The sequence below is a fragment of the Streptomyces vilmorinianum genome (assembly GCF_005517195.1).
In the GTDB taxonomy this organism is placed as follows: Bacteria; Actinomycetota; Actinomycetes; order Streptomycetales; family Streptomycetaceae; genus Streptomyces; species Streptomyces vilmorinianum.
Genome location: NZ_CP040244.1, coordinates 3,266,895 through 3,716,863, shown reverse-complemented (window position 1 = coordinate 3,716,863; position 449,969 = coordinate 3,266,895). Strand labels below are relative to the sequence as shown.

426 protein-coding genes, 1 tRNA gene, 13 pseudogenes and 1 riboswitch (1 of these 441 only partly in view) are annotated in these 449,969 nt (G+C 71.9%); of the genes and pseudogenes, 165 read left to right on the top strand and 275 right to left on the bottom strand.

Annotation, left to right across the window (positions count from 1 at the left end; all coding sequences use genetic code 11):
* Positions 1 to 55 carry the start of a LacI family DNA-binding transcriptional regulator gene (locus tag FDM97_RS17560; RefSeq protein ID WP_137991354.1) on the bottom strand. 959 nt of this gene lie to the left of the window's left edge, so 55 of the gene's 1,014 nt are visible here — the first part of the coding sequence; the start codon lies at positions 53 to 55; the stop codon falls past the left edge of the window.
* A 349-nt stretch (positions 56 to 404) separates the two neighbouring features.
* Between FDM97_RS17560 and FDM97_RS17555 the strand changes: the two genes are divergently transcribed.
* A complete protein-coding gene (locus FDM97_RS17555) occupies positions 405 to 1,370 on the top strand; it encodes a glycoside hydrolase family 6 protein (RefSeq protein WP_137991353.1) in 966 nt (321 codons plus the stop codon).
* A 95-nt stretch (positions 1,371 to 1,465) separates the two neighbouring features.
* On the top strand, positions 1,466 to 2,746 hold the full coding sequence (locus FDM97_RS17550; protein ID WP_137991352.1) for a glycoside hydrolase family 6 protein: 1,281 nt from the start codon (positions 1,466 to 1,468) through the stop codon (positions 2,744 to 2,746).
* Between the two features lie 44 nt (positions 2,747 to 2,790).
* On the opposite strand, the gene FDM97_RS17545 is transcribed toward FDM97_RS17550, so the two are convergent.
* Together FDM97_RS17545 and FDM97_RS17540 are read right to left on the bottom strand one after the other, a co-directional pair.
* On the bottom strand, positions 2,791 to 3,312 hold the full coding sequence (locus tag FDM97_RS17545) for a universal stress protein (RefSeq protein WP_137991351.1): 522 nt from the start codon (positions 3,310 to 3,312) through the stop codon (positions 2,791 to 2,793).
* A 5-nt stretch (positions 3,313 to 3,317) separates the two neighbouring features.
* A complete protein-coding gene (locus tag FDM97_RS17540; protein ID WP_432816222.1) occupies positions 3,318 to 4,610 on the bottom strand; it encodes an SLC13 family permease in 1,293 nt (430 codons plus the stop codon).
* Between the two features lie 334 nt (positions 4,611 to 4,944).
* Between FDM97_RS17540 and FDM97_RS17535 the strand changes: the two genes are divergently transcribed.
* From FDM97_RS17535 to FDM97_RS17515, 5 genes and pseudogenes are all read left to right on the top strand, one after another.
* Positions 4,945 to 7,110, top strand: a complete 2,166-nt coding sequence (locus FDM97_RS17535; RefSeq protein WP_137991350.1) for a glycoside hydrolase family 9 protein — start codon at positions 4,945 to 4,947, stop codon at positions 7,108 to 7,110.
* A gap of 90 nt (positions 7,111 to 7,200) precedes the next feature.
* Complete coding sequence (locus FDM97_RS17530) at positions 7,201 to 8,541, top strand: jacalin-like lectin (RefSeq protein ID WP_137991349.1); 1,341 nt, start codon at positions 7,201 to 7,203, stop codon at positions 8,539 to 8,541.
* 206 nt (positions 8,542 to 8,747) lie between these two features.
* Positions 8,748 to 9,123: pseudogene (locus FDM97_RS36435) on the top strand (flavodoxin family protein); the annotation flags it as partial.
* Positions 9,124 to 9,237: 114 nt separating this feature from the next.
* Entirely contained in the window at positions 9,238 to 10,524 is a 1,287-nt protein-coding gene (locus FDM97_RS17520) for a VWA domain-containing protein (RefSeq protein ID WP_137991348.1), read from the top strand.
* Positions 10,524 to 11,360 carry a hypothetical protein gene (locus tag FDM97_RS17515; RefSeq protein WP_137991347.1) on the top strand — a complete coding sequence of 279 codons (837 nt, stop codon included), beginning with the start codon at positions 10,524 to 10,526 and terminating at the stop codon, positions 11,358 to 11,360. The genes FDM97_RS17520 and FDM97_RS17515 overlap by 1 nt, the downstream gene beginning before the upstream one ends.
* A gap of 44 nt (positions 11,361 to 11,404) precedes the next feature.
* On the opposite strand, the gene FDM97_RS17510 is transcribed toward FDM97_RS17515, so the two are convergent.
* The 5 genes from FDM97_RS17510 to FDM97_RS17490 form a co-directional block, all read right to left on the bottom strand.
* Positions 11,405 to 12,082: a response regulator gene (locus FDM97_RS17510; RefSeq protein ID WP_137991346.1), complete on the bottom strand. Its 678-nt coding sequence runs from the start codon at positions 12,080 to 12,082 to the stop codon at positions 11,405 to 11,407.
* Positions 12,079 to 13,449: a sensor histidine kinase gene (locus tag FDM97_RS17505; RefSeq protein WP_254705631.1), complete on the bottom strand. Its 1,371-nt coding sequence runs from the start codon at positions 13,447 to 13,449 to the stop codon at positions 12,079 to 12,081. The genes FDM97_RS17510 and FDM97_RS17505 overlap by 4 nt, the downstream gene beginning before the upstream one ends.
* On the bottom strand, positions 13,442 to 14,626 hold the full coding sequence (locus FDM97_RS17500; protein ID WP_137991345.1) for an acyltransferase family protein: 1,185 nt from the start codon (positions 14,624 to 14,626) through the stop codon (positions 13,442 to 13,444). The genes FDM97_RS17505 and FDM97_RS17500 overlap by 8 nt, the downstream gene beginning before the upstream one ends.
* A complete protein-coding gene (locus tag FDM97_RS17495; RefSeq protein ID WP_137991344.1) occupies positions 14,619 to 15,575 on the bottom strand; it encodes an alpha/beta hydrolase in 957 nt (318 codons plus the stop codon). Before FDM97_RS17495 ends, FDM97_RS17500 begins: the two co-directional genes overlap by 8 nt.
* Before the next feature lie 136 nt (positions 15,576 to 15,711).
* The gene (locus FDM97_RS17490) at positions 15,712 to 16,998 is read right to left on the bottom strand and encodes a YncE family protein (RefSeq protein WP_137991343.1); all 1,287 of its coding nucleotides are present in this window, start codon (positions 16,996 to 16,998) and stop codon (positions 15,712 to 15,714) included.
* 210 nt (positions 16,999 to 17,208) lie between these two features.
* On the opposite strand from FDM97_RS17490, the gene FDM97_RS17485 reads away from it, so the two are divergent.
* Positions 17,209 to 17,619: a hypothetical protein gene (locus FDM97_RS17485; protein ID WP_137991342.1), complete on the top strand. Its 411-nt coding sequence runs from the start codon at positions 17,209 to 17,211 to the stop codon at positions 17,617 to 17,619.
* Positions 17,620 to 17,700: 81 nt separating this feature from the next.
* Here FDM97_RS17485 and FDM97_RS17480 read toward each other — a convergent pair whose 3' ends face one another.
* From FDM97_RS17480 to FDM97_RS17470, 3 genes are read right to left on the bottom strand one after another with little or no spacing between them, the layout of a single operon-like run.
* Positions 17,701 to 18,267, bottom strand: coding sequence for a dihydrofolate reductase family protein (locus FDM97_RS17480; RefSeq protein ID WP_137991341.1), 567 nt, complete (start codon positions 18,265 to 18,267; stop codon positions 17,701 to 17,703).
* A 29-nt stretch (positions 18,268 to 18,296) separates the two neighbouring features.
* Positions 18,297 to 18,776 (bottom strand): (2Fe-2S)-binding protein, encoded by a 480-nt coding sequence (locus FDM97_RS17475; protein WP_137991340.1) that lies wholly within the window; start codon positions 18,774 to 18,776, stop codon positions 18,297 to 18,299.
* 16 nt (positions 18,777 to 18,792) lie between these two features.
* A complete protein-coding gene (locus FDM97_RS17470; protein WP_137991339.1) occupies positions 18,793 to 21,150 on the bottom strand; it encodes a molybdopterin cofactor-binding domain-containing protein in 2,358 nt (785 codons plus the stop codon).
* 204 nt (positions 21,151 to 21,354) lie between these two features.
* Here FDM97_RS17470 and FDM97_RS17465 point away from each other — a divergent pair.
* Positions 21,355 to 21,858: pseudogene (locus FDM97_RS17465) on the top strand (class I SAM-dependent methyltransferase).
* On the opposite strand, the gene FDM97_RS17460 reads toward FDM97_RS17465, so the two are convergent.
* The 4 genes from FDM97_RS17460 to FDM97_RS17445 form a co-directional block, all read right to left on the bottom strand.
* Positions 21,855 to 22,484, bottom strand: coding sequence for a class I SAM-dependent methyltransferase (locus FDM97_RS17460; RefSeq protein WP_137991338.1), 630 nt, complete (start codon positions 22,482 to 22,484; stop codon positions 21,855 to 21,857). The pseudogene FDM97_RS17465 and the gene FDM97_RS17460 sit on opposite strands and share 4 nt — an antisense overlap.
* Before the next feature lie 218 nt (positions 22,485 to 22,702).
* Positions 22,703 to 23,209: a hypothetical protein gene (locus FDM97_RS17455; protein WP_137991337.1), complete on the bottom strand. Its 507-nt coding sequence runs from the start codon at positions 23,207 to 23,209 to the stop codon at positions 22,703 to 22,705.
* A gap of 129 nt (positions 23,210 to 23,338) precedes the next feature.
* Positions 23,339 to 24,160: a hypothetical protein gene (locus FDM97_RS17450; protein WP_137991336.1), complete on the bottom strand. Its 822-nt coding sequence runs from the start codon at positions 24,158 to 24,160 to the stop codon at positions 23,339 to 23,341.
* A gap of 295 nt (positions 24,161 to 24,455) precedes the next feature.
* Entirely contained in the window at positions 24,456 to 24,728 is a 273-nt protein-coding gene (locus tag FDM97_RS17445) for a hypothetical protein (RefSeq protein WP_137991335.1), read from the bottom strand.
* Between the two features lie 208 nt (positions 24,729 to 24,936).
* On the opposite strand from FDM97_RS17445, the gene FDM97_RS17440 reads away from it, so the two are divergent.
* The 3 genes from FDM97_RS17440 to FDM97_RS17430 all read left to right on the top strand — a co-directional run bounded on the left by FDM97_RS17440 (position 24,937) and on the right by FDM97_RS17430 (position 27,009).
* Positions 24,937 to 25,377 (top strand): OsmC family protein, encoded by a 441-nt coding sequence (locus tag FDM97_RS17440; protein ID WP_137991334.1) that lies wholly within the window; start codon positions 24,937 to 24,939, stop codon positions 25,375 to 25,377.
* A gap of 227 nt (positions 25,378 to 25,604) precedes the next feature.
* Complete coding sequence (locus FDM97_RS17435) at positions 25,605 to 26,372, top strand: metallophosphoesterase (protein WP_137991333.1); 768 nt, start codon at positions 25,605 to 25,607, stop codon at positions 26,370 to 26,372.
* Between the two features lie 76 nt (positions 26,373 to 26,448).
* Positions 26,449 to 27,009 (top strand): DJ-1/PfpI/YhbO family deglycase/protease, encoded by a 561-nt coding sequence (locus FDM97_RS17430; RefSeq protein WP_137991332.1) that lies wholly within the window; start codon positions 26,449 to 26,451, stop codon positions 27,007 to 27,009.
* Positions 27,010 to 27,054: 45 nt separating this feature from the next.
* On the opposite strand, the gene FDM97_RS17425 is transcribed toward FDM97_RS17430, so the two are convergent.
* A complete protein-coding gene (locus tag FDM97_RS17425; RefSeq protein ID WP_137991331.1) occupies positions 27,055 to 28,524 on the bottom strand; it encodes a carboxylesterase/lipase family protein in 1,470 nt (489 codons plus the stop codon).
* 196 nt (positions 28,525 to 28,720) lie between these two features.
* Here FDM97_RS17425 and FDM97_RS17420 point away from each other — a divergent pair, with 196 nt between their 5' ends.
* The gene (locus FDM97_RS17420) at positions 28,721 to 29,080 is read left to right on the top strand and encodes a hypothetical protein (RefSeq protein WP_254705630.1); all 360 of its coding nucleotides are present in this window, start codon (positions 28,721 to 28,723) and stop codon (positions 29,078 to 29,080) included.
* A gap of 27 nt (positions 29,081 to 29,107) precedes the next feature.
* On the opposite strand, the gene FDM97_RS17415 is transcribed toward FDM97_RS17420, so the two are convergent.
* The 5 genes from FDM97_RS17415 to FDM97_RS17395 form a co-directional block, all read right to left on the bottom strand.
* Positions 29,108 to 29,497 (bottom strand): nuclear transport factor 2 family protein, encoded by a 390-nt coding sequence (locus FDM97_RS17415; RefSeq protein WP_284440313.1) that lies wholly within the window; start codon positions 29,495 to 29,497, stop codon positions 29,108 to 29,110.
* Positions 29,498 to 29,529: 32 nt separating this feature from the next.
* Positions 29,530 to 30,060, bottom strand: a complete 531-nt coding sequence (locus FDM97_RS17410; RefSeq protein ID WP_137991330.1) for a GNAT family N-acetyltransferase — start codon at positions 30,058 to 30,060, stop codon at positions 29,530 to 29,532.
* Between the two features lie 70 nt (positions 30,061 to 30,130).
* Positions 30,131 to 30,646 (bottom strand): DinB family protein, encoded by a 516-nt coding sequence (locus tag FDM97_RS17405; protein WP_137991329.1) that lies wholly within the window; start codon positions 30,644 to 30,646, stop codon positions 30,131 to 30,133.
* A gap of 153 nt (positions 30,647 to 30,799) precedes the next feature.
* Positions 30,800 to 32,095 (bottom strand): FG-GAP repeat domain-containing protein, encoded by a 1,296-nt coding sequence (locus tag FDM97_RS17400; protein ID WP_137991328.1) that lies wholly within the window; start codon positions 32,093 to 32,095, stop codon positions 30,800 to 30,802.
* A 177-nt stretch (positions 32,096 to 32,272) separates the two neighbouring features.
* Entirely contained in the window at positions 32,273 to 33,223 is a 951-nt protein-coding gene (locus FDM97_RS17395) for an RNA-binding protein (protein ID WP_175439150.1), read from the bottom strand.
* 239 nt (positions 33,224 to 33,462) lie between these two features.
* Between FDM97_RS17395 and FDM97_RS17390 the strand changes: the two genes are divergently transcribed.
* Together FDM97_RS17390 and FDM97_RS17385 are read left to right on the top strand one after the other, a co-directional pair.
* Positions 33,463 to 34,293 carry a hypothetical protein gene (locus FDM97_RS17390; protein ID WP_137994867.1) on the top strand — a complete coding sequence of 277 codons (831 nt, stop codon included), beginning with the start codon at positions 33,463 to 33,465 and terminating at the stop codon, positions 34,291 to 34,293.
* Between the two features lie 205 nt (positions 34,294 to 34,498).
* Entirely contained in the window at positions 34,499 to 34,714 is a 216-nt protein-coding gene (locus FDM97_RS17385; RefSeq protein WP_137991326.1) for a DUF6243 family protein, read from the top strand.
* Between the two features lie 670 nt (positions 34,715 to 35,384).
* Here FDM97_RS17385 and FDM97_RS17380 read toward each other — a convergent pair.
* The gene (locus FDM97_RS17380; RefSeq protein ID WP_137991325.1) at positions 35,385 to 35,756 is read right to left on the bottom strand and encodes a cupin domain-containing protein; all 372 of its coding nucleotides are present in this window, start codon (positions 35,754 to 35,756) and stop codon (positions 35,385 to 35,387) included.
* Between the two features lie 351 nt (positions 35,757 to 36,107).
* Between FDM97_RS17380 and FDM97_RS17375 the strand changes: the two genes are divergently transcribed.
* The 5 genes from FDM97_RS17375 (at position 36,108) to FDM97_RS17355 (ending at position 39,902) form a co-directional block, all read left to right on the top strand.
* Entirely contained in the window at positions 36,108 to 36,491 is a 384-nt protein-coding gene (locus tag FDM97_RS17375; protein WP_137991324.1) for a VOC family protein, read from the top strand.
* A gap of 308 nt (positions 36,492 to 36,799) precedes the next feature.
* The gene (locus tag FDM97_RS17370; RefSeq protein ID WP_254705629.1) at positions 36,800 to 37,168 is read left to right on the top strand and encodes an SPW repeat domain-containing protein; all 369 of its coding nucleotides are present in this window, start codon (positions 36,800 to 36,802) and stop codon (positions 37,166 to 37,168) included.
* A gap of 222 nt (positions 37,169 to 37,390) precedes the next feature.
* Entirely contained in the window at positions 37,391 to 37,744 is a 354-nt protein-coding gene (locus tag FDM97_RS17365) for a DUF805 domain-containing protein (protein WP_137991322.1), read from the top strand.
* Between the two features lie 188 nt (positions 37,745 to 37,932).
* On the top strand, positions 37,933 to 39,225 hold the full coding sequence (locus FDM97_RS17360; RefSeq protein WP_137994866.1) for an ATP-binding protein: 1,293 nt from the start codon (positions 37,933 to 37,935) through the stop codon (positions 39,223 to 39,225).
* Between the two features lie 125 nt (positions 39,226 to 39,350).
* Positions 39,351 to 39,902: a YdeI/OmpD-associated family protein gene (locus FDM97_RS17355; RefSeq protein ID WP_137994865.1), complete on the top strand. Its 552-nt coding sequence runs from the start codon at positions 39,351 to 39,353 to the stop codon at positions 39,900 to 39,902.
* Positions 39,903 to 39,918: 16 nt separating this feature from the next.
* Here FDM97_RS17355 and FDM97_RS17350 read toward each other — a convergent pair whose 3' ends face one another.
* Positions 39,919 to 40,416, bottom strand: coding sequence for a GNAT family N-acetyltransferase (locus FDM97_RS17350; RefSeq protein ID WP_254705628.1), 498 nt, complete (start codon positions 40,414 to 40,416; stop codon positions 39,919 to 39,921).
* Positions 40,417 to 40,561: 145 nt separating this feature from the next.
* Here FDM97_RS17350 and FDM97_RS17345 point away from each other — a divergent pair, with 145 nt between their 5' ends.
* Positions 40,562 to 41,227, top strand: coding sequence for an NADPH-dependent F420 reductase (locus FDM97_RS17345; RefSeq protein ID WP_137991320.1), 666 nt, complete (start codon positions 40,562 to 40,564; stop codon positions 41,225 to 41,227).
* Here the strand turns inward: FDM97_RS17345 and FDM97_RS17340 are convergent.
* Together FDM97_RS17340 and FDM97_RS17335 are read right to left on the bottom strand one after the other, a co-directional pair.
* Positions 41,224 to 42,417: a threonine synthase gene (locus FDM97_RS17340; protein ID WP_137991319.1), complete on the bottom strand. Its 1,194-nt coding sequence runs from the start codon at positions 42,415 to 42,417 to the stop codon at positions 41,224 to 41,226. The genes FDM97_RS17345 and FDM97_RS17340 overlap by 4 nt on opposite strands.
* Before the next feature lie 35 nt (positions 42,418 to 42,452).
* The gene (locus tag FDM97_RS17335; protein ID WP_137991318.1) at positions 42,453 to 43,970 is read right to left on the bottom strand and encodes a hypothetical protein; all 1,518 of its coding nucleotides are present in this window, start codon (positions 43,968 to 43,970) and stop codon (positions 42,453 to 42,455) included.
* A 198-nt stretch (positions 43,971 to 44,168) separates the two neighbouring features.
* Between FDM97_RS17335 and FDM97_RS17330 the strand changes: the two genes are divergently transcribed.
* Complete coding sequence (locus FDM97_RS17330; RefSeq protein ID WP_137991317.1) at positions 44,169 to 45,656, top strand: PP2C family protein-serine/threonine phosphatase; 1,488 nt, start codon at positions 44,169 to 44,171, stop codon at positions 45,654 to 45,656.
* Between the two features lie 184 nt (positions 45,657 to 45,840).
* Here FDM97_RS17330 and FDM97_RS17325 read toward each other — a convergent pair whose 3' ends face one another.
* A complete protein-coding gene (locus FDM97_RS17325) occupies positions 45,841 to 47,334 on the bottom strand; it encodes a DNA-binding protein NsdB (protein ID WP_137991316.1) in 1,494 nt (497 codons plus the stop codon).
* 234 nt (positions 47,335 to 47,568) lie between these two features.
* Here FDM97_RS17325 and FDM97_RS17320 point away from each other — a divergent pair, with 234 nt between their 5' ends.
* The 3 genes from FDM97_RS17320 to FDM97_RS17310 all read left to right on the top strand — a co-directional run bounded on the left by FDM97_RS17320 (position 47,569) and on the right by FDM97_RS17310 (position 53,317).
* A complete protein-coding gene (locus FDM97_RS17320) occupies positions 47,569 to 48,693 on the top strand; it encodes an aminoglycoside phosphotransferase family protein (RefSeq protein WP_137991315.1) in 1,125 nt (374 codons plus the stop codon).
* 349 nt (positions 48,694 to 49,042) lie between these two features.
* Positions 49,043 to 50,968: an N-acetylmuramoyl-L-alanine amidase gene (locus FDM97_RS17315; RefSeq protein ID WP_137991314.1), complete on the top strand. Its 1,926-nt coding sequence runs from the start codon at positions 49,043 to 49,045 to the stop codon at positions 50,966 to 50,968.
* A 159-nt stretch (positions 50,969 to 51,127) separates the two neighbouring features.
* Positions 51,128 to 53,317, top strand: coding sequence for a terpene synthase family protein (locus tag FDM97_RS17310; RefSeq protein WP_137991313.1), 2,190 nt, complete (start codon positions 51,128 to 51,130; stop codon positions 53,315 to 53,317).
* Positions 53,318 to 53,341: 24 nt separating this feature from the next.
* Here FDM97_RS17310 and FDM97_RS17305 read toward each other — a convergent pair whose 3' ends face one another.
* From FDM97_RS17305 to FDM97_RS17265, 9 genes are all read right to left on the bottom strand, one after another.
* Complete coding sequence (locus FDM97_RS17305) at positions 53,342 to 53,710, bottom strand: RNA-binding S4 domain-containing protein (RefSeq protein ID WP_137991312.1); 369 nt, start codon at positions 53,708 to 53,710, stop codon at positions 53,342 to 53,344.
* An 18-nt stretch (positions 53,711 to 53,728) separates the two neighbouring features.
* Positions 53,729 to 54,229, bottom strand: a complete 501-nt coding sequence (locus FDM97_RS17300; RefSeq protein ID WP_137991311.1) for a hypothetical protein — start codon at positions 54,227 to 54,229, stop codon at positions 53,729 to 53,731.
* A 205-nt stretch (positions 54,230 to 54,434) separates the two neighbouring features.
* Entirely contained in the window at positions 54,435 to 57,767 is a 3,333-nt protein-coding gene (locus tag FDM97_RS17295) for an ATP-binding protein (RefSeq protein WP_254705627.1), read from the bottom strand.
* Positions 57,768 to 57,875: 108 nt separating this feature from the next.
* Positions 57,876 to 58,286: an ACT domain-containing protein gene (locus tag FDM97_RS17290; RefSeq protein WP_137991310.1), complete on the bottom strand. Its 411-nt coding sequence runs from the start codon at positions 58,284 to 58,286 to the stop codon at positions 57,876 to 57,878.
* A gap of 48 nt (positions 58,287 to 58,334) precedes the next feature.
* Positions 58,335 to 58,577: a DUF397 domain-containing protein gene (locus tag FDM97_RS17285; protein ID WP_137991309.1), complete on the bottom strand. Its 243-nt coding sequence runs from the start codon at positions 58,575 to 58,577 to the stop codon at positions 58,335 to 58,337.
* A 75-nt stretch (positions 58,578 to 58,652) separates the two neighbouring features.
* Complete coding sequence (locus tag FDM97_RS17280; RefSeq protein WP_137991308.1) at positions 58,653 to 59,819, bottom strand: thiolase domain-containing protein; 1,167 nt, start codon at positions 59,817 to 59,819, stop codon at positions 58,653 to 58,655.
* Entirely contained in the window at positions 59,812 to 60,870 is a 1,059-nt protein-coding gene (locus FDM97_RS17275; RefSeq protein ID WP_137991307.1) for a thiolase domain-containing protein, read from the bottom strand. Before FDM97_RS17275 ends, FDM97_RS17280 begins: the two co-directional genes overlap by 8 nt.
* Positions 60,867 to 61,826, bottom strand: coding sequence for a Zn-ribbon domain-containing OB-fold protein (locus tag FDM97_RS17270; RefSeq protein ID WP_137991306.1), 960 nt, complete (start codon positions 61,824 to 61,826; stop codon positions 60,867 to 60,869). The genes FDM97_RS17275 and FDM97_RS17270 overlap by 4 nt, the downstream gene beginning before the upstream one ends.
* Before the next feature lie 283 nt (positions 61,827 to 62,109).
* Positions 62,110 to 62,910, bottom strand: a complete 801-nt coding sequence (locus tag FDM97_RS17265; protein WP_137991305.1) for a crotonase/enoyl-CoA hydratase family protein — start codon at positions 62,908 to 62,910, stop codon at positions 62,110 to 62,112.
* A 177-nt stretch (positions 62,911 to 63,087) separates the two neighbouring features.
* On the opposite strand from FDM97_RS17265, the gene FDM97_RS17260 reads away from it, so the two are divergent.
* Positions 63,088 to 64,770 carry an acyl-CoA synthetase gene (locus tag FDM97_RS17260; RefSeq protein WP_137991304.1) on the top strand — a complete coding sequence of 561 codons (1,683 nt, stop codon included), beginning with the start codon at positions 63,088 to 63,090 and terminating at the stop codon, positions 64,768 to 64,770.
* Between the two features lie 383 nt (positions 64,771 to 65,153).
* Complete coding sequence (locus FDM97_RS17255; RefSeq protein WP_137991303.1) at positions 65,154 to 66,755, top strand: TROVE domain-containing protein; 1,602 nt, start codon at positions 65,154 to 65,156, stop codon at positions 66,753 to 66,755.
* Positions 66,756 to 66,834: 79 nt separating this feature from the next.
* Here FDM97_RS17255 and FDM97_RS17250 read toward each other — a convergent pair whose 3' ends face one another.
* A complete protein-coding gene (locus FDM97_RS17250; protein ID WP_137991302.1) occupies positions 66,835 to 67,599 on the bottom strand; it encodes a hypothetical protein in 765 nt (254 codons plus the stop codon).
* Between the two features lie 293 nt (positions 67,600 to 67,892).
* On the opposite strand from FDM97_RS17250, the gene FDM97_RS17245 reads away from it, so the two are divergent.
* The gene (locus FDM97_RS17245; protein WP_137991301.1) at positions 67,893 to 68,423 is read left to right on the top strand and encodes a GNAT family N-acetyltransferase; all 531 of its coding nucleotides are present in this window, start codon (positions 67,893 to 67,895) and stop codon (positions 68,421 to 68,423) included.
* Between the two features lie 608 nt (positions 68,424 to 69,031).
* Here FDM97_RS17245 and FDM97_RS36430 read toward each other — a convergent pair.
* Positions 69,032 to 69,559 (bottom strand): annotated as a pseudogene (locus tag FDM97_RS36430) (GNAT family N-acetyltransferase); the annotation flags it as partial.
* Positions 69,560 to 69,607: 48 nt separating this feature from the next.
* Positions 69,608 to 71,125 (bottom strand): annotated as a pseudogene (locus FDM97_RS17235) (alpha/beta fold hydrolase); the annotation flags it as partial.
* A 113-nt stretch (positions 71,126 to 71,238) separates the two neighbouring features.
* Here FDM97_RS17235 and FDM97_RS17230 point away from each other — a divergent pair.
* A complete protein-coding gene (locus FDM97_RS17230; RefSeq protein WP_137991300.1) occupies positions 71,239 to 72,042 on the top strand; it encodes a pentapeptide repeat-containing protein in 804 nt (267 codons plus the stop codon).
* Here FDM97_RS17230 and FDM97_RS17225 read toward each other — a convergent pair.
* The 7 genes and pseudogenes from FDM97_RS17225 to FDM97_RS17195 all read right to left on the bottom strand — a co-directional run bounded on the left by FDM97_RS17225 (position 72,039) and on the right by FDM97_RS17195 (position 79,961).
* Complete coding sequence (locus FDM97_RS17225) at positions 72,039 to 72,815, bottom strand: GNAT family N-acetyltransferase (RefSeq protein ID WP_137991299.1); 777 nt, start codon at positions 72,813 to 72,815, stop codon at positions 72,039 to 72,041. The genes FDM97_RS17230 and FDM97_RS17225 overlap by 4 nt on opposite strands.
* A gap of 77 nt (positions 72,816 to 72,892) precedes the next feature.
* Entirely contained in the window at positions 72,893 to 73,429 is a 537-nt protein-coding gene (locus FDM97_RS17220) for a cupin domain-containing protein (protein WP_137991298.1), read from the bottom strand.
* 16 nt (positions 73,430 to 73,445) lie between these two features.
* Positions 73,446 to 74,669 (bottom strand): cytochrome P450, encoded by a 1,224-nt coding sequence (locus tag FDM97_RS17215; RefSeq protein ID WP_137991297.1) that lies wholly within the window; start codon positions 74,667 to 74,669, stop codon positions 73,446 to 73,448.
* 230 nt (positions 74,670 to 74,899) lie between these two features.
* Positions 74,900 to 75,955: pseudogene (locus tag FDM97_RS17210) on the bottom strand (type III polyketide synthase); the annotation flags it as partial.
* Positions 75,956 to 76,177: 222 nt separating this feature from the next.
* Positions 76,178 to 77,035: a geranyl diphosphate 2-C-methyltransferase gene (locus FDM97_RS17205; protein WP_137991295.1), complete on the bottom strand. Its 858-nt coding sequence runs from the start codon at positions 77,033 to 77,035 to the stop codon at positions 76,178 to 76,180.
* Between the two features lie 60 nt (positions 77,036 to 77,095).
* On the bottom strand, positions 77,096 to 78,481 hold the full coding sequence (locus FDM97_RS17200; RefSeq protein ID WP_137991294.1) for a family 2 encapsulin nanocompartment cargo protein terpene cyclase: 1,386 nt from the start codon (positions 78,479 to 78,481) through the stop codon (positions 77,096 to 77,098).
* A gap of 46 nt (positions 78,482 to 78,527) precedes the next feature.
* Complete coding sequence (locus tag FDM97_RS17195; protein ID WP_137991293.1) at positions 78,528 to 79,961, bottom strand: family 2B encapsulin nanocompartment shell protein; 1,434 nt, start codon at positions 79,959 to 79,961, stop codon at positions 78,528 to 78,530.
* A gap of 291 nt (positions 79,962 to 80,252) precedes the next feature.
* Here FDM97_RS17195 and FDM97_RS17190 point away from each other — a divergent pair.
* A pseudogene (locus tag FDM97_RS17190) lies at positions 80,253 to 81,035 on the top strand (AMP-binding protein); the annotation flags it as partial.
* 97 nt (positions 81,036 to 81,132) lie between these two features.
* Here the strand turns inward: FDM97_RS17190 and FDM97_RS17185 are convergent.
* Together FDM97_RS17185 and FDM97_RS17180 are read right to left on the bottom strand one after the other, a co-directional pair.
* Positions 81,133 to 81,693, bottom strand: coding sequence for a DNA-binding protein (locus tag FDM97_RS17185; protein ID WP_175439148.1), 561 nt, complete (start codon positions 81,691 to 81,693; stop codon positions 81,133 to 81,135).
* Between the two features lie 80 nt (positions 81,694 to 81,773).
* A complete protein-coding gene (locus FDM97_RS17180; protein ID WP_137991292.1) occupies positions 81,774 to 82,319 on the bottom strand; it encodes a hypothetical protein in 546 nt (181 codons plus the stop codon).
* Between the two features lie 451 nt (positions 82,320 to 82,770).
* On the opposite strand from FDM97_RS17180, the gene FDM97_RS17175 reads away from it, so the two are divergent.
* Complete coding sequence (locus FDM97_RS17175; RefSeq protein ID WP_137991291.1) at positions 82,771 to 83,019, top strand: GntR family transcriptional regulator; 249 nt, start codon at positions 82,771 to 82,773, stop codon at positions 83,017 to 83,019.
* Positions 83,020 to 83,026: 7 nt separating this feature from the next.
* Here FDM97_RS17175 and FDM97_RS17170 read toward each other — a convergent pair whose 3' ends face one another.
* The 6 genes from FDM97_RS17170 to FDM97_RS17145 form a co-directional block, all read right to left on the bottom strand.
* The gene (locus FDM97_RS17170; RefSeq protein WP_137991290.1) at positions 83,027 to 84,124 is read right to left on the bottom strand and encodes a methyltransferase domain-containing protein; all 1,098 of its coding nucleotides are present in this window, start codon (positions 84,122 to 84,124) and stop codon (positions 83,027 to 83,029) included.
* A complete protein-coding gene (locus FDM97_RS17165) occupies positions 84,121 to 85,125 on the bottom strand; it encodes an MvdC/MvdD family ATP grasp protein (RefSeq protein ID WP_137991289.1) in 1,005 nt (334 codons plus the stop codon). The genes FDM97_RS17170 and FDM97_RS17165 overlap by 4 nt, the downstream gene beginning before the upstream one ends.
* Positions 85,125 to 85,400 carry a putative ATP-grasp-modified RiPP gene (tgmA, locus tag FDM97_RS17160; RefSeq protein WP_137991288.1) on the bottom strand — a complete coding sequence of 92 codons (276 nt, stop codon included), beginning with the start codon at positions 85,398 to 85,400 and terminating at the stop codon, positions 85,125 to 85,127. The genes FDM97_RS17165 and tgmA overlap by 1 nt, the downstream gene beginning before the upstream one ends.
* Positions 85,401 to 85,498: 98 nt before the next feature.
* Positions 85,499 to 86,032 carry a hypothetical protein gene (locus FDM97_RS17155; RefSeq protein ID WP_137991287.1) on the bottom strand — a complete coding sequence of 178 codons (534 nt, stop codon included), beginning with the start codon at positions 86,030 to 86,032 and terminating at the stop codon, positions 85,499 to 85,501.
* Between the two features lie 250 nt (positions 86,033 to 86,282).
* Positions 86,283 to 86,882, bottom strand: coding sequence for a DUF6415 family natural product biosynthesis protein (locus FDM97_RS17150; RefSeq protein WP_137991286.1), 600 nt, complete (start codon positions 86,880 to 86,882; stop codon positions 86,283 to 86,285).
* A gap of 14 nt (positions 86,883 to 86,896) precedes the next feature.
* Positions 86,897 to 87,328 (bottom strand): hypothetical protein, encoded by a 432-nt coding sequence (locus FDM97_RS17145; protein ID WP_175439147.1) that lies wholly within the window; start codon positions 87,326 to 87,328, stop codon positions 86,897 to 86,899.
* 186 nt (positions 87,329 to 87,514) lie between these two features.
* Between FDM97_RS17145 and FDM97_RS17140 the strand changes: the two genes are divergently transcribed.
* The gene (locus FDM97_RS17140) at positions 87,515 to 88,732 is read left to right on the top strand and encodes a helix-turn-helix domain-containing protein (protein WP_137991285.1); all 1,218 of its coding nucleotides are present in this window, start codon (positions 87,515 to 87,517) and stop codon (positions 88,730 to 88,732) included.
* Here FDM97_RS17140 and FDM97_RS17135 read toward each other — a convergent pair.
* Positions 88,713 to 89,375, bottom strand: a complete 663-nt coding sequence (locus FDM97_RS17135) for an HAD family hydrolase (RefSeq protein WP_137991284.1) — start codon at positions 89,373 to 89,375, stop codon at positions 88,713 to 88,715. The two genes, FDM97_RS17140 and FDM97_RS17135, sit on opposite strands and share 20 nt — an antisense overlap.
* A 92-nt stretch (positions 89,376 to 89,467) precedes the next feature.
* Here FDM97_RS17135 and FDM97_RS17130 point away from each other — a divergent pair, with 92 nt between their 5' ends.
* Positions 89,468 to 89,806, top strand: a complete 339-nt coding sequence (locus tag FDM97_RS17130; RefSeq protein ID WP_137991283.1) for a DUF6233 domain-containing protein — start codon at positions 89,468 to 89,470, stop codon at positions 89,804 to 89,806.
* 116 nt (positions 89,807 to 89,922) lie between these two features.
* Here the strand turns inward: FDM97_RS17130 and FDM97_RS17125 are convergent, their stop codons facing one another.
* The 31 genes from FDM97_RS17125 to FDM97_RS16985 form a co-directional block, all read right to left on the bottom strand.
* Complete coding sequence (locus FDM97_RS17125; protein WP_137991282.1) at positions 89,923 to 90,477, bottom strand: hypothetical protein; 555 nt, start codon at positions 90,475 to 90,477, stop codon at positions 89,923 to 89,925.
* A gap of 374 nt (positions 90,478 to 90,851) precedes the next feature.
* Positions 90,852 to 91,514 carry an HNH endonuclease family protein gene (locus FDM97_RS17120; RefSeq protein ID WP_137991281.1) on the bottom strand — a complete coding sequence of 221 codons (663 nt, stop codon included), beginning with the start codon at positions 91,512 to 91,514 and terminating at the stop codon, positions 90,852 to 90,854.
* A 146-nt stretch (positions 91,515 to 91,660) separates the two neighbouring features.
* Positions 91,661 to 91,864: a hypothetical protein gene (locus FDM97_RS17115; RefSeq protein WP_432816221.1), complete on the bottom strand. Its 204-nt coding sequence runs from the start codon at positions 91,862 to 91,864 to the stop codon at positions 91,661 to 91,663.
* Positions 91,865 to 91,926: 62 nt separating this feature from the next.
* Positions 91,927 to 92,106 (bottom strand): hypothetical protein, encoded by a 180-nt coding sequence (locus FDM97_RS17110; protein WP_137991279.1) that lies wholly within the window; start codon positions 92,104 to 92,106, stop codon positions 91,927 to 91,929.
* Between the two features lie 152 nt (positions 92,107 to 92,258).
* On the bottom strand, positions 92,259 to 92,726 hold the full coding sequence (locus FDM97_RS17105) for a hypothetical protein (protein ID WP_137991278.1): 468 nt from the start codon (positions 92,724 to 92,726) through the stop codon (positions 92,259 to 92,261).
* A 102-nt stretch (positions 92,727 to 92,828) separates the two neighbouring features.
* Positions 92,829 to 93,098 (bottom strand): hypothetical protein, encoded by a 270-nt coding sequence (locus tag FDM97_RS17100; protein ID WP_137991277.1) that lies wholly within the window; start codon positions 93,096 to 93,098, stop codon positions 92,829 to 92,831.
* A complete protein-coding gene (locus FDM97_RS17095; protein ID WP_137991276.1) occupies positions 93,095 to 93,322 on the bottom strand; it encodes a hypothetical protein in 228 nt (75 codons plus the stop codon). Before FDM97_RS17095 ends, FDM97_RS17100 begins: the two co-directional genes overlap by 4 nt.
* Before the next feature lie 12 nt (positions 93,323 to 93,334).
* Positions 93,335 to 94,216, bottom strand: a complete 882-nt coding sequence (locus FDM97_RS17090) for a peptidoglycan-binding protein (RefSeq protein WP_137991275.1) — start codon at positions 94,214 to 94,216, stop codon at positions 93,335 to 93,337.
* On the bottom strand, positions 94,216 to 94,392 hold the full coding sequence (locus FDM97_RS35835) for an Acb2/Tad1 domain-containing protein (protein ID WP_175439146.1): 177 nt from the start codon (positions 94,390 to 94,392) through the stop codon (positions 94,216 to 94,218). The genes FDM97_RS17090 and FDM97_RS35835 overlap by 1 nt, the downstream gene beginning before the upstream one ends.
* A gap of 63 nt (positions 94,393 to 94,455) precedes the next feature.
* Positions 94,456 to 96,087, bottom strand: coding sequence for an SGNH/GDSL hydrolase family protein (locus tag FDM97_RS17085; protein WP_175439145.1), 1,632 nt, complete (start codon positions 96,085 to 96,087; stop codon positions 94,456 to 94,458).
* Positions 96,088 to 96,101: 14 nt separating this feature from the next.
* Positions 96,102 to 97,022: a hypothetical protein gene (locus tag FDM97_RS35830; RefSeq protein WP_175439144.1), complete on the bottom strand. Its 921-nt coding sequence runs from the start codon at positions 97,020 to 97,022 to the stop codon at positions 96,102 to 96,104.
* Positions 97,023 to 97,028: 6 nt separating this feature from the next.
* On the bottom strand, positions 97,029 to 98,183 hold the full coding sequence (locus tag FDM97_RS17080; protein WP_137991273.1) for a siphovirus ReqiPepy6 Gp37-like family protein: 1,155 nt from the start codon (positions 98,181 to 98,183) through the stop codon (positions 97,029 to 97,031).
* Positions 98,184 to 98,193: 10 nt separating this feature from the next.
* On the bottom strand, positions 98,194 to 99,138 hold the full coding sequence (locus tag FDM97_RS17075; RefSeq protein ID WP_137991272.1) for a phage tail family protein: 945 nt from the start codon (positions 99,136 to 99,138) through the stop codon (positions 98,194 to 98,196).
* Positions 99,139 to 102,120: a phage tail tape measure protein gene (locus FDM97_RS17070; protein ID WP_137991271.1), complete on the bottom strand. Its 2,982-nt coding sequence runs from the start codon at positions 102,118 to 102,120 to the stop codon at positions 99,139 to 99,141.
* Between the two features lie 3 nt (positions 102,121 to 102,123).
* Complete coding sequence (locus tag FDM97_RS17065; RefSeq protein WP_254705626.1) at positions 102,124 to 102,312, bottom strand: hypothetical protein; 189 nt, start codon at positions 102,310 to 102,312, stop codon at positions 102,124 to 102,126.
* Between the two features lie 116 nt (positions 102,313 to 102,428).
* Entirely contained in the window at positions 102,429 to 102,944 is a 516-nt protein-coding gene (locus FDM97_RS17060) for a hypothetical protein (RefSeq protein WP_137991269.1), read from the bottom strand.
* Positions 102,944 to 103,426 carry a phage tail tube protein gene (locus tag FDM97_RS17055; RefSeq protein ID WP_137991268.1) on the bottom strand — a complete coding sequence of 161 codons (483 nt, stop codon included), beginning with the start codon at positions 103,424 to 103,426 and terminating at the stop codon, positions 102,944 to 102,946. Before FDM97_RS17055 ends, FDM97_RS17060 begins: the two co-directional genes overlap by 1 nt.
* Before the next feature lie 72 nt (positions 103,427 to 103,498).
* On the bottom strand, positions 103,499 to 103,828 hold the full coding sequence (locus FDM97_RS17050; RefSeq protein ID WP_254705625.1) for a hypothetical protein: 330 nt from the start codon (positions 103,826 to 103,828) through the stop codon (positions 103,499 to 103,501).
* Positions 103,829 to 103,838: 10 nt separating this feature from the next.
* Positions 103,839 to 104,240 carry a hypothetical protein gene (locus FDM97_RS17045; protein ID WP_137991266.1) on the bottom strand — a complete coding sequence of 134 codons (402 nt, stop codon included), beginning with the start codon at positions 104,238 to 104,240 and terminating at the stop codon, positions 103,839 to 103,841.
* A complete protein-coding gene (locus FDM97_RS17040; protein WP_137991265.1) occupies positions 104,237 to 104,632 on the bottom strand; it encodes a hypothetical protein in 396 nt (131 codons plus the stop codon). The genes FDM97_RS17045 and FDM97_RS17040 overlap by 4 nt, the downstream gene beginning before the upstream one ends.
* Entirely contained in the window at positions 104,629 to 105,048 is a 420-nt protein-coding gene (locus FDM97_RS17035; protein WP_137991264.1) for a DUF6093 family protein, read from the bottom strand. The genes FDM97_RS17040 and FDM97_RS17035 overlap by 4 nt, the downstream gene beginning before the upstream one ends.
* On the bottom strand, positions 105,045 to 105,677 hold the full coding sequence (locus FDM97_RS17030; RefSeq protein WP_137991263.1) for a hypothetical protein: 633 nt from the start codon (positions 105,675 to 105,677) through the stop codon (positions 105,045 to 105,047). Before FDM97_RS17030 ends, FDM97_RS17035 begins: the two co-directional genes overlap by 4 nt.
* A 7-nt stretch (positions 105,678 to 105,684) precedes the next feature.
* Positions 105,685 to 105,897: a hypothetical protein gene (locus tag FDM97_RS17025; RefSeq protein ID WP_137991262.1), complete on the bottom strand. Its 213-nt coding sequence runs from the start codon at positions 105,895 to 105,897 to the stop codon at positions 105,685 to 105,687.
* Between the two features lie 41 nt (positions 105,898 to 105,938).
* Complete coding sequence (locus tag FDM97_RS17020; protein WP_137991261.1) at positions 105,939 to 106,376, bottom strand: hypothetical protein; 438 nt, start codon at positions 106,374 to 106,376, stop codon at positions 105,939 to 105,941.
* Positions 106,377 to 106,434: 58 nt separating this feature from the next.
* Positions 106,435 to 107,748, bottom strand: a complete 1,314-nt coding sequence (locus FDM97_RS17015) for a P22 phage major capsid protein family protein (RefSeq protein WP_137991260.1) — start codon at positions 107,746 to 107,748, stop codon at positions 106,435 to 106,437.
* Positions 107,749 to 107,750: 2 nt separating this feature from the next.
* Positions 107,751 to 107,939: a ribosomal-processing cysteine protease Prp gene (locus FDM97_RS17010; protein WP_137991259.1), complete on the bottom strand. Its 189-nt coding sequence runs from the start codon at positions 107,937 to 107,939 to the stop codon at positions 107,751 to 107,753.
* Complete coding sequence (locus tag FDM97_RS17005) at positions 107,936 to 108,616, bottom strand: hypothetical protein (RefSeq protein WP_137991258.1); 681 nt, start codon at positions 108,614 to 108,616, stop codon at positions 107,936 to 107,938. Before FDM97_RS17005 ends, FDM97_RS17010 begins: the two co-directional genes overlap by 4 nt.
* 70 nt (positions 108,617 to 108,686) lie before the next feature.
* Positions 108,687 to 109,733, bottom strand: a complete 1,047-nt coding sequence (locus tag FDM97_RS17000) for a hypothetical protein (protein WP_137991257.1) — start codon at positions 109,731 to 109,733, stop codon at positions 108,687 to 108,689.
* Positions 109,730 to 111,172, bottom strand: coding sequence for a phage portal protein (locus tag FDM97_RS16995; RefSeq protein WP_137991256.1), 1,443 nt, complete (start codon positions 111,170 to 111,172; stop codon positions 109,730 to 109,732). The genes FDM97_RS17000 and FDM97_RS16995 overlap by 4 nt, the downstream gene beginning before the upstream one ends.
* A gap of 14 nt (positions 111,173 to 111,186) precedes the next feature.
* Positions 111,187 to 112,824 carry a hypothetical protein gene (locus FDM97_RS16990; protein ID WP_137991255.1) on the bottom strand — a complete coding sequence of 546 codons (1,638 nt, stop codon included), beginning with the start codon at positions 112,822 to 112,824 and terminating at the stop codon, positions 111,187 to 111,189.
* Positions 112,811 to 113,284 carry a hypothetical protein gene (locus tag FDM97_RS16985; RefSeq protein ID WP_217510239.1) on the bottom strand — a complete coding sequence of 158 codons (474 nt, stop codon included), beginning with the start codon at positions 113,282 to 113,284 and terminating at the stop codon, positions 112,811 to 112,813. The genes FDM97_RS16990 and FDM97_RS16985 overlap by 14 nt, the downstream gene beginning before the upstream one ends.
* Before the next feature lie 569 nt (positions 113,285 to 113,853).
* On the opposite strand from FDM97_RS16985, the gene FDM97_RS16980 reads away from it, so the two are divergent.
* The gene (locus tag FDM97_RS16980; RefSeq protein WP_137991254.1) at positions 113,854 to 114,318 is read left to right on the top strand and encodes a hypothetical protein; all 465 of its coding nucleotides are present in this window, start codon (positions 113,854 to 113,856) and stop codon (positions 114,316 to 114,318) included.
* 6 nt (positions 114,319 to 114,324) lie between these two features.
* Here the strand turns inward: FDM97_RS16980 and FDM97_RS16975 are convergent, their stop codons facing one another.
* Positions 114,325 to 114,681 (bottom strand): holin, encoded by a 357-nt coding sequence (locus FDM97_RS16975; RefSeq protein WP_137991253.1) that lies wholly within the window; start codon positions 114,679 to 114,681, stop codon positions 114,325 to 114,327.
* A 49-nt stretch (positions 114,682 to 114,730) separates the two neighbouring features.
* Between FDM97_RS16975 and FDM97_RS16970 the strand changes: the two genes are divergently transcribed.
* A complete protein-coding gene (locus FDM97_RS16970) occupies positions 114,731 to 114,964 on the top strand; it encodes a hypothetical protein (protein WP_137991252.1) in 234 nt (77 codons plus the stop codon).
* A 113-nt stretch (positions 114,965 to 115,077) separates the two neighbouring features.
* Here FDM97_RS16970 and FDM97_RS16965 read toward each other — a convergent pair whose 3' ends face one another.
* The 16 genes from FDM97_RS16965 to FDM97_RS16895 all read right to left on the bottom strand — a co-directional run bounded on the left by FDM97_RS16965 (position 115,078) and on the right by FDM97_RS16895 (position 125,860).
* On the bottom strand, positions 115,078 to 115,293 hold the full coding sequence (locus FDM97_RS16965) for a hypothetical protein (RefSeq protein ID WP_137991251.1): 216 nt from the start codon (positions 115,291 to 115,293) through the stop codon (positions 115,078 to 115,080).
* Positions 115,290 to 116,303, bottom strand: coding sequence for a hypothetical protein (locus tag FDM97_RS16960; protein ID WP_137991250.1), 1,014 nt, complete (start codon positions 116,301 to 116,303; stop codon positions 115,290 to 115,292). Before FDM97_RS16960 ends, FDM97_RS16965 begins: the two co-directional genes overlap by 4 nt.
* Complete coding sequence (locus FDM97_RS16955) at positions 116,300 to 116,815, bottom strand: GIY-YIG nuclease family protein (protein ID WP_137991249.1); 516 nt, start codon at positions 116,813 to 116,815, stop codon at positions 116,300 to 116,302. The genes FDM97_RS16960 and FDM97_RS16955 overlap by 4 nt, the downstream gene beginning before the upstream one ends.
* Positions 116,812 to 117,438 carry a hypothetical protein gene (locus FDM97_RS16950; protein ID WP_137991248.1) on the bottom strand — a complete coding sequence of 209 codons (627 nt, stop codon included), beginning with the start codon at positions 117,436 to 117,438 and terminating at the stop codon, positions 116,812 to 116,814. The genes FDM97_RS16955 and FDM97_RS16950 overlap by 4 nt, the downstream gene beginning before the upstream one ends.
* Positions 117,439 to 117,513: 75 nt before the next feature.
* A complete protein-coding gene (locus tag FDM97_RS16945; RefSeq protein WP_137991247.1) occupies positions 117,514 to 119,205 on the bottom strand; it encodes a TROVE domain-containing protein in 1,692 nt (563 codons plus the stop codon).
* Between the two features lie 97 nt (positions 119,206 to 119,302).
* A tRNA-Ser gene (locus FDM97_RS35825) sits at positions 119,303 to 119,376 on the bottom strand.
* 254 nt (positions 119,377 to 119,630) lie between these two features.
* Positions 119,631 to 120,296 carry a DUF4352 domain-containing protein gene (locus FDM97_RS16940; RefSeq protein ID WP_254705624.1) on the bottom strand — a complete coding sequence of 222 codons (666 nt, stop codon included), beginning with the start codon at positions 120,294 to 120,296 and terminating at the stop codon, positions 119,631 to 119,633.
* 127 nt (positions 120,297 to 120,423) lie between these two features.
* On the bottom strand, positions 120,424 to 121,035 hold the full coding sequence (locus FDM97_RS16935) for a restriction endonuclease (RefSeq protein WP_137991245.1): 612 nt from the start codon (positions 121,033 to 121,035) through the stop codon (positions 120,424 to 120,426).
* A gap of 293 nt (positions 121,036 to 121,328) precedes the next feature.
* Positions 121,329 to 121,730, bottom strand: a complete 402-nt coding sequence (locus FDM97_RS16930) for a DUF732 domain-containing protein (RefSeq protein WP_137991244.1) — start codon at positions 121,728 to 121,730, stop codon at positions 121,329 to 121,331.
* 56 nt (positions 121,731 to 121,786) lie between these two features.
* Complete coding sequence (locus FDM97_RS16925) at positions 121,787 to 122,599, bottom strand: hypothetical protein (RefSeq protein ID WP_137991243.1); 813 nt, start codon at positions 122,597 to 122,599, stop codon at positions 121,787 to 121,789.
* A gap of 162 nt (positions 122,600 to 122,761) precedes the next feature.
* Entirely contained in the window at positions 122,762 to 123,205 is a 444-nt protein-coding gene (locus tag FDM97_RS16920; protein ID WP_137991242.1) for a DUF6221 family protein, read from the bottom strand.
* Between the two features lie 8 nt (positions 123,206 to 123,213).
* Positions 123,214 to 123,645, bottom strand: a complete 432-nt coding sequence (locus tag FDM97_RS16915) for a helix-turn-helix domain-containing protein (protein ID WP_137991241.1) — start codon at positions 123,643 to 123,645, stop codon at positions 123,214 to 123,216.
* Between the two features lie 64 nt (positions 123,646 to 123,709).
* Positions 123,710 to 123,922, bottom strand: a complete 213-nt coding sequence (locus tag FDM97_RS16910) for a hypothetical protein (RefSeq protein ID WP_137991240.1) — start codon at positions 123,920 to 123,922, stop codon at positions 123,710 to 123,712.
* A 239-nt stretch (positions 123,923 to 124,161) separates the two neighbouring features.
* Positions 124,162 to 125,277, bottom strand: a complete 1,116-nt coding sequence (locus FDM97_RS16905; RefSeq protein ID WP_137991239.1) for a DUF932 domain-containing protein — start codon at positions 125,275 to 125,277, stop codon at positions 124,162 to 124,164.
* Positions 125,278 to 125,337: 60 nt separating this feature from the next.
* Entirely contained in the window at positions 125,338 to 125,580 is a 243-nt protein-coding gene (locus FDM97_RS16900; RefSeq protein ID WP_137991238.1) for a hypothetical protein, read from the bottom strand.
* 10 nt (positions 125,581 to 125,590) lie between these two features.
* Positions 125,591 to 125,860 carry a hypothetical protein gene (locus FDM97_RS16895; RefSeq protein WP_137991237.1) on the bottom strand — a complete coding sequence of 90 codons (270 nt, stop codon included), beginning with the start codon at positions 125,858 to 125,860 and terminating at the stop codon, positions 125,591 to 125,593.
* A 153-nt stretch (positions 125,861 to 126,013) separates the two neighbouring features.
* On the opposite strand from FDM97_RS16895, the gene FDM97_RS16890 reads away from it, so the two are divergent.
* Entirely contained in the window at positions 126,014 to 126,259 is a 246-nt protein-coding gene (locus FDM97_RS16890) for a hypothetical protein (RefSeq protein ID WP_137991236.1), read from the top strand.
* 15 nt (positions 126,260 to 126,274) lie between these two features.
* Here FDM97_RS16890 and FDM97_RS16885 read toward each other — a convergent pair whose 3' ends face one another.
* The 34 genes from FDM97_RS16885 to FDM97_RS16730 form a co-directional block, all read right to left on the bottom strand.
* A complete protein-coding gene (locus tag FDM97_RS16885; protein ID WP_137991235.1) occupies positions 126,275 to 126,844 on the bottom strand; it encodes a hypothetical protein in 570 nt (189 codons plus the stop codon).
* The gene (locus tag FDM97_RS16880; protein WP_137991234.1) at positions 126,837 to 127,100 is read right to left on the bottom strand and encodes a hypothetical protein; all 264 of its coding nucleotides are present in this window, start codon (positions 127,098 to 127,100) and stop codon (positions 126,837 to 126,839) included. Before FDM97_RS16880 ends, FDM97_RS16885 begins: the two co-directional genes overlap by 8 nt.
* Positions 127,097 to 127,552, bottom strand: coding sequence for a hypothetical protein (locus FDM97_RS16875; protein ID WP_137991233.1), 456 nt, complete (start codon positions 127,550 to 127,552; stop codon positions 127,097 to 127,099). The genes FDM97_RS16880 and FDM97_RS16875 overlap by 4 nt, the downstream gene beginning before the upstream one ends.
* Positions 127,549 to 127,737, bottom strand: a complete 189-nt coding sequence (locus FDM97_RS16870; protein ID WP_137991232.1) for a hypothetical protein — start codon at positions 127,735 to 127,737, stop codon at positions 127,549 to 127,551. The genes FDM97_RS16875 and FDM97_RS16870 overlap by 4 nt, the downstream gene beginning before the upstream one ends.
* The gene (locus FDM97_RS36850) at positions 127,734 to 127,868 is read right to left on the bottom strand and encodes a hypothetical protein (protein WP_284440291.1); all 135 of its coding nucleotides are present in this window, start codon (positions 127,866 to 127,868) and stop codon (positions 127,734 to 127,736) included. Before FDM97_RS36850 ends, FDM97_RS16870 begins: the two co-directional genes overlap by 4 nt.
* Positions 127,865 to 128,602 carry a hypothetical protein gene (locus FDM97_RS16865; RefSeq protein ID WP_137991231.1) on the bottom strand — a complete coding sequence of 246 codons (738 nt, stop codon included), beginning with the start codon at positions 128,600 to 128,602 and terminating at the stop codon, positions 127,865 to 127,867. The genes FDM97_RS36850 and FDM97_RS16865 overlap by 4 nt, the downstream gene beginning before the upstream one ends.
* 53 nt (positions 128,603 to 128,655) lie before the next feature.
* Positions 128,656 to 129,585: an adenine nucleotide alpha hydrolase family protein gene (locus FDM97_RS16860; RefSeq protein ID WP_254705623.1), complete on the bottom strand. Its 930-nt coding sequence runs from the start codon at positions 129,583 to 129,585 to the stop codon at positions 128,656 to 128,658.
* Positions 129,582 to 130,382, bottom strand: a complete 801-nt coding sequence (locus FDM97_RS16855) for a hypothetical protein (RefSeq protein WP_137991230.1) — start codon at positions 130,380 to 130,382, stop codon at positions 129,582 to 129,584. The genes FDM97_RS16860 and FDM97_RS16855 overlap by 4 nt, the downstream gene beginning before the upstream one ends.
* The gene (locus FDM97_RS16850) at positions 130,379 to 131,026 is read right to left on the bottom strand and encodes a WhiB family transcriptional regulator (RefSeq protein ID WP_175439143.1); all 648 of its coding nucleotides are present in this window, start codon (positions 131,024 to 131,026) and stop codon (positions 130,379 to 130,381) included. The genes FDM97_RS16855 and FDM97_RS16850 overlap by 4 nt, the downstream gene beginning before the upstream one ends.
* Positions 131,023 to 131,391: an HU family DNA-binding protein gene (locus FDM97_RS16845; protein WP_137991228.1), complete on the bottom strand. Its 369-nt coding sequence runs from the start codon at positions 131,389 to 131,391 to the stop codon at positions 131,023 to 131,025. The genes FDM97_RS16850 and FDM97_RS16845 overlap by 4 nt, the downstream gene beginning before the upstream one ends.
* A 119-nt stretch (positions 131,392 to 131,510) precedes the next feature.
* On the bottom strand, positions 131,511 to 132,269 hold the full coding sequence (locus FDM97_RS16840) for a VWA domain-containing protein (protein ID WP_137991227.1): 759 nt from the start codon (positions 132,267 to 132,269) through the stop codon (positions 131,511 to 131,513).
* Positions 132,270 to 132,334: 65 nt separating this feature from the next.
* Entirely contained in the window at positions 132,335 to 132,730 is a 396-nt protein-coding gene (locus FDM97_RS16835) for a hypothetical protein (protein WP_137991226.1), read from the bottom strand.
* Positions 132,727 to 132,849: a hypothetical protein gene (locus FDM97_RS36845; RefSeq protein ID WP_284440290.1), complete on the bottom strand. Its 123-nt coding sequence runs from the start codon at positions 132,847 to 132,849 to the stop codon at positions 132,727 to 132,729. Before FDM97_RS36845 ends, FDM97_RS16835 begins: the two co-directional genes overlap by 4 nt.
* Entirely contained in the window at positions 132,846 to 133,142 is a 297-nt protein-coding gene (locus tag FDM97_RS16830) for a hypothetical protein (protein WP_137991225.1), read from the bottom strand. The genes FDM97_RS36845 and FDM97_RS16830 overlap by 4 nt, the downstream gene beginning before the upstream one ends.
* An 88-nt stretch (positions 133,143 to 133,230) precedes the next feature.
* The gene (locus FDM97_RS35820) at positions 133,231 to 133,401 is read right to left on the bottom strand and encodes a hypothetical protein (RefSeq protein ID WP_175439142.1); all 171 of its coding nucleotides are present in this window, start codon (positions 133,399 to 133,401) and stop codon (positions 133,231 to 133,233) included.
* Positions 133,402 to 133,436: 35 nt separating this feature from the next.
* Positions 133,437 to 133,721, bottom strand: a complete 285-nt coding sequence (locus tag FDM97_RS16825) for a hypothetical protein (protein WP_137991224.1) — start codon at positions 133,719 to 133,721, stop codon at positions 133,437 to 133,439.
* The gene (locus tag FDM97_RS16820) at positions 133,718 to 134,053 is read right to left on the bottom strand and encodes a hypothetical protein (protein WP_137991223.1); all 336 of its coding nucleotides are present in this window, start codon (positions 134,051 to 134,053) and stop codon (positions 133,718 to 133,720) included. Before FDM97_RS16820 ends, FDM97_RS16825 begins: the two co-directional genes overlap by 4 nt.
* Positions 134,050 to 134,472: a hypothetical protein gene (locus tag FDM97_RS16815; protein ID WP_137991222.1), complete on the bottom strand. Its 423-nt coding sequence runs from the start codon at positions 134,470 to 134,472 to the stop codon at positions 134,050 to 134,052. The genes FDM97_RS16820 and FDM97_RS16815 overlap by 4 nt, the downstream gene beginning before the upstream one ends.
* A 14-nt stretch (positions 134,473 to 134,486) precedes the next feature.
* Entirely contained in the window at positions 134,487 to 134,828 is a 342-nt protein-coding gene (locus FDM97_RS16810; protein ID WP_137991221.1) for a hypothetical protein, read from the bottom strand.
* Positions 134,825 to 136,075, bottom strand: a complete 1,251-nt coding sequence (locus FDM97_RS16805; RefSeq protein ID WP_137991220.1) for a helix-turn-helix domain-containing protein — start codon at positions 136,073 to 136,075, stop codon at positions 134,825 to 134,827. The genes FDM97_RS16810 and FDM97_RS16805 overlap by 4 nt, the downstream gene beginning before the upstream one ends.
* A gap of 82 nt (positions 136,076 to 136,157) precedes the next feature.
* Complete coding sequence (locus FDM97_RS16800) at positions 136,158 to 136,463, bottom strand: hypothetical protein (RefSeq protein WP_137991219.1); 306 nt, start codon at positions 136,461 to 136,463, stop codon at positions 136,158 to 136,160.
* Between the two features lie 5 nt (positions 136,464 to 136,468).
* Entirely contained in the window at positions 136,469 to 136,978 is a 510-nt protein-coding gene (locus FDM97_RS16795; protein ID WP_137991218.1) for a hypothetical protein, read from the bottom strand.
* Entirely contained in the window at positions 136,959 to 137,462 is a 504-nt protein-coding gene (locus FDM97_RS16790) for a RusA family crossover junction endodeoxyribonuclease (RefSeq protein ID WP_137991217.1), read from the bottom strand. The genes FDM97_RS16795 and FDM97_RS16790 overlap by 20 nt, the downstream gene beginning before the upstream one ends.
* A complete protein-coding gene (locus FDM97_RS16785; protein ID WP_137991216.1) occupies positions 137,459 to 137,821 on the bottom strand; it encodes a hypothetical protein in 363 nt (120 codons plus the stop codon). Before FDM97_RS16785 ends, FDM97_RS16790 begins: the two co-directional genes overlap by 4 nt.
* A complete protein-coding gene (locus FDM97_RS16780) occupies positions 137,818 to 138,735 on the bottom strand; it encodes a recombinase RecT (protein WP_137991215.1) in 918 nt (305 codons plus the stop codon). Before FDM97_RS16780 ends, FDM97_RS16785 begins: the two co-directional genes overlap by 4 nt.
* Positions 138,732 to 139,733, bottom strand: coding sequence for a YqaJ viral recombinase family nuclease (locus FDM97_RS16775; protein ID WP_254705927.1), 1,002 nt, complete (start codon positions 139,731 to 139,733; stop codon positions 138,732 to 138,734). The genes FDM97_RS16780 and FDM97_RS16775 overlap by 4 nt, the downstream gene beginning before the upstream one ends.
* 272 nt (positions 139,734 to 140,005) lie before the next feature.
* Positions 140,006 to 140,218, bottom strand: a complete 213-nt coding sequence (locus FDM97_RS16770; protein WP_137991214.1) for a hypothetical protein — start codon at positions 140,216 to 140,218, stop codon at positions 140,006 to 140,008.
* Positions 140,218 to 140,730: a hypothetical protein gene (locus FDM97_RS16765; RefSeq protein WP_137991213.1), complete on the bottom strand. Its 513-nt coding sequence runs from the start codon at positions 140,728 to 140,730 to the stop codon at positions 140,218 to 140,220. The genes FDM97_RS16770 and FDM97_RS16765 overlap by 1 nt, the downstream gene beginning before the upstream one ends.
* On the bottom strand, positions 140,727 to 141,074 hold the full coding sequence (locus FDM97_RS16760; RefSeq protein ID WP_137991212.1) for a hypothetical protein: 348 nt from the start codon (positions 141,072 to 141,074) through the stop codon (positions 140,727 to 140,729). The genes FDM97_RS16765 and FDM97_RS16760 overlap by 4 nt, the downstream gene beginning before the upstream one ends.
* Positions 141,071 to 141,469, bottom strand: a complete 399-nt coding sequence (locus FDM97_RS16755; RefSeq protein ID WP_137991211.1) for a helix-turn-helix domain-containing protein — start codon at positions 141,467 to 141,469, stop codon at positions 141,071 to 141,073. The genes FDM97_RS16760 and FDM97_RS16755 overlap by 4 nt, the downstream gene beginning before the upstream one ends.
* The gene (locus FDM97_RS16750) at positions 141,459 to 141,749 is read right to left on the bottom strand and encodes a hypothetical protein (RefSeq protein ID WP_137991210.1); all 291 of its coding nucleotides are present in this window, start codon (positions 141,747 to 141,749) and stop codon (positions 141,459 to 141,461) included. Before FDM97_RS16750 ends, FDM97_RS16755 begins: the two co-directional genes overlap by 11 nt.
* A complete protein-coding gene (locus tag FDM97_RS16745; RefSeq protein ID WP_137991209.1) occupies positions 141,739 to 142,248 on the bottom strand; it encodes a hypothetical protein in 510 nt (169 codons plus the stop codon). Before FDM97_RS16745 ends, FDM97_RS16750 begins: the two co-directional genes overlap by 11 nt.
* Before the next feature lie 264 nt (positions 142,249 to 142,512).
* Complete coding sequence (locus tag FDM97_RS16735) at positions 142,513 to 142,701, bottom strand: hypothetical protein (RefSeq protein WP_137991207.1); 189 nt, start codon at positions 142,699 to 142,701, stop codon at positions 142,513 to 142,515.
* Entirely contained in the window at positions 142,701 to 142,937 is a 237-nt protein-coding gene (locus FDM97_RS16730; RefSeq protein WP_137991206.1) for a helix-turn-helix transcriptional regulator, read from the bottom strand. The genes FDM97_RS16735 and FDM97_RS16730 overlap by 1 nt, the downstream gene beginning before the upstream one ends.
* A 194-nt stretch (positions 142,938 to 143,131) precedes the next feature.
* Between FDM97_RS16730 and FDM97_RS16725 the strand changes: the two genes are divergently transcribed.
* A complete protein-coding gene (locus FDM97_RS16725; RefSeq protein ID WP_137991205.1) occupies positions 143,132 to 143,638 on the top strand; it encodes a helix-turn-helix domain-containing protein in 507 nt (168 codons plus the stop codon).
* 854 nt (positions 143,639 to 144,492) lie between these two features.
* On the opposite strand, the gene FDM97_RS16720 is transcribed toward FDM97_RS16725, so the two are convergent.
* Positions 144,493 to 146,004 carry a recombinase family protein gene (locus FDM97_RS16720; protein WP_137991204.1) on the bottom strand — a complete coding sequence of 504 codons (1,512 nt, stop codon included), beginning with the start codon at positions 146,002 to 146,004 and terminating at the stop codon, positions 144,493 to 144,495.
* A gap of 44 nt (positions 146,005 to 146,048) precedes the next feature.
* On the opposite strand from FDM97_RS16720, the pseudogene FDM97_RS16715 reads away from it, so the two are divergent.
* Together FDM97_RS16715 and FDM97_RS16710 are read left to right on the top strand one after the other, a co-directional pair.
* Positions 146,049 to 146,561 (top strand): annotated as a pseudogene (locus tag FDM97_RS16715) (phenylacetate--CoA ligase); the annotation flags it as partial.
* A 130-nt stretch (positions 146,562 to 146,691) separates the two neighbouring features.
* Positions 146,692 to 147,072 (top strand): VOC family protein, encoded by a 381-nt coding sequence (locus FDM97_RS16710; protein ID WP_137991203.1) that lies wholly within the window; start codon positions 146,692 to 146,694, stop codon positions 147,070 to 147,072.
* 83 nt (positions 147,073 to 147,155) lie between these two features.
* Here FDM97_RS16710 and FDM97_RS16705 read toward each other — a convergent pair whose 3' ends face one another.
* Complete coding sequence (locus FDM97_RS16705; RefSeq protein WP_137991202.1) at positions 147,156 to 148,658, bottom strand: fatty acyl-CoA synthetase; 1,503 nt, start codon at positions 148,656 to 148,658, stop codon at positions 147,156 to 147,158.
* Between the two features lie 156 nt (positions 148,659 to 148,814).
* On the opposite strand from FDM97_RS16705, the gene FDM97_RS16700 reads away from it, so the two are divergent.
* Positions 148,815 to 151,220, top strand: coding sequence for a penicillin acylase family protein (locus FDM97_RS16700; RefSeq protein ID WP_137991201.1), 2,406 nt, complete (start codon positions 148,815 to 148,817; stop codon positions 151,218 to 151,220).
* Here the strand turns inward: FDM97_RS16700 and FDM97_RS16695 are convergent.
* The 5 genes from FDM97_RS16695 to FDM97_RS16675 form a co-directional block, all read right to left on the bottom strand.
* Positions 151,210 to 152,313 carry a calcium:cation antiporter gene (locus tag FDM97_RS16695; protein ID WP_137991200.1) on the bottom strand — a complete coding sequence of 368 codons (1,104 nt, stop codon included), beginning with the start codon at positions 152,311 to 152,313 and terminating at the stop codon, positions 151,210 to 151,212. The genes FDM97_RS16700 and FDM97_RS16695 overlap by 11 nt on opposite strands.
* Before the next feature lie 104 nt (positions 152,314 to 152,417).
* Positions 152,418 to 153,857 (bottom strand): M23 family metallopeptidase, encoded by a 1,440-nt coding sequence (locus FDM97_RS36425; RefSeq protein ID WP_137994859.1) that lies wholly within the window; start codon positions 153,855 to 153,857, stop codon positions 152,418 to 152,420.
* A gap of 8 nt (positions 153,858 to 153,865) precedes the next feature.
* Positions 153,866 to 156,016: a DUF1906 domain-containing protein gene (locus FDM97_RS16685; protein WP_137991199.1), complete on the bottom strand. Its 2,151-nt coding sequence runs from the start codon at positions 156,014 to 156,016 to the stop codon at positions 153,866 to 153,868.
* Between the two features lie 304 nt (positions 156,017 to 156,320).
* Positions 156,321 to 157,868, bottom strand: a complete 1,548-nt coding sequence (locus tag FDM97_RS16680) for an acyl-CoA synthetase (RefSeq protein WP_137991198.1) — start codon at positions 157,866 to 157,868, stop codon at positions 156,321 to 156,323.
* Entirely contained in the window at positions 157,865 to 158,974 is a 1,110-nt protein-coding gene (locus tag FDM97_RS16675; protein ID WP_137991197.1) for an NAD(P)H-dependent flavin oxidoreductase, read from the bottom strand. Before FDM97_RS16675 ends, FDM97_RS16680 begins: the two co-directional genes overlap by 4 nt.
* 169 nt (positions 158,975 to 159,143) lie before the next feature.
* On the opposite strand from FDM97_RS16675, the gene FDM97_RS16670 reads away from it, so the two are divergent.
* Positions 159,144 to 160,940: a serine hydrolase gene (locus tag FDM97_RS16670; RefSeq protein ID WP_137991196.1), complete on the top strand. Its 1,797-nt coding sequence runs from the start codon at positions 159,144 to 159,146 to the stop codon at positions 160,938 to 160,940.
* Between the two features lie 10 nt (positions 160,941 to 160,950).
* Here FDM97_RS16670 and FDM97_RS16665 read toward each other — a convergent pair whose 3' ends face one another.
* The 6 genes from FDM97_RS16665 to FDM97_RS16640 form a co-directional block, all read right to left on the bottom strand.
* A complete protein-coding gene (locus tag FDM97_RS16665) occupies positions 160,951 to 161,838 on the bottom strand; it encodes a proline iminopeptidase-family hydrolase (RefSeq protein WP_175439141.1) in 888 nt (295 codons plus the stop codon).
* Positions 161,839 to 161,919: 81 nt separating this feature from the next.
* Entirely contained in the window at positions 161,920 to 162,828 is a 909-nt protein-coding gene (locus FDM97_RS16660; RefSeq protein ID WP_137991194.1) for a LysR family transcriptional regulator, read from the bottom strand.
* A 4-nt stretch (positions 162,829 to 162,832) separates the two neighbouring features.
* The gene (locus FDM97_RS16655) at positions 162,833 to 164,032 is read right to left on the bottom strand and encodes a glycine C-acetyltransferase (protein ID WP_137991193.1); all 1,200 of its coding nucleotides are present in this window, start codon (positions 164,030 to 164,032) and stop codon (positions 162,833 to 162,835) included.
* 65 nt (positions 164,033 to 164,097) lie between these two features.
* Positions 164,098 to 165,126: an L-threonine 3-dehydrogenase gene (gene tdh / locus FDM97_RS16650; RefSeq protein WP_137991192.1), complete on the bottom strand. Its 1,029-nt coding sequence runs from the start codon at positions 165,124 to 165,126 to the stop codon at positions 164,098 to 164,100.
* A gap of 168 nt (positions 165,127 to 165,294) precedes the next feature.
* On the bottom strand, positions 165,295 to 166,833 hold the full coding sequence (locus FDM97_RS16645; RefSeq protein ID WP_137991191.1) for a phytoene desaturase family protein: 1,539 nt from the start codon (positions 166,831 to 166,833) through the stop codon (positions 165,295 to 165,297).
* Positions 166,834 to 166,922: 89 nt separating this feature from the next.
* The gene (locus FDM97_RS16640; protein ID WP_137991190.1) at positions 166,923 to 167,651 is read right to left on the bottom strand and encodes a TetR family transcriptional regulator; all 729 of its coding nucleotides are present in this window, start codon (positions 167,649 to 167,651) and stop codon (positions 166,923 to 166,925) included.
* Between the two features lie 96 nt (positions 167,652 to 167,747).
* Between FDM97_RS16640 and FDM97_RS16635 the strand changes: the two genes are divergently transcribed.
* Positions 167,748 to 168,062, top strand: a complete 315-nt coding sequence (locus tag FDM97_RS16635) for an FAD-dependent monooxygenase (RefSeq protein WP_137991189.1) — start codon at positions 167,748 to 167,750, stop codon at positions 168,060 to 168,062.
* A 39-nt stretch (positions 168,063 to 168,101) separates the two neighbouring features.
* On the top strand, positions 168,102 to 168,545 hold the full coding sequence (locus FDM97_RS16630; protein ID WP_137991188.1) for a hypothetical protein: 444 nt from the start codon (positions 168,102 to 168,104) through the stop codon (positions 168,543 to 168,545).
* On the opposite strand, the gene FDM97_RS16625 is transcribed toward FDM97_RS16630, so the two are convergent.
* The 8 genes from FDM97_RS16625 to FDM97_RS16585 all read right to left on the bottom strand — a co-directional run bounded on the left by FDM97_RS16625 (position 168,536) and on the right by FDM97_RS16585 (position 178,546).
* Positions 168,536 to 170,782 carry a serine/threonine-protein kinase gene (locus FDM97_RS16625; protein WP_137991187.1) on the bottom strand — a complete coding sequence of 749 codons (2,247 nt, stop codon included), beginning with the start codon at positions 170,780 to 170,782 and terminating at the stop codon, positions 168,536 to 168,538. The two genes, FDM97_RS16630 and FDM97_RS16625, sit on opposite strands and share 10 nt — an antisense overlap.
* Complete coding sequence (locus FDM97_RS16620) at positions 170,764 to 171,660, bottom strand: oxygenase MpaB family protein (RefSeq protein ID WP_137991186.1); 897 nt, start codon at positions 171,658 to 171,660, stop codon at positions 170,764 to 170,766. The genes FDM97_RS16625 and FDM97_RS16620 overlap by 19 nt, the downstream gene beginning before the upstream one ends.
* A 33-nt stretch (positions 171,661 to 171,693) precedes the next feature.
* On the bottom strand, positions 171,694 to 172,149 hold the full coding sequence (locus FDM97_RS16615) for a hypothetical protein (RefSeq protein ID WP_137991185.1): 456 nt from the start codon (positions 172,147 to 172,149) through the stop codon (positions 171,694 to 171,696).
* 51 nt (positions 172,150 to 172,200) lie between these two features.
* Positions 172,201 to 173,466: a phage baseplate protein gene (locus FDM97_RS16610; protein ID WP_137991184.1), complete on the bottom strand. Its 1,266-nt coding sequence runs from the start codon at positions 173,464 to 173,466 to the stop codon at positions 172,201 to 172,203.
* Positions 173,463 to 174,509: a GNAT family N-acetyltransferase gene (locus tag FDM97_RS16605; RefSeq protein ID WP_137991183.1), complete on the bottom strand. Its 1,047-nt coding sequence runs from the start codon at positions 174,507 to 174,509 to the stop codon at positions 173,463 to 173,465. Before FDM97_RS16605 ends, FDM97_RS16610 begins: the two co-directional genes overlap by 4 nt.
* Before the next feature lie 82 nt (positions 174,510 to 174,591).
* Positions 174,592 to 176,625 carry an elongation factor G gene (locus FDM97_RS16600; protein WP_137991182.1) on the bottom strand — a complete coding sequence of 678 codons (2,034 nt, stop codon included), beginning with the start codon at positions 176,623 to 176,625 and terminating at the stop codon, positions 174,592 to 174,594.
* A 373-nt stretch (positions 176,626 to 176,998) separates the two neighbouring features.
* Positions 176,999 to 178,177, bottom strand: coding sequence for an acyl-CoA dehydrogenase family protein (locus tag FDM97_RS16590; RefSeq protein WP_137991181.1), 1,179 nt, complete (start codon positions 178,175 to 178,177; stop codon positions 176,999 to 177,001).
* Positions 178,178 to 178,345: 168 nt separating this feature from the next.
* Entirely contained in the window at positions 178,346 to 178,546 is a 201-nt protein-coding gene (locus FDM97_RS16585; protein ID WP_137991180.1) for a hypothetical protein, read from the bottom strand.
* A 159-nt stretch (positions 178,547 to 178,705) separates the two neighbouring features.
* On the opposite strand from FDM97_RS16585, the gene FDM97_RS16580 reads away from it, so the two are divergent.
* Positions 178,706 to 179,614 (top strand): siderophore-interacting protein, encoded by a 909-nt coding sequence (locus tag FDM97_RS16580; protein ID WP_137991179.1) that lies wholly within the window; start codon positions 178,706 to 178,708, stop codon positions 179,612 to 179,614.
* Between the two features lie 53 nt (positions 179,615 to 179,667).
* Here the strand turns inward: FDM97_RS16580 and FDM97_RS16575 are convergent, their stop codons facing one another.
* Positions 179,668 to 182,928, bottom strand: coding sequence for an ATP-binding protein (locus tag FDM97_RS16575; RefSeq protein ID WP_137991178.1), 3,261 nt, complete (start codon positions 182,926 to 182,928; stop codon positions 179,668 to 179,670).
* 87 nt (positions 182,929 to 183,015) lie between these two features.
* Between FDM97_RS16575 and FDM97_RS16570 the strand changes: the two genes are divergently transcribed.
* Together FDM97_RS16570 and FDM97_RS16565 are read left to right on the top strand one after the other, a co-directional pair.
* Entirely contained in the window at positions 183,016 to 185,103 is a 2,088-nt protein-coding gene (locus FDM97_RS16570) for a SpoIIE family protein phosphatase (RefSeq protein ID WP_137991177.1), read from the top strand.
* Positions 185,104 to 185,112: 9 nt separating this feature from the next.
* Entirely contained in the window at positions 185,113 to 186,135 is a 1,023-nt protein-coding gene (locus FDM97_RS16565) for a PHP domain-containing protein (protein WP_137991176.1), read from the top strand.
* 85 nt (positions 186,136 to 186,220) lie between these two features.
* Here the strand turns inward: FDM97_RS16565 and FDM97_RS16560 are convergent, their stop codons facing one another.
* The 3 genes from FDM97_RS16560 to FDM97_RS16550 all read right to left on the bottom strand — a co-directional run bounded on the left by FDM97_RS16560 (position 186,221) and on the right by FDM97_RS16550 (position 189,175).
* The gene (locus FDM97_RS16560) at positions 186,221 to 187,612 is read right to left on the bottom strand and encodes an NADP-dependent succinic semialdehyde dehydrogenase (RefSeq protein ID WP_137991175.1); all 1,392 of its coding nucleotides are present in this window, start codon (positions 187,610 to 187,612) and stop codon (positions 186,221 to 186,223) included.
* Between the two features lie 131 nt (positions 187,613 to 187,743).
* Entirely contained in the window at positions 187,744 to 188,415 is a 672-nt protein-coding gene (locus FDM97_RS16555) for a ThuA domain-containing protein (protein WP_137991174.1), read from the bottom strand.
* Positions 188,416 to 188,524: 109 nt separating this feature from the next.
* Entirely contained in the window at positions 188,525 to 189,175 is a 651-nt protein-coding gene (locus FDM97_RS16550; protein WP_137991173.1) for a TetR/AcrR family transcriptional regulator, read from the bottom strand.
* 90 nt (positions 189,176 to 189,265) lie between these two features.
* On the opposite strand from FDM97_RS16550, the gene FDM97_RS16545 reads away from it, so the two are divergent.
* The 3 genes from FDM97_RS16545 (at position 189,266) to FDM97_RS16535 (ending at position 193,551) form a co-directional block, all read left to right on the top strand.
* Positions 189,266 to 191,770, top strand: coding sequence for an FHA domain-containing protein (locus FDM97_RS16545; protein WP_137991172.1), 2,505 nt, complete (start codon positions 189,266 to 189,268; stop codon positions 191,768 to 191,770).
* Positions 191,771 to 191,851: 81 nt separating this feature from the next.
* The gene (locus FDM97_RS16540) at positions 191,852 to 192,562 is read left to right on the top strand and encodes an SH3 domain-containing protein (protein ID WP_137991171.1); all 711 of its coding nucleotides are present in this window, start codon (positions 191,852 to 191,854) and stop codon (positions 192,560 to 192,562) included.
* Positions 192,562 to 193,551, top strand: a complete 990-nt coding sequence (locus tag FDM97_RS16535; protein WP_137991170.1) for a serine/threonine-protein kinase — start codon at positions 192,562 to 192,564, stop codon at positions 193,549 to 193,551. Before FDM97_RS16540 ends, FDM97_RS16535 begins: the two co-directional genes overlap by 1 nt.
* Positions 193,552 to 193,571: 20 nt before the next feature.
* Here the strand turns inward: FDM97_RS16535 and FDM97_RS16530 are convergent, their stop codons facing one another.
* Entirely contained in the window at positions 193,572 to 194,915 is a 1,344-nt protein-coding gene (locus tag FDM97_RS16530) for a streptophobe family protein (protein ID WP_432816220.1), read from the bottom strand.
* Positions 194,916 to 195,008: 93 nt separating this feature from the next.
* On the opposite strand from FDM97_RS16530, the gene FDM97_RS16525 reads away from it, so the two are divergent.
* Positions 195,009 to 196,463, top strand: a complete 1,455-nt coding sequence (locus tag FDM97_RS16525; protein WP_432816219.1) for a DUF6777 domain-containing protein — start codon at positions 195,009 to 195,011, stop codon at positions 196,461 to 196,463.
* Here the strand turns inward: FDM97_RS16525 and FDM97_RS16520 are convergent.
* The 3 genes from FDM97_RS16520 to FDM97_RS16510 are packed head-to-tail and all read right to left on the bottom strand — an operon-like array spanning position 196,448 to position 199,408.
* The gene (locus tag FDM97_RS16520; RefSeq protein ID WP_137991168.1) at positions 196,448 to 197,296 is read right to left on the bottom strand and encodes an ABC transporter ATP-binding protein; all 849 of its coding nucleotides are present in this window, start codon (positions 197,294 to 197,296) and stop codon (positions 196,448 to 196,450) included. The two genes, FDM97_RS16525 and FDM97_RS16520, sit on opposite strands and share 16 nt — an antisense overlap.
* A gap of 1 nt (position 197,297) precedes the next feature.
* Positions 197,298 to 198,347, bottom strand: coding sequence for a FecCD family ABC transporter permease (locus FDM97_RS16515; RefSeq protein ID WP_137991167.1), 1,050 nt, complete (start codon positions 198,345 to 198,347; stop codon positions 197,298 to 197,300).
* Positions 198,344 to 199,408 carry a FecCD family ABC transporter permease gene (locus tag FDM97_RS16510; protein ID WP_137994858.1) on the bottom strand — a complete coding sequence of 355 codons (1,065 nt, stop codon included), beginning with the start codon at positions 199,406 to 199,408 and terminating at the stop codon, positions 198,344 to 198,346. The genes FDM97_RS16515 and FDM97_RS16510 overlap by 4 nt, the downstream gene beginning before the upstream one ends.
* 147 nt (positions 199,409 to 199,555) lie before the next feature.
* Between FDM97_RS16510 and FDM97_RS16505 the strand changes: the two genes are divergently transcribed.
* From FDM97_RS16505 to FDM97_RS16495, 3 genes are all read left to right on the top strand, one after another.
* Positions 199,556 to 200,557, top strand: a complete 1,002-nt coding sequence (locus FDM97_RS16505; protein ID WP_137991166.1) for an ABC transporter substrate-binding protein — start codon at positions 199,556 to 199,558, stop codon at positions 200,555 to 200,557.
* A gap of 157 nt (positions 200,558 to 200,714) precedes the next feature.
* Positions 200,715 to 201,218, top strand: coding sequence for an FBP domain-containing protein (locus FDM97_RS16500; RefSeq protein ID WP_137991165.1), 504 nt, complete (start codon positions 200,715 to 200,717; stop codon positions 201,216 to 201,218).
* Between the two features lie 272 nt (positions 201,219 to 201,490).
* Positions 201,491 to 201,922 (top strand): hypothetical protein, encoded by a 432-nt coding sequence (locus FDM97_RS16495; RefSeq protein ID WP_137991164.1) that lies wholly within the window; start codon positions 201,491 to 201,493, stop codon positions 201,920 to 201,922.
* On the opposite strand, the gene FDM97_RS16490 is transcribed toward FDM97_RS16495, so the two are convergent.
* A complete protein-coding gene (locus FDM97_RS16490; protein WP_137991163.1) occupies positions 201,850 to 203,025 on the bottom strand; it encodes an acyl-CoA dehydrogenase family protein in 1,176 nt (391 codons plus the stop codon). The genes FDM97_RS16495 and FDM97_RS16490 overlap by 73 nt on opposite strands.
* Before the next feature lie 143 nt (positions 203,026 to 203,168).
* On the opposite strand from FDM97_RS16490, the gene FDM97_RS16485 reads away from it, so the two are divergent.
* From FDM97_RS16485 to FDM97_RS16460, 5 genes are all read left to right on the top strand, one after another.
* Positions 203,169 to 204,353, top strand: a complete 1,185-nt coding sequence (locus tag FDM97_RS16485; protein WP_137991162.1) for a CaiB/BaiF CoA transferase family protein — start codon at positions 203,169 to 203,171, stop codon at positions 204,351 to 204,353.
* Positions 204,354 to 204,420: 67 nt separating this feature from the next.
* Positions 204,421 to 205,086 (top strand): GntR family transcriptional regulator, encoded by a 666-nt coding sequence (locus FDM97_RS16480; RefSeq protein WP_137991161.1) that lies wholly within the window; start codon positions 204,421 to 204,423, stop codon positions 205,084 to 205,086.
* A 148-nt stretch (positions 205,087 to 205,234) separates the two neighbouring features.
* Positions 205,235 to 205,792, top strand: coding sequence for a 3'-5' exonuclease (locus tag FDM97_RS16470; RefSeq protein ID WP_137991160.1), 558 nt, complete (start codon positions 205,235 to 205,237; stop codon positions 205,790 to 205,792).
* 132 nt (positions 205,793 to 205,924) lie between these two features.
* Positions 205,925 to 207,142 (top strand): glycoside hydrolase family 64 protein, encoded by a 1,218-nt coding sequence (locus FDM97_RS16465; protein WP_137991159.1) that lies wholly within the window; start codon positions 205,925 to 205,927, stop codon positions 207,140 to 207,142.
* 74 nt (positions 207,143 to 207,216) lie between these two features.
* Positions 207,217 to 207,870 (top strand): CBS domain-containing protein, encoded by a 654-nt coding sequence (locus FDM97_RS16460; RefSeq protein WP_137991158.1) that lies wholly within the window; start codon positions 207,217 to 207,219, stop codon positions 207,868 to 207,870.
* 57 nt (positions 207,871 to 207,927) lie between these two features.
* Here FDM97_RS16460 and FDM97_RS16455 read toward each other — a convergent pair whose 3' ends face one another.
* The 5 genes from FDM97_RS16455 to FDM97_RS16435 form a co-directional block, all read right to left on the bottom strand.
* Positions 207,928 to 208,227, bottom strand: coding sequence for a DUF1876 domain-containing protein (locus FDM97_RS16455; RefSeq protein ID WP_137991157.1), 300 nt, complete (start codon positions 208,225 to 208,227; stop codon positions 207,928 to 207,930).
* Between the two features lie 55 nt (positions 208,228 to 208,282).
* Positions 208,283 to 210,127, bottom strand: coding sequence for a bifunctional metallophosphatase/5'-nucleotidase (locus FDM97_RS16450; protein WP_254705622.1), 1,845 nt, complete (start codon positions 210,125 to 210,127; stop codon positions 208,283 to 208,285).
* Between the two features lie 153 nt (positions 210,128 to 210,280).
* Entirely contained in the window at positions 210,281 to 211,246 is a 966-nt protein-coding gene (locus FDM97_RS16445; protein WP_137991155.1) for an ion transporter, read from the bottom strand.
* A 184-nt stretch (positions 211,247 to 211,430) separates the two neighbouring features.
* Complete coding sequence (locus tag FDM97_RS16440) at positions 211,431 to 211,997, bottom strand: hypothetical protein (RefSeq protein ID WP_137991154.1); 567 nt, start codon at positions 211,995 to 211,997, stop codon at positions 211,431 to 211,433.
* Positions 211,994 to 212,383 carry a PadR family transcriptional regulator gene (locus FDM97_RS16435; RefSeq protein ID WP_254705621.1) on the bottom strand — a complete coding sequence of 130 codons (390 nt, stop codon included), beginning with the start codon at positions 212,381 to 212,383 and terminating at the stop codon, positions 211,994 to 211,996. The genes FDM97_RS16440 and FDM97_RS16435 overlap by 4 nt, the downstream gene beginning before the upstream one ends.
* A 171-nt stretch (positions 212,384 to 212,554) precedes the next feature.
* On the opposite strand from FDM97_RS16435, the gene FDM97_RS16430 reads away from it, so the two are divergent.
* The 7 genes from FDM97_RS16430 (at position 212,555) to FDM97_RS16400 (ending at position 218,219) form a co-directional block, all read left to right on the top strand.
* Complete coding sequence (locus FDM97_RS16430; RefSeq protein ID WP_137991152.1) at positions 212,555 to 213,580, top strand: permease; 1,026 nt, start codon at positions 212,555 to 212,557, stop codon at positions 213,578 to 213,580.
* Positions 213,577 to 214,425: a TIGR03943 family putative permease subunit gene (locus FDM97_RS16425; protein ID WP_137991151.1), complete on the top strand. Its 849-nt coding sequence runs from the start codon at positions 213,577 to 213,579 to the stop codon at positions 214,423 to 214,425. Before FDM97_RS16430 ends, FDM97_RS16425 begins: the two co-directional genes overlap by 4 nt.
* The gene (locus FDM97_RS16420; RefSeq protein ID WP_254705620.1) at positions 214,422 to 215,063 is read left to right on the top strand and encodes an RICIN domain-containing protein; all 642 of its coding nucleotides are present in this window, start codon (positions 214,422 to 214,424) and stop codon (positions 215,061 to 215,063) included. Before FDM97_RS16425 ends, FDM97_RS16420 begins: the two co-directional genes overlap by 4 nt.
* Positions 215,064 to 215,135: 72 nt before the next feature.
* The gene (locus FDM97_RS16415) at positions 215,136 to 216,227 is read left to right on the top strand and encodes an NAD(P)/FAD-dependent oxidoreductase (RefSeq protein WP_137991150.1); all 1,092 of its coding nucleotides are present in this window, start codon (positions 215,136 to 215,138) and stop codon (positions 216,225 to 216,227) included.
* A 118-nt stretch (positions 216,228 to 216,345) separates the two neighbouring features.
* On the top strand, positions 216,346 to 216,804 hold the full coding sequence (locus FDM97_RS16410; RefSeq protein ID WP_137991149.1) for a Crp/Fnr family transcriptional regulator: 459 nt from the start codon (positions 216,346 to 216,348) through the stop codon (positions 216,802 to 216,804).
* A 25-nt stretch (positions 216,805 to 216,829) separates the two neighbouring features.
* Positions 216,830 to 217,456, top strand: a complete 627-nt coding sequence (locus FDM97_RS16405) for a CBS domain-containing protein (RefSeq protein WP_137991148.1) — start codon at positions 216,830 to 216,832, stop codon at positions 217,454 to 217,456.
* 76 nt (positions 217,457 to 217,532) lie between these two features.
* On the top strand, positions 217,533 to 218,219 hold the full coding sequence (locus FDM97_RS16400) for a response regulator (protein ID WP_137991147.1): 687 nt from the start codon (positions 217,533 to 217,535) through the stop codon (positions 218,217 to 218,219).
* A gap of 24 nt (positions 218,220 to 218,243) precedes the next feature.
* Here FDM97_RS16400 and FDM97_RS16395 read toward each other — a convergent pair whose 3' ends face one another.
* Together FDM97_RS16395 and FDM97_RS16390 are read right to left on the bottom strand one after the other, a co-directional pair.
* Positions 218,244 to 219,980: a sensor histidine kinase gene (locus FDM97_RS16395; RefSeq protein WP_137991146.1), complete on the bottom strand. Its 1,737-nt coding sequence runs from the start codon at positions 219,978 to 219,980 to the stop codon at positions 218,244 to 218,246.
* Between the two features lie 51 nt (positions 219,981 to 220,031).
* Complete coding sequence (locus FDM97_RS16390; protein WP_137991145.1) at positions 220,032 to 222,746, bottom strand: cation-translocating P-type ATPase; 2,715 nt, start codon at positions 222,744 to 222,746, stop codon at positions 220,032 to 220,034.
* Positions 222,747 to 223,010: 264 nt separating this feature from the next.
* On the opposite strand from FDM97_RS16390, the gene FDM97_RS16385 reads away from it, so the two are divergent.
* Positions 223,011 to 223,634 carry a CBS domain-containing protein gene (locus tag FDM97_RS16385; RefSeq protein WP_137991144.1) on the top strand — a complete coding sequence of 208 codons (624 nt, stop codon included), beginning with the start codon at positions 223,011 to 223,013 and terminating at the stop codon, positions 223,632 to 223,634.
* Positions 223,635 to 223,656: 22 nt separating this feature from the next.
* The gene (locus tag FDM97_RS16380) at positions 223,657 to 224,646 is read left to right on the top strand and encodes an Acg family FMN-binding oxidoreductase (protein WP_254705619.1); all 990 of its coding nucleotides are present in this window, start codon (positions 223,657 to 223,659) and stop codon (positions 224,644 to 224,646) included.
* 86 nt (positions 224,647 to 224,732) lie between these two features.
* Here the strand turns inward: FDM97_RS16380 and FDM97_RS16375 are convergent, their stop codons facing one another.
* Together FDM97_RS16375 and FDM97_RS16370 are read right to left on the bottom strand one after the other, a co-directional pair.
* Positions 224,733 to 227,126, bottom strand: a complete 2,394-nt coding sequence (locus FDM97_RS16375; RefSeq protein ID WP_137991143.1) for a glycoside hydrolase family 65 protein — start codon at positions 227,124 to 227,126, stop codon at positions 224,733 to 224,735.
* On the bottom strand, positions 227,123 to 227,896 hold the full coding sequence (locus FDM97_RS16370) for an HAD family hydrolase (RefSeq protein WP_137991142.1): 774 nt from the start codon (positions 227,894 to 227,896) through the stop codon (positions 227,123 to 227,125). Before FDM97_RS16370 ends, FDM97_RS16375 begins: the two co-directional genes overlap by 4 nt.
* A gap of 241 nt (positions 227,897 to 228,137) precedes the next feature.
* On the opposite strand from FDM97_RS16370, the gene FDM97_RS16365 reads away from it, so the two are divergent.
* The 3 genes from FDM97_RS16365 (at position 228,138) to FDM97_RS16355 (ending at position 231,723) form a co-directional block, all read left to right on the top strand.
* Positions 228,138 to 229,565 (top strand): MBL fold metallo-hydrolase RNA specificity domain-containing protein, encoded by a 1,428-nt coding sequence (locus FDM97_RS16365; RefSeq protein ID WP_137991141.1) that lies wholly within the window; start codon positions 228,138 to 228,140, stop codon positions 229,563 to 229,565.
* Between the two features lie 114 nt (positions 229,566 to 229,679).
* Positions 229,680 to 230,333 carry a CBS domain-containing protein gene (locus tag FDM97_RS16360; RefSeq protein WP_137991140.1) on the top strand — a complete coding sequence of 218 codons (654 nt, stop codon included), beginning with the start codon at positions 229,680 to 229,682 and terminating at the stop codon, positions 230,331 to 230,333.
* A gap of 55 nt (positions 230,334 to 230,388) precedes the next feature.
* Positions 230,389 to 231,723, top strand: coding sequence for a nicotinate phosphoribosyltransferase (locus FDM97_RS16355; protein WP_137991139.1), 1,335 nt, complete (start codon positions 230,389 to 230,391; stop codon positions 231,721 to 231,723).
* Between the two features lie 32 nt (positions 231,724 to 231,755).
* On the opposite strand, the gene FDM97_RS16350 is transcribed toward FDM97_RS16355, so the two are convergent.
* On the bottom strand, positions 231,756 to 232,505 hold the full coding sequence (locus tag FDM97_RS16350) for an SDR family NAD(P)-dependent oxidoreductase (RefSeq protein WP_137991138.1): 750 nt from the start codon (positions 232,503 to 232,505) through the stop codon (positions 231,756 to 231,758).
* 189 nt (positions 232,506 to 232,694) lie between these two features.
* Here FDM97_RS16350 and FDM97_RS16345 point away from each other — a divergent pair, with 189 nt between their 5' ends.
* From FDM97_RS16345 to FDM97_RS16335, 3 genes are read left to right on the top strand one after another with little or no spacing between them, the layout of a single operon-like run.
* Positions 232,695 to 233,624: a potassium channel family protein gene (locus tag FDM97_RS16345; RefSeq protein ID WP_137991137.1), complete on the top strand. Its 930-nt coding sequence runs from the start codon at positions 232,695 to 232,697 to the stop codon at positions 233,622 to 233,624.
* A gap of 47 nt (positions 233,625 to 233,671) precedes the next feature.
* Complete coding sequence (locus FDM97_RS16340; protein ID WP_137991136.1) at positions 233,672 to 234,283, top strand: CBS domain-containing protein; 612 nt, start codon at positions 233,672 to 233,674, stop codon at positions 234,281 to 234,283.
* A 5-nt stretch (positions 234,284 to 234,288) separates the two neighbouring features.
* Positions 234,289 to 235,002 carry a DUF4389 domain-containing protein gene (locus tag FDM97_RS16335; protein WP_137991135.1) on the top strand — a complete coding sequence of 238 codons (714 nt, stop codon included), beginning with the start codon at positions 234,289 to 234,291 and terminating at the stop codon, positions 235,000 to 235,002.
* A gap of 150 nt (positions 235,003 to 235,152) precedes the next feature.
* Here the strand turns inward: FDM97_RS16335 and FDM97_RS16330 are convergent, their stop codons facing one another.
* From FDM97_RS16330 to FDM97_RS16300, 7 genes are all read right to left on the bottom strand, one after another.
* Complete coding sequence (locus tag FDM97_RS16330; RefSeq protein WP_137991134.1) at positions 235,153 to 235,746, bottom strand: Rv1733c family protein; 594 nt, start codon at positions 235,744 to 235,746, stop codon at positions 235,153 to 235,155.
* 108 nt (positions 235,747 to 235,854) lie between these two features.
* A complete protein-coding gene (locus FDM97_RS16325; RefSeq protein ID WP_137991133.1) occupies positions 235,855 to 236,313 on the bottom strand; it encodes an Hsp20/alpha crystallin family protein in 459 nt (152 codons plus the stop codon).
* A complete protein-coding gene (gene ppsA, locus FDM97_RS16320) occupies positions 236,310 to 238,697 on the bottom strand; it encodes a phosphoenolpyruvate synthase (protein WP_137991132.1) in 2,388 nt (795 codons plus the stop codon). The genes FDM97_RS16325 and ppsA overlap by 4 nt, the downstream gene beginning before the upstream one ends.
* A gap of 320 nt (positions 238,698 to 239,017) precedes the next feature.
* Positions 239,018 to 239,839, bottom strand: a complete 822-nt coding sequence (locus FDM97_RS16315) for an ABC transporter permease subunit (RefSeq protein ID WP_175439140.1) — start codon at positions 239,837 to 239,839, stop codon at positions 239,018 to 239,020.
* Positions 239,836 to 240,855, bottom strand: a complete 1,020-nt coding sequence (locus FDM97_RS16310) for an ABC transporter ATP-binding protein (RefSeq protein WP_175439139.1) — start codon at positions 240,853 to 240,855, stop codon at positions 239,836 to 239,838. The genes FDM97_RS16315 and FDM97_RS16310 overlap by 4 nt, the downstream gene beginning before the upstream one ends.
* Positions 240,856 to 241,056: 201 nt before the next feature.
* Complete coding sequence (locus FDM97_RS16305; RefSeq protein WP_137991129.1) at positions 241,057 to 242,025, bottom strand: universal stress protein; 969 nt, start codon at positions 242,023 to 242,025, stop codon at positions 241,057 to 241,059.
* A complete protein-coding gene (locus tag FDM97_RS16300) occupies positions 242,022 to 242,927 on the bottom strand; it encodes a universal stress protein (RefSeq protein ID WP_137991128.1) in 906 nt (301 codons plus the stop codon). Before FDM97_RS16300 ends, FDM97_RS16305 begins: the two co-directional genes overlap by 4 nt.
* A 205-nt stretch (positions 242,928 to 243,132) precedes the next feature.
* Here FDM97_RS16300 and FDM97_RS16295 point away from each other — a divergent pair, with 205 nt between their 5' ends.
* A complete protein-coding gene (locus FDM97_RS16295) occupies positions 243,133 to 244,035 on the top strand; it encodes a universal stress protein (RefSeq protein ID WP_137991127.1) in 903 nt (300 codons plus the stop codon).
* A gap of 91 nt (positions 244,036 to 244,126) precedes the next feature.
* On the opposite strand, the gene FDM97_RS16290 is transcribed toward FDM97_RS16295, so the two are convergent.
* Both FDM97_RS16290 and FDM97_RS16285 read right to left on the bottom strand, forming a co-directional pair.
* On the bottom strand, positions 244,127 to 244,810 hold the full coding sequence (locus FDM97_RS16290; protein ID WP_137991126.1) for a helix-turn-helix domain-containing protein: 684 nt from the start codon (positions 244,808 to 244,810) through the stop codon (positions 244,127 to 244,129).
* On the bottom strand, positions 244,810 to 245,709 hold the full coding sequence (locus FDM97_RS16285; RefSeq protein ID WP_137991125.1) for a universal stress protein: 900 nt from the start codon (positions 245,707 to 245,709) through the stop codon (positions 244,810 to 244,812). Before FDM97_RS16285 ends, FDM97_RS16290 begins: the two co-directional genes overlap by 1 nt.
* A 419-nt stretch (positions 245,710 to 246,128) precedes the next feature.
* On the opposite strand from FDM97_RS16285, the gene FDM97_RS16280 reads away from it, so the two are divergent.
* Positions 246,129 to 246,746: a CBS domain-containing protein gene (locus tag FDM97_RS16280; protein WP_137991124.1), complete on the top strand. Its 618-nt coding sequence runs from the start codon at positions 246,129 to 246,131 to the stop codon at positions 246,744 to 246,746.
* A 63-nt stretch (positions 246,747 to 246,809) separates the two neighbouring features.
* On the opposite strand, the gene FDM97_RS16275 is transcribed toward FDM97_RS16280, so the two are convergent.
* Positions 246,810 to 247,070: a DUF1918 domain-containing protein gene (locus FDM97_RS16275; RefSeq protein ID WP_349775387.1), complete on the bottom strand. Its 261-nt coding sequence runs from the start codon at positions 247,068 to 247,070 to the stop codon at positions 246,810 to 246,812.
* A gap of 166 nt (positions 247,071 to 247,236) precedes the next feature.
* On the opposite strand from FDM97_RS16275, the gene FDM97_RS16270 reads away from it, so the two are divergent.
* Genes FDM97_RS16270 through FDM97_RS16235 form a run of 8 tightly spaced genes read left to right on the top strand, consistent with a single transcriptional unit; the run spans position 247,237 to position 254,971 of the window.
* Positions 247,237 to 247,914, top strand: a complete 678-nt coding sequence (locus FDM97_RS16270) for a CBS domain-containing protein (protein WP_137991123.1) — start codon at positions 247,237 to 247,239, stop codon at positions 247,912 to 247,914.
* Complete coding sequence (acsA, locus tag FDM97_RS16265; protein WP_137991122.1) at positions 247,911 to 249,752, top strand: acetate--CoA ligase; 1,842 nt, start codon at positions 247,911 to 247,913, stop codon at positions 249,750 to 249,752. The genes FDM97_RS16270 and acsA overlap by 4 nt, the downstream gene beginning before the upstream one ends.
* A complete protein-coding gene (pdhA, locus tag FDM97_RS16260; RefSeq protein WP_137991121.1) occupies positions 249,752 to 250,813 on the top strand; it encodes a pyruvate dehydrogenase (acetyl-transferring) E1 component subunit alpha in 1,062 nt (353 codons plus the stop codon). The genes acsA and pdhA overlap by 1 nt, the downstream gene beginning before the upstream one ends.
* Positions 250,810 to 251,823 carry an alpha-ketoacid dehydrogenase subunit beta gene (locus FDM97_RS16255; RefSeq protein WP_137991120.1) on the top strand — a complete coding sequence of 338 codons (1,014 nt, stop codon included), beginning with the start codon at positions 250,810 to 250,812 and terminating at the stop codon, positions 251,821 to 251,823. The genes pdhA and FDM97_RS16255 overlap by 4 nt, the downstream gene beginning before the upstream one ends.
* 1 nt (position 251,824) lies before the next feature.
* On the top strand, positions 251,825 to 253,171 hold the full coding sequence (locus tag FDM97_RS16250; RefSeq protein WP_137991119.1) for a dihydrolipoamide acetyltransferase family protein: 1,347 nt from the start codon (positions 251,825 to 251,827) through the stop codon (positions 253,169 to 253,171).
* On the top strand, positions 253,168 to 253,437 hold the full coding sequence (locus FDM97_RS16245; protein ID WP_137991118.1) for a phosphopantetheine-binding protein: 270 nt from the start codon (positions 253,168 to 253,170) through the stop codon (positions 253,435 to 253,437). The genes FDM97_RS16250 and FDM97_RS16245 overlap by 4 nt, the downstream gene beginning before the upstream one ends.
* On the top strand, positions 253,437 to 254,111 hold the full coding sequence (locus FDM97_RS16240) for a CBS domain-containing protein (RefSeq protein ID WP_137991117.1): 675 nt from the start codon (positions 253,437 to 253,439) through the stop codon (positions 254,109 to 254,111). Before FDM97_RS16245 ends, FDM97_RS16240 begins: the two co-directional genes overlap by 1 nt.
* Complete coding sequence (locus FDM97_RS16235; RefSeq protein WP_137991116.1) at positions 254,108 to 254,971, top strand: universal stress protein; 864 nt, start codon at positions 254,108 to 254,110, stop codon at positions 254,969 to 254,971. Before FDM97_RS16240 ends, FDM97_RS16235 begins: the two co-directional genes overlap by 4 nt.
* Positions 254,972 to 255,068: 97 nt before the next feature.
* On the opposite strand, the gene fdhF is transcribed toward FDM97_RS16235, so the two are convergent.
* From fdhF to FDM97_RS16220, 3 genes are read right to left on the bottom strand one after another with little or no spacing between them, the layout of a single operon-like run.
* A complete protein-coding gene (gene fdhF / locus FDM97_RS16230; RefSeq protein WP_137991115.1) occupies positions 255,069 to 257,759 on the bottom strand; it encodes a formate dehydrogenase subunit alpha in 2,691 nt (896 codons plus the stop codon).
* Entirely contained in the window at positions 257,756 to 259,450 is a 1,695-nt protein-coding gene (locus FDM97_RS16225; RefSeq protein ID WP_137991114.1) for an NADH-ubiquinone oxidoreductase-F iron-sulfur binding region domain-containing protein, read from the bottom strand. Before FDM97_RS16225 ends, fdhF begins: the two co-directional genes overlap by 4 nt.
* A gap of 53 nt (positions 259,451 to 259,503) precedes the next feature.
* Positions 259,504 to 259,758: an SHOCT domain-containing protein gene (locus tag FDM97_RS16220; protein ID WP_175439401.1), complete on the bottom strand. Its 255-nt coding sequence runs from the start codon at positions 259,756 to 259,758 to the stop codon at positions 259,504 to 259,506.
* Positions 259,759 to 260,006: 248 nt separating this feature from the next.
* Between FDM97_RS16220 and FDM97_RS16215 the strand changes: the two genes are divergently transcribed.
* The 5 genes from FDM97_RS16215 (at position 260,007) to FDM97_RS16195 (ending at position 264,832) form a co-directional block, all read left to right on the top strand.
* Positions 260,007 to 260,705 (top strand): NADPH-dependent F420 reductase, encoded by a 699-nt coding sequence (locus tag FDM97_RS16215; protein WP_137991113.1) that lies wholly within the window; start codon positions 260,007 to 260,009, stop codon positions 260,703 to 260,705.
* A gap of 51 nt (positions 260,706 to 260,756) precedes the next feature.
* Complete coding sequence (locus FDM97_RS16210; RefSeq protein WP_137991112.1) at positions 260,757 to 261,353, top strand: TetR/AcrR family transcriptional regulator; 597 nt, start codon at positions 260,757 to 260,759, stop codon at positions 261,351 to 261,353.
* Between the two features lie 108 nt (positions 261,354 to 261,461).
* The gene (locus FDM97_RS16205; protein WP_137991111.1) at positions 261,462 to 262,448 is read left to right on the top strand and encodes an ABC transporter ATP-binding protein; all 987 of its coding nucleotides are present in this window, start codon (positions 261,462 to 261,464) and stop codon (positions 262,446 to 262,448) included.
* A gap of 6 nt (positions 262,449 to 262,454) precedes the next feature.
* Complete coding sequence (locus tag FDM97_RS16200; protein ID WP_137991110.1) at positions 262,455 to 263,639, top strand: ABC transporter permease; 1,185 nt, start codon at positions 262,455 to 262,457, stop codon at positions 263,637 to 263,639.
* A complete protein-coding gene (locus FDM97_RS16195; RefSeq protein WP_175439138.1) occupies positions 263,636 to 264,832 on the top strand; it encodes an ABC transporter permease in 1,197 nt (398 codons plus the stop codon). The genes FDM97_RS16200 and FDM97_RS16195 overlap by 4 nt, the downstream gene beginning before the upstream one ends.
* Positions 264,833 to 264,915: 83 nt before the next feature.
* Here the strand turns inward: FDM97_RS16195 and FDM97_RS16190 are convergent, their stop codons facing one another.
* The 7 genes from FDM97_RS16190 to FDM97_RS16160 all read right to left on the bottom strand — a co-directional run bounded on the left by FDM97_RS16190 (position 264,916) and on the right by FDM97_RS16160 (position 270,457).
* Positions 264,916 to 265,335 (bottom strand): CBS domain-containing protein, encoded by a 420-nt coding sequence (locus FDM97_RS16190; protein WP_137991108.1) that lies wholly within the window; start codon positions 265,333 to 265,335, stop codon positions 264,916 to 264,918.
* A 150-nt stretch (positions 265,336 to 265,485) separates the two neighbouring features.
* Positions 265,486 to 266,400: a non-homologous end-joining DNA ligase gene (gene ligD / locus FDM97_RS16185; RefSeq protein WP_137991107.1), complete on the bottom strand. Its 915-nt coding sequence runs from the start codon at positions 266,398 to 266,400 to the stop codon at positions 265,486 to 265,488.
* A complete protein-coding gene (locus FDM97_RS16180; protein WP_137991106.1) occupies positions 266,397 to 267,095 on the bottom strand; it encodes a DNA polymerase ligase N-terminal domain-containing protein in 699 nt (232 codons plus the stop codon). Before FDM97_RS16180 ends, ligD begins: the two co-directional genes overlap by 4 nt.
* Positions 267,096 to 267,221: 126 nt before the next feature.
* Positions 267,222 to 268,253 (bottom strand): thioredoxin-disulfide reductase, encoded by a 1,032-nt coding sequence (gene trxB / locus FDM97_RS16175; RefSeq protein WP_137991105.1) that lies wholly within the window; start codon positions 268,251 to 268,253, stop codon positions 267,222 to 267,224.
* A complete protein-coding gene (locus tag FDM97_RS16170) occupies positions 268,250 to 268,663 on the bottom strand; it encodes an arsenate reductase ArsC (RefSeq protein WP_137991104.1) in 414 nt (137 codons plus the stop codon). Before FDM97_RS16170 ends, trxB begins: the two co-directional genes overlap by 4 nt.
* Before the next feature lie 172 nt (positions 268,664 to 268,835).
* Complete coding sequence (pstS, locus tag FDM97_RS16165) at positions 268,836 to 269,906, bottom strand: phosphate ABC transporter substrate-binding protein PstS (protein WP_254705618.1); 1,071 nt, start codon at positions 269,904 to 269,906, stop codon at positions 268,836 to 268,838.
* 185 nt (positions 269,907 to 270,091) lie between these two features.
* Positions 270,092 to 270,457, bottom strand: coding sequence for an ArsR/SmtB family transcription factor (locus FDM97_RS16160; protein ID WP_137991103.1), 366 nt, complete (start codon positions 270,455 to 270,457; stop codon positions 270,092 to 270,094).
* 162 nt (positions 270,458 to 270,619) lie between these two features.
* On the opposite strand from FDM97_RS16160, the gene FDM97_RS16155 reads away from it, so the two are divergent.
* Positions 270,620 to 271,990 (top strand): NAD(P)-binding domain-containing protein, encoded by a 1,371-nt coding sequence (locus tag FDM97_RS16155; RefSeq protein ID WP_137994852.1) that lies wholly within the window; start codon positions 270,620 to 270,622, stop codon positions 271,988 to 271,990.
* 5 nt (positions 271,991 to 271,995) lie between these two features.
* Positions 271,996 to 273,272 (top strand): annotated as a pseudogene (locus tag FDM97_RS16150) (MFS transporter).
* A 154-nt stretch (positions 273,273 to 273,426) separates the two neighbouring features.
* Here the strand turns inward: FDM97_RS16150 and FDM97_RS16145 are convergent.
* The 3 genes from FDM97_RS16145 to FDM97_RS16135 form a co-directional block, all read right to left on the bottom strand.
* A complete protein-coding gene (locus FDM97_RS16145; protein ID WP_137991102.1) occupies positions 273,427 to 274,053 on the bottom strand; it encodes a DUF6338 family protein in 627 nt (208 codons plus the stop codon).
* Between the two features lie 4 nt (positions 274,054 to 274,057).
* Positions 274,058 to 277,327: a CHAT domain-containing protein gene (locus FDM97_RS16140; protein WP_137991101.1), complete on the bottom strand. Its 3,270-nt coding sequence runs from the start codon at positions 277,325 to 277,327 to the stop codon at positions 274,058 to 274,060.
* 197 nt (positions 277,328 to 277,524) lie between these two features.
* Complete coding sequence (locus tag FDM97_RS16135) at positions 277,525 to 277,701, bottom strand: CsbD family protein (protein WP_137991100.1); 177 nt, start codon at positions 277,699 to 277,701, stop codon at positions 277,525 to 277,527.
* A gap of 160 nt (positions 277,702 to 277,861) precedes the next feature.
* On the opposite strand from FDM97_RS16135, the gene FDM97_RS16130 reads away from it, so the two are divergent.
* From FDM97_RS16130 to FDM97_RS16120, 3 genes are all read left to right on the top strand, one after another.
* On the top strand, positions 277,862 to 278,077 hold the full coding sequence (locus FDM97_RS16130; RefSeq protein ID WP_137991099.1) for a DUF6480 family protein: 216 nt from the start codon (positions 277,862 to 277,864) through the stop codon (positions 278,075 to 278,077).
* Positions 278,078 to 278,149: 72 nt separating this feature from the next.
* The gene (locus FDM97_RS16125) at positions 278,150 to 278,569 is read left to right on the top strand and encodes a helix-turn-helix domain-containing protein (RefSeq protein WP_137991098.1); all 420 of its coding nucleotides are present in this window, start codon (positions 278,150 to 278,152) and stop codon (positions 278,567 to 278,569) included.
* A 10-nt stretch (positions 278,570 to 278,579) separates the two neighbouring features.
* Positions 278,580 to 278,996, top strand: coding sequence for a VOC family protein (locus FDM97_RS16120; RefSeq protein WP_137991097.1), 417 nt, complete (start codon positions 278,580 to 278,582; stop codon positions 278,994 to 278,996).
* Between the two features lie 24 nt (positions 278,997 to 279,020).
* Here FDM97_RS16120 and FDM97_RS16115 read toward each other — a convergent pair whose 3' ends face one another.
* Entirely contained in the window at positions 279,021 to 279,839 is an 819-nt protein-coding gene (locus tag FDM97_RS16115) for an SDR family NAD(P)-dependent oxidoreductase (protein ID WP_137991096.1), read from the bottom strand.
* A 260-nt stretch (positions 279,840 to 280,099) separates the two neighbouring features.
* Here FDM97_RS16115 and FDM97_RS16110 point away from each other — a divergent pair, with 260 nt between their 5' ends.
* The 14 genes from FDM97_RS16110 (at position 280,100) to FDM97_RS16045 (ending at position 295,014) form a co-directional block, all read left to right on the top strand.
* A complete protein-coding gene (locus tag FDM97_RS16110) occupies positions 280,100 to 280,864 on the top strand; it encodes a helical backbone metal receptor (RefSeq protein WP_137991095.1) in 765 nt (254 codons plus the stop codon).
* A gap of 136 nt (positions 280,865 to 281,000) precedes the next feature.
* Positions 281,001 to 284,231: a fused isobutyryl-CoA mutase/GTPase IcmF gene (gene icmF / locus FDM97_RS16105; RefSeq protein ID WP_137991094.1), complete on the top strand. Its 3,231-nt coding sequence runs from the start codon at positions 281,001 to 281,003 to the stop codon at positions 284,229 to 284,231.
* Between the two features lie 105 nt (positions 284,232 to 284,336).
* A complete protein-coding gene (gene dhaK / locus FDM97_RS16100) occupies positions 284,337 to 285,329 on the top strand; it encodes a dihydroxyacetone kinase subunit DhaK (RefSeq protein WP_137991093.1) in 993 nt (330 codons plus the stop codon).
* A gap of 5 nt (positions 285,330 to 285,334) precedes the next feature.
* Positions 285,335 to 285,949: a dihydroxyacetone kinase subunit DhaL gene (gene dhaL / locus FDM97_RS16095; RefSeq protein WP_137991092.1), complete on the top strand. Its 615-nt coding sequence runs from the start codon at positions 285,335 to 285,337 to the stop codon at positions 285,947 to 285,949.
* On the top strand, positions 285,946 to 286,350 hold the full coding sequence (locus FDM97_RS16090; protein WP_137991091.1) for a PTS-dependent dihydroxyacetone kinase phosphotransferase subunit DhaM: 405 nt from the start codon (positions 285,946 to 285,948) through the stop codon (positions 286,348 to 286,350). The genes dhaL and FDM97_RS16090 overlap by 4 nt, the downstream gene beginning before the upstream one ends.
* A gap of 74 nt (positions 286,351 to 286,424) precedes the next feature.
* Positions 286,425 to 286,620: riboswitch (cobalamin riboswitch) on the top strand.
* 29 nt (positions 286,621 to 286,649) lie between these two features.
* Complete coding sequence (locus FDM97_RS16085) at positions 286,650 to 287,357, top strand: energy-coupling factor ABC transporter permease (protein WP_137991090.1); 708 nt, start codon at positions 286,650 to 286,652, stop codon at positions 287,355 to 287,357.
* Positions 287,354 to 287,719: an energy-coupling factor ABC transporter substrate-binding protein gene (locus FDM97_RS16080; protein ID WP_137991089.1), complete on the top strand. Its 366-nt coding sequence runs from the start codon at positions 287,354 to 287,356 to the stop codon at positions 287,717 to 287,719. The genes FDM97_RS16085 and FDM97_RS16080 overlap by 4 nt, the downstream gene beginning before the upstream one ends.
* A gap of 6 nt (positions 287,720 to 287,725) precedes the next feature.
* Positions 287,726 to 288,475, top strand: coding sequence for a cobalt ECF transporter T component CbiQ (cbiQ, locus tag FDM97_RS16075; RefSeq protein ID WP_137991088.1), 750 nt, complete (start codon positions 287,726 to 287,728; stop codon positions 288,473 to 288,475).
* Positions 288,472 to 289,320: an ATP-binding cassette domain-containing protein gene (locus FDM97_RS16070; protein ID WP_137991087.1), complete on the top strand. Its 849-nt coding sequence runs from the start codon at positions 288,472 to 288,474 to the stop codon at positions 289,318 to 289,320. Before cbiQ ends, FDM97_RS16070 begins: the two co-directional genes overlap by 4 nt.
* Positions 289,321 to 289,541: 221 nt before the next feature.
* Positions 289,542 to 290,741, top strand: a complete 1,200-nt coding sequence (locus tag FDM97_RS16065) for a serine hydrolase domain-containing protein (RefSeq protein WP_137991086.1) — start codon at positions 289,542 to 289,544, stop codon at positions 290,739 to 290,741.
* A gap of 180 nt (positions 290,742 to 290,921) precedes the next feature.
* Positions 290,922 to 292,937, top strand: a complete 2,016-nt coding sequence (locus FDM97_RS36840) for an oxidoreductase (RefSeq protein ID WP_137991085.1) — start codon at positions 290,922 to 290,924, stop codon at positions 292,935 to 292,937.
* A 28-nt stretch (positions 292,938 to 292,965) separates the two neighbouring features.
* On the top strand, positions 292,966 to 293,499 hold the full coding sequence (locus FDM97_RS16055; RefSeq protein ID WP_137991084.1) for a PadR family transcriptional regulator: 534 nt from the start codon (positions 292,966 to 292,968) through the stop codon (positions 293,497 to 293,499).
* Positions 293,500 to 293,614: 115 nt separating this feature from the next.
* Positions 293,615 to 293,785 carry a 50S ribosomal protein L32 gene (gene rpmF, locus FDM97_RS16050; RefSeq protein WP_137991083.1) on the top strand — a complete coding sequence of 57 codons (171 nt, stop codon included), beginning with the start codon at positions 293,615 to 293,617 and terminating at the stop codon, positions 293,783 to 293,785.
* Positions 293,786 to 293,790: 5 nt separating this feature from the next.
* The gene (locus FDM97_RS16045; protein WP_137991082.1) at positions 293,791 to 295,014 is read left to right on the top strand and encodes a GTP-binding protein; all 1,224 of its coding nucleotides are present in this window, start codon (positions 293,791 to 293,793) and stop codon (positions 295,012 to 295,014) included.
* A gap of 15 nt (positions 295,015 to 295,029) precedes the next feature.
* Here the strand turns inward: FDM97_RS16045 and FDM97_RS16040 are convergent, their stop codons facing one another.
* Positions 295,030 to 296,922 (bottom strand): heavy metal translocating P-type ATPase, encoded by a 1,893-nt coding sequence (locus FDM97_RS16040; RefSeq protein WP_137991081.1) that lies wholly within the window; start codon positions 296,920 to 296,922, stop codon positions 295,030 to 295,032.
* Positions 296,923 to 297,029: 107 nt separating this feature from the next.
* Between FDM97_RS16040 and FDM97_RS16035 the strand changes: the two genes are divergently transcribed.
* Both FDM97_RS16035 and FDM97_RS16030 read left to right on the top strand, forming a co-directional pair.
* The gene (locus tag FDM97_RS16035) at positions 297,030 to 297,407 is read left to right on the top strand and encodes an ArsR/SmtB family transcription factor (protein ID WP_137991080.1); all 378 of its coding nucleotides are present in this window, start codon (positions 297,030 to 297,032) and stop codon (positions 297,405 to 297,407) included.
* 24 nt (positions 297,408 to 297,431) lie between these two features.
* Positions 297,432 to 298,820, top strand: a complete 1,389-nt coding sequence (locus FDM97_RS16030; protein WP_137991079.1) for an FAD-dependent oxidoreductase — start codon at positions 297,432 to 297,434, stop codon at positions 298,818 to 298,820.
* Between the two features lie 49 nt (positions 298,821 to 298,869).
* On the opposite strand, the gene FDM97_RS16025 is transcribed toward FDM97_RS16030, so the two are convergent.
* The gene (locus tag FDM97_RS16025) at positions 298,870 to 300,210 is read right to left on the bottom strand and encodes a DUF2252 domain-containing protein (RefSeq protein ID WP_137991078.1); all 1,341 of its coding nucleotides are present in this window, start codon (positions 300,208 to 300,210) and stop codon (positions 298,870 to 298,872) included.
* A gap of 197 nt (positions 300,211 to 300,407) precedes the next feature.
* On the opposite strand from FDM97_RS16025, the gene FDM97_RS16020 reads away from it, so the two are divergent.
* Positions 300,408 to 301,160, top strand: coding sequence for a GntR family transcriptional regulator (locus tag FDM97_RS16020; RefSeq protein ID WP_137991077.1), 753 nt, complete (start codon positions 300,408 to 300,410; stop codon positions 301,158 to 301,160).
* Positions 301,161 to 301,245: 85 nt separating this feature from the next.
* On the opposite strand, the gene FDM97_RS16015 is transcribed toward FDM97_RS16020, so the two are convergent.
* Both FDM97_RS16015 and FDM97_RS16010 read right to left on the bottom strand, forming a co-directional pair.
* Entirely contained in the window at positions 301,246 to 302,781 is a 1,536-nt protein-coding gene (locus FDM97_RS16015) for an amino acid permease (RefSeq protein WP_137991076.1), read from the bottom strand.
* A 58-nt stretch (positions 302,782 to 302,839) separates the two neighbouring features.
* Complete coding sequence (locus FDM97_RS16010; RefSeq protein WP_137994851.1) at positions 302,840 to 303,817, bottom strand: hypothetical protein; 978 nt, start codon at positions 303,815 to 303,817, stop codon at positions 302,840 to 302,842.
* A gap of 297 nt (positions 303,818 to 304,114) precedes the next feature.
* Here FDM97_RS16010 and FDM97_RS16005 point away from each other — a divergent pair, with 297 nt between their 5' ends.
* The 6 genes from FDM97_RS16005 to FDM97_RS15980 all read left to right on the top strand — a co-directional run bounded on the left by FDM97_RS16005 (position 304,115) and on the right by FDM97_RS15980 (position 309,888).
* Positions 304,115 to 305,566 carry an FGGY family carbohydrate kinase gene (locus FDM97_RS16005; protein WP_137991075.1) on the top strand — a complete coding sequence of 484 codons (1,452 nt, stop codon included), beginning with the start codon at positions 304,115 to 304,117 and terminating at the stop codon, positions 305,564 to 305,566.
* On the top strand, positions 305,563 to 307,011 hold the full coding sequence (locus FDM97_RS16000) for an FAD-dependent oxidoreductase (RefSeq protein WP_137991074.1): 1,449 nt from the start codon (positions 305,563 to 305,565) through the stop codon (positions 307,009 to 307,011). Before FDM97_RS16005 ends, FDM97_RS16000 begins: the two co-directional genes overlap by 4 nt.
* On the top strand, positions 306,996 to 308,228 hold the full coding sequence (locus FDM97_RS15995) for an FAD-dependent oxidoreductase (RefSeq protein ID WP_254705617.1): 1,233 nt from the start codon (positions 306,996 to 306,998) through the stop codon (positions 308,226 to 308,228). The genes FDM97_RS16000 and FDM97_RS15995 overlap by 16 nt, the downstream gene beginning before the upstream one ends.
* A 117-nt stretch (positions 308,229 to 308,345) precedes the next feature.
* Positions 308,346 to 309,080: a D-Ala-D-Ala carboxypeptidase family metallohydrolase gene (locus FDM97_RS15990; RefSeq protein WP_137991073.1), complete on the top strand. Its 735-nt coding sequence runs from the start codon at positions 308,346 to 308,348 to the stop codon at positions 309,078 to 309,080.
* 23 nt (positions 309,081 to 309,103) lie between these two features.
* Complete coding sequence (locus tag FDM97_RS15985) at positions 309,104 to 309,586, top strand: NUDIX hydrolase (RefSeq protein ID WP_137991072.1); 483 nt, start codon at positions 309,104 to 309,106, stop codon at positions 309,584 to 309,586.
* A gap of 56 nt (positions 309,587 to 309,642) precedes the next feature.
* Entirely contained in the window at positions 309,643 to 309,888 is a 246-nt protein-coding gene (locus FDM97_RS15980) for a hypothetical protein (protein WP_137991071.1), read from the top strand.
* 7 nt (positions 309,889 to 309,895) lie between these two features.
* Here FDM97_RS15980 and FDM97_RS15975 read toward each other — a convergent pair whose 3' ends face one another.
* Together FDM97_RS15975 and FDM97_RS15970 are read right to left on the bottom strand one after the other, a co-directional pair.
* Positions 309,896 to 311,137, bottom strand: coding sequence for a cytochrome P450 family protein (locus FDM97_RS15975; protein WP_137991070.1), 1,242 nt, complete (start codon positions 311,135 to 311,137; stop codon positions 309,896 to 309,898).
* A gap of 99 nt (positions 311,138 to 311,236) precedes the next feature.
* Positions 311,237 to 311,785, bottom strand: coding sequence for a CGNR zinc finger domain-containing protein (locus FDM97_RS15970; protein WP_137991069.1), 549 nt, complete (start codon positions 311,783 to 311,785; stop codon positions 311,237 to 311,239).
* Between the two features lie 75 nt (positions 311,786 to 311,860).
* Here FDM97_RS15970 and FDM97_RS15965 point away from each other — a divergent pair, with 75 nt between their 5' ends.
* Entirely contained in the window at positions 311,861 to 313,093 is a 1,233-nt protein-coding gene (locus tag FDM97_RS15965; protein WP_137991068.1) for an MFS transporter, read from the top strand.
* Here the strand turns inward: FDM97_RS15965 and FDM97_RS15960 are convergent.
* Positions 313,066 to 314,946, bottom strand: a complete 1,881-nt coding sequence (locus tag FDM97_RS15960; RefSeq protein ID WP_137994849.1) for an NAD(P)-binding protein — start codon at positions 314,944 to 314,946, stop codon at positions 313,066 to 313,068. The two genes, FDM97_RS15965 and FDM97_RS15960, sit on opposite strands and share 28 nt — an antisense overlap.
* Before the next feature lie 288 nt (positions 314,947 to 315,234).
* Between FDM97_RS15960 and FDM97_RS15955 the strand changes: the two genes are divergently transcribed.
* Positions 315,235 to 316,572 carry a D-alanyl-D-alanine carboxypeptidase family protein gene (locus FDM97_RS15955; RefSeq protein WP_137991067.1) on the top strand — a complete coding sequence of 446 codons (1,338 nt, stop codon included), beginning with the start codon at positions 315,235 to 315,237 and terminating at the stop codon, positions 316,570 to 316,572.
* A gap of 106 nt (positions 316,573 to 316,678) precedes the next feature.
* Here FDM97_RS15955 and ligA read toward each other — a convergent pair whose 3' ends face one another.
* The 3 genes from ligA to FDM97_RS15940 all read right to left on the bottom strand — a co-directional run bounded on the left by ligA (position 316,679) and on the right by FDM97_RS15940 (position 319,653).
* The gene (gene ligA / locus FDM97_RS15950; protein WP_137991066.1) at positions 316,679 to 318,793 is read right to left on the bottom strand and encodes an NAD-dependent DNA ligase LigA; all 2,115 of its coding nucleotides are present in this window, start codon (positions 318,791 to 318,793) and stop codon (positions 316,679 to 316,681) included.
* A gap of 113 nt (positions 318,794 to 318,906) precedes the next feature.
* Positions 318,907 to 319,230 carry a plasmid stabilization protein gene (locus tag FDM97_RS15945; protein ID WP_137991065.1) on the bottom strand — a complete coding sequence of 108 codons (324 nt, stop codon included), beginning with the start codon at positions 319,228 to 319,230 and terminating at the stop codon, positions 318,907 to 318,909.
* Between the two features lie 75 nt (positions 319,231 to 319,305).
* Entirely contained in the window at positions 319,306 to 319,653 is a 348-nt protein-coding gene (locus FDM97_RS15940; RefSeq protein WP_137991064.1) for a hypothetical protein, read from the bottom strand.
* Between the two features lie 151 nt (positions 319,654 to 319,804).
* Between FDM97_RS15940 and FDM97_RS15935 the strand changes: the two genes are divergently transcribed.
* On the top strand, positions 319,805 to 322,180 hold the full coding sequence (locus tag FDM97_RS15935; protein WP_254705616.1) for a SpoIIE family protein phosphatase: 2,376 nt from the start codon (positions 319,805 to 319,807) through the stop codon (positions 322,178 to 322,180).
* A 96-nt stretch (positions 322,181 to 322,276) separates the two neighbouring features.
* Here the strand turns inward: FDM97_RS15935 and FDM97_RS15930 are convergent, their stop codons facing one another.
* Together FDM97_RS15930 and FDM97_RS15925 are read right to left on the bottom strand one after the other, a co-directional pair.
* Positions 322,277 to 325,249: a HAMP domain-containing protein gene (locus FDM97_RS15930; protein WP_137991062.1), complete on the bottom strand. Its 2,973-nt coding sequence runs from the start codon at positions 325,247 to 325,249 to the stop codon at positions 322,277 to 322,279.
* A gap of 107 nt (positions 325,250 to 325,356) precedes the next feature.
* Complete coding sequence (locus tag FDM97_RS15925; protein WP_137991061.1) at positions 325,357 to 325,872, bottom strand: ATP-binding protein; 516 nt, start codon at positions 325,870 to 325,872, stop codon at positions 325,357 to 325,359.
* Between the two features lie 129 nt (positions 325,873 to 326,001).
* Between FDM97_RS15925 and FDM97_RS15920 the strand changes: the two are divergent.
* Positions 326,002 to 326,874, top strand: a pseudogene (locus FDM97_RS15920) (SigB/SigF/SigG family RNA polymerase sigma factor); the annotation flags it as partial.
* A gap of 115 nt (positions 326,875 to 326,989) precedes the next feature.
* Here FDM97_RS15920 and FDM97_RS15915 read toward each other — a convergent pair.
* The 3 genes from FDM97_RS15915 to FDM97_RS15905 all read right to left on the bottom strand — a co-directional run bounded on the left by FDM97_RS15915 (position 326,990) and on the right by FDM97_RS15905 (position 328,180).
* Positions 326,990 to 327,445: an ATP-binding protein gene (locus tag FDM97_RS15915; protein ID WP_254705615.1), complete on the bottom strand. Its 456-nt coding sequence runs from the start codon at positions 327,443 to 327,445 to the stop codon at positions 326,990 to 326,992.
* A gap of 21 nt (positions 327,446 to 327,466) precedes the next feature.
* Positions 327,467 to 327,826, bottom strand: a complete 360-nt coding sequence (locus tag FDM97_RS15910; RefSeq protein ID WP_137991058.1) for an STAS domain-containing protein — start codon at positions 327,824 to 327,826, stop codon at positions 327,467 to 327,469.
* Positions 327,827 to 327,937: 111 nt separating this feature from the next.
* Positions 327,938 to 328,180 (bottom strand): DUF5133 domain-containing protein, encoded by a 243-nt coding sequence (locus tag FDM97_RS15905; RefSeq protein WP_137994848.1) that lies wholly within the window; start codon positions 328,178 to 328,180, stop codon positions 327,938 to 327,940.
* 164 nt (positions 328,181 to 328,344) lie between these two features.
* Here FDM97_RS15905 and FDM97_RS15900 point away from each other — a divergent pair, with 164 nt between their 5' ends.
* From FDM97_RS15900 to FDM97_RS35810, 4 genes are all read left to right on the top strand, one after another.
* Complete coding sequence (locus FDM97_RS15900) at positions 328,345 to 329,382, top strand: NAD-dependent epimerase/dehydratase family protein (protein ID WP_137991057.1); 1,038 nt, start codon at positions 328,345 to 328,347, stop codon at positions 329,380 to 329,382.
* Positions 329,383 to 329,493: 111 nt separating this feature from the next.
* Positions 329,494 to 329,991 carry a rho GDP-dissociation inhibitor gene (locus tag FDM97_RS15895; RefSeq protein ID WP_137991056.1) on the top strand — a complete coding sequence of 166 codons (498 nt, stop codon included), beginning with the start codon at positions 329,494 to 329,496 and terminating at the stop codon, positions 329,989 to 329,991.
* A gap of 271 nt (positions 329,992 to 330,262) precedes the next feature.
* Positions 330,263 to 331,138 carry a universal stress protein gene (locus FDM97_RS15890; RefSeq protein WP_137991055.1) on the top strand — a complete coding sequence of 292 codons (876 nt, stop codon included), beginning with the start codon at positions 330,263 to 330,265 and terminating at the stop codon, positions 331,136 to 331,138.
* A 156-nt stretch (positions 331,139 to 331,294) separates the two neighbouring features.
* Positions 331,295 to 332,182, top strand: coding sequence for a CAP domain-containing protein (locus FDM97_RS35810; protein ID WP_175439136.1), 888 nt, complete (start codon positions 331,295 to 331,297; stop codon positions 332,180 to 332,182).
* Positions 332,183 to 332,210: 28 nt separating this feature from the next.
* On the opposite strand, the gene FDM97_RS15875 is transcribed toward FDM97_RS35810, so the two are convergent.
* The 5 genes from FDM97_RS15875 to FDM97_RS15855 form a co-directional block, all read right to left on the bottom strand.
* Entirely contained in the window at positions 332,211 to 333,824 is a 1,614-nt protein-coding gene (locus FDM97_RS15875) for a sigma-70 family RNA polymerase sigma factor (protein WP_137991054.1), read from the bottom strand.
* Between the two features lie 88 nt (positions 333,825 to 333,912).
* Positions 333,913 to 334,203, bottom strand: a complete 291-nt coding sequence (locus FDM97_RS15870) for a hypothetical protein (RefSeq protein ID WP_137991053.1) — start codon at positions 334,201 to 334,203, stop codon at positions 333,913 to 333,915.
* A 96-nt stretch (positions 334,204 to 334,299) separates the two neighbouring features.
* Positions 334,300 to 336,519, bottom strand: a complete 2,220-nt coding sequence (locus FDM97_RS15865) for an NADP-dependent isocitrate dehydrogenase (protein ID WP_137991052.1) — start codon at positions 336,517 to 336,519, stop codon at positions 334,300 to 334,302.
* Between the two features lie 45 nt (positions 336,520 to 336,564).
* Positions 336,565 to 337,584 carry a phosphatase PAP2 family protein gene (locus tag FDM97_RS15860; protein WP_137991051.1) on the bottom strand — a complete coding sequence of 340 codons (1,020 nt, stop codon included), beginning with the start codon at positions 337,582 to 337,584 and terminating at the stop codon, positions 336,565 to 336,567.
* 145 nt (positions 337,585 to 337,729) lie between these two features.
* On the bottom strand, positions 337,730 to 338,758 hold the full coding sequence (locus tag FDM97_RS15855; protein ID WP_137991050.1) for a LacI family DNA-binding transcriptional regulator: 1,029 nt from the start codon (positions 338,756 to 338,758) through the stop codon (positions 337,730 to 337,732).
* A gap of 202 nt (positions 338,759 to 338,960) precedes the next feature.
* On the opposite strand from FDM97_RS15855, the gene FDM97_RS15850 reads away from it, so the two are divergent.
* The 5 genes from FDM97_RS15850 (at position 338,961) to FDM97_RS15830 (ending at position 345,697) form a co-directional block, all read left to right on the top strand.
* Positions 338,961 to 340,310, top strand: coding sequence for an ABC transporter substrate-binding protein (locus tag FDM97_RS15850; protein WP_137991049.1), 1,350 nt, complete (start codon positions 338,961 to 338,963; stop codon positions 340,308 to 340,310).
* Between the two features lie 126 nt (positions 340,311 to 340,436).
* Positions 340,437 to 341,435, top strand: a complete 999-nt coding sequence (locus FDM97_RS15845) for a carbohydrate ABC transporter permease (protein ID WP_137991048.1) — start codon at positions 340,437 to 340,439, stop codon at positions 341,433 to 341,435.
* Positions 341,436 to 341,439: 4 nt separating this feature from the next.
* On the top strand, positions 341,440 to 342,303 hold the full coding sequence (locus tag FDM97_RS15840; RefSeq protein WP_137991047.1) for a carbohydrate ABC transporter permease: 864 nt from the start codon (positions 341,440 to 341,442) through the stop codon (positions 342,301 to 342,303).
* Positions 342,304 to 342,394: 91 nt separating this feature from the next.
* Complete coding sequence (locus FDM97_RS15835) at positions 342,395 to 343,840, top strand: GH1 family beta-glucosidase (protein ID WP_137991046.1); 1,446 nt, start codon at positions 342,395 to 342,397, stop codon at positions 343,838 to 343,840.
* A 117-nt stretch (positions 343,841 to 343,957) separates the two neighbouring features.
* Positions 343,958 to 345,697, top strand: coding sequence for a VanW family protein (locus FDM97_RS15830; protein ID WP_137991045.1), 1,740 nt, complete (start codon positions 343,958 to 343,960; stop codon positions 345,695 to 345,697).
* On the opposite strand, the gene FDM97_RS15825 is transcribed toward FDM97_RS15830, so the two are convergent.
* Both FDM97_RS15825 and FDM97_RS15820 read right to left on the bottom strand, forming a co-directional pair.
* The gene (locus FDM97_RS15825; RefSeq protein WP_137991044.1) at positions 345,684 to 346,541 is read right to left on the bottom strand and encodes a class II fructose-bisphosphate aldolase; all 858 of its coding nucleotides are present in this window, start codon (positions 346,539 to 346,541) and stop codon (positions 345,684 to 345,686) included. The two genes, FDM97_RS15830 and FDM97_RS15825, sit on opposite strands and share 14 nt — an antisense overlap.
* Positions 346,541 to 347,500 (bottom strand): SIS domain-containing protein, encoded by a 960-nt coding sequence (locus FDM97_RS15820; RefSeq protein ID WP_254705614.1) that lies wholly within the window; start codon positions 347,498 to 347,500, stop codon positions 346,541 to 346,543. Before FDM97_RS15820 ends, FDM97_RS15825 begins: the two co-directional genes overlap by 1 nt.
* 151 nt (positions 347,501 to 347,651) lie before the next feature.
* Between FDM97_RS15820 and FDM97_RS15815 the strand changes: the two genes are divergently transcribed.
* Positions 347,652 to 348,452, top strand: a complete 801-nt coding sequence (locus tag FDM97_RS15815; protein WP_137991042.1) for a DeoR/GlpR family DNA-binding transcription regulator — start codon at positions 347,652 to 347,654, stop codon at positions 348,450 to 348,452.
* A 43-nt stretch (positions 348,453 to 348,495) separates the two neighbouring features.
* Here FDM97_RS15815 and FDM97_RS15810 read toward each other — a convergent pair whose 3' ends face one another.
* A complete protein-coding gene (locus FDM97_RS15810; protein ID WP_137991041.1) occupies positions 348,496 to 350,559 on the bottom strand; it encodes a phosphocholine-specific phospholipase C in 2,064 nt (687 codons plus the stop codon).
* Positions 350,560 to 350,856: 297 nt separating this feature from the next.
* On the opposite strand from FDM97_RS15810, the gene FDM97_RS15805 reads away from it, so the two are divergent.
* The gene (locus tag FDM97_RS15805; RefSeq protein ID WP_137991040.1) at positions 350,857 to 352,491 is read left to right on the top strand and encodes a serine/threonine-protein kinase; all 1,635 of its coding nucleotides are present in this window, start codon (positions 350,857 to 350,859) and stop codon (positions 352,489 to 352,491) included.
* On the top strand, positions 352,488 to 353,123 hold the full coding sequence (locus tag FDM97_RS15800; RefSeq protein WP_137991039.1) for a hypothetical protein: 636 nt from the start codon (positions 352,488 to 352,490) through the stop codon (positions 353,121 to 353,123). The genes FDM97_RS15805 and FDM97_RS15800 overlap by 4 nt, the downstream gene beginning before the upstream one ends.
* Positions 353,124 to 353,128: 5 nt before the next feature.
* On the opposite strand, the gene FDM97_RS15795 is transcribed toward FDM97_RS15800, so the two are convergent.
* Positions 353,129 to 354,565: a DEAD/DEAH box helicase gene (locus tag FDM97_RS15795; protein WP_137991038.1), complete on the bottom strand. Its 1,437-nt coding sequence runs from the start codon at positions 354,563 to 354,565 to the stop codon at positions 353,129 to 353,131.
* 161 nt (positions 354,566 to 354,726) lie between these two features.
* Positions 354,727 to 354,930 carry a cold-shock protein gene (locus FDM97_RS15790; protein WP_033201600.1) on the bottom strand — a complete coding sequence of 68 codons (204 nt, stop codon included), beginning with the start codon at positions 354,928 to 354,930 and terminating at the stop codon, positions 354,727 to 354,729.
* 377 nt (positions 354,931 to 355,307) lie between these two features.
* Between FDM97_RS15790 and FDM97_RS15785 the strand changes: the two genes are divergently transcribed.
* Positions 355,308 to 355,955 (top strand): DUF4232 domain-containing protein, encoded by a 648-nt coding sequence (locus FDM97_RS15785; RefSeq protein WP_137991037.1) that lies wholly within the window; start codon positions 355,308 to 355,310, stop codon positions 355,953 to 355,955.
* Between the two features lie 21 nt (positions 355,956 to 355,976).
* On the opposite strand, the gene FDM97_RS15780 is transcribed toward FDM97_RS15785, so the two are convergent.
* The 3 genes from FDM97_RS15780 to FDM97_RS15770 form a co-directional block, all read right to left on the bottom strand.
* Complete coding sequence (locus FDM97_RS15780; protein WP_175439135.1) at positions 355,977 to 356,423, bottom strand: DUF4383 domain-containing protein; 447 nt, start codon at positions 356,421 to 356,423, stop codon at positions 355,977 to 355,979.
* Between the two features lie 131 nt (positions 356,424 to 356,554).
* Complete coding sequence (locus FDM97_RS15775; RefSeq protein WP_137991036.1) at positions 356,555 to 357,250, bottom strand: hypothetical protein; 696 nt, start codon at positions 357,248 to 357,250, stop codon at positions 356,555 to 356,557.
* 181 nt (positions 357,251 to 357,431) lie between these two features.
* A complete protein-coding gene (locus tag FDM97_RS15770; RefSeq protein WP_137991035.1) occupies positions 357,432 to 357,761 on the bottom strand; it encodes a TfoX/Sxy family protein in 330 nt (109 codons plus the stop codon).
* A 125-nt stretch (positions 357,762 to 357,886) separates the two neighbouring features.
* On the opposite strand from FDM97_RS15770, the gene FDM97_RS15765 reads away from it, so the two are divergent.
* Positions 357,887 to 358,813, top strand: coding sequence for a MurR/RpiR family transcriptional regulator (locus FDM97_RS15765; protein WP_137991034.1), 927 nt, complete (start codon positions 357,887 to 357,889; stop codon positions 358,811 to 358,813).
* Between the two features lie 287 nt (positions 358,814 to 359,100).
* On the opposite strand, the gene FDM97_RS15760 is transcribed toward FDM97_RS15765, so the two are convergent.
* On the bottom strand, positions 359,101 to 359,661 hold the full coding sequence (locus FDM97_RS15760) for a TetR/AcrR family transcriptional regulator (protein ID WP_137991033.1): 561 nt from the start codon (positions 359,659 to 359,661) through the stop codon (positions 359,101 to 359,103).
* A 130-nt stretch (positions 359,662 to 359,791) separates the two neighbouring features.
* Between FDM97_RS15760 and FDM97_RS15755 the strand changes: the two genes are divergently transcribed.
* Positions 359,792 to 360,235 (top strand): tautomerase family protein, encoded by a 444-nt coding sequence (locus tag FDM97_RS15755; protein ID WP_137991032.1) that lies wholly within the window; start codon positions 359,792 to 359,794, stop codon positions 360,233 to 360,235.
* A gap of 57 nt (positions 360,236 to 360,292) precedes the next feature.
* On the opposite strand, the gene FDM97_RS15750 is transcribed toward FDM97_RS15755, so the two are convergent.
* The 5 genes from FDM97_RS15750 to FDM97_RS15730 all read right to left on the bottom strand — a co-directional run bounded on the left by FDM97_RS15750 (position 360,293) and on the right by FDM97_RS15730 (position 366,648).
* Positions 360,293 to 362,017, bottom strand: coding sequence for an acyl-CoA dehydrogenase family protein (locus tag FDM97_RS15750; RefSeq protein WP_137991031.1), 1,725 nt, complete (start codon positions 362,015 to 362,017; stop codon positions 360,293 to 360,295).
* Positions 362,018 to 362,146: 129 nt separating this feature from the next.
* Positions 362,147 to 362,719 carry a PadR family transcriptional regulator gene (locus FDM97_RS15745; protein ID WP_137991030.1) on the bottom strand — a complete coding sequence of 191 codons (573 nt, stop codon included), beginning with the start codon at positions 362,717 to 362,719 and terminating at the stop codon, positions 362,147 to 362,149.
* Between the two features lie 63 nt (positions 362,720 to 362,782).
* Positions 362,783 to 364,573 carry a cation:proton antiporter gene (locus tag FDM97_RS15740; RefSeq protein ID WP_137991029.1) on the bottom strand — a complete coding sequence of 597 codons (1,791 nt, stop codon included), beginning with the start codon at positions 364,571 to 364,573 and terminating at the stop codon, positions 362,783 to 362,785.
* A 2-nt stretch (positions 364,574 to 364,575) separates the two neighbouring features.
* Entirely contained in the window at positions 364,576 to 365,499 is a 924-nt protein-coding gene (locus tag FDM97_RS15735) for an aldose 1-epimerase family protein (protein WP_137991028.1), read from the bottom strand.
* A gap of 183 nt (positions 365,500 to 365,682) precedes the next feature.
* Positions 365,683 to 366,648: a DUF389 domain-containing protein gene (locus FDM97_RS15730; protein ID WP_137991027.1), complete on the bottom strand. Its 966-nt coding sequence runs from the start codon at positions 366,646 to 366,648 to the stop codon at positions 365,683 to 365,685.
* Positions 366,649 to 366,868: 220 nt separating this feature from the next.
* On the opposite strand from FDM97_RS15730, the gene FDM97_RS15725 reads away from it, so the two are divergent.
* The 3 genes from FDM97_RS15725 to FDM97_RS15715 all read left to right on the top strand — a co-directional run bounded on the left by FDM97_RS15725 (position 366,869) and on the right by FDM97_RS15715 (position 371,434).
* Complete coding sequence (locus FDM97_RS15725) at positions 366,869 to 368,689, top strand: glycoside hydrolase family 15 protein (protein WP_137991026.1); 1,821 nt, start codon at positions 366,869 to 366,871, stop codon at positions 368,687 to 368,689.
* A gap of 2 nt (positions 368,690 to 368,691) precedes the next feature.
* Complete coding sequence (locus FDM97_RS15720) at positions 368,692 to 369,639, top strand: cyclase family protein (protein WP_137991025.1); 948 nt, start codon at positions 368,692 to 368,694, stop codon at positions 369,637 to 369,639.
* Positions 369,640 to 369,853: 214 nt separating this feature from the next.
* A complete protein-coding gene (locus FDM97_RS15715; RefSeq protein WP_137991024.1) occupies positions 369,854 to 371,434 on the top strand; it encodes a GMC oxidoreductase in 1,581 nt (526 codons plus the stop codon).
* A gap of 23 nt (positions 371,435 to 371,457) precedes the next feature.
* Here FDM97_RS15715 and FDM97_RS15710 read toward each other — a convergent pair whose 3' ends face one another.
* Genes FDM97_RS15710 through FDM97_RS15700 form a run of 3 tightly spaced genes read right to left on the bottom strand, consistent with a single transcriptional unit; the run spans position 371,458 to position 374,846 of the window.
* Positions 371,458 to 372,498, bottom strand: a complete 1,041-nt coding sequence (locus FDM97_RS15710; RefSeq protein ID WP_137991023.1) for a cytochrome d ubiquinol oxidase subunit II — start codon at positions 372,496 to 372,498, stop codon at positions 371,458 to 371,460.
* A complete protein-coding gene (locus tag FDM97_RS15705) occupies positions 372,498 to 373,964 on the bottom strand; it encodes a cytochrome ubiquinol oxidase subunit I (protein ID WP_137991022.1) in 1,467 nt (488 codons plus the stop codon). Before FDM97_RS15705 ends, FDM97_RS15710 begins: the two co-directional genes overlap by 1 nt.
* 42 nt (positions 373,965 to 374,006) lie before the next feature.
* Complete coding sequence (locus FDM97_RS15700) at positions 374,007 to 374,846, bottom strand: SDR family oxidoreductase (protein WP_254705613.1); 840 nt, start codon at positions 374,844 to 374,846, stop codon at positions 374,007 to 374,009.
* Positions 374,847 to 375,123: 277 nt separating this feature from the next.
* On the opposite strand from FDM97_RS15700, the gene FDM97_RS15695 reads away from it, so the two are divergent.
* Positions 375,124 to 376,032, top strand: coding sequence for a YhjD/YihY/BrkB family envelope integrity protein (locus tag FDM97_RS15695; RefSeq protein ID WP_137991021.1), 909 nt, complete (start codon positions 375,124 to 375,126; stop codon positions 376,030 to 376,032).
* 238 nt (positions 376,033 to 376,270) lie between these two features.
* Positions 376,271 to 377,656 carry a chloride channel protein gene (locus tag FDM97_RS15690; protein ID WP_137991020.1) on the top strand — a complete coding sequence of 462 codons (1,386 nt, stop codon included), beginning with the start codon at positions 376,271 to 376,273 and terminating at the stop codon, positions 377,654 to 377,656.
* Here FDM97_RS15690 and FDM97_RS15685 read toward each other — a convergent pair.
* Positions 377,646 to 377,933: an SHOCT domain-containing protein gene (locus tag FDM97_RS15685; RefSeq protein WP_137991019.1), complete on the bottom strand. Its 288-nt coding sequence runs from the start codon at positions 377,931 to 377,933 to the stop codon at positions 377,646 to 377,648. The genes FDM97_RS15690 and FDM97_RS15685 overlap by 11 nt on opposite strands.
* Before the next feature lie 54 nt (positions 377,934 to 377,987).
* A complete protein-coding gene (locus tag FDM97_RS15680) occupies positions 377,988 to 378,431 on the bottom strand; it encodes a DUF6325 family protein (RefSeq protein WP_175439134.1) in 444 nt (147 codons plus the stop codon).
* A gap of 233 nt (positions 378,432 to 378,664) precedes the next feature.
* Between FDM97_RS15680 and FDM97_RS15675 the strand changes: the two genes are divergently transcribed.
* Positions 378,665 to 379,306, top strand: coding sequence for a GAP family protein (locus FDM97_RS15675; RefSeq protein WP_137991018.1), 642 nt, complete (start codon positions 378,665 to 378,667; stop codon positions 379,304 to 379,306).
* A 27-nt stretch (positions 379,307 to 379,333) separates the two neighbouring features.
* Here the strand turns inward: FDM97_RS15675 and FDM97_RS15670 are convergent, their stop codons facing one another.
* The 4 genes from FDM97_RS15670 to FDM97_RS15655 all read right to left on the bottom strand — a co-directional run bounded on the left by FDM97_RS15670 (position 379,334) and on the right by FDM97_RS15655 (position 386,167).
* The gene (locus tag FDM97_RS15670; RefSeq protein WP_137991017.1) at positions 379,334 to 381,538 is read right to left on the bottom strand and encodes a PAS domain-containing protein; all 2,205 of its coding nucleotides are present in this window, start codon (positions 381,536 to 381,538) and stop codon (positions 379,334 to 379,336) included.
* Positions 381,539 to 381,625: 87 nt separating this feature from the next.
* Positions 381,626 to 383,683 (bottom strand): prolyl oligopeptidase family serine peptidase, encoded by a 2,058-nt coding sequence (locus FDM97_RS15665; RefSeq protein WP_137991016.1) that lies wholly within the window; start codon positions 383,681 to 383,683, stop codon positions 381,626 to 381,628.
* An 83-nt stretch (positions 383,684 to 383,766) separates the two neighbouring features.
* Positions 383,767 to 385,119, bottom strand: coding sequence for an alpha/beta hydrolase domain-containing protein (locus FDM97_RS15660; protein WP_137991015.1), 1,353 nt, complete (start codon positions 385,117 to 385,119; stop codon positions 383,767 to 383,769).
* 190 nt (positions 385,120 to 385,309) lie between these two features.
* A complete protein-coding gene (locus FDM97_RS15655; protein ID WP_137991014.1) occupies positions 385,310 to 386,167 on the bottom strand; it encodes an SDR family oxidoreductase in 858 nt (285 codons plus the stop codon).
* 93 nt (positions 386,168 to 386,260) lie between these two features.
* Between FDM97_RS15655 and FDM97_RS15650 the strand changes: the two genes are divergently transcribed.
* The 4 genes from FDM97_RS15650 (at position 386,261) to FDM97_RS15640 (ending at position 391,346) form a co-directional block, all read left to right on the top strand.
* A complete protein-coding gene (locus FDM97_RS15650) occupies positions 386,261 to 386,653 on the top strand; it encodes a winged helix-turn-helix transcriptional regulator (protein WP_254705612.1) in 393 nt (130 codons plus the stop codon).
* A gap of 194 nt (positions 386,654 to 386,847) precedes the next feature.
* Positions 386,848 to 386,958 (top strand): class III lanthipeptide, encoded by a 111-nt coding sequence (locus FDM97_RS36165; protein ID WP_217510237.1) that lies wholly within the window; start codon positions 386,848 to 386,850, stop codon positions 386,956 to 386,958.
* Positions 386,959 to 387,069: 111 nt separating this feature from the next.
* Positions 387,070 to 389,778 (top strand): class III lanthionine synthetase LanKC, encoded by a 2,709-nt coding sequence (lanKC, locus tag FDM97_RS15645; protein WP_137991013.1) that lies wholly within the window; start codon positions 387,070 to 387,072, stop codon positions 389,776 to 389,778.
* Positions 389,775 to 391,346 carry an ATP-binding cassette domain-containing protein gene (locus FDM97_RS15640; RefSeq protein WP_137991012.1) on the top strand — a complete coding sequence of 524 codons (1,572 nt, stop codon included), beginning with the start codon at positions 389,775 to 389,777 and terminating at the stop codon, positions 391,344 to 391,346. The genes lanKC and FDM97_RS15640 overlap by 4 nt, the downstream gene beginning before the upstream one ends.
* A 22-nt stretch (positions 391,347 to 391,368) precedes the next feature.
* On the opposite strand, the gene FDM97_RS15635 is transcribed toward FDM97_RS15640, so the two are convergent.
* From FDM97_RS15635 to FDM97_RS15625, 3 genes are all read right to left on the bottom strand, one after another.
* Positions 391,369 to 394,338, bottom strand: a complete 2,970-nt coding sequence (locus FDM97_RS15635) for a helix-turn-helix transcriptional regulator (protein ID WP_137991011.1) — start codon at positions 394,336 to 394,338, stop codon at positions 391,369 to 391,371.
* Positions 394,339 to 394,482: 144 nt separating this feature from the next.
* Entirely contained in the window at positions 394,483 to 395,166 is a 684-nt protein-coding gene (locus tag FDM97_RS15630) for a response regulator (protein WP_137991010.1), read from the bottom strand.
* Complete coding sequence (locus FDM97_RS15625; protein ID WP_137991009.1) at positions 395,154 to 396,281, bottom strand: sensor histidine kinase; 1,128 nt, start codon at positions 396,279 to 396,281, stop codon at positions 395,154 to 395,156. Before FDM97_RS15625 ends, FDM97_RS15630 begins: the two co-directional genes overlap by 13 nt.
* Positions 396,282 to 396,702: 421 nt before the next feature.
* On the opposite strand from FDM97_RS15625, the gene FDM97_RS15620 reads away from it, so the two are divergent.
* Positions 396,703 to 398,187, top strand: coding sequence for an FAD-binding oxidoreductase (locus FDM97_RS15620; protein ID WP_137991008.1), 1,485 nt, complete (start codon positions 396,703 to 396,705; stop codon positions 398,185 to 398,187).
* Between the two features lie 91 nt (positions 398,188 to 398,278).
* A complete protein-coding gene (locus tag FDM97_RS15615; protein ID WP_137991007.1) occupies positions 398,279 to 399,376 on the top strand; it encodes a hypothetical protein in 1,098 nt (365 codons plus the stop codon).
* On the opposite strand, the gene FDM97_RS15610 is transcribed toward FDM97_RS15615, so the two are convergent.
* Positions 399,340 to 400,287: a helix-turn-helix domain-containing protein gene (locus tag FDM97_RS15610; protein ID WP_137991006.1), complete on the bottom strand. Its 948-nt coding sequence runs from the start codon at positions 400,285 to 400,287 to the stop codon at positions 399,340 to 399,342. The genes FDM97_RS15615 and FDM97_RS15610 overlap by 37 nt on opposite strands.
* Before the next feature lie 100 nt (positions 400,288 to 400,387).
* Between FDM97_RS15610 and FDM97_RS15605 the strand changes: the two genes are divergently transcribed.
* Positions 400,388 to 401,422, top strand: a complete 1,035-nt coding sequence (locus FDM97_RS15605) for a saccharopine dehydrogenase family protein (RefSeq protein ID WP_137991005.1) — start codon at positions 400,388 to 400,390, stop codon at positions 401,420 to 401,422.
* A gap of 50 nt (positions 401,423 to 401,472) precedes the next feature.
* Here the strand turns inward: FDM97_RS15605 and FDM97_RS15600 are convergent, their stop codons facing one another.
* The 9 genes from FDM97_RS15600 to FDM97_RS15560 all read right to left on the bottom strand — a co-directional run bounded on the left by FDM97_RS15600 (position 401,473) and on the right by FDM97_RS15560 (position 414,351).
* A complete protein-coding gene (locus FDM97_RS15600; protein WP_175439133.1) occupies positions 401,473 to 403,476 on the bottom strand; it encodes a SpoIIE family protein phosphatase in 2,004 nt (667 codons plus the stop codon).
* 274 nt (positions 403,477 to 403,750) lie between these two features.
* Positions 403,751 to 404,932, bottom strand: a complete 1,182-nt coding sequence (locus tag FDM97_RS15595) for an HTTM domain-containing protein (protein WP_137991003.1) — start codon at positions 404,930 to 404,932, stop codon at positions 403,751 to 403,753.
* Between the two features lies 1 nt (position 404,933).
* Positions 404,934 to 405,581, bottom strand: a complete 648-nt coding sequence (locus FDM97_RS15590) for a DUF5819 family protein (RefSeq protein ID WP_137991002.1) — start codon at positions 405,579 to 405,581, stop codon at positions 404,934 to 404,936.
* Between the two features lie 123 nt (positions 405,582 to 405,704).
* On the bottom strand, positions 405,705 to 406,382 hold the full coding sequence (locus tag FDM97_RS15585; RefSeq protein WP_137991001.1) for a hypothetical protein: 678 nt from the start codon (positions 406,380 to 406,382) through the stop codon (positions 405,705 to 405,707).
* 251 nt (positions 406,383 to 406,633) lie between these two features.
* Positions 406,634 to 407,572, bottom strand: a complete 939-nt coding sequence (locus FDM97_RS15580) for a prealbumin-like fold domain-containing protein (RefSeq protein WP_137991000.1) — start codon at positions 407,570 to 407,572, stop codon at positions 406,634 to 406,636.
* Positions 407,573 to 408,000: 428 nt separating this feature from the next.
* Complete coding sequence (locus FDM97_RS15575) at positions 408,001 to 408,654, bottom strand: oxygenase MpaB family protein (RefSeq protein ID WP_254705611.1); 654 nt, start codon at positions 408,652 to 408,654, stop codon at positions 408,001 to 408,003.
* A 493-nt stretch (positions 408,655 to 409,147) separates the two neighbouring features.
* Entirely contained in the window at positions 409,148 to 410,545 is a 1,398-nt protein-coding gene (locus FDM97_RS15570) for a condensation domain-containing protein (protein WP_137990999.1), read from the bottom strand.
* A gap of 373 nt (positions 410,546 to 410,918) precedes the next feature.
* The gene (locus FDM97_RS15565) at positions 410,919 to 412,004 is read right to left on the bottom strand and encodes a hypothetical protein (protein ID WP_254705610.1); all 1,086 of its coding nucleotides are present in this window, start codon (positions 412,002 to 412,004) and stop codon (positions 410,919 to 410,921) included.
* Positions 412,005 to 412,278: 274 nt separating this feature from the next.
* Positions 412,279 to 414,351: a SpoIIE family protein phosphatase gene (locus FDM97_RS15560; RefSeq protein WP_137990998.1), complete on the bottom strand. Its 2,073-nt coding sequence runs from the start codon at positions 414,349 to 414,351 to the stop codon at positions 412,279 to 412,281.
* Positions 414,352 to 414,671: 320 nt separating this feature from the next.
* On the opposite strand from FDM97_RS15560, the gene FDM97_RS15555 reads away from it, so the two are divergent.
* The 4 genes from FDM97_RS15555 to katG all read left to right on the top strand — a co-directional run bounded on the left by FDM97_RS15555 (position 414,672) and on the right by katG (position 423,692).
* Positions 414,672 to 416,804 carry a DUF4139 domain-containing protein gene (locus tag FDM97_RS15555; protein WP_137990997.1) on the top strand — a complete coding sequence of 711 codons (2,133 nt, stop codon included), beginning with the start codon at positions 414,672 to 414,674 and terminating at the stop codon, positions 416,802 to 416,804.
* Between the two features lie 8 nt (positions 416,805 to 416,812).
* Positions 416,813 to 418,375 carry a DUF4139 domain-containing protein gene (locus FDM97_RS15550; protein ID WP_137990996.1) on the top strand — a complete coding sequence of 521 codons (1,563 nt, stop codon included), beginning with the start codon at positions 416,813 to 416,815 and terminating at the stop codon, positions 418,373 to 418,375.
* Positions 418,376 to 418,522: 147 nt separating this feature from the next.
* Positions 418,523 to 421,279 (top strand): S8 family peptidase, encoded by a 2,757-nt coding sequence (locus FDM97_RS36405; RefSeq protein ID WP_254705609.1) that lies wholly within the window; start codon positions 418,523 to 418,525, stop codon positions 421,277 to 421,279.
* 223 nt (positions 421,280 to 421,502) lie between these two features.
* Positions 421,503 to 423,692: a catalase/peroxidase HPI gene (gene katG / locus FDM97_RS15540; protein WP_137990995.1), complete on the top strand. Its 2,190-nt coding sequence runs from the start codon at positions 421,503 to 421,505 to the stop codon at positions 423,690 to 423,692.
* Between the two features lie 748 nt (positions 423,693 to 424,440).
* On the opposite strand, the gene FDM97_RS15535 is transcribed toward katG, so the two are convergent.
* Entirely contained in the window at positions 424,441 to 424,662 is a 222-nt protein-coding gene (locus FDM97_RS15535; RefSeq protein WP_175439132.1) for an RICIN domain-containing protein, read from the bottom strand.
* On the opposite strand from FDM97_RS15535, the pseudogene FDM97_RS15530 reads away from it, so the two are divergent.
* A pseudogene (locus FDM97_RS15530) lies at positions 424,640 to 425,364 on the top strand (class II fructose-bisphosphate aldolase). The gene FDM97_RS15535 and the pseudogene FDM97_RS15530 sit on opposite strands and share 23 nt — an antisense overlap.
* Before the next feature lie 37 nt (positions 425,365 to 425,401).
* Here the strand turns inward: FDM97_RS15530 and FDM97_RS15525 are convergent.
* On the bottom strand, positions 425,402 to 426,091 hold the full coding sequence (locus tag FDM97_RS15525) for a TetR/AcrR family transcriptional regulator (RefSeq protein ID WP_137990993.1): 690 nt from the start codon (positions 426,089 to 426,091) through the stop codon (positions 425,402 to 425,404).
* A gap of 122 nt (positions 426,092 to 426,213) precedes the next feature.
* Here FDM97_RS15525 and FDM97_RS15520 point away from each other — a divergent pair, with 122 nt between their 5' ends.
* Positions 426,214 to 426,678 carry a hypothetical protein gene (locus tag FDM97_RS15520; RefSeq protein ID WP_137990992.1) on the top strand — a complete coding sequence of 155 codons (465 nt, stop codon included), beginning with the start codon at positions 426,214 to 426,216 and terminating at the stop codon, positions 426,676 to 426,678.
* Between the two features lie 37 nt (positions 426,679 to 426,715).
* Here FDM97_RS15520 and FDM97_RS15515 read toward each other — a convergent pair.
* The 3 genes and pseudogenes from FDM97_RS15515 to FDM97_RS35805 all read right to left on the bottom strand — a co-directional run bounded on the left by FDM97_RS15515 (position 426,716) and on the right by FDM97_RS35805 (position 429,536).
* Positions 426,716 to 427,853, bottom strand: a pseudogene (locus tag FDM97_RS15515) (family 1 glycosylhydrolase).
* Between the two features lie 108 nt (positions 427,854 to 427,961).
* A complete protein-coding gene (locus FDM97_RS15510) occupies positions 427,962 to 429,260 on the bottom strand; it encodes an MFS transporter (RefSeq protein WP_217510235.1) in 1,299 nt (432 codons plus the stop codon).
* Between the two features lie 138 nt (positions 429,261 to 429,398).
* Positions 429,399 to 429,536: a hypothetical protein gene (locus tag FDM97_RS35805; protein ID WP_175439131.1), complete on the bottom strand. Its 138-nt coding sequence runs from the start codon at positions 429,534 to 429,536 to the stop codon at positions 429,399 to 429,401.
* A 174-nt stretch (positions 429,537 to 429,710) separates the two neighbouring features.
* Here FDM97_RS35805 and FDM97_RS15505 point away from each other — a divergent pair, with 174 nt between their 5' ends.
* Both FDM97_RS15505 and FDM97_RS15500 read left to right on the top strand, forming a co-directional pair.
* A complete protein-coding gene (locus FDM97_RS15505; protein WP_137990991.1) occupies positions 429,711 to 430,025 on the top strand; it encodes a hypothetical protein in 315 nt (104 codons plus the stop codon).
* Positions 430,026 to 430,149: 124 nt separating this feature from the next.
* Positions 430,150 to 431,142, top strand: a complete 993-nt coding sequence (locus tag FDM97_RS15500) for a zinc-binding alcohol dehydrogenase family protein (RefSeq protein ID WP_175439130.1) — start codon at positions 430,150 to 430,152, stop codon at positions 431,140 to 431,142.
* 67 nt (positions 431,143 to 431,209) lie between these two features.
* Here FDM97_RS15500 and FDM97_RS15495 read toward each other — a convergent pair whose 3' ends face one another.
* Positions 431,210 to 431,530, bottom strand: a complete 321-nt coding sequence (locus tag FDM97_RS15495) for a hypothetical protein (RefSeq protein ID WP_254705608.1) — start codon at positions 431,528 to 431,530, stop codon at positions 431,210 to 431,212.
* Positions 431,531 to 431,763: 233 nt separating this feature from the next.
* Here FDM97_RS15495 and FDM97_RS15490 point away from each other — a divergent pair, with 233 nt between their 5' ends.
* Positions 431,764 to 433,176: an RtcB family protein gene (locus FDM97_RS15490; protein WP_137990990.1), complete on the top strand. Its 1,413-nt coding sequence runs from the start codon at positions 431,764 to 431,766 to the stop codon at positions 433,174 to 433,176.
* A 91-nt stretch (positions 433,177 to 433,267) separates the two neighbouring features.
* Here the strand turns inward: FDM97_RS15490 and FDM97_RS15485 are convergent, their stop codons facing one another.
* Positions 433,268 to 433,723: an archease gene (locus FDM97_RS15485; RefSeq protein ID WP_137990989.1), complete on the bottom strand. Its 456-nt coding sequence runs from the start codon at positions 433,721 to 433,723 to the stop codon at positions 433,268 to 433,270.
* Positions 433,724 to 433,840: 117 nt separating this feature from the next.
* Between FDM97_RS15485 and FDM97_RS15480 the strand changes: the two genes are divergently transcribed.
* Complete coding sequence (locus FDM97_RS15480) at positions 433,841 to 434,971, top strand: site-2 protease family protein (protein ID WP_137990988.1); 1,131 nt, start codon at positions 433,841 to 433,843, stop codon at positions 434,969 to 434,971.
* A 323-nt stretch (positions 434,972 to 435,294) separates the two neighbouring features.
* On the opposite strand, the gene FDM97_RS15475 is transcribed toward FDM97_RS15480, so the two are convergent.
* The 5 genes and pseudogenes from FDM97_RS15475 to FDM97_RS36400 all read right to left on the bottom strand — a co-directional run.
* Positions 435,295 to 435,879 (bottom strand): hypothetical protein, encoded by a 585-nt coding sequence (locus FDM97_RS15475; RefSeq protein ID WP_137990987.1) that lies wholly within the window; start codon positions 435,877 to 435,879, stop codon positions 435,295 to 435,297.
* Positions 435,880 to 436,013: 134 nt separating this feature from the next.
* Positions 436,014 to 436,523, bottom strand: a complete 510-nt coding sequence (locus FDM97_RS15470) for a DUF3291 domain-containing protein (RefSeq protein WP_137990986.1) — start codon at positions 436,521 to 436,523, stop codon at positions 436,014 to 436,016.
* 32 nt (positions 436,524 to 436,555) lie between these two features.
* Complete coding sequence (locus FDM97_RS15465) at positions 436,556 to 437,248, bottom strand: helix-turn-helix transcriptional regulator (protein ID WP_137990985.1); 693 nt, start codon at positions 437,246 to 437,248, stop codon at positions 436,556 to 436,558.
* Positions 437,249 to 437,339: 91 nt separating this feature from the next.
* Positions 437,340 to 437,798, bottom strand: a complete 459-nt coding sequence (locus FDM97_RS15460) for an MmyB family transcriptional regulator (RefSeq protein WP_254705607.1) — start codon at positions 437,796 to 437,798, stop codon at positions 437,340 to 437,342.
* 160 nt (positions 437,799 to 437,958) lie between these two features.
* Positions 437,959 to 438,012: pseudogene (locus FDM97_RS36400) on the bottom strand (hypothetical protein); the annotation flags it as partial.
* Between the two features lie 47 nt (positions 438,013 to 438,059).
* On the opposite strand from FDM97_RS36400, the pseudogene FDM97_RS15455 reads away from it, so the two are divergent.
* Positions 438,060 to 438,838, top strand: a pseudogene (locus tag FDM97_RS15455) (zinc-binding dehydrogenase); the annotation flags it as partial.
* Between the two features lie 87 nt (positions 438,839 to 438,925).
* On the opposite strand, the gene FDM97_RS15450 reads toward FDM97_RS15455, so the two are convergent.
* The 3 genes from FDM97_RS15450 to FDM97_RS15440 all read right to left on the bottom strand — a co-directional run bounded on the left by FDM97_RS15450 (position 438,926) and on the right by FDM97_RS15440 (position 440,245).
* Entirely contained in the window at positions 438,926 to 439,273 is a 348-nt protein-coding gene (locus tag FDM97_RS15450) for a hypothetical protein (RefSeq protein WP_137990984.1), read from the bottom strand.
* Between the two features lie 208 nt (positions 439,274 to 439,481).
* Positions 439,482 to 440,036: a Clp protease N-terminal domain-containing protein gene (locus tag FDM97_RS15445; RefSeq protein WP_137990983.1), complete on the bottom strand. Its 555-nt coding sequence runs from the start codon at positions 440,034 to 440,036 to the stop codon at positions 439,482 to 439,484.
* A complete protein-coding gene (locus tag FDM97_RS15440; protein ID WP_030315760.1) occupies positions 440,036 to 440,245 on the bottom strand; it encodes a helix-turn-helix domain-containing protein in 210 nt (69 codons plus the stop codon). The genes FDM97_RS15445 and FDM97_RS15440 overlap by 1 nt, the downstream gene beginning before the upstream one ends.
* A 194-nt stretch (positions 440,246 to 440,439) precedes the next feature.
* Here FDM97_RS15440 and FDM97_RS36835 point away from each other — a divergent pair, with 194 nt between their 5' ends.
* The 3 genes from FDM97_RS36835 to FDM97_RS15425 all read left to right on the top strand — a co-directional run bounded on the left by FDM97_RS36835 (position 440,440) and on the right by FDM97_RS15425 (position 442,096).
* Positions 440,440 to 440,772, top strand: a complete 333-nt coding sequence (locus tag FDM97_RS36835; protein WP_284440318.1) for a hypothetical protein — start codon at positions 440,440 to 440,442, stop codon at positions 440,770 to 440,772.
* Positions 440,769 to 441,530: a hypothetical protein gene (locus tag FDM97_RS15430; protein WP_254705606.1), complete on the top strand. Its 762-nt coding sequence runs from the start codon at positions 440,769 to 440,771 to the stop codon at positions 441,528 to 441,530. The genes FDM97_RS36835 and FDM97_RS15430 overlap by 4 nt, the downstream gene beginning before the upstream one ends.
* Positions 441,531 to 441,655: 125 nt before the next feature.
* The gene (locus FDM97_RS15425) at positions 441,656 to 442,096 is read left to right on the top strand and encodes a VOC family protein (protein WP_137990982.1); all 441 of its coding nucleotides are present in this window, start codon (positions 441,656 to 441,658) and stop codon (positions 442,094 to 442,096) included.
* A 57-nt stretch (positions 442,097 to 442,153) separates the two neighbouring features.
* Here the strand turns inward: FDM97_RS15425 and FDM97_RS15420 are convergent, their stop codons facing one another.
* The 3 genes from FDM97_RS15420 to FDM97_RS15410 all read right to left on the bottom strand — a co-directional run bounded on the left by FDM97_RS15420 (position 442,154) and on the right by FDM97_RS15410 (position 445,040).
* Complete coding sequence (locus FDM97_RS15420) at positions 442,154 to 443,527, bottom strand: Fic family protein (protein ID WP_137990981.1); 1,374 nt, start codon at positions 443,525 to 443,527, stop codon at positions 442,154 to 442,156.
* A 165-nt stretch (positions 443,528 to 443,692) separates the two neighbouring features.
* The gene (locus FDM97_RS15415; protein WP_137990980.1) at positions 443,693 to 444,076 is read right to left on the bottom strand and encodes a VOC family protein; all 384 of its coding nucleotides are present in this window, start codon (positions 444,074 to 444,076) and stop codon (positions 443,693 to 443,695) included.
* Positions 444,077 to 444,347: 271 nt separating this feature from the next.
* Entirely contained in the window at positions 444,348 to 445,040 is a 693-nt protein-coding gene (locus FDM97_RS15410) for a DUF4232 domain-containing protein (protein WP_254705605.1), read from the bottom strand.
* Between the two features lie 276 nt (positions 445,041 to 445,316).
* Between FDM97_RS15410 and FDM97_RS15405 the strand changes: the two genes are divergently transcribed.
* The 3 genes from FDM97_RS15405 (at position 445,317) to FDM97_RS15395 (ending at position 449,051) form a co-directional block, all read left to right on the top strand.
* Positions 445,317 to 445,649: a trypco2 family protein gene (locus FDM97_RS15405; RefSeq protein ID WP_254705604.1), complete on the top strand. Its 333-nt coding sequence runs from the start codon at positions 445,317 to 445,319 to the stop codon at positions 445,647 to 445,649.
* A 26-nt stretch (positions 445,650 to 445,675) separates the two neighbouring features.
* Positions 445,676 to 447,877, top strand: a complete 2,202-nt coding sequence (locus FDM97_RS15400) for a S1 family peptidase (protein WP_175439129.1) — start codon at positions 445,676 to 445,678, stop codon at positions 447,875 to 447,877.
* A 130-nt stretch (positions 447,878 to 448,007) separates the two neighbouring features.
* A complete protein-coding gene (locus FDM97_RS15395) occupies positions 448,008 to 449,051 on the top strand; it encodes a family 43 glycosylhydrolase (protein ID WP_137990978.1) in 1,044 nt (347 codons plus the stop codon).
* Between the two features lie 5 nt (positions 449,052 to 449,056).
* Here FDM97_RS15395 and FDM97_RS15390 read toward each other — a convergent pair whose 3' ends face one another.
* Entirely contained in the window at positions 449,057 to 449,950 is an 894-nt protein-coding gene (locus FDM97_RS15390; protein WP_137990977.1) for a helix-turn-helix domain-containing protein, read from the bottom strand.
* Between the last annotated feature and the right edge of the window lie 19 nt (positions 449,951 to 449,969).

Sequence of the window (449,969 nt, the reverse complement as noted above, 5' to 3'; positions counted from 1 at the left end):
CCAGCTCGGCCACCTCGTCGAGCGTCGACGGCCGGTGTGGAACACCTTGGGCCATGACCTGCCTTCCTGATCCCTACCTGAACGCCTGGAAGACTGGAAGCGCTTCCAGTTTCAGGACTGTAAACCCTTCTCCTCGTCCTGTGAAGTGCTGTTTGAATGGCGGCACTTGACAGTGTCCATCAGAGCGCCACACGATACGGCCACACCTCGGCCTCGCAGAGCATCGACTGGGATCGCTTCCAATGGGAGCGCTTCCACGAGTTCCTGTGTGTCCGACAGGTGCTGGTGTCCCCTCCGATGCGCCGCCGCACGGGGGCCTCGTACCACCGCACTTCCTCAGTGCGTCGCACCGCTCGGGACGAGAGCGCGCGACGCGTCCGCCGTCAGGAAACCGAGGTACAGCCTTGCGCCGCAGAATCCGCGCCCTCGTCGCAGCCCTCTCCGCGCTGCCGTTGGCGCTCGCCGTCGCCCCGTCCGCCCACGCGGCGGACCCCACCACCCTGACCAGCGGGTTCTACGTGGACCCGGACTCCAGCGCGAAGAAGTGGGTCACCGCCAACCCCGGCGACGGCCGAGCCCCCGCGATCAACGCCTCCCTCGCCAACACGCCCATGGCCCGCTGGTTCGGCTCCTGGAGCGGCACGATCGGCACCGCGGCGGGCGCGTACGTCGGAGCGGCCGACTACCACGACAAGCTACCCATCCTGGTCGCGTACAACATCTACCTCCGCGACTCGTGCGGCGGGCACTCCGGAGGCGGAGCCTCGTCGGCCTCCGCCTACGCGACCTGGATCGCGCAGTTCGCCGGCGGGATCGCCAACCGCCCGGCCGTCGTCGTCCTCGAACCCGACTCCCTCGCGGACTACGGCTGCCTGAACCAGAGCCAGATCCGCGAACGCCAGGGCATGATCAGCGGCGCCCTCGCCGAGTTCAACCGCCAGGCCCCCAACACCTGGGTCTACCTCGACGCCGGCAACCCCGGCTGGGTGAGCGCGGCGACGATGGCCCAGCGCCTCCACGAGGCCGGACTCCGACAGGCGCACGGCTTCTCCCTCAACATCTCGAACTACTACACCACCGCCCAGAACACCGCCTACGGCAACGCCGTCAACAGCGAACTGGCAGCCCGCTACGGCTACACCAAGCCGTTCGTCGTCGACACCAGCCGCAACGGCAACGGCTCCAACGGCGAGTGGTGCAACGCGGCCGGCCGCCGCATCGGCACGCCCACCCGGCTGGGCGGCGGCGCCGAGATGCTGCTGTGGATCAAGGCCCCGGGCGAGTCCGACGGCAACTGCGGCGTCGGGATCGGTTCCACGGCCGGCCAGTTCCTCCCGGAGGTCGCCTACAAGATGATCCACGGCTACTGACATCCCGCTCCTGTGGCCCGGTGTCCGCCGCCCCGCGGCCGGGCCACAGGTACCACCGGCCCTCCTCACCCCCGCCCCACCGACCAGGAGCCCCCATGAAGGCACGCACCCTACGGCGCCGTGCGACCGCCGCCCTCGCGGCACTCGCGGCCTGCGCCGCCCTCACCGCGACGCAGGGGCAGGCACAGGCCGCACCCGCCGCGGACGCGCTGACCCCGGCCACGAGGTTCTATGTGGACCCGCAGAGCAAGGCCGCCAAGCAGGCGCTCGCCGACCTCGGCACCGGCGACCTCACGAACGCAGTGAACATGGCCAGGCTCGCGAGCTGGCCGCAGGCCGAATGGTTCACCGAGGGCACACCCGACGAGGTCCGGGCCAAGGTCAGAACCCTGGTCCGCAAGGCCCGGGCGGTGAACCGGACCCCCGTCCTGGTCGCCTACAACGTGCCGGGCCGGGACTGCACCCAGTACTCCAGCGGCGGCGCCGCGTCCTCCGCCGCCTACCGGCAGTGGATCGACGCCTTCGCCGCCGGCATCGGCGACAGCAAGGCCGTCGTCGTGGTCGAGCCCGACGGCCTGGCCCTCCTCCCCAGCGACTGCGGACCGGACGTGGATCCGACCGGCGAACTCACGGCGGCCCGCGTCGCCGACCTCGCCTACGCGGTCAAGACCATCAAGTCCAAGGTCCGCACCTCGGTCTACCTCGACGCGGGCAACGTCCTGTGGCGGCCCGTCGGCGACATGGCGCGACGACTGCTCGACGCCGGTGTCCAGGACAGCGACGGCTTCGCCCTCAACGTGTCCAACACCCACCCCACCGATCACAACGCGCGCTACGGCAGCTGGATAGCCAAGTGCATGTGGTTCGCCACCGAAGGACCCGAGCACGCCCGCGGCCACACCGACTGGTGCGCCACCCAGTACTACTCGCCCGCCGCGCCCAACGACGGCGCCCCGGGCAACGCGGTCGACTCCGTCGACCCCGCCACCTGGCGCTGGACCGACGCCTGGTTCGACCAGAGTGTGGGGACCCCGCCGAACGACGCGCTGCGCCACTTCGTCATCGACACCAGCCGCAACGGCCTCGGCGCCTGGACGCCGGAGCCCGGCAAGTACAGCGGCGACCCGGAGATCTGGTGCAACGCGCCCGGCCGCGGCCTCGGCGCGCGCCCGACGGCCGACACCGGTGTCCCGCTCGTCGACGCCTACCTGTGGATCAAGATCCCCGGAGAGTCCGACGGCAGCTGCACCCGCAACACCGGCGGCACGATCGACCCCGAGTACGGCATCGTCGACCCGCCCGCCGGCACCTGGTGGCCCGACCAGGCTCACACACTGGCCCGCAACGCGGCACCACGGCTGACCTTCAACCGCTGAGTCCCGCTCAGCCCCCGTCCACGTCGGCGACGAACCGCCGCCCGTCAGTCGGTATGACGCGGAAGTGGGGGCGGCAACGTGGGCGGCCCCGGCGGCGGTTCGGGCCACACGAGCAGCACCGGGCAGGGGGCGTGGTCGACGACGAAGCGTGCGGCGGGACCGAGGCTGTGCGGTCCGAGGTGGGCACGGTCGCCGTCCCGGGCCAGGATCAGCAGGTCGCACCCCTCGGCCGCGGCGACGACCTCGCGCTCGACTCGCCCGGTGCGCTCGGTACGTGTGCAGGGGCGCCCCAGACGGTCGGCGGCATCCTGGAGCAACTGCCGCGCGGAGTCGGCCGCGAGGTGTTCCAGGTGCGTTCCGGGGTCCCTCCCCCAGCCTTCGGCCGGGCGGTTCCCCGAGGGGTGGCCACGGCCCATGAGCCCGGCGAACGCGCCATGGGCCGCACCCGGGACGTCGACCGAGGTGACGTGCAGCAGGACGATCTCGGCGTCCGCCGGGGTGTGCGCGCGGGCGGCGTCCACACAGGCGGGCCAGGTGCCCTCGGCGATCCAGACGACCACGGCCATGGGTATCAGCCTCCTCCGATGACGGTCAGCGAGAGCCACAGTGCCAGGACGGCGGCGAGGAGGCTCGCGGGGACCGCGTACACGCCGAGCCGGGTGAACTCCTTCAGCTCCACCTCACCGTCGTGGGCGTGGACGATACGCCGCCACAGCAGAGTGGCCAGCGAGCCGGCGTAGGTGAGATTGGGGCCGATGTTGACCCCGAGCAGGACGGCCAGGACGGCACCGGGTCCCGACGGGGCGGTCAGCGGCAGCAGCACGAGTACCGCGGGCAGGTTGTTGATGACGTTCGCGAGGACGGCGGCCAGCCCGGCGAGAGCGAGGAGTTCCGGGAGGCCGGTGCCGTCGGGGATCAGGTGCCCCAGGGCTTCGTCGAGACCGTTGTCGACCACCGCCAGAACCACGATCCCGAGGGCGAGGACGAAGGCGAGGAAGGGCACGGAGGCAGCCCGGACCAGGGCCCGGGGGCTTGTGCGGCGGCGAATGAGGGCACGTACGGCGAGCGCGAGTGCCCCTGCCAGGGCGGCCCACGCCGGGTCGACGCCGGCCACCGAGGTCAGCACGAAGCCCGCGAGCGTGCATCCCACGGTCACCAGGGCGAACAGCGGCAGTGGCGGCGGTTCGACGGCGGCGGGGGCCTGCGCCCCGGCGTCCAGGTCGGTGGCGAAGAAACGCCGGAGGACCAGGTACTCGACGCCGATCGCCACCGCCCACGGCAGGGCCATCAGCGCGGCGAACCGGGTGAAGCTGAGCCCGCTGGCGGCGAAGGCCAGCAGGTTGGTGAGGTTGGAGACGGGCAGCAACAGGGAGGCCGTGTTGGACAGGTGGGTGCAGGCGTAGACGTGTGGCTTCGGCCGGGCGCCGATCCGGGCCGCGGTGGCAAACACCACGGGCGTGAGCAGCACCACCGTGGCGTCCAGGCTGAGCACCGCCGTGATCGCCGACGCGGCCAGGAACACCTGGGTGAGGAGCCGGCGTGGCCGACCCGCCGCCGTACGCGCCATCCAGGCCCCACATGCCTGGAACAACCCCTCGTCGTCACAGAGCTGGGCCAGCACCAGTACGGCCGCCAGGAACCCGATCACCGGCCCGAGCCGTTCCGCCTCGGCCAGCGCGTCGCCGAAGGAGACGGCTCCGGTAGCGATCACGACAACCGCGGCCGGGACGGCCACGACCGCCTCCGGCCACCCGAAGGGGCGAATGACCGCACAGGCCAGCACGAGAACGAGCAGGGCCACGGAGAGCGTCTCCGCGAGCTGGGGGTCCAGGATCCGTTCCTTCCCTCGCGACGGGCGAGTCACCTGTACCGTCGCGCCGAACGCTACCCCGGTGGATCTCGTGCTTCACACATCGACGGGAAGCCGACTTCGTGGTGCCCCCGTCGGGACCGTTGACGGCGGCACCGGGCGTCACTAATGTCCGCTGCAGATCTCCAGCCTGTCGGACGCGGTTGGATGCGACGCTCTTTGGGAGCGCTCCCACCGACTGTGCCCCACCAGTTGCGCCGGCGAAGGAGAAGTGGGCCGCAGGCGGGAGTCAGTACCTGCTCATCCGAGATGAGCCCCGGCTCTCCGCCGGCTCGCGACGCCACCAGCGCTTCTTCCTGCTGACCCCCACATCCCGTAGGAGCCGCCCATGCCCCCCACCACGGCCTCGTTACTCCGCCGCCCCGCACGCCTCTCCGCCACGCTCCTGACGGGCGCGCTCCTCATCGGGGGTCTCGTGCCGGCTGAGGCTGCTGCGGGCGCATCCGCCACGACGGCGGCGACCACGGCCGTACGCGTCAACCAGGTCGGCTACCTGCCCGACGGGCCGAAGCGCGCCACCGTCGTCACCACGGCCACGCAGGCACTCGGCTGGCAGTTGCGGAACGCGTCCGGGACGGTGGTCGCCTCCGGTTCGACCGTCCCGCGCGGCGCGGACATCCCCTCCGGACAGTCTGTCCAGGTGGCGGATTTCTCCTCCCACCGGGCGGCGGGCACCGGGTACGTCCTGACCGTGGACGGCAGCAGCAGCGCTCCCTTCGACATCCGCGTGGACCTCTACGACGCGCTGCGCTCCGACGCGATGGCGTTCTTCCACCACCAGCGCAGCGGCATCGCGATCGACGCCTCCCTCGTGGGTTCCGCCTACGCGCGCCCGGCCGGACACCTCGGCGTCGCACCCAACAAGGGCGACGTCTCCGTCCCCTGTCAGGCCACCGTGTGCGACTACACCCAGGATGTCAGGGGCGGCTGGTACGACGCCGGCGACCACGGCAAGTACGTGGTCAACGGCGGCATCTCCACCTGGCTGCTCGTCAACTCCTTCGAGCGGGCCGAGCGAGCGGGCAAGGAAGTGGCGCTGGGCGACTCCACCCTGCGCGTCCCCGAGCGCGGCAACGGCATACCCGACGTCCTCGACGAGGCGCGGTGGGAGCTCGACTTCCTGATGCGGATGCAGGTGCCCGATGGCAAGCCGCACGCGGGCATGGCGTTCCACAAGATCCATGACGTCGCCTGGACCGGCATGCCGACGCGCCCCGAACAGGATTCCCAGCCACGCGAACTGCACCGGCCGTCCACGGCGGCCACCCTCAACCTCGCGGCAGCCGCCGCGCAGTGCGCCCGGGTCTTCCGGCCGTACGACTCCGCCTACGCCGACCGCTGCCTGTCGGCCGCACGCCGGGCGTGGAGCGCCGCGCAGACCAGCCCGGCGATGTACGCACCGGATTCCGACAGCACCGGCGGCGGGGCCTACGGGGACACGCGGGTCACCGACGAGTTCTACTGGGCCGCGGCCGAGCTATACGCGGCGACCGGCGAGAGCGCCTACCGGGACGCGGTCACCTCCTCGTCCTGGCACACCTCCGCAGACGCCTTCAGCCCGTACGGATTCGGCTGGGCGGACACCGCCGCACTCGGCCGGCTCGTCCTGGCCACCGTCCCCAACGGCCTGCCTGCCTCGGATCTCACTCGGGTCCGCTCCTCGGTGACCACGGCCGCCGACGGCTACCTGTCCAGGATGGCCGCCCAGGGCTACGCCGTGCCCGTCCCGGCGGACGGCTACTTCTGGGGCTCGAACGGCGAGGTCGCCAACGACGCGATCGTCATGGCCGTCGCCGGGGAGCTGACGGGCGACGAGCGCTACCGCGCCGGAGCGCTGGAGACCATGGACTACCTGCTCGGCCGCAACGCCCTCGGCCTGTCGTACGTCACCGGCTACGGCGAGGCCTCCGCGCAGAACCAGCACCACCGCTTCTGGGCACACCAGCTGGACGCCTCCCTGCCCCACCCGCCGGCCGGATCGCTCGCGGGCGGGCCCAACAGCGCGCTCCAGGACCCGATCGCGGAGGAGAGGCTGACGGGCTGCGCCCCGGCAGCCTGCTACATCGACCACATCGACTCGTACTCGACCAACGAAGTCGCCGTCAACTGGAACGCCCCGCTGGCCTGGCTCGCCGCCTACGCCGCCGAGCGCACCTCGACCGGCGGCGAACCGCCCACCGCCGCCTGCGCGGTGACGTACACGGTGAACAACGCCTGGAACACCGGGTTCACCGCGAACGTCACCGTCAAGAACACCGGCCCGACGGCCGTGGACGGATGGCAGCTGACCTGGACCTACCCGGGCGGCCAGCGCGTCACGAGCGCCTGGAACGCGACCGTCACCCAGAGCGGCACCGCCGTCGGCGCCCGCAACGCCGACTGGAACCGGACGATCGCCCCCGGCGCGACCGCGAGCTTCGGAGTCCAGGGGACCCACACCGGCTCGAATCCCTCCCCCACGGCCTTCACACTCAACGGAAGCGCCTGCGCCTGACCCCCGGCCGACCGGGCCCGGACGGGCATTTCCGACCGGGCCCGGTCGGCGCCGCACCACCGCCGACCCCCCGCCCACCAGGAGATGCCCATGCGCCGACTCCTCGCCTGCCTGACAGCGGCGGCAGCCGCACTCGCCGGACTCACCGCGACGGCCCCACCGGCTACGGCCGCCGACTCGGGCGCCTTCAGTGTGCTCACCTACAACATCGCCGGGCTGCCCGAAAGCATCTCCAGCGCGCCGACACCCCGCGAGCCCGCGACGACCGAGATCGGCCGACGGGTCGCGCCGTACGACATCGTCCACGTCCAGGAGGACTTCAACTACCACGCCCGCCTCTACGCTGCCGACACCGCCCACCCGTACCGCACCCCCACCAGCGGCGGGGCCGGCATCGGCAGCGGTCTCAACACGCTGGCGAAGTCCCCCTATGACGCGGACGACTTCGCGCGGGTGCGCTGGAACTCCTGCCAGTACGACTCGGGTGACTGCCTGACCCCCAAGGGCTTCACCTTCGCCCGCCAGCGTCTCGCCGAGGGCGTGTACGTCGACTTCTACAACCTCCACACCAACGCGGGCACGAACGCGGGAGATCTGAAGTCACGCGCCGACAACCTGAACCAGCTGACCGCCTTCATCACGACCCACTCGGCGGGCAACGCCGTCGTCGTCATGGGCGACACCAACACCCGCTACACACGAACCGGCGACACGATCGCCGAGTTCGCCGCCGCCAACGCACTCACCGACCCCTGGGTCGAGCTGATCCGCGGCGGCGTCCCGCCCTCCAAAGGCAGCGACCACCTGCTCTGCGACCAGTCCCTGCCGACCGTGCCCGACACCTGCGAGCTCGTGGACAAGGTCCTCTATCGCGGCAGCACGCTGGTCTCCCTGGACGCCACCTCCTACAGGAACGAACACGCCGCGTTCCTCACCGGCGACGCCCGCATGCTCTCCGACCACGACCCCGTCGCGGTCGGCTTCTCCTGGTCGCGCAACCCGGCCTTCCAGCTGAGCGAGCAGTTCGGCGGACCGCACGGCGTTCCCTTCAACGACATCGACAGCGTCCCGGTCGGCGCCCGTGCCACCACCGTCTCCTTGAGCGCCGGTTCCCGAATCGACCGCATGGCCATCACCCTGGACAACGGCAGGACTCTCACCCACGGCGGCACCGGAGGCGTCACGGCCTCCCTCACGCTCGGCAGCGGGGAGTACGTCACGACCGCGCACTTGTGCCGGGCCCAGAAGGACGGCCGTACCCGGATCTTCCACGCCAGGTTCACCACCAACCTCGGCCGTACCCTCGCCGGCGGCACGCCGACCTCCGACTGCGTGACCCGCACCGCTCCCCCGGGCTGGCAGATCACCGGCTTCCACGGCCGCTCGGGCGACGAGATCGACAAGATCGGTTTCATCCACACACTGCGCTGACGCCCGCGATCCCCCTGTCCGGCCGCTCGCAACCTCAGCGTCCCGACGGCCCGTACCGCCAAGGCCAACCGCTGCGGCGCTGCGCGATCCGGGATACGAAACGGTCGCCCCGCATCCAGTCCTCCCGCGCCTCGCGGATCTCCTCGTCCGTGCGGCCCACTAAGTTCCACCACAACGTGGAAGTCGCGTTGGCGATCTGCGCCTGATCCAGCCTGCTCAACAGCGAGGGGCAGTACGCCTATTACGGCCGGGCCGGCGGGTGTCCGATCACCGGGAACGAGGACGGGGTCGAGCACTGTGCGATGAACGTGCTCTACAGCCTGCAGCACCTGGGCTATGTGATCCCGCCGCAGGCGGACGCGGGCTGGATCGGCGAGGCCGGGCCGGGACCGTCGTATCTCGACCCGGGCTGGGGCGGGCCGGAACGACTTCATCCATCGCAACACCTCCTTCATCGCGTGGAACCTGATGCATCTGGCGGCCATGCTCAAGAACGCGGGCGGCATCCCGGCGTCGCACGGAAACCAGCGCTCGGCCTGGGACGCCGGCTGCCGCTCCGACTCCCCGAACCCCGAGCACCGCCAGCCCTCCAGGCGCCGCCGTCGGGGTTGTTCGCACGCCCGGCGGACGCCCCCTCAGGCGCCCGCGGACCGGCCCGTTTTGGATTGTCGGACGATCATCCCTACGATCCGGCAGATGATCACGAGAAAACGGCTGGCGACCGGGGCCTGCGCACTGCTCGCCGCCCTGGCCGTCGGGCTCTTCCCGACCGGCGCGGCCGCCGACGAACCGGCGGCGAAGGAATCACCCAAGGTCGAGCTGGTGCTCGACGTCAGTGGCTCGATGCGGGCCCGGGACATCGACGGCCAGTCCCGCATGGCCGCGGCCAAGCAGGCCTTCAACGAGGTCCTCGACGCGGTGCCCGAGGAGGTCCAGCTCGGCATACGGACCCTCGGCGCCGACTACCCCGGGCAGGACCGCGAGACGGGCTGCAAGGACACGCGGCAGCTCTACCCGGTCGGCCCGCTCGACCGGACCGAGGCGAAGACCGCCGTCGCCACGCTGGCCCCCACCGGCTGGACGCCGATCGGGCCGGCCCTGCTCGGGGCGGCGAAGGATCTCGAGGGCGGTGACGCCACCCGCCGGATCGTGCTCATCACGGACGGGGAGGACACCTGCGCCCCGCTCGACCCGTGCGAGGTGGCGCGCGACATCGCCGCCCGGGGCATCCATCTGACCATCGACACCCTGGGCCTGGTGCCGAACGCCAAGATCCGGCAGCAGCTCACCTGCATCGCCGAGGCGACCGGCGGCACGTACACCTCGGTGCGGCACACCGACGAGCTCTCCAAGCGCGTCCGGCAACTCGTGGACCGCGCGGCGGACCCGGTCGTCACCCCGGTGGCCACCGAGGGCGCCGAGCGGTGCGCCGACGCCCCGCACCTCAAGCCCGGTCTGTACACCGACCGCGAGACCTTCGGCCAGCACCGCTGGTACCGGGTGGACGTCCTGCCCGGACAGGAGCTGCGGGCCTCGGTGAGCGTGTCGGCCGACCGCGCCGTCAACGACGACTACGGCGTCCTGCTGCGCGCGGTGACCGTGCGCGGCCGGGAGATCGTGCGCGGCTCGGAGGCGGGCGACGGGCGTACGGACGTCATCTCGACGGGCCTGCGCTATCCCAAGCCTCCGGTCGACGGCATCGACAACGACAACGACAACGACAACAAGCCGGCGGCGGAGACCGTCTGTCTGCAGGTCAGCAACTCCTTCTCCGCGCCCCCTTCGGTGAAGACGACGCCCGGTATGCCGATCGAGCTGGCCGTCGACGTGGTCGACGCCCCCGACGAGGCGTCCGACGTGGCCGCCTTCGGCCTCGGCCGTGGCTGGTGGCTGCTCGCCGTGCTCGTGCTCGCCGGTTTCGTGGGTGGTCTGCTGTGGGGCTGGCTGTCCCGCTGGCGCGTCGCCGTCTGGAGGACCAACTGATGCGTACCGTACGCGCGCTCACCACCGTGCTGCTCGCGGGCACCGGGCTGCTGCTCGGCCCGGCCGCCGCTGCGTCCCTCGCGGACTCCCCGAGCCCGGCGCCGACCCCGAGCGGCAGCGCGAGCGCCGACGCGGCGGCCGGTCCGACGGAGGCCGGCACCACCTTCCGTACCGCCGCGGCGTTCCGGCAGGGTCAGCAGGCCACCGCCGAGGCCTCCACGGGTGACTACCTGTACTGGGTGTTCCCCGCGGACACCGGGCAGCGGCCGACGGTGACCGCCTCGGTCACGCTGCCCGAGGCCGCCGTCCGGCACGGCTCCTCGACGTGGCGGATCGACGTCTACGACGGTCTGCGCCGCCGCCAGCCGTGCGTGTACGGGATGCAGTCCCGGGCCGCGGCCAAGGACGCCGCGTCCGTGGAGCTGTCCTGCACCCTGCGTACGGTCCGGCCCTGGGCCGAGACCTGGGACACCGATCCGCTGCCCGGCAGCTACTACATCCGTCTGACCGTCATCGGGCTCCCGGAGGACGACCTCGGCCAGCGGTTCACGGCCCGGGTCGGCGCGGTCTCGGCGGAGCAGGGCGGCGCGTACGCGGGCGGCGGCTCGCTCGCCGCCCCGCTGGTGCCGGGTGCCACGACGGAGAACGCGGCCGCGGCCGACGCGCCGTCGGCGGTCGAGGCGCGGGCTCCCGAGGGCGGCTGGTCCTCGGGCTGGTGGTCCGACCGCTGGATCTGGACCGCGGTGGGCGGAGCCCTGGGCGCGCTCGCCGGTATCGCCGGCTACTCCCTGACGCGGGGCTCCGGCCGCCCGTCACGGGTACCGCCGGCCGTCTGACGCGCGACGCGAGCGGCCGCGGCTGTCAAGGACAGCCGCGGCCGTCAGTGTCCGGACGGGCGCACCAGGCCGGTGTCGTAGGCGTAGACGGCCGCCTGGGTGCGGTCGCGCAGGCCCAGCTTGATCAGGATGCGGCTCACATGGGTCTTGACGGTCTGCTCGGCCACGACCAGCCGGGTGGCGATCTCGGCGTTGGACAGGCCGTGGGCGACGAGACCCAGGACTTCGGTCTCACGTTCCGTCAGATCACCGATCCGGTCCTTGAGCGGGGTGCGGGGAGCGGCGCTGAGCCGCGAGAACTCGGCGATGAGGCGCTTGGTCACGTTGGGCGCGAGCAGCGCGTCGCCGCCCGCCACCACCCGTACCGCGTGGGCGAGTTCGTCGGCCGACGCGTCCTTCAGGAGAAACCCGGAGGCACCGGCGCGCAGCGCCTCGTACACGTACTCGTCGAGGTCGAAGGTGGTCAGGACGAGTACCTTCACGGTCGCGCCGGCCGCCTCGGTGATGAGGCGGGTGGCCTCGATGCCGCCGGTTCCCGGCATCCGGATGTCCATCAGGACGACGTCGGGGTCGAGTTCGGCGACCTGGGCCACGGCGTCAGCGCCGTCGACGGCCTGGCCGACGACCTCGATGCCGGGCTCGGCGTCGAGCAGCACGGTGAATCCCTGACGGACCATCATCTGGTCGTCGGCGATGAGGACTCGGATGGTGCTGCTCGTCATGTGCCGTCCTTCAGCAGGGTGTTCGGGGCGAGGCGCCCGGCGGTGTCGGCCGGGAGGGGGAGCGTAGCGGTCACCTCGTAGCCGCCGTCGGGCGTGGGTCCCACGGCCAGTTCGCCGCCCAGCATGCCGGTGCGCTCGCGCATGCCGAGCAGACCGTGGCCGGGTCCGGGCGAGGGCGGGGCGGCGGCCGGGGCGGCGGGTCGTGTCGGCGGGGTGTTGGCGACGCGGAGGGTGAGTCCGGCGGGCAGGTAGCGGATCTCGACCCGTACCCGGGCCCCGGGCGCGTGCCGCATCGCGTTGCTGAGCGCCTCCTGGACGATGCGGTACGCGGAGAGTTCGATCCCCGGCGCGAGCGGGCGGCGCTCTCCCTCGGTCTCGGTGTCGACGGCGAGCCCGGCCGCGCGGACGTTGTCGAGGAGCTCGTCGAGCCGGTCCAGGGTGGGCTGCGGTACATGGCCCGCGCGGTCCGCGTCCGGGACCTCCGCCCGCAGGACGCCGAGGACGCGGCGCAGTTCGGTGAGGGCCTCGACGGCGTTCTGGCGGATGCCGGCGAGGTTCTCCCGCAGCTCGTCGGAGGGGTTGTCGACCAGGTGGGGAGCGACCTGCGCCTGGATGGAGATGACCGACATGTGATGGGCGACGACGTCGTGGAGTTCGCGGGCGATCCGGCCGCGTTCCTCCAGCAGGGCGCGGCGGGAGCGTTCCTCGGCGGTGATGACCTCCTGGGCGACGAGGCGGGTCCGGGCGACCCTGCTGCTGCGCATCGCAGCGCCGACCACGACCGCGGTCGCGAAGGCGATGAAGCCGCGCGACAGGCTGTCGTTGTGCTCGGCGGACGTGCCGGCCGTGTTCAGGGCGCCCGACAGGGCGGTGACCGTCAGGGCCGCGACGGCGGCCCGTGCCGGAACCCGCAGGGACAACAGGAACATGAGCAGGGTGTGCAGGGCGATCCCGTACCCGCTCCAAGGCCACAGCATGTCCTCGCCGACGCTGTTCCTCGTCACCATCCCGATCAGGAAGAGCGCCGTCGTGGAGACCCACCAGCCCGCCACCGGCCGGGACAGGGCGAGGACGAGCGCACCGGCCTGGACGACGAGGAGGACCCCGACCTGTCCCGGGCCCGGCCCCAGCGCCTGCGCGTACTCGTTCATGTCGCCGATGGCGATGAGCGCCGCGTACAGCACGGTGTGGCCGTGCGGCAGCCACCCCAGCCAGGCGTGGCGCGGCAGCGGGTCGCGGCCCCATGTCCACAGCTCCGCGCGCAGGGTGCGTGGCAGCCCGCGCAGCGCGGCGGTCAGCCGTCCCCTGTACCGCTCCCCCATCCGTTCCCCCTCGTCCGCCGTCTCCGGCGCGTCCACCCTAGGCACGGCGTATCTCCTTCGTCACGACGGGGCGGCTCCCGCGGCCCGGACGGCTGTCCTGTTCGTACGTACGGAACGCGGCGCAGCAGACGAGCAGCGCGAGCGCGAAGAGGGGCAGCCAGGCGAGGCGGGCCAGGACCCATCCGTATCCGTCGGGGACGGTGTGCAGGCCGGTGAGCGGGCCGTGGCCGAGGAGTTCGCCGGCCAGGCGTCCGGTGACGGTCACGGCGATCATCGCGGTCTGGTGCCAGAGGAACACCGTCATCGCGGTGAGGTTGAGCAGCGCCACGGCGGCCCAGGCGGCGGGCCGGCGCAGGGCCCTGCGCAGCGGGCCGAGCAGCAGCAGGGCGGCGCCGCACTGGGCGAGACCGAAGGTGACGGCGGCGAGCGTCGGCGGGTTGAGGTTGGAGACCGGCGCGCCGGGCACGCCGACCATGGCGGCGGGGTAGCCCGCGCACAGCACGAGGAGGGCGGTGGCGGCGGCTCCGCCGAGGAGCAGGGCCCAGCCGGTCGTACGGTCCTTCAGGCCGTGTCGGGCCCAGGCCGCGCCGAGGCAGTACGGGACGAGCCAGCCTGCGGCGACGTTGAGCCGGCCGAGCTCGCCGAGCCAGGCGGGTCCGTCGAGGCCGAGGCCGAGGCCGAAGCGGATCAGGTCGACGTGGAGCACGACGGCGAGAGGCCACAGCGGGTGCACGCGGGCGACGAGAGGGGTCGCCGCCGTGAGCGAGGCGAAGACGAGGAGGAACCAGAGCGGGGAGAGCACGAGCTTGCCCAGCGTGTGCAGGGTCTGCCAGGGCACGCCGGCGGCGAGCATCGCGAGCGTCGCCGCCGTCCAGACCGCGAGCACGACGGCGACGGGCCGGAACAGCCGTCCCAGCCGGGTCGCGAGCCAGTGGCGGTAGGTCTCCTGCCGGGCCAGGGCGGTGGCGTGGCTCCGGGCGGCCACCCGCCCGCCGACCAGGAAGAAGACGGCCAGGGTCTGGAACACCCAGGACACGGGGGTGAATTCGGGCAGGTGGTTCAGGGGGCTGGCGGCGCGCACCGTACCGCTGTCGGCGATCAGGGCCGTGACGAGCCAGTGGCCGAGCACCACGCCGAGGATGGCGAGGGCGCGCAGGGCGTCGAGGGCGCGGTCGCGGTCCGGTGGGGTGGCGGCCTCGATACGGCGGACGAGTTCACGCATCGGCGGGGTCCCGTCCCTCGACGATCCGGGCGAGGTTCCTCAGCGGTACGGAGCCGGGCAGGAGGTAGTCGCTGTGTCCGCCGGGTCCGGCGTCGAAGGCGCGGGCGCCGAACTCGGGGGCGAGGGGGTCCGTGCCGAATCCGAGCTCTCCGAAGGGCAGGGGCACGCTGATGTGGGGCACGCAGGCGATCCAGTCGGAGCCGCCGCGGCCGGCCCAGACGGTGGCGTCGGTGTGCAGGTCGGCGGCGCTGCCGGCGCCGGTGCCGGGGCTTCCGTACAGGACGATGTCGTCGACGGGGAGACCTGGGGCCGCCGTGGCGCAGACGACGGAGCCGTAGGAGTGGCAGAGGAGCGCGAGGCGAGCGGTGGACTTGGCCGCCCGTAACTCCGTGATGAAGCCGCTCAGTTCGGGTGCCGCCTCGGCGGCCCGTCCGGGGGTGAGGGCGGCGGCGCTCGCGGTGGCGGGGGTGCGGTAGCCGAGCCAGGCGACGACGGCGGCGCGGTCGCCCAGCTCCCGCTGGAGGGCGACGGCTCCGGTCCGGAACCGCCGGCTGTCGAGTGCCGTGTCGGAGCCGGGGACGAGGACGGCGATCCGTTCGGCGCGTGCGAGATCGCCGACGACCTCGGCGCTGCGGCCGCCGTCGCGGCCGTCGAAGGAGAGGAAGTGGCGGGTCCGGTCCGCCATGGCGTGCAGGGCGGCGGCCCGTGTGCGGTCTCCGTAGTCGGCGGCGGTCCGTTCGGCGGCCCGGATGGCGTCCGTCGTGGCGGCGTAGCGTGCGGCGAGGGTGGCGGCCGTGGCCGGGGCCAGGGGGCCGAGCGGGGCGGGCGCGGGTGCCGGGACGGCGGCGGGTCGGGCGGCGCCGGCGGTCGGCACCGCCACCGAGGCGGTGACGAGCGCGGCGAGCAGGGTGCGGCGCAGCCGTCGGGGGGTGTGCGGGCGGGACGCCATGGCGTGGTCCTTCCGTACCGGAGTGGTTCCTTCGTCGTTCCGGTACGGAAGTTACGGATCACGTCGGGTCGTCGGCGTCCCGCCAGAGGGGACAGTGCGGGCGTAGCTCGGAGGTATGACGGGTAGGGGGTGGCGCTCAGTTCGCGGTCGGGGCGGTCCAGTCCGCGGGGACGTGGGCGAGGCGGACGCGCTGGGGGTGGTCGCCGACGGCGACCGAGGCGACGGGGCGTCCGGTGGTGAAGTCGATCGCCGTCACGCGGTCGGCTCCGCTCTCCGAGATGACACACGCGCGGCCGTCGCCGCTGACGGTCGCCCAGTAGGGCTTGGCCGCCGGCACCAGCGGGCCCTCGCGCAGGGTCGAGCGGTCGACGACGGTGGCGTAGTCGTCCATCGTGGCGGCGACGCAGAGCCGTTCGCCGTCGGGGCTCATGGACATGCCGTGGTGGCGGGAGTCGTTGACCCAGGTGGTGCGGTCCGGGTCGGTCGTCGGACTCACGGGGAGCGTCTTGACGCGGGTGACCCGGTCGGTGGCCACGTCGTACTCGACGAAGCCGTTGAAGAACGAGACCTGGAAGTAGAGCGTGGACTCGTCCGGGGTGAAGGCGACGGGGCGGACGGCGTCGGAGAGGTCCTTGCGGCCGAAGGCGTCGAGCCGGGCGCGCATGTCGATGACCCGGACCTGCTCGAAGGTGCGGGCGTCGACGACGGTGATGCGGCGGTCCCCCTTGGTCCAGTCCCAGCCCGGGGCGTCGAGGGCGGTGGTGACCTCGCCGATGGACATGTTCCACAGGTGGCGGCCGTCGTCGGTGAAGACGTTCTCGTGCGGCTTGTCTCCCGTGGCGAAGGAGCCGACCTCCTTGCCCGTGGTGATGTCGAGGACGTGCACGGTGTTGGAGGTGGAGGCCGAGACGGCGACGCGGGTGCCGTCGGGCGAGACGGCCATGTGGTCGGAGCGGAAACCGGACACGGGGAAGCGCCAGTTGAGCGCGCCGGTACGGAGGTCGATCGAGACGACGTCGGCGAAGCTCGGTCGGGAGACCACCATCGCCGAGCCGTCCGGTGTGGCGTACATGTCGTCCACGAACTGGTCGTGGCCCTCGCCCGGTCCCTGCCGGATGCCGAGGAAGTACGCCAGCTTGATCGGGTTGAGCCCGATCTCCCACATGCGGCGCTCGCGGTCGGGTATCACGTTGATCCGTCCGATGCGCCTGAAGTCACCGGTGGACTCGATGACGTCGGCGGTGCCGTCCCAGTTGTTCCCCACGAACATCACTTCCCGCAGCCCCGCCCGGTCCGCGGAGCCGGTCGGAGAGGCCCCAGGGGCGGCGCTGACCGTGCCGCCTCCGCCGAGGGTGAGCGTGAGGGCGGCGGCGAGGGAGCCGAGTACGAGACGGCGTGCACCACGCGTCCGGGCAGCAGACATCGGTGTTCCTTCCGGGAGGCCGTGCGGCGTCAACTGCCCCGTCTGTCAGGGCAACTTACCCGACGGTAAGCAGTTGTCGCGCCGTCCACAAGACATCGGCCACGCAGAACGGAACAGTTCGGCGCGTCGCTACCCCATCGCATTGCTACTCGGGTGGAGTTGAGTATCTGCGCCCTGATGACCGTTCGGGTGAGCCCGCACCATGGGGCCATGAGCAAAGCACCGCAGAGACCCGTTCCCCAGCTGTTGGCGACCCTGGTCCTGGCCGGGGTGGCGATGGCCGCCTGGGCCGCCTGGCTCGGCTGGGACCAGCACCGCGACGTCCACCCCGACGGTTCGACGACCGGCCCCTACGAGGCGTGGCAGGTGATCGGGCTCGGGGTGACTCTGCTGGCAGGTGTGTACTGGGCGGCTTCCCGGGAGTACGTCGTGGCCGCGGCGCTCGGCACCACCACGGGGCTGACCGTCGCCGCCGCCTACGACTGGTCGGACGACTCGAGCGGGCTCTTCGTGATCGGCGTGGTCATGATCATGATCGGGAGTTCCGTCGTGACGACCCTTCTGTCGCTCCTGATCGCGTCCCGGAAGCGGAGGCCCCGAGCCGGCCGGCCTGGGCACTGATCCCTCGCCGCCGAGCCGATCGGCACGCCCGCATCGAGCGCGCCGCATCGGGTACGCCCGCTCGGCCGAGGCGCCTTCCCTCTACCGGGCGCGCTCGTACCGGAGGAGCACCACCCCGTTGCCGAAGGTCCGGGTCCCGGCGAGGTCGAGGCGGGTGATGGCGTCGGTGGTGCGGAAGAGGGGTTTGCCGCGGCCGATGAGGACGGGGTGGACGTAGATGCGGAACGCGTCGACCAGATCGCGCTCCATGAACGCCGCGGCCAGGTCGGCCCCGCCGAGCGCCAGGTCTCCCCCGGGCGCCTCCTTGAGCGCGCGGACCTCGTCCGTGTCGACCCGGCGCGCGATGGTGGTGTTCCAGTCGGCGTGCTCCAGCGTGGTGGAGTAGACGATCTTCGGCATCGAGCGCCAGATGCCGGCGAACTCCACCATCTCGGGGGTGCTCGCGGGGTCGGCGTCCGCCGTCGGCCAGAAGTCGGCCATCAGCTCATGGGTGACCCGGCCGCTGAGGAAGCCGCCCATCGCGGCGAGCTCCTCGTTGAAGTGCCGGTGCAGTTCCTCGTCGACCGTGTGCCAGTCGATCGAACGGTCCGGGCCCTCGATATAGCCGTCGAGGGAGACCGACATCATCAGGATGATCTTCCGTGCCATCGTCCGGTCTCCCTCGGGTCGTCTGCCGGTCAGGGCATGCGGCGGGCTCCCGCCACGATCGCCTCACGGATCCGGTTATAGGTCCCGCAGCGGCAGATGTTGCGGATTTCGTCGAGATCGGCCTCGTCGACCTCCCGCCCGGCCTCACGGGCCCGGCGGACCTTGGCGACCGCGGTCATGATCTGCCCGGGCTGGCAGTAGCCGCACTGCGCCACATCGAGGTCGAGCCAGGCCTCCTGCATCGGATGCAGGTCCCGGCCGACGGTCGCGGGCAGCCCCTCGATGGTGGTGATCTCGTCGGTGGGGGCGATGTCCCCGACCGGGACGGAGCAGGGGTTGAACGCCTTGCCGTTGATGTGGCTCGTACACGCCTGGCAGACGCCGAGCCCGCAGCCGTACTTCGGTCCGGTGACGCCCAGGACGTCCCGGAGCACCCACAGCAGCCGGACGTCGTCCTCGACGTCCGCCGTGACGGCCTTGCCGTTGAGGATGAAGGTGTGTTGCGGCACGGGAGCTCCTGGTCTCCTAGAAGGCGCGGTCGAGGCCGTCGACCGGCGAGGCGGGGATCGGCGGGGTGGTGGGCAGCGGCTCGAAACCGAGCGGCTCGGCGTGGTTGACGGGGAAGGTCGTCGGCATGGCGCCGGTGGCCCGGCCGTACGCGCAGGCGACCGCGGCCATCGCGCCCGCGACGGCCAGCTCCCCCGCGCCGCCCGGCCGGTCGGAGGTCGGCGGCATGACGACGATCTCCAGTTCGGGCGGGGTGTTCCACTGCCGCGTGTAGAAGTAGTTGTCCCAGCTCCCCTCCAGGAAGTGCCCGTTCCTGAGGTGGAGGCCCGAGGTGAGGGTGACGGCGATGCCGTCGATGATGCCGCCCATCATCTGGGCCTTCAGGCCTTGCGGGTTGACCGCGAGGCCGACGTCGACGGCACAGACGATCTTGGTGACGCGCGGGCCGGTGTACGCGTCGTGGATCTTCCGGCCGGTCGTCTCGGGCCTGCAGTCGATCTCGGCGAGGACGGCGAGGAAGGCGTGGTACTCGGGGTGGACCGCGATCCCCTGGGCGGTGCCCGCGGGCATGGACCGCCCCCAGTCGCCCACCTCCGCGACCTTGTCGAGGACGGCACGGGCGCGCTCGTCCTTCAGATGCCGGCGGCGGAACGCGTAGGCGTCCTTGCCCATCCGCCGGGCCAGCTCGTCGACGACCAGCTCCTGCGCGCAGCGGACGTTGGGCGAGTAGATGTTGCGCATGGAGCCGGTGTTGAAGCCCTTGTCGGTCTCGCTCAGCAGTTGGGTGGTGACCCCGAAGTGGTACGGGCTCTGCTGGGTGAGCTGGAAGATCGTCTCGGAGAAGGTGAGGTCCCCGACGGGCAGTTGGGCGGCCTGGGACGTGATGATCTCGCCGAGGCCGTGCCCGAAGTCCGTGGCGACGGAGGTGTGGTGCTGCTCGTACGTCAGCACCTCGCCGAGGGTGTACGTGGCGCGGACGCGGGAGGTGGACATCGGATGCGTACGGCCCTGGCGGAAGTCGTCGGTCCGGTGCCACATCAGCTTCACGGGCTTGCCCATGGCACGGGAGATCTCGGCGGCCTCGCGGGCGGCGTCGTGGAAGAGCTTGCGGCCGAACGACCCGCCGCCCTCGGTGACATGAACCTTCACGGCGGTGGGCGGGAGGCCGAGCTGGAGCGCGATCTGCTCCTGGGCGACGATCGGGGACTTCAGGCTCGCCCAGATCTCGGCCGAGTCCGGCCGCACGTCCGCGACGGCGCAGTTGGTCTCCAGGGCGCCGTTGCTGGCGAAGTGGAAGGTGAAGCGGGCGTCGACGGCCTTGGTCAGCAGGGGCAGCGGCGGTACGACGAGGGGCAGTTCGGCGGCGCGCAGCTTCTGCAGGACGGTCGCGTCCGAGGCGCCCTCGGCGGTGCCGGGTCCCCAGGTGACCCGCAGGGCGCGGACAGCGTCGATGCACTGGCCGAAGGTGCGACCGCGGACGGCGACGCCGGTGGAGATCCGTACGACGTCGGTGATGCCGGGCATGGCCCGGACCTCGTCGAGGTTGTCGACCGAACGGACCGTGCCGTTGATCGTCGGCGGCCGGCACACCATCGTCGGCAGGGCGCCGGGCACCTGGACGTCCATGGCGAAGGTCTTGCGTCCGGTCACGGCCTCCAGGGCGTCGATGCGCCGCTGATCGGTGCCGATGACCCGGAACTCGGAGGGGTCCTTGAGGGTGACGCCGACCGCGGTGTCGGTGAGGGAGGCCGCCTTCACGGCCAGCTCGCCGAAGCCGAGGCTCCTGCCCGTCACCGAGGAGACGATCGTCCCGGCCTTCGCGGTGAGCGATCCCACCGCCTCGCCGAGCTCCAGCGCCGCGGCGCGCAGCAGCCGGCCCCGGGCGACGGCCGCGGCCACCCGGATCGGGGTGTAGGTGGAGATCGTGGTGTTGGAGCCGCCGGTAAGCTGGTTGAACAGCAGCTCCGGGCGCGCGTCGGCGAGGGTGACCCGTACCTTCTCCACCGGCAGGTCGAGCTCCTCGGCGACGAGCATCGCACTGGAGGTGGTGATGCCCTGGCCGACCTCGGCGCGGGGCAGGTCGAAGGAGGCGGTGCCGTCGGACTCGATCCGGATGGTGATCAGGTTCGCGGTGGGCAGGGCGGCATGCGTGAGCATGTCGTTGAGGTCGTAGATCTCGGACGGCCCGGGCAGCGAGGGAACCACGGAGGGCGCGGCGGCGGCCGCCGGGGCGGGGGCCAGGACCGCTTCCCCGAGCTGCGCGGCGACGGTCAGGATCGGCGCCGCGAGTACGTAGCCGAGGAACCGGCGCCGGTCCACGCCGCGCGGCGCGGACTCCTTCCGGGGGTGGTGCTGCGCATCGTCGCGCGCTGTCATGGGCTGCCCTCTCGACGAACCACGAAGTCGGAAGGATCATCGCGCACTTGGCGGCGCACGGGTCACGGAAACGGCACAGGATTCACTCCGGGCACGCCAAGCCCTCACGACACGGCGGGCGGAACCGGCCAATAGCCGTACAGGTCCGGCAGTTGCTCGCTCGCGCGACAGGTCGCCGCAGCGGAGGCTGCGCGGGCCCGCGCGATGCTCGCCGCCTTCGCCGAGGAGGTCGCGGCCGCCGGGCTGGGGCCGGTGGGAGACCTGGGCTGCGGGACCGGGCGTGTGACGGCCCACCTGCGCGGGCTGGGGGCGGACGTCTTCGGTGTGGACCTGTCGCCGGGGATGATCGCGGTGGCCCGGGAGGCGTACCCGGGGCTGCGCTTCGACGTGGGTTCGATGGCGGCCCTCGACCTTGCCTGACGGGTCGCTCGGCGGCGTGCTGTCCCGGTACTCGACCGTCCGCGCGCCGGAGGAGGAACTCACCGCCTTCTTCCGCGAGTTCCACCGGACCTGGCCCCGGGCGGCCTCCTCCTGATCGCCTTCAAGTCCGGCGACGAGCAGGTGCGGCTGGAACAGGCGTACGGCCATGAGGTCTCCCTCGACGTCCACCGCCGGCCGCCCCACCACGTCGCCGACCTGCTGACCGAGGCCGGCCTCGTCGAGACCGCCCGCCTGGTGCGCGTGGGTCAGGCCACGGGCACGCCCTAGGGGCGGCGGACCAGCAAGTGTGCGTCGAGGAAGCCCCGCTCGGAAGCCGGGTCGTGGATCAGCCGAGCGACCGTGACGAGTCCGGCCCCGGCCAGCAACTCGGCGAACCGGTCCACCGGCCAGCTGTAGGCGGGCGTCACCTTGTGATCGAAGCGGACCGGCTCCGGTCCCTCGGTCGCGAAGAACGAGACCAGGAGCAGACCCCTCGGCGCCAGGACACGCACCTGTTCGGCGAGCAGCGCGGGCAACTCCCCAGGCGGGGTATGGATCATCGAGTAGTGGGCCAGCACTCCGCCGAGCGCGCGGTCCTCGACCGGCAGGGCCTCCATTCGCGCCTCGTCGAACCGCAGCGCCGGATGGGCCCGCCGGGCGTGGTCGACCATGGCCGGGGAGAGGTCGAGCCCGAAGGCGTCCAGCCCCAGGTCGTGCAGCATGGCCGTCAGATGTCCGGGCCCGCACCCGACATCGGCTGCCCGCAGGTTCCCCGTCTCGCGCACCAACTCGGCGAAGGTGCCGACCATAGCCCGCGCGAACGGCCGCGTCTCCAGCCGATCGGCGAACATCGACGCATAGAGCTCGACGATCCCGTCGTAGGCCGCCCTGGTCTCGTCCCGGTGTTCCACCACGGGGAAGAAACTAACACCCGCGCCGCTCGCAACCGTTCTCCGGCCCCATACCGCCCGAACGGCTCGATGGAGTGCTGGGGGCGACTGGTCCGGGAAGCGGAGGGCCGGGACGGCGGGCCGAGCGCGCGTGCGTGCTGGATGCCCATAACGTCAAGACCTCCGCCGTCTCGTCCATGACGATGAACCCCGTACTGGCGTCACACCTCACTCCAAAGGCTTCAGTGGAGCGGGTGGGACTGCTGATTCCGATCAGGCGGGGCGAAGCTCAGCCCGTTCTCGTCGAGAGCATTGAAGACGGTCACCCGACTCGTCGCGAAGACGAAGCTGACCTCGACGTTTCCCTGTGCCAGATCCCTGCCGGTCCACTCGAGCAGGTCGACCCCTCTGAGGGACAGGCCCCGCAGAGCTGATAGTCCGAGAAGAGGCTCAGCACGCCACTGCAGGTCGAAGCCGGACCACCGGACCGGGTCACCGGGGTCGATCGTGTTCCACGTGAGGGAGAGATCGTCGAACTTCTGATGATTGATCTCGACCTGCTCCCCCTCGAAGTCGAACAGGACCGGGCAGTCGCAGAACCACTCGTCGTCCTGACGGTCCCAGACCATCCAGACTCTCGTCAGAGTGCGGCCGGCGAGACCAGACAGGCGATGCCCGTGCTCCCGCACGACGTCACTGCGGCGGTTCAACCACGATGGTTGGTAGCCCGCGATGCCGAAATCGAACATGGCGTCATCGTGTCAGAGCTGACTCACGTCAGCTTGACGCAGCCCGTGCGACAGCCCGACCGATCACTCCCCAAACACCCCCACTCAGACAAAACCCTGTTTCGCGGCACATTGTTCACAGCTCAGGGCTCAGGGCTGGGCCAGGCGCTGGAACATCGCGATGATCTCTGCCTCGTTCGCGATCAGGGGCCGGGTGTCGAAGTACAGCTCCCACTCGCCCGCCGGGCCGAAACGCTCGACGATCCCGAACGGAACCCTCACGCCCTTCGGGCTGGTGACGGTGCCGTGCCATTCCACGTAGGTGTTCGTCCGGCCGAACGCGACCTGGCCCGCCTTCAGCCGGAGGTCGGCGTGGTCGAAGAGCCGGCGGAGGTACGCCGCCTTGCCGCCGTCGGTCTCCAGCGGCGCGTCGAGTCCGGGCGCGGTCAGGGCGCCGTTGCCCGCACCCTGGGTGAGGGCGTCGACGTCCTCGCCGTTCCAGGCCGCCAGGCGGGCCGTGATGTCCTCGGCGCGGAAGGGCTGGGGCTGGGCGCCCGTACCGCCGTCGGCCGCGGGGCCGGTGTCGGCGATGCCCTCGAAGAGGTTGCGCAGCTCCGGGGCGGCCGAGCGGAAGACGGTGTACCGGTCGTAGTAGCGCCGGGCCTGGATCGTCTTGCCGTCGTCGGAGAGGACGTCGCGGGCGATCTGCGGGTAGGAGACCCGCTGCCCCTTGACGGTGACCTCGTTCCACTGGCCGAACATCACCACGGCGCTGTCCGCGACGACTTCCGTGCCTCGGTACCGCAGGTCGGGAGCGAGGCGCAGCGATCGCACGATGGAGTTCCCGATCGTGTCGTGGCCGCGCTGCGGTTCTCCGTCGGCCTCCCAGAGGGTGGCCCCCGGGTCGAAGATGTCGAGGTAGGCGGCGACCCGCGGGTGTCCCGTCTGGCCGTGTCCCGTACGTCCGCGCACGCGACCGTCGCCGGTTCCGTCCCCCGGCCCTGGTCCGGGTTCGGGTTCGGGTTCGCCGTCCCGAGTGCCATGCCCGAGACTCCGGACACCACCGCCATCGCGACGGCTCCCGCACGCCCCAGCTTCTTCGTACCGCGCATCATCGACCTCGACCCCTCGCGACAAGAACAGGAACACCGTGACAACAGGCCCTGCGGGGCGCTTGTCCCGCGCTCCCGGCCTGTGACGACAAACCTGCCCGGACACGCTCACAAGATCGATTACCTGCGAGGTAATGCGGGGTCCGGAGAAACCGTCACCGCGCCCGCGGAGCGAGCAACTCCCGCTTCCTGCCCGCCTGTACACCCCGGCCCTCGCGCGTCGGGCGCACCGCGCGGAGCTGGCAGCGGGACAGCCTCGCGCGCTGGCCGCCGCTGGTGATGAGGGCGTTCACCGACGTCATCGGGTCGGCGCCGACGCTCCTGGCCAGCAGCATGCCGACGACGAGCGGGAGCAGCGCCACGGCCAGGGCGGAGCCGGTGGTCGTGACGTGCTGGATACGGCTGTTGCGCCGGGCGTCCGAGGTCATGGACGTATTCCATCAGCGGGCGGCGGGCCGGGCATGGGACGACGTACTCAGTCCCGCCGTACGCTGCTACTCAGTTCGGGGCTGCCCAACCCTCCCGGCGCGCCCGCTTGGCGGGCCGGGCCCGGTGGGGTTGCGTGGGCGCTCGACCGCACCGCACCGCACTGCATCGCACCCACACCGCACCCCACACCGAGGAGCCCCCGCCGCCATGGCCGACTACCGCATCGAGACCGTACGCACCGGCTACCGCAACTGGACCGCCCGCAACGACCGGGGCGCGGAGGTGCGCATGGCGGCGGCGGACGACGCGGACGCGCAGCCCTCGTTCACTCCGGTCGAGCTTCTGCTCGCGGCGATGGGGGGCTGTGGCGGTCTGGTCGTGGACCGGACGGCCCGCGCGGTCGAGCACGACGATCTGCGGATCGTGGTGGAGTCGGTCTCGGGGCCGGAGGACGAGGGCCGAGTGGGCCGGATCAGGGTCAGTTACGAGTTCGAGCTGCCCGAGAGCAACCCGCGCGCGGCAGAGGTCTTCGCGCGCGGAGTACGGCTGACCCACGAGAAGTTCTGCACGGTGAGCCGGACGGTCGAGCACGGCGCCGCGGTGGAGGCGGTGCTCCCGGACGGGACGGTCGGCTTCCAGGCCGGCTGAGCAGCCGCTGCCCTGCGACTGCCCGGCGACTGCCCGGCGGCCGACCGGCGACTGCCCGGCGGCCGACCCGGGACCGGCGCTGCGCCGCGCCGCCACCGTCCGGGCCACCGGTGGCGAGGTGGCCCGCGCGAGGGCCGGGCGCCACCGGTACGTTCGCGTCGGAGGGGGCGCGGAGGCCCGTCGTCCCGTGGTTCGCGCAGCCTTGCGCCGAAGAGGGGTTCACCGCCGTGATCGTGATCGCGCACCTCAGCGACATCCACATCGACAGTTCGCCACGCAGCGCGGAACGCACCAGGTCCGTGATGGCCTATCTGGAATCGATCGACGCCGGCCGCCTGGACGCGGTCGTGGTGACCGGTGACATCGCCGACCACGGTCTGGAGTCGGAGTACGTACGCGTACGGGAACTGCTGCGGACCCGGCACCCGCTGCTGGTCTGCCCGGGCAACCACGACCGGCGGGACGTCTTCCGCGAGGTGCTTCTCGGCGCGCCCCCGGAGCGGGCCGGCGCCCCGGTGAACCAGGTGCTGCGCGCCGACGGGTTCGTGCTGGCCCTCGGCGACTCGTCGGTGCCGGGCAAGGACGAAGGGTTCCTGGAGGAGGAGACCCTCGCATGGCTGGAGGGCGTCCTCGACGACACCCCCGAAGGCGTACCGGTCCTGGTCGGCTTCCACCACCCGCCGACCGCGCTGCACATCCCGTTCGTCGACGGCATCCGTCAGTTCGGCGAGCACCGGCTCGCCGAACTGACCGGGCGCCGGCCCGGCATCGTCGGGTTCCTCTGCGGGCACGCGCACACGGCGGCCGCCACCAGCTTCGCGGGGCGCCCGCTGCTGGTCGCGCCCGGCGTGATCTCGACCAGCAAGCTCCCCTGGGAGCCGTACGGCGGCCCGAGCCAGCATGTGTACCGGGACGAGATGGCGCCGTCGCTCGCCTTCCACGTCCTGGACGACGAGGGCCGGCTCACCACCCATTACCGGAGCGTCCCCGTTTAGCGGCGCGCGGCGGCGGTGACTCGCGGGGGTGTGGCCGATTCGCGGCCGGCACACGGGAGGCAGGCGGGAGGCAGCCGTGTCCCTCGACGGAAAGCACGTCCTCGTCCTCACGACGAACTACGGCACGGAACAGGACGAGCTGCGGAAACCGGTGGCGGCTCTGCGCGAGGCGGGCGCCCGGGTCACCGTGGCCGCGCGGAAGGCCGAGCCCATCGTGACGCTCGTATCGGACCGGCGTCCGGGTGAGGTCGTACGGCCCGACACGACGTACGGCGAGGTGTCACCGGACCGGTTCGACGCGGTCGTCGTGCCGGGCGGCACCGTCAACGCCGACCGGCTCCGGGTGGACACGACGGCGCAGCGGCTGCTCGCGGCGTTCGCCGAGGCCGGCAAGCCGGTGGCCGCGATCTGCCACGGACCGTGGCTGCTCATCGACAGCGGGCTCGTCGCGGGCAAGGAGGTCACCTCGTACCCCTCGGTCCGGACCGATCTGACGAACGCGGGCGGGACGTGGGTGGACCGGGCCGTCGTGGTCGACGCGTCCGGCGCGTTCCCGCTGATCACCTCGCGCAGACCGTCCGATGTCGGGCCCTTCTCGGAGGCGATCGCCGAGGCACTCGGCGGTTCCGCGTCCTGAGGTGGCCCGCGCCGGCGCCGGGCCCGGATGCCCGCCCGGCGCCGATCAGCTGAGCCAGATCTCGCGGACCTGGCGCAGCGGGTCCCGTTCGACGCGCGGCTCGGTGTCCCAGACCATCGTGGCGCGGTCGGCGCCGGTGTAGCGCGGCCAGGACTCGCCCGGGTCGAGGTCCCGTACGAAGGAGACCCAGGCACGGTGCATCGCGTCGGCCAGGGCGCGGGGCGGCGCGTCCCCCGCGGCGGCCGTGACCCCTTCGGCGTCCAGGAGGTCGAAGGCGTACGGCAGGTCCAGGCAGTGGAAGGCCATCCGGGCGACAGGCGACTCCCACGCGAACTCGTAGAGCCAGGTGGGCCGTTCGCGTGCGGCGCGAGCATCGGCGACGGCCAGTGACGGCGCGCGGAAGGTGGCGTCGGTCAGCGCCTGGCCGAACAGGAGGTCCGGGCCGCCGGGCGCGTACGCGGCGGTGAAGGCGTCGACCCGGTCCGGGGCCAGACCCATGCCGCCGAGGAGGGCCGGCAGGGGCGGGCCGTCGGGCCCCGGTGCGGGGACGGCGTTGAATTCGTGCGCGGTGAAGCCCAGCATCAACGGGACGTCGGCGCCGGCCTCACCGTCCGTCAGCGCCTCGAGGACGGGGTCCGGGATCAGCTCGCCGTCGGCGAAGGGCGCCAGGGAGAGCAGCGGCGGCAGCCCCTCGCGGTCCGGACCCGGCGCGCCCAACCGGTCCTGGAGGTCGAGGAGTTCGTCGTCGCTCAGGTCCCGCAGCGCGGCGGCGGCCGCGGGTACGCCGGTACGGGCGGTGAACAGGCGGGCGACGGCGCGGGCGACCTCCGGGCCGTCCGGGCGCATCACCGCGCCGGAGGCGGAGAGGGCGCCGCGGAACAGGCCACGGGCGGCGGGTACGGCGAGCAGCGTCTGCACGGCGCCGCCGCCCGCCGACTGGCCGGCGACGGTGACCTTGGCCGGGTCGCCGCCGAAGCGGGCGATGTTGTCGCGGACCCAGGTGAGGGCGGCGATCCAGTCGAGGACGCCACGGTTGTCGGGGGCGCCGTCGAGGTGGAGGAAGCCCTCTATGCCGAGCCGGTAGCCGAGGGAGACCAGGACGACGCCGTCGCGGTTGAAGGCGGACCCGTCGTACCAGGGACTGGCCGCAGACCCGGCCACGTAGCCGCCGCCGTGGATCCACACGAGGACGGGCAGGCCGGCGCCGGTGGCGGTGTCGGTGTCGGTGTCGGTGTCGGTGTCGGGGGTGAAGACGTTGAGGTTGAGGACGCCGGCGCCCGGGATGGAGGGCTCGGGGATGGTGGTGACCTCGGCGAAGGGGCGTCGCTGGGCGGTCGGCCCGTACGAGGTGGCGTCGAGGACCTCGGTCCAGGGCTCCGGCGGGACGGGCGCCGCGAAGCGGAGGTCGCCGACCGGCGGCTGCGCGTAGGGGATGCCGAGGAAGCGCAGACTGCCGTCGCCACGGCGCTCGCCGCGGACCGGGCCGCGGGTGGTGGTGACGGTGGTGCGGGCCATGGCGGGCTCCTGAGGGGTCGCGTGCGCTCGGCGGCTGAACGCCCCCAGCGTCCGGCCGGAGATCCACCGGCGTCAACGCCTGGACATGCAAAGTGACACGTGTCACCTATCACCTCTTCGGACTCGGATGGACCGGCAACGGGTGGGTACGGATACGGCGTACGAGGGGCTCGCCGGGAGGGGGCGCGGGGTGGGCGTGAGCGCGGAGACGGTGGCCGAGGTCCTGGTGATGGCCGCGGGGGTGGCACTCATGGCGACGGGTACCGTCCGGAAGGGACGGGCGCTGCGGCCGCTGTCCGCCCCTCGGGCGCGTGCGGCGAGCGAGCGCCACCACACCCGCTTGCTGCGGCGTGCGGCCGGACTGGCCATCGCGGCGGCGCGGCGGGCCGCCGGCGACGGGGAGCCGGTCGTCGTCACCGTCGAGGACGTGATGCGGGTGGCCGACGAGCACTTCGGGCACACCGTGGTCGACCGGCCGGGTGCGGCGGCCGCGCTGCGCCACGCGTACGAGCGGGGCGCCTGCGCCGCGGACTGCGTGACGGACGCGTACGGCTGAGCGCGGGGTGAGGGGACCGTGCCGCTCCTACGGCTGGGGCGGCACCGGGGTCGCCTGGTGGTAGTACATGCGCCAGCCCGAGCCGTCGGGGTGGCGGCGCCACAGGGAGCTGCGGCGGGCGTGCAGGCCGTCGATCCGCGTCTCGTAGGTGAGGTGGACGAGGCCAGGCGCCAGGACGGTGCCGGCCATCGCGGAGGGTTCGTAGCGCGGGCCGTCCTCCGCTCCGCCGGGCAGTTCGGGCAGGGCGGCGAGCATCTCCTCGTACGTCCACCGGCGGCCGGACGCGCCGACCTCGACGAAGTCCGGGTCGAGGAGCTCGCGGGCCTGCGCACGCGAGGAGCGGACCGAGGGTTCCATGAGCCGCAGTTCCGCAGCGACGGCCTGGGCGACCTCGTCCGCCGCGCCGCTCTCCCCCAAGCCGCCCTCCGCCGCGCCGCTCTCCCCCGCGCTCACAGGGTGATCCAGTAGCGCCGCTTGAGGCCGAGCTCGGTCTCGCGCGTGTCCTCCAGGACGCCCCCGTTGCGCTCGATGGCGCGCGCGGAGGCGAGGTTGTCCTCGTCGCAGGTCACCAGGACCCGGTCGAGCCCCAGGGCCCGGGCCTCGGGGAGGACCGCTCCCAGCGCCCAGGTCGCGAGACCACGCCGGCGGGCGGAGGGCCGGATGCTGTACCCGATGTGCCCTCCGGCGCGCAGCAGGAAGTCGTTGAGCTCGTGGCGGAGGTCGATCGCGCCCGCGTACGCGCCGTCGTCGACGATCCACCAGTGCGTGGCGTGCACCCAGCCCTCCGCCAACGGCCGCGTCCGGTCGGACTGTTCGCGCAGCCGTCGCACCCAGGAGGCGAAGACCTCGGGGCTGGCGAAGGCGTTCTCCTCGGCGAGCCGCATGCCGGCGCCGTCCTGGTGGTCGCCGGGGGTCCACTCGGCGTGTGCCGCGAGCCAGGAGGAGTGAAGTCGTTCGGTGGGGGCGATCAGTTCGGGCATGCGGGCGACGATAACAGGCCAACAGCCCTGCTGATCAGGCCTTTCCCCGAGGCTGTCAGGGCCGTGTCGGCTATTCGCCGGTGACGCCGTCGATGCGTTCGCGCAGCAGGTCCGCGTGCCCGTTGTGGCGGGCGTACTCCTCGATCATGTGGGCGAGGACATAGCGCAGCGAGTACGTGTCCTCGCCGAGGTGCCCGCAGTCGTCGAGGGAGTCGGCCGCGTCCACGACGGCGCGGGCGCGGGCGCATTCCTCGCGCCAGATCGTGAACGCCTCCTCGACGCCGGACTCGTCGAGGCCGTCGACCTCGAAGTCCGCCCACTCCGTCGAGCCGGGCGCGGTCCAGGGACTCCGACTCCGCTCCCCGTTGATCACATTGCGGAACCAGCCACGCTCCACCTCGGCCGCGTGCCGCACCAGGCCCACGAGGGAGAGCCCCGAGGGCGCCACCGCCCTGCTCTTGAGCTGCTCGGGAGTGAGCCCGGCACACTTCATCTCCAGCGTCTCGCGCTGGAACTGGAGCATGGCGGTGAGCGTGGCGCGCTCGTCGGCGGTCCGGGGAGGCTGAACGCGGTGATCGTGGGTCATGGGCGCCATCGTGCCAGCGGGCGCCGACCACGGGCACCGCGTTTTCCAGGGGCCGTCGCAGCCCGATGAAGATGCTTTGACGACTGAACCGCTGAGCCTCGGGAACTGGGCCTCTCTTTAGGATCTCGCCCGGAGTAACCCGAGCCGTGGTCCTCAGCCGAAACGGAACCGCTGGTGGTCGCCGTCTCCGCCCGGCCACTGGACCAGGGCGGAGCCGTTCTCGGTACTCTCGCCCTCAGGCAATGTGGTCGTACCCGTGGCCGGGTAGTGCAGCCAGGCTTGCTGGGCGCGGGCGAAGGGGGCGCGCCAGTCGCCGGTGGCCCGGTAGAGGTACTCCGAGTCCGCAGCGAAGCCGACGAGATCGGGGCGGACGTCCTTGGTGACGTCACCGACGCCGACAAGGCTGGTGTACGTGTTCCAGCCGCCACCGATCTTCGTGCGTGGGGCGAATGTGCCGTCACCCTTGCCCAGGTACTGCCAGAGCAAGCCGTACTTGTCACGGGCGACCACGTCACCGGCCGCGCCGCCCGCGATGTTCCCGACGGCGGTCAGTTCGTTGTAGATACCCCAGCCCATACCGATCTTCTTCCGGGCGGAGTAGGGCTTGGCGGCGTTCCCCGTGCCGGGGTAGAGCCACAGACCGCCGTACTTGTCGGTGGCGATCACGTCCGCACGGCCGTCGTTCGTCAGATCGCTGCCGGCCTCGATCTTGTCGTAGATCTGCCAGCCTGTCCCGACCTTGATCCGGGTGGCGAAGCCGCTCAGGCCGTTGCCCTGGTACAGCCACAGCACACCGGACCGGTCGCGGGCCAGGAGATCACCGACCTCCGTCCCGCCGAGGTTGCCCGTCGCCTCGATGCGGTCGTAGATCTGCCAGCCCCGGCCGATCTGCCGGCGGGAGGCCAAGCTCAGCGACCCGTCGTAGGAGGAGGTGTCGACCCGCCACAACACGCCCTCAGAGTCCCGCTGGAGCACATCGAGCGAGCCGTTGTCGTTGAAGTCGTGCGGTGCGGTCTTGCGGACGACCTTGAAGGAGCCGGAGGCCGTGAAGTCGAGGGGGACGCCGTCGACCGACTCGGCCGTGATCGTCCAGGTGTAGTCGCCGTTCGGGGCATAGCCGGTCACCACGTCGTGAGCATCCCAGGCAAAGCTGAATGTGCGCGGGTGCTCCGCGCTGCCAAGAAGGTGCTTGGTCGTGATACCGGTCCGCGTATGGCGGAGGACCACGGTGGCCCAGCCGTCCTGTGAGAGTTCCCAGTCCATCCAGACCAGCTGCCCCCGATGGCCCCCTGGTCCGTACCCCGCGAGCCCCATCGCCCGGAACCAACTGGTCAGCGGCTCGACCGGACGCATCGTGGCATCGAGCAGGATCGGGGTGCCCCGGGGGAGTCGGCGCCGCTCGAAGAGCTCGCTCAGCTCTATATAGCTCCGACCCGCGACCGCACCCACCTTCCAGACCGGCGCCGGTACGCGAAGAACAATTGCACAAGACGCCGAGAGCGGCCCCATCATCCGACATTCCGTTCAACGGACGAACGGCCGAAGAGGAAACCGCCGCAGCAAGGTTCGGGACGCAGACGCCGGGGCAGTCGAGCTGTCGTCTGTGGCCACCCGGCGTGAACCGGGTCACCACCGGGCGCGCAGCACGCCGTCGCTGTCGGGCAGGGCGGCGCAAAGAAGCGGGGGGCGTTCGTCGAGGCACATGGGCAGGGTGCATGCCGCCCGGGCGCCGGCCATCAGGGTGGCGAGCTCTTGGTACTCGGTGTCGTCGACGATCGCATGTCTGATCGTCCCGTCCTGTGCCTCCCAGACGAACTCCGCGGATCCCTCCTCTGGCAGCGTCGCGAGGACCGCGCCGACATCGGGGTTCAGGTCGGGCCAGACGGTCAACAGGGCGCGCGGGCTGAGACCGGTACGCACCGCGTCGAGGTTCTCCGGCGTGAGGCGGTGGAAGCGTGCAGCGTTGCGGACGTAGCCCTCCTCCAGGAGCACAGCCTTCCGTGAGGCCAGCGCCGTGCGCACGCGCGCCCAGAACCCCTCGTCGGCCGCCTCCGTCACGTCCGGTTCCTGCAGCTCCGCCGCGTAGGGGGAGGTCGTCATCGGTTCCGGGAAGAGGCCGAGTTCCCGTGTACGGGCCACGGCGTCCGCGCAGAGCCGGTCGCTGCCCACATACACGTACTGGTCCCACCCGACATGCACGGTGAACACGTCCCCCGCCTCCAGGCGACACCAGGCACCGTGGTCGCGGAGCATGGCCCGAACCAGCTCCAGAGCGACCGGAAGGGAGACCTCGGCCCCGTCGTGGTAGCCGGCGAGGTCGGGCGGGAAGAGCCCGCCGAGGCCATGCCCCCCATCCGACGGCTCCACGCCGAAGTGGACGAAACCGGCGACTGCGGGCTCGCGGATCTCCAGCCGATCGATGGCCGAGGCCTCCGCGAAGGCGGCGATGGCCGCGAGGTACGCGGCTTCGACGGGCCCTTGGTCACTGACCGCCTCCTCGGCACCGGTGTAGTGGCCGTGTTCGTCACGGTCGGCGGGGTCGTACTTGGCGATCCGGTGGACGAAGGACGGCGGCACCTTGCTCCCTGCGCGGTCGGAAGGGGTGCCAGCGTAATTCCCCGGTTCCATTCCAGACGGAGAGGCCCCCTCCGACGGCGCGACGGCTTCACAGCTCAGGAGAGCAAGCCGAAGCAGCCCGCCCTGCCGGCCGCCCGGCAGCGGGGGTGTGACTTGGCGCTCTAGTTGGCCCAACCGGTCAGATACGCGCTCAGTAGTCGGTGGAGCCGATCCACAGCGTCCCGTACGGTCGGTCCGTGATGATCAGATCGGGCGAGCCCCGCAGGCTCGGCGGCCCTGCCCCAGAGGCGCGGTTGCACTTCGAGACGGAGCCGCAGGAGCCCGGGGGCAGACTCGGGCGCAGGTTGCTCGTGGTCGACGGGGAACCCGCCTTCGAACTCAGCTACTGGTGCGGTACATGCCCGTTCCTGTTCCGCCGACTGGAGACTGCGCGGCAGACGTTGTCGCTGGACGGAGTGCAGGATCGACTCACCGGCGCGCTGGCCGATCCGGGCGATGAGGGCGTGATCGATGCGTTCGGCGCGCTGCTCCCGGAAGGCGAGTACCTCCCGGTGCTGCTGCGGGTGGAGCCTCGTCTAGTCATCCCTGGCAGGGAAGGCGACTACTTCAGCGGTGAGCAGGTGACCACGTGGGGACTCGACCAGTTCTGGGGCCTGCCGGAGTACCCGCATACGCCTTACTACCGGACCTTCGAGACCGCAGTCGACGCGTCCGCTCACCTCTATGAGTTCGTCGTGCCCATGGTTCCCCCGACGTGGAATGCGAGGGAGCGCGTCGAGGAGTACATCGAACTCATGAGCAGGGGAACGGTCCCGACGGCCGTGGCGGTCTCAACGCTGGACGTCTGCGAACCCGCCATCGACATGTCGGCCGACTACTACAAGCACTGGGGCCTAACCCACTTCCTCCTCGACGGCCACCACAAGCTGGAGGCCGCGGCCACAGCCGGCCGCCCGGTGCAAATCCTCTCGCTTCTGGCCCTGGGCGAGAGCCTGGCCGAACCCGACGACTGCGCCCGGCTGCCTGCTCTGCGCACTCAACTCCGCTCGGCCCGGTCGACCGGTACCTGAGCCAGTGCCGCTGAGGCTAACGCCCAGCTCAGGCCAAAGGTTGGCGCGCGGGGCCGACGGAACCGGGTAACGTCTTTGTCATGTTCTTCCAGACGCCGATTTACGAGTGAGAGCGTGACGGGCCCCCGCTGACGTCCTTCGACGTCGCCGCCCGTCCCCCACCGATGAATCCGTAGATCACTTCACATCATTACCGGGAGAACCCGTGACCGACAGCAAGAACATCAACAATCCCGTGGGCCAGGGCGGTGGCCAGCGCAAGAAGCTGTCCCGCGCCGAACGGCAGAACAACGGTCCGCACCGCAACCTCGACCGCAAGGGTGCAGCCGACCGTAAGGCGGAGCTGGTGCGCAAGATGCGCGAGAAGGCACGCGCAGCTGAGGACGCCGCGCAGGCGAGCGACGACACCGCACAGAGCTGACGCACCGCCGCCGCAGGGCGGCATCGCTCGGGGCAGGGTCCGGACCGCGACGCGCGGTCCGGACCCTGCTGCCGTATCGGGCGCGGCCGGTCCCGCTCAGCTCTCCGCCGACGGCAGGCGATGGCCTCAAGAGTGCGACGGTGAACGGTGATCGGCCCACGGCCGCCCACGAACCGGATCAGCGGCTCGATCCGGCACCACCGCCGGTCGTCCGCCCCGGTGGGTGCTCTTCGGCTTCGCGGGCGGAGAGCGGGCCCAGCGGCCAGGCTGCACGGTGTCGCGCGGGCGCGGCTCCTCAGCACCGGCCATCGGCTCGTCTTCTTGATCACGCGTAGGCAGACCCGCCTGCGGCGGGCCGGACGCAGGCGCCTGCGTGCCTCCCACCCGGCCTCGGTGAAGGAGCGGCCGAGCTTGGCGGTGGTCGCTCCGAGCTGAGAAGGGATGCTGCGGTGTCCGCGGCTGGACGGGCGAGCGCCGCTGTGTGGGTGAACCGGCGGATTGCGTGGTGGACGGCGAGGTGGGCCGATAGTTCTTGCCGGATACCCTCCGGTGTGCGCGACCAGCACGGCGGCCTGGGATCCGCACCTGCTTGGCCCGCGCCCCGCCCCGTCACACGCGGGGCAACGATCTCCGCAGCTCACAGGAGCAACTGCATGGGCCGCCGGTGCGGTCAGGTGCCCTTGCGTACGGCGTAGTCGCCGAAACCTACCCAGTCCAGGGCCACGCAGGGCTCGTCGCCGATGACCTCGGCATCGTGGCCTGGTTCGACGGCCATGAAGTCGCCCGGGCCCACTTCTGCCGTCTCGCCGTCGTCCATGACGATCCTCATCCGGCCACTGACGACATAGCCGACGTGGGAGGCCTGGCAGCTCTCCGTGCCGGCGATCGGCTTGACGTGCTTGGACCACTGCCAGCCCGGCTCGAACACGGCCCGGCCGACCGAGCCGCGGTCCGTGTTCACCAGGTCCAGCCTGCCCTTACCGCCCTCGAAGGGACGGGTCTCATCTGCGGAGTCGAAGTTTCTGGACACGATTCCGGCCATGATTGTCCGCCTCCCGGCGGTGTGACGTGACAGCCCCGAGTCCACTTCCAGGCTACGCCGAACGGCCCGCACCGCACGCCCAGTTGCCGAGGGTGACGGATTTTCGGCGTTGCCCCGCGGGGCGATCAAGGGTTAGCGTGTTTCGTATGACTGCCGGGTCGGCCATGGGCCGTGATCGAGTAAGGCACCCGGCCTTGGCGTGACCGCCGCCGGGCGGGCGCGAGGCCCGCCTTGGTCGTCTTCCGCGCGTGAGGATGCCGCGCACAACGCACGACGCAGGTCGTGCACCACCGACGGTGGCACCCACCGTCGGTTCCGGAAGACACCGTTCACACCAGGGAAAGGACCCCTGTGACCGCCGAGCTCAACCACACCGTCGTCCACGCCACCGACAAGCGACGCTCCGCCGAGTTCATCGCCTCGATCCTCGGTCTGGAGGTCGGCAGGCCTCTCGGCCCCTTCGTTCCCGTGACCACCGGCAACCGGGCGACCCTCGACTTCTACGAGAACCCGGGCGAGCCGATCGCCTCGCAGCATTACGCCTTCCTCGTGCCGGAGGAGGAGTTCGACACCATGATCGCGCGGCTGGAGGCGGCCGGGGTGACGTACTACGCGGACCCGCAGCACACGGATCCGGGACGGACCAACGATCTCTTCGGTGGCCGAGGCGCCTACTTCGACGACCTCGACGGCCACAACATGGAGATCCTGACCCGGCCTTACACCTCCGAGTGACGCCGAGCGCCCCTCCCGTATACGCATGCGTGGGACCGCGTGACTTTTCACCGGACATTCACGGAACGGCCACCTCTTTGGCAGTTCCGCCCATTCCCGGCAGCCGTTTTCTGTGCGGATCCCTTATCGGACAGATCTACACATAAAGGCCAGATAAGCGCACAATGAAACCGCGGCACCACGCCGCAAGCGCGATCAGACGTGCAAGACGCCAGAAGGAGGCGAGTCGTATGTCTGACGTCTCTCACCGTCCTGGTGATATCAGGGGACACCCCGACGCGACGGAAATGCGGGAACGCTACTCGCGGATGCTGCAGACCCGCGGTGTCGCGGCGGTCGAGGAGCTGGTGATCCTCGCCGGTATCTACGCCGCGGTTTCCGGATATGTGGTCCACTTCTCGGCCGCTCTTCCGGAACTCGCCATCAGCAACCTGGTCACCGGCATCGCCCTCGCGGTCCTCGGTCTGTGTATGTCCATGGCCCCCGAGCGGTCCCAGGACCTGAACTTCGTCGTCCTCGCGCTCGGCGCGTGGTTGATCATCGCTCCCTGGGTGGTCGCCATCGCCGACGCCGGCACGGGACCGATCCTGAGCAACGTCATCACCGGTGCGTGCGTCTGCCTCTTCGCTCTCACGGCGGGCGGCCTGCTCATGAGCAAGTCGAGGAGAACCGGATGAAGTTCTGATCCTCTCGCCGAACGGCGTCGCGTCCTCTGCATCAGGATGCGACGCCGTTGGCGCGCTCGCGCCCGTCCGCGTACGCAAATCCAGACACTTCGGCCATCAACGTCCCTCTTCAGGTAACGAATTGACCAGCGGCGTTTCGGCCACATAAGTTCTGCGTAAGCTTGCTCCACAGGGACAGGCTCCCGCTCACATCCCAGTCCTTGGGGGGACGAAGTGAACTGGTACCTCGACGTTCTCAAGAAGTACGCGGTATTCAACGGCCGTGCGCGCCGTAAGGAATTCTGGATGTTCACGCTGTTCAGCGTGATCGTCAGCATCGTACTGTCGATCATCGACAGCGCGCTCGGCATTCAGCTGCTGAGCCTGATCTACACGCTCGCGGTGCTGATCCCGACCCTCGCGGTCTCCGTCCGCCGGCTGCACGACACGGGCCGCTCCGGCTGGTGGATCCTCATCGGTCTGATCCCGCTGGTCGGTGCCATCATCCTCATCGTGTTCTACGCGACCGAGGGCAACCAGACCGACAACGCGCACGGCCCGAACCCGAAGCTCGCGCCCGCGTACTGAGCTGCGTAGTCCCGACAGCCCCCGGAAGGTTCTTCCGGGGGCTTCGCGCATTCCGGGCACCATCTGACCAGTGACGGTTCGTAGCATTGCCCCGGCCTCCTTGTGCACAGTGGCGCACGACCCGCGTCCCGCCCCGTGCCTAGCCTCGTCGCAACGGTTCGAACATGCACGAACGAGGGGCGGTACCGGTGAACTGGCTCATCCATGACTACCGCGAGAGCGATCTCGCCGCGGTCGTCCATCTGATCGACACCACGGCCGAGCTCGGGCAGGAGTCCGTCTTCTCCCTGGCCGAGTGCATCAGCGCCCTGACCTCACGTCAGCCGGCCGTCGTCGCCGTCCACCAGGGCATCCCCATCGGAGCGGCGCTCGCCTGCGTCGCCGGGGAGCGGGCGTGGGTCATGCGGATCGCGATCTCCTCGGCGTGGCGCGGCCGCGGCCTTGCCAGCGCCCTCCTGGTCGAGCTGGAGCGGCGGCTGGTCGCCGCGAGGGTGGGGCGGATCGCGTACGTCCTGCCCGAGGAGGACCTGCTCGGCGAGGGTCTCCTCAACGCCGGCTACACCCGCCAGCCCGCCGTCGCCTACTTCGAGAAGGTCGAGCCGCTGCACGGGCCCGCGGCCAACCTCCTCGAGGACCTCGGCGGCCGGCTGCTTCCGGGCGATCTGTGGGCGAAGGTCGCGGGCATGGAGCGCGAGAAGGACCTGATCGAGCGGCGTGTCGTCCTTCCGCTCGCCGAGCCGGAGCGCGCGGCGCGGCACGGTGTGCGGCCGCCGCGCGCGGTGGGTCTGTTCGGCCCGCCGGGCACCGGCAAGACGACGTTCGCCCGCGGGATCGCCTCACGGCTCGGCTGGCCGTTCGTGGAGATCCTGCCCTCCCGGCTGGCCGACGAGGGCAATCTGGCGGCGGCGCTGCGCTCCGCGTTCGCGCGGATCGCCGAGCTGGAGCGGGTCCTGGTCTTCATCGACGAGGTCGAGGAGATCGCCCCGGTTCGCTCCGAGCCCGCGCAGCCCGGCGGCATGCACGGGGTGACCAACGAACTGCTCAAGCTGATACCCGGCTTCCGGGAGCGCGACGAGCGGCTCCTCGTCTGTGCGACGAATTCGATCCGCTCCCTCGACCCGGCCTTCCTGCGCCCCGGCCGCTTCGACTACCTCATCCCGATCGGTACGCCGGACAAGGCGGCCCGGGCCGCGATCTGGTCGCGCTACACCGACGGCCGGGTGGACGTGGACGTGGACGAACTGGTCGCGGCGAGCGATCTGTTCACGCCGGCGGACATCGAGCACGCGGCGCGGATCGCGGCGCAGAACTCCTTCGAGCGCGATCTCGTCTCCGTCGGCGGCCGGGCCGGCGCCGACGAGCGGCTCCCGGGAGCGAGCACGGCGGACTACCTGGAGGCGATCGGCCAGTGCCGCCCGACGGTGACCCCGGAGATGATCACTCAGTTCGAGTCCGACATCACCACGCACGCCCGCTTCTGACGGCGTGCGCCCCACGCGGCCGCTTTCGCACCGCTGTCCCTATCGTGTTCCCCAGCGACGCCGACGGCATCGCACGGACCGGACGGAGGGGCAGTCCCGTGGAGACGTACGAGGGGCTCGCGGTCATGACGGCGACGGACACCGAGGAACTGGAGTCCTGGCTGGAGGCGCACCACGCGGACGCGCCCGGGGTCTGGCTGAAGGTCGCCAAGAAGGGCTCCGGTGTCCCGTCGCTGACGAATCCGGAGATCCTGGACTGCATGCTGTGCTTCGGCTGGATCGACGGGCAGCGCCGGGCCGGTGACGGGGAGCACTACCTCCAGAAGTACACCCCGCGCCGGCCGCGCAGCCTCTGGTCGCAGGTGAACGTCCGCAAGGTCGAGGCGCTCACCGCCGCCGGGCGGATGCGGGAGCCGGGGCTCGCCGAGGTGCGGGCGGCGCAGGCCGACGGCCGGTGGGCGGCCGCGTACCCGTCCCAGGCGGAGGCGACCGTACCGGACGACCTCGCGGCGGCCCTGGCGGCGGACGAGCGGGCACGGGCCTTCTACGAGGGGCTCGGGAAGACCGATCAGTACCTGGTGATCCTGCGGCTGTGGCAGGCGCGCACGCCGAAGAACCGGGCGGAGCGGCTCGAGCGGATGATCGGGAAGCTGGCGGCCGGCGAGAAGGTCCGCTGAGGGGGCGCGACGAGACTCAGGCGCCGCTCTTGCGGTAGAGCACCTGGTGGGCGTCGAACTCCACGAAGGACGCGACGTGGACCATGCCGACGGCCTCCAGGAGGCGGCGCGAGCGGTCGTTCGCCTCCTGGGTCACCGCGATCACGCTCGGCGTGGTCTCCAGCGCCTTGCCGATTGCGGCGGCGACGGCCTCGCGCGCGTAGCCCCGTCCCCAGTGCTCGGGCAGGAACTGGTACGAGACCTCCGTCTCACCGTCCCGCGCGTCGGGCTCCACCGTCACCAGGCCGAGCAGCACGCCGTCGGACGCGCGCACCACCGCGTGGACGCCGGGCGCCCCGACGATCCGCCGCTGCCGGATCCGTACGATCTGCTCGGCCACCGGTCCGCCCAGGTGGAACCGGACCTGAGGGTCGGTCCACAATCGCGTGACCTCGGGTACGTCGCCGGTCCGCACGGGCCGCAGCAGGAGCCGCTCGGTGGTGAGGGCGTCGGCCGTGGCGGAAGAGGTGTGCATACGTACGATCATCTCAGCTCGGACCGGTCCGCGGGCGAAGGGCTTAGGGCGCCGTGCCTAGGGCGTCGTCCCTAGGTCTCCGCGCCGGACGGGCCGGACCATGGTCCGATGTGGCACCGGCGCGGGCGGGCCTAGCGTCGTCCCCATGCGAATCGGAATTCTGGGTACGGGACATGTGGCACGGGCGCTGGCGGCGGGCTGGTCCCGCGCGGGCCACGACATCGTCCTCGGGTCGCGGCGCCCCGAGGACACGGAGCTGCTCACGGAGCTGAAGGAACTGCTCGACGCGGGGGTACGGGTCGAGGACCCGGCCGGGGCCACCGCGCACGCCGAGGTGCTGGTCAACGCGACGCCCGGCACCGCGTCGGTGGGGCTGCTCACCTCGATCGGGGCGCCGGCCCTGGCCGGGAAGATGCTGCTCGACGTGGCCGTGGGCTTCCTGGAGGAGGGCAGTCCTCCCCCGCTGTCGCACCTCGTGGTCAGCCTCGGCGAGGAGATCCAGCAGGCGTTCCCGCAGACGCCGGTGGTCAAGACGCTGTGCACGATCGACTCGACCGTGATGATCGCCCCGGAGTCGCTGGCGGGACCCAGCACGGTCTTCCTCTCCGGGGACGACGCCGAGGCCAAGCGGACGGTGAGCGGGCTGCTGGCCGATCTGGGCTGGCCGCGGGAGTCGCTGCTCGATCTCGGGGGCATCGCCACCGCGCGCGGGCAGGAGCACTACGCACTGCTCTTCGTCGGGATCGCCGGGGCGATCGGCTCGTACGGTTTCGGCATCCGGGTGGTGCCGCCCGCGGCGTCGGCGTCCTAGCGGACGAGCCGGGCCTTGATCGCGGGCCAGTCCGGGTCCATCGGGGCGAAGGCGGCGGTCGCGGTCGTGCTGTCCTTGTAGCCGCTGGACGTGGCGACGCAGACCACCGGGCCGTCCGCCTCCGGCGCGCCGTGGGCGCGCAGACCGGCGAGCCCGGCGGCCGCGGAGAGCTCCTGCCACAGGCCTTGAGCCGCCAACTCCGCCTGGGCGCCCGCCATCTGCTCGTCCGTCACGGTGAGCGCGGCGCCCCGGCTCTCGCGGAGGGCGACGACGCCGCGGTGGCCGGTGATCTCGCAGTCGATGGCATACGCGGCGGTCGGGCCGACCGGGACCCGGGCGGTGGGGCGCCCGGTGCGCACGGCCTCGGCGAGGGCGCCGGCGGCGGCCGGCTCGCAGGAGTACATGCGGGGGACGGTTCGGGTCAGGCCGAGCCGGGCGAGCTCCTGGAACCCCTTGGTGACGCCGAAGAGCAACTCGCCGTAGCCCGTGGGGAGATAGACGGCGGCGGGGGCGCGCCGCCCGAGGTCGAGGAAGATCTCGTACGCGATGGTCTTGTAGCCCTCCGGACCGAAGGGGTGCCCCGTGTGGGCGGTGTCGGTCACGCTGCTGACGCTCTGGAATCCGAGCTCGTCGACGATCCGGAGCATCAGGGTGCGTACGGATGCGAGGGGGACGGTCAGGACGGTCGCGCCGTACGCGCGCAGATGGGAGGCGACGGCGGGCGGGGCGAACGGGGAGGTGAACACCGCGCACGGCAGCCCGGCACGGGCGGCGTACGCGGCGGCGGCAGCGGCGTGGTTGCCGGAGGAGGACACGACGATGCCCTGCGCGCCGGACGCCTTGGCGGCGCTGACCGCGACACGGTTGAGGCGGTCCTTGTGGCTCCATGTGGGGTTGCGGGACTCGTCCTTGACGTACACGCCGTCGGGGAGGGCGACGAGCGGCGTGTTGCCCTCGCCGAGTCCGGGCGCGGCGAGCGGCGGCAGGAGCGGGGCCCAGCGTTCGAGGCCGTGGGCGGCGGGGCGCTCGAAGAGCCCGGCGGGGACCCGGTCGTACGCGTAGTCGATGTCCAGCGGGTACGCGACCTCGTCGGTGGAGGTCACGGGGCAGCCGGCGGTGAGCGGCGGCCAGAGGGGGTGGCGGACCTCGGGGTCGGCGAGGGAGCGCTGGGCGGTGGCGAGCGATGACACGTGCGGGTGCCTTTCGGGTGTCGGGTGCGGGCGGTTCAGGGCATCCGGCGCCGCAGTGCGGCGAGGGCCCCGGCCTTGCGGCCCGGGACGCGCTCGCGCAGCGCGACGAGGGCGGTGCCCAGCTCGCGGGCGCGGGCGGGGTCCTCGATCTGCTCCCACTGGTGGTGGGCCCGGTCCACGGCGCCTTCCACGTCGGGGTCGTGGGGGCCCTGGCGCAGGCCGAGCCGGGCCTGGGCGGCGCCGATCCACAACTCACAGCTGCGGGCGGGCTCCCCCGCCAGCCGCGCGAGGTCGGCCCGCACCTCCATCCAGTGCACGGCCTCCTGCGACCGCGCCCCGTACCGCCGCAACGCGTCCTGCTCCCACGCCACGGCCACGGCCACGGCCTCCCCGTGCCGCCCGGCCTGCGCGGCGGCGAGGATCGCGGGGTGGGGATCGTGATGCTGCCCGGGCACGTGCACGTTCCCGGCCGGGACAGGTGACCGGCCGGCACCGGCCGGCTGCCGGCGAACGGCCTCGGGCGGGCGCGCAGGTGCCCCGACGGAGACGCGCGGATGTGCGTCCACCACCTCCCCGGCGAAAGCCACACCGGCCCCGCCCGGTACAGGCGCCTCGGCGGTCGGCGGCCCGTGAACGGCCTCCGGAACGCGAGCAGATGCCCCCACCGGAACGCCCGGAGAAGCCACACCAGCCCCGCCCGCCGCGGGCACCTCAGACGTCGGCGGCCCGTGAACGTGAACTGCCCCTGGGGCGGGCGCAGGTGCTCCGGCCGGGACATGACGACGCCCGCTCCCCACCTCCCAGGGAGGGGACTCTGCCGGAGCAGTCGCGGTTCCGGCCTGGGGGCCCTGCGTCGCGGACGGAATCCAACCGGCCGCGGGCGGCGGGGGGTTGTCCGGCAGGACGGACCCGGGGGTCAGCAGCAGCGCGTCGGGTGGGCCCGCCTGGGTCGCCGCCTCCGCGTGGAGGTGGGGCAGTGGCGGGCGGGCGCCCGTGCGCCAGACCGTGGCGAAGTGGCGGAGGTACTCCGGCGTCGCGGGCTCGCCGCGGCGCGGGGCCGGGGCGATCCGGCCGTACAGGAGCGGGCCGGGGCCCAGCGACAGGAGCCCCGGCGCGGACCCCAGGCGCTGCCACAGCTCCGCGTCCGCGACCAGGTCCGCCACCACCGTCGTCGTCCCCGCCCGCCGTACGGCGAGTTCGGCCGCCAGCCAGTGCCAGGGCAGCCCCGTGTACCGCAGCGTCGTCGCCGTGCTGCGGGCCAGCGCGAGGTGCGGCAGGTGCTGGCGGCGGTCCAGCTGCACCTGACCCGCGAGATAGACCGCCAGCGGCCCCGGCGCCGCCGCGGCGGCCCGAAGGCGCGTCAGGACGGTCTGGGGGTCCAGCGGGTCGGCCAGTTCGACGACCGTCGCCATCGGCGTGCCGGTCAGCGCGCTCGGCGGCACCGCCGCCAGCGCGGGCAGGACCGACGCCGCGTCCACCGCCCGGCCCCGCCCCGCCGGGGCCGCCGCGAGCAGCACTGCCGTACCCACCGTGTGCACCTCGTCGTTCACCACACCAGCACCGTAACCTTCCCACCGTCCCTTTCCGTTACCACCCCGATGGCCGATAATCGGCGGGCCTTTGGCATATGCCAGAAGCACCACCGTATCGAGTGTTGCCAAATCCCTTACGGGCTGTCTCCGCCTGTGCAACAGTCGTATCCGGGCCTCGTTCCACTGCTCGCCCGCGTCGCGCCTGTATCGGAGTACGACATGCCGTCCCCTCTCTTCGCGGACCGTCCCGCCCAGCCGCCCGAGCCTCACACCGTGGACGCGCTGATCTCGCAGACGCGCCGCCTGCGCGGAGACGTGGACGCCGTGCGCCGGGACGCCGCCGTGGACGAGGACGACCCGAAGAACCGCTGGCAGCGAGCCCTGTGCGACCTCGCCGTGCATCAACTCGACGACCTGGGCGCCCACTTGGGCCAGCTGAAGGCCGGTCTCCCGGACGAGCTCCCGGCCGCCCCCGAGGCGGAACCGTGGACCGATCCGGCCGTCGAGCTCGATGCCGAGATCTCCTCGGACCCGGGCGCCGCCTACGGCGGCCCGGCCCCCGCCCGCACCGGTTCCCTGCTGAGCCGCGTCGGCAGCGCCGAGTGGAATCTGCTCACCGACGAGGTCAGCTGGTCCGAGGAGCTGTACCAGATCTTCGGCCGGACCCCGGAGAGCGGCCCGATGTCGCTGGACGAGCTCCCGTCGGTGGTCTTCGCCGAGGACCAGCCCGTGCTCCAGGCGATGGTGACGGACTGTCTGATCGACGGAAAGCCGATCGACGGCGAGTTCCGTGTCGTCCGCACCGACGGCCGGGTCCGCACGCTGCACATGATGGGCGAGCCCGTCCTCGACTCCGACGGCTGCACTGCCTCCATGTGGGCCGTCTTACGAGACGTCAGCGAGCTGCGCCGCAGTGAGCGCGCGGTCCGCGAGTCCCGTGACAGCCTCCAGCGCCGGCGCCACATCGAGCGCACCGAGCGCCGCGTCGCCGTCGAACTCCAGGAGGCCGTGCTGCCTCCCTGGCGTGGTTCCCTGCGCTTCGCGCACGGCGGCCCGGGCGCGCCGCTCGACGTGGCGGGCCACTACCTGCCGGCCGCGTCGACCGGCCTGATCGGCGGCGACTGGTACGACGCGCTCGCGCTCCCCGACGGGGACGCGCTCCTGACGGTCGGTGACCTCACCGGACACGGTGTCTCCGCCACCTCCTCGATGGCCATGCTCCTCGGCGCGCTGCGCGGCATGGCCGTGGCCGGAATCCGCCCCGGAGCGCTGATGGGCCATCTCAACCAGCTGCTCGAGACCTCGGTGCAGCCGGCGCTGGGCAGCGCGATGTGCTGCCGTTACGACCCGACGAGCCAGAAGCTCTCCTGGGCGCAGGCAGGACACCCCGCCCCGCTGCTCTTCCGCGACGGGACGGGGCGTGCCCTGGCTCGGCCGGACGGCGTGCTCCTCGGAGCGACGACCGGGGCCACGTACGAGGAGGCCGAGGTACGGCTGCTCCCCGGGGATCTGCTGATGCTGCACACGGACGGGCTGACCCGCCGCGGCGGTATGGACGACGGGGGTACGCAGCGTCTGCTCGCGCTTGCGCCGCGGCTGGCCGGGGCGCGGGACGCTCAGGACTGCGTACGGTCGGTGGTGGAGGAGTTCGGTGAGGCACCGCGCGAGGACGACGCCTGCGTGATGGTGGTCCGGGTCGGTCGGTAGACCGGCCGAAACGGGCCACGCCACCAAGCAGGCCAAGCTGGCCGAGCAGGGCATCCGAAGGGCATACCGGCACGGCCGGTGTGCCCTTTCTCGTCCGTACGGTGTGGGTGGGGTGGGGTGGATGTGAGGTGCGTGCGAGAAGGCGGGGCGTGCGGGTGCCCGGTCGCCTCGGCTCGGCGTCGCCTCAGATGTCGCCGATGCGCGGCCGCTTCGCGGCGGGCTTGGGCAGGGCGAGCGCGATCTCCTCGCGCAGGTCCTCGATCTTGGCGTAGCCGGCGTACTGGCCGGTCAGCCGGTACATCTCGCGCAGCCGGTCCCAGGTGCGGTGCGAGGAAGTGTCCCCCATGGAGACCAGGGCGAGCCGGGCGTAGCGGTCGGCCTGTTCGGGGTCGTCGGCGATGAAGCAGGCCGAGGCGAGGGAGATGTAGTCGAAGAGCTTGGAGCGGTTGTGTCCGCTGCGGCGCAGCTCGATCGCCAGCTTGGCGTGGCGCTGTGCGGGGACGGCCGCGGTCGGGTCGTGCTCCGCGAGCGTACGGAAGGCGAGCGCCTGCATGCCGTGCATGTCGGCCTCGTCGAAGTTCTGCATCCAGCTCGGCGCGGGGACGTCCGAGCGGTCGGAGACGAACAGGTCCTCGGCCTCGCCGAGGGTGCGGCGCATGGCCTGGCCCTTGCCCATGGAGGCCTGTGCCCAGGCCTCGATGGTGTGCAGCATGGCCTGGGTACGCGGCAGCACCTCCTCGCCCGACCCGGACTTGGCGAGCTTCATCAGGTCGAGGGCGTCGTCGGGCCGGCCGAGGTGGACCATCTGACGGGCCGCGCGGGACAGTGCCTCGCCGGCGCGCGGCCGGTCGCCACCCTCCCGGGCCGCGTGCGCGGCGATGACGAAGTACTTCTGGGCGGTGGGTTCGAGGCCCACGTCGTGGGACATCCAGCCGGCCAGGACCGCCAGGTTGGCGGCGACGCCCCACAGGCGCCGCTGGAGGTGATCGGGGTGGTGGTAGGCGAGCATGCCGCCCACCTCGTTCAGCTGGCCCACGACCGCCTTGCGCTGGAGTCCGCCGCCACGGGAGGCGTCCCAGGCGCGGAACACCTCCACCGAGCGCTCCAGTGCCTCGATCTCCTCCGACCCGATGGGGGCGGCCTCGTAGCGGTCGAACCCAGCGGGGTCGGCGTGGAGGGGATCGTTGGCGCGCGGAGCCGTGGCGGCGTGTGCGGGGTCGGTGTGGAGCCAGTCGTGCATGGCGCTGCTGAGGGCGGAGCCGGCGGCGAGCACGGCGCCCGCGCCCACCAGGCCGCGTCGGTTGAGCATGAGGTCCATTCCCGTGAATTCGGTGAGGACCGCCGCCGTACGCTCGGGCGCCCAGGGCAGCCCGTCAGGGTTGTCGTTGTTCCTGACGTTCTGCCGTTTCCCGGCGCGCCCGTGTCGTACGAACCCGAGGTCCTCGATGGTCACGACACGGCCGAGACGCTCGGTGAACAGTGCTGCCAGCACCCGGGGTACGGGGTCGCGCGGGGTCTCCCCCATGTCGATCCATCGCCTCACCCGTGAGGTGTCGGTCGCCAGCTGGGGGTGGCCCATGGCCGCCGCCTGCCGGTTCACGAGTCTCGCGAGTTCTCCCTTGGACCAGCCGGCCAGGCCGAAGAGGTCTGCCAGGCGGGTGTTGGTTGTTCCTGTCACGTCTAAGCCCCCAGGTTCTCGGCTGAGTTGACAGTAACCCCCTGTCATAGGGCTGGCGACTATTCGCCAGGGTTCGCCAGGGTGCGCTCAATGTTCCGCCACCCGCGCCCGGGTGTCAGGTAGGAAAGCGCCACCCCGCCCCGGCAACCGGCCCTCATTCCCCAGGGTGCGGACCGGAGGCCGGGCGGGGCGACGCACGCAACTCGTCGGCACACGAAGGGATCTGTCTCCTCCATGTACACAGCATCGTCCTCCGTGTCCGCCCCGCCCCGGCCGCAGCACCGTTCCGTACCGGCCGGCAGCGGACCGTATCTCGCCCCCGTCGTCCCGGCGGGCCGGGCGAGGCGATGGGCGGGCAGTGCCGCTCAGCCGCTCAGCGGCAGAATCGACCTGTCGGGCCCCCAGGGCGCCCAGTTGAGGATGGCGATCGCGTCCGTCCACCGGATCTGCCCGGAGTTCAACCCGGTCCAGGTGCTGCGGCGCAGCGGTCGTTCCGTACTCATCGTCGGAACGACCGGACGGACCACGGCCGTCGCGAAGTGTTTACTGGACCACTCCCCCGCGTGGGTCGAGCGGTTCCAGCACGAAATAGCTGCCTATCGCTCCTTCGTCCGGCACCGTCCCCCGGTGCGCGCGCCGCGGCTGATCGCCGCGGACCCGGACAACTGCACGCTGGTGATCGAGCGGATGCCGGGACGGGCGGCGGCGCTGACGCGCCACCCCGTGGAGGCTCCGCCCCGCACGGATCTGCGGGCGGCGCTCGGGGCGATCGCACGCCTCAACGCCTGGCGTCCCCCGGCCGGGACGTTCGACGCTCCGCTGGACTACGCGTCGCGGATCTCGCGCTATCACGAGCTGGGTCTGTTCACCGACCGTGACCGGGACGATCTGCAGAAGCTGCTGCACGGTCTGGCGCACGCGGGCGGACGCCAGGGCATGGGTCAGTTCTGTCACGGTGACGCCCTGCTCTCCAACATCCTGCTCTCCCCCACGGGCCCGGTCCTGGTGGACTGGGAGCACGCGGGCTGGTATCTGCCGGGCTACGACCTGGCGACGATGTGGGCGGTGCTCGGTGACGCGCCGCTGGCCCGGCGCCAGATCAGTCAGCTCGCCCAGCAGGCGGGGCCCGCGTCCCGGGACGCCTTCCTGGTGAACCTGATGATCGTGCTGACGCGGGAGATCCGTACGTACGAGACGGCGGTGCAGCGCACCATCAAGGAGGCACCGCCCGCCGGCTCGGTCCCCGTTCCCTCGGGCGCCGTCTCGCCCGGCGAGGAACAGCGGCGGCTGCTGCGGCGGCTGCACGACGACTGCGCCATGGCACGGCGGGCCGTGCGCGCCGCGGTCGGGACGCGGTAGCCCGGCAGGATCCGAGAGACAGGCCCCTGGTCCGCGCCGACCGGTTCAGCAGGGGCGAGACGCCGTGTGCCCGGTGCCGACACACCGGGCACACGGCGTCCGTGTTTCCTCGCACAGTGTCTGTCCATTGGTCCACTCCACTGACGCGCCGCAGGCCCGCGCGCCGTCGCCGCGAAACTCCGCGACACAGCCTCTGACATGGGAAGTTCCGTGTGTCGGGGGGTGATTGACGGATCGTCCGGGAGCCGATACCCCTGTACGGGTCCGGCCCCGCACGCCCCCTCGTCACCCCCTGTTCCCGGAGGCTGCCTTGCACCGTTCCCCGTCGCACGGACGGATCCCCCGAGCGGTGGGCGCCGTGGCGTCCGCCGCTCTGCTGTTCCCGCTCCTCTCGGCCGCTCCGCCCGCCACGGCCGGGCCGGTGGAGTCCGGCTCGCTCCAGCGGCAGTTCGCCGCGGCCGCCGAGCGCCAGGGTGTTCCGCAGAGCGTGCTGCTCGCGGTGGCGTACCTCCAGTCGCGGTGGGACGCCCACGGCGGGGCGCCGAGCGTCAGCGGGGGTTACGGCCCGATGCATCTCACGGACGCGGTGACCGCGCTGGCCGAGGCCCCGCACCACTCGCACGGCGAGGAGGACGCGCGGGGCGACGACGCGCGCGCGCCTCGCCACGGGGCGGACGAGGGCGGGTCGGGGCTGCCGACGGCGGCCGAGCTCCCGGAGCGTCTCAAGACGCTGGAGCGGGCTGCCGCGCTGACCGGGATTCCCGCCGAGGAGCTGCGGACCAGCACCGCGGCGAACATCGAGGGCGGGGCCGCGCTGCTCGCCGCCGCCCAGCGCGCGTCGGGCCGGCCGCTCAGCGCCGACCCGGCCGACTGGTACGGGGCGGTGGCGCGCTGGTCGGGTGCCGACGACACGGCGACCGCGACGACGTACGCGAACGACGTGTACGACGTGATCCGTTCCGGTGAGTCCCGTACGACCGACAGCGGGCAGGTGGTCACGCTGGCGCCCGTCGCGGACATCGCGCCCGCGACGGCGCAGGTGGCGTCGCTCGGGCTGCGCACGGCGGACGCGGGGCGGACCGAGTGCCCGAGGACGGTGGCCTGCGAGTGGATCCCCGCCCCGTACGAGGAGTTCGGGGACGGTGACTACGGCAACCACGACAAGGGGAACCGGCCGGCCTCCCAGTCGATCGAGTACATCATCGTCCACGACACCGAGGCGACCTGGGACGTCACCCTGAAGCTGGTGCAGGACCCGACGTATGTGTCCTGGCAGTATTCGCTGCGTTCCTCCGACGGGCACATCGCGCAGCATCTGCCGCTCAAGGACGTCGGCTGGCACGCGGGCAACTGGTTCGTGAACGCCAAGTCGGTGGGTCTGGAGCACGAGGGCTTCCTGACGGCGCCGGACTCCTGGTACACGGAGGCGATGTACCGGACCTCGGCGCGCCTGGTCCGTCATCTCGCCCAGCGGTACGACATCCCGCTCGACCGGCAGCACATCCTCGGCCACGACAACGTGCCGGGCACGGTCGCCTCGACGATCCGCGGGATGCACACCGACCCGGGGCCGTACTGGGACTGGGCGCACTACTTCCAGCTGCTCGGCCGGCCGTTCACCCCCAGCGCGGGCCCGAACGCGGGTGTGGTGACGATCCGCCCGGACTACGACACGCACCAGCCGCTGTACACGGGCTGCGTGAAGGCGGGAGAGGCGTGCGCCCCGCACGGCAGCGGCGCGGTCCGGCTGCACACGGCGCCGGACGCGCAGGCTCCGCTGGTGAAGGACATCGGTCTGCGGCCGGGCGGCCAGGACTCGACGACCGGGGTCAACGACACCGGGGCGCGGGCCTCGACCGGTCAGCAGTACGCGGTGGCGGAGCGGCGGGGTGACTGGACGGCGATCTGGTACCTGGGCCAGAAGGCCTGGTTCCACAACCCGAAGGAGCGGCCGACGGCGGTGAACGCGCGGGGCCTGGTGCTGACTCCGAAGGAGGGCGCGTCGGAGATCCCGGTGTACGGGCGCGCCTATCCGGAGGCCTCGGCGTATCCGGCGGGTGTCCCGGTCCAGTCCGTCTCGCCGCTGCCGTACAAGCTGCTCGCGGGACAGTCGTACGTGGTGGGCGACCGCACCCCGGGCGAGTACTACTTCGCGCCGGTGTTCGATACCAGCGGACACCGGGTCGTCAGGGGCCAGGAAGAGTACTACGAGATCCAGTTCGGCCATCGGGTCGCCTTTGTGAAGGCCTCTGACGTGCGGGTTTCCCAGGCCTGAGCGAGTCGTCGGACCGATCGCGAGGGGTGGCGCCGGGCCGTGGACCCGACGCCACGCCTTGGCGTTCATATGACTAATTCGGGGTTCGCGTGGGCCGTACGGGCGAGGGGTAAGGCTCGGCCGGACAGTTGCCCACGCTCACCGGAAGGCCCCGCACGCATGCCTCAGCCCTTCGTTCTGCCGGATTTCTATGTCCCGTATCCGGCGCGACTCAACCCCCATGTGGAGGCCGCCCGCACGCACACCCGGGAGTGGGCGCGGGCGATGGGGATGCTGGAGGGCTCCGGTATCTGGGAGTCGCACGACCTCGAGTCCCACGACTACGCGCTGCTGTGCGCCTACACCCACCCGGACTGTGACGCGGAGGCGCTGTCCCTGGTCACCGACTGGTACGTCTGGGTCTTCTTCTTCGACGACCACTTCCTCGAGGTCTTCAAGCGCACCCAGGACCGGACCGCCGGCAAGGCCTATCTGGACCGGCTGCCGCTGTTCATGCCGCTGGACCCCACGGCCGCCGTGCCCGAGCCCACCAACCCGGTGGAGGCCGGACTCGCGGACCTGTGGCAGCGCACCGTGCCGTCCATGTCCGCCGCGTGGCGGGAACGGTTCGCCGAGGCCACCGAGGCGCTGCTGTACGAGTCCCTGTGGGAGCTCGACAACATCAACGAGGGGCGCATCGCCAACCCCGTCGAGTACATCGAGATGCGCCGCAAGGTGGGCGGCGCCCCCTGGTCCGCAGGGCTCGTCGAGTACGCGGCGGGCGCCGAGGTCCCGGAGGCGGTGGCGCAGTCCCGGCCGCTGCACGTGCTGCGCGACACGTTCTCCGACGCCGTGCATCTGCGCAACGACCTCTTCTCCTACCAGCGGGAGGTCGAGGACGAGGGGGAGAACAGCAACGGCGTCCTCGTCCTGGAGAAGTTCCTCGGGTGCACCACGCAGGAGGCGGCCGAGGCCGTCAACGACCTGCTCACCTCCCGGCTGCAGCAGTTCGAGAACACGGCCCTGACCGAGGTCCCCGGTCTCTGCCTGGAGAAGGGGCTGAGCCCCGAGGAGTGCGCGGCCGTGGCGGCGTACGCGAAGGGGCTGCAGGACTGGCAGTCCGGCGGGCACGAGTGGCACATGCGCTCCAGCCGCTACATGAACGAGGGCCTGGACACCGGGCCTTCGCGTCTCGACGGGGTGCTCGGCACCTCGGCCCTGGACATCAGGACCCTCTTCGGCCGGCCGGCCGCCTCGCGGCTGCGGAGCCTCACGCATGTGCCGCACCAGCAGGTGGGGCCCTCGCTGCTGCCCGGCATCGACCTTCCGTACCCGCTCACGCTGAGCCCGCACCACGCGGAGGCGAAGCGGCTCTCCGTCGACTGGGCGGAGCGGATGGGGCTCCTCGACGACATCTGGGACCGGCCGATGTGCGAGGGCTTCGACCTGGCGCTCTGCTCGGCGGGGCTCGACCCGGACGCGACCCTGGAGGAGCTGGAGCTCAGCGCCGAGTGGCTGACCTGGGGGACGTACGGGGACGACTACTATCCGCTCGTCTTCGGCAAGCCCCGCGACCTGCTCGGCGCCAAGGAGAGCACCGAGCGGTTCAAGTCCTGCATGCCGGTGGACGATCCGGCGGCGGGAGCCGCGCTCGCGTTCAGCCCCATGGAGCGCTCGCTCGCCGACCTGTGGGCGCGGACCGCCGGGCCGATGGGACCTGACGCCCGGGCGCAGCTGCGCGCCGCCATGGACACGATGCTGGACAGCTGGATGTGGGAGCTGCACAACCAGGCCCAGCACCGGGTGCCCGATCCGGTCGACTACATCGAGATGCGGCGCAAGACGTTCGGCTCCGACCTGACGATGCAGCTGTGCCGGCTGCGGCACGCCGGCGGGCTGCCTTCGGAGATCTTCCGTTCGGGCACGGTCAGGAGCCTGGAGAACTCGGCCGCGGACTACGCGACGCTCCTCAACGACCTCTTCTCGTACCAGAAGGAGATCGAGGTCGAGGGCGAGGTCCACAACGGGGTCCTCGTGCTGCAGACGTTCTTCGACTGCGACTATCCGACCGCCGTGGCGATGGTCGACGATCTGATGCGTGGCCGGCTGCGCCAGTTCGAGCATGTGAAGCGGCACGAACTGCCCATGCTGTACGAGGACTTCGCGCTGAGCTCGGAGGGACGCGCGGCCTTCGAGGCGTACGTACGGGAGTTGGAGGACTGGCTCGCCGGAATCCTCAACTGGCACCGCAGCGTGCGTCGTTACCGTGCCGAGGACGTCCACTCCGGCAGCGGTACGGCGCTGCTGCGGCGGGGGCCGACCGGTATCGGCACCTCGGCGGCACGGCTGGCCGCGCTGTTCACTCCGTAACGCGCGGGCGGGGCGCGGCCGCTCTCAGGAGGAGGTCCGGCCGCGCAGCTCGTCCAGTTCGCGGCGCTCGCGCTTGGTCGGCCGTCCGGCGCCGCGCTCGCGGACGCCGGCCAGGGCCACGTGCTCGCGCGGGGGCGGCGGCGGGCTGTTGTCGACGTACGCCTCGGCGGCGACCGGCGGACCGACCCGCTTGGTGAGGAGCTGCTTGACCTCCACGATCCGCTCCCGGCCGCCGTGGAAGATCCGTACCTCGTCGCCCGGCTTCACCGGCTGGGCGGGCTTGGCGCGCTCACCGTTGACCTTGACGTGACCGGCCCGGCAGGCCGCGGCGGCCTGGGAGCGGGTCTTGGTGAGGCGGACCGCCCAGATCCAGCTGTCGACGCGTGCGCTCATCGGCCCCCGCCCCTCCCGTCAGCCCTGCTGGAACAGCTCGGCGGGCAGCGGCTTGAGGAGCGCGTACAGGTCGTCGGTGATGGGCCGGTCCCAACTGGCGATCGTCACCAGGACGTTGTCGCTGCGGTCGAACTGCACGCAGGAGATGCGGCTCTCGGAGAGCTTGAGGCGGCGCACGATCAGCAGGTTGTCGCCCTGCATCACCGGCATGTCCTCGGTGTCGAGGACCTCGACCGGCTCGTCGTTGTCGAGGGCCGCGAGGAGCTGCGCGACCTCGAAGGGGATCTGGCCGTCGGCGAGCTCCCGCGCCGGGGATCCCTCGGGAAGATTGCCGATGATCATCGCGGGGCCGCGGCCGCCGAACAGGTCGTAGCGCAGGAAGACGCCCTGGCAGCTTCCGTCGGGGGCGGGCAGCAGACCGGCGCCGAGGTTGCCGGGCCAGTCCCCCGGGTCCATGGCCAGGACATCGAAGTCCGGGCCCGCGGGTGTGGCGGCGCTGCGGCGGCGGAGGAAGGACATACGGCCATGGTACGTGCCCCGGCACGTGATGCGACGCGCCGGGGCGGGTCTCGTGGACGGGCGGGGGCGGGTCTCGTGGACGGTCCGGCGCGGGTCCCGTGGACGGTCCGGCGCGGGTCCCCTGCACGGGTGCGAGGCCGGGCCGCGACACGCGTGCCGAGCGGGTCCGACGAAGGAACCGCACGCCTGGTGGCCGGCCCCCGGGTCAGCCGGGCCGGCCGCTCTCGCGGGGCTCCCGGCCGGTGTTCCGCAGGGCCTGGGCGAGGCCCGCGCGGTCCGTGCCGAGCTTGCGGTAGACGGCGGACAGGAGCTGGGTCACGGCGGCCGAGTCCGCGCCGAGGGCCGCGGCCGCGTCCTCGCCACGGACGGTGAGCTCGGCGGCCGTGTGCTCACGCGCGGTGAGCGTGTCCGTGCCGGCCGGGTGCAGCGTGCGGGGCCTGAGGCCGGCGGCGGCGAGCTCGGCCCTGGCCTCCTCCCCCAGCCCGTCCGCTCCGCAGGTCTGCGCCGCCTCCAGGCCGCGGTAGAGGTAGTCGGCGGCCTCTGAGGTGCGGCCGGTGCGGCGCAGCGCGCCACCGAGGGCGACGAGGGAGCGCGCGAGCTCGTACGCGGCGGGCGAGCGTTCCAGCCAGTCGACTGACTCCTCCAGGAGCTTGACGCGCTCGTCGCCGTCGACGACCTCCGCGGTCACGCGCAGCGCCTGGCCGATCGCGGAGGGCGCACCGTACTGGCGGGCGCGGGCGACGGCCTCCCGCGCGGTCGAGCGGGCCCGCTCGGGGGTCTCCCGGGCCTCGGCGAGGGCGAGGTGGAGCTGCCACGGGCACCAGGCGGGGTTGCGCATGCCGCGCGGGTCGAGGCGGCGGCCGACCGCGGCCAGCTCGGCCGCGGCCTCGTCGGCGTACCCCCGGGCGAGGAGCAGTTCGGCGTGGACGGTCTGGGAGTCGGGGAAGGTGACGGCGGCGGGGAACGGTTCGCCGAAGTCGTGGGCGCGGGCGATCCGGTCGGCCTCCTCGACCCGGCCGCGGGCGAGCAGCACCTCGATCATGACGCCGGCCGCGTACCACTGGGCGGGGGTGCGGGGCCCGACGCGCTCGGAGAGCCGCAGTCCGGCGCGGACGAAGTCCTCGGCCTCGACGAGCCGGCCGCGCCGGTAGCGGATGTAGCCGAGGAGGGTGTAGGCGAAGGAGAGGTGCGCGCCGCGCCAGCCCTGGCGCTCGAACTCGGCGGTGCCCTCGGCGAAGAGCTCCTCGGCGCGGCCGGGCCGGTCGGCGTAGAGGTAGGTGAGGGCGACCAGGACGGGGACCTCGAAGCCGCGGCTCTCGTCGGCCCAGCTGAGGCCGCCCTTCAGGGCGCGTTCGGCGTGGGCGACGGCGACGCCGGAGGGTTCGGCGCGCAGGGTGGCGTCCCAGGCGCGCAGGCCGATGATGTAGCGCTCGGTGAGGTCGCGGCCGGTGAGCCGGTCGGCGAGCCGGGCGAGGCGGCGGGAGCGGGCGGGCGAGTCGGGTTCGTCGGCGCGGAAGGCGTCCCACATGAACTTCTCCGACTGCATCCGCAGCCGGGTGCGGGCGTCGGTGGTGAGCCGGGACTCGCGGCCGAGGAGTTCGGAGGCCTCGACGAGCCGGTCGCTGTGGGCGAGCACCTGGGAGAGCCGGTAGACGATGCCGTGGCGCAGCGCCGGGTCGGAGACGGGCTCCTCCAGGGCGGCGCGCAGATGGTTGACGGTGGTGGCGGGCTCGGTGAGCAGGGAGGCGCTGCCCAGCTCGAAGAGGACCGCGGCCCGTTCGTCCTCGGCGGGAGGTTCGCGCAGGGCGCGGGCGAGGAAGCGGCGGGCCGCGTCGGGGGCGCCGGCGCGCAGGGTCTCGCGGGCGGCGGCGCGCAGATGGCCGACGACCCAGGGGTCGCCCTCGGGGTGGGTCTCCAGAAGGTGCCGGGCGGCGGCGGTGGGGCCGTGTCCGGCGTCGATCACGCACCAGGCGGCCTGGCCGTGCAGGGCGACGCGGGTGGCGGCGGGGATGGCCTTGTAGACGGCGGTGGCGATCAGCGGGTGGACGAACTCGAGGGTCTCGGTGCCGGCGAGGATGCGCGCCTCGCGCAGCTTCTCGGCGCAGTCGGCGACCGCCTCGCCGCCGAGTCCGGCGACGGCGCCGGCGAGCTGCGGGGAGATCTCGGTGCCGAGGACGGCGCAGGCCCAGGCGAGGCGGACGGTGGAGGTGCCGAGCCGTTCGAGGGTGGCGACGAGTCCGCTGCCCTTGACGGCCGCGGCGAGGTCGCGGAGCTCGTGGGCGCCGTCGGCGGTGGGTTCGAGGCCGCGGTCGCGGACCTTGGCGGCGAGCTCGACGGCCTCGAAGGGGTTGCCGGAGGTGACGGCCCAGCACTCCTGGCAGAAGGTGTCGTCGGCGTGGGCGCCGACGCGGTCGCGGACGAGGTGGGCGATGGCTGAGGAGGTGAGGGGTTCGAGCCCGAGGGGCCGCTGTCCCGATCGTCGTCCGGTGAACTCCTCGCCGGTCTCGGGGAGTTCGTCGGGGCGGTAGGCGACGACGAGGAGCATGGGCAGTTCCTCGGCGCGGGGCGCGAAGGCGGCCAGCCAGCCGAGGGACTCGGGGTCGGCCCAGTGGGCGTCGTCGAGAACGACGACGAGCGGTGCGCGCCGGACGGCCAGGTGGGTCAGGACCCAGTCGAGCCCGTCGCGCAGTCCCTGCGGGTCGGGCGGGGCGCCGTCGGCCGCGACGCACAGGCCGAGGGCGGGGCCGACGATGTCGTACCAACTGCCGAGCTGGGTGCGGAGTTCGGTGTCGGAGGCGGTGGCGAGCCGGGGCTGCAGCAGCTGCCGGGCGACGTGGAACGCCACCTGCTGCTCCTGGTCCCCGCCCCGCGCGGACAGGACGGTACACCCCTTGGCGGCGGCCCGCCGGCGGATCTCGGCGAGCAGCGTGGTCTTCCCGAGCCCGGCGGGCGCGGCGTAGGCGAGCACGCCGCCGCGGGTGGCGCGGGGCACGCGGCGCGCAGCCGCGTGCGGCCGCCGCCCGGACGGGCCGTCGGCGCTCCCGCGCCCGGGGAGGCCGATGTCGGCGAGCGCCACGGGCGAGGCCTGCGACTCCGGGTGCTCACCGGCGCCACCCGTGCTCGCCACGCCGGACGCCCCGGCGTCCGGGACAGCCTCCGGCACGCGGCGCCCTGCCGCCGCGCCGTCCGGGCGCGCCGGGCGAGGACCCGTCTCCGGCCCGGCCGGCCCGGCCGCGTCGGCGGGCGAAGGCGCACCGCCCCGCTCGGGGGCTCGTCCCTCGCGTGAGGGGCCGAGGCGCTCGGCCATCCCTCGGAGCAGGCGCAGGGGGTGCCCCTCCGGCGTGGCGCGCGTGGCGCCCTCGCGCGGCAGCGGGACCCGCTCGCCACGCTCGCCCGATCCGTCCGGCTCCGCCTGCCACGGGCCCTCGTCGCCGAGGCCGGTCAGTTGGTTCAACGCCTCTTCCGCGGCCGCGAGTTCGGCCTCGCGCTCGAAGAGGGCGAAGCCCCGGCGGCCGGCCCTGCCGCTGTGTACTGCCACGTTCCACCCCCACGCCGGGGGCGCACACCCGGCGCGCGGTTCCGTGCGGCCGGGCCGATCGGCCCCGCGAAGACCCCAGCGTACGCCCGTATGCGCCCCCTGTGAGGGTCAGACGGAAGACCGGGACACTCGTTCCGCGAGTCCGTTCAGGACGGCCAAGGCCTCGTCCGCGCGGGCGTGTTCGACGAAGAGGTGGTCGTGGTGGAATCCGGCCACGACATTGCAGCTCAGCCCGGCCTCGGCGAGCTCGCGGGCGACGGCCGCGGTGAGTCCGACGGCATCGAGGGCGGAGTGGACCCGCAGGGTGATCCAGCCGGCGACGTAGTCGTACGCCAGGGAGGCCGCGTCGGCCTCCTCCTGGCGTACGACCAGGGTGAGCCCCTCGCTCTCGGCGACGGTGGCGACCGGGGCGAGCCCCGCCGGAGCGGGGCCGTCCACGGTGGCGAAGACATAGCGGCCGGGGTGGAGTTCCGGCCGCATCCCGGCGACGAGCCGGGTCAGATCACGCTCTGCACTCATGATCACCACCCTAGGACGGGTGGGACCGGCGCCTGCGCTGACAGGCCGTCAGGTCAGGTCGAACTCACCCTCGCGCGCGTTGACGACGAACGCCCGCCACTCGGCGGGGGTGAAGATCAGGGACGGCGCTTCGGGCCGTCCTTCGTTGCGCATCGCGATGAAGCCCTCGACGAAGGCGATCTGGACGTCTCCCGCGCCCTGGCTGCTCGACCGCCAGTCGGCCTCGCTGAGGTCGAGTTCCGGCTTGTCCCAGCCCGCGAAGGCGTGCTGGGTGGTGGTGCTCTCCGCCACGTCCGTGCTCCTCCCATACCGCCGACATCGTCGTGCGGGCTCAGCGTAGCGAGCGGCACCCGGTGCCGACAGACCTCACACAGCCGGGGGACGGTCGCCCACGAGCCACATGGAGAAGAACTGCGCGCCCCCTCCGTACGCGTGCCCGAGCGCCCTTCGTGCGCCGTCCACCTGGTGTTCGCCCGCCCGTCCGCGTACCTGGAGCGCGGCCTCGGCGAAGCGGATCATTCCGGAGGCGCCGATGGGGTTGGTGGAGAGCACGCCGCCGGAGGGGTTCACCGGGAGGTCGCCGTCGAGTTCGGTGACGCCGGCCTCGGTGAGCTTCCAGCCCTCGCCCTCCTCGGCGAAGCCCAGGTTCTCCAGCCACATCGGCTCGTACCAGGAGAACGGCACGTACATCTCGACCGCGTCGATCTCCCGGCGCGGGTCGGTGATGCCCGCCTGCCGGTAGACGTCGGCGGCGCAGTCCTTCCCGGCCTGCGGCGAGACGAAGTCCTTGCCCGCGAAGAGGGTGGGCTCGCTGCGCATCGCGCCGCCGTGCACCCAGGCGGGCGGCCGGGGTGAACGCTCCGCGCCGGCGCGGTCGGTGAGGATCATGGCGCAGGCGCCGTCGGAGGACGGGCAGGTCTCGGAGTAGCGGATCGGGTCCCAGAGCATCGGCGAGGCCTGGACCTTCTCCAGGGTGATGTCGTGCTCGTGGAGGTGCGCGTAGGGGTTCTTCAGGGCGTTGCGCCGGTCCTTGTACGCGACGAGGGAGCCGACGGTGTCGGGGGCGCCGGTGCGGCGCATGTAGGCGCGTACGTGCGGGGCGAAGAAGCCGCCCGCCCCCGCGAGCAGCGGCTGCTGGAAGGGGACGGGCAGGGAGAGGCCCCACATGGCGTTGGATTCGGACTGTTTCTCGAAGGCGAGGGTGAGGACCGTGCGGTGGACACGGGCGGAGACCAGGTTCGCGGCGACGAGAGCCGTGGAGCCGCCGACCGAGCCTGCGGTGTGGACGCGGAGCATCGGTTTGCCGACGGCGCCGAGGGCGTCGGCGAGGTAGAGCTCGGGCATCATCAGGCCCTCGAAGAAGTCGGGGGCCTTGCCGATGACGACGGCGTCGATGTCCGCCCAGGTCAGTTCGGCGTCCTCGAGGGCGCGCAGGGCGGCCTCGCGGACGAGTCCGGCGATCGACACGTCCCGGCGGGCGGCGACGTGCTTGGTCTGGCCGATCCCGACGACGGCGACAGGCTCCTTAGGCACGAGAGTCCCCTTCCAGGACGGCGACCAGGTTCTGCTGCAGGCAGGGGCCCGAGGTGGCGTGGGCGAGGGCGCGGTCGGAGGCGCCCCGGTGGATGCGGGCGGCGGCCTCGCCGAGCCGGACGAGGCCGGCGGCCATGACCGGGTTGGCGGCGAGCGCTCCGCCGGACGGATTGACCCTCACCCTCTCGTCGAGGTCGAGGGCTCTGCGGAGCACGACCTCCTGGGAGCTGAAGGGCGCGTGCAGTTCGGCGGTGTCGACGGGCCGGTCGAAGGCTCCGGCGCGTTCGGCGGCGAGCCGCGTGGAGGGCGAGTCGGTGAGGTCGCGCACCCCGAGGGCGTGGGCCTCGATGCGGTGGTCCATGCCCCGGATCCAGGCGGGCCGTGCGCACAGTTCGCGTGCCCGGTCCCCGGTCGCGAGGATCACGGCGGCCGCGCCGTCGCCGACGGGCGGGCAGTCGCCGGTGCGCAGCGGCGCGACGACGTAGTCGCCCTGGGGGCGGGCGCCGGGCAGCTGGGCGTGCGGGTTGGCGCTCGCGTCCTGGCGGCTGCGGGCGGCGACGGCCGCCAGCTCCGGCTCGTCCGTGTGGCCCGCGTCGATGAGCGCCCGTGCCTGGAGGGCGGCGAGGGCGACGGAGTCGGGCCAGAGCGGGGCGAGGTAGTAGGGGTCGAGCTGCCGGCTGAGGACGTCGCGCACGGAACCGGGCGAGGACTTGCCGTACGCGTAGACGAGCGCGGTGTCGGCCTCTCCGGTCAGCAGCTTCACCCACGCCTCGTACAGCGCCCAGGCGCCGTCCATCTCGACATGGGACTCCGAGATCGGCGGCCAGGCGCCGACGCCGTCGAGGGCCATGGTGAAGGAGAAGGCGCGCCCGGCGAGGTAGTCGGAGGAGCCGGAGCAGGTGAAGCCGATGTCGGAGGTCTTGCATCCGGTCTGCCGCAGCACCTCGTGGAGCACGGGCATGACCATCTCGACCTCGGAGAGCTCGTCCGTGCGCCGCAGGTGGTCGGTCTGGGCGAAGGCGACGATCGCCACCTCTCGGTCCGGCGTCACAGCAGCTCCTTGTAGGTGTCGTAGTCGGCGTCGGGCTCGCCTGTGGGCCGGTAGTGGTCGGGGTAGCGGCCGCCCTCGCTCCAGACTGGTTCGACGCGCAGCCCCATGCGGACCTGGTCGTAGGGGATGCCGCCGATCCGGCCGTGGAGCGCGAGCCCGGCGCCGTCGAGGGCGATGTGGGCGTAGACGTACGGGACGTCGATGTCGAGTCCCCGCGCCTTGATGTTGACGATGCAGAAGGTGGTCACCGTGCCGCGCGGGCCGACCTCGACCTGGTCGGTGGTCGCGACCCCGCAGGTGGGACAGGCGCCGCGGGGCGGCACGTACACCTTGGAGCAGGACGGGCAGCGTTCGCCGACGATCCTGTTGTCGGTGAGGGCGTGGAGGTAGCCGGTCTGGGCGCGGCCGGGGGTGTACGTGTAGTCGAGCCGGGCGGGGGCGACGATGCCGGTGACGGGGTCGTCGAAGGTCCCGTCGTGGCCGAGTGCCTCGTGGCCTTCGACGCTCTCGTACGGTTCGAAGCAGGCGATGTCGGTGATGGCGCCGGCCCGCTCCTCGGCCCAGCGGATCCTGACCCGCATCCCGGTGCGGACGGCCTCGGGGCCGGGCGCGTCGAGGGCGTGCAGGAGGGCGGTGTCGGCGCCGTCGAGGCGGACCAGGACCCAGGCGAAGGGGGTCGCCAGCGGCTGTCCGCGTCGGGGCTCGGGGTTCCAGGCCCAGGTGGTGACGGTGCCGGTGGCGCCGACCTCGACGAGGTCACGGAGTTCGGCCGCGGTCTCGGGGTCGTATTCGACGGGCGGGACGAGCACGCGCCCGTCACCGGTCCGGACGCCGAGGACGGTCCGCTCGCGCAGCCCGGTCAGGAACGCGGACTGGACGGGTCCGAGGGAGCGGGTGAAGGGGAACTCGACGACAAGGGGTGCGCGAAGGGTGTCCGGCGCGGGGGCGGCGGTCATGGGCGGGGCTCCTTGGTTGGGGGTGGCGGCGGGCGGTACGGGCTGGGGCCGCTGCGCGGGGCCTTCTCCCCACCCCGCCCCTTCCCGAACTGGGGGCAAGCCCCCAGACCCCCGTACGGCCTGCGGCCGTGTCCTCAATCGCCGGACGGGCTGAAATTCCGCCCCCGGGGCGGAGCATTCAGCCTCGCTGGGGGTCCCCTCACGCCCTCAGGGCGTAGGGGGAGTTTGAGGCGCGGGGTCCGGGGCGGAGCCCCGGTTCGGGAAGGGGCGGGGTGGGGAAAGGTCACTCCCGCCGGTACACGGGCGGCCGCCTCTCCGCGAACGCCCGGGCACCTTCCTTCGCGTCCGCCGTCTCGAAGATCGGCCAGCCGCGCTTCAGTTCGGCCGCCAGGCCCTCCGTCTCGGCCATCTCGGCGGTCTCGTACACCGACGCCTTCACGGCCTCGACGGCGAGCGGTCCGCAGGCGTTGATCTGCTCGGCGACGGCCAGGGCCGCATCCAGCGTCGTGCCGTCGGGGACGACCCGGCCGACCAGTCCGATCCGGGCGGCCTCCTCGGCGCTGTAGGGGCGGCCGGTCAGGAGCATCTCGAGGGCGTGGGTGCGGGCGATCTGGCGGGGCAGCCGGACGGTCGAGCCGCCGATCGGGAAGAGTCCGCGCTTGACCTCGAAGAGCCCGAAGGTGGCGGAGGCGCCCGCGATCCGGATGTCGGTGCCCTGCAGGATCTCCGTACCGCCCGCGACGCAGTAGCCCTCGACGGCGGCGATGACGGGTTTGCGGGGGCGGTGGTGGCGCAGCATCGCCTTCCAGTGCAGATCGGGGTCGGCCTTCATCCGGTCCCGGTACTGCTCGCCCTCCATTCCCTTGCCCGCCAGCGCCTTGAGGTCCATCCCGGCGCAGAAGGAGCCGCCGGCCCCGGTCAGGACCACGGAGCGGATCGTGTCGTCGGCGTCCGCCTCCAGCCAGCCGTCGTAGAGCCCGACCAGCATGGGCAGTGAGAGCGCGTTCTTGGCCTGCGGCCGGTTGAGTGTGAGCACGAGTGTGGCGCCTTCGCGCTGCACGGTGAGGTGTTCGGTCCCACCCATGGACGTCCTCCCGTCTCCAGACCTAGAACAGGTTGCAGGAGGTGCGGGTCCAGTTCAATAGTTTTCTGACACTCAGTCAGATTCTTCTGCGCGACCCCTTCCCACCTCCGCCGCCCGGCGCTCTAATGACCGCCGAGTCAGTTCGGGACAGGACGACCAGCGGGGTCAGGAGGAACGGTGGAGTACAACCTTGCCGACCTGTTCGAATCGGTCGTGGACGTGGTCCCGGAGCGCGAGGCGCTCGTCTACGTCGACCACCCGGGCACGGGGGCGGAGCGCCGGCTCACGTACGCGCAGCTCGACGCCGCCGCGAACCGCCTGGCCCACCATCTGATCGACTCCGGCCTCCGGCCGGGCGAGCACCTGGGCCTGCACCTCTACAACGGCATCGAGTACCTGCAGACCGTCCTGGCCTGCCTGAAGGCGCGGCTCGTCCCGGTCAACGTGAACTACCGCTATGTGGAGGAGGAGCTGGTCTACCTCTACAAGGACGCCGATCTGGCCGCGCTCGTCTTCGACGCCGAGTTCACCGGACGGGTCGCGGCGGCGCTGCCGCAGACGGAGAAGCTGCGGCACCTCGTGCGGGTGGGGACCCCGCACGCCCGCCGCCCGACCACCACCCCTCACCGAGCCGCTTCGCAGCACAGCGCCTCGTTCCAGGCGGCGCCCGCTCTCGACTGCGTACCGTTCACCGAGGCGGAGGCGGCCGGTTCGCCGGAGCGCGGGTTCGCGGAACGGTCCGCCGACGACCTCTTCATCATCTACACGGGCGGTACGACGGGGATGCCGAAGGGCGTCATGTGGCGCCAGGAGGACCTCTTCTTCGCCGGGCTCTTCGGCGGCGAACCCTCGGGCGAGCCGGTCAAACGGCCCGAGGAGCTGGCCGAGCGGGTCGCCGCGCGCGGCGCCGGCCTCACGTTCTTCCCCGCTCCCCCGCTGATGCACGGGACCTCGACGCTGACCTCGTTCATCGCCTTCAACTACGGCCAGCGGGTGGTCATCCACCGCAAGTACGTGCCGGAAGAGGTGCTCCGCACGATCGAGAAGGAGAAGGTCTCCAGCGTGTCGCTGGTGGGCGACGCGATGCTCAGGCCTCTCATCGACGCCCTCCACGGCCCGCTCAAGGGCACCGACCTGTCCTCGCTGTTCAGCGTCTCCTCCTCCGGGGCGATCATGTCGGAGACGGTACGGGCCCAGTTCCAGGAGCTGGTGCCGAACGTGCTGCTCCTGAACAACTTCGGCTCGTCGGAGTCCGGGTCCAACGGCAAGGCGACGGACGACTCGGGCCCGGAGAAGGGCTTCCGGCTCGAGGTCAACGAGCGCACGCAGGTGGTGGACCCGGTGACGCACGAGCCGGTGCCGGTGGGCGAGCCGGGCCGCCTCGCCCAGCGCGGCCATGTGCCGCTCGGCTACTACAACGACCCGGCGAAGACGGCCGAGACCTTCTTCCGGAAGGGCGACGAGCGGTGGGTGCTGCTCGGTGACATGGCGACCGTCGACGAGGACGGCATCGTCACCGTCCTCGGGCGCGGCTCGCAGTGCATCAACACCGGCGGCGAGAAGGTCTATCCGGAGGAGGTCGAGCAGGCGCTCAAGTCCCATCCGGACGTGTACGACGCGCTGGTCGCCGGGGTCCCGGACGCGAAGTGGGGCAACCACGTGGCGGCCGTGGTCCAGCTGAGGACCGGGGCACCGGCCCTCGACCTGGAGTCCGTACAGACGCACTGCCGCACCCGGCTCGCCGGGTACAAGATCCCCCGCCAGCTGGTGATCACCGACCGGATCCAGCGGTCGCCGAGCGGCAAGGCGGACTACCGCTGGGCCCGTTCGGTGGCGGCGGCCGAGGACGGCGGGGTGTAGGGCGCTTCTCGCGGCCTTGTCGTAGCGGGTGGCGAGGCCGCGCCACCGCGTGAGCCTGCCACGCCGTCGTAGACCCCCACGGGGCCCTCGCCGGGGCCCCGCCGGGGCCAACGGCACCCCTGTCGGAGTCCAGGTACGGGCCCGCGTTTAATCGCTGGTGTGCGGCCCGGCGGCCCTTGTAAGTTGGCACCGCGACCGCGCCTCCGATGCGCTCGGCTGCGGCTACTTCCTTCTGACAACCAAGTGCCGCCGCCCCTTCTGATCTCGGCAGGCGCGGGCGTGCTCGCCCCGTAGGACCTTCTGGCCGGGGCCGTCCGATCCTTTTGAATCCGGGGGATTCACTGCCTCGTCACACCCCACGCGTCTCCAAGATCTGGTCCGAGATGCTCGTGGCCCCGCACGTGTCGGCGGCCGCCCGCTCCCTGACCCCACCACGGCTCCACCGAGGGCCCGCCGCGCCGGACTTCCGCACCTACGCGGGCGGCCCGGCCTTTGTCCGTGAACCCCGCCAGGAGCTCTTCCTCCTGGCGGTCGGCAACTTCGTCGCCCAGCGCACCTTTTACGAGAGCGGTGAGGAACGCGACGACCGGTACGTCCGTCTCGTCGGGGAACTCGCCGTCCAGGACCCCGTGTGGACGGCCGGCCTGCTGCGCTGGCTTCGCGGCGAGGGCACCATGCGCACGGCGTCCCTGGTGGGCGCCGCCGCGTACGTGCGGGCCCGGCTCGTTGCCGGGGTGTCCGGAGGACCGTCCAACCGGTCCGTGATCGACTCGGTGCTCCAGCGCGCCGACGAGCCCGGCGAGCTGCTCGCCCATTGGATCTCGGCGTACGGGCGGAACGTGCCGCAGCCTGTGAAGCGGGGCATCGCCGACGGCGTACGGCGCTTGTACACGTCCCGGTCCCTGCTCAAGTACGACACCGCCTCCAAGGCCTTGCGCTTCGGCGACGTGCTCAACCTGGTGCACGCCTCCCCCGACCCGGACAAGCCCTGGCAGGGCGCGCTCTTCCGGTACGCACTGGACCGCCGCCACCACCCGGAGCAGGCGGTTCCGCCGGCCTCCGACCACCTGCTGACCTCCCACCGGGCGCTGATGGAGTCGGCGCCGGACGAGCGGCGAGCGGTGGTGACCGGACCGGGCGGCTCCGAGCGGCTGGCCGCCGCGGGCATGACGTGGGAGGCCCTGGCGGGCTGGCTCCACGGACCGGTGGACGCCGCCGTCTGGGAAGCCGTGATCCCCACAATGGGGCCGATGGCGCTCCTGCGGAACCTGCGGAACTTCGACGAGGCCGGGGTCTCGGACAACGTCGCAGCCCGGGTCGCCGCACGGCTCGCGGACGCCTCCGAGGTCGCCCGGTCCCGGCAGTTCCCCTTCCGCTACCTGGCCGCCCACCGGCACGCGCCCTCGCAGCGCTGGGCGCCCGCGTTGGAGCACGCCCTGGCCCACTCCCTGGCCAACGTACCGGCCCTGCCCGGCCGGACCCTGATCCTGGTGGACCGGTCCGACTCCATGTTCTGGGACACCGTCTCCGAGCGATCCAAGCTGACCAGGGCGGACGCGGCGGCCGTGTTCGGCACGGCGTTGGCCATGCGTGCCGAGCAGGCGGACCTGGTGGAGTTCGGCTGGCGCAGCGCACAGGTGCCGTTCGAACCGGGCGAGCCGGTGCTCAAGGTTCTCGAACGGTTCCATCGTCTCGGCGGCACCCACACCACGAAGGCGGTGCGGACCCACTACGGGAAGCACGACCGGGTCCTGATCGTCACCGACGAGCAGGCCGCCCCCTACGGCCCCGGCGGGCCGGCCGAACCGGTCCCGGCCGACATACCGGTCTACACGTGGAACCTGGCGGGGTACCGACCCGCCCACGGCCCCACTGGCCCCCACCGGCACACCTTCGGCGGCCTCACGGACGCCGCGTTCCGGATGGTCGGCCTCATCGAGGCCGGGCACGAGGCCGCTTGGCCGTGGACCGCTGATCCGGCCTGATCCGGCCTGATCCGGCCTGATCCGAAACAAACGGCCGAGGGCCTGGGCACCGTTCGCAGGTGTTGCGCCGCTTGGCGGGCTACCGGCCCAGCGCGGACCGGAGCGTCACGCCGTGCCGGATGCGCAGCCGCCGCACCTCCCAGAGGGACAGCAGGGTCACCGACAGCGGGCCGCCGAGCGAGAAGGTGTGGATCACGACGGGCGGAGCAGCCACATCCGCGCCGTCGAAGAGCTGAAGGCCGTAGAGCGACCAGACCAGCAGCGGTGAGAGCAGGGCCGGCAGCAGCTCATGGACGTCCCCCGTGCGGAAGCAGGAGTTCATGCCTTTGACAGCGGCGGCAAGGGTGAAGCACACCGCCGCGACGAGAACGGCGGCGCAGGCGAGTGCCGCCAGGACGAACAGCAGACCGATCACCAGACCGGTGATCATCGTGCCCACGGTGGTGCCGAACAGCCCGAAGGTGAAGTCGTGCGGGCCGACGTCCCCGAGCGAGACGATGTCACCGCCCAGGGCCGCCGCCATCAGCCAGACCACCCCCGCCCCGAGGGGTATCGCGCCGAGCGCGCACAGAGGGCCGCCGATACGGCCCGCGTACGTGCGCCCGAGGGGCTCTCGGGCCAGGACGATGAAGACGCCGACGCCGACGACAGCGGCGACCAGCACGATGCCGCAGCCGATCAGCAGCTCCTCCAGCTTGCCGAGCACGAAACTCTGGCGCCGCACGCGCAACGGATAAGCGAAGAGCAGCCACACCGTGGCCAGCAGCCCCAGCGCTGTGCGGACGCTCTGCATCCGGGCGATGACCGGATCGTCGATGCGGTCCGGCCGGGAGGAGTCGGTCATCCTCGATGCCGCGGTGACCAGAACATTGACGGGGTGACGCGTAGCCAACTGAGCTCTCCGATAAGTGTTTACGTGTACGGGGGAGCCCAGATCCGGCGCCCGACGCCGGCTGCCACCCTAGCTGATCATGTTCGCGTCACCAGAGCCCGTGGTGGTGCGGTGTAGCTCCGTCTCGGGGGCAGCTGATCTGGGGTGTGCGACGGCCGTTGACCAGCCCGGGGGTGGTCTGATGGGCCGTGCCCGGTCGGGATATTCGCTGGTCGCCGCTTGTTGATGGTGGTCATACTGCCGCGATGGATCCAGTGACTCTTGAGACCGACCGTCTGGTGCTGCGGGCCTTCACGCCCGCCGACGTGGATGCGGTGTACGAAGCCTGCCAGGACGAGGACATCCAGTTCTACACCCCGGTGCCGGTGCCGTACCGGCGCGCGGACGCGGAGCAGCTCGTCGGCGAGAAGCTGCCCGCTCAGTGGGCCGAGGACAGGGACTACACCCTCGGCGCGTTCCGCAAGGACACCGGCGCCCTGGTCGGCTCGTACTGCCTGACCCTCATCAGCCGCGGCGTCTGGGAGCTCGGTTACTGGGCGGTCAAGGAGCAGCGCGCACGCGGGTACTCGGTGGAGGCCGCTCGGGCCCTGTGCGACTGGGGCTGGGCCATGCTCGACGTGCACCGCATCGAGTGGTGGGCCATGGTCGGGAACACCGGCTCACGTGCCGTCGCCGAGAAACTCGGCTTCACCGTCGAAGGGACACTGCGCAATCGCAGCATCGCCAACGACGGCAAGCCGCACGACTGGTGGGTGGGCGGGCTGCTGAGGCCCTGATACTCGGGCCGGTGCTTGGCCGGCTGCGTTCGCAGGCCCCGACCACCCGGCGTGCGGCTTCGGACCCTGGCGGACGTGTTCGCCTACGCCGAGGCCGCGGGGATCCGGTTGCGGATCGATGGCGCCGAGACCCAGGTTCGCCGCCCGAAGGCAGGCTGGCCCGAACGACGGGCCTTCGTCTCCGGCAAGTGATGCGCATCGAGGGTACCGCCGAGCAGTTCCGGCTCCACCCGAAGGTGACGGCCGAGGGCGACGAGGGCCACCGGGGGCTGGCCCACGAGTTCCCTGACCAGATCAGCGCCCCTCCGAAGAAGCCGAAGGGCGACGCGCCGCTCGGCGAGCAGTACGCCTGGCGGGAGATGCGCCGACGGCAGTCCTCGGAGCGGATCTGCGTCGAGCACGCCAACGCCGAACGGCGGCAGTGGTGCCCGCTCCAGCGCTGCACCCGCCCACGCGAGGACGTGGCGTCGACCCCACGTGGAACGGAAGCCCCGCGCTGCCGCCGCCGACCGTCTGGGCGGACTGCTCGGCAAGGACCTGGAGACCCGGGCTCCTCGGCAGCGGTGCCCCTCGGGAGTGGGACCGGCGCGATACGGGCGCGCTCGTCGTCAGCGGGGCTCGGCGGCGGTCAGGGTCTTCGCCCGTGCACGGGTGAGCCGCCAGATCCGTTCCTCGCCCGTCTCGGCCGGAGCGAGGCGTTCGGCCGGGCGGCGCAGGTGCTCGGCGAAGCCGAGGCGGGCCGGGACGGCGCCGCTGGCGTGGTTGGCCAAGTCGTGGACGATCTCGACGTTGTCGACGCCGGGGAGGCGGAAGGCCTGTTCGGCCAGGGCGCGGGCGGTACGGGTGGCCACGCCCTGGCCGGTGGCGGCAGGGTGCAGCCAGTAGCCGATCTCGCGGGTGTTGTCCGGGGTGTCGTCGTGGCGGTACAGCCCGCAGGCGCCGACGATCGCCCCGTCCAGCACGATCGCGTACACGAACTCCTCCCCCGTCGCCCAGCGCTCCGCGCGGCCGGCCAGAAAGGTCGTGGTGCCGGCCAGGCTGTGCTCGGCGACCCAGGCCATCCACGGCCGGAGGTGCTCCAGCGACTCCTCTATGACCTGGAAGAACTCCGGGAGGTCCGCCTCGGCGTCGAAGCGGCGCAGCGTCAGGTCGCCGAGCTCGATCACATACGGCGGCGCGTCGCGCATGCCGAACTCCCGCAGGGCGGCGAGGAACTCCTCCGGCTTCGACTCATGGATGAGATGTCCGGTCTCGATGGTGACGAGCCGGCAGTCCGGGATCCGGCCGGCCATCCAGGCCAGCCGTTCCTGCGGGATGTGGCTGTTCTCGCCGCCGCCGATGACGAGGGTGGGCGTCGTGATGGCAGTCAGCGCGTCGCGCCAGGCCGGGTCCGGCTCGTTGAGCTGGGCGTTGATCGCCCCCACGACGTCCCAGTCGAGGCCGAGCGGCCCGTCCGGCCGCTCGACGGGGCCGCGCGGCGGGTCGAGCGGGAAGAGGGCGGGGGCGTCCTCGACGACGAGGCGGCCGATCAGTCCCGGCTCGTCCGCGGCGAGGAGGTAGGCGGCGACGCCGCCCATCGAGTGGCCGACCACGTCGGCGCCGGCGAGGTCCAGTTCCTTCAGGAAGCCGCGCAGCTCGTCGCGGAAGACGTCGAAGCCGTACGGGCCGGTCCAGTCGCTCAGCCCGTGGCCGCGCAGGTCGAGGGCGTACACGCGCCGGTCCGTGGCCAGCTCCTCGGCGATGTGTGTCCAGTCGGCGCCGCTCCCGCCCCGGCCGTGGACCAGGACCACGGCCGGGGCCTGGCCCTCGCCCCACACCCGGTAGGCGAGGCGAACGCCGTCGACGGTGACCGTGCGGACCCGGGCATCGAGGAAGGCCGCGACGGAGCGGACGAACGCGCCGGGGTCGTCCACCCACGGGAAGTGCCCCGCACATCGCTGCACGACGAGCTCGGCGTGCGGGAAGAGCTCCGCCAGCTCGGCCGCCCGCGCCGGGGTCGGTGCGCCGTCGTACTCCCCGGCCAGGATCAGCACGGGGGCGGTGACGGCGGCCAGCGCGGCGCGGGTCGTCTCCGGGTCGAACGCGCCGGGCGCGTAGTAGGCCGCGGCCGCCTCCCAGTTGGCCTCCTGCTCCATGCCGGCGGCGTGCGCCTGAGCCGCCTCGTCCCAGCGTCCGTACGCGAAGGGGCTGACGATCTCCATGACCTGAGGGAGCGGGGTGTCGGGTCCGACCGTCGCCAGCGCGGCGCGGGCCTCGGCGTACCAGGGCTGGTCCGCGTGCACCTCCACGGCCTTGTCCCACTCCTCGTCCGTCACCTCGATGCCCACGGCCCGCACACCCGGGGTGACCAGCACGAGGGAGCGCACCCGCTCGGGGTGCGCCGCGGCGTACAACGTGGCCAGGTTCCCGGCGGCGGAGTGGCCGAGCAGATCGATCCGGTCCAGACCGAGGTGGAGCCGGAGCGCCTCGACATCGGCCACCTGCCGGTCGCAGCGGTACGAGGCGGGGTCGGCGGGCTCCGCGCTGGCGCCGGTGCCGCGCGGGTCGAGCACGATCAGGGTGCGGTGGGCGGCCAGTCCGCCGAGGTCGCCGAGGTAGACGGCGTCCCGCATCGGCCCGCCGGGCAGACAGACCAGCGGCTCCCCCTCTCCCTGCGTCCGGTAGGCGAGTTCGGTCCCGTCGGCGGTGGTGAAGGTCGGCATGGCGACGATCCTCGACGGTCCTCGACGATCTTCGCAACCGAGTTCTCCACCGGCGCGATACGGTCGCGATACGGTGGGGTATCCACCCCCACCCAGTAAAGGAACGCACCACCATGCCCGAGACCCTGCGCGGCGACTGCGCGAACTGCTTCGGGCTCTGCTGTGTGGCGCTCCCCTTCGCCAGGTCGGCGGACTTCGCGGTGAACAAGCCCTCCGGCGAGCCGTGCCGGAACCTCCAGGAGGACTTCCGCTGCGGCATCCACACCAAGCTGCGGCCGAGCGGTTTCTCGGGGTGCACGGTGTACGACTGCTTCGGCGCGGGCCAGAAGGTCTCGCAGGTCACCTTCGGTGGGGTCTCCTGGCGCGAGGCGCCGGAGACCTCGCGGCAGATGTACGAGGTGTTCCCGGTCGTACGCCAGCTCCACGAGCTGCTGCGCTACCTCACCGAGGCGCTCGCCCGGCCCGCCGCCCGCCCGGTCCACGCCGAGCTGCGCCGGGCCCTGGCCCGGGTGGAGGCGCTGACCGAGGGCACGGCGGACGCGCTGGAGAAGCTGGACGTGGCCGCGGTCCGGGGCGAGGTGAACCCGCTGCTCCTGAAGACCAGCGCGCTGGTGCGGGCCGGGGCGGGCGGCAAGGCCAAGAGCCGGCGGGGCGCCGATCTGATCGGGGCCCGGCTGCGCGGGGCGAAGCTGCGGGGCGCGGATCTGCGCGGGGCGCTGCTGATCGCCGCCGACCTGTCCGGCGCGGATCTGTCCCTGGCCGATCTGATCGGCGCCGATCTGCGCGACGCCGACCTGTCCGGCGCGGATCTCACCGGCGCCCTGTTCCTCACGCAGCCCCAGCTGAACGCGGCCCGCGGTGACGCCGCGACCCGCCTGCCGGAGGGCTTCGAGCGCCCCGCGCACTGGGCTGCCTAGGGGACGTACACGTACGGGGTGGTCGTCGTCAGGGGGACGAAGCCGAGGCGCTTGAGGATCGGGCGGCTGGTGTCGGCCGCGTCGACCTGGACGAAGCGGTGGCCGCGCTCGACGGCGATCCGGGTGCGGAAGGCGACCAGGGCCCGGTAGAGGCCCTTGCCTCGCCAGGACTCGACCGTGCCGCCGCCCCACAGGCCGGCGAAGTCCGTGCCGGGGTACAGCTCCAGGCGGGCGGCGCTGACGGGCTCGTCGTCGGCCATGGCGAGGACGGCGGCGACGGTGTCGGGGGTGGTGGCCAGCTGGTCGAGGAGGCGGCGGCCGATGGCGGAGCTGTCCCCGCCGAAGGCCCGGTCGTGGACCTCGGTCACCCGCCGCACGCCGGCCGCGTCGGTCACCGGGACGAGTTCGACGCCCTCGGGGAGCTCCACGGCGAGGGGCAGCGTGGCCGCTTCGGCGACCATCAGGGTCTCCCGGTCATCCGCCGTGAAGCCGGCCGCGAGCAGCCGCCGCGCCAGATCGGCCGGGCGGTCGTGTCCGTACACCTTCCACTCGAAGGCGCGGCCGAGCGCGGTGAAGCGGTCGATCTGCTCGGCGATGACCGCGTCGGCGTCGGTCTCGTCGAGGCCGGACCAGAGGATGCCGTTCCAGGCGTGGGCCGGGCCCGACTGCCGTACGACGGGGCCGTCGCGCTCGACGCGGGTGCCGGGCCCGTCCGGGCGGGCACCGAGGCGCAGCTGGCGGTCGTACAGGGCGAGTATCGCTTCGTGGTCCATGCGCGCAGTCCAGCACCGGCCGTCGGAGCGCGGCAATCGGATTTCGCGCTCCGACGGCCCGGTGCCGCTATGTGCGGCTATGTGCGGCTATGGCGCAGCGGGGTGAGCTGTTCGATGTCGTAGCGGCGGCGGAGTTCCTCGACCGCCGCGTGGTCGACCTCGCCGCCCGAGCCGAGGATCTCCATCAGCTCCTCGAAGTACCGCTCGTGGTCCGGCGGCGGGGAGGCCTGGAACAGGACGCGGGCGGGTTCGCCCGTCGGGTTGGCGAAGGCGTGCGGGCAGCCCGGCGGGACGAGCATCAGGGTGCCGGGGGTGGCGCGGACGACCCTCTCGCCGGTGGCGGACTCCCAGTCGCGCCACCGGTCGGGGGTGCGGACGCGCGGTTCGAAGGCGAGGACGTCCAGCTCCCCTTCGAGGACGTAGAAGAGCTCCTCGCTGTGTCCGTGGGTGTGGGCCCCCACGTCGAAGCCGGGCGGGACCTCGACCTCGAAGGTGGAGGAGGTCGGGGTGTGCTCGCCGGTGACCTTGAAGGTGACGCGCTGGGCGGCGGTCGCCAGGGTCTTGCCGTGCCCGGGCGGGACGATGAGCCCGCCTCCGGGGTGGATCGCTGTCATCCGGTCGTACGTCCTCTCACCAGGTCACCGGCAGGGTCTCGGGACCGCGGATCAGCGCGCCCCGCTGCCATCGGATCTCCTCCTCGGGCACGGCGAGCCGCAGTCCGGGGAAGCGCTTCCAGAGGGAGTCCAGCAGGATCTCGGACTCGATGCGGGCCAGTTGGGAGCCGGGGCAGTAGTGCGGTCCGTGGCCGAAGGCGACGTGCGGGTTGTAGTCGCGGTCGAAGTCGAGGCGCTCGGGGTCCGGGAAGACGTCCGGGTCGCGGTTGGCGGTCAGATAGGAGACGTAGACGGGGTCGCCGGCGGGGATGAGGACGCCGCCGACCTCGACGTCCTCCAGGGCGATCCGGGAGAGGCCGACCGCGTTGCGGTGCGGGATGTAGCGCAGCAGCTCCTCGACGGCCTGCGGGAGCAGGTCCGGTTCGGCGCGCAGCCGGGCGAGGTGGTCGGGGTGGGTCAGGAGGGCGTAGACCATGTTGGCGCTGTTGTTGCGCACGGCGTGCGCGCCGCCGATCTGGATGAGGACGGCGAGGCCGACGGCCTCGTGCTCCTCCAGGGTGGTGTCGTCGACGGCGTCGGCGAGGACGGCGGCCAGGGTCTCCTGTCCGGTGCCGTGGCTGCGGCCGATGAGGTCGGTGAAGTACCGCGCCATGTCGGCCTTGGCCTGTTCGCTGGCCTCGCGGCCCGCGCCCGCGGAGATGATCGTGTCGGACCACCGGGCCATGAGCGGCTGGTCGCCCTCCGGTACGCCCATCAGCTCGCTGACCATGGCGAGCGGGAAGGGGCGGTTGACCATCGCCATCAGGTCGGCGGGGGCGCCCTGTTCCTCCATGGTGTCGAGGAGCCGGTCCATGGTGGCCTGGGCGTGGTCGCGCAGGGAGCGCAGGGCGCGGGCGCTGAACGCGCGGGCCACCACGCGCCGCATCCGGGTGTGGTCCGGCGGGTCGGCGAAGCCGACGGCGCCGTCCATGGGGATGAAGTGCGGGGCGAGGCGGGTGACTTGGCGTCCCCAGACGGCCTGGCGGCTGAAGCGGGGGTCGACGGAGACGAACTTGACGTCCTCGTAACGGGTGACCAGCCAGGCATGGCCCTCGCCGTGGGGCAGCCGGACCCGGGTGACGGGGTCCTCGTGGAGCAGCTTGGCGAGCAGCGGGTCGAAGTCGAGGCCGGTCAGGTCGGGTACGGCCCAGAAGTGGACGCGGGGGGTATCGGCGGACCGAGGAGTGGCGGTGGTGGTCATGAGGCGGCTTTCACGGGTGTGGGGCGGTCAGGGACAAGGCTGTTCATCGCGGTGACGGGGGTAAGAGGGGTGACAGGCATGACGGGGGTGACGGGCGGAACGGGGGTTTCGGGCGGAACGGGGGTTTCGGGTGCGGCGCGGATGTCAGGCGGGACGCGGATGTCGGGTGGGACGCGGGTGTCGGCGGTGGCGGGTGGGTCCAGGCGGACCGTCTCGCGCCGGATGTCCTCGGCCGCGGGGTCGCCGGTCCAGCGGCCGAGGGAGATCTCGGCGGTGATGCCGGGGCCGAAGCCCGCGATGAGGCCGGGTGAGCCGGGCGCGGGGCCGCCCTCCTCGAAGAGCCGGCGCAGGGCGTCGAGGACGACGGCGCTCGCGATGTTGCCGTACTCGGTCAGCGTGGCGCGGCTGAAGCGGAAGGCCTCCGGCTCGACCTCGAGGTGACGGCCCAGGTCGTCGAGGATGCGCGGCCCGCCGGCATGGATGATGTAGAAGCCCTGGGCGCCGGCGTCCCGTCCGTGCCGGGCGGCGAGGTCGACGAGGGCGGGGGCGAGCTGCTCCATGGTGCCGGGCACGCGCTTGTCGAGCATGAAGTGGAATCCGGTCTCGCGCACCTTGTAGGCGATCCAGTCCTCGCTGTCGGGCACCAGGTGCGAGCCGTTGCCTTCGAGCCGTACGCCGACGCCGCCCGTGCCGCGGACGACGGCGGCGGCGACCGCGTCGCCGAACAGACCGTTGGAGAGCAGGTTGCCGATGGTGAGGTCGGTGGGCTGGTAGCACAGGGAGCAGAACTCGCAGGCCACGATGAGCGCGTTGGCTCCGGGGTAGGCGGCGCAGAAGTCGTGGGCCCGGTTGATGGCCCCGCCGCCGGCCGCGCAGCCCAGCTGGGCGATCGGCATCTGCCGTGTGTCGTTGCGGAACCCCAGGGTGTTGATCATCCAGGCCGTGAGCGAGGGCATCATGAAGCCGGTGCAGGAGACGTAGACGATCAGGTCGATGTCGCGGGCCTCGAGCCCCGCGTGGGCGAGCGCCTGTTCGACGACGGCGGGAACGCGCGCCTTGGCCTGGGATTCGTACAGGGCGTTGCGCGCCTCGAATCCGGGGTGGGCGAGCGTGCGCTCGATGGGCTGCACGAGGTGGCGCTTGGCGACTCCGGTGTTGCCGATGAGACGGAGCACGAGCGGGAGCTGCTCGTGTCCGGCGTGCAGGGTCCGGGCCAGGTCGAGGGTCTCTTCCCGGGTGATGGTGTGCTCGGGGACGGCGACGGCGGGACGGCACAGGACAGGCATGAGGGTCCACTTCGTCCGGAGGCGTGACGTGAGGCCCGCCCGGCCGGAACGGCTGCCGGTCGGTCCTCTGGCTCTCTCCGATTTCCCCCGTCGTGTGCAGAACGTGCCAGCACCCGATCAAACACACTCAATTGTGTGATCTTATGGAAACCGTAGTGGCATACGGGGTGCACGTGAGGAGCCCCGGGTGTCCACCCGGGGCTCCGTACGGGACCGAAAGCGTCAGATCCGATCAGCGACGATCATCAGGTAGTGGAAGCTGCCTTCCTTGTACGCCGTCAGGAAGGGGTCCTCGATCCCGGTCGCCACGGAGCACTTGGCCCGCAACTCCCAGTACGGGATGGTCGCCGCCGTCAGATCGACGACCTCGATGGGGACGAGGTTGTTCTCGGCGAGCGCGCGGAAGTACGCGCTGCGCGGGTGGATGTTGCAGGTGTAGTGCTCGTCGATCCGGCTGACCGCCTTGGAGCGCAGGCCGGTGACGTCGTTGGAGCAGCCGGTGATGCAGACGTAGCGGCCGCCGTGCTCCAGGAGCCGGGAGAACTCGTCGAAGAGCTCGAAGAGGTCCACGTACATCGTGGTCTCGTTGGTCCAGATGGCCTGACGCGAGCCGGTGGCGAAGCCGGTGTCCAGCATGTTCCGGAAGTGGAACTTCACCCGGTCGGCGACCCCGCGCTTCTCGGCCTGCGCGTTGGCGAAATCGACCTGGTACTCGGAGATCGAGACCCCGTCGACATGGCAGCCGAAGCGCTGCTCGGCCATGATGCTGGTGCCGCCGCGGCCCGAGCCCGCGTCGAGGAGGTGGTCGGCGGGCGTGCGCTTGCCCAGGTGGTCGAGGAGCAGGTCGGCCTGGGCGGTCTCCAGACGGTGCAGCTCCTGGATGATCCGGGCGTCACGGGTGTTCTCCGGGCCGGCGAGGACGGAGGGGTCGTAGTCGCCGATGCCGTAGTGGTGGTGGTAGAGCCCGTCGATCTCGCCGAGCCGCAGGTTCACCGGGTCCTGCTGGTTGGTGTTCCAGTAGCGGGCCACGGACTCCTGATAGGGCGTACGCAGCACGGCGGATTGCGTGGACGTGGACATGCGGGGGTTCCTTACCTGGTTCTTGTGGGGGACAGAGGGGGACGAGGGGCGGGGCGGTGTTCAGTCCGCGGTGCGGTACCGGGCGCTGCCGGCGTGCCATTCGCGGTTGCCGCCCACCCAGGCCCACGTTCCGGCCAGGAAGCGGGCCAGCTGCGGGGAGCCGGTGCGGGCGAGGACGGACGCCTCGGCCTCGAAGGTGTGCATCAGCTCGTCGTGGATCTCCACGGAACGCGCGACCGCCTCCTCCATGGAGCACTGCTCCTCGGCGGCGATCAGCATGGGCAGGCTGAAGTCCGTGGGATCTTCCTTGCCCATCGAGTACAGGTCGTTCATCAGGACGGTCGCGGTGCCGGCCAGATTGAACGCCCGGCGCACCCGGGGGTCGGAGAACTCCTCCTGCGGCACCTCGTAGCCGGCGATGGCGTCGACGAGGACCATGCAGGGGATGAAGCTGTTCTCGTGCCGGTGCATCAGGTACTCCCAGACCGGCGGCCGTTGCCCGGTGGTGTGCCAGACGCCTTCCTGGTTGTACGCGACGAACATGATGGCCAGCTCGTGGCGCAGCCGGCGCACCTGGGTCGCCGAGGCGTATCCCAGCAGGTTGTCCAGCGAGGAGCGCAGCGCCATCGCCACCGGGTCGGCGCGGACCGCCTCCTCCAGCTGCGGCGCGTAGCGCAGGGGCAGCTGGGCCTGGTCGATCACCGAGTGGCAGATCGCGAGGCGCTGGCCGAGGACCTCGTGGCGGGGCTCCTCCACCTCGCAGTCGACGATGTGGTCGTCGACCGCCCATTCGGACAGTCCGCACTTGGCCGCGGCGAGGAGCCGCTCGGGGTCGTCGGACTCGGGGTGGGCGAGCATCATGAGCCGCCCGAAGTTCGCCGAGCGGACCTTGTCCAGGTGGCCGGGGTAGATGCCGACCTCCTGCGCCCACAGGACCAGCCGTTCGTTGACGAACTCGCCGAGGGCGGGGTCGTCGCGGACGGCGGGCGGACAGTAGAGCGTCGGCACGCCCTCGGGCGGCGGCGTTCCGGTGGCGGGGGCCGCGGGCGCCGCGGCCGCCTCGTCCGGGCGCAGGCGCTCGGCGACACGGGCGCCGGAGGTGCCGAGCCCGGTGGGGCCGCCGGGCACCGGAACCATGGAGGGGCGTACGGCCGGAGCCGCGGGCGCGGGGGGCGGTTGCGGGATCAGGACGCGGGCGGCCGAGGTCCCGAGGCCCGTCGGCCCGGCCGAGAAGGCTCCGGCCGAGAAGGACCCCGTCGAGAGGGGCCCGGCCGAGAACGCTCCCGTCGTGACGGGTCCCTGCGCGAGCGCCCCGGCGCCGGCCGGGGGCGGCGCCCCGAACAGGTCGGGCGAGGCCGGCCGTACGGGATCGGAGAGCACCGCGTCGATCAGCGCCGCCACGTCGTGGGAGCCCGCCGCGGCGGCCATGCGGGAGAGCACGGACACGGCTCAGCCCCCGTTCCCGCGCCGTACGCCCACCGGGGGGTGACGGTCAGGCACGCGGACGCACCTCGACGTTCTCCAGGATGCCGATCGCGTCCGGGACGAGGACGGCCGCCGAGTAGTAGGTGGAGACGAGGTAGGAGATGATCGCCTTCTCGTCGATCCCCATGAAGCGGCAGTTGAGGCCGGGCTCGATCTCGTCCGGGAGCCCGGTCTGGTGGAGACCGATGACCCCTTCGTTGTTCTCCCCGGTTCGCATGGCGATGATCGAGGAGGTCTGGTGCTCGCTGACGCCGATCTTGCCGCAGGGCAGGATCGGGACGCCGCGCCAGGCCGGGATGGCGTGCCCGTCCACGTCGACGGAACGGAGCATGAGCCCCCGCTTGTTGCACTCCTTGCCGAAGGCCGCGATGGCCCGGGGGTGGGCGAAGAGGTACTGGGTGCCGCGGCGCATGCTGAGCAGGTCGTCGAGGTCGTCCGGGGTGGGCGGTCCCGACTGGGTCTGGATGCGCTGGTCGAAGTCGGTGTTGTTGAGCAGCCCGAACTCCGGGTTGTTCACCAGCTCGTACTCCTGGCGTTCGCGCAGCTCCTGGATGGTCAGGCGCAACTGCTGCTGCGTCTGGTTCATGGGCTGGTTGTAGAGGTCGGCGACGCGGCTGTGCACCTTCAGCACGGTCTGGGCGACGCTCAGCTCGTACTCGCGCGGCTTGAGCTCGTAGTCCGCGAAGGCCCCGGGCAGCACGGCCTCGCCGACGTGGCCGGCGCTGAGCTCGATCGCCGCCTCGCCCGCCTTGTTGGTGGCCCGGCCGTGGCCGTTGGACCCGAGGTTGCGGACATGGGCGCGCAGGTTCTCGTACTGGTCGGCGACGGCCTTGTACGCCGTCTGGGGCAGGGCCAGGATCGTGGCCCCGGTCGTCGCCTTGGCCGTGAACTCCCACTTGCCGTCCCCGCCGAGGATCTGGCCGCCGAAGGTGTCGCCGTCGCCGAGCCGGCCGAGCAGGGTCTCGTCGCCGTACTTGCCGTGGCCGAGCTTCTCGATCTTGCCGTGCGCGATCAGATAGACGTGGTCGGCCTTCTTGCCGGCGTGCACGATCACCTGGCCGGGCTCGTACTCCTTCTGGACGAAGCGGTCGGCGAGCGCGCCGAGCGCGGTCGGGTCGTCGAAACCGCGCAGCAGCGGCAGCTCCGCCAGCTCGGCGGGGACGACCTGGACCTTGGATCCGTTCTTGATGAAGGTCACGCGGCCGTCGCCGACCACGTACGAGAGTCGCCGGTTGACGCGGTAGGTGCCGCCGGGCGTATGGACCCAGGGGAGCTTGCGCAGCAGCCAGCGTGAGCTGATGCCCTGCATCTGGGGTTCGGACTTGGTGGTGGTCGCGAGGTTGCGCGCCGCCGCCGTGCTGAGGCTGATCTGCATCTGGCGCACCTCGGCGGAGGGGGCGGGGGCCGGCGCGGGTGCCGCGGGCTCTGTGTCGACCGACATGGGCTGACTCCTGTTCCTGGAAATCTCTTGGTACGTCACTCTCCGCATCCAGGTGTAACGCACCGTTGCCGATGTCATATGCATGTGACGTGGCCGCGCCGAAGCACTCAGGGCCCGGGAAGCGCCCCCGGAGCGCCGTACGCGCTCCGCCGTCCGGGCGTCGCTCTCCTCCGACCGTGGCGAGAAAGTCTCCGCCGACCTCTTGCCAGGGCCCGGGCCGGTCCGGATTTACTGATCCGGGAGCTCTACCGAATGATCGGTAGTCCGATTTCGGACGGAAGTGGGCGGCACATGGCGGACCTGCGGGACAGCGGCGAGCGGCTCGGACGCGAGGAGCTTGAGGCGCTCCAGCTGGAGCGGCTGCGGTCCACGCTGCGCCACGCGTACGAGAACGTGGGCTTCTACCGGCGCTCCTTCGACAAGGCGGGGCTGCACCCCGACGACTGCCGCTCGCTCGCCGACCTCGCCCGCTTCCCCTTCACCGCCAAGACCGATCTGCGCGACCACTACCCCTTCGGCATGTTCGCCGTCGACCAGTCCGAGATCCGGCGCGTCCACGCCTCGAGCGGCACCACGGGCCGGCCGACCGTCGTCGGCTACACCGCACGCGATCTGGACACCTGGGCCGACGTGGTCGCCCGCTCCATCCGGGCGGCCGGCGGCAGGCCGGGACACAAGGTCCATGTGGCCTACGGGTACGGCCTGTTCACGGGCGGGCTCGGCGCGCACTACGGTGCCGAGCGGCTCGGCTGCACGGTCATCCCCGCCTCCGGGGGCATGACGGCCCGCCAGGTCCAGCTGATCCAGGACTTCAGGCCCGAGATCATCATGGTGACGCCCTCGTACATGCTCACGCTGCTCGACGAGTTCGAGCGGCAGGGCATCGATCCGCGCTCCACCTCGCTGAAGGTGGGCATCTTCGGCGCCGAGCCCTGGACGGAGGCGATGCGGCGGGAGATCGAGGAGCGGTTCGCGATCGACGCCGTCGACATCTACGGACTCTCGGAGGTGATCGGCCCGGGAGTCGCGCAGGAGTGCGTGGAGACCAAGGACGGTCTGCACATCTGGGATGAGAAGTGCATGCGCAGCCGTACACCACCTCGAGCCCAGCCCGCGTGGAGGAGGGCCTCGACTCCAGGAGTCGAGGCCCTCCTCCAGTTGCACTCGGCGCCTACCTCTTCGTCGCCCTCTCCTTCGCCGCAGGCGTCTCCCTCCCCGCGCCGGCCTTCACCGCGGCTTTCTGTCGCGTGACCGTCTTACCCGTGGCCGTCTTCGCGACGTTCGCCCTCTTCGCCGCGGTCTTCTTCGCCGCCGTCTTCTTCGCCGCGGTCTTCTTCGCCGCGGTCTTCTTCGCCGCCGTCTTCTTCGCCGGCGCCTTCTTCGCCGTGGCGGTCTTCTTCGCCGGCGCCTTCTTCGCCGGCGCCTTCTTCGCCGGCGCCTTCTTCGCCGCGGTCTTCTTCCCCGGTGCCTTCTTCGCCGCGGTCTTCTTCCCCGGCGCCTTCTTCGCCGGCGTAGCTGGCTCGCTCGCCGCTCCCGTGGAGCCGATCGTCGCCGCACTGTCGATGATTACTTCAAGGACGGCATCCACCGCCTCCTCTGCCCGCTCACGACTTCCGAGTCGCTCAGCCACTGCGGCGACGACAGCAGGCCGACCCGCGAAGTTGACGCCCTTCCAAGGCCCCACGTCAGCTGTCACGTTCGGCCCCTTCCAAGGCCCCACGTCAGCTGTCACGTTCGGCCCCTTATGGGGCGGAACGTCCCCGGAGCCCTGCTCCCGGTCCTTGTCCATAACCACGCGTCCAATCGCCTCGTCTAGGGTTGCGCCACAAGGGCGCTAGTGAGGACAGCGACCATCTCAAGCCCCAGAGCGAGTACGCCGTACCGGAACCAGGCAGCCTTCTGCTTGATGATCTGACCGTTGTCCTGCAACGCCTGCAAGTGACCACGGACGATGCCTCGATGGAGACTCTTCTCCTCCTCGCCGGCGACCTCCTTCTGGAGAAGAACTCCGACAGGCTCCGCGGCCGCGTAGGACCAGTCCTTCACCGGCCACAGCACGGCGAGAGCGCACACGAGAACCACTCCCAGACTCGCCATCATCCAGATGAGGTAGGCGAGTGGCGGCGGGTGATCCTTGACGATGAAGCCTACGTTCGAGGCGAACGTGGCGATCAAGGCGGCAACTGTGAACAGCCCTGTGGCCCGGTTGCGGTAGTTGGCCAACGTGGTGTCTTGCTGCGCCATGATCTTGATCACCGACTCATAGGCGATCTTGAGCTTCGCCGCGCTGGCGGAGTCTGCGGCAGCTCGGGCCTCGGCTAGCACCTCGCACGATCTGCGCACTTCGTCAGAGCCCATCGGCACACTCCCCGGTCAGCAATTGGCGGTCGAGTCGCAGAGCTATTCCAAGTGATCACGCATGGAGAGTTCCGACACTTTCCAGTGCTCCGTACGCCCGCAGGAGTCACACATGGGGGTGAGCTATGCCCCCTTAACGGACAGCAACGAGGGAATGAGAAGTGCACAGGGAGCCGTACATCACTACTGGGCCTCGAGACGCGAGAGAGCCCCGCTGACGGGAGAAATCCAGCCGAGCGGGGCTCATCGTTTCACCGCACTCGCACCCGCTCGGGGGAACGCGGAAAGCCCGCCCCGGGGAGGCTTCCGGACCTACCCCGAAGCGGGCGATTGTGGGCGCGACCTGCGGTGTCGCGCAGCGGAACACTAACATCCGCTATAGGCCGCTCCATGGTGCCCCCTGTGGCCATCTGCCGACGTGGGGGGTTGGAGCGGGCCATAGGTTCCGCCCATGAGCGAACTTCCGGGCGCTGAGTTCCAGTACGTCTACGTGCGTGTGGCAGACCAGGTCGAAGCAGAGATCAGGTCGGGTCAGCTCCCCTACGGGGCGAGGCTGCCGAACGAAAGGGCGATGGCCGCGGCGTACGGCGTCGCTCCCGGAACGGCGCGCCGCGCCGTGCAGGAGCTGCGGGAGCGCGGGCTGGTCGTGACCCTGCCGAACAAGGGGACCTTCGTTCTGCGGCCGCCAGCAGAGGGCTGACCCCAGGCTACGACTCGTGAATGGTCCAGCTCGGCCCGGCGGGGCTGTCGAGCCACACGCGCTGCTCCTCCTGGTCGATCGTGACGCCGTACCGGTCAGCCGCGGGGCGGTCATGTGCGACGAACACCTCGTGGGCCGCCTCCAGCCGCGCCCAGAGAGAGCCCGTCTCGCGCACGGTGCCATCGGCCGTCACGCTGGCAATCGAGCCGTCAGGCGACCACACCCGCGTACCGTCCGGCGTGCCGGTGTCGTCGAGGTCGTACTGCCAGACGAGGCCAGGGGCGACGATGCTTACGAGGAAGCGGAAGGTGCCGTCGACGATGTCCGCCAGGGGCAGGAGCGACGGGCGTCCGCTCCCGGCCGGAAGGTCAGGGCGCCGGGTAACCCCGGTGCCGCGCCCGTGCCGCATGGCCATGAAGAACGCCCCCGAAAGGAACTGTCCCTCGGCAGTCTCGGGGCCGGTGCGGGTGATCCGTGCGAGCGCATTGCCCAGCGGAGCCAGGATGACCCCGGAGTCCGTCAGCTGGTGGATCAGCGTGCGCGGGATGGCGTCGAGTCGGCATGTTGCGATGATCCGGTCGTACGGCGCGTCCGGCGGCCACCCCTCAGCGCCGTCGCCGGTCACGACGTGCGGCGCGTAGCCGGCCGCAGTGAGTCGTTCGCGGGCGGGTCCGGTGATGTCGAGGGCGATGTCGACGGTCACGACCTGGCCGTCGCCGAGCCGGTGGGAGAGCAGCGCTGCGTTGTAGCCGGTGCCGGTGCCGATCTCCAGGACATGCATACCGTCGTCGACTTCGAGGGCGTGGAGCATCGCGGCCATGAGCGACGGCTCGGTGCTTGAGGATGTCGCTGCGCCCTCGGTCCGGTGGGTGACGAGGGACTTGTCGCTGTGGACGGCGGCGAACCACTGCTCGATGGTCGCCGGGTCGTCGCCTGCGATCCGGACGCCGGAGTGGTCGAAGTAGAACGGGACGAACAGGTGCCGGGGTACGTCCTCGAACGCGGCGCGCCACCGGGGATCGGTGATGGCGCCGGCGTCGATGAGGGTCTGCACGAGCTTGCCGCGCGCGGCCGCAGTGTCCGCGGTCGTGGCCTCAGTAGTCATGTGGTGCTGCCCTTCTCCAGGAGGTCGGCGAGCGCTCGGGTGATGGCGTCGCGAGTCTGGTCGATCCATGCCCACTGGCCGCCGGGGTTGACGTCGACGAGCCAGTGCGCGCCGTGGGCGTCGACGATGAAGTCGAGCGCGGCGTACACGAGGCCGAGGCGGCGCATCATCTCGCGGATCCCGTCGCGGATGTACCCGGGCAGCGTGGCCGGAGCGTAGGTGAGGTTCTTCGAGTCGCGGCGCCAGTCGAGGCGGCCCGGGCCAGCGGGCGCGTGGATCGTGACGGGGAACAGCTCCCCGTCGACGACGGTCACCCGGATCTCGTACGCCTTGTTCGTGATCTCGCGCTGGAACAGGTGTGCCGTCAAGGCGATGCGTGGGTCAGCGTGCTGCTCGGGCGGCACGCGGCGGGTGTAGAGCTGCCCACGTCGGCCGTCCTCGGTGTGGACGATGCCCCCGAGAACCTTGGTGATGATCGGGCCGCCGATCTCCTCGGCGAACTCGGCGACATCGGCGGGGTCGTTGGTGATGAGCGTGTCTGGTACGTGCAGCCCGGCCTCGACGGCTACGGCCAGCTGTACGGGCTTGGTGCAGTCGGCGCTCCGCTCGGGTCGGTTGACCCACAGCACGTCCGGGAGCGAGGAGAGGACGGTCAAGGCGTGCTTGGCCTGGGAGCGGGCGAACCGCTGCTCGGGCTCGGCCATCGTGGCGGCGAACTGGAACTCGGTCGGCTTGCGCCACCACACCGCGCGCAGCTCGGAGAGGTCGATGCCGCGGAGCTCGTCGTGCATCACGCCCAACCATTGTCCGGACGGTCCCAGGGTGGTGCGCAGACGCGTACGGGTGGGGAAGTCGGCGAGGTCAGTCCGCCAGAACGGCACGCGACGCGTGTTGAGTTCGTGCAGGACATAGTCGGCGGTGGGGTCGAGAGCGTAGGTGACGACGAGCACGCGCGGCGGAAGACCGCCGCGCGTGCCCGACCCCACAGGGGGCTTGACCATCAGTCGTCGTTCTGGTCGGTGTCGACCGAGATCACGGTCGATCCGTCGCTCTCGGTGTTGGAAGAGGTCCCGGCGAGCATGGGGTCGAGGATGGCCGGCCTGCCCTCGACGAGCGACAGCTGCGTCACCGGGTCGACGGCGGCGCGGGGCTGTTCGCCGACCTTGGTCAGCCCGGTCAGCGAGTCGAGACCGAACGGCCGGGTGTCCGCGGGGCCGGCCGGGTCCGTGCTGATCGTGTGGGACTGGGTCGGGACGCGGTCAAGCAGCAGTGCCATGTTGAGCTCCTTTAGTTGTGTTCGTCCTGGTGGTGCATCCCGCGTCCGGCGCCGGATTGGCGACGGAGACGAGAGTCATGGGGTGGTGCAAAGGAAGGTCACGTGCGTACGGAGGCGATGCCGGTCCACAGGCGGCCGACCGCGGCGGAGCGACGGGCGAACGAGGCCGCGTCATCCCCAGGCCCCACGGATCCGGGGTCCAGGGCGACCGCGATGTGAACTTGTCCGAGGGTGGCAGCTGTGGCGGCCCATGCCGGATTCCCGTCGGGCACGCGCAACAGGCAGTCCTCGTGGCCGTAGTTGAGCAGGATGATCGTCCGGCCGGGGACGTGGAGAACGCGCTCGCCGTGGAGTGGGCCGACGGTCGTAGCTCCGTGGCGCATGCACAGCACCGGCCCGATGTGCCGCGCCCCCTGGTGGGCGGGTGCGAGCCCGAGGCCAGAGGCAACGCCGAGCATGGCCCGTGCCACCTCGCACAGCTGCTCGCCCGGTCTGAGCGGGTCGTGCACGAGGAGCAGCCGGCAGTGCGCACCGGCGGCCGAGCTACGGTCGACCCACGGCGCCACGGCGATCTGGTTGTGCCGGGCCGCTCCCGGGGGCGGGGCGTACGGAAGGGCGCGTGTAGTCGTCATCCGAGGTTCCTTCGGCGCCGTGGAGGCGCGAAAGTAATGGCCCAGTCGGTGTAGTCGCGCTGGGCATTGCGAGCCCGCCCCAGCGGGGGCTTCCGGTCCACCGGCCGGGGCGGGCGTTCGTGGGCAGCCTCCACGTTCGTGGCCGCTTGCGAGCTCGCCCCGGCCGGGGCTTCCGGACCACCAGCCGGGGCGAGCGTTCATGGGTGCGACCCTTATCCCGAATGCGTTCGCCATGGATGTAGTTGGAGGCTCAGGGGCTCGGGGGCGGCTCGTTCGCCCAGGCCCTGGCCCATGCGTCCGCGTCGTACCTGCCCAGGACGATGTCCTGGTGAAGCGCGGCGCAGGTGCTGTGCGCGGTCACCGGGATGCCGGGGCCGGAGCTCACGTCATGGACGCCGATGACCACATCCGGGGAGGGCCGGGGACAGTACCGGCAGTTCGCTCCCCCGTCGGTCTCGGCGGGGTGGTCTACGACGGGGTTCAAGTTCTGGTAGTGGTCGCACAGGGAGTTGACCGACCGGGCGAGGCGTTCGGCGTGCCGGTGGACGGCCTGCGGGCCGAAGCCCCGTGTGGTGTGGAGGCGCCGCCATGCCTCCTCCACACCGACGCGCGCCACACACGCGGCGGGGTCGGTAGCGGCGAACCCTTCGAGGAGCCCCCGCAGTTCGAGCACCAAGAGCGAGATGTGCCCGCGCAGGCTGTTGGTCAGTTTGTCCAGGTCCTCCAGCAGAGGCGGGGCCTCTCCCAGGGCGAGAACCCGGCGGGCCGTGTCTCGCATCATCGCGACGTCCAGGGGTCTGGGGTCTTCCTCGCCTGCGGACGTGCCCTGTGGGGCGGTACTTTGCTTCATGTCGACGCTCCTTGTCAGCGTTGGCCATGCCCCGGGACCGTGTCCGCGGTCGCCGGGGTCTCGTGCAAGTTCTCCGCGAGTCGGTGGGAGTCCGCCAGGGCGGCCTGGAGAGCACCCGTATCTGTCAGGAAGGACTCCTCGCCGGGGCAGACCAGCCATCGGGGGCCGGGCCCTGATGTACGCCTTGCGGGCGGCACAGCAACCGTGTGACCGACGCTCAGGACGCGGGCGTGCTCGATGTCCCAGACGTCCGTGGAGCCTGCCTGGACAAACCAGTAGAGCGCTGCCTCCGCTGGGTCTTCGACGACGGATCCACTGCGGCTGCCGAGGATCTCCAGTGCCACGAGGCCCAGTTCGCGCGGTACGCGGACCGCGTCCCAGGCGGCACCGGCCTCCAGCAGCTCGCAACCCGATGCGGTGAGCACACTGGCTGCTCTCGCCGTCATGCGGCTGCCCCCTCAGGATCGAATTCCGGTCCCATCACTCTGGCCCTCAAAGGAAGCCCAAACGAGGACTTAGAGAGGACTTTTGGACGCCCGATTGAGGACTTTCCTGCGGCCGTTGGGGTGAACGCTGGCAATCAAGAGGGCCTGCTGTGACACTGGCTGAAACGCCATCACCGGAGGTGAACCGTGGAACAGCCCGACGGCAACACCCGCCTGAAGTCCGCCCGGGTGGCGGCGGGATACATGTCTCAGCAGGCTCTCGCCGACGCCATCGGGGTCGGCATCCGCCAAGTCCGGCGCTGGGAATCCCCCAACCCGCCGTGGCCGCGCACCGAAGTGCAGCAGCGTCTCACCCAGGCCCTCGGCCAAGACATGGAATCGCTCGGGTTCACGCCTCCGGGCGGAACGCGCCGACAGGAACACCGCCCGCACGTCATCGCTGCGGCCGTGGGCCTGTCCGCCGTCCCTTCACAGAGCTCAGCGCTACAACCGGCCACCGCTGCCGTCGACTTCGCAGCGGTGACGCGCGCACATCGCCGTCTCTACTGGACCGTCGCACCGTCAGATCTGCACCCCTCAGCCGTCGCCCACGCCACGCTGGGCTGCGCCCTGCTCCAACAGACAGCCGGTGCCACGCGTCAGGCCGTCGCGGTCGCACTCGCCGAGACGTATCTCCTCGCCGGCCGCATCGAGTTCTTCGACGTGCAGAGCCCACAGGCCGCGAAGGACACCTGGCTGCGCGCCCTCCAGGCGGCCGGCGAGGCGAACGATCCGCTCCTCGGCGCCGCGATCCTCGCCCACACCGCTTTCATCCCCGGGTGGGACGGGCGACGCGAGGAGGCTGTGGAGCGAATGGTGGCCGCGCGCACGTACGCCCGGCGCGGCGCCGCGTCGGCGGAACTGCTGGCGTGGATGGACGCCGTGGAGGCAGAGTGCGAGACCCGCGCCGGCAACACCCGCACCGCGCTGCACCTGATCGGCCACGGCGAAGACCTGCTGGGGGCTGGCAGCGAGCACCCGTCGCCCGACTGGATGGACTGGTTCAGCCCGGTCCGACTGGCCGCCTTCAAGGGCAATACGCAGCTCAAGGCGGGCCATCTGCCACAGGCCCGCACGACTCTCCTCCAGGTCCTCGAGGACCTGCCCCCGGCGGACGACAAGCAGCGCACGGTGATCCTCGGGGATCTGGCGGCCGTGGAGGCGGCCGCCAGCAATCCGGAGGCGGCCTGTGGCTACGCGGTCCGTGCGCTCGAGCAGCTCGGCACGACGTGGTACGCGACCGGCATGGAACGGGTCCGCGAGGTGCGGCGAGCGCTCGCGCCGTGGCAGCACGAGCGCTGTGTCCGCGACCTCGATGACCAGCTCTACGGGTGGGGGACGACGGTCAGCGCCCTCGCGCGTTGAAGTTGCTGATGTTTCCGGACAGCTCCAGGAGGCTCTCGACACGGAAGGTCGGGAGCTTCTCGGCTTCCTCGGTGTTCCACTGGATCGTGCCCCACGGGCCGCGGTGGACGAGGGCCGTTTCCATTCCGGCAGCGACAGCCGGGCGCAGGTCGTTGTCAACTCGGTCGCCGACGTAGAGGATCTCGTCGTTCTCGAACGGGACGACCTCAGCGACGCGATGGAAGAAGGCCGGGTCGGGCTTCGACGCTCCCCAGTCGTCAGAGGTGCCGATCAGGTCGACGTCGTCGGTGAACAGCTCTCGCAGGATCCCCCCGGCGCGGACGGTCTGGTTCCCGGCGATGCCGAGCCACAGGCCGTCGGCGCGCAGCTGGGCGAGTGCCGGGCGGACGTCGTCGTAGAGGTCTTCCTCGCCGAAGTGCTCGGGTTGCCCCGCAGCGGCGCGGGCCTCGCGCTGCGCGTACAGGTCGAACCCGGGCTGGAATTCCTGGAACGTCTCCCGGTAGTCGCGGCCCTGCGCGATCACGGCGCCGAACATGGCGGCGAAGGTGTGGCGGGGCACCCCCAGCCAGTCGGCCCACGTGCCGTACTCACGGGTCTCGTCTACCAGACACTCACCGACATCGAATACCACTGCGCGAATCATGCTCGGGATCCTACGGACTGGCCCGGCGGGCCGTAAGGGCTGGTCATGGCTGCTGCACGCCACGGCCAGACCACGACACTAGAATCGAACATGTGACCGATCTGCCGCCTGATCTACCTCGCCTCCGCACTCTGGAGACGTGGCTCGCCGTGTCCCTTGATCGCGTCCGCGCCCGGATCGCAGAGGTCGAGCGGCGCGAGGCGGCCATGCGGCCGGTCCGGCAGCTGCCGACCGGCCCGACATGGGTCCTGTCCTACCTGCGCCAGCGTGGGCAGCCCGTCGAGGACTCCGTCCATCTCGGCGACTGCCGTATGGCCAGCCACCACGCCAAGCCCCTCACCCGCGAGCAGGCCCTCCAGGCGATCACATCGGGCGGGATCCGGGCGTGCGAGATCTGCCGGCCCGACTCCGATCTCGGCGTCCTGGAGTGACCCGGCACACGGTGGAGGCATGACCGCTCCAAGCGTCGCGCACCGGCCTTTCCCCCCGGGAGTGTCCTGTCTCGGTGAAGCCAGTCCACGAGGGGCCTGGCTTCTTGTGGTGGGTCCTACTGGTCTGCCAGGTAGGTTTCCTGATCCTTGAGATGCTCCCACGCCTCGATGTTCCAGCTCTGCGGGTGAATCAGGATCGTCGGCCGTACGGCGCTGGTCGTGGTGATCTGGATTCGGTTGTACGGCAAGCTCCGGTCGATCTCTACGATCTCCACTGGCGGGAACTGATGGGAGGCGCCGTTCTCCGCGAAGAAGTGGAAGCCGCCCGTGTGTATGGGTACCGCCAGGCCGGCGACAGGTGTCCCGTCACCGAACTTGTCCTCCGTGCTGTAGGCGGGGGTCGCAGCGCCGATCATGCCGATCGCGTCGTCAGCCGCTACCCGGCGGTTCCACGCTGCCGTTACACGGTTGCGTGTGCTGGCCTCCTGTACCAATTCAGCCGTGAGCAGCACGGCCAGCGCCACCCACGAGTAGTTGTGTGTCAGGTCAGCCAGGCCCCATGCGACGAGCCCGAAGAACACGGATGCGCCAACGATCTGGCTGGTGTCCGCGACGGCCACCTGCTGGTTATGCGCGATTTTGATCTTCCGGCCGCTGCGGTCTCTTGCCACTACTGCTCCTAGGGGCACCTGCTCCTTGCACTGACAGCGGCATTGTTGCTTGCTTACCAGGTGCGCAGCAGGCAGTCCGGGAACCCCGCCCACGAACGGTTCAGGAGGTCATGCTCATATGCGCCGCCCCCTGCGACCACTCAAACGGGACTCCCGTTCGACCGCCCGGGCGGCCTACCCCATCCACGAAAGTCGCGGACAGAGGCGCGAGGCCCCAGGCGGCGACCGTGATCGTGGTGCAGGGCGGCGATCACGGCGCACTAAGTATGCGTGTCCTGCACCCGGAGCCACCGAACGCCGACTGGCCCCGGACGCGACGAAGCGCCCCCTCCCGCCCGAAGGCGGAAGGGGGCGCCACGCCCGCCAGGGATGTTCTACTTGCCGGATTCGTAAGTGACCGTGGCACGCGGGCACGCGTCAGCGATCTGGGCCAGAGCTTCCTGCTCGGCAAGGTCGACGGTGAGGCCCCATCGCGTCTTGACCTGCACCCACTCGGTCCCGTACCGGCACAGCACCTCAGCCGATGGCGGGAGCCACTCGGCCGGATCCTTGTCCGCCTTCGACCGGTTCGAGGCGGCCGTCACGGCGACCAGCCCGTACCAGGCATCCTGGTCGTTCGCGTACGCCTCGCGACGCGCGGCCGTCCACTGCGAGGCTCCGCTGTCCCACGCCTCGGCGAGGGGGACAAGATGATCAACATCCAGGGCGGACGCTGGGGTCACGAACTTCGCGTCGTAATAGGACCACCACTTCCCGCCCTCCAGCTTGCACCCGGGCAGGATGCGCGGCGCCTCGACGGCCTCGGAAATGAGGACCTCGGCTCGGGTGTTACAGCCGTCGGTCGGGTTCGCGCCAGAGTTCCAGTGCTTGAAGCTGGTGCGCACGTAGCCGTCGCGGGATTCGGCAGCGAGTGGAAGCGATGCAACGGCATCGGCGAGCGGCACGGTCTGGGGCGCAGCGTGCGCGGGTGCCGTTGTGGTCAGGGGCAGCAGTACGAGCGCGGTAGCGATTGCGACGCGCATCAGGTTCTTGATCACGACCGCAGGAATAGCGGTCCTGGGTCTACAAAGCGCGGATACGGGCCCGTTGGTCAGCCAAGGGGGTGAACAGGTTCACCGGAGAAACGATCGGCCGGACGCGACGAAGCCGCCCCCTCGCCCGAACTCAGTTCCAGCCGTGTGGACTACTCGGCGGGCTCGGACCACACCTCAGGGCCGCCGCCACGCCACTCGATCAGCTCCGGATCATCGATCACCGTGTCCGCCTCCGGCAGCGCCGCGCTGCGCAGGAACTCCAGCACGTCGAGCAGGTGGAATGCCACGCCGACGCGCTCACCACGGACCGTCACCGGCCTGCCACCGTCCGGCAGCAGAGGGTGAACAACCACAGGCGGTTCTTCGCGCATACACCCAGCGTCCATCCGGACCCGTCCAGACGCATCCGGGACGGCTACTCCGCGGGTAGTCGGAGAGCGATGTCGCCAGCGAGCTGGAAGGCGGCGCGCCCCTCCACGGTGTCGTCCTCGAAGTGCATCAGCAGCTCGACCACCTTCCGCGCCTCATCGAGAGTGACGAGTGGCAGGCGGGTCGGGTCCGGGTAGTCGCCGACGAGCGGCGCGGCAGTGTCCACGCCCGTACAACCCGCGGACGGTCGTGAGGACACGGACACGAGGGGCGTGCTCACGGGGGCATGCCCCGGAATCGACGGCAGCGCATTCGGAGCGCCCGCGGCTCCCGTGTCTGCCTGGGCCTGCTCGGCCGGACGGGCGAGCTACGATCGGCCTAGCCGCAATAGACGGACCGGTCGAGGGACGTCTGGGCGCTGGCGCACTTGGCGGCGGCGTCGGCAGCGTTCTTGTCCCAGTTGTCGAGGTACGTCTGAGCAGTGGCCCGTTCGCTGGCGCTGAAGCAGTCAGGGTTCTGCGTGACGGCAATCGCACCCGTCCGCAGCGCCTGCTCAGCCTTTCCCTCTTCCTCCGGGCTGTTGCCCTGACGCGCCTCGACGACGCTCTGATTCTCGTCGGCGATGGAGAGCTGCTCTTGCAGTACAGCCTGAGCGTCATCGCAAGCCGCGCTCTCGGCTCGTGATGCAATACCGGGCGCGGTTGCCCGACCGAGGATGAAACTGCCCACGAGCGCGGCGATAACGAAGAGGCCAATACCCGCTGGGCGCCAGCTCCGAGTGACGCGCTTGTCGGGTGCCTGGCCCGCCTGTCTGGCATGTTCAGTTTCAGGCGTTTCGTTTTCCACGGTCCCCCACACAGTTGATGAGAGCCGGATCATACTGACGAAGCGCCGACACGACGAAGCCGCCCCCTCCGCCTGGCAGAGGGGGCGGGTCGAACGCGTCGTCTATCCGCCTAAGAGAGCTGCGAGGACTCCCCCGCCGGCTCCGAGCGCAGCTGCGACGCCTGATGCCGTCCAGACGCGTCGCTCAAGCGCGCTGACGCGGGTGGCGAGTTTGGCCGCCTCGGCTTCGGCTGCGACCAGGCGGCGGTCGGTGTGGTCGGAGCGTTCCACGAGCACGTCCAGCTTCCCGTGGAGTTTCGTCAGTCCGGTCTCGAATGTCCCGCGCATACGCTCCAGTTCGACGGCGACGGATCCGGCCTCGGGAGGCGTCACGAGTGGGCATCAGGCTCGTCGGTACGGAGCCAGCCGGGCAGGAGTCGCTGGACTCCGGGCACGGCCATGACGCGGGCGAAACCGCCGGCCAGGGCGAGCCCCCCGGCGACCCACGGCAGCGTCGCCGGGATGCCGGACGCGTCGACGATCGCGGGGAGCACGAGCGCGATGCCGAGAGCGGTCTGGAGGACAGTGCGTGCGGTGCGCTTCGTGGCGTCGGTCATGAGGGTGGCCTTTCAGGAGAACAAAATGTGCCAGGTGAGGGGGCCGGGGTAGCCGTCGGCGTCGCCGCGGAGTTGAGGGTGGGAGCGCTGGAATGCCTGGACGTTGAGGCGGTCGGCCTCACCCCAGCGGCGTGAAGGTCCGACGCGGTAGTGCTTGCCGAACCCGCGCTTCACGAGCTGTCGGCCGAGCTGCTCGATCGCGGCGTTGGACTGGCCCGGGCGGAACGCGCCGCGCCCGGGGAACGGCGGGCGGGCTGCGGGCTTGGGCGCCGGCGTAGTGGGCTTCTTCGGAGGCTCGGCCGGCGTGCCGAGGCGGTCGCCGATCCGGTCGCGCATGTCGTCCATCGCGAAGCCGCGCGGGTCGGTCTTGCCCGGCTGCCACTCGAGGTGTCCGATCACGGAGTGGGCGCCCCATGCGTGCGCGCGGCAGAGCGCGGCCGCGGCCTTCTCAATCGCCTCGAGTTGGACGGCGGGCCAGGGGTCCTTGCCGTCGCCGAGGTTCTCGCACTCGAAGCCGTAGAAGTACCGGTTGCCGTCGGTGCCGGTCTCGTCGTCGCGCGGCACGGGCTGCTCGGCGATGACGGCCTGGAGGACGTCGCCGTCGCCGGATCCGGCGTGGTTGGCGCGCCCGGCGGAGAGCAGGTGCACGGTGCCGTCCTTGGCGATGACGCCGTGGCAGAGCGGGCCCGGTAGGCCGGTGTAGCCGTCGTGGCAGATGCGGACCGTGGTGGCGGTGCCCCGGGTGACCGTGTGGTGGATCATCACGCCATGGACCGGGCCCCAAGGGCCCTTGTGGTTGCGGTTGTGGGTACGCCAGTCGCCGACCTCAACGACGTTCAGTCCTTCGGCTCGCAGGGCGGCGAGCAGCCGGTCGGGGGTGAGCGGGGTGGACATCAGCGGTCCTCCGCTCCGGCTCGGGCGATGGCCTTCTCCCGGCCCTCGGGGAGGCGCTCGTTCAGTTCGTCGGCGAGGCGTCGGCAGGCCTGCCGCACGCTGGTGTGCTCGTCGCGCTTCTCCGGGGTGGCTGCGGGGTGGAGCGCGAACCGGTGGGCGATGTCGTCGGGCTGCATGGTGGTCTCCAGACATGGCGAAGGCCCGACCATCAGGAGGCGGGGCCGCGGGGACGTTGGGGGTCAGGCGGGCATGAGGGCGCGGAGCGCCTCGACGATCCGGCGCGCCAGGTAGGTATGGCCGGCGTCGGTGGGGTGGACGTTGTCGGCGCCGATGTAGGCGCTCTCGACCTGCGCGGTGATCCAGGGGCCCTGGGTGTCCAGCAGGGTGCCGGCCGCGTTGTAGACGGATCCGGTGATCGGCGAGATGAACGGCAGACCGGAGTTGGCGGCGGCCGCCTTGAGGGTGTTGTCGGTGTTGGTGATGGATGCGGCCGGAGTGCCGGAGGGCGACCAGCAGCCGATCACGTACACCTCGCCGCCCGGTATGACCTCGTCCTTCAGGGTCGCGTACAGCGTTTCCGCCGCCGTCTGGATCGAGGTCTGGGAGCCGGCGTTGTCGTTGTAGCCGCCCCAGACGATCAATCGGTCGACGTTGTAAGGGGTGATGTCTCCGGCGACGCGGCCGCCGAATGTCGTGTAGGAGCCGGGGGTGATGTAACCGGTGCCGCCGCGGCTCTGGTCCCACACGTCGGTGCAGCCGAGCAGGCGGGCGGCCTTGTAGGTCCAGGTCCCAATGCCAGCGCCGGTGTTCTGTGAGGATCCGTCGCTGATGCTGTCGCCGAGGATGCCGAGGCGTCCGCCCTGGGAGGCGGGTTTCCAGGCGGTGGCGCCAGGGGGCAGGAAGATGCCGCCGAAGGGCATGGTGGTGAAGTCGAACCGGATCCTGCGCGGGGTCGAGCTGCCGAAGTCGAACTTCAACACGTAGCGGGAACCGGCCGAGGAAGCGCCCGTGGCCTGCGCCAGGTCCGTCACCTTGCGGCCGTTCACGGTGAGCCGGTACCTCGTCGAGGAGCTGATGTACTTGAACATCACCTCGAACTGGGCGGCGTCGGTCGCGAACTCCACGGCCCAGTTGGACTGTCCGCTGGCGTACGTGTTGGGGTAGCGGGACGTCGGCAGGTACAGGCTGGTGTCCGGGAACGTCGCACCGAACTGGAACGAGCCCGCGCCCTGGTACAGGAAGGGCCCCGTGTTCGGTGCGAGCAGGGGCTGCGCGGAGGGGATGCTTGACGTCGCCTGCGGCCCGGTCAGAGTGATCGTCGGCACCTCGGAGGACACGGAGTCCGCCAGCAGCTGGTCGGGGAGATCACGGCGCCGCCAGTGAGCGCCCCACCGCATCCCGCCCGTCAGGAGCGAGTCGGCGACGAGTGTCATGCCGTTGCTGGCGACGCCGACCCGGGTGACAGCCCCTACTCCGGTGCCTGCGAGGAGGTCGCCCGGGGTCGTGAACACGACCTTGTTCAGCGTCGTGGATTCCAGCGTGTCGAGGCCGGATTCTACGGTGGCGAGGTCGGCGCCCATGTCGAGAGCGGCTGTGGATCGCCGCGGGCCGCCCCCGCCGTTGGCGTCCAGGTAGAGGCTGCGTACCCCGTCGGGGCCGTAGAACTCGGGCACTGATCCGCCGCTGTCGGCGGTAAGTTCGCCGCCCGTGATTGGGGTGACCAGGTCGGTCGCCATCAGGTCGGTGTACTGGGCGCCTCCGGCAGGCTGGTTCCAGCACGTGATCGTCGCACCGGGCTGGAGCGTGGCCGCGTTGGCGGTGCCCACTGAGATCACGTAGTCGGCGATGCCGCCGAACTTGTGGCGAGCCACAGCGCCTCCTTCTGTCAGTTCTTCAGGTAGGTCGTGGTGATCAAGATGATCTGGCCGGAGGGGACGTCGGCCGACAGATTCCGAATCCAGATCTCGCCGCTGGCACGGACCTCGACGCGGCCGTTCACCCCATTGGAGAACTGACCGGTGTAGTACTGATCGCGGTCTGGGCGCAGTGCAGTGGGAATCGTGGCGAGCTTGGATCCCTCCAGGTTGCTTCGGAGGAGAGTCGAGTGTGTTCGCGACCTGCCGAGCCGCAGCGACACGACGTTTCCGATCCGGCGGCCGACGGAGTCGCCGAAGGGGGCCCATTCGATGTACCCCGCGCCGAGAGTCAGCTCGCCGCTGTCCTGGTGGTGCAGCTTCCAGCCGTTGCCGTTCCAGCCGTGCCACGTGAAGGTGTCGGTCTCGAAGATCTGCTCTCCGCGCCGCGGGGCGAGGGGTCGGGTGGTCGAGGTGCACGGCCGGATCCGGCTGCCGATGTACTGCTCCTCGCGAGCCACCGTCACTGATGTGGCTGAGTTGATCACGGTGACCTGCGCGAGCGGGATCTCATAGAGCCCGGTCGAGCCGGTGTTCTGTGTCAGGGCCGGTGCGCCGGCGCCGGGAGTGCCTGCAACGATCGCAGCGCGCACGTCCCAGGTCGAGCGGTCGAGTCGCAGCACTACCCGGTCCAGCCGGGTAGAGCCGGACGTGTTGCCGGCGATGGTCAGGGTCGTGTCGACCGTTCCCGACGACCAGGCGAATCCGCGCACCGAGGCGTAGATACCCGAGCGGACTGTGACCTGCAATCCGGTGCCTGCTGCCACGACCGCGGTGTCGGCCGGTGAGCCGTCCACGCCGTCGTCGGAGAACCGCTGGGCGATGCGCTCGTATTCGGCCTGGGTGACCGAGCCCGCGCTGTGGTTCGGTGACGGCCAGGAGTCCTGGGCCATGACGTTCTACCTCGCTTCGATTCGGCCGAGCCTGCGGCTCAGCTCGCGTACCAGCCGCACCATCGCGGGATCGGACGTGGCCTCTGGGGAGCCGACGAGCGAGGTGACGTACTCGCCGCTGGCCGGGGTGGCCTGGAGGTGGATGGAGCGCACCAGGTCAACGACTTCGACGCCGGTCGGCAGGGCGACGGTGACGCGGTCGCCGAGCCCGAAGTCCCGGCCCGCTTTGAGGTCGTCGGTGTCGACGGTGACGGTGGCCAGCTCCACCGGAGCGGCGCCTGAGGCGAGAGCCTCGGTCCCGTCCTGGGTCAGCTCGCCGTTCGTGTTGTTGTCGGCGGTGCCCGCCACCAGCTGCTCAACGCGCCACCAGGCGGACGCCGCCGCTGTGTCGGCGACTTCGACGTAGGCGCGCGGTGTGGCTTGGTCGGAGCCGGTGACCAGAGCGTGCGTGACGGTCGGAGCTGACTGCTTGTACTGCACGGATCGCAGGTTCCCCAGGCCGGGAGAGAACCGCGCGGTGAGCGTGCGATCGACCGGCGCGTACACCTCGAATTCGACCTGGCTGCTCATCTGGCGGGTGCGGAAGCCCAGCCCGCCTCCGGCGATCGCGACCCGGCGGCACGCCGCCAGCAGCCCTTCGAACCGGGTGTTCACCGATGTCGTGGTGCCTACTCCAGCCGCTGGGGCGAGAGCGAACCCCGGGATCCGCCTCGCGGTCAGAGCGGACGGCCCGCAGTTTTCGTTCACGAGCGTCCGGATGATCGTCTCGGCGTTGGTGCCGGTGATTTGCCTCGCGGTGTTCGGCTGCGCCGACCAGGAGGAGGCCGGGGCGGGCCATGTCAGGTATCCGGCCGGACGAGCTAGATCGTCGGAGAAGGAGACGGTCACCCGGCCCGGCGGCGCCTCGCCGTCCCCGCCGATGCTCCACGAGAAGTCCTGGGGAATCTCCATGGGGCCGGTCATCCAGATCTCGCCGTCGCGGATGACCATGAGTCGGTTGCCGGGTTGGAGCTGGGCCATGGTGGTCGGGTGGGCGGGCAGGGTGACCGTGCCGGAGCCGGGCTCGTTGAACCGCACCGTGGCGTCCAGGTTCGTCCAGTCGGCGAGCGGGTCACCCTGCACGGCGAGGGCTCCATCGGTGACCAGGAGTTGGATTGACACTCCGCCCCCCTCAGGCCGTCTCGAATCGGGGGTTGAAGGTCATGTCCACGGCCGACCCGGGGCCGGAACCGTCGAGCTGGAACGTGACGGGAGTGGTCCCGGGCGGCAGTGACCACAGCACGGCAGCGGGCCAGTTCAGGGCCCCGGTCCAGTTCGAGCCGTCCTGGAAGCGCACCTGCGGCGGGTCTGTGCGGACCGTGACCTGTTCCCCGGCCAGGAGGTTCCCGTGGCCTACCGCTGTCGGGTTGACCACGAACTGCTCCCCGGTGTCGGTCCGGGTGAAGGTGACCAGGCTGGCGGGGCCGGTGATGGTCCACGTCGGCCACACCACGACATCGCCCGGGTTCTTCACCGTGGTGGAGCCCAGGAGCTGGCCGGACGAGACCGTGGGGAACGGAGTGAGGAATGCTGCCGGCGTGCCGTACTCGCGGTGCACGGTCTGGGCGACGGGGTCCACCCAGTACGGGTCTTCGCAGTACAGGGTGAGGATCGCGCTGTCGTACAGGTTGCTGGACGCGTTCCGGCTGCCCTGTCCGTCGAAGCCGTCCTGGTAGTGCACCTGGATATGACGGCGGCTCCCGTCAGGCCGGGCCACTTCCAGTACGCCCGGGCCGTCGCGGAGTGTGCGCGTGAACGCCCGGGCCAGCGCCCGCCAGCGAGAGATGAACTCCGCATGGGTCGAGCCAGAGACGTGAAGGGGCCACACGATCGACCGGGCGAGCGGTTGCACGTGCCGGAGCCTGGACCCGCCGCGCGGGTGGGGGTCGGTTGTGAGCTCCACGAGCGCCGCGCCGAGTCCGGAGACGCCGTCGGCGAGGGTATGCCAGCCCTGCGACGGGTCCGTCAGGGGCCACTCGGCCCCGGTGGGGTCGTAGTAGGTGACCGAGATGAATCCGGTCTCCGGCACGTTAACGGGCGGCGGCGCAGGGGGCGCCACCCGGGTGATGATGGGCATCTACCGCGGCCTCCCCACCCGTGACCGGGCCTCTTCCTGCCTCTGCATGAGCCGGAGATCCGCGGCGTCGATGACCGACTTGCGCGGGTAGACGTTGTAGGTGACGCTCTGCCCCGACGAGCCCCCCGGCGTCTGCCCGTGCTGCGGGGCAGGGAACAAGCGGCCGGACAGTAGGGCGCCGGCAGGCATCCTCATCGCATTCAGGCTGTCGAATAGGCCTACGCCCCAGTGCCGGACCGCCGCCGCCCTGATGACGTACTCGTTGTTCGACAGCCACGAAGGGATGCTGTCGCTCGTCGAGCTACCAGGGCCGAACACCGGCCCCCCGTAGGGAAAGCCCTGGACGGGGCCGCCGCCCGCGTAGCGATGGATCAGGCCGCCTGCGGCGTTCTCGCGGCCGCCGCTGCCCTTGGGTGTCCCGACGGTGCCGTACTTCGTGATGAACACGGTCTGGACCTTGATGGTCTTGCTCTTCAGCGCGTCGAGCTCCCGTTTCAGCGCCTGGGCGTTCGCGACGGCCGAAGCGGTCGGGGCGGTGACCTTTACGTTCTTGCTGTTGGGGATCTGCTTGACGTTGTACCCGGCGGCCTGAAGTGCCTTGATTGCCTCGCCTGTCGGGGCCTTGATGACGATCGTCTTACCCGGCTGAAGACCGGCGACCTCCATGTAGAGGTTGTCGACTTCCCTCGCCGCCTTCACCGCACCCGGAGCCGTCACCGTCGTCGATGCCGACATGGGCAGCTGTGTGTAGGCCGCGGTCAGCTCGTCGATCTGCTTCTCGGTGAACCCAGCCTGGTCCATCGTCTTCCGCAGAGCGCTGATGTTCGCGCCCAGGACCGCGTTGCCCGCCTCGACGGAGCCCTGCTGCTCTGCGACCGCCTCGGCGTGCGTCATGGCGGCCTTGGCGGCGTCGAGGAAGGCGCCCTTCACCGCACGGCCCTTCTCCGATGTGACATCGAGAGAGTGACCGTTCTCCTTGACGGCTGCCGAGAGTTGGGCGAGCGAGTCGCGAAACGCGATCTCGTTCTCGGCCGCCGAGATCGCGACCCCGTTCAGCGCCTTGAGGGCGTCCGACAGCTTCTCGGCCTCGCTGCGCTGGTCGGCCATCTCGTCGGCCGTGATCGCCGCCTGGTCGCCGAGAGCGCCTTGCGAGTTGGCCGCGAGCTTGGTCTGCGTGTCGGCCGTTGTCAGAGCTTCGGCGTACTGGGGCAGCAGGGTGCGGAGCTTTTCCGTCGATGTGCCGCTCTTCTCGGCTTCGGCGGCCAGTGCCTTGAAGTTCTCGCTGGCCAGCTTCGGATTGCCTGATTGCACGAGGGATGCGAGGGCCTCATCGACGGCCTTGAGCTTCTCAACCGCCTTGTCGAGGCCGGGCCCGCCGTGCTCCGTGCCGGGGTCGAACGTTCCGAAGAAGTCCTCGATCCGGTCCAGCAGTCCGGGATGGGCGATGCGGGCCACTGCCTCGCCGAAGCCGTCGAGGTCCTGGCCGAAGTTGCGGGTGAGTTCGCCGGCGACCTTGCCCCTCTGGGCGAAGTCGACGAGGGCGTTCGTCATCTTGGTGACGTTCGGCGGGGCTTCACGGAACTGCCGGGACACCCTGTTGATGCCCCAGCCGAGTGCGACGAGCACGCCGAGGGTGAGGCCCAGCTTCCCGAGGGTGAGGAGCTGGGCGCGCACGGTCTGAGCCGTGATACCCAGCGCGATCAGTTCACGCCGGACCGTCATGACCCGGGGCAGGAAGAGAAGCATCGACGCGCCAACGAGACCGATGACTCCGACCAGGCCCGTCAGCAGCCCCGCCGCCTCCTGGAGGCCAGGGGGCAGCTCGTTGTAGACGTTCACGAGCCGGGTGACCCACTGGACCATGTCGCGGAGCGCGGCGTTGGCGGCGGTACCCGTCTGGATCAGCGCAGTCTCGAGGGCACTGCGAAGCAACCTGAGGTCACCGATGAGGTTGTCCATGCGGGTCTGTGCAACCGCGGCCGCGTAGCCGGAGTCGTTGACAGCGTCGGTGTAGGTCTTGAGGCCTTCCGTGCCGTGCTTGTACAGGATGTTCGCCGCGCGCACGGCATCGCTGCCGAAGATCACGCCCATCGCGGCGTTCCGAGCCTCCGGCGTGAGGCGCGAGAACGCGTCCTTCATTCGGCCGGCGAACTCTTGGAGGCCGACGAAGTTTCCCTGGGCGTCGTAGGCGGACAGGCCTAGCTGGTCCAAGGTGGCCTGGGCTTCTTTGCTGTTGGGCGTCAACCTTTGCAACATGACTTTGAAGCTGGTGCCGGCGTCGGAACCCTTCAGACCCTCTGCCGCGAACAGGGTGAGCGCCCCGACGGTGTCCTCGATGGACAGGCCGGTCTGTGAAGCGACCTGACCAGCCATGCGCAGAGACAGGCCCATGGCGTGTACGTCCGTCGTCGACTTGTTCGCCGAGGCAGCGAGCAGGTCAGCGATATGGGTGACGTCCTTGCCCTTCAGTCCGAAAACGGTCATCGCGTTCGCGGCGATCTCGGCACCCTCTGCGACGTCGACCTCGGCTGCTGCGGCGAGGTTCAGGGCGCCCTTCAGGGCGCCTCCCGCGATGTCGGCGGTGCTGACACCGGCCTTGGCGAGCTCGTGCATCGCGTCGGCCGCCTGAACGGCGCTGAAGGCTGTGGTGCGGCCCGCTTCCAGGGCCGCGGCCCGCAGGGTTGTCATCTCTCCGGCCGACGCCTGCGTGACGGCCTCGACGTTCGACATGGCCTTCTCGAACTTGGCCGCCGCCGCGACAGCGAACCCGAATGCAGCGACCAGGGCGAGGCTGCCGCCCTGAACAGCCTGAAGGGTTCGGCGCTGGTTCTCACCGATGCGGGTCATCGTCCGGCCGGCGTCCCTCATGGAGGCCCGGATGCTTGCTGCTGTAAGCCTGGTGGTCCGAGATGCCTCCCCCATCCGGGCCCGGAAGGCGGCGATGTCGGCGGTAAGCAGCACGGAGACGGTGCGGATTGCCACGGCTCACCCCCTGGTCACATGGACGTGGAGGCCTCGGGTGTCCCCGCCGGCCTTCTCGTGCTGGGCGATGGCGCGCGCAGCCGCAGCGCAGGCATGGCACTTGGCCAGTTCGCCGCGCCACTTGAACTCGTTCTCCGGGTCCGTGGCCTCGTCCCACGGCTGGCGGCAGTCGGGGCACCGGTCGGCCTCCACGACGCTGAGGGCGTAGGCCCATGCGCGGTCGTCCTCGAGCCACAGGGGTTCTCCCGGTTGCGGCCACGGCCGACCGAGGAAGATCGAGCGGGGCACGCCCCAGGCCCGCGCGGTCTCTACTTCCCGTCGGTGCGGGAGGCGAGGATCGCGGAGGCGTACAACGAGAAAGGGATGCTCGTCGCCTCCCCGTTGACCTGCCAGGCGGCCTCGATGAGCTGCTGCCTCTGCCCGACGTTCAGGGACTCGAACAGGGCCTCGACATCCTCGGCGGTCATGGCGGGGTCGACCGCGCTGGCGGCGACGAGGGCGGGCGCGAGCGTGTCCGCGTCCCACGCCTCCTCGGGCGTCTTGCCCGGATGCTGGGCGACGAGGTCGGACCACCGCTTCGCGCCGAGCGCCCGGAACGTGAACTCGACCTCTGCCTCGCGCATCCGCTCGCGCGCGGCGGCGATCCTCTCGGCCACGGCGACGCCGGGGTTCTGGTCCGCCATGCTCTGCGGCTGCCAGTTCGACAGCCCGGCGAGTTCCGCCTCCAGGCGGTCGACCTCGGCCGCCACATCGCCCGCCAGGCAGAGCCGGATCGTATGCTCCTTGGGCTTCGCTCGCTTCAGCACGTCCTTGATGTCAGGCATCAGGCAGCCACCACGGCCGAAGTCTCCGGCTCCGCGCGCAGCTTCATCGGCGACATGAACTTGCCGACCTCGTTCGGTGCCGGCGGGACCGTGTTCCTCTCGCCGCACTCCACCGGGTAGACCTCGACCTCCTGGCCGGCGGCCCATGCGGTGGTGTAGGGCAGTACGCGGCGCACCACGAGGTAGCCGAGAGCCTGGTAGACGAGCGTCGACCAGGGCAGGTCGTCCGTGGGGGTGTCGCCCCGCTTGAGGGTCAGCTCCGGGGAGAACGAGCGCCTTCCGGCCCGGTTGGTGGTGAACGTCGACGCGAGGCTGGAGTTGTCGACGTCGGCGGTCTCGGCCGGGATGTTCAGCCCGTCGGGCGTGATCCGCTCCGTCAGGTCGATTCCTGCTTCCAGCTCGGCCACTGCGGGGCTGGAGATGTTGGCGATGGACGTCACCCAGGCAACCCGGGTCTTGCCGTCGTTGATCACATCAGACACGGCTGTGCCTCCTTCGGGGCATGAAAAAAGCCCCGGCCGTCAGGCGGGGGCGAGCAGGGAGTGCGGGGTTGGTCAGATCCGGAGGGCGGCGACGGTCACGCTGGTGACCGCCGAGTAGGAGACGGAGGCGAGACCCGAGTCGGCCGCGTTGCCGTACAGGTCCGCCGGAACCGGGATCATCTGGTCGTCCGAGGCGGCGACGGTGACCGCCCGGTCGGCGATCGCGAGCCCGGACACGAAACCCGGCGTCGCGATCGTCACCGTCACCGGGGCGCCACCGCCGTTGACGACGTGCAGGAACGTTGTCCTGCCGGGCTTGAGCTTGTCGCCGCCGCCGGCCGCGGCACTGTAGACGGGACTCAGGCCGCCTGCGGGGATCGACTGAACGGTGAGAGTGGCCACCAGGAGCCTCCTACGAGGTCGAGCGGATCATGAACTGGATGGGGACGAACCACAGCGGTGGCGTGACGTCGTCGTCGCGGATGAGGGGCGGGCCGCCGAGTTCCTCGGGCCTCCACGCGGCCCGCCCGGCTACCTGCACTCCGGCGTGGAGAGCGGTGCGGACCTTGTCGGCGACCCACAGGCACTGCTCCTCGGTCGGGCCGACCGCGGTCACCTGGAAGAGGCCGTCGAAGTCGGTTCGCCGGTCGGCGAGCGACTCCGGCACGGAGCGCCCGGGCGACATGTAGACCACCGCGTACATCGCGGAGTCGGGCACGGGGTCCGGGGCGATGCCCTTCCCAACGGCCAGGTGCACCGCCTCTAGTGCCTCCACCACCGCGTCCCGGTGGACCAGCACGCCGGGGGCGCTCACCCTCGGCCCATCTGCGCACCGATCGCGGCCACGTGGAGCATGAACGCGGCCTGCTCGGCGGCGAGTGCCCGCCCACCGTCGTTGTGTGGCGGGTTCTTCACCGAGCCGAACTCCAGCAGGTTGCCGAGCGCACCCTGCGGCCGGGTCTTGTCCGGGCCGATCTCGGCCGAGGCGCCGGTGGGGTGCGGCTTCATGTCGTAGCTGATGGTGCTCGGGTACAGCCGGGCGTGACGGCCGGAGCTGGCCGTGGCGTTGGCCCGCCAGCCGTTCTTGATGTTCAGCGCGCCACGCTCGACGACCGCGCGCGCCTGGAGCTGCGCCCGGACGGCGTTGACTCTGAAGACTGCCGCCAGGGCGTCGAGCTGGCGGGTGTCGGCGTTGAAGTCGCTCATGAACGGTCCTCTGTGATGAGCCGCCATGCGGTGGCGGTGTCGCCGTACTCCACGCCCTTGACCCACAGGCGCAGCCCGGCGGCGATCCGGGGGTCTGGCGAGTCGGTGACGTCGACGATGTCGCCGGGCCTGGGCCGCTCGCCCGATGCGGGGAGCGGCGTCGAGAAGGGGATCGAGACGCGGTACTGCCGCAGCGTGACCTGCTGCTCGCTGGCCTGGACCTCGCTATCAGCGAGCTGCGCAGGCTTCACCCGCGCCTTCCCGTCGTAGAAGACGACGGTCGGCGGCCCGGGCACTGTCAGTCCAGTCTCCCGGTCGAAGATGTCTGCCCCCGGCCGGTAGAGCCGGATCGTCGAGCGCATCAGGCCCTCGGACTCGGCTCGACCGGCTTCGAGGGCTGCCTCTAGGTCGCTCATCGCGGCGTGACCGACAGAGCCGGGCGCCGGTACGAGCGCAGGTCGGCCTTGTGCGCGGCGGTGAGCCGGGCGTTGCCGATCGTCTCCGACGCGAACGTACGGGAGTAGTCGTCGATCGCGACCGACCGAAGGTTGCCGGGGTTGGTCATGTTCAGCGACGCAAGGTCGAGGACGATGTCGAGAACGTCGTCCGGCGTTTCCGCCTCGCCGTGGCTGTAGGTGACGCGGACGCGGGGTGCCCAGACTCCGCGCTGCGGCCAGGGCCAGCCCATGAGGCGGGTGGGCGCGTAGTACGGGTAGCCGCGGGTGAGCTCGTTCCCGAGCCGGGTGAAGTCCCGACCTTCCACGGCGAGCTCGTCGATGCCGGCGAAGTCCCCCAGTTCGACGACTGTGAGGGGGTGGGAGGCGTCGACGACGAGCGGGCGCTGCGGCAGGACGAGTACGCGGTCGCCGCCGGCAAGGTCCACCGTGTCGTTGGCGACGAACGTGATGGCCTGCCTGGTGTAGTTCCGCACCCGGGCGGAGGCGCGGCGGAGGGCGAGCTCGGCCGATGACACGCTCAGTGAGCCCGGCTCTCGCTGCATCGCGGCCTCGAGCTCGGCGACCGTCGCCAGCGGGGGGAGGGCCATGTCGAACTCAGCCCCTCCTGGCGCGCTTGGCGGCCGGCTTGTCCGTCGCTTCCCGCCTGTCCGGCGGCGTGTCCGGTTCGTCGTCGAGGCGCGTCACCTTGCCCGGGACTCGTTCCAGCAGCAGAGCGGCCGCCTCCCCGAACGCTTCCTGTCCGGCATCGAGCCGGATTGCCACGTGCTCGGCGAAGAACTTGATCTTCTCGTTGGCAACGACGCGCACGGGGGCCTCCTCTCACCACGCTTGGGTTGAAGTGGGTTGGATCAGTTCGCCGATGATTCGAGGAGTGCCTCGAGCTGCTTCACGAGCGTGGAGCGCGGCTTGTCCTTCGCTTGCTCGGCGGCCAGTGCCTTGTCGGCGCGGTCCAGGTCCTCCCCCACCCACTGGAGGATCTTGGCGACCGAGCTCTCGATGTCGAGCTCACCGGACGGCTCCGGACTGCCGCCGTCGGGCTCCTGCTCGGGCGGGCACTGCCCGCCGCCGCAGACGCTGCCATCGACGCACGGCTCCCGGTGGGACGGCTCAGGCACACTGACGGGCGCCCCGGCGATCTCTCGGGCCTCATCGTCGGCAGGTTCGACGGCCGCGCCGGCCTCGAGGAGGTAGCGGGCGGCAGAGCCCTTCACCTCCTGGCCCTCGGCGAAGTCCTCGGGCTGGAGGTTCAGGTAGGCGCGGAACGCCTCCGTCACAACGACACGCATGGGTCATCCCCTTTCAGGTGCGGAAGAGGGCGGCCGCAGCGGCCGCCCTCTCGCGTGGTCACGCGTGCTCGAGGACCACGGCACGCTTGAACAGGGACGCGTCGCCGGTGGTCGAGTCAGACGGGACACCGAAGTCGCCAACCCACGACCAGGTGGACGACAGGATCTGCTGGAGTCGGTCCATCGGCGGCCGCGTGATCATGGCGACCTGGACGCCGTTCGCCGGGCCGACCATCTGGATCGACGGCACGTCGGACACGTCCGTCTCCCGCAGGAGGTCACCCATGCCCTCGAAGGGCGCCGACAGGAGCGACTCGGCACCGAACACGATCGGCCGGTGCACCGTGACGGCTCCGCCTGTGCCGCCGGCAACGGTCGGGGTCTCGTTGTCGCGGACCCAGTCGATGCCGCCGAACCGGCCGATGGACAGGTCGCGGTAGATCGGCGAGTCGACGCGCCCCTGGAGGGCCTGCTTGAAGTCGGCGTCGTCGAAGAGCTGCGTCTCAGTGTCCGGGTCGATGTGGGCGGTGTAGTAGCCGCCGAAGGTCGGTACGTTCATCTTCCGCAGGCGCGCGACCGCGGCCCGGAACATCTTGAACGTCACGACGTTCGAGGTGCCCAGGTCGAAGGCGGAGTCGAGGGTGCCCGACGGGCGGATCGACACGGGCGCGTTGTCCGCGACGACCGCGTCTCCGACGACGTCGGCGCGGGCGGTGCCCAGCGTGAGGGTGCTGGTGCCGGCGTTGACGCCCGTGACCGTGTTGGCCACGCCTTCGATCTTGATGGGGAGCGGGTTGGCGCCCGACACGGGGGTGGGCTTCCCGTTGACGAGGACGTACTCGAAGCCCTTCACGGACTGGACGATGATGCTCGTGTCTGAGGCGCCCGCCGTGGTGGCCCAGGTGCGGCCGCCCGCGTAGGCGGCGTACATCTTGTCGCGGGCGATCCGGTTGAGGGACTGGCCGGCCGAGATCGCGAGCTTCTGAACGTCCTCCAGGTACTTCGATGCGAGCGTCATCCGCGACTGGAGCATGTTGGTGTCGAGGGTGATGCCGTACTGGTCCATCGTGACCGAGTACTGCTCGATGCTGTACGTCTGCGGCGACGGGTCCGAGCCCGAGAGCGGCGTGGTGGTCGGCGTGAGCAGGCCGGAGCGGGTGAATGTGCCGGTGTCGCCGATGTTCTGCGACCACGGTCGCGGGCTGGCGATCATCGGGAAGAGGAACTCGGGGATGAGCGCCTCTTCGAAGGTGCGGTGCAGCAGGCCGTTCTGCATGATCTCCCGGATTGCTGCCGGGAGCTGCGAGCGGATGTCGTGACGGGCCAGGTCGAAGGACCAGGCCCGGCCCCGACGGAGAGTCGTGAGAGACATGGTTACTCCTCAGTGATGTCGATGGACACGAGGTCCGGGTGCTGCTCGGCGACGGCCTGGAGCCCGAGCAGTGCGGTTTGTGTGATTGCGCTGACCGCAGCGCAGACCCGCCCGTCCTCGAGGTGTCCCTCGTGGCCCTCCACCTCGAGCCGGGTCAGGCCGGCGGCGAGGCGTGCGTGGATGCGGATCAACGGCGGGGGGTCACGCCGTACTTGGCCAGGGCGGCCTCGTAGTCGGCGCGGGATGCCGTGCGGAAGTCGGCGGGCGGCGGGTCCTTGCGCGGACCCTGGCTGGGGTCGGGCTTCGGGCCCTTCTTCGGGTCCGGTGCCGGGGCGTGGCGACGCAGGTGGGGCTTCCGCTGGAGCAGGTCCTCGAGGTCGGCCGCGATCTGGTCGGTGTCGACCTCGCCATCGTCGTTCGAGTACGACTTGAGGTCGAGGAACGCAGCTGCGTCCTCCGGGTCAGCGAACTCTGAGGCCGCGGCCTTCACCTCGGCACGTACGGCGCGTGCGGTCGCGGCCTCGGCCCGCTTCGTGGCCGCCTCAGCGCGATTCGTCGCCTTGTCGAGGTCGGTCTTGTCCCGGTCCTCGAACTCCTGCACCTTCCGGGCCAGTTCGTCGGCGCGCTTCTTCTCCGCCGCGGCTTCCTTCTTCGCAGCGGCCTTGTCGGCACGCTCCTTCTGAAGCGCCTTCTTGCCGGCGTCGCCGAGCTGGCTCTCCGGATCGGCCGGGTCGGGGTCGGCAGGGTCCGGGTCCGCCGGGTTGGGGTCCTTCGGTTCCGGGTCGGCCGGGTCGGGGTCGTCGTGTCGGGTGATGCTGAACCAGTCCGTGCTCCGGGCAGCGGGCAGCCAGCGGTTACGCAGAATCATGTGGTGCGTCTCCCGTCGCGGGATGAAGAGGCCGTGCGTCGCGCACGGCGGGATGGGCGGGCTACACCGGTCAGTCGATGTAGCCGAAGCGCCGCAGCATCGCGATCGCTTGATCGCGATCCGCGGCGAGCTTGTAGATCTCCTCGGGAAGGAGACGGGGGCTGCGCAGCTGGAAACCCCGGCCGGATGCCGGGACTTGGCCGCGGGCGATGGCCCGGGCCCGCTCGGAGCGGTAGAAGGCGCCTCGGCGGGTGGTGCCTTCGCGGGTGGCGCGCAGCTGCTGCCGGTAGGCCGTCGCGGTGTACATGCCGCGGCGGGCGTTGACGACGGAGGTGATGCTCGCACCGTCACGGATGGCGCGCGCCCCGTCGACGGTGAAGATCCGGTCCTGCTCGCGCCGGGACAGCCCGTTGAAGTACGTCCGCGCGTCGGTCACGGCGTTGCTGGGCAGTCCGTGTGCTCCGTGGCGGCCTCGGCCGCGTGCCACGAGGACGGCGGGCATGTGATAGCAGTCGCACCGGGGGTGCCGCTGGAAGCCGGCGTTCCAGCCGTACTCCACGCCGGCGAGGATCGCGCAGCGGGCGCAGCAGGGCGCGGCGGCGATACGGATGTAGCCCTGGATGGTCGGGCGTGCGGCGATGCCCGCGCCAGCGGCCGTGCGTCCGGCGCTGGTGACCTCGGAGGCGGCCATGCGCAGCAGCTGGTTCAGGCCGCGCATCATGGCCTCGGTCTCGTCCAGCCCTGCGGCGATGGACTGCTTCGTGGTGATGACCGGCAGGTACATCAGGGTGTCGAGGGCTCGGCCGTCTGCCGCGTATCCGGCGAAGGCGCTCGGGCGGACGCGGCTGCCGACCGCCGGATCGGCGCCTTCTGCCGCGACGACGGAGGACAGGTACGGGTCGGCTAGAGCCGCGGCCGCCGCCTGCCCGGCCGTCACCGTCTCGATGATCCGGGGGCCGACGAGCGACTCCCACGAGGCAGTCAGGTCCCTCCGGTCCAACTCCTTCCACAGGACCTGGACGCGGTCCGCCGAGCGGCGTGACAGCCCCGACAGTGCCACGTAGTAGCTCTCCGCGACCTGAGCGGCGGACAGCCGCTCCGGCGCCCGCGTGGTCACGCAGCGCTCGCAGGCGCCGGGGCGTCGTCAGGCTCGTCGTCAGGTGCCGGCTTCGGCCCGGCCTCGAGCGCGGCCAGGTCCCCGGCGAGGATCCGTTCCATGGCGCTGGTGGCCGCGGCCTCGTCCTGCTCCTCCATGCGCTTGATCTGCGCCTGGGTATAGCCCATGTCCTCACGGGTCTGCCGGAGCGGCACAATCTTCGCCACGTGCAGCTTCACCGCCGCGTCAGCCTTCTGCGCGATCGTCGGCGTGGACGCGTCTCGCCAGATCGTCTCCAGCGACATGGCACGGGGGTCCCACACACCGTCGCGGATGCGCAGCGCAAGGCGCATCACCTGCTCCCACGCCTCGCCCCACTCGCGCTGGCGGCGCTCCGCGCGCTTCACGAGCCGCGATTCGCTCGAGCGGATGGCATCGGCGGACGCCGGGTTCTCTGTGGAGTAGCCGAGGAAATGCGGCGGGAGGCCAGCCAGAGACGCGACCAGGCGGGCAAGCTGATTGATGGTGTCGTGGAAGTTCTTGAGCTGCGCCTCGGGGAACTGGATGACGTCCGCGCCGCCGTCCTCGCCAGATCCTCGGCGCCGTTCAGTGGCCCAGACGCGGCCAATGATCCGGGAGAACGCGGACACCGGACGACCGTTCTGGTCCTGGAAGTCTTCCTCGCCGAACCCGAACGCCACCCGGCGCGGGGTGGCGTGGTACTCGGCGGACACCATCATGTCCGTGGCGATCTTGCAGGCCGCATCCGACAGCGGGATGACGGACTTCAGCTCCGAGACACCGCCCTGCTTCTTCAGCCGGGCCCTGTTCGCGAGGAGTACGACGGGCAGTTCGCCGAGCTCATGGTCGTCGCGCTCGTGGTCCGGGTCCTCGGCCCAGGCGCCGGTGGCGGGCTCCTTCTTCCACCAGGAGGTGGAGTTCGGCAGGTACAGGGTGGCGTAGTCGATCGGCGTCTGGCCTTCGGGCTCCTCGCACCAACGCTTCACTGCGGCCACGAGCGCACCCGTGCGCGGGTCGTGCTCCGCGTACATGTCCATCGCCGACTCCACGGTGATGAGCGGCGTTGCGGGGTCGTCCTCGCGGGATCCGACGATGACGTACGAGCGGCGGACGATGAAGGCGTCCAGGTGGCCCTGGTGCGACTGCGCGTCCAGGCGGTTCGCCTGCCAGATCCGCCACAGCTCGCCGTCAGACTCTGCCTCCTCCGGGAACCGGAAGCCTTCGACGTCCAGGCGCTCCTCGATCGAATCGACGACGAGCTGGGGCCAGTTCACGACGACCTGGCGGATCCGCTCGTCCATCTCGGCCTGGAGCTCGGGCGCCAGGTACGACAGCGGCTGCTCACCCTCGTAGTACGAGTCCAACAGCGCCAGGGCCGGCTTCTCCCGGTCGTGGCACTGGATCAGGTGCTTCAGCCACTCGAGCTCGGTGCGCTCCACGGCTCACCTCGCTCTCATCGCAGGATCACCATTCGGGACTTCTTCTTCGGGCGGGCCTGACCGGCGGCGATCGCGTCCTGCGCGGCCTCGTGAGCGAGGACGGAGCAGACGGCGAGGTCGATCTTCTGGTGGTGAGCGGCCTTGCGGAGTACGTACCGGTTCGCTGGCCGCGCTGCCTTGCGGGCGTTCCGCACGTGGATCGACGTGGTCTCGCATCCGTCGTGACGGAACGGACTGTCGGCCTTCAGGACGTCGGTGACGAGCTGCTCGCAGGCCGCGTGCATCTGCACGACGCGGGCCGTGTGCCACTCGATGACGCGCTTCTCCCCGTGCTGGGCCCGCCACTGGGCGAGCTCGCTCGTCCAGTACGGCGGGTCACCGTAGAACCGGATGACGTCGTACGTGCTGAACAGGTGGTCCACTGCGGCCGACACTTCGAGCCTCGGGACCTGCCCCTCCCACTCCTCCGGGTCCCAGATCGTCGGCCGATCATCGGGTCCGTACAGCGGGGTGAACTGGAAGCCGTCCAGCGTCTCGGCGCGCAGGCCGGTCCAGTCGTCGACGTCACTGCCGTCGAACCCAAGGACGATTCGCGTCCCCGGTTCCGGCAGCCCGCGGTCTTCGTGGCGAGCGTCCCAGCGGTCCTGCTGGAGCCAGGCCCCCATGCCCGCGACAATCCGGTTACCGAAGAAGCGCTCGGCCTCGGCCGGCTCCTTCTCCAGGAGCTCTGCGGCCTCGCCCTCGATCGAGTCGAGGTCGATGTGGCCGCTGCCCTGGTAGACGTACGCGTGGATCTTCCGGCGCTCGGCCTTCTTCTTGTAGTCCAGGTCACCGGGCGGCAGGCGGTGAAGCCGGTAGACGTCTTGGCGCTTGGTCTCCGCGGTCTTCTGAGCCACCGAGTTCTCGCCGGGGTCCCAGCCGTTCGTCGTCTCCAGCGACCTGCCGGACATGCCGGCCAAGCCGCGGCGTTGCGTGGTCGCGACCTTGGTCATCTTGTTGCCCTCGGTCCAGATGCCGGTCTCGTCCTGGGCGGCGAAGGTGATCGGGTTGCCCAGGCGGGACTGGGCACTCGAGGTGACGACGTCGACGCGACCGTCGCCGGGAAGGCGGATGAACTGCTCGCCGACCTTCATCAGCTCGGCGAGCGGACCGTTGCGGATCATCTGCTGGAGCGGGCGGTAGATGTTGTCGGTCTGATCCTCGGACGTAGCCGTAATCTGAATGAGCGGCGTGGTCCAGGGGCGCCCCATCGGCTCTCCCGGCTCGTACTCGTACGCCCACCCGCAACCGCAGCCGTGATCCCGGCAGTCGAAGACCTCGCCGCCCTCTGCGAAGCCGTTGAAGAGCACCGGGCCGACAGCCTCTGCCGCGACGATGCCCGCAGTCCACGGGCCCTTGCCGGACTTCTGCGGGGCGACGATCTGGCCGCGCCGGTAGTGGAAGGCGGTCGACAACTGCCCGAGCCGCGCGTCCGGCCGCACCCGGTAGAACTGTGCGGTGCTGCGCAGCTGCCAGTCGTACATCTGGAAGTGCTGCGGGCCGCGGACAAGACCGCCGACCGACTCGAGGAGGCAGTGCTCGTAGATCCAGTCGGGGACGACTGTCAGCGTGGGGAAGTCGAGCGGCCAGGTTCCGTCATCAGCCGCCGCCACCGATGACCTTCAATCGATCCCGCGCGGATACGCGGCCGCCGGAAGCGGGTCGACCCGTCGGCGCGGGGCGCCGCTCGTCGCCGTTCTCGCTGCGGTCGATCCGCCAGCGGTTCGCGCGCATCCCTGGTGTCGTGAGGCCGAGCGAGTCGGCCATCTGCCGCACCAGCGTGGACAGGTTCACCCGGGAATCCATGAGCTCAGCCTCGGTGAACCGCCTGACGTAGAGCGCGACCTCGAGCTCCTGGCCGTACCGCTCCCACATCAGTCCCTGGGGCTTGGCCCACAGCGAGGTCCACAGCTTCTTCTCGCGAGCAGTCTGATCGCTGAGCGGCCATGCCGGCGGGGCGCCGGTGCGGCCTGCGACGGGCAGGACCGTCCATTCGCCGGCGTCTCGCTCGCGGCGGAGGGCGTTGGGGTCGGGTGCGGGTCCGGATCGTGCGCGTGCGCCGCCCTTGGCCATGTTGATCACTCCAACTGCCGCCTCGCGCGGCTGCGTTCACCGTCACATCGCGTGAGCGGTCTTGATCATCTTGGAAGTTCTGATCTTGACCGACCTGCCGCGGCCCTCCCCGGCGGTCCGGCTCAGGCCGGCCGTCGGGGGTGCTCCCCCACCCGTTCACCACTGAGCGTGACGAGGCTGGCCTGATGGATCACGTGTCGCGGTCGCGTGGGCGCTGCTGACTGCGCGCTGGTCGCCGTCGAGCGGTCATCGAGCGAGCCAGTGGTGGCTGCTGCCCTGGTTGTTGGGGCGCAGCGGCCCGAGCTGGTGCCCGGCTGGTAGTGCGTGGGCCGGCCGTTGGCCGGCGCGGAGTGGGGTGGGTCAGGTGTGTGGTGTGCCTGTGTGATGGCTCGTGGTGTCTGCCTGTCCCTGGTCCGGGTACGTACCCTGTCCGCCGGGGATCGGGTGGAGGGGTGGGAATGGGACGGTGCGCCGGAACCAGATCCCTGTCAGCCCGCATGGATGAATGACGCATATGTCGTGAGCGTGGGTTGCGGGTAGTACGGGCTCGTGCACGCTACTGTCCGCGCGTGGCTGTCTCGACTCTCATCTTTTCGATCGTGGCGGCGCTTGGTGCTGCATCCGTGGCGTACTGGGCCTGGGTAGATCGTCCACGGTATGCGTGGGGTGTCCGATACGAGTGGCGCCGCGACCCGAAGACCGAAAGGGTTGTCGTGCGGGCGCTGGGTACGGCGGTAGCTCGATCAGTCGAGGTTCGTGTGCCAGATCAGCTACCCCAGCGGAGCTCGCAGATGAGCGCACACGACGAGCCGATCACCATTGACTTCCGTCGACCAGAGTCTGGGGAGATCTACGCCGAGATCTACTGGACAACAGCACATCCTCTTCGGCGTCGAGAGCTCGGAGAGAGGGTGAATCTGAGGTCGCTCAAGAGGGAGAGGTGGCGCTGGAAGTGGCGCGGTAGCGAAGGATGCTGGAAGAAAGTGTCCCGGCAGGTCACTCGGATCCCCAGAACCGAGGAGGAACCCTGCTGACGCGAGTCACACATGCCACCCTCCGGGCTGGTGCTGGGCGGTCTCGCTGGAGTGGCAGGGGCCGCACAGTCCGCGCCCGTGCTTCGGGTCGTTCGGGTCGAGGCCCTGATCGGTGAGTTCGCGTCGGCTGAGGGGGTGGTGATCGGCGTGGACGCTGGGCCGCTGGCCACAGAGGACGCAGGTGGGGTGCTTGGCGAGGACTCCAGGGCGGAAGCGGGTCTCGTGGCCGCGGCCGTAGCCGCGTTGCCGGGCGCTGCCGCGGCGTTGTTCGGCTTCGGAGCGGCAGCCTTCGCAACGCCCGCCCTGGCAGAACTCGGGGCAGCCGGGCGTCGAACACACCCGCCAGCCTGTACGTCTGGGCATGGGGCGCTCCCTGTCCGTACGATCTGGGCATCTCAGACCTTGGGGGGTCATGTTGTCTGGAAGATCCGATGCTGCGCTGGCTGTGTTCGCGGTGGGCCTGGCCCTCGTGTTCATCAGCCTCTACACCGACTTCACCGTGCCGCTGCTCGTGGTCGCGGGGCTGCTGATGCTGGGCGCGGTGGCGGCGACTGCTCGGCAGCGCCGTACGGGGCCGGCGCCGGAGGTGACTCTGCGGCCAGGTGGTGAAGGCCGGCCGTGGCGCCAGGACATCGAGGAGAGCTGAGCCTCGACGGTTGCCGTCGCAGCACCCTCCAGCAGAAAAGCCCGGCCGTGTGGCCCGAGCTCATGAGGCAATACGCGCACCATGGCTGATGATGCGTGGCAGTTGATCTACGGTCAAGCAGCGGTGAGGTGCACAACTTCCGCGATGTCGGCCAGGTCCCAGAGCGCGGTGGCCTGGCCAGTCACACCGGACGGTCGGCGGTAGGAGGCGGCGGTGATGCCGTGCCTCCTCGCCCAAGAGCGGAACGAGGCGGGCTTCACGCCAAGCGAGTAGGCGGCCATGGCAGTGGTGACGAGGGGGCGGCCATCCCTACCAAGCTTCGTGATCACCTATCCAGTGTGCCCTCCGCGGCGCTCTCGTCGTCACCGTTGTCCGCTGCTGCGGCTCCTGTCCATGAGCGCTCGGGGTACGGCTCCCGCGGGTTCCAGTCGAGCTTGAACTTCTCCTCCAGCAGGTCACGGATCCCCTCGGCTCGTGCTGCCCGGAGAGCCGCCTCGATGACGAAGAGGCGCGCCCAGGCGTAGTCCTCTGCGGTAAGAGCAGCAAGCGACGGCGGCACAACGTACCGCTTGCTATGGTCCGCGTAGCCATGCACCTGTGGCGTCAGAGCAGTGAATCGGGCGTATTGCGGATAGTCAATGCCCAGGCTGATCAGCCGGAGAGCAGTCTGAGACTGGGTAACGATCTCCATAACCTTGACAAGGGACTGCGAGTCCTTGCTGGGGTGCCTCGGTTGATCAAACCACGAGAGGCTGGGACCGAACGCGAACGGCGATTCCGAACGTCGCCAATACGCTGTTCCCGCGTAGTGATCAAGCAGGGCCTCGAAGGCAAGGTGGAGGCCTGCCATGGCATGCGTGATGTCGCCTACGTCGGCATGCGTCTGCGCTTCCCGCAGAAGCCTCGCAGTCTCGGGCTGGGGCACGAGATCGACCATGTCGACCTGGTCGAAGTCGACATGGAACACGGCCGGCGTCACCGTGGTGAAGAAGTCTGCAACAGCTTCCCGTGCCTGCTCAATAGCCTGCTCCGACGGAAAGGTCCCATGGTGCTTGAGGCTCACACGCGCATCGTTCAGTCGTTTCATGCTGGTCTTGCCTGGCAATTCCAGCACGGGCTTGATCGCTTCCCAGTACCCCAGGAAGGTCGTGCTGGGCTTCACCTCGGCACCGAGGTGCTCCGCTGCGAGTCCGACGAAATTCTCCACGGCGTCGTGGAACGCCAGTAGGGCGCTCGCGGACAGGGGGCTCGGTCGCCGACTGTGCTCAATGCCCTCCTGGTATAGATACCGGACATAAGCCAGCCGCTGAACGCTGAGCGGAGTGAGAGCTTTCGTCACGACAACACCCCTCGATAGTTCGGTGCTTGACATTGTCCACCGAGGCACTGACAGTCGCATCGAAGTTGTTCGCTACCCTGCTCTCGCTGGGTCTCAAGGCCGTCCTGCAACAGCAGCCGCCAGAGGAACCACGCCTGCCGATACATAGGACGGAGTTCCCGGAATTGGTAGGCGATCCGGGTTCCGTGTGGCTGCGGTGGTACCCCGGTCGGCAGGCGAGGACCCAGCGGCTCGCCGTCCTTGTCGAAGCCGAAGCCGACCTTGTTGTACCGCGGGTTCTCCGCGCGGATCGCCTCATGTTCCAGCGCGGCGGGAAATTCAACGTCCTCAGCGAGGATCTCGACGTCCTTCCGGACGACCTCGGGCCACCAGGGCATCTCCTTGCGATGTTCCTTCCAGCGCCGTTGGGGATCGGTGGTGATGCCGATGTACAGGAGAGCATCCCCTGCGTCGTACAGGCGGTAGAGGTTCCATCGTTTCGTCCCGGCTAGAGGCAGGGGTACAGACTTCATCGGCGCTGATCGATCCGCGCCCCGCTCTTGACCAGGGAAAGCAGGCGGTCAAGGGCCGCCAACGCCTGAGGGTGGTCCTCGTGCGGAAGCTGTGACGTCTGCATGACCCCGAGGAAGCCTGACCGTCCCGGGCCGCTTTCATCCTCACCCTCGGCGATCGCGCGGAGCTGGAAGTCTCTGATCACGTCATCCTGGTCGTACGCATCCCCGTAAGTCTGGTCCGGGTCTTCGCGGCTCAGCGCCGGTCCCAACTCCTCGGCCAGCTCGACGCGCCAAGCACCTACGAGGCGCACCAGCGCGGACCGCATCTTCCTCCGCTGCCGGAAAGGGAGCGCTCGAGCGCCGGCCACTGCGGAGATGGTGAAGAGCGCGAGCTTCCGGTCAGTGAAGTGCCTGGGGTCGTAGGTGCTCTTGGCGTCGAGCTTGGCACGGGCGAAGGTGACATCAGCGCGCATCTGCACAAACAGCTCCCGCAGTGTGGCCTCAGCGACGGCCTGCCCCTTGCCTGCTTCCTGGCGGCGAGCTATCCATGGCGCGAGGACAGCGCCGAGGAGCACGGTGGTCAACGCGGCGATCGGAATCGTCTGGCCAGCGGTGCCCCATACCGACTGCGCAAGGATCATGGCCGTCCCCCAAGAAATGTAGTGCGTGAGAGGAAGATAGCCCCGCCGCGATGGCGGCGGGGCCACAGCCGGAAGCTAGCTCCCAGATGTACGTGAGCGTCGATCTTGCTCCCACGGCCAGCGCGCGTCGCGCCCGGCGTCCAGGAGCGGAATCATGCGGAACGCGGCGTCGGTAAGGCCGCCCAGGGCGTGCCGGTTGCCGTTGCCTGAGGGCATGGCGGCTTCGCGGTAGCCGGCCATGTTCCACATGTACACCGGGACGTTCTTCGGGATGAGGTCGTCGATCCGGGTCTCGCGCATCCCGCCGTAGCTGTGGCAGTTCGACGGGAGCCAGCCGGGGCGGGTCTGCTCGTCGGTGACGATGACGACGCGGACGTGCCGGTCGAAGTGCTGCTTCACAGCGGAGGGGATGTCCGTGCCGCCGATCTCCCCGAACTGCTCGACCAGGCGCAGGACGCTGCCGCCCTTCGGCACGCGCATCTCCTTCGAGGACTGCCCGAACTCGACCAGGGTCGGGGCCTCGGCGCGGATCGCGAGCGCGGAGCCGAAGACGGCGGCCTGCTCGGCCAGCGTGATGTCCGAGCGGTTCGCCGTGGAGAAGTGGTAGCCCGGGAACATGGACGGGGAGCGGTCCACGAGGATCAGCGTGCGTCCCTTCAGTGCGGGCACGTTGGCGAGCGAGTGGCTGATCGCCTGCTCGAGGGCGTGCGCCCAGCGCAGGGACGGCGCCGCCTTGTACGCGGCCCACCAGCGGAACGGGAACATGCGTGACGCCCGGACCTGCTCCGGGTCGGTGAACCGGGCCGCGACGGTCGCAGCGACATCGTCGGAGACCCCGGCCTCGTCGAAGTTCCGAAGGTTCCTCGCGAGCGCCATCAGGCCCATGGACGGGATGACCGCCTCCCACGCGGCCTTGTCCATCGGCCCCTGGAGCCAGCCGGCCAGCGCCTCCCAGGTCATGCCCGCGTCGGCGAGGCTGCTCATCTTCTGCGGGTCGGCGAGCGCCTGGCGCCGGGTCTCGATCGGCATGTCCATCAGCCAGGCCCGGTTGACGAGCATCCGCAGTCGGGGCGGGATGTCGTTGGCGCGGCCATGGCGGCGGTCGATGGCGTGCTTGAACAGATCGCCCTGCCAGGCTCGGTCCCCGCTCGGCGCGGCGTGGACGAGCTCGAGGACGTCGCCGAAACGGTAGCCCTTGGAGTCGGTGTCGTACTTCAGGAGCGCCCACTGCGTGTAGAGCCGCTGCACAGCGTCGGCGATGCCGCGCTTCACGGGCTTGGGCAGGCGCCGCCCATACCGCTCCGTCCAGTAGCCGAGCATCTCACCGGGCTCATCGGCGCGGAGGAGCACGGAGTCGATGACGCTACGGTTCGAGAACGGGACGGCCCCGGACGCGGCCGCCGGTCCCGGGACAACCGCCGCGGCCTGGTCCGCCTCGAGCCGGGCATGGACGAACTCGGCCGCGCCCACGATGGACGCGGTGCGCATGTTGCCCTCGCCACGGAGCCAGCCGAGCAGGCCCGCAGTCCAGACCGGGTCTTCGACGGCGAGCTGGCGGACGAGCGTGGTGAAGCGGTCATCGCGGTCGCCGGCCTTCTCGTAGAAGGTGTCGGTGCCGACGGAGTTGGACACGGCGAGGAGGAATAGTTCACTCTTCGCCTCGCGCAGATGTCCAGTCGCACCCTCGTGGGTACGGGTCTGCTCCCCGGTGGTGGTCACGGGCGAGACGGCCGTCGGGCGCGCGCTTCGGGTGTTGAAGCGGGACATGAGAAACCCCTCCAGTGGAGGGGAGGCCAAGCGTGGGGTGCCCGAGATCAAGTCGGTAGGGGAAACAAGGCGCTCTAGGCCGCTGAGCTACGGGACTTGCGCCCCGGCGGGATTCGAACCCGCGTCCTCCCCATTAGCAGTGGAAGTATCCCCTGCCTGCGCACCGGGCACCCCGGCGCTTTGTGCCTCCCGAGATCAAGGACGGCCTGCGGCGTGATTCATGCGAAGAAGTAGCCGCGGGCCTACGCACCGGGAGGTGCTTGCTGCTGCGGACCCCAACGTAGCCGAGCGGTTCGCGGGGCCCAAGGCGTTTTCTAGCGGCATCGTGCGAACGGCGGATGTCGCTGGCCATCGGGCGCGGTGAGTGCGTGCGTAGAGGCGGCGGCTGGGTCCCGTCGCGGAGGGGGCGCGACGGGACCGAGCAGTCAGGACACGTTGCCGCGCACACCCTCACCGAACAGACCGTCGGTGTAGGTCACATATTTCGGCGTGAACTTGCCCTTCCCGGTGATGACCCCGGTGGTCTTCTCCCCGGGCGCGAGCTTCATCGTGTCGATCTGGTTCTTGTCCTCGCCCAGCTCGGCCTGATGCTTGCTGCCGGTGGTATCGGTAATCGTGAAGTACAGCGGGTTGACGCTGATCTCTTCATCGCCGTTGTTCGTGACCGTCACCGTGACGCTGGTGAAGTCGCCGCCGTCGTGCAGGATGCTCGGCACGAACTTCGCGTTCTTCGCCGTGACCTTCACCGGCGCCTCTTCGGCCGGCTCGGCCGGAGCCTCGGACTTCTTCGCGGGGGCGGCCCTGCTCGGCTTGGCGGGCGCCTCGGCGGTGGGCTTGGTCTTGGCGCCGGCCTTGTCGTCGGTGGCTTCGGGGTCGCCGAGGGCGATGCCGAGGATGACGAGGAACGCGAACACGACGCCGATGGTGATGCCGACGATGCCCGCGGTGGACATCTTCTTTCTCGGGGGCGGCGGGCCGTAGGGGCCGCCGGGGTAGGGCTGTCCGGGCTGTTGAGTCTGTCCCCATGCGGGGGTGTGGCCGGGCTGTTGGGGCGGGTAGGGCTGCTGGCCGTGCGGTTGCGGGTTGTTCACGGTGGTCCCCTCGCAGTGTGTTCCTGGTGTGGAGGTGCGGTGAACGTACCGTGAGCTCCTGCGTTCCGGAGCGGGATCTGCCGGATTGGGATGAGCGAGGTCTCCGGTCCTGCGTGGGCTGATCGGATCACATCCAGGGCGCCGGGCCGGTTCGTGTCGCCCACGCTCCCAGGGCAGTTGCGTCGAACAGCCGAATCCCATGCTGCCTGGCGTACTCGGCCGCCGGCCGCGTGAACACGGAGGTCGTCACCACCGTGGCCACGTGCGCGCCGTGGATGCTGTAGCAGGTTCCGCCGAACCGCTGAAGGTCTGGACTGCCCACCTTCGTCGTGGGGCCGTAACGCTTGCACTGGATGACGATCTTTCGTCCGTCCGGTGCGGTCGCAATGACATCCGCGCCGAGGTCACCTGCCCCGCCGACCACGCTCGCGCCAGCACATCCGTCTCGGTGACACAGGTAGGCGACGGCCTGCTCAAACTCCGCAGGGGACATGGTGTGGTAGCGGGCTACCTCGGTCGACTGAATCGCGTGCAGCCGCTGCAGTTCTGCTCTCTTCTGTTTCCGGTTCACGCCGAACGCGACGAGACCTGCGCCGTAGAGTGCCACGATGACCACCGCGCCTGCGGTCAGTCCGTCGGCCCACAGGATGAGTGCGATGCTTCCGATGACAAGGCCGAGGGCCTTGAAGGCACATCCTGCGGGGTCGGCGACGCTCTGACGCGCTGCTGGTCTAGCCATGGTTCCCCCCTGGGAACATTGAAGGATGGATCTCATCGGCCTCGAAGTGACGCCTCGCCGGGCGCTGTTGGGGCAGGGCGCAGGGGACTGTGTCAGCGGGCAGTCAGCACGCAATCGGTGGAGTGGATGCGTCCACGGCACGACAGAGAACCGAAGGCAGGGCCTACGAGCGCCGCTCCTGACAGCAATCGGGGGCTGGCCTATGAGGCCACGTCAGACCGGACGGATGTGCGGCGATGAGGCGGCGGTAGCGGCGCTCGTTGCGGAGGTTGCCGGCCACGGGCGCCACCTCCCTAGTACTGGCCGCTGAGCCGCAGCTCTTCAGTCACCTGGTCGCCGAACTCGGGGCAGTAAGCCTTGACACCGAGGACAACGAGCTCCTGGGCGTCGGGCTTGGCCGTGCCCCACTTCTCCCCGATGGGATAGAGGGCGGCGTCTTCGAGGATGTAGGCGACGCTGTGGCCGGCCTTAAGCTCGGCGCACCACTGTGAGGGGTAGGCAGCGAGTTCGGCGTCCGGCGGTGCGGCGGTCTTCCAGCTCTCGAAGTCGGCGGCCTTGGCGTTGGCGAGGAACTCATCCTCCGGCGACGTGCTGGTCGCCGGCTTGTCGGCGGTCGGCTCGTCGCTGCTACCGCAGCCGGTGAGGGCGAGGAGGTAGACGGCCGTGAGTGCGGCCGTGGCGGTGCGTGTGCGCATGGTCTCCCCAAGGAGGCTAGCCGTCGAGTGCGGCTGGCTCACGTACAGATGGGTGGTCAGGGGCAGGATTCTTCGAACTTCACCGCGGTGATCGCGATCGGCTGACCGTTCAGCTCTGTGCCGGGCCGGGGATCCTGGGTGCACACCCTCCAGTTCGACTCCATGAGGACCATGCGGTCCTCGGCCGCATCGGTCACCGTGATGCTCGCGTTGGACGGAAGTGCGGCCCGGGCGACCTTCACGGACTTGCCGGCGAAGTTGGGCATGGTTCCGCCGGCCTCGGCCTCGGGCTCCGCGCCCATGTCGGTGCGAGGGCAGGTCTCCTCGAGCTTCACGGCGCCGAAGTCGATGGTGACGTCGGTCTTGTGCGTTCCGGGCGACGGTGTTTGTGAGCAGATCTTCCAGTTCCGGTCGAAGGCCTGGTTGCGGCCGCGGCCGAGCGCATCGTGGGAGCGAAGGCTGTAGAACCCGAGGGACTGGGCTTCGTCCTGCGCGTATTGGAGCCCCTTGCCCACGAAGTTGGGCAGACGCCCGGTCTCTGCCTTCTTGCTGGGCTTGGCGGAAGGGGCACTGGTGGTGGCAGTGACAGCCGGCGCGCTCCTGGACGTGGCCGGCGCGGGAGCGCTGGGCGCCGGACTCTTCCCGGCGGCCTTGCCGTCCGCGGCCTCGTCGCCCCCGACGACGGCACCGAGGATCACGAGAAAGGCGAGCACTCCCCCGATGGAGATGCCGACGATCGCGCCGGTCGACAACCTCTTCTTCGGCGGCGGACCCCAAGGTCCGGGCTGCTGCGGCTGGCCCCATGCGGGCGTCTGGCCGGGCTGCTGGGGCGAGTTGGGCGGCTGCTGCCCAGGGTACTGCTGGCTCACGGAGTCCCCTCGTGGTGTTCCTGATGCGGAGGTGAGGTGAAGGTACCGTGAGCGGGTGGGATGCGGAGTGGAGTATGCCGGATTGGTATGCAGCAAGGCCCCGCCGCGCGGGGGGTGTACGCAGCGGGGCCTTGCGGGTCTGGTGCCCCAGGGCGGGGCGGACTACGCCTCGGGCCGCCACTCGTCGCGGTAGCCAGGGTGTTCGGCGTACGGCAGGGCGAGGAGCTTGATCACGGGCTTGAGACGTGTCGCGGTCTCGATCAGCTCGCTCTCCTCTCGGTGGAGCTTGGCGAATCGGTCGTGATCGTTGCCGAGGAGTTTGCGCATCTCCACACGCAGGGCTTCGCGTTCCTTCAGGGCGATTCCGTATGGCTCGATGATGCGCCGCTTGGCGTCGACCTCGCGGAGGACGCGGGCGGCGTCGTGGCGGGTGATGTGGTCGGCGATGCCCGTCCAGTTCCCGTTGGCGCACTCCTCGGCGTGCTGGCCGTCCGAGGTGACGATGACTCCGGTTTCTCCGATCTCTCTCCACGATCCGAAGACGCGGCGGGCCACCCGCTCGTCGTCGTCGAGGCGGGCGTGGAGGAACTGCACGAGGTCGTCCATGCGCCCCATCATCCCCTCAGCGGAGGGTCGGCCGCCGACTCCTTCAGGGCTGGCCGCCAGACATGGAGCTCGTTGATGATCCGAGCTAGCGTCGCGGCGTGCTGGCGCAGTTCGGCGTCGAGGTGTCGCGCCTCCACGTCGCGGAGAACGAGGAACGGGATGCGCTCAGCGTCGACCTGCTCCACGACGGCGCGTAGTTGCGCCACGGTGGCGAACGCACGCTCATTGCGCAGCGCCACGAGTTCCCGGATCGGCGCCTTGGGTGGCGCATCGGCCGGTGCTTCCTGGCGCAGGGCCTCGAGGTCGCGGCGCACGGTGTCCTTGCCGACGCCGAGTTCGGCGGCGATGGCGCGGGCGCTCTTGCCCTGGTCAGCGAGGTGGCGCACCCGTTCGCGCCGTGTGGCGCGCGCCGCTGCGTCGGCGGCTGGCGCAGTCGTCATGGGGAAGTCTCCAGAGGTGGCGCATGGCGCTCGGTTGGGGGTGCGCCGTGGCGCACGCGGTGGGTCAGGTGTGGTCGGTGGCGCGCGGGTACGGCGCACTGCCGGCGCGTGCGGCGGGGCATCCTTCGTGGGGCATGCGGGCCGGGGCATGGTGGCCGGCGACGACCGAGAACGCGAAGTCGGTGGTGTCGCACACGCGGCAGCGGTAGATCACCTGGGTGTCGATGAACTCCCCCGTGAGTACGGGGTCGTGGGCCGGGGCGGGGCCGGTGCTCATAGTTTCTCCGTGGTGGGTCCCAGCGGCGGGAAGCGGGTCGGTGCGCTGGACGCGGGCCGCGTGTCCCGCCGCCGGGTTCTTGGTCAGCGTCCGGCGATCTCGCGCAGAGCGGCGAGGGCGGAGGAGGAGAGGGGTCTCCCCGCTGAGCTACACAGGCGGGTGGGCCGCGCCCCAACGGGGGCGGGAGGGCGCGGCCCTGGGGGGGCAGCCGGGTCGGGGCCCGGCTGCCGGTCGGCGGGTCAGCGGCGCAGGAGCATGAGCCGCTGGTGTGCCTTGGTCTTCAGGTCGCCATCGGTGTCTTCCATGAGGGCGGTCGCGCGGGCGATCTCCTCGGTCATGGTCCGGCCGGGGCGGCGGGGGGCGATGTGGTCGAGGTAGTCGGTGATGGCCCGCTCCCCCGCGTAGGCCGTGCGTCCGGCGCGCTCGGTCTCGCTGCGGAACATGGCGTCAAGCCGCTCGGTGCGCTTGGCTGCGATCGTCCTGCTGCGGTCGGTGGCGTCGTCGTCGAGCGGCCACAGGTCGGCGAGCACGCGGTGGAACTCGTCGATCGCGAGGTCTGTGCGGGCGAGCGCGGTCTCCTCGGTCTCGAACGCCTTGCCGTAGTGGACGGTGAGGCCGAGGGTGCGGCGGGCTTCCTCCAGCCGGTCGAGTGCTCCGGCGGTGTGCCGGATCGACCAGCGGTAGCGGGCGTCGCGCAGGGCGAAGCGTTCGGTGTTGCCGCAGACGACGCGCCACGGGGTGACGAGGGTGTCCATCTGCGAGCTGCCGTCGTGGGAGTTGATCGCGACGACGTAGAGGCGGATCTCGTCGTCCAGGCCGCCCCGGTCGACGACGACCGACTCCGGGATCTGCATCGTGACGAACACTCGGCGGCCACCGCGCAGCGCCCCGGCCGACTCCCACAGGACGCCGTGCGTGTCGGCCAAGTCCTCCAGGAAGTCGAACACCTGCCGCTGCTGGAACGGCTGGTAGCGGGAGCCGACGATGCCGAGCGGGTCGCCGGTGTCGCCTCGCACGGTGACGAACGCGTCGTCCTTGACGTGCCGGGTGCCGCCCCACGTGTATTCGGCGGGCTGCTTGGTGACGGCGAAGTCGATCTGTCCGAGGCGGAGCACGGTGTCGATGTCGGAGATACCGCCGGGGACCACGGCGCCGAGCCGGTGCCAGGCCGGGGTGGAGGTGTACAGGGCGGCCGTGCCGCGCGTGGTGTCGAGTCCGTCGCGACCGACGACCTCCCCGTCGTCGTATCCGACGGTCGCGACGTACGAGCCGTCGGTGCGGCGGCGAGCGCGGGTCCCCTTGATCAGGGCGCGGCGCTGGTCGTTGAACTGCTGGTTGACGTCGATGGTGCTCACGGCGTGCCCCCTCGTCGGGATGGATCGGGCGCCCCGGCCGGGCGGCCGGGGGCGGGGTGGTCAGCTCGCGGCGGACCGGGTGATGGACTCGCGTCGCACGTGGTGCGGGCCGGACCGCTCCCCCCACGGGTCGACCAGCGCGAAGCGGATGTCCGCGAGGCCGAAGGCGTCGAGCTGCTCGCAAATCCCGCAGGCGCAGGGGACCGCGATCCACAGGCCGTGGTGCGTCTCGATCGAGCCGTGATACATCACCAGGTCTCCCGGCTCGATCAGGGCGAGCGAGCTGAGCAGGGCGTCGGACACGACGGCCTCCTCAGCGGGTCGGGGCGGACAGGCGGGCGGTGCGCGGGTAGAGGGTCCAGGCGTCGGCGAGGACGTGGGCTTCGGTGGGGCGGTAGGCCATGACCCGGTAGAACCGGAGACCGATCAGCCGGAACGCCTTGCCGGGCTCGCGCCGGTACGTGTCGCGGTAGACGCGGGCCACCGTCCGGCCGTACGCCGAGGCGTAGCGCCAGTCACCCGGAAGGCCTCGCTCTGCGAGGTAGTCGGCGACGGTGATCCTGCGGGTGAACTGGACCTTCATGACGCCCCCTTGTTGATTCCCCTTGACTTAAGGTGTAGCTACACCATAGCGTGCGGTGTAGCTACACCACAACCCCTTCGACCATGATTCTTGTAGCTACACCTGGAGGTGAGTGCATTGAGACTGGTAGCTACACCCGGGTACGGTGCGCCCATGCCGAACGTGCCGAAGACACCCGCCCGCCAGATCCGGCTGCCCGACGAGCTCTGGTTGGACTTCGACCCGGCGGCCAAGAGCCTCGGCACCGAGCGAGCGTCGATCGTCCGCGAACTGATCGCGTGGTACCTGCGCGAGCCCGGTGCCAAGCTCCCCGAGCGCCCCAGCCGGGACGTGGTCGTCGCGGCCCGGCGCCGACGCGAGGAAGAGGAGCGCCGGCGCCAGGCGGAGAGCGCTGGCTGAGGCCCCGCTCTCCCGCTACGACGCCCTGTTCTCCGTCAGGAGGTAGAGCCGACGACCCTCATACCGGGCTGGCTGCCCCGTCTCCTGGTCATCGCAGGCGTCGTTGACGCACCACGCACGCGGTCGGTCGTCGTCGGCGCGTCCGTACACAGTGCGCTGCCCGCACGCGAGGCACAGTGCGTGCCGGAAGTGTACGGACGGGCCGCGGAGTCCGAGGACGGTGAGCACGGTGCCGTGCCAGCGGCCGACTGTCCGCGTCACCTCCCCCACCCGGTCCACCGTCTCGGCCCCGGGCGGCAGCGCGCGCAATGCCCGGTACCAGGGCTGCTCGTGCTCGGAGCCGCGGAGCTCCCGATCGAGCGCCACCGCCTCGGCCTTGATCCGCTGCGACCAGCTGACGGCCTCGATCGACGTCGGTGGCCTCGAGCCGGGCGGAGTACGCCCGCCGTGCTGCTTCGGCTGGCGGGTGCGCAGCCCGATCGTGTCAAGCCGGGCTATGAGGCCGGGCCCGCCGTCACCCGGGGTCGTGGCGTCGCCCGTCCACCGGTCGGCGAGGTCGGCGACCAGGCCGTCGAGGTCACCCATCGGTCTGTTCCCGGTCCTCGTCTGCGAGGCCGGCGCAGGCGGCGTGAACCGCGACGGCGCCGCCGGTCGTCCACCCGGTGTCCTTCCGGTCCTCCGGCTCGATGCCGACGAACACGAGGGTGATCGGCTGGGTGCCGAGCAGGAAGTCGCAGACGGGGCAGTGCTCGCTGTACAAGGGGTGGTCGGGCTGGAGCTCCCGGATGCCCCCCACGGTGTGCACCTGGGCGTCGGCATGGACGCGAACGGGGATGATCACGGAGTCTCTCCGAGCTCGTAGACGTGGTCGCCCTCGACGCAGTGGGACGAGATGCAGCTCCGGGCCGCGGCGCGGTAGCGGTCCCGTGCGGCCTCGGCCCGCTCGGCGCGCTCTTCGGCGCCTCGGTATCGGTCTGTGAGGTGATCGACGGCGCGCTCGGCCTTCTCGGCGCGCTTCCCGTTCTCGATGGCACGCTCGGCGTGCTGCGCGGCCATGCGGACGGCTTGGCCGGGTTCGCTGCTGGCGGCGACGAGGAGTTTCATGCGTTCGATCTCGGCTTCGAGTGACTGCACCTTGGTCTGGTGCCGCTCGTCGCAGCAGACGAGGGGCGGCCGGTCGCGGAGTTGGGCGATTCCCTCCCGGAGTCGGGCTGCTTCGTCTCCGGTGAGCGTGCCGCGTTCGGCTCGGTCGGCAAGGTTGAGCAGCTGCTCGGCGGTGCTGGGCTGGGTCATCGGCCGTCTCCGGTCTTCCGCTGGCAGGGGCGGCAGGTGACGGTCGCGGTGTGGGGCATCCAGTGGTTGACGGCGTTGGCGTCGAGGGAGATGCCGCAGGCGGTTGCGTGGCCGCTGCCTCGGGGCTGGGCGGCGTGGGTGAGGCGGCCGCCGTGGAGTCGGACGCGGGTGGTGGGCGTGGTCATCTGGGCCTCCTGCGGATGGTGTTGCGGGTGAAGCCGATGGCGGCAATGAGGACGCCGGCGGTGAAGCTGGCGGCAGTCCACCAGGCGGCGACCACACCGGCCGCCGCGAGGAGGTCGAGGAACGCGCTCACGGGGTGGCCTCGTCGGCCATGCGGCGGAGCATCCGAGCGGCCCAGGAGGCGCCGCTGCGTACTTCGTCGGGGAAGGGCCGCTTCCCGGCGTCCACGGCGTCGGCGGCTTCGCGGAGGATCTCGGCCCGATGCGCTCGGATCGCGGCCCGAACGTCAGCCGGGAGGCGCTGCTTCGAGGCGGTGGCGAGGTCGAACCCAAGCACTTCCAGCGCCCCCGCAGCGCCTTGGCTGGTGGCGGCAAGCTTGTCCCTGAGGCATCCCTGGGTCGCGGGTTGTGCTTCGGCCGGCTGCTCGACGGCGGGGATCGGTCCGGGGCACTCGGGGTCCCGGCAGTTGTCCCAGTCGTCGAGGATGCCGCCGTCGTCGTCCGGGTTCCCCAGCCGGTGGACGTGCTCGGTGGGGGGCTGTCCGGCGGCCTGGCGATCTGGGTTGGTGAGGCACGTCCCCGGGTCAACGCCGTCGCAGTTGCCGCAGGAGTGTCCGGCGGCTTGGCGGGCGGCGTCCCGGATTCCGGCGGAGGGCTGCTCCAGGACGTACCCGGACCGCCGAGGCTTGCCAGCCTGGGTGATTGGCGAGTCGTGGAGAGCGGTGACGAGCATGGGGCGGGGCCGCTTTCCCGTGGCGGCGTCGACGACGAGTGCGCGATTCTCGCCGGGGGCGTAGCTCTTGATCCGGATCCGGATGAGTTCACGGGGATCGGCGGATCGGTAGGTCTGGCCGGACTGGATTGGCATCGTTCTGCTCCTGATGGTGTGGAAGGCTGGTGGTTAGGCCGGTCCGTCGTGCATCACGCGGCAGCGCGGCCGGAACGGCAGGACCACGGCGAGCAACCATCGGGGTCGCCCTCCTCCAGCTCGGCGTCGGCAACCTGGCCGAAGATGTCGGTCTGCCGCTGTGCCCACTCGTGCGCGGTGACGCGGTCGATGGGGGCCTGGTCGAGCGGGAGGCGGGAGCGGTGCAGGTACGCCTCGCCGAGGAGCGGCTTGCCCAGCGCGTTGCCCCGGGCGTTTCCGGACCGGATCGCGGCGTCGAAGGCGACGGCGTCCGCCCACTCCTCGGGCTGCTCGTCGCGGAGGCGGCGCCACTGGGAGTTGCCGTGGTACGGACACCCCACGCAGGCACTCTTCGGGGTGCTCTCCCAGCCGTTGGCGCGGAGGTAGCGCAGGCAGTCGTCGCGGGTCCAGCCCTCTCGCCCGTCCGCGGCCCCGGTGAGGTCGAGGAGCGGGAAGGCCGAGCGTAGGTACTGGATGCCGGAGTCCTTCGCGCGCCCGATCTCGTCGCGGCTGATGCCGATCCACTGCTCGGCGTACAGGCCGCGCGGGACCGGGCGCGGGTGCGGGAACCCGAGGAGCTGCCGCGCCTGCCGCTTGATTGGCTTCAGCTTGTACTCCGCCGTGCACTGGCGTCGGGTCATCCCGTCGCCGCCGTCCTGGTTCTTGATGAACAGCGGCATAGAGGCGAACCGGTGCTCGGGGTCGAGGGCGTCGTTGCGGATGTTTCCCGCCGACACGCGGTACAGCGGGATGCCGGCCGGGATGAGGACTGCGGTCTCCAGGCGGTTGAGGTGCGTGTACACGGCGGCGGGCTCCCAGCCCGTGTCCGCGAAGACCGCGCCGTCGAGCCTGGGCAGGTCGCCGGCGGCGGACAGCAGGGCCAGGGTGGTGGACTGCACGCCGGCGCCGAGGCTCAGCAGCCGGAGGGCGGGCTGGTCAGTCACGCGACGTTCGCCTCCTTCTTCTGCTGCCGCTCACGCGCGGCGGCGGCGCGGCAGGGCTGGCACGGTGAGATGCCGATCCGGTAGTGGATGGCTCGCCCCTGGGGTGTGCCGCACATGCCGGTCCAGTCCGGGAAGGCGGACGGGTCGTCGATGCGGTCGTCGTCCCATGTGCCGGCGGGCGCCCAGCACTGGTCTGCGGCTGCGTTCCGGGCCCGGTTGTACGCCTGGTTGTCGACTCCGTGTTCTCGCGGGTCAACGCGCCACAGGGCCTCGTAGAGGTCCACGACCTGGCGCACGACGCGTACGGTGACCTGGGCTCGCCTGATGAGGGCGGAGAAGTTCCCGGGTTCCATGTTGAGACGCACCGCGAGCCGGGCCTGAGGCCATCCGGCCGCGACGAGTGCTTGAAGCCGGCGCCGGGTGCCGGTGGCGTCCATCAGGACCGCGGAGCCGAGGTTGTCGAGAGTCGGCTCAACCGCCAGGAGCCGTTCCGCGGTCTCCCTCCGCACGCCCTTGGACGGGGACATGTGCCGTACGCCGTCGCCGTACAGGAGCTTGGAGACGCAGCCGGTGGAGACGCCGGCCAGTCGTGCGGCGCGTTTCCATCCGATGCCGAACTCGCCCAGCGCGCGGACGTGCTGGCGGACCGGCTCGGCGTCGACGTACGGCTGCCATCTGCCGTACGCGATCGCTCGCTCGCGATTCCTCGAGTACTGACTCTCGGCGAAGCCGCAGGGGTAGCACCGGCATCCGTCGAGCTTGTACTTCACGTACGTGCCGTGCTCGCGCTCGCTCATGCTGCCCTCCTCGTCTCCTCGTTGGCGGGCAGGTTCTGCCGCTGGCGTGCGCGCCGGACGACGATCTTCGACAGTCCGGTCTCCGTGCAGATCCCCTCGTCGGTGAGGCCCCGCCCCCATGCCTCCTTCACCAGTCGGTCCTGGCGGGCGTAGCGCTTCGCCCGGCTGCGCTCGTTGCGGGCGTCCCGGCAGGCGTCGCACAGAGGTTCACCGAGGCGCTGATGCCGCCTCATCGCCGCCGTGGTTCCACACTTCGGGACCGGGCGCGGGTCCCTCCTCGGCTTCCGAGGCGCCAGCTTGAGCGGCGCGGGCTTCGTGTCCGTCTTCTGCTGTACGCGTGCGGCGGCGGTCTCCTGCGTTCGTGCCCTCCGCGACTGGGCCACGGGGTCCAGCCCAGCGCGTTCGGCAGCAGTCAGCCCGGCGACGACCCCGTCGCGGCTCTCCTCGGCCAGGCCAGCTTCCACCCCCATCACCCACGCGTGGCACTCCTCAAGTACGGGGCAAGTGCGGCAGATCGACCGCGCTTCCCCGACGAGCGCCGTCGTGAAGAAGATCTCCGGGTCCTTGGTCCGGCACGGGGCGCGGTGCACCCACTCCCCGCGCCGGATCCCGGTGTCCGGTGCCTGCCCGGTGTAGCCGGTCACTGGCGGCCCGCCTGGGGCAGAGCGCCCTTGGGGAGCTTGGCGATGCTCGCCTTGCGGACGCGGCGCCTCACCACATCGACCAGGCGCGGAGAAGGGCGGAATCGCACGACCTGGTGGGCGGGGACGGTGAGCGTCTCCCCGGTCTGCGGGTTGCGGGCCTTGCGCTTGCTCGTGCGGCTGGAGACGAAGGTCCCGAAATTGGTGATCGCGGTGTCGTGGCCGCCTGCGGCGGCGCGGGCGATGATGTCGAACACCGTGAACACGGCGTCGCGGGCTCTCTCCTGGCTGATGTCGAGCTCGGCGGCCACGGTGTGGACGAGGGCCGTGGTGTTCAGCCGGGTGGTGATGACGGCTTTGCGGGCCATTCGTTGGACTCCTGGGTGCTGTCGCCGCGGTGGTCAGCGGCTGTGGACGGGCGGGGTGTGGCTGCCGTGGCTGAGGCAGGGGATCTTGCCGCCGCAGAGGGGACAGGCGTTCGGTCCGGTCACAGGACGCCCTTCGCGCGAGCGGCCGCCATCCAGGGGCCGAAGTCGCGGAGCAGCTGGTCGTACAGCTCGGCGTCGGAGACGCCGGTCGGGCGCTCGCCGGCGTGGAAGTAGGTCGCGTTGTCGACGACGCGGCCGCCCATGTCGTCCAGCCGCTGGAGGAAGGGGATGGGGGTCTTCCCGAAGCCGATGAAGGACCAGTAGAGGGGCAGGGCGGAGGCGTGAGCGAGCTGGAGACGCGCGGCGTCGCGGTCCTGGGGATCGCCGTCGGTTTGGAAGATGACGAGAGCCGGGTCGGTGCCGCCGCGACGCTGATAGTCCTGGTAGTGCTCGATGACGGCGCGCATGGCGATCGCGTACTGGGTGCCGCCCATGGTGACGATTCCGCCGTGGAGACTGTGCTGGTGGCCGACGACGCCCGCGTACCTGGTGAGGCTGATCTCCGCGATCGGGTAGGGCTTGGAGTCGAAGAACACCAGCGGGACGATGCCGTCGTCGTCCAGGTTCACCGACAGGCCGAGCGCCTGGTCGGCGAGGTGCTGCACGCTGCCGTTGCCGAAGTGGCTGTGCATCGAGTACGAGCGGTCGATGACGAGGTACACGGCCGCTCTCGTGCCCGCCAGTCCCTCCTTCTCCAGGGAGTGGCCGGCGGTCTTCACCAGGGACGCCATGGTGGAGTTCACGTCGGTGAGGTTGGGGGCCGGGGAGGCGGCGACGTCGGTCGGTGCCGGGCGGGGCTTCTTGAAGAGGTTGAACATCGTGGGTCTCCTTGCTGGGTGGTGCGCCTCGCCGCCGGGCCGGGAACATCCCGGCGGCGAGGCAGTCAGGCGGTGGCGGGGGTGATGCCAAGGGCGTCCCAGATGGGCTTCACGTGGATGCCGGTCGGCTCCGTCGGCCGGTCGTCGGGGTCGATGTCCCGCGCGGCCGGGGGCACTGACACGGCGCAGGCGTTGGCGAGGGCCGCACGCAGGGCGGCCGCCTCTTCCTTGAGCTCCTCGATCTCCGCCTGCTGGCAGACGACGACCAGCTCGGCCTCGGCGGCGTGTTGCTTGGCCGTCTGCCAGGCGTCGTAGACTGCGTCGCGGTCCGCGAGGAGGCGTCCGAAGAACTCATCGGCGGCGGCCTGCCGCTCCAGCAGCTTCCGGTTCTCATCGCGGAGTTCGGCGGAGCCAGCGGCCCGGTGGATGCCGGTGCCCCGCCACGGGATGGTGATGGTCACTGCTGATCCCCTTCCTCGGAGCGGTCGTTGGGCCTGACGCGGGGCCGGATCGAGGGCCAGACGGCCATGACCGCGAACGCGGCGCCGATCGCGGCCGCAGTGATGAAGTAGCCGGTCACAGGCCACCCCGCAGGGCGCGGAACGAGTAGGTGATGGAGATGCCGGTCCGGCGCAGCGGCGCCGCCGGCTGCCCGAAGGGCTGGTCGGTGTCGAAGCGGGGCCCGCCGGTCCGGTCGTATTCGAGTGCGTAGCTGGCTTCGTTGACGGCCTGGAGCTCCTCCAGACGATCGGCCAGGAGCAGCAGCTGCTCACGCCTGCTGCGGTCCTCGGTGCTCAACCGCTCCTCGTCGGAGACGGCGCGGCTACGGACGATGTAGGCGAGCTCGTGGTCCTCAGGCGGAAGAGTCGTCATCGGAGGTCGCCGCCCTTCTGCGCGTCGACGCTCGCTGCGCTCCGGGCCAGTTCCTCGGCCTTGCGGTAGTGCTGAGGGCCCGTAGCCATCAGGCCACCTCCTTGTCCGGATGAGTCCGGCGGCAGTAGTCGGCGAACGACTCGGTCAGGCCGGAGTCGATGGAGTTGCTGAAGTCGGCGGCCGCGCGGTCGAGTTCGACCGCGAGCTGCTGGCGCTGGCGTATGACGAGGGCGCGCACATCGGTCTCAAGCTGGGACACCGGGACATCGAGGCGCTCGATCGGATTGGGGATGGTCAACGTGCACCCCCGGCCGGCGCCGGCGCGGCCGTGGGCTCGGCGCGGTACCGGACCCACAGCGCGGTGCCGTCTTCGACCTGCTCCAGGCGGGCGTCGAAGGCGCCGACGGGAAGGTAGGCAGCCATCCGCTTGCCGGAGCCGGTACGGACGATGCGCGCCATCGAGTCGGCCGCGTACCAACTCCCGTACGTACCGGCGACGACCCACGTGCCCCGTGCCGCCTTGGCGCGGCCAGCAGTCGCCTGGTGATTCGTACGGATGCGCTTCCTCGGGCGGCTCACCTTGCACCGTCCGTGAGGCAGGCCGGCAGGGCGGTGATGTGCTCGGTGAGCTCGCCGGTGGTCGCGTCGTAGTCCTGGGCGCGGCCCCATCGAGCGCTGGGGAACGCGGAGCGCAGGGCGTCGCTGATCCGCTTCGCTGCCCCCTTCGGCAGGGGAACTTCACGCCGACCGTCGCTGAGGGCCATGACGCACCAGAAGCGGGCGTCGCCTCGCCGGTAGGGCGTGAGCCGAACTTCGGTCACGCTGTGCTCGGCTGCGCCGGTCAGCCGTGCGAGAAGGAGGGACTGCATGGCCGGGCTGGCCTGCGTGGTGCGGCTTGCCGCGGTGGTCATGACTCACCGTCCGGTGCGTTGAAGCACTCGTGAACGCTGTCGAGCAGGAGGTGGTAGGCCGCCAGCGTCCGTGGTGACCAGCTGTGTTCGGGGCCGTGGGCGTCGCGGAACCACTGGTCGCAGACCGCCACGAGGCGCGTCTCGCGGTCGGCCCGCCGGGCGGGAGTGCCACCGACGGACGGCGTGACCGATTCGGGGTGGTCGATCGCCAGGCGTGCGAACACGTTCTCGACCGCCGGGCTCTCCAGGGCGTGACGGTCCGGGTCGACGAGCGGCAGCGAGGTGCGCAGTCGCTCGAAGTAGACGTCCGAGGCCCAGCGCGAGTGACGCAGGAGCCAGCTGGTCAGGCCGGTACGGACGGCGGTGATCGGATGGTTCAGGGTGTTGCTACGAACGGCGATGCGGTCGGTAGCGGCCATCGCCATCATCTCCCTCAGTTGTCAGTCGGGGTGGGGTGGGGGTGCAGTGCGGCGCGTACGGCCGCGGCCCCTCGGTGTGCGGTCTCGGGGACCGGTGCCGTACGGCGCTGGCGCCACGGCTCCGGTGCGGCGGGGAGCAGGTCCTCGGGTTCTGCGTTCGGGTCGGCCATGAGCCGGCCGACGGCAGCGAGGACCTGGCCCCAGGTCATGCCCTGGCAGCGGGCGTGGGCGAGGCTGTCCCGGAGGGCATTGGGGTCCCAGTCGGGTCGGGCCTTCGCGGCGAGCGCCAGGAGCTCGGCGGAGGCCGGGCAGGGAACGTTGGGCGGCGGGGGCTTCGGTGTCGGCCGGTGGTTCATCGCGGGCTCCGGGAAGGCGCGGGCGAGCAGTCGGGGCAGGGGCAGCAGGTGGCCCTCTGTCTGGGAGGCCCGGGGTACGCGGGCGCCGGGTTGCCCGGGCGTCGGGGTCCGGGTGGGCGCCCGGGCGGCCGGGCTGCGCACACCTGACACCGCTCCCCCGTCCGCCAGATGACGCCGGACTCGCAGGCGTCCAGTCCGCAGCCACGGCGGATCACGGCGGCACCGAGGAGCCATCGGCCGGGGTCGCGGATCTCGTCGGTGCAGGCGAATCGGAACTCGAGGCGGCTGCGGAGCCGTTCGGGCTCCACTCCGCGGTCGAGCTGGTGGCCGACCTCGCGGGCGAGCTTGCGGACCACGTACGGCGACAGCCCACCGAACAGGACGTGAACCGGCTCGAGGACTTGCCAGATCCGCGGAGCGAGAGTCAGCCCAGGTCCCGTGTACGGCCGCTTCGGCGCGGCGCGCAGCGGGGCAGGCGCCGGGTTTTCCACAGGGCCTCGCGCTACTACCTGATCTCGCCTCCGGCGGATGGAACCACCGGCCCGCTCGTCATCAGGTGAGTCAGTCCTAGGTGCTTCCTTAGTCGCGAGGGACCCATCACCAAGATCCGCACCCGATCCGTCATGAGTGTCCGCAGTCAGCGACAGCTGGGCAGGCTCCTCGTAGACCGTGTAGGTGTGGCGGCCGCGGTATCCGGCGCGGGCGTCCATGGCGATCCAGCCGAGGTCTGCGAGGCTCCGCAGGGTCCGGCGTACGGTGCGTGGGTCGAGCGGCTGCCCGGCGCGCTTCCCGGACCGGCTGCGCAGGACCTGGCCGAGCTCGGCGAGCGTCACCTGGTGTCCTGTGGCCACTGCGTAGGCGACGGCCGCGTAGGCGCGGAGCTGCCGGGGGCTGAGCGACTCCGCGGCAGCGGACGGGACCCAGACGAACGCCTCGGTGGCGGACGGCTTGCGTACGCGCCGGACGGCGGTGGTGCCCATGCCTCCCGGATGGGTGCGCCGGTAGCTCGTCAGCTCGGCAACGTCGTCGTCGGGGGCCGGCCGCATGAGCTGCGTGAGCGCTCGCTCTACGCCCGACCGTGACATGCCGAGCAGTCCGACGAGGTACTCCACGGAGGCCGTGCAGCCCTCAGGCCGAGCGCCGAGCGCGGCGACCTTCACGTAGACGGCGAGGGCGGCATCGCTGTAGTGGGAGGAGGCGACCACGCGCCAGGGGACGCGAACGCGCTGGGGTCGTGTCCTGGACATGGTGGTCACCTCCTCTCAGGGGTTGTGGTGCTGGACGGGCTTGTGGTTCTGGGCTTGTGGAGCTGGAGGTATGGGCCCCGGATCAGCCGCTGGTCGCCCGGAGGGGCGCGATGACGGCGGCGCAGGCACCAGGGCCGTTGTCGCGGTCGTAGAGGCGCGGGTCGATGGCGTCGCCGTTGAGGTCGACCTTCATCACGCGGCCCTGGAGGTAGTCGAAGTAGAGGTCATCGCCAGCGCGCTCCAGCGCCTCTGCGGCCTGCTCGACGGTCATGCCGTTGCTGGCGGCCGGGTTCAGGAAGCCCATCCCGAAGGGCTGGGACGCGTTGTAGAGGGCGGCGAGGACGGATGCCTTGTCGAGGCCGTCGATGTTGACGTGCACGTCGCTCACGGCGGTCACTCCTCGCTGTCGTCACGGGCGCCGTTGAGCGCCGCGGTGAGGCCGTCGGAGATGGTCCGCAGCTCGTGCTGGATCTCGGACACGGTCAGGTTCGAGGCGTGGAGCACCCGGCGGGCGTACGAGGACCAGTGGCTGAGCGCGGCCCGCAGGCGCGCAGTCTCGATGTACGAGAGCTGGCCGCCGGTCAGGCGGAGCGTGTGCTCGTCGAGCTCGAGCTGCCCGTCGTCGTCGAGGGTTCCGCGCGCCGTGCGCTGAAGGTGCAGGAACCGCAGCGCCTCGCGGACGTAGCCCTCCTGCTCGTGGTTCGGGATCTCCAGGCTCGTGATCCGAACCTTGGCCGTCGGCTCCTTCTCCGAGCCCGGGGCCGGCTGGGTGCGCTCGGTGTGCGCGAACTCGCCGATGAACAGGCGCCGTGCGCCCGGGTTGTCGTAGACGGGTCGGGTGTGCGCTTCCAGGGCCTCCTGTGCCGAGGCGGACACCTTGGCGTCAAATCGCAGGCTGGTCACTGCTTGTCTCCTTGAGCTGGTCGTGCAGGCGCCAGACGCGGATGACCGCTCCGGGCGTGCTGAGGGTGCCGGGGCCGTCGTCGACGTAGCGCTTCGAGGCGCGGATCGCGGCTGCGTAGCTGTCGTCGCGCCACACGCCCGCGTCGGTGAGCGCGTCCTCGGTGGAGCGGATCAGCTTCGACAGGTCCGGCGGGGACGTGGGCCACACGGGCGCGGAGCGCTTGAGCTGGCCTGCGTTCCGGCCGGTTCCGAAGTGGCCCTTCGGGCGGTCGAAGTAGAACGTCACGTCCAGCGAGACCGCTTCGTCCAGGCGCGCCCAGGCCGGGTCGTGGTGAATGACGTCGAGGGCTGCGGCCTTCACAGCCTCGCGCCACGGCTTCACGTACTTCGATGACTCGACCATGCGGCCTGGCCCGAATGACCTCTTGGAGCCCTGCGGCGCCGGGTGGCCGTAGACGGTCATCGAGATGGCCAGAGCGCTCACCGCTGCTCACCTGCCCTGGCCTGCTGGTCCAGGTCGTCGGCCGCGCACTGCATAATCTCGGCGGCGGTCGCGGCCCTGAGCTCGGCGTTCCCGATCGACAGGGAGGCCAGCTTCGCGCCGGCGGCGAGAAGCACCGTGGAGATGTCCGCCGGGCTGACACCGGTCTCGGCGACAAGCTGCTGCGCGAGCATGGACGCGACCCGATCGGTCTGTTGCATCCACGGCTCACGGGCGTAGCGGCGGCGGTTCTCTCGCAGTACCGAGAGCGCGAGCTCGGGCGTCCACTCGCAGGCACGTACTCCGCGAACACCCATGGATTCGAGTTCCCGGATGATCCGGTCCTCGTGCTCGTGGCTCATGACCGGTCACCGTCATCAGCCGCCTCGCCTGACGGACGGCCAGAGCCCGGCTGCGCGGCCTGCGGCCACGTGGTTGCCACCGGGGACTGATCCTCGTCGCTGCTCGGCACGGGCTCCGTGCGCGAGTCCACGGCGAAAGACCGGATGATGGTGGGCGCGGGCGCTCCGTCGTCGGCGTCGATGTCCGCGCGCATCAGCTCGATCAGCTCGGGCGACGTGGGGACTCGCTTGGTGAGCCGGTGCACGCAGGACTTGGCCCACATGGCGTCGAAGTCGGTGTGCCAGGCACTGTCCTTCTTGCCGTTGCTCTCGGCCTTCCGGTACGCCTTGGAGTACTTGTTGCGGATCTCCTCCGCGTCCTCGCGGTTGAGCAGGATGACCTGGGACCTGCTGCCGCCCCTGATCCACACGTAGGCGTAGGCGAGGATGCCTGGACCGCGCTGCTTCTTCGACAGATCCACACGGGGCTCGTGAAGGAAGTCGTGCGGAGCTGGTGCGGTCGGCGTGTAGGCCCAGCGATCGTTCTCGTGGATCCAGCCGAAGTGCACACTGTCCACGCGGCCCGAGCGGTACATCAGGTCGATGTAACCCTCGTACATCGGCTGGAAGGTCGCGGTGTCTCCGTACGGGACGATCGCGGCGTGCTTGCCGTCCGGTTCGAGGCCGAAGCGGGCGCAGGCGAGGAGCGCCTGCTGCACGGAGGCGTGGGTGCACTTCACGAGGTTCGGCATGACCGACAGCGCGACGGAGACGAAGTGCGCCTTGTCGACGTGACGGGGAAGGGCGTCGGTGAAGTACGTGGAGCGGTCGTTCAGCCACGCGAGGGCGCTGTCGTTCAGGGCGATGTCCGTCGTCGGCTGGGGCGCCGGCTCGACACCGGTTGCCTCTCGTACGCGGTCCTTCAGGTTGCTCATGTCGTTCCTTCCGAGGGCACGACGAGACGGCGTGCTCGGTATTCGCGGTAGGTCTCGGGGTGGTCTGCGGCGAGGCGTTCGGTGTCGATTGCCGGGACCATGTGGGTGTATTCGGCGGCGAGTTCGGGCTCGGCGGCGCGGAAGCGGGCGGCGGCGAAGTTGCCGTTCTGGCGCCAGGTGTAGACGGGTCGGCCGCCGATAGTGGCGACTTCTGCTTCGCCGACGGCGACGCGCAACTGGTTCTCGACTTCGACCAGGTCGTGTGTGTCAGCGGCGATGCGCGCCTTAAGTCCCCTGCGCCGCTCGGTCAGCAGCATGTGCTCGACCGGGTCGACCTCGGCGGTGCCGTCGGGCTGCACGTCAAAGAGGTGCGCCAGGAGCTCGGTTGTGGCGCGGGAGCCGTCGGGGGGCGGCGGGGTGCCTTCGACGACATGTCGGATCCACCAGTCGCCGCAGTAGGTCACTAGGTGCTCGATCAGTTCCTCGTCGCGCTCGAGTCGGTACCAGCGGAGTCGGTTGCCGCCGATCAGCGCCGCAACGTAGGCGTGGCTGTAGCCGGTGACGGCGAGGTACCAGTGGGCTTGGAGGGCTGGGACGTCAGGGACGTCTTCCTCCCACTCGCTGGCCAGGTACTCGGACCGGTTCTTGATCTCGAGCGGCGCGATCACCGGGTAGCCGAGCGCGGTTGAGGGCTCGAGGACGAGCCGGTCGATGTTCGCGAGCATCCACGCGTGCTCGACGTGCTGGAGCGTGCCGGGCGTCGGCGCGATCTCGAGGCCGCTGCGCTCGCTGAAGATTTCAGCGATGACCGGCTCGAGCTTGCGCCCGCAGTAGGCGTACTCGTTGTCGGAGTGGTCGCCGCGTCCGTGCTTCTCTTCCCAGACGTGCAGCGGGCCTTTCCAGCGGGGGTTCATGCCGAGGATCGCGGCGACGTCGCTACCGCCGATCCCGCTGCGGCGGACCGCGTGCCACTCGGGCTCGGGTGCGTCGGCGGGCAGGATGAGGCGGGCGTTAGGGAACTCGCTCAGCGCAGGCAGGGTCTTGGGAGTCGCAAGGGAACGGTCGGACTCCTCTCCTGCCTTCGCTCCCGCGTGTCCGGCGGTGGGGAGGCCGGCGGCGGGTGACGTTGACGCTGAGCGAGTGGTTGGGGACCCGCCCGACGCAGGCGGGGTCATGGGAGCGTCGGAGCGGCGCTCCTGTCCGGCCTTGGTTCCCGGGTGCGGCTCGTGAGGACCGGCCCCGGGCGGCGTTGACGTCGGGCGGGTGGTCATCAGGCGCTCGCCTTCTCGGCGGTGTCTGCCAGTCCGTCGGTGGACGGCTGGTCCCAGACGTCGCCGTAGGCGGCCTGGTGGCGGGCGGCGATCTCGCGTGCGGCGTCGGGGTCGGCGCGGACCTCGCCGCGCTCGATCTGGCCGAGGACGCGGTCCGCGTCGGTCATGGGGCGTGCGGCGCGCAGGTCGAAGACGATCGGGTCGATGGGCATCAGGCGGCCGTCCGTTCGTTGGCGCCGAGCACGGTGAGACGGGGCGCGGGAGCGTGGCGGACGAAGTCGGCGAAGTCGCGCATCTCACGGATCCAGTCGCGCTCCTCGAGGGAGTGCGGCTCAGCGGCGCCGCTGATGGCGGCGCGCACGCGGCGGTGCATGCCGAGCAGTGCATCCTCGGGCAACTGGAGAGAGCTGATCTCCGCCCCGGCCGTGAAGTCGTCCCAGCGCGCGGTCAGTACGGCGAGGTAGTCCCAGCCGGTGATGACGATCGGGCCCGCGTACGGCTGGGCGCTGGCTCCCATGGCTACGAGGAGGCAGGAGCCGACGATGTTCCGGGCGTAGGTCTCCGGGAAGAGGTGGCCGCAGTCGTTGGCCCAGCCCGCCGACATGAGCGAGGGGTGGAGTCGTACGTGAGACCGGCCTTCGGGGCCGACCAGGGTGTCCCAGTCGGGCTCGCCGTCGCGGAGCGCGATTCCGCCGAACGTGGCGTCGATGACGGCGTACTTCATCGCGCACCGCCCGCGAGCCCCGGCCGGTTGACGCGCTGGCGCTCGACGGTGCGTACGGACTCCATGGGGACCCAGACGATCCAGCGGTCGAAGCCGAACTCGTTGTCCCACGAGGCACAGACCATGGCGGCGCCGTTGGACGTGTCCGCGAACGACCTGGCGGTCGGCCTCCCGTCGAACGTGCCGGGGACGTGCGGCGGCTGGTCGAGAGTGATGGTTCCCTCGCGGCCACAGGCGTGCCGGACACGCGTGCCAAGCGGGTGGAGCCTGGCCAGCACCCCCAGTTCGGTCCGGATTTCGTCTGTTCTGACGACGGTGCCCCGGTAGCCGGGCCTGACGGTCATCGTTGATCCCCTTTCGGGTTGAGGTCTTCGTGGGTGATCCAGCCGTTGACGCACGCGATCGCGACGGCCTGCGCGAGGGTGTTGGCCTTGAGCCGCCGAAGCGCGTGCTGGCGCTGCGTACGGATCGTGTGGTGGCTGGCTCCGAGGCGCTGCCCGGTCTGCTGTGCGGACTCGGCACGCGCGGCGCCGATCAGGGCGGCCATCTCCCCAGCGGTAAGCGGGTTCGGCTGCTTCACGGCGCGTGCCAGGGCAGCGCGGAGTCGGTTGACCTCGCCGAGCAGGTCCCGGATGGCGCGTCCTTCCGGTGTGCCCGGCGTGCGGGCCGCGCGGGCGCGGATCGCACTGACCCGGGAAGAGGCCAGGGGCAGAGTGGGGGCGGCGGTCTCAACGGTCATCGCGAGCCCCCGCAGCAGTCCGGGCCTCGGCGAGCGCGAGGCGCTGCGTGAGGCGGGCGACCTCGCCGAGAAGCTGGGGGATGTCGGTCCGAGCGTGCTGGCAGAAGTCGATGGCGGGCACGAGCTCGGCGTCCCTCCACGTCTCCACGAAGCTGAAGGGGCCGAAGCCGCAGGGGTGACCCTCATCGTCGAGAAGGAGGTCCCAACTGCCCTGCCGGGTCGCTAGGACGCGGCCCTGCACCTGCCTCAGGTACTCCCGGGTGAGCGGCTCAACGGGCATCGTCGCCTGCCCTGGGCGGTGTGGCGGGAGCCGTCGACGATGCGCCCTGCGTGAGTGCGGCGCGGGCCTGGTCACTCGTGACGTAGCCGGTGGCCGGGTGGTCGGCGAGCTTGCGGCGCAGGTAGTCGGTGTGCCAGGCGACTTCGAGCGTCGGGCGCTCCCTCAGCACGTTCTCCAGGGCGACGCTGACGTGCGTGATCCGGTTGGCCAAGATTCGGTCCCGCACCTCGGCGTCGCCGAAGGTGGCGGGGAACGGGATGTCGATGGCCTCTTGGACAGCGCGCAGGACAACCACGAGGTCGGTCGTCTCAACCGGGACACCCGCTGTGCCGTTTACGCCGTGGCGGGGGCAGACGCACACTTCCCCGTCGGCGGCCGGAGCTACGAGTAGCAGTCCCAGTGCCTCGCGCAGTTCGTCGTCGAGGACGAGGTCGGCCGCGATGCCATCCGAGCTCTCGCAGGCGACGGTGGCGGATCCGGTCGCGTCGTCATGGGTCACGAGGCCGGTCCATCGGAGAGGGGCGGTCCGCTCTGCCGCGACCAGTGGTGCGGTGGCGGGTTGTGCGATGCTGGACTCCATCGGGTCCACTTCCTGACTAGTGCTCAGTGGGCCGGGCTCGCCGGGGGCATCCGGCGGGCCCTTTCGCTTGTCAGGCCCCCAGGGGCCGTTCGGTGCGGCAGCGTCGGCAGACCATCCGCCACACGGGGTTGCGGTGGTTGCAGGCCGGACAGATCCAGGCGCAGGCGATCCCCGTCACGCGCATCACGCGGCCTCGGGCATCGCGACAGCGGATTCGGCGGCGAGCCGTTCCGCGACGGGGGCCAGTACCGGGCGCAGCCGTTCGATGAGGTCGAGGGGGATCCCCACGGCAGCGACTGCCTCAGTCGCCTGTCGGCGGGCGTCGGCGAGCTCAGCGGCGGTGAGGATGCGACGGCGCTGTTCCCCGGTCATCAGGCGGCGCTCCCAGAGCTGGTGGCCGGCTGGTCGTCGAAGAGCAGGTCGGAGATCGTGCAGTCGAGCGCTCCAGCGATCTTCGCCAGATTGCGCGGCGAGAAGTTCGCGGAGCCGCTCTCGACCATCGACACGTGCTGCTTGCTGACACCGGCCTTGTCGGCCAGCTCGGTCTGGTTCAGCCCCGCCTCGATCCTTCTGCGCGTCAGGCGCTTGGGGTCTATTCGGGTTCTCATGTCTTAGACAGTACGAGACTCAACCGGACAGTACAAGCATGTACCACTCAGTAGGTTCGACTTTCTTTGACTATGGCTCCCGGCTTGCACAGATGCTCGTCCACTTGTGGAGATTGCGTGAGGTCCACTAGCACTCGCGCTGGACCAGTTCGATACAGTTCAAGAAAGTCCAAGACGCACGGTTAGGAAGGGCCATGACGGCGAAGCCGACACCGCCGCCCGAGACCTCCCTCCTCCGCCTGGCACGAGAGGCAGCCGGACTCAGCCCTGAGTCCGCCGCGGCGCGGATGAGCGTGAAGTTCTCGGGCTCCCGCTGGCGCCAGATCGAGGCCGGCTACCGCAAGGACTCCTCAACACAAGTCGTCGCACCGGCACCGACACTCGCCCAGATGGCGCACACAGTCGGGATCTCGTCCAGCAGGCTGGCCAACGCGGGACGCGAGGACGCGGCGGCGATCCTGCGAGAGATCGAGCGATCCGGCGAACCGGCGGCGCCGGCAGGACCACAGGCCACACTCTCCGAACTGGAGGAGTGGCAGCAGCAAATCATCCTCAATGCGCTCGACAACCGCCCCCGCTCCAAGCGGGAGAAGGCGCTACTTCTGCGCACCCTTGCAGAGCAGATCGAGCGACAGGCGAGCGCCGACAACGAGCAGGAAGACCCGAACCCTGGTCCAGACCTGGCAGCTGGCGACCCGTAGTCAATCGCACCCGATCGAACGCATGGTCACAGATCTGTAACGGTCAGTGCATATGCCAGAGACATGGCGCATCTGATGCCGCATCCTCAACGTCCATGCACAGTGCATTGGACACAACCGCAGGTCATCTCGTGGGGGTTGAGGATGCTGGAAGTCCTACTCGCGGGCGTGCTCCTCGCGTTGGCACTGGGTGTGTACCTGCTCTTCCGGCAGCTCAGAAACATCAGCTGGCAGCTCACACAGCTACGCGTTGAACACGACAGCGAACAGATACTGCGCGCCATCGGGGTGCGCCCAACCGCCGTCCCCGTACGGCCTGAACCAGTCCGGCAGAAACGTCACCTCAGCCTCTTCATCGAGGGTGGCGCCGCCGCCCTCGCAACCATCGGCAGGGAGGTACGCACGCATCCGGTCGCGGTCAGAACAACGACGACGCTCGCCATCGCGGACACAGGCTTCACCGTCGTGCTCCTGGCCCCCGCTCCCCGAGCCACCGATGAGAAACCACCACCACCGAAACCGAGCGTCGGAGCAGCGACGTCCCCAGCTACGCCCGCAATGCCCCCCGCTGCGCGTGGCCGACCGGGCGTAGCGTTCGACGCCCGTCCGATCACGACGGATGCGCGGCGCAGCTCGCCACGGGCTCGCGCCGTCGAAGCGGCCACAGAGAAGCCGGAGTTACGTGACGCAGGGGTTGGTGCCCCTTCGGCAACCGCGGCCCCTGGACCGTCTCCGAGCCCGACTGCCACCACGCCTGGGCCGGCGGTGCCGAGTGAACCGACAGCGGGGCGCAACGGGTGCCTCGCCGCCGGCCGACCCCTCCCGGAGCCCCGCGTCTGCCTGCACGCGGGGAACTAAGTGACCGGGACGAAGCCCTCCTGCCCGTAGAAGGACAGCGTGACCCTGCCCGGCTCAATGCGCTTCACGCCGGGCGCCCTGGCCTTGAACAGGCGGACGGTGACGACCTGCTTCAGCACGAACCGCTGCTGGTGCAGGTCGAGTCCGTCCCACACCTCGTCGGCCATGGGGTTGCCCAAGAGGTCCCGGAGGATCGCCGGGATCGTGGCCTCGGCACGCTTGAGATCAGCCTCCGCCTTCTGCCGTAGAGGGCTGAGGCTCTTCTCGATCGAAGCCAGCGACAGCGCCGACAGCTTGATCTGGCCGTTCTCATCGAACTGCCCAGCCGCCTCCCTGGCCTCCAGGAGCTGCTCGTCGATGGCCTTCAGCCGAGCGCGTGCCGCAGCAGCGGCTTTTCCGTCCTTCGGCTTGCGGAACGCAGCCGCGGCCTCCTTGGTGCGCATCCATGCCACAACGCCCTCTTCGACGTACGCCTGGAACAGGTCAGCGTTCACCGACAGGTCGAGCTGGTTGCACCGGTAGACCCATCTGCCGCGGGCCGTCGTCGTCTTGCGCAGCGTCCCTAGGTCGGGCTGCGCCGGATCCATGCCGCCATGGACGCCACACAGCGCCAGTCCGGACAGCAGGTGCTTCACCGCTGTCGACCCCCCGGAACCCTTCAGCCGGCCATCGAGCAACACCTGGACCTCGTCGAAAAGCTTCGGCTTCACGAGGCCCTCCCAGGTGCCCTCGTACTCGACTCCCTTGTGCAGCCGCTTGCCGAGGTATGCCTTGTTCCGCAGGACCATGTACACGCTGCGCGCGACCCACCGCTTGCCGAGCCGCGTCACCTCGCCGGATTCGTTCATCTTCTCGGCGATGCCCCGCAATGACTTGCCGGCTTTCACATCCTCGAACATCTTGACGACGTTCTTGGCCTGCTTCGGGTCGGGGATCTGGTCGACCAGGTCGCCGGTGTCCGGATCGTAGATGCGCCGGTAACCGTACGGGGTGGGACCGTGCGGACCGCCCTTCTCCGCGTTCTCACGTGTCGTTCTGAGGTTGCGGTCTCGGATGCCTTCGACTTCGTCCTCGGCACTGACCGCGTCCATCGCGGTGGCCTTGCGGTCCGCCCGCTTGCTGAGGTCGTAGACCTGGCCGTTGTAGCAGAGGAGCACCCCGGCGGAGTAGCAGGCGTTGCGCAGCCGTACGTATGCCTCGAGATCGCGGTAGTAGCGGGATGCCTCGAAGGCAACGACGATGCGAACCTCGCGCGCCTCGATTCGTGCCAGCATGTCCTCGAAGTCGTCGCGCTTCTTGCGGGCGTGCCGGCTCGCCGAGATGCCGGTGTCCTTGAAGACGTCCTTGACCGGCCAGCCGTACTGGTCGGCGAGGCCCTGGCCGTCCTTCAACTGGTCGGCGACGGAGCGGCCCTTCTTCTTCGGGTCGACGCTGTTGCGGCCGTAGAGGAAGCAGTCCCAGACGACGTCTGGGTGCACAAGGTGCAGGTAGGCGGGGTCGATCGGCATAGCCGTGAGCGTAGCGTGACGTACGGCTCCGTGTGCTCTTTTCGGAGGACCACTTCTACCCGGAGATCGTGGACCCGTTCACGGGCGAGGTGCTGCCGGACGGCGAGGAGGGCGAGCTGGTGTTCACCTCCCTCACCAAGGAGGCGATGCCGGTGATCCGCTATCGGACGCGGGATCTGACGCGGCTTCTGCCCGGCACGGCGCGGGTGTTCCGGCGGATGGAGAAGGTCACCGGGCGCAGCGACGACATGGTGATCCTGCGCGGGGTGAACCTCTTCCCCACCCAGATCGAGGAGATCGTGCTCCGTACGGCCGGGGTGGCCCCGCACTTCCAGCTGAAGCTGACCCGGGAGGGCCGGCTCGACGCGCTGACGGTACGGGCCGAGGCGCGGCCCGGGGCGACGCCCGAGCAGCGCGCGGAGGCGGCCCGGGCCATCGCGGCGGCGTGCAAGGACGGGATCGGTGTCTCGGTCGGGGTCGAGGTGGTCGACCCCGAGACGCTGGAGCGGTCGGTGGGGAAGATCAAGCGGATCGTGGACCTGCGGGACGCACGCTGAACGCCTTCTCCCACCTTTGGCCCGCTCGGTCACTCCACGTCGCCGCCGGGTCACCCGCTCGGCGCGCCCGGCCCGCTCGACCTGTGACCGGGCGGGCCACTGCGTAGCCTGGAGGGAGGAGGTGGTTTCGATGCTGGCGGACTCACCCGTGGCCGCGATGATCCCGGTCAACGACATGGCCCGCGCGAAGGGCTTCTACACCGAGACCCTCGGCCTCACCGTGACGAGGGAGACGACCGAGGACACCCGGCTCGAGAGCGGTGGTACGACGATAGGCCTCTATGAGACGCCCTACGGCGGCCGGGCCGAGCACACACTGGCGAGCTTCAGGGTCGCGAACCTCGACACGGAGATGTCGCAACTGCGGTCCAAGGGCGTGACGTTCGAGGACTACGACCTGCCCGGCCTCAAGACGGTCGACAGCGTCGTCGAGATGGACGACATGCGGTGTGCCTGGTTCAAGGACAGCGAGGGAAACATCCTCAACCTGACCGAGGAACGCGCAGGCTGACATGAGTGCCGCGGGAGCCGTGCCGCACGACAGGGCTCCCGCCGCGGAAGGCCGGGATGCGGGCGGGAGCGGGCGTCACGTCGTCATGCGGCGGCGAAGCGCTCGCGCAGCTCCCGCTTGAGGATCTTCCCGCTGGCGTTGCGCGGCAGCTCGTCCACGAAGAGCACCTTCTTCGGAGCCTTGAAGTGGGCGAGCCGCTCTCGTGCGTGCTCGACGAGTTCCGCCTCGGTCACCTCGCCGCGGGGGACGACGACGGCCGTCACGGCCTCGATCCACCGCTCGTCGGGGAGCCCGACCACGGCCGCCTCGGCTACCGCCGGATGGGTGTAGAGCGCGTCCTCGACCTGCCGCGAGGCGACCAGCACTCCCCCGGAGTTGATGACGTCCTTCACCCGGTCGACCACCGTGTAGTAGCCCTCGCTGTCGCGCACCGCGAGGTCGCCCGAGCGGAACCAGCCTCCCCGGAAGGCCTCCTTCGTCTCCTCGGGCTTGTTCCAGTAGCCGTCGCACAACTGCGGGGAGCGGTATACGACTTCGCCGGGCGTGCCGTCGGGCACGTCCTCGCCGTCCTCGTCGACCACCTTCGCCTCGACGAAACGGACCGGCCTCCCGCAGGATTCCATGCGACCCTCGTGCTCGTCGGGGCCGAGGACGGTCGCGAGGGGGCCGATCTCGCTCTGCCCGAAGCAGTTGTAGAACCGCAGCCCCGGCAGGCGCTCCCGCAGTCGCTCCAGGACGGGCACCGGCATGATCGAGGCGCCGTAGTACGCCTTGCGGAGGGCGGACAGGTCGCGGGTGGCGAACTCGGGGTGGTTCGACAGGCCGATCCAGACGGTCGGCGGCGCGAAGAGACTGTCGGCGCGGCCCGCCTCGATCAGGTCGAAGAGGACCGTCGGGTCGGGCCCGTCGACGATGGTGTTCTCGGCGCCGACCGCGAGGTACGGCAGCAGGAAGACGTGCATCTGCGCGGAGTGGTAGAGCGGCAGCGAGTGGACCGGCTTGTCGTCCTCGCTCAGGTCGAGGGCGTCGATGGCGCTGGCGTACTCGTGGACCAGCGCGCGGTGGGTCATCCGGGCGCCCTTGGGCAGGGCGGTGGTCCCCGAGGTGTAGAGCAGCTGGACGTACTCGCGGGCGTCGCGGTCGGTGTCGTACGTGTCCGGCTCGGCGAGCGCCGCGAGGAGGGAGTCATCGGTGTCCCGCAGGGCTCGTACGGTCAGGTCGGCGGGGACGCGGTCCGCGAGCCCGGGGTCGGCGAGGACGAGTGAACTGCCCGACTGGCGCAGGATGTAGTCGAGGTCCTCGCCGGTGAGATGGTGGTTGACGGGGACGTGGATCAGGTCGGCCCGGGAGCAGGCGAGGAAGGCGATGAGGTAGGCGTCGGAGTTGTGGCCGTACGTCGCCACGCGGGCGCGCTCCTCGAGCCCGTACCGCTCCCGCAGCACGGCGGCGGCGGTGGTGACGGCCTCGTCCAGCTCCGCGTAGGTCCAGGAGCGGTCCGCGTACCGCAGGGCGATCCGCTCGGGGGTGCGCTGCGCGCTCATGCGCAGGACGCCGTCGACGGTGCGGGTGAGGAGTCGTCGTTCCATGTCCGGATCCTCGACGGCTTCCTGGCGGGGGGTCAAGTACCGGGAGCGCGTCGCATGGCGCCGGACCTCGGATACCGAACGGCATGTTGACAAGGTCGGCGCTCTGCTGCGTGCATGGTCCGACCCGCAGTAACCACCCTTCCGTTGGGAGGCACGTTGCACCTCCGCACCCGCCTGAGACACCTGGTGCTCGCCGGCGCGGCCCTCGCCACCGTCACCGCGTCGCTGCCCGCCACGGCCGTCGCCGACCCCGGCGACCGGCACCACCGCCCCTCCGACCGGGGCCTGTCGGCCGTCATCCGGTACACCGAGTACGGAATCCCGCACATCGTCGCCGCGGACTACGCCGATCTGGGCTTCGGCACCGGCTGGGCGCAGGCCGCCGACCAGATATGCCCGCTCGCCGACGGGTTCGTGACCGTGAACGGCGAGCGCTCTCGCTGGTTCGGCCCGGACGGGGTGCCCGACGGCTCGCTGTCCTCGGCCACCAGGAACCTCTCCAGCGATCTGTACTTCCGCGGGGTGCGGGACGCGGGCACGGTCGAGGCGCTGCTCGAGCGCCCCGCCCCGGCCGGCCCGAGCACGCAGCTCAAGGAGCTGATGCGGGGCTGGGCGGCCGGCTACAACGCCTGGCTGAAGCAGAACGAGATCACCGACCCGGCGTGCAAGGACGCCGGCTGGGTCCGTCCGGTGACCCGACTGGACGTCGCCCGCCGCGGGTTCGCGGTCTCCGTGCTCGGCGGCCAGGGGCGCGGCATCGACGGCATCACCGCCGCCCAGCCGCCCACAGCCGCCGTCCCGACCTCCCTCCCGGATCCCGCCGCGGATCCCGCCGCGGATCCGGCCCGTACCGCGGCCGCCGCCCGCGAGCTGTTCGCGGCGGAGAACGCCACGATGGGCTCCAACGCCGTCGCCTTCCAGGGCGCGACGACCGCGAACGGCCGTGGACTGCTGCTCGGCAATCCGCACTACCCGTGGCGGGGCGGCCGTCGCTTCTGGCAGTCGCAGCAGACCATCCCCGGCGAACTCAACGTCTCCGGCGCCTCGTTGCTCGGCACGACCGTCGTCAACATCGGCTTCAACGACAAGGTGGCCTGGAGCCACACGGTCGCCACGGGCGTCACTCTCAACCTGCACCAGCTGACCCTGGACCCGGCCGACCCGACCGCCTATCTCGTCGACGGGAAGCCGGAGAGGATGACGCGGCGGACCGTGACCGTGCCGGTCGAGGACGGCGCGCCCGTGACCCGTACGCAGTACTGGACCCGGTACGGTCCGGTGGTGACCGGGCTCGGGGCGCAGCTTCCGCTGCCGTGGACGGCGACGACGGCCTTCGCGCTCAACGACCCCAACGCCGCCAACCTGCGCGGTTCGGACACCGCGCTCGGCTTCGGCAAGGCCCGTTCCACGCAGGACGTCCTCGACGCGTTGCGCCGCACGCAGGGCCTGCCCTGGGTGAACACCATCGCCGCGGACTCCTCCGGGAATTCGCTGTTCACGCAGTCGCAGGTGCTCCCCCGGATCACCGACGAGCTGGCACAGCGCTGCTCCACCCCGCTGGGCCGGGCGACGTACCCGGCCTCGGGCGTGGCGGTCCTCGACGGGTCACGGGGCGACTGCGCGCTGGGCTCGGACCCGGACGCGGTCCAGCCGGGTGTCTTCGGACCCTCGAAGATGCCGGTGCTGCGGAACGCCCCGTACGTGGAGAACTCCAACGACAGCGCCTGGCTGACCAACGCGGACCGGCCGCTGACCGGCTACGAGCGGGTCTTCGGCACCATCGCCACCCCGCGCTCGCTGCGCACCCGCGGCGGGATCGAGGACGTGGCGGCGATGGCCGCCAGGGGCGGGCTGACGGTGGCCGACCTCCAGGCCCAGCAGTTCGCCAACCGGGCTCCGGCCGGTGATCTGGCCGCCGCCGACGCGTCGAAGGCGTGCGCCTCGGTCCTGCCCGGCGACCCGGAGGCCTGCCGGGTGATCGGGGCCTGGGACCGGACGGTGAACAGCGACAGCGAGGGGGCGCTGCTCTTCGACCGGTTCTGGCGGAAGTTCGTCGCGGCGGTGCCGCCGGCCGAGCAGTGGAAGGTGCCGTTCTCGGCCGCCGACCCGGTCCGCACGCCGCACACCCTGAACACCGCGTCGCCCGGTTTCGCCAAGGCGCTCGGTGACGCGGTCGCGGAGCTGCGGGCGGCCGGCATCCCGCTGGACGCGCCGCTCGGCGCGCACCAGTTCGTGGTACGGGGCGGCAAGCGCATCCCGGTCAGCGGCGGCACGGAGTCGCTGGGGATCTGGAACAAGACGGAGCCCGTGTGGAACGCGGCCGGCGGGGGCTACACCGAGGTGGCGCACGGGACGAGTCATGTCCAGGCGGTGGGCTGGGACGGCAGCCGCTGCCCGGTGGCGCGCACCCTGCTGACGTACTCCCAGTCGTCCAACGCGCGCTCCCCGCACTACAGCGACCAGACCGAGCTGTACGCGGGCGAGCGCTGGGTGACATCCCGGTTCTGCGAGAAGGACATCCTGCGGTCGCCGGCCTTGAAGGTGGTCCGGGTCAGGGGCTGAACGACAGGAACACGAAGGCGGCGAAGATCGAGAGATGGACGCCGCCCTGGAGAAGAGTGGCTCGTCCGGGCACCACGGTCAGGGCGCTCACCACGGCGGTGAGCACGAGCAGGACCATGTGGACGGCCCCGAGGCCCAGGACCAGGGGCCCGGACAGCCAGATCGAGGCGAGCGCGATCGCCGGAATCGTCAGGCCGATGCTGGCGATCGCGGAGCCGTACGCGAGGTTGAGGCTGGTCTGCATGCGGTCGCGGCGCGCGGCGCGCACGGCGGCGAGCGTCTCGGGGAGCAGCACCATCAGGGCGATGATCACGCCGACGACGGCCTTGGGGAGTCCGGCCGACTCGACACCGTCCTCGATGGTCGGTGAGACGAGCTTGGCGTTGCCGACGACGGCGACGAGCGCCAGGACCAGGAGGCCGAGGCTCGTCCAGGCCTGACGGTCGGTCGGCGGTTCGGCGTGCTCCTCCGCTGACTGGTGGCCCTCGCCCTCGCGCGGGACCGGCAGGAAGTAGTCGCGGTGCCGGACGGTCTGGACGGTGACGAACACCCCGTACAGGCAGAGGGAGGCGACGGCGGCGAAGGCCAGCTGGGCGGCGGAGAACTCGGGGCCGGGGTGGCTCGTGGTGAAGGTGGGCAGGACCAGGGTCATGGTCGCGAGGGTGCAGACGGTGGCGAGGGCGCCGCCGGATCCCTCGGCGTGGAAGACCGCGACGCGGTTGCGCAGCGCGGCGACGAGCAGCGAGAGACCGACGATGCCGTTGCAGGTGATCATGACGGCCGCGAAGACCGTGTCCCGGGCGTACGTGGAGGTCTTCTCGCCGCCGCCCGCCATCAGGGTGACGATCAGTCCGACCTCGATGACGGTGACGGCGACGGCCAGGACGAGCGAGCCGAAGGGCTCGCCGACGCGGTGGGCGACGACCTCGGCGTGGTGGACGGCGGCGAGCACGGCGGCGACCAGGCAGAGCGCGATCAGCGCGACGGCGAGGCCGGGGAGAGCGCGCCCCCACGCGAGCCCGAGGGCGACGGCCGCCACGACCGGCCCCCATGTCGCCCACTGCCGTGTCAGCCCCACCGCACTCGAACTCATGATCAGCATAGTGCCACAAAGCGGACAACCGGCTTGCTGCTCCGGAGGCGGCGAACGCCCCGCACAGGGTGTGCGGGGCGTTCCCCTCTGTCATGCCGGTGCTGTCAGGCGCAGTTGTGCGCGCCGCTCGTGCTGGAGGCGATGACGACGTCCACACCACCAGGGGCGGTGATGCGGGCCGCGGTCACGGTGAACCCGTCGGCCGTCTCGGTCTGTTCGTTGACGACGATCTTCGCCCCGACGCCGAGGTCGATGGTGTGGTTCGGTGTGTCCGGCACGGTGACCGGCGTGCCCGCGATGCTCAGGTCGAGCTCGGTGGATCCCTCCTTGGCGGTGCAGCTGCTGGTCGAGGTCGCCGTGACGCCCGACAGCCTGACGACCGGCAGTCCGGGCAGGCCCACGGTCGCCTCGGCCAGCGTCGCGGAGGCGGTCGCGGTGCTCGGGCCCACGGTCGTGACGACCTTGGCGCACGGGGCCTGGGCGGTCAGGACCAGGGCGTTGATGTTCTGTGTGCAGGGCGGCGCCTTCGTCTCCGCGCCCGCGGTGCGCACCTCACCGGTGTCCGGGGTCGGCGCGATGGCGATCGGGATCAGCAGGACCGGCACGCGGGCGGAGAGGCCGAAGGCCCGCCCGCTCACGTACTGGAGCTTCAGTGTGGCCGAGGTGTCCGAGGCCTTGAAGTCGTCGTCGCCCGCGAAGGCCGCCGTGGCCGGGACCGTGGCGTCCGCGCCGAGCGGCTGGTCGACGGACGCGATCGAGCAGCTCGCCGCGCCCTGGGCGTCCGTCGTGCCTTCACAGGACTGGGCGCCCGCCCCGGTGCCCAGCGTGAAGCCGACCTTGCGACCGTCGACGGGCGCCCCGCCGTCCTTCTCCGTGAGCGTGGCCGACAGCCTGACCGGCGAGCCGTTCGCCGCGCTCGCGGGTCCGGTCCAGGCCAGCCGCGTGTCCTTCTGGACGGGGGGTGGCGGTTCCTCGCCTCCGCAGCCGTTGGTGCTGGTGAGGAACTTCTCGCCGTACTCACCGGGGTACGGCACCAGTGACGTACCCTCCAGCTCGATGTCCTGGAGCGCGCCGTTCAGCTTGTGCTGCAGGTGGAGATGGGGTCCGGTGCTGCCGCCGGTGCTCCCGACCGTACCGATCTTGTCGCCCTGCTCGACCCTGGCTCCGTCCTCGACGCCGTACGTGTCGAGGTGCATGTACTCGGTGCGCCAGCCGTCGCCGTGCTCGATCACGATGTACTGGCCCGCGCCGCCCTCCTGGTAGTGGCGGGTGGCGGTGCCGGCGGCCGAGGCGAGGACGGGCGAGCCGAGCGACGGCTTGCCGTCGGAGCGGATGAAGTCCAGGACGTTGCCGTGTCCCGGGTAGGTGGAGTACGTCCACTCGGAACCGCACTCGAACGGGGCCAGGAAGGCGGGCTTGGCCAGCACGCCCACGGCCGGGGCGTCCGGCGGCGCCGGGGCCTCGGCGGCCGCCGCCGGGGCGGTCAGCGAGAGACCGAACGCCGCTGCCAGGGCCAGTAATGCGGTGAAACCCTTGATCCTCATTCTGGTGTTCATACTGAAGTCCCCCTGCTCCACTGACAGTTGTGTGCGGCCGTCGTGCTCGACGCGACGACGATGTCGATACCGCCCGCCGCGATCAGGTGCACCGCGTTGACGGTGAGCCCGCCGGCGGTCTCGATCTGCTCGTTGACCACGAGCTTGGCCCCGAGCCCGAGGTCGACCGTGACGTTCGGAAGGTCACCGACCTCCACCGGCGCACCGGCGACGGTCAGCGTCAGATCGGTGCTGCCCGTGGTGTCCGTGCAGCTGCTGGTGGAGGTGGCCCTGACGCCGGAGAGCCCGACGACCGGCAGGCCGGGCAGGCCGATCCGTGCCTCCTCCACGCTCGCCGTGGCCGTGGCGCTGCTCGGGCCGGTCCTGGTCTCGACCCTGGCGCACAGGGTGTCGGCGGACAGGAGCAGGGCGTTCACGCCCGCCGCGCAGGCGGGGGCCTTCGTCCCGGCGCCCGCGGTGCGGACCGTTCCCGTGTCGGGGGTGGGCTCGATGCGGACCGGCAGGCCCAGGAGCGGGACGTCGGCCTTGAGGCCGAAGGCGCGTCCGGTCACGTGCCGGAGCTTCAGCACGGCGGAGGTCTGCGACTCCTTGAACGCGTCGTCGCCCGCGAAGGCCGCCGTGGCCGGGACGGTGGCGTCCGCGTTCAGCGGCTGGTCGACGGCGGGCACGGTGCACGTCGCCTTGCCGGCCGCGTCGGTCGTGGCCTCGCACGTCTGGACGCCCGAGCCGGCGCCGAGGGCGAGGCTGACCTCGCGGTCGGCGACGGGCGCGCCGCCGTCCTTCTCGGTGAGCGTGGCGCTGAGGGCGGCCGGCGAGCCGTTGGACACGGTGGCGGGACCGGACCAGGCGAGCGCGGTGTCCTTCTTGGCCGGCGGCTGAACGACGCCTTCGCCCACGTCGAGCTGGTTGGCATCGATGTCGAGCGTCACGCCGCCGTAGGACTCGGTGACATCACCCGAGTACTGCTTGATGCGCTGGTGGTTCGCCCACAGCCGGTCCGGGATGGCCGGATCGGAGGTGGTGGGATTGTCGTCCCACTTCGCGAAGTCGAGGACGTCGGGCTGGACGTAGCCGTTCCCGTCCGCCTTCACCAGGTCGGCGGCGAGGGACGAGAGGCTGCCGTAGGCGCCGGAGCGGTAGCCGAGTTCGTGCAGGGTCGTGGTCCACGACTGGAGGAAGGGGATGACCTTGGACGTGTGCGCCGGGTCGTAGTGCTCCATGTTGTAGTACAGGACCGAGCCCGCGCCGAGGCCGAGCCCCGCCGCCTGTGTGACCGCGTCCCGGGCCGCCGCGGCGCCCTCGGGCACCGGGTCGGTGATCGCGCTGCAGTCGCCGCCGCAGCTGCCCGCGTCGGGCGAGGCCTGCGGGCCGACGTAGATGGGGAAGTAGCGCCAGCCCTTGTCGTACTGGGCCTGCATCCACGCCGCGTCGACGGTGACTCCGCAGCCCGCGTTCTCCCCGCCGATGTAGACGCCGACGGCGCCGTAGGGCGAGGACTGCTTCCAGGTGTTCATCTGGCCGGACGGCGGTGCCGCGCACCGGTCGAATCCCTTGCCCTGGAAGGACGTGGCGTCGGCCGGAAGGGCCTGGACGGCGGCGAGCGGCTGCGCGGCGGCCCCGGGAGGTTCGGGAGCCTCGGTGCGCGCCTCGTCGACGGGCAGGGAGGCGCTGCGCAGGACGTTCCGGATCAGCTCCCGGTCGCCGCCGTAGGACGCGGTGACGGCGATCTCGCCGGCGGCGGCCTCGTAGGTGCGGGAGGTGCGGTTCTCCGTCACCTGGGCGGCCTGTCCGGTGCGTTCACCGGCCGCGGCCGGCTGGACCAGGAGCGCCTCGGTGCGGCCGAACGCCGTGGCCGGGCAGTCCTGTCCGGTGCCGGGCGCGCCGAGGTAGACGGCCTTGCGGTCGAACCGGACGCAGGCGTCCGGGTTCTTGTCCAGATCGACGACGTCCCAGGACGCGGGGACGGTGAACGTGTGCCCCCGGTAGGCCACTTCGGTGGTCGCGCTCGGTCCCGGCGGCTCGGCCGCCCGGGCCGGGCCGAGCGATGCGGCCGTGAGCGCCGCCGTGGTGGTGAGTGCGAACAGTGCGCCGCGCAGCAGACCGCGCGCGCTTCGATGGTGTCTGCGCTGGATGATGGTTTCCCCCAAAACCGGGCGTCGGCCACGAGTGCGGCGACGCGCTCGAGCAGTGACCCGGCGAGACTGAGTCAGTGACGTGTCCCAGTCAATCGAGGCCCGGTGATTCCAGCCTCAACTACTCACCGGTCACTGTCACTTGGGGGACAGAACCGCCGCATTGTGTTCGAAGACAGCACGTGAGGGGCCGGTGAAGCACCGGGTCAGCGCCGCCGCTCCCCAGGCGCCACCTCGCCGCCACCACACCGGCCCCACCGTCTCTTCACCGGGCGGCTTGTCCGGATGCCGACCGCGGTACGACACGTTCCGGTGGCTCCTAGAGGGGACGCTCGTGGCCCTCCCAGTACGGTTCCCGCAACCGCCGCTTGTACAGCTTGCCGTTGGGGTCACGGGGCATGGCGGCGACGAAGTCGACCGACTTGGGGCGCTTGTATCCGGCCAGGCGCTCCTCGCAGTGCGCCAGGATGGCCGCGGCGAGCGACTCGCCGGGCTCGTACCCTTCCGCCGGCTCGACGACGGCCTTGACCTCCTCGCCCCAGTCGCCGTGCGGGATGCCGAAGGCGGCGGCGTCGGCGACCGCGGGGTGGGCGAGGAGGGCCGACTCGATCTCGGCGGGGTAGATGTTCACCCCACCCGAGATGATCATGTCGATCTTCCGGTCGCGCAGGAAGAGATAGCCGTCCTCGTCGAGGACGCCCAGGTCACCGACCGTGAAGAAGTCGCCGATGCGGCTCGACGCGGTCTTCGCCCGGTCCTTGTGGTACGAGAAGCCGCCGGTGCTCATCTTCATGTAGACGGTGCCGAGTTCACCGGCCGGGAGCCGGTTGCCGTCGTCGTCGAAGACGGCGAGTTCGCTGATGGGCCAGGCCTTGCCGACCGTGCCCGGCTTCTTCAGCCAGTCCTCGGCGGTGGCGAACGCGCCGCCGCCCTCGCTCGCCGCGTAGTACTCCTCCACGCAGCTCCCCCACCAGTCGATCATGGCCCGCTTGACGTGGTCGGGGCAGGGGGCGGCGCCGTGGATGGCGTGCCGCATCGACGAGATGTCGTACCGGTCGCGCACCTCCTGCGGGAGGGCGAGGAGCCGGTGGAACTGGGTGGGGACCATGTGGGTGTGGGTGCAGTCGTACGCGTCGATCAGCCGGAGCATCTCCTCGGGGGTCCACTTGTCCATGAGGACGAGGGGATGGCCGATGTGCAGGGCGGCGCTCGCGAACTGGAGCACGGCCGTGTGGTAGAGCGGCGAGCAGACGAGGTGGACGTTGCCGTCGAAGGGCCTGATGCCGAAGATGCCGAGGAAGCCGCCGAGATACGTCTCCTCGGGGAGCTTGCCGGGCAGCGGGCGGCGGATGCCACGGGGGCGCCCGGTGGTGCCCGAGGTGTAGTTCATGACCCAGCCGAGGGTGCGGTCCGCGGGCGCCGACTCCGGGTGTCCGTCGAGGAGTTCGGCGTACGGGCGGAATCCGGGGATCTCGCCCACCGCGTGCCGATGGGTGACGGGCAGCCCCGCCTCGTCGGCGGCGGCCGTCGCCGCCGCGGCGAACCGCTCGTGGGCGAGGAGGACCTTGGCGCCGGAGTCGGCGACGATCCAGGCGATCTCGGGCCCGACGAGGTGGTGGTTGACGGGAACGAGGTAGAACCCGGCCTGGGTGGCGGCGAGATGGGCGGTGAGGAACTCCACCCCGTTGGGCAGCACGACGGCGAAGGCGTCACCCCGCTCCAGACCGGCCGCCCGAAGTCCGTGGACGAGGCGGTTGGCGTCGGCGTGGAGGCGTCCGGCGGTCCACTCCTGGCCGTCGGGTGCGACGAGGACCGTACGGGAGGGGTCGGCGGCGGCCTGGGACCAGAAGCCGTTGGGCTCACTCACGGGGCACTCCGTCCGGCGATGCGGTCGATGCGGTCGACGGCCTTCTCGAAGCCGCGGGTGAGCCCGTCGAAGACCTGCTGGACGCTGCGCTCGGAGTTCATCCGGCCGACGATCTGTCCGACGGGTGTGCCGAGCAGGGGCTCGACCTCGTACTTCTGGATACGGGAGACGGCCTCGGCGACGAGGAGTCCCTGCAGCGGCATGGGGAGGGTGCCGGGCCCGTCCGGGTCGTCCCAGGCGTCGGTCCACTCGGTGCGCAGCTGACGGGCGGGCTTGCCGGTGAGGGCGCGGGAGCGGACGGTGTCGCCGGAGCCGGCGGCGAGGAGTTTGGCGGTCAGGGCGCGGGAGTGGAGTTCGGCCTCGGTGGTGGTGAGCCAGAGGGAGCCGAGCCAGACGCCCTGGGCGCCGAGGGCGAGTCCGGCGGCGATCTGTTCGCCGCTGCCGATGCCGCCGGCGGCGAGGACGGGCAGGGGCGAGACGGCGTCGACGACCTCGGGGGTGAGGACCATGGAGGCGATCTCGCCGGTGTGGCCGCCGGCCTCGTAGCCCTGCGCGACGACGATGTCGATCCCGGCGTCGGCGTGGTGGCGGGCGTGCCGGGCGCTGCCGGCGAGGGCGGCGACGAGCACGTCGTGGTCGTGGGCGCGGGCGACGACGTCGGCGGGCGGGGAGCCGAGCGCGTTGGCGAGCAGCTTGATGGGGTAGTCGAAGGCGACGTCCAGCTGGTTGCGGGCGACCTGTTCCATCCAGCCGGTGATGCGCCAACCGGAGGCCTCCCCCTCGGCGAGTTCGGGGACGCCGTGCTTGGCGAGGGTCGTGCGGACGAACTCCCGGTGCCCTTCGGGGATCATCGCCTCGACGTCGGCCTCGCTCACGCCCTCGACCTTCTTGGCGGGCATGACGACGTCGAGACCGTAGGGCAGTCCGTCGGTGTGGTCCTGCATCCAGTCGAGGTCGCGGGCGAGGTCGTCGGGGGCGGTGTAGCGGACCGCGCCGAGGACGCCGAATCCGCCGGCTCTGGTGATGGCCGCGGCCACCGCGGGGAAGGGCGTGAAGCCGAAGATGGCGTGCTCGATCCCCAGTTTTTGGCTCAGCTCCGTCTTCATGGCGGCAGGATGCCGCAGCGGATCGGCCGAGGGAAGAGATTTTCTGATGCAGCGTCAGATTCTTTGCCCTGCCGCACGCTTCCTTGACCCGCCGCCACCCCGGTAAGAAAGTTTCAGACGTTACGGGTGTGGCCGAAGGATTCTTTCAGGACGGTGGGAGAGGGTGGGGATGACAGTGGATTCGATGGGCCGGGGGTTCAGCCGCCGAGCGTTCGGCGGCCGGCTTCTCGCCCTGGGAGGTGCGCTCATGGTCGGCTCGATTCCGGGGGTCGCCGCGGCCTCCGGGCCGGAGGGCCCGAGCGGCCCCCGGACGACGCTGCGGCGCGGGACGGCCGAGCGGGCCGGTCTGCTGCCCGGTCCTCTCGACCGGCTGGTCGCGGACGCGGAGGCGTTCCTCGCGCCCTCCCCCAAGCACCCCTGGTACGCGGGGGCGGTCCTGCTCGCCGGGCGGGGCGGGACGGTCGCGCTGCACCGGCCGATCGGAGCGGCCGTGCGGTACGCGGGGTACGACGAGACGACCGACAGCGGGTTCGAGCTGCCGGCGGACCGACAGATCGCGATGGCCGAGGACACGGTCTTCGATCTGGCCTCCGTCTCCAAGCTCTTCACGTCGATCCTGGCGGTCCAGCAGCTCGAGCGTGGGTCGCTGGAGCTCGAGGCCAGGGTCACGGCGTACCTGCCGGAGTTCGGGGGCGGCGGGAAGCAGGACGTCACGGTCCGTCAGCTGCTCACGCACACCTCGGGGTTCCGCTCCTGGATTGCGCTGTACAAGGAGCCGACGCGGGAGGGGAAGCTGCGGCTGCTGTGGAACGAGGTCCTGGCGAACCCGGCCGGGACGCGATATCTGTACTCGGATCTGAATCTGATCGCGCTCCAGCTGATCCTGGAGGAGATCACCGGTCACACCTTGGATGTACTGCTCCGCAACGAGATCACCGCTCCTCTCGGGATGCACCGCACGCGGTTCAATCCCCCGCTCTCCTGGAAGCCGAAGATCGCGGCCACGGAGGACGCCCGGCTCCCCTGGTCCGGCCTCGACCGGGGCATGGTGTGGGGCGAGGTCCACGACGAGAACGCGTACAGCCTGGGCGGGGTCGCCGGGCACGCCGGGGTCTTCTCATGCGCCTGGGACCTCGCCGTCCTCGCCCGCACGCTCCTCAACGGCGGGGCGTACGGCGACGCCCGGATCCTCTCCCCCGAGTCCGTCGGTCTGATGTTCACCGACTTCAACACCGCCTTCCCCGGCGACGAGCACGGCCTCGGCTTCGAGCTCTACCAGCACTGGTACATGGGCGCGATGGCCACGCCCCACTCGGCGGGACACACCGGCTTCACCGGCACGAGCCTGGTCCTGGACCCGACGACCGACGCCTTCCTCGTCGTCCTCGGCAACTCCGTCCACCCCGTGCGCAGCTGGCGCTCCGGCTCGGCGCCCCGTGTCGCCGCGGCGAACAACCTGGCCCGCGCCGTCCCCGTCCGCCCGGCCCGCGGCCGGACCGCCTGGTTCTCGGGGATGGCGAGCGCCGGCACCGCCACGCTCACGCTGCCCGCCGTGGCGGGGGGCGCCCGGCTGGAGTGCGCGCTGTGGTGGGACACCGAGCCCGGCTCGGACGCCGCCTTCCTGGAGGCCTCGGCGGACGGCGGCGCGACCTGGGGGCCGGTGCCGTTCACCACCGTACGAAGGGGTCAGGAGCCGCAGCGGCATGCGGTGGGGAAGGTGAGCGGCTGGTCGGGGCGGGTCTGGCACGAGCTGACGGCCGGCCTGTCGGCCGACCTGCCGACCCCGGTCTCCGCTCCCGTACGCCTTCGCTGGCGGTACACGACGGACCAGCGCTACGTCGGGCGCGGCGTGTACGTGGACGGTCTGCGGGTCCTCGACGCCGCGGGGCTCCCGCTGTTCGACGCGTCGAGGCCGGCCGACCGGGACCGGATCGAGGCGGTGGGCTGGACGGTCTCGGCCGACTGACCCCGCGCGGTCAGCCCGCCTCCACCCGGGCCAGGAAGGACTCGAGGACCTCGCGGTAGCGCTCCGGCTCCTCGATCGAGGGGATGTGAGCGCTCCCCTCGAAGAGCACCCACTCCGCGTCCGGGATGCCCTCGGCGATCGGGCGCACGACGGCCGGCGTGGTCGCGTCGTACCGTCCGGAGGTCAGCAGCACGGGCAGGTCGAGCTCGCCGAGCCGGTCGGTGACGTCCCAGTCCTTCAAGTTGCCGGTGACGTTCCACTCCGTGCCCCACATGGTCGCGTAGACGTCCTCGCGCATCTCCGAGAGGGAGTACACGAGTTCGTCGGGCCACGGGTCACTCCGGCACAGGAACCGCCGGTAGTAGGCCGTGGTGGCTTCGGTGTACTCCTCGTCCTCGACGGTGCCCGCCGCCTCGTGCCGGTCGAGGGTCTCCTGCACCGCGGCCGGCAGCGTGGCCTTCAGCCGCCGTGCCTCCTCCTGGTAGAGCGGCGCGCTGGAGAGCGGCCCGGCCAGCACCAGCGAAGCGACCCCGGACGGCCTGCCGAGCATGTACTCGAGGGCCACCTGGGTGCCGAAGGAGTGCCCGTAGAGGTGGACGGGGTCCAGTCCGAGCGCCTGCCGTACGGCGCCGAGCTCGTCCACGAAGGTGTCCATCACCCACAGGGCTGGGTCGTCCGCGTGCGCGGACCTGCCGCAGCCGAACTGGTCGTAGAAGACGACAGTCCGTCCCCCGCCCTCGGCCAGGGCCGAGAGGTGCCGCAGATAGTCGTGCGGGCAGCCCGGTCCTCCGTTCACCACGAGCAGCGGCGGCTTCCCGCCCGGACCGGGCAGCTCGCCCACTACCTGGTACCAGGTGTGGAATCCGCGGAACGGCACAGTGCCTTCGGTGACGGCCATGGCAGGCCTCCTGAGGAGATCCGGCACCCCTTCCATCATGGGCAGGCCGGGGATCGCCGCGCCATGCGGTCGGCCTTCCGCTCAGCCGCCCGGCTCCGCCGCCGCGCGCAGCGCCGAGAGGACCGGGCTGATCAGCGGGTGCTCCTCGGCGCCCCGGCGCACCGCCGCGAAGACCCGGCGGGTGGGCGCCACGCCGTCCACCGGGCGGATCACCACGTCGTCGAGCTCCATGCCGCGCAGCGCCGAGCGCGGTACGAGCGCCACGCCCGCGCCCGCGGACGCGAGGGCGACCACGGCACGGAAGTCGTCGGAGGAGTGTTCGAGACGGGGTGCGAATCCCGCGTACTCGCAGGCCAGGACGGTCACGTCGTGGCAGGGGTTGCCGGCGGACTGTCCGATCCAGGCGTCCTTGGCGAGGGCGGCGAGGGCGACCTGCTCGCCGTCCGCGAGCGGGTGCCCGAGAGGCAGGACGGCGTCGAAGGGCTCCGCGTACAGCGGTACGCGGGTGAGCCGGGCGTCGTCCTCTCCGGGCGCGCCGCGGTACTCGACGGCCACGGCGACGTCGACCTGGCGGTCCAGGACCATCAGCAGGCTCTCGTCGCCCTCGGCGTCGCGCACCCGGACCCGGATGCCGGGCGAGGTGTGGGCCAGCGCGGTGATGGCCGGGGCGACGACGAGGCCGATGCCGGTGGCGAACGCCGCCACCGTGACCGTACCGGCCTCGCCCGATCCGTAGGCGGCGAGCTCGGACTCGGCGAGCTCCAGCTGGGCGAGGACGGCGTTGGCGTGGCTGAGCAGGATCTCGCCGGCCGGGGTGAGCCGCGCCCCGCGGGCACTGCGCTCGACCAGCCGGTGGCCGGTCTCCTGCTCCAGGGCCGCGAGCTGCTGGGAGACCGCGGAGGGGGTGAGATAGAGCGCGGCGGCAGCGGCTGTGACCGTGCGGTGGTCGGCCACCGCACGGAGGATGTGCAGCCGCCGCGCTTCGATCATGCCCCTAGTCTCGCAGGGCGGCGCGGGCGTCGACGAACGCGTCCACAGCCCGGTTCACGTCATCGGACGAATGGGCCGCCGAGAGCTGGACGCGGATGCGGGCCTGGCCCTGCGGAACGACGGGGTACGAGAAGCCGATCACGTACACGCCGCGCTCCAGGAGCAGCTCCGCCATCCGCCCGGCCTCCGACGCGTCGCCGATCATGACGGGCGCGATGGCGTGGTCGCCGGGGAGGATGTCGAAGCCCTCCGCCGTCATGCGGGAGCGGAAGAGCTCGGTGTTGGCGCGCAGGCGCTCGCGCAGGTCGCCGGCCGACTCGAGCAGGTCGAGGACCTTGAGGGAGGCGGCGGCGATGACCGGGGCGAGCGTGTTGGAGAAGAGGTACGGGCGGGAGCGCTGGCGCAGCAGGGCGACGATCTCGGCGCGGGCGGCGACATAGCCGCCGGAGGCGCCGCCGAGGGCCTTGCCGAGGGTGCCGGTGATGATGTCGACGCGGTCCATGACGCCGTGCAGCTCGGGGGTGCCGCGGCCGCCGGGGCCGACGAAGCCGACGGCGTGGGAGTCGTCGACCATGACCATGGCGTCGTAGCGCTCGGCCAGGTCGCAGATCTCGCCGAGCGGGGCGACGTAGCCGTCCATGGAGAAGACGCCGTCGGTGACGATCAGCTTGCGGCGGGCGCCGCCCTGGGTCGCCTCCTTGAGCTGCTGCTCCAGGTCGGCCATGTCGCGGTTGACGTACCGGAAGCGGCGGGCCTTGGAGAGGCGGATGCCGTCGATGATGGAGGCGTGGTTGAGGGCGTCGGAGATGACGGCGTCCTCGGGGCCGAGGAGCGTCTCGAAGACGCCGCCGTTGGCGTCGAAGCAGGAGGAGTAGAGGATCGTGTCCTCCTGGCCGAGGAACGACGACAGCCGCGCCTCCAGCTCCTTGTGCACCTCCTGCGTGCCGCAGATGAAGCGCACGGACGCCATGCCGTAGCCCCAGCGGTCGAGCGCCTCGTGGGCGGCGGCGATCACCTCGGGGTGGTCGGCGAGGCCGAGGTAGTTGTTGGCGCAGAAGTTGAGCACCTCACCGGGCTGCCCGCCGGCGGTGACGGCGACGGTCGCCGACTGGGGGGTGCCGATGACGCGCTCGGGCTTGTGCAGCCCGGCGGCGCGGATCTCGTCGAGGGTGGTACGGAGGTCGTCACGTACGGAGTCGAACATGGTGGGTTCCTTAGAGGAGATCAGACGAGAGGAGGTCGGACGCGTGGCGATCGGACGCGTGGAGATCAGACGGTCCAGTCGAGGATGATCTTGCCGCCCTTGCCGGACGCGGCGTCGTCGAAGGCGGCCTCGAAGTCGGTGTACGCGTAGCGGCCGGTGATCACCGGGGCGAGGTCGAGCCCGCCCTCCAGGAGGACGGACATCGCGTACCAGGTCTCGAACATCTCGCGGCCGTAGATGCCCTTGATCGTGATCATGGACGTGACGATCTTCGCCCAGTCGACGGCGAAGTCCTCCGCCGGCAGGCCCAGCATGGCGATCTTGCCGCCGTTGGTCATGTTCGCGACCATGTCGCGCATCGCGCGCGGGTTGCCCGACATCTCCAGGCCGACGTCGAAGCCCTCCTTGAGCCCGAGCGTGCGCTGGCCGTCGGCGATCGTCTGCTCGGCCACGTTCAGCGCGAGCGAGACGCCCGCCTTGCGGGCCAGGTCGAGGCGCTCCTCGCTGACGTCGGTGATGACGACGTTGCGGGCGCCGGCGTGCTTCGCCACCGCGGCCGCCATGATGCCGATCGGGCCCGCGCCCGTGACCAGCACGTCCTCGCCCACCAGCGGGAAGGAGAGCGCGGTGTGCACGGCGTTGCCGAAGGGGTCGAAGATCGCGGCGACGTCGAGGTCGACGGCGACGCGGTGCACCCACACGTTGGACGCGGGCAGCGCGACGTACTCGGCGAAGGCGCCGTCGCGGCCGACGCCGAGGCCGACGGTGGCGCGGCAGAGGTGGCGGCGGCCGGCCAGACAGTTGCGGCACTTGCCGCAGACGAGGTGGCCCTCGCCGCTGACCAGGTCGCCGACCGCGATGTCCACGACGTCACGGCCGGTCTCGACGACCTCGCCGACGAACTCGTGGCCGAGGGTCAGCGGCGTGGCGATCGTCTTCTGGGCCCAGCCGTCCCAGGAGCGGATGTGGAGGTCCGTACCGCAGATGCCGGTCCGCTTGACCTTGATCAGTACGTCTCCGTGGCCGATCTCCGGCTCCGGCACGTCCATGAGCCAGAGTCCCGGCTCCGCCTTCTGCTTGACCAGCGCCTTCAATGCCTTGGCTCCCGACGTGCGTGTCCTGTGACCTATGGGGTCCGGGCGCGGATTCGCGCTCAAGATCCCTGAAGGAAATCTTCCGCATGTCGGGCTTGCGGTCCATCGAGGTTTTCTTAAGCGCGGCCACAGGTCAGCTTCACGCCCCTGGCGGGGGCGGTGCTTCCGTCAATGTCCCAGCGCCGCCATCGCCGCATTGTGGCCGGGGATGCCGCTCACTCCGCCGCCCCGGACGGCGCCGGCGCCGCAGAGGAGGACGTTGGCGTGCGCGGTCTCGACGCCCCAGCGACCGGCGCCCTCTTCCCCGTAGGGGAAGGAGAGGTCGCGGTGGAAGATGTGGCCGCCGGGCAGCCGCAGATCGCGTTCGAGGTCGAGCGGGGTCTTGGCCTCGATGCAGGGCCGGCCCTCGGCGTCGAGGGCGAGGCAGTCGGTGAGCGGCTCGTCGAGGACGGCGTCGAGCTCGGCGAGGGTCGCCTTGAGCAGGTCGGCGCGGGCGGTGTCGTTGTCGGCGGCGAACAGCCGGGCGGGGGTGTGCAGTCCGAAGAGGGTGAGGGTCTGGTAGCCCCGCTCGGCGAGTTCGGGACCGAGGATGGTGGGGTCGGTCAGGGAGTGGCAGTAGATCTCGGAGGGCGGCGCGCTCGGCAGCCGGCCGGCGGCGGCCTCGGCGTACGCGGTGGCCAACTGGCCGTATCCCTCGGCGATGTGGAAGGTCCCGGCGAACGCCTCGCGGGGGTCGACGGAGCGGTCGCGCAGCCGGGGCAACCGGGTGAGCAGCATGTTGACCTTGAGCTGGGCGCCTTCGGCGGGCGGTGGGGGCGTGTCGCCGAGGAGGGCGGCGAGGGCCTGGGGCGAGGCGTTGACGAGGACGTGCTCTGCCGCGACCGCGCCCTCGCCGTGCGCCGTGCGGAAGGTGATCTCGGCGCGGGTGCCGTCGGTCTCGATCCGGGTGGCCTCGTGTCCGGTACGGATCTCCGCGCCCGCCGCGCGGGCGGCGTCCGCGAGCGCGTCGGTGAGCGCGCCCATGCCGCCGACGGGGACGTCCCAGTCGCCGGTGCCCCCGCCGATGACGTGGTAGAGGAAGCAGCGGTTCTGGAGCAGCGAGGGGTCGTGGGCGTCGGCGAAGGTGCCGATCAGGGCGTCGGTCAGGACGACGCCCCGGACGAGGTCGTCGGCGAAGGTCTCCTCGACCGTCGTGCCGATGGGCTCTTCGAAGAGCATCCGCCAGGCGGTCTCGTCGGCCACGCGGGCCCGGAGCTCCTCGCGGGTGGGCAGCGGTTCGGTGAGGGTGGGGAAGACGCGCTCGGCCACCTGTCCCGTACGGCCGTAGAAGGCCTGCCACGCCCCGTACTCGCGGTCGGAGCCGGTGAGCGCGGCGAAGGAGGCGCGGGTGCGGTCGGCGCCGCCGCCGACGAGCAGGCCGCTGTCGCCCTTCGGTGTGTACGAGGAGACGGACCGCTTCCGTACGGCGAACCGCAGCCCCAGCTCGCGCACGATCTTCTGCGGGAGGAGCGAGACGAGGTACGAGTACCGGGAGAGGCGGGCGTCGACCCCGGCGAAGGGCCGGGTGGAGACGGCGGCGCCACCGGTGGAGCCGAGCCGTTCGAGAACGAGGACGGTGCGTCCGGCGCGCGCCAGGTAGGCGGCGGCGACCAGTCCGTTGTGGCCACCGCCGACGATGACGGCGTCGTACGAGCGCTGTGCGGTCATGTCTCTTGCTAACACGCGAAGATCGCCCGCGGAACCCCGCCGACCGTCCGTGTCAGCTCGCCTGTCTCATAAATCGTCGCATTAATGTCTCAGTCTTTTTGCGACGGGGCGAGATGGCGGTAGACCGTGGCACGGGAGACGCCGAGCGCGTCCGCGATCTCGGCGGCCGTGCTCCCGGCGCCATGGAGACGCCGGGCCCGGGCGGCCATCTCCTCGGTCATGGCGGCGGGCCGGCCGCGGCGGGGCCGGGAACCGGGGCGGCGGACCTCGCCGTCGCCGTCGCCGTCGAGGAGGCGGTGCACACCGGCGAGCACCTCGGCGCGCAACTCGTCGACCGGGGCGTCGGCGAAGAGCACCACCGGGTCGCCGAGCATGGCGATCGCCTGGGCCGCCCGCACGCGCCCGGCGAAGTCCGCCTCCGCGCCCGCGACCAGCGCGTTGGCCCGGAGCAGGGCGCCCTTGAAGCGTTCGAAGACCGGTCCGGGCGCGGCCAGGGCCAGGTCCTGGAGGTTGAGCCTGAGCAGTCCTCGGTGGGTCAGCCAGACGTCCAGCAGCCCCTCGACGGCCGCCCATCGCGCCTCTTCGGGTGCGCGTCGCGCGGCCCCGGTCATCGCCGCTTCGAGGTCGCCGAGCATGGGTTCGGCCAGGGCGGCGAGGATGTCCGCCTTGCCGGCGAAGTGGTAGAGCACGGCGGCCTTGGTGACGCCGACGCGGTCCGCGATCTCGCGTAGGGAGGTCGCGTGGAAGCCGCGCGCGGCGAACTCCTCGCCCGCGACGCGCAGGATCCGGGCCCTGGTACGCGTCTCCTCCTCGGTCATGCCGGAGACCGTATCCCCTTGCCTGACCGACGGACAGGAGAATGGCGTGGACACTGACCGACGGTCAGGGCTGGTGGGTGAGGAAGGGTGAGCGTCATGAGGGGCGACACGGTACTGATCTCCGGAGCGGGCATCGCCGGTCCCGTCCTCGCGTACTGGCTGGCGCGGCACGGGATGCGGCCGACGGTCGTGGAGCACGCGCGGGACCTGCTGTCCAGCGGCAGCCCGGTGGATGTCGCGGGGCAGGCGCTGACGGTGGCGGAGGACATGGGCGTCCTGCCCCGGCTGCGGGAGGCCGCCACCCCGGTCACACGACTCCGGCTCGTCGACGGCTCGGGCGGTCCGGTCGCCACGGTTCCCACGCCGGGCCAAGGAGTCGGTGGGGCGGCGGGGGGTCCCCGGCAGCGGTAAGGGACACTGCGGCCGGGGGGCCGAGCCGAGGAGGGGCGCGTGGGGCGCATGCGGGACGTCGTCGACTTCGGGCCGGGGCCGGCGCAGGACGTCGTCCCGGCCGCCGTGGGGATGGCCGCGGCAACGGGCCTGCTCTACCTGGGGCTGTGGTGGGACGGTGACCCCATGTCGGCCGAGACCTTGCGCTGGTGCGTTCGGTCGGGTGTCGTCGGTCTGGCCGGACTGCTGTTTCTGCCCCGGACGCGCGGTGCGCGGCTGACCGCCGACTGCCTGCTCGTCTTCCCCGCCTTCGGCCGCGGACGCCGCATCCCCTGGCCGGACGTCTCGGATGTCGCCGTACGGCGCGTCGCCGGCGTGCGGCACGTGACCGTCGGCCTCGTCACGGGCGAGCGCCTGACACTCAGGGCTCCTCTGTCGTTCCTCGACCGTCGTTTCGACGCGCGCGTGCGGGAGCTGACCGAGTGGTGGCGCGCTCAGCGCTGAGCGCTCCCCTCCCCGTCGCTGCTGCGCAGGGCGGCCACCCGGCGGTAGAGCTCGACGGCCTCGGTGTGGCGGCCGAGTTGTTCCAGGCAGTGGGCCTCGTCGTGGCGGCTTGCCAGGGTGTCGGGGTGGTCGGGGCCGAGGACGCGGTCGCGGGCCTCGGCGACCTGGCGGTAGACGGTCAGGGCGTCCGGCCAGCGGGCGAGCCAGCCGAGGCCGACGGCGATCTCGCGGCGGCTGACGAGGGTGTCCGGGTGGTCGGCGCCGAGGACGCGTTCGCGGGCCGCGCACACCTCCCGGGCCTCCTCGACGGCCTCCTCCCAGCGGGAGAGCCGGCCCAGGTTGACCCCGATGCCGTGGCGGGCGCGCAGCGTCTCGGGGTCGTCGGGCCCGTGCGCGCGGGTGCGGGCTTCGCTCAGGTCGCGGTAGAGCTCCAGCGCCTCTTCGCTCCGGCCGAGCCGGCCCAGGCAGATGCCGACCTCGTAGCGGGCGGCGAGCGTGTCGAGGTGGTCGGCGCCGAGGACGGCGCCACGCGCCGCGGCGACCTCGCGGTAGGCGGCGAGCGCCTCCGGCCAGCGCCCCAGCCGGCCGAGCGTGTACGCCACTTCGTAACGCGTCACGAGCGTGTCCGGGTGCTCGTCGCCGAGGAGCCGGGCCCGTGCCTCCGCGACCTCCCGCGCCATCCGGTACGACTCGTCCAGACGGCCGAGCCGGCCCAGGTTGAAGGCCAGGTTGTGGCGGCACCGCAGGGTGTCGGGGTGGTCGGGGCCCATGGTGCGCTCGCGGGAGGCGAGCACCGCCGCGTACACCTGGTGTGCCTCGAAGTGGCGCCCGAGGCGGCCGAGTACGTACGCCGTCTCCTGACGCGCGGCCAGGGTGTCGGGGTGGTCGGGGCCCAGCACGCGCTCGCGGCCCTCGGTGACCCGGGTGAACGCGCGCAGGGCGTCGGCGGGGCGGGCGAGCCTGCTGAGCGTGAAGCCGACCTCGTACCCGCTGGCGAGGGTGTCGGGGTGGTCGGGGCCCAGCACGCGCTCACGGACCTCGGCGACGGACCGGTGCACGTCCGCCGCCTCGTCCCAGCGGCCGAGTCGGCCGAGGCTGAGGCCGGCCTTGTGCCGGCTGGCGAGGACGGCGAGCAGTTCCGGCGAGGGGGTGGCCCGCCCGTCGCCGACGGGCGCCGGGGGCAGCACCCGGGACGGGGCGGTCCACTCCCCCGTGAGCCCGGCCGCCGGGTCGAACGCCACGGTTCTCAGGGCGAGGGAACCCGCCGTCGCCCTGTGTCCCGTGGTCATCCCCCTGGCCCAGGAAGGGAGTCGGGAGACGTCCGCCTCCGGCACCTGTACGGACAGCGACACGGGCAGCGGCATGGACAGCGCCACGGGCTCCGGTCCGGCGGTGCGGGCCGAGGCGATACGACGGCGCAGATCGGTCGCGTCGGTGGGCCGCCCGTCCGGCGTCTTGGCGAGCAGATCGAGCACGATCCGGTCCAGATAGCCGGGCAGCTCGGCGCGGTGCGTGCGCAGCGGCTCGGGCGGCGTGTCGCGGTGGCCGACGAGGATGGCCCATGTGTCGTCGAGGTCGAAGGGCGGGACGCCGGTGGCGATCTCGTACAGCACGCACCCCAGCGAGTACAGGTCGCTGCGGTGGTCGACCTCGCCGCCGCTGATCTGCTCCGGGGACATGTAGTGCGGGGTTCCCATGGCGATGCCGGTGCCGGTGAGACGGGACGTGAAGCCGATGTCGGCGCCGAGGCGCGCTATCCCGAAGTCGCAGATCTTCACCGCGCCGTCGCCGAGCCGCATGATGTTGGCGGGCTTGAGGTCGCGGTGCACGACCCCTTGGCGATGGGTGTACGCGAGGGCGTCGGCGACCTGTTCGGCGATGTCCTCGACGTCCCGCACCGGCAGCGGGTGCTTCCGGTTCTCCTCCAGGAGCTGGCTGAGGTTGTGGCCCTCCAGGAGCTCCATGACGAGGAAGAGCACCCCGTCGGACTCGCCGAAGTCATGGACGACGGTCACTCCGCGATGCTGGAGCGAGGCGGCGACGCGCGCCTCGCGCCGGAACCGTTCGCGCAGCACCGCGAAGTTGGCGTCGTGCTGCTGTCCCAGCGGCTTGAGGCACTTGACCGCGACACGCCGGCCGAGCGACTCGTCGGTGGCACGCCACACCTCGCCCATGCCCCCGCGCCCGATCACGTCGTGCAGCCGGTACCGGCCCTGGATCAGCCTGGTCTCCGCCATCGCGTGCTGTCGCCCCCGTCGATTCTCTGCGCCCTCCCCGGCCCGTCCAGTATGGCCGCCTGGCTGCGGAGTGTGTACGGGGCGGGGCGTGCGTCGGGGCCGAGACGTGCCATCGCCTTCAGGATGTGACCTGGGGGAAGGCGCCAGCGGAGCCGGTCCGGGATGCAGCGCAGCAGATTGCCCGCCGCGGTGAGCCGGTACGTGACGGTCTCGGGCGGCGGCGCGGGCCGGCCGTACAGGGCGTGGGCGTAGGGGGGCAGGGAGTCGTACGCGAGTGACACCACGCGCCGCCAGACGATCTCGCGCGCCGGGACGAGGGCGGGCGGGACCGGGGGGCGGCGCAGAAACGCGTCGACGGTGCGCGCGTCCTCGCCGGCGGCGAGCCGGGGCCGTATCGCGTCGAAGTAGCGGTCGAGCTCGTCGGCGGTGGCGGGCACTTCGCGCGGGTCGAGCCCGACGAGCCGGGCGGACTCGCGGTGTTCGTCGATGTAGCGGTCGGCCTGGGCGTCGCTGATCGGGATGCCCGAGCGGCGTACGACCGAGAGGTAGGAGTCGACCTCGGCGCAGTGCACCCAGAGCAGCAGCTCGGGGTCGTCGACCCCGAGCAGCCGGTGGATCTTCCGCACCCGGGCTCCGGCGGCCTCGGCGGCCTCGGTGGTGCCGTAGCTGAGCGTGCCGACGAAGTTCGCCGTCCGCAGGAGCCGGCCCCAGGCGTCCCGCCGGAAGTCGCTGTTGATCATGACTCCGCGGACGGCGACCGGGTGCAGTGCCTGAAGGTAGAGGGCGCGGACCCCGGCGATCCACATCACCGGGTCACCGTGCAGCTGCCAGGTGACGGAGTGGGGACCGAAGAGCCCGGGGTCGGCGTCCTGCCTCATGCGTTCAGGCTACGGGTGCTGTCGCCGGATCTGCTATCGCCAGATCACCTGGATCGCGTCGAACTGGACCCAGGTGATCGGGTTGCCGCTGTTGGCGCCGTAGATGCTCACGGATCCGGCGGTGTTGATCTCGAAGCGGCAGGCGTTGATGCCCTGGCTGTTGTTGCGGGGCGTCGCGGCGCGCACGTACCAGGTGGGCGGCGTGAACCCGGCCGGCAGGGTGGCGATCTTGGTGTCGGCGGCGAGGCTGCAGGTGATCGCGCCACGGGCCTGGAGGAACGTGGTGTCGGCGATCGTGATGAGGCGGACCTGCGGGGTGGCGCCCGCCTGCGCGGTGATGCCCGGCTCCAGGACGAGGTCGGTCCAGGCCCCGGCGACGACGCCGGCCGCGGCGGCGGGCGTGGCGGCGATCAGGTTGCCGGCGGCCGCGGCGGCGGGCATGGCGAGGGCGGCGCCGAGGATGCTACGGCGGTTGAAGGACTGGGACATGGCGAATCGGCTCCTTGGCCAGAAGAGATGAGCGGGAGAAAGGTGGTGGGGTCAGCGCCAGACGGCGTTGAAGCTGTCCAGCTGCGCCCAGGTGATGACGTTGGTGGTGCGGCCGCCGAAGAGCCGGAGCTGGCGGTCGTTGCCCGCCTCGACACGGGCGACGCAGTAGCCTCCGCTGCTGTTCCGGGGGACGTTGGCGCGGCAGACCATGCTGGGGGTGAGCGCGTCGGGCAGGGTGCCGATGACGGCGTCACCGTCGAAGCTGCCCTTGATTCCGCCGCTGAGCTGCAGCGTCGTCGTTCCGGCGATGCTGATGAGCCGGCCCTTGGGGGCGTTCTGGTCGACGGTGACCCCGGCGGCGAGGGTGATCGGCTGCCAGTCGGTCAGGACCTTCACGCCGTCGACCTCGGGGGCCGCGGAGAGCGACATGATGGTGCAGGTGCGCGGGCCGGGGTCCTCGGTGGCGAAGCCGAAGTGGAGGTGCGGCACACCGTTGCGTACGGACACGGTCATGCCCTCGGCCTCGCGGTGCTCCAGGCCGGGACCGGCGGTGATGTGCTGCCGGTCCAGCATGGCGCCGGTGGCCCACTCGAACGCGGTGATGTACGTGTCGCCGGGCAGGGCGACCGCGGACAGGGCCTGGCCCTGGAGCGTGTAGAGGACGCCGTTGTGGGAGGCGTACCCCTGGAAGACGCCCGCCGGAAGGGCCGGGGTGATGCGCTGGATGGGCTCCCATACGCCGGCCGCCGCCTTGGCCAGGTCGTACCGCTCGTAGTGCGGCCCGCCGTTGAGGGAGAAGCGCAGGACGAGCTCGTTGGTGCTGCGGTCGATGGTGGGGGTGATGAAGCGGGCGGCCGGGTCGGGGCTGTACGGCAGGGTGTGCAGCGAGGAGCCGTAGTCGAGGACCGTGCCGGAACGGAACGCGAAGCTGGTCACCTTCGAGCCGAAGCCCTCGTTCTTGCTGTTGGGTATCGACGCCGTCTCGGTCCACAGATGGATGGCCCCGGCGCGGTTCTCCACGCCGACGTTGACGCCGTGTCCGAAGCCGCGCAGGTACATGTACCCGGTGATCGAGCCGGACGGGGAGAGCCGGGTGACGCACAGGTCGCCCTGCTCGGACCGCTGCGCCCAGGCGATGGCCGAGGACTCGCCGGAGAGCTGGATCCCGCCCTCCATGATCTGGAGCACGAAGATGTCGCCGGACACGGGGTCGATGCCGAACGACTGCATGACCGTGGCGTTCTTCAGCGTTCGCCGGTGGAGCAGCTTGCCCACCGGTCCCGCGATGTCTATCTGTCCTTCAACGCTGATGCTCAACGCCGGGGCTCCTTCGTGTGGTGCGTGTGCTGGGTTTCGTCCGTCCAGGTGGCGGACTCGATGAGCCAGGCACCGGAGGACGTGGTCAGGTGGAGGTTCATGCGTCCCCATCCCGCGAAGGGGACGCCGTCGTGGATGCCGTGCTTGTGGTAGAGCGAGCTCCGCAGGGCACGTCCGGCGGTGACGACGGTCGTGAACGCGACCTCGAACTCGTGGAAGTCGGTCAGCTCCGGCCCGTTGAGGAGGGCGTGACGGGGCGCCAGGAACTCCTCCACGTTCGTACGGTCGAGGTTCCCGTTCTCGTCCACGCGCTCGATGACGGCGTCGGGCGCGAGGGCGGCGCGGGCGGCGTCGAGGCTCACCGGCTCCCCCGCGCGGCGGGTGAACGCGGAGAAGAAGGCGGTGGCGACCGCGTCGACGGCCCGCTCCTCGGCGGTACGCGGCGGGGTCCCGCGCCACTCGGCCGCGAGGACCGCGAACACCGAGTCGCTGCACCAGGCGTTCTTGAGGAAGACGCTGTCGCGGTGGACGGCCTCGTGGCGCATGCCGACCCGCCGCATGAGGGCCGCGGAGGCGACGTTGCGCACGTCGCAGAACCCGATGACGCGGTGCCAGCCGAAGCTGTCGAAGGCGATGTCGAGTGCGGCCGTGACCGCCTCGGTGGCGATCCCGGTGCCGTGCACGTCCGGGTGGAAGGCGAACCCGACCTGGCCGGTGGCCGGTTCGTCGGGCTCCCGCCTCAGGAGCACTTCGCCGACGACCCGGCCCGACTCGGTCTCCACGGCCAGGTCGAGCCAGTCGCCGGGGTTCGCGAGCGCCTCGCCGGCGAGCACACGCTCCAGGGTCCGCGCGGTCATCTCCCGGGTGTGCGGTTCGTGCGGCAGGTAGAGCGCGACCTCGGGCAGGGAGCGGTGGGCGTGGATGGCGTCGAGGTCGTCCCTGCGGACGGGGCGCAGGCGCAGCCGCTTCGTACGGACCGGGTACTGCGGATGTACGGGGGCATCGGGGGCTGCCGGGTCGGGCACGTCGGCCGGGTCGGGCATCTGCTCTCCGTTCGGGCGGTGGACTTGATCTCGAACAGTGTGCCGTGTGCCGTGTGCCGGTCCGACAGCCCCCCGTGGTCTTTCAGACCCGGCGCAGGACGTGGCGGAGGTACTCCTTCCGGTTCAGGGGGTTGTGGTCCGTGCGGGCCCGGGTCGGGACCGCGCCGGCGACCGGCCGGTAGTGGGCGAAGGCGCTCTCCAGGACGCCTTCGCCCTGGGTGAGCGAGGGCAGTCGCTGCTGCAGCTCGTGCACGCGGGCCGCCGGGATGTCGCCCTCCAGGACGAGGGAGCGCCCGCGCTGCTCCGTCGTCCCCGGGAGTGCGCCGGCCCGGGTCAGGACGGGCAGGAGGGTGTCGAGCGTCCCCTCGGGGATCTCCAGCCGGAACCGGTGGACCGGCTCGTGCACCCGGGTCCCGGCCTCGAGGAGGGCGCTCATCAGGACGAGGGGGGTCAGATGGCGGAAGTCCCCCGCGGTGCTCGACATGCTCTTGTCGAAGGTGCCGTGAGCGTGGCTCTGGCGTGCCAGGTAGCGGGAGCGGGTGAGGGTGACCGCGCAGTCGGGGATACGCCAGCCGTGGACGCCCTGCCGCAGCGTCGCGTCGACGGTCTCCCGCACCGCGTTGAGGAACGCGAGGGGGAGCGAGCCGAGTTCGATGCCGAGGCGGAACTCCACGCCGCTGCCGGGCGGTGCCGGTGCGACGCGCAGTCCGATCGCGGCGAGGAACGGGTTGCCGTCCCCGCCGATCGCCTCGAACGCGGCGCCCGTGCGGCTCAGGCGCTCGACGCAGAGGGGGGTGGTCGCGCGGAAGGTGACGCCGATGCCGTACGCGTCGGCGAGCGTCGCCTGGATCACCTCCTTCTGCACCTCGCCGTAGAGCGAGAGGTGGGTCTCCTCGCGCGGTTCGTCCCGGCGCAGGTCGATCAGCGGGTCCTGCTCGGCGAGTTGGGTGAGGGCGACATGGAGGCGTCCTCGGTCGGCGGCCCGCTCGGGGACGACGACGGTCTCCAGGGTCGGCGGCGCGAAGTGCCCTTGCACGTCGCGCACGGGGGCGGGTTCTCCCGGGGCGCTGATCGTGTCCCCGACACGGATGCCGCCGAGGCCCCGGAGCCGGGCGATCCGGCCCGCGCGGGCGACGCCCCGGCCGTCGGCGGCATCGTGGCCGAAGACGTCGACGCCGGTGACTTTCCCCTCGGCGACGTGATCGGCGCCGTTTCCCCCGCGGAATTGCACGGTGTCCCGGGTCCGTACGGTGCCGGAGAACATGCGTACGTACGCGATCTTCTCGCCGGCCGTGCCACGCTCCACCGTGAAGACGGTTCCGGAAACCGGCCCTTCGCTGTCTCCCGCGACGGCGGGGAGGAATTCCCTCACGCCCGCCATCAGGCTGGTGACCCCCGCACCGGTGATCGCGGATCCGAAGAAGACCGGGTGGGCCAGGACGTGCGCGGTCTGCCGCGCCAACTCCGCCCGCAGCCGCTCGGGGGAGATCTGTTGCGGGTTCTCCACGCACCGGGCGAGAAACGCGTCGTCCTGTGCGGTGAGGAGGTCGAGCAGACCGGACGAGAAGGTGGTGTCGGCCGGGCCGTACGGTGTGAACGCGGCCGCGGCCGTGCCCAGGGCACGCGTCGAACCCATGGGGACGACGCAGGAGGTGAGCTTCTCCCGGATGCCCCGGAGGGTGCCTTCGCGGTCCGCGCCACGGCGGTCGATCTTGTTCACGAAGATCAGCGTCGGAATGCCGAGCCGCCTCAACGTCCGCATGAGAACGCGGGTCTGGGCCTGCACCCCTTCGACGGCGGACACGACGAGCACGGCCCCGTCCAGCACGCTCAGGACGCGCTCCACCTCGGCGATGAAGTCGGGGTGGCCGGGGGTGTCGATCAGATTGACGGCGATGTCGTCGACGGCGAAGGACACGACGGCGGATCTGATCGTGATGCCGCGCTGCCGCTCCAGGTCGAGCGAGTCGGTCTGCGTACTTCCCTCGTCGACGCTCCCGACGGCGTCGATGGCACCGGCGGCGTACAGAAGCCGCTCGGTGAGGCTGGTCTTTCCCGCGTCAATGTGAGCGAGAATCCCCAGATTCAGGTTGTTCGGTTCGAGCGATGAACTCATCAAGCCTCAGGTCCTCTGTGCGGATGGTGACTCCTTCCTCGGGGGCGGGCTTGACGGGGATGCGCATGGGGGAACTCCTTGCCGAATTCAGGGTGGGTCGCGTGACCCGCGCGACGCTACCGCAGGCGCGTCGCGCGGGCATGTCGTTTTCCCGGCCCGCGCGCCGCAACTGATCGCCTACCACTTCTCCATCGACGAGTCCGAGTCCGAGTCCGAGTCCACGATGACCGTGGTGACCGTCCATCGCCCGAAGGCCGAGATGCTCGGCGGAGGGACCGTCACCCTCCACACCCCGCAGGCGGGCTCCAGCCGACCGCGCCCTCTCCGGAACGGCGCCTGAGGTCTTGCGGCGCGACGCGGATCTGTTGTCCCCTCAGCGCCGGACGCGGGGCATTCCGAGGCCGATCCAGGAGATGATCTCGCGCTGGATCTCGTTGTTGCCGCCACCGAAGGTGAAGATGACGGCCGAGCGGTAGCCGCGTTCGAGTTCGCCGTGGAGGACCGCGCCGGCGGAGCCCTCCTTGAGGGCGCCGGCCGAGCCGACGACCTCCATGAGCCAGGCGTAGGCGTCGCGGCGGGCCTCGGAGCCGTAGACCTTGACGGCGGAGGCGTCCTGGGGGGTGAGGGTGCCCTGCTGGACGGCGTTCACCATCTGCCAGTTGAGGAGTTTCATCGCGTCGAGCCGGGTGTGCGTACGGGCCAGGCTGCGGCGCACCCAGCCGAGGTCGATCACCCGGCGTCCGTCGGCGAGCTTGGTCCCGGCGGCCCATCGCTGGACGTCGTGGAGGGCGCGGATCGCCATCGTGCCGTGGGCGGCGAGGGTCACGCGTTCGTGGTTGAGCTGGTTGGTGATGAGCCGCCAGCCCTTGTTCTCCTCGCCGACGCGGTGGGAGACGGGCACGCGGACGTTCTCGTAGTAGCTGGCGGTCGTGTCGTGCGAGGCGAGGGTGTTGATGAGGGTGCAGGAGTAGCCGGGGTCGGTGGTCGGCACGAGCAGCATGGTGATGCCCTTGTGGGCCGGGGCGTCCGGGTCGGTGCGGACGGCGAGCCAGACCCAGTCGGCGGTGTCGCCGTTCGTCGTCCAGATCTTCTGCCCATTGACGATGTAGGCGTCACCGTCCCTGACCGCGCGCGTCTTGAGGGCTGCCAGGTCGGTACCGGCGTCGGGCTCGCTGTAGCCGATGGCGAAGTCGATCTCCCCGGAGAGGATCTTCGGCAGGAAGTACGCCTTCTGCTCGTCGGTACCGAACTGCATGATCGTCGGGCCGACGGTGTTCAGGGCCATCAGCGGCAGCGGGACGCCGGCCTGGGCGGCCTCGTCGAAGAAGATGAACTGCTCCATGGGGCTCAGCCCGCGCCCCCCGTACGCGACGGGCCAGCCGACCCCGAGCCAGCCGTCCGTGCCGAGCCTGCGCACGGTCTCGCGGTAGAACCGCTTCTGGGCGGACGGGTCGGCGTAGCGGGCGTGGACGTCGTCCGGGACGAGCTCGGCGAAGTACCCGCGCAGCTCCTCGCGCAAGCGGTGCTGGGCGGGCGTGTACTCGAGGTGCATGGGGCCTCCCGTGGCAGCGTCCTGGGTACCGTGCGCGCGACGGCGGCCACGGTAGAACGTGTTCCACAAATGGGGAAGCCCCAGGGCGCGCCGAGGCCCACGTGCGCAGACCGCCCCGGCCCGGTACGGGGCCGGGCCGAGGCGGTGGGGCGGGCTTCGGGTCCGGGGTCAGGGCAGGAGCTCGTCCAGGGAGGCGCGTCCCTTCTGCGCCATCCGGCGCTCCGCCCACGCGAGACTCTTCGGATTCACGTCACGTCCGGAGGCGAGGACCAGATCCTCCGCCGTGTATTCGCCCTCCGACCCGGCGTGCAAGAGGCGATCGGGCGTCGGGCTCTCCCCCGGAGATGTCTTGTCGGACTCAGCGTTCATGCCGCCTCCTACTAGTTCTTCCGGCACTGGCCATTGTCGTGTCCGTCCCCCGGTCCCGCATCCGGGCCGGGGCGGCGCCGCCGTGTCGGTTCCGTGTCGGCGGCATGTCGGCGGGGCCGGGGAGGGTGGTGGGCCGAGCCACGACACACAGGAGCCCCGATGTCCCAGCCTCCGGCCCGGCCTGAGCCCGAGCCCCTTCCCCTCCGCCGTATCCGGGTCGTCGCCGTCCGGCCGCTCACCCCGCGCATGATCAGGGTCACCTTCGGTGGCGCGTCCCTCGCCGACCTCACGCTCGCCGGGCCCGACCAGCAGGTGAAGCTCTACTTCCCCCGGCGCGGCCAGTCCGAGCCCGTGCTGCCCGCGCCCGGCGACACGGACGGTGACGCGGAGGGTGACGTGATGCGCTGGTACGCGGCGTACGGCGCGATTCCGGAGCCCGAGCGCCCCTGGATGCGCAGTTACACGATCCGGTCCCATGATCCGGCGGCGGCGACCCTCGACATCGACTTCTACGTCCACGGTGAGGGCGTGAACGGGAATCACGGTCCCGCGACGCGCTGGGCCCGGGCCGCACGGCCGGGCGACACGCTGGGCATGTTCGGACCGTCGGCGTACTTCGCCCGGCCGCTCTCCGTCGGCGCCGCTGACTGGACGCTGCTCGCCGCCGACGGATGCTCGCTCCCGGCGCTCGCGACCATCGCCGAGGCGCTGCCGCCCGGCCACCGGGCCCTGGCGTTCGTGCAGGTCGCCGACGCGGCGGAGGAGCGGACGCCGGTGACGCCCGGCGAGCTGACCGTGCACTGGCTGCACGGGGACGCGTCGGTGGTCGACGCGGTGCGGGCGGCCGCGCTCCCGGCCGGGGCGCCGTCCGTGTGGCTGGCCGGTGAGGCCGGGGCCGTACGGGCACTGCGGCGGCATCTGGTGGAGGAGCGCGGGTACGACCGGCGCGCCGTCGAGTTCACGGGGTACTGGCGCCGGCACCTCACGCAGGACGACGCCCCTACCCCGGAGGACCTCGCGGAGGCGCGGGAGCGGCTGGAGGCGGCGGGCGGGAGCGCCGGGGCCTGACGGATCCGGCCTCCAAGCTCCGAGCTCAGCGCTCTACGCTCTGCGCTCTGCGCTCAGACGAGGGCGGCGGCCTCCTTCACCGCGAGGCGGCCACCCTCCTCGTACCGCAGCGCGTAGGTCCGCGGGTCCAGGACCGCGCGCAGGGCTCGCTCGGCCTGTTCCCTCACCGAGGCCTCGGTCTGCGCGGTGAAGGGGCGGAAGCCGACCCCTCCCGCGTGCCGGCTGTGGGCGTCGTACGCGCCGAGAAGGCGGGCGCCGTCCTCTGCGTCGCTCCGCACGCCCAGGCCGGCCTTGGCCCAGGCCGCCGTCGCGAACTGGCCGACCACGAGAGAGGGGGCCACGAGGTACGCGAGGCTCTCGACGTCCCGCAGGGCGCGGGCCAGATGCCCGGTCGCCTCGCCGTAGGCGCCGTCGAGACAGTCGAGCCAGCCGCGCAGTCCGCCGGTCAGCCCGGTGAACAGATCGGGCGTGTCGCCGGTGAAGTCGCGCTCCATGTAGGCGAGTTGTTCGCGGGCCAGGGCCGTGCGGCCGGTGTGCGCGTAGTGCTGGGCGAGGAGCAGGCGGGGCGTGCTGACGGGCTCGCCGTGCGACTCCCCCGCCTCCTCTGCGGCTTCGGTCAGGAGACGCTCGGCCTCCGACCGCGCCGCCGCGTCGCCGGGCATCCGCAGGCGTACGGCGGCGAGTCGGGCCTTGAAGACGGGGACCTGGGTGAGGGCGCCGAGGAGGGCGGAGGCCTCCGCGGCCCGCTCGAAGTCGGCGGCGGCCTCGGCGAGCCGGCCCGACCTCTCGTACGCCTCGCCGCGCGCGGAGAGGGATTCGGCGGTGCCCCACGAGTCCTGGGCTCGCTCGAAGAAGGCCAGCGCCCGCTCGGCGTCGTCGGGGCGGTCGCCGAGGAGCTTGGCCCGCATGAGGAGGGTGAAGGCGAGCTCCCAGTCGGCTCCGTGGGCGCGGCAGGCGGCGACGACGGCCTCCAGGGTCTCGTCGAGGCTGTGGAACTCGCCGGTCATCAGGCGGGCGAAGTACCACATCGAGCCCGGCTGGCGGCAGTTCTGCGGCATTCCGGGACGGTAGGCGGAGGCGATGGCGTCGAGGCGGGCGCGGGTCTCGGGACGCTCCAGGGCGGTGGCGCCTTCGCCGCCCTCGGCCGCGAGAACCATCAGGGCACAGCCGCGCCGGGCCTCCCACAGCTGTTCCTCGGTCCACGGGGGCGGCGTGTCGGTGCAGCGGTCGACGAGGGGTACGGCGTGCCGCAGGGGCGGGGCGAACGGGTCGGGGCCGAGCGCCGCCGCGGCCAGGGACCAGGCGCGGGCGTCGGGCTGCCGGGCACGGAGCTGCCAGAACCAGTTCATGGACAGGACGAGGCAGAGCGCCTCCTGCTCCTCACCGAGTTCCACGGCGGTCCGCAGGGCGGCCGTCACGTTGTCGTGCTCGGCCTCCAGCCGGTGCAGCCAGACGTGCTGGCCGCCGCCGCGGAGTCGGGGGTCGCCGGTGCGGGCGAGTTCGCGGTAGTGGACGAGGTGGCGGTGTTCGGCGGCGGCGCGGTCCCCGGCCTCGTCGAGGCGTTCGGCGGCGTACTCGGCGACGGTCTCCAGGAGGCGGTAGCGCATGTCGCCACCGGCGGCGGGTGCGGCGACGACGAGCGACTTGTCGACGAGGGAGCCGAGGACGTCGAGGACGCCGTGGGCGTCGTGGGCGTCGGCGGCGCAGACGGCCTCGGCCGCCTCCAGGTCGCAGCCGCCCGAGAAGACCGACAGGCGGCGCAGGACGGCGCGTTCGGCGTCGTCGAGGAGGTCCCAGGACCAGTCGACGACGGCGCGCAGGGTCTGCTGGCGCGGCAGGACGGTCCGGGCTCCGGAGGTCAGCAGGCGGAAGCGGTCGTCGAGCCGGTCGGCGATCCGGCGCGGGGTGAGCATCCGCAGCCGGGCCGCCGCCAGTTCGATGGCGAGGGGAAGACCGTCCAGGCGACGGCAGATCTCGGCACACGCCTCGGGATCGGCGGCCGGATCGAACCCCGCCCGCGCGGCCGCCCCACGATCCGCGAGCAGCCGTAGCGCGCTGTCCCGCGACAGTGGCTCCACCGGTCGTACGAACTCCCCCGGCACACCCAGGGGTTCGCGGCTGGTCGCCAGCACGGTCACCCCCGGGCAGCGGGCCAGCAGGGTCTCCGCGAGCTCCGCCGCCGCGCCCACCACGTGCTCGCAGTTGTCCAGGAGCAGCAGCAGACGGCGGGCACCGCAGTGCTCCACGAGCCGGGTGAGCGCGTCGCGGGCGTTCTGCTCGACGACCGCCGGCCCGCTCCACAGCTGGGTCTCGCGGCCGCCCAGCGCGGTGAGGACGGCGGAGGGTACGTCGGACTCCGCGCGTACGGAGGCGAGTTCGGCCACCCTGACCCCGTCCGGCCAGGCGCCGGCCCCGTGCGCGGCGGACTCCAGGGCGAGCCGGGTCTTCCCCACCCCGCCGGGCCCGAGCAGGGTGACCAGGCGCCGTTCCCGCAACTCGTCCACGACGGCGTCACGTTCCTTCTCCCGTCCGACGAAGGACGTGAGACGTGCGGGGAGACCCGGGTGTTCCGTCACGGGCGTCTCACCGGCCAGCAACTCCGCGTGCAGAGCGCGTAGTTCCGGTCCCGGGTCCGCACCCAGGCGGTCGGCGAGGACGGTGCGTACCTCCTCGTACGCCCGCAGTGCCTCGGCCGGACGGCCGGCCGCCCGCAGGGCACGGATCCGGAGCGCCTGCACAGGCTCGTCCAGGGGATGCTCGGCCGCCAGGGCCGCCAGGGGGGCGAGCGCGGTCCGGGCCTGGCCGAGGGCCACGGCGGCGGCGAGACGGTCCCGGCGGGCCTGCGCGTGGCGCTGCTCCGCGCGTACGACCAGGGGTTCGCCGTCCCGGCCCGGCAGGTCGGCGAGCACCGGCCCGCGCCACAGGCCGAGCGCCTCGTCGAGGAGCCGCGCCGCCCGCGCCACGTCCCCCTCCGCGAGCGCCCCGGCCCCCTCGGCGGCCAGCCGCTCGAACACGTACAGGTCCACGTCCTCGGGACCCGCCGCCAGCCGGTAGCCGCCCTGGGCGAAGACCACGGCCTCCCGCCCCAGTGCCCGGCGCAGCCGTCCGACCAGCGCCTGCAGGGCCTCCCTGCCGTCCCCGGGCGGGCTGTCCTCCCAGATCTGCGCGATGAGCTGCCCCGCCGCGACACTCCGCCCGCCGGCGGCGGCCAGAGCGGCCAGCAGCGCCCGGAGCCGGGAGCCGCTGAGCACGGCCTCGCGGCCGTCGGCGCGAAGGGCCAGGCCGGTGCCGAGGACACGGTAGTGCGGGATCACCGGCCCATTCTGCCCGGCCGGGGAAAACTGCGGCACGCCGTGTCGCCGCCATGGCGTCGAAGGGGCGCGGGTTCGACAATGGTGAGGATGACCGATGACGACCGGCGCACGCGCAGTGGCGAGATCGGGCCCACCGAGCGGCTCGCCATGAATCGGACCGGCAGCTTCGACTGGGACCTCGACACGGGCACCATCGACGTCGACGAGGCCGGGCTGCTGGTGTTCGGGCTGGAACCGGACAGGTTCGACGGGCGCCCCGCCTCGCTCGTCCACCGTCTCGACCCCGAGGAGCGGTCGCGGCTGGAGGCGGTGATCCGCGGTGCGATCACCAGCGGCGAGTCCTCGTACACCGCGCATTTCCGGATCGAGCGGGACGACGGGACACCCCAGTGGACGCATGTCCAGGCGCGGATTCTGCGGACGGCGGACAGGATGGCCCACCGGATCGTCGGCATCGTCCGGGACACCACCGCCGAGGTCACGCACTCCGCCTTCGTCCTGGAGCTGGAGAAGCGCCGCGAGGTGCAGACCAGCATCGTGGAGCGGACCACGCACGCGCTGTCGCGAGCCGTGACGGTCGACGACGTCACGGCCGCCCTGACCGGCCCCGGCGGGCTCGCCCGGCTCGGCGCGGACGGTCTCGCGCTCGGTCTGGTGGAGAACGGTTCGCTCAACGTCATCGCGCTCAGCGGGGAGTCCCTGGACGTCCTCGACGTCTTCCGCAACCGCCGCCTGGAGCGGGGCCTGCCGCTGGCCGAGGCGGTCCTGAGCGGGCGCCCCCGGTTCGTGCCCTCGTTCTCCTCCCTGGGGCGGGACTTCCCCGAGCTCGCCCCCTACCTGGAGCGGCTGCGGTTCAAGTCCGCCTGCTATCTGCCCCTGGTCGCCCAGGCGCGCACGCTCGGCGGCATGGCGCTGTTCTACCGGCGCCGCTCGTCGTTCAACGCCGACGAGCGCAACCTGCTGCTCGGCCTCGCCGCGATCGTCTCCCAGTCGCTCCAGCGCGCCATCCTCTTCGACGAGGAGCGCGAGCTGGCCACCGGGCTGCAGGCGACGATGCTGCCCCGCCGTATCCCGGCCATCTCCGGCGGGGAGATCGCCGTCCGCTACCACGCGGCGTGGAGCGGGCGCGAGGTCGGCGGCGACTGGTACGACGTGATCCCGCTGCCCCGCGACCGGGTCGGGGTCGTGGTCGGGGACGTGCAGGGGCACGACACCCACGCCGCCGCCATCATGGGCCAGTTGAGGATCGCGCTCCGGGCGTACGCGGGTGAGGGACACGCGCCCTCGACCGTCCTCGCACGGGCCTCGCGCTTTCTCGCCGAGCTCGACACCAACCGGTTCGCGACCTGCACCTACGCCCAGGTGGACCTGGGCACCGGCACCGTGCGGGCGGTGCGCGCCGGGCATCTGGGCCCGCTGATCCGGCACACGGACGGCCGGGTCGGGCAGCCGAAGCTGCGCGGCGGGCTGCCGCTCGGGCTCGCGACGGTGTTCGGGGACGAGGAGTTCCCCGAGACCCGGCTCGACCTCGTGCCGGGCGAGACGCTGGTGCTGTACACGGACGGTCTGGTGGAGCAGCCGGACTCGGACATCGAGACGGGTCTGGAAGCGCTGTCGGCGGCGATGAGCAGCGGTCCGCCACAGGCGGAGGCGCTCGCGGACCATCTGTCCGAGCAGCTCTGGGAGCGGTGGGGTTCGGGCGACGACGTGGCCCTGCTCGTGCTGCGGCGCAGCCCGGACCCCGGCACGCCGCGGGCGCCGCGCATCCACCAGTACATCCACCAGGCCGATCCGCAGGGGCTTTCGGACGCACGCGCGGCGGTGGGGCAGGCCCTTCGGGACTGGAACATGTCCGAACTGGCCGACGACGCCGAGCTGTTGACCGGCGAGCTGCTCGTCAACGTACTGCTGCACACCGAGGGTGGCGCGGTGCTCACCCTGGAGGTGCTGCCCGAGCCGGTGCGACGGGTGCGTCTTTCGGTGCAGGATCGTTCGAGCGCGTGGCCGCGCAGGCGCACGCCGGGAGAGGCGGCGACCTCGGGACGGGGGCTGCTGCTGCTCGACGCGCTGGCGTCGCGGTGGGGTGTGGAGCCGCGTGGCGAGGGCAAGGCGGTGTGGTGCGAGATCGGTCCGGCGCCCGTGCCGGCCGCGGCCGAACCCCCCGGCCGGGGGTGAGGAGCGGTCATGGATCCCGTGGCGGCGCTGGACCGGATCGCCTTCCTCCTCGAGCGCTCGCAGGCACCGACGTACCGGGTACGGGCGTTCCGTACCGCGTCCGCCGCCGTCGCCGCCATGCCGGACGGCGAGGCGGAGAGCCGCGTGGCGGCCGGGACGCTGGAGTCCGTCAAGGGCATCGGGCCGAAGACGGCGGCCGTGATCCGGGAGGCGCTCGCGGGGCGGGTGCCGGAGTATCTGGCGCGACTGGAGGCCGAGATCGCCGTTCCGGAGGCCAGCGGCGGCGAGACCCTCCGGGCGGCGTTGCGCGGGGACTGCCACCTCCACTCCGAGTGGTCGGACGGCGGCAGCACCATCGAGGACATGGGGCGGACGGCGGCGCGGATCGGCCACGAGTGGGCCGTCCTGACCGACCACTCGCCCAGCCTGAAGGTCGCCCGGGGTCTCTCGCCGCAGCGGCTGCGCGAGCAACTGGACGTGGTGGCAGGGCTGAACGAGGAGTGGGCGCCGTTCCGGCTGCTGACCGGGATCGAGTGCGACATCCTGGAGGACGGTTCGCTGGACCAGGAGCCGGAGCTGCTCGACCGTCTGGACCTGGTGGTCGGCTCGGTGCACTCGAAGCTGCGGATGGACGCGCCGGCGATGACCCGGCGGATGGAGAAGGCGGTACGCAATCCCCTGATGGACGTGCTCGGTCACTGCACGGGGCGGCTGGTGAGCGGGGGGCGGCTGCGGCCCGAGTCGACCTTCGACGCGGAGCGGGTCTTCGCCGCGTGCGCCGAGTCGGGGACGGCGGTGGAGATCAACAGCCGCCCGGAGCGCCTCGATCCGCCGCGCCGGCTGCTGCGCCGGGCGGTGGCGGCGGGGGTCTGGTTCGCGGTGGACACGGACGCGCACGCGCCGGGGCAGTTGGAGTGGCAGATCTTCGGGTGTGCGCGGGCGGAGGAGTGCGGGGTGCCGGCCGAGCGCGTGATCAACACGTGGTCGGCCGAGGAGCTGCTCACGTGGACACGGGAGCGCCGGGGCCCGTGACCGGCGGGCTCGTGACCCGCGGGCTCATGACCCGCGGGCTCATGACCGGCGGGCCCTTGACCGGCGGGCCCGTGACCCGCGGGGCTCAGGAGCGCTGCCAGACCGTGGTCGCGTTGCAGAACTCGCGGATGCCGTGGCCGGAGAGCTCGCGACCGTAGCCGGAGCGCTTCACGCCGCCGAACGGGAGGGCCGGGTGGGAGGCCGTCATCCCGTTGACGAAGACGCCACCGGCCTCCAGGTCCCGTACGAAGAAGGCGATGTCCTCGTCGTTACGGGTCCAGACGTTCGAACTGAGCCCGAAGGGCGAGTCGTTGGCGACGGCCACGGCCTCCTCGATGTCGGTCACCGGGTAGAGGGTGGCGACCGGGCCGAAGGCCTCCTCCTGGTGGATGCGCATCTCGGGGGTGATGCCGGTGAGCACGGTCGGCCGGTAGTACCAGCCGCGCGGCCGGTCCTCGGGGCGGGCCGCGCCGCACAGGACCGTGGCGCCCTTGCGCACGGCGTCGTCGACGAGTTCCTCGAGGTCGGCGCGGCCCTGCTCGGTGGCGAGCGGGCCGATGTCGGTGGAGTCGTCGAGGGGGTCGCCGACGGTCAGGGCGTTCATGGCGGCGGTGAAGCGTTCGGCGAAGTCGTCGTAGACGTCGGCGTGGATGATGAACCGCTTGGCCGCGATGCAGGACTGGCCGTTGTTCTGGACGCGCGCGGTGACGGCGGTCTTGACGGCCCGCGGGACGTCGGCGGAGGGCATGACGATGTACGGGTCGCTGCCGCCGAGCTCCATGACCGTCTTCTTGATCTCGTCGCCCGCGATGGCGGCGACCGAGCGGCCGGCGGGCTCGCTGCCGGTCAGTGTGGCGGCGGCGACCCGGCGGTCGCGCAGGACCGCCTCGACGGCGCCGGAGCCGATGAGCAGGGTCTGGAAGCAGCCTTCGGGGAACCCGGCGCGGCGGAAGAGGTCGCTGAGGTAGAGGGCGGTCCTGGGCACGTTGGAGGCGTGCTTGAGCAGGCCGGTGTTGCCGGCCATGAGGGCGGGCGCGGCAAACCGGATGACCTGCCAGAGCGGGAAGTTCCAGGGCATGACGGCGAGGATCGGGCCGAGGGGGCGGTACTGGACCCGGACGGCGTCGGCGCCGGAGTCCTGGACGTCGGCCTCGGCGGGGTGCTCGTCGGCGAGGAGCTCCTCGGCGTGATCGGCGTACCAGCGCATGGCCTTGGCGCACTTGGCGGCCTCGGCACGGGCGGCCGCGATCGGCTTGCCCATCTCGGTGGTCATCGTGCGGGCGATGTCCTCGGCGTCCTCGTCGAGGAGGTCGGCGGCGCGGCGCATGAGACGGGCGCGTTCGGCGAAGGAGGTGGTGCGGTACTGCCGGAAGGTCTCGTGGGCGGTGGCGATGCGCCGCTCGACCTCTTCGGGCCCGTGGGCGTCGTAGGTGCGCAGTGTCTCCCCGGTCGCGGGGTTCACAGTGGCGATGCCCATGTCGTCTCCTCCTGCCGTCCGCCCCACGGGAACCCTCCCGCGCGGGGCGGCACACCGCAATCGGGGGCGGTGCGGTGGGGTGACGGGGCCACGGGGGGGCCGGCGTGGCCCCGGTCCGGCGGTCCGTCCCGTCAGAGGTTCTCCCTGCCCGCCACCCACCGCAGCGCCCCGGACAGGTGCGCCCGGAAGGTCTCGTCCCCGTACGCCTCCGCCGCGTGCCCCAGGGCCGTGAAGAAGACGCGGCCGCGGTCGGCCTCCCGGCACCACGCCAGGGGGTGGTCGGCGCCCAGCGTTCCGCCGCGGTAGGTCGACTCGTCCGCGCGGGCCAGCACCCGCACCCCGGTCCCCCGGGGGTTCGACGTGAAGTTGTACCACTCGTCCGTCCAGGCCCACCGGTCCGGCAGCGGGGCCGTGGACGGGTGGTCGTGGGTGTCCACGCACACCACGCCCGGCTGGATCTCCGGGTGACCGTCGAAGCGGGTGCCGAGGAGGTCGCCGTAGAAGGGCCAGTCCGGTTCGGCGTTGGCCGCCGCGTGGATCGCGAGGAAGCCGCCGCCGGCGCGAACGTACGCCTCGAAGGCCGAACGGCCCGGCGCGCTCAGGACGGGGCCGGTCGTCGACAGGAAGACCACCGCCGCGCACCGCTCCAGCCGTTCGGCCGTGAACACCGCCGGGTCCTCGGTCGTCTCGGCCACCAGCCCCGCCGACGCCGCCAGCTCCGCGAGGGCCGCCGCGCCCGTGGGAATCGAGTCGTGGCGGTAGCCCGCGGTGCGGGTGTAGATCAGGACGTCCGCGATCGGCACGAGGTCAGCTCCCTGCAGTAAGCGCTTTCCGCCCGACCGTAGCCACCGGCGTCCTCGTGCCGCAAGACCGTTCCGCCCGCCAGGACACCGGGAGTCACTCGCTCCGGGATCAGATCACGGCGTCGGAACCGGACCCGTTCGTCCGGTCGCCGGGGATCTCCCGGGTCGACGCCGCCAACAGCGGGGCGAGGAAGTCCCGTTCGAGGCTGCCCGGCGGAAGCTCCTCCGGTTCGACATAGCTCTGCGCGAGTCCGCCCTCGCGCAGGGCGATCAGCAGCCGGGCGAACCGGTCGGCGTCCACGGTCAGTTCACGTCCCGCCCGGCGCAGTACGGACTGCAGCCCCCGGGCGATCTCGGCCCGCAGCCGGGCGTCGTGGCGGGCGAGCACCCACGCCGCCTGCGGATCGCGGATGGCGTGCAGGGTGAACTCGGTGGTGACGAGATACCAGTCCCGCTCCTCGGGCTCGACACGCGAGGCGAGCTCGGCGAGCCGCTCCAGGGTGCACTCCTCGGCGGCCAGGCCGTCGATCGCCTCCGCGAGACGCCGCACGATCCGTTCGCTGTGCTCGTCGAAGAGGGCGAGGAAGAGCTCTTCCTTGCTGGCGAAGTTCGAGTAGTACGCACCCCGGGTGTATCCGGCGCGTTCGCAGATCTGCTCGATCGAGGTGGCGTGGAAGCCGTGCGCGGCGAACGTCCCCAGAGCGGCCTCGAGCAGGGCGGCCCGGGTCCTGGGCCGGCGCTTGGTGACACCCTTCGGCACGGCTGGGCCTCCTTCGGTCGCGATCGGGGCGCCCACGATACCGGCGCCTCTCGCAGGGCGGGGATCAGCCCCGGACGATAAAATTCACGCATGGGAGAGCGGCCCGTAGCGCCCGCCGCGCCCGAGCTCGTCCTCGAGATCGACGGGGATGCGACCGTGATGAGGCCGAGCCGGGTCTACCGCATCGGGCGTGACCCCACCAGCGACATCGTGCTCGCGGACGACAGGACGTCCTGGCACCACGCGGTCCTGCGGGCCGTGGGCGACCACTGGACCCTGGAGGACGAGGGCAGCACGAACGGCACCTTCGCGGACAGCCACCGCATCGCGGTGCGCGAGGTCGGTCCGGGGACGGTCATACGGTTCGGGCATCCCGGGGACGGGCCGTGCGCCGTGCTCTCCGGCACCGCGCCGCCCGCCGCGCCCGCCGCGCCCGCGGAACCCCTCGCGCCCTCGGCGCCCGCGCGGGAGCCCGGCCCGTCGACCCCCGTACCGCCACCCGTACCGGACCCTGAACCACCCCCTCCCGCGCCGCCGCCCGTGCCCACGCCGGAGCCCCCGGCTCCCGCACCGCCGCGCACCCCGCCCCGGCCCTCCTCCGTGTCCCATCCGGCCGCCACCGGCACCTTCCGGCAGCCGACGTCCGTGCGGCCGCTCCCCACGCGGACCGTGCGCATCGGGCGCGGGCCGGACAACGACCTCGTCGTCGACGACCTGGTGGTCTCCCGGCGCCACGCCGAACTGCGGGCGCACCCCGACGGCACGTACTGGATCTACGACCTCGGCAGTCACAACGGCACCTTCCTCAACGGCAGTCCCGTGGCCGCCGCCCGCGTGACCCCGGACGACATCGTCGGCATCGGGCACTCCGCGTTCTGCCTCATCGGGAGCCAGCTCGTCGAGTTCACCGACACCGGCGAGGTCTCCCTCGACGTGCAGGATCTGGCGGTCACCGTCGACCACGGCCGCAAGACCCTCCTGGACGAGGTCTCCTTCCCGGTCGGGCAGAAATGCCTGCTCGCCGTGGTCGGGCCGTCCGGCTCGGGCAAGTCCACCCTGCTCGGCGCCCTCACCGGGCAGCGCCCCGCCGACCGGGGCACGGTCCTCTACGACGGCCGGGACCTGTACCGGGACTACGCGGAGCTGCGCCAGCGCATCGGACTCGTCCCGCAGGACGACATCCTGCACCTCCAGCTCACCGTACGGCGGGCCCTCGGCTACGCCGCCGAACTGCGCTTTCCCGAGGACACCGCGGCGGCCGAGCGCCGGGCCCGGGTCGACGAGGTCATCGGCGAACTCGGCCTCGTCGAGCGGGCGGAGCAGCACATCCACAGTCTCTCCGGCGGCCAGCGCAAGCGCGTCAGCGTGGCCCTGGAGCTGCTCACGAAGCCCTCGCTGCTCTTCCTGGACGAGCCCACCTCCGGGCTCGACCCCGGCATGGACCGTTCGGTGATGCACATGCTCCGCGGGCTTGCGGACGACGGCCGTACGGTCATCGTCGTCACGCACAGCGTGCTGAGTCTGGACGTCTGCGACCGGCTGCTCGTGCTCGCTCCCGGCGGGCGGGTCGCCTACTACGGGCCGCCGGGTGACACGCTGGACTTCTTCGGGTTCGACCAGTGGCCGGAGGCGTTCGAGGCCTTCGAGAACGACCGCGGCCGCGACTGGGCGGGCCAGTACCGCACCTCCCGCTTCCACCACCAGTACATCGCCGACGCGATGGACCGGACGGCGCTGTCCCGGACCGGGGCGGTGCCGGAGCCCGGGCCGCCGCGCAAGGCGCAGAGCTGGGGCTCCCAGCTGCGCACGCTGGTGCGCCGTTACACCACCGCACTGGCCGCCGACCGGACCTTCCTCGCCATCATGATCGCCCTGCCGTTCGTGATGGGGGCGATGGCCCGGGCCCTCTCGGAGGGCAGTCTCAACCCCGAGTCGACGTTGAACGTCCTGCTCATCCTCTGTGTCGGCGGTGTCCTGACGGGAGCCGCGAACGCGGTGCGCGAGCTGGTCAAGGAGCGGACGATCTACCGGCGCGAGAGAGCCGTGGGCCTGTCCCGCTCCGCGTATCTCATGTCGAAGGTCGTCGTCCTCGGTCTGATCACCGTCGTCCAGGCCGTCGTCCTCACGCTGGTCGCGCTGATCGGTGTGCCGCTGAACGTGCCGGACGGCAAAGGCGTGCTCTTCCCGCCACTCGTGGAGCTCACCCTCGCGGTCGCGCTGCTCTCCTTCACGGCGATGATGCTCGGTCTGTTCGTCTCCGCCGTGGTGCGCAAGGAGGAGGTGACCATGCCGCTGCTCGTCCTGCTCGCCATCGTCCAGGTGGTGTTCTGCGGCGCGCTGCTCACCGTCCAGGGATCGCCGGTCCTCGAACAGCTGGCGTGGCTGGTCCCGTCGCGGTGGGCGTTCGCGGCGATGGGCGCGACGATCGACATCGGCAAGATCGCGCCGAGCGAGAAGACGACGGACCCGCTCATGAACCACACCGCGGAGGCCTGGCTGTTCGACATGGGGATGCTGGTGGTGCTCGCTGTCGTCCTCGGCTTCGTCGTCGCGCGGCTGCTGCGGCGCCATGAGCCGGTGATCATGCGGAAGTAGCCGATGTCCAGGAGCGGATGTCCAGGATGAGACATCCAATATCCGATATCCGATATCCGGAAGAGAGAAGGCAGGCGGCCCATGGGGATCCCGGTCACTCCCCCGGTACCGGACTACGTTCCGGACTTCCGGCCGACGCACGTCGTGCCGCGTGACGGCATGCCCGCCTGGGAGGCTCCCGACCCGGGGCTCCCCACCGCGCCGCTCGACGCGTTCCTGCCCGTGCAGCTCATGGAGCGGGTCGGGGACTGGGGGCAGATCCTCTGCTCCAACGGCTGGTCCGCGTGGGTCGACGCCCGGCTGCTGGTCTCCGTACCCGTGGATCCGCCGGAGGCCCGTCAGTCGCTCGCCAGGACCGCCGATCCACGGCCGCTGATCGCCCGTGCGGAGGAGTCGCTGGGCCGCTACCGGCGGGCCGCGGAGGAGCTGGCGGCGGGACGGACGGACGGGGACGGGTTCCGGCGCCGCACGCACGGGCTGCGGGTCGGGATGGTGGTCGACGGCGAGGCGCTGTGGCTGTACGACGCGGAGCACGAGCGCTGGGTGTACTGCGACGGCCTCACACTCCGTACGTACGCGGCCTCGGCCGGCCCCTCGGCGGCCTCCGCCGTGCCGGAGGAAGAGGACGCGGCCGGGCCGGAGGAGAACGCGGCCGGGCCGGTGGCCGTGGCCGGACACGAGCCGACGAGGGTGGTGCCACGGCTCGACGAGGAGGAGGGGCGGCCGAAGGAACCCGCCGGACCGCCGCCCACCCGGGTCGTGGACCGGACGAACCTGCCGGGTGAGGACTGATGGCCGGCGCGGCCCGGGACACGGATCTGCCGGTCGGCCGGGAGTCGGGGCTCATCGGCAAGCAGATCGCGGGCTACGTGGTGGAGGCGGAGATCGGGCGCGGCGGGATGGCGGTCGTCTACCGGGCGCGTGACCTGCGGCTCGACCGGACGGTGGCGCTGAAGCTGCTCGCGCCCGAGCTGGCCCGTAACGACACGTTCCGCAAGCGGTTCGCGCACGAGTCGCGGGTGGCGGCGGCGATCGACCATCCGCACATCGTGCCGGTCTTCGAGGCGGGCGAGACGGAGGGCGTGCTGTACATCGCGATGCGGTACGTCGCCGGGCAGGATCTGCGGGCGCTGCTCGACCGGGAGGGCGCGCTGCCGCCGGTGAAGGCGGGCCGGATCGCCGTCCAGGTGGCGTCCGCGCTGGACGCGGCGCACGCGCACGATCTGGTGCACCGGGATGTGAAGCCGGGCAACATCCTGGTCGCCGAGGGCACTGACCGCGACCATCCGGAGCATGTCTATCTCACGGACTTCGGGCTGACGAAGAAGTCCCTGTCGCTGACCGGTCTGACGACCGTGGGGCAGTTCGTGGGCACGCTCGACTATGTGGCGCCCGAACAGATCTCGGGGAAGCCCGTGGACGGCCGGTGCGATGTGTACAGCCTGGCGTGCGTGGTCTACGAGACGCTGACCGGGGTGCCGCCGTTCCGTCGCGACGACGACATGGCGCTGCTCTGGGCCCATCAGTACGATCCGCCGCCGCCGTTGTCCTCGGAGCGGCCGGAGCTTGCGGAGGCGGGGGACGAGGTGATGGCGAAGGCCCTGGCGAAGGCGCCCGAGGAGCGCTACGGGAGTTGCCTCGAGTTCGTCACCACGCTGCGGGCGGCCCTGGAGCGGGGCGGCCCCGGTCCGGGCGGCCGTGACGGACCGGTCGCACCGGAACCTCCGTCGGCGCCCCCCGCGCCGCCCGCCTGGGCCCGGCCGGTGTTCCGGGAGCCTTAGCGCGGCGGCGGCTGCGAGCCTCAGCGCGGCGGCGTGGAGCCCGGACGGGGCGGCGAGACGGCCTCGGTGTCCACCTCGCCGCGGTGGCGGACGCCGGAGGCCAGCAGCCCGCCGAGGAGGCCGGCCACGAGACCCCAGAGCAGGGCGAGTCCGGCCGTCCTCCAGACGTGGGGGCGCAGGAGGACCTCGCCGCCGAGGGATTCGAGATCGCCGATGCCGAGGATGGACAGCCCGAAGCGCGCCTCGACGAGCGTGACCGGGGCGACGACCAGCATGGTCAGGGCGAAGGCGATCCCCAGGTGGAGGGCGTGCCGCCAGAGCGGCGTACCGGCCGGCGAGCGCACGGCGGCCACGAAGGCCACCGCGAGGACGAGGACGGCCGCCACGGGCAGGAGCCACCAGGCCCGGGAGTCGTACGAGGCGAGGGAGGAGAGGTCCACGGTGGACAGGCCCGCGGTGTCGGTGCGCAGCACCGAGTCGAGGATCTGGGGCATGGGCAGCCCGAACGGCCCTTCGACGGTGCCCTCCCAGGAGCCTCCGATGCCGACGCCGAGGGCGAGCCAGGTGACGTTGGGCAGGCCGAGCAGGACCACGGCGAGGGTTTCGGCCGCGTGGCCCTTGGTGGCCGCCACGACGATCCCGATGACCAGGCCGACGGCCACGTACGCGAGCAGCAGGAGCAGCATCGCGGAGGCGGCCGGGCGTACGGCCGCGTGATAGCGCACGAGCCGGGGCGGGAGCGGGGTGCGGCGGGAGACCAGCAGGGCCATCAGGAGGACGCCGAGGATCCACAGGAGCCCGAAGAGCAGGGTGGGGCCGAGGAGGGTGCGGAAGCCGACGGTGGGGTCGGCCGCGTCGAGAAGTTCGCCGAAGAGGTCGGACATCGGGTCCTGGCTCTCGCCGCCGCCGACCGAGATGCGGAAGTCGTGCCGGGCGAGGGCGGAGAGGCCGGCGAGCGCGGCCAGCCAGAGCAGCACGGTACGGGCGACCCGGGCGAGGAGATCGCGGGTACGGGCGACGGCGTGGTGGCGCAGCGGGCGCAGGAAGGCGAAGCCGGTGACCAGTGCGCCCACCAGGGTGACGGTCAGTGGCATGGCGGTGAGTTCGGCGTTCGTGCCGGCGAGGGCGCCGGCGTCGCCGGAGAGGTCGATCTGTCCGCCCGCGGCCATGACGACGACCGCGGCGACGACGCTGACGAACCCTCCGGGCAGGTCGGCGGCGCCCGCGGCCCAGAGGCCGAGCGCCGCGACGAAGGCCATCGCGAGGAATCCGGCGAGGACGGCGGCCAGGGCCTCGCCCCAGTGGCGGGCGAGTTGGCCGGCACCGGTGGCCGGTCGGGCGGTGGTGGGGAGCTGACTGCTCACGTTGCCCACGCTAATACCGGCGGGTGCGGTCCGCTTGCGGGCGGCACCCGTTTCGCGCACACAATGGGCCCGGAACGGAAGAAAGGGAAAAACGTGACTTCCCACCCGCCGTCCGGCCGTCCCTCGGTTCCCCCTTCAGGTCCGCCCTCGGGTCCTCTCTCGGGCCCGAGCGCCCGCCCCGGGTCCGCCGGTCCCCCGCCACCCTCCGGCCCGCCGTACGACGGCTCGGGGGGCGGTTCCGGCGGTCCCGGCGGTCCCGGCGGCTCCGGCGGTGGGGGAGCCGGCGGCCCCGGTGAGCGCGGTGGAGGCGGAGGCGGCCCCTGGTGGCGCTCCGTCCCCAAGGTCGCGTCGGCCACCGCCGTACTGGTCGCGGCCGTTGCCCTGGTCGTCGTGCTCACCCGCCCGGACGGCAACGGCGGTGACAGCGGCGCAGGCGGCGGCGAGGTGTTCCTGCAGAACGCCTCCGCCGCGGGCCCCGACCCGTTCACCAAGTCGACGGCCCGTACCGCCGACACCTCGCAGTCGCCCGCGCCCCTGCCCAGCCCGACCAGGTCCGCGGAGGCCAACGCCACGCGCAGCGTGTCCGGTTCCGCGCCGGGTCTGTACGGCGGTACGCGCAACACGGCGAGTTGCGACGTCGAGCAGCAGATCCGCTATCTGGCGGACGAGCCCGCCAAGAACGCGGCCTTCGCCTCCGTGCTCGGCATCCCGGCCACCGAGGTCGCCGGCCATCTGCGCGCCCTGACGCCACTTCAGCTCCGGGTCGACACCCGTGTGACCAACCACGGCTTCCGGGGCGGCTCCCCCACCTCGTACCAGGCGGTCCTCCAGGCCGGTACGGCCGTACTCGTCGACGACCACGGGGTGCCCCGGGTGCGCTGCGCCTGCGGCAATCCGCTGAAGCCGCCGGTCGCCCAGAAGGACCCGAAGCCGGTGGGCACCGCGTGGACCGGCTACCGGCCTACCCAGGTGGTCGTCGTCGCGCCCTCGGTGACCGTCGTGAACATCTTCGTCGTGTACGACCCCGAGAACGACGGCTGGTTCGCCCGCAAGCCGGGCGACACGGGGCAGCAGGACAAGCCGACCGCCCCGCCGACGGCTCCCCCGTCGCCCTCCGTCTCCGACTCGCTGACGGAGTCTCCGCCGACGGCGCCGCCCTCGCCCGTACCGTGCGTGACGATCACCGGCACCGAGACCCCCACGCCCAGCAACGGCGTCACGCCGACGCCGTGTCCCTCGGACACACCCTCGTCGCCGGCCCCGGCGTCACCCGACTCGCCGAGTCCGCCGTCGGAGCCGGCGACGGACGGCACGGCCACGGACGGGACGACGACCGACGGGACGACGGGCGGCACGACGGGCGGGTCGGCCTCGGCGGAGAGCCCGCAGACCGGCGACGGCTCTCCGTTCTCCCCCGGGTCGGCGCCCGACGCGCCGCCGCAGCCCGGGCCGGACTGGGCGGCCTGGCCGGACGAGGCGGACGGCGAGGACGGCGAGGACGGCGCGGACGACTTCGTGGACGCCCTGGAAGCTCAGCCCGTCTTCTGACTCGGACGGGCCGTGCCCCGCGGCCGGCGCCCGCCCTCCGGGATGACGAGCGGCGTGCCGGCCACCGGGCACGTGATGACGGCGGCCGGCAGGTCGAACACGTCGCGGACCAGCTCGGGCGTGACGATCTCGGTGGGCGGCCCGGCGGCGACGACCCGCCCGTCCCGCATGGCGACGAGGTGGTCGGCGTAACGGCACGCCAGATTCAGCTCGTGCAGCACCATCACGACCGTACGGCCGTCGGCGCGGTTGAGTTCGGCGACGAGTTCGAGGACGTCGACCTGGTGGGCGAGGTCGAGATAGGTCGTGGGCTCGTCCAGGAGCAGGACGGCGGTGTCCTGGGCCAGGGCCATGGCGATCCAGACGCGTTGGCGCTGGCCTCCGGAGAGCTCGTCCAGGCCGCGCCCGGCGAGTTCCGTGGTGCCGGTGGCCTCCAGGGCACGGTCGACGACGGCGTCGTCCGCGGAGGACCACTGACGCCACCACCGCTGGTGCGGGGTCCGGCCGCGGGCGACCAGGTCCCGGACGGTGATGCCCTCGGGCGCGGCCGGGCTCTGCGGCAGGAGGGCCAGTTTCAGGGCGAGTTCGCGGGCCGGAAGCCCGGCGATGTCCTCGGCGTCGAGGTGGACCGCGCCCGCGGTGGGCCTGAGCAGGCGGGCCAGGGCGCGCAGGGCGGTGGACTTGCCGCAGGCGTTGGGGCCGACGAGGGCGGTGACCTTGCCCGCGGGGAGGTCGAGGTCGAGGTTCTCGGCGACGGTGCGGTCGCCGTAGCCGAGGTGGAGGCCGGTACCCGTGAGGGCCGTGCCGCCGGTGGCGGTGGTCGTGGCGGTCATGTCAGCCTCCCTGTCCCGAGCGGTTGGCGCGGGCGAGCAGCAGCAGAAGGTAGGGGGCGCCGACGGCGGCGGTGATGATGCCGACGGGCAGTTCGACGGGTGAGAAGAGCAGCCGTCCGACGAGGTCGGCGAGGAGGAGCAGGGCGGCGCCGGTCAGTCCGCTGAGGACCAGCGGGACGCCCGCGGTGCCGGCGAGCCGGCGGGCGATCTGCGGGGCGCCGAGGGCGATGAAGGCGATGGGACCGGCCGCGGCGGTGGCGAGCGCGGCGAGGCAGGTCGCGAGGATCAGCAGGCCGATCCTGGCGCGGTGCAGCGGGATGCCGAGGCCCTTGGCCGTGTCGTCGTCGAACTGCAGGAGTTGGTAGGGCCTGGCGAGGGCGAGCGTGAGGGGTACGAGGACGAGGAGGGCGAGTGAGGCCCACTGGACGTGCTCGTAGCCGCGGCCGTTGAGGCTGCCGGTGAGCCAGACCATGGCGCGGGAGGCCTGGTCGATGTCGGCGCGGGCGAGCATCCAGCGGGTGAGGGCGGCGAGGGCTCCGTTGGCGGCGATGCCGACGAGGACGAATCTGTAGCCGGTGACGGTGCCGCCGCGGTAGGCGAGAAGGTAGATCACGGCGGCGGTGGCGAGGGCTCCGGCGAGCGCCCCGACGGGGACGGCGCCGAAGCTGCCCGCGCCGGCGGCGGTGACCCCGCCGAGGAGGATGGCGCCGACGGCTCCCGCGCCGGCTCCGGCGGAGATGCCGATGAGGTCGGGGCTGGCGAGCTGGTTGCGGGTGACGGCCTGGTAGACGGCGCCGGCCACGCCGAAGGCGACGCCCACGAGGAGGGCGGTCAGGGCACGGGGCAGCCGCAGTTCGCGCACGATCAGGTCGGCGTCGCCCCCTCCGGTGCCCAGGAGGGCGCCGAGGACGTCGGGGACGGGTATCGCGAACGTACCGAGGGAGACGGAGGCGACGAGGCCGGCGAAGGCCGCGAGCGCGAGCGCTCCGGCGGTGAGGGCGACCCGGGGCCGTATCCGTACGCCGACGGGCCCGAGTTCGATGCGGGTCATCGGGTGTGCTCCTTGAGCTTGCCGCGCTTGACCAGAAGCGCCAGGAAGGGGGCGCCGATCAGCGCGGTCACGACGCCGGCCTGGAGCTCCCCGGGGCGGGCGACCATGCGGCCGACGACATCGGCGCCGAGCAGCAGGATCGCCCCGCCGAGCGCCGAACAGGGCACGAGGCGGCGGGCGTCGGGGCCCGTGAAGGCGCGGACGACGTGCGGGACGACGAGTCCGACGAAGGTGACGGGGCCGCAGGCGGCGACGGCCGCGCCGGTGAGGACGATGACGGCGAGGGCGCCGAGTGCCCGGGTGGCGACGACCTTGGTGCCGAGGGTGGCGGCGAGGTCGTCGCCCAGTGCGAGGGCGTTGAGCCGTCCGCCGAGGGCGAGCGCGAGGACGAGTCCCGCGGCGACGAACGGCAGGATCTGGACGCCGAGTCCGGCGTCGCGTCCGGCGAGCGAGCCGACGGCCCAGGAGCGGTACTGGTCGAGGGTGCGGACGTCGAGCAGCACGAGGGCGTTCGTGAACGCTTCGAGCAGGACCGTCACCGCCGCGCCGGCGAGGGCGAGTTTGGCCGGGGTGGCGCCGCCGTGGCCGGAGCCGCCGACCGCGTACGCGAGGAGCCCGGCGAGGGCGCCGCCGACGAAGGCGAACCAGACGTACTCGTACGAGCTCGTGAGTCCGAACATGCCGATGCCGGCAGCGACGGCGAAGGCCGCTCCGGCGCTGACACCGATGAGTCCGGGGTCTCCGAGCGGGTTGCGGGTGATGTCCTGGGCGACCGCTCCCGCGGCACCGAGCGCGAGGCCGGCGAGCAGCCCGAGCAGGGTGCGCGGCATGCGCAACTCCCGTACGACGACGGCGTCTCCGTCCGTCGAGCCGCCGAGCGCGGCGAGCACGTCGCCGAGGGGCACGGACTTGGTGCCGATGGCGAGCGAGGCGCAGAGGGCGAGCGCGAGCAGGACGGTGAGGGCGAGCGGCACGAGAACTCCGCCCCGGCGCGCGGGTGCGGAGCGGGGCGGCGGACCCGGCGGGGGTGTGGTGGCGGCGGTCGCCGCCGAGGACTTCACAGGCACGCGCCTCAAACTAAGGGACGCCTTACCTCACTGGCATCCCCACCCCCCGTGTTCACACGGTGGCAGCCTGCCGCTATCCTCACACAGGTCTTACGAAGGCAAGCCTTCCCTAAGTACCAGCTCGATCTTGGAGGAACCCCCGTGATCACCCTCAACAGGCGCCGCTGGACCCAGCGGTTCGGCGCTTTCGCCCTCGCGGCCGCTCTGACCGCGGGGCTCACCGCGTGCGGTGGCGAGAGCGGCGACAAGAAGCCGAGCTCCGCCTCCTCCGACGCCAAGGCGGAAGCGGGCTTCCCCCGCACGATCGAGCACGACAAGGGCAAGACCGTCCTGAAGGCCAAGCCGAAGCGGATCGTCGCCCTCGACAACAGTCTCGTCGAGGCCGTCATCGCCCTCGACCGGCCGCTGGTCGGCGGCATCGGCTCGTACCGCGACCAGAAGGGCTTCCCGTCCTACCTGGGCGACGCCGTCAGGGACACCAAGGACGTCGGCCCGCTGGAGAGCCCGAACCTGGAGCAGATCGCGCTGCTCAAGCCGGACCTGATCGTCTCCGCGACCGTCCGTCACGACGAACTGTACGAGAAGCTCAGCCAGATCGCGCCGACCGTCTTCGTGAAGACCACCGGCCCGATCTGGAAGGAGAACGTCGGTCTGCTCGGCAAGGCGCTGGGCGAGGAGAAGGCGGCGACCGAGCAGATCAGCGCCTACGAGACCCGCGCCAAGAAGGTCGGCGACGCGATCAACGCCAAGGCGGGCAAGCCCACCGCCTCCGTCGTCCGCTTCCTCGACGGCCCGACCCGTATCTACCTGCCGGCCACGTTCACCGGCATCATCCTCTCGGACATGGGCATCGCCCGGCCTGCCAACCAGCAGGACCCGAAGGAGTTCAACATCGAGATCAGCGAGGAGCAGATCGCGCAGGCGGATGCCGACGTGATCTTCTACACGACGTTCTCGGGCGGCGAGGAGCGCAGGACCAAGTTCCTGGCGAACCCGCTGTGGCAGCGGCTGAAGGCCGTCAAGTCCGGCCAGGTGTACGAGGTGAAGGACGAGATCTGGATGACCTCGGTCTCCCTCCAGGGCGCCCACATGGTCCTCGACGACATGGCCCGCCTCTTCAAGGTCGACGCCGCCAAGGCGTGACCGGCTTCACCCACGTCGACCCGTACCGACCCCGTACCGGCCCCGGCCGGTACGGGGTCGGCGGCTGTGCGGCCTTGCCGGGCCGGACAAGGCCCGAGTATCCGGTCCGTCCGAAAATCGGATGCCTGGGGCCTGGGGCCCGGGTACGGTCCGTCGAGTGGAACCACTCACCGACAAACAGATCCGCTCGTCGTTCGTGAACTGCACGAAGGGCGAGGCAAGCAGGCTCCGGCTCCCGCTGGACTTCGCCGAACTCCCCTGGGAGGAGCTCGACTTCCTCGGCTGGGTCGATCCGGGCGCGCCGCTGCGCGCCCATGTCGTCGTTCCCCGCGAGGACGGTCCGCTCGGCATCACCCTGCGCGTGCCCGCCACGGGCCGCACCAGCGCGGTCAAGACCAGCCTGTGCCAGGTCTGCCTGACGGGCCACGCCTCCTCGGGTGTGACCCTGCTCGCGGCGCCGCTCGCCGGCAGCCGCGGACGCGAGGGGAACACGGTCGGCGTCTATCTCTGCGCCGACCTGGCCTGTTCCCTCTACGTCCGCGGCAAGCGGCAGCCCAGGCTGCGGGCCGCCCGCCACGAGGAGTCACTGACCGTCGACGAGCGGATCCAGCGGACGATGACCAACCTCAACGCCTTCCTCGACAAGGTGACGGCCGGCTAGAAGACCGCTGAAGGCTTGTTGCCGAGCGGGGCGAACCACGTTGTCAGTGCCTCGTGGCCGAATGCGGACATGACTGCTCGTGACGTCGCCCGGCCGCTTCCCGACATACCGACCCTGCGAGGGACCGACAGCCCGTACCGCCGTCACGGATTCGACACGCAGGCGACGACCGGTGGCGGACGGGAGACGTCGACTTCGACGGCGCCGACGAGGTCCCCCGACGGCGCGAGTTGGCTGATCGGCTACCCGACGGAAGACGCGGGGAGGGGCGCGTGACGACCTCCGACGCCGGCGGGACGGATGTGCTGCGCCGCCTCGCGGACCGGTTCGACCGGGCGGAGGTCACGTACGAGGCCGGGGTGTGGACCGTGACGTGGACGGACGGTCTGCCCGTCGCCCAGATGCGGCAGGCAGCCGAGGAGGCGGCGCCGGAGGCGGCCGGTCGCCTTGCGTACCGACGCGTACTCTCCCAGGAAGCCGTCGCACTGGGCGCCGTCCGGCTGGCGACGGGACCCGACCCGGGAGCCGGAGGACGCCGACGGATCAGCCCGGAGGCCGTCGAGGGCTTCTGGCGGGAGGTCCCGCTGCCGAGTCCAGACTTCCAGGACGGGGTCATGGCCGACACGGGGGATCAGCGGAAGGCCGCCTCGCCCGTGAGCGCCTTGCCGACGACCAGGGAGTGGACCTCGCTCGTGCCCTCGTAGGTGAGCACCGACTCCAGGTTGTTGGCGTGGCGCATCACGGGGTACTCCAGGGTGATGCCGTTGGCGCCCAGGATCGTGCGGCACTCGCGGGCGATGGCGATCGCCTCCCGTACGTTGTTCAGCTTGCCCACGCTGACCTGCTCGGGCGTGAGCGTGCCGGCGTCCTTGAGCCGGCCCAGGTGGAGGGCGAGCAGCATGCCCTTGCCGAGCTCCAGGGACATGTCCGCGAGCTTCGCTTGCGTCAACTGGTAGGAGGCGAGGGAGCGTTCGAAGACGACGCGGTCGCCGGCGTACGCGATCGCGGTCTCCAGGCAGTCGCGGGCGGCGCCGAGGGCGCCGAACACGATCCCGAAGCGGGCCTCGTTGAGGCACCCGAGCGGGCCGGACAGACCGCGCGCCGCCGGGAGCATCGCGTCGGCCGGCAGCCGTACGTCCTCCAGGACCAGTTCACTGGTCACGCTCGCCCGCAGCGACAGCTTCTGCTTGATCTCGGGGGCGCTGAAACCGCGGGTGCCGGCCGGCACCAGGAAGCCGCGGACCCCTTCGTCCGTCCGGGCCCAGACGACGGCGACGTCGGCGACCGATCCGTTGGTGATCCACATCTTGGTGCCGTTGAGCACCCAGTCGTCGCCCTCCCGCTTGGCGCGGGTCCGCATGGCTCCGGGATCCGATCCCGCGTCCGGCTCGGTGAGCCCGAAGCATCCGATGTACTCGCCGGCCGCCATGCCGGGAAGCCACTGCTGCTTCTGCTCCTCCGAGCCGTACTTCCAGATCGCGTACATCGCGAGCGAGCCCTGGACGGAGACCAGGCTGCGCAGGCCCGAGTCGACGGCCTCCAGCTCCAGGCAGGCCAGACCGTACGCGACGGCGTTGGTGCCCGCGCAGCCGTAGCCCTCCAGGTGCATGCCGAGGACACCGACACCGCCGAGGGCGCGGGCGAGTTCGCGGGCGGGGACGGCGCCCTGCTCGAACCAACCGGCCACATGGGGGCGCAGTTCGCGATCCGCCATGGCCCGGACGGTCCGGCGGATCTCGCGCTCCTCGTCGGTCAGCAGACCGTCGATCGCCAGCAGATCGAAGGGGTGGACGGGCGACGACTTCACGGACGGCCTCCAGGCTCGTGCGGCTACTCGGCGTGCCGAAGCGTAACCGGAGATCGGATTTTGGATCCAGTATTGAATATCTGATCTCCGATGCGTACGTTCCCGGTGGATCCTGGATCCGATCACCGGCGAGGGAGAGCGGCATGCGCGCAGATCAGCCAGATCAGCAGGGGACGGCGGGCCCGGGCGCCCTGTCCGGGATCGTCGTCGCGGATTTCGGCCGGGTCCTCGCCGGCCCGTACATGACGATGCTCCTGGCCGACCTCGGTGCCGATGTGATCAAGATCGAGCGGCCGGGCTCCGGTGACGACACCCGCGCCTGGGGACCCCCCTTCGCGGACGGCGAGGCCACCTACTTCCTCGGGGTGAACCGGAACAAGCGCTCCGTCGCCCTCGACCTCACCGACCCGGCGGACCTGGAGACCGCGCGGGCGATCGTCGACCGCGCCGACGTCCTGGTGGAGAACTTCCGGCCCGGCACGATGGAGAGGCTCGGCCTCGACTACGCGACCGTACGGGCGTCCAACCCGGGGCTCGTCTACTGCTCGGTGACCGGCTTCGGCGCGGCCGAGGGCGCCCATCTGCCCGGCTACGACCTGCTCGTCCAGGCCATGGGCGGGCTGATGAGCGTCACCGGTGACCCCGGCGGGCAGGGGACGAAGGCGGGCGTCGCGCTCGTCGACGTGATCACCGGACTCCACGCGGGCCTGGGCGTCCTCGCGGCCCTGCGGCACCGGGAACGTACCGGAGAGGGCCAGCGGGTCGAGGTCTCCCTGCTCACCTCGCTGCTGTCCGCCCTCACCAACCAGTCGGCGGCCTACCTCGGCGCCGGAGTCGTCCCCCGAGCCATGGGCAACCGGCATCCGAGCATCGCACCGTACGAGGTCTTCGAGGCGAAGGACCGGCCGCTCGTCCTCGCCGTCGGCAACGACCGCCAGTTCCGCACGCTCTGCGCACGGCTCGGACGGCCGGACCTGGCCGAGGACGAGCGTTTCTCCACCAACACCGCCCGCGTCGCGCACCGCGAGGACCTGGTCGCCGCACTGGCCGGTCCGCTCGCCGAGCGGACCGCCGACAGCTGGTTCGAGGAGCTGACGGCCGCCGGAGTGCCCTGCGGTCCGATCAACGACCTCGCCGCCGCCTTCGATCTGGCCGACCGCCTCGGCCTGGCTCCCCGCGTCCCCGCCGAGGCGGCCGGCGCGGGCCAGGTCGTCAACCCGATCACGCTCGGCGTCACCCCGCCGGCCTACCGCACCCCTCCCCCGCGCCTGGGCGAGCACACGGAGTCCCTGCTCTCCGAGCCGGCGCTGCTCCCCCGCACTCCGTAGGAAGATGGACGGATCCGGCGCCACAGGTCAGCGGGCCGGCGAGAAACCGAGGGAAGGGTCACAGGCGATGAGCAGCGCGGTGCAGAAGCGGCGACCGCCGACCGCCCAGCAGTTCGTCCTCGAGGAGCTGCGGCGCGCCATCACCGCCGGGGAGTTGCGGCCCGGCGGGCAGATCCGCCAGGACGCCCTCGCCGCCCGGCTCGACGTGAGCCGCGTGCCTCTGCGGGAGGCTCTCAAGATCCTCGAGGGCGAGGGCCTCGTGGTGCACCACATCCACCGGGGCTACTTCGTCGCCGAGTTGTCCCTCGCGGACCTGGAAGAGATCTACCGGATCCGCGAGTTGCTCGAGACCGAGGCGGTCCGCCTGGCCGTCGCCCGCGCCGAGGACGGACTGACCGCCAGGCTGGAGAAGATCCAGCGGGAGGTGGAACGGGCGGCCGACACCGGCGACGTGACGGAGATGGCCGCGGCCAACCGCCGCTTCCACTTCACCCTGATCGAGGCGTCCGGGATGCCCCGCCTCGTCCGCCTCATCCGCACCCTGTGGGACGCCACGGACGCCTACCGCTCGCTGTACTACACCGAGGTCCCCCACCGGGAGCTGGCCGTGCGCGAGCACCGGGCGGTCATCTCGGCGGTACGCCACGGGGACGAGAACGCCGCCGTGCGCTGGCTCGACGAACACCGGGCGCACGCGGTCGCGGCGCTGCGGGAGATCCTGGACCTGGACTGAGCCCGCCGGTTCGGAGCCGGCCGGTTCGGAGCCGGCCGGTTCGGAGCCCGCCGGTTCGGAGCCGGCCGGTTCGGAGCCCGCCGGTTCGGAGCCCGCCGGGCCGAAAACCGGATGCCGGGGCCCGTATCGCCTGCCTAGCCTCGTCGCCATGGACCACAGACGCTGGGTGAACGTCGTCGACATCGAGGCGACCTGCTGGGAGGGGAAGCGGCCGCCGGGGGCCGTGAGCGAGATCATCGAGATCGGGCTCACCGTCGTCGACCTGGACGCGGGCGAACGGATCGCCCGGCACCGGGTGCTGGTGAAACCCGCCCGTTCGACGGTCAGCCCCTTCTGCACCGAGCTGACCGGCCTCACCCAGGCCGAGGTGGACACCGGACTGGACTTCGCGGCGGCCTGCCGGCTGCTTGCCGCCGAGCACGCGAGCGGGGCGCGCCCGTGGGCCAGTTGGGGCGACTACGACCGCAACCAGTTCACGCACCAGTGCCGGGCGACGGGTACGGAGTACCCCTTCGGGCACCGCCACACGAACGCCAAGGCCGTGTTCACACAGGCGCACGGGCTGCCCAGGCGCCCGGGCATGGCCAGGGCCCTGGAGATCGCGGGACTGCCGCTGGAGGGGCGGCACCACCGCGGCGAGGACGACGCGTGGAACATCGCCGCGCTGGTGCTCCGCTTGCACGAGCGCGGCGCCTGGCCCCTGTAGCGCTTCTCCCGCCGCGCGCCGAACCGGCGGAGGAGTATCCGAAGGATTGACAGGGTCATCACATCCTCACCATTCTGAGAGCGCTCTCAGATCCTCGCGGCCCCCATCCCCCACTCCGAGGAGCCCCCCACCATGCCCACCCGCCACCGGCGCAGGCTCACGCTGCTCGCCCCCGTCACCGCCGCCGCGCTCATCGGCACGGCGGTCACCGTCGCCGGCCCCTCCCCCACGGTCCAGGCCGCGCCCGCCGCCGTCCCGGCCACCATTCCGCTCACCTTCACGAACAACTCCGGCCGCGGCGAGCCGGTGTACGTCTACAACCTCGGCACCGAACTCTCCACCGGCCGCCAGGGGTGGGCCGACGCGAACGGCACCTTCCACCCCTGGCCCGCCGGGGGTTCCGTCCCCGTCCCCGCGCCCGACGCCGCCATCCCCGGGCCGGCCGCCGGGCAGTCGATGACGATCCGGCTGCCGAAGTTCTCGGGCCGGATCTACTTCAGCTACGGCCAGAAGCTCGTCTTCAAGCTCGCGACGGGCGGCCTGGTGCAGCCCGCCGTGCAGAACCCGGGCGACCCCAACCGGAACATCCTCTTCAACTGGTCCGAGTACACGCTCAACGACGCGGGTCTGTGGATCAACAGCACCCAGGTCGACATGGTCTCGGCGCCGTACGCCGTCGGCCTCAAGCGTCCCGACGGCAGTGTCGTCAGCACCGGGCGGCTCAAGCCGGGCGGCTACCGGGGCTTCTTCAACGCGCTGCGGGGCCAGCCCGGAGGCTGGGCGAACCTCATCCAGACCCGCGCCGACGGCACCGTCCTGCGCGCGCTCGCACCGGGACACGGCATCGAGGCCGGCGCGCTGCCGTCGACCGTCATGAACGACTACATCGACCGCGTCTGGGCCAGGTACGCGTCCTCGACGCTCACCGTCTCCCCCTTCGCCCACCAGCCGTCCGTGAAGTACCACGGCCGCGTCTCCGGCGACGTCATGAACTTCACCGACGGCACCGGCGCCGTGGTCACCTCGTTCCAGAAGCCCGACTCCGACAGCGTCTTCGGCTGCTACAAGCGGCTCGACGCGCCCAACGACCAGGTGCGGGGCCCCATTTCCCGTACGCTCTGCGCGGCCTACAACCGCTCCACGCTCCTCACCAACTCCAGCCAGCCGGACACCTCGTCGGCCGGCTTCTACCAGGACGTGGTGACCAACCACTACGCGCGCAAGATCCACGCGCAGATGGCGGACGGCAAGGCCTACGGCTTCGCCTTCGACGACGTCGGCGCGCACGAGTCGCTGGTGCACGACGGCGATCCGCGGCAGGCGTACGTGACCCTCGACCCGCTCGACTGACCTCCCGCCGGCTCCGACTCCCCCTCCGCGTGAGGGATCATGGACGAAGGAGCGGAGAAGGGACGGAACGGACGATGCGGAACCGCAGTGTCGCCGACCTCATGACGCCGACCGCGGTGACCGTACAGCCGGGGACGTCGTTCAAGGAGATCGCGCGGCTGCTCGACGAGTACGGCATCACCGCGGTGCCGGTGGTCGACGAGGCCAACCGGCCCGTCGGCGTGGTGTCCGAGGCGGATCTGCTGCGCCGCCACACCACCAAGGGCGGCCCGAGCACCGCGGAGGCCATGATGTCCAGCCCCGTGGTGGTGGCGCGCCCTTCCTGGACGGCGGTGGAGGCGGCACGGCTCATGGAGCGGCACCGGGTGAAGCGGCTGCCCGTGGTGGACGCGGGCGGTCAGCTCATCGGGGTGCTGAGCCGGAGCGACCTGCTGCAGCTGTTCCTGCGCCGCGACCGGGCGATCCAGGAGGAGATCCTGGAGGAGGTCGTCACCCGCATCCTCGGGGTCTCCCCCGCCGCGCTCCACATCGACGTGGACGAGGGCCGGGTGACGCTCAGCGGCACCCTGGAGCGCCGCAACCTCGCGCCCGTCTTCGTACGACTCTGCGAAAGCGTGGACGGCGTCGTGGAGGTCGTGGACCGGCTCACGTACGAGGACGAGGACGAGCACGAGGGCACGGACGCGAACGAGGACGCGAACGACGACGCGGAACGGCCCCGGGCCTGACACCGGACCGGGCCCGCCGGCAGGAGGCCGGCGGGCCCGGTGCGCGAGGCGGTCCCGTTACGAGACCGCCTCCGGCCAGCCGTACCCGGGTCCGGTGTGCTGGGGTACGGTCCCCGCGCCCACCGCCTCCATCTCCCGGTTGGCCTCGCGCATCAACTGGCCCGCCAGGTCCTTCATGGCCCGGCTCGCGGCGAGCTCGTCACCGATCACCGGTACGTCGACGTCCGACGGGTTGCACCGTGCACTGCCGTGGCCGGTGAGGGTCGACGTGCCGGTGTTGAGACGCGCCTCGGCCTTGGTCCTGCCGTCCTCTTCGACCAGTTCCAGGCCGACCGTCCACTCAAGAGTCCGTGTCATGGTCTGCCTCCTCGCGCCGTCGGGACGCGTCGGAGCGCCGCGCGTCCCTTCCTACCTACCAGGATCCATCCACGCGCGCGTGAGCGCGCGGCGACGGCGGGATCGGCCGGGCGAGTCGGCTCTTGACGCGGACGCGGTCCAGGGGCGCCGGGGAGATCCTCTTGTGAGCCCTGAGGTACTCCACGAAGCTCTCGTGGTCGGTTCCGTTGCGGACCGGTCCTGTGTAGCCGGCGAAGGCGCTGTAGCCGTCGGCTCCGATGACCGTGTACGCGAGCGCGGCGACCCGGTAGGTGCGCTCAAGGTCCAGCGGCCGGCCGTTGATCAGCACGTCGCGGGGCGAGACGCGGTCGCCGACCGGACGCGCCGGGTCGTAGCGGTACGAGGTGTTGTGCGAGACGGCGAGGGGGGCGAACGTCACCGTGCCGTCGGCCTGCTGCTGCCACTGCTGCTCGAGGATCGCGTCCAGCCGGCTTCCCTTCACACCGACGGTGAGGACCGGGTTTCCGTAGCCGTAGGCGTTCCAGGACTCGCCGAACAGGATGCGGCCGTCCGCGTCGGCGGGGTGGCTCCCCTTGGCGTGCGGCAGGTCGCCGCGTACGGCGGTGCTGCCCCTGACGGGCCGCGCGGCGATCAGGGCCAGATCGGCCCGCCCCTGGCGCGTGCGGTTGGCGTTCCAGTACTGGACGTCGGCGTACAGATCGGCGGCGGTGCTCTCCCCCGCCGCGTTCGGCGTACGGGTGAAGGAGCCGGTCTGCGTCGCGAGCGGTTCGGCGAAGCGCTCGGCTCCGCGCGCGACCCAGTGGTCGACGATCTTCTGGACCTCGCGGTCCGGTGCCACGTCGCGGGTCACCGCGTGGTTGACCGATCGGGTGCGGTCCCTGAGGACCTCGCCGGTCTCGGGATCGAGGGACAGGTTGATCTCGCTGATCACCGCGCCGTGGTTGCCCGCTTCGACGACCGGGCGCGGCTCGCCGGCCGGGTCGGGCACCATGCAGTTGAAGCGCGAGTGCCAGTCTCCCGTGACGACCGCGTCGATCTCGGGTGTGACCGTCTTCGCCAGCTCGATGGCCGGCCCGTAGGCGGAGTCGCACTCGTTGTAGCCGGAGGTCGCGGCGGACTTCGGTGAACCGCCCTCGTGCACGTTGAGGACGATGGCCTCGACTCCGCGGCGCTTGAGCTCCTGGGTGGAGCGTTCGATGGTCCGTGTCCGGTCGAGTGCGCGCAGTCCGGGCTGGTAGGACGTCGAACCGGTGACGGTGCTCTCCAGCGTGGTGGTGATGAAGCCGACCGGAACGCTGCGGCCGTCGGCGGTGCGGAACCACTCGATGCGGTACGGATCCACGACCGGGCGGCCGGTCCGCGCGTGGACGATGTTGCCGGACTGGAAGTCGAAGTCCGCGCCGTGGAAGCGGCGTCCGGTGGAGTCCGTGAAGCAGCTGTCCACGCCGACCGTGCCGAAGCACCGGCCCTGCTCCATGTGCTGGACGAGGAAGTCCGGGGACACGTCCAGCTCGTGGTTGCCCATGGCCGAGAAGCGCAGGCCCAGCTTGTTGAGGACCTCGATCGTCGGCTCGTCCTGGAAGGCGTCCACTTCGAAGGGCCAGCCGGAGAAGTTGTCACCGGTGGAGAAGAAGACGGAGTTGCGGTGCCCGGAGCGTAACTGCTTGAGGTGGGTCGCGAGATAGGCGGCGCCGCCGACGGTGACCGAGGTACCGCCGCCCGCGGGTATGCGTCCGCCCTGCCCGGGGGTGGGCGGCTGCAGGTAGCCGTGGAAGTCGGTGATGCTGAGGAGTTGGACGTCGAGGGTGTCGTCTGCGGCGGCCGGTGTGACGGACAGGGCGCCGCCGACGAGGGTGGCGCTCGCGGCGATGACGCCGATCCGGCGAAGGACGTTTCTCAAGGCGATGACTCCTTCGGAGTGGGACGAGCGCATTCATCTCAACTCCTGCTGGTGTCATGGCCATGAACGTCGTACTGCGCTCCAAGGCATGGGGCATGACGGAGCGTCATCGAAGGGTGACCTCTCAGTCGGCCTGGTGGCCGCGCCGCGCTCTCACGTCCGGAATCGGGCCTCGTCGGCCGGTGGTCCGTCCACGCGCGCGTGCGTACGCGGGGGTGGCAGGGGCGGCAGTGCCGACTCGACGTCGTCCAGGGCGCGCCGGGCCGCCGCGATCCGCTCGCGCAGCCGCGCCTCGTCGGCCGCGTCCTTACCGGCCGCGTTCTTGCCTTCCGCGCCCATGCCGGCATGGGCGCCGAAGGCGGCCTCTTCCGTCTCCGACTTCTCGATCTCACGGGCCTCCTCCAGCGAGTTGATCACGACGCCGATCAGCACGTTGACCAGGACGAAGGAGGCGATGAGGACGTACGAGACGTAGTAGAGGAAGCTCCATCGGGAGATCTCCAGGCCCGCGTGGACGGCGTCGCCGAGGCCGTCGAGGGTCATCAGGAGGAAGAGGGTGAGCACGGCCCGGCCGATGGATCCGAAGTGCTCGGGGTCGTGCGCCGCGAAGAAGACCCAGCCGACCATCGCGTACACGTACAGCAGCAGCGCCCCGACCAGGAGAAAGCTGACGGTGCCGGGGAGGCTGCGGCCGACGGCGACGAGCACGATCCGCAGCTGGGGCAGGAAGCGCGCGGCACGCAGCACGCGGGCAAGACGGAGCAGCCGCAGGACCGTGGAGTTCTCGCGCGCCGCCGGCACGAACGCGGCCAGGACGACGACGAGGTCGAAGAGGTTCCACGGGTCACGGAAGAAGTCCCGGGGCCGCTGCGCGTGCACTCCGGCGCGCAGGACCATCTCCGTCGCGAAGGCGGCCAGGAAGAGGTGCTCGACCACCTGCAGCTCGCCGTGCCAGCGGGTGGCGACACCGGCGTACGTCTCCACCCCGAGGACCGCGGCGTTGCCGAGGATGAGGAGGAAGACCGCGGTGGCGAACCAGCGGGCTTCCGTGATCTCACGACATCGCTCCCCCACGCGGACCCGGTGACTGCGGCCCGCCACGGCGGACTGATCCGGCATTTCGGCCTCCTCGATTCATTGAGCCATGCTCATGTGTTCCAACGGCGCGGAGGCGCAAGGGTTCTGGGTGCGCGGCGCCCCGGTGACCCGCCCGGACGGGGGCCGATGGAGGTCCGGTGACCGTCGTTCACATGCTGCGAGGAGACCTCGATCTACGGTGTCGATACGAGGGCAGGCGCGACCGTCACCCCTGGGCCGCGCGCTGGGGTGCACTGCCGCGCCGTTCGGCGACGAGGTACGCGACTCCCGGCAGCGTCAGCAGGGCGCTGCCCCACAGGGGCAGGAGGAACAGCGGTTCGTCACCGGCCAGTTGGTCGGTGAGGACCATGACGGGCAGCCCGACGACGAGCGCCACGATCCAGCTCTTGCCGAGGCCGAGGGAGCCGCGGCGCAGTTCGAGGGCGACGGTGGCGACGCCGATGCTCAGCCAGAAGGCCAGCCGCCCGGCGGTGACGTCCACGGCCGTCGTCCGGTGGACGAGGTGCGAGATCAGCAGCAACGCGCCGACGACGAGCGGGATCAGCGCCGCCATCCGCAGCACGCGCCGGTGCAGCGGCATCCGCGCCCTGGCCCAGGAGGCGGCGAAGGCTGCGACGTCCCGGCCGACGACGTCCTGCGGGGTGCGGCCGGCCGCGGCGGCGTCCTCCAGGTGGGCGGTGAGTTCGGCGAGCATCTCGCGGACGGTCGCGTCGTCGATGCCCCGGTACTCCCAGTTGCTGCGGCAGACCGCGAGCACGCGCTCGTTCGTCATGGTGTCGTTTCCCCCGTGGGTCGTTCGGTCTCGGTCGTCCCGGCCAGAATCCGGCCGGCCTGTGGGGCGAACTCCCGCCACACCGCCCTGCCGTGCTCCAGTTCGGCCCGGCCGGCCCCGGACAGCCGGTAGTACTTGCGCGGTGCCCCGCCGCTGGACGACGGGGCGCGGTACGACTCGACGAGCCCCGCGCGCTCCATCCTGGCCAGGAGGGGGTAGATGCTCCCCTCGCTCACCAGCTCCAGGCCGCCCTCCGTGAGCGCCTCCACGAACTCGTAGCCGTACCGGGGTCGTTCGGCGATCAGCGAGAGCAGGCAGAGGTCGAGTACACCGCGCAGGAGCTGGCTGCGCCGTTGGTCGCCGGCCGTCGACAGCTCCTTTGTCATGCGGTGCATGATAGTCGCCAACTGTCTTGCGCCACACGATATTCGGCCGAGCCTAGATGAAGATGATTATCAAACGCTAGTGTGTCCCCGCCCGCGACAGCACCCCGCCGCGGGTCGCACAGGCGTGCGCCGAATCCGGCGATCACGCGGACACGAGGACGGGAGACCACGATGGCCGAGGGGCCACCGATATCCGCGAGATCCCTGGAGGTCGACGCGCCGAAGGGGGAACGGCGAGGCAGCCAGGCGGCGTCGACCACGCCACTGCTCGTGGGGGCCGCGGTCGCCCTCGTGTTGTTCGCCCCCGTGGCCCTGCCGTGGATCGACGCGGCCGCCGTCGGTGCCTGGCGCACGCTCCTCGTGGCCATCGTGGTGCAGGGCATTCCGTTCCTGCTCCTCGGCACCGTCGTCTCGGCGGCGATCGGCGCGTTCGTCCCGGCCCGTGTGTTCGCCCGCGCCCTGCCCAAGAACCCGGCGCTCGCCGTCCCCGTCGCCAGCGCGGCCGGAGTCGTCCTGCCCGGCTGCGAGTGCGCGTCCGTGCCCGTCGCCAGCAGCCTGATGCGGCGGGGCGTCGCCCCGGCGGCCGCCCTCGCCTTTCTGCTGTCCGCACCGGCCGTCAACCCGGTCGTCCTCGTCTCGACGGCCATCGCGTTCCCGGGCAGCCCGGAGATGGTCCTCGCCCGGCTCGCCGCGTCCCTGATCACGTCGGCCGGAATGGGCTGGCTGTGGATCAGGGCGGGGCGCGAGGAGTGGCTGCGGCTGCCCAAGGGCCCGACGGGCCACACCCCCGGCGCGAGCCGCCTCACCGAGTTCCGGCGCGGGCTGCAGCACGACTTCCTGCACGCCGGCGGCTTCCTGGTGGTGGGAGGCATGGCCGCGGCGACCTTCAACGTCCTCGTACCGCCGTCGGTGCTCGACCTGTTCACCGACTCGCCCTGGCTGGCGGTGCTGCTGCTGGCCCTGCTCGCGGTCGTGCTGTCGGTCTGTTCCGAGGCCGACGCGTTCGTCGCCGCCTCCTTCACCGGCTTCTCGCGCACGGCCCAGCTCGCCTTCATCGTCGTGGGGCCGATGGTCGACATGAAGCTCATCGCGCTGCAGTCGGGGGCGTTCGGCCGGGCGTTCGCGATCCGCTTCTCGAGTGCCACGTTCGTCGTGGCCGTCCTGTGCTGCGTACTCGTCGGAGGAGTGCTGCTGTGAGCAAGCCCGTCCCGCCTCTGCTGCTGCTCCTGATCGGCGCGGCTCTGCTGCGGATCACCGTCGGCAGCGACGTCTACCTGCGGTACGTGAAGGAGGGCCTGTGGTCGCTGCTGATCCTCTCCGGCGTGCTGCTCGTCGGGCTCGGCGTCGCCGGCCTGGTCTCCGCGGTGGCCGACCGGCTGCGGCAGCCGGTCATGCAGCTGCGCCACGACGCGAACGGGAAGCCGTACTGGCACGACCCGGCGCGCGACGCCCACCACGCGCACGGGCACGGGCACGGGGAGGGGGATGCGGATGGTCACGGGCACGGCCATGGGCACGGCGCGCCGCGCGTGGCCTGGCTGCTCGCCGTACCGGCCCTCAGCCTGCTGCTGTTCGCGCCCCCGGCGCTCGGCTCGTTCACCGCGGCGCGCGACGGAGCGACGGCCGCCGCCGAGGTGACGACCTACGCCGAGCTGGAGAACCAGCCGACCGTGCCCATGAAGATGGCCGAGTTCATCGGCCGCTCGGTCAACGACAACTGGAGCATCCGGGGCCGCAAGGTGAAGGTCATGGGCTTCGTCACGCCCGGCGACCGTCCGGGCACCTGGTACCTCAGCCGCCTCACCGTCAACTGCTGCGCCGCCGACGCCCGTCCGATGCGCATCGAGATCCACGGCGCCGCCGCCCCGCCCACGGATTCCTGGGCGGCGGTGACGGGCCTGTGGCGCCCCACCGACGTCGATCCGGACAACCCGCTGCCGCAACTCGACGCGGGCGAGGTCGAGCCGGTGTCCGCGCCCAGGAATCCGTACGCCGACGAGGCCCCGGCCGGCGCGGGAGCCGCCGGCCGGAGCGGTGCGTGACGGAGTTCGTCGTCCCGGGCACCACGTCCGCCGGCACGGCCACGGGAACGTACCGCCTGGTCAACCGCTACAGCGGCCTCGTGATCGGGATGTCCGCCGACGCGGGCCGGCCCGCCGAGACCACCCCCGCCCGTTCGTGGACCGACCGCAGCGGCAGCGGCGTCGGCGGAGCGCGCACCGCCGCCGAGCAGACCCTCACCCTCGCGCCCGTGGGCGAGGCGCCCGGCTCCCTCGACGGTGTGCGCACGCTCGTCACGGGCGGCAAGGCGCTCGACAACCCCGGCCACAGCACGACCGCCGGCACCCAGCTGATCACGTACACCCCCAACGGCGGGGCCAACCAGAAGTGGAGGTTCACCCGGCAGCCGGACGGCTCCTACGAGCTCGTCAACGCCGAGTCGGGTCTGTGCGCCGACGTGAACGGCGGCTCCACCGCCGTCGGCGCCAAGGTGATCCAGTGGACCTGCACGGGCGGCACCAACCAGCGCTGGACCCTCACCCGCGGGGCGGACGGCACGTACACCGTCGCCTCGGTGAGGAGCGGGCTGCTCCTCACCACCGCCTCGACGGCCGACGGGGCCCTGGTGACCCAGCAGCCCGGCTCGGGATCGGCCCTGCAGCGGTGGACGGTCACCTGACCGTCGACACAGGAATTGCCGAACCGGCAAGTCGGATTGCCGATCGGGGGTGGCCGGGCAAAGCTTGCCGGTATGACTCAGATCGCGAACAACCCCAGTGAAGTAGATGTCGTGGTCGTCGGTGGCGGTATCGCCGGCCTGTCCGGCGCGGTGACGCTGGCCAGGTCACGGCGGTCGGTCGTGGTCGTCGACTCCGGCGAGCCGCGCAACGAGCCCGCCTCGGGCGTGCACGGGCTGCTCTCCCGGGACGGCATCGCCCCGGGCGAGCTCCTGCGCACGGGGCGCGCGGAGGTCGAGGCGTACGGCGGCCGGGTCGTCACCGACCGGGCGGTGAGCGCCCGGCGCGACGGCGACGGCTTCCTCGTGGAGACGGCACAGGGCCGCCGCTACCGCGCGCGGCGCCTGCTGGTGGCCACCGGGCTCGCCGACCGGCTGCCCGACGTCGACGGGCTGCGGGAGCGCTGGGGGCGGGACGTGCTGCACTGCCCGTACTGCCACGGCTGGGAGGTGCGGGACGAGCCCATCGGGGTCCTTGCCACGGGCCCGATGGCGGTCCATCAGGCGCTGCTCTTTCGCCAGTTGTCGGACCGCGTGACGCTGTTCCGGCACACCGCCGGCGACCTCGCCGAGGAGGAGTGGGAGAAGCTGGCCGCGCGCGGCATCGACGTGGTGGAGGGTGAGGTCGCCGCCGTCGAGGTCGAGGACGACCGCCTGGCCGGGGTGCGCCTCGCGTCCGGCCGGCGCTTCCCGCTGCGCGCCCTGGCGGTGGCCCCGCGCTTCGAGGCACGTGACGAGGTGCTCGCGGGTCTCGACCTGGCCGCCGCGGAGCATCCGATGGGCATCGGGAACCAGGTGGAGGCGCAGGCCTCCGGGATGACGTCCGTTCCCGGCGTCTGGGTCGCCGGGAACGTCGCCGACGTGATGGACGGGGTGCCGGCCGCCGCCGCGGCGGGCGTGAAGGCCGCCGCGGCGGTCAACGCCGACCTGGTGGCCGCCGATACCGACGCCGCGGTGGCCCGCCGGCGGTCGGGGAACATCGCCGAGGTGTTCGGCGCGGCGGCGGAGGCCGCGGTCTGCGAGCGGGTCCTGGGCGAGCGCCGCCACGGCCTCGACGGCCTGCTGTCCCCTCGTACGGAGGCGGGGCCCCCGCGGGCGCGGGGCTGATCGGGGCCGGGCCGGCCCCGGACGGAGCCCGAGAGGGGCCCGAAGGGGGCCATCCGGCCCTCCCCCCGCCCCTGTCCTGCGCAGAGACTGGGAGCGGACACCGATGAGGAGGCCCCCGATGAGCACTCGTATGCCCCCACGGCTCACCGCGGCTCTGTCCGCGGACCACCGTGAACGTCTGATGAAGTGCGCGCACCCGGTGGACTTCCCCGAAGGGACGCGACTGTTCGAGGAAGGCGGGTACGCCGACCGGTTCTGGATCATCCGGACGGGGACGGTCACGCTGGACGTCCAGGTGCCCGGCAAGCGGCCGGCCGTGATCGACAGCGTCGACGCGGGCGAGATGCTCGGCTGGTCGTGGCTGTTCGAGCCGTACCGCTGGCACTTCGGTGCCGAGGCCATGACGCGCGTCCGGGCGGACGAGTACGACGCGGCGACCGTACGGATGATGATGGACGCCGACCCGAGCTTCGGCTCGGCGCTGGGGCACATCGTCGGACAGATGCTCGCCCACCGTCTCTTCTCCGCCCGGGTACGCCTGCTGGACCTGTACGCCCCGCACGGAAGCGGACTGTAGATCCCACCGACGCCAGGAGACCGTGATGCCCGCCTCGCGCTACACCGTCAGCGACGTCATGACCCACACCGCCATCGCGATCGGCCGTGACGCGCCCTACAAGGAGATCGTCGCGCTCATGGACGAGTGGAAGGTGAGCGCCGTTCCCGTGCTGGAAGGGGAGGGACGGGTCATCGGGGTCGTGTCGGAGGCCGATCTGCTGCCGAAGGAGGAGTTCCGGCGGGACGAGCCCCGCCCGGACGAGTACGACGCGGCGGCCAAGGCCGGGGCCCTGCGGGCCGGGGAGCTCATGTCCAGCCCGGCCGTGACCGTCCACCCGGACGCGACGCTCGCCGAAGCGGCACGGATCATGGCCACACGGCGGGTGAAGCGCCTGCCGGTGGTGAACGACGTCGGCATGCTGGAGGGGGTCGTCAGCCGGAGCGACCTGCTGAAGGTGTTCCTCCGTTCGGACGCGGAGATCGAGGAGGAGATCCGCCTCTCCGTGTTCAGCGAACCGGCCGCTCCGGCGGGTCTCGAGGTCACGGTGAGCGAGGGTGTGGCCGTCGTCCGGGGCGCGCTCGCCGACCGGGGTCTCGTGCCGCTCCTGGCCCGCGCGGTGCGGGCCGTGGAGGGGGTCGTCGACGTCCGTATGGATCTCGACGCCGCGTGAGGCGCCCGTGGAGGCGATCCTTGGCGGACAATCCTTGTGGGGGTGGGTTCGTGCCCGACCGATCACAGGGGTCTCCATGTCCGATCCAGAGGCAGCCACCACACCCACGCGGGTCTTCCTCGTGGACGATCACGAGGTCGTCCGCCGGGGTGTTCACGACCTGATCGACGACGAGCCCGACATGCTCGTGGTCGGTGAGGCCTCGACGGCGGAACAGGCGCTGGCCCGGGGGCCCGCGCTGCGCCCTGACGTGGCGGTACTCGACGTACGACTGCCGGACGGCGACGGCATCTCCGTGTGCCGGGAGCTGCGCTCGCGGATGCCTGAGCTGGTCTGTCTGATGCTGACCTCGTTCGACGACGAGGACGCTCTCCTCGACGCGATCATGGCCGGTGCCTCCGGGTACGTCCTCAAGCAGATCAAGGGGTCCGACCTGGTGTCGGCGGTACGGACCGTGGCCACGGGCCAGTCGATGCTCGACCCGGCCACCACCGCCCGGCTGATGCACTCGCTCCGCGATCCCGAGGTCGCGAAGCCGCCGGAGGACCAGCGGCTCGCGGCGCTGTCGGAGCGGGAGCGGTCCGTGCTCGACCTCATCGGCGAGGGGCTCACCAACCGGCAGATCGCCAAGCAGCTCTATCTGTCGGAGAAGACCGTCAAGAACCACATCTCGCGGCTGCTCGGCAAGCTCGGGGTGGAACGCCGTGTCCAGGCGGCCGTCATCGCCGCCCAGGCCCACGAACACGATTCCGAGGGCACGTGAGGGGACGTACGGGGAGGAAGGCGCTCACTCGTCCGGTGACGGCAGCGGAACCCGCCACTCCAGGACCGTGCCCCGGCGGGGACGGGGGCGCGCCGTCACCGAGAGTTCGCCGCCCAGCCGCTCGGCCCTCACGGTCAGGTTCCGCAGCCCGCTGCGCCTCCCGACCTGGGTGATGCCGACACCGTCGTCACTCACCATCACCGTGAGCACGCCGTCCTCGACGACGACCGACGCCTCCGTCCGGTGGGCCCCCGCGTGCCGGGCCACGTTCGTGAGTGCCTCCCCGATGACCGCGATCACCTCGTCGGCCACGTGCGGTGGCACGTCCGTGTCGAGCAGGCCCTCCATCCGCAGCGCGGGGGCGAATCCGAGCGTCGCCGTCGCCGAGTCCACCGCCTTGACCACGCGGTTCCTGAGTTTCGGGGCGGAGCCGGGGGTGTCGTGCTCCCGGAGGCCGAAGATGGTCGAACGGATGATCTTGATGGTGGCGTCCAGGTCGTCGATGGCACGGTTCAGCCGGTCCGCCGCCTCCGGGTGCTCGACGAACCGCCGGGCGCTCTGCAGGGTCATGCCGGTGGCGAACAGGCGCTGGATCGCCAGGTCGTGCAGGTCGCGGGCGATCCTGTCGCGGTCCTCCAGGAGGATCACCTGCTCGGCATCGCGCCGCCGTTCGGCCAGTTCGAGCGCCAGTGCCGCGTGTCCGGCGAATCCGGGCAGCGGGGCGATCTCGGCGTCGGCGAACGAGGACCGTTCGCGACGGCGGGCGAGGATCAGCACGCCGCTGAGCCGCTCCTTGGTGCCGACCGTGACGGCCACCGCCGGCCCGAAACCCTTCCATCGCTCCGGCCGTACCGTGACCCGCTCGTCGTTCTCGACGTCCGCCACCTTCGCCAGGCCCTCCTCCTCCGCGAGTGCCGTGGCGGCCAGGGTCCCTTCGCTGCTGGGCAGGACGACACCCCGGTGCGCGTCGGCGCCCTCGCCCCGGGCCAGTGAGCCCCGCAGCTCCCCGCCCGTTCCCACCAGGTAGAAGACCCCCATGTCCGCGTCCGCGATGTCCACGGCCTGTTCCAGCATCCCGTCGAGCACCTGGGACTCCTCCGCGCCGGAGAGGAGGGCGCTGGTGAGGTCGGAGCTGGCGGCCAGCCAGCGCTGCCGGAGCCGGCCCTCCTCGTAGAGCCGGGCGTTCTCGACGGCGATGCCGGCCGCGACGGCGAGGGTCGTCACGACGGCCTCGTCCTCGGCGTCGAAGTCCGCCGCCCCCCGCTTCTCGGTGAGGTAGAGGTTGCCGAAGACCTCGTCGCGGACCCGGATGGGCACGCCGAGGAACGAGTGCATCGGGGGGTGGTGGGCCGGGAACCCGTACGAGGCGGGGTGCTCGGACAGCTCGGTCAGTCGCAGGGGCTGGGGGTTGCGGATCAGCTCGCCGAGCAGGCCGTGTCCGGAGGGCAGGGCGCCGATCCGCCCGCGTACCTCGTCGTCGATGCCGACGGGAACGAATTCGGAGAGCTTCTGGTCGTCGCCGATGACGCCCAGGGCCCCGTACTCGGCGTCCACGAGGGTCACCGCCGCCTCCACGATGTGGCGCAGCACGTGCGGCAGGTCCAGTTCCCGGCCGACCGACATGACGGCTTCGAGGAGGCCGTTGAGCCGGTCCCTGGTGCCGCGCACCTCGTCGATGCGCACCTGGAGCTCGTCGAGCAGCTCGTCGAGTCGGAGCCGCGGCAGTCTGGGGTCCGCGGACTCTGGGGTGTCCCGCCCCATGGGGGCCTCCGGTGGCATCGAACGGACGCACGCGCGGGCGGCGCGCACCCTTCACCGTAGTGCGGATGCCCCGCCTGTTCCTGTCGAACCTTCGTGGTGGAAGGCGGTGCGGGCGAAACGGGCTGCCAGGAATCCGGCGGGCGCGCAGGCGAGGGCGATACCGGTCGCCCGCCAGCCCAGTGGCTCCGTCTCCAGGACCGCGCTCAGGAAGGGCACGTGGAGCGCTGCCATGGCGAGGAGCGCCGAGGCGAGGACGGAGAGCGGCAGGAAGGGGTTCTCCCTGGTCAGGAGTCGGGCACGGAGCCCCAGGACGACACCGAGCTGCGCGGCGAGCAGCGCCAGGAAGAGCACGCTCTGCCAGGGGAGGTCCAGGGCCCTGGCGGAGAGTCCCGCGCCGAGGGAGGCCGCGGTGACGACGGCGGCGAGAAGGAGCAGGCGCTGCCAGGCGCCGCCTCCGAGGATGTGCTGGTCCGGAGGGCGTGGCGGGCGGTGCATCGCTCCTGGGGACGCCGGTTCGGCTCCCATGGCGACGCCGGTGAGGCCGTGGGTGAGGAGGTTGATCCACAGGATCTGGCCGGCCCGCAGGGGCAGCGGGAGTCCCAGCAGGGGGCCGATGAGCATGACCAGGATCTCCGCGGCGCCGCCGGCCATCCCGTAGACGAGGAAGCGGCGGATGTTGTCGTAGACGCGGCGGCCCTCCTCGACGGCGGACACGACCGTCGACAGTTCGTCGTCAGTGAGGACGAGGTCGGCGGCCTGCCGCGCGACCTCGGTGCCCCGGGCGCCCATGGCGACGCCGATGTCGGCCCGGTGCAGGGCGGGTCCGTCGTTGACTCCGTCGCCGGTCATGGCGGTCACGGCGCCCCGGGCCCGCCAGGCCTCCACGATGTCCAGCTTCTGCTGGGGGTCGGTACGGGCGAACACCCGGACGGCCGTGAGGTCGGCGACGCGCCCCGCCGCCACGTCCGCCCCGGTCACGACGCGGCCGTCGCCCTCACCGCCACGGTCGCCACCGCCACCGCCACCGCCGTCGCCACCGTCGCCGTCGCCGTCGCCGCCGTGGCCGTCGCCCAGGAGCTGGATGCCGGACGCCACGGCTCGCGCCGTCGCGGGGTGGTCGCCGGTGATGAGGACGGGGGTGATGCCGGCCGCCCGGCACGAGGCGAGGGTCGCGGCGGCATGGGGCTTGGGCGGATCGCTGAGGGCGACGAGGCCGCGGAGGGCGAGGCCCGTCTCCGCCCCGCTCACGGGGCTCGGCAGGTCGTCCCGTACACCCGAGGCCACGGCGAGGACGCGGAAGCCGTGCGCGGCCAGGCGGGCGGCCTCACGGCGGGCCTCGTCGAGGACGTCCGGGAGGTCGAGGAGAACGGCGGGGTCGAGGACCGCTTCGGGCGCGCCCTTGAGGCAGACCAGCACCTGATCGCGCTCCGCGCTGTGCAGGGTGGTCATGCGCTTGCGGAGGCTGTCGAAGGGTGCCTCCCCGATGCGGGGGCGCGTTCCGGCCAGTTCCGCCGGTTCCGGGCAGCCGGCCTTGGCCGCGGCGGCGAGCAGGGCGGCCTCCATGGGGTCGCCCAGGGCCGCCCAGCGGCCGTCGGGCGTCGTCCTGTCGGGCGGCCGGAGCGTGGCGTCGTTGCACAGGGCCGTCACCGTCAGCAGCTCCGTCACGGGCTCCAGCTCGTCCCCGTGCGCGGGCCGGCCGGCGACGAGAGCCTCCCCCACGGGTTCGTATCCGACGCCCGAGAGCTCCACGCTGCCCCGCGGCGTCCAGACGTGCTGGACGACCATGCGTCCCTCGGTCAGCGTGCCGGTCTTGTCGGTGGCGAGGACGGACACCGAGCCGAGCGTCTCCACCGCGGGCAGCCGTCGCACCAGGGCGTTCCGGGCCACCATGCGGCGGGCGCCGAGAGCCAGGGCCAGGGTGACGACGGCGGGGAGGGACTCGGGGACCGCCGCGACGGCGAGGCTGATGGCGGTCACGGCCATCGTGCCGAGCGGGAGCCCGCGTACGAGGCCGAGCGCGAAGACCAGCACGCACAGGGCGAGCGTCACGACGGCGAGGACGCGGCCGAGGGAGGCGAGACGGCGCTGCAGCGGGGTCGGCTCGCGCCGGTCGTCCAGCAGGGCCGCGATACGGCCGAGCGCGCTGGACGCGCCCGTGGCCGTCACCGTGGCCACGCCCCGGCCCCGGACGACGACGGTTCCCGCGCTGAGCGAGGCCCCCGTGTCCTTGTCCACCGGGACCGATTCGCCGGTGAGCATGGACTCGTCGAGGAGGAGGGCGGAGGCCTCCGCGAGGACGGCGTCGGCGGCCACGATGTCCCCCTCCCCCAGCAGGACGACGTCTCCGGGGACGACCGTCGCGGCCGGCACGTCACGGACCGCGCCGTCCCGCCGCACGCGCGCGTGCGGCGCGGAGAGGGCGGACAGGGCGGCCACGGCGTTGTCGGCCCGGACCTCCTGGACCACGCCCACGGTCGTGTTGACGACGATCACGAGGGCGATGACGATCGCGTCGGCGTGGTCGGCGATCGCGAGGGTGAGCGTGACGGCGCCGAGGAGCACCATGATCAGGGGGTCGCGCAGCTGGGCGAGGATCCTGCTGTGCAGACGTACGGGCTTCCTCGCCGCCACCTCGTTGGGTCCCGCGTCGGCGAGCCGGCGGGCGGCCTCCGCCTCGGTGAGCCCGGCGCGTCCGGTGACTCCGGTGACTCCGGCCGGCTCCCGCGCCGCCTCGGGCGCACGGCCCGCCGCTGGCCTCGTCGCCATGGTGCCTCCTGTCCCGGCCGGTGGGCACTGTCCTCACCCTGGCAGCGGAACGGGGGCGGGCGGAGGGCCGCAGGGGGCAACGGAGGGGCCAAAGGTCCTACCGGGGGGCTGGAAGGCGGTCGGCTCGGGCCCTAATGGCCCGGTGGTGGACCGTTCGGCCCCTCGCCGGTCGGTGGCGTGAGAGGGACCGTGGTGACGAGGGACTCCCGGACGGCCCGGCGTCCGGATCGTCGAGTCAGGAGACCGTCGAGTCAGGAGGCGGCGATGAAGCAGATGAAGGTCGGCGGCCTGATGACGGACGACGTGATCTCCGCCGTCCCCTCGACCTCGTTCAGGGACGTGGCGAAGCTGCTCGCCGAGCACGACATCAGCGGCGTTCCCGTCGTGGACGAGGACGACCGCGTCCTCGGCGTCGTCTCCGAGAGCGATCTTCTGGCCCGGCGGGCGCTCATCGCCCGCGACGTCATGACCGCCCCGGCCGTCACGATCCACGCCGAACAGACGGTGGCGGACGCGGCGCGGCTGATGGTGCGGCGTGGGGTGGAGCGGCTGCCGGTGGTCGACGAGGAGGAGCGGCTGGTCGGGATCGTGACCCGGCGGGATCTGCTGCGTGTCTTCCTGCGTCCGGACCCGGAGATCCGGCGCCGGATACAGGAGGACGTCCTGACGGACGCCATGGACCTGCCCGGCGACGCGGTGGACGTGCACGTCCTGGACGGGGTGGTCACGCTCGGCGGCCGCGTCCAGCGGCGGAGCCAGGTCCAGATGATCCTCAAGCTCACCGAGCGGATGGACGGAGTCGTCGCCGTCGTGGACCGGCTGTCCGCGCGCGTGGACGACTCGCAGCTCACGCCCCCGGCTCGCGCCGCACACGACATGCCCTGGTAACCCTCGAGAGACAGGACGATCCGTGTCCACCATCGCCTTGACCCGGCAGCTCGTCACCTCGCTGATCGAGGACGCCGTCACGGCACCCTCGATGCACAACGCGCAGCCCTGGAAGTTCGTCCACCGGACCGGTACCGACACCGTCGAGCTGTACGGGGATCCCGACCGCACGATGCCGCACGAGGACCCCGAGCACCGCGCCCTCCATCTCGGCTGCGGCGCCGCTCTGCTCAGCCTCCGGGTCGCCGCCGCCCACCGCGACCGGTACGCCGACATCCGGCTGCTGCCGGACCGGGACGACCCCTGGCATCTCGCCGACGCGACGCTGCGCGAGCCCGACGCCGAGGACCGCGATCTGGCGGAGCTGTACCCCGCCCTGACGCGACGGCACACCAGCCGCTTCCCGTTCTCCGAGGAGCGCATCCCCTCCGAGCTGCTCGACGGGCTCTGTTCGGCGGCCCTCCTGGAGGGCTGCCGGCTGGTCGTTCCCGGCGCCTGGCACACCGACACCGTCCTCGACCTCGTCCACGACTCCGAGATGTTCGAGGCCACGAACGCGGCGATCCGCGCGGAGATCGCGTCCTGGACGCGCACCGGCGCGGCCGGCGAGGGCCCGGGGACCGAGGGAGTCCCTTCGTACGCCTTCGGCCCCCGGCAGTACGACGTGACCTCCCCCGTACGCGACTTCGACTCCCCCCGCCAGACGCCCGGCCGGCCCTCGGCCGTCTTCGAGAAGAGGCCGCAGCTCGTCCTGCTCGGCACGGCCGAGGACTCGCCGGAGGACTGGCTGAGGGCGGGCCAGGCGATGCAGCGGGTGCTGCTCCGGGCCACCCTCGACGGTCTGTCCACCTCGCTCATGTCGCAGCCGCTCGAGTGGCCCGAACTCCGTTCCCTCGCACGCGATCCGAGCTCCGCCATGGGGTTCGTGCACATGGTCATCCGCCTGGGATACGGCCCCGAGACCCGGGCCACCCCCCGGCGGCCCGTCTCCGAGGTCCTCAGCTTCGTCTGAGGCCCGGCGCGCTTCGTCCGAGGCCCCGACCACGCGGCCCGACCACGCGCCCCGACCTCGTGCCGTGAGCACGCGGCGCGGCCGGTTCACGGAAGCCGGAACCAGCGCTCCTCCCCGGGGGCGACGGTGACCCGCCGTTCCCCGGGAAGGACGACGGTGAGCGGGCCGAGCGGCGAGGCCGGCACGCGCACGCCGAGCCGCCCGGGGAGCATCCGCAGGCGTACCCCCCGGTGACCGCCGAAGCAGAGGGTGAAGGCGAACCGGGGGATCTCCCGCAGCGCCACCGGGGCGACGTGGAGCCCGTCCGGTCCTGCTTCGAGGCCGGTGATCCCGCGCTCGACGAGGTCGATCGTGCCCGCCATCGCGCCGAGGTGGATCCCTTCGCCCGTCGTCCCTCCCTGGACGTCGGCCACGTCGGCCAGCAGGGCCTCCTGGCAGAAGTCCCAGGCCTCGGTCCCCTTCTGACGGGCCAGCACCCAGCCGTGGACCAGGCTGCTGAGCGTCGAGCCGTGGCTGGTGCGCCGCAGGTGGTACGCGACGGTGGCGCGCCACACCTCGTCGTCGACCGCGTACCCGAGCCGGGCGAAGAGGCCGTACAGCTCCGCGGGCTTGAAGAGGTAGCCGAGCATGAGCGTGTCGGCCTGCTTCGAGGCCTGGTAGCGGTTGACCGTGTCGCCCTCGGCCTCCAGGATCCGGTCCAGTCTGCGGATGTTCCCGTAGCGGGCGCGGTAGTGCTCCCAGTCCAGCTCCTCCAGGTCTCCGTAGCCCTCGAACTGGCTGACCACTCCGTGGTGGAAGGGCACGTGGAGGCGCCGGGAGACGTCCTCCCAGTGCTCCGGCGTCTCGCCGTCCAGGCCGAGGCGTTCCATCATCTCCTCGCGTCGCCCGCCGGGCAGTTCGCCGAGCAGGTCGACCGCCCGGGCGAGCACCCACGCGGCCGTCACGTTGGTGTAGGTGTTGTCGTCGATGCCGGGGGTCGCGGCGCCCGGGTACGCGTCGTGGTATTCGTCGGGGCCGACGACTCCACGGATCCGGTAGCGCCCGCGCCCGGCGTCGAAGACCGCGGCGCCGGACCAGTAGCGCGCGACCTCCAGCAGGATCTCGGCCCCCGCGGAGTGGAGGAACCCGCGGTCCCCGGTGGCCTGTGCGTACCGCCATGCGTTCAGCGCGACGGCCGAGCCGACATGGCGCTGGAGGTGGGAGTGGTCGGGCAGCCAGCGGCCCGAGCGGGGGTTGAGGTGCAGGGCCTGTGTCTCCTCGCGTCCCGAACTCGCGCTCTGCCAGGGGTACATGGCCCCCTGTCCGCCGGCCAGGCGTGCGGCGGCCTTCGCGGCCGGGAGGCGGCGGTGACGGTACATGAGGAGCGCGCGGGCCACCTCGGGGAAGTGCAGGGTCACGTACGGCAGGACGAACAGCTCGTCCCAGAAGACATGGCCCCGGTACCCCTCACCGTGCAGCCCCCTGGCGGGGACCCCGGCGTCGAGCTCGGCGGTGTGCGGGGAGATCGTCTGCAGGAGGTGGAAGAGGTGCAGGCGCAGGATCCGGCCCGCCTCGCCGGGTACGTGCAACTCGGCTTGTTCCCAGAGGCGTTGCCAGGACGAGCGATGGCCGGCGAGCAGCGCGGGGAAGGCGGGGGCGCGGGTCACGTGCTCGACGGCCGCGGCGAGCGGATCGGCGGTCGGACGGTCGAGCGAGGTGTGCAGCCCGAGGGTCTTCACCACCGTCGCGGAGCGTCCGGGCCCGACCGGCAGCCGGTAGCTCTGCGTGGTTCCGGTTTTCGCGCACGCCGCGTCGGCCGCGAGCGCGGGCCGGGTGACCGTGCGGACGGCGAGCCCGATCAGGGCGCCGGAGGTGACGGTACGGCAGGACAGCCAGGCGACTCCCTCGGGGGCGATGCCCGTGCGGTGGTCGGTGAGGTGGCGGCCGTCGAGCTCGCGGTAGCGCTCCACGCCCGCGTTGGTGACGGCTCCGTCGAGCCGGGACTCGACCTCGACGGCTCCGCTCCAGCCGTAGGCGCGGAAGATGGAGCGCTGCGCGGCGAGCTGGGGGTCGCCCATGTGCACGATCCTGATGTGGGAGACACGCAGTCCCCGGCCGTGACCGTCCTCGAAGAGCATGCGCCGGGTGAGCACTCCGGTGCGCAGGTCGAGGTGGACGCCGTAGTGACGCAGTCCCTCGCTGTCGGGGGTCAGCCAGGGACCGGGCGGGCCGTCGTCGGGCACGCAGCGGTAGCGCAGCAGGGCCCAGTTCGGCAGGTTGACCAGATCCTCGTTCTCGACCTGCCGGCCCGCGACGACCGAGGTGAGCCGGTCGTAGCAGCCGGCCGCATAGGTCCCGGGGTAGTGGACGGCGTCCGCCGAGGTCTCGGGCGCCGCGCCCCGGGTGGCGAACCTGCCGTTGCCGAGGGTGCACAGCGCTTCGACCAGGCGCTCCCGCTGTGGATCGTAGGAGTGGTACTCCCAGCTCCACGCGGTGCTCACGTCGACGCTCCCCACACCCGCTCCACCAGCTCGGCGAGATCCCCCACGACGAGGTCGGCGCCCCCCTCCCGCAGGGCGTCGGCGCGGGGGCGGCCGGGCGTGCGGTCGAGTCCGACGACGAGTCCGAACCTCCCCCGGCGGGCGGCCTCCACTCCGGCGGACGCGTCCTCGACGACGGCGGTGTGCGCGGGGGCCGTGCCCAGGAGGCCGGCCGCCCGTAGGAAGAGCGCGGGGTCGGGTTTGCCGGGCAGGGCGAGCCGGGCGGCGTCCGTGCCGTCCACCACCACGTCGAACAGGGCGTCGAGGCCCGCGGCCCGGAGCAGCGCCCCGGCGTGCCGGGAGGCGGACACGGCGGCGCGGGGCACCCGGGCGGCGCGCAGCGCGGTGAGCGCGGGTGTCACGTCGGCGAAGCCCACGACGCCGTCGGTACGCAGCGCTTCGCCGAAGGCCTGCTCCTTGCGTGCCGCGACGGCCCAGACGGTGTCGCAGCCGGCCGGGTCGCCGGGCTCTCCGGACGGGAGGGTGATGCCTCGGGCGCGCAGGAAGGCATCGGCCCCGTCGTACCGGGACCTGCCGTCGACGAGCCGCCGGTACTCCGTCTCCGCGTCGAAGGGCCGCTGCCTCGCCCCCGTCGGGGCCAGGAGCGGCAGGCACGCGTCGAACGCGGTCTTCCACGCGGCGGCATGCAGGCGTGCGGAGTCGAGCAGTACGCCGTCCGTGTCCAGGACGACCCCCCGCGGTGGCCGTCCGGCCGGGCCTCGCGCCTTCATGGGCGCCCGCCCCGCACTGCGGTATGCCCCGTTCCCCGGGGCGCGAGTGTCGTCATGACCCGGCCTTCCTCCTTCGGTGCGGTCCCACGCCAGGCCATCCTCAGGCCGGCCGGGTGTGCGGCGCAGGGGCCGTTCGGGCCCCACGAGGGGTCCCGTCGGGCCCATGCCGCGCGGTCGCGCCGGTGTGAGGGTGGAGGCGGGGCCGGTGACACCGGCCCGTGTCTCGAAGGAGGGCCGGCCCATGCCAGCGGAAGCCCCGATCCACGCCCCCGCCGCGCCGCGTCCTGCTCTGCTGAGCTTCCTCGGCGGCGTGGGGACGGTCACCGGCAGCAAGTTCCTCGTGGAGAGCGACCATGCCCGGATCCTTGTCGACTGCGGTCTCTTCCAGGGTTTCGCGAACCTGCGGCGCCGCAACTGGGAACGGTTCGCCCGTGATGCCGCCGACGTCGACGCCGTGGTCGTCACCCACGCGCATCTGGACCACTGCGGCTACCTTCCGCGCCTGGTCCGGCAGGGTTTCCGGGGCCCGATCCTCACCAGCGCGCACACCGCCCGGCTGGCCGGGGTCGTGCTGCGGGACAGCGCCCGCCTCCAGATGGAGGCCGCCCGGCACGCCAACGAGCACGGCTGGTCCAAGCACCGGCCGGCCAAGCCGCTGTACGACGACTCCGACGTCGACAAGACGCTCACGTTCTTCGATCCCGTACCGGTCGGCGCGGAGGTCGAGATCATGGCCGGCAACCGGCTGACGCTGCACCACGGAGGGCACATCCTCGGCTCGGCCTGGGCGCATCTGACGCTGGAGGACGGCCACACCCTGGCCGTCTCCGGCGACCTCGGGCGGCCGGGGCATCCGCTCCTGCTGCCGCCGGAGCCGTTCTCGGGTGCGGACGTGCTGCTGATGGAGTCGACGTACGGCGACCGGCGCCACGACCAGGAGTCCGCCCGCTCGGAGTTCGCCTCGGTGATCGCGCGGACCCTCGCGCGGGGCGGCACGGTCGTGATCCCCGCCTTCGCGATCGACCGTACGGAGGTCGTCCTGCACGAGCTGACCGGGTTGCGCGACTCGGGCGTGCTGCCCCGGTCGGTTCCCGTGTACGTGGACAGTCCCATGGCGCTCGCGGCCCTGGACGTGTACCGGGACGCGGTACGCGAGCGGTCGGCGGAGCTGCGGCCCGAGATTCTGGACCGGGGCGGGGCCGCGCTGAGCCCCGAGCCGTTCCTGGCCGCCCGAACGGTCCAGGAGTCCGTCGACATCAACAGCACCCACGGGCCCGCCGTCATCGTCTCCTCGGCCGGCATGGCCACCGGCGGGCGCGTCCTGCACCACCTGCGCCGGCTGCTGCCCGACCCGCGCAACGCCGTGGTCGTGGTGGGCTTCGCCGCGGCGGGCACCCGGGCGCGGGACCTGGTGGACGGGGCCCGGGCGCTGAAGATGTTCGGCGAGTACGTGCCGGTCCGGGCCGAGATCGCCGACGTGCCGCACTTCTCGGCGCACGCCGACGCCGGGCAGATCGTGGGCTGGCTGCGCGGCGCTCCTGCCCCGCACACCACCTACCTCGTCCACGGAGAGGAGGCCGCCTCGGCCGCGCTGCGCGACCGCATCGACCGCGAGCTGGGCTGGACGGCCGTCGTCCCCCGCTCGGGGGAGGCCGTTCTGGTCCGCTGACACGGGCCCTTCGGGCCCCGCGGGGTGACCCGCGAGGCCCTCCCTCGGCCCGTCGGCGGGCGGGATGCTGGGGGAGGAGGAACCTCCGGCCCTGCGCCCGGTGAGGAAAGAGCCATGACCCCACAGCCGTTCACCGTCGCCGATGTCATGACCAAGAAGGTCGTCGCCGTGCTGCCCGGCGCGGATTTCAAGGAGATCGTCGCCGCCATGGAGCGGTGGAAGGTGACGGCCGTCCCCGTGGTCGAGGGAGAAGGCAGGGTCGTCGGGGTGGTCTCGGAGGCGGATCTGCTCCTCAAGGAGGAGTTCCACGACCACCGCCTCGGTCTCGTCGAGCAGATGCGCCGTCTCGACGCCACGGCGAAGGCCGGATCCCGGAGGGCGGAGGGCCTCATGACCTCGCCCGCCGTCACCGTCACCCCCGAGGCGTCCCTGCCCCGGGCCGCCCGCCTCATGGCCGCCCATCGCGTCAAGCGGCTGCCGGTCGTCGACGCGGAGGGGAGGATCCAGGGCATCGTGAGCCGGGCCGACCTCCTCAAGGTGTTCCTGCGCTCCGACGACGAGCTCGCGGCCGAGGTGCGACGCGAGGTGGTCGAGCACCTGTTCCCGCTCTCGCACCGGCAGGTGGCGGTCCGGGTCGACGCCGGGGTCGTCACCCTCTCCGGTGAGGTGCGTGACGGGGCGCTCATCCCGCTCGCGGCGCGCCTCGCGCGGGCCGTCGAGGGCGTGGTGGACGTACGGTGCGTGCTCACCGCCGCGGACCGGGGATAGACGTGTCCCGCCCCGCCCCCGTGCGGGACGCCGGCCGGCCGCGCATGCTCGAAGCATGTCCCAGGTGACCACCACCGACCTGTACGAGGTCACGATGGCGCTCTCGTACCTGCGGGAGGACATGCGGGCGCCGGCCACCTTCAGCCTGTTCGTCCGCGACCTGCCGCCGGGCCGCGGATTCCTCGTCGCCGCGGGGCTCGAACCCGCCCTGGACTACCTGTCCCGGTTCCGGGTGGGCCGCTCCGACGTCCAGGAGTTCGCGGAGGCCCTGGGGCGGCCCGCGAAGGACCTCGACCCGCTCCTGGGCCTCTCCTTCGACGGGCAGGTCCGCGCGGTCCCGGAGGGGCGTCTCGTCCTCGCCGGTGAGCCGCTCCTGGAGGTCACCGCGCCACTGCCCCAGGCCCAGCTCGTGGAGACGTACCTGCTGTCCCTCGTCTGCCATCAGACGGCGGTCGCCGCCAAGGCCGCACGGTGTGTGCTCGCGGCCTCCGGGCGGCCCCTGGTGGACTTCTCGCTGCGCCGGGACCACGGGCCCGAGGCCGGCATGCAGGCGGCGCGGCTCTGCGCGCTGGTCGGCTTCGCCGGCACCAGCAACGTCGCCGCCGCCGGCCGCTACGGCATCGCCGCCTCGGGCACCATGGCGCACTCGTACATCGAGTCCTTCGCCTCCGAGGAGGACGCCTTCCGGGCGTTCGCCCGCACCCACCCGGGCCCGGTCACCTTTCTGGTCGACACCTACGACACCGACCAGGGGGTGGCGACGGCCGCGCGCGTCCTGACGGACCTGGGGCGCGGTCCGGGGTGCGCGATCCGCCTCGACAGCGGCGACCTGGGGGCGCTCGCCCACCGGGCCCGGGCCGCCCTCGACGCGGCGGGCCTGCGGGACGTGCGGATCATCGCGAGCGGAGGCCTGGACGAGTACGCCGTCGCCGCCCTCGTACGGGACGGGGCCCCGATCGACGTGTTCGCCGTGGGGACGCGGGTCGGCGTGGCCGCCGACGCCCCGTACCTCGACGCGGCGTACAAGCTGGTCGAGTACGACGGGCGGCCGGTCATGAAGCTCTCCTCGGCGAAGGTGACGGCTCCGGGCCCGAAGCAGGTCTTCCGCGGTCCCGGTCTGCGGGACGTCATCGGTCTCGCGAACGAGGAGCCGCCCGAGGGCACGGAGCCGCTGCTGCGGACCGTGATGCGCGGCGGGCTGCGCACGCAGCCGCCGGACACCCTGGACGCCGCGCGCGGCCGCTTCGAGGCCGACCTCGCGCGGCTGCCGGAGACCGCCCGGCGCATCGAGGGCCCCGAGGGGCCGGTGCCCGGGGTGTCGACGCGTCTGGCGGCGCTGACGACGGTCGTACGGCACCGGATCGAGGCGCGGACGGCGGCCGGGCGGTGACGGGTCAGCGGTGACGGATCAGCGGTGACGGGTCAGTCGGCCGAGGCGGCCAGCATCATGCTGCCGGTGGTGGCACCACCGTCGACGACGAACTCCGAGCCCGTGGAGTAGGTGGCCTCGGCGGCCAGGAACACCGCCATGCGAGCCACCTCCTCGGGGGTGCCGAAGCGGGCGATGGGCTGGTCGACGGTGATGGACTCGTCCATGCCGGCGGTCATGGGGGTGCTGATGGGACCGGGGTGGACGGAGCAGACCCGGATGCCGTCGCGGGCCAGGTCCAGTGCGGCGGCCTTCGTCAGTCCGCGCAGGCCCCACTTGCTGGCCACGTACGCGCCGAGGGACGCGTACCCCATCAGGCCGGCCGTCGACGACACGTTGAGGATCACCCCGCCGCCCGCGCGGCGCATCGACGGTGCGACGGCGCGCATGCCCAGCCACGGGCCGACGAGGTTGACGTCCAGGACGCGGTGGAACGTCCGGGGGTCGGTCTCCTCGATCGAGCCGAACTCCACGATGCCCGCGTTGTTGACGAGGAGGGAGACGGGACCGAACTCCCGCTCGGCCTCGGCGACGGCGGAGGCCCAGTCGGCCTCGCTCGTCACGTCCGCCGCGCAGAAGAGTGCCGCCGCGCCGATCTCCTCCCGCAGGGCCCGGCCCTCCTCCCGCAGTACGTCGGTGATCACGACGGAGGCGCCTTCGTCGACGAACGCGCGTACGACGGCCTCGCCGATCCCCCGGGCGCCCCCGGTGACCAGGGCTACCCGCCCGTCCAGGCTCTTCATGGCGGCCTCCTCGGCTGCGTGGTCCGACGTCCTCCGGTCCTCCTTCGACGCTGGCACCGCCGCCCCGCTGTCGGCATGAGCCGAACGGCCCGGAGCGGGGACCGATCGGGCCCGGGCCCGGCCTCCGGCGGGCTGAGATCGTCGGCGGGGGGCGGGAGACTCCCGTCGAGAACGGGAAGGGCTGGTCGAATGACGTGGCTTTCGATGCTGGTGGGCGCTGTCCTGGTCCTGTTCATCCTGCGGGACGTGTTCCACACGCTCTGGCACCCGACCCGGCACGGCGGTCTGAGCCGGCTCGTGATGATGTCGATGTGGCGGCTGTCGATGCGTCTCGGCGTGCGGCGGCGCCCCGCAGGACTGGTGGGCCCGCTGGGCATGGTGACGGTCGTCGCCGTCTGGGCGCTGACCGTCGCGGTGGGATGGGCGCTCATCTACTGGCCCCACATGCCGGAGCGGTTCTCGTACGCGACGGGGCTCGTCCCGTCCGAGCACGCGGGCCCGGTGGACGCGCTGTACATCTCGCTGGTCACCCTCGCCACGCTCGGTCTGGGAGACATCGCGCCCGCCTCGGGGTGGCTGCGGGTGTTCGCTCCGATGGAGGCCCTGGTGGGCTTCGTCCTGCTGTCGGCGACCGTGTCGTGGATCCTCGGCATCTACCCGGCACTGGCCCGCCGCCGAGCGCTGGCGCTGCGTCTGTCCCACGTGCGGCGCAGCCGGGCCGGCGCCGAGGCGCTGGACTCGGACGGCGGTGCGGCGCTCCTGGACGGTCTCGCCTCGGCCGTCTCGGTCGCCACCGTCGACTTCATGCAGTACGCGGAGTCGTACTACTTCTACGACGGTGACGAGAACACGTCCCTGGCCGAGCAGCTCGGCTACACGGCCGGCCTCGCGGGACAGGCCGCGCGTGCGCGTCACCCGGATGTCCGGCTCTCCGCGTCGGTGCTGCGTACCGCGCTGGACGATCTGGCCGTCGTCCTCGACGAGCGCTTTCTGCGGACCGAAGGGGGCCCCGACCAGGTCTTCGCGGCGTACGCGAGCGACCACGGGCGGGCCCGGAGCTCCGGTCCGTCGGAGTCCGGGGGGCCGGACGGCCCTCGCCGGGGCGGTGGAAGGGGGTGATCCTGAGAGGGGGGGCGCCGGGCGATCTCGCGGGAAGGTGACGAGCGATGAGGCACCGCAGCGTCGCGGATCTCATGACGCCCACGGCCGTCAGTGTCGTGGCGGGCACGACGTTCAAGGAGATCGCACGGCTCCTCGACGAGTTCGACATCACCGCGGTGTGCGTGGTGGACGAGTCGAACCGGCCGCTGGGCGTGGTCTCAGAGGCGGACCTGGTCCGCCGGCGCGCCGCCGGGACCGGCCCCGACACGGCGGGGTCGCTCATGTCGAGCCCGGCCGTCGTCGCCCGCCCGGAGTGGAGCGTGGTGCGGGCCGCCCGCGTCATGGAGCGGGCGAAGGTCAAGCGCCTGCCCGTCGTCGACGACGACGGCCGGCTCGTCGGCGTGCTCAGCCGCAGCGACCTCGTCCAGCTCTTCCTCCGCCGCGACCGGGCCATCCAGGAGGAGATCGTCGAGGACGTGGTCACCCAGACCCTGGGGCTCAGCCCCTCGGCCCTCTCGGTGGAGGTCACGGACGGCCGGGTCACCCTCAGCGGCACGGTCCGGCGCCGCAGCCTCGTACCGGTGATCCTCAGGCTCTGCAACAGCGTCGACGGCGTCGTGGGGGTCGTCGACCGGCTCCAGTACGAAGACGAAGACGACGACCTGACGAGGAAGTGACGATCATGGATCAACCCCGTACCCCGTCCCCGTACTCGTACCCTCCGGTCGCGGTGACGGCCGAACTCGACACCCCGCTGTCCCGCTGGCTGTGGCTGGTCAAGTGGGTTCTGCTCATCCCGCACTGGTTCGTGCTGTTGTTCCTCTGGATCGCGTTCTTCGTCATCACCGTGATCGCGTTCTTCGCCGTCCTGTTCACCGAGCGCTACCCGCGGGGCCTGTTCGACTTCAACCTCGGCGTGCTGCGCTGGTCGTGGCGCGTCTCGTACTACGGGTACAGCGCTCTGGCCACCGACCGCTACCCGCCGTTCAGTCTGGGACCGGAACCCGACTACCCGGCGCGGCTGGACATCGCCTACCCGGAGCGGCTCTCGCGCTCGCTCGTCCTCGTCAAGTGGTGGCTGCTCGCGATCCCTCACTACCTCGTGATCGCCTTCTTCACGGGCGGGTCACGGGCCGCCTGGTGGGGCGGCGGTCTGATCATGCTGCTCGCGGTCATCGCGGCCTTCGCGCTCGCCTTCACCGGCACGTATCCGCGTGACCTGTTCGTCCTGCTGATCGGCCTGAACCGCTGGGTGCTGCGGGTCGCCGCCTACGCGGGCCTGATGACGGACGCCTACCCGCCCTTCCGGCTCGACCAGGGCGGTACGGAGACGGCCACGGAGACACCCGGCCCGGACCGGCCGGCGAAACCGTGGGGGCCCGGTTCCGTGGCGTGACCGTCGGCCCAGGGTCTCCACGGCGCTCGGCCTCTGGACCGACGCACCCCTCCGGGCCTGGGCAGCGGCTCGCTCGGGTCGATGCCCGGGGGGTCGGTGGGCGCCGCGGGTGGGGTGCTCCGCTCCGTGGCGGTGCGGCTCGTGGAGGGGTCAGTCATCGCCCGTCCCCGGGCCGCTGCCCCGGGGCAGCCGGCCGGACCACACCGGTTCCACCACTTCCCACTCGCGTTCCCAGGCCGCGAGGCTGCGTGCCTCGGTCCGCCGTCGTACGAGGGCGAGGGCGCCGATGCCGACCGCCGCCACGGCGCCGGTCGCCACGATGCCGCCCGAGAGCGAGGCGAACGTGCGCTCGCCGGCGCCGCCCGGGGCGCGGGCGGGCTCGCCGGAGTCGTCCACCCAGATCGTCAGGGCGTGACCCTCGGGCGTCCGGGGCGGCACCTGGATCGTGCCGGACCGGCCGACCTGGTCGGGGTACTCCCACACGGCCGGCGCGGTGGACCGCGGCTCCGCGCCGTACCGGGCGGTGGTGGCCGGGGCCTTGGCCCGCTCGGTGGTGGTCGCCGTCACCTGGTGGCGGTGGGTGGCGAGTTCACGGTCGGCCGCGACGCCCGCCTTCCACACCATCCAGCCCGCGAGTGCTCCGCAGAGCAGAGCGATCACGGTGACGAGGATCGGGGCGGCTCGTCCGGTGGGCTTCGTCCCGGACGGGGTGGACTCGGGCCCCGATGGATCGTGGTGGATCATGTCGCGCCTCCGGGGAGTGCCCGGCCGGACCTGGGGTCCGTCAGCGGGTGGCGATGGGTTCGGCTCCGACGCGGTGCGCCCGCGCCCTGATGCGCTCCGGGCGGGGGTTCATGACGCCTCTCCCCCGGGGGCGGGGCCGATCCGCTTCACCGGAACGGTCCGCACGGCCGGCGTCTCCTCGGCGGGCATCGGGACACGGACGGTGAGAATGCCGTCCTTGTACGAGGCCTCGACGTCGTCGGCCGGGATCCGGGCCGGCAGGCGTACGGTCCTGCGGAACGATCCGTAGCGGAACTCGGAGTGGTCCTTGTCCTCCTCGCTCTCGGCGTGCTCCGCGCTCACGGTGATGAGGTTGTCGTCGACCGTGATGGCGATGTCCTTGTCGGGGTCCATTCCGGGCAGTTCGGCCCGCAGGACGTATCCGCCCTCGCCGCTGGTCACCTCGACCGGGATGGAGTGGGCGGCGGTGGCGGGGCGCCATCCGGGCAGTCCGGGGAACTCCCTGTTGAACCAGTCGTTGAAGTCGGGGAACAGGCTGTGCCTGCGTTCCGCCTTGGCTCCGCTCATGACGTGCTCCTCAGATGTGTTTCGGCGTGCGCCACGTGCTGTTTCACCGTGGCGAAACTGTCGGGGGCCACCGAGACCGAGTCGACGCCGGCGCTCACCAGGAACTCGGTGAAGGCGGGGTCGTCGCTGGGGCGTTGCCCGCACAGGCCCACGGGCCTGCCCGCGGTGTGGCCCCGGTCGACGAGGGTCCGGATGCTGCGGGTGACCGCCGGGTCGGCCTCGTCGAAGATGTCGGCGAGAGCCTCCGCGTCGCGGTCGACGCCGAGGGTCAGCTGGGTCAGGTCGTTGCTGCCGATGGAGAACCCGTCGAAGCGCTCGGCGAACTCCTCGGCCAGGATGATGTTGGCCGGTATCTCCGCCATGACGTACACCCGCAGACCGTTCCGGCCGCGTTCCAGTCCCTCCCGCGCCATGACCTCGAGCACCCGGTCGGCCTCGCCGAGAGTGCGGCAGAAGGGGATCATGACGACGACGTTGGTCAGGCCCATCTCGTCGCGCACCCGCCGCAACGCCCGGCATTCGAGGGCGAATCCCTCGCGGTAGCCCTCGCTGTAGTAGCGGCTCGCTCCGCGCCAGCCGATCATCGGGTTCGCCTCGTCCGGCTCGAAGGGCCGGCCGCCGAGCAGCTTCGCGTACTCGTTGGTCTTGAAGTCGCTGGTCCGTACGACGACGGGGGCGGGCCAGCGCGAGGCCGCGAGCCGGGCGATGCCGTGGGCCAGCCGGTCGACGAAGTAGGCGCCCCGGTCGAGGTACCCCTCGGTGAGCCGCTCGATCAGGAGCCGGTCCGGCGCGTCGAGGCGCGACGGGTGCAGCAGCGCCATCGGGTGGACCTTCACCTGGTGGGCGACGATGAACTCCAGCCGGGCGAGGCCCACTCCGTCGGCGGGGAGCCGCCACCAGCGGAAGGCGGCGGAAGGGTCGGCCAGGTTGAGCATGACGCGGGTCCGGGTGGTGGGCAGGGTCTCCAGGTCCGTCTCGGACTCCTCGTAGGAGAGCAGCCCCTCGTACACACGGCCGCGTTCTCCCTCGGCGCAGGAGACGGTCACCTCGCGGACACCCGGCAGGACGCGCGTGGCGTCGCCGGTGCCGACGACGGCGGGGACGCCGAGTTCGCGGCTGACGATCGCCGCGTGCGAGGTGCGTCCGCCGTGGTCGGTGACGATCGCGGAGGCCCGCTTCATGACCGGTTCCCAGTCGGGGTCGGTGATGCCGGTGACCAGGACGCCGCCGGGCGGGAAACGGTCGAGATCGACAGGGGTGTCGAGGGCGACGACGGGGCCGCGGCCGATGGCCTCGCCCACGGCGATGCCGTCGACGAGCGGCGCCGCCGGCACGGCGGTCAGACGGCAACGGCGCAGCGTGGTGGTGCGGCGGCGCGACTGGACGGTCTCGGGGCGGGCCTGGACGATCGAGAGTTCGCCGGTGAGGCCGTCCTTGGCCCACTCGAGGTCCATGGGGCAGCCGTAGTGCTTCTCGACGGCCGCCGCCCACCCGGCGAGGGTCCGTATCTCGGTGTCGTCGAGCACGCGTCGGTTCCGCTCGGCGTCCGGGGTGTCGATCGTGCGGGTCAGGCCGGCGTCCGCGTACACGGTCTTGAGCCGCTTGCTGCCGACCCGGACGTCGATCACGGGGTTCAGGGCCGGGTCCTTCATGCTCGGCTTGAAGACGGTGTACTCGTCGGGGTCCACCCGGCCGCTGACGACGGTCTCCCCCAGTCCCCAGGCGGCGCTCACCACGATCACGTCGGGAAAGCCGCTCTCGGGGTCCAGGGTGAAGATCACGCCGGCTCCGGCCAGGTCCGCGCGGACCATGAGCTGGACGCCGACGGAGAGGGCGACCGTGAGGTGGTCGAAGCCCATGCGCTCGCGGTAGTCGATGGCCCGGTCGGTGAAGAGGGACGCGTAGCAGCGCCTGCAGGCGTCGAGGAGCCGGCCGGGGCCGCGGACGTTCAGATACGACTCCTGCTGCCCGGCGAAGCTGGCCTCGGGGAGGTCCTCGGCCGTGGCGCTGCTGCGCACGGCGACCTCGGGGTTCTCCCGCCCGCACGCCCGCGCGAGATCCTCGTACGCGGCGACGATCTCGGCGCCCAGTGCCTCGGGCAGCGGTGCGGCGAGCATCGACGACCGGATGGCGGCGCCGACCTCGTCCAAGGGGGCCCCGTCGTGCAGCCGCCCGATCTGCTCCTCGATCCGCGCGCGCAGCCCGTGGCCGGCGAGCACCTCGTCGTACGCGTCCGCCGTCGTGGCGAAGCCGGGGGGCACCCGCACCCCGGCGGCGCCGAGCTGTGCGGTCATCTCGCCCAGGGAGGCGTTCTTGCCTCCCACACGGCCGACGTCCCGTCGGCCGAGTTCCGTGAACGGTACGACGCGTCGAAGAGGTGCCATGGCGGTCTCCGGAGCTCTGGGCTCGGTGTCGGTAGGGCTCGGCAGGATCAGTAGGGCAGCGGGCGGCCTCGGGGGGTGCGCAGATCGAGCGGCACGGGCCGACGGGGCCGGTGGGGGCGGGTCGGGATCCGGGTGCGCTCCATCGTGCTCACCTCTTCGGCCGGGGAATCCGGTTCGGCGTCCGGTCTCCACTGTGCCCCTCGGGGGTCTCGCAGGAGCAGTGCCGAAGGGGCCGCCGGCGAGGGCCGGATGGGCCGCATCCCTGGGGGACCGACCGGCCCAAGGGGCGGCGGCCACCGGGCGGCGGGGGGACGGGACGGTCAGGGGGCCAGGTCGCGGCGGCGGAGCAGCAGGTGCGCCAGGACGAGACCGGCCGCGCCCACGCCCACCAGGACCGCCAGGCGCGGCCACAGGACGGCGCCCTGCGCGAGGGCGTCGCCCGGGGTGTAGTAGTGGAACGGGCTGACGTACCGCAGGGACGCCGCCGGCGACCAGGCGAGGGCGATGAAGTTGACGGCGAACCCGACCGCGCCGATCGTGACGACCGCGCCGAGGACCTGGGCGCGTCGCCGGCCGGCCGCCGACACCGCGAGCGCCGGTCCGATCAGGCACAGGACGAAGCCGTACCCCATGAGTCCGGCCGCGAACACACCGCCGAGGCCGACCTCCCGGTGGATCTCCGGGGAGAGCGCCACACCGGCCGCCACGGTCAGCGTGGCGGCCGCGGTCAGCGCGGCGGAGGCGATGAGGAGTGCGGCGGTGCGCTCGGCGAGGAGCCGGGCGCGGGTGACGGGCCGGACCATGACGAGCTCGATCCTGCCCGATTCCACGTCCGCGGCGACGGCGGCGGCCGCCAGGGAACCGATGACCGTGAGCTGCAGGGCGATCCAGAAGGGGTGGGTCAGTCCCGCCCCGAGCAGCCCGGCGTAGCTGGCGATCGAGACGTCCCCGCTGGATCCGCTGAACGCCCGGTAGGCCGAGGGCGGGTTTCTGCCGCCGCCGGAGAAGAGCTGCCCGGGCGGGATCGTGTTCGTCACGACGACGATGAGCGCCTCGAAGACCACCATGCCGATCAGCAGGGTGGTGAGCATGCGCCGCCGGCGGTGCAAGGCCAGCCACAGGAGCGGCCACCGGGTGGTCACGGCGGTTCTCCGGGGGCGGGGTCGGGATCGGGGGCGGGGTCGCGGGCACGGCTGGGGGCGGGGTCGCGGGCACGGTAGAGGTCGAGGAACGCCTCGTCGAGGCCGGCCTCCTCCACCGTGATGTCGACGACCGGGAGGGCCAGCAGTCCACGCAGCGTGGCGATCACCTCGCTCGGCGGTACCAGCAGTTCGGCCCGGTCGCCCTCCCAGCGCGGGCTCCAGCGGTCCGCGTGCCCGAGGGACCGTGGGCGGCCGCCCCGGTCGTCGCCTTCGAGCGTGACGCGGATCCTGCGGGCCCTGGCCTCGCGCAGCGCGGCGACCCGCTCCACGGTGACGAGCCGCCCCTCGCGGACGATGGCCACCCGGCCGCAGGCGCGCTGCACTTCGGGCAGGACGTGGCTGGAGAGCAGCACCGTGCGCCCGGCCCCTGCCGCCTCCGCCATCAGCTCGTAGAACGTCTCCTGGACCAGGGGGTCGAGACCCTCGGTCGGTTCGTCGAGCACGACGAGGCGGGGGTCGTGCTGCAGCGCCTGGACGAGCCCGAGCTTCTGCTTCATCCCCCGGGAGTAACCCTGGACGGGGCGGCGCAGGTCTCTGTCGGAGAGCTCGAGGCGGGCGCACAGCTCCCCTCTGCGGGGTGACGGCGCCCCCTGCAGCGCGGTGAGCAGGTCGAGTGTCTGCGCGCCGGTGAGTTCGGGGTAGAGCCGGAGCTCTCCGGGCAGATAGCCGAGCGCGGGCGCGAGCCTCGGGTGGTCGGCGACGGGGTCGAGGCCGAGGACGCGCACCTGGCCGGCGGTGGGCCTGAGGAGCCCGGTGAGGCAGCGGAGCGTCGTCGTCTTTCCCGCCCCGTTGGGGCCGAGGAAGCCGAAGACCTCGCCGGCGCCCACGGTCAGCGACAGGGTCTCGATCCCGACGACCGATCCGTACCGCTTGGTGAGGCCGTGCAGAGCGATGGCGGGCTCGTCGGCCCCGCGTCCGGTCCGGGGCGGCCCGGCGGCGCGCGTCCCGTCGCTCACAGGAACATCGCCGATACGGAGATGGTGCACACCGGACGCAGGGGGCGGGGGTCCATCGCGTGCGCGGCGGACCGGTGCCGGGGTGCGACTGCGGGCGCCGGTGGCTTGGGCAGCACGTCGCTCGGTCCCTCAGGGGCCTGGGGACGGGCCGGTGTCCGGGGCTTGGCCGCGGTCCGCTGTCTCGTCGTCCGGCTCATGGGGTCACCTCGTTCCGGTGTGCGTTCCGGTGTGGGATCCGCTGTGGGGTTCGCCGTGGGGTTCGCTGTGGCGCTGGGATCGCCGCGCCCGTGCCATGTCGCTGCGGTCCTCGCTGCCGCTCCGGTCGCGTTCGGGCACGGGAACGGTGATCACCGGGCAGGTGGCGCGGTGCAGCAGACCGTGGACCGTCGAGCCGAGCCGCATGCCGGTGTAGCCGCCGCGGCCCCTGCGGCCGACGATCAGGGCGAGGGAGTCCTGGGACGCCAGGGCGAGTTGCTCGACCGGATGTCCCCGCAGGACCTCTTCGGCGATCTCGACGTCGGGGTAGCGCTCCGCCCGGCCCGCCATGGCCTCGGCGAGCAGCCGCCGGCGGTCGGCCAGTCCTTCGGCGACGTCGTCATGGCTCAGGACGGGACGGGGCCAGACCCAGACGGCCCGCAGCCGTGCCTCGCGCAGGCTCGCCTCGTCCACGGCGAAGGCGACGGCTGCCCGGCAGGACTCGCTGCCGTCCACTCCGACGACCAGGGTCGGGGGGTGGACCGCGGTGTGCTCCGGGGCACGGACCACGACGACGGGGCAGTCGGCGCCCGCCGTGAGAGGCAGGGCCACCGAGCTCTCGCTGAGGATCTCGGCCGCCCTGCCCAGCCGGCGGGAGCCCACGACGACGAGCGCCGCCCGCGCCGCCATGTCCCGCAGCACGGGCGCCGGCGCCCCGGCGCGGAGCTCCGTCGCGATCCGCAGACCGCTCTGCAGTTCCCTGGCCAGGTCCTCGGCGTTGGCCAGGGCCGACTCCGCCTGCATCCGCAGCGCGCTCCGGTGGGCGAGCGCGTCGTACCGCAGGCCTTCGTGGCCGGGTGGCACGGCCACGACCATGCGCAGCCGCAGCCCCCTTCGTACGGCTTCGTCGACGGCCCAGACGAGAGCGGGGACGGACTGCTCCCGGGGGTCGACGCCGAGCAGGATGTCGTTCACGTCTCCGCGTCCCGCGCGACGAAGGCCGGCGGGATGATCTCCACCGGGCAGTGGGAGTGGTGGAGCAGCGTGTGCGCGACCCGCCCGAGGGAGGGGCCCACGCCCAGGGCACGGTGTTCGCTGCCCATGACGAGCAGGTCGGTGTGGGCGCTCGCCTCGACCAGGATGCCGGGCGTGCTCGTGCCCGTCTCGACGTGGTGGCCGATGATCAGGTCGGGGTAGACCTCGCGTACGTGGTCGGCGAGCGCCTTCACCTCGTGGACGCGCTGGCGCGCGATCTCGTCGAGGTCGTCGAGCATGGTCGCGACGTCGCCGACGTGCGTGAGCAGGTTCCAGACGCTGACCACCCGCAGCGATGCCTTGCGGGCGTCGGCCTCTGCCGCCGCCACGAGCAGCCAGCCCAGGTCCGAGGCGCCGTGCACGGCCGCGGTCACCGAGCCCGTCTCCGGGCGGTCGCTGTCCCCTCGTACGATGATCACGGGAACCTTGGCCCGTGCCGCCACGCCGAGCCCGACCGAGCCGAGCATGAGGGCGGCGAACCCGCCGTGGCCCCTGCTGCCCACCACGATCGTGCCGCGGCGGCCGGCGGCGGCCAGCAGGCCGGCCACGGGCTCCTGGCGGCTCAGCTCCTTGGTGACGACGAGGCCGGGGAAGCGTTCCCGGACCGCGCCCGCCGTGGCGCTCAGGAGCTCGCGGGCCACCTCCCGTACCGCCTGGATCGTCTCGGCGTTGGCCAGGATGGCCCGGCGGTCGGTGTCGGCGGCGTGGACGAGGTGCAGCGGGCGGCCTCGTCGGTCCGCCTCGGCGGCGGCCCACAGGGCGGCCGTCCTCGCGGACGGCGATCCGTCGACCCCGACGATGACGTTGCCCAACTCCGGCCGGGCGGGGATGTCGCTGGTCATGGCTCCTCCTCGGAGTACGTCCCAGGGCCCGGGCGTGCGTCCCCAGGAGCGACACCTCCCACGCTCGCACCGGGCGGGCTGCTTGGGCATGGGCCCTTCGGCCCCGATCGAGTCCTGTCGGCCCCTCTCCCGGCGGCCGGCGGCACGGGACGCTGGAGGCCTGGCCGTCGCATGCCGCCGCGGCCCCCCGGCAAGGAGGCACGTCATGACAGCCCAGGTCACGGTCGGTCTGGACGGCTCGCCGGAGAGCCTCGCCGCGGCGACGTGGGCCGCGCGGGAGGCGGTCCTGCGCGAGGTGCCGCTCCGGCTGGTCCGTGTGGAGGAATGGCCGAACACTCCGGAAGTGCCCATCCCGTACGCGCGGACGCTGCTCGAGCGGGCCGAGAGCCTGCTGGGCGACACGAGGGAGCGGACGCGGAAGGAGCATCCGGGACTCGAGGTGATCATCGAGCAGGCCCGGGGCCGGGCGTCCGAGGAACTGACCGCGGCCGCGAACGAGGCGGATCTGATGGTGCTCGGCTCGCGGGGGCTCGGCGGGATCCTCGGATTTCTGATCGGCTCGGTCTCGCTCGCCGTCGTCGGCTCGGCGCACCGGCCGGTCGTGCTGGTGCGCGCCGGTACGGAACGCCAGGAGGCCCCTCCCACCGGCGGGATCGTGGCGGGCGTCGACATCTACCACCCGTGCGAGCCGCTGCTGGCCTTCGCGTTCGCCGAGGCCGCGCGCACGGGCCTGGCGCTGCGCTTCGTGCACAGCTGGACGCTGCCCGCCACGTACGGCTACGCCGCCGTCGTGGACCCGGGGATCGGCGAGGAGCTCGGATACCACCTCACGGGAAACCTGTCCGACCTGCTGGAGCCGTGGCGCAAGACGTATCCGGGCGTCGACGTCACCGCCAAGGCGGTCGTGGGATCGCCCGCGTTCCAGCTCGTGGAGGCGTCGAGGAACGCGCAGCTGATGATCGTGGGGCGCCGGCGGCGGAAGGCCCCGATCGGCCCGCATCTCGGCCATGTCGCGCACGCGGTCATCCACCACAGCCCCGCGCCGGTCGCCGTCGTCCCGCTTGAAGAGGTCCCGCTCGGGGGTCTGGACGCGGAGTCGAGCCGGTGACGGCCGCGGGCGTCTGACAGCTGGGCGTTGACGGCTGGGCGTTGACGGCTGGGCGTCCGGGACGACGCTCGCGCTCGCGCGGACCGTGCACTCACGCCGACCGCTCGCCCGGGGCGCCGCGCACCACGATCCGGCGCCCGGTCACGCGCCGCGGGGACAGCATCATGACGGTGTCGCGCCCTTCGCCCGCCCAGGGTGTCGAGTGCGCCGCGTTCCTGAGCCGTCGGGCGGCGTCCTCGTCCGTCACGGTGCGCACCAGGCCCACCAGGAGCACGCTCCAGCCCTGGCTGAAGGCCTCGTCCACGTGGTCGGCCTCGAACGCGATCTCCGACCCGGAGGTGGCGGCCAGGGACGAGTCCGGGGTGGTCATGAAGAGGATCTCCCCCTCGACGACCTGGTAGTTCACGGGGAGGACCGCGGGACCGTCCTGGGTGGTGACGGCGACGCGACCGACGCCGTGATCGCCGAGCAGTGCCCAGCACTCCCGCTCGTCGAGCTCCACCATCCGCGGGTGACGGCCCGCCCGGCCGCTGCCGGTCGGCAGATCGGCGGTGTACCCGGTCAGATCCTCGACGCTCGTCTCCAGGGCGTTGGCGAGCCGGACGAGGAAGTTCATCCCGGGGGTGGGCAGTTGCTCCTCCACGTACGTGATGTAGCTCGTCGCCGATCCGGCGCGCTCCGCCACGTCCTCGCGGGACAGGCCGAGCTGTCTGCGCCGGGCGGCGACGCGGCGCCCGATGTCGCTCATGGGGTGCTTCCCCGCGGCCGTGTTCATCACAGGTCTCCCTCCGGGGGAACGCGGTGGTGCTGGGGGACGACGGCGACCGGGCACGAGGCGTGGTGCAGGCCGCGGTGGGCGACCCTCCCCAGCTCCATGCCGATGAGGCGGTCCCGCCGCCGTGCCCCGACGACCAGCAGGTCGGCGGCGGCGGAGCGGTCGACGAGCACCTTGCGCGCGGGTCCTTCGACGGTGCTCCGCCGCAGCCGCACCTCGGGGTGGTCGCGCACGGCCGCCTCCAGGGCCTTGTCGAGCAGTTCGGAGGACCGTTCCTCGAAGTGGTGGGCCGCGTCGCCGGTCAGGAGCGGGTGGTCGACCGGCTCGTGGGCCGGGCGCCGCCACGTACGGACGACGTCGAGTTCGCAGTCGCGTACGGCCGCCTCGCGGAACGCGAAACGCACGGCGGGAGAGTCGATGTCGTGGTCACCGATGCCCAGCAGGACACGTCCGTGCCGCGCTTCCAGAGCGTGCGGGTCCCCGCGGACGACGACCACGGGGGCGTGCGAGCGGGCCGCGACGAGGAGGCCCACGGACCCCAGCATGAGGTCGGCGAACTCCCCGCGGCCCCGGGATCCGACGACGACGGCCATGGCCTTCTGCCCCTCCTCGAGCAGGGCGCCGGCCGCGTCCATGGGGACGACGTCCGTCGTGATCCTGAGGTCGGGTGCGCGGCGCCGGGCCCGTTCGGCCGCCACGCCGACGATGTTCTCGGCGAGAACCTGGCCCGAGGGGCGGTCCACGCTCCAGGCGGGCACGGACCCCTCGTACCGCTCCCACAGCGAGGCGTGGACGATACGCAGCGGGAGGCCGTGTCGTAGCGCCTCGTCGACGGCCCAGTCCGTGGCCGCGAGACTGGCGTCGGAACCGTCGACTCCTACCACCAGGGGCGACTCCATGGTCCCCACCGCCTTTCCGGGGTGCGAAGTGGTGTGCGAGGTGGTGTGTGTGAGGTGGTGCGTGTGAGGTGGTGCGTGTGAGGTGGTGCGTGTGAGGTGGTGCGTGCGAGATGGTGCGCGAGTGGTGTGCTGCCACGCTCGCACCGGGCACGGGGCCGCGTATAGGGCCGGTCGGTCCACCGCCCTCGGCGCATGGCGCACGCGCGCCCCGGCGCACGCAGGTGAGGAAGGACCCATCCGCTTCTCGCGGATCCTGATTGCGCGGTGCACGGCTCGAGGCCGCTACTCCGCGTCTTTCGGTCGAGTCCTTCCTCCCTCTCAGGGAACCACGCTTCCCGCCCGTCGGCGAGGGCCGACCGGCACCCACTGGGCCCCGATCGGCCCTGGCCCGGTCCCCCGGTACGGCGCAGGCTCACGCTATGAAGCACCCACGCCATGTCGACGACGTGATGACCCACGCGGTGGTCTCCGTGGGGCTCGACGCCCCCGTCAAGGAGATCGTCGAGAGCATCAGGCGCTGGAGGGTGAGCGCGCTGCCGGTCCTGTCCCCCGAAGGGCGTGTCGTCGGGGTGGTCTCGGAGGCGGACGTCCTCGGCAAGGTGCCGGGTGACGACCGGCGAGGGACGACCGCGCGCCACCTGATGTCCACGCCCGCCGTGACCGTCACGCGCGGAGCGACGATCGCGGGCGCCGCCCGGCTGATGGGGCGCGGGCGCCTGAAGCGGCTTCCGGTGGTGGACGACGACGGCCGCCCTGTCGGCGTCGTCAGCCGAGGGGATCTCCTCAAGGTCTATCTGCGGTCCGACGCCGAACTGGCCGATGACGTACGGCACGAGCTCCTCACCCACCTGCTCCCCGAGGGGGACTCCACACTCACCGTGACGGTCCTGGACGGCGCGGTGACCCTCGGCGGGCACATCCCCGCGTCCGTCCCGGTGGGCCTGCTGCTCCGGCTGACCCGTGCGGTGCCGGGGGTCGTGGACGCGACGGCGACGTTCGACGCCTCCGGCCCGCGGGGCGTCCCTGACGTCCCGTGACGTCCCCTGACGTCGACGCCCGTGACGTCCCCTGACGTCGACGCCCGTGACGTCCCGTGGCGCTCAGTGCGCCGGGAAGTGCTGGACGCGTGCGTCGGGCCCCGGGAAGATCAGGGTGATCTTCCCGGTGTCCGACCACCGCACGTCGAACGGCGGGCTGCCGTCCGCGTGGTGCAGGCCCACGATCTCCCCGTCCCGCCCCTCGTCCCCCACGACCGCGCCTCCGACGATCAGCCGGTCCCCCACGCGCGCCCACAGGCCGCCAGCCCGGGTAGCGGGTCCCTCCGACCGGCGGCGCCGCGCATCCGCTCGCGTCGAAGCCATGGCTGTCACCTCCCAGCAGTGCTGGTCTCTCCACTCTCCCCCCTGGCCGGTCGGCCGTCATGGGCCGACCGTCCCCGATGGGGGCCGTTCGGCACTGCCCACCGGGAGCACGGGCGGGTGAGAGTGAGGAATGCCGTGATGCGGGACTCCGGAGAGGAGGAGGACCATGCAGCACCGCACCGTCTTCGAGGTGATGACGCACCAGGTCGTCGCCGTCGGACCCACGACGCCCTTCAAGGAGATCGTCCGGATCTTCAGCGACAACGACATCACCGCCGTCCCGGTCGTCGACAACGAACGACGCCCGCTCGGCGTGGTCTCGGAGGCCGACCTCCTGCGGGCCACCTCCGAGCTGCCCGACGTCGAGGGCCGCTGGGCGGGCGTACGTCTGCTGTCCCAGGAGCGCGAGCTGCCCGACGCGGAGACCGCCGAGAGACTGATGACCTCCCCCGCGGTCACCGCCCGGCCGGGCTGGAACCTCGTCGAGACCGCCCGGACCATGCACCGCAGCGGCGTGAAGCGGCTCCCCGTGACCGACGAGGCCGGACGGCTCGTCGGCATCGTCAGCCGCAGCGACCTGCTGCGGCCCTTCCTCCGCAGCGACGAGGCGATCCGTGAGGAGATCGAGCGGGACGTCCTCGCCGGCACCCTGCGACTCGCGCCCGGCACGGTCCACGCGGCCGTCGCCGACGGAGTGGTGACACTCACCGGACGCGTCGACGAGCGCGCCGACCTCCCCGTGATCGAGCGGCTGTGCCGCTCCGTCGACGGAGTGGTCGCGCTCCACCAGTCGATCGACTACACCTACGACAACCTCGCTCTCGACGTGGAGCACCCGCGATGAGCTCCCTGCGGGTGTCACCGGTCATGCCCGACTACACGAGCGCGCGGGCCGCGTTCGACTGGGAACAGGCACGCGCCGAGCTCGCCGGTCTGCCCGGTGGCGGCCTCAACATCGGTTACGAGGCGGTCGACCGGCATGTGCGCGAGGGGCACGGGGAGCGTGTGGCCCTTCGGTGTGTGGCGGCGGACGGGTCGGTGACGACGCTGACGTACACGCGACTCGCCGATCTCAGCTCCCGCTTCGCCCATACCCTCGAAGCGCTCGGCGTCGCCCCCGGCGAGCGGGTGTTCACCCTTCTCAGGCGCCGGGCCGAGCTCTACGCCACCGTCCTCGGCACCCTGCGTGCCGGCCGTGTGCTGTGCCCTCTGTTCACCGCGTTCGGCCCCGAACCCGTCGCGCTGCGCATGGAGTTGGGCGACGCACGGGTCCTGGTGACGACACGCCGGCTGTACGAGCGCAAGGTCGCGCCCGTACGCTCCCGGCTCCCGGGGCTGCGGCACGTCCTGCTGCTCGACCCCGGCGGCGACCCGCCCCCCGACACGCTCTCCTTCCCCGCGCTCATGGACGCGGCTCCGTCGCGGTTCACGGTCCCGCCGACCGACCCCGGGGACCTGGCACTGCTCCATTTCACCAGCGGCACGACGGGGACGCCCAAGGGCGCGATGCATGTGCACGAGGCGGTCGTCGCCCACCACATCACCGCCGCCCACGCACTGGACCTCCATGCGGGCGACGTGTTCTGGTGCACGGCCGACCCGGGCTGGGTGACCGGCATGTCGTACGGGATCATCGCCCCGCTCACCCATGGCGTGACGACCGTCGTCGACGAAGGGGACTTCGATCCGCGCCGGTGGTACCGCGTCCTCGCCGAGCAGCACGTCACCGTCTGGTACACGGCCCCCACGGCGATCCGGATGCTCATGCGGGCCACGCCCCGCACGGGCGACGGCCCCACCCCTCCCGACCAGTACGACCTGTCGGCGCTCCGTTTCGTCGCGAGTGTCGGCGAGCCCCTCAACCCGGAGGCGGTCCGCTGGGGTCAGGACGTGCTGGGGCTGCCCGTCCACGACACCTGGTGGCAGACCGAGACGGGCGCCATCATGATCGCCAACTTCGCCGCAGGCCCCGTGCGCCCCGGATCGATGGGGCGGCCGCTTCCCGGTGTCGAGGCCGGCGTACTGGAGTGCGGCGAGAACGGCCGCGCCCGGGTCACCGGCGGACGTGTCACGGTCCTGGACCGTCCCGGTGTCCAGGGGGAGCTCGCGCTCCGGACCGGCTGGCCGTCGATGTTCCGTGGCTATCTGCATGAGCGGAGCCGGTACGAAGCGTGCTTCGCCGACGGCTGGTACCTGACCGGCGATCTGGTCACGCGCGACGCGGACGGCTGGTACTGGTTCGTGGGCCGCGCGGACGACGTCATCAAGTCCGCCGGCCATCTGGTCGGGCCCTTCGAGGTCGAGAGCGCGCTGATGGAGCACCCGGCGGTCGCCGAGGCCGGAGTCATCGGCCGCCCGGACGCCGTGGCGGGCGCGATCGTGAAGGCGTTCGTCTCCCTTCGTCCCGAGTACGTACCGAGTCCCGAACTGCGTCGTGAGCTCCTCGCGTTCGCCCGGCGTCGCCTGGGCCCGGCCGTCGCCCCGCGCGAGCTCGACTTCGCGCGGGACCTGCCCAGGACCCGTAGCGGGAAGGTCATGCGCCGCCTGCTGCGGGCGCGTGAACTCGGCCTGCCCGAAGGCGACGTGTCGACCCTGGAGACCCCGGAGACCCCGGAGATCCCGGAGATCCCGGAGACCCAGGAGGGGTCCGGGACGACCACGCCGTCAGGAGAGGAGCGGTGATGGCCGCCACACGCGGTGCGCCCTCCCGGGGCTCGCACACCGACCGCCCGCACCGAGCCCGCGGGGAGCCGGCGCGCGCGCCGGCTCCCGAAGCGGCCCACGACGTCGAGCTGCTGCGGGAGATGCTGCTCGTCCGGCGCTTCGAGGAGCGCTGCGTCGAGCTGTACAGCGCGGCGGCGATCCGCGGGTTCGTCCACCTGTACATCGGTGAGGAAGCGGTGGCCGTGGGCGTCCATCAGGCCCTCACCGAGCGGGACGCCGTGGTCTCGACGTACCGCGAGCACGGTCACGCACTGGCGCGCGGCGTGCCGGCCGAGGCCGTGATGGCGGAGATGTACGGCCGGGTGACCGGCTGCAGCCACGGACGCGGCGGGTCGATGCACCTCTTCGACGCCGGGCGGCGTCTCTACGGCGGAAACGCGATCGTCGGCGGCGGGCTGCCCCTCGCCGCGGGCCTGGCCCTGGCCGACCGGTTGCGCGGCGAGGAGCGGGTCACCTGCTGCTTCTTCGGGGACGGCGCCTTCGCCGAGGGCGAGTTCCACGAGACGGCGAACCTGGCCGCGCTGTGGGGACTGCCCGTGCTGTTCGTCTGCGAGAACAACCTGTACGCGATGGGAACGGCGCTCGCCCGCGAACACGCGCAGACCGACCTGGCGATGCGGGCGGCGTCGTACGGGATGGCGGCCTGGTCCGTCGACGGCATGGACGTGCACGCCGTGGAGAAGGCCGCGCGCGGGGCGGTGGCCTCCATCCGTGCCGGGAACGGTCCGCACTTCCTGGAGGCGCGGACGTACCGTTTCCGCGCCCACTCGATGTACGACCCGGACCGCTATCGCCCGAGGGACGAGATCGAGGAGTGGAAGCGGCGTGATCCCGTCGCCACCCTCACCGAGCGGTTGCGTACGGCCGGCCTTCTCGACGCGAGCGCACTCGAGAAACTGGAGCGCGAGGTCGCGGAGCAGATCGACGCCGCCGTCCACGCCGCCGAACAGGCCCCCGAGGAACCGGTGGAGAGCCTGCTGCGCCACGTCACGGGGCGGGACGAGGAGGCGCCGTCATGAACACCCGTGGAAAGGCCACCACAGGACGGCCCGAGGACGCGTCCCTCTCCTACCGCGAGGCGCTGCGGGAGGCCCTGCGGGAAGCGCTCGCGACGGACGAGCGGGTCTTCCTCATGGGCGAGGACGTCGGCCGCTACGGAGGCTGTTTCGGCGTGAGTCTCGGTCTCCTGGAGGAGTTCGGACCGGACCGCGTACGGGACACTCCGCTGTCCGAGTCCGCCTTCGTCGGGGCCGGCATCGGCGCCGCGCTGGCGGGAATGCGGCCGATCGTCGAGATCATGACCGTCAACTTCAGCCTGCTGGCTCTCGACCAGATCCTCAACAACGCGGCCACCCTCCGCCACATGTCGGGCGGTCAGCTGGGCGTGCCGCTGGTGATCCGGATGACCACGGGCGCCGGGCGCCAGCTCGCCGCCCAGCACTCGCACAGCCTCGAAGGCTGGTACGCGCACATCCCCGGCGTCCGGGTCCTCACCCCCGCCACGCTCGACGACGCCCGCCATCTGCTGGCGCCCGCCCTCGCCGACCCCGACCCCGTGCTGATCTTCGAGCACGGCAGTCTGTACAACGCGACCGGTGTCCTGGACCGGGGTGTCCGGGAGGTCGATCTGGATCACGCGGTGGTCCGCCGCGAGGGCACCGACGTCACGGTCGTGGCCTATGGCGGCAGCCTGGCCAAGGCCCTGGACGCGGCGGAGGAGCTGGCCGGCGAGGGCATCGACGCCGAAGTCGTGGACCTGCGCACGCTCCGGCCGCTCGACGACGCCACGATCCTCGGCTCCGTACGGCGTACGCATCGGGCCGTCGTCGTCGACGAGGGCTGGCGCAGCGGCAGTCTCTCCGCCGAGATCTCGGCGAGGATCACCGAGCAGGCGTTCTTCGACCTGGACGCGCCCGTCGAACGGGTCTGCGCCGCGGAGGTCCCGATTCCGTACGCCCGGCATCTGGAGCAGGCCGCGCTCCCCCAGCCGGCCGGCATCGTGGCGGCGGCGCACCGGGCGGTGGACTGACATGGCCGAGTTCACGATGCCGTCCCTCGGCGCGGACATGGACGAGGGCACGCTGTCCCAGTGGCTGGTGCGACCGGGCGACCGGGTGTCGCGCGGTGATGTCGTCGCCGTGGTCGAGACGGCCAAGTCCGCCATCGAAGTGGAGTGCTTCGAGAGCGGAACGGTCGGCGCCCTGCTCGTCGAGGAGGGCACCACGGTGCCGGTGGGCACGCCGCTGGCCGTCATCGAGCAGACGCCCGGCGTGACCGCCGGCGCCGGGCCGCGGGACCGCGCGGAGGCGCAGGACCGCGCGGAGAGGCCTTCACCCGCCACCTCCCCGCTCGTCCGCCGTCTCGCGGAGGAGCGCCATGTCGACCTCACCCACGTGCACGGGTCGGGGCCGGGCGGGCGGATCACGCGTGCGGACGTGGACCACGCGGGTGTGACGCCCGACCGGGCTCCCCCTGCTCCGCGGCCCGTCGCGGCGTCCCACGGGCGGACCGGGCCCGGGCGGGTGAAGGCGTCCCCGCTGGCCCGGCGGCTCGCCTCCGAACTCGGCATCGAGCTGGGCGCGGTCGCCGGGAGCGGCCGCGAAGGCACGATCCGCGCCGAGGACGTTCGAACCGCCGCACGGGAGACGGGCGCGGCGGTCACGGCGGCGGTCACGGCGACCACCCCCGTTCCCGCCTCGGCCGCGAAGAGATCCGCAGGGGCCGCGCGCACGGCGACGGCCCGTCTCATGGCCCGCTCCAAGCGGGAGATCCCGCATTTCTACCTCTCCACGACCGTCGACATGGCGGCCGCCCTCGACTGGATGCACGCGCGCAACCGGGCGCTCCCGCTCTCCCGGCGGCTGGTGCCCGCCGCGCTCGCGCTCAAGGCCGTCGCGCTGGCGGCCCGGAAGGTGCCCGAGCTCAACGGGCACTGGATCGACGACGCGTTCGTCCCGGCCGAGGAGGTCCGGCTGGGGATCGCGGTCTCCCTGCGCGGCGGAGGTCTGGTGGCCCCGGCGCTCGCCCACGCGGACGCCTTGTCCGTGACCGAGGTGATGGCCGGCATGAAGGACCTCGTCGCGCGGGCACGCGGCGGACGGCTCCGCGCTTCGGAGACGGCCGAGCCCAGCATCACCGTCACCAACCTCGGCGACCAGGGCGTCGAGTCCGTCTTCGGGGTCGTCTACCCGCCGCAGGTCGCTCTCGTCGGTCTCGGCCACATCGTCGAGCGGCCCGTGGCCGTGGACGGTCTGCTGGGCGTACGCCCCTCGCTCACGGCCACCCTCTCCGCCGACCACCGTGCGGCCGACGGCGCCACGGGCGCGCGGCTCCTGACGGCCCTCGACTGGCTGCTGCAACGACCGGAGGAACTGTGAACCACGACCAGGCACGGGCGCTCGTACGACAGGCGGTCCAGCGGATCGTCCCGGACGCCGACTTCTCGGGCCTCGCGCCCGGGGAAGGGCTCCGGGACGCGTTCGAGCTGGACTCGCTGGACTTCCTCGAATTCGTCGAGGCACTCGCCGAACTGAGCGGCCAGGAACTCACCGAGGACGACTACCCGGACCTCGTCACCTGGGACGGCTGCGCCGATCGCCTGGTGGCCGGGGAGGCCGCCGTCACAGAAGGAAGGAGCCGGTGATGCGCCATCGCAGGATCGGCGAGCTCATGACCCGCGACGTGGTGAGCGTGCGCGGGGACGCCCCGTTCAAGGAGATCGTGGGGGTCCTCTCCAGGAACCGGGTCACCGCCGTGCCCGTCGTGGACGCCGGGAACCGGGTCATCGGGGTCGTCTCCGAAGGGGACCTGCTGCGCAAGACCGCCGACCAGGCGGCGCCCGGCGAACTCCCGGCCGTACCGGGCCTGGAGGCGTGGGAGCGGGCGAAGGCCGAGGGAACGCGCGCGGAGGAGCTGATGTCGGCCCCGGCCGTGTGCGCCCGGCCCGAGTGGAGCGTGGTGGAGGCGGCCCGGCTCATGGAGGTCCAGGGCGTCAAGCGGCTGGTGGTGGCCGACGAGGAGGACCGGCTGGTGGGGATCGTCAGCCGCCGGGACCTGCTGGGGATCTTCCTGCGGGAGGACGAGGACATCCGCCGCGAGATCGTCCACGACGTGCTCGCCGGCACGCTGCGGCTCGATCCCGCACCGCTCACGGTCGAGGTCCGCGAGGGCCGGGTGGAGATCGGCGGCCGGCTGCCGTTCCGGGGCATGATCCCGGCGGTCGAGCGGATGTGCGCGATGGTCGACGGGGTGGTGTCGGTCTCCGCCCGTCTCGCGTACGACGAGGACGACACGGTACGAGGAGGTGTGCGGCCATGAACGGAAGCGTCGTGGTCGGTCTGGACGGCACGGCAGAGAGCGCCCAGGCGGCCGAATGGGCGGCGCGGGAAGCCCTGTTGCGGGAGACCCACGTGCATCTGGTGCACGCGGAGGAGCCGCCCCCGGCGGCCACGGTCCCGCTCGTGAGCGCCGACGTGCAGCGTCAGTGGGCCGAGTCGCTCCTTTCGACGACCGCGGCCGCCCTGCGCGAGCGCCACCCGGGGCTCTCGGTCACGACCCGGTTGCTGCCCGGGGGCGCCGTGTCCAGCCTGGTCGCGGTGGGCGACGAGGCCGAGCTGCTCGTCCTCGGCTCGCGCGCGCTGGGCGGGGTCGCGGGGTTCGTCGTCGGTTCGGTGGGCCTGGCCACCGTCGCTCTCGTCGAGCGGCCGGTCGTGATGGTGCGCGCCGGTGACATGCCGGGCGCGGGCGGCCCTCACGGCGCCGTGGTGGTCGGGGTGGACGTCGAGCAGCCGGGCGACGCCGTCCTGGGTTTCGCGTTCGAGGAGGCGGCCCGCCACGGAAGCGCGGTGCGCGCGCTGCATGCCCAGCAGCTGCCGCTCTACCTGGGGTTGGGCCCGCTGGTCACCTCCGACCCGCGGCTGACCGTGGCCGGGGAGATCGAGCGGACGCTGGCCGCGATGCTGGAGCCCTGGCGTGCGAAGTATCCGGAGGTCGAGGCCACGAGTCGGCTGATCGTCGGATCGGCCGGGCAGGAGCTGGTGCGGGAGGCTGCCGCCGCGGATCTCGTGGTGGTCGGCCGGCGCACCCGGCGTTCCTCCCTCGGTCCGCACCTCGGCCATGTGGCGCACGCGGTGCTGCACCACAGCCGCGCACCGGTCGCCGTCGTCGCCCACGACTGAGTGCGGCGCGCCGACCGGGGCCGTGGCGGGACTGGGCCGGAACCCGGGTCCGTGGCCGGACAGGGCCGGGACTGGGTCGAAACGGTACGGGGCGGCCTCACGCCTGCGTCGTCGGCCGCAGCCTCACCGCCGTGACCTTGTACTCGGGGCACGAGGTCACGGTGTCCGCGTGGTCGGACGTCAGGGAGTTGACGCCGCTCGCCGGGAAGTGGAACGCGCAGAAGACCTGCCCCGGGGCGAGTTCCGTGCTCACCCGCGCGATCAGCCGCGCGCGGCCGTGCCGGCTCTCGACGGTGACCTCCGCGCCGTCCCTGACACCGTGCCGGGCCGCGTCCTCGGGATGGAGGTCGAGGCGGTCGCGCGGGTCGAGGAGCAGGTTGCCGCCGCGCCGGGTCATGCTGCCGGAGTTGTAGTGGGCCCAGCGGCGCCCGGTGACGAGCAGCAGGGGATGGTCGGCGTCGGGCTCCTCCCCGGGCGGCAGCCACGGCGCGGCGGACAGGTGGGCGCGCCCGTCGGGGGTGGCGAACGCACGGGTGTACAGGGTGGCCTCGCCGGGGCGGTCCGGCTCCGGGCACGGCCACGGGACGGCGCCCTCCCGGTCGAGCCGCTCGTGCGAGAGCCCGGCGAAGACGGGCGCGACGCGCCCGCATTCGGCGAGGGCCTCGGCGGGGGTCGGGCAGCCCAGGTCGGCCCCCATGGCCGCGGCCACGGCGTGCACGACGTCGAAGTCGCTGCGGGCCGCGCCGGGCGGCCGTACGGCGGCCCGTACCCGCTGGAAGCGGCGGTCGAAGTTCACGAACGTACCGTCCTTCTCCAGCCAGGAGGCGACGGGCAGGACGACGTCGGCGTGCCGGGCGGTCTCGCCGGGGAAGAGCTCGCTCACGACGACGAACGGGCAGGTGTCGAGGGCCTCGGCGACCCGGTCGCTGTCCGGGTCGGTCGAGCGGACGTCCTCGCCGATGACCCACAGGGCGCGCAGGCGGCCGGACCGTGCGGCCGCGAACATCTCGGGGATGCGCAGACCGGGCTCGGGCGGCACCGGGCAGCCCCAGACGCGCTCGGCGCGGGCGCGCGCCTCGGGGTCGTCCACCCGGGCGTAGCCGGGGAGCAGATCGGGCAGCGCGCCCATGTCGGAGGCGCCCTGGACGTTGTTCTGGCCGCGCAGCGGGCTGATGCCGTGGCCTCGGCCGGTGCCTCCGACGGCGCCCCGGAGGATGGCGAGGTTCGCGAGGGTGCGCACGCCGTCGGTGCCGTGGAGATGTTCGGTGACACCGAGCCCGTACAGGATCGCGGGGCGTTCGGCGCGGCCGTAGAGCCGGGCGGCGGCGGTGATGTCCTCGGCGGGTACGCCGGTGATCTCGGCGGCGCGCTCGGGCGGGTGGTCGTCGAGGAGCGCGGTGAGTTCGGCCAGGCCGGTGGCGCGCTCGCGCAGGAAGTCCGGGTCGGTCAGGCCTTCCGCGACGAGGACGTGCGCGAGGCCGTGGAAGAGGGCGACGTTGGTGCCGGGCCGGGGCCGCAGGTGCAGGTCGGCGTGGCGGGCGAGGCCGACGGACCGGGGGTCGGCGACGATCAACGAGGCGCCGGCGAGCGCTCGTTCGAGGAGCCGGGCGCCGACGACGGGGTGGGCTTCGACGGGGTTCGCGCCGACGACGAGGAGACAGTCCGCGGTCTCGACGGTGTCGAAGGAGTCGGTACCGCCCGCGCGCCCGAAGGCGGCGGTGAGTCCGGCGGCGGAGGGGGCGTGGCAGAGGCGGGAGCAGTTGTCGACGTTGTTGGTGCCGATGACGGTCCGCAGGAACTTCTGGATGAGGTAGTTCTCCTCGTTGGTGGCCCGGGCCGAGGAGATCGCGGCCACGGCGTCGGGGCCGCCCTCGTCCAGAGCCGTACGGAGCCCTTCGGCGACGCGTGCCACCGCCTCGTCCCAGCCGGCCGGTTCGAGGACGCCGTTCCTGCGGATCAGCGGCTCGGTGAGGCGTTCGGCGGAGCGGAGGTAGCCGTGGGCGAAGCGGCCCTTCACGCACGCGTGGCCGCGGTTGACGGGTCCGTCCCGGGCGGGGAGTACGGCGGCGACCCGGTCCTCGCGCACGACGACGTCGAGGGCGCAGCCGACTCCGCAGTAGCCGCAGGTGGTGCGGACCCGTTCCGGGTCCCGCTGTCGGGAGGTGATGCCCCGGCCCGGCCCCGGCTGGGTGATCGCCCCGGTGGGACAGGTGTCGACGCAGCCGCCGCAGGACACGCAGTCGGAGGCGGCCCAGGATCCGCCGGTGCCGGGAGCGACGACCGTATCGGCTCCGCGGCCGGTGAGGGTGAGCGCGAAGGTGCCCTGGACGTCCGCGCACATCCGGACACAGCGCCCGCAGGCGATGCACAGGTCGCGGTCGAGGTGGACGTACGGGTGGCTCTCGTCCCGCCCGCGCGGGGAGTCGCCCACGGCCTCGGCCGGGTCGATGCCCAACGTCCGGCAGGCCTCGGCGAGTTCGCTGGGCGGGTCGGCGGCGAGGGCGCGGGGCGGCAGGGCGGAGGCGATCAGCGAGACCGCGTCGCGGCGCAGGGTGCGCAGGTCGTCGTCGGCGGTGGTGACGGTGGTGCCGGAGGCGGCGGGGGTGACGCAGGCGGCCACGATCCGTCCGTCGGCACGGACGAGGCAGGTGCGGCACGAGCCGGCCGGTCGCAGGCGGTCGTCGTGGCAGAGCGTGGGCAGGTCGGCGCCCGCGGCGCGGGCGGCGTCGAGCAGCGAGGCCCCCGCGGGGAGTTCGACCGGTACGCCGTCGACGTGGAGGCCGTTCACCGGTCCCACCCCGCCAGGTCGGGGCCGTAGGCTCGGGCGAGGCTGCGTACGGCGGCGGGCACGCGACGCCCGAAGGCGCACAGGCTCGCCTCGCCCATGAGCCGTGCGAGCTTCTCGTACGGCTCACCCGGTGCACCGCGGTCGGCGGCGAGTTCGAGGCCCCTGCGGGTGCCGACCCGGCAGGGGGAGCACGCCCCGCAGCTCTCCTCCGCGGCGAACTCCCAGATGTGCCGGAGCAGTTCACGCGGGTCGGTGTCCGCGTCGAAGGCGACCATGCCGGCGTGGCCGAGCGCCGCGCCGCGGGCGGCGAGCGCCTCGGCCGTGAGGGGGACGTCGAGGGCGTTCCCGGCGAGGAAGCCTCCCAGGGGACCGCCGATCTGCAGGGTGACGAGGTCGGCGCCGTTCTTCAGGCCGCCGCCGAATCCGGTGACGATCTCGCGTACGGGGGTGCCGAGTTCGACCTCGTAGGCGCCGGGACGCGCGAACCGTTCGGAGAGGCAGACGAGTTTCGTACCGGTCTCGGCCGGCGTGCCGCGTCCGGCGTAGGCCGCGCCTCCGTGGCGGACGATCCAGGGCACGGAGGCGAGCGTCTCCACGTTGTTGACCACGGTCGGCGCGTCCCAGAGCCCGCGGTCGGTCGGGTACGGCGGGCGGGGCCGCGCACATCCGCGTGCGCCTTCCAGACGGGCGATGAGCGCGGTCTCCTCGCCCGCCACGTACGAGCCGGCGCCCTCGGCGAGATCCACGAACGGTCGCGGCCCGGCCTCGTGGACGGAGGGGGCGAGGTCTCCCTCGGCGATCGCGCGGGCGAGCGCCCGCCGCAGCCGCGCCATGGCCCGCGGGTACTCGGAGCGTACGAGGACGGTGCCGCGCCGGGCGCCGCAGGCGTAGCAGGCGAGGGCGAGCCCTTCGAGGACCCGGCCGGGGTCCTCCTCCATCAGCAGCCGGTCGGCGAACGACCCCGGATCGCCTTCGTCCCCGTTGGCCACGACCACGGTCCCGGGGCCTCGCTCCGCGGCGGCCCACTTGGCCGCGACGGGGAATCCCGCACCGCCGCGCCCCCGCAGCCCGGACGCGGCGACCTCCCGCAGGACGTCCTCGGGCCGCAGCTCGGCGACCGTGGCGCGCCACACCTGCCAGGCGGGCTCCCCCGCGACGATCCCGGAGAGCAGGACGGGCTCTCCGGTCGTGTCGGCGACGGGGATGCGGGGAGCCCGTGCCTCCGCACGCCCGCCGAGCTGGCCGGCGAGCCCGGGGCCCGTGCAGGGCCTGGTTCCGTCGAGTGCGGCGGGTCCCGCGTAGCAGTAGCCGAGGCAGCGTACGGCCTGCAGCGATGTCCCGCCCGTGGCGTCGACCGAACCCGCGGTGACGCCGATCTCCCGCTCCACCTCGCCCAGGTGCCGCCCGCCCTGCGCGGCGAAGCACGCCGTCGCCGTGCACACGCGCACATGCCGCTCCCCGTGGGGTGTGGCGAGGTCGGCGAAGTACGTGGCGGGGCCCAGCCCCGCGGCGGCGGGCAGTCCCGCCGCGGCCGCCACGAGCGGCGCCCACCGCTCCGGTCCCGCGGGCGTGCCGGCTCTGACGCGCTCGAGCGCCGCCGGCAGCAGTCCCCCGCGTCCGTCGTGCCGCGCGGCCAGCTCACGCAGTGCGTCCTGTCGTGTGCCCGGCTTCCCGGGCCGCCGAGCGGCCATGACCCCAGGGTGGCCGGGTACCGCCCGGGCCGCATCCGGGCGGCCCGCGGCGGTCACGTTCCGCCGCTCCGCAGGGCGTTCAGCCTCCTGCGGTACTCGTCCTCGTCGATCTCGCCTCGCGCCAGCCGCTCCCCCAGGAGTTGTTCAGGCCGGGCCAGGTCGGACTGGGCGGGTCGGCCGGCGGCTCGGTCCAGCGTGCGGAAGATCAGAACGACGGCGGTGATGAGGAGAACCCAGAAGAGCACCATGCCGGCCGACATGGCGAACCAGCCCCATCCGTTCATGCCGTCGCCGTACCAGAACATCATGGCCACTCACGCTCCCGGCCGTCCGAACCGCGAGCGGGATGCCCGCGTCGGGATCGGCCCGTCAACGCCACGCTGCGCCGGACGGGTGGACCCGTCCAGGGCCGTTCGGCCCCCTGCGGCGGGGCCAGGAGGGTCGCCTCAACCCTCGTGGTGTGGCGCGCGGCGCCCCTCCTTGCAATACCGAACGACTCGGTTTACTTTTTCAGGTGTCCGGACCATCCCGCTCCGGCATCCGGAAGGAATCCCCCATGCGCTACGCAGTGCTCGGCACCGGCATCGTCGGCCGGACCCTCGCCGCCACGTTCTCCGCCCTCGGCCACGAGGTCGTCATCGGCACCCGCGACCCCGAGGCCACCCTGGCCCGTACCACCCCGGACGCGATGGGCAACCCGCCCTTCGCGGCCTGGCACGCGGACCACCCCGAGATCTCCCTCGCCACGTTCGCCGACGCGGCCGCCGAGGGGGAAACCGTCGTCAACGCCACCTCCGGATCCGGGAGCCTGCAGGCCCTCACGGCGGCGGGCGCGGAGAACCTCGACGGCAAGGTGCTCGTCGATGTCGCCAACGCGCTGGACTTCTCCGCCGGGATGCCGCCATCGCTCGACCCCGTGAACACCGACAGCCTCGGCGAGCAGATCCAGCGCGCCTTCCCGGGCGCCAAGGTCGTCAAGACGCTCAACACCATGAACTGCCGGATCATGGTCGATCCGGACCGGATGGCGGGACCGCACAACGTGTTCGTGTGCGGCGACGACGCGGGCGCGAAGAAGGCCGTCAGCGACCTGCTCGTCTCCATCGGCTGGCCCGAGAGCGCGGTGATCGACCTCGGAGACATCACCGCTGCCCGCGGCACCGAGATGGTCCTGCCGATCTGGCTGCGGTTGTACGGCGCGTTCGGGCACACCGACTTCAACTTCCACATCCAGGGCGCGCGGGCGGCCGGCTAGCCCGAATATCCGAACCGAACGGTGCGGTACCCGTCCACGTATCCTTACGGCATGTCCGAGACGAAGCCGCCCAAGGGCGCCGGGCGGCCCCGCTCCGCCGAGAAGGAAGCGGCGATCCTGCGCGCAGCGCTCGAACTGCTCGCCTCCCAGGGGTACGTACGGATGACCCTGGACCAGGTCGCCGCCGCCGCGGGCGTGAGCAAGTCCACGATCCACCTGCGCTGGAAGACGAAGGCGGATCTGCTCACCGCGGCGCTCGCCGCCCTGCGCGTGACGGGCGTCCCCGCCCCGAGCGGGCAGCTGCGCACCGACCTCGTCGCGATCCTGGAGGACTTCGCCGGGGTCGTCGAGCGCGTCGACGGCATGGCGCTCATCGGCACCTGCCTCGCCGAGGAGGCGCACACCCCCGAGCTGCTCGGCCTGCTGCGGGAGCGCACGGTACTGCCCCGCCGTGCCCTGCTGCGCGAGGCGCTGGAACGGGGCCGGGAGGAAGGCCTCGTCCGCGCCGACGCGGACCTGGAGGCCGCCGTCTCGGCCCTCCTCGGCCCCTACTACGCGGACTACATGGCCGGTCGCGGGGGCCGGCCGGGATGGGCGGAGGAGGCCGTGGACCTGGTCCTCACCGGTCTCCGGGCCGACCTGCGCTGACCGTGTTGCCGGGAGCCGGTCGGGCCAGGCGCCGGGGGGCCGGTCGTTCCCGTGACGGGACCGGTCGGCCCTCCCCCGCCCTCACGGCCCGCACACAGGCTGGTGCACATGACCGCACCGTCCCCGCCCACGATCCGCCGAGAGGCGACGCACGCCCTGCTGGAATGCGCGCGGCTGGTACGGCGCTTCGGTGACCTGACCGCTGTCGACGGCGTCTCCCTCTCCGTCGCCCCGGGCGAGACGTACGGCCTGCTCGGACCCAACGGCTCGGGCAAGACCACCACGATCCGCATGGTGTGCGGGCTGCTGCGCCCCGACAGCGGGACGGTCGAGGTCGCCGGGCACCGCGTCGGCACCGCCGTCGGTCCCGCGAAGCGGCTGATCGGTTACGTCCCCCAGGACATCGCCCTCTACGGCGACCTCAGCGTCCGCGAGAACCTGGACTTCTTCGGGCGCCTGTACCGGCTCCCGGGCAGGGAGCGGGCGCGCCGGGTCCGTGAGGTCCTGGAGCTGGTCGATCTGACGGCCCGGGCCGAGGACCGGGTGGACACGCTGTCCGGAGGTATGCGCAGGCGGCTCAACATCGGTGCCGGTCTCGTGCACGCGCCGACGCTGCTCATCCTGGACGAGCCGACCGTCGGGGTGGACCCGCAGAGCCGCCACGCCATCCTGGAGAGCGTCCGGCGTTTCGGCGAGCAGGGCATGGCCATCCTGTACACCACCCACTACATGGAGGAGGCCGAGCGGCTCTGCGACCGGGTCGGCATCATCGACCACGGCCGCCTGATCGCCGAGGGAACCCACCGCGAGCTGGTCGCCCTCGTCGCCGAGCGCGACCGGATCCGCCTGACGGCCACCGGCGACCTCCAGGCGTACGCCGCCGCCTGCCGCGGCCTGAGCCGCGTCGACGGCGCCGACGTCGGCGGCGAGCACGGCGAGGTCCTGCAGGCGGTGGTGCAAGGCGCCCACAGCCTGCTCCCGCGGCTGCTCGACCTCGCACGCGACCACGGCGTGCAGGTCAGGAGCGTCGACATCGACGAGCCGGACCTCGAAGCGGTCTTCCTCCATCTGACCGGCACCGCCCTGAGGGAGTGACCGGCCATGCCTCTGCCCGTGCCTGGGCCGGCGCTCAGCATCGCCGCGAAGGACCTGCGCCAGCGGATGCGCGACCGGTCGGCCTGGATCCTGGTCTTCCTGGCCCCCCTCGCCATCACCGCGCTGATGGCCCTGGCCTTCACGGACTCCGACCGCTTCCACGCCGACATCGGCTACGCCGATCTCGACCACGGGCCCGCGGCCACCGCTCTCGCCGCCACCCTGACCAGCCCCGAGCTCGCCGGAATCGTCACGGTCCGCACGTACGACACCCAGGAGCGGGCCCGCGCCGCGGTCGAGGACGGGGAGGTCCAGGCGGCCGTCGTGATACCCCAGGGATTCACCGCCTCACTCAACGGGAACAGTCCGGCGTCGATCGCCCTCCTGGACGATGTCGACCAGCCCCTTGCGGCCCAACTCGCCCGCGCCGTCGTCGAGTCGTACACCGCGCAGATCGACGCGGCCCGGCTGTCGGTCGGCACGGCCGTCGCCGCCGGGGCGCTGCCCGCGGACGTGCCCGCGCTCGCCGCGCAGGCCGCCACGGAGCGGCTTCCCGAGAGCGTGCGGCCGGTCGGTCTGAGCGACAGCCCGCTGAAGGCCGTCAGCTACTTCGCCCCGGCGATGGGTATGTTCTTCGTCCTGTTCACCATCGGGTTCGGCGCCCGTGGCTACTTCGCCGAACAGCGGCAGGGCACCCTCGACCGGATCGCCGCCGCACCCGTGGGCCGGGGGGCGCTGCTGCTCGGCAAGTCGCTCTCGACCTTCGTCTACAGTCTCGCCGGGCTTGCCACCACCCTCACGGCGTCCTGGCTGCTCTTCGGCGCCCGATGGGCGGATCCGCTCGGCGTCGCCCTGCTGTGCCTCACCATGGCGGCCGCCATCGTCAGCCTCACGGCCCTGGTGATCTCCCTGGCCCGCACCGAGCAGCAGGCCCAAGGCCTGTCCTCGATCGTCGTGTTCGCGCTGGTGCTGCTCGGCGGGAACTTCGTCTTCGTGTCCGTCGCGCCGCCGCTGATCCGCCGGCTCGCGCTGTTCACGCCCAACGGCTGGGCCCTGCGCGGCTTCACCGACCTCGGGACCGGGGTGGGCGGCTGGTCCGCGGTCGGCCCGCCCCTGCTCGGCATGGTCGCCTTCACCCTGGCCGCCACGGCCCTGACCGCCCTGATCCTGCGCCTGCGGAGGCCGTCGTGACCGCCGCCCCGACCGCCCTCGCCATCACCCGCGCCACGGTGCTGCGCACCCTGCGCGACCGCACCGCGCTGTTCTTCATGCTGCTCCTGCCGGTCGCGATCATCGTCGTGATCGGAGCGGTCGTCGGCGGGTTCGACCAGTTCCGGATCGGGGTCGTGCACTCCGGCACCGCGGGCCCCGTCGCCACCGAACTGGCCGCGGAACTCGACCGCTCGGACGGCCTCGATGCGCGCCCGTACAGCGACGAGGACGTGGCGCGCACCGCGCTGCGCCGCGGCGAACTGGACGCCGCCGTCCTGCTCCCGCCCGATCTCGACGCCGCGGCCAGGGCGGGCCGGAGTGTCGAGGTGCCCGTGCTCGTCGAGCCCGGCGGCAGCAGCGGGCACGCGGCCGTCTCCTCGATCGCGGCGGTCGTCTCCGATCACGCGGCCCGGCTGCAGGCCGCCCACTTCGCGCAGGAACGGCAGGGCGGCGACTTCGAGGAGCGCCTCGCCCTGGCCCGTAGCACCGAGGAACACGTCCAGCCGGTACGGATCACCACGCTCACACCCGGCGGCACCAGCGAGATCCTCCCGCTCGGCTACGGCTACAGCACCCCCACCATGCTGGTGCTGTTCGTCTTCATCAACTCCCTTGCCGCCGGGGCCGTGATCGTCCAGAACCGCAAGTCGGGCGTGTACGAGCGGGCACTGGCCGCCCCGGTCCCGGCGCGGGCCCTGGTGCTCGGCGAGACGGGCGCGTATCTGGTCCTGGCCCTGGTGCAGTCCGCGCTGATCGTCGCGATCGGAGCGCTGGCCTTCGGGGTGTCCTGGGGCGACCCGCTCGCCGCCACGCTGCTGGTCGGCATGTGGGCGCTGGTGGGCACGGGTGCGGGCGTGCTGGCGGGGGCGGTGTTCCGGACGCCCGAGCAGGCGAACGCCATCGGTCCCGCGCTCGGGATCGGGCTCGGGATGCTGGGCGGCTGCATGTGGCCGCTGGCCGTCGTGCCCGCGTGGCTGCGCACGGCCGGACACGCCGTGCCGCACGCCTGGGCGGTGGACGCGTGGACGGAGCTGCTGTCCCGGGACGGCGGCGTCGCCGACATCGCGGGCCGCCTCGGCGTCCTCGCCGCCTTCGCCGCCGCCCTGCTCACGCTGGCCTCGCTGGCCCTCCACCACCGGCTGACCGCGGCCGCGACGCCGGCGAAGGCGTGAGGCCCGGACCGTCCGGGGTGATGACCGGGCCGGGGTGATGACCGGGCCGTTCGCGGTGGTCCGGTCAGGCCGCGGTGGTCCGGTCAGGCCGCGGTCGCGATGGCCGCGACGAGGCCGCCGACCTGAGTGGCGGGCAGCGTCCGGGCGACATCGGCCTCGGTGATGATGCCGACGAGGACGTGCTGGTCGATGACGGGCACGCGCCGGATCCGGTGCTCGCTCATGACGCGGAGCACCTGGTCGGCGGTGTCGTCGGCGCCGACGGTGACGATCTCGTCCTGGGCGAGGTCACCGGCCTTGCACGCGGCGGGGTCCTTGCCCTCCGCGAGGACCTTCAGGACGACGTCACGGTCGGTGAGCATCCCGTGGAGCCGCTCGTCGGCACCGCAGATCGGCAGCGCGCCGACGCCGAGTTCGGCCATCTTGCGGGCGGCCTCGACGATGGTCTCGCTCGCGCGAACGCAGGTCGCGTCCGGCGTCATCATGTCCCGTGCGGTGATCATGGGGAATCTCCTCGGCTCGTCTCGATTCTTCTTCTCGGTGGCTCTGTCCTCCTGCTCGCGCCCGGGCTGATCCGACCGCTCCCGCTGATCCGGCCGGGGACGTTCGAGTACCCAGTCGGCGTGAGAAGATCCCGCCCCGTCGCGGCCGGGTCAGCCCTCCCTCGCCACGGCGGCCAGTCGTCGGCGTGCCGCGTCGAGGGACCGGCCGCGCGGTGCCGCGTGCCACGGGTTCTCCTTGAGGAGCTGGTCCACGGTGGACAGGCTCCACCGCCGCGCGGTCAGGTCGGGATCGTCGACGTCCTCCCAGGCCAGCGGCGCCGCGACCGGTGCGCCGGGGCGGGCGCGGACGGCGTAGGGGACGACGGCCGTCTGGGCGTAGGCGTTGCGCTGCATGTCGAGGTAGAGGCGGCCCTTGCGGGCCTGCTTGCGGGGCGCGGTCGTCAGCTCGTCCGGCCGGCGGGCGGCCAGCAGCTCGGCGACGTCGCGGCCGAAGGCCCGGACCTCGTCGAACGGGAGGCGGCCGTCGAGGGGGACGACGACGTGCAGGCCGCGCGAGCCGGTCGTCATGACCAGGGACGGCAGGCTCAGCTCGTCGTCCAGGAGGTCGTGGAGGCGCAGCGCCGCCTGCCGTACGGGGGCGAAGTCGTCTCCCGGCGGGTCGAGGTCGAAGACCAGGCGATCGGGGTGGTCGGGCCGGTCGGCCTTGGACAGGAAGCGGTGAGGGGTGATGCACGCCTGGTCGGCCAGGTAGAGGAGGGTGGCGGTGTCCTCGCAGAGCACGTACGTGACGGTGCCGCCCTCCTTGGGCAGTTCGGCCCGGTGGATCCAGTCGGGGAAGTGGTCGGGGACGTCCTTCTGCATGAAACCGGGGTCGTCGATGCCGTCGGGGTGGCGTTCGAGCATCAGCGGGCGGTGGCGGAGGTGAGGCAGCATCCGCCGGGCGACGCGGCGGTAGTGGTCGGCGAGGTCGGCCTTGGTGAGGCCGTCCCCGGGGAACAGCACCTTGTCCGGGCGGCTCAGCTCCACGGTCCGGCCGCCGACCCGGATGCTCCTGGTCGAGGTCATCGCGTGCTCCTGACGGGTTGTTCGCGGACGCCGTCACGGGCCGCACCGCTCCCGGCCTTCTCCTCCGCCTTCTCCTCGGCCTTCTCCTCGGCCTCGGTCGCGACCTGGCGCAGGGTGTGACCGGTGCGTACCGACCGGGCTCGCCGGGGGTCGGGCGTTCCGTGGCCCGAAGCGGCGCGTGCGTCGGCGTGCTTGACCAGCAGCCATGCCTCCCGGCCGGAGCTGTCGTCCGTACGGATACGGGTGAGCGCGTAGCCGCCGTGCAGCTTGTGACCGTCCAGCCGGAACGAGGCATGCCCCTGGTCGAGGGCCTCGGAGAGGGGGATCTCGTGTCCGCTCCGATCGGTGGAGAGGTTGCCGTACGTGCCCTCGTCCCAGACGATCACCGTGCCGGCGCCGTACTCCCCGCCGGGGATGACTCCTTCGAACCTGCGGTAGTCGAGCGGATGGTCCTCGGTCGGCGTGGCGAACCGCTTGTCGTGCGGGTCCGTGGACGGTCCCTTGGGAACGGCCCAGGACTTGAGCACTCCGTCCGCTTCCAGACGGAAGTCGAAGTGGAGGGTGCCGGCGTCGTGGATCTGCACCACGAAGACCGGCTCGTCCCCCGACGACCGGCCACGGTCCCCCTCGGGCTCACTCGTCCTCGAGAAGTCACGCCGTCGGCGGTAGCGCGTCAGCGTGTCCTTCGCAGCCATCGGCCTCCACCTCCCGTACCCGTCCGGTACTCGTCCGGTGCTCGTCCGCGCCGCGTCTCTGCGGCTACCCGGCCCCTGCGCCTTCACCCCTGCGGCGGCCGAGGCGCGTGGGCCCCCGCCGCCGCGTCACCCCTGGGGAGATCGGACCGCGGCCATGGCCGGGGTCTTGTCGCCCAGCGCGGCCAGATAGCGCTCGGCGTCCAGAGCCGCCGAGCAGCCGGAGCCCGCAGCCGTGATGGCCTGGCGGTAGGTGTGGTCGACGACGTCGCCGGCGGCGAAGACGCCGGGGATGTTCGTACGGGTGGAGGGCGCCTCGACCTTGATGTAGCCCTCGTCGTCGAGGTCGATCTGGTCGGCGAACAGTTCGCTGCGCGGGTCGTGTCCGATGGCGATGAACAGGCCGGTGGCGTCGAGGTCACGCAGCGCGCCGGTGAGGGTGTCGCGCAGCACGACACCGGCGAGCATGCCGTTCTCCTCCTTGATCTCCGCGATCTCGCTGTCGAAGGCGAAGGCGATCTTGTCGTCGGAGAAGGCGCGGTTCTGCATGGCCTTGGAGGCGCGCAGGGCCGAGCGTCGGTGGACGACGGTGACGGAGCGGGCGAAACGGGTGAGGAAGGTGGCCTCCTCCATGGCGGTGTCGCCGCCGCCGACCACGACGATGTCGCGCTCGCGGAAGAAGAACCCGTCGCAGGTGGCGCACCAGGACACGCCCCGCCCGGACAGCTCGTCCTCCTTCGGCAGGCCGAGCTTGCGGTAGCCGGAGCCGGTGGCGATGATCACGGTCCTGGCGCGGTGGACGGTACCGGCGCTGTCGGTCAGGAGCTTGACGTCGCCGGTGAGGTCGACGGAGACGATGTCGTCGTCGACCATCTCGGCGCCGAACTTCTCGGCCTGGGCCCGCATGTCGTCCATGAGGTCCGGGCCTTCGACGCCGTCGGGGAAACCGGGGAAGTTCTCGACCTCGGTCGTGGTGGTGAGCGAGCCGCCGACGAAGATCGAGCTGCCGAAGAGCAGGGGCTTCAGCTGCGCGCGGGCGGTGTAGAGGGCGGCGGTGTACCCGGCCGGGCCGGAGCCGATGATGACGACGTCGCGTATCCCGGACGTCTCGGCGGTCTCGGAGTCCGCGTACGACTCGGAGACCTGAGAGATCTCGCTCATGCCGTGGCCTCCGGCGCGATCTCGGCGATCAGGCCCTCGACGAGCTTCTTGATCTCGTCGCGGATGGGACGGACGGCCTCGACGCCCTGACCGGCCGGGTCCTCCAGCGTCCAGTCGAGGTAGCGCTTGCCCGGGAAGACGGGGCAGGTGTCACCGCAGCCCATGGTGATGCACACGTCGGACGCCTTGACCGCGTCGATCGTGAGGATCTTCGGCGTCTCGGCGGACATGTCGATGCCGACCTCGCGCATCGCCTCCACCGCGGCCGGGTTCACCTGGTCGGCCGGGGCGGAGCCGGCGGAGCGGACCTCGACGCGGTCCCCCGCCAGGTGGGACAGCCACGCGGCGGCCATCTGGGAACGGCCTGCGTTGTGCACGCACACGAACAGGACGGAGGGCTTCTCGGGCATCAGGTGTCTCTCTTGTCTGACGGATGTCTCACGGAGAAATCGGGCGCCATCACATCAGCGCCCTGTGGTGTCATCCACCGCTGATGCGCGACGATATCAGTCTGTCGTGACGTCAGTCGACACTGAACCGACCCGAGTTCCAGCTCCGCACGGACCGGCGGCCCGGCCGGCGTCAGCTCAGGGTGCTGATGACCTCGCGGACCTGCGCGGCGACGGATGCCGGCAGGGGCGCGTAGTGGATCGAGTGCAGCTGCTCCTGACCTTCCTCGCCGGCGGTGTACGCGAGGAAGGACTTGAGCGCCGGGAGGCTTTCGGGCGCGTTCCCCGTGTCGCAGACGATCTCGTACGTCACCAGGACGATCGGGTACGCGCCCTCGGCCGAGGTCTTGTAGTCGAACTTGAGCGCCAGGTCCTTGCCGTTGCCGACGACCTCCGCCGCGGCGATGCCCGCCGACGCGCTCTTCGTGCTCGGGGCGACGGGCTCGGCGGCGCCCGTCGCGATGCGTACGGTGTCGATCTTCCGCGTGGCGGCGAAGGACAGCTCGAAGTAGCCGATCGCTCCTTCGGTCTGGGTCACCGCCTTGGAGACGGCGTCCGATCCGCTGGCCGACTGGCCACCTTGACCCTGCCACTTCTTGTCCGCCGGATAGGGCCAGAACTCCCGTGCCGCGCCCTTGAGATAGGCGTTCAGGTTCTGGGTCGTACCGGAATCGTCCGCCCGGTGGAGCGGGACGACGGGCAGGTCCGGCAACTTCGCCTCGGGGTTGAGGCGTTGGACGGCCGGGTCGTTCCAGCGCGTGATGCGCGAGTCGAAGATCCGCGCGAGGGTCGGGGCGTCCAGCACCAGGCCGGGCACGCCGGGGAGGTTGTAACCGATGGCGACGGGACCGCCCACCATGGGCAGGTCGATGGCCTGTCCACCGGGGCAGACGTCCTGGGACATCTCCCGGTCCTCGTCCGTCAGAGCCTGGTCCGTACCCCCGAACGCGGTCGCCCCGCGCTGGAACTGGGCGACGCCCGCCCCCGATCCGAGCGGGTTGTAGGCGAGCTCCACGCCCTTGCAGGCCAGCTGGTACTGGCGCATCCACCGCTTCATCGCGTGCTGCTGGGCACTGGACCCGGACCCGCGCACCTTCCCGGACTCGGGGCACTCGATGTCGGGTACGGCTTCGACGGGAGTCGGCCTGGCGTCGTCCTGGGACGCACCCGCACCGCAGCCCGCGAGCAACAGCGCTCCGGCCACGGCGGCGGCCGCCCCCTTCCACGGGTATGGCCGTCCCGCACCTCGCAGCTGCACTGTGATCCCCCTCGGACATCCACGGATGTACGGCCGTCACGACTGCCGCCGGCCCCGTGCGCAGATGCTCACCGATGCGGCGGAGGGGAGGGTGACCCGCAAGCGAACAGCAGCTGTCATCCCGTCGACGTTCAGGTGGCCTCGGCGACCTTGGTGAGCACCTGCCCCAACGCGGCGAGGACGGCGGGCTCGACGCGGTAGTAGACCCAGGTGCCGCGCCGCTCGGAGGAGAGCAGGCCGGCCTCCTTCAGCTTCTTGAGGTGGTGGGAGACGGTCGGCTGGGAGACGCCGACGTCAGAGATGTCGCACACGCATGCCTCGCCCCCCTCATGCGACGCGACCGCGGAGAAGAGGCGCAGGCGTACGGGGTCACCCAGGGCCTTGAACATCTTCGCGGTGCGCTCGGCCTCCTCCGCGTTCAGGGGGCGCTCCGTGAGAGGCGGGCAGCACGGGACGACCTCGGGCTCCAGCAACGGCAACGGCACGGCATTCGACATGCATCTATGTTGACACATGTCGAAGCAGACCCAAAGACCCAGGCCCTCCCGCTCAAATTCGATGGATGTCTATGTTGACGCTTGTCGATGCAAGTGCCATGCTGAGTGCGCAAGACATCGACAGACGTCGAAACAACATGGGGAGTCATCGTGTCCGAGTCGATTACCGAGGTGTCCACCACCGCTCTGCCCACCGTGGTGATCGGGGCGGGCCCGGTCGGTCTGGCGGCCGCCGCCCAGCTCCTCGAGCGCGGCATCACGCCGCTGGTCCTGGAGGCCGGGCCCGCCGCGGGCACGGCGGTCCGGGAGTGGTCGCACGTGCGGCTGTTCTCGACCTGGTCCGAGGTGGTCGACCCGGCGGCCGAGAAGCTGCTGGCCCCCACCGGCTGGACGGCCCCGGACGGTGCGACGTATCCGAGCGGCGGCGACTGGGCCGAGCGCTACCTCCAGCCGCTCGCCGACGTCCTCGGCGAGAAGGTCCGCTTCGGCGCCACCGTCACCGGCGTCTCCCGTGCCGGCCGCGACCGGGTCGTCGACGCCGACCGCGAGCAGCAGCCGTTCACCGTCCACGTCCTGAACACCGACGGCCGCGAGGAGCGGATCCTCGCCCGCGCCGTCATCGACGCCTCCGGCACCTGGTCCACCCCGAACCCGCTCGGCGGCAACGGCCTGCCCGCCCTCGGCGAGCGCACCGCCGCCGACCGCATCTCGTACCGTGTGCCGGACCTGACCATCGAGTCCGTGCGCGCCCGTTACGCGGGCAAGCGCACCGCGGTCGTGGGGACGGGCGCCTCCGCCTTCACCGCGCTCGCCCTCCTCGCCGACCTCGCGAAGGAGGCGCCGGGCACCCACGCGGTCTGGATCCTGCGCCGGGGTGTCACCGGATCCACCTTCGGCGGCGGCGAGGCCGACCAGCTCCCCGCCCGTGGCGCGCTCGGGCTTCGCGCCAAGGCCGCCGTCGAGGACGGTCACGCCTCCGCCGTCACCGGGTTCCGTACAGAGGCGATCGAGCGTGACGGCGAGCGGCTCGTCCTGGTCGCCGAGGACGGCCGCCGCCTCGACCCCGTCGACGAGGTCGTCGTCCTCACCGGTCTCCGCCCGGACCTGTCCTTCCTCTCCGAGCTGCGCCTCGCCCTCGACGAGCGCCTGCAGGCCCCGGTCGAACTCGCCCCGCTCATCGACCCCAACCAGCACTCCTGCGGCACCGTCTACCCGCACGGGGTCAAGGAGCTCTCCCACCCCGAGCAGGACGTGTACCTGGTCGGCATGAAGAGCTACGGGCGGGCCCCGACGTTCCTCGCCATGACCGGCTACGAGCAGGTCCGCTCCATCGCCGCCTCCCTGGCCGGCGACCAGGAGGCCGCCGAGCGCGTCGAACTGACCCTGCCCGAGACGGGAGTCTGCGGCGGCGCGGGCCTCTTCGACGAGCCCGAGGCCGGCGGGACCGACGGCGGCGGCTGCTGCGCCGCCCCGACGACCCTGCAGATCGGCACCGGCGCCGCCCCCGGCGCCGGCGCCGGCGGCGGCTGCTGACCACCGTGACCGACCTCGACACCAGCGGGGCCGCGACCGGTACGGACGTACCGGCGCGGCCCCGCGGCGCGCTGCCCGCGCTCTGCGTCACCCAGATCACCAGCTGGGGCATCGTCTACTACGCCTTCCCCGTCCTGCTCCCCCGGCTGACGGCCGACACCGGCTGGTCCCCCGGTGCCGCGACGGCCGCCTTCTCCGCCGCCCTGCTCGTCTCGGCCACGGTCGGCATCCCCGTCGGACGCGTCCTGGACCGCCGAGGCCCCCGTGCCGTCATGACAGCGGGCTCCGTCGTCGGCACCCTGGCCCTGCTTCTCATCGCCGCCGCCCCCAACCTGGCGGTCTTCACGGCCGGTTGGCTGCTCGCCGGGGTGGCCATGGCCGCCACGTTCTATCCGCCCGCGTTCGCCGCCCTCACCCTCCCCCAGACTCCGTCCGGGGGGACCCCCACGTGGGAGCCGACCGCATCCGCGCCCTGACCGTCGTCACCCTCGCCGGCGGTCTCGCCTCGACCGTCTTCGCCCCGCTCACCGCCGTCCTCGCGGACCAGCTGAGCTGGCGTGCCACGTACGCCGTCCTGGCCGCGATCCTCGCTGCCGTCACCATCCCGGCCCACGCCCTCGCCCTGCGCGCCCCCTGGCCGGCCGCCCCACCGGCCCGGCCCACCACGGACCGTACGCCGATCGCGCGCAGCCGCCCCTTCCTCCTCCTGGCCGCCGCGTTCACCCTCTCCGGCTTCGCCATGTACGCCGTCGTCATCGGCCTGATCCCGCTCCTCCTGGAACGCGGCGCCGGGGCTTCGGCCGCGGCCTGGGCCCTCGGACTCGGCGGCGCGGGCCAGACCCTCGGCCGTACCCTCTACGCGAGCCTCGCCCGCCGCACCTCCGTCACCACGCGTACGGTCACGCTGATCGCCCTCGGCGGAGCCACTGTCGCTGCCCTGGCCCTCGTCCCCGGCCCGATCCCCCTGCTGCTCGGCCTGTCCACACTCGCCGGGGTCGTCCGCGGCAACCTCACCCTCCTGCACGCCACCGCGGTCGCCGACCGCTGGGGCACCGCCCACTACGGCCGGCTCTCCGCCCTCCTCACCGCCCCCGCCACCCTCGCCGCGGCCCTCGCTCCCTGGGCCGGAACCGTCCTCGCCGCCTCCCTCGGCGGGTACGACGGCCTCTTCCTGGCGCTCGCGGCCTGCGCGCTGGTGGCCGCCGCGCTCGCCACGGCGACCGGCACCCGCCCTGGTTCCCGGCATACCGGTCAGGGTTGTCGCGTCCCGCCCTCGCCCTGAGGTGCCGCTTCGGTGTCCGGCTCGGTCGTCCGGTCGGCTTCGGCCGGGCCTTCCGCGTCGCTCAGGGCCGCCGATCCGGGCGGGGGTGCGGCGGGCTCGGCCTGGTGCCCGCGGGGGCGGTAGCCACGCGGTCGGGATCGAAAGACGCCACTGCTCATTGCTCCTCCGGGGTGATGAACTCGATCAGTTCGACGTCGTCCAGGCGCAGGTAGAGCCCGCGGGTCTGCTCCACTCTGGACAGGAATCGGCCGTTGGGCGTCAGCCGCCAGGCGGATTCCAGGTACAGGTCGTGCGCGGCGGCGGGATGGGAGGAGGCGTACGAGCACGAGCCGTACCAACCCCCCACCCAGTGACCGCTCTTGAGCCGCGCCCGGACGAAACACGGTTCCAGCTCCGAGAAGACGTGGTCCCACGAGGACGGGGTGGGCACGTACCGGGCGGACCGACGGCCGCGGCGCTCACCGCGCTCCACGGCCCAGGCCGCGGCGGCCGGGATCGCGATGAGGAGCAGGAGCGCCAGGAGCGCCACGGGGCGTGGCGAGGCCGCCAGCTTCTCCCAGCCGCTCCCGGTGAGCGGAAACCGCTGGGTCAGGGTGCTGCCGAGGACCAGGACGTAGGCGAAGTCGAGGACGAGCGACGCGGCGAGGGCCCGGAGCATGCGCTCGCCGAGATCCGCGTGCTGGACGAGGGGTCCGCGCGCGCGTTCGCGGGTGAACTGGTAGGTCACACCCGGCAGGACCGCGACGACCACGACGAGGAGTTGGAGGAAGGTGGTGGGCACCCTGTCACCTCCAGTCGCCGAAGAGCTGGAAGACCGCCCAGTGGTAGGGGTCGTCGAAGACGAGCCGATCCTCAGGAAGTCCTTCGAGCTGAGCCAGGACCTCGTCGACCTCGGCCCGCTCGGCCGGGTCGTCGAGCAGGGACCGGTGGCGCGCGCAGTAGCGCCTCACGTGCTGGGCCGTGGTGGTACGAAGGGTCAACTGGGCCTGCCGCAGGGCCACCGCCCGCGGGGTTCCGTCGCGCAGCCGGGTGTAGAAGTCCTCGAGCAGCAGGCCGGCGGAGAGATCGTCCACCGGCCACAGGGCGGCGAGCACCGACCGGGCGCCGGCCTGGAGGAAGGCCCGGACCAGGCCGAGGCGTTCCTCGGCGAGGGGAAGGGCGCCCAGGCCGCTCTCGCAGGCACCGATCGTGACCAGCCCCACGCGCATGTTCAGGCCCAGCACTTCCGATGCGGTGAGCACTTCTCCCCGGCCCAGAACGACGGCCGACCTTCCGGGCAGGCCCGGCTCGAAGTAGCCGTGGCAGGCCAGGTGCAGGACGTCGTGGGAACGGGCGGACAGCAGATCGAGGAGGTCACGTTTCCCCGAGGCCGTCGTGGTGTGGGGGAAACGCGCGGCGACGGTCCGTACCTCCAGGGAGGCGAAGGCCAGGGCGTGTTCGGAGTCCCGGTCCGCGATCAGCAGGACCGACGCCGGAGCTGCCTGTGGCGTGTCGGTGAGACAGAACCGCATCAGGGAGGCACTGGGCGTGAAGCAGACGGGGTTGCGCTCGATCAGCGACCGGCCGTCCGGGAGGGTGACGGCGTGCAGGGGGACATGGTGCAGAAGCGCGTCGGGGACCAGCCACACCGTCTCCTCGGGCCGGCTGTGCGCGGCCACCGCTTCGACCAGCGGCCGGAAGGGAGCGTCCCATGGCTGTGGCGCGCGTTCCCGGTCGTCCGGCTGGATGCCTTGCAGGGCACGTTCGAGGGCGGCACCGCCGTCCGTACCGTGCTCCACGGTCACCAGCTGCGGCGCGGGCGAGTCGGCGCGCAGGAGAAAGAGAAGGGTCTCGTGTTCGTCGTGCCAGTACGACACGAGCAGGACGCCGGTGCCGACGGTGGCGAGCATCCGGTGGACCTGGGAGAAGTCCAGCACTCCGCGCAGTCGGTACGTCTCGGTGTGCCCGACGCTTCCCGTCTGTGTGCGCGACTGCGCCTCGGAGGACAGCACGTACGTCGCGCGGTGGTCGAAGCCGCCCACCCTCCGGTACGGAGAGCGCGGGGGCGCTCCGGATTCATCGGTTCCGGCCGTACGCAGGGCCAGGTCGGAGCTGAGCTTCATGGCGCGCATGTCTTCGGTGTAGGTGAACGCCTTGCGCAGCCCGGCCTGCGGATCCGTGCCGTGCTCGAGGATGAACCGGAGCGTCTCGCCGGCGATGACGTGCCTCCCGGACGGACGGAGCAGTTCATCCGTGGGGTCGCTGGAAGGCATGGGGTCGCTGGAAGGCCTCGGTACCGGTGTCGCGCTTCGGCGGTCCAGACGCGTCGTGATGCGGGCGTGCAGGTCGTCGAGGGCATCGACGGACGCCACCAGGGTGGTCATGCTCTCCTGTGCGTCGATGCGCCTGCGCTCGGCCTTGGACCATGGCTGGTCGGCGCCGAAGGTGAGGACGATGTGCTCCAGGACCGCGACGGTCAACGGCGTCAGCGCGGCCGGATGCACCCTCCCGTATCCCGGCGGTACGGGGGCGACCTGAGCGCTCAGTCGCTTGCCGGACCCTTCGCTCATGCCCGTGCCCGTCGGGGAACGGACGGCGTGGAAGGGCGACATGTCGCCCAGCGCCTCGCGCAGGTCGCGTTCGACGTGGTAGCGGTTGAGGTCGTACACGGCCGCGTCCCACAGGGCGCCGACGGCCCAGGGCGACAGCCCTGTGGGCTCCAGGCCCTCCGGGCCCACCTCCGCCAGACGCCGCAGTTCCGCCAGCACCACGAGCGCCTGCTCCTTCCTGTCGACGTGGTGCGCGATCATCGCGGTCATCAGGACGGCGCCGTACTGCCAGGGGCCCTCGTCGCGGCCGTGGGCGGCACGCTCCTTGATGAGTGCGCACAGGGCCGCGGCCGCCCGATTGGGGTTGTTCCCGCGCCGCGCGGCCACCGCGGCGGCGCACACCCCGTAGAGGGCTGACCACTCCGGCATGCCCAGAAGCCGGAAGTCCTCCGCCGCACCGCGCGCCTCCTCCTCCGCGTTCTCGGGGCGGTCGAGGAAGCCCCAGGTCAGCACGGCGGTGGCCTGGACGAGAACGTGCGCGGTCAGATGCTCGCGCAGCAGGGCCTCCTGGTCCTCACGGGGCACGGCGGTGGCGTTCATCTCCACGGCCAGCAGGGCGTTGTCGGCAAGAATCAGCCAGTCCAGCGCCTGATCCGCACCCTCCTGGAGCCGTTGCTCCGTGAGGGCGGTGGGCATCTGGTCGGTCAGCGCGCCTCCGTAGGACTGCCAGGCGTACCTCACCAGTGCGGTGACCGCGCGGTAGTCGGGCCGGCCCGGCCGGGACAGCACCGCGTCCCAGGCCCAGGAGGCCAGGGCCTCGTCGTGCTTCGCGCCGCTGCCGCCGCGCAGCCGCGCCCAGGACGCCCGCCAGAGCGTGCTCCGGTCCGCGACGGTGGCTGCCAGGGCGGGCAACAGCTCCGCGGCGAGGACGAAGAGGGTGGTGACGAGCAACGCGCGCCGGGGAAGGCACAGGCCGCCGAAGAGGAACAGCAGGCTGCCCCGTCCGAAGGCGAGGCCCGGAGCCGTCCACAACAGCCGGGCGGTGCGCGAGCGGACGGTTCGGGCCACCAGGGGGCAGTACAGTCCGGCGAGTGCGGCCGCGGCCAGCAGCAGGCCTCCGCTCACACCCGTCAACGGATCTGCCGCGGCCCAGAGTCGGGCGAGACTCTCGCCGGCCGGGGTCGCCGCGAGGACGACTGCGGGAACGACGGCCGACGGGCGCAGCCGTTCCCTCAACAGGTCCGGCCGGATCAACTCCCGGGTGACCCGGGCCCGTAACGCCATGCGCAGCGAGATCAGGCCCGCACACGCCGACGCGAGCGGGAAGAGCGGGCCGGCGGGCGTCACCACCCACACCACGGCCACCAGGGGCGCGGCCGTGGCCACCGCGTGGAAGCGGCGGGCGAGGCGCAGAGCCACGGGACGTCGGCGCCTGACCCTGGCCATGGCGTCGGTCCAGCGCCGGTGGGTGTCGGCGTTGCCCGCCCGGCGTCCCATGACCGCGTCGAACAAGCTGTTGTGCGGCACTGGCCCCCCGTGAAACCGTCCATCGCACACACACGCAGTGTGATCGGGACGTCACTATAAGGTGAGGCCGCTCTGCCCGTGTCCGTCTTCGCACGACCTCCACGAGGACGGGTGGACACGGTCGTCACCGCCGGGCCCGGAACGGACGGATCCCCGTAGAGCGCGTGCCTCGGCCGCGCTCTACGGGGGCGTCGTGACTACTTGTGCAGGCCCTTCTTGATCCGTTCCACCGCCTCGCCGGCCGCTTCCCTGATCTTGCCGACCGTCTTCTCGCGGCGGCCCTCGGCCTCCATGGAGCGGTCGTCCGTGGCGCCCCCGATGCGTTGCTTCGCCTTGCCCTTCATCTGTTCGATCTTGGCCTTGGCCTTGCCCATGACGACGCCCCTTCCTCTGCGTGCGCCTCAGCGGTTACCCCGAATCCCCACCGCCATACGTCCGTTTCCGCGCCTCGGGGGCGTCGGGACGCGGCATGATCGGCGCCCCAACGGGCAGCCGCATGACGCCACACCCGCCGGGGGCGGAAAGGAGCCCGACATGGCCGCCTCCAACCCTGATCCGGAGCCCCGCCGGGACCCGCGTCGCGCGCAGCCGGGAGAGACCCCGCCCGCCGAGTCGAGCACGAGCTCCGGCGCGGGCCCGCACCGTCCGCTCAAGCGGGGCGGGGCCAGAGGGCCGCTCATCGTCATCGTCCTGGTGGTCGTCCTGGCGGCGGTGGTCTTCCTCGCCTTCGCCGTCGTCGTGGCCGCGTGAACACGCGGGGGTCGACCGCGCGGCCGTGATCGACGACCAACGGTGAGCCCGGCGCTGTGGGATGCTGGTCGGGTGACGCTGGAGGACCTCGTCCGGCTGCGCCGGGCCCGTGACCTGATGGACCGCGACTACGCGAAGCCGCTCGACGTTCCCGCCCTGGCGCGCGTCGCCCTCATGTCGTCGGGCCATTTCTCCCGCAGCTTCCGCGCCGCCTTCGGGGAGACGCCGTACAGCTACCTGATGACGCGCCGGATCGAGCGTGCCAAGGCGCTGCTGCGGCGGGGTGACATGTCGGTGACGGACGTCTGCTTCGCGGTCGGCTGTACCTCGCTGGGGTCGTTCAGCTCGCGGTTCACCGAGCTCGTCGGCGAGAGCCCGAGCGCGTACCGGGCCCGCAGCCATGACGAGGGCGCCGCCATCCCTGCCTGCATCGCGAAGATCCACACGCGACCGGTCAGGAACGGAGAAGCGAACCCCACGCCCCGCCCTTAGCGTGGAGCGCATGGACATCAAGCTCTCGCAGTGCTTCATCGCCGTCCACGACCACGACGAGGCGCTCGCCTTCTACCGGGACGTCCTCGGCATGGAGGTGCGCAACGACGTCGGGTTCGAGGGGATGCGCTGGGTGACGGTCGGCTCGCCGGCCCAGCCCGACGTGGACATCGTTCTGGAACCGCCCCTGGCGGACCCGAACGCCTCGGCCGCTGACAAGCAGGCCATGGCGGAGCTGCTGGCCAAGTGCCTGCTGCGCGGCGTGATCTTCCGGACCGACGACGTCGACGCCACCTTCGAGCGCATCAGCGCGGCGGGCGGCGAGGTGCTCCAGGAGCCGGTCGACCAGCCGTACGGCGTGCGCGACTGCGCCTTCCGCGATCCGTCCGGCAACATGCTGCGCTTCAACCAGCCCCGCAAGCAGTGAGCGCGGGCGCCCCCTGACGAGAGCTCAGGCGCGCGGCGCGCGTGGTTCGATGTGGAAGTCGAAGGCGAGCGTGCCGGGGTCGAGGGCCGTCGCGCCGCCGTCGACGGTGAGCACGGCTCCGTTGACGAAGGAGGAGGCGGGCGAGAGCAGCCAGGTGACGGCCTCGGCGACCTCGCGCGGTTCCCCCGGGCGCCCGGTGGGCAGGACGCGCGTGACCTCCTCGTACGCCGCGTCGAGACCGCCCTGCCCCATGCCCGCCTCCTCGGCGAACCGGCTCATCCGACGGTCCGCCATGTCGGTGCGCACCCAGCTCGGGCACACCGTGTTGGCGCGCAGGCCCGCGGCCCCGTAGTCGACCGCGAGCGAGCGGCAGAGCTGGAGCAGCGCCGCCTTGGAGGTGGCGTAGGCGGCGTTGCCCACGCCGTTGCGCAGCGCGGACACCGAGGCGACCGCGACCACCGCCCCGCGGGCGTCGATCAGATGCGGGAGCGCGGCGCGCAGGAGGTGGAACGGGCCGGTGAGGTTGGTCCGCATCACCGCGTCCCAGTCCTCGAGGGTCACCTCGCCCACGCCTCCGCCGCGCCCGATACCGGCGTTGAGGACGAGCCCGTCGAGGCGGCCGTGTGCGGCGACGGCCTCGGCCACGAGCGCGCGTACCGCGTCGGGGTCGCCGATGTCGGACGGGACGGCCAGGGCCCCCGTCTCCTCCGCGACGAGCCACAGCGGTTCGGGGCGGCGCCCGGAGATCACCACGTGGTGCCCCGCCGAGCGCAGCAGCCGGGCGGTCGCGGCGCCGATGCCCGTCCCGCCGCCGGTCACGAGGTACACACGCTGATCCGCCATGGCCGTCGAGCCTCCGTCGTCGTCCGCTGCCGCCTGCCGTCGTCGTGATCATAAGCACGGGAACGCACCCGACCCCCGGATGAGCGACGCGGACGCCGCGACCCGCACGGTCGCCGCCCACCTGGCCGGCTCCGACGGCTGGGCCCCGCGGCGCGTGACCAGCGGGGGATGACGCCAACACCCTGGTGATCAGGCCGCGTCGCCGGGCGTCCTACCATCGCCTCACCCCGACCGAGCGGTCACGACCGAGGGAGCCGGCGATGGCGCCGCTGTACGACGACATGGGAACCGCCATGGACATGGCCCGTCCGCCACGACGGGTCGTGTCGCTGGTGCCGTCGCTGACGGAGGCGATCGCGACCAGTCTTCCGGACGTCCTGGTGGGGGCGACCCAGTGGTGCACGCACCCCGGCGACCTCGACGTGGTGCGGGTGCGGGGCACCAAGAACCCGGACCGCGCGGCGATCGCGCGACTGCGGCCGGACCTCGTGATCGCGAACAAGGAGGAGAACCGGGAGCTCGACGTCACCCGGCTGCGCGCCGCGGGGCTGCCGGTGTGGGTGACCGTCATCGAGACCGTCCCGCAAGCCCTGGACTCGCTCGAGCGGCTGTTCGTCGAGGCGCTGGACGCCCCCGTCCCCGACTGGCTCACCACGGCACGAGCGCTCTGGACGGGCCCGCTTCCCGATGTCACCGCCACCGCCGCGGTCCCGATCTGGCGGGATCCCTGGATGGTGGTCGGGAGGTCCACGTTCACCGGCGACCTGCTGCGCCGGGCCGGTCTCGCCAACGCGTTCGCCGAGCACCCGGACCGCTACCCGCACGCGGCGCCGGAGGAGATCGACCGACCGGACGTGGACGTCGTCCTGCTGCCCGACGAGCCGTACGCGTTCACCGGGAGCGACGGCCCCGAGGCGTTCCACCGCGCGCCGACCCGACTCGTCAGCGGGCGGCTGATCACCTGGTACGGCCCGTCGCTCGTGCCGGCGCACAGCATGCTGAAGCAGCTCGTCGCCACGTTGTGACCTCGTTGTGAGCAGGGGGGCAGCTCACGCTCCTCTGTGTGCTCGTCGTCACATCGCCATCACCTCCGGCAATTTACTAGGACGTCCTAGTATCTTGTTCCGTCAGCGTTCCCCTGACCCATCTGGGAAGGCCCCCATGAGCGATCTGCACCGTCCCGTGCATCCCGTCCGCCTGGTCACCGCTTCAGCCCTGTTCGACGGGCACGACGCGTCGATCAACATCATGCGGCGGATCTTCCAGTCCCAGGGTGCCGAGGTCATCCACCTCGGGCACAACCGGTCGGTGCTGGAGGTCGTGGACGCGGCGCTCGAGGAGGACGCACACGGCGTGGCGGTCTCGTCCTACCAGGGCGGGCACGTGGAGTACTTCGAGTACCTCGTCGAGTCGCTGCGCGAGCGGGGCGCCGATCACATCCGCGTCGTGGGCGGCGGGGGCGGCGTGATCGTGCCGGAGGAGATCGCCCGGCTGCGCAAGAGCGGGGTGACCATCTTCTCCCCCGAGGACGGCCAGCGCCTCGGCCTCGCCGGGATGGTCAACTCGGTGGTCCGGGACTGCGATTTCGATCTCTGGGACGGCAAGCCGGCCGACGCCGCCGCCGTGCTGGCCGGTGACCGGTTCGCGGTCGCCCGCGCCATCACCGGCGCCGAACTCGGCAAGCTGCCCGCGGACCTCCTGGAGCAGGTGCGTGCCGCCGCGGCGGCACGGGTCACCCCGGTCCTCGGCATCACCGGCACCGGCGGCTCGGGGAAGTCGTCGCTGACCGACGAGCTGGTACGCCGGTTCCGTGTCGACCAGCAGGACAAGCTGCGGATCGCGGTGATCGCGGTCGACCCGACGCGCCGCCGTGGCGGTGGCGCGCTGCTCGGCGACCGCATCCGCATGAACTCCCTGGAGGGGGGCCGGGTCTTCTTCCGCAGCCTGGCCACCCGCGGCAGCCACGAGCTGCCCGAGCACCTGTCCGATGTGATCGACGTGGTCAAGGCCGCCGGGTTCGACCTCGTGATCGTGGAGACGCCGGGCATCGGCCAGGGGGACGCGGCGATCGTGCCGTTCGTCGACACCTCGATGTACGTGATGACGCCGGAGTTCGGTGCCGCCTCGCAGCTGGAGAAGATCGACATGCTCGACTTCGCCGACGTGGTGGCGATCAACAAGTTCGAGCGGCGCGGCGCCAAGGACGCGCTGCGCGACGTGAGCCGCCAGCTGATCCGTAACCGCGAGGCCTTCGGCAAGAAGCCCGAGGACATGCCGGTGTTCGGCACCTCGGCCGCGACGTTCAACGACGACGGTGTCACCGCGCTCTACCAGCACCTGACGCCCGCCCTGGCCGAGAAGGGGCTGCCGTTGACCGAGGGCACGCTGCCGCGGGTCGACGTACGCCACTCGTCCGGCATCCGCCAGGTGGTGCCCGCGGAACAGGTGCGCTACCTGGCCGAGATCACCGAGACGATCCGCGGGTACCACGCCGAGACGGAGCGGCTTGCCGAAGCGGCCCGGCGGGTGCAGCGCCTCGACCTGGTGAAGGGCGAACTCGTCGAGACCGGCTCCGACGCCGCGAACGTGGAGTCGCTGCTCGACGATGCCCGCAAGCAGCTCCCGCACGAGATCACGGAGCAGATCGAGGGCTGGCCGGCCGTCGTGGCGTCCTACTCCGGCGACGAGCAGGTCGTGAAGGTCCGGGACAAGGAGCTGCGCACCAAGCTGACCCGCGAGTCCCTGTCGGGCAACAAGGTCCCCCGCGTCGCGCTGCCCAGGTTCAACGATCACGGGGAGCTGGTGCGGTTCTGGCGTCGGGAGAACCTGCCGGGCTACTTCCCGTTCAGCGCCGGGGTGTTCCCGTTCAAGCGCGACGGTGAGGACCCGGCCCGGATGTTCGCCGGCGAGGGTGACCCGTTCCGTACGAACCGCCGGTTCAAGCTCCTGTCCGAGGGCCAGCCGGCCACCCGGCTGTCCACAGCCTTCGACTCGGTGACGCTCTACGGCCGTGACCCCGACGAGCGTCCCGACATCTACGGCAAGGTCGGCACCTCCGGTGTCTCGGTCGCGACCCTCGAAGACATGAAGGCGCTCTACGACGGCTTCGACCTGGTCGCGCCGACGACCTCGGTGTCGATGACGATCAACGGTCCGGCACCCACCGTGCTGGCGTTCTTCCTCAACACCGCCGTCGACCAGCAGATCGAGGGGTTCCGCGCCGCCGAGGGCCGCGACCCGTCGCCCGAGGAGGCGACGGAGCTGCGTGCGCGCGCGCTGGCGAACGTACGCGGCACGGTGCAGGCCGACATCCTGAAGGAGGACCAGGGCCAGAACACCTGTCTGTTCTCCACCGAGTTCTCCCTGCGGATGATGGCCGACATCCAGGAGTGGTTCATCGCGAACAAGGTCCGCAACTTCTACTCGGTGTCCATCTCCGGCTACCACATCGCCGAAGCCGGGGCGAACCCCATCAGCCAGCTGGCCTTCACCCTGGCCAACGGCTTCACCTATGTCGAGGCCTACCTGGCCCGGGGCATGCACATCGACGACTTCGCCCCGAACCTGTCGTTCTTCTTCTCCAACGGCATGGACCCGGAGTACTCGGTACTGGGCCGGGTCGCCCGCCGGATCTGGGCCGTCGCGATGAAGCGGAAGTACGGCGCCAACGAGCGCTCCCAGAAGCTGAAGTACCACGTCCAGACGTCCGGGCGCTCCCTGCACGCCCAGGAGATGGACTTCAACGACATCCGCACCACCCTGCAGGGGCTCATCGCCATCTACGACAACTGCAACAGCCTGCACACCAACGCCTACGACGAGGCCGTCACCACCCCCACCGAGGAGTCCGTCCGCCGGGCCCTGGCCATCCAGCTGATCATCAACCGGGAATGGGGCCTGGCGATGAACGAGAACCCGCTCCAGGGCTCGTTCGTCATCGACGAACTCACCGACCTGGTCGAGGAAGCCGTCCTGGCCGAGTTCGAGCGGATCAGCGAGCGCGGCGGCGTTCTCGGCGCGATGGAGACCGGCTACCAGCGCGGCCGCATCCAGGACGAGTCGATGCTCTACGAGCAGCGCAAGCACGACGGCAGCCTGCCCATCATCGGCGTCAACACCTTCCGTAATCCCAAGGCGGACACCGCCGAGCCCGGCGTCATCGAGCTGGCCCGCGCCACCGAAGAGGAGAAGCAGTCCCAGCTGGAGCGCGTACGGGACTTCCAGGACCGCCACCGCGACGAGGCCCACGAGGCCCTGGCCGCGCTCAAGGACGCGGCGGTGAACGGCGACAACGTCTTCGCCGTGCTCATGGACGCCGCACGGGTCTGCTCCCTTCAGCAGATCACCGAGGCCTTCTTCGAGATCGGCGGCCAGTACCGGCGCAACGTCTGACCGGTTCGCGCACCGGACCACGCGGCGGGTTGTGCGACGTCCCGGATGGGCATGTGGGCAAGCTGAAGAGAGAACGGCCCCCACCCTGCCCATCAGGAGGTACCCATGAGGATGCTGATCAACGTCCCGGAGACCGTCGTCGCCGACGCGCTGCGTGGCATGGCCGCCGCGCATCCCGAGCTCACCGTCGATGTCGACAACCGCGTCGTCCTGCGGCGGGACGCCCCCGTCGCGGGGAAGGTGGGGCTGGTGTCCGGGGGCGGGTCCGGGCATGAGCCGTTGCACGGAGGGTTCGTGGGGCCCGGGATGCTGGCGGCGGCGTGTCCCGGGGAGGTGTTCACCTCGCCCGTGCCCGATCAGATGGTGCGGGCCGCGGCCGCCGTGGACAGCGGGGCCGGGGTGTTGTTCGTCGTCAAGAACTACACCGGTGACGTCCTCAACTTCGAGATGGCCGCCGAGCTCGCCGAGGACGAGGGCATCCAGATCGCCAAGGTGCTCGTCGACGATGACGTGGCGGTGACGGACAGCCTCTACACGGCCGGGCGGCGCGGGACCGGGGGCACGCTGTTCGTGGAGAAGGTCGCCGGGGCCGCGGCCGAGGAGGGCGCGCCCTTGGAGCGGGTGGAGGCGATCGCGCGGCGGGTGAACGAGCGGTCGCGGAGTTTCGGTGTGGCGCTCAGCGCCTGCACCACGCCTGCGAAGGGAAGTCCCACCTTCGACCTGCCCGCGGGTGAGCTGGAGCTGGGCATCGGGATCCACGGCGAGCCCGGGCGGGAGCGGCGGCCGATGATGACCTCGCGCGAGATCGCGGACTTCGCCGTCGACGCCGTACTGGACGACCTGCGGCCGTCCGGGCCGGTCCTCGCGCTCGTCAACGGCATGGGGGCCACGCCGCTGCTCGAACTGTACGGGTTCAACGCCGAGGTCCAGCGGGTCCTGACGGAGCGTGGGGTGCCGGTCGCCCGGACCCTGGTGGGCAACTACGTGACCTCGCTCGACATGGCCGGCTGCTCGGTGACGCTCTGCGAGGCCGACGAGGAGATTCTGCGGCTGTGGGACGCGCCGGTTCAGACGCCCGCCCTGCGCTGGGGCCGGTGAGAGGAGTGTCCGAAGTGACCGAGTTCGACGCCGCGTTCTTCCACCGCTGGCTGACCCGCGCCGCCGCCGTCGTCGACCGTGAGGCCGACCGTCTCACGGAGCTCGACGCGGCGATCGGCGACGCCGACCACGGCGCCAACCTGAAGCGGGGCTTCGCCGCCGTCACGGACGTACTGGGCAAGGAGCCGCCGGAGACACCGGGGGCCGTACTCGTCGTCGCGGGGCGGCAGTTGATCTCGACCGTCGGCGGTGCGTCCGGGCCGCTGTACGGAACGCTGCTGCGCCGCACCGGGAAGAGCCTCGGCGAGGCCCCGGCGGTGACGCTGCCGGAGTTGGCGGCGGCGCTCACCGCGGGGGTCGCCGCGGTCGCCCAGCTCGGCGGGGCCCAGGTCGGGGACAAGACCATGCTGGACGCGCTCGTTCCGGCGGCCGAGGCGCTGGGCGAGTCCTTCGCGGCGGCCCGGGACGCGGCCGATCGGGGCGCCCTCGCGACGGTACCTCTCCAGGCGCGCAAGGGCCGGGCGAGCTATCTCGGTGAGCGTTCCATCGGCCACCAGGACCCAGGGGCCACCTCGTCGGCGCTGCTGATCGGCGCTCTCGCGGAGGTGGCGGACGCGTGAGCGGACAGGTGGGCATCGTTCTGGTCTCGCACAGCGCGGCCGTGGCCGACGCCGTCGCCTCCCTCGCCCGGGGGCTCGCGGGCGGCGGGGCGACCGCACCGGTCGCCGCCGCCGGAGGCACCCCCGACGGGGGTCTCGGCACCAGCTCGGAGCTGATCGCCGAGGCGGCGAAGTCGGTCGACGGGGGTGCCGGTGTGGCCCTGCTCGTCGATCTGGGCAGCGCCGTCCTGACCGTCAAGGCGCTCCTGGCCGAGGAGGACGAACTGCCCGAGGGGTCGCGGCTCGTGGACGCCCCGTTCGTCGAGGGAGCCGTCGCTGCGCTCGTCACGGCGAGCGCCGGCGGGGACCTGGACGCGGTCGTGGCGGCCGCCTCGGAGGCGTACGCGTACCGCAAGGTGTGAGGGAGGAGCCCCTCAGGCGCCCGTCACAGCCCGTGCCCGAGGGCACCCGTGTTGTGATGTGCCTGGTCAACCCACTAATGTCGCAGGGCCTTGGTGTACGGGAAGCCGGTGCGATACCGGTGCGGCCCTCGCCACTGTGATCGGGAAGTCCGGCTCCGGCCCTTCGGGGCAGCCACTGGACCGCCGCGGGAGACCGCGGCGGTGTGGGAAGGCGGAGCCGCGGCGGCATGACCCGTCAGCCAGGAGACCGGCCAAGGCGCGTTGTCCATCCACGAGGTGCTGGAGAGGGTCTTCCCACCATGCATATAGCCGAGGGGTATCTGCCCCCTGTGCACGCGGCCGCCTGGGGAGTCGCGTCCGCTCCCTTCGTCGTCCACGGTGTCCGCGCGCTGACCCGTGAGGTGAGGGCCAACCCGGAGTCCACGCTGCTGCTCGGCGCCTCCGGCGCGTTCACGTTCGTCCTGTCCGCCCTCAAGATCCCTTCGGTGACGGGCAGTTGCTCGCATCCCACCGGTACGGGTCTGGGCGCGATCCTGTTCCGGCCGCCGGTGATGGCGGTCCTTGGCACCATCACGCTGCTCTTCCAGGCGCTGCTGCTCGCCCACGGCGGGCTCACCACCCTCGGCGCCAACGTCTTCTCGATGGCGATCGTCGGGCCGTGGGCCGGCTTCGGTATGTACTGGCTGCTGCGCCGCTTCGACGTGCCGCTCATGGTGAGCGTGTTCTTCGGTGCGTTCGTCGCCGACCTCTCCACGTACTGCGTCACCAGCGTGCAGCTCGCGCTGGCGTTCCCGGACCCGGGCAGTGGCGTGCTGGGCGCGCTCGCCAAGTTCGGCGGGATCTTCGCCGTCACGCAGCTGCCGCTCGCCGTCAGCGAGGGTCTGCTGACGGTGCTCGTGATGCGTCTGCTGAGGCAGTCCAGCAAGAGCGACCTGACCCGGCTCGGGGTCCTGCTCCCGGCCGGGAAGGGCAGGAAGACCGACACGACGGAGGCGAGCGCCCGATGAGCCGGAACGCGAAGATCAACGCGCTGCTGCTGCTCGTGGTGGTGGCGCTGGCGGTGCTGCCGCTCGCGCTGGGCCTCGGTGACGACAAGGAGGAGCCGTTCACCGGCGCGGACGGGCAGGCCGAGGCGGCGATCACCGAGATCGACCCCGACTACGAGCCGTGGTTCAGCCCGCTGTACGAGCCGCCGTCCGGTGAGATCGAGTCGGCGCTGTTCTCCCTGCAGGCGGCCATCGGCGCCGGTGTCCTCGCGTACTACTTCGGTCTGCGGCGCGGTCGCAGGCAGGGCGAGGCCCGTGCGGCGGCGACAACCGCGGCCGAGGCGGGGGCGAAGGCGCCCGTCGTGACCGCGGGCGACGAGTAACCGCCGGTGCTGCCGATCGACGCGGCGGCGCACAGCAGTCGCTGGCGCCGCCGTCACCCTTGCGAGAAGGCCGTGCTCGGCTTCGGTCTGACCCTGTGCGCGGTCTGTCTGCCGCCGTGGCCGGGTGCCGTCCTGGTCGCCGCGGCCACCCTCGCCGTGCTGCTGGGTCCGGCCGGTGTGCCGGGGCGTCAGCTCTGGCGTGCGTTCCGCATCCCGCTGGGTTTCTGTGTGACGGGCGCGATCCCGCTGCTGTTCGAGGTGGGCGGTCCACGGGGGCTCGTCGCCCTCGCGCCCGACGGCCCGGTCCACGCGGGTGAGCTGCTGCTGCGGACCTCGGCCGCGTCCCTCGGCGTGCTGCTGTTCGCGTTCACCACACCCGTCTCGGATGTGCTGCCCTGTCTGGTACGGGCGGGGGTGCCGGCGCCCGTGGTGGATGTGGCGCTGGTGATGTACCGGATCAGCTTCCTTCTGTTGGATGCGATATCCAAAATCCGACAGGCGCAGGCGGCCCGGCTCGGACTGACCACCCGGGCGGCGACCTGGCGCTCGCTCGCCGGGCTCGGCGCGACGGCGTTCGTGCGCGCTTTCGACCGGGCGCAGCGCCTGCAGACCGGGCTCGCCGGGCGGGGGTATGACGGGACCCTGCGGGTCCTGGTGCCCCAGGCCCCGGTGTCGGGCCGGTTCCTCGCCTCCACGGCCGGCCTCCTCGCCGGTCTCGTCGCCTTCACCCTCGTACTGGAAAGGTCCCTGCCGTGAGTGTTCCGCCGCCTGTCGTGGAACTGGTGAAAGCCGGGTTCGCCTACGAGGACGGGCCCGCCGTCCTCGACGGCATCGACTTCGGCGTGCCTGAGGGCCGGGCGATGGCTCTGCTCGGGCGCAACGGCAGCGGCAAGACGACGCTGCTGCGGCTGCTGAGCGGGGGTCTGCGCTGCGGCAGTGGCGCACTGCGCCTGGACGGTGAGGACGTGTCGTACGACCGGAAGGGCCTGACCCGGCTGCGGACGACCGTGCAGCTGGTCGTCCAGGACCCGGACGATCAGCTCTTCGCCGCCTCCGTGGGCCAGGACGTGTCGTTCGGGCCGATGAACCTGGGGCTGCCGGAGGAGGAGGTACGGCTCCGGGTGCGCGAGGCGCTGGAGGCGCTGGACATCGTGGCCCTGGAGGACCGGCCGACCCATCTCCTGTCGTACGGACAGCGCAAGCGGGCGGCGATCGCGGGGGCGGTGGCGATGCGTCCGCGGGTCCTGATCATGGACGAGCCGACGGCCGGGCTCGATCCGCACGGCCAGGAGCGGCTCCTCGACGTGCTCGGCCGGCTGCGGGAGTCGGGCACGACGGTGGTGATGGCGACGCACGACGTCGACCTGGCGCTGCGCTGGGCGGACGAGGCCGCCGTGCTCTCGCCGGAGGGGCTGCGGACGGGACCGATCGAGGAACTGCTCGCCGACGACGCCCTGCTCGACGCGGCGCGGCTGCGCCGCCCGTGGGGCATGGCGGTGACGCGTCTGCTGCGCGCGCACGGCCTGCTCGACGCGGACGCGGAGGGCCCGCGCACGGCGGAGGACCTGGACCGCTGGGCCGCTACGCCCCGGAGCGCCTAGCGCCTGGCGGTTGGCGGCTGGTGGCTTGCGGCTTGCGGCTTGCGGCTGTCGTGTCCGTCATCACGGGCACGCGGCCGCCCCGGTGGCTCGCGTGGCTCGCGTGGCTCGCGTGGCTCCGAACGAGTGGACTCGGCGGAACGCGGACCGGACGGGGACCCTCGTCCAGGGGTCGGGTGGTGACCTGGCCCTCTCAGACACCGATCTGGAAGAGGCGCCCCGAGATGCGACGTACCCCCGCCCGCCGTCTGTTCGCCGCAGCGCTGCTCGTGGCGTCCGTGCTGGCACCGATGGCGGCGGCTCCCGCCACCGCCGTCCACGCCGCCGCCTTCGACCGGTACGACAACGACGAGTGCCCGCCCGAGGGTCTCGGGCCCGAGCTGACCGCCCGGCTGGACAAGGCCGTCGAGGACGTCCGCGAGCAGGCCGGGATCCCCGGCGTCGTCGTCGGGCTGTGGATGCCGGGCAAGGGGAGCTACGTCCGCGCGACCGGTGTCGCCGACACCGTCACCCGCAAGCCGATGACCGAGGACGTCTTCGTACGTATCGGCAGCGAGACCAAGACCTTCACGGTCACCGCCCTGCTGAAGCTCGTCGACGACGGCAAGGTCCGGCTGGACGACCCGATCTCCGCCTACGTCGACGGCGTGCCCGACGGCGCCCGGATCACACTGCGCCAGCTGGCCGAGATGCGCAGCGGCCTGTTCCCGTACACCGACGACGCCGACTTCCAGCACGACCTGCTCAGCGACCCGAGCCGCTCGTTCACCCCGCGGGAGGTGCTCGCGTACGGCTTCAAGCACAAGAACACCTTCGACCCGGGCAAGCAGTTCCAGTACTCCAACACCAACCTCGTCCTCCTCGGCCTCGTGGTCGAGAAGGTCAGCGGTCAGCGCCTCGTCGACGTCATCGACAAGAGGGTGCTCCGCCCGGCCCGCCTGCGCCACACGCTGTTCCCGCAGGGCGCGGAGTTCCCCGAACCGCACCCACGCGGCTACACCAACCAGACGCTGAGCGGCGAGGTCACCGACTCCACGGACTGGAACCCCAGTTGGGCCTGGGCGGCGGGGGCGATGATCTCGGACCTGCACGACCTGCGTCGCTGGGCGAAGATCGTCGCCACCGGCACGCTGCTCAGCCCGCAGACCCAGGCCGAGCGGCTCAGGATGCTGCCGACCGGGGTCCCCGGCACGAGCTACGGACTCGGCATCTTCGAGAGCGGCGGCTGGATCGGGCACAACGGCTCGATCCCGGGATACGAGACCGTGACCGTCCATCTGCCCTCGCAGAAGGCGACGCTGGTGCTCATGCTGAACACGGACATCACCTCGCAGGGCCAGGAGCCGAGCTCGCTGGTCGCCCGGGCGATCACGCAGATCGTGACGCCGGACAACGTGTACGACCGCCCGGTCCCCCCGCGCTAGGGGGAGCCTTTCCGATCACCGGATCGCCGCACCCCGGCCCCCGGGCGGACCCCGCCCGGGGGCCGCGTCATGGGCGCAACGTCGCGCACATCACGCTCCCCACGTTATGCAACTTGTTGCACAACGCCCCTCGGGTCGTCTACAACAGTCGGTGACGACACTGCGCGAGGAGGCGCCCCCATGACCCCGTACCCGCACCTGCTGAGCCCGCTCGACCTCGGGTTCACCACCCTGCCCAACCGGGTGCTCATGGGCTCCATGCACGTCGGCCTCGAAGAGACCGAGAACGGCTTCGAGCGCATGGCCGCCTTCTACGCCGAGCGCGCCCGCGGCGGCGTCGGCCTCATCGTGACCGGCGGCATCGCCCCCAACGAGGCCGGCCGGCCCTGGGACGGCGGCGCCAAGCTCACCACCGAGGAGGAGGCGGCGGAGCACCGGCTCATCACCGGCGCCGTGCACGAGGCGGGTGGCCGGATCGCGATGCAGATCCTGCACTTCGGCCGGTACGCCTACCACCCCGCGCTCGTCGCGCCCAGCGCGATCCAGGCGCCGATCAGCCCCTTCGTACCGAACGAGCTCAGCGACGCCGAGGTCGAGCAGACCGTCGAGGACTACGCCCGCTGCGCCGAGCTCGCCAAGGCCGCCGGCTACGACGGCGTCGAGGTCATGGGTTCCGAGGGCTACCTGATCAACGAGTTCATCGCGGCCGCCACCAACCACCGCACCGACCGCTGGGGCGGCAGCTACGAGAACCGGGTCCGCTTCCCGCTGGAGATCGTCCGCCGTATCCGCGAGCGGGTCGGCGAGGACTTCATCGTCATCTACCGCCTCTCGATGCTGGACCTGGTCCCGGGAGGTTCGACGCTGGAGGAGGTCGTCTCCCTCGCCAAGGAGATCGAGGCCGCCGGCGCCACCATCATCAACACCGGCATCGGCTGGCACGAGGCCCGTATTCCCACCATCGCGACCTCCGTCCCGCGCGGCGCCTACACCTGGGTCACCAAGAAGCTGATGGGCGCGGTGAGCGTCCCCCTCGTCACCAGCAACCGCATCAACACCCCCGAGGTCGCCGAGCAGATCCTCGCCGAGGGCCGCGCCGACATCGTCTCCATGGCCCGCCCCTTCCTGGCCGACCCCGACTTCGTGGCCAAGGCCGCCGCGGACCGCGCCGACACCATCAACACCTGCATCGGCTGCAACCAGGCCTGCCTCGACCACACCTTCAGCCTGAAGATCACCTCCTGCCTGGTGAACCCGCGCGCCTGTCACGAGACCGAGCTGGTCCTCTCCCCCACCCGCCTCGCCAAGCGGATCGCCGTCGTCGGCGCGGGCCCGGCCGGTCTCGCCTTCTCCGTCTCCGCCGCCGAACGCGGGCACGCGGTCACGCTGTTCGACTCCGCGGGCGAGATCGGCGGCCAGCTGAACATCGCGAAGCGGGTGCCGGGCAAGGAGGAGTTCAACGAGACGCTGCGCTACTTCCGCACCCAGCTCGACGCCCGGGGCGTCGAGGTCCGGCTGAACACCACCGCCACCGCCGAGCTCCTCGCCGCGTACGACGAGGTGGTCGTCACCACCGGCGTCACCCCGCGCACGCCGGAGATCGAGGGCATCGACCACCCGAGCGTGGTCAGCTACCTCGACGTCCTGCGCGACGGGGCGCCGGTCGGCGAGCGGGTCGCGATCATCGGCGCGGGCGGCATCGGCTTCGACGTCGCCGAGTTCCTCACCGACGGCGGCGAGGGCGCGAGCCAGGACCCCGAGACGTACTTCCGCCAGTGGGGCGTCGACACCTCGTACGCGACGCGCGGCGGACTGCGCGCCCCCGAGCGGCCCCGGCCCCCGCGCCAGGTCCACCTGCTCCAGCGCAAGACCACCAAGGTCGGCGCCGGCCTCGGCAAGACGACGGGGTGGATCCACCGCGCCGAGATGAAGCACCGCGGCGTCACCATGGTCGCGGGCGCCTCGTACGAGCGGATCGACGACGAGGGTCTGCACATCAGCGTCGACGGCGAGCCGCAGACCGTCCCCGTCGACACGATCGTGCTGTGCACCGGCCAGGAGCCGCGCCGTGGTCTGTACGAGGAGCTGATCGCCGCGGGCCGCACCGCGCATCTCATCGGCGGCGCCGACGTGGCCGCGGAGCTGGACGCCAAGCGCGCCATCGACCAGGGCACGCGCCTGGCGGCCGCTCTGTGAGTGGTACCGCCGAATCTAGGATGCGTGCATGTCCCTCCCGCACGCGATCCTGACCGCGCTGCTCGAGAAGCCGTCCTCCGGCCTCGAGCTGACGCGCCGTTTCGACAAGTCGATCGGCTATTTCTGGTCGGCCACGCACCAGCAGATCTATCGCGAGCTGGGCAAGCTGGAACAGGCGGGGCACATCCGTGCCCTGCCCACCCAGGCACCGGCCCGTGGGCAGAAGAAGGAGTACGAGGTCCTGCCCGCGGGCCGCGCCGAGCTGACCGAGTGGGTGGCGAGGAACGAGGACCCCAAGCCGATGCGCGCCGCCCTGCTGCTGCGGATGCGGGCGGCGGCCGTCGTCGGGGCGCCCGGCATGCGCGAGGAGCTGCGCCGCCATCTCGACCTGCACCAGCGGCAGTTGGACGAGTATCTGGAGATCGAGGTACGGGACTTCCCGCCCGCGCGCCGGGAGAGCGAGCCGGACCGGCTGCGCCATCTCGTCCTGCGGGGCGGGATCGACCTGGAGCGCTTCTGGGTGGAGTGGCTGACGCACGCGCTCGCCGAGCTGGAGGGGTAGGCGGGGAGCGCGGAGCCGGGAGCCCCGGAGCTCGGAGCTCGGGCCCGTTTTTGTTAATGGGAACCATTTTCAGGTAGCGTGATCGCCACGTCCCGACGATGGAGGTCCGTTTCCCATGGCCGTACCCAAGCGGAAGATGTCCCGCTCCAACACCCGCCACCGCCGCGCCCAGTGGAAGGCGACCACGCCCCAGCTGGTCCCGATCACGGTCGACGGAGTCGTCTACCGGGTGCCGCAGCGCCTGGCCAAGGCGTACGAGCGCGGCCTGCTGCGCCCGGAGGGCTGAGCGCGATGACGGACACGGCGACCCGCGAGGGCACCGAGGGCACATCCGACCGCCGCCTTCCGGTCACGGTCCTCTCCGGCTTCCTCGGAGCGGGCAAGACGACACTGCTCAACCACGTCCTGGCCAACCGGGACGGTCTGCGTGTCGCCGTGATCGTCAACGACATGAGCGAGATCAACATCGACGCCGCGCTCGTACGGGGCGGGGACGCCGCGCTCTCCCGCACCGAGGAACGCCTTGTCGAGATGACCAACGGGTGCATCTGCTGCACCCTGCGCGACGACCTCCTCGAAGAGGTGGACCGGCTGGCCCGCGAGGGGCGGTTCGACCATCTCCTCATCGAGTCCAGTGGCATCTCGGAACCGATGCCCGTGGCAGCCACCTTCGCCTTCCCGCGCGACGACGGCGCCACGCTCGGGGACCTCGCCCGCCTGGACACCATGGTCACGGTCGTCGACGCGGCGAACTTCCTGCCCGAGCTCGACGGCGGCGACGGCCTCGCGGAGCGCGGCCTCGCCCCGTACGAGGACGACGAGCGGACCGTCAGCGATCTCCTTATGGACCAGATCGAGTTCGCGGACGTCATCGTCGTCAACAAGCTCGATCTGGTCGGCGCGGCGGACGCGGACCGGCTGCGGGCGGCGCTGACCCGCCTGAACCCGGCCGCGCGGATCGTCCCGGCCGTCCACGGCCGGCTGCGGCCCGCCGAGATCCTCGGCACCGGCCTGTTCGACCTGGAGCGCGCCCAGCAGGCGCCCGGCTGGGTCATGGAGCTCAACGGCGACCACATCCCCGAGACCGAGGAGTACGGCATCTCCTCGACCGTCTTCCGCGCCGAACGCGCCTTCCACCCCGGGCGGTTGTGGCGGTTCGTGACCGACGGCGCCGAGGGGATGGACAGCGGGGCGTACGGCCGGATCCTGCGCTCCAAGGGCTTCTTCCGGCTGGCGGGCCGCGAGCGGGTCACCGGTCTGTGGTCCCAGGCGGGGGCGGTGGCCCGGTTCGAGCCCTCGGGCGTCGTGGGCGAGAGGCCCGAAGGACCGGACCACGCCCAGGAGTTGGTGTTCATCGGTACGGAGCTGAGGGTGGCGGCGCTCCACGAGGCGCTCGGGCGGTGCCTGGTCGCCGACGGCGAGACGGGCCCGTGGGAGGACCCGTTCCCCGAGTGGGCCGTCCACGGCCTGGACGACGTCTGCGAGCACGAGCACGCCGCCTCCGTCCCGGCCTGACCGGCCGACCCCGGCTCACTCCCCGGCCGCCGCCTTCCGCCAGGCGGCATCGCGCAGCAGCCGCAGCCCGTTCAGCCCCACGAGGACCGTGGAGCCCTCGTGACCGGCCACGCCCAGGGGCAGCGGAAGGTGACCCACCAGATCCCAGATCACCAGGGCGCCGATACAGGTGCCCGCGATCACCAGGTTCTGGACCACCAGGCGGCGCGCGCGGCGCGAGAGTGCCACGACCGCGGGGACCGTGGCCAGTTCGTCGCGTACGACGACCGCGTCGGCGGTCTCCAGGGCGAGGTCGGAGCCGGCCCGGCCCATGGCGATGCCGCTGTGGGCTGCGGCCAGGGCGGGGGCGTCGTTGACGCCGTCGCCGACCACCAGGACCCGGGAACCGGCCTGCTCCCACTCCCGTACGGCCGCGACCTTGTCCTGGGGCAGCAGCCCCGCCCGAACGTCGGCGATGCCGGCCTGCCGCGCGATCCGGCCGGCGGCGCCCGCGTTGTCGCCGGTCAGCAGGGTGGGTGCGGTGCCGGTGAGGCGGGTCAGGGCGGCCACGGCCTCGGGCGCGCCGTCGCGGAGCCGGTCCGCGAGTCCGAGGACGGCGACCCGCGTGCCGTCGACGACGACCTCGACGGCGGTGTCGCCGTGCTCGCCCTCGGCCCGCCGCACCCGCACCTCGCGCCCCTCGACGCTCGCCCGTACGCCGTCGCCCGGCACCGAGGTGAAGTCGCTCGCCTCGGGGACGCGCAGTCCCCTGGCGCGCGCCGCGGCCACCACCGCGCGCGCCAGCGGGTGTTCGCTGGGCAGCTCGGCCGCGGCGGCGAGCGCGAGGGCCTCCGGGTCCCCGTGCACCCGGGTCACGCGCGGCGCGCCCTCGGTCAGGGTGCCGGTCTTGTCGAGCGCGACCTTGTCGACCGTGCCCAGGCGCTCCATCACCACGGCGGACTTGACCAGGACGCCGTGGCGTCCGGCGGTGGCGATCGCGGAGAGCAGCGGCGGCATGGTGGCGAGGACGACCGCGCAGGGCGAGGCCACGATCATGAAGGTCATGGCGCGCAGCAGCGTGGTGGTGACGTCGGCGCCGAGGGCGAGCGGGACGGCGAAGAGCGCCAGGGTGGCGACGACGACGCCGACGGAGTAGCGCTGTTCGACCTTCTCGATGAAGAGCTGGGTGGGCGCCTTGGTGGCACTGGCCTCCTCGACGAGGGCGACGATCCGCGCGATGACGGAGTCTCCGGCGTCCTTGTCGACGCGGACGCGCAGCGCCCCGGTGCCGTTGAGCGTGCCGGCGAAGACCTCGTCGCCGGGCGTCCTGGCCGCGGGCAGCGACTCCCCCGTGATGGTCGACTGGTCCACGTCGCTCGCGCCGTGGACCACGGTGCCGTCGGCGGGCAGCCGCTCCCCCGGCCGTACGAGAACGGTGTCGCCGATCCGCAGCTCGGCCACGTCCACCGGCTCCTCGGCCCCGCCCGTCAGCCGCACGGCCTTCGCTGGGGCGAGGTCGAGCAGGCCTCGTACGGAGTCGGCGGTGCGGCGGGTGGCGAGCGCCTCCAGGGCGCCGGAGACGGCGAAGATGACGATGAGCAGGCCGCCGTCGAGGTACTGGCCGATCGCCGCCGCGCCGATCGCGGCGACCACCATGAGCAGATCGACGTCGAGCGACTTCCGCCGGAGCGCCTTGAGGCCCTCCCAGCCTGGCTCCCAGCCGCCGGCGGCGTAGCAGACCGCGTAGAGCGGCCCCCAGGCCCAGGCGGGCGCCCCGGCCAGGTCGAGCGGCAGGGCGAGGAGGAAGGCGACGGCGGACAGGGCCGCCCAGCGGACTTCGGGCAGGTCCCGGACACGGGTACGCCGGGAGGCGGGCGGGGCCGTGTCCGCGGGGGCCGCGGTCCGGGCCTCGAGCACCGGGGAAGCCATGGGGTACACCTCTTCGAGGGGGACGTCGGGGCGATGCGACACCACCATAGCGGAATACATGAAGAGGTCTTCATTCATACGTTTATCGCCGCCGCTACGATGAGCCCATGGGACACGGAGTGAACGGCGAGACGACCCCGGCAACCCACCTGGACGCGGAGTCCGCGGCCACCATCGCCGCCACCCTCCAGGCCCTCGCGACGCCCTCGCGGCTGATGATCCTCACCAAGCTGCGCCAGGGGCCGTGCGGAGTGACCGAACTCGCCTCCGCCGTCGAGATGGAGCAGTCGGCCGTCTCCCACCAGCTGCGCCTGCTGCGCGCGCTGGGCCTCGTGACCGGGGTCCGGCAGGGCCGCCGGATCGAGTACAGCCTGTACGACAACCATGTCGCGCAGCTCCTGGACGAGGCCGTGTACCACATCGAGCATCTGCGTCTCGGCGCACGTGATGTGCCCCGCGAGACCGTGGATACTGGTCAGTCGTAGATCCTTTTCGGGGAAGGGGCGGGGATGGCCGACGAGTTGGGGCACCGCAGGACACGTCATGCGGTGGTCATCGGGGGAAGTCTCGCGGGCTTGCTGGCGGCGCGGGTGCTCAGCGAACACGCGGAGAAGGTGACGGTCGTCGAGCGCGACCGTTTCCCGGAGGAGCCGGACGCCCGGCCCGGAGTTCCGCAGTCCCGGCACATTCATGTCCTGCTCGACGCCGGACAGCAGGCGCTCGACGAGCTGCTCCCCGGCTTCACGGGTGAACTGCGCGAGCTCGGCGCGCCCCGGGTGGGGATGCCCGAGGACATGGTCCAGTGGCAGAACGGACGCTGGTTCACCCGCCTGCCCGCCACCACGTATCTCTACACGGGCCCGCGCGCCCAGTTGGAGTGGCTGGTGCGCCGTCGCGTCCTCGCCGATCCCCGTATCGAGATCGTGCAGGGCACGGAGACCGTCGGCCTGATCGGCGACGCGGAACGGGTGCGCGGCGTCCTGCTGCGCGAGCGCGGTGCGGGGAGCCCGAAGGAGACCCGGTCCCTGAAGGCCGACCTGGTGGTCGACGCCTCGGGCCGCGGCACGCGCTCGCCCGACTGGCTCGCCGCGATCGGGGCGGAGGCCCCGCACGAGGAGACCATCGACACCGGCCTGGCGTACGCGACCCGGATGTACCGCGCCCCCGAGGACGCCGGGACGGACGCTCTCGGCTACAACGTGGTCCCCAACCCCGGTCAGGTGTACGGCGGTGTGGTGCTGCCCCTCGGGGACGGGCGCCACCTGGTCACCCTGTCCGGGCTGCGGGGTGACGAACCTCCCACGGACGAGACGGGGTTCGAGGCGTTCGCCGCGAAGCTCCCGCACCCCGTCGTGAGCGACTGGATCGCGAAGGCCACGCCGGAGTCCCCGGTGCACGGCTTCCGCTCGACCGCGAACGTCCGCCGCCGGTACGACCGTCCGGGCCGCCGTCCTGCGGGCTTCCTCGCCACCGGCGACGCGCTGTGCACCTTCAACCCGATCTACGGACAGGGCATGACGGTCGCCGCGCTGAACGCCGTGGCCCTGCGCCGGGCGCTGTCCGACCCGAAGCGCACGCCGACCACGCGTACGGTCCAGAAGGCGCTGCTCGACTCCGCGCAGCAGGCATGGGACATCTCGGCCGGCGCGGACAAGAAGATGCCCGGCGCCACGGGCAACGCGATGACCACGCGGGCGCTGGACAAGCCGGTGGGCTGGTACCTGGGCCGGCTGCAACAGCGGTACGGCGGGGATCCCGTGGTGGGGGCGGCGTTCCGCTCCGTACTGACGCTGAACGCCCCGATGACCTCGCTGTTCGCGCCCGCGGTGGCCCGTGCGGTGCTCTTCGGGCCAATCCCGCAGACTCCGGACGAGCCGCCGATGCGACGCGAGGCCTGACGACGCCGGTGGGGCCGGTGCGGGTGGTGCACCGGCCCCGCCCGCACCGTCACACGCCCGGCGCCGCCGCCACCACGCCCGCCGCTATCGCCGCGCTCAGCGCCGCGTAGTCGTCGGCGTTCTGGTCCGCGTACCGGATCGCGAAGTCGGCGATCGCCCGGTCGAAGACGTCCGAGGAGCCGAGGTAGGCGGCGATGGCGATCCGGTCTCCGGAGCGGGCGTGCGCGCGGGCCAGGGCGCGGCCGCAGAGTCCGGCGTAGTCGCGCAGTACCGCCGGTGACATGGCCTCCACCTCGGCGGAGCCCTTCATGTCGCGCAACTGGCGCCAGTAGAAGTGGCGTTGCTCGGGTCCCGTCATCCAGCCGAGGAAGATGTCGCTGGCCGCCTGGATCAGGCGCTGCCCGCAGACGACCCGCTGGCCCTGGTGGGCGTACGTCGTCGGCGGCAGATACGGCTCCAGGACCGAGCGGCCGGCCTCCTTGACCTGCAGGATCAACGGGTCGCTGTCGTCACGGCCTTCGAGCAGCAGGATGAAGCAGCGGGTGCCGACGCTGCCGACGCCGACGACCTTGCGGGCCGCGTCGACGAAGCGATAGCGGTCCAGGAGCAGCCGGCGCTCCTCGGAGAGGGAACTGCGGTAGTCGCTGAAGATCTTGCCCAGGGTGACCCGGTCGATGTCCGTGACGCGTTCGAGGAGCGGCGGGTCGTCGACGATGCGCCTGCTGCCGCTCTGGTCCTGCTCGGTGAGCTTGCCGAGCGCCTGGAGGCTGGTGCGGCGGCGGGCCCGGGCGAGGCGGTTCTCGAACTGGGCGCGCCGGTCCCGGCGCACGAGGGGTGCCAGGTCGGCGGTGTCGATCCGCTCGTACCAGACGGCGAGCTCCCCGAGGCCGGCGAGACGGCGGATGGAGGTGCGGTACGTCTCGGTGGCGGCGAGGGCCGCGCGATGGGCCTTGGCCTTGGTGTTGCCGTTCTGCAGGGCGGCCACGGCGACGCTCGCGGCGAGCCGTTTGACGTCCCACTCGAAGGGGCCCGGCAGGGTTTCGTCGAAATCGTTGACGTCGAAGAGAAGCGCCCGTTCGGGTGACGCGTAGACGCCGAAGTTGAGCAGATGGGCGTCGCCGCAGAGCTGGACGGTGAGGCCGGTGTGGCGCTGGGCGGCGAGGTCGGCTGCCATGACGGCGGCCGCGCCGCGCAGGAACGCGAAGGGCGAGACGACCATACGGCCGTACCGGATGGGGACCAGCTCGGGGACCCGGTCGACGGACTGCCGGTCCAGGACGGCCAGCGGGTCCGGGCGCTGCGAGGAGGGTATCCACCGGCCGTGCGAGGACCGGGGCACGCTCTTGCGGGCCGCCTTGCCCACTTCGGCCCGCGCTGCCGGTGTCGTCATCCGGCCTCACCCGCCTCTTCCACCGCCGCTACCGGTCGAGACTCATTACAAGGTCAGATGCCGCTCCGCGCACCCCGGGGCGTTCCGGGTTTCGGCCACTCCCGTCGCCCCCTCTTCCTTAATGGTTTAGACCAATGATAGGAATTGATCACCCACACGGCCCAGACTGTCACGCTGAGCAAAGAGAGGGTTGGAACATGGCTGAACCCGAACCCGAGCAGGCGGCGGTGGTCCCGCTCTACCTCAAGGTCGCCGCCGCGCTGCGCGGCGACCTCGCCGACCGGCGCATCTCCCCCGGCAGTCGGCTCCCGTCCGAGCGCTCCCTCGCGCACCGCTACCACGTCAACCGGCAGACCGTCCGCAGCGCGCTCCACCTGCTGCGCGAGGAGCGGCTCGTCGTCACCGACCGCCGCGGCACCTTCGCCGCGGGCACCGAACACGAGCCGGGCGTACCGGCTCTGACGGCACGTCGGCAGCTCTTTCCGGGTGGGAAGGAAGCGGCCGACGCCCTGGTACGCGCCTCCCTCACCTGGGAGGCGCCGCCGGCCTCGCTCGCGGCGCGGCTCGCACTCGTCCCCGGCGAGCCCACCCTCGTCCACCGGCACGTCGTCCTCTCCCCCGGTGGAACACCGCTCCAGCGGTCGGTGTCCTGGTTCTCCCGGCCGGCGCTCGCCGAGATCCCGCAACTCGCGAAGTACCGGCGGGGCAGGGGGACCGTACTGCAGCCCGATCTGCGCCTGCTCTACCACTGGATGCATCAGGCGGGGCTGCGGCTCACCCACCGGGAGTCGATCGGGGTGCCGCCGAGCTCGGCCGCGGGGGTCGGGGGCGGCACGGCCCGGCTGGTCGTCCACCGGGTGGTGAGCGACCAGCACGGGCATGCGCTGGAGATCACGGACGTCGACTTCGCGGCGCAGGGAGCCGCGTGGACGTACGAGTTCAGCGACTGAGGAGCGACTGAGGAAGAAATCTGGATATCGGATGTCGGATGTCGGATCCAATGTCCGACATCCGATATCCATCATCCCGGATCCGTCACACGATCCCCTCCGCGATCTCCGCCTCCTCACGGGCCGTGCCGTACGCCGACGGCGTGCCGTACGAACGGCGGGCCACGTACCACCACACGCTGGCGAGCACGAGGACGACGGCGAGCGCGATGACCGCGTAGTTCATGGACTCGACAGTCACCGGGGACTTCTGCGGCAGGCAGAAGAGGACGGTGACGACGGCGACCCAGATCACGGCGGTCCAGCCGATCGGGCGGCTCCAACGGCCGAGGCTCCACGGCCCCGGGGTGAACCGCTTCCCCGCCCGCAGGCGCAGATAGATCGGGATGGCGTAGGCAGGAGTGATGCCGATGACGTTGATGGCGGTGACGGCGCCGTAGGCGGTGGCGGAGTACAGCGAGGGCACGGCGAGGAGCGCGGCGACGCCGACCGCGAGCCAGACCGCCGGCACCGGGGTCTGCGTACGGCTGCTGACCCTGCGCCACAGGGCCGAGCCCGGCAGGGCGTTGTCGCGGCTGAAGGCGAAGACCATGCGACTGGCGGCGGCCACCTCGGCGTTGCCGCAGAAGAGCTGGGCCACGATCACCACCAGCAGCAGGGCGGTGGCGCCGCCGGAGCCGAGCGCGTCGAGCAGGATCTGGGCGGGCGGTACACCGGTGGCGGTGTTCTGCGTGCCCGCGTAGTCCTGGATCGCGAAGGTCAGTCCGGCCAGCAGTGCGAAGCCCGCGATCCAGGAGACCCAGATGGCCCGGACGATGCCCTTGGCCGCGCTGACGGAGGCGTTGGAGGTCTCCTCGGAGAGATGAGCCGAGGCGTCGTAGCCGGAGAAGGTGTACTGGGCGAGGAGGAGGCCGACGGCGGCGACGTAGAACGGGTTGGCCCAGCCGGTGTCGTTGACGAACTCGGTGAAGACGAACTCGGCGGACTGGTGGCGGTCGGGGACGAGCGCCAGGGCGCCGACGATCACGGCCACCCCGGCGAGATGCCACCAGACGCTGATCGAGTTGAGCACGCTGACCAGGCGGACCCCGAAGAGGTTGAGCACGGCGTGCAGCAGCAGGATCACGAGGAAGATCAGAAAGGTCGAGCCGGCCGTGGGCGCGATGCCCCACTGGAGGTTGAGGAAGGCCCCGGTGAACAAGGCCGCGCCGTAGTCGATGCCGGCGATCGCACCGAGCAGGCCGAGCAGATTCAGCCAGCCGGTGTACCAGCCCCACCGGCGGCCGCCCAGCCGGTCGGCCATGTAGTAGAGCGCGCCGGAGGTCGGGTAGGCGCTGGTGACCTCGGCGAGCGCGAGGCCGACGCACAGGACGAAGAGGCCGACTCCCGCCCAGCCCCACATCATGACGGCGGGTCCGCCGGTGCCCAGGCCGAAGCCGTAGAGCGTCATGCAGCCGGAGAGGATCGAGATGACGGAGAAGCTGATGGCGAAGTTGCCGAAGCTGCCCATGCGGCGGGCCAGGACGGGCTGGTAGCCGAGCTCTCTGAGCCGGGCCTCCTCGTCCTGGCCGGCCGGCGGCGTGCGTAAGGCGTCGACGGGGACGGGGGTGGTGCGGGACATGCCGGTACCTCCGGGGGGAAGGGGTGAGCGGGGCTGGGGAGGGGGCGGTGACGCGAGGTCAGTGGCCGAGACAGCGGGCGCGGGCACGCAGGAAGTCCTCTTCGGCCAGTGCCCGGTCGTCGGGGCGGGCCGTGCGGTACGCCCAGGGCAGCACCGTGTAGTACGGCCCCAGGGCCTCGAAGACACGCGCGGCGTCGGGGAAGCGCAGGGCGCCGTGGAGGGCGTGGGCGAGATGGTTGAGGTCGAGGAGGGAGGCCTCGTCGGTGGCGCAGAAGAGGAACCAGGAGTTCATCGCCCGCGCGGCGTCGCGGATGGCGTCCTCGGCGACCCAGTGCAGGTCGAGGGCGTGCTCGTGGCCGCGTTCGCGGCGGTAGCGCTCGACCCTCACGTAGAGCGGGAGGGCGTGCAGGGCGGAGCCGGTCGGGGCCGAAGCGGCGGCCCACTGCGCGTAGGTGACGGCTTCGGAGAGCGGGCCGGAGCTGCTGCGCGCGTAGAGGAACTGGAGCATGCGATGGTGCGCCTCGCGATTGTGCGGGTCGCGTTTCTCGGCCTCCGCGAGCAGTCCCCAGGGGCCGGGCGGGAGTATGGGGGCGGGCGGGCGGACCCGGTGCTGTTCCATGTGCTGCCGGTCGTCGAGCACGGCGAGGGCGAGCAGACAGATCCAGGGGACGGGGTCGGCGGGCGCCTGTTCGGCGGCGTCCCGGCAGGCGGTCCAGGCGCTCTGCCACAGTTCACGGGTACGGGGGTGGCCGGAGCGGTGGGCTCGTACGGCGCGCTCGACGGCGACCCGGGTGTGCATCACGGTCGCGGGGACACTGTCCGGCTGCTCGGTCCGCCAGGCCTGGACGACATCGGTGCCGGCGGCGACGGTGGCGAGCACCTGGGTGCGCCGGGTCCAGTCGGCCCAGCCGGGCGTCTCGTCGAGTAATCGGGCCATGGACACCCAGCGGCCGGTCCGCAGATCCTGGACGGCATGGCGCAGGGCATGGTCGTGGCCCGCCGGGTGGTAGACGGGCCGGAAGCCGTGGCCTGCCATCACGGAGCGGGGCGTGCGGTGGGCGACATGGGTCCTCGGTGGGTGGAGGGGGTGGTCAGTCCCCGGTGGGCATCCCGGCCGTTGATCGGCGATCACTATAGAGTCCGCTGGACGAGCCCGGTCCACTTTCACATCTGACCGTAACTATCCGGCCACGGACCGAATATGAGCATCCGTCAACTCCTGGCGCCAAGCCGACGCCCGCGCCGCGGCCCGCTTGACGGGGACGGATCGCGTCCACCACTCTGTCCGCTTCTGCGATCAAGGACGAAGACCTTCGAGGACGGGAGTACGACGATGACGGGCCCGGTACTCGCCATCGACCAGGGCACCTCGGGAACCAAGGCGCTCGTCGTGTGCCCCGAGCGAGGTGTGATCGGCGCGGGCTCGGCGCCCGTACGGCCCCGCTACCTGCCGGGCGGCCTGGTGGAGGTCGATCCGGCCGAGCTGTACGACTCCGTCGTCGCCGCCGGGCGTGCCGCACTGGACCGGGCGGAGACCCCGGTCGCCGCCGTGGGCCTTGCCAATCAGGGCGAGACCGTCCTCGCCTGGGACCCGGAGACGGGCGAGCCGCTCACCGACGCGCTCGTCTGGCAGGACCGCAGGGCGGAGCAGCTGTGCACCGAACTCTCCGCTCACGCCGACGAGTTGAAGCAGTGGACCGGGCTGCCGCTGGATCCGTACTTCGCCGCACCCAAGATGGCCTGGATCCGTCGCCGGCTCACCGGGGCGGGAGTCGTCACCACGAGCGACGTCTGGCTGGTGCACCGTCTCACCGGCGCCTTCGTCACCGACGCCGCGACCGCGGGGCGGACCGGTCTGCTCGATCTCGACACCGTGTCCTGGTCCGCCCCCGCCCTCGACGTCTTCGGGCTGGGCGGCGAGCGGCTGCCCCGCGTGGTCGACGCGGACACCCGCGTGGGCGTCACGACGGCGTTCGGCCCACCCCTCCCCCTGACCGGTCTGCTCGTGGACCAGCAGGCCGCCCTCCTCGCACAGAGCGTCACCGAACCGGGCGCGGCCAAGTGCACGTACGGAACAGGGGCGTTCCTGCTCGCACAGACCGGCCCGACCCCGCGCCGCGGCGATTCGGGCCTCGTGAGCTGTGTCGCCTGGCGGCTCGCCGGCCGGACGAGCTACTGCCTGGACGGCCAGGTGTACACGGCCGCGTCCGCCGTGCGCTGGCTGACCGACCTCGGGGTGCTGTCGGGAGCCGAGGACCTCGACGCCGTGGGCGGGACGGTGCCGGACACCGGCGGGGTCACCTTCGTACCGGCCCTCGCGGGGCTCGCCGCGCCGTGGTGGCGCGGCGATGTGCGCGGGTCCCTGCACGGCCTGGGCCTGGACACGACCGGCGGGCATCTGGTCCGCGCGCTGTGCGAGGGAATCGCGGCGCAGGTCGTGGAGCTGGCCGGTGCGGCAGCCGCCGACCTCGGCAGACCGCTCACCTCGCTGCGCGTGGACGGCGGACTCACCCGCTCCGCACTGCTGATGCAGACCCAGGCGGACCTGCTCCAACTCCCGGTCGAGGTGTCGGCGTTGCCCGACGCCACGGCGCTGGGGGTCGGCGCGGTGGCCCGGCTCGGCCTCGATCCGGACCTCACCGTCCACGAGGCCGTCCCGGAGTGGAAGCCGTCGGCCGTCTACGAGCCCGCGATCGCGCGTGCCGAGGCGGAGGAACGCGTACACCGGTTCCGTACCGCCGTCGCGGCGCTCCTCGACCGCTCCCCCGGAGCGTCACACCCATGACGGCGGGCCGGCGACGCGGGGCCGTCACCCGCGCGGGAGCGCTGCCGGACACCTCGGCGCCCGGCGCGGAGTACGACGTCGTGGTGGTCGGTGCCGGGGTGGTCGGCTGCGCCGTCGCCCGCGAACTCGCCCGGCGCCCGTTGCGTATCGCGCTCGTCGAGGCGTCCGGTGACGTCGGCGAGGGCACGTCGAAGGCCAACACGGCGATCCTGCACACCGGTTTCGACGCCGTGCCCGGCTCGCTGGAGGCCCGGCTGGTACGGGACGGGCAGCGGCTGCTCGCGGACTACGCGCGGGAGACGGGCATTCCCGTCGAGCCGCTCGGAGCTGTCCTCGTCGCCTGGGACGAGGAGCAGCTGGCCGCGCTTCCCCGGCTCGCGGAGAAGGCCAGGCGCAACGGCCACCGCACCACCCGCGTCCTGGGAGCCGGGGAACTGCGCGCGCGGGAACCGCACCTGGGGCCCGGGGCGCTCGGCGCGCTGGAGGTGCCGGGCGAGTCGATCATCTGCCCGTGGACGACCACGCTCGCGTACGCGACGCAGGCGGTGCGCTCCGGGGTCGACCTGCACCTCGACTGCCGGGTGGAGAAGGCGGATCCGGGTGCGCCGCACCGGCTGATCACCCCACGCGGGGTCCTGCGGGCCCGGTATGTCGTCAACGCGTGCGGGCTGTACGCGGACCGGTTCGACGCGCTGTTCGGCCGGCGGGACTTCACGGTGACGCCGAGGCGCGGCCAGCTGATCGTCTTCGACACGTTCGCCCGCTCCCTGGTGCGGCACATCCTCCTCCCCGTCCCCGGCGTGCTCGGCAAGGGCGTCCTGGTCACGCCGACGGTGTACGGGAACGTGCTGCTCGGCCCGACGGCCGAGGACCTGGACGACAGGACGGCCACCGGATCGACCGCCGAGGGCCTGGCGGCCCTGCGGGCCCAGGGCGGCCGGATCCTGCCCGCTCTCCTCGACGAGGAGGTCACGGCGGTCTACGCCGGGCTGCGGTCCGCGACCGAGTACGACGACTACATGTGCGCCGCTCACCCGGCGCTGCGGTACGTCACGGCGGGCGGTATCCGGTCCACCGGGCTGACAGCCTCGCCGGCGATCGCCGCGCACGTGGTGGAGCTGCTCGCGGACAGCGGACTGGTCCTCGGGGCGGAGCGGCCGCTCGCCCCGGTCCGGATGCCGAACCTGGGCGAGGCGTTCCCCCGCCCGTATCGTGATGCCGAACTCATCGCGCGGGACCCGGAGTTCGGGACGATCGTCTGCCACTGCGAGCGGGTCACGAGAGGCGAGATCCGGGACGCGCTCGCCTCGACGGTGCCGCCGGGCTCACTCGACGGGCTGCGGCGCCGGACGCGGGCGCGAGCGGGCCGGTGCCAGGGTTTCTTCTGCGGGGCGACGGTCCGCGCGATGTTCGAGGAGGCGGGTCACCCGTGGCCGGAGCGGTGAACCGTACGGTGGACGTGCTCGTCGTCGGCGCGGGGCCCGCCGGGCTCGCCGCGGCCGCCCGTCTCGCCGCCGCGGGCCCGTACCGGATCGAGGTCCTTGAGCGGGAGCAGGAGGCCGGCGGTGTGCCGCGCCACTGCTTCCACGGCGGCTTCGGCCTGGCCGACTTCGGCCGCCCGCTGGACGGGCCCGCGTACGCGCGGCGGCTGGCGCGGGCGGCGATGGTGGCCGGGGCCGCAGTCCGTACCCGGGTCTCGGCCGTCGGCTGGTCGGGCCCCCTCACCCTGGACGTCACGGCCCCGACCGGGCTCGAGAGGATCACGGCGCGGGCGGTGGTCCTCGCGACCGGGGCACGCGAACGGCCGCGCAGCGCGCGCCTGGTGCCCGGGACACGACCGGCCGGGGTGCTGACGACCGGCGAGCTGCAGCAGTCCGTCCATCTGTACGGGGTGCGCCGCGAGCGCCTCGGGCGGCGGGCCGTCGTGCTCGGCGCGGAGCCGGTGGCCCAGCATGCGGTGCGCACGCTCCGCGGGGCCGGGGTGGAGGTGGTGGCCATGGTCACGGAGCAGTCGCGCGGGCCCCGGCGGTTCGGGGCTGTACCGCCTCCGCCGCTGCTCACGGGCGCGAGGGTGACGGAGCTGCTGGGCCGGGGGCGGCTCACGGGCGTCGGCGTGAGCCGTCTCGACGGACGGTCCGGGGTGATCCGCTGCGACACGGTCGTCTTCACCGGGGACTGGATCCCGGACCACGAGCTGGCCCGTGAGGGCGGGGTGCCGCTCGACCCGGGTACGCGCGGGCCCGCGGTCGACGGCTCCTTCCGTACGGGATCGGCGGGGGTGTTCGCGGCGGGCAACGTGCTGCGCGGGGTCGAATCGGCGGGCGCGGCCGCGGGCGAGGGGCGCGGGGTGGCGGACGCGGTGCTCCGACACCTGGCGGGGGCGCCGTGGCCGCTCTCGGGGGTGCCGGTGACGGCGGCCGGCGCCCTGCGGTGGGTGGCACCGAACCGGATCGACGAAGGGGCCGCCGGCCGTGCGTTTCTGCTGCGGGTGAGGGAGCCACTGTCGCGTCCGCTCGTGGAGGTCTCGCAGGACGGCCGTATCCTCCACCGCTCACAGCTCCTCGGCACGGCGTGGCCGCACCGCTCCGTGCGGCTGGGCGCCGGATGGGCGCGCCGGGTGGATCCGGCGGGCGGTCCGGTGACGGTGCGGATCGGCTCGTAGGCGCCAGTGGCCTGGGCCATTGGCACATGTCCCGCACCGTTGACCAGCGCCCCGCGCCACCCCATCCTCATCGTCATGCTCATGACGGAGATCCCGTCTCTTCGACACGGAGGTGTCATGGCCCGGCGCATGGTCAGATCCCTGCTCGCCACGGTCCTGGTGGTGGTCGCCGCCCTCGCGGGCACGCTCGCCACATCCGGCACGGCGCACGCGGACGAGTGCTACACCTGGGGCCGCACGCTGTCCTCGGGCATGTCCGGTGCGGACGTGACGCAACTGCAGATCCGGGTCGCCGGCTATCCCGGCTACGGCGCCGTGCTCGCCGTCGACGGCGACTACGGCCCCGCCACCAAGGCGGCGGTGACCCGCTTCCAGCAGGCGTACGGACTGGCCGCGGACGGTGTCGCCGGTCCCGCGACCTTCTCGAAGCTGTACGCCCTCCAGGACGCGGACTGCACCCCGGTCCACTTCACCTACGCCGAGCTCAACAAGTGCAACAGCGACTACTCCGGCGGCGCCGTCAGCGCGGCCACCGCGAAGTCCAACGCCCTGCGCGCGATGTGGAAACTGGAGGCGATGCGCCACGCGCTGGGCGACGTACCGATCTCGGTGAGCAGCGGCTTCCGCTCGTACGCCTGCAACTCGGCGGTCGGCGGGTCGTCGGACAGCCGCCATCTGTACGGTGACGGGGTCGACCTGACGGGGTCGCCGTCGCTGTGCACCCTGGCCAAGCAGGCGCGCTACCACGGGTTCAACGGGATCCTCGGCCCCGGCTACCCGGGCCACGGCGACCACGCGCACGTGGACACCCGCGCCTCCCGCTACTGGTCGGCGAGTAGCTGCGGTATCTGACGCGTTCGGCCACACTGGTCGGTATGCCGGACAAGCGCAGTGCTGGGCTTCTTCTCTTCCGCAGAACGGCGGACGGTGGCTTCGAGGTGCTCATCGGCCATATGGGCGGGCCCTTCTGGTCGTCGAAGGACGTCGCGGCCTGGTCGATCCCGAAGGGCGAGTACGGCCCCGAGGAGACACCGGAGGCCGCCGCCCGCCGCGAGTTCGAGGAGGAGCTCGGCCTGCCGGCCCCGGACGGGGAACGGATCGCGCTCGGCGAGGTACGGCAGACGAACGGAAAGACCGTCACGATCTGGGCGGTGGAGGCCGATCTCGACCCGACCCGGGTCGTGCCGGGGACGTTCACCATGGAGTGGCCGCGCGGTTCGGGCGTCCAGCGGGAGTTCCCGGAGATCGACCGGGTCGGCTGGTTCGCCCCCGAGGCGGCCGCACCGCTGCTCGTCGCGGCCCAGCGGGTCTTCCTCGACAGGCTCTCCGCGCACCTGGACGGGCGGGGCGAACCCTGATTGTCAGACCCGTACGAGAGGGTGGAGGGTGCCAACCTGTCGAGAGGGAGCCCGACATGACCACGATCACCGCCCGTGAGCGCGCCGCCGCCCAGGCGTACCTTCGCCTTCTGGAGTCCACCCAGGCCGTGCTGACCGATCCGCACCTCGTGCCCTACGCGGCGGCGATGCTCACCCACCCCATGACCGAGGCCGACGAGGCCCTGCGCGCCGCGGGCCTCTCGGGCAACGAGGCGCATCTCCTGCGCCTCGTCTCGGCCTTGCGCGCCTCCCCCGCGGGCGATCGCGGCCGCGCGGGCTGAGCATCTCCTAGAAGGGGCGGCTGCGGCCGGCGAGACGTACGGGCAGGGTTCGCACGCTGTTGCCGACGAAGCTCGCGTGGCGGGTCAGGTCCGCTTCGGGGACGGCCAGGTCCAGGTCGGGGAAGCGGGTGAAGAGCGCTTCCAGGGCGATCCTCGCCTCCATGCGGGCGAGCGGGGCGCCCAGGCAGTAGTGGGGGCCGTGGCCCAGGGAGAGGTGTGTGGCGGCCGGGGCGCGGGTGATGTCGAAGCGGTCGGCGTCCGGGCCGTGGGCCTTCGTGTCGCGGCCTGCCGCCGAGTAGCCGGCCAGGACCGGCGTGCCCTTGGGGATCAGGGTGCCGTCGACGGTCAGGTCACGGGTGGGGTAGCGGAACGGGAAGTAGCTCACCGGGCTGTCCCAGCGCAGGGTCTCCTCGACCGCGGCCGACCAGTCGGCGCGCCCCTCGGTGAGGTGGGCGAGCTGGTCGCGGTGGGCGCACAGGGCGCGCACGGCGTTGGTGACGAGGTTGAGCGTGGTCTCGTGGCCGGCGATGATCATCAGGACCAGGGTGCCGATGAGTTCGGGCTGGCTGAGCCGGTCGCCGCCCTCGTCCCGGGCGGCGATCAGCGCACTGGTGAGGTCGTCGCCGGGGTCGCGGGCCCGGTCGGCCGCGATGGCGGTGAGGACCTCCAGGAGCTCCCGGTTGGCCGCGACGGCCTGCTCGGGACCGATGTCGGTGGCGACGACCTGACTGGAGAGGTGGTGCAGGCGGTCCTGGTGCCTCTCCTCTACGCCGAACAGTTCGCAGATGACGCCGAGGGGCAGCGGAAGGGCGAAGTGCCGCCGCAGGTCGGCGACGCCGTCGCCCGCTCGGGCGGCGTCGGCGAGCCGGTCGAGGAGCCCGGCGGTGACCGCCTCGATCCGGGGGCGCAGCTCCTCGACACGGCGCGCGGTGAACGCCTTGCCGACCAGGGAGCGCAGCCGGCGGTGGTCGGTGCCGTCGGCGGTGGTCATGCCCTGGACGGTGGCGAAGGTGCGCAGCGGCCAGCCCTCGGGTATGCGGCCCTCGCCGAGGGCGGTGAAGTGCTGGGCTCCCTTGGCGACTTCGGGGTGGGAGAGAAAGTCGCGCAGCGCGTCGTGCCCGAGCACGGCCATGCCCTCGATGTCGCCGGGCAGCACCACGGGGGCCACGGCCCCCTGAGCGAGCAGCCGGGCGTTGGCGGCGTGCGGGCAGCCGCCGGCGGGGTCGAGACGGTACGGCGAGGCGTTCACCTGGCACTCCTGACGACGAGGGCGGACCCGGGGCGGACCGATGCGACTCGCGAGCGGTCAGATCCTACGGTCAACCTGCTCCGTTTCGAACGGAGTTGGTCACGTCCTGGCGCGGCGCCGGTGGGCGGCGACGCGCTCGCGGGAGGCGCAGGTGGCGGAGCAGTACCGCCGGGCGCTGCCGGGGCCGGTGCCCAAGTAGAACGTGGAGCAACGGGCGGCGGCACAGACGCCCCAGGTGATCCGGCCGTACTCGGTGAGAATCCGGGCGAGGGCGAGGGCGCTGGACGCGAGGAACCAGTCCGCCCAGCCGGTGTCGTCACCCCGGTCGACGTGCAGATGCCAGGGGTGGCCGTCGTGGCGCGAGAGCCGTGGCGGTCCCGCGTGTGCGGCGAGCAGGGAGTTGAGCTCCCCGGCCGCGCGGTCGGGGTCGGTCTCGTCGAGCACCCCGCTGATGCGGGTGACGGCGGCGCGCAGCTCCTCGGCGTCGGTCGCGGAGAACGCGGCCGGGGTGAGGTCGTCCGGGTTCTCGCCATGGCGGGCCAGCAGCTCGGCGAGGGCTTCACGGGGCAGCCGGGGAGTGTCCCGTACCGCGTTCGCGAGGTCGATCAGCCGCTGCGCGGGCCGGAAACCCTGGCCGGAATCGTTCATGAGGACCGCCGTTCGTGCGTGTAACGTCTTCTTCCACCAAGACGTTACACGGGGGTGGTCGGGGTGGGGAGAGCCGTGCGGCACTATCTGGGGACGGCGTTCTTCGCCCGGCTCGCCGAGGAGGGCATGCCCGTCGCCGTGGTCCTGCTCGCACTCGCGCGGACGGGCGACGCGCGCCTGGGCGCGCTCGTCCTCACCGCGTGGATGGCGCCGCACATCGCCGCGGCCCCCTTGGCCGGGGCGCTCGCCGAACGGGTGCGCAGGCCCGTGCTCTTCCATGCCGCCGCGCTGGGCGGCCTCGCCGTCGCCGTCCTGACACTGGCGCTCCTCACCGGGCGCGCCCCGGTCGCGGTCGTCCTCGCCGTCGCCCTGCTCGGCGGCGGTTGCGGTCCGGTGGTCTCCGGCGGCCTCTCCAGCCTGGTCGCCTCCCTCGCCCGCCCGGGGCGGGAGCGCGACCGCGCCTACGCCCGCGACTCCACGGTGTACAACGCCGCGTCCGTCGCGGGACCCGCCCTGGCGGCATCGACGGCGACGGTCGCGGGACCGGGGGCCGCCGTCGCGGGCCTGGGATGCTCCGCGGCCCTCGCCGCCCTCCTCGCCGCGTTCCTGCCGGCAGGACGCGGGACCCCGACAGGTTCCGCGCCCGGTGCGCCGGGGGCACAGGTCGTTCGACGACGGTCCCTGGGGGCTGCTCTTGTGGCCGGACTCGTGGCCGTCTACGGCGTTCGGGAGCTACGGGCGGTCACAGCCGCCACCTGCGTCGGTTTCCTCGGGATGGGCGGTCTCACCACGACGGCCGTGCTGCTGTCGGCCGAGCGTGGCCGACCGGGCGACGGCGGGCTCCTGATGACCGCGTTCGCCGTCGGCGCGCTCGTCGGGTCGCTCGCCGTCGACCGGCTGTGGCCGCGCGTGCCGGCCGGACGGCTGGTCGGCGCGACGCTGCTCGGCACCGGCGTGGCCCTGGCCGCGGCGGCCCTCGTTCCCTCGCCGCTCGTGTGCGCGGCCCTGTTCGGCGCGGCCGGGCTGTGCGACGGACCGCTGCTGACGGCGACCCTGCGGATCCGGGCGGACCACGCGCCGGCCGGTGTACGGACCCAGGTCTTCACCCTGGGCGCCGGGCTCAAGATCTCGGCGGCGGCGTGCGGCGCCGCGCTGACCGGGCTCGCGGCGCAGGCGCCCCCTGCCCTGCTGCTCCTGGCCGCCGCCGCGACGCAGTTCGTCGGCGCCGCGCTCCACCACTTCCTCCGGCGCGCTCCGCGCGGCGAGATCGTGGCAGCGTCTCAGCCGACGGGGTCCGGTACGGGCTGACGCGGGCGGTGGCCGAGGAGTTCGGCGAGGCCGCGACGGGTGGCGGCGAGGACGACCCGGTCCTCCGGGGCCAGGACGCGGGCGGGGTCCAGTTGCCAGACGAGTCCCGCTCCGCGGTGGCCGAGGGGTGCGGGGCCGGTGGCCAGCGCGATGACCCGCCAGGCTCCCGGGCGGAAGGCCTCGGCCACCGTCCTGCCCTCGAGGAGCGGGTTGCCCGCCGCCCCGACGGCCGCGAAGAGCAGCACACGGCGCTCCACCGGGATGGCGCCCAGGATCTGGCGGCCCATCATGGCGCCGGCGAAGGCGGGGGCCGCCAGGTGGGAGACGCTGCGGCTGCGGGTGAGAGCCTCGGGGTGGGCCGCGCGCAGGGTGCGGTAGACGGCGGTGGCGAAGTCGTCGTCGTACAGCCGCAGGGCGACCCGCAGATCGGATCTGACGGAGCGGGCGTAGAGCGCGGCCTCCAGGTTGGTGATGTCGATACTGGTCAGGGCGAGGAGAGCGTGGGCCCGATGGATGCGGGCGGCCTCCAGGACGCCCTCCTCGGTGACGTCCCCGATGACGGTCGGCACGCGCAGCCGGCGGGCCAGCGCGATGCCGCGCGCCTCCGGGTCGGACTCGACGCAGACCACGGGGATGTCCAGCCTCCGCAGACGCGCGAGGACGCGTGTGCCGACCTTGCCGAGGCCGAGGAGCACCACATGCCCGGACAGGCCGCGCGGCGGGCGGCGCAGCGCGGTCGCCGTACGGAAGGTGCCGAGCGCCTCCAGGAGTCCCGCGATCAGGACCGGCATCAGCAGCAGGCCGACGAATCCTGCGAGGATCTGCAGCACCTGACGGCTGGTCGCCTCGCCGACGGCCGGGTCCCCGATGGCGAAGAGGTCGAGGAGCGTCAGATACGCGGCGTGCAGCGGGTGGTCGCCGGTGGTGAGCCAGGAGGCGAGGGCGATCGCGCCGACGGCGGCGGCCACGCCCGCGAGCGACCAGCGAAGGCGGGGGGAGAACAGCGAGCCGACGGGCAGGCCGGAGGCGCCGAACCGGTTCGCGGCCAGGGTCGGACCGGCGTATGTGATCGCCTCCAGGGCGACCGTGCCCCGGCCCGGGGCGGCCGCGACCGCCCGGTCGTCGGGCAGCAGCAGCGGGCCCTCGTCGCCGCTGCGCTCCGAGCCCTCGCAGCCTGCCGGGTCGTTGGTGGTCGCCGACAGCAGGGCGAGGGTGCACAGGCCGGGGTCGGCGACCTCGCCGTGGGCGGGCGGGGTCCGTTCGACGGCGTGCAGGAGCAGGCCACCGGCCTGGACGACCTTGCTGGTGCCCGCGACGGCGGTGGCCGCGAGGGCGGGGGCCGCGGTGTCCGCGTCGGACAGCACGGTCGTCGAGGCATCGAGGAACGCGGGGTCGGGACTGGGCTCGGCGAGGGCGCCGGCCTGGTCCAGGAGGGATTCCAGGTGCTGGCCGAGCTTGCGGTTGTAGAGCCGGATGACCAGGCGCAGTCGTGGGTTGAGACGCCGGGCGGCGAGCGCCGCGCGGATGTTCGTCTCGTCGTCATCGTGGACGAGGGCGAGCGCGGCGGCCTTCTCGACCCCCGCGTCGATCAGCACCGCGTCGTCGATCTCGGCCGTCTCGACGAGCCGGACGGACCGGCCCGCGGCCGCGCCGGCCCGCTGTTCTCCGACCGCCGTGCGCGTCACGGCCGCCGTCACCCGCCCGAAGAGCGCGGAGGCGAGGCCCGGGCGGCCCGCCGGCCGCTGCGGGGCGTCGCTCCGCGCGGGTACGAGCAGGGTGACCCGCTCCCCGTAGACGTCGTGGAGCTCACCCGCCAGCCGGTGGGCGAGCACGTCGTCCCCGCAGACGACCATGTGGCCGTCCGGGGCGGGCCGGGGCGGCCGTTCGGCGCGGAACACGGGCGCACCGAACGGCGCGGCCTGCGGGTCGGCGGCAGGCGGGCGCTCCACGGGCTCGGGCGGAACGGGCGTACCTGCGTGAGGAAGTGAGGACACGTCACCAGCATGCCCTGCCCCACCGACATCCCCGCCACCGCGGGCCGGCCCCCGCCCAGGGCGCGACACCGCCCGGACGCCACGCGCCGTACGCCGGTCGGCGCACTCCGATCTGCGAGGGAGGTCACCACTTTCTACGGTGGCTGAATGATCGTCATGTCAGCTGTCCGTCATGCTGCCGCCGGTACCGCGGCGCTGCTGCTCATGTTGCCCGTCCCGGCGGCCACGGCATCGTCCGTCACCGAACCCACGCCTCCCGCCGAACGCTTCGTCGATCCCGCTTTGCTGTACCGCTCGGGAACGCAGGTCCAGCCGCTGCCCGGAGCGCCGAGCGCGCCGTCCTCGGTGTCCGCGCTGTCGTGGCTGGTGGCGGACGCCTCCACGGGCGAGGTGCTCGCGGCGCACGACGCGCACCGGCGGCTGCCGCCGGCCAGCACGCTCAAGGCCCTGTTCGCCGTGACCGCACTCCCCCACATCGACCAGGAGGAGCGGCACACGGTCTCCGAGTCCGAGCTGACGGGGATCGGCCACGGCAGCAGCATGGTGGGGGTGAAGGCCGGATACACCTACAAGGTGTCCGATCTGTGGAACGGGGTCTTCCTCAGCTCGGGCAACGACGCGGTCCGGGTGCTCGCGGCGATGAACGGCGGCTGGGAGTCGATGGCGCGTCAGATGCAGGAGAAGGCCCGGGACCTGGGGGCGCGCGACACGCGGGTGGTGTCCCCGGACGGGTACGACGCGCCGGGCCAGGTGTCGTCCGCGTACGATCTGGCGGTCTTCGGCAGGGCGGGGCTGCAGGACCCGGCGTTCACCCGGTACTGCTCCACGCCGTACGCCGACTTCCCCGCCGGGGGCTGGTCGTACGGCATCCGCAACACCAACAGGCTGCTGACCGGGGCGGACGGGGTGGCCCGTTACCCGGGGCTCATCGGGGTCAAGAACGGCTACACCAGCGGCGCGGGGAACACCCTGATCGCGGCGGCGAAGCGGGGCACGCGGACCCTGGTCGTGTCCGTGATGAACCCGCAGTCGGGTGGGGGGCTCGCGGTGTACGAAGAGGCGCGCACGCTGCTCGACTGGGGCTTCGACGCGGCGGGCCGGGTCCGGCCGGTGGGCTCCCTCGGACCGGCGCGGGAGAAGGCGAAGAACGTGGCGAAGAACGTGACGAAGAACGTGACGAAGGACGGGACGAAGGACCGGCAGGCGAAGAAGTCGGTGCCGCCGGCGGGCCCCGAGGCGGACCGGCCGGCGCGGGCACAGGCGAAGGAGGCTCCGCGTGAACCGGCGCGGACGGGTCCTGCGGCGGTGGCGGCGGACGCGGCGGCGCTCAGCGCGCCGGAGAAGGCGGCCGTGTCCCGCGAGAACGTGCCCTCCGGCCCGTGGGCGGGGCTCCCGCTGGCCCTGGTGGGGGCGTCTCTCGGCGCCGCGCTCTCGCTCTGGATGTGGCGCCGCCGGCCCACCCGGCGTGGCGACGGGGGGCTGTGACGGGGCAGATGACCGCTGGTCGTGCGGCGTTGCTGGAGACGCCGAGGCCTGTGCGCGCCAGAGGCCCGGGTGAACGCCGCACGATCCGGCTCCCACGTTCCCCCGGTCAGACGGGCAGGAAGTCACCGAGCAGGACGGCGAACTCCTCCGGGTCCACCAGCCGGATGCCCAGTTCCTCGGCCTTGGTCCGCTTGGACCCGGCCTTCTCGCCCGCGACGACCAGGCCGGTGCGCTTGGAGACGCTGGAGGAGGACTTGCCGCCGGCGCGCTCGATGAGTTCGTTCATCTGGTTGCGGCTCAGGGCTTCCAGGGCACCGGTCATCGCGCCGGTGACGACCACCGACAGCCCGGCGAGCGGGCCGGCCACGGCCTCGGTGGTGTCGGGCTCGGTCCCGGGCGGGGGCGGCGGGGTGGCTCCGGGCTCGGTCATGTTCACCCCGGCGGCGACGAGCTTGTCGACGACGGCGCCCAGCTCGGCCAGTTCGGCGACGATGACCGGCGCCTTCTCGGCTCCGATCCCCTCGACCTGCTGCATCGCCTCCGCGTCGGCCGCGCGGACGGCGTCCATGGTGGCGAAGTGGCGGGCTATGCGGCGGGACATCGAGCGGCCCGTGCCGCGGATGCCGAGGGCGCACAGGACCCGGGCGAGCGGGCGGGTGCGGGCGGTGGCGATCGCGGCGAGGAGGTTGTCCGTGCTGGTCTCCCCCATGCGCTCCAGGCCGAGCAGCTGCTCGCGGGTGAGGGTGAACAGATCGGCCAGGTCCACGACGAGCGCGGCGTCGACGAGCTGGACGATCCGGCTCGCGCCGAGCCCCTCGATGTCGAGCTGGTCGCGGCCGACGGCGTACGACAGGGAGGCCACGAGGTGGCAGTCGCGCCCACGGGCGCATCGCCAGCGCTGCTCGCTGCGGTCGATCTCCGAGCCGCACTGGGGGCAGCTCTCGGGGAAGCCGATCGGCTGCTCCTCGCCGGTCCGCAGGTGGGCGACGGGCGCCTCGACCCGGGGGATGATGTCGCCGGCCTTGTAGACCATCACGTGGTCGCCGAGACGCAGATCGCGGCGCGTGATGTCGGAGGGGTTGTGCAGCGTGGCGTAGGTGACGGTGCTGCCGTCGATCTCCACCGGTTCCAGGACCGCGCGGGGAGCGATGATGCCCGTGCGGCCCACGTTCCATTCGACCGAGAGCAGCCGGGTGACCTTCTCCACGGCGGGGAGCTTGTACGCGACGGCCCAGCGCGGTGCCCGGGAGCCCGCGCCGGCCTCGCGTCGGTCGGCGGCGAGGTCGGCCTTGACGACGATCCCGTCGATCCCGAACGGCAGTTCCGCCCGCAGGGCGGCTATCTCCGCGACGCGGGCCAGCACCTCCTCCGTGGCGCCGGCCGTGCGGCCGGGGACGGCCGTGGCCCGCGAGGTGTGCAGTCCGAGGGCGGCGGCCCGCGCGATCAGCTCGCTGTGCGCGAGCTCGTCGAGGCCGGCCGCGTCCCCGGCGCCGTCCCCCGACTCGTCGCCTGCCTCGGTCCCCGACCCGTTCAGCGGCAGCACGTCGTACGCGAAGAAGGTCATCTCGACCGTGTACGGACGGTCCTTGGCGCGCAGGGTACCGGCCGCGGCGTTGCGCGGATTGGCGAACGGCTCGCCGCCGTGGGCGACCCGGATGGGATTGGCCGCCTCGAACTGCTCGGTGGTCATCAGGACTTCGCCGCGTATCTCGACCGTGACGGGCTCGGTGAGCCGCTCCGGCAGCCCGACGATCGTGCCGATCGCGTGCGACACGTCCTCGCCGGCCGTCCCGTCGCCGCGGGTGATGAGCCGGGCGAGCCTCCCCCGCTCGTAGCGTGCGGCGATCGCAAGTCCGTCGAGCTTCGGCTCGACGCTCCACCGCTCGACGCTCCGGCCGATCCGGCGCTCCAGGGACGCGGCCCAGCTCGTGAACTGCTCGGCGGAGAAGACGTTGTCGAGCGAGAGCATCTGCCGGGTGTGCGGCACATCGCCGCTCGCCGCGCCGCCGGCGACCTTGTCGGTCGGCGAGTCCGGCCGCACCTGGTCGGGGTGCTCGGCCTCCCAGGCCGCTATCGCCCGGCCGAGCCGGTCGTAGGCGTCGTCGTCGAGCGGCGACGTGCCGCCCGCGTAGTAGGCGGCAGCGGCCTGCTTGGCGTCCTCGACCGCGCGCGCGTACGCGGCGGCATCGGCAAGAACCGGAGTCGTTGTCATGGTGTCCATCGTGCCGGGCACCACTGACAGTCGGCTCCGGTCCACGTGCCGGGCGGCGATGTGCCGGGCGGCGGCCGACAATTGGCCGATCAGCGGCCGACCAGTGGCCGACCAGTGGCCGATCAGTGGCCGAGGGAACGCTTCAGTTCGGCCTTGTTCATGGACGAGCGTCCGTGGATGTTGCGCCGCTGGGCCTCCGCGTAGAGCTGGTCGTAGGTCGGGCCCTCGGAGCCGCTGTGCGAGCGCTTCCCGCCGCGGCGGGAGGAGGACATGTCCTGCGTGGAGCTGCGGCTCGCGGTCTTCGACTCGCCCGACCGGGCTCGTTCCTTGTTGACCGTGCGCGCGGCGATCTCCTTGGCACGCTTCTCGCTCTCACCTCGTTCCCGTGCGCTCTCCTTGATGTGCTCGTACTGGCGCTCGCGCTTGGAGCTCGATCCGCGCGGCATGACGTGCTCCTCTCCTTCGTCGGTCAGGTCCTTCGCCGGTCGAGCGAACCGGATCTCCCGCGTCGCGGTCCCGTGTCACTTCGGCCACGACTGGGGCTTCACCCGCCGGGACCAGCGCATGACCAGACGCAGCAGACCGCACAGGGTCAGCACCCACACGGCCGCGAAGGCCCAGATCAGGGCAGGCTCGCCGGTCGCGACGGCGAGGGCCAGCAGGCCGAGGGTCAGCACGCCGAGCAGGGCGACGCCCAGCGCCGGCAGGTGCCCGCGCAGACCGTGCCGCACGCCGTCGCGCCCACGGGCGCTCCCTCCCTCGCGTCGCATCGTGCGCAGTCCGCGCTCCAGCGATTCGTCCTCGCTCAGCGACTCCTCGATCTCGGCCAGGATGCGCCGCTCACGTTGCGAGAGACGGGCCTCGTCCATCGCCGACACCTCCCACCAGGACGCCGGATCCGTTCCTTCCGGCGAGTACCCCGACAGGCGTTGTTCAGACACCGGGACGGCGCGGACCGATAGAATCCGTATCGGGTGCGATCATTCCGGACAACCACACGGTGGAGGGACGGGAGGAGTCGTGACGACGTCTGCGGCGAGGCCTCCGGGGCCCGGCACCACCGGCCTGTCGGCCGAGAACAGGCGGCTGCGAGCCGAACTCACCCGCCGGCATCTGATCGATCTGGCCACCGGCGTCCTCGCGGCCCAGCTGAGCGCGTCCCCCGCCGACGCCGCGGAACACCTCGACTCCCTCTCCCACGCGACGGGCCTCGGCATCGAGGATCTCGCCGCCGACATCGTCAACGCCGTCGCCGGACCCACCCCGAACGGACCCACCCCGAACGGACCGAGCGCCACGGGATCCACCGCCACGGAGGCCACCGACCGCGCCCCCGACCGCGACCCCCGCACGGCCGGGTTCACCGCCCCCTCGCACGCGCAGACGGCCTACGAGTCCACGTCACCGTCGCCCGTCGTGTTCAGCACGCCGGAGGAGCGTCGGGCGCGCCGCGCGGCCGCCGCGGCCGAGACGATGGACACCGTGGGCGAGGCGGCGCGTGCCCTGCTGGAGGGCGGCCTCGTCCCGCTCGGCGCGGAGAGCCTCTGGCTCTGGCGCCGCGACGCGTGGGGATGTCTGCGCCTCGCCGGACAGGCCGGCGTGGGGGCCGCGGAGGCGGCCGCCTGGCAGTGGATCCCCCCGGCGGCGCCTCCCGCGTTCCGCGCGGTCCTCTCCCACGGCACGCCCGTCTGGCTGGATTCCGGCCCGGAGCCGGGCGACGTCCTGCCGGGGCCCTCGCCGGACGCCGCACGGGCCCTGTTCCCCCTGCGCGTACGCGGCTCGACGGTGGGCCTGGCGCTGGTCGTGTGGCCCCGGCCCCTCCCGTTCGACGACGGCCTGAAAAGGGCCCTGGTGGGTCTGACGGACGTGGCGGGAACCGTCCTCGACGCGGCCGACTCCTCCCCGTCGGACGCTCCGGTCCTGGTGGACGTGCTGGACGCCCTCGTCCATCCGGCGATGCTGCTGCGGGTGGCGCCCGCCACCTCGCCGCCGACGGTCGAGCACCTCAACGAGTACGCCACCGCGGCCATCGGCGGCGCGCCCCCAGCCGAGGACCGTTCCCTCTCCCTGGCCCTCCCCCAGGTCCACGCGGATCTGGCCCATCTCGCGCGGCGCGCCCAGCGGACCGGGCGCACCCAGCGGGTGGCACGGCTGCCCGCGTCGACGGCAGCCGGGCAGCAGGACTCCACCCCGCTGCTCGACGTACGCGTCCTGCCGGCCGGCGCAGAGCGGGCGGTGGTGCTGTGGCATGCCGCCACCGACACCGGACTCGCCTCGGAGCGCGCGGTGGCCCGGCTGCAGAGCGTGGCCCTCTTCCAGGACAGCCTGACCGGCGGCGACACGGTGTGGTCGGAACAGGCGTACGCCATCTTCGGCATGGCCCGCGACGAGCCGGCCGTGCCCCTGCTCGGGCTGCGCGGGCTGGTGCACCCGGACGACGGGGAGGCGCTGACGGAGCTGCTCAGGACGCTGGTGGAGCGGCGCACGGGCGCGCAGACGGTGCTGCGCATCGTCGTCGGCGACCGGACCGTGCGCCATGTCCGGGTGGCGGCGGAGCCGCTCCTCGACGCGGGCGCGGTCACCGGCATCGCCGGCGTGTACCAGGACGTCTCCACGAGCCGGCGCACCGAGGCGGCGCTGACCGCGACCTTCGACCAGCTGACCGCCGTACGGACCCGGGCCGAGCTGCGGCACCAGGTGGCCCTGCAGCTGCAGCAGGCGATCGTGCCCGAGGTCCCCGATCTACAGGAACTGCCGGGCATGGTGGTGGCGGCCCGCTACCGGCCGGCGGCCGAGGAGTACCGGGTGGGCGGCGACTGGTACGACGTCCAGCCGCTGCCCAGCGGCAAGGTCCTCGTGACGGTCGGCGACGTCGCGGGGCACGGCATCGACTCCGTCACCGGCATGGTGGCGCTGCGCAACGCCCAGCGTGGCCTCGCGTGCACGGGCGACTCCCCGCGACGGCTGATGGAGTGGCTCAACGAGATGACGCTGCGCACGAGCGGGTACCCCACGGCGACCGCGGTGTGCGCGCTGTACGACCCCGAGGACCGCAGCCTCGTCTGGTCCAGCGCCGGGCATCTGCCGATGCTGTTGCTGCGCGAGGGCATGGCGCGGCTGCTCGACCCGCCCCAGGACATCCTGCTCGGTGCGGTGCCCTCGTACGCGTATCAGGAGCTCACCACCTTGCTGCGGCCCGGCGACACGCTGCTGCTGTACACGGACGGGCTGGTCGAGCGGCGTCACGACGGTCTCGACCACGGGCTGGCACAGCTGACCGCGGCGGCCGAACGGCTCAGCGGCTACCCGCCGAACGAGCAGGTGGAGCGGCTGCTCCGCGCGGCCACCGGCGACACGGACGACGACACGAGCATCGTCGCCGTGCTCGTACGGTGACGCCCGTGGCGGCTATCGCGGTGACGCCCGTGGTGACGGCCGCGGCGGCGACCGCGGCGGGGCCGCGGACGCCCGGGGGACGAACCCCGCCCGGCGTCAGGAGGCCAGCCACTGGCGGACCTTGGCCATCAGCTCGTCGGCGTCGACGGGCTTCGCGACGTAGTCGCTGGCCCCGGCGGCCAGGGCCCGGGCCCGGTCGCCCGGCATGGCCTTGGCCGTGACGGCGATGACGGGGAGGTGGGAGCGGCCTGGCAGGTTCCGGATCGCCTCGGTGGTGGCGTACCCGTCCATGCCGGCCATCATGACGTCCATCAGGACCAGTTCGACCTCGTCGTGCTCTCCTAGGAGGTCGAGACCGGCCCCGCCGCTGTCGGCCTGGAGCACCCGGACGCCGTGGCCTTCCAGGACTTCGGTGAGCGCGTAGACATTGCGCACGTCGTCGTCGACCACGAGGACGGTGCGGCCCGCGGTCTTCGGGTCGTGGCGGCCGATCGCCGCCGTGCCGGTGCTCCTGTCCGCGTCCGTGTCCGCGCCGGCGGCCACCGTGCCCGGCCCGGACGGCTCGCCCTCCGGCGCCGGCCGGGGGACGGGCAGGTAGAAGGTGAACCGGCTGCCCCGGCCCGGAGTGGAGCGGACGTCGATGGCGCCGCCGAGGAGCCCCGCCACCTCGCGGCTGATGGAGAGCCCGAGTCCGGTGCCGCCGTAGCGGCGGGCCGTGGTCCCGTCCCCCTGCTGGAAGGCGCCGAAGATCCCCTCGAGCCGCTCGGCGGGGATGCCGACACCGCTGTCGCTGACCCGGAAGGCGAGTGCCGGTCCGCTGTCGCGCAGTGCGGGCGGCGGTTCGTCCGGGCCAGCGTACTCGATGGTCAGCTCCACTCCTCCCTCGTCGGTGAACTTCAGCGCGTTGGACAGCAGATTGCGCAGGATCTGGCGCAGTCGCGACTCGTCGGTGGTCAGCTCCTCGGGCACGTCCGAGGAGACGGTGACGGAGAAGGTCAGCCCGCGCTCGTCCGCCACGGGTCCGAAGGTCGCCTCCAGGTACTCCAGGAGCTGGTGGAGCGCGAACCGTTCGGGCCGGATCTCCATCTTGCCCGCCTCGACCTTGGACAGGTCGAGGATGTCGTTGATCAGCTGGAGCAGGTCGGAACCGGCCGAGTGGATGACCTCCGCGTAGTCGACCTGCTTGTCCGTCAGGTTCCCCTCCGGGTTCTGGGCGAGCAAGCGGGCCAGGATCAGCAGGCTGTTGAGCGGGGTGCGCAGCTCGTGGCTCATGTTGGCCAGGAACTCGGACTTGTACATGGAGGTACGGGAGAGCTGCTGGGCGCGCGCCTCCAGCTCCTGGCGGGCCTGCTCGATGACGAGGTTCTTGGACTCGATGTCCTTGTTGCGTTCGGCGAGCAGCGCCGCCTTCTCCTTCAGTTCGGCGTTGGAGCGCTGCAGTTCCTGCTGCCGCGCCTGCAACTCCTGGGAGCGGGAGCGCAGTTCGTCGGTGAGCCGCTGGGACTGGCCGAGGAGTTCGTCGGTACGGAGGTTGGCGACGAGCGAGCTGACGACGGCTCCCGCGGTGTCCACGAACTGTTCGAGGAAGTCGCGGTGGATCGCGGTGAAGGGCTGGAGCGAGGCGAGTTCGACGGCGCCGAGGACCTGGTCCTCTACCACGATCGGCAGGATGATCAGCATGCCCGGTTCGCCGGAGCCCGCCGCCGAGGCGATGGTGGCGTATCCGGCGGGTACGTGCTCCACGACGAGCGTGCGCCGGTCGCGGGCGGCCTGGCCGACGAGCGACTGACCGAGGCGGAAGCGGCGGGGCGGTGCGTCCGGGTCGTCGGGGGCTCCGTAGGCCGCGGTCATGACGAGGTCGGTGCCGCGTTCGTCGTGGCGGGCGAGGAAGAAGGCTCCGTACTGCGCCGATACCAGGGGCGGCACCTCGGTCATGATGAGCTCGGCGATGTCGGTCGGGGTGCGGGTGCCCTGCATGAGGCCGGCGATCCGGGCGACGTTGGTCTTGAGCCAGTCCTGCTCCTCGTTGGCCCGGGTGGTGGCCCGCAGCGACTCGACCATCGCGTTGATGTTGTCCCGCAGTTCGCCGACCTCGCCGGGGGCGTCGGCCGTGATGGAGCGGGTGAGGTCGCCCTCGGCGACGGCGCTGGTGACCTCGGCGATGGCGCGGACCTGCCGGGTCAGGTTTCCGGCGAGTTCGTTGACGTTCTCGGTGAGCCGCTTCCAGGTGCCGGAGACGCCCTCGACCTCGGCCTGGCCGCCCAGCTTTCCTTCCGTGCCGACCTCGCGGGCGACGCGCGTCACCTCGGCGGCGAAGGAGGAGAGCTGGTCGACCATCGTGTTGATGGTCGTCTTCAGTTCGAGGATCTCGCCGCGCGCGTCGACGTCGATGCGGCTGGTCAGATCGCCCTGGGCGACGGCCGTGGTGACCTGGGCGATGTTGCGGACCTGGTTGGTGAGGTTGTCGGCCATGGAGTTGACGTTGTCGGTCAGGTCCTTCCAGGTGCCGGAGACACCGCGGACGGTGGCCTGGCCGCCGAGTTTGCCCTCCGTGCCGACCTCGCGGGCGACCCTGGTGACCTCCTCGGCGAAGGAGGACAGCCGGTCGACCATCGTGTTGATGGTCTCCTTCAGCTCCAGGATCTCGCCGCGCGCGTCGACCCGGATCTTCCGGGTGAGGTCGCCGCGGGCGACGGCGGTGGCGACCTGGGCGATGGACCTGACCTGGGAGGTCAGGTTGTCGGCCATGGTGTTGACGCCGGAGGTGAGTTCGCGCCACACCCCGCTGACGCGCGGCTCGCGGGCCCGGCCGCCGAGCAGGCCCTGCCCGCCGACCTCCCTGGCGACGCGGCTGACCTCGGAGGTCACCAGGGAGAGCTGGTCGACCATGTCGTTGTAGACGACGCCGATCTCACCGAGGATGCCTCCGGCGGAGTCCGGGAGACGGACGGACAGGTCACCGTCGCGTACGGCGGTGAGCCCGGCCAGGAGCTTGCCGAGCCCGTCCTCGCCGAGCTGTTCGGGGGGCACGCGCTGCTCGGACGCGGCCGGTCGGGGGGAACTCTCCATCGCGGACCTCGCGCGGGGCGGAGGGGTACGGCTGCGGTACGGATACGGCACGGGTCCCGGTCCGGGTACGGCGTGCGCCCGCACCGGTCCCGCTCCGCCCCTCCACTCTAGGCACGGCGTGAGCGGGAGGCAGTGTCAGCGGCGGACGAGGCCGCCGGTGCGCGTGCCCCTGCCGGTGCCACGACCACCTCGAACCAGACCGCCTTCCCCTCGCCGCGCGGCACGGAGCCCCACGCCGCGGAGAGCCGTTCGAGCAGATACAGCCCGTGTCCCGAGGAACGGCTCGCCCGGTGCGGGCCGTGCGGCCGGGGACGTACCGGGCTGGTGTCGCTGACCTGGACCCACAGCCGCGTGTCGGTGTGGTCGATGCGCAGTTCGTACGGAGTGCCACCGTGCGTGTACGCGTTGGTGACTACCTCCGAGACCAGCAGCAGGACGTCGTCGACGGCCGTGGCGACGGCGCCTCCCGCGTCGACGGCCGGACCGAACCAGTCCCGCAGCGCCTGACGGGCGAGATCGCGGCACTCCCCCACCACGCCCGGGCCGGCGCCCAATGCGAACCGGCGGCCTTGTGCCGTCGGACGGCGCTTCTGGCCGGGGCCCTCGTCTCCCGTCGTCGTCATACGGTGCCGCTGCCCGGACACACGGTGTCAAACCGTACCCAAAGGGAATGCTTCTGGCAGGACCCGACCGACGGACCCCCGCCGCCACCGCCCGGCGGCGAAGGCCCACGCCACCGTCGAGGGAGCCTTATGTCCACCCCGCGCAAGCATCCCGGCACCGCCCGCACCGAGGCGGAATCCGCAGCCGTACGCCGCCGCGCGCTGGACGGTCTGCCCGAGATCGACCGGCCCACCGAAGTGAGCACGACCGACGCGCAGACCCTGTCCACCGCGCTCTTCGCGCGTCTGGAGACGCTGGAGGAGGGCACGCCCGAGCACGCGTACGTACGGAACACCCTCGTCGAGCTCAATCTCAGCCTGGTGAAGTTCGCGGCGCGCCGCTTCCGGAACCGGGCCGAGCCGACGGAGGACATCATCCAGATCGGGACGATCGGCCTGATCAAGGCGATCGACCGGTTCGAGGCGGGCCGCGACGTGGAGTTCTCGGCGTTCGCGCTGCCCACCATCGTCGGCGAGATGAAGCGCTTCTTCCGGGACACCAGCTGGGCCGTCCAGGTCCCACGGCGCCTCCAGGAGCTGCGCATCGAGCTCGCGAAGGCCGTCGACACGCTGGAGCAGCGACAGGGCCGCCGCCCGACCCGGGCCGAGCTGGCCGCGTATCTGCAGATCGGCGAGGAGCGTGTGGCCGAGGGCGAACAGGCGTCGAACGGCTATGTCGCCCGCTCGCTCGACACCCCGGTGGGGGACGACGAATCGGCCGTCACCGCGGGCGCGCGGCGCCTCGGCGAGGAGGAGCGCGCCTTCGAGCTGATCGACTCGCTGGAGTCGCTCAAACCGCTGATCGCCCGGCTGGACTCCCGGGATCGCCAGATCCTCGCGCTGCGCTTCGGCGCGGAACTCACCCAGGCGCAGATCGGCGAACGGCTCGGCCTTTCGCAGATGCACATCTCCCGGCTGCTCGCCCGGATCCTGGACGAGCTCAGAACGGGACTCCTGGAGGACCGCCCCGACCACGCGCCGGTGAGGGCCACGGCCGATCACGCGCCCGTCCGGGCCACGCACGCCCCGGTCCGGGCGGCCACGCCCGCGCGCCGCGCCACGCCCCCGCGCTCCCGCGTCAAGGCCGGCCGGAGCGGCGCCACGGCGGGCGGGAGGGGCGGCTGACCTCCAGCCAGACGACCTTGCCGCGCTCACGCGGCTCGGAGCCCCAGTCCCCCGCCAGCCGGTCCAGGACCATCAGCCCGTGACCGCCCGGCAGCGACGGCGCGCGGGGCTGCCGCCGCCTCGGATGCTCGGGGTTGTTGTCGAACACCTCGACCCGCAGGTGGTCGTCACTGTGGCGCAGGACGAGCTCCTCGGGGCCGCCCGCGTGCAGACAGGCGTTGGTGACGACCTCCGAGACCAGCAGCAGGACGTCGTCGACCCGCTCCTGCGCCTCGTCGTTCTCGGCCGGGATCCAGCCCCAGTCGGTGAGTGCCTCCGTCGTGAAGTCGCGGCAGCGCATCACCACGCCCTTGGTCCCGAACAGCACGAGCCGCCGGACCTGGCCCTCGTCCACGGCGTTCTCGCCCACCGCTCCCTCCGCCATCCCCCGTCACCCGGTCGCCCGTCGGTCCGTGAGCGCCTCGGCCACGTCCTCGTACACCCGGAACACGGTCCGCGCCCCCGTGATCTCGAACATCCGGGCGACGGGCGGGCGCAGTCCCGCCAGTTCCAGCCGCCCGCCCGCCTCCAGGGCGTGCAGGCGGGCCCGCAGCAGCACGTTCAGCCCGGTCGAGTCGCAGAACCGCAGCCCCTCGCAGTCGACCAGGATCCGCACCGCGCCGGTGCGTTCCTCCAGTGCGCTTCTCAGCGCGTCCGCGGTGTCGTGGTCGAGCTCCCCGGTCAGGGACAGCACCACGGCACCGGGCTGCGGCCCGGGGGCCGCCGTGACGGCGAACCGCTCCGACGCCATGGGATCGCCCGCCTCCCTCCGCTCTCCTCGCCCCTCGCAGAGGGGCCTATACCTCTCATGCCCCGGAACGCGGCTCTTGCCCCATCGGCAGCGCCCGGGGAACGGATCCGTTCAGGAGCCGGCGAGTCCTTCCAGCGTCTGCCGGGGCGCGGGGCTCGTCCTGCCCACGTACCGCTCGGCGGCGTGCACGGCCTCGCGCGCGGTCCGCTCCCCCATCAGCACGCACAGCGTGTACGCCGTGTCCTCGAAGCGCCTGCGGATCGACAGGTCGCACGGCCTGGCCAGGACCGCCCGTTCCTGGGCCCGGTAGTGGCGCAGCAGCCGGTCGATCGTGTTTCTGTCGGGAAGCAGCATCATGTCCTCCTGGCACGCCCCCCTTCCCTCGGTCCTTCCCTCGGTCGCTCCATATTCGGGTCACGGAGTCACCCGCGCGACCCGCGCGAGCACACTCCGTCACGGACCGCTCGTGACACGGGCCCCGCGTGCGTATCCGGCGGGGATGGCGGAAGGTCGATTACATGAAGGCGAGTGAGGGACTGAAGGTGGTCGTCACCGGCGCGACGGGCAACGTCGGGACGAGTCTGGTACGGGCCCTGGAGCAGGAGCCCCGGATCGCCTCCGTACGCGGGCTCGCCCGCCGCAGACCCGCGCTGACCCTGGCGAAGACCGAGTGGGCCGAGGTGGACCTGTCGCTGGAGGGCGACGAGCCGCGGCTCGCGCAGTACATCGAGGACGCCGACGCGGTCGTCCATCTGGCCTGGCGTTTCCAGCCGACCCACGACCCGGTGGAGACCTGGCGTTCCAACGTCCTCGGCGCGCTGCGGGTCTTCGACGCGGTGGCGGCGGCGCGCGTCCCGATCCTGGTGTGCGCCTCGTCGGTCGGGGCGTACTCCCCGGGGCCCGGGAACGGGGCGGCCGTCTCGGAGTCGTGGCCGACCCACGGCTGGCCGGGCGCCGCGTACACCCGCGAGAAGGCGTATCTGGAACGGGTCCTGGACACCTTCGAGCGGGACCATCCGCAGACGCGGGTGGTGCGGATGAGGCCCTGCTTCCTCTTCAAGGAGGAGTCGGCGAGCGAGCAGCGCCGGATCTTCGCCGGCCGCTTCTTCCCCGGCGCACTGATGCGCCCCGAACTGCTGCCGCTCGTGCCCGAGTTGGCGGGGCTCCGTTTCCAGGCGCTGCACACCGACGACGCGGCCGACGCCTACCGCCGGGCGCTCGTGCGCGACGTCCGGGGCGCCTTCAACCTCGCGGCGGAGCCGGTGATCGACACCCCGGCCCTCTCCTCGCTCCTGGGCGCCCGGCCGGTGAAGGTGCCGACCGGGGCGGTACGGGGCGTGCTCTCGGCGGCCTGGAAGCTGCACCTGGCACCCGCCTCCCCGGATCTCCTCGACGCGGTCCTGCGCATACCCCTGCTCTCCACGGAGCGGGCCCGCCGGGAGCTCGACTGGGAGCCGTCCATGACCTCCCTGGAGGCCCTGGGCGCCTTCCTGCGGGGCGTGCGCGCGGGCAGCGGCGACGACACCGCTCCGCTCGCCGGGCGCCGCGTCGGCTGACGGGCCGCTGCCGGGCCCGGCCCGCATGTGCGGATGCGAATCGGGTAGGGGCGGGGCATCGCACACCGGCGGCCTCCTCGGCGAGGCCCTGTCCTGAGAGGCGCGCACACCATGGATTCCCTCGCCGGCGCGACCGCGGCCGTGCCGCTCAAGGAGAGGCGCACCGTCCGTCTGCTCGGCCTGTCGCTCCAGTTCACGGGACACGACGACATCTCCGTGCCGGTGCCCCCCTCGGCGACGGCGGCGGCCCCGTTCACGGTGAAGGAGGGCACCGAGTGCCGGGCCGTGGTGCGGTTCGGGGTGGACGGCCGGTCCGTGACCGGTCTGAGGGTGATCGACGTACGGAACAGAGCCGGGGCCGGGCGCAGGAGCGGGCCGGAGGCCGAGGGAGGGGCCGAGGTGGGCGGTCGCGAGGTCGTGCTCGGGGACTTCCGGCACGGCGGCCCCTACGAGCTGGCGCTCCCGCCCGAGCGCGTGCCGAACGGGCCCCGGGCACGCGGGCTGTACGACGTGCACGTCGCGCTGGTGGACGGCGAGGGGCGGGTGCTCGACCGGAGCGACTACCGCTTCGACGTCCAGAAGGACTGGGAACCGCTCGCCGCCACCTGAGGGGGGCTCTCTGACGTCTCGTCAGAGCCGGTCGGGGGCGGTCCTCCCCGTGGCGCTCGTGATCCGGACTCCGGGGCTTCGGGGCTTCGGGGCTTCGGGGCTTCGGGGCTTCGGGGCTCCGGCGGCGGGCGCGCCGGACCTCGGGCGGAGGACTGACGTACCGGCATGTCGGGACGTCCGGCCCTCTGATCACGCGGTGGAGGGGCACAAGCTGAACAGGAAAGGGTCCGCCGACGGGCGGGGCCCGCCAGGGAATGACGGAGGCAGCCTGATGAGTCGTGAGATCGTCGCAGGAGTGGACGGTTCGCCCGAGAGTCTCGCCGCGGCCGACTGGGCCGCCCGGGAGGCGCTGCACCGGCGGCTTCCCCTGCGTCTGGTTCACGCCTGGCGCTGGGAGCCCCTCGACATCCCCCTCGAACAGGACCGGGCGAGCCAGGAGCGGATGGCCGACGGCGTGCTGCGGGAGGCCGAGTCGGCCGTCGCCGGCCGGTATCCGGATCTCGCCCTCACCGCCGAGGTGCTGCCCGACACCCCGGTCGCCGCGCTGCTGAGCACCGAGGAGCGGGCGGAGATGCTCGTCATCGGCTCACGGGGGTACGGGGCGGTGGCCGGCTTCCTGCTCGGCTCCTACGGCCAGCAGATCATCGCGGCCGCGCACCGGCCGGTGGTGGCGGTGCGCTCGCGGGGCGGCGACGGCGGTGAGGAACCGGAGGGCGGCGAGATCGTCGTCGGTCAGCTGGGAGACGCGGAGGACAGTGCCCCCGCGCTGCGCTTCGCCTTCGAGACGGCGGCGGCGCGCGGCGCGTCCGTCCGGGCGGTACGGGCCTGGAGCCTGCCGCCCCTGTACGCGTACAGCCCCGCGTCGATGGCCCTGGCCGACGAGGCCGGGGGGCTCGTCCCGTACGAGGAGAAGGCGCTGCGCGAGGCCCTGGCGCCCTGGCGGGAGCGGTTCCCGGAGGTGCGGGTGGCCGAGCACGTGGAGATCGGCAGCGCGGGGCAGGTGCTGCTCGCCGCTTCGGGCTCCGCCCAGCTCCTGGTGGTCGGGCGCCGGGCGCGGCGCGGCGCGATCGGCCCGCGCATCGGTTCGGTGGCGCATGCGGCGCTGCACCTGGCGCCGTGCCCGGTGGCGGTCGTGCCGCACGAGTGAGACAACCGGCTCGAGCGGGGGCGGCGCGTCGGGTTGACGGAGCGAGTTGACGAGGGGTGTCGACGGCTCCCGGCCCGGAAAGTGTTATGCGCGTCGCCCCGGCGGCTCTCCCTTGCACCGGACCGTCCGGTGATCTCGGAGAAGAGAGCGGAGCCCATGCAGCACGATGACGAGCGCAGCCCCGACGACCAGCGGATGAACGGTGGCGGCCGCCACCGCAGAGGCGGAGGGGGTACGCGACGTCAGTCGCGCCGGATACCGTCGTTCCGTACGGCCGTGACCCTCGCGGGCGCGGCGACGGCCGTCCTCACGGTGGCCGCCGGGACGTACGCGGCCCTGGGGACTGCCACGCCCGGCACGGACACCCGTTCGGACGCGGTCGCCCTCACGAATGTGGCCCCCCACGCCGAGGGGGCCGCGCCGATGCCCGCGCCTTCCGCGTCCGACGCGCCCGCCGTACCTCCCCGGGCGACCCCGACCGCGCCTTCCGTACCGTCGTCCGTGACCGCGGCCCCGTCCGCGGCCCCGTCGGCGCCCCGGTCCGTGGGAGCGTCGCAGGCCCCGTCCGCGCCCTCGTCGCCGGCGGCCTCCGCCCGCCCGGTGCCTGCCCAGCAGAAGGCGGTGCCACCGGCGGCGGGAACCTCCACCAGCGGGAAGGCCGCGCAGTACATCGATCGGGTCGTCGCGCTCGCCAACGCCGAGCGGGCGAAGGCCGGGTGCGCCCCGCTGCGCTCCGACGGCCGGCTGCGCACCTCGGCCCAGGCGCACGCCGACGACATGGCGCGTCGCGACTACTACGAGCACAACAGCCCCGAGGGGCGGGACGCGGGCGACCGGATCAGGGCGGCCGGGTACGCGTGGTTCACCTGGGCGGAGAACATCCACCGCGGCCCGAAGAGTCCCGCGGAGGCGATGGAGGACTGGATGAAGAGCGACGGGCACCGCCGCAACATCCTCAACTGCTCCTTCAAGGACATCGGCGTCGGCGTGACGCTCACCGCCAACGGCCCTTGGTGGGTGCAGAACTTCGGCGTCAGGCGCTGACGGGGGCGGCCCGCCCGGCGGTGTGGGTTCAGGACGCGGGCGTGGCCAGCTTCTGCACCCACACCGTGCCGTCGGGTCCGGACACGGCGGCGACTCCGGTGTGCCGGTAGCCGCAGTCCAGCATGTTCCGCTCGTGCATCGCGCCGTCCATCCAGCCCGCGAAGACGGTGGCCGGGTCGGCCGTGCCGCGCGCCAGGTTCTCGGCCCAGCCGGACCACGCGTACCCGGCCGCCGAGATGCGGGTGTCGGCTGACTCGCCCTCCGGGCTGCTGTGCGCGTAGTAGCCGCGCCGAACCATGTCCCGGGCGTAGGCGCGGGCCGCCGTGGCGAGCTTCGGATCGGTGCGCAGCGGCGCGCAGCCCGCCTGCGCGCGGCGCTGGTTGACCAGGCGGGTCAGCCGTTCCTCGGCGGTAGGGGTCGGCGTCGCGTCGGGAGTCGGGGTCGGGGTCGGCGCGGTGGAGGTGGCCCGGCTCGGGCGGGGCGCGGGCGCGGCCGTCTGCTGCCGTACGGTGCTCGGCACGGGCGGCGGCGCGGCCGGCGTCCGTGGCGCGGGCTCGCCCGCCTCCGGCTGCGACGGTACGAGCAGGATGAGCCCACCGAGCACACCGAGCGCGACGACCCCGGCGGCACAGGCCCGCCGCGCCGTCGCCCGCCGCTCGGACGCCCGCCGCCGACGCGGCCCCGGGATCCGGACGCCCACCGGCTCCGGGGTGACCCCCGCGGCCCCGTACGGCCCCGTCGCCACACCCGCGTCCGGGACGGGTTCCCCCTCCGGTCCCGGCGTGTCCCCGTACGGCGTGTCCCCGTACGGCGTGTCCGCGTACGGCGTGTCCCAGGCCGCCGGCTCGGTCTCCGGTCGCACGTCGTCCAGGGCCCAGGTCAGCAGGGGCGGTACCAGGCCGAGGCCGACCAGGAGGCCCTCTGCGGGGGCCAGGTCCGAGCGGGCGCGGTCGCAGGCGGAGCAGGTGGTCACATGGCGGGCGAGGCGTTTTCGCCACAGGGGCGCCGGGTGCCCGTCCCAGTCGGCGGTCACCAGGGCCAGCTCCGCGCAGGGCGGCTTCGCGGCGAGCGCCCGGACGACGGCCCGCCCGGTCTCCAGCCGGTCCTTCATCCGCTGGACGCGGACCGCCGCGTGCGCCGGGGTGATGTGCAGCGCCTCGGCGAGCTCCGCGCGGCTCAGTTCGCCGCCCGCCTCCAGCCACCACAGGGCCAGGAGGTCGCGGTCGCCCTCGTCGAGCCAGCGGGTCGCCTCGGCGAGCTCGCGCCGCTGGCCGGAGAGACCCAGGCGCAGGATGGTGAGGTCGGCGAAGTCACCGCCGGGATCGGCCAGCTCGGCCGCCCGGTCGAGGCCGGGCAGCGGGCCGCTCTGCCGTTCGCGCCATCGCCGGCGGATCTGGTTCATCGCGATCGCGATCAGCCAGGACCGGAAGCGTTCCGGGTCGCGCAGCCCCGGCAGCCCGGCCAGGGCGCGGACCATCGTCTCCTGCACGACGTCGTCGACATCGGCGTGGCCGTCCAGCGCGCGGCCGACGATGTTGTAGACGAGCGGGAGCCAGGCGCGCAGGAGCCGCTCCCCGGCGTACGTGTCCCCGGCCGCGGCCGCGGCCACCAGTGCGGCCGCGCCGCGCTCGTCGCTGTGCATCTGCCTGCTCCCTCACGCCTGGGTCTGTCCGTCCTCGCCGTGAGGAGACCCGTGGGAGCGGGCGGGATAACACTTATTCGACGATGTCTTATGCCGGTGGATGGGGCAGATACGGCACGGTCGCCGCGTTCCCCGCCCGTACGGCTTCGACGGCGGCCTCGTGCAGTTCGCGGCTCTCCGCCTCCGAGGAGCACGGAACCGGACTGCCCGACATCGTGAACCAGTCGGAGGCGCCGCTGTACTGCACGGCCACGCGTGCTTCGCCCTCTGCAAAGGTGGTGTGAACGGTCAGGTCGCCCGTGACCGCACCGACTTCGTCGGTGAGCACCCCACCGCGCCCGGTATAGACCCCGGCGGTCGTCCATGATGCCCAGCTCATCCATCCAGGTTCACACCCGGATGCCACATGCGCCACCGACGAGGCCGCCCCGGCCGGAGGAATTCCGGCCGGGGCGGCCCTGGTGTCGCGCCGGGATCAGACGAGGGACGCGATGGCCTCGTTGAAGGTGGCGGACGGACGCATCACGGCCGCGGCCGTGGCGGCGTCCGGCTGGTAGTAGCCGCCGATCTCGGCCGGGGAGCCCTGGACCGCGATGAGCTCGGAGACGATGGTCTCCTCCTGCTCGGTGAGGGTCTTGGCCAGACCGGCGAAGGCCTCCGCGAGCTGCACGTCGTCGGTCTGCTTGGCCAGCTCCTGGGCCCAGTACAGGGCCAGGTAGAAGTGGCTGCCGCGGTTGTCGATACCACCGAGGCGACGGGTCGGCGACTTGTCCTCGTTGAGGAAGGTGCCGGTGGCGCGGTCGAGAGTGTCGGCCAGGACCTGGGCGCGGGCGTTGCCCGTGGTGGTCGCCAGGTGCTCGAAGCTGGCGGCCAGGGCGAAGAACTCGCCCAGGGAGTCCCAGCGGAGGTAGTTCTCCTTGACGAGCTGCTGGACGTGCTTCGGGGCGGAGCCGCCGGCGCCCGTCTCGAACAGGCCGCCGCCGGCCATGAGCGGGACGACCGAGAGCATCTTGGCGCTGGTGCCCAGCTCCAGGATCGGGAAGAGGTCGGTCAGGTAGTCGCGCAGCACGTTGCCGGTCACCGAGATGGCGTCCTCGCCACGGCGGATGCGCTCCAGGGAGAACGCGGTGGCCTCGACCGGGGAGAGGATCTTGATCTCCAGGCCCTCGGTGTCGTGCTCCGTCAGGTACTTGACGACCTTGGAGATCAGCTGGGCGTCGTGCGCGCGGTTCTCGTCGAGCCAGAAGACGGCCGGGGAGCCGGTGGCGCGGGCGCGGGTGACGGCGAGCTTGACCCAGTCCTGGATCGGGAGGTCCTTGGTCTGGCAGGCGCGGAAGATGTCGCCCTCGGCGACCTCCTGCTCCAGGACGACGTTGCCGGCGGCGTCGACGAGGCGGACGGTGCCGGCCGCGGCGATCTCGAAGGTCTTGTCGTGGGAGCCGTACTCCTCGGCCTTCTGCGCCATGAGGCCGACGTTCGGGACGGAGCCCATGGTCGACGGGTCGAAGGCGCCGTGGGCGCGGCAGTCCTCGATGACGGCCTGGTAGACGCCGGAGTAGCTGCTGTCCGGGAGGACGGCGAGGGTGTCGGCCTCCTGGCCGTCCGGGCCCCACATGTGGCCGGAGGTGCGGATCATGGCCGGCATGGAGGCGTCGACGATGACGTCGGACGGCACGTGCAGGTTGGTGATGCCCTTGTCGGAGTCGACCATGGCGAGGGCCGGGCCCTCGGCGATCTCGGCGTCGAAGGACGCCTTGATCGCGTCGCCCTCGGGGAGCGCCGACAGGCCCTGGAGGATGGTGCCGAGGCCGTCGTTGGGGGACAGGCCGGCGGCGGCGAGCACCTCGCCGTAGGCCGCGAAGGTCTTCGGGAAGAAGGCGCGCACCACGTGGCCGAAGACGATCGGGTCGGAGACCTTCATCATCGTGGCCTTGAGGTGCACGGAGAAGAGCACGCCCTCGGCCTTGGCGCGGGCGACCTGCTCGCTCAGGAAGGTGCGCAGCGCGGCGGCGCGCATGACGGCGGCGTCGACGACCTCGCCGGCGATCACGGCGAGCGGCTCGCGCAGCTCGGTGACGGTGCCGTCGGCGGCGACGTGCTCGAAGCGCAGGGTGCCGTCCTCGGCGATGACGGCGGACTTCTCCGTGGAGGCGAAGTCGTTCTCACCCATGGTGGCGACGCTCGTCTTGGACTCGGGGGTCCAGGCGCCCATGCGGTGCGGGTGCGTCTTGGCGTAGTTCTTGACCGACGCGGGGGCGCGGCGGTCGGAGTTGCCCTCGCGCAGGACCGGGTTGACGGCGCTGCCCTTGATCTTGTCGTAGCGGGCGCGGACGTCCTTGTCCTCGTCCGTCTGCGGGTCGTCCGGGTAGTCCGGGAGGGCGTAGCCCTGGCCCTGGAGCTCGGCGATGGCGGCCTTGAGCTGCGGGATGGAGGCCGAGACGTTCGGCAGCTTGATGATGTTGGCGCCGGGCGTCTTGGCCAGCGCGCCGAGCTCGGCGAGGGCGTCGTCGATGCGCTGCCCCTCTTCGAGACGCTCGGGGAAGCTGGCGATGATGCGGCCCGCCAGGGAGATGTCACGGGTCTCGACATTGACCCCGGCCGTCGAGGCGTAGGCCTGGATCACGGGCAGGAACGAGTACGTCGCCAGGGCGGGCGCCTCGTCAGTGTGGGTGTAGATGATGGTCGAGTCAGTCACCGGGTGTGCTCCGCTCCACGTCTGCGTCTGCGAGATTGCTCGACATCAAGATATCTCGTGATCGGGCTCGGCGGGAAAGGGCCCCGTCAGTCGGTACGGGACGGGGCGTGCGTCGAGGTCGACATGGCGCAGCAGACCCATCAGGACCAGGGTCGCGGCCGCGGCCGCCCCGATCGCGAGGGCGTGTCCGGACTGGTAGGCGAGGCGCGGAACGGCGGGGTCGCCGGGGTCCAGGGCGAACATCGAGTCGACGAGGAGGACGAGCCCGAAGCCGAGGCCTCCGGCGGCGGCGAGGGTCAGCGGGACGATCACGAAGAGGGCACGCAGGGGGTAGCGGCGCCTCCGGGCGGGGCCCACCCTGCCCCGCCGGGCGAGAAGGGCGAGGAGACCGCAGGCCACGGCGAGGACGAGCAGGTCGGCGCCGATGGCGTCGCTGGGCCGGTGCCAGCCCGCGGCCACGGTGTACGCGCCGACGGCCGTGGCCCACAGGGCGCACAGGCCCACGGCGAGACCGCGCGTCCGGTAGGGGACGACGAGCATGAGGCCGAACATCACGCTCATGGCGATCGTGGTGTGGCCGCTCGGGAAGCTGTTCTGGGTCAGGTGCGGGGGCGCGTCGGCCAGGTCGGGGCGGACCAGGAGATAGCGCTTGAGCAGCTCTGCGAGGACCAGGGAGACGGTGACTGTGCCGAGTGCGGCGAGGGTGAGCGCGTACCGACGGCGCAGCAGCCCGATGGCGGTCAGCACCAGCAGGGCGGCGGCGAGGGAGGAGATCGTGATGTGCTGCAGGGTGCGGTTCGCCTCGTGGGCGGCGGCCAGCGTCTCGTCGGTCAGCCGGCCCGCGAGCACGGCGTTCTCCCAGCGCTGGCCCGTCGCGGTCAGCACGAGCCCGGCGTAGACGACCACGAGGAGCAGGACCGAGCCGAGGGCGGCGCGCCGCATGCGCTTGCGGACGCGGGCGCTGAAGGAGTCGGCCGCTTCACCGGCGACGGAGGCGTACCACCAGGTGCCGGTCTCCAGGGGATGCGTGCTGCCGTCCGTGCGGAGCCTGTCGTTGGGAGCCATGCTCCGATTCGAACCCGGCGGGCTCCCGCCCGCCCGCTGGAGGCACCCGAACGACTCGCCGAGGCGGGAACCCGTGCCGCGGACGGGCCGCCGGGACGGCACGGGCGGTGCCGCCGCCACACGGGGGCGTGCGGGGGCGTGCGGGTCAGGACGAGTCCCGGACCACCAGCTCCGTCGGGAGCACGCGGTGGGGCTGCCCCTCGGACGCCCCCGCGATCTCCTGGAGCAGCAGCCTGGCCATCGTGCGCCCCATCTCCTCGATCGGCTGGCGCACGCTGGTCAGGGGCGGGTCCATGTGGCGGGCCACCGCGGAGTCGTCGACCCCGACCAGGGCCACGTCCTCGGGGACGCGGCGCCCCGACTCGCGCAGCACGCCACGCGCCCCGGCCGCCATCACGTCGGAGGCGGCGAAGACGGCGTCGAGGCCGGGGCTGCGCGCGAGCAGCTCCCGCCTGGCGCGTCGCCCGCCCTCCTCGGTGAAGTCACCGGTGGCGACGAGGAGTTCGTCGTCGGCGAGCCCGGCCTCCGCGAGCCCTTGGCGGTAGCCGTCGAGGCGGCAGCGGGCGGCGTCCATGTCGAGGGGGCCCGTGATGGTCGCGATGCGGCGGCGGCCCCGCTCCGCGAGATGGGCGACCGCGGAGCGCCCGGCGCCGACGTTGTCGGAGTCGACGTAGGCCACCGGTTCGCTCTCGGTGCGGCGGCCGTTCAGGACGGCCGGCAGTCCGAGCGCCCGCACCTGGTCGGGCAGCGGGTCGTCGCCGTGGACCGAGACCAGCAGCACGCCGTCCACCCGCTGGGCGGCGAGGTACTGCTCGAACCGCTGGCGCTCCTTGTCGCTGCGGATGAGCGTGAGCAGCAACTGCTTGTCGGCGTCGCCGAGTTCGGCACTGACCCCGCGGATGATGTCGAGGAAGTACGGCTCCGCGAACAGCCGCGCCTCGGTCTCGGGGATCACCAGCGCCACGGCGTCGGTGCGGCTGCCGGCCAGGGCCCGCGCCGCACGGTTGGGTACGTAGCCGAGTTCGGCGACGGCCCGGTCGACGGCGGCCTTGGCGTGCTCGCTCACCCGTGGGGAGCCGTTGATCACCCGCGAGACCGTGCCGCGTCCGACGCCCGCTCTGGCCGCGACCTCCTCCAGGGTGGGCCTGCCGGTCTGGCGCCCGTTCACCACCATCTGCCGTCTCCCCTCGTATCCCTGCGTTCCCGTGAGCCTATCAAGCGTGGGAGCGCTCCCACCTCCTGCGTAACGGATCGCGACCCACCTCTTGACACCCGTACGGGCCAGGCAGCAACCTTCCGGCGAGACGCAGTGGGAGCGCTCCCATGCGTGGCCCGCTGAGCCCACGCACCGCACCACCCCGGACGAGGAGAGTCGTATGCGCACTTCCAGCACGAGCCGCAGCAGACAGAGAAGCCGTCACACCGCACGCGCCGCGGTCGCGGGGGCCGTGGCCTGCGCCGCCCTGATCACCGGCTGCGGCAGCGACGGCGGTTCCGACCAGGCCGGCGACGACGGGAAGATCACCCTGCGCATCGGCACCTTCGGCTCCTTCGGTTACGACAACACGACGGGCGCCAAGCTGTACGCCGAGTACGAGAAGGCGCACCCCGACATCAAGATCGTCGAGTCGAACGTCGCCGACGGACAGAAGTACTGGGACACCCTCAAGCTGCGTCTCTCCCGCAACAGCGGCCTCGCCGACATCCAGGCTCTGGAGGTCGGCTACGTCGCGGAGGCCACCGGCCCCGCCATGGCGGACAAGTGGGTCGACCTCGGCACGACGGGCGGCTCGGAGATCGGCGCCTTCCTCGACTGGAAGGTCAAGCAGGCCACGACGCCCGACGGCAAGATCATCGGCCTCGGCACCGACATCGGCCCGATGGCCATCTGCTACAACAAGGACCTGTTCGCCAAGGCCAAGCTGCCCACCGACCGCGCCGCGGTCGCCGCGCTGTGGCAGGGCGACTGGGCGAAGTTCCTGGAGACCGGCAAGACCTACCAGAAGAACGCTCCGGCCGGTACGGCCTTCCACGACTCCGCGAGCGGCCTGTTCAACGCGGTCGTCTCCAGCGAGCCGGTGCAGTACGCCAATACCAAGGGCGAGCTGGACTACGAGAACAGCCCGGGCGTGAAGAAGGCCTGGGACACCGCCGTCGCCGCGGCGCAGAGCGGTATCACCGCCAAGCTCCGCCAGTTCGACGAGAAGGGGACCTGGAACGCCGCCTTCAAGAACTCCAAGTTCGCCACGGTCGCCTGCCCGAGCTGGATGACCGGCATCATCAAGGATCAGGCGGGCGCCGCCAACCAGGGCAAGTGGGACATCGCCGCGCCGCCCGTGGCCGGCAACTGGGGCGGCTCGTTCCTCGCCGTCCCCAAGTCGGGCAAGCACGCCAAGGAGGCCGCGGAGCTCGCCGCCTGGCTCACCGCGCCCGCGCAGCACGCCAAGGTCTTCGGCGTGAACGGCAACATCCCCTCGACCAAGCACACCCTCACGTCCGCGGTCGTGCAGGACGCCAAGCTGCCGTACTTCGGTGACACCCCGGTCGGCCGGATCTACTCGCAGGCCGCGGCCGGCATCACTCCGGCCCCGATCAGCCGCTGGGACGGCCAGGTGAAGACCTTCCTCACCGACAACGGCATTCTCGACATCGAGCAGCGCGGCACCGACCCCGCGAAGGCGTGGGAGAACGTCAAGAAGCTGGTCGAGGACAAGATCGAGCAGTAGCGGGGGTCGCCCCCGAGCCGCCCGGCGCTCCCCCGCCGGGCGGCCGCCCGACCCCGCCCCGCACGCCGCGCACTGCACTGCACTGCACTGCACTGCACTGCGCACCGACACCGAAGGGACGCCCCCGTGGCCACCTCCCTCCGGGCGGCGGCCGACGGCTCCCCGCCGCCCGCCCCGCCCTCCCCCGCTCCCGGCGCCCCCGGGCCACCGACGAGCAGCTGGCGCAGCCGGCTCTACCGGTGGGACCTGCGGCTGAGTCCGTACGCCTATGTCGCCCCGTTCTTCCTCACCTTCGCGGCCTTCGGGCTCTTCCCGCTGATCTACACGGGCTGGCTCTCGCTCCACCGGGTGGAGCTCGGCGGCGACGCGCAGTGGCGCGGCCTGGACAACTACACCGCCCTCGCGGACAGCGAGTTCTTCTGGAACGCGCTCGCCAACACCTTCACCATCGGTGTCGTGTCGACCGTCCCCCAGCTGCTGATGGCTCTGGGCCTGGCCCATCTGCTCAACTACAAGCTGCGCGGCCGCGGTTTCTTCCGGGTCGCGGTCCTCGCCCCGTACGCCACCTCGATCGCGGCGGCGACGCTGGTGTTCGCCCAGCTCTTCAACACCGACTACGGCCTCATCAACACCGTCCTCGGCTGGGTCGGCTTCGACCCGGTGGACTGGGAGTCCTCCCGGTGGCCCGCGCAGATCGCCATCTCGACGATCGTGACCTGGCGCTGGACCGGCTACAACGCGCTGATCTATCTGGCCGCGATGCAGGCGGTGCCGCAGGATCTGTACGAGGCGGCGGCGCTCGACGGGGCCTCGCGGTGGCGGCAGTTCCTCAGTGTGACGATCCCCTCGATCCGCCCGACGATCCTGTTCACGATCGTCGTCTCCACGATCGGCGCCACCCAGCTGTTCGGCGAGCCGATGATCTTCGGTGGCAGCCTCGGGGTCAGCGGCGGCAGCGGCAACCAGTTCCAGACGCTGAGCCTGCTGATGTACGAGAAGGGCTGGGTGACCGGCGCGCTGGGGCAGGCGTCCGCGATCGCCTGGGTGATGCTGCTGCTCCTGCTGCTGATCGGAGCGGTCCGGCTGCTCCTCGCACGGGTGAACCGCAAGAAGCTGGGGGCCTGACCTCATGTCACGTGTACGTGTAAGCCTGCGGCCGTCGGCCGGCCGCCAGCACCACGCCGGCCCGCTGACCTACGTCCTGCTGGGCCTGGCCGCGCTGGTCTCGCTCTTCCCGCTGTACTGGAACCTGGTCGCCGCCTCCCACTCGGGCGAGCGCGTGGTCGAGGCCCCGGCCCCGCTGCTGCCCGGCCCCCGGCTCTTCGACAACCTCACCTTCGCCTGGAACCAGGTCGACATGGGCGAGGCCCTCGTCAACACCACGGTCGTGGCGGGGCTCGTGGCGCTGTCCACCGTCCTGTTCTCCACCCTGGCCGGATTCGCCTTCGCCAAGCTGCCGTTCAAGGGGCGGGGCGCCATGCTGACGCTCGTGGTGGCGACGATGACGATCCCTCCGCAGCTCAGCGTGATCCCGCTCTACCGGATCATCACCGACCTGGGCTGGGTCGACCAGCTGCAGTCGGTCGTCCTGCCGTCCCTGGTCGCCGCGTTCGGCGTGTTCTTCATGCGCCAGTACCTGATCGAGGCGCTGCCGGTGGAGCTGGTGGAGGCGGCCCGGATGGACGGCGCGCACAGCCTCAGGATCATCTGGCACGTGGTGTTCCCGGTGGCCAGGCCCGCGATGGCGGTGCTCGGCATGCTCGTCTTCGTCCAGGCCTGGAACGACTTCTTCTGGCCGTTCATCGCGCTGACCCCGGACGGGAATCCGACCCTGCAGGTCGCCCTCGCCGGCCTCGGATCGGGCAATCACACCGTCGACCAGTCGATCGTGCTGACCGGCGCGCTGATATCGACGCTGCCGCTGCTGCTGGTCTTCGCCGTGCTCGGCAAGCACATCGTGGGCGGCATCACCGCGGGCGCGGTCAAGAGCTGACCGGCGCCCCGACCCCCGTACCTCACCCTCTCTCCCCCCCACATCGCTCGTACGTCCTTCGTACGTCTCTCTCACCCGGGAGCACTTCCGCATGACCGCGACAGATCCCCGACCGCTCACCACGACCCGACGCTTTCCGGCCGGCTTCCTGTGGGGCGCCGCCACCGCCGCGTACCAGATCGAGGGCGCCGCGGCGGAGGACGGCCGCACCCCGTCGATCTGGGACACCTTCTCGCACACCCCGGGGAAGGTCTTCGAGGGCCACACCGGTGATGTGGCGGTCGACCACTACCACCGCTTCCGTGACGACGTCCGGATGATGGCGGACCTGGGCCTGAGCGCCTACCGGTTCTCGGTCTCGTGGCCGCGGGTCCAGCCCACCGGGCGTGGCCCCGCCGTCCAGAAGGGCCTGGACTTCTACCGCCGTCTCGTCGACGAACTGCTCGGGGCCGGCATCGAGCCGGTCGTCACGCTCTACCACTGGGACCTGCCGCAGGATCTGGAGGACGCGGGCGGCTGGCCCGAGCGGGCCACCGCCGAACGGTTCGGCGCGTACGCGACGCTGGTCGGCGAGGCGCTCGGCGACCGGGTCACCCGCTGGACCACGCTCAACGAGCCCTGGTGCAGTGCGTTCCTGGGGTACGGCTCCGGGGTCCACGCGCCGGGCCGCACCGACCCGGTGGCCGCCCTGCGCGCCGCCCACCACCTCAACCTGGGGCACGGTCTCGCCGCCCAGGCGCTGCACGCGGCGCTGCCGGGCCGGGCCCGGCTCTCCATCAGCCTCAACCTGCACGAGATCCGTCCGCTCGACCCCGCGTCGGCCGGGGACCGGGAGGCGGCCCGCCGGATCGACGCGGTCGGCAACCGGGTCTTCCTGGGCCCGCTGCTCGACGGGGCGTACCCGGAGGACCTGCTCGCCGACACGGCGTCGCTCACCGACTGGGCGTTCGTACGGGACGGCGACACGGCGGCGATCCGGCAGCCGCTGGACTCGCTCGGCATCAACTACTACACGCCGACGGTGGTGTCGGCGGTCGCGGAGGGGATGGCTAAGCCGCAGGACGACGGGCACGGGGCGAGCGACCACTCCCCCTGGCCGGGGGCCGACGACGTCGCCTTCCACCGGGCACCGGGCGAGAGCACGGCGATGGGCTGGGCGGTGGACCCGAGCGGCCTGTACGACCTGCTGACGCGGGTCTCCGCGCGCTACCCGGACCTGCCGCTGCTGATCACGGAGAACGGCGCCGCCTACGAGGACGAGGTCCGCGGGGACGGCACGGTCCACGACCCCGAGCGGATCGCGTACGTGCACGGCCATCTGGCGGCCGTGCACCGGGCGATCGCCGACGGAGCGGACGTCCGCGGCTACTTCCTCTGGTCGCTGATGGACAACTTCGAGTGGGCGTACGGCTATGCGAAGCGGTTCGGCGCCGTCCACGTCGACTACGCGACGCAGACGCGTACGCCCAAGGCGAGCGCGCACTGGTACGCGGGCGTGGCGCGGTCGGGCGAGCTGGCCGATCCGGCGGCGGGCTGAGCCGAGGCCGCAACAGCGAGATCAGCCCAGGTCAGGGCCTTCCGACATGCGTGGGGTACCCGCTCGGCGTAACGTCGCCGGTGGATCTCGGGTACCCCGACCGCACCGGGAGGCTGTGTGCGCGGCTCCAGGTACGACGACGCGGCCCCCTCCCGGGGCCGTCGGCGGATACGCATCGCGGTGGCGGCGGCCGGAGCGGCCCTCGTCGCCGCGGGCGGGCTGTACGTGGCGGGGCTCGTCGCCACCGGCGACGACATATCCGAGGGCACCAGGGTCGACGGCGTGGACATCGGCGGTCTGAGCCGCGACGAGGCGCGGGCGAAGCTGACGTCCTCGGCACCGGCGTCCTGGACCGCCCCGATACCGGTGCTGATCGGTGAGAGCACCGGTACCGTCGATCCCGCCACCGCCGGTCTGAGTGTCGATGTGCGGCAGACCGTCGACCGGGCCGCCGACCCCGCGCGCGGCCCGGCGACCGTGATCGGCCGGCTGTTCTCCTCGGACGAGAGGGACGTCGAACCGGTCGTCTCCTTCGACGAGGCCGAGGCCCGTACGGCGATGGCCGAGACGGCCCGGACGTACGACCGCGCCACCGTCGAGGGGTCCGTCTCCTTCAAGGCGGGCCAGGTGGTCACCGTCCAGGCTCGCGACGGACAGAAGCTGGACGTCGACGGCGCCGTCGACACCCTGCGCGCCAACTATCCCGAGCGCGTGGCGGAGAACCCGGTCGCACTGCCGACCGCCGTGTTCCGGCCCAAGGTGGGCGAGGCCGAGACGGCGCGTTTCCTGAACGAGTTCGGGACCCCGGCGATGTCGGGGCCGGTCACTCTCACCGTCGACGGCAAGAGCCTGCGGATCACGCCGACGACGCTCGGCGCCCATCTGACGGTGAAGGCGGACGCCAAGGGCCGGCTCGTCCCCACGCTGGACGCCCAGGGGCTGATCCGCGACCCGGCGGTGGCGCGCCCGCTCGACGCGGTCGCCACCGGTCCGGTGGAGGCGAAGCTGGGGGTGGAGGAGGACGGCCGGGTGGTGGTGCTCTCGGACGGCCGCCCGGGCCATGTGGTGTCCGCGAAGGCCCTGGGCGACGCGGTGCTTCCGCTGCTGCCGAAGAAGGGCGAGGCCGCCCGGACCGGGCCCGTGGCCACGGAGCTGATCCAGCCGGTGCTGACCCGAGCGTCGGTGGCGGAGATGGGCATCAAGGACCGGATGTCGACGTTCACGGTCGACTTCCCCACCGCGCCCTACCGGACGATCAACATCGGCCGGGCGGTCGAGCTGATCAACGGCTCCGTGGTGAAGCCCGGAGAGGTCTGGAGCTTCAACCGGACCGTCGGCGAGCGGACCAAGGCCAACGGCTTCGTGGACGGCACCATGATCCTGGACGGGCAGTACCACTCGGCTCCGGGCGGCGGGGTCTCGGCCGTCGCCACCACCGTCTTCAACGCGATCTTCTTCGCAGGGGTCAAGCCGGTCGAGTACGGGGCGCACTCCTTCTACATCGAGCGGTACCCGCCCGGCCGGGAGGCGACCGTGGCCTGGGGCACGCTGGACCTGAAGTTCCGCAACAATTCCGACGCGTCGATCTACATCCAGGCGAGTTCCACGGACTCCTCGGTGACCGTCAGCTTCCTCGGCACGAAGAAGTACGACGTCGTGGAGGCGGTGGAGGGCCCCCGCACCAACCTCACGGAGCCCGCCGAGCGGACGGGCACGGGCCCCAAGTGCGAGCCGCAGCCCCCGCTGGAGGGCTTCGACATCACCGTGGACCGTGTCTTCCGCGATGACGGGGCGGAGGTGGGGCGGGAGACGTTCCGTACGCACTACACCCCGCGCGACCGCGTCACGTGCGAATGACGCTGCACGCGTCGGCGGCGAGCACCCGGAGCAGATGGGTGACCGCCTCCGCGACGGCGGTCCGCGCCGGGGCGAGATAGCGGCGGGGGTCGACGGTCTCGGCGTTCTCGCGCAGGCAGGTGCGGACGGCCTGGGTGAACGCCTTGTTCAGGTGGGTGGAGACGTTCACCTTCGTCATGCCGGCGCTGATCGCCCAGCTGAGGTCCACGTCCCCGACCCCTGACGAGCCGTGCAGTACGAGGGGTACGTCCACGGCCTCGCGCAGCCGGGAGACGAGCTCGAAGTCGAGGACGGCGTCCCGGGTGAGCATGGCGTGCGAGCTGCCGACGGCGACGGCGAGGGCGTCCACCGCGGTGGCGGCGACGAACTCCCGCGCCTCGTCCGGGTCGGTGCGCACCCCGGGGGCGTGGGCGCCGTCCTTGCCGCCCACCTCGCCGAGTTCGGCCTCCACCCAGACGTCGTGGCGGTGGCAGTGGTCCGCCATCTCGCGGGTGGCGGCCACGTTCTGCTCGTACGGGAGGGTGGAGGCGTCGAACATGACGGAGCGGAAGCCGAGTTCGACCGCCTCGCGGACGAGCTCGGGCGACTCGGCGTGGTCGAGGTGGACCGAGACCGGGACGGCGGCCCGGCGGGCGATGGCGAGGGTGGCGAGTCCGATGGGTTCCAGGGAGCCGTGGTAGCGGGCCGTGTTCTCGCTGATCTGCAGGATGACGGGCCGGTCGGCGGCCTCGGCCCCGGCGACGATGGCCTGCGCGTGCTCGATCTGGATGACGTTGAACGCCCCGGCGCCGGCGTTCTGTTCGCGTGCGCCGAGGACGATCTCGCCGGTGGTGGTGAGCGGCATCAGTTCTGCTCCGCTCCACCGGTGGTCAGGACGACGGACCGGGTGAGGTTGCGCGGCCGGTCGGGGTCCTGGCCCTGCGCCTCGGCGAGCAGGACGGCGAGCCGCTGCGCGCGGATGAGGTCGGCCATCGGGTCGAGCGCCGCGTCGGTGTCGCCCGACTCCGCGACGAGGGTGCCGCCGACGCGGGCGACGTCGTCGGCGAGGCCGGCGGGGACGGGGCCGAACGCCCAGGCCACCCGGCCCGGCGCGGTGACGCTGATGGGTCCGTGCCGGTACTCCATGGCCGGGTACGCCTCGGTCCAGGCGCCCGCTGCCTCGCGCATCTTCAGCCCGGCTTCGAGGGCGAGGCCGTAGGTCCAGCCGAAGCCGAGGAAGGTGTACTGCTCGGCCTCGGTGATCTCGGCGGCGAGGGGTTCGGCGACGGCGCGCTCGGCGTCCTTGGCCGCCTGCTCCACCGTGCGCACGCCGGCGGGCAGGGCGTCCTCGGCCTCCAGGTGCGCGCGGAGCAGGGCGAGGGCGGTGGTGGCGAAGCGGGTCTGCACCACCGACTCCTCGTCGGCGAAGTCGAGTACGGCCACGGCGTCGGCCGCCGTCATGACGGGGGTCGCCGGGTCCGCGGTGAGGGCTCCGGTGGTCACTGTTCCCCTGACCCGGGCGAGCAGGTCGAGGACCTCGGTGGTGGTGCCGGAGCGGGTGATGGCCAGGATCCGGTCGTAGCGGCGCCCGGGCGGGAACTCGGAGGCGGCGAAGGCATCCGTCTCGCCGTGGCCGCCGCTCTCGCGGAGCCGGGCGTAGGCCTGGGCGATGAACCAGGAGGTGCCGCAGCCCGTCACGGCGACGCGTTCACCGCGTACCGGGAGGGCCGCGCGGTGCTGGGGCAGGGTCTCGGCGGCCTTGCGCCAGGAGGCGGGCTGGGAGGCGATCTCGGCGGCGGTGCGGGAGGGTCCCGAGCTGGGCACGTGCGACTCCTTCACAGACAAGTGATGCTCACTCATGCTCGTAAGAGCATATTTTCGAGCAACTTCGAGCATCCATTTCCTGCGCAGTATCCATCAGAGAAGCGCGTCGGTCCAGAGCCCACTCCGCCCGTACGGCGCTAAAATCGCGATCATGTCCAAGCCCGAGCGATGGAACGCGCTCCTCGAACTGCTCGCCTCGACCGGCCGGCTGGAGGTCGAGGAGGCCGCGACCACGCTCGACGTCTCGCCCGCCACGATCCGCCGGGACCTCGACGAGCTGGCCGAGCAGCGGCTCCTCGTCCGCACCCGCGGCGGGGCCGTCGCGCAGGGGGTCTCGTACGAGCTGCCGCTGCGGTACAAGTCCTCGCGCCACGCCTCGGAGAAGCAGCGCATCGCCGCCGCGGCGGCCGATCTCGTGCGCGAGGGCGAGGTGGTGGGGCTCAACGGCGGGACGACGACGACCGAGGTGGCGCGCGCGTTCGCCCTGCGCTTCGCCGGCGGCCGGCCGCCGGCGCCCGGGACGGCGCCCGCCCCCGCGCTGACCGTGGTCACCAACGCGCTGAACATCGCCGGTGAGCTCGCCGTACGGCCGCAGATCAAGATCGTGGTCTCCGGGGGCGTGGCCCGCCCGCAGACGTACGAGCTGGTCGGCCCGCTGGCGGCCGGAGTCCTGAACGAGGTCGTGCTCGACGTCGTCGTCCTCGGTGTCGACGGCATCGACGCCGAGCTGGGCATCATGGCGCACCACGAGGACGAGGCGGGGATCAGCCGGCTCCTCGCCGAGCGCGCGAGCCGGGTGATCGTGGTCGCCGACTCCTCCAAGCTGGGACGGCGGGCCTTCGCCCGTATCTGCGGACTCGACCGGGTGGACGTCCTGGTCACGGACGCGGCGCTCCCGGCCGAGGCGGTACGGCAGTTGACGGACGCGGGCGTGAAGGTCACGACCGTGTGACCTCTCCGGCGTCCGGACCACCGCACCGCCCCTCCTCCCGGGCTCAGGCGGTGATGATGCCCGGGTCGCTGACGCCCGGGGCTCCGGTCTCCACATGGCCGGCGAAGCGGCGCAGGAAGGTGCCGTCGCCGTCGGAGACGACCGTCAGGTCGTACCAGCGCCTGCTGCCGCGCAGATCCACGGTGTGCGTCACGGTGGCCCCCTTGAGCACCCTGAAGGTCTGCGACTGCCCGCCGTAGGCCGGGGCGCTGGTGACCGTGAGGTTGACGTCCCTGGCGCCCGGATTCGTCATCGTGAGCACCACGGTGCCCCCGACGCCGTCATGACGGGCCGTCACCTCGGGTCCTGCCGTCGTGCCCGGTCCGCGGAAGCGGCGCAGGAAGCCCTGCGGGCCGGTCACGGTGAGGTCGTACGTCCCCGCGGAGTACGCGGTGTTCCAGGTGTCCGGCAGGCTCGCGCCGGCCCCGGTGGTGTACGTCCACGGCCCGTCGGTACGGTTCGGCGCGGTGACGTGGAAGAAGGCCCCGGCCTTGGCGCCCGCGCCGAAGGTGAGGGTGAAGCGGCCCGTGGACGGGGTGGCCGTGCCGTCCACGTACAGCTCGTACGGCAGTGCCCTGGTCGGGCGCGCCCCCGCCTCCTGGACCGGCAGGACCGGCCTCCTGGGCGGCTTCGGGACGTAGCTGGGGTGCCGCTCGTTGTCGAGCGGCTTGTAGGCCGAGGTGTCGGGCAGCGCGACCGGAGCCGCGTCCTCGAGACCGAAGTCGAAGGCCGAGGTGAGGTCGCCGCAGACGGCCCGCCGCCAGGGCGAGATCTGCGGCTCCTGCACACCGAAGCGGCGCTCCATGAACCGGATGATCGAGGTGTGGTCGAAGACCTCCGAGCAGACGTAACCGCCCTTGCTCCACGGCGAGACGACGAGCATCGGCACGCGCTGGCCGAGGCCGTAGACCCCGGCGGCGTAGCCGGCGTTGCCGGAGAACCAGTCGAGGGAGGTGTCGACGGTGGAGAGCCCCTGGGCGGGCGAGGACGGCGGGTAGGGCGGGACGACGTGGTCGAAGTAGCCGTCGTTCTCGTCGTACGTGATGAACAGCGCGGTCCTGCTCCACACCTCCGGGTTGGAGGTCAGCGCGTCGAGGGCCTGGGCGATGTACCAGGCGCCGTAGTTCGACGGGAAGTTGGGGTGCTCGGTGAACGCCTCGGGGGCCACGATCCAGGAGATCTGCGGGAGCCGGTTCGAGGCGACGTCGGCGCGCAGGATGTCGAAGAACCCGTCCCCCTTCGACACGTCGGTGCCGGTGCGGGCCTTGTCGTAGAGCGGGCTGCCGGGCTGGGCGCCCCGGTACTGGTTGAAGTAGAGCAGGGAGTTGTCGCCGTAGTTGCCGCGGTAGGCGTCGTTGATCCAGCCCCAGTGGCCGGCCGCGTTCAGGCCGTCGCCGACGTCCTGGTAGATCTTCCAGGAGACGCCGGCCTGCTCGAGCCGCTCGGGATACGTCGTCCAGGAGTACCCCGCCTCCTCGTTGCCGAGGACGGGGCCGCCGCCCGTACGGTCGTTGCCGGTGTGGCCGGACCACATGTAGTAGCGGTTGGGGTCGGTGGCGCCGATGAACGAGCAGTGGTACGCGTCGCAGACGGTGAACGCGTCGGCGAGCGCGTAGTGGAACGGGATGTCGTTCCGGTTCAGATACGCCATCGTGCCCGCGGACTTGGCGGGGATCCACTGGTCGTACTTGCCGTTGTTGAACGCCCGGTGGCCGCCCGCCCAGTCGTGGTTGAGCCCCGCGATGAACTGCATGCCGAGGTCGTCGGCGGTCGGGTGGTACGGCAGCACGGTCTTGGTGCCGTCCTGCTGATGCCAGACGGACTTGCCGCTGGGCAGCGTGACCGGACGCGGGTCACCGAAGCCGCGGACACCGTTCAGCGCGCCGAAGTAGTGGTCGAAGGAGCGGTTCTCCTGCATCAGCACGACGATGTGCTCGACGTCGGCGAGGGTCCCGGAGGTACGGGCCGCGGGGATGGCGGCGGCCCGGGCGATGCTGCTGTTGAGGGCGGCGAAGCCGGCCGTGGCACCCGCTATCTGCAGGAAGCGGCGCCGGTTGAGTTCGGTCATGGTCTGAGCACCTCTGATGGATTCCGGGGGACGGTGGTCCGAGCGAGCCCAAGATCAGTGGGTGAGGGGACGGGGGCGTGTCGTCGACGCGTGGGGGCGCGGTACAGGACATGAACGCGGAGCGATGCGTGCGTCCCCACGGCCGCGTACACCGTAGGGGCGGGCGCGCCGTCGCCGAGGCCGCTCGGCGAAGAGTCCATGGGGTCGCGCGAGAAGTCCATGCGCCGCACACGCGCCCTTGCCGGGAACCGACCGTGGCCGGAATCTGTCCCCAGTTGAGGAGGATTGGGGGGCGAGATGGACGCATGGGTGGTCCCCGGGTACACGGAGTCCCGGGAACTGGGTTCGGGCGGCAGCGGGCGGGTGGTGCTGGCCGTCCATGACGCGACCGGGTTGCCGGTCGCGGTGAAGTACCTGGGCGAACGCCTGCGGACGGACGCGGCCTTCGTCCAGGGGTTCCGGGCGGAGGCGCGGCTGCTCGGCGGCCTCGACTCGCCGTACGTCGTGGGCTTGTACGAGTACGTCGAAGCCCCGCGGGGCGCCGCCATCGTCATGGAGCTGGTCGACGGGGTCGCCCTGCGCGCGCTGCTCGCCCGGGAGGGCGCCACCGGCCCCGAGGCGGCGCTCGTGGTGCTCAAGGGCTCGCTCCTGGGTCTGGCCGCCGCGCACCGGGCGGGGGTCGTGCACCGCGACTACAAGCCCGAGAACGTCCTGGTCGCGGCGGACGGCTCGTCCAAGCTGGTGGATTTCGGCATCGCGACGGACCGCGGCAGCACCCCCGGCATCGCCGGCACGCCCGCGTACATGGCCCCCGAGCAGTGGAACGGGGAGCCCGTGTCCCCCGCCGCCGACGTGTACGCGGCGACCGCGACGTTCTTCGAGTGCCTGACCGGGCGCAAGCCGTTCACCGGCCAGAACTTCGCCGAGCTGGCGCTGCAGCACCTCGACGCGCCCGTTCCCGACGCGGACGCGCCCGAGCCCCTGCGCCCCCTGATCCGGCGCGGTCTGGCCAAGGCCCCGCAGGAGCGTCCCGAGAACGCGGCGGCGTTCGTCAGCGAGCTGGAGGCCGTCGCCACGGCCGCCTACGGGCCCGACTGGGAGGAGCGCGGCCAGCGGCGGCTCGCGGCGCTCGCGGCCCTGCTTCCGCTGCTCTTCCCCTCGGCCGGCGGCCCGGCCACGGGCACGACCGCACTCGCCACGACCACCCTGCCCGAGCCGGGCGGACGCTGGGGCAGGCTGTGGCGGCGGGTGCTGCCGGCCGGCGTGGCCGCGCTGGTCCTGGCCGTACTGGCCGCGGTGGGCGCGCGGGCGGGTGACGACGGGCCGGGTGGGTCGACGACCGAGGCCTTCGCCACGACGAGCGCGCAACCCGGCACCACGCCGGGCACCACCGCTCCGCCGGACAGCCCTTCCCCGACGAGCAGCCCCTCCGCGAGCGAGTCGGCCACCCCGACGGCCACGCCCTCGGACATGCCGACCACCGCCCCGCCCTCCGTGACGGCGACCCCGACGGCGACCGGCACGGCGACTCCGACGGCCACGGCGACCTGGACCCCGACGACGCCCCCGGCCACGGACCCCACCACCACACCGCCGGCCCCGCGGCCGGTCGGGGTGAAGTCGGTGTCCGTGACCTCACTGCGTCAGACCGGCCCGAGCACCGCCGAGGCCTCGTTCGAGGTCCTCACCGACGGGACCGGCCCGGTGACCGTCCTCATCGCCTGGTTCACAGGGGACACCAAGGGAGGCACGGGCGTCTCCGACGGGTCCGAGAGCATCCGGCGGAGCGGGGCGACGCAGTACACGATCACGCTCACCCACACCTTCCAGGGCAACGGCTGCTACTGGGGTGTGCGGGCGACGACGGACCCCTCGGCCGCGAACGGCGGCTCCACCCAGCAGATCCTGACCCGGCGGTGCACGATCTCATGAGCGATCCCCGAATTCCCCAGGACCCCGACGAGTACAGCGCCACGGTGCTCGGCAGCCACTGGTTCCAGCGGCCGGCCGAGGACGTGGCGCCCGACCGGGTGGAGGGCGAGGTCCTGCGCTTCGGCCCCGGTGTGACGGCGGCCGCGCTGCGCCGGGCGGCCGACGGCCCCACGACGGCGCAGATCTGGCACGGCACCCTGCCCGGCGGCGGCGCGGGCGGAGTACCGCCGCGCCGCCGTGGCGTGCTGCGCCGGTACGCCCTGGCCTGCGCGGTGCTGCTCGCCGTGCTCGCGTTCCTCGCCTGGCAGCGGTTCGGGCCGGAGGTGTCCGTACGCCGGGTGACGGTCGCCGCACCGGAGCAGCCGCTCGCGTGCGACGGTACGGCGGACGTCGTGGCGGTGCTGGAGACCGACGGGCGGCCCGGCACGGTGACGTACCGCTGGGAGCGCAGCGACGGCACCACGTCCGGGCTGCTGCGGGAGCAGCTCGCCCGCCATCAGACGGAGGCGCGTCTGCATCTGCTGTGGACGTTCCGGGGCCAGGGCGAGCACCGGGCGACGGCCAGGCTGGTGATCGTCTCGCCCACCCCCGGGCACACCGCGGAGACCCGTTTCACCTACCGCTGCGAGTGAGGTCGTCAGCGTCCGCGGCGGATGCGGGCGGCCTTGCGGGCCTCGGCCAGCTTGCGGTCCTCGGCCGACCGCCGGGACTCGTTCTTGGCACGGCCGGGCCGCCCCGGGACGGTCCCGATGCCGCGGAAGGGCGCGCCGCCCCGCTTGGGGCGTTCGGCGCTGGGCGCGCTGCCGTCGACGGGGACGCCGGAGGGGGCCTTGGCGCCGGTGATACGGCTCAGCGTGGCCTCGCCCGAGCGGACCTGGGTGACCTGGGGGCGGAGCCCCGCCTCCGCCATGAGGCGAACCACGTCACGGCGCTGGTCGGGGAGGACGAGCGTGACGACGCTGCCGGACTCGCCGGCGCGTGCGGTGCGGCCGCCGCGGTGCAGATAGTCCTTGTGGTCGGCGGGCGGGTCGACGTTGACGACCAGGTCCAGGTCGTCGACGTGGATCCCGCGCGCCGCGACGTTGGTCGCGACGAGGACGGTGATGTCGCCGTTCTTGAACCGGTCGAGGGTGCGGGTGCGCAGCGGCTGCGACTTCCCGCCGTGCAGCGCCTCGGCCCGCACGCCACTGCCCCGCAGGTGCGCGGTGAAGCGGTCGACGGAGTGCTTGGTCTCCAGGAACATGATCACGCGCCCGTCGCGGGCGGCGATCTCCGTGGCGGTGGCGTACTTGTCGGCGCCGTGCACCTGGAGCACGTGGTGCTCCATGGTGGTGACGGTGGCGGCCGAGGGGTCGACCGAGTGCACGACCGGGTCGTGGAGATAGCGCTGGACCAGGAGGTCGACATTGCTGTCGAGGGTGGCCGAGAACAGCATGCGCTGGCCGTCGGGGCGTACCTGGTCGAGGAGTTCGGTGACCTGGGGCATGAAGCCCATGTCGGCCATCTGGTCGGCCTCGTCCAGGACGGTGATGTCCACCCGGTCCAGGCGGGCGTCCTTGCGCTCGACGAGATCCATGAGGCGGCCGGGGGTCGCGATGAGGACCTCGGCGCCGTCGCGCAGCGCGCCGGCCTGCCGCCCGATCGACATGCCGCCGACAACGGTGGCCAGGCGCAGCTTCAGCACCTGGGCGTACGGCGTGAGGGCCTCGGTCACCTGCTGGGCCAGCTCGCGCGTGGGCACGAGGACCAGGGCCCGGGGCCTGCGCGCCTCGGCGCGCCGGCCGGCGGTGCGTGCGAGCAGCGCGAGGCCGAACGCGAGCGTCTTGCCCGATCCGGTACGCCCCCGCCCGAGGACGTCGCGCCCCGCGAGGGCGTTCGGCAGGGTGGCGGCCTGGATCGGGAAGGGCGTGTGGACGCCGAGAGCGGTGAGCTGCTCAAGGACCACGGCGGGCAGCTCCAGCTCGCCGAAGGCCTCGACCGGGGGGAGGGCCGGGGTGTGGATGACGGGCGCCGCGAATTCGTCCGTGGGCGCGGCGGTGCGGCGGGTGGGGGGCGTCTGGGCCGAGCTGCTCATGAAAACCTTCCTCGACGCGGCTCCGTATCGAGGAATTCACAGCGGCGGTGGCCGTTTGAATTACCGGGACGAACCGAACGTCCGTAAAACAGACTGAAAATGCGACGAGCTGGGGCCCTCACCTCATGGTGAGGACCCCAGCTGCGTCGGGCGCTTCAGCGTCAGGCGGGGAGGATGTTCTCCGCCTGCGGGCCCTTCTGGCCCTGGGTGACGTCGAAGGTCACCTTCTGGCCTTCCTGGAGCTCACGGAAGCCGGAGGTGGCGATGTTGGAGTAGTGGGCGAACACGTCCGGGCCGCCACCCTCCTGCTCGATGAAGCCGAAGCCCTTTTCCGAGTTGAACCACTTCACGGTGCCAGTAGCCATGTCATATCTCCTTCGGGGCAGTACCCGGGAATGTGCACTGTGCGCATCCCGGCGTCGCCGCGATGATTGCCCGTCCGGAAAAAGCACCGAAAATAGAAAAAGTGCCTGACGAAAACAACTCGCCTAAGGCACTTGAAGTCTATGGGAACCACAACTGCAACTGATCACAACTGTAGCACGGCGTGGTCATCCATGCACGGAATTCCTCATTCCTGAAGCCACCGAGGTCGCGGCCCCGCGCCCGGCCCCCACCTGACCGGGTCGGCGCGGGCTTCCGTGGTGGATTCGGGAAGGCTCGGTCACCAAACCGTGAAGGTTGGGCGAGACGCTGGTGTCCTGTCCAGCGCGCTCGCGCTGCCGAGTCGGGGGAAGAAGAGATGACCCACCAGATCCGCCGTAGCGTCCGCAGAACCGCCGTCGTCCTCGCCGCCGTGTCCGCACTGGCCCTGACGGCCTGTGGACCCGAGGAAGCCCCGACCGGCGGCGGGACCGCGGCCCCGTCGGCCACCCCGTCGAAGCCCGCCACTCCGTCGACCACCCCGCCGAAGCCCACGACCCCGCCGAAGCCCACAACCCCGTCGGGCTCCCCGAGCGAGGGCTCGTCCGACCCCGACTTCGCGGTCTTCCCGTGCAGCACGTTCGACGTGAAGTTCACCGCGACCCTCGCGGAGCGCACCACGAGCAGCTACCTGCTGAAGATCACCAACAAGAGCGGCAAGCCGTGCAAGGTCCTGGACTACCCGATCGTGACCTTCGGCGACCTGGACGGGGCGGCGACCGAGCGCTCGGAGACGCACCCCGGCACCGACATCCGGCTCGCGCCGGGCGAGTCGGCGTACGCGGGGCTCATGGGCGGGGTGAACGACGGCAAGGGCCGGGCCGTCGACTCGATCGCGATGACCATGAACACCGCGTCCGACCTCGAACAGGTACCGCTCAAGGCGTCGACTCCCGGTCTGTACGTCTCGTCCACCGCCTCGGTCACCGCCTGGCTGAGCAACGCCGAGGACGCCCTCAGCCTGTAGCGGGCCGCGCGCCGCGCGGGGCTACCCCCGGCGGGTGCCCCGCGTGAGGGCCAGGCCCAGGACGACCATGCCGAGGCCGAGGCCGAAGTGCAGCCAGTCGTCGGCGGAGTTCAGGGGTACGAAGTTGGCGTCGCTGTCCTTGTCGATCACGAGTCCGTAGATCCACAGCGCCAGGTAGACGACACCGCCGACGATCAGGAACGACCGTGCCGTGCGGGCCGTCCTTGACAGGGCGACGCCGACGATGCCGAACAGCGCGTGGACGAGGTTGTGGAGGATCGAGACCTGGAAGACGCCGAACAGTTCGGCCCCCGAGTCGCGCTCGGCGAACTCCAGGGAATCGAAGTCGGTGGTCACCCCGGGGACGAAGCCGAGGACTCCGACGATCAGGAACACGACTCCGACCAGCAGGGCGGCCTGTTGCACAGCGGTTCCGCGTCCGGGCGCCCGGGTGTGTGCTCCGGCCATGGCGCATCGCCTCCTTGGCGCGTCCCCGAGAGGGGTTCCGCACCGCGCCTACCCCGTGGGAGCGAAGTCAGCCGCGTTCCGGGCGAGGAGCCGGGTCCCGCCCGGGGGACGGGGGCGGGACCCGGCGGGTGTCAGCTCGTCACGGTGATCTGCTGACCGGGGTCGGTCGTGTCCGTCACCTGGTAGGTGGCGGTGAAGGTGGCCGTCTGGTTGCCCGTCGGGCACAGGAAGCCGCCCGTCACGGTGGCCGGCACCGGTGCGCCGGAGATGGCCAGTGCGGACGGCGCCCCGTTGGTCCACGTGCCGTTCACGGCGGTCGGGCCGCTCGGCGAGGCGGTGATCGTGCAGCCGGCCAAGCCGCTGGTCCTGAGCACGACCCCGCCCTTGGGCATGGTGAGCCCGGCGGCGACGGGTTCGTCGTGCTGGGCCGAGAGCGACCAGGGGCCGTTGGTGGCGTTGCTGGTGACGGTCACGCTCACCCCGCTGATGTTCGTCGTGCATCCGCTGAAGGTCGGCGGGTTGATGGTGGCGCTGACGGGGCCGGCGTCGTTGTGGTTGCCGGGCGCCGCGGGGACGGTGTTGTTCGCGCCGGTCGTCGGTACGGAGGCGGAGACCGTGCAGGTCATGGTGGTGGATCCCGCCGTGAACGTGGCCTTGCCGGTGAGGTTGGCGGCGAAGGAGTGCCCGGCCGGCGACACCGTGGTCGAACTCTCCTGTGTCTCCTGGGCGTTGGCGGTGGTGGCGCCGACGAGGGCCAGGGCCGCGGCGGCGGCGAGCCCGGTCGCGGGGGCGAGCAGTGCGCGCGGGCGTGACGTACCGATGGACATGGGGGATCTCCTCGGACGAACGTCGAAGGTGGGGGTGCGAGGAGGTGCGGATGTGCGTGGTCGGGCGCGTGTGGGGCGTGCGCCGCCATGCAAAGTGACTTGAGAGTAGGACCGGCCGGTAGGGGTGTCCAGGTGCACTTTGCGCCACTCGGCGACAGCCCCCGAGCGGCCTGATGCCCGCTCACTTGGGCGGCAGGCCGGACGCGAAGGCGATCCCCTCGTCGATCCAGGCGCCGAGGGCCTCGTCCTCCGCCAGGGCGGACTCGGCGACGACGACCCAGCCGCGCATGGGGCGCCCCGTGAAGTCGAAGGCGCGCGCGCCCGGGCGGGCCAGGGCCGCCCCGGCGGCGTCGGGACCGACCCGGACGATGAGCTCGTCCCCGATCACACCGACGGCCATGTTGCCCTCGTACAGAATCGCCAGGCCGCCGAACATCCGTTTCTCGGCGATCGCCGGCCCGTCGCCCAGCCAGGCGCGGATCCGTTCCGCCAGTCCTTCGTCGTACGCCATGGCAGCCTCCATGTCCCGCTCGTCAGTCTGCCGGAGGGGACCTCGATCCGCCGTTCATGCGGAGCGCCTACGGGCCCCCCGCGTGAACTATCTTGGGCGGGAGCGGGACGAGAAGGAGGCACCCCGTGCCATCAGACCAGCAGGCGCGCGCTCAGGCAGCCGCGATCACACCGGGCAGGCGTTCCGGGGAAGCCGAGACGGCGTCCCCTGCCGACCGCGTGCGCGCGCTCTTCGGCGGCCGGCGCCTCTCCCCCGGGCAGCGCCGCATCGCCCAGTTCCTGATCGACCACCTCACCGAGGCCGCGTTCCTGTCGATCACCGAGCTGGCCGAGCGCGTGGGCGTGAGCCAGCCGTCCGTGACCCGGTTCGCCTCGTCCCTGGGTTTCAGCGGCTACCCCGCGCTCCGGGAGGCCCTGCAGCCCATCGCGCTCAGCGCCGTCGCCGGATCGCCCGACAGCCGGGGGGAGAGGCTCAGTAACGAGCTCCAGGAGGCGGTCGACGCCGAGATCGAGAACCTGGCGTCCCTGCGCCGGGTCCTCGCGGACCCCGACCGGATCCTCGATGTCGGCCGCGAGCTGGCCCGCTCCGTCCCCCTGACCGTCATGGGCCTGCGGATCTCGGTCTCCCTCGCCGAGTACTTCGCGTACGGGGCGCGGCGCATCCACCCCGACGTACGGGTCGTGACGCGCGGCGGCAGCGTCGCGTACGACGCGCTGCTCCAGTCGCGCGAGGCGGGCGGCACCTGGGTGCTGGCCTTCGCGATGCCCCGGCACGCCAAGGAGACCCTCTCCGCCGTGCGCGCCGCCAAGGCCGCGGGGCTGCGCGTCGCGCTGATCACGGATCAGGCCCTCGGCTCGCTGGTCGACGAGGCCGATGTGGCCTTCACGGCCGGCACGGGCTCACGGCTCGTCTTCGACTCGTACGCGGCGCCTGGTGTGCTGTCCGCGGCGATCCTGCAGGCCATGGCCGACGCCGATCCGGAGCGTACGCAGGTCCGGCTGGAGAAGTACGAGCAGGCGGCGGAGCAGTACGACTTCTTCCTGGACTACTGAGCCGGACCGCCGAGCCGGACCACTGAACCGGTTCGGTTCCGCCCGGTTCGAGGCGTTTTCACGACCTCGACATGCATGAATTTTTTCATACCCTTGCGTACTCGACGGTATATATATTTACTGCAAGTGCCCCCTCGGGCTCAGACAGAACACCGCGGGGCCGGCCCCCCTCCTCCTCAGCCGGCCCCCGTTGTTCCCTTGGGGCACTCCGCCCCCGTGGAGTGCCCGTGCGGTGGCTCCGGTCAACCCCTGGACCGGAGCCGCCGCACGTGTCTGCCACGCGGGCGTCAGGAATCGGCGAAGAGCGGCAGCGCGGCCCGGACAGCTCGTTCGAACGGCTCCGTGTCGCCGCTCGCCCGGCACAGCACCTGCGCTCCTTCGAGGAGGGCGATGAGCAGAGCCGCCTTCTCCTCCGCGTCGGCCGCCGGCAGCCCCGCCTCCCGCAGAGCCCGGGAGAGCTGCTCCGTCCACGACGTGAAGACCGACGCCGCGGCGCGGCACAGCTCGCCGTTCTCCTCGTCCGCGGGGACGGTCACGGCGGCCACGGCACATCCGACACCCTGAGCCGCGGCCTCGGCGACCGGGCGGGCGAACTCCACGAAGGCCGTGGCGACCCCCTCGGGTCCGGACGCCCCGAACTCCGCGAGCCGGTCGCGCACGTCGCGGCCGTGCCGGGTGGCGGCCTCCGCGGCCAACTGGTTCTTGCCGCCGGGGAAGTGGTGGTAGATCGCGCCGCGGGCCGCCCCGCTCTGCGCGAGCACATCGGTGAACGACATGCCCTGCAGGCCGCGTTGACGCAACGCGTCAACGGCGGCGTCCACCATCCGACCCCGGGTCTCCTTGGCCATCGCGACTCGCCCCTCCGCTCGGTCTTCCCTTTTTCCTCTTGACTAGGACGGTCATCCTACTCCAGAGTCTTGCTCGCTAGGACGTACGTACTAGCTACTCTCTTTTCAGCCGAGATCGAGGAGCACACCCATGCCCATCGCCGTCATCGCATCCACCGGCGCCCTCACGCCGACCGGCGAGCGGGAGATCGTTCCGCGGCTCAGTGACGCTCTCATCGAGGTGAGCGGCCTGACCGGCAACACCTTCTTCACGCCCATGGTCGCCGGCGTCCTGCATCTGCTCGACCCCGAGCACGTGTACGCGGGCGGAACCAACCGGTCCCTCGTCCTGATCGAGCTGAAGCTGCCCGACATCGGCCTGGCTTCCGTCGAGGCACGGGCGGCCTTCATCGAGAGGGCCACGGACATCGCGTACAAGCTCATGACGCCCGGTCACGAGCGAGACGACATCCGGATCAACATCGTCAACGCCCCCGACGGAGGCTGGGGCATGGGCGGCCACGCCTACACGGGCGAGCGCCTGGTCGAGGCCATCACCCGGGCGGCCGCCGCCACGAGCCGCACCGGCGCCTGAGACGCGTACGCCGCCCTCAGCCGTGACGCGGCTGAGGGCGGCCGGGGGCGAGTGGGGTCAGAGTGCCATCTCGTACGCGCCGGACAGTGCCTCGACACGCTGCCAGACCCGAGCCGAACGGGCCTCGTCGACGACCGGGCGCCGGACGGCGCCCAGCGACCACAGCTGCTGCTGCTCGGTGGCGGAGTCCTTGCCGTGCAGCTCGACGGCGTGCGCGGAGAAGTCCCGTACGAGGACGGCGAACAGCTCGTCGAGGACGTCCTCGTCGAGGCCCGTCAGGCGCGCCTGCTCCAGGACCAGCTGGCCGTGGACGACGAGCGCGAACAGCTGGCCGACGGCGAGGAGGAGGTCGAGGTCGCGGCTCTGCTCCTCGTCGGGGGCGGCGGTGGTGACGAACTCGCACAGCGCGTCGGCCTGTTCGCGGAAGCGGTCGACGTTGGGCAGGTGGGCGAACGCGTCGTACGCCGGGCGCCAGTCGTGGAAGCGCACGGCACCCAGCCCACGGGCCGGTCCCTGGCGGAAGAGGAACGTGTCGTCGGCCTCGTCCAGACGCGTCGGGACGTGCTCGTACGCGGCCGGGTCCAGCAGGTGGTTGCGCATGAACTTGAGGATCAGCGCGAGATTGACGTGGACGGTGCCCTCCAGCTTCGGCAGCCCCCGGATCTCGATCGCGGCCTGGGCGAAGTAGTTGTCCTTCTCGAAGCCCTTGGCGGCGATCACGTCCCACATCAGGTCGATGACCTTCTCGCCCTCCGTGGTCACCTTCATCTTCGTCATCGGGTTGAAGAGCAGGTAGCGGCGGTCGTCCGGACCGGCGGAGCGGAAGTAGTCGACGGCTCGGTCGCTGAAGAGCTTCATGCCGACGAGACGTACGTACGCGTCGGTCAGCTCGCGCCGCACGTGCGGGAAGGCGGTGACCGGGCGGCCGTAGAGGATACGGTTCTGCGCGTGGGTGACGGCCTCGTACATCGCGTGCTCGCAGATGCCGATCGAGGCGGTGCAGAGGTTGAACTTGCCGACGTTGACGGTGTTGAGGGCGGCGTCGAAGGCGGCGCGGCCGGTGTGCAGCACGTCCTCGGGGGCGACGGGGTAGTCCTCGAGCCGGAACTCGCTGACGAACTTCGACGAGTCGACGACGTTCTTGACGAGGTGGTACGCCGGGTGGCGGCTGTCGGCGGCGAAGAAGACGTACCCGTCCGGGCCCTCGACATCGGTGCGGCGGCCGAAGACGGAGACGAGTCCGGCGGCGTTGCCGTTGCCGATGTAGTACTTGGAGCCGGTGGCCCGGAATCCGCCCCGGCCGTCGGGCTCGAGGAGCATGTCCGTGGAGTAGATGTCGGCGCCGTGGGTCTTCTCGGACAGGCCGAAGGCGAACACCTCGCCCTGGGAGAGCAGTTCGGCCGCGCGGGCGCGGGCGTCGGCGTTGTCGCTCTGCCAGACCGGGCCGAGCCCCAGGATGGTGACCTGCCAGGCGTACCAGTAGTCGAGGCCGTAGAAGCCGAGGATCTCGTTGAGCGCGGCGATGCGGGCGGTGTCCCAGCGCTTGTCCTGCTCCCCTTCGGCGGCGGAGGAGGAGGGCGTGAGGAACGTCGCGAACAGCCCTTCCTTGGCGGAGAAGGCGAGGAAGTCGGCCAGCCAGGCGCGGGAGCGGTAGTCCTCGATCAGCTTGCGCTTGCCGCGCTCCTCGAACCAGTCGACGGTGGCGCGCAGCAGCCGGCGGGTCTCCGGGTCGAAGTGCGCCGGGTCGTAGGTGTGCGGGTTGAACAGCAGCGGGTCGGCCATGGAGGGGTGCCTTTCGGCTCGGTGGGTGATGAGGGTGGTGGTCGCGCCGCCCGGGGCGGTCCTGCCTGCCGGCGGGCCGTGGGCGGCGCGGTGGTTCAGTGCTCGGGACCCAGCCGGCGGCGCGGTGGTTCAGTGCTCGGGACCCAGCCGGCGGAGGGTGGCGAGGACGTCGTCGAGCCAGTCGAGCGTCATCCGCTCGTAGGCGATGCCACCGCGCAGCACGACGTGCTGGAGTTCCCGGCCGGCGTCGGGCGGACCGGCGGCGGCGTCCTGTGCTGCCCGCGGCCCGGTGAAGTCGCGTGCCTCGCCCGCGAGGTAGTGGGCGAGGCGGTCCGCGTGCACCTGCCGGTACCGCTCCACCTCGCGGATCAGCGCGGCGGGGTCGTCGAAGGCCGCTCCCCGGATCTTCACGGCGAGGTCGTGCCGGACGCTCTCGGGTTCGATCGGCTGGTCCAGCCACTCGGAGAGCGCGGCCCGTCCGGGGGCGGCGACGGAGTACTCCTTCTTGCCCGGGCGGCCCTGTTGCGGCACGTCCCGTACGTCGATCCAGCCGTCGCTCTCCATGCGCTTGAGCACGCGGTAGATCTGCTGGTGGGTCGCGGTCCAGAAGTACCCGATGGACCGATCGAACCGCCGGGCCAGCTCGTAGCCGGAGCCGGGTTGCTCGAGCAGGGACACCAGGATCGCGTGTTCGATCGCCATACCCCGGATCTTTCTATGCAACTCGTTGCATAGGCAAGGGCGACCGCCCGGGTGAGACGTGGCTCACCCGACGGGCCCCGCCGGCCTCTCTGCCCGGTGGAGCGCCGCAGGACCCAGCAGGACGAGCGTGTCTCCGGGCTCGGACGGCGGTCTGGACTCCGCCGTGACCGGAGCGAGGCTGCCGTCCCGCCGTACCAGGAACAGCAGGTCGGAGCCGGGCGGCGGTACGTCGTCGGCGGACCGCGCCAGGACGGCCGCCCCCTCCTCGTGGCGGTGGGAGATGTACGACCACGTCAGATCCGCCCCGAACAGGGCCTCGCCACCGGTGAACGGGGCGACCACGCCGTGGCTCTCGCGCGGTGCGCGGAGGCGGTGGACTCCGCCCCCCACACTGCCGCTGAGGACGGTCGCCGCCAGCGCGTTGAAGTCGCTTTCCGCGGTGAGGAAGTACACGCCCGTGATGCCCTCCAGCTCGGCGCCCTCACCGGTGGCGCTGGCCAGCAGCTCACCGGGGGCGAGCTCGAGACCCGCCTGCCGGATCCGTTCGCGCTGCTGATCGTCGCCCGACCACATCAGCACCTGCGGTCCCGCCGACCGCAGGGCGAGAGCCAGCTCGATCACCCACGGGTCCCCGCCGACCAGCAGGGGACGCGAGCGGGCCGGGCGCACCACGCCCAGGCGCCTGGCGACGGTCGAGGCGGTCAGGCCGTAGAGCGTCACGGTGGTCACGATGACGACGAACGTGGCCGGCAGGATCCTCGGCGCGCCCCCGACGCCCTTGGCCACCAGGTCGGCCGAGAACGTCGAGGCGGTGGCGGCCGCGACGATGCCGCGCGGCGCCATCCAGCCGACGAAGCCGCGCTCACCGCGCGACAGGTCCGTGCCGAACGTGGCGACGGCGGCGACCAGAGGTCTCACGGCCAGGACGAGTACCGCCGCGAGACCGAGCGCGGGCAGCACCACATGGCGCAGCGACTGCGGGGTGACGGTGGCCGAGATGGAGATGAAGAGCAGGCCGAGGATCAGGCTGACGACGGTCTCGAAGAACGGTCGGCGTGCCCGGACGTCGACGCCGAGGACGTTGGAGACGGCCAGGCCCATGACGACCGCGGCGATGAGGCCCGTGTCCTCGCGCAGGACGTCGCAGAACGCCGCCACGCCGATCACCGCGGCGAGCTGCGCCGTGGTGCCGAGCACCTCGCCGAGGCGCAGCACGCGCAGCAGCGCCCAGAGCAGCAGTGCCCCGAGCACTCCCCCGGCGACGCCGATGCCCACGCTGGCCAGGAAGCCCGTGATCCCGTCGACGACATGGCGCCCCGTCGACTCCATGACCGCGTGGAAGACCAGGGCTCCCAGAATGCCCCCGACCGGGTCGATGAGGGAGCCCTCCCAGACCAGGATGTGCTGGAGCCGCTCCTTGGGGCGTACGAAGGCGAGCAGCGGTGCGACGACGGTCGGCCCCGAGACCACGAGGATCGCGCCGAGCATGATGGCCGCCCGCTGGGACATGCCCAGCAAGGGCGCGGCGACGAGGCTGCCGAGGAACCAGGTGATCAGGACACCGATCCAGAGCAGCCTGACGACGACTCGGCGGGTGTGCCCCTTGAGCTTGGCCAGGTCGAGGCCGAGGCCCGCGTCGTAGAGGATCACCGCGACGGCCAGTGACACCAGAGGGGAGAAGGCGTCCCCCAACAGCCGCTCGGGGTTGATCTCGTCGACCAGCGAGCCGACGCCGAAGCCCACCGGCAGCAGGACGATGAGGGCCGGAATGCGCAGGCTCCGGGCCAGGATCTGGGAGCCGACGGCGAGGACCACCGTCAGACCCACGCCGATGAGCACCTCGTTCGTCGTCACGGTCAGGCCTCCCCCCACGGCGTGATCCCCCAGCGGACGGTGTGCCGCTCGCCCGGCCCCAGGGCGACGAGCGCCGTGCCGCTGCGGAAGGCGTCCGGAGGGCAGGTCATCGGCTCGACGGCGATCGCGCGGCGCCGCTCCCCCGGTGGCAGGGTGTCGCCGGTGTAGAGCTGCACATGGTCGGCGCCCTGCCCGAGCCATACGTCCGTACCCAGGGAACCCGACGGGTGGGCCAGGCGGACCACGGCGCGTCCGTCCGCGCCCCGGTCGAGATCGGTGAAGGGCGTGTCCAGTCGGAGCGCTCCGACCGTCCGCGGCGCACGCAGGTCGTACGCCGTCCCGGCGACGGGCTCGGCGGCCACGGGCAACCCGCGCTCGTCGGTGATCAGCCGCGTCCGTGCGGGCACGGTCAGCATCGCGTCGTCGACGACCTCGGTGCCCGCCATGACGTAGGGATGCTGGCCGAAGCCGTAGGGCGCGGCGCTCGCGCCGAGGTTGCGCGCCGTGACGGCGACGTCGAGGCCCTCTTCGCCGAGGCTGTACGCGACAGCGACGTGGAGGTGGAACGGGTAGCCCGGCTGCGGCCAGAGCCGTACGTCCAGGACCGCCCGGCTGTCGCTCTCCTCCACCACCCGCCAGGCGACCCAGCGGAGCAGTCCGTGGAGGGCGTTGCCGGCGGCCGGCTCGGTGAGCGGCAGCTGGAGCTCCTGTCCGTCCCAGCGGTAGCGGCCGTCCCGGATCCGGTTGGGCCACGGCACGAGGATCTGGCCGCGGCCTCCGGTGATCCGGTCCTGTGGCCCGAATCCGTCGAGCACGGCGCGCTCACCGACGGTGTACGAGCGCAGGGCCGCGCCCAGTTCGACGACGACGACCTCGTGCGAGCCGTGTCGGAGCGTCAGTTGCCGTCCGGTGCGGCTCTCCTGCACGCATGGCCTCCTGGGTCCGCCCGGGCGACGATCCGAACCGGGGGCGTGGTGACGGCCTGACGGGATCGGCCTCCGTCGGGAGCATGCGGGCGCACCCAGGGCCGGTCAAGCGCGACACGTCGCCGCGGGTGACAACGCGCGCCCCGTTCCGCCACTCGGGTGAGGGGCTGCCGGTGCCGCCCCCTAGCCTCCGCGCGAGCCTCCGCTCGCGCGGAGGCCGTGGCGGCCCATGCGTCGCCAGACAGCCCGTTGGAATCGGAGCGTCAGCACGCCCACCACGATCAGCAGCACGATGTTCAGCAGGAGCTGGAAGAGGGATCCGCGCGCCTGGTCCCAGCTGGAGAACGCGCAGGAGACGCCGATGTCCGCGGCGGCGGGGATGGTGGTGACGGAGATGAAGACGCCGAGCAGCGCGCTCGTCCTGGCCTGCGTCAGGGACATGATCCCGACGATGCCGGCAAGGACCGCGACGACCACGGAGAAGACGTTGGGGGCGTCGATCAGTGTCGAGACCGGTCTGACGCCCAGTTCGAACGCTCGGGGCTGCAGTCCGAGGCCCCGGATCACCCACGAGAACAGGAACGTCACCGCCACGGCCAGGGAGAACCCCACGACCAGGGCGAAGAGGCCCTGCCGGATCCTGACTCCGTTGTGGTGGTTGACGCCCAGGGCGACGCTCGTGATGGCGCCGTACTCCGGTCCGACGACCATCGCCGCGACGATCAGGATCTGGGAGTTGGTCAGGATGCCCACCGACCCGATGACGCCCGCGATGGTCAGGTAGACGTAGAAGCTCGGCAGATAGGTGCCCTCGGCGCGGATGCGCGCCTCGACCTCCTCCCAGACCGGAGCGTGCGCGAGCGCCCCCAGCTGCTGCTCCTCCGCCCTGGCCGCGGTGGCGGAGAGGGCCATTTCCACGGGCTCGATGACGATGGATCCGAGGCGGTCGAGTTCCAGCTCGCGCAGACCGCGCAGCACGGCGTTGGCCGCGCCCGCCAGGATGTCGCACTCGACCGCGTCGCCGTCGGGATTGCGCGCCCGTCGCGGGAGGACGACCAGGTTGAACACATAGCGGTCGTCGGCCAGCAGCTCCAGCGCACGGGGCGTGAGGTCCGGCGGGCTCACCAGCCGGACGTGGATCATCTCCATGCACCACCTCCGTCGCTCGGCCGTCGGCCGTACGGAGAGCGCCACGGTGCGAGTCGAGTCGTCGAGCCCGGGCCCACGCGCCCGCGACCGACCCCGTCAGTAACGCCCGCCGGCCGGGCAGTCGGCAAGCCGAGCTCGCTCGATCGGCACGGCGTGGCGAGGAGGACCGAGGTGAGCGATGGTGGATCTGCAGGATCATCGCCGAGCCCTCGGAGTGACCATGGACCACTACCCACCCATCGCCGAGCACGGCCTGGTGGGCGACCTGCAGACCGCCGCCCTCGTCTCGTCGAAGGGTGTCGTCGACTGGTTCGCCGCTCCCAGGTTCGACTCCCCCAGCATCTTCGCCGCGCTGCTCGACCACGACCGCGGTGGTTACTTCCAGCTGGCTCCCGAGCACCCGGAGGCGAGCTGCAAACAGCTCTACTACCCCGACACGGCCATCCTGGTGACCCGGTTCATGTCACCGGACGGCGTGGGCGAGGTCATCGACTTCATGCCTCCGGACCAGACCCGCACCCCCACCGACCGGCACACCCTGGTCCGCGTGGTGCGCGCCGTACGGGGCACCGTCGACTTCGCGCTCGACTGCCGGCCGCGGTTCGACTACGGCCGCGCCGAGCATCAGCTCGAACTCGACGGCGCCGGCGCCGTGTTCCGGGCTCCGGGGATCGACGCGCACCTGCAGGCCACCTTCCCGCTGGAGCGGGACGGCCAGGACGCGCGGGGCAAGGTGACGCTGAAGGCCGGCGAAACGGGCGGCGCCGTCTTCACCGTGTGCGCGTCGGGCGGCGAGGCGCCCGCGCCGCTCTCGGTCGAGGAGGTCACCGCGCAGTTCTGGCAGGTCGCCGGGTTCTGGCAGAACTGGCTGCGCCAGTCCCGCTACCGGGGCCGCTGGCCCGAGCAGGTGCACCGCTCGGTGATCACCCTCAAGCTCCTCACGTACGCGCCCACCGGCGCCCTCGTCGCGGCGGCCACCATGGGGCTGCCCGAGCAGGTCGGCGGAGAGCGCAACTGGGACTACCGCTTCACGTGGGTGCGCGACGGCGCGCTGTCCGTGCGGGCCATGCTCGACCTCGGCTTCGTCGAGGAGGCCACCGCCTTCGTCCACTGGCTGGGGGATCGGCTGCGCGAACGCGAGGGCAGGGACGGAGAGCCTCTCCAGACGATGTACCGGGTCGACGGCGACCCCGACCTGGCGGAGGAGACGCTCGACCACTTCGAGGGTTACCGCGGCTCCGCCCCGGTCCGTATCGGCAACGGCGCCGCCGACCAGCTCCAGCTCGACATCTACGGCGAGGTGCTCTACGCCCTGTCCCAGGGGTACGAGATCGCCCAGCAGGCCAGCTATCCGGGGTGGAAGAGGCTGGCGCAGACACTGGACTGGCTCGCCGGAGCCTGGGACCGGCCGGACGAGGGCATCTGGGAGACCCGCGGCGGCCGGAAGGACTTCACGTACAGCCGCCTGATGTCCTGGGTCGCCTTCGACCACGGGTTGCAGCTCGCCGAGCGCTTCCGGCGGCCCGCCGACGTGGAGCGGTGGCGCGAGGCGAGGGACGCCGTCTTCGAGCAGATCACGGAGCGCGGCTGGAGCGAGAAGGAGCGCTCCTTCGTCCAGCACTACGACGGCGACGTCCTGGACGCCTCCCTCCTGCTCATGCCCAGGGTCGGGTTCGTCGCCCCCAAGGACCCGGCCTGGCTGTCCACGCTCGACGCGATGGACCGCAAGCTCGTCTCCGACAGCCTCGTGTACCGCTACGACCCGGCGGCGTCGCCGGACGGGCTGCGCGGCTCGGAAGGCACCTTCAGTCTCTGCACGTTCCTCTACGTGGACGCGCTGGCCCGGGCGGGGCGGCTGCCGCTGGCCCGGTACACCTTCGAGAAGATGCAGACGTACGCCAACCATGTCGGCCTCTTCGCCGAGGAGGTCGGTCCGAGCGGGGAGCAACTGGGCAACTTCCCCCAGGCGTTCACCCACCTTTCCCTCATCATGGCCGCCATCACCCTCGACAGGGCGCTCGACGGGGAGCAGGGACGCTGACCATGGGCACGCCGGCCTCCGGGGCGGGGTCGCCACGGCTCAGCGCGGCCGAGTTCGCCGAGCTCCACGCGCGTGTGCGGCGCGGGACCGGGGCCGGCGCCGGGGAGCGCGGCGCCCTCGAGGAGATCACGCCGCGCCATGTGCTGGCGGCCGCGGCCGAGGTGAGGTCCGGCCGTACGGTGACGATGGCGGCGCAGGTGCAGACGGAGCCGGGGCCCGACGATCCCGAGCCCTGCGAGCACGTCATGACCGGCGCCGTACGGGGCGGGATCCGGGCCGGCGGGCTCCAGTTCGCCAGGGACCGCTTCGCGATGAACGTGCACGGGGACGCCGACAGCCATCTCGACGCCCTGTGTCACGTGATCTACGACGGCACGCTGTATGGAGGCGTGGACGCGAACACCGTCACGGCCGGCGGGGCCACGGCCCTGTCCGTCGAGCTGGCGCGCGACGGGATCGTCGGTCGCGGTGTGCTGCTCGACATTCCTCGGCTGCGCGGCGTGCCCTGGCTGGAACCGGGCGATCACGTGACCGCCGACGACCTCACCGCGGCCGAGCGTGCCCAGCACGTCCGGGTGACCGAGGGGGACCTCCTCTTCGTCCGGGTCGGCCATCGCAAGCGCCGCGCCGAGCTGGGGGCGTGGCACACGGCGGACATGCGCGCCGGACTCCATCCGTACGCACTGGAGTTTCTGAGGGACCGGCGGGTCGCGGTGCTCGGCGGGGACGGCAACAACGACACCGCCCCGAGTTCCACCGACGGCGTCGACTTCCCCGTCCATGTGCTCGCGGTCCACGCCATGGGCCTCCACCTCCTGGACTACCTCCAGTTCGAGGACCTGGTGGAGGTCTGCGAGGCGGAGGAGCGCTGGTCGTTCCTCTGCGTCGTCGCCCCGCTGAGGCTGCCGGAGGCCACCGGCTCACCGGTCAACCCGATCGCCGTGTTCTGAGCGCCGCGGCAGCGCACGCGGTACGGGCGACCGCGTGAGCGGACGGTGAGCGGCGCCCCTCCGGTCGCCGCCGCCGGGATTGCCGGATAGCGTCGGATCCGCACTCAATGTCCCACGTACGCGGGTGTACCTGTACTTCGACACGCACACCACGGGCCCTTCGGGCGGGCGCTACGGCGGGGACGGCCGACAACTCCCAGAACAGGACCCCTGTATGGCCGGCGATCAGCACTACGACGTCATCATCATCGGCACGGGAGCGGGCGGCGGCACGCTCGCCCACCGGCTGGCCCCCACCGGCAAGCGGATCCTGATCCTGGAGCGCGGCGACTACCTGCCCCGGGAGCGGGACAACTGGGACTCCACCGCCGTCTTCGTCAAGGGCCGGTACCGGGCCCCCGAGTTCTGGTACGACAAGCACGGCAACGCGTTCCCCCCCGAGGTCAACTACTACGTCGGGGGCAACACCAAGTTCTACGGCGCCGCCCTCTTCCGCCTCCGCCCCGAGGACTTCGGCGAGCTGCGCCACCACGACGGCATCTCGCCCGCCTGGCCGATCCGGTACGAGGATCTGGAGCCGTACTACACCCAGGCGGAGCAGCTCTATCTCGTGCACGGCCGGCACGGCGAGGACCCGACGGAGGGCCCGGCGAGCGGCCAGTACCCGCACCCCCCGGTGGAGCACGAGCCGCGCATCCAGCAGCTCAGCGACGACCTGGAGAAGAAGGGGCTCCACCCCTTCCATCTGCCCATCGGGGTGAACCTGACCCAGGACGGCGACGGCCGGGCCAGCCATGACAGCGTGTGCATCCGCTGCGACCGCGTGGACGGCTTCCCGTGTCTGCTGGGCGCGAAGTCCGACGCCCAGGTGATCTGCGTCGATCCGGCGCTGACGTACGACAACGTCACGATGGTCACGGGGGCCGACGTCCGGCGTCTGGAGACCGATCCGACCGGGCGCACCGTCACGCGTGTCGTCGCCGAGCTCGGCGACGGGTCGACGGAGGGCTTCGGAGCCGACATCGTCGTCGTCGCCTGCGGGGCGGTCAACTCGGCCGCACTGCTGCTGCGTTCGGCGAACGACAAGCACCCCGGGGGCCTGGCCAACAGTTCGGACGTGGTGGGGCGCCACTACATGCGGCACAACAACCTGGCGCTGATGGCCGTGTCGAAGGAGCCGAACCCCACCAAGTTCCAGAAGACACTGGCGCTGAACGACTGGTACCTCGGGGCGGACGACTGGGACTTCCCGCTCGGCGGCATCCAGATGCTGGGCAAGTCGGACGCCGATCAGATCCACGGCGAGGCGCCGCGCTGGGCCGGCGCGGTCGTACCGGACATGCCGTTCGAGATGCTCGCGCACCACGCCGTCGACTTCTGGCTCTGCGGGGAGGACCTGCCGCTGCCCGAGAGCCGCGTCACCCTCGACAAGAACGGCGACATCCACCTGGCCCTCGACGAGAAGAACAACATCGCCGGGCTCAAGCGCCTCCAGCACAAGCTCAAGGGGATGCTCGGGCACCTGGGCATGCACGAGCACCACCTGTTGCCGCACAGCATCTACCTGCACAAGGGCATGCCCATCGGGGCCACCGCCCACCAGGCCGGTACGGTCCGGTTCGGCACCGACCCCCGCAGCTCGGCCCTGGACGTCGACTGCAAGGCCCACGACCTCGACAACCTCTACGTCGTGGACACGAGCTTCTTCCCCAGCATCGGCGCGGTGAACCCGTCGCTGACCGCCATCGCCAACGCCCTGCGGGTCGGCGACCGCCTCGTCGAGCGGATGGGCTGACCGGCGGAGGCGTGGAGCGCCCGCTACGTGTCGTCCCCGGGCGCTCCGGCCGCCCGGGTGTCGGCGTCGGTGAGCGGCTCCAGCTCCCCCAGGGTGTCGAGCCGGTAGAGCAGTACCAGTGCGGGCCCGACCAGCACGATCGCGATGGCCGTGACGATCACCAGCCACTGCAGGGTGGCGGGCGCGCCCGCCGCGTCGGTCACCGTCAGCGAGGTGGGCAGCATGTAGGGCCGCTGCGCGAAGCCCCAGGCGACGACGGTGAGGGCCACGCTCGCCGCCGAGGTGTAGCGCGTCCAGCGGTAGGAGCGGCGCAGCAGGAAGAACACCGTGGCCAGCCCGCAGACGGCGGCCAGGATGACCAGCAGCAGTCCCAGGCCTCCGGTCAGGCCGTCCCAGACGTGCCGGGCGTCGTCATGGGTGACGGGCAGGGCGATGAGCGCGAGGACGACGACCGCGGCGAAGGCGAGCAACGCACGCAGGCGGAAGTAGTCGACGAGGTCGTCCGCGTCGAACCGGCGGGCGTCGGAGCAGAGGTACACCGCCCCGAGGAACGCGGTGGCGGAGACGGCCAGCAGACCAGTGAGGACCGAGGTCGGGTTGGCCCAGGCGTCCGCGGAGGCGGTCGTCCCGACCTCGACCCGGCCGGCGGCGATGCCACCGAGCACCGCCCCGAGGAAGAAGGGTGTCAGGAGCGACGAGACGGCGAAGGCCGCTCCGTAGATCCGCCGTTGGGCCAGTCGGTGGGTGGGCTTGCGCAGGGCGAACCCGGCGCCCCGGAGCACCAGGCCGACGGCCGCGAGGGCGAGCGGCAGCCACATCGCCTCGAAGACGGCCTGGAACAGCGTCGGGAAGCCGGTCCACATGATGACGAAGACGAAGATCAGCCAGACGTTGTTGACCTCCCAGACCGGCGCCATCGCGTGATCGATGAGCCAACGGGGCCTCTTGCCGCGCTCCGCGCCGCCGGCCAGGAGGTCCCAGAATCCCGCGCCGTAGTCGGTACCCCCGCCGCAGGCGTACGCGGCGATGACGACCACCAGCACCCAGGCGATGAATTCCGCCATCAGGACGCACCACCCGCGGTTCGGTCGGAGCCGGCAGCGGCCCCTGGCTCGGTTCTGGGTCCGTAGGGTGTGTCGGCCTCCGGGGCCGGACCGCCGTGCACGGCGGCCGGAGTCTCGTCGGCGATACGCCAGCGGCTACGCATCTTCAGGACGACCGCGATGAACGCGCCGAACACCAGCACGTACACGACGATGACGAGGCCGAGCATCGCCCACAGCGATCCGGCGCGGGTGTCGGTCACCGCCTCCGAGACCCTCATCTGGTTGTACACGATCCAGGGCTGGCGACCCACCTCCGTGGTGATCCACCCGCACTCCACGGTGAGCAGGCACGCGGCTCCGGCGACGGCGGCGCAGCGGAAGAACCAGCGGCTGCGGGGAAGGTCCCGGTGGCGCAGCCAGCTCCAGGCGTACCAGAGCGCGAGCAGGATCAGCAGGCTGCCGATGGTGACCATGATGTCGAAGGCCCAGTGGGCGATGGTGGCCTGGACGGCGGTGGGCCGGTCGGACTCCGGTACCGATGTCAGCCCGGTCACCTGGGTACTCGGTTTGAAACCGGCGAGGATCGAGTCCAGCTGGGGGATCTTGATCCCACCGGAGATGGTCCCGTCGCTGTTCAGCCGTCCGAACAGGTACTCCGGGACGTGCGTGTCGGTCTCCCAGACGAGTTCCGTGGCGGCGAACTTGATCGGCTGCTGGTGGAAGACGGCGCGGGCGGTGGAGTCGCCGACCATGAACTGGACCGGTGTGAGGATCGCGGCCACGGTGAACGGCAGCGTGAAGCCGAGCCGGTGGTAGCGGTCGCGTCGCCCGCGCAGCCAGCCCACGGCGTACACCCCGGCGACCACGTAGCCGGCGGTCATGAACATCGCGACCACGAAGTGCCAGTACTCCGGGCCGAACATCGGGGTGAAGATCGCCTGTCGTACGTCGACGTCGACGGGGTTGCCCTGGCTGTCGAGGCTGAACCCCCGCGGGGTGTTCATCCAGGAGTTGGCCGCGATGATGCCGAACGCTCCCATCAGGGCCGCGAGCGGCAGCGGTGCGCCGAGCCAGAAGTGGGTCCACGGCTTCAGTCGGCGCCATCCGTAGAGGTAGACGGCGATCAGAACGGCTTCGAGGAAGAACGCCCACGCCTCGACGCCGAATCCGAGTCCGAAGACGTCACCCCAGCGCCCCATCATGCCGGGCCACAACAGACCGAGCTCGAAGGAGAGCACCGTGCCGGTGACGACGCCGATGGCGAACTGGACGGCCATCACCGCGGACCAGCGCCGGGCGAGTGTGAGGGCGACGGGGTCGTTGCGGCGCAGCCCCCGGTGATGCATCAACAGCGTGATGAACGGCAGCGCCACTCCGAAGGGGACCAGCAGGATGTGCGTACCGAGGGTGAAGGCCATCAGCTCACGAGCCGGCAGGAGTTGAGGCGGTGCTTCCGCCGCCAGGTGGATCACTGTGCTGAGCATGTGTCCTTCATCGGTCTGCCCCGCGGACCGCGGGGGCGGAGATCAGCCGCCGGTGGCGAAGCCGGGGAAGAGCGTCATTCCCCCGTCGACGTAGAGCGTGGTGCCGACGACGTAGTCGAGAAGGTCGGAGGCCACGGCGACGACGGCGTTGGCGATGTCGTCCGGGTCGCCCACGCGGCGGTACGGGATCAGCCGCAGGAGATCGGCCTCGGCCTCGGGGGTGGACCAGGCGTCGCGGTTGATCGGTGTACGGATCGCACCGGGCGCGATCGCGTTGACCCGGATCCGCTGGGGGGCCAGCTCCTGGGCGAGCGTCTGCATCAGCATGCCCACACCGCCCTTGGAGGAGGCGTAGTTCACATGTCCCGCCCACGGAACGATCTGGTGGACCGAGCTCATGCAGATGATCTTCCCGGCCGACCGGGACACCTCTTCGACCACGCCGCGCCGCACGAACTCCTTGGCGGCTTCCCTGGCGCAGAGGAACTGGCCGGTCAGATTGACGTCGATGACCTTCTGCCACTGGGCGAGCGACATCTCCATCACGGTCGCGTCCCGCTGGAGGCCGGCGTTCGCCACCATGATGTCGATGGTGCCGAACTCCTCGACCATCCGGGCCACCATGGCGACCACCTGGTCCTCGTCGGACACATCGGCCTCGTGGGCGTAGGCACGGACCCCGAAGTCCTTGATCTGCGCCACGACCTTCTCCGCCTCGTCCGCGCCGACGACGTAGTTCACCACGACGTCCGCCCCGGCCCGGCCCAGGGCGATGGCGGTCGCCAGCCCGATGCCCGAGTTGGCACCGGTCACCAGCGCCTTCTGTCCCTTCAGCAACTGCACGGTCCCGGCCGCGTGGCGCGGGTCGACTCTGGTTGCCACTGTCTCTCCTTCGGCACGTCGAACGGAGCAGGTGGCCCTGCGCTGTCCCCGGATCGGGCGCGCACGAACGGCCCCCGGCCCGGGCACAGACGAAAGCATCCTGCGCGATGACGGAACGCACCGGCGCGCCATGCGGCCCCCTTTCGGCCGGGCAGGTCACACGATCGGGCCATCCGCCGGGGCGGCCCCTTGCCCTCGCCGCGCGTACGTCCCCGTCCCCCGAGGTGCCGTGCCGGGCGCCGTCCCGCACCCTGTACGCAGGGAAGGAGCACCCCTGATGGCTGAGAAGGGGGCCGCGGACCGCCGGGGTGTCTTTCGACCGTCATGGTGGCGAGCGAAGGCCCACAACGTGACGGTCACCGCGCGGCGGCTGCGGAGCACCGCCGAGACCCGCTTCCCCGTCGTCTCTCATCTGACCAACCGCATGCTGTCGGTGAACATCCTGGACGCCGCCACGCGGTTGGCGGCCCAGTGCTTCCTGACCGCGATCCCGCTGCTCTTCGTCGTCGGCTCCTTCGCGCCGGAGGGGGTGAAGGAGCAGCTCGTCAGTTCCGTACGCGCGGTCTTCGGACTCACCGGCGCCGCCGACGACGAACTGAAGAAGCTCTACACGTCCCACACCGAGTCCTTGGAGCAGGTCACCGGCGTCGTCGGAACGCTGATGGTGGTGCTCTCCGCCACGGCGGTGAGCCGGGCGATGCAGCGCCTGTGCATGCGCGCCTGGGAGATCCCCAAGGGCGGTGCGAAGGTCGCCCCTTGGCGCTGGCTGGTCTGGATCGCCGTCTGGCTGGTCGTGCTGGTCGTGCAGGGTCCGCTGCGCGACGGTTTCGGCGCCGGGCTGTGGCTGGGCATCCCCGTCACGGTGGTGTGCCAGACGATGTTGTGGTGGTGGAGCCAGCACCTGCTGCTCGGCGGTCGCATCGGCTGGCTGCCGTTGCTCCCCGGCGCCGTGCTCACGGGCGCCGCCGTGACCGCCCTGTCGATCGGGGCGCAGTTCTACATGCCGGTGGCGCTCAACCGCACCCTGGCCGAGTACGGGTCGCTGGGCCCGGTCTTCACCCTCCTGTCGTGGCTCATCGTGGTCTGCGCGGCGGTCGCCGTCGCCGTCACGGCGGGCGCCGTTCTGGCGCAGGAGACCGGCCTGGCCCGTCGCCTGGGGAGCCCGGCCGCGCGGCGGGGCGTCTGAGGCTTCCGAGAAGCCTCCGGGAGCCTCCGGACAGACCCCCCTCACCCGTTCGGCCGCACAGCCGCCGTGTGCGGAAACACGGCCCCGGCGTGGGTGCGCGCTCTGATCGTCCGGTCCGTCATGATGCCCTGCATGGGCTCGTACGGCGGTCCCGCCGACGACGTTCCGTGAGCCGGCCGGGTCGGGTGCGGACCCCTCACCCCGTCGACCGCACGTCTTCCTGGGAGGGAAACGATCCATGGCGGAGCCGAGCGACCGACCTGTCGCACCCGAGAGCGCGGCGGAGGCACCGGATGCCGACCGGTTGCGGGATGTTCTGCTCAGCCCGGGTTACCTCAAGGCGCTGGTGTTCTGCGCGCTGATCGGTGTCCCGGTCTCCCTGGCCGCCTTCTGGTTCCTGGTCGGCCTGCACGAACTCGAGCACGTGCTGTGGGAGGTGTGGCCGCGGGCTCTGGGATGGGACGTTCCGCCGTGGTGGTGGCCGCTGCCGCTTCTGCTGGTGGCCGGGGTCGTCGTGGGCCTGGTCGTCACGCATCTGCCGGGGGCCGGCGGTCATGTCCCCGCGTACGGTCTGCATGCCGGGGGTGGCGCCTCTTCGAAGGCGGTGCCGGGGGTGTTGATCGCCGCGGCGGCCAGCCTTCCGTTCGGGGCGTCCCTGGGACCTGAGGCGCCGCTGATCGCGCTCGGCGGAGGTCTGGCGCTCTACTTCCGGGACCTGGCGCGGGCCCCCGCCACGCCGCAGAGCAACGTCCTGCTCGGCGCCGCGGGCGCCGCGGCCGCGATCGCGGCGATCTTCGGCAATCCGCTCATCGCGGCGGTGCTTCTCATCGAGGTGGCGGGCGTCGCGGGGACGCAGTTGACCGCCATCATGCTTCCCGCTCTGCTGTCGAGCGGGGTGGGGTCCTTGGTGTTCATCGGATTCGGGCGCTGGAGCGGCCTCGAGACCGGCGACCTCACCCTCAGCCTTCCCGAAGCGCCACCGAACCTGGACACCGGTGACGTGGTCTGGTCGATCCTGATGGCCGTGGTCATCGGCGCACTGCTGCATCTGGCCGTCGTCGGCGGGCGTCTGACAGCCACGTTCGTGGCGTCGAGCCCGCTGACCAGGACGACGGTGTGCGCGGTCGCCGCCGGAGGATGCGCGGCCCTGTACACCGTGATCACGGACCGTTCACCGGTGGACGTCGCCTCGTCCGGTCAGGCCACCATGGCCGAGCTGGCCTCGAACCCGCACGCCTGGGGGGTCGGCGCTCTCCTGGCCGTACTGCTCTTCAAGACCGCCGCGTACACCCTGTGTCTGGGGAGCCTGCGCGGCGGTCTCGTCTTTCCCTCCCTGTTCCTGGGCGCCGCCATGGGGGTGTTGCTCTCCCCGCTGCCCGGTCTTGGCGTGGTGCCGGGGATGGCCGCGGGGATGGCGGCGGCCGCGACGGCCGTCCTGCGGCTGCCGGTCAGCAGTGTGGTCCTGGTGGTGCTGCTGCTCGGCAGCGCCGACACGGTCACCGTGGTGATCCTGGCCGCCGTCACCGCGTTCGTCACGACCGAGCTGCTGCCTCCGGGGCCGTCCGCTCCCCCGGTTCCCTCCGGGAAGGGTCGCTCAGGGGACGAAGGAACGCTCAGGAGTTGAGGATGCGGCTTTTTTGGGCCTCGAACTCGGCCTCGGTGAGGACTCCTTGCGCCTTCAGCTCCCCGAGGTCCTTCAGCTGGGCGATCTTGTCGTCCATCGAGGGCGCCACGGCCGGCGGAGGAGGCGCGGCCGCCGGGGGTGGGGCGGCGTAGGCACTCTGCGCCTGTTCCTGCTGGGCCCAGCGGCCGGCCTGCCGTCGCGACACGCGGTTGGACACGGCGGTCGCCGTCCCTGCGACAACAGCGGTACGGGCGACCCCACGGAGTAGACCAGGCATATGTCTCTTCCTTGCCTCGCCGAGCAGCCACTGCGGCTGACTCGGAACCGGAACTCAGGCTTCTTCGGTGGCTTCCATCGATGCCAGGAGTGCGGGCACGGGAATCCGACCACTGGCCACCAACTGGGCACCACCGCGCCGCAGGGCGGCGGCGAGGGGCCCGGCCCAGGTGTTCTCGTAGACGATGATCCCGGCGGACGATTCCGGCTCGAGCACCTCGGCCGCGTCCCGCAGGTCCTCGTCGTCGAGCAGGCCCGACGTGGCGCCCTCGAAGACGGCGAGGTCGAGTCGTCCGTCGCCGTCGAAGTCCGCGATCTCCATGGCGGTGACCGAGCCGTCGCGTTCCTTCCTGACGAATCTCAGATCGAGGATCCGGATGATGCGACGCTCGACCAAGTCGAGCAGGAGCGGGAAACCCTCACCGGTCATGCGGTTGCCGGGAAATTCGACGACCAAATAGTCGACAGGGCCCAACTCGAGTTCTTCGGGTGCGCTCATGGGTGCTCCTGGCCTGGTACGGCTCGGTCGGGGCGTCCACAGGAGACCCGGACCGGCGCGGTTCTGCGGATTCACGCCAACAGCACCATTGCAGCATCGCGCGCTTTCCCCTGCACCTCGGATCACACCCCGCGTCGGAGGCGGTCGCCCCAACGGACGCCCGCATTTCGCGTGTACGGCGATTTCATGACTGGCTTGGGTTCGGCGGACGCGTCGAGGGAGGTGGCCCGCGGATGACACTCGATCTCATCATCATCGGTCTGGCCATCACACTCGAACCGTTCCCGGTCATGGGCTTCATCCTGCTGCTCTCCTCGGACAAGGGCGTGCGCAAGGGGCTTGCCTTCATCGCGGGTTGGCTCGCGTGCCTGGTGCTGGTGATCGGCTGCGTCCTGCTCTTCACCGGTGGGTCACCGCCCAAGCCGCACACCGCTCCCTCGACCGGGTCGCTCGCCGTCAAGCTGGCCATCGGGCTCGGTCTGATCGCCTACGGAGTCCACAGGCAGCGCAAAGCGGGCCATCCTCGGGAAGACCCGGCCTGGCTGGGGAAGCTGCGTCATGTCTCGCCCTGGTCGGCCGCCGGCATGGCGGTCCTGCTCCAGCCGTGGGGGCTGGTCGCGGCCGGGGCCACGACCGTGATGAACGCGAACCTGTCCCACGCGCTCACCTGGCTGACACTGGTGCTGTACTGCCTCCTGGCCACCGCGACTCTTCTGGCGATGGAGTTGTACGCGACCTTCCGGCCCGCTCGCGCCGGGGCCAGACTCCAGACGATGCTCACCTGGATCACCAGCCACGAGGACCAGGCCGTCGTCCTCCTCTCCCTGGCCCTGGGCTTCTGGCTGGTCGGCAGGAGCATCTACGAACTCGCCTGACCGGCGGAATCCCGGCCTGGCCGGGGCCTATCCCGGCTCTTCGGTGGCGATCTCGGCCCAGACCGTCTTTCCGTCCTCGACGTACCGCACGCCCCAGTTCGCGGCGAGGGAGGCACAGATGTGGAGGCCGCGTCCGCCCTCGTCGATCGCCTTGGCGTGGCGCAGGTGCGGCGCGGTCGGTGCGGCGTCGCTCACCTCGCAGGTCAGCCGGGACTCTCCTCTGATGAGCCGCAGGGTGATCGGAGCGGCTCCGTAGCGGATGGCGTTCGTGACGAGTTCGCTGACCACGACCTTCACGGCGTACGGATCGACGGAGACGCCCCATGCCGTGAGGCACTCCCCCACCCGGCGGCGGGCGGCGCCCACGGCCTGGCCTTCCGGAGGGACGGGCCACTCGGCCAGATCGCCCTCGGGCAGGAGGCGAGTCCTGGCGACGAGGAGGACACGATCCGCGGCGAGCAGTGCCTGGACGTCGTCGGCCATGTCCTCGGGCCCGCGATCGGGATGAGCGAGGGCGTCCAGCACCTGGTGCGGCGCCGGGTCCTTCTCGTCCGGCGAGGCGGCGGAGGCGAGGCAGAGCGTGCTTCCTTCGGGAAGCCGGAGCGTGGCGCTGGCGAAGGGCGGTCCATGGGCTCCGAGCAGCGGGCCCTCGGCCACCGGATCGAGATCGACCGATCCGTCCGGCCGGACGACGGCGAAGAGCGAGGCGCCCGCGCGTGCGGCCTCGAGCCTGCCGTCGACGGGATCGTGGACGACGAAGGTACAGCTCGCGGTCGGTTCCCCGGCGCCGGCCGGGCCGCCCTGCTCCAGGGCGAGCCTGAGCGTGGTCGAGTGGAGCCGTGCCAGAACTTCGTGCGGGTCGAGATCGAGTGTGGTCAGGCTGTGGACCGCCGTGCGCAGCCGGCTCATCGCGGCGACGGCACTGAGACCCGGACGCTCCACGCGCCCCACGACGAGCCCCACCCGCGCGCCCGGCAGCGGGATCACGTCGAACCAGGAACCGCCCCCGCTGCCGCCCGGACGGTGGCGCTGGGCGACCTCGACCGCCCGCAGGGTCGTCTCCTGCGGTCGCAGGGGCCAGCTCTGCAGCGCCGTCATGACCACGTGCTCCCGGGTGAACCGGAGGGCGTTCTCCAGGCACGTCGCGGTGCGCGAGGCGATCCCGCCGGCGAGGACCAGGTCGTCGTCGGCGTACGGCTCGGAGCCGTACGCGCGCTGGAAGGCGACCACCCCGAAGATCTGGCCGCGTACGGTGAGGGGCACCACGAGTCGCGCGCCGCCCGCTGGGCCGGACCCCGGTGGTCCGGCGGGCAGCAGCGTGGGCGCCGTCGGCAGTTCCTCGCCGAAGAGACCCGGCAGCAGGACGGAACCGGGAGCCGGTGTCGGGGGCCTGGAGTCACCGCCCCCCGTGGCGGCGCAGCGCAGCACCGGGGCGGCCTCGCGGGGCAGGAGGTCCGGTGACTTCCCCTGGAGGACGGCGTCGGTCAGGGCGACCAGGATGGAGTCGGCGAAGGCCGGCACGGCGACGTCGACCAGTTCCCGGGCGGTCCGCTCCACGTCCAGACTGGTGCCGATCCGCTCGTGGGCCGCGTGGAGCAGACGCAGCCGCGCCTGAGCCCGCTCGCGGTCGGTGACGTCCACGGCCGTGGCGACCACGCCGAGCGGCTGTCCGGTCCGGTCCTCCATGCGGTAGGCGGAGACCGAGACGATGCGCTCATGGGGCGAGTCGCTGGGCGGGTGCATGCTGACCAGGACGTCGTGTGCCGGGCGGCCGGTGGCCAGCACCTCGCGGAGTGTGCTCTCGGAGACGGTCACACCGGCCGCCGCGTAGGCCTCTGCCAGCGGGCGCCCGATGAACTTCTCCTCGGGAATCCCGCGCATGCCGACCGCGACGATGTTGACCCGGAGCACGCGCAGCTCCGGGTCGAGGACATGGAGCCCGACGGCCGACTGGGTGAAGACGGCCTCCAGGACCGCTCTGTCCAGCCCCGCCCTGTCCTCGTCACCGGCCTGCCACAGGCCCCAGGCGGGCCCGCCCGGATGATCCGGGATGGCCGGGGCGGGTCTGAGAGACCAGCTCTCGACCGCCGGGAACGCGGCGAGGAACTCGGGGACGGTCAGCCCGAGCGCGTCCCGCGCGCGCCGGCCGAACAGCCGCGCGGCGACGTGGCTCAGGCCGATGACGTGCCCGGACGCGTCGAGAGTGAACAGGGGTTCAGCGTCCTGCGCCATAAGGGCCTGCCCGTACTCGCCGTACACGGTGCGCCCTTTCGACTCTCGCACCTCTCCCGAAGCTCTGCCATCGCTCGCCGTTCCCGGTCAGCCGGAGGCCGGCCGGACCGGTGGGGTGAGGTGCCGCCACAAGAAGGTGTGCATGAGGGCGTCGTTGTGGGCGGCCTGTTCGTTGTCGCCGGCTCCCGCGTGGCCACCGCCGGTGTTCTCGTGGAGCAGGACCCGGTGGCCGAGGTCGCGCAGTCGCGCGGCCGTCTTGCGGGCGTGGCCGGGGTGGACCCGGTCGTCACGGGTGGAGGTCATCAGGAGGACCGGCGGGTAGACCCGGTCCGCGGTGAGCCGGTGGTACGGGGAGAGCGCGAGGAGGTGCGCGCGGTCGGCTTCGTCGTCCGGGTCGCCGTACTCGGCGATCCAGGACGCGCCGGCCAGGAGCTTGTGGTAGCGGACCATGTCCAGGAGCGGTACCTGGGCGACGATCGCGCCGAACAGCTCGGGGTAGCGGGTGAGCATGGCGCCCATGAGCAGGCCGCCGTTGCTGCCTCCCGCGGCGCCCAGCATGTCCGGGGTGGTGATGCCCCGCGCGACGAGGTCCTCGGCGACGGCCGCGAAGTCCTCGAAGGCCCGTGGCCGCCGCGCGCCGAGCGCGGCCTGGTGCCAGTCGGGTCCGTACTCGCCGCCACCTCGGATGTTCGCGATCACGTAGGTGCCGCCGCGCTCCAGCCAGGCCCGGCCCGTCACCGCGTCGTAGAAGGGGGTGAGGGAGACCTCGAAACCGCCGTAGCCGTAGAGGAGGGCAGGGCCGGGGCCGGGGCGCGGGCCGGTGGAGGAGACGTCGGGGCCGATCACGAAGTACGGCACCCGTGTGCCGTCCCGGGAGGTCGCGAAGAACTGATGCACCGTCAGTCCAGCCGTGCGGAAGCGGTCAGGAGCCTGCTTGAGGATCTCCGTGTCGGCTCCGATCTGTCCGTGGTAGAGGGTGGAGGGCTGCAGGAACCCCGACACATCCAGGGAGAACTCGTCGGAGACGTCCGGGTCCGTGTCCACGACGGTGACGGCGGACAGCGTCGGAACATCGGCGAGCGGTCTGCGCTCCCAGCCACCGTCAGGGACGGGGGTGAGGACCTCGATGCACGTGCTGACGTCGCGCATCGTCTCCAGGATCAGATGGTGACGGGTCCAGAAGTGGTCGCCCAGAGCCGTCCGCTCGTCCGGGGTGAACAGCACCTCGGGGCCGCGGTCGCCCGCGAGGAAGGCGTCGAAGTCGAACGCCAGCAGGGAGCCGGCGCACTGCCCGAGCCAGTCGGACTTCAGGGTGACGATCAGATGCCGGCGATGGACATAGGCACTGGCGTCCTCGGGGACCTCGATCCTCACGGGCGTGCCGTCGGGGCGGAGGATGTACAGCTCGCTGCGGAAGAAGTCCAGCGCCCGGCCGACGAAGTCCCGCTCGAAGCCGGGTGTGGAGTCGTGCCGGCCCCAGGCCGACACGTCCGCCGTCTCGGCCTCGAAGACCGGGGCGGCTTCCTGCAGCGGCGTGCCGCGCCGCCATCTGCGCACCGTGCGCGGGTAGCCGGAGTCGGTCAGCGAGCCCGGTCCGAAGTCCGTGCCGACGAAGACGGTGTCGGCGTCGATCCACCCGATCCGCGTCTTGGCCTCCTCCACGCGGAAACCGTTCTCGACGAAGGCCCGGGTGGCGAGGTCGAACTCGCGGACCACCACCGCGTCGCCGCCGTCGCGCGACAGACGCACCAGCGCCCGGTCGTACTCGAGACGGCGCACCCCCGCACCGGCCCACAGCCACTTCTCCCCCTCCGCCGCGGCGAGCGCGTCGAGGTCGAGAAGCACCTCCCACTCGGGAGCGTCCTTGCGGTACTGCTCCGGCGTCGTACGTCGCCACACGCCGCGCACGTGCGCGGCATCCCGCCAGAAGTTGTAGAGGAACGCTCCGCGACGGGTGGTGTACGGGATGCGGTCCGAGGCGTCCAGCACCTCCCTCAGCCGCTCCTTGAGCCCGGCGAACCCGTCGTCGGCGCCCAGCGCGGCCTCCGTCTCGGCATTCCGCTCGGCCACCCACGCGAGCGCGGCCTCGCCGTCGATCTCTTCCAGCCACAGGTACGGGTCGTCGTCATCGGTCACACGCCGCATTGTGCAGGCCCGGAACACACGGCGGGACCACACCCCCCTCCCACCGCCGCTGCTCGCTGCACTGGACAGCGCGGCACGGTCGTTCAGGCCGCCGAGCAGGGAGTGAGGGCCACGAAGGCATCGTAGTGGTCGCGGTACGTCTCCGTGTACGTGGACGGCGGGCACAGGTGTGCGCGCCGTCGCATCGCGTTCGCGTCCTCGGGCAGGATGTAGCCCGCCCGCAGATACGCGCGCACCCGGACGTCGAAGGCCCTGCGGTACGCCCTGTGGTCGGGGAACGCGAGCTGCTGCACGGTGCGCACGTCCTCGTACGAGCCGAGGAAGCCGGGGATGAAACGTGCCTCGCCGAGTTCGACGAACGGAAGGCGCGGGACGGTCCGGCCCGTGGTGTCCTCGGTGATCGCGTTGCCGCGCGCGTCGCGGACGACGGTGCCGTCGTTCACGGTGCGCAGCCGCGTGCTGACGGGAGGCGTCGAGCCCCTGCGCACCCAGTCGTGGCCCTGCAGGAAGTGCGCGCGCAGGGCGGGGACCCAGGTCGCCGGCGTGGTTCCGGCCACGGGCAGGCCCGGGGGGTTGGCGCCCAGCAGGTCGGGCACGTGCGGGCTTCCCGCGACGACGTAGAAGCGGTACTGCGCCGGCGCGACGCCCCGGTCGGTCAGGGTGGAGGAGTCGTCGGCCTCCGAGTTCACGACGACGACCTTGCCCCGGTAACGGCCGGCGGCGATGTCCGCCTGCGGGTCGAGGGTGTCCGTGGTGAACGGCATGGCGAGGTCGAAGACGCCCGAGGCGTCGCCGGACGCGATCAGCCGCAGCACAGGGTACGAGCTGTCGGAGGCGCCCGCCACGTACCGCCGGGACACCTTGCCCACCGTCTCCGGTGCGCGGGCCAGGGCGCGGCCGAACTCCGTGATGATCTCGTCGTCGACCCGCGCCCCTTCCTCGTCGAAACCGCCCTCGATGAAGGTCCCGGGCACCGACGGGTCCAGGATGCGGTTGGCGAACGTGCTCCAGCCGATCCCGGCGTGCACGAACCCGCGGGGGAACAGCAGCTCGGGCCGCAGGTACCCGTTGAGCGTGCCGAGACCGACGGCGAAGTGCGGCGGCTCCACCAGCACCGTGCCGTTGGTGCGGCTCGGGTCCTGCGGGGCGCTGATCCGGTACGGGACGCGGAACCGCCCCGTGGACGTCCGCCCCTCGAAGACGCCGTCGTACCGGACGTAGGGGATCCCGCCGAAGGTGCCGAGGGGTGTGACGGAGGGCTCGCCGAGCGGTCCGTCCGTGGCTCGCGGGGCGACCGGGGCCGGCGACGGCTGCCGGGGTGCCGCCTCGGCGGACGGTGCGAGCAGGGCCAGGCCCAGGAGGGCCGGGAACAGCGCGCGCAGGGTCGCGCGGGCCCGCCGGCCCCCTGGCCGCGCGCCGGAACGATGCCGGAACATCAGGTGCTCCCTCCGCACCGGAACGCGGCCCAGGCGCCTCGGAGTGGTCCGCCCGGTGCAGGTCGTCGGTGTGCGGCGCCGGGCCCAGCCGAACACCTTCCGCCGCCGACGGCCTTCCGGCCACGTCCGAAGGGGCGAGCCACTGCACCGCATGGCCCAACCGCCCCCGGAGCGACAGGCTCCCCGGGTCTCAGGCCTTCAGCGCGGCGGCGATCGAGTCGGCGATCGGCGTGGTGGGCCGGCCGGTCAGACGGAAGAAGTCGCCGCTGATGCCTGCCAGCTCACCCTTCTCGATGGATGCCTCCACCCCGCCGAGGATCGCCGCGAGCGGCCCGGGCAGCCCGGCCTGGCCGGTCAGGATGCCGGTGAAGGTCTCGACCGAGACGGCGTTGTACGCGATCTCCTTGCCGGTCTGCCGGCTCAGCTCGGCCGCGTAGTCGGCGAAGCTCCAGGCGGTGTCGCCGGTGAGCTCGTACGTCGTGTTCTCGTGGCCCTCGGCGGTGAGCACGGCCACCGCGGCGGCGGCGTAGTCGGCTCGCGCGGCGGAGGCGACGCGGCCCTCGCCGGCGGCCTGGGTGACGGCGCCGTACTGGAGGACGGGAGCCAGCTGCTCGGTGTAGTTCTCGTTGTACCAGCCGTTGCGCAGCAGCACGTAGGGCAGACCGGACTCGACGATCGCCGCCTCCGTGCCCCTGTGGTCGTCCGCGAGGGCGGCGGTCAGGCTGCCGACGGCGCTGGTGTACGCGAAGAGGGCGACCCCGGCGGCCTTCGCGGCGTCGATGACGACCTTGTGCTGGCCGACGCGGCCCTTGTCGACCTCGCTGCTGGAGATGAGGAGCACCTTGTCACCGGCGGAGAACACGCCGTCGAAGGTCTCGGGGGTGTTGTAGTCGGCGATCGCGATCTTCACGCCGCGGGCCGCGAAGCCGGCGGCCTTCTCCTCGCTGCGGACGACGGCGGTGATCCGGTCGGCGGGAACCTTCTCCAGCAGGCCCTCGATGACGAAGCGGCCGAGGCTTCCGGTGGCGCCGGTGACGATGATGCTCATGGTCGGACATCTCCTTGTGGGGTGGGTCTGGCCACTAACCCTAGGGATGGCGCTAACCATGCGTAAGTACCCACTTTGAAGTAAGGTACGGGCATGGGAGTAAGTGAGACGACACTCATGGAGCGCGTACGGAACGCCGACGGCGACACGATGTGTCCCGAGCGTCTGGTCCTGGAGCACGTCACCAGCCGCTGGGGCACGCTCGTCCTGATCGCGCTGCTCGACCGCTCGTACCGCTTCAGCGAACTGCGCCGGGAGATCGGCAGGGTCAGCGAGAAGATGCTGGCCCAGACCCTGCAGACCCTGGAGCGCGACGGCCTGGTCCACCGCGACGCCAAGCCCGTGATCCCGCCCCGCGTGGACTACTCCCTCACGGACCTCGGCCGGGAGGCGGCCGAACAGGTCCGCGGCCTCGCGCGGTGGACGGAGCGGCGGATGGCGGCGATCCGCGAGGCACGCGAGGAGTACGACGCGGCGAAGGCCTGACCGGCGGGTCGGGCCACCACCCATCACCGCGCCCGGGGGCACCCCTTCCATGGGGGTCGCGCGGGGGAATTATGGGGGGCGATCTCTCATGTGCGGGCGGAGCGTACGGCGTTGACTGTGGGCGTGCCGATCGGCCGGTACTCCAGCCACACGCCAGCGCGTTCCGCGCTCTCGACCACGAGGAGATGATCCGCATGGCCGTTCTCAAGCTCCAGGCCCTGCAGCCGACCGCTGTGACCAACAGCGCCGCCGTCGTCAGCCTGACGAGCAGCAGCAGCTCCTGCTGCTCCACCAAGCCGGTCTGACCGGCCGCGGTCCGTGTGGGGGGGGCGCGTGCCGCGCCCCCCCACACGGACCGCTCTTTTTTGTCACCAGCCGCTGCCGGCGGCGGCCCCTCGGACGAACAAGAGGCTGACATGCGCAACGAACGATGGGTCAACCGATTCCTCTTCGCCTGGAACGACACCCTGTTCTTCGACCCGCTCGACGTCCATTACGAGCCGAAGGCGGACCACTTCCTCGCATCGCTCGACGAGCAGGTACGGGGACGGTTCGTCCGCAGTGGCATCTGGTGGAGCCATCGGCACAACCCGGCCCTCCCCGCACAGGGTTGGAAGATCCATGTGTCGGCGAGCCCGCGCGACGTGCGCGAGGTCGCGGCCGTGGTGATCGGACATCTCACGGCGCGCGAGATCGACTTCAAGATCGCTCTCGACCTCGATGTGTACGAGATGCTCAACTCCAAGGGCATGTCCCGCGGCAGCGGCGGCAAGTTCATCACCGTCTACCCCCGTGACATCGACGAGTTCAGGACATGCCTGGCCGACCTGGCCCGCCTCCTGGAGGGCGTCGAGGGTGCCTATGTGCTGTCGGACCTGCGCTACCGGGACAGCAAGGCGCTCTACTTCCGGTACGGGCAGTTCCTCGACACCCACACCGTGGACGTCCTCGGCCGGCGAGTGCCTCACATCATCGGGCCGGACGGGCCCGTCCCCGACGAGCGGCGCATCGGGTACGCCCAGCCGGGCTGGGAGCCCTGGCCGTTCACCGACTGGAAGCCCGCCGGCGACGAGGCGGAGGAGAGCGACCTGCTGGGGGGCCGATTCCGGGTGACCGGGGCGATCCAGTTCTCCAACAGCGGCGGGGTGTACAAGGCCGAGGACACGGTGAACGGCAACCGGCCGGTGGTGCTCAAGGAGGCCCGCCCCCACACCAACGTCAACCCGCGTCAGGGCCACGACGCCGTGGACATCCTCGCCCGGGAGTGGACGTTCCTCAACCGGCTGGCCGACGTGGGCGCGTACCCGGCTCCCGTCGCCGCGTTCCGCCACTGGGAGCACCACTTCATCGCCGAGGAGTTCGTCGACGGTTCCGACATCCGCTCGGTGCTGCTCACGCACAACCCTCTCGCGCGGCCGGGATTCGACATCGGGCGGTCGCGGGAGTTCCTGCGGATCTTCCTGACCGTCTTCCGCGGACTGGCGCGTGCGATCCGGGCCGCCCACGAACGCAACGTGATCCTCGGCGACTTCACCGCCGCGAACCTCCTCATCGACCCCGACACGTACGACGTGACCATCGTCGATCTGGAGGCGTGCCGGCTGATCGAAGCCGAGGCCGAGGGGGAGGACGGCGAAGCAGGGTCACTGGTGAAGCCGGTCGAGCTGTACACACCGGGCTTCAGCCTGTCCCGGGGCGGCTTCAAGGCGTCCGGACCGGAGGGCGATCTGTTCGGTCTGGCGACGACGATGGCGTACTTCATCTTCCCGATCGCGGCGATGTCGTACCTGCGTGAGGACGTCCTGGACCAGTACCGGCTCTTCGCCGACGACCTGGGATGGCCCGCACGGATCCACGAGCTGATCACCGACCTGGCCGGTGCGCGGATCACCCTCACCGACGTACTCGACGCCCTGGAGCACGAGACCGAGCTGCTCGACCAGGTGAAGGCCGCACCGCCGCGGCCGGTCGTCCAGGAGCGGCTCGGGCTGGTGGAGGCCGAGGCCGGGGTGGCCGCGTTCGTCGAGGCCGTCGTCGACCCCGACCGGGCGACGCTCTTCCCCGTCGACCCCTTCGCGCACGTCACCAACCCCCTGAGCCTCGGCTCGGGAGCGAGCGGCGTCCTGTGGGCGCTGCACGCCTCCGGCGTCCCGGTCCGGCCCGAATGGCGTGACTGGCTGCGCGACAAGCTGGCCGGCATCGGCCTGGCGGAGTATCCGGACGGTCTCATGAGCGGCCTGGCCGGCATCGCCTGGGCGGCCGACTCGCTCGGACTGCGGGCCCAGGCCAGGGAGTTGCTGGCCCAGGCCAACCGGCGCGCGCCCGAGACCGGCGACCACACCTTCTACTACGGCCTCGCCGGCCTGGGGATGACGAACCTCCGCTTCTACCTCCGCGGTCGGGACCAGGGCGACCTCGCCGCCGCGCGGGAGTGCGCCCGCGCGCTGCACGACTCCGTACGGCGCGACGGGCGGCACGCCTACTGGCTCAACGACTTCGCGTCCAAGGGACCGCTGACCGGGCTCGGCTTCGGCCAGGCAGGTGTCGCGATGTTCCTGCTGAGGATGCACCAGATCACCGGCGAGGAGGAGTGGCTACGGCTCGGGCGGGACGCGCTCTCCTGGGAGATGGCCCATGCACGCCCCCTGGACGCCGAGGACGACGACAGCCCGCTCATGTTCGAGCACGAAGGGACCATGGAGCCGTACGTCGAGGTGGGTTCCGCGGGCGTGGCGCAGGTGCTGCTGCGCTACGGCGACCTGGACGCCGCCCGGACCGTCCTGCGCGCACTGGACGTCCGGCACTCGGTCCTGCCGGGCTACGGCTTCGGCATGAGCGGCATCGCGGACGCGCTCCTGGACGCGGCCGCGATCACCGGCGACCGTGCGTACCGTGACACCGCGTTGCGGCAGCTCGACTTCGTCCGCAAGACGTTCCTGTTCGAGCCGGCCGAGCGCTTCGCGGTCCCCCGCGGCGACGGCGCGGCGCCCCTGGGCGTCCCCGGTGAGGGACTGCTGCGCTGCGCCTGCGACTATCTGACCGGCTCGGCGGGCGTGCTGCGGGTGCTGCACCGGGTGAACACCGGCGGTACGGCGGACTTCCTGCTCGACGAGGTCGCGCCATGAGGCAGCTGTGGCACACCCTGCGGGGTCACCGGGCCCGGTTCGCCGGGATCACCGCCGCCGAGACGGCCACGGGCGGACTCGAGGCTCTGCTGCACCCGCTGCTGCTCAAGGCCCTGTTCGACCAGGCGATCCTGGCCGCGGACTTCCGCAGGTTCCTCGTCCTCGGCACGTGCTACCTGCTGCTCGGTCTGACCCTCAACCTCGCGGGTTACTGGATCTCCTGCCGGCGCAAACGGTTCGAGAACGCGCTCAGGCTGCGCCTGGAGATGGAGCTGCTGGACCGCACGCTCGGCCTGGACGGCCGGAAGGTGGCGGAGGCGGGGAACGCCTCCTACGTCAGCCGGATCCACCAGGACGTCCACGAGGGTGTCCTGCCGGCCGTCGACGTCGCCATCCGCATCGCGAAACAGACGGTCTCGTCGCTCGCCTTCCTCGGTGTGCTGCTGTATCTGTCCTGGCAGGCCAGTCTCATCCTGCTGGTGATCGTGCCGCCGCTGGTCCTCGTGAGCAACCGTCTGGCCAAGCGGATCGAGAACAACACCGAGCCCGAACGCGAGGCGGAGGCGCGGTACATCAACAAGCTGACCCGGACGCTGGAGGCCTTCCACGCGCTACGTGGTCTGCCGTCGCTGCTGCCCGGCACCCGCGCGGCGAACGGGGACGCGCTCCGCGGATTCCTCGGCCTCACCTTCGTCAACTACCGTCTGACGCTGAGGCAGAGGACCCTCAGCGACCTGGTGATGAACCTGTCGGACACCGCGGCGATGATCATCGGAGCCTTCTTCGTCTTCTCCGGCAGGATGTCGTTCGGCAGCTTCCTCGCCTTCGTGAACTCGCTGTGGCGGGCGGTCACGGGGATCTTCGAGCTCGTCAACATGATCCCGCAGGCGCGCCGCAGCACCGCCGTCCTCAAGCGCATCGAGACCCTGCGCGCTTCCCGGGAGGCGCCGTACCACGACGCGGGGTCCGTGGTACGGGTCCGCGGAGCCCGGGTCAGGTACGGCGACGGCGACGGAGACGGTTCCGGTGACGGCCCCGGCACCGCCCCCCGCGGAGACGGTGCCGACCTCGCGATCGCCGACTTCGAACTGCGCGCCGGCGAGCACGTCCTGCTCCGCGGCCCCAACGGCTGCGGCAAGACCACGCTTTTGCACATCATCTCCGGGACGCTCGCCCCCGACGCCGGAGCCGTCACCCTGCCGCCCCGGGTGGCGAGCCTGACCACGCCGGTGCACCTGCCCCCGCTGCCAGTACGCGACCTGGTGGCCGACGAGGGCGTGCGTACGGCGATGGGCCTGGACGGCCTGGCCGACCAGCTGCCCTCGGGGCTGTCGTCCGGCCAACGGCAGCGGGTCGGGGTCGCCGCGCTGCTGTGCGAGGACGCGGACGTGTACCTCGCCGACGAGCCGTTCGCGAACCTCGACGAGCCCGGCAGGGACCTGGTGCTCCAGGCCCTGCAGGAGCGCACCGAGGGGCGCGCGCTCCTCGTCGTCCACCACGGGGACGAGGGACTCGACAGCCGCTTCGACCGGGTGGTGACCCTGGCGGGGGCCGCCGCGCTCTCCTGAACAGACCCCGGAGCGCCGGACCTCAGGTGGCCAGGTCGCGGGCGGCGGAGGCGAAGGCCGCCCGGTTGGGGTGGCCGGTCTTCTGGAGGACGCTCGCCACGTGCTTCTCGACCGTACGCGGCGAGATGTGCAGGCGGCCGGCGATGTCCTTGTTGCCGATGCGCTCGGCGAGCAGCCGGGCCACCTCGAACTCGCGGACGGTGATGCCGCGTCTGCGCAGATCCGGCGGCACCTGTTCCGTACCCGTGCGGCGCTGCCGGACCGGTGCTCCCATCCCGCGGAGCAGGGCCCGGCAGGCGCCGGCGACCGTCCCCAGGCCGGCGCCGTGGAAGTGCTCCTCCGCCTCGCGCAACCAGTCGACGGGCGCGCCCCAGCCGTCCTCGTACGCCGAGCGCGCGACCAGGCGCCGACACAGGTGGCGCGCCATGGGGTAGAGCTCGCCCGCCTCCAGCGCCGCGCTCGCGGCGGCCGTCGCCTCGCCGGGCCGGCCCTCGCGGCCGAGGAGCACCGCGTGCGCCAGGCCGACGAACTGGCGGTTCCACCGGGTGCCGCCGCCGCCCGCCGCCTCCGCGACGCCGGTGTGGTGCCGCCGGCCCATGCGACCGGCGAGCACACCCAGCAGCAGCATGACGCCGCGGTGCCCGTCGAACTCACCGGTCGCCGGGCTCTCCGCGTCGTGGGCGAGCGCCTGGGCCAACTCCTGCTCGGCGGCGTCGTGTCTCTCCTCGAGGAGCGAACAGAACGCCCGCGCGAGGCCGTACGACGCCGCTCGCACCCCCGGCGCGGCATCGACGAGCGGGGCGAGCCGCTCCAGCGCGCCCGCCATCTCCGCACGCCTGCCCTGGTGCGCGTACCGCACCGCGTCGGCCAGCCGCAGCATCGACAGCGCCCGGCCGAGTCCCCGCCGTGTCGCCTCGGCCACCCCTTCCCGTATCCGGTCCCCGGCCGCCTCGAACGCGCAGCGCCGGACCTGGTCCAGCGCGAGGAGGGCGTCGGTCTCGTACGCCAGCGGCAGCGCGCCCATGCGCAGGGCCTCCTGACGGGCCTGTTCGACAGGGGCGGGCCGGCCGTCGCGCCGCGCCGCGACCCTGGCGAGGCACACGTCGGCGGACACCCGGTGTACGGGGAGGCGGCGCGCGTGGGCGATCGCGCGGACCCGCAGGAAGTGGGCGATCGCGGTCGGTTCGTCCTGCTGCCAGGACAGTTGTCCGAGCACGAGCAGGGCCTCGCAGGCCACCGCCGGCAGGTCGGCGCACTCGGCGGCGTCCGCCGCACGGCGGGCGAACAGGGCGGCGGTACGCAGCCGGTCGGGCGCCGGCCCGCTCAGTTCGACGTGCGCCGCGGCGACATCCACGAGGGCGGCGTGGGCGTCGGTCGGACGGTCGCCGAGCAGCCAGCGGGCGGTGTCGAGGTGCCGGAGAGCCTCCGCGGGCCGGCCCCTGAGCACCTCGATGCCGGCGAGCCGCGCGTGGAGCCCGGCCCGGCGCGGCGCGGGCAGGTCGTGCTCGCCGCCCGGGGTCTCCAGGCCGGCGACCGGCTCGGGTAACAGGTCGAACCGGGCCGAGCACGCGATCGCGTCCAGTAAGTGCTCCAGGATCGTGGCGTGCGGTTCGGGCGCGGTCCCGGGGCCGATTCTTCGGTGGGCCCGGACCAGGAGGTCCACGGCCCGCTCCACGGCGCCCTCGGTCATCGCCCGCTCCGCCGCCTCGCAGGACAGGCGGAGGGACTCCTCGGTGTCGCCGGCCTGCGCGTGCAGTTCGGCCGCGTGGGCGCACCACGCTCCGGGCAACCCCGGGTACAGCTCGGCCAGGGCGCGCGCCGCCCGCCGTGCGCAGCCGGCACGCTCGCCCGGTCCGAGGTCGTCCCGCAGCGCCTGCGCGGCCAGCGGGTACCGGAACGCGTACCCCTGGGTGTCCGGACCGTCCGGCACGATCAGGTGCGACGCGACGGCGGCGCGCAGGATCGCGAACAGTTCACCGGGGTCGCAGCCGAGCGCGTGCTGGAGCACCGGCGCCGGGAAGCGCGTCCCGAAGAGGGCCGCCATGCTCAGGAACTCCACGCCCCGCGGGCCGAGTCCGCCGGCCCGACGCCTGACGCCGTCCGCGACGGCGGAGGGGACCGAGAAGGAGACGGACCCCGCCCCCGTGTCGTCGAGAGCGCGGCCGGCGAGCTCATGGATGAGTTCCTTGGCCACGAACGGGATGCCGGCGCTGGCGGCCGCCGTCCGGTCGACGAGGTCGGGGCCGACCTCGGCCGGGGTCGTGCCCAGTTCGGCCGCGACGAGGAGGTGCACCTCGGGGCGGCCGAGGGGGCTCAGTTCGAGCAGCGCGCCGGCCCCGCGCTGGCGCGCGCCGGCGGCCAGCTCCGTCGCCGCGCAGGGTTCGCGCCGCGCGGTGAGCAGGAGCACGACCGGCTGGTGCCCGATGTTGTCCAGCAGGTACTCGACGATCGCCAGCGTCCCGGCGTCGGCGTCGTGCAGGTCGTCGAGGACGAGCAGACAGCCGCGCTGCCGTCCGACGACGGTGAGAAGGCGCAGGACCGCCTCGGCGATCACGACGTACGACTCGGCGGCGAGTCCGGTGCCCCGGCTGTCGGTCAGCAGGCGGGTCAGGACCGGCCCGTAGCGGCCCAGCTCGTCCGGGTCGGGCAGCAGGCCGGCGCGGGCCAGCGAGAGCAGGGCTTCGACCAGCGGCCGGTACGGGACGACGGAGCCCACCGTGCCGGCCCGCCCCTGTGCCGTGGCCATGTCCGCCTCGGCGGCCACGGCGAGGGCCTCGGCGGCGAGCCGGGTCCTGCCGACGCCGGGCTCGCCGGTGACGAAGACCGCTCCGCCCTGCCCCGAGCGTGCGGCCGTCAGCAGGGAGACGACCTGCCCCATCTCGGCCTCGCGGCCGATGAGTTCCCCTCGTCCCGGGTGAGGGCCGTCGGGGCCCGGGGCCGGATCCAGGTCCGGGTCCGGGTCCGTGGCGGTGCGGTCGTTGGACTCTGTCATCTGCCTCTCCTCGTGCGCGGGAAGGGGAGTTCAGCGTGCAGGGTGCGTGAAAGCTCGCTCTCGGACGAGGTCCGGGCGGGGGATGACGATAGGAGGGGGCGGCTGTCCCCGTCAGCCGTCCGTTTGGGGGGCTTGCGCCGGTTGTCAGCCTCCGTCGAGGCTGTCCTCGCGTACCCGCCGGGCCAGGTCGAGCTTCGTGTACGTGGGGCGGCCCGCCTGCTGGTACTTGGCCTTGACCCGGTCCAGGTAGTCCTTGGCCGTGTGGACCGTGATGCCCGCCCGCCGGGCGGCGGACTTGAGGGTCATCCCGGACGCGTAGTCGAGCAGGATCTGCCGCTCGCGCGGCGAGAGCCGGGGACGGTCGGGACCGGTGTCGTGGGCGCAGGCGAAGGCGAGTTCCGCGGAGTGGGCGCTGCGGCCCGCCGCGATGTCCTGGACGGCGGCGACCAGCGTCGGCAGGTCGTTGTCCTTGGTCAGGTAGCCGTCGGCGCCGGCCCGGAGCGACTCGATGATCCGGGAGCGGTCCGGGACGGTGCTGATCACCAGGACGCGGCTTCCGGTGCTCAGGAGCCGCCGGATGTTGTCGGCGGGGGCGGAGCCGTCCCGCAGCATCAGGTCGAGGAGGACGACGTCGGGCGGTGCATACGCCGACCCCGACTCGGCGGGCGCCGACGGGAGTTCGGCGTCCGGCGCGCCGGGGAGGAGCTCCCTCACCGTGGCCGCGGTCGCCACGAGCCTCAGCTCCGGTACGCCGCCGAGCCAGGACCGCATGCCGTCGAGGAGCATGCGGTCGTCGTCGACGACCGCGACGGTGATCACCCGGGCCATCGCAGCTCGACCCGTACGCCTTCGCCGGGAGCGGTGTCGACGGTGGCCCGGCCGCCCACCTCCGCCATCCGGCCGTGGACCGAGCCGCGCAGTCCGCGGCCGGGCACATACCGCTCGGGGTCGAAGCCGGGACCGCGGTCGACCACGGTGACGACGGCTCCCCCACGCCCGTCGGTGTCCCGGGTCGCGGTGACGTACGCGTGGCCCGTGCCCGCGTGCCGCTGGACGTTGTTCAGCGCCTCGCGCACGGCGTCGGCGAGCGCGGCGGCCACTTCGGGCGGCACCTCCGGAAGGTCGTGGTACTGGGCGGTGACCCGCAGCTGCAGGCGCTCCACCGAGGCGACCGCCTCCTCCAGGGCGGCGCCGATCTCCCGGTGGTGGACCTCGTCGGCGGTCTGCTGGATCAGCCGGCGCAGATACGCGGCCTCGCGGGCGCAACGTTCCCTCACCTCGGGGGCGTTGGCGTCGATGCCGCCGGCCGCGAGGGTGGTGAGCGTGGCGAGGACGGTGTCGTGGAGGGCTCGGTGGTGCTCGAGGCGTTCGGCGTAGCGCGCCTTGTGCGCCTCGGCCGCCAGCGTACGGGCGTTGGCGTCGTCGAGGAGGCGTCCCTGGCGGCGCAGGTACCACCAGAAGACCCAGGCCATCACGGCCGACGAGAGGAGTGAGTTGACGTGTCCGCCCAGGACGGCGCGGCTCGCGCCCACCGCCTGGTAGCCGATGAGGTGGGTCACCACGAGCAGTGCGACGGCGGCGAGGGCGTGGAGCCGGTCGAGGGCGATGGCCGCGGCGGCGCTCGCCGAGCCGCCGAGCAGCATCGCCCAGCCGAGTGTGGCGGTCTCCCGCACACCGCCCCAGGCGCAGAGGGCCAACGGCAGGAGGCACCCGGTGACCAGGACGTCCGCCCAGACGTGCCGCCGGTCGAACCAGCCGCGCCGCAGGGCTGTGCCGTAGCCCAGCACGCTCAGCCCGAGCGCCGTGACGAGCCCCGCGTACTGCAGGGGAAGATCCCGCTGGCGCTGGGTGACGGCGAGGACGCCGACCGTCAGATGGCTCGCCCGGTAGAGCAGGGTGGCCAGGATCATGAAGGACTGGGCGCGCTGCAGCCCCGACCCCACCCCTGTCCTGCCCCACCGTGCCCGTAGACGCCGTATCGGTACGTACCCCACCGACAAGACCACGCCTCCCCCTGCACGGCGCACCGCGGGATCCCTCGGAGGTCGTCCCGGGCGGACCCGGGGCCGAGGTCACGGTGCGCACATTGTCACTGACGGCACGTATTGTGCCCCAGCCGGTGCGCGCCGGCAGGGCGTCCGCCGACGAAGGCTCGGTTCCGCCGAAGGGCATTCGGGGGAGGCCCCCACCCGGTCCCGGCGTACGCCCGGCGCGTTGGAACAGGCCGCGCGCCCTCCGCTTCCGGTTCCTTCGCGTGAATGTGATCACGGGCCGTGTGTCGCGTCCCTTGCGTGATCAAGGTCGCCTCCAGGGTGGGCCTGCCGGCGCCGGCACCCCTGTTGAGAGCCACGGAGAGGCACACCTGTGCACATCAGTCGACGAGTCGTCCTGCGTGGAGGCGCGGCCGCCGCGGCCGGGGCCGTGGCGATGCCCGCCGCGGACCTGACGGCGGCGGCGCACGCTCAGGCCGCCGAGCCCTCGGCCTGGCGGGAGCTGAGCCGGGCCCTGAGCCCGGGGGCCCGGCTGTACCGGCCCGGCGGGCAGGACTACCCGGCGCACGCCACGGCCGACAACCAGCGCTACGTCGCGATCCGGCCGGCAGGCGTGCTGTCGTGCGCCACCGAGAACGACGTCCGCGCGGCGATGCGCTGGGCCGCCAAGCACGGCGTGCCCTTCGCACCCCGTTCCGGCGGGCACAACTACGCCGGCCACTCGACCACCACCGGCCTCGTCGTCAGCCTGCGGCCGATGAATCAGGTGACGCCGAAGGGCCACCGGCTGCGGCTGGGCGGCGGTGCCACCAACTCCGACGTCTACGCGGCCAGGGAGGCGGACCTGTACTTCCCCGGCGGACGCTGCCCCGGCGTCGGTGTCGCCGGGCTGACGCTCGGCGGCGGGCTCGGCTTCAACGACCGCAAGTGGGGCCTCACCTGCGACCGGCTCGTCGAGACCCGCCTCGTGCTCGCCGACGGCACCCGGGTGCGCGCCGCCGAGGACGAGAACGCCGACCTGTTCTGGGCCTGCCGCGGCGGAGCGGGCGGCAACTTCGGCATCAACACCGCGTTCGTCTTCGACGCCGTGCCCGTGGGCCGGCTGCGGGCCACCGTGTTCGATCTCTCCTTCGCTCTGACGGCGGCCAGGCCCGTGGTCGCGGAGGTGCAGAGCATCCTCGCCGACGACCGCGCCTGCGACCTCGACGTCCGTGTCGGCTTCAAGCACGCCGGCGACGGCACGACCGTCCTGTGGCTGCTCGGTCAGCGGATCGGCGACGAGGACGCGCTGCGCCGCGTCCTCGCGCCCCTGCTGGCGCTGCGGCCGACCCGCGCCTTCATCGAGGAGCGCGGCTTCTGGTCCGCCCAGGACTACTTGATGGAGACCCCGGGCACCAAGGACTGCTACGCCTCCAAGTCCCTCGTCCCCCAGCGGTGGTTGAGCGCGGAGGCCGTGACCGACATCGCCGAGTGGGCGCGGTCGTGGCGGCCGGGACCGACGGGGGCGACCGGCTATGTGACGCTCTTCGCCATGGGCGGCACGAGCGACGCGCCCCGGCCCGACGAGACCGCCTATCCGCACCGCGGCGCCACGTACGTGATCGACATCGGTACGCACTGGAAGCCCGGCACCGCCCAGGAGCACGTACGTCCGCTCCTTGAGCAGACCCGTACCGTGCACCGGACGCTCCGCCGGCACCTCGGCACGGACGCCGCGTACGTCAACTTCCCCGACCCCGACCTCCAGGACTGGCACCACGCCTACTACGGTGCCAACTACGCGCGGCTGGCGGAGGTCAAGCGCCGGTACGACCCCGCCGGTCTGTTCCGTCACGGACAGGCCATCGCGACGCGCTGATGCCCGATGCCGGTCCCCGGCAACGAGCGGTGGTGGGAAGTGCCCACCTCACGCATGCACCTGCCCCTTGCCGCGCCCGCACAATGCGCTGGTGACTCCCGCGAAGACCGATCGCCCCCACCCGAGGATCCGTACCGCGATACGCTCCGCCGCGGTGTTCGGCGCCCTGTGTGTGCTGGCGGCCGCATGGCTGTTGCTCGTCTCGACGCGCGGCGCGCTCGACGAGGAGCGCGCGTTCAGGGCAGCGGTCGGCTGCGCCGCCGACGGTGACGGTGACGGTGACGACGACTGTCTGCGGACCGTCGCGGCGCGGATCGACCGGACCGAGCGCGAGACGGGACGCAAGACGCCCCGGTACCGGCTCTACGTCGTCGAGGCGGACGGGACCACCCACCGCACTCACCTCAAGGGCAGCCCGCAGGACCATCCGGTCGCGCGGGCGGGAGCGGGCGTCGAGGTCACGTACTGGCGGGGGCGGATCCGGTACGTCGACATCGCGTCCGTACGCCGGTACACGACCGCGGACCCGCGCGGCGACTACAAGATCTTCTGTGCCGCGGGCCTCGCGCTCGGCGTCTACGGGACGGTGTTCCTGTGGTGCGGGTTCTGGTCCACCAAGGTGTCCCACGCCTCGGTCAGGATGAACACCTGGCAGATCGGCGTCCCGGTCTCGGGCGGGCTCGGCCTCGCCGCGATCGGAGCGGTCGCGCCCTTCCCCACCGACAGCCCCGGGGCGGCGTTCCGCCTTGTCGCTCTGAGTGTCCCCGTGGTCGTGGCCGTCTGCTCGGTGGCCGCCCTCATCCTGCGCAGACGTCAACGAGGCGACGACACCATCGCCTTGACACCGTCCGTGCCGGACAGGGAACGGTGCTTCCCGGGCCTGATCGTGAGCGAGGCCTCGCACACGGGCACCGGCGGATACCTGGTGGCCGGCCCGGGCGTTCTGGCGTCGACCGTCGACCCGACCGGCGCCTCCTTCCGCCACGAGGTGTCGCCCGGTCTCACTCCGATCCGCGTCCGCCCGCCGTACTGGACGGACCCCGTCCGCGCCGACTACGGCGGCCGGTCCCTGGTCCTGGAATGCGAGGACGAGGGCGTGCGGGTGCTCGTCGTCACGCACAGAAAGCACATGCCCCGGGTCCTGGGCGCCCTTCAGACGATGGGCCGGGAGCGGAAGGTGCGGCGGTAGGTGTCCGGCGGCACGCCGACCGTGCGGTTGAAGTGGCGGCGCAGCGTGGTGGCGGTGCCCATGCCGGTCGCCGTCGCCACGGCGTCGACACTGTCGTCCGTGGTCTCCAGCAACTCCTGTGCGCGGCGGATCCGTTGAGTCAGGAGCCACTGCAGCGGGGTGGTACCGGTAGCCGCCCTGAAGTGGCGGCCCAGGTGGCGTGAGCTCATCCGTGCCTGGCGGGCCAGGTCCTCGACGGTCAGCGGGTGGTCGAGGCGGTCGATCACCCAGGGAAACAGCGCGGCGAGCGGGTGGTCGTCCCGGTCGGGCACGGGGGCGGCGACGAACTGGGCCTGGCCGCCTGCCCGGTGGGGAGGCACGACGAGGCGGCGGGCGACCGTGTTGGCGACGGACGAGCCGTGGTCGAGGCGGACGAGGTGCAGGCACAGGTCGAGGGCGGCGGCCTTGCCGGCGGAGGTGAGCACGCTGCCGTTGTCCACGTAGAGCACGTCCGGGTCGACCTCGACCCGGGGATGGCGGGCGGCCAGGGCTCCGGTGTGCGCCCAGTGCGTGGTCGCGCGCTTCCCGTCCAGCAGGCCGGCGGCGGCCAGGACGAACGCGCCCGTGCAGAGGGAGGCCACGCGCGCGCCCGCCGCGTGGGCCACGCGCACCGCCTCGACCAGGTCGGCGGGCGGGTCCACGTCGATGTCCGCCCAGCCGGGGACGATCACGGTGTCGGCGTGCCGGAGCCGGTCCAGGCCGTGGTCGGGCTCCAGCAGGAACCGGCCGACCCGCACGGCGGCCGACCCGCAGACGGCGACGTCGTACCAGGGTCCGGCCACGCCGGCCGGGGCGGCGCCGAACACCTCGTACGCCACGGACAGTTCGAAGTGCAGCATCCCGTCGGTGACGGCCAGTGCGACGGTGCCCATGTCGGGAATTGTACGGGTCATGTCGTTCCGGACACTCACGGTGGGACGCCCGGACTCGGCAGGATGGCGGCAGTCGATCGTTCGGGCACGAGGAGAACGCATGGGATCGGGACAGATGGTGGCGGTGTTCGGCGCGTACGGGCACACCGGGCGGTTCGTGGTGGCGGAGCTGCGGGAGCGCGGCTTCGTCCCGGTCGTCTCCGGCCGCGACGCCGAGAAGCTGCGGGCGCTCGCGGCGTCGGATCCCGGGCTCGTCGTCCGGCCGGCGTCCGTCGACGACGCGGCGTCGCTCGACCGCGCCCTGGCCGGTACGGCGGCGGTGATCAACTGTGCCGGGCCCTTCGCCACGACCGCCGCCCCCGTGATCGAGGCGGCACTGCGCGCCGGGATCCCGTACGTCGACGTGGCGGCCGAGATCGAGGCGAACCTCGACACGTTCACCGAGTTCACGGACCGCGCCCGCGCCGAGGGGGCGGTGATCGTCCCCGCGATGGCCTTCTTCGGCGGCCTCGGCGACCTGCTGGTCACCGCGGCGATGGGCGACTGGACGGCGGCCGACGAGGCGCACATCGCCTACGGGCTGAGCAGTTGGCACCCCACCGCCGGTACGCGCGCCGCGGGCACGGTCTCCCGGCAGCGGCGCGACGGCCGGCGCATCAGCTACACGAAGGGGCGGATGGAGTACCGAGACGAGGCCCCGCCCACCCAGAAGTGGCCCTTCCCCGACCCGATGGGCACCCGGGAGGTCATCGGCGAGTTCACGATGGCCGACGTCGTCACCGTCCCCAGCCACCTGCCCATCCCTGAGGTGCGCACCTATATGACGACCGAGGCGGCCCGGGACCTGTCGGCCCCGGACACGCCGACACCGGCCGCGGTCGACGAGCGCGGCCGGTCCGCGCAGACCTTCCTCGTCGACGTCGTCGTGCGCGCGGACGACACGGAACGGCGCGCCGTGGCGAGGGGCCAGGACATCTACGCGATCAGCGCTCCCCTGGCGGTGGAAGCGGTGCACCGCATCCTCACGGGGCGGACCAGGACGGTCGGCGTGGCCTCCGCGGGCGCGCTCTTCGACGCCCCCGACTTCCTCCGCGCACTGTCCCCGTACCTGTCGGTCGAACTGAGGTCGAACTGAGGTCGAACTGAGTGGACTTCAGGCGACGGACTCATGAGCGGGTCGCCCCGTCACGCCCGTGGCGACACTTCGGCGACGAGGAGAGCGATGTCGTCGTCGCTTCCGGGGTCGTGCAGGGTGGACAGGAGTTGGTCGCAGGTGGCTTCGAGGGGCAGTTGGGGGCCGGCCAAGTGGTGCAGGAGGTCGTTGATCCGGGCGTCGATGGGGTCGTTGCGCGTCTCCACGAGACCGTCCGTGTAGAGGAAGAGGCGGGTGCCGGGCCGCAGTTCGACGCGGGTGGTCGTGAAGGGCACGAACTCGGCGGCGCCCAGAGGCGCGCCGGTGGGGAGGTCGAGCAGGGCGGGTGAGTGGCCCGGACGGGTCACGGCGGGGGGCGGGTGTCCTGCCAGGGCGATGTGGCACTCCTGGGCCTGCGGGTCGCACAGTGCGTAGACGCAGGTGGCGATGGTGTCGTCGAGTTCGGTGGTGAGCTGGTCGAGGTGGCGGAGGATCTCGGCGGGGTCGAGGCCGAGCCGCGCCAGGGTGCGGGCGGCGGTGCGGAGTTGGCCCATGGTGGCGGCCGCTGTGATGCCGGAGCCCATGACGTCTCCGACGACCAGCGCGGTGGTGCCGTCGTCGAGGAGGATGACGTCGAACCAGTCCCCACCGGCATGGCCGGCGGTCCCGGCGGGCTGGTAGCGGCAGGCCACCTTCAGTCCCGGCGGGTCGGAAGGCGTCCGCGGCAGCAGATGGCGCTGCAGGGTGGTGGCGGCCTGGAGCTGGGTCTGGTACCAGCGGGCGTTGTCGATGCAGACGGCGGCGCGGGACGCCAGTTCCTCGGCCAGCAGGACGTCGTCGTCGCTGAAGGGCAGGGGATTGCGGGCGCGTTTGAGGTCGAGAGCCCCGAGGACCTCACCGCGGGCGGTCAGAGGAACCGCCAGGTAGGAGTGGACGCCGGCACGGGCGAGGACGGCGGCCGCCGACTCGTTGCGGGCGATCCGTGGCAGGTCGTCGGGGCCGACGTGGACGAGATGCACGGTGCGGCCGGTGGTCACACAGCGGGTGACCAGGCGGTCGGCCTCGTAGCGGGTGATCTCCCCCACCGGATCGGCCGCGTCGGCGGCGCTCGTGGCGTAGGCGGCCTTCACCGCCAGGGCTCGGAAGACCGCCGGCCCGGTGGCGCCGATGGTGGTCGTCCGCGCGCCCAGGGCCGCGTCCAGGACGTCGACGGCGGCGATGTCCGCGAGGTCGGGGACCACGATGTCGGCGAGCTCGCGGGCGGTCTGCTCCAGGCCGAGGGTGGTGCCGATACGCGCGGAGGCCCGGGCGATCAGCGCCAGGCGCCGGCGGGCCTGGGCCCGCTGCCGGTCCGCGAGGAACTGCTCGGTGACGTCGACCAGAGTCACCGCGACACCGATCACCCGCCCGCCGGAGTCGTCCAGCCGGAAGTACGACACCCGCCACGCGCGGCCGGAGTCTCCGCTGCCGGGCGTCCCCTCGACCACCGAGCGGCCGAGGAGCGGGCTGCCGGTCCGCAGGACCTGGCGTATCGCCGTGTCGATGTCCTCGTGGGCGCCGAACGGCAGAATCTCCTCGACGGAGCGGCCCAGGCACCCCTGGGCGGTGCGGCCGGTGATCCGCTCGAGTGCCGGGTTGACCAGGACGAGGCGCAGATCGGCGTCCGCCACCGCCACCCCGGTCGGGGCCTGGGCCACCAGCTGCGCGGACAGCGCCAGGTTGCGCTCGATCCCGCGTACGACGGTCTCGTCGGCGGCGAGCCCCAGCGCGTACCGGCGGCCCTCCTGGTCCGACAACCGCATGTTGCGGAACTCCACCTGCCGGACGGAGCCGTCCTTGTGCCGGACAGGGAACACCCCCGCCCAGCTGCCGCCACCCTCCATGACCTGGGCAAACAGCTCCAGGACGAGCCCGACGTGCTCCTCGGCGACCAGCACGTCGACCGCGTACCGGCCCAGCGCCTCCTCCGCCGTCCAGCCGAACAGCGTCTGCGCCTGCGGGCTCCACAGGGTGATGCGGCCGTCCGCGGCGACGACCACCGCGGCGACCCCCAGCATGTCCAGCAATCCCCCCGGCGCGGACGGACCGCCGGGGCCCGCACCGGGCATGGGCAGAGGACTGGGGGCATCAGCCGCGTTCAAGACAGGGCCTCCCTCCGTGCCGAAGCAGGCGCAGATCTCCCGACGCCGGGGACCGTCGCTTCCATCGTCCTCCCCGGAGGCTCGCCGGGCAGCCCGCCGGGCGGGGAACTGTCCGGCTCGCCGGAACCCGGCGTCGGTCGTCGACGCATCCACCAGGGCTGTTACGCCTGGTAACAGCCCTGGCGGTGGATCAGCCGGGTGACGCCGCCTGCCGCGCTCCCCAGGACGCGCGCGCCCGCACCGGCAGGGAGAGCCGCGCGCAGCGCGCGCCGAGCGCCACGAGGAAGGCGGTCGGCAGGAACACCGCGTCGCACACGATCATGGCCAGCGACAGGAACGGGATGCCGAGGACCACGGCGATGCCGAGGTGCTCCAGAATCATCACGGCGAGCAGGACGTTCTTCACCTTGCGGTTGGCCAGCGTGAACGGGAACGCCACCTGCACCATCACGGTGGCGTAGGTGAGGACCAGAATCGCCGGCGTGTTCGCGGCGAGCAACCCGGAGAGCGCGGGCCAGGGCATGAAGTAGTCCAGGTTCAGGGCGTAGTACAGGGCGCTGCCCTCCTGCCAGCGTGTGCCCTGCACCTTGTACCAGCCGGCGGTCGCGTAGATCAGGCACACCTGCGCGGCGACGACGAGCATCGCGCAGTTGTGGAGCATCGAGGCAGCCGCGTCCAGCACGGCACGTACCTCGTGGTCGGGGAACCACCGGTTCACCACGTACCAGATTCCCTGGACGGCCCACAGGATCCAGAAGAGGGGCAGCCAGCCCTGGGTGGGGAATCCGGACATCGCCACGAGAGGGGTGACGGCCGCCGACCAGAGGGCGATCCCCGGGAAGTCGAAGGCCGCCCGGCCGGCGCCAGGTGAGTCGGCCCGCAGCCTCCGCTCGCGGCGCGCGTCGAGGGACCACACCTGGGCACAGCGGGTGAAGACCAGGTAGATGACCATGATGCGGATGACGTTGTCCCCGCCGTCTCCCACCAGGGTGTTGCGGTTCTCCAGCGAGAGCACGCCGACCATGAGCAGCACGGACATGGTCCGGGTGCGCCAGCCCAGCAGGACGGCGACCGCCGCCGCGATCGTCAGGGTGTAGACGGTCTCGAACCAGAGCTGCCCGTCGCTCCAGATCAGGACCGTGAAGCTGCGCTCCTCACGGACCAGGATCTGCGCCAGGTCGAAGGAGAGGGGGCTGCGGTTCCCGTACAGGACATGGCGGTGCGGCCATTCACGCAGCAGGAAGGCCAGGACGACGGCCGCGAGGCCGATGCGGAAGACGGCCGCCTGGTAGGGGGCCCGTACGGAGCCGATGAAGGACAGGGCCCGGGCGAGACGCGCGGCGACGTCCGGGACGGTGGTCGAAGTGGTCACGTCACAGCCCCCTGTGGTCCTGCTGGTTCACCGGCCACCACGGCAGCATCCGGTAGTCGGTCGTGTCCGGCGGCTCCTCCGAGCTCCACGCCGGCGGGTCGACCAGCGTGTAGCGGCCGGCGACCTGGACGGAGACGATCCTGTCGCCCTCCCAGGTGCGGCCGACGCGCTGGAGGACGACGCGCTTGAGGTAGTCGCCGGTCAGCGCCCCCCGGACGCCCTTGGGCAGGTCTCCTTCCAGGCTGTGGGTCGCGACGTACGAGTCCCAGGCGCGGCGGAGCATGTTCTGGTCCACATGGCTCGGCGCGATGTTGCCGCGGATCACCTCGACGTCCTCGGCGGTGAGGTTGACCCAGTCGGAGACGTGCGGGCGGCCGTCCTCCCCGAGGGTGCTCACCCGGACACCGACGGCGTCGTTGCGCTGCATCGGGTTCGGTGCGAAGAGCTTCCAGTCCTGGCCGAACTCCGGCTGGACGTAGGCGTCGATGCCTTCGTGGTGGTGCACGCTCACGGCGTTGGCCGGCGCCACGCTCAGGAAGACGAACGCCAGGTGGACGAGCAGGGCGCCGATCAGGGTCAGTGCGGTGACCGCGAGCGCGGCGACCGACACCGGGGACCACTGGGCGGGGTGCCTCGTTGCTCCCATCATGCTCCTTCTGGGGGTGGCCCGTGCGGCAGGGGTGTCCGCCGCACGGGCCACGTCAGGTCAGAGAGGTCTCTGGGGTGGTTCGAAGTTGTTCAGGGCAGATGCGTTTCGCGGCGTCGCCGGGTCCTAGAGGGGGCAGTTGTCGACGCGGAAACCCTGGTAGTTGATGTTCGGGTGCTGGTCGCTCAGGTAGTCGGCAACCCGGTTGGTCGCGTCGCCGCCGTACCACTGCGGGTTGGACACGACCTCGAAGAGGGTCGGGTCGGTCGGCGCGCCCTGCCGGACGCCCTGGTTCGACCGGGGCGGCGTCGCACCGAAGACGGCGCTGTACTTCGTGGTGAGCGGGACGCTCCAGTCCTCGGGGTGGTTCTTCCAGAAGCCGGGCGAGCACCACTCGGCGTCGGCCGGCGGCGTGGAGGTGCCGTTGGTGCCGTTGGTGCCGTTCGTTCCGTTGGTTCCGTTGGTTCCGTTGGTGCCGTTGGTGCCGTCGGTTCCGTTCGTGCCCGTCACGCCGATCAGGCCGTTGGTGCCGATGAGGCTGACATCACCCAGGAGCTTCGGGGCGAAGTTCACCTTCTGGGTGCAGTAGCCGAACGTGCCGCCCTCGCAGCTGTGGTTGAGCTGGTGCTTCGACTTGTCGATGAAGACGTGGTCGCCGCCCTTCTTGTGGTCGTCGCCCTCACCCCCCTTACGGACGTGCGCGGCCGCGTCGGTGGTGCCACCGATCGCCTGGGAGGCGGACACGGTGCCCAGCGACAGGGCGCCGGCCGAGAACGCGATGAGCAAACCGCGGAAGTACCGCATGGATTTTCCTTTCTCCCGGCGGGAATGAACATCCCGCCCTAGCCGCCTTTAACCGATGAAAAGGCGAGGGGGTGACGAGGTTTTCCTTCAACTCCTCTGAATGGCGCACAATTTGCTATTACCTGAGAGCTGAGCCATTCGGAGGGGATATGGCTGGTCCGGAGCAGCCGAAAGGGGCGGATCGAGCTGTGTCAGCAGCTCGATCCGCCCCGAGGTCCGGTCAGTCACTCACCGGACGGACGCGACCCAGGTCAGGGGTCGATGACGATTTCGCAGGTGTACGTGCCCGGCGGAAGGTCGTTGACGTTGAGCTGGACCGGGTCCGAGGGGCCGGCGCTGTTGCCGTTGCAGGCGATGGTGGAGCTGATCTCGCCCGACTCCTGGCCGTCCACGCGCACGAGGAGGTCGGCGAGCGGGTCGTTCGTGAACGAGGCGACGGCCGTGCCGGTGGGCTGGTTGGTCGTGCAGTTCGTCCCGGGAACGACCGTGACCTGCTGGTTCGTCTGGGTCGCGGCGCCGTATCCCGGGGGAGGCGTCACTTCGTTGATGGTGTACGTACCGGCAACGAGCCCGGATACGCAGACCTCGCCGGTGGTCGGGTCCTCGTCGGGCGCCGCCATGGTCGTGTCGTCGGTCACGTTCTGGTCGTAGCCGCCGGGGCCGGTGACGTTGAACACGGTGCCGGCCTGGCTGACCAGGGGATTGCCGGTCTTGGTGCTCTTCTTGAGGATCTTGAGCGCACCGGGGCGCGGAGCCTCGCCGATGCAGAACGAGATGTGGCTGAGACCGTAGAAGCGGTTGTTGTTCGGGTTGATCGGGGAGTGGAGACCCGTGTCGTCCGGGTTGCCGGTGGGCCGGTAGTCGTAGAAGTTCGCGTTCGGGCCACCCTTGACGATCACGCCGAAGGCGGTGAAGTCGCCGTCGAAGTTGTAGTCGAAGACCTGGCCGCTCCCGGTGTTCCTGACGTCGATGTCGAGCGTGCCGGTCAGCCCGTTGAAGGACAGCGGGATGTCCGTGGCGTCCTGGACGGGTTCCTGGCGGAACTCGAACAGGAAGGCACCCGGCATGAGGTCGTCACAGTCCGGGTTGGTGATGTCCGTAATCTCCACGGGCTGCTCGCCGTCCCCGCTCGGGCCCCCAGCCGCGGCGGTCGCGGAACCGGCGAACGGGACGGCGAGTGCCGTGACCATGCCGACGCAGAGGAGGGAAGCCCTGAGCGTTGCACGCCTCGGCTGCTTCCTGCCTCGTGATACTCCAGCGGTTACTGCCATGAAGTTTGCTCCACCTTTCGATGCACGAGACCCCGGCCTTTCGTTGGCCAGTCAGGTGTCGAGCCACGCCAGAGTGTGGACAGAAGTCGAGCTCGTGTCGCCGCGCCACTCACTTCCCTACGCCGACCGGACGCGGATCTGGGGCCGAACGGAGGTACCCCATGGGCACATTCAGAGCAGTCGGGGTCGGACGGTCGTCAAGGTCGACGGGCGATACGGTCGGCAGACGGAACTCGCCTCCGGTTATTGCCAGTTCAACCGAACCGGTCACCACCACGAGATCGCGCTGCGAAGCCGCTCGAACGGCCGAGCTGCCGCCCAGACGGACGGCAGCTCAGCTCCCCCGGTCAACGGTTGTCGTGCAGCTCCTGGTGCATCTGCGGCTGGTCGTCCTGCTCGTGGGTGAGGGCGTACCTCTCCACCTCGTTGAACGCCTTGGAAACGGTCCCGAGGATTTCCTTGGAGGGGTTGACGCCGACGGTCTTCTTGGCGGATTCGCCGAACAGGCCGCCCGCGGCGCTGCTGACGAGACCGTGGCCGGCGGCCGGGGGCTTGCCCGCGAGGTCGAGGGGGCTCTTCGGGATGCCGGCCATGTCGGCGTACTTGTCGGTGAGCGCCACGCGCGTCAGGGCGATGTACGCGTCGCCGGCTCCGGGCCCGACGAGGTCCCGGTAGAACTTGATGGCCTGCGCGGTCATGAAGACACCGTCGTCGGTCTTCTTCCACTCCTTGTCGCGCTGAGCGTTCCAGACCGCCTCGACCTCGTCGGCGTTCTTCGGCAGCAGCCACTTGTCCGGGGTGCCGAGGTAGTGGTTGACGTAGTGCCAGGCGCACATGAAACCGTGGGCGTCGTCCTTGGATACGTGCAGGCCCAGGTTCTTCATGCCCTGGAGGATCTGGGTGCTGAAGACGCAGGCGGCGCCGGTGGTGTACTTCTGGGAGACCGGCTCGCCCCATGTGGCGTAGTCCCACTCGCCGCTCTTCTTGTGCAGCTGTCGCACGGAGGCATGGACCAGGCGCCCCGGTCGGGGAGAGGTAGGTACCGATGAGGCCGACGGTGCCCTGGAGCATCGACGCCTCCCCGTGGTGGTGGTCGAAGAAGCCCTCCGCCGCCTTGACGTCCGCGTCGCTCCAGTCCGGCGGCGGCACCTCGGCGTCCCGCAGGAACTGGGCGAGCCGCTCCGGCAGCTGGGAGAGATCCTGGCCCGGCCCCAGCTTGTCGATGGTGCGAAACAGATGGTTGACCCCATCGACCTCGCGGTTGTCGATCATGTCCGACACCAGAGTGTCAGCAGCCGGGTCCCCGACCTTGCCCGCGGCCTCCATCGGGGCGCGCCGCCGCCCGCAGCGGACAGCGCGGGGCCCGCCAACCAGGCGAAGGCCCCGCTCCGTGATCTTTCCGTCGTCGGCGCATGCCCGCGATGCCCCATTCGAGGCACGGAGTGGTACGCCCGAGCGCTGCGGGGGCGCACTCGCGTGTGCGGTGACGACGCGTCAGACGCGTACGGCCGCGCCCTGTCGTGCCACCGAGACCATGAGCTCGCGCAGCCGGTCGACGTACGTCCGCATGCTCCTGTACGCGATGTCGGTGTCCGGGTAGCGACTGGCGAACTGCAGGCCCTCGTGGAGCCTTGTGGTCCACGCGCAGACCTGGTCGCCGTACGACACTCGGATCAGCCCGTACGCCTTCAGGGCCTCCCACCGCTCCGCCCCCGGGACGCCACGCGCGTCGACGTACGAGACGATCGAGTACAGGTCCGGGGACGTGGGCCGGAAGTCGGTGCCCAGCAGATGGAGCACGCGGGCGATCGGCATACGCGCCAGTGGCCGGTTCTCCCGCAGCGCGGTGCGGACCAGCTTCAGCGCCGTGTCGAAGTCCGGGGCCTGTGCGACGGGGACCTCGATCGGCGCGCCGCCCACGTACCAGCCGACCGAGTCGGACCACTGGGATTTCGCCCGGGTGTGAAACGGCACGACCGTGCGGTACACCTCGTGTCCGCCGATCTCTCGGACGATGAGGCCGGTGGCCGCGAGGACGCCGATCAGACTTCCGCCGTACGGGCGGCAGTACGCCTCGAAGGCTGCCGCGTCCGCGTCGTCCAGGAGCATCTCGTTCATGAACTTCTGGGTGGGCAGCGGCCCTTCGGGATCGAGACCGAGGTCGAGCGGGAAGGCCGGCAGCTTCCCGTCGCACTGGGCGATGAACTCCCGCCAGCGGGCGACGATGGCGTGGGTGTCGTCGATCTGGTCGGCGTTGGTGCGCTCGGTGGCGCAGAAGTCGACGTAGCTGGCGATCGGAGCCGTGTCGGCGGCGCTGCCTTCGAGGCCGGCCGCGTACAGCTCGTGGATCTCGGCGGCGATGCGGTAGATCGAGTAGGAGTCGACGTTGCTGTGGTCGAACGCCATGTACACGCTCGCGCCGTCGTCCCTGACGACGGCGCTGAAGAGGTAGTTCGGCCAGGTGAGCGCGTCGGCCGCCACGTCGAAACGGTCCTGCAGATAGCGGGTCAGAGTCGCCGCGTCGGCGAAGTCACCGAGGTACTCGCGCTCCAGCGCCACGTCGTCGGCGTCCAGCGTGAAGCGCCGCATCTCGTCACCGCTCCAGCGGAAACCGCTGCGCAGCGTCTCGTGCCGCAGCGTCCATGTCCGCAGCGCGTCCTCGAGGACGTCGAGATCGACCTTCCCCGGGATATCGAACGCCGTGCCGAGCCAGGTCGGTACGAACAGGCCGCCCTCGCGTACCGATCGGGCCGTCCGCACATGCGACTCCTGTACGTACCCGGGCGGGCGGGGATCGTCCCGCAGACTCGTCGCGGTCTCCACGGTCTTCGGGTGAAGCCTCCATTCCACGAGGCGTCCGGGCCGGATCTCGCAACGCTGAATGTCCGTCATTCGCACGGGGCTCTCCATTCGCGTGCCCTGGCGGCGCGGCCCGGGCACGGGAGGGGCGGGTCGGATGGGGCGGCGGTGAAGCGGCCACCCGCCCCGCCGCGGGCATCGCCCCCACGGGGCCGCCATCGATCCGTGCCATGAGACATACATCGTTCCGTGGCACATCCGGCCCAACGAGCGGACGATCTCCAGGAAACGCCCCGTACGGAAACGGGCACCCGGATCCGTCGGCGGCGACCGCGCCGTGCCGTGCTGTGCCATGCCGTGCCGTGCCGGTGACGGGCGGGGAGCTTCTCGGCCCGAAGCGGCCACCCGGGCGGCGTGGGGCCGACCGGGCGGAGGTGTCCATCGGGCGTCGTTCCGCCCCGGCGCGTCAGGCGCTGTCCGTCGCGCCGGTCGTCTTCGTATGCCGGACCAGGGCCGAGCCGGCCAGGGCGACCACGGCCGCGGCACACAGCAGCGCCGCGGCCTTCGCCCAGGCGAACGTGGAACCGAGGCTGCTGTCCAGCAGATCGACGCTGCGGGCACTCGCGAGCACGTGGATCGCGATGACACCGACGGCGAGCCCCGCGGCGGCGGCCCAGACGATCATGGTGTCCCGCACCGCGAGCCATACGCCGCACAGCAGACAGAGCACGGTGACGGCCATGGACAGCGTCTCCGCGTAGCCGCCCGAGCGCATGCCCGCGAGATCCGTGGGCAGGTGGATGAGGCCGCAGGCGAAGAGCGTGACGGCCGCCGGCCAGCGCAGCGACGACCGCAGCGCCGAGGAGGCGGTGTGGCTGCCGGGGCCTGCGGCCAGCGCGCCGTCCAGGGCCGACTTCGGCCACTTCGCGGCCCCTCGCGGCCGCTTCGGGGCGGCGTCGACGACCGGGACGGCGTCCTTGCCGTTCCTCACGCGGTCGTCCCGGCCGGGCCCGGTCTTCCGCTCCTCGGCGTCCCCGGCGTCCCCGCCACCGGTCGAGCGCCAGTCGCTGCCGTCGGTGCCGAGGATGTTCACGAGCTGCACCACGTCCTCGATCGGCCGGCCCACCGCCGCGGCGCGCAGCGTGGTTTCGGCCTGCTGGAGGTCGTAGCCCGATGCGTTGAGCAGCGCGACCAGCTGCCGCACCTCCTCCAGGGGGCGGGAGACGGCGGCTGCGCGGAGCGCCACGTCCGCGGGGCTGGACAGCGCGCCGGTCTGCTTGAGCCTGGCGACCAGCGCGGCGACCTCCTCCACGGGACGCTCGGTCGCCGCCGTCCACAGAAGCGTGTGTATCGCCTCGTCGCCGGCCTCGGACTGGGGTGGCGTCTCCGGGGCTTCGTTGGGCTTCGGCGGCGCCTCCGGGGCGGCCTTGGCGTCCGCCGCCGGCTCCTGCTTCTCCGGCTCCTGCCTCTCCGGCTCCGTCGCCGGCCGTGTGGGCTGGTCGGCTTGGTGCGCGGGGGCGGGAGCCGCTGCCACGATCGGGGTGCGTGGCACGGCGGGGGGCATGGTGGGCGGGTCTGGGATGGGCCCGGCGGTCGATCCTGTGTCGGCTGCCGCCGGAGGGGTGTGGAAGGGGTCGGGGGTCATGTCGCGGCTCCGTTCGTGGAACATCCGGATAGGCGTCCACCGTGGCTGTCTCGTGACGCGTCAGAATGCGCACACTTGATGACAACTAGTGCGTAATTCGAGACACTGCGCCATCCGGGAACGGTCCTGCTGGGCCGACGGGGCGAAAAGGACCTCCGCTCGTACGCCGTCCGGCTTCTGCTCACGCCCGGCTGGGGAGGCGGGCGATCAGCAGCGCGATGTCGTCGTCGGCGGAGCCCGGCACGAGGTGGGTGAGGAGGCTGTCGCACAGCCCGGTCAGGGACGGATAGGGCTGGGCGAGCAGGTGGGTGAGTTCGGCGAGGCGTTCGTCGATGTCACTGCCGCGGGCCTCGATGAGCCCGTCGGTGTACAGCACGAGGAGGCTGCCCGGTTCCAGGGTGATCTCCGTGGTGGTGAAGCGGGTGCCGCCGACGCCGAGCGGAGTGCCGGGAGGCAGGTCGAGGAGGTGGACCGTGCCGTCGGGGCTGACGGTCGCGGGCGGAGGGTGGCCGGCGCGGGCGATACGGCAGCGGCGGGTGGTCAGGTCGATCACCGCGTAGAGGAAGGTGGCGAGCATCGGCTCGGCGAGGTCGTCGAGCGCTGCCTCCAGCTGGTGCAGCAGTTCCTCGGGTTCGATGTCGAGCCTGGCGAGTGCCCGGACACTGGCGGAGAGCCGTCCCATCACGGCGGCGGCCTGGGTGCCGTGGCCCATGACGTCGCCGATCAGCAGAGCCGCTCTCCCGCCGGGCAGGTTGAGCACGTCGTACCAGTCGCCGCCGACCTCGTTGACGTCGCTGGCGGGCAGGTAGCGGTGGGCGACCTCGAGCCCGGCCGGTGCGGTGATGTGCTGGGGCAGCATGCTGCGCTGCAGGGTGAGTGCGGTGTCGTGTTCGCGGTGGTAGAGGCGGGCGTTGTCGATGCTGACGGCGGCACGCGCGGCGAGCTCGCCGGCCAGGATCACGTCGTCGGAGGTGAAGGGGCCGATCGGACGGGAGCGGTAGAACGTGGCCACGCCGAGTACCAGGTCCCGCGCGAAGAGCGGGGCCATCATGAACGAGTGCACGCCGAGCTTCAGCAGCTTCGCGGGCCTGTTCGTGTGGCGGGCGGCGGGGGCGATGGCCTTCTCGTCGAGGCTGGCCAGCAGGTACGTCTCGCGTCTGGAGAGAGCCTGGGTGTAGGGGGCGGCCGCCGGGAAATCGAGGGTACGGCCGAGGGGGGCGAGGACATCGGTGATCGCGGAGCCGGTCAGCGGGGCCTTGCCCAGGCGGCGCAGCGCGACACCGCCGGCCAGGCCCATACCGGGCTCGTCACCGTGGGCGAGGGTGTCCAGGACATCCACGGTGACGGCATCGGCGAAGCGGGGAACGGCGAGGTCGGCGAGTTCCTGGGCGGTGCGTTCCAGTTCCAGGGTGGAGCCGATCCGGATGGACGCCTCGCTGAGCAGGGCGAGCCTGCGTCGTCCCGTCTCGGCATCGATGTGGGCCTGCTGCTGGTCGGTGATGTCGAGCAGCGAGGCGATGACTCCGATCGCCCGGCCACCCGGGTCCTCCACGCGCACATAGGAGCAGGACCACGCCCGGTCGTGGTCGGGCTCGGCCGGTGTGCGTCCGATGCGGCGGCGGTCCAGGACCGGCTCCCCGCTCTCCAGGACGTGCCTCATCGCCGCTTCCATGTCCTCGGCGTTCACCTCGGGCAGGAGTTGGGACAGGCGCCGGCCGATATGGGCCGACTCCGACAGACCGTTCATCCTCTCCAGGGCCGGGTTGACCCGGAGGAACCGCAGCTGCGTGTCCAGGACGGCGATCCCGACCGGGGAGCGGGCGAACAGCCCGTCCCACACGGCCGACGATCCGCGGATACGCCGCGCGGCGTGGGCTTCGGCGGCGAAGAGCAGGACGGCGGAGGCGTCGTCACGCCGGTCGGGAACGGGGCTGGCCCAGATCTCCAGTTCCACGGGGTGCCCGTCGCGGTGCCAGGCGGTGACGGTGCCCATGACTCCCCGCCCACCGGCCGCGGCTTCCCACAGCGACCGGCCGAGGCTCCTGTCCGCGCCCGGGTGCAACAGCTCGGCGATGTGCCGTCCGATCACCTGCTGCGGGCTGTAGCCGAGGAGTTCGACGGCGGCCCGGTTCCAGCGCACGATCGTTCCATCGGCGCTGGTCGCGACCTGCGCCACCGGCAGCGCGCCCAGCCAGCCGCCGGCGTCCTGGGCGGCGGCGCTGACCAACTCCTCGACCGGGTTCTGCTCCGTCATCCGGGCCTCCCGCTCAAGAGGTCATCGCGGCCCACGCACGCGTGGAAGGGGTGGAACGCCGTCGCGTACGAACGTGTCGCGGCTACCGCAGCGCTTCCTCCCTACCTCCCAGGGTCACTCCGGCGGCACCGGCCCGCTCCCCCAGCAGCTCCTTTCTCACTGCCCGGCAGCGCTCGATCACGCACCGCTGCGAACGGCTGCCACCGGCTGCGAAGCCGGGCAGCGGTGCGGGTGAGCGTCGCCCGGTGGGCCGGAACAGCGCGGACCGCTCGGGAGTAGGCTTCGCCCAGCACGGACTCGGCGTGGGGGGGGCGGGGGAGATGACGGCTGGGGCAGCGCAGAGGTGGGGCTCGACCCTCGATGCGGTCGTGGTGTACGCGCAGGGCGCGCTCTGCCGCCGCCTGGCCCGGGGCAGCGTGCCGCCGGACGGCCGGCTGCGGGTGACGGGACTGCCCCGCTCGCTGGACCCGAGTTCCCTGCGGGCCCGCGTCGTGAGCGCCCCCGGGGTGCGCGTCACCGAGGCGCGGGTGGAGGTCGAGGCCGAGCCGCTCGACACGGGCACGCCCGACGCGTTGGGGCGCGAGGTCGAGCGGCTGCGCGACGCGTACGCGGCGGCGCAGGGACGCCGGGACCGGCAACTGGGCCTGATCGAGGAGGTCAAGGGTCTGCACCCGGTGCCGCCGGCCCGCAGGCGCGAGGACCCGCACCGCCGCACCCCGGTCGACGCGTGGCTGGAACTCGCCGATTTCGTCGACGAGCGGCTGACGCGACTGCACACCCGCCTCGTCGAGCTGGAGGAGGCGCTGCTCCGCGCCGAGCACGAGCTGGACGTCGCCGCGGACCGGCTCGCCCGCGCCTCCACCGCCGCACCGTCGGCGCACGTGGAGACCACGGTCTCCGCGGTCCTGACTCTTGAGACCCTCGAGCCCCTCCACGGCGCCGGTGACGCGGAGGTGGAGCTGGAGCTGGAGTACGGGGTGCCGGGCGCCGTCTGGGTGCCTGCGTACCGTCTCACCCACCGTCAGGGCGACGGCACCGGCCGTCTGGTGCTGCGCGCCTCGGTCGCCCAGCGCACCGGCGAGGACTGGACCGGCGTACGCATCGCCCTGGCCACCGCCGACCTCGGGCGCCGCACCGACCTGCCGAGGCTCCGCTCGATCCGGATCGGACGCCGTCAGCCCGCCCCCGCGCCTTCCGGCTGGCGCGAGCCTCCGGCGGGGCTCGCCGACCTGTTCGCCGGGTACGAGGCGGCAGGCCCGCGCCCCGCAACAACCGCCACGCCCAAGGCTGTTGCGGTCGGCTCCGCGCCCGTGGCTGTCGCGGGCGGCTTGGCGGGCGGTCCCGTTCCGCCACCGCCGCCGCCTCCCCCGGCACCGCAGGCGTACGGCGCTCCGCCGGCTGGGCTCCCGGTGCCCGGCGGCGCGTACACCCCCTCCCCGGAGGCGTTCGGCGGCGGGATGTCCGACGCCGCGCAGCCGGCCCCGTCGCGACCGCGCGGCAGGCCGGGTGCCGGGAGCAGGTCCTTCGCCGGACCCCCCGCCGCCATGGCACCCGCTGCTCCTGGCGCGGCCGCACCGCCACCGCCGCCGTCACCGCAACCGCCCCCGGCGGCCGGTCCGCCGCAGCCGAGCGGCGCCGAGCTCGACTACGCCGCCCTCGTCCTGTGCGGCCCCGACGAGCAGGGCGGTCGCAGAGGCCGGCTCTTTCCCGACTCTCCCTTCGACGCGGTGGCGGCCGAGTACCGCCGTCGCGCCGAAACGGTGGCCTCGCTGCCGCTGCCGGGGCACGCCGTGCGGCCCCGCGAGTCGGCGGGGTCCTTCGACCACCGCTTCGATGCCACCGCCCGAGCCGACGTTCCGTCGGACGGCACCTGGCACACCGTCACCGTCGGCGAGATTCCGGTGGGCTTGCGCACCGAGTACCTCTGCGTGCCGTCCGTGGAGCAGACCGTGTACGCGACGTTGGTGCTGTCCAACGCCACCGACCAGGCTCTGCTGGCCGGCCCGGTGGAGGTCAGCGTCGACGACGAGTTCCTGCTGACCGCCGCACTGCCCACGCTCGCCCCCGGCGGTGTCCGCCGGGTCGGGCTCGGGCCGGCGGAGGGCATCCGCGTCACCCGCCGTACGAACGTGAACGAGTCGACCGCGGGCCTGCGCAACAACACCACCGTGCTCGACCACCGTGTCCATGTGGAGCTGGCCAACCGGCTCGCGAGGCCTGTCACCGTCGAGGTCCGCGAGCGCGTGCCCGTCACCTCCGAACCGGACGTCCGGATCGAGGAGCGGGCCGACTGGACCGCACCCGAGGACGGCGCGGGGAGCGAGCACCATGCCCCGGGCACCCGGGTCTGGCGGGTGGACCTGCCCGCCGGCGGCACCGTCGCCCTCGACGGCGGCTACGAGATCCGCATCCCGGCCGGCAAAGCCCTGGTCGGCGGCAACCGCAGGAGCTGACGCACGCCATGTCCACAGCCTCGAAGGTGATCGCCCTCCCCGTCACCGCCGTCACCTGCCTGGAGGACCGCGCCCACGTCGAGCGCGCCGTCGAGCTCGACCTGGAGGCCGGGGTCCAGCGGCTGCGTCTGGGGCCGGTCAGTGCGCTGGCCGTCGACCGTACGCTCCATGCCGAGCTGACCTCCGGTCACCCGGCGACCGTGCTCGACGTGCGGATCGTCCGCACCTGGACGCCGCGGCAGCCGGCGCCGTCCGCCGACGACGACTCCGTCCTGCGCCACCGCGTGCACTCCCTCGAGGAGGAGCGGCTCGGCCTGGAGCGGCGACGCGATCGGCTGCGTGCCCGCCTCGACCTGCTCGGCCGTCTCGCCACCGATGTGCTGCGGGAGATCGGCGAGGGCGCCGGCTCCGGGGAGACCGAAGGGACCCGCTGGGCCCGCGAACTGGACCGCGTGGACGAGGAGCGCGACGCGTACGGCGAGCAACTCCGCACCGTGGAGGCCCGGCTGGCCGCGATCTCCGTCGAGCTCGGGGAGACCACGCGGGCCATGGACCTCTCCGAGGAGGAGCCCGCCGAGCTGGTCGGTCACATCGAGCTGACCGTGGAGGCGGCGGCCGCCGGCCCGGTCGGGCTGCGCCTGAGCCACCTCACGCCGTGTGCGCTGTGGCGGCCCGCCTACCGGGCCGTGCTCGACGGGGACTCGTTGACGCTGGAGACCGACGCGATGGTCTGGCAGCGGACGGGCGAGGACTGGTCGGACGTACGGCTGACGCTGTCGACGGCCCGGTCGGCGTCGGCCACCGAGCCACCGTGGCTGGGCGAGGACCGGCTGACGCTCAGGGACCGCGCAGCCGCGGAGCGCCGTACGGTCGACGTCGAGCTGCGCGAGGAGGAGATCGGTGACCTCGGCCCGGTCCCGGTGCTCGGTCTGCCGGGGGTGGACGACGGCGGCGAGGCGCGGGTGCTGAGCTCCCCCTCGCCGGTCTCCGTGCCCGGCGACGGTCGCGCCCACCGCGTGCCGCTCTCCGTCTTCACCACGGACGCGAGCAGCGAGTACGCCTGCTCACCCGAGCTGTCCCCGCTGGTCACCCAGGTGGTGCGGTTCGACAACCGGTCCGGCCATGTGCTGCTCGCCGGGCCCGTGGACCTGGTCCGCGGCAGCGGATTCAGCGGCCGCGGCACGCTGGACTTCACCGCTCCCGGCGCCCCCGTCGAGCTGGCCTTCGGCAGCCGCGACGACCACCGGGTGGTCCGGCAGGCCGAGGAGTCCCGCGATTCCGCGGGCATCATGCAGCGGAACGTGGTCACGCGCACGGTCCGGCTGCACCTGTCCCGGTTCTCCGCCCCCGGGGAGACGGGCGAACGGGCGGTGGTCCTCCGGGAGCGGATCCCGGTCTCCGAGGTCTCGGCGGTGGAGGTACGCCTGCGCGAGGAGGCCTGCTCCCCGGCGCCCGACGTGGTCGACGCCGAAGGCATCGTCCGCTGGGACGTCGCCCTGCCGCCCGGCGGCCGCCGCACGGTCACCCTCGTCTACGAGCTGTCGGCGAGCGCCAAGGTCATCGGCCTCTGAGCACAAGGGCCATCGGCGCCCAAGAGCCGTAATACGGGCACCGGCGGGGGCAACTCATCACTCTCGCCAGGGTGTTCGATACCGTGACGCCTTCTTCACGCATGTTCCCGCGGGCATCCCCCACTGCCCGCTTCCCTATGGAGTGAAATGAGAAGGCCTATATGGGCCACGGTCGTCACCGCGATGATGACCGTGACCCTCGGCGCCATACCGGCCAACGCCGCGCCGGTGAACGCCGGAACCACCACCCCCACGGCAGCCGACCCCATCGACCCCGCCCTCCACGACGAGGTCGCCGACGGCGGCACCGTCAGGGTCAACGTCGTCACCAGGAGCCGCGCGGACCTGCCCGCCGCGGCCCGTGCCGGCAAGGCGCTGCAGACCTTGGCCGCACTGCCCGTGACCACCCTGAACGTGGACGAGGCGGGTCTCGAGAAGCTGGCCGCACAGCCGGGCGTGGTCAGCGTCACCGAAGACGTGGCCGTCCCCCCGACGCTGGATTCGAGCCTTCCCGTGATCGGCGCGGACAAGACCCGCGCCGCGGGAAACACCGGTGCGGGCACCGCGGTGGCCATCCTGGACACCGGCGTCGCCGTCAAGCACCCCTTCCTGGGCAACCGGGTGATCGCCGAGGCGTGCTTCTCCACCGTCGTCCCCGACTACCCCGCCACCAGCCTGTGCCCCAACGGCACCGAGCAGCAGGAGGGGCCGGGCTCGGCGGACACGGAAGCCGGGCCCTGCGCGACGATGGGCACCGTCTGTGACCACGGAACCCACGTGGCGGGTATCGCCGCGGGCAACGGGCAGGGCGTGACCGGAGCTCCCAAGGCCGGTGTCGCCCCCGGCGCCTCCATCATCGCCATTCAGGTGTTCAGCAAGGTCGACTCCGCGGAGCGCTGCTCGCCCAGGACAGCGCCGTGTGTGCTGACCTTCACCAGCGCCACGCTCGCGGCCCTGGACCATGTGCTGCAGCTCCGGCAGTCCGGGACGCCGGTCGTAGCGGCCAACATGAGCCTGGGCGGCGGCCAGCACACGACGGCCTGCGACCAGGACGCCCGCAAGGTGGCCGTCGACAGCCTGCTCGCCGCCGGGGTCGCCACGGTGGTCTCCGCCGGCAACAGCGGGTGGACCGACGCGGTGAGCTCCCCCGGCTGCGTGTCCTCTGCCATCACGGTGGGCAGCACCGTGGACGACGACACGCTGTCCTCCTTCACCAACCGTGGTCCGCTGCTTGACGTGTTCGCACCCGGCAGCGACATCGTCTCCTCGATTCCCCGCGGCGGCTTCGGCTCGAAGAACGGCACGTCCATGGCCGCTCCCCACGTGGCGGGCGCCCTCGCGGTTCTCCGGCAGGCGTACCCCCGTGCGACCATCGCGCAGCTCGAGACGATCCTGAAGACCGGCGGGAAGACCGTCACCTACACGGGCGGCAGCACTCCGCGCATCCAGCTCGATCTGTCGCCGCGTATCACGGACTTCAACTGCGACGGCGTCGAGGACACCGTCTTCGGCGACCCGAAAGCGACGGTGGGCGGCGACGCCAACGCCGGTGTCGTACGGGTGATCCACGGCGGCGGCAAGGGCACCGCCGAGATCAACCAGGACCTCGCCGCCGTCTCCGGCGGTGCCGAGCCGGGCGACTGGTTCGGCGAGAACCTGGCCACCTTCGACCATGACAAGGACGGCTGCACCGACCTCGTCGTGGGTGTCCCGGCCGAGGACGTCGGCACCACCACGGACGCCGGTTCCGCGCAGATCTTCTACGGCGCCGCGAACGGCCTGTCCACCGGCAAGGCGGCCCTCGACCTCGTGCAGGGCACGGGCGCGGGCTCGATCCTGTCCTCGGCCCCGGAGGCGGGCGACCGCTTCGGCAACGCCGTCGCCGCCGGTCACACCCGCGCGGGTGAGCCGTACCTCGTGATCGGCGTGTCCGGCGAGGACCTGGGCACCGTCGCCGACGCGGGCAGCGCCCACTACCTGCGCGGCAGCATCAACGTCGCCGTCCACCAGGACAAGCCGGGCATGAGCGGTACCGCCGAGGCCGGCGACAAGTTCGGCTCCTCCCTCGCGGCCTCGGCGAACCATGTCGTCATCGGCTCGCCGGGTGAGGCGATCGGCACCCTGGCCAACGCGGGTGGCGTTCAGATCCTCAAGCACGACCTGAGCGTCGACGGCATCCCCGCCCCGGTCCAGGGCATCAGCCAGGACGACGACTTCGTGTCCGGCGCGTCCGAGGCGGGCGACCAGTTCGGCGCGTCCGTGGCGGCCGTCACGTACCGTCCTTCCGCCACGGCTGCCGCGACCGACACCGTCTTCGCGGTCGGCTCCCCCGGCGAGGCCCTGACCGTCGGCACCAGTACCGTGACCCAGGCCGGAGCCGTCCAGAGCTTCCGCGTCACCGGGACCGGTACGGTCACCCAGGCCGCCAACTTCCACGCCGAGGTCGAGAACGTGCAGGGCTCGGCCGAGGCCGGCGACAAGTTCGGCCAGAAGGTCGCCCTCGCCGACCTGGCGCCGCGCGCGCCCGGCACGGCGAGCAGCCTCGTCCTCGCGGTCGGCATCGCGGGTGAGGACGTCGGCACCACCACGGACGCGGGAGCGGTCCAGACCTTCTACCCGTTCGGGGCCCCGGGCGACAACGACTTCTGGATCGAGGCCGGTAACGCCTCCGGCCTCGGCGGCACGCCGACGGCCGGCCACGCCGTGGGCACCCACCTCGGCGCCACGGCCGGCAGGCTGTACATCGGTGTGCCCAACACCGCTCCGTACGGCGCCGCGTACGCCCTGCCGTGGAGCAACGCCACCGGCGGCCGCACCGGCACGACCGGCACGGTCACCACGCATCAGCCGGGCCAGAACGGCCTTCCGGCCGCGGGCGGCGGATTCGGCTGGTCCATCGGCTGATCGCGACAGCGATCCGGCCATGACCGGACACACCTGAAAGGTGAGGCCCTGGAGGATTTCCCTCCGGGGCCTCACCCGCTTCGGCCGCCGAAATGATGATCGGAAAATGCCCGCCTTTCCTTACGTGGGGTGCTCTGCGTGTGTCTCGTAGCGACGCGCTCTTCGGTGCGCGACCATGCAGCAGCCAGCACACGGAAACACCGAGACGGAAAGAAGGGCGGACGTGAACGGCAGCGAAAGCGAGAACCCGGCGATCCCCTCCCCGGCCCCCACGGCGACTCCCCCCAGGACGAACCGGGACTGGTGGCCTAATCAGCTGGACCTTCAGGTCCTCCACCAGCACGCGCCCCAATCCAATCCGATGGGTGAGGACTTCGACTACGCGGAAGAATTCGCGACCCTGGACGTCGACGCGCTGAAGCAGGACGTCTTCGAGGTGATGACGGCGTCGCAGGACTGGTGGCCCGCCGACTACGGACACTACGGGCCGCTCTTCATCCGGATGAGCTGGCATGCCGCGGGAACGTATCGCATCGCCGACGGCCGGGGCGGTGGCGGCTCCGGCGCTCAGCGCTTCGCCCCCCTCAACAGCTGGCCGGACAACGCGAGCCTCGACAAGGCGCGCCGTTTGCTCTGGCCGGTCAAGCAGAAGTACGGCCGGAAAATCTCCTGGGCCGACCTTCTGGTCTTCGCCGGCAACTGCGCCATGGAATCGATGGGGTTCAAGACGTTCGGATTCGGCTTCGGACGAGAGGACATCTGGGAACCCGAGGAAATCTTCTGGGGGCCCGAGGACACCTGGCTCGGAGATGAGCGCTACAGCGGCGACCGGGAACTCACCGGTCCTTTCGGCGCCGTGCAGATGGGACTGATCTACGTCAATCCGGAGGGGCCGAACGGCAACCCGGATCCGATCGCCGCCGCCAAGGACATTCGCGAGACGTTCGGGCGCATGGCGATGAATGACGAGGAGACGGTCGCGCTCATCGTCGGCGGGCACACGTTCGGCAAATGCCATGGTGCGGTCGATCCCCAGTACATCGGTCCGGAACCCGAGGGCTGCCCCATCGAGCAGCAGGGCATCGGCTGGAAGAACACGTACGGCACCGGCATGGGCGCCGACGCGCTCACCAGTGGGCTCGAGGGCGCGTGGACCACCGCGCCGACGACGTGGGACAACGGGTACCTGGACAACCTCTTCACGTACGACTGGGAGCTGACGACGAGCCCGGCCGGCGCGAAGCAGTGGACTCCCAAGGATCCCTCGGCCCAGGGCACGGTGCCCGACGCCCATGATCCGTCGAAGCGGCACGCTCCCATGATGCTGACGACGGACCTCTCGCTGAAGCTGGATCCGATCTACGCGCCGATCGCGAAGAGGTTCCACGAGAACCCGGACATGCTCGCGGACGCCTTCGCCAAGGCCTGGTACAAGCTGTTGCACCGCGACATGGGGCCCCTCACGCGGTACCTCGGCCCGTGGATTCCCGAGCCGCAGCTGTGGCAGGACCCCGTCCCCGCGGTCGATCACGAGCTGGTCGCGGACAAGGACGTCGCCGACCTCAAGAGCAGGATCCTCGCCTCGGGACTGTCCGTCCCCCAGCTGGTCACCACCGCTTGGGCGTCGGCGGCGAGCTTCCGCGGCACCGACAAGCGTGGCGGCGCCAACGGGGCACGGATCCGACTCGCGCCGCAGAAGGACTGGGAGGTCAACGACCTGCCCGAGGTGGCCGAGGTGGTGCGGTCCCTCGAGCGGATCCAGCAGGACTTCAACCGCTCACAGACCGGCGAAACGTTGGTCTCGCTCGCCGACCTGATCGTCCTGGGCGGGTGCGCGGCCGTCGAGAAGGCCGCGAAGAACGCCGGGTACGACATCACGGTCCCGTTCGCACCGGGGCGTACGGACGCCTCGCAGGAGCAGACGGACGTGGAGTCGTTCGGCGTCCTCGAACCCAGGGCGGACGGGTTCCGGAACTACCTCCGGGCGGGAGAGAAGTTGTCGCCGGAGACGCTCCTGCTGGACCGCGCGAGCCTGTTGACCCTCACCGCTCCCGAGATGACGGTCCTGATCGGCGGCATGCGGGCCCTGGGCACCGGCTTCCGGCGGTCCCCGCACGGTGTCTTCACCGGCCGGCCGGAGACGCTGACGAACGACTTCTTCGTCAACCTCCTGGACATGGGTACGGAGTGGAAGGCGTCGACCTCGGCCGAGAACGTCTTCGAAGGCCGGGACCGCGCGACGGGAGAGGTCAAGTGGACGGCCACCGCCGTCGATCTCGTCTTCGGGTCGCACTCCCAGCTCCGGGCCGTCTCGGAGGTCTACGCGTCCCAGGACGCGGGAGAGAAGTTCGTGCGTGACTTCGTGGCGGCGTGGGACAAGGTGATGAACCTCGACCGGTTCGACCTCGCCTGAGCCCGATGTCCCGGTCGGCCGCGCGTCGGCCGACCGGGACGTCGTCGGGCATCGTCGGGATCCGCCTGTCCGGCGGCGACCGATGGCCGCGCGGAACGACCCCCGGTATACCGGAGGGGTGCGTGTGCCCGAGCGGCTGTCGGCCGCGGTCGAGATCCTGGGTGTGCGCCCGGACGACCACGTGCTGGAGATCGGTTGCGGTCGCGGGGTCGCCGCGGCACTGATCTGCGAACGGCTCGTACGAGGCGACGGCCGGCTGCTCGCCCTGGACCGGACCGGCCACCCGCGAACTGTCCATCATCGCCACACTGCTCCGACCGGAGGGCCGGCTCCTCATCGCATACGACCCCCCGCCGGGCGGCCCCGTCGAGCCACTCCGGGACACGGTCCGCGACCACCTACGGCGAGCCGGATTCCACCCGACGGTCACGACGCGCCCCCTGTCCGGGACCACCTTGCTCGCCATCAGCGCGCGTCTCCCCGCCTGAGCCTGGATCCCCCGACGACCCGCGCGAAGTCTCGGGCTACACACTGCTCGCCAAGATCGGCAGCTTCATCGGCACTCCGCAGTACATGTCCCCCGAGCACGCCTTCGCCCGTCCATCGCCGCCATCATCGCCGATACGGAACACCGGCCGCCAGACCTCAGCGGCTTCCCCGAGGCTCTGCGCAACCTGCTGACGGCCTGTCTGGCCGCCATTCCTTCCACTCCGGAGCTCGGCTTCTGCGGGGAGTGGGATGTCGGCGGTCACAGGGAGGTTCGCTGGAACCGCTGGTTGGCGGCGCCGGTGCAGATCGCCTGCCTGAGCTGGGCGTTGTTCGCCGTGGAAGCGTTGGGGACCTCGGCGCACTCGCCGGTGACGGCGTTGTCGAGCTCGGCGTAACCGTTGCCCAGGTCCCTCAGGGTCCAGTGCTGCTCGGCCTTGTCGACACCGCACGTCCAGGTGATGACACCGACGCCGAGGTCCACGCACGTGTTGACGCTGCGCGAGACGGGCCTCGAACACGCCGAGGCCGTCATCGCCGGTGCCGGAGAAGCCGGTTCACCCGTCGTCCTGCAGATCGGCGAGAACGCCGTGCGCTATCACGGTGCCCTCGCCCCTCTCGGCGTCGCCGCCCTGGCCATCGCCAAGGCCGCGCCGATACCCGTCGCCGTCCACCTCGACCACGCGGCCTCCGCCGACCTCGTCCTTCAGGCCTCGAACTCGGCTTCTCCCCGGTCATGTTCGACGCCTCGCCCTGGAGTACGAGGACAACGTCCGCGCCACGGCGGCGATCGTCGCCCACTGCCACGCGGCAGGGGTGTGGGTGGAGGCGGAGCTCGGGCGAGGTCGGTGGCGAGGACGGCGTCCACGCCCCGGGCGCGCGGACCGACCCGGACGAGGCCGCCGCCTTCGTCGCCGCGGCGCTCGACTTCGCCCTGATCGGCGCGTTGCGCGCGACCGTCCCCGTACCGCTTGTGCTGCACGGCTCGTCGGGCGTGGCGGACGAAATCCATCCCGCGTCGTCGACCACGGCATGACCAAGATCAACATAGCCACGCATCTCAACCACGACGCTCGCCGAGGACCCGGCCCTGGTGGACACCAGGCGGTACCTCGGTGCCGGACGCGCCGCGATAGGCCGTGAGGTGGCTCGGCTGCTCGGCGTGCTCAGGGCCGCCGGAGCGTGACGTCGGGCGGGGGCGCAGGCGGGGACGGTCGTCGGTGCTACGTCCGGTCCGGGCCGTCGGTACGGCCCGTGGAGTCGGCGGAGTCCGTGGAGTCGGTGGAGTCGGCGGAGTCGGTGGAGTCGGCGGAGTCGGTGCGTTCGAGCGCGTCGATCAGCGTGTCGCGCAGCCGGGCGAGGTCACCGGCCATGTCGATGGACGGGTCGAGGAGCCACTGCAGCTGAAGCCCGTCGGTCGCGGCGAGGAGCATGCGGGCCGCCCAGGCGGGGTCCGGCCGCTCGGTCGCCGGGACCGCGGCCTCGGTCGCGGGCCGGCCCTGGGAGAGGATGGCGGCCAGGGCGGTCCGGATCGTGCGGTAGCGCTCCTGGAAGAAGTCGTGCGCCGGGTGCTCCGGCTCGGCGGCGGCCGCGGCAAGGTCGACGAACAGCTTGACCAGGCCGGGGGTCGCGACGTTCTCCGCCAGCAGGTCCGTCCGCCACAGGGTGCCGGCCTCGCCGTGGACCTCCGCGGCAGCGGCGTCACGCGCTTCGAGTACAGCGGTGAGCAGCGCCTCACGGCTGCCGAAGTGGTGGAGCACGCCCGCGTCGGTCATGCCGACGCGGGCAGCGATGTCCTTGACCGACACGCCCCGGGTGCCCGCCTCGGCGTAGGCGGCGAGGGCCGCTTCGAGGATCAGCTTCCGCTTGGCTGCGGTCTTCGCGTAGGGGCCACGAGGGCTGCGGGTGCTCACCGGAGAACCCTACTCCGTGGCACCGCCCACCCAAAACCTAGACGGACTAGATTTTAGGCTTTACGGTGGTATCCGGGACGTTTCCCCCACCCCCACACGCCCCGCAGGTAAGGAGCCCAACCATGCCCGCTCCCCTCCTCCCGAACCCGCGACGCACCTCCGTGCTCTGGGCCGATCTGCTGGAGCCGGACGCCGAGCGTCGCGACGGTTGGGCGGTATGCAGCCACCCTCCGCGGCTCGTGGCCTGCGGCGAGACCTGGGACGCCGTCGTCATCACTCCTCTGGAGCGGGGTCTGGCCGCACTCGACCGGCTGAGTCTGCCGAGGGAAGCCGGCTATCCGGTCCTTGCCGACTACATACGGCGTCAGCTCATCGTCCAGGTCCCTGTCGGCACCGCACACCACTGCGACGCCCCCGGCAGCCGCATGCTGTCCGCAGAGACCTGGCTCCTCGTGCCGGACGACCGCTACGGCACGGCCTCCGCGACCTGGCTCAGCGCTCCTGGCCCCTTGTCGTCCCGTCTGGTCGACGCCGCACTGCTGTGCAGGGCACTGAGGGATCTGGACGCATCGTTCAGGAACGGCTGACACACGCCCTCCGGCGGGTTCGGGCGGACGATGGGCTTCAGGCGCCCCTGGGCAGCAGGCGGGAACGGGCGATCTCGCCCAGCCAGGCGGCGGACGGCTTGGGTGCGCGGGCGAAGGTACGTGGGGCGACGGCGATCAGCCCGAAGGTGGGCGCGTACGACCCCCATTCGTAGTTGTCCAGGGCACTCCAGTGCAGGTACCCACGGATGTCCAGGCCGTCGTCGAGGGCCGCCGCCAGGTCCCTGAGGGCGGTGGCCGTGTACGCGATGCGGCGGCTGGCGTCGCCGGTGGCGATGCCGTTCTCCGTGACGATCAGCGGCACGTCGCCGACGACCTGCGCGGTGTGCCGCAGCGCGTGCCCGAGGGCGTATGGGTAGTACTCCCAACCGGTGAGCGTGCGTTCGGCGGCGTCGGGCACCGGAAGCGGCCCGTCGGGTCCCACCCGGGTCCGGGTGTACGCCTGGACGCCGATCCAGTCGTCCTGGCACGCCGCCTCGATGAACACGTCCTCGCGGGGATACCGGTAGGCGGCGGCGATGTCCTCGGCGCCGGGCGTGGCCTGGAAGACCTGGTTGGCCACGGACCAGCCGACCTGGATGTCCGGGGACATCGCCTTGACGGCGGCGACGGCCCGGCCGTGGGACTCGATGAGGGCCGCGGTCACCTTTCCGTCGGGCAGCGGCATCCCGGCCGCCGGCGCGGCCTGCCCCTCCTCCCCCTCCCCCTCCCCCTGCGCCTGGGCGGCGCCCAGGTGGATCACGGCGTCGAACGCGGCGACCACGTTCGGCTCGTTGATGGTGCAGGCATGCCGTACGCCGCTGCCGATGACCCGCTCGGTGGCCGCCACGTACCGGGCGAACCGGTCGACCGACCATGCGCCGGTAGTGGGCGAGCGCGGCCTGGGAGAAGTGGCCTGGAGCGCTTTCGATGCGGGCCCACTCGATGCTGAACCGGTAGTCGGTGAAGCCGAGTTCGGCCAGCAGGTCCATGTCCTCGCGCCACCGGTGGTAGCTGTCGGCGGCGTCGCCGCTTGGCTCCTTCACCGGGCCTCCGGCGTGCTCCAGGTGCCACCAGTCACTGTTGGTGTTGCCGCCCTCGGTCTGATGGGCCGACGTCGAGGCGCCGAACAGGAAGTCGTCGGGCAGAGGCAGGCCGTCGGCTGCGGTCGGCAGCATCACAGGGGTCCTTTCGGGTCGGCGGAGGTCAATGCGCACCGAGGTGGGCGTGCGCCGAGGTGGGCGTGCGCCGAGGTGGGCGTGCGCCGAGGTGGGCGTGCGCCGACGTCATCGCACACGGCGGATCGGCTTCACGCACAGGGCGCCGGCCACGGCGCAGCCGGTCGCGAGCAGGAACAGCCCACGGAAGCCGAGGCCGGGCACGATGACCACGGCGATGACCGGCGCCACGATCTGGGGTGCGGTGTTGGCGATGTTGAGGATGCCCATGTCCTTCGCGGCATGGGCCTGACTGGGCAGCACCTCGGCGATCAGGGCCTGGTCGACCGCGAGATACGCGCCGAAGCCGAAGCCGCCGACCGCAAGAAAGGCGTGGAAGGCCCACAGCGAAGGAGTCAGCGCCAGGGGAAGCGCGGCGGCGCCCATCAGCAGCGAGGACGCGGCGACGAAGACCTTCCGCCTGCCGAGCCGGTCGGAGAGGGGACCGGCAAGGGCGATCGCCGCGCCGGACGCCACGGCCATCACGACGCCGCCGGTGGCGATGGCCTTCGCCGCGTCGGACGTGCCGAGCCCCAGGTAGTCGGTGAGTGTGTAGAGCTGGTACATGAGGACGAGGAACAGGCTCAGCATTCCGAGGAAGCGCCCGACCAGCGCCCACGCGAAGTCGGCGTCGCGCGGCGGGAGGAGGTTCCTGAGGAGCGCGGCGAGCGCGAGCGGTTCCCTGGGCTCGTGCCTGTTGGAGCGGTCCGGGAGTAGGAAGAACACCAGCAGGGCTCCCGCCGCCAAGAGCCACGGTATCCAGCGCAGCCCCTCGGCCGGCACGGCGAGGAACAGCCCCGCGACGATGCCCGCGACACTCTGCGCCACGAGCTGGCCCGCGCCGACACACGAGGACGCCTTGCCCAGATCCGCGGCGCTCACCCGGTCGGGGAGGATCGCGATGAGCGGCCCCAGGAACGCGTTCAACGCGATCTGGAAGACCATCCACAGCGCCACCAGCGTGGCGAAGTCCCGCACGAGGGACATGGCACTGAGCGAAGCGGCCGCGGCGAGCCCGCCGCCCACGATCCAGGGGTTGCGCCGGCCGTAACGCGACCGGGTCCGGTCCGAGAGCACACCGAACGCGACGTTGGCGAGCGTGGCCCCGACCGCGCCCACGGTGCTCAGCGTGGCGTACAGGGCGAGCTTCGCCTCCGCGTCGATCCGCGTGAGCAGAGCCTGGATCAGCGTCGCGCCCGCGGCGGCGGGCAGCAGCCAGCCGAAGTGCGCCAGGAACATCACGGGCCCGACACGGCCCAGACGCGGCGAGGGGTGAGTCGTCTCCGTTCGGACCTCGACGGACGACGACGAGGACGCCGAGGGCAGGGACGGGGACGGGGACGCGGACGGCATGGACACATCGGACATCGCCAGCTCCTCACGGTGTGCTCCCGCCGCATGCGGGACAGGCGATGCGGACACCACCCTTCCGCTTCACCGTAAGGCCAAAAACTTAGCGCGTCTAGGTTTTAGCGCTCCGCTCGTCTCTGTCGGTCCCGTCTGCCGTCAGCTCGGATCCGGGCCCCCGCCCTCGTACGTCCTGGTCCAGGAAGCGCCGCACCGGCAGTCGTACTCCTCGATCAGTTCGCCGTTCTCCGACACCGCGATGCCTCGACGGACGCGGACGTGTACATGCTGACTCATGGGGCACCACGGTTCGTCACGGGCAGCCCCTCGGGCCGCGCTCTCCGGGAGCATAGGTCGCTGAACATGGCATATGCCACCATCTGACCATGCGTGACCGGTGAGGTCACGGCTCGCCGCGCTCCCCGCGGCGCTTCCCCGGGTTCGCTCCGTCGTTGCTTCTACGCTCGGCGCATGACCGAGAACGAGATCCAGCTCAAGGCCATCGCCGCGCTCACGGCCCTGCGCGGTGGCGTCGGGGCGGACTACGTCTCCGACCTGCTCGACGAGGTCATCCCGACGCAGTTCCTCGTCCCCGACACCGGGGATCCGGCGGAGATCGGTCAGGCCGTCCTGAACCAGCTCTCCGAACCGCTGAGCGCCCTGATCGACGGCTTCGTGCTGGCCTTCGAGACGGTCGCGGACGTGTACGACCGGACAGAACCCGAGACGCCGACCGACGCCATCCTGCAGGCGCTCGCACTGGACATCGCCCGCGACTCCGACTGACCCGCACCCCCACCCCGACCCCCACCCCCTGCTACGTGCCTCAGGCCGTACCGGCCGGCCGCGGGGTGTCCGGACGGTGGGGACCGGGCAGTCGCCGGACGTGGATGCCGCGGTTCCCTCGACGATGCGTGGGTGGACGGCCACGGCCGCCGACCCGGGCGGACTCACGTGCGTCGAGCTGCCCGTACCGGTGCCGGCGGCGGACGAGCTACTCGTCGAAGTGCACACGTGCGGGGTGTGCCGGACCGATCTGCACGTACGGGACGGAGACCTGCCGCCGCACCGGAAGCAGGTGGTCCCGGGGCACGAGGCGGTCGGCACCGCCGTGGCGACCGGAGAGGCGGTCACCGGACCGGCGGTCGGCACCCGGGTGGGAATCCCGTGGCTGCGCAGGACGTGCGGGGTCTGCCGGTACTGCGCCGGCGGCAGGGAGAACCTGTGCCCGTCCAGCGTCTACACCGGCTGGGACGCGGACGGGGGCTACGCGCAGTACGCGACGGTGCCCGCGGCGTACGCCTATGAGCTGCCGTCCGGATACAGCGACGAGGAACTCGCCCCGCTGCTCTGCGCCGGCATCATCGGCTTCCGCGCCCTGCGCCGTACGCACCTTCCCGAGGGCGGCCGTCTGGGGATCTACGGGTTCGGCGCGTCCGCCCACCTCACCGCGCAGGTCGCCCTCGCCCAAGGCGCGGTCGTCCACGTCTTCACCCGGTCCCCCGCGGCCCGCGACCTCGCGCTCGAGCTCGGAGCCACCTCCGCGAACCCGCCCGACGCGCCACCGCCGGATCCGCTGGACGCGGCGATCGTCTTCGCCCCGGCAGGCGCCCTCGTCCCGGTGGCCCTGGAGGCGCTGGACAGCGGCGGGACACTCACCATCGCCGGAATCCACCTCTCCGACATCCCGCCGCTGAACTACCAGCGGCACCTCTTCCGCGAGCGAACACTCCGCAGCGTCACCGCCAACACCCGCCAGGACGGACGCGCACTCCTCGCGACCGCCGCCCGGCACCCGCTGCGGGCCACCCTGACGGTGTACGACTTCGACCACGCGGACCGGGCTCTCGACGACCTGGCCGCCGGCCGGATCAACGGGGCCGGGGTGCTCCGCGTCGTATGACCCCCATATCCACCGAGCAGCCTCGGGGCACGCCCACGCCCACGCCTACGCCCACGGCCACGGCAGGTCATCGACCCCGCCGCGCCCCCGTCTCCAGTCGCTCCGCCTCCACGCCAGGGGACTCGTGAAGCGTCCAGCTGGGAGCTCCGGGGCCTGTCGCGGACAGCGGGATGCCCAGGCTCTGGCACATCCGGCGCGCCCGGGCGAGCGCGCTCAGGGACGCCGGCGAGGGAGTCGGGGTGGCGAGTTCGACCAGCACGCGGCTCGGGCGATGGGCGGAGACGAGGGCCTCGATCTCCAGCGCCGCCGCGGCACGGGTGGTGACATCGAGGTCGCGGAGGAGTTTCACACGGAGCACGTCGCTCTCGATGGTGTGGCTGATGAGCACGATCTACCTCCCGACCAGCATTGAAGAAGCCCGAGGTGTGCTGCTCAGGGCAGATGAACGAGTGTGACGGAGGGCCGCGCTTCCGGCCAGTCGACGCGCAGCGGGCCGGTCGTGATCGGGCGGATTTCCTGCGGCGAGCAGGAGCCGTGCCCTTCGCCGCGGTCCGCCTCGCGCTTCGGCGGCGGGGACCGGGGAAACGGCGGACCCTGGAAGCAAGGACCCTGGAGGCTGCCATGGAGCTCGTGGAGGAGCGCCCGTACCGCTGGCGCATCGATCAGCAGCGCGACATGCGGGTGCCGGGGATCGTCTTCGCCTCACGCGGACTGCTGCGGGACGCCGAGAAGTCGTTGGAGCAGGTCGCCAACGTGGCGACGCTGCCGGGCATCGTGACGGCCTCGTACGCGATGCCGGACGTGCACTGGGGCTACGGCTTCCCCATCGGCGGGGTGGCCGCGACCGACGTCGAGGAGGGTGGGGTGGTCTCACCCGGCGGTGTCGGGTTCGACATCTCCTGCGGTGTACGGCTGCTGGCCGCCGACTGCGACCGGCAGGATCTCGCGCCGGTGCTGTCCGCGGTGATGGACGGACTGGGCTGGGACACCCCGCGCGGCGCCGGACGCGGCGCGGTCTGGCAGCTGGGCAGCACCGCTCAGCTCGAGCGGGTACTGGAGGGGGGATCCCGGTACGCGGTCGAGAAGGGCCATGGAGAGCCGCGCGACCTGAGCCGCTGCGAGGACAACGGGGCGGTACCCGAGGCGGACGTGACGCAGGTGAGCGAGCGGGCGATGGAGCGGGGTCTCGGGCAGGTCGGCAGCCTGGGCGGGGGCAACCATTTCCTGGAGGTGCAGCAGGTCGCCGAGGTCTACGACGAGCCGGTCGCCGCCGCCTTCGGACTCGCCCTCGGCCAGATCTGCGTGATGATCCACTGCGGCTCGCGCGGACTGGGGCACCAGGTCTGCACGGACCATGTCCGGGCGATGAACCTGGCCATGCCGCGGCACGGCATAACAGTTCCCGACAAGCAGCTCGCCTGCGCCCCGGTCGACTCGCCGGAAGGGCGCGCGTATCTCGGCGCGATGGGCGCCGCGGCCAATTACGGGCGCGCCAACCGTCAGCTTCTTTCCGAGGCGGCGCGCCGTGTCTTCCGCCGTGAGCTGGGGGCCCGTCTTTCGCTGGTCTACGACGTGTCGCACAACCTGGCCAAGATCGAGACGCATCTCGTACGGGGGAAGCCGCGCACCTTGTGCGTCCACCGCAAGGGCGCCACCAGGGCGCTGCCGCCCGGCCACTCCGATCTGCCGGACGACCTGCGCGGTTCCGGGCAGCCGGTGCTCATTCCCGGCACCATGGGCACCGCCTCGTACGTCCTGACGGGCGTCCCCGACGGCGACGCGTTCTCCTCCACCTGCCACGGGGCCGGCCGGGTCCTGAGCCGGCACGCGGCCGTCCGCGCGGTGCGCGGCCGGGAGCTGCGGTCGCGCCTGGAGGCGCAGGGGATCGCGGTACGCGGTGCGTCGTTGCAGGGCCTGGCCGAGGAGGCCCCGGAGGCGTACAAGGACGTCTCCGCCGTGGTGGAGGCGAGCGAGGGCGCGGGGCTGTGCCGCAAGGTGGCCCGGCTGGTCCCACTGGGCGTGGTGAAGGGGTAGAGGTGCGGGGGTCGGCCCGTCAGTGGAGGTGCGGGGTCGGTCAGTAGGGGTGCGGGGTCGGCCCGTCAGTGGACGTGCGGGTACGACCCCGTCACACGTCGACCGTCACCGCGCAGGACCAGCCGTACGGACCCGGGCCGAGGTGCAGATCGCTCCACGACACGGCCTTGGGCGTGGCGCCGATGATCCGTACCGCCGCCACGTCGGTCACCGCCAGCCGTACGTCGAGTCCCCCGTCCGTCGTCTCCGCCTCCACGTCCACCGGCACCTCGCCGTGTACCTCCAGCCGGTAGATGACCTCGTCCAGAGACGCGATCAGCAGATCGTCGTCGTCGGCCTCGGCCAGCTCCACCTGCCGCACCGCGGTCGGCCGCACGCCGGAGACGTCGGCGAAGCACCCCACCATCCCGAGCACGGCCTCCGCCAGACACTGCTCCCGACTCGCCCCCCACGCCTCGATCCGCACGTCGGCCGTGTGCGGGACCGTCCGGTGACCGCTCTCCCTCTGCGTGTCCCCCCGCCTGTCCCCCTGTGTGTCGTCGGCCATGTCTCCATCATGTGCCCGATCCGTGCCCCGGGCCCGGGCGCGCCGAGCAACACTTTGAGTAGGCGGACGGCCTCGGCTCGGGCGGAGGACCGACCGCTCCAGCCCTGGGAGACGGAGATGAACGGCTCGGTACGGATCGGACGAGTTCTCGGCGTGCCGCTGCGCATCCACTGGACCGTGCCCCTGCTCGTGGTCCTCTTCGGGTACAGCCTGGGCAGCCAGACGCTCCCCGCCTGGGTTCCGGACCAGTCGAACGCCACGTACACGGTCGCCGGCCTGGTGGGGGCCCTGCTGCTCATCGGGAGCCTGCTGGCTCATGAGGCGGCGCACGCGATCATCGCCCGGAGGAAGGACATCCCTGTCGAGGACGTCACGCTCTGGGCGCTGGGCGGGATGACCCAGATGGGCAAGCCGCGTACGGCGGGAGCGGCCTTCCTGGTGGCCGTCGGCGGGCCGCTCACCAGTCTTGTCGTCGGCGGAGCGGCGCTCGGTGCGGGCATCGGGCTGAACGCGCTGTTCGGCTGGGCGATACCGGCCGCGGTGCTGGTGTGGCTGGCGTGGGTGAACTTCTTGCTGGGTGTGTTCAATCTGCTGCCCGCCGCGCCGCTCGACGGAGGGCGTGTGGTGCAGTCGGTGATCTGGTGGCGCACCGGGAACCGGGAGCGGGCCGAACGGGCGGCCGCCCGCAGTGGGCAGGTACTCGGATTCCTGATGATCGCCGGCGGCTGGGTCTACACCCTGCGCGGCGCCTTGGGCGGTCTGTGGCTGATGGTCATCGGGTTCTTCGTCCTGATCGTCGCCAACGCGGAGCGACGGCAGGCCGGCATGGCCGTGGCCCTGCACGGGGTGCGAGCGGCCGACGCCATGTCGAGCCCCGTGGAGACCTGCCCCGACTGGCTCACCGTGGAACGCTGCGTCGACGACGTGGCGATGCGGGCCCGCCATTCCACCCTGGCCCTGATCGACTTCGGGGGCCGCCCCAGCGGCCTGGTCGACCTGTCGCGGTTCGCGAGGATCCCCGCCGCGCAGCGCAAGGAGCTGCGTGTACGTGACATGGCGACGCCACTGTCGCAGTGCACCACCTGCGCGCCGGACGACCTCTTGGAGGAGGTCCTCGAAAAGGCCCGGCCGAGCAGGAGCGGCGTACAGATCCTCGTCACCGAAGGCGGGCTCCTGGTGGGCATCATCACCGCACGCGACGTCGCCCGGCTCGTCCGACGCCACTCACTCCGCGGTACGGACACCTGATCACTTCGCCGGGGGGCGCTGACGCCGGTGGCAGCGGGACCTCGTCCGCCAACTCGCCGAACGCCGACGGACATTCACAGCCGACATCCGCGGCGTCCGCGGCGTCCGCGGCGTCCGCGGTACGACCCAACGCGCCAACGCCCTGCGTACCGCACCCAGATCGCCCGCGGGCCATCTGTTGCGCGGTACGGGGGCCCGCCGCGCATGACCAGCTCGTACTGCGGGCCGATCACGACCAGGTCCGGCTCGGCGCACTCGATCCGGGGTTCGTCGACGATCGGCAGCGAGGCGTCCCGGCGACGTCGGTTCTCACCGGACCGTTCTCATTCCAGGCACTCGAAGATCTCGTCCCAGAACGCGGATTCGCTCACGTACACGTCCTGGCCGATCATGCGCTCACGCAGGTCGGCGACGGCGGCCGCGCGTACGGCGTCGTCGTCCGATTCCAGGGCGTCGCTCGCCTCGGCGATCAGCCCGAGGAGCACGGCGAGCAGGGGGAGGGAATCGGCGGCCAGTCCCTTCCAACCGTCGCCGTGGTCCCACCCGTTGGGGTCGTAGTGGGTGATGCCTCCGTCCGCCGCGTCGAGCATCAGGTGCTGGTCGCCCCAGACGGCGACGGTGAAGCAGAAGTTCTTGGGCGGGGAGTCGTCGTCGGGATAGCGATTCCCGTAGATCTCGTCGGCATCGAACGGTTCCAGCCCGTCCTCGTCCCGTACGTGCCTCGTGTCGATCCCCACGACGTCGAGGTGGACGGCGGGAAAGCCGACCGTGAGCAGGAACTCCCTCGACCGGGCATCGGTCAACTCAGCAGGCAGACCGGCCTCGTCCGGTCGCCAGAGCGAGCCTTCGCCCAGCCGTTCCTCCAGCCACACCGCGTCCGGTATCCGTGGCGTGTCGGTGCTTTTCACTGCGTGGCCCCCATGAGTCCCGCGTCCTTCGAGCATTGCCGAGCCCCAGTCAATCGCATGCTCGCGTTCTGACAACGGGTCTTCTCGACCACCGCGACCGGCCGGCGGCCGACCCTCCGCCAAACGTCCCTGCTTCAGACCGCTGGCGGGGCGGCCTGAAGGTGCTGGGTGGCCTCGGCGGCGGTGAAGGAGGAGGCGAAGGTGAACGCGCGCGGGGACGGCCCCTGCGCCCGCAGGTCCGCCAGGCGCTCCAGGGCCTCGCCGACGGACGGGAGGTGCCCGGCGGGGACCCACCAGAGCACCAGGTGCGCCTCGACGTGCCGTTCGAACCACTCGCGCCGCCGCCGCATCACCTCCAGGTGCCCGCTGCGGTAGGCGAAGTCCCACAGGGCCTCCTGGGTCTCCCACACCGACAGGTTGACGATGACGTCCTCACCCGCCGGGCGCAGGCCTGTGGCGTCGGCCGCCCCCTCCTCCACGAGCCGCCACACGAAGCCGGGTGCGCCGTCGGCGGCGGCGTTGACCGGATCGAGCATCTCGACGAACGGCGCCACGCGCGGGTCGTCGAAGGGATGCCGGAGCGTGGCGACGTTGAGCTGGGCGAGGTGGGCGGCAGGCGCGGATGCGGATGCGGATGCGGTCATGGCCTCATCCCAGCACGGCCCGCATTTCTATGTCAATCGACATTGTTTTTAGAAGTCTCGACCACCACGCAGCACTCCCCCGGCCGGGCGTCCATGCGAGCGCGGACGGGGCCGTCCGTGCCCAGCAACCCCTCCAGCAGCGCGAGATTCATGCCGCAGACGAGCGGCGGGAAGCGTTCGGCGACGGCGTGGAAGGGGCAGTTGCGCATCCGGACGACGTGCGCGGCCGCCCCGGTCGCCCCCTCGTCGACGCCCTCGACGTCTTCCAGGTGCGGTTCGTAGCCGCGGGCGGCCAGCATCTCCACGGCCTCTTCAAGGTCCCCACAGGGCGTCGCCGAACCACGTAGGGCCTCACCCCGGCGGCGCGCGGCCGCGCAGAGCCCGGCGTCGAGCCCGGCCTGCTCGGCGGCCTCGGCGAGCAGCTCGGCGGCGGTGCGGTAGTCGCGGGCGGGCAGTGACACCGACCGCTCGGCCCGCGCCCGCGTGTACACCTTGGCGGGACGGCCCGCCCCCGGCCCCGAGCGGCCGGTGAGGCGACGGCTGCCGCTCTCCAACAGTCCGGCCTCGGTCAGCCTGTCCAGATGGTGCGCGGCGAGCGTACGCGCCACCCCGGCCGCCTCGGCGGCCTCATTACGGCCGACCTCGCGGCCCTGGGCCGCCACGTACTCGTACAGGCGGCGGCGCACCGGATCCTGCAACACCGCGATCGCGTCGATGTCCTTCATCTGCCCATTCTAGGAACAACGCAGGTTGGAGATAGAAAGCCACAGCCCGTCCGCGCCCAGCGTCTGACGGCCTACGCCGGCGGCCCCGGCGTCACCGGGACGAGTCATGGGTGTGGATGGTCAGGGAGTGGGCCTCATGGGAGGAGAGGGGAAGGTCCAGCGGCTGATAGGTGAGTTCCAAGGGGCCGACGTCGGGGTGATGAAAGCGCTTGACGCCGCCGTGGTGGATGCGGACGTCGTGGGCGGCCCATCGGGCTCGGAACTCGGTGCTCACGGTGGACAGCTCTCCGATGAGCTGGCGTAGTGCCTTGTCGTCCGGATAGCGCCCGGCTTCGGCGCGGAGCAGGGCGGCGGCGCTCACGGCGCTGTCCCAGTCGGCGGCGAAGTGATGCGCGCCCGGGTCGAGGAAGTAGTACCGGGCGAGGTCGGGACGGCCGCGTTCGTCCACGGTCCGACTGTCGTACATGGGCGCGAAGAGAGCGCGGGCGAGTGCGTTGGTGGCCACGATGTCCAGGCGGCCGTTGGTGACGAAGGCCGCGGACAGCGTCATGGAGTCGAGCAGCCACTGGACGCGCGGGCGGGACGTCGACGGCCTTACGGCGGCGAGGTGTGCGGCCGGGCGGCTGCGCGGCCCTGGCCAGGTCGAAGAGGTAGGTGCGTTCGTCGTCGTCGAGGCGCAGCGCGCGGGCGACCACGCCGAGGACATCTTCGGATACGCCGCTGATGTGGCCCTTCTCCCGCCGCGTGTACCACTCGATGCTCACACCCGCGAGGACCGCGACTTCCTCGCGCCGCAGCCCTGGGACCCGGCGGGTCGCTCGTCATCTCAAACAACACCTGCGAGATCTGCCGCGCGGGCTACCAGTCCGGTTGCGTGCACAGGGAATTCGTGGCGCAGACGGTCGGCACCCAGGCGGAGAAGGCCCGCATCCCGCACGCGGACGGCACCCTGGTGGCCACGCCGGGGCAGCCGGGCCCGGAGCTGATCCCGTCGCTGCTGGCCGCCTCCGACGTGCTCGGCACCGGCTGGTACGGGGCCGTCGCAGCCCAGGCGGGCCCCGGCGAGACGGTCGCGGTCGTCGGCGACGGCGCGGTCGGCCTGATGGCCGTCCTGGCCGCCAAGCAGCTGGGCGCGGAGCGGATCATCGCGATGTCCCGCCATCCCGAGCGCCAGGAGCCGGCCCGGTTCTACGGCGCGACCGACATCGTCGAGGAGCGCGGTGACGCGGGCGTGGCGAAGATCAAGGAACTCACGGACGGCCTCGGGGCCCACTCGGTGATCGAGGCCGTGGGAACCCAGGAGTCGACGATGCAGGCGATCGGCGCCACCCGTCCGGGCGGGCACCTGGGCTGCGTCGGCGCCAACCACGACGTGGCCATCCCCGGCATGGATCTGTTCCTCGCCGGCATCCACATGAGGGCGGCCCCGCCCCCTTGCGCCGGTTCCTGCCCGACCTGATCCAGCTCATCTGGGGCCGCGAGATCGACCCCGGCAAGGTCTTCGACCTCACCCTGCTCTTGGACCAGGCTCCGGAGGGCTACAAGGCCATGGACGAGCGACGCGCCACCACGGTACTTCTCACCCTGTGACCGTACGCACTCCCTGTCCGCCCTGCGTTCACGCCATAGGCCGTCCCGTCGCGGCCGGCACGACGGTTGAAGGTGGCGCCGCCGCGGTCAGCCCTTCACCAGGGCCCTGGCACGCTCCACGAGCAGGGGCATCAGCCGCTCGCGCCATGTGTCGAGGTGGACCATGCCGCTGGACATGCCACCGTGTGCGTACTGCTCGCGGTAGACGGCCGAAGACTCGGCCTCGTCGAGGTCGAGACCCACGACTTCGCCGAACGACGCCCGCAGCAGGGCGGTGACTTCATCGACCGACGGCGGGACGGCCGTACTGGACAGGCGGTCGCGCACGGCCCACCACACATAGGGGTCGCCGCGCATGCCCCATGTGCCCGGCTCGGGATCAAAGAGGACGGCCATGGTCACGACCGCTGTGTCATCAGGTGCTTCGTGTGCCACGGGGACAGTCTCTCAGAGCCGCGTCGCCGGCTCTCCGGGGAGGTACGCGAATTGGCGGCATACTCACAGGTCTTGACGTCGTACCAGACGCCGCTGTGGTGCGGCCGCAACAATCAGCGAGGCGAGATGGCGCCAGGCGGCGCCGCACCGAGCTGGAGCGTGTGGAGGGCCGGTACGGCGGCAGTGCTCCCCTGGCCGGAACCTAGCGTCAGGGGGCCGTCGGGCTGGAGACCGCGGTGTCGACGGAGGCGTACGTCACGCCGTGGTCGGCCAGGGCCTCCGCGACGACCCCGCCGCTGGTGGTGAGCGCCAGGAGGATGTGCTCGTCGCCTATCTCTCGGTCCTTGCGGGCCACGGCCACCCGGAGGGACTTCTCCAAGACGGTCTTGGCCTCCCTCGAGAAGGACCGACGGCCCGACCACCACCCGGAATCCTTGCGGTCGCCCGCCAACGCGCCCGCGCCGTGGGTCTCCTCGACCCGCGCCACGATCGCACCGACGTCGATGCCGAGGTCAGCCAGGGCCTCCGCGTCCGCCCGGGACAGCCCCGCCCGACGCCGGGCGTCGCCCAGGGCGGCCACCAGGGACGGGCGGCGTTCCGGCGGGCACAGCTCGCGCAGCGCAGCCGCCGCCCGGGTGCCCTCCTGGTCGAGCAGGGCCAGCAGCAGATGCTCACGGGTGACGACCGTCGCGCCGCCACGCTCCGCGTGCTCGACCGCCCCCTTCACCACCGAACGTGCGGCTTTCGTGAACCGTTCGAACATCACTGCCTCCCGTACTTCTTGTGGACGGCCTGTCGGCTGACTCCCAGTTCGGTCGCGATCTCCTGCCACGACCACCCCTGGTTGCGCGCGCTGCGCACCTGGACGGCTTCCAGCTGTTCGAGCAGTCGCCGCAGGGCGGAGACGGCCCGGAGTCCGACCCGTGGGTCGCGGTCGCCCGCCCGCGCGGCGAGATCGGTCGCATCGGTCATGCTGTCAACTTACGTTGACGCCTTCGCTGCGTCAACCTTGATTGACAAGTGACTCCCATCCAACCGGCGCACCCCCGCCATCCCCCGTTCACGGGGCCGCACGCCTTGCCGGCAGCCGTGCACCCCAGCCGAGATGCTCGGGCGAAGACTCGGGGACTACCGGCACGGACGTCGCCCCCGACGCCGAGGGGGGCTTGCACAGCAACTTCGGGCCGAGCGGCCGACGTCTCCACGACGGCCGGACGCGGTGGCTCGCGCTGATCCGCCCCGAGTACGTGGGCATCGACCCGGTCGACCGGGCCATCTACGAGCCAGAGCAGGTCGCCCAGTGCGACCTGCGGCTCCGTGAGACGAAGGTGCCGGTCGGGGCCGCCCCGCTACAGCGACAGGTCACCGACCGGGATCGCAAGGGCACCACGATGCGGATCCGCACCGCGCACTTCCCGCAGGTCAAAACGCTGACCGAGCGCATCATCCGGGTGGAAGCCGACGCCGTATTCGCTCTTCTGACTAGTCTGCGGGCATGACGGAGCACCCCGGGTTCGGCGCGATGTTGGCGTGGTTGCTGGACCACAGAGGGCTCATCGCACAGGAATTGGCCGACCGCGCTGGGGCGACCGCGGAGGAGGTCCGGGCGGTGCTCGCGGGGAAGAGCCCCAGCGAGGTGTTGCTCCGACGGCTTGCGCCTGCGCTGGGTTTCCACGCTGTCGATCTGTTCATCCTCGCGGGGTGGGCGGTCCCGGACGACCTGGCGCCATTGGACGCCGCGGCCGCGAAGTGGGCGGCGAGCATGGTGACGGATACGGTGCGCCTCCCCGAAGCGGGACGCTGTGAACTTCTCCGGCTGATCCGCTCACTGCCGCAGGAGGAACGGCGTTCCAGCTTCGCCCCGAAGCCGCTCGTGCCCCTCGCCCGTGGCCCGGGCGCTTGGGTCATCCGCATGCTCCAGTACCGCAACCTGAACTGGATGGGCATGGCGAGGGCGCTTGCCTTCGTGACGCCCACGTACCTTTCGGCGAGCACCTACGGCCTGATCGGCTCCGGTCGCAAGGAGCTGACCCCGCGCTTGGTGACGGACTTCGCCGCCCTGCTGGGGATCACCGCCGGCGAACTGGCCGCGCTGACAGGCGTTTTCCTGCGTGAGGTTCCACCCACTCCGTCCCCGGAGGCCATGGACGCCGCCGTGCTGCTGTGGGAGGCGCGACGGCTGTCCGCCGACCAGGCACGGCACGTCTCCGAGCTGGCACGCTCGCTGCGCGGGGACCTGCGGTGCCATCGTCCGTAGCGGTACGACTGGCGCGTGACGGGCACCGCTGCGTCAAGAGGTCATTGACGAAGGTGTAGCAGAGGATGTCAAGACGAGGGGCGGATGCGGCCACTGTGGTCGTACCACAGCAAAGGAGACCCGGCATGACGATCCAGCGCATGGACAACGTCCTCATCGTTGTCGACGACCTTGACGCCGCCATTTCGTTCTTCGTCGAACTCGGCATGGAGCTGGAGGGCAAGATGCCGATCGAGGGAGGTTGGGTGGAGCGCGTCATCGGGCTCGACGACGTCCGAGAGGACATCGCCATGCTGCGGACGCCGGACGGCCACGGCCGCATCGAGCTGGCGAAGTTCCACACGCCGAAGGCGATCAGCGCCGAGCCGAAGGACGCGCCGACGAACACGCTGGGTATCCGTCGCATCATGTTCGCCGTCGACGACATCGAGGACGTCGTCGCCCGCCTGCGCACCCACGGCGCCGAACTCGTCGGCGAGCTGGCCCAGTACGAGGACAGCTATCGGCTCTGCTACGTCCGCGGCCCCGAGGGCATCATCGTCGGGCTGGCCGAGCAGCTCGGCTGAAGGCCGCCGAAGGGACCGCCGGCTCACATGGACACGACCTCCCGCGTGCCGATCCGATCACGAGCTGGGAGAGGCGGTGCGGCGCCGTGTCTCAGCGAGGTGGAGGTCGATGGAGCCGGTGAGCCTCAGCGCGTCCTGGGGATCGCCGGCCCGGAAAGTGATGCGGCGGAGCAGACCCACGTCGTCGAGCGTGACGCCTTCGCGGGCGAGGACGAAGAGGAGGACGAGGAAGGCGGAGCGGGCGTTGCCGTCGTCGAACGGGTGGAAGAAACACACGTCGAGGTAGGCGCGTGCTGCGCGGGCGGTCAGAGGGAGCGGTGCGTCGTGGTCCTTCGCGCTCTCGGCCAGGCAGGCGTCGAGGTGGGCCTGGGTGTCCGGGGCGATGCCGGAACGCTCGCGGCCGCCCTTCGCGAAGGCGGGCAGGGTGCGGAACGCGGGCGGGCGCGGTGTGTCCAGGACGTGCTGCTGCCATGCCTGGAGCAATGCGAAGTCGAGCCGGGCGCCGCGTACCGCCTCGGCCCGGACGTGTTCGAGCGCGGCAAGCAGACCCTCGGCGCGGGCGGGGTCAAGAGCGCCGTCGAAGGCGCGGATGTCCTCGGCCGCGCCGTCACGCGCCGGCGTCACCGGTCCTTCCCCTCCGCGGAAGGGGGCCTCGTGCCAAGCCACGGTCCCGCGCACGGCGAGCCACCGTTCCAGGTGGTCGACGGGCGGCTGGGCGACCGACCGCGGTCGGTCGCCCGGCGGCAGCGCCTGCGCGAGGCGCTCGGCGACATCGTCGATCAGCACGATGTCAGGGCTGGTCCAGCTGTGGAACCGCCCGCCGACCGCCTCGGCGACCAGCCCCTGCGCGATGTCCGGGGCGACTCCCCAGCGGCTGAGGAACCAGGTGAGCACCTGCCGGCAATGTGCGTACCACCCGCTGCCGCAGCCGGTGCGGTCGACGACCTGCTGGATCAGGTTCCGGGTGGCGCGCTCCCACAGGATCCGCTGGCCCTCGATGCCGAGCGGATCCAGCGGGTACGCCTCGAACCGCCCGGCGAGGCTCTCCAGCCACGCCCGCCACTCGCACAGCGCCGCGACAACCCGGTCGAGCGTCTCTTCCGGGGTGGTGATCGAGTCCCGCGGGCAGCACCAGCTGCCGACGGGCCCGCCGTCGAAGTCGCCTTCGTCGTGCGCCCAGCGCCAGCCCACAACCCAGCGGCCGTAGCGCTCCATCAGCGCGTACGACATGGCATCCGCCCAAAGCTTGCCCTCGTGCCGGCTCCAGGCACTCATCGCCGGGTCGCCGAGAGGAACGTCGGGGCGGTTCGGTACCCGCAGGGCCGGGCCGAGCGAGCGCACCACGCGCGCTGCGGCCGCGCCGTCGAAGGGATGGCGGGCGGGATCGACCTCGTCCCACGTCAGGAGGCGAGGCCACAGCTCACTTGTCACCACGCAAGCCTGCCACGCGCCCCGTGTGCCCGGGCATAGCGATGACGACGGGCGTCGAAGGCCTCGGACCAGCGGCTGACGAGCGGTCAGCCGCCGCGGAGGCCCTCGTCGTCAAGGCCGACGGCCTCGCAACGGCCGAGCGGCACGGCGGCAGGACGCAGGTGGTCAGAGGGGCTGGATCCGGGCGTGCAGGAGGCAGAATTCGTTGCCTTCCGGGTCGGCCAGGACGTGCCAGTTCTCGGCGCCGGTCTGGCCGACGTCGACGGGCTTGGCGCCGAGAGCGAGCAGCCGCTCCAGCTCGGCGTCCTGGTCGCGGTCGGTGGCATTGACGTCGATGTGCAGTCGGAGCTTCCCGGTCCGCGGTTCGCTGCTGGGGCTGATGACGAGGGTGGGCTGCGGGCCGCCGAAGCCGACGTCGGGCGGCCCGATCTCGATGCTTCCGTCGTCGTCCCGGTCGAGTTCTACGTAGCCGAGGACCTCGCTCCAGAAGACGGCGAGCCGGTCGGGGTCGGCGGCGTCGATGACGAGCTCACTGATGCGGCATGCCATGCCGGCGAGTGTACGTAGAAGGCGACCCGAGAGTCGAGAAGCCTGGTGCGGTTGGGGGAGGGCGACCAGGTGCTGCGCCCGGGGCGAGCCCTCCCCCGGAAGGGAGTTCGGGCCCGACCCGTCCGTCCCGCTCGACATCTGTGGGCCGCACCGTCCCAGCCCCGGCCCGCGCGGCCCATTCGCTCAAGGAGCCGAACGCCGACCGGACCGGGGCATCGGCTTCGCGGTTCGCCTTCGTCACCGGGGCACGTCGTGTCCCGGTCGAGGTCCGTCACTTCGACATGATGAAGTCCAGGGCGAAGCCCGAGGCAGTCGTCCAGTAGGTGACAAGCTGACCGTCGTCCGCGTACAGCGTGTTCACAGGCATGGGAACGTCCATCGGCTTGCTCGCCCTGCTGCCGGGCTTGCTGCCCTGGAGCCTGAGGGTGATGCTCTTCGCCTCGTACTCATCCCTGGCGCCACCGCTGACAAGCAGAGCGGCGTGGGCCTCCTTACCCGGAGCGAGGGTGACGGGCGTTCCCGGGTCCGGGTTGCTGTCCTTGATCACGGGGACCGTGGTCTGGGCGTCGGCACCGAGCTGTACGAGAGGGTAGTGGTAGAGGTTGCACTTCTCGGCGCCCGCGTTCTGGACTGTGATGAGGAGGTGCCGGGCCTCTTTGCTGTCCGCCGGTTCCTTCACGGCGGAGACCGCGAGGTCGTCTGCGGTGCAGGCGGCGATGGTGCTGCTGCCGCCGTTCCCGCCGGTGTTGCCCGAAGTGCCGCCCGGCTTCGGCGAAGCCGTCTCGCCCGGCTTCGCCGAGTTCGTCGCGCTCGGCCGGTCCGAGGGCTTGGTCTCGTCCGAACCGCCGGACGTGCCCGGCTCACACGCCGTGGACGCGAGCAGCGCGGCGACCACCGCAGCCCCGACGACGTAGGTCTTCCAGCCCCTGGGGCTCTTGCGGTACTGGCAGGCAGGAGTGTTCATGGTGTCCCCCGTGGTCGGCCGTGCGTGGCCGCTCTCGACGTTCCCTTGCAGGTGGAGTCTCACCGGGAATCGACCTCAACACGCTTGCCGTGCAGGTCTGTTACCGACGAGGCACAGGGAAGGGGCGGTTCCGTCGACATCCGTGAGGGCCCTCGTCGTCACCTTCGCCTCGATCCGACTCCGACTCCGACTCCGACTCCGAGGCTGGACCGATGACCCTTGCTTTACTCTGAGTCGGCACAATTTCGATACGAACGACCGTACGAGGGGGATGTGTTGGGGTCCGGAGAGATGGAGCTCGCCGAGGCGGTGCAGGCGCTGCGTGACGAGTTGATGAGTGCCGCCGCTCAGGGTGCCGGAAGCGACGTCAGCTTCAAGGTGGGACCGATCGCGCTGGAGTTCACCGTCGAGCTGCGGAAGGACGCCCGTGCGCGGGGCGGCATACGCGCGTTCGTCGTCTCCGGGGAGACCGACGCCGGCGTGAGCCGGACGCGCACGCACCGCGTGTCGCTCACTCTCGAGCCCGTCCAGTCCAACGGAGAGCCGGTGCTCATCGCCGCCGACGACGAGGGTGACGTGTCCGGTCTCGCCGGTGCCGACACGTTGTGAGCGGCACCTTACGCACCGGCCGACCGGTGGACCCTGTCCACGACCGCGTCGCCGCCGTGCAGATCACCGGCAGCAGGGGCAGCGGCTATCTGCTGACCCCGCGACTGCTCCTCACGGCGGCCCACGTCGTCAAGGACGAGCCCGAAGCGCGGGTGACGGTGGTGGGCGGTACCGGCAGCCACAGCGCCCGGGTGGCGTGGAGGGGAGAGGGGGTGTGCGATGCCGCCCTGCTCGTCTCCACCCAGGACCTCGTCCAGCCGGAGACCGCCGCACGGTTGTCCCCGGTGCGCTGGGCGAGGCTGACGGACGACTCCCCCCTCGGCGGCTGCCAGGCCATGGGCTTCCCCCGTGCCCAGCACGACAGGACACGCGGCGTGGACCTCGAGCACATCGAGTGCGCGCTGCGCCCCGGCTCAGGCATCGTCCGCAACAGGTACGTCCTGGACGTCAAGGACGTCTCGCCGGAGCTGGCGAGCGGCAACTCACCATGGGAGGGCATGTCAGGGGCTGCGCTCTTCGCCGAGGGGCTGCTGCTGGGAGTGGTGGCGGAGGCCCCTCGTAACTGGCGGCACCAGCGGCTGGAAGCGGTCAAGGCCAGGACGCTGCTCGACGACGCGTCCTTCGTCGACGTCTTCACCCGCCATGCCGGGACCGCGCCGTCCGTCACCGAACTGTCGTCGGCGACGCGGACGAGGAAGCCGCTCGTCCTGGCCGGTGCGCTGCACTCGGCGCCGTCGGGTCTGGCGGCGACCATCCGCGCGCACTGGGCCACCGCGCGGCAGCAGTTCTTCGACCGCATGGGCACACCGTCCGAGCCCACCGTCGGCCGACGCGACCTGCTGGCGTGGCTGCAGCAGTTTGACGACCCCCTCACCGAGGATGTCGAAGGCCGGCGCAACCTGATCGACCGCTGGCTGACGAACCCGGACGTGACGCCCGATCTGAAGGTCCTGCGCCTGCTGGGCTGGCTCGACCCGGACGGGGAGGCGGTCTGGAAGGGCACTCGTATGACCGCGGAGTCGCTGGCCACGGCGTGCTTGAAAGGCCGCCTGGACACCGACGGTCCGGCGGCGACGATCTACCGGGACCTCTGCGCGGGCGGGTTGCTGGATGCCCTGGCCGCCTTCACCGAACTGCGCGGCCTGCGCGGGAGGCAGGAGGCGTGGGACGACGCCTGGGAGACCTGGCGACAGGTGGCGGGATCGGTCGACCTTCCGGACCAGGCTCGTAGGTGGGCCGACGGCGACGCGCGCGGCATGCTGCTGGCTGCTCTCCTGCCCGATCCCCCTGCCGAGGAAGCGATCCGCACCGCCTTCGGGCGCCTGACGCCGCCCGCCGCCGGGAGTGTCGGATGGTACGACCGCTTGTGCGAGCAGGGCGGCGATCCCGACTCCCCCATCGGACGGCTCGTACGCACCGACTTCGCCGCGTACGCCACGGTCGATGCGGAGCGGCTGGCGCAGAAGGCGGTCGACGACGCGCAGCAGCGAGCCGAACTGACGGCACGTACGGAGGAAGCCCGCGCGCTTGCGGCATCCTTCGCCGAACATGAGCGTCAGTGGGCCGCCTACGAGGCCGCTCGGCGCACACCCGCCGCCCGGTGTGGGGCCGCTGTCCGTGTGACGCTGTGGATGGGGGCCTGGGGTGTGGCGATGGTCCCGGCAGCCTGGCTCGTGTGGGGCTGGACCTTGCCGGCCATGGCCGGAACGATCTCCTGGCACCTGCCCTGGCTCGCCCTGTCGGCGTACGTTGCCCGGCTGCCGAAAGCCGTACGGCTTGCTGCGGCCTATCAACCTCCCCTCCTGCGCCCGCGCGAGTGGCTCCCGGCCGACCTCGCGAGCGTCCGAGGAGGTCTGCCGAAGGCGGGCTTCGTGTTCGGTGCGGTCCTGGTCGCCGGGGTGCTGCTGCACGACGTCGGCCAGATCCTGACGACTGTCTTCTTCATGTGCCTGTACGTCGCGGTGTACCGGTACGCCGACCACGGCTACCACGGCGCAGCGCCGTCTCCTCTCCGCGACTGGGACGACGAGCATCAGGCACGGCTGCTGGCTCATGCGACCGTGCAGAAGCAGGCCGAGGCCTCCCGTGAGGCCAGGCGCTTCTCCTCGTTGTCGCCGCGAGAGCGGGCAGATGCCTACCAGGCCTTCGTCAAGGGCGTCGCCGACGGCAATGTCGACATCGCCAGATACAGCCGACGGCTGCGCTCCACCGATCGCGACGCCGGCTAGGGCAGGCCGACCGCCAGACCACCAGGCCACCAGGCCACCAGGCCACCAGGCCACCAGGCCACCAGGATGATCACTCGCTGAGACGAGAACCCCCGGTAGCGGAACCCGCAGGCAGTCAGGTCGTTGGTTGATGTGGTGCGCCGACGGCGACGGCTTCACCATGCACTACACCGCCCGGGACAGGGAGAGCGGAATGCAGTGCATCGGCGTCGCCCTGGCGCCCTCCGCCGACGGTCCGTTCGAACCGGTCGGGGACCGGCCGCTGGTCTGCCCGGCCGACGAGGGAGGGGCGATCGGCGCCTCCAGCTACACCGAGGACGACCGGCGCTACATGCTCTGGAAGAACGACGGCAACTGCTGTTCGCGCCAGACCTGGATCCACCTGCAGCCGACGTCCTGGGACGGCACCCGCGTCACGGGAGAGCCGGTACGGCTGATCACGCGGGACCGCGACTGGGAGGGCGGTCTCGTCGAGGCACCCACGCTCGTCAAGCGCGGCGGCCACTATGTGCTGTTCTATTCGGCCGGCGCGTACGACGGGGAGCAGTACAAGACCGGTTACGCGGTCGCGGACCAGCTGACCGGCCCGTACACCAAGGCCGCCGCGCCGCTGATGACGACCGACACCGTCTCGCGCACGGTCGTAGGACCCGGGGGTCAGGACGTGGTCACCGGACCGGACGGCCGGGACCACATCGTCTTCCACGGCTGGAGCCCCCACGGTCCCCGGCGGGTGATGTACCGCGCCGACCTCGGCTTCGCGAACGGCTACCCGGTGGTGCGCGGCAGCAAGGTGCGCTACCAGGCGGAGCACGCACGCGTGAACCACGCGATCGTCCGCGACGCCGTCCGCGCCCAGGACGGCCGTGCGGTCGGTCACATCGACCACCCGGACAGCTTCGTGGAGTTCACGGTCTTCGCCGCTTCCGCCGGCCGCCACACCCTGTCCGTACGGTTCGGCAACGGCTCCCTGGACCAGGCGGGAGCCCCCTCGGCGGCCTCGCACGCCCTCTCGGTCAACGGCCGGGGCGCGGGTGTCGTCCACTACCCGCACACCGGCTGGGGCCACTGGGACACCGTCGATGTCTCCATAACGCTGAACGAGGGCTGGAACACCGTCCGGCTGTCCAAAGGGGATCTCTACGCGGAGCTGGACAGCGTGGAAGTGGCCTGACCGCGTCAGCCCCACTTCTGACGGTTCGTACGGGTGCACGGCAGCGCTCGCAGCCCTGCGGTGGCGCTGTCGTCCAGACACGCTCCGGTGGCCCTGCTCCTGAGCTCCACCGAGTCGTCGGGCCAGGCGGTGACCGACCACTTCTGCGTGGTGGAAGGGTCGCAGTCCACGGACCGCAGCCCCTTCTCGCCGTGGTCCAGGCATGCTCCGGTGGCGTGGTTCCTCACCCGGCGCGTGCCGTCCGGGAGCTTGTGGACGGTCCACCGCTGGTAGCTCATCCCGTTGCACGCGTACGCGCGCAGCTTCTTGTCGAGGCTGTGGTCCAGGCAGGCGCCGGTCGCGCGGTTGACGAAGATCCTCGCCGTGTCGGACGATCCCGGTCCGCTCTCCGCGGCTGTCCCGTCGCTCACCACCTCGGCACCCCGTGCGGGGCCGACCGGAGCATCGGGTGAAGGCAGCACGAACCAGGTGACGAGGGAGCCCAGCACCGCCCCGATCACGCCCCCGGCCATGGCGGAGATCCAGCGGCCCCGCGACCCCGGACGGGCGATGCGGTGCCACGGCCGGAGGCCGGACGGCCGGTTGGCCGAGTCACCGGTGGCGGCGGCCGGCTGAGGCTGGGACTGAGGCTGAGGCTGAGGCTGGGACTGGTTCCGCTCCGCGGCCTCCCACAGCGCCCGGTACGCCGCCGGATCTGCGCCCAGCGCGCGGCACAGGTCCAGGACCGTGCCCCAGGGCGGAACGGTGCTCCCTCGGAAGTACCGCGACAGTGACGAATCGCTGATCGGCATCCGGGATTCCAGGTCGCGCAGGGTACATCCGGAGCGCTGCTGCATTGCCCGCAGCGCGGTGCCCAGTCTGCGGGCGGCATCGTCGTCAGGCGCGTCGCCTGCGGCCATGTCGGCGTCCTTCTGTCGG

Bases quoted from the DNA above. Each gene is read 5' to 3' on its own strand.
- FDM97_RS16730 (WP_137991206.1), bottom strand. From the start codon at position 142,937: ATGAGAACCCGAATAGACCCCAAGCGCCTGACGCGCAGAAGGATCGAG.
- FDM97_RS16875 (WP_137991233.1), bottom strand. From the start codon at position 127,552: ATGACCCAGCCCAGCACCGCCGAGCAGCTGCTCAACCTTGCCGACCGA.
- FDM97_RS15715 (WP_137991024.1), top strand. From the start codon at position 369,854: ATGGCCGGCGATCAGCACTACGACGTCATCATCATCGGCACGGGAGCG.
- FDM97_RS16235 (WP_137991116.1), top strand. From the start codon at position 254,108: ATGAACGGAAGCGTCGTGGTCGGTCTGGACGGCACGGCAGAGAGCGCC.
- FDM97_RS16190 (WP_137991108.1), bottom strand. From the start codon at position 265,335: ATGATCACCGCACGGGACATGATGACGCCGGACGCGACCTGCGTTCGC.
- FDM97_RS16335 (WP_137991135.1), top strand. From the start codon at position 234,289: ATGGATCAACCCCGTACCCCGTCCCCGTACTCGTACCCTCCGGTCGCG.
- FDM97_RS15640 (WP_137991012.1), top strand. From the start codon at position 389,775: ATGAGGCAGCTGTGGCACACCCTGCGGGGTCACCGGGCCCGGTTCGCC.
- FDM97_RS16920 (WP_137991242.1), bottom strand. From the start codon at position 123,205: ATGGACGACCTCGTGCAGTTCCTCCACGCCCGCCTCGACGACGACGAG.
- FDM97_RS17405 (WP_137991329.1), bottom strand. From the start codon at position 30,646: ATGACCCACGATCACCGCGTTCAGCCTCCCCGGACCGCCGACGAGCGC.
- FDM97_RS17155 (WP_137991287.1), bottom strand. From the start codon at position 86,032: ATGACGACTACACGCGCCCTTCCGTACGCCCCGCCCCCGGGAGCGGCC.
- FDM97_RS17075 (WP_137991272.1), bottom strand. From the start codon at position 99,138: ATGCCCATCATCACCCGGGTGGCGCCCCCTGCGCCGCCGCCCGTTAAC.
- FDM97_RS15680 (WP_175439134.1), bottom strand. From the start codon at position 378,431: ATGAGCGCACCCGAAGAACTCGAGTTGGGCCCTGTCGACTATTTGGTC.
- FDM97_RS16435 (WP_254705621.1), bottom strand. From the start codon at position 212,383: ATGACAAAGGAGCTGTCGACGGCCGGCGACCAACGGCGCAGCCAGCTC.
- FDM97_RS16465 (WP_137991159.1), top strand. From the start codon at position 205,925: ATGCCCACCCGCCACCGGCGCAGGCTCACGCTGCTCGCCCCCGTCACC.
- FDM97_RS16200 (WP_137991110.1), top strand. From the start codon at position 262,455: ATGCCTCTGCCCGTGCCTGGGCCGGCGCTCAGCATCGCCGCGAAGGAC.
- FDM97_RS16340 (WP_137991136.1), top strand. From the start codon at position 233,672: ATGAGGCACCGCAGCGTCGCGGATCTCATGACGCCCACGGCCGTCAGT.
- FDM97_RS16405 (WP_137991148.1), top strand. From the start codon at position 216,830: ATGCCCGCCTCGCGCTACACCGTCAGCGACGTCATGACCCACACCGCC.
- FDM97_RS15610 (WP_137991006.1), bottom strand. From the start codon at position 400,287: ATGGGCACCGTCGCACTGGCCGTCACCGACGGGATGCTGCACTTCGAA.
- FDM97_RS16170 (WP_137991104.1), bottom strand. From the start codon at position 268,663: ATGCCCGAGAAGCCCTCCGTCCTGTTCGTGTGCGTGCACAACGCAGGC.
- FDM97_RS16585 (WP_137991180.1), bottom strand. From the start codon at position 178,546: ATGAACGCTGAGTCCGACAAGACATCTCCGGGGGAGAGCCCGACGCCC.
- FDM97_RS16780 (WP_137991215.1), bottom strand. From the start codon at position 138,735: ATGAGCAACCTGAAGGACCGCGTACGAGAGGCAACCGGTGTCGAGCCG.
- FDM97_RS16820 (WP_137991223.1), bottom strand. From the start codon at position 134,053: ATGACCACCGCGGCAAGCCGCACCACGCAGGCCAGCCCGGCCATGCAG.
- FDM97_RS15800 (WP_137991039.1), top strand. From the start codon at position 352,488: ATGAGCGATCCCCGAATTCCCCAGGACCCCGACGAGTACAGCGCCACG.
- FDM97_RS16160 (WP_137991103.1), bottom strand. From the start codon at position 270,457: ATGTCGAATGCCGTGCCGTTGCCGTTGCTGGAGCCCGAGGTCGTCCCG.
- FDM97_RS17350 (WP_254705628.1), bottom strand. From the start codon at position 40,416: ATGCACACCTCTTCCGCCACGGCCGACGCCCTCACCACCGAGCGGCTC.
- FDM97_RS16855 (WP_137991230.1), bottom strand. From the start codon at position 130,382: ATGAGCGAGCGCGAGCACGGCACGTACGTGAAGTACAAGCTCGACGGA.
- FDM97_RS16645 (WP_137991191.1), bottom strand. From the start codon at position 166,833: ATGACCGCACAGCGCTCGTACGACGCCGTCATCGTCGGCGGTGGCCAC.
- FDM97_RS16135 (WP_137991100.1), bottom strand. From the start codon at position 277,701: ATGGGCAAGGCCAAGGCCAAGATCGAACAGATGAAGGGCAAGGCGAAG.
- FDM97_RS16270 (WP_137991123.1), top strand. From the start codon at position 247,237: ATGCAGCACCGCACCGTCTTCGAGGTGATGACGCACCAGGTCGTCGCC.
- FDM97_RS15805 (WP_137991040.1), top strand. From the start codon at position 350,857: ATGGACGCATGGGTGGTCCCCGGGTACACGGAGTCCCGGGAACTGGGT.
- FDM97_RS16030 (WP_137991079.1), top strand. From the start codon at position 297,432: ATGGCCGACGAGTTGGGGCACCGCAGGACACGTCATGCGGTGGTCATC.
- FDM97_RS17520 (WP_137991348.1), top strand. From the start codon at position 9,238: ATGATCACGAGAAAACGGCTGGCGACCGGGGCCTGCGCACTGCTCGCC.
- FDM97_RS35810 (WP_175439136.1), top strand. From the start codon at position 331,295: ATGCAGCACGATGACGAGCGCAGCCCCGACGACCAGCGGATGAACGGT.
- FDM97_RS17495 (WP_137991344.1), bottom strand. From the start codon at position 15,575: ATGGCGTCCCGCCCGCACACCCCCCGACGGCTGCGCCGCACCCTGCTC.
- FDM97_RS16480 (WP_137991161.1), top strand. From the start codon at position 204,421: ATGAGCAGCGCGGTGCAGAAGCGGCGACCGCCGACCGCCCAGCAGTTC.
- FDM97_RS16025 (WP_137991078.1), bottom strand. From the start codon at position 300,210: ATGACGACACCGGCAGCGCGGGCCGAAGTGGGCAAGGCGGCCCGCAAG.
- FDM97_RS15560 (WP_137990998.1), bottom strand. From the start codon at position 414,351: ATGACGGAGCAGAACCCGGTCGAGGAGTTGGTCAGCGCCGCCGCCCAG.
- FDM97_RS36165 (WP_217510237.1), top strand. From the start codon at position 386,848: ATGGCCGTTCTCAAGCTCCAGGCCCTGCAGCCGACCGCTGTGACCAAC.
- FDM97_RS16885 (WP_137991235.1), bottom strand. From the start codon at position 126,844: ATGGGTGACCTCGACGGCCTGGTCGCCGACCTCGCCGACCGGTGGACG.
- FDM97_RS16910 (WP_137991240.1), bottom strand. From the start codon at position 123,922: ATGAGCACCGGCCCCGCCCCGGCCCACGACCCCGTACTCACGGGGGAG.
- FDM97_RS17035 (WP_137991264.1), bottom strand. From the start codon at position 105,048: ATGAGCGACCTAGAGGCAGCCCTCGAAGCCGGTCGAGCCGAGTCCGAG.
- FDM97_RS16600 (WP_137991182.1), bottom strand. From the start codon at position 176,625: ATGAGTTCATCGCTCGAACCGAACAACCTGAATCTGGGGATTCTCGCT.
- FDM97_RS16765 (WP_137991213.1), bottom strand. From the start codon at position 140,730: ATGAAGTACGCCGTCATCGACGCCACGTTCGGCGGAATCGCGCTCCGC.
- FDM97_RS16935 (WP_137991245.1), bottom strand. From the start codon at position 121,035: ATGGCTAGACCAGCAGCGCGTCAGAGCGTCGCCGACCCCGCAGGATGT.
- FDM97_RS15840 (WP_137991047.1), top strand. From the start codon at position 341,440: ATGTCACGTGTACGTGTAAGCCTGCGGCCGTCGGCCGGCCGCCAGCAC.
- FDM97_RS15970 (WP_137991069.1), bottom strand. From the start codon at position 311,785: ATGAACGATTCCGGCCAGGGTTTCCGGCCCGCGCAGCGGCTGATCGAC.
- FDM97_RS16760 (WP_137991212.1), bottom strand. From the start codon at position 141,074: ATGACCGTCAGGCCCGGCTACCGGGGCACCGTCGTCAGAACAGACGAA.
- FDM97_RS16355 (WP_137991139.1), top strand. From the start codon at position 230,389: ATGTCCCAGGTGACCACCACCGACCTGTACGAGGTCACGATGGCGCTC.
- FDM97_RS16485 (WP_137991162.1), top strand. From the start codon at position 203,169: ATGCGCGCAGATCAGCCAGATCAGCAGGGGACGGCGGGCCCGGGCGCC.
- FDM97_RS16300 (WP_137991128.1), bottom strand. From the start codon at position 242,927: ATGACCAGCGACATCCCCGCCCGGCCGGAGTTGGGCAACGTCATCGTC.
- FDM97_RS16345 (WP_137991137.1), top strand. From the start codon at position 232,695: ATGACGTGGCTTTCGATGCTGGTGGGCGCTGTCCTGGTCCTGTTCATC.
- FDM97_RS17165 (WP_137991289.1), bottom strand. From the start codon at position 85,125: ATGGTCAAGCCCCCTGTGGGGTCGGGCACGCGCGGCGGTCTTCCGCCG.
- FDM97_RS17255 (WP_137991303.1), top strand. From the start codon at position 65,154: ATGCTCGTGGCCCCGCACGTGTCGGCGGCCGCCCGCTCCCTGACCCCA.
- FDM97_RS15555 (WP_137990997.1), top strand. From the start codon at position 414,672: ATGACGGCTGGGGCAGCGCAGAGGTGGGGCTCGACCCTCGATGCGGTC.
- FDM97_RS16020 (WP_137991077.1), top strand. From the start codon at position 300,408: ATGGCTGAACCCGAACCCGAGCAGGCGGCGGTGGTCCCGCTCTACCTC.
- trxB (WP_137991105.1), bottom strand. From the start codon at position 268,253: ATGAGCGAGATCTCTCAGGTCTCCGAGTCGTACGCGGACTCCGAGACC.
- FDM97_RS15755 (WP_137991032.1), top strand. From the start codon at position 359,792: ATGCCCATCGCCGTCATCGCATCCACCGGCGCCCTCACGCCGACCGGC.
- FDM97_RS15710 (WP_137991023.1), bottom strand. From the start codon at position 372,498: ATGGCGGAATTCATCGCCTGGGTGCTGGTGGTCGTCATCGCCGCGTAC.
- FDM97_RS15835 (WP_137991046.1), top strand. From the start codon at position 342,395: ATGACCGCGACAGATCCCCGACCGCTCACCACGACCCGACGCTTTCCG.
- FDM97_RS16590 (WP_137991181.1), bottom strand. From the start codon at position 178,177: ATGCACCTCGAGTACACGCCCGCCCAGCACCGCTTGCGCGAGGAGCTG.
- FDM97_RS17390 (WP_137994867.1), top strand. From the start codon at position 33,463: ATGATCAGATCGGGCGAGCCCCGCAGGCTCGGCGGCCCTGCCCCAGAG.
- FDM97_RS16710 (WP_137991203.1), top strand. From the start codon at position 146,692: ATGCTGGCGGACTCACCCGTGGCCGCGATGATCCCGGTCAACGACATG.
- FDM97_RS16115 (WP_137991096.1), bottom strand. From the start codon at position 279,839: ATGGCGGATCAGCGTGTGTACCTCGTGACCGGCGGCGGGACGGGCATC.
- FDM97_RS16535 (WP_137991170.1), top strand. From the start codon at position 192,562: ATGGCCGGCGCGGCCCGGGACACGGATCTGCCGGTCGGCCGGGAGTCG.
- FDM97_RS15605 (WP_137991005.1), top strand. From the start codon at position 400,388: ATGGGATCGGGACAGATGGTGGCGGTGTTCGGCGCGTACGGGCACACC.
- FDM97_RS16225 (WP_137991114.1), bottom strand. From the start codon at position 259,450: ATGGCCGCTCGGCGGCCCGGGAAGCCGGGCACACGACAGGACGCACTG.
- FDM97_RS15520 (WP_137990992.1), top strand. From the start codon at position 426,214: ATGCCCGCTCCCCTCCTCCCGAACCCGCGACGCACCTCCGTGCTCTGG.
- FDM97_RS15695 (WP_137991021.1), top strand. From the start codon at position 375,124: ATGGCTGAGAAGGGGGCCGCGGACCGCCGGGGTGTCTTTCGACCGTCA.
- FDM97_RS16870 (WP_137991232.1), bottom strand. From the start codon at position 127,737: ATGACCACGCCCACCACCCGCGTCCGACTCCACGGCGGCCGCCTCACC.
- FDM97_RS15750 (WP_137991031.1), bottom strand. From the start codon at position 362,017: ATGGCCGACCCGCTGCTGTTCAACCCGCACACCTACGACCCGGCGCAC.
- ppsA (WP_137991132.1), bottom strand. From the start codon at position 238,697: ATGGCACCTCTTCGACGCGTCGTACCGTTCACGGAACTCGGCCGACGG.
- FDM97_RS16895 (WP_137991237.1), bottom strand. From the start codon at position 125,860: ATGAAGGTCCAGTTCACCCGCAGGATCACCGTCGCCGACTACCTCGCA.
- FDM97_RS16735 (WP_137991207.1), bottom strand. From the start codon at position 142,701: ATGACCGGGGAACAGCGCCGTCGCATCCTCACCGCCGCTGAGCTCGCC.
- FDM97_RS15415 (WP_137990980.1), bottom strand. From the start codon at position 444,076: ATGGCATGCCGCATCAGTGAGCTCGTCATCGACGCCGCCGACCCCGAC.
- FDM97_RS16695 (WP_137991200.1), bottom strand. From the start codon at position 152,313: ATGAGTTCGAGTGCGGTGGGGCTGACACGGCAGTGGGCGACATGGGGG.
- FDM97_RS15855 (WP_137991050.1), bottom strand. From the start codon at position 338,758: ATGGTGGTGAACGGGCGCCAGACCGGCAGGCCCACCCTGGAGGAGGTC.
- FDM97_RS16410 (WP_137991149.1), top strand. From the start codon at position 216,346: ATGAGCACTCGTATGCCCCCACGGCTCACCGCGGCTCTGTCCGCGGAC.
- FDM97_RS16255 (WP_137991120.1), top strand. From the start codon at position 250,810: ATGAACACCCGTGGAAAGGCCACCACAGGACGGCCCGAGGACGCGTCC.
- FDM97_RS16635 (WP_137991189.1), top strand. From the start codon at position 167,748: ATGAGGGGCGACACGGTACTGATCTCCGGAGCGGGCATCGCCGGTCCC.
- FDM97_RS15470 (WP_137990986.1), bottom strand. From the start codon at position 436,523: ATGACCGCATCCGCATCCGCATCCGCGCCTGCCGCCCACCTCGCCCAG.
- FDM97_RS16560 (WP_137991175.1), bottom strand. From the start codon at position 187,612: ATGGGCATCGCCACTGTGAACCCCGCGACCGGGGAGACACTGCGCACC.
- FDM97_RS36840 (WP_137991085.1), top strand. From the start codon at position 290,922: ATGACCCCGTACCCGCACCTGCTGAGCCCGCTCGACCTCGGGTTCACC.
- FDM97_RS17330 (WP_137991317.1), top strand. From the start codon at position 44,169: ATGCCGTCCCCTCTCTTCGCGGACCGTCCCGCCCAGCCGCCCGAGCCT.
- FDM97_RS16130 (WP_137991099.1), top strand. From the start codon at position 277,862: ATGGCCGCCTCCAACCCTGATCCGGAGCCCCGCCGGGACCCGCGTCGC.
- FDM97_RS15660 (WP_137991015.1), bottom strand. From the start codon at position 385,119: ATGTTCCGGCATCGTTCCGGCGCGCGGCCAGGGGGCCGGCGGGCCCGC.
- FDM97_RS16205 (WP_137991111.1), top strand. From the start codon at position 261,462: ATGACCGCACCGTCCCCGCCCACGATCCGCCGAGAGGCGACGCACGCC.
- FDM97_RS35830 (WP_175439144.1), bottom strand. From the start codon at position 97,022: ATGGCCCAGGACTCCTGGCCGTCACCGAACCACAGCGCGGGCTCGGTC.
- FDM97_RS15815 (WP_137991042.1), top strand. From the start codon at position 347,652: ATGTCCAAGCCCGAGCGATGGAACGCGCTCCTCGAACTGCTCGCCTCG.
- FDM97_RS16975 (WP_137991253.1), bottom strand. From the start codon at position 114,681: ATGCCCAGACGTACAGGCTGGCGGGTGTGTTCGACGCCCGGCTGCCCC.
- FDM97_RS17290 (WP_137991310.1), bottom strand. From the start codon at position 58,286: ATGAGTGCAGAGCGTGATCTGACCCGGCTCGTCGCCGGGATGCGGCCG.
- FDM97_RS15690 (WP_137991020.1), top strand. From the start codon at position 376,271: ATGGCGGAGCCGAGCGACCGACCTGTCGCACCCGAGAGCGCGGCGGAG.
- FDM97_RS15665 (WP_137991016.1), bottom strand. From the start codon at position 383,683: ATGCGGCGTGTGACCGATGACGACGACCCGTACCTGTGGCTGGAAGAG.
- FDM97_RS15900 (WP_137991057.1), top strand. From the start codon at position 328,345: ATGAAGGCGAGTGAGGGACTGAAGGTGGTCGTCACCGGCGCGACGGGC.
- FDM97_RS15390 (WP_137990977.1), bottom strand. From the start codon at position 449,950: ATGGCCGCAGGCGACGCGCCTGACGACGATGCCGCCCGCAGACTGGGC.
- FDM97_RS15410 (WP_254705605.1), bottom strand. From the start codon at position 445,040: ATGAACACTCCTGCCTGCCAGTACCGCAAGAGCCCCAGGGGCTGGAAG.
- FDM97_RS16675 (WP_137991197.1), bottom strand. From the start codon at position 158,974: ATGAAGACGGAGCTGAGCCAAAAACTGGGGATCGAGCACGCCATCTTC.
- FDM97_RS17145 (WP_175439147.1), bottom strand. From the start codon at position 87,328: ATGACGGCGAGAGCAGCCAGTGTGCTCACCGCATCGGGTTGCGAGCTG.
- FDM97_RS17300 (WP_137991311.1), bottom strand. From the start codon at position 54,229: ATGTCCTTCCTCCGCCGCCGCAGCGCCGCCACACCCGCGGGCCCGGAC.
- FDM97_RS17230 (WP_137991300.1), top strand. From the start codon at position 71,239: ATGCCCGAGACCCTGCGCGGCGACTGCGCGAACTGCTTCGGGCTCTGC.
- FDM97_RS17515 (WP_137991347.1), top strand. From the start codon at position 10,524: ATGCGTACCGTACGCGCGCTCACCACCGTGCTGCTCGCGGGCACCGGG.
- FDM97_RS16460 (WP_137991158.1), top strand. From the start codon at position 207,217: ATGCGGAACCGCAGTGTCGCCGACCTCATGACGCCGACCGCGGTGACC.
- icmF (WP_137991094.1), top strand. From the start codon at position 281,001: ATGAGCGATCTGCACCGTCCCGTGCATCCCGTCCGCCTGGTCACCGCT.
- FDM97_RS15635 (WP_137991011.1), bottom strand. From the start codon at position 394,338: ATGACAGAGTCCAACGACCGCACCGCCACGGACCCGGACCCGGACCTG.
- FDM97_RS15870 (WP_137991053.1), bottom strand. From the start codon at position 334,203: ATGAGCTGGGCATCATGGACGACCGCCGGGGTCTATACCGGGCGCGGT.
- FDM97_RS16670 (WP_137991196.1), top strand. From the start codon at position 159,144: ATGACAGTGGATTCGATGGGCCGGGGGTTCAGCCGCCGAGCGTTCGGC.
- dhaK (WP_137991093.1), top strand. From the start codon at position 284,337: ATGAGGATGCTGATCAACGTCCCGGAGACCGTCGTCGCCGACGCGCTG.
- FDM97_RS15590 (WP_137991002.1), bottom strand. From the start codon at position 405,581: ATGATGGGAGCAACGAGGCACCCCGCCCAGTGGTCCCCGGTGTCGGTC.
- FDM97_RS15725 (WP_137991026.1), top strand. From the start codon at position 366,869: ATGGACCACTACCCACCCATCGCCGAGCACGGCCTGGTGGGCGACCTG.
- FDM97_RS16285 (WP_137991125.1), bottom strand. From the start codon at position 245,709: ATGGAGTCGCCCCTGGTGGTAGGAGTCGACGGTTCCGACGCCAGTCTC.
- FDM97_RS17170 (WP_137991290.1), bottom strand. From the start codon at position 84,124: ATGACTACTGAGGCCACGACCGCGGACACTGCGGCCGCGCGCGGCAAG.
- FDM97_RS17380 (WP_137991325.1), bottom strand. From the start codon at position 35,756: ATGGCCGGAATCGTGTCCAGAAACTTCGACTCCGCAGATGAGACCCGT.
- FDM97_RS16620 (WP_137991186.1), bottom strand. From the start codon at position 171,660: ATGAGGCAGGACGCCGACCCCGGGCTCTTCGGTCCCCACTCCGTCACC.
- FDM97_RS17175 (WP_137991291.1), top strand. From the start codon at position 82,771: ATGAGCGAACTTCCGGGCGCTGAGTTCCAGTACGTCTACGTGCGTGTG.
- FDM97_RS15675 (WP_137991018.1), top strand. From the start codon at position 378,665: ATGACACTCGATCTCATCATCATCGGTCTGGCCATCACACTCGAACCG.
- FDM97_RS16950 (WP_137991248.1), bottom strand. From the start codon at position 117,438: ATGATCCTTGCGCAGTCGGTATGGGGCACCGCTGGCCAGACGATTCCG.
- FDM97_RS16015 (WP_137991076.1), bottom strand. From the start codon at position 302,781: ATGTCCCGCACCACCCCCGTCCCCGTCGACGCCTTACGCACGCCGCCG.
- FDM97_RS16210 (WP_137991112.1), top strand. From the start codon at position 260,757: ATGTCCGAGACGAAGCCGCCCAAGGGCGCCGGGCGGCCCCGCTCCGCC.
- pdhA (WP_137991121.1), top strand. From the start codon at position 249,752: ATGGCCGCCACACGCGGTGCGCCCTCCCGGGGCTCGCACACCGACCGC.
- FDM97_RS17220 (WP_137991298.1), bottom strand. From the start codon at position 73,429: ATGACAGCGATCCACCCCGGAGGCGGGCTCATCGTCCCGCCCGGGCAC.
- FDM97_RS17205 (WP_137991295.1), bottom strand. From the start codon at position 77,035: ATGTCCACGTCCACGCAATCCGCCGTGCTGCGTACGCCCTATCAGGAG.
- FDM97_RS16830 (WP_137991225.1), bottom strand. From the start codon at position 133,142: ATGACGACTCTTCCGCCTGAGGACCACGAGCTCGCCTACATCGTCCGT.
- FDM97_RS16930 (WP_137991244.1), bottom strand. From the start codon at position 121,730: ATGCGCACACGCACCGCCACGGCCGCACTCACGGCCGTCTACCTCCTC.
- FDM97_RS15480 (WP_137990988.1), top strand. From the start codon at position 433,841: ATGAACGGCTCGGTACGGATCGGACGAGTTCTCGGCGTGCCGCTGCGC.
- FDM97_RS15860 (WP_137991051.1), bottom strand. From the start codon at position 337,584: ATGGCTCCCAACGACAGGCTCCGCACGGACGGCAGCACGCATCCCCTG.
- FDM97_RS16845 (WP_137991228.1), bottom strand. From the start codon at position 131,391: ATGGCCCGCAAAGCCGTCATCACCACCCGGCTGAACACCACGGCCCTC.
- FDM97_RS16045 (WP_137991082.1), top strand. From the start codon at position 293,791: ATGACGGACACGGCGACCCGCGAGGGCACCGAGGGCACATCCGACCGC.
- FDM97_RS16545 (WP_137991172.1), top strand. From the start codon at position 189,266: ATGGGAGAGCGGCCCGTAGCGCCCGCCGCGCCCGAGCTCGTCCTCGAG.
- FDM97_RS16705 (WP_137991202.1), bottom strand. From the start codon at position 148,658: ATGGAACGACGACTCCTCACCCGCACCGTCGACGGCGTCCTGCGCATG.
- FDM97_RS15850 (WP_137991049.1), top strand. From the start codon at position 338,961: ATGCGCACTTCCAGCACGAGCCGCAGCAGACAGAGAAGCCGTCACACC.
- FDM97_RS16280 (WP_137991124.1), top strand. From the start codon at position 246,129: ATGAAGCACCCACGCCATGTCGACGACGTGATGACCCACGCGGTGGTC.
- FDM97_RS16065 (WP_137991086.1), top strand. From the start codon at position 289,542: ATGCGACGTACCCCCGCCCGCCGTCTGTTCGCCGCAGCGCTGCTCGTG.
- FDM97_RS17455 (WP_137991337.1), bottom strand. From the start codon at position 23,209: ATGTTCGATTTCGGCATCGCGGGCTACCAACCATCGTGGTTGAACCGC.
- FDM97_RS16540 (WP_137991171.1), top strand. From the start codon at position 191,852: ATGGGGATCCCGGTCACTCCCCCGGTACCGGACTACGTTCCGGACTTC.
- FDM97_RS15630 (WP_137991010.1), bottom strand. From the start codon at position 395,166: ATGGCCCGGGTGATCACCGTCGCGGTCGTCGACGACGACCGCATGCTC.
- FDM97_RS17015 (WP_137991260.1), bottom strand. From the start codon at position 107,748: ATGTCTCTCACGACTCTCCGTCGGGGCCGGGCCTGGTCCTTCGACCTG.
- FDM97_RS17135 (WP_137991284.1), bottom strand. From the start codon at position 89,375: ATGATTCGCGCAGTGGTATTCGATGTCGGTGAGTGTCTGGTAGACGAG.
- FDM97_RS15600 (WP_175439133.1), bottom strand. From the start codon at position 403,476: ATGCTGGGGGTCGCCGCGGTGGTCGTCGCCGCGGACGGCCGCATCACC.
- FDM97_RS16755 (WP_137991211.1), bottom strand. From the start codon at position 141,469: ATGACCGTTGAGACCGCCGCCCCCACTCTGCCCCTGGCCTCTTCCCGG.
- FDM97_RS17245 (WP_137991301.1), top strand. From the start codon at position 67,893: ATGGATCCAGTGACTCTTGAGACCGACCGTCTGGTGCTGCGGGCCTTC.
- FDM97_RS36425 (WP_137994859.1), bottom strand. From the start codon at position 153,857: ATGAGGATCAAGGGTTTCACCGCATTACTGGCCCTGGCAGCGGCGTTC.
- FDM97_RS17490 (WP_137991343.1), bottom strand. From the start codon at position 16,998: ATGTCTGCTGCCCGGACGCGTGGTGCACGCCGTCTCGTACTCGGCTCC.
- FDM97_RS15705 (WP_137991022.1), bottom strand. From the start codon at position 373,964: ATGCTCAGCACAGTGATCCACCTGGCGGCGGAAGCACCGCCTCAACTC.
- FDM97_RS17195 (WP_137991293.1), bottom strand. From the start codon at position 79,961: ATGTCGGTCGACACAGAGCCCGCGGCACCCGCGCCGGCCCCCGCCCCC.
- FDM97_RS17470 (WP_137991339.1), bottom strand. From the start codon at position 21,150: ATGACAGCGCGCGACGATGCGCAGCACCACCCCCGGAAGGAGTCCGCG.
- FDM97_RS16430 (WP_137991152.1), top strand. From the start codon at position 212,555: ATGGCCGAGGGGCCACCGATATCCGCGAGATCCCTGGAGGTCGACGCG.
- FDM97_RS15430 (WP_254705606.1), top strand. From the start codon at position 440,769: ATGACGGAGCACCCCGGGTTCGGCGCGATGTTGGCGTGGTTGCTGGAC.
- FDM97_RS15945 (WP_137991065.1), bottom strand. From the start codon at position 319,230: ATGCCGCGCGGATCGAGCTCCAAGCGCGAGCGCCAGTACGAGCACATC.
- FDM97_RS15720 (WP_137991025.1), top strand. From the start codon at position 368,692: ATGGGCACGCCGGCCTCCGGGGCGGGGTCGCCACGGCTCAGCGCGGCC.
- FDM97_RS17425 (WP_137991331.1), bottom strand. From the start codon at position 28,524: ATGGCCCGCACCACCGTCACCACCACCCGCGGCCCGGTCCGCGGCGAG.
- FDM97_RS17305 (WP_137991312.1), bottom strand. From the start codon at position 53,710: ATGAGCGCACGCGTCGACAGCTGGATCTGGGCGGTCCGCCTCACCAAG.
- FDM97_RS17500 (WP_137991345.1), bottom strand. From the start codon at position 14,626: ATGCGTGAACTCGTCCGCCGTATCGAGGCCGCCACCCCACCGGACCGC.
- FDM97_RS16215 (WP_137991113.1), top strand. From the start codon at position 260,007: ATGCGCTACGCAGTGCTCGGCACCGGCATCGTCGGCCGGACCCTCGCC.
- ligD (WP_137991107.1), bottom strand. From the start codon at position 266,400: ATGACCTCGACCAGGAGCATCCGGGTCGGCGGCCGGACCGTGGAGCTG.
- FDM97_RS16110 (WP_137991095.1), top strand. From the start codon at position 280,100: ATGGCGCCGCTGTACGACGACATGGGAACCGCCATGGACATGGCCCGT.
- FDM97_RS16660 (WP_137991194.1), bottom strand. From the start codon at position 162,828: ATGATCGAAGCGCGGCGGCTGCACATCCTCCGTGCGGTGGCCGACCAC.
- FDM97_RS17250 (WP_137991302.1), bottom strand. From the start codon at position 67,599: ATGACCGACTCCTCCCGGCCGGACCGCATCGACGATCCGGTCATCGCC.
- FDM97_RS15510 (WP_217510235.1), bottom strand. From the start codon at position 429,260: ATGTCCGATGTGTCCATGCCGTCCGCGTCCCCGTCCCCGTCCCTGCCC.
- FDM97_RS15730 (WP_137991027.1), bottom strand. From the start codon at position 366,648: ATGGAGATGATCCACGTCCGGCTGGTGAGCCCGCCGGACCTCACGCCC.
- FDM97_RS17345 (WP_137991320.1), top strand. From the start codon at position 40,562: ATGCGAATCGGAATTCTGGGTACGGGACATGTGGCACGGGCGCTGGCG.
- FDM97_RS17090 (WP_137991275.1), bottom strand. From the start codon at position 94,216: ATGTCCACCCCGCTCACCCCCGACCGGCTGCTCGCCGCCCTGCGAGCC.
- FDM97_RS15925 (WP_137991061.1), bottom strand. From the start codon at position 325,872: ATGACGACGACGGGAGACGAGGGCCCCGGCCAGAAGCGCCGTCCGACG.
- FDM97_RS16520 (WP_137991168.1), bottom strand. From the start codon at position 197,296: ATGACCGCCACGACCACCGCCACCGGCGGCACGGCCCTCACGGGTACC.
- FDM97_RS16805 (WP_137991220.1), bottom strand. From the start codon at position 136,075: ATGTCCAGGACACGACCCCAGCGCGTTCGCGTCCCCTGGCGCGTGGTC.
- FDM97_RS16615 (WP_137991185.1), bottom strand. From the start codon at position 172,149: ATGTCCCAGTCCTTCAACCGCCGTAGCATCCTCGGCGCCGCCCTCGCC.
- FDM97_RS16290 (WP_137991126.1), bottom strand. From the start codon at position 244,810: ATGAACACGGCCGCGGGGAAGCACCCCATGAGCGACATCGGGCGCCGC.
- FDM97_RS16565 (WP_137991176.1), top strand. From the start codon at position 185,113: ATGGATCCCGTGGCGGCGCTGGACCGGATCGCCTTCCTCCTCGAGCGC.
- FDM97_RS15445 (WP_137990983.1), bottom strand. From the start codon at position 440,036: ATGTTCGAACGGTTCACGAAAGCCGCACGTTCGGTGGTGAAGGGGGCG.
- FDM97_RS16470 (WP_137991160.1), top strand. From the start codon at position 205,235: ATGGACCACAGACGCTGGGTGAACGTCGTCGACATCGAGGCGACCTGC.
- FDM97_RS16370 (WP_137991142.1), bottom strand. From the start codon at position 227,896: ATGAAGGCGCGAGGCCCGGCCGGACGGCCACCGCGGGGGGTCGTCCTG.
- FDM97_RS16515 (WP_137991167.1), bottom strand. From the start codon at position 198,347: ATGACCCGCATCGAACTCGGGCCCGTCGGCGTACGGATACGGCCCCGG.
- FDM97_RS16570 (WP_137991177.1), top strand. From the start codon at position 183,016: ATGACCGATGACGACCGGCGCACGCGCAGTGGCGAGATCGGGCCCACC.
- FDM97_RS16240 (WP_137991117.1), top strand. From the start codon at position 253,437: ATGCGCCATCGCAGGATCGGCGAGCTCATGACCCGCGACGTGGTGAGC.
- FDM97_RS15810 (WP_137991041.1), bottom strand. From the start codon at position 350,559: ATGACCGAACTCAACCGGCGCCGCTTCCTGCAGATAGCGGGTGCCACG.
- FDM97_RS16000 (WP_137991074.1), top strand. From the start codon at position 305,563: ATGACGGCGGGCCGGCGACGCGGGGCCGTCACCCGCGCGGGAGCGCTG.
- FDM97_RS16010 (WP_137994851.1), bottom strand. From the start codon at position 303,817: ATGGCAGGCCACGGCTTCCGGCCCGTCTACCACCCGGCGGGCCACGAC.
- FDM97_RS16080 (WP_137991089.1), top strand. From the start codon at position 287,354: ATGAGCCGGAACGCGAAGATCAACGCGCTGCTGCTGCTCGTGGTGGTG.
- FDM97_RS15670 (WP_137991017.1), bottom strand. From the start codon at position 381,538: ATGGCGCAGGACGCTGAACCCCTGTTCACTCTCGACGCGTCCGGGCAC.
- FDM97_RS17060 (WP_137991269.1), bottom strand. From the start codon at position 102,944: ATGCCTGACATCAAGGACGTGCTGAAGCGAGCGAAGCCCAAGGAGCAT.
- FDM97_RS17445 (WP_137991335.1), bottom strand. From the start codon at position 24,728: ATGACCTCGGACGCCCGGCGCAACAGCCGTATCCAGCACGTCACGACC.
- FDM97_RS15940 (WP_137991064.1), bottom strand. From the start codon at position 319,653: ATGGACGAGGCCCGTCTCTCGCAACGTGAGCGGCGCATCCTGGCCGAG.
- FDM97_RS15465 (WP_137990985.1), bottom strand. From the start codon at position 437,248: ATGAAGGACATCGACGCGATCGCGGTGTTGCAGGATCCGGTGCGCCGC.
- FDM97_RS16330 (WP_137991134.1), bottom strand. From the start codon at position 235,746: ATGATCCACCACGATCCATCGGGGCCCGAGTCCACCCCGTCCGGGACG.
- FDM97_RS15500 (WP_175439130.1), top strand. From the start codon at position 430,150: ATGCGTGGGTGGACGGCCACGGCCGCCGACCCGGGCGGACTCACGTGC.
- acsA (WP_137991122.1), top strand. From the start codon at position 247,911: ATGAGCTCCCTGCGGGTGTCACCGGTCATGCCCGACTACACGAGCGCG.
- FDM97_RS35805 (WP_175439131.1), bottom strand. From the start codon at position 429,536: ATGAGTCAGCATGTACACGTCCGCGTCCGTCGAGGCATCGCGGTGTCG.
- FDM97_RS15960 (WP_137994849.1), bottom strand. From the start codon at position 314,946: ATGGTCGTCTGCGGGGACGACGTGCTCGCCCACCGGCTGGCGGGTGAG.
- FDM97_RS15570 (WP_137990999.1), bottom strand. From the start codon at position 410,545: ATGACGGACATTCAGCGTTGCGAGATCCGGCCCGGACGCCTCGTGGAA.
- FDM97_RS17030 (WP_137991263.1), bottom strand. From the start codon at position 105,677: ATGGCCCTCCCCCCGCTGGCGACGGTCGCCGAGCTCGAGGCCGCGATG.
- lanKC (WP_137991013.1), top strand. From the start codon at position 387,070: ATGCGCAACGAACGATGGGTCAACCGATTCCTCTTCGCCTGGAACGAC.
- FDM97_RS16325 (WP_137991133.1), bottom strand. From the start codon at position 236,313: ATGAGCGGAGCCAAGGCGGAACGCAGGCACAGCCTGTTCCCCGACTTC.
- FDM97_RS15550 (WP_137990996.1), top strand. From the start codon at position 416,813: ATGTCCACAGCCTCGAAGGTGATCGCCCTCCCCGTCACCGCCGTCACC.
- FDM97_RS15490 (WP_137990990.1), top strand. From the start codon at position 431,764: ATGGAGCTCGTGGAGGAGCGCCCGTACCGCTGGCGCATCGATCAGCAG.
- FDM97_RS17225 (WP_137991299.1), bottom strand. From the start codon at position 72,815: ATGGACCACGAAGCGATACTCGCCCTGTACGACCGCCAGCTGCGCCTC.
- rpmF (WP_137991083.1), top strand. From the start codon at position 293,615: ATGGCCGTACCCAAGCGGAAGATGTCCCGCTCCAACACCCGCCACCGC.
- FDM97_RS15460 (WP_254705607.1), bottom strand. From the start codon at position 437,798: ATGACGCTGTCCGCGGCCTTCGTCACCAACGGCCGCCTGGACATCGTG.
- FDM97_RS17510 (WP_137991346.1), bottom strand. From the start codon at position 12,082: ATGACGAGCAGCACCATCCGAGTCCTCATCGCCGACGACCAGATGATG.
- FDM97_RS15485 (WP_137990989.1), bottom strand. From the start codon at position 433,723: ATGGCCGACGACACACAGGGGGACAGGCGGGGGGACACGCAGAGGGAG.
- FDM97_RS15825 (WP_137991044.1), bottom strand. From the start codon at position 346,541: ATGCCGCTCACCACCACCGGCGAGATCGTCCTCGGCGCACGCGAACAG.
- FDM97_RS15910 (WP_137991058.1), bottom strand. From the start codon at position 327,826: ATGGCGTCGGAGCGGTTCGCCGTCACGGCGGCCCCCGGGCCGCAGCCC.
- FDM97_RS15930 (WP_137991062.1), bottom strand. From the start codon at position 325,249: ATGGAGAGTTCCCCCCGACCGGCCGCGTCCGAGCAGCGCGTGCCCCCC.
- FDM97_RS15780 (WP_175439135.1), bottom strand. From the start codon at position 356,423: ATGGCCGGAGCACACACCCGGGCGCCCGGACGCGGAACCGCTGTGCAA.
- FDM97_RS16915 (WP_137991241.1), bottom strand. From the start codon at position 123,645: ATGACGACTGCGCCAGCCGCCGACGCAGCGGCGCGCGCCACACGGCGC.
- FDM97_RS16985 (WP_217510239.1), bottom strand. From the start codon at position 113,284: ATGGCCAAGGGCGGCGCACGCGCACGATCCGGACCCGCACCCGACCCC.
- FDM97_RS16455 (WP_137991157.1), bottom strand. From the start codon at position 208,227: ATGACACGGACTCTTGAGTGGACGGTCGGCCTGGAACTGGTCGAAGAG.
- FDM97_RS16815 (WP_137991222.1), bottom strand. From the start codon at position 134,472: ATGGCCGCTACCGACCGCATCGCCGTTCGTAGCAACACCCTGAACCAT.
- FDM97_RS16770 (WP_137991214.1), bottom strand. From the start codon at position 140,218: ATGCCCATCGACCCGATCGTCTTCGACCTGCGCGCCGCACGCCCCATG.
- FDM97_RS16395 (WP_137991146.1), bottom strand. From the start codon at position 219,980: ATGGGGCGGGACACCCCAGAGTCCGCGGACCCCAGACTGCCGCGGCTC.
- FDM97_RS16605 (WP_137991183.1), bottom strand. From the start codon at position 174,509: ATGCCCGACCCGGCCGACGTGCCCGACCCGGCAGCCCCCGATGCCCCC.
- FDM97_RS16625 (WP_137991187.1), bottom strand. From the start codon at position 170,782: ATGGCGGAGACCAGGCTGATCCAGGGCCGGTACCGGCTGCACGACGTG.
- FDM97_RS16945 (WP_137991247.1), bottom strand. From the start codon at position 119,205: ATGTCCCGCTTCAACACCCGAAGCGCGCGCCCGACGGCCGTCTCGCCC.
- FDM97_RS16445 (WP_137991155.1), bottom strand. From the start codon at position 211,246: ATGCCGGATCAGTCCGCCGTGGCGGGCCGCAGTCACCGGGTCCGCGTG.
- FDM97_RS16810 (WP_137991221.1), bottom strand. From the start codon at position 134,828: ATGAACCACCGGCCGACACCGAAGCCCCCGCCGCCCAACGTTCCCTGC.
- FDM97_RS15980 (WP_137991071.1), top strand. From the start codon at position 309,643: ATGACCACGATCACCGCCCGTGAGCGCGCCGCCGCCCAGGCGTACCTT.
- FDM97_RS15395 (WP_137990978.1), top strand. From the start codon at position 448,008: ATGTGGTGCGCCGACGGCGACGGCTTCACCATGCACTACACCGCCCGG.
- FDM97_RS16385 (WP_137991144.1), top strand. From the start codon at position 223,011: ATGAAGCAGATGAAGGTCGGCGGCCTGATGACGGACGACGTGATCTCC.
- FDM97_RS15875 (WP_137991054.1), bottom strand. From the start codon at position 333,824: ATGCACAGCGACGAGCGCGGCGCGGCCGCACTGGTGGCCGCGGCCGCG.
- FDM97_RS15785 (WP_137991037.1), top strand. From the start codon at position 355,308: ATGACCCACCAGATCCGCCGTAGCGTCCGCAGAACCGCCGTCGTCCTC.
- FDM97_RS16840 (WP_137991227.1), bottom strand. From the start codon at position 132,269: ATGTTCAACCTCTTCAAGAAGCCCCGCCCGGCACCGACCGACGTCGCC.
- FDM97_RS16390 (WP_137991145.1), bottom strand. From the start codon at position 222,746: ATGGCGACGAGGCCAGCGGCGGGCCGTGCGCCCGAGGCGGCGCGGGAG.
- FDM97_RS17440 (WP_137991334.1), top strand. From the start codon at position 24,937: ATGGCCGACTACCGCATCGAGACCGTACGCACCGGCTACCGCAACTGG.
- FDM97_RS15505 (WP_137990991.1), top strand. From the start codon at position 429,711: ATGACCGAGAACGAGATCCAGCTCAAGGCCATCGCCGCGCTCACGGCC.
- FDM97_RS16040 (WP_137991081.1), bottom strand. From the start codon at position 296,922: ATGGCTTCCCCGGTGCTCGAGGCCCGGACCGCGGCCCCCGCGGACACG.
- FDM97_RS16580 (WP_137991179.1), top strand. From the start codon at position 178,706: ATGTCCCAGCCTCCGGCCCGGCCTGAGCCCGAGCCCCTTCCCCTCCGC.
- FDM97_RS15440 (WP_030315760.1), bottom strand. From the start codon at position 440,245: ATGACCGATGCGACCGATCTCGCCGCGCGGGCGGGCGACCGCGACCCA.
- FDM97_RS15770 (WP_137991035.1), bottom strand. From the start codon at position 357,761: ATGGCGTACGACGAAGGACTGGCGGAACGGATCCGCGCCTGGCTGGGC.
- FDM97_RS17545 (WP_137991351.1), bottom strand. From the start codon at position 3,312: ATGGCCGTGGTCGTCTGGATCGCCGAGGGCACCTGGCCCGCCTGTGTG.
- tgmA (WP_137991288.1), bottom strand. From the start codon at position 85,400: ATGGCACTGCTGCTTGACCGCGTCCCGACCCAGTCCCACACGATCAGC.
- FDM97_RS16350 (WP_137991138.1), bottom strand. From the start codon at position 232,505: ATGAAGAGCCTGGACGGGCGGGTAGCCCTGGTCACCGGGGGCGCCCGG.
- FDM97_RS16640 (WP_137991190.1), bottom strand. From the start codon at position 167,651: ATGACCGAGGAGGAGACGCGTACCAGGGCCCGGATCCTGCGCGTCGCG.
- FDM97_RS15585 (WP_137991001.1), bottom strand. From the start codon at position 406,382: ATGCGGTACTTCCGCGGTTTGCTCATCGCGTTCTCGGCCGGCGCCCTG.
- FDM97_RS16440 (WP_137991154.1), bottom strand. From the start codon at position 211,997: ATGACGAACGAGCGCGTGCTCGCGGTCTGCCGCAGCAACTGGGAGTAC.
- FDM97_RS17020 (WP_137991261.1), bottom strand. From the start codon at position 106,376: ATGCGTGTCGTTGTGACGGAGGCGTTCCGCGCCTACCTGAACCTCCAG.
- FDM97_RS16750 (WP_137991210.1), bottom strand. From the start codon at position 141,749: ATGCCCGTTGAGCCGCTCACCCGGGAGTACCTGAGGCAGGTGCAGGGC.
- FDM97_RS15795 (WP_137991038.1), bottom strand. From the start codon at position 354,565: ATGAGCAGCTCGGCCCAGACGCCCCCCACCCGCCGCACCGCCGCGCCC.
- FDM97_RS17150 (WP_137991286.1), bottom strand. From the start codon at position 86,882: ATGAAGCAAAGTACCGCCCCACAGGGCACGTCCGCAGGCGAGGAAGAC.
- FDM97_RS17310 (WP_137991313.1), top strand. From the start codon at position 51,128: ATGCCTCAGCCCTTCGTTCTGCCGGATTTCTATGTCCCGTATCCGGCG.
- FDM97_RS15775 (WP_137991036.1), bottom strand. From the start codon at position 357,250: ATGTCCATCGGTACGTCACGCCCGCGCGCACTGCTCGCCCCCGCGACC.
- FDM97_RS15685 (WP_137991019.1), bottom strand. From the start codon at position 377,933: ATGCCTGGTCTACTCCGTGGGGTCGCCCGTACCGCTGTTGTCGCAGGG.
- FDM97_RS17530 (WP_137991349.1), top strand. From the start codon at position 7,201: ATGCGCCGACTCCTCGCCTGCCTGACAGCGGCGGCAGCCGCACTCGCC.
- FDM97_RS15580 (WP_137991000.1), bottom strand. From the start codon at position 407,572: ATGGTCACGGCACTCGCCGTCCCGTTCGCCGGTTCCGCGACCGCCGCG.
- FDM97_RS16180 (WP_137991106.1), bottom strand. From the start codon at position 267,095: ATGGCTGCGAAGGACACGCTGACGCGCTACCGCCGACGGCGTGACTTC.
- FDM97_RS16970 (WP_137991252.1), top strand. From the start codon at position 114,731: ATGTTGTCTGGAAGATCCGATGCTGCGCTGGCTGTGTTCGCGGTGGGC.
- FDM97_RS16250 (WP_137991119.1), top strand. From the start codon at position 251,825: ATGGCCGAGTTCACGATGCCGTCCCTCGGCGCGGACATGGACGAGGGC.
- ligA (WP_137991066.1), bottom strand. From the start codon at position 318,793: ATGGACACCATGACAACGACTCCGGTTCTTGCCGATGCCGCCGCGTAC.
- FDM97_RS17095 (WP_137991276.1), bottom strand. From the start codon at position 93,322: ATGACCGACGCCACGAAGCGCACCGCACGCACTGTCCTCCAGACCGCT.
- FDM97_RS15955 (WP_137991067.1), top strand. From the start codon at position 315,235: ATGATCGTCATGTCAGCTGTCCGTCATGCTGCCGCCGGTACCGCGGCG.
- FDM97_RS15905 (WP_137994848.1), bottom strand. From the start codon at position 328,180: ATGCTGCTTCCCGACAGAAACACGATCGACCGGCTGCTGCGCCACTAC.
- FDM97_RS16085 (WP_137991090.1), top strand. From the start codon at position 286,650: ATGCATATAGCCGAGGGGTATCTGCCCCCTGTGCACGCGGCCGCCTGG.
- FDM97_RS15990 (WP_137991073.1), top strand. From the start codon at position 308,346: ATGGCCCGGCGCATGGTCAGATCCCTGCTCGCCACGGTCCTGGTGGTG.
- FDM97_RS17040 (WP_137991265.1), bottom strand. From the start codon at position 104,632: ATGAGCGACTTCAACGCCGACACCCGCCAGCTCGACGCCCTGGCGGCA.
- FDM97_RS35835 (WP_175439146.1), bottom strand. From the start codon at position 94,392: ATGCAGCCCGACGACATCGCCCACCGGTTCGCGCTCCACCCCGCAGCC.
- FDM97_RS17550 (WP_137991352.1), top strand. From the start codon at position 1,466: ATGAAGGCACGCACCCTACGGCGCCGTGCGACCGCCGCCCTCGCGGCA.
- FDM97_RS17180 (WP_137991292.1), bottom strand. From the start codon at position 82,319: ATGGGCTCTGACGAAGTGCGCAGATCGTGCGAGGTGCTAGCCGAGGCC.
- FDM97_RS16720 (WP_137991204.1), bottom strand. From the start codon at position 146,004: ATGCCGATCGACCCCGCCTACCTGCACCTTGTGCACCCAGACGTCGTC.
- FDM97_RS16665 (WP_175439141.1), bottom strand. From the start codon at position 161,838: ATGGCCGTCACCGAAGGCACTGTGCCGTTCCGCGGATTCCACACCTGG.
- FDM97_RS16220 (WP_175439401.1), bottom strand. From the start codon at position 259,758: ATGATGTTCTGGTACGGCGACGGCATGAACGGATGGGGCTGGTTCGCC.
- FDM97_RS17265 (WP_137991305.1), bottom strand. From the start codon at position 62,910: ATGGGTGGGACCGAACACCTCACCGTGCAGCGCGAAGGCGCCACACTC.
- FDM97_RS15425 (WP_137990982.1), top strand. From the start codon at position 441,656: ATGACGATCCAGCGCATGGACAACGTCCTCATCGTTGTCGACGACCTT.
- FDM97_RS16360 (WP_137991140.1), top strand. From the start codon at position 229,680: ATGACCCCACAGCCGTTCACCGTCGCCGATGTCATGACCAAGAAGGTC.
- FDM97_RS16415 (WP_137991150.1), top strand. From the start codon at position 215,136: ATGACTCAGATCGCGAACAACCCCAGTGAAGTAGATGTCGTGGTCGTC.
- FDM97_RS16785 (WP_137991216.1), bottom strand. From the start codon at position 137,821: ATGAGCCACGAGCACGAGGACCGGATCATCCGGGAACTCGAATCCATG.
- FDM97_RS36405 (WP_254705609.1), top strand. From the start codon at position 418,523: ATGAGAAGGCCTATATGGGCCACGGTCGTCACCGCGATGATGACCGTG.
- FDM97_RS16275 (WP_349775387.1), bottom strand. From the start codon at position 247,070: ATGGCTTCGACGCGAGCGGATGCGCGGCGCCGCCGGTCGGAGGGACCC.
- FDM97_RS16055 (WP_137991084.1), top strand. From the start codon at position 292,966: ATGTCCCTCCCGCACGCGATCCTGACCGCGCTGCTCGAGAAGCCGTCC.
- FDM97_RS16955 (WP_137991249.1), bottom strand. From the start codon at position 116,815: ATGAAGTCTGTACCCCTGCCTCTAGCCGGGACGAAACGATGGAACCTC.
- FDM97_RS15745 (WP_137991030.1), bottom strand. From the start codon at position 362,719: ATGGCGATCGAACACGCGATCCTGGTGTCCCTGCTCGAGCAACCCGGC.
- FDM97_RS16400 (WP_137991147.1), top strand. From the start codon at position 217,533: ATGTCCGATCCAGAGGCAGCCACCACACCCACGCGGGTCTTCCTCGTG.
- FDM97_RS16865 (WP_137991231.1), bottom strand. From the start codon at position 128,602: ATGCCAATCCAGTCCGGCCAGACCTACCGATCCGCCGATCCCCGTGAA.
- FDM97_RS15985 (WP_137991072.1), top strand. From the start codon at position 309,104: ATGCCGGACAAGCGCAGTGCTGGGCTTCTTCTCTTCCGCAGAACGGCG.
- FDM97_RS15890 (WP_137991055.1), top strand. From the start codon at position 330,263: ATGAGTCGTGAGATCGTCGCAGGAGTGGACGGTTCGCCCGAGAGTCTC.
- FDM97_RS17535 (WP_137991350.1), top strand. From the start codon at position 4,945: ATGCCCCCCACCACGGCCTCGTTACTCCGCCGCCCCGCACGCCTCTCC.
- FDM97_RS17320 (WP_137991315.1), top strand. From the start codon at position 47,569: ATGTACACAGCATCGTCCTCCGTGTCCGCCCCGCCCCGGCCGCAGCAC.
- FDM97_RS16120 (WP_137991097.1), top strand. From the start codon at position 278,580: ATGGACATCAAGCTCTCGCAGTGCTTCATCGCCGTCCACGACCACGAC.
- FDM97_RS15650 (WP_254705612.1), top strand. From the start codon at position 386,261: ATGGGAGTAAGTGAGACGACACTCATGGAGCGCGTACGGAACGCCGAC.
- FDM97_RS15790 (WP_033201600.1), bottom strand. From the start codon at position 354,930: ATGGCTACTGGCACCGTGAAGTGGTTCAACTCGGAAAAGGGCTTCGGC.
- FDM97_RS16365 (WP_137991141.1), top strand. From the start codon at position 228,138: ATGCCAGCGGAAGCCCCGATCCACGCCCCCGCCGCGCCGCGTCCTGCT.
- FDM97_RS16890 (WP_137991236.1), top strand. From the start codon at position 126,014: ATGCCGAACGTGCCGAAGACACCCGCCCGCCAGATCCGGCTGCCCGAC.
- FDM97_RS16295 (WP_137991127.1), top strand. From the start codon at position 243,133: ATGACAGCCCAGGTCACGGTCGGTCTGGACGGCTCGCCGGAGAGCCTC.
- FDM97_RS17485 (WP_137991342.1), top strand. From the start codon at position 17,209: ATGAGCAAAGCACCGCAGAGACCCGTTCCCCAGCTGTTGGCGACCCTG.
- FDM97_RS17480 (WP_137991341.1), bottom strand. From the start codon at position 18,267: ATGGCACGGAAGATCATCCTGATGATGTCGGTCTCCCTCGACGGCTAT.
- FDM97_RS15895 (WP_137991056.1), top strand. From the start codon at position 329,494: ATGGATTCCCTCGCCGGCGCGACCGCGGCCGTGCCGCTCAAGGAGAGG.
- FDM97_RS17370 (WP_254705629.1), top strand. From the start codon at position 36,800: ATGCTGCAGACCCGCGGTGTCGCGGCGGTCGAGGAGCTGGTGATCCTC.
- FDM97_RS17410 (WP_137991330.1), bottom strand. From the start codon at position 30,060: ATGCCCGAACTGATCGCCCCCACCGAACGACTTCACTCCTCCTGGCTC.
- FDM97_RS17355 (WP_137994865.1), top strand. From the start codon at position 39,351: ATGACGGCGACGGACACCGAGGAACTGGAGTCCTGGCTGGAGGCGCAC.
- FDM97_RS16005 (WP_137991075.1), top strand. From the start codon at position 304,115: ATGACGGGCCCGGTACTCGCCATCGACCAGGGCACCTCGGGAACCAAG.
- FDM97_RS16725 (WP_137991205.1), top strand. From the start codon at position 143,132: ATGACGGCGAAGCCGACACCGCCGCCCGAGACCTCCCTCCTCCGCCTG.
- FDM97_RS15655 (WP_137991014.1), bottom strand. From the start codon at position 386,167: ATGAGCATCATCGTCACCGGCGCCACCGGAAGCCTCGGCCGCTTCGTC.
- FDM97_RS17270 (WP_137991306.1), bottom strand. From the start codon at position 61,826: ATGACCGCCGCCCCCGCGCCGGACACCCTTCGCGCACCCCTTGTCGTC.
- FDM97_RS16655 (WP_137991193.1), bottom strand. From the start codon at position 164,032: ATGTTCGACTCCGTACGTGACGACCTCCGTACCACCCTCGACGAGATC.
- FDM97_RS17215 (WP_137991297.1), bottom strand. From the start codon at position 74,669: ATGACCACCACCGCCACTCCTCGGTCCGCCGATACCCCCCGCGTCCAC.
- FDM97_RS15760 (WP_137991033.1), bottom strand. From the start codon at position 359,661: ATGGCCAAGGAGACCCGGGGTCGGATGGTGGACGCCGCCGTTGACGCG.
- FDM97_RS16035 (WP_137991080.1), top strand. From the start codon at position 297,030: ATGGGACACGGAGTGAACGGCGAGACGACCCCGGCAACCCACCTGGAC.
- FDM97_RS17005 (WP_137991258.1), bottom strand. From the start codon at position 108,616: ATGATTCTGCGTAACCGCTGGCTGCCCGCTGCCCGGAGCACGGACTGG.